The 461,373-nt window shown below is 40.0% G+C and carries 423 protein-coding genes, 12 tRNA genes and 6 pseudogenes (1 of these 441 cut by a window edge); 178 read left to right on the top strand and 263 right to left on the bottom strand.

Features of this window, described 5'->3' with window-relative positions:
- Positions 1-141: 141 nt before the first annotated feature.
- Genes M1F14_RS13180 through M1F14_RS13170 form a run of 3 tightly spaced genes read left to right on the top strand, consistent with a single transcriptional unit; the run spans position 142 to position 2,340 of the window.
- The gene (locus tag M1F14_RS13180; protein WP_042843560.1) at positions 142-516 is read left to right on the top strand and encodes an ArsC family reductase; all 375 of its coding nucleotides are present in this window, start codon (positions 142-144) and stop codon (positions 514-516) included.
- Between the two features lie 13 nt (positions 517-529).
- Positions 530-1,660 carry a succinyl-diaminopimelate desuccinylase gene (dapE, locus tag M1F14_RS13175; protein ID WP_042844316.1) on the top strand — a complete coding sequence of 377 codons (1,131 nt, stop codon included), beginning with the start codon at positions 530-532 and terminating at the stop codon, positions 1,658-1,660.
- An 11-nt stretch (positions 1,661-1,671) separates the two neighbouring features.
- Positions 1,672-2,340, top strand: coding sequence for a M15 family metallopeptidase (locus M1F14_RS13170; protein WP_042844315.1), 669 nt, complete (start codon positions 1,672-1,674; stop codon positions 2,338-2,340).
- Between the two features lie 57 nt (positions 2,341-2,397).
- On the opposite strand, the gene M1F14_RS13165 is transcribed toward M1F14_RS13170, so the two are convergent.
- Positions 2,398-2,790, bottom strand: a complete 393-nt coding sequence (locus M1F14_RS13165) for a DUF454 family protein (RefSeq protein ID WP_094301207.1) — start codon at positions 2,788-2,790, stop codon at positions 2,398-2,400.
- A 729-nt stretch (positions 2,791-3,519) separates the two neighbouring features.
- On the opposite strand from M1F14_RS13165, the gene M1F14_RS13160 reads away from it, so the two are divergent.
- Positions 3,520-3,711 (top strand): YpfN family protein, encoded by a 192-nt coding sequence (locus M1F14_RS13160; protein ID WP_042843559.1) that lies wholly within the window; start codon positions 3,520-3,522, stop codon positions 3,709-3,711.
- Here the strand turns inward: M1F14_RS13160 and M1F14_RS13155 are convergent.
- Positions 3,692-5,713 carry a tRNA(Met) cytidine acetyltransferase TmcA gene (locus tag M1F14_RS13155; RefSeq protein ID WP_181468515.1) on the bottom strand — a complete coding sequence of 674 codons (2,022 nt, stop codon included), beginning with the start codon at positions 5,711-5,713 and terminating at the stop codon, positions 3,692-3,694. The two genes, M1F14_RS13160 and M1F14_RS13155, sit on opposite strands and share 20 nt — an antisense overlap.
- Before the next feature lie 7 nt (positions 5,714-5,720).
- The gene (locus tag M1F14_RS13150) at positions 5,721-6,173 is read right to left on the bottom strand and encodes a DUF441 domain-containing protein (protein ID WP_004911348.1); all 453 of its coding nucleotides are present in this window, start codon (positions 6,171-6,173) and stop codon (positions 5,721-5,723) included.
- Positions 6,174-6,890: 717 nt separating this feature from the next.
- Between M1F14_RS13150 and M1F14_RS13145 the strand changes: the two genes are divergently transcribed.
- From M1F14_RS13145 to M1F14_RS13125, 5 genes are read left to right on the top strand one after another with little or no spacing between them, the layout of a single operon-like run.
- On the top strand, positions 6,891-7,316 hold the full coding sequence (locus M1F14_RS13145) for a PPC domain-containing DNA-binding protein (protein ID WP_042843555.1): 426 nt from the start codon (positions 6,891-6,893) through the stop codon (positions 7,314-7,316).
- Positions 7,317-7,350: 34 nt separating this feature from the next.
- Positions 7,351-7,932, top strand: a complete 582-nt coding sequence (locus M1F14_RS13140) for a membrane protein (RefSeq protein WP_042843553.1) — start codon at positions 7,351-7,353, stop codon at positions 7,930-7,932.
- Positions 7,933-8,637 carry an energy-coupling factor transporter transmembrane component T gene (locus tag M1F14_RS13135; protein ID WP_042843552.1) on the top strand — a complete coding sequence of 235 codons (705 nt, stop codon included), beginning with the start codon at positions 7,933-7,935 and terminating at the stop codon, positions 8,635-8,637. It begins immediately after the preceding gene.
- 11 nt (positions 8,638-8,648) lie between these two features.
- The gene (locus tag M1F14_RS13130; RefSeq protein WP_232370535.1) at positions 8,649-9,494 is read left to right on the top strand and encodes an energy-coupling factor ABC transporter ATP-binding protein; all 846 of its coding nucleotides are present in this window, start codon (positions 8,649-8,651) and stop codon (positions 9,492-9,494) included.
- A complete protein-coding gene (locus M1F14_RS13125; RefSeq protein WP_166685071.1) occupies positions 9,478-10,326 on the top strand; it encodes an energy-coupling factor ABC transporter ATP-binding protein in 849 nt (282 codons plus the stop codon). The genes M1F14_RS13130 and M1F14_RS13125 overlap by 17 nt, the downstream gene beginning before the upstream one ends.
- Positions 10,327-10,392: 66 nt before the next feature.
- Here M1F14_RS13125 and purC read toward each other — a convergent pair whose 3' ends face one another.
- The 3 genes from purC to dapA form a co-directional block, all read right to left on the bottom strand.
- On the bottom strand, positions 10,393-11,106 hold the full coding sequence (gene purC, locus M1F14_RS13120) for a phosphoribosylaminoimidazolesuccinocarboxamide synthase (protein WP_042843549.1): 714 nt from the start codon (positions 11,104-11,106) through the stop codon (positions 10,393-10,395).
- Positions 11,107-11,582: 476 nt separating this feature from the next.
- Entirely contained in the window at positions 11,583-12,635 is a 1,053-nt protein-coding gene (gene bamC, locus M1F14_RS13115; protein ID WP_042843547.1) for an outer membrane protein assembly factor BamC, read from the bottom strand.
- A 16-nt stretch (positions 12,636-12,651) separates the two neighbouring features.
- Positions 12,652-13,524, bottom strand: coding sequence for a 4-hydroxy-tetrahydrodipicolinate synthase (dapA, locus tag M1F14_RS13110; RefSeq protein WP_042844313.1), 873 nt, complete (start codon positions 13,522-13,524; stop codon positions 12,652-12,654).
- A 324-nt stretch (positions 13,525-13,848) separates the two neighbouring features.
- Here dapA and M1F14_RS13105 point away from each other — a divergent pair, with 324 nt between their 5' ends.
- Complete coding sequence (locus tag M1F14_RS13105; RefSeq protein ID WP_042843546.1) at positions 13,849-14,406, top strand: glycine cleavage system transcriptional repressor; 558 nt, start codon at positions 13,849-13,851, stop codon at positions 14,404-14,406.
- 14 nt (positions 14,407-14,420) lie between these two features.
- A complete protein-coding gene (bcp, locus tag M1F14_RS13100; protein WP_042843545.1) occupies positions 14,421-14,891 on the top strand; it encodes a thioredoxin-dependent thiol peroxidase in 471 nt (156 codons plus the stop codon).
- 52 nt (positions 14,892-14,943) lie between these two features.
- Here the strand turns inward: bcp and M1F14_RS13095 are convergent, their stop codons facing one another.
- On the bottom strand, positions 14,944-16,008 hold the full coding sequence (locus tag M1F14_RS13095; protein ID WP_042843543.1) for an AI-2E family transporter: 1,065 nt from the start codon (positions 16,006-16,008) through the stop codon (positions 14,944-14,946).
- A gap of 197 nt (positions 16,009-16,205) precedes the next feature.
- Between M1F14_RS13095 and M1F14_RS13090 the strand changes: the two genes are divergently transcribed.
- Positions 16,206-17,669 (top strand): M48 family metallopeptidase, encoded by a 1,464-nt coding sequence (locus M1F14_RS13090; RefSeq protein ID WP_042843542.1) that lies wholly within the window; start codon positions 16,206-16,208, stop codon positions 17,667-17,669.
- A 12-nt stretch (positions 17,670-17,681) separates the two neighbouring features.
- Positions 17,682-18,038 carry an arsenate reductase (glutaredoxin) gene (arsC, locus tag M1F14_RS13085; RefSeq protein ID WP_048607347.1) on the top strand — a complete coding sequence of 119 codons (357 nt, stop codon included), beginning with the start codon at positions 17,682-17,684 and terminating at the stop codon, positions 18,036-18,038.
- Between the two features lie 144 nt (positions 18,039-18,182).
- Here arsC and hda read toward each other — a convergent pair whose 3' ends face one another.
- The 3 genes from hda to upp form a co-directional block, all read right to left on the bottom strand.
- A complete protein-coding gene (gene hda, locus M1F14_RS13080) occupies positions 18,183-18,884 on the bottom strand; it encodes a DnaA inactivator Hda (RefSeq protein WP_042843540.1) in 702 nt (233 codons plus the stop codon).
- 126 nt (positions 18,885-19,010) lie between these two features.
- A complete protein-coding gene (gene uraA, locus M1F14_RS13075) occupies positions 19,011-20,306 on the bottom strand; it encodes a uracil permease (protein ID WP_042843539.1) in 1,296 nt (431 codons plus the stop codon).
- 110 nt (positions 20,307-20,416) lie between these two features.
- Positions 20,417-21,043, bottom strand: coding sequence for a uracil phosphoribosyltransferase (upp, locus tag M1F14_RS13070; protein WP_042843538.1), 627 nt, complete (start codon positions 21,041-21,043; stop codon positions 20,417-20,419).
- A 354-nt stretch (positions 21,044-21,397) separates the two neighbouring features.
- On the opposite strand from upp, the gene purM reads away from it, so the two are divergent.
- The 7 genes and pseudogenes from purM (at position 21,398) to M1F14_RS13035 (ending at position 31,123) form a co-directional block, all read left to right on the top strand.
- A complete protein-coding gene (purM, locus tag M1F14_RS13065) occupies positions 21,398-22,438 on the top strand; it encodes a phosphoribosylformylglycinamidine cyclo-ligase (RefSeq protein WP_042843537.1) in 1,041 nt (346 codons plus the stop codon).
- Positions 22,438-23,088, top strand: a complete 651-nt coding sequence (gene purN, locus M1F14_RS13060) for a phosphoribosylglycinamide formyltransferase (protein WP_042843536.1) — start codon at positions 22,438-22,440, stop codon at positions 23,086-23,088. Before purM ends, purN begins: the two co-directional genes overlap by 1 nt.
- 204 nt (positions 23,089-23,292) lie before the next feature.
- Positions 23,293-23,880, top strand: coding sequence for a spermidine N1-acetyltransferase (gene speG / locus M1F14_RS13055; RefSeq protein WP_042843535.1), 588 nt, complete (start codon positions 23,293-23,295; stop codon positions 23,878-23,880).
- A gap of 56 nt (positions 23,881-23,936) precedes the next feature.
- Positions 23,937-26,006 carry a polyphosphate kinase 1 gene (gene ppk1 / locus M1F14_RS13050; protein WP_042843534.1) on the top strand — a complete coding sequence of 690 codons (2,070 nt, stop codon included), beginning with the start codon at positions 23,937-23,939 and terminating at the stop codon, positions 26,004-26,006.
- Positions 26,007-26,010: 4 nt separating this feature from the next.
- Positions 26,011-27,540: an exopolyphosphatase gene (gene ppx / locus M1F14_RS13045; RefSeq protein WP_181468517.1), complete on the top strand. Its 1,530-nt coding sequence runs from the start codon at positions 26,011-26,013 to the stop codon at positions 27,538-27,540.
- A 372-nt stretch (positions 27,541-27,912) separates the two neighbouring features.
- Positions 27,913-29,184: pseudogene (gene mgtE / locus M1F14_RS13040) on the top strand (magnesium transporter); the annotation flags it as partial.
- 583 nt (positions 29,185-29,767) lie between these two features.
- Positions 29,768-31,123 (top strand): MFS transporter, encoded by a 1,356-nt coding sequence (locus tag M1F14_RS13035; RefSeq protein ID WP_042843530.1) that lies wholly within the window; start codon positions 29,768-29,770, stop codon positions 31,121-31,123.
- Positions 31,124-31,194: 71 nt separating this feature from the next.
- Here M1F14_RS13035 and M1F14_RS13030 read toward each other — a convergent pair whose 3' ends face one another.
- On the bottom strand, positions 31,195-32,415 hold the full coding sequence (locus tag M1F14_RS13030) for a hypothetical protein (RefSeq protein ID WP_181468518.1): 1,221 nt from the start codon (positions 32,413-32,415) through the stop codon (positions 31,195-31,197).
- Positions 32,416-32,497: 82 nt separating this feature from the next.
- Positions 32,498-32,986 carry a hypothetical protein gene (locus M1F14_RS13025; RefSeq protein WP_071548150.1) on the bottom strand — a complete coding sequence of 163 codons (489 nt, stop codon included), beginning with the start codon at positions 32,984-32,986 and terminating at the stop codon, positions 32,498-32,500.
- Between the two features lie 400 nt (positions 32,987-33,386).
- On the opposite strand from M1F14_RS13025, the gene M1F14_RS13020 reads away from it, so the two are divergent.
- From M1F14_RS13020 to yegS, 7 genes are all read left to right on the top strand, one after another.
- Complete coding sequence (locus M1F14_RS13020; protein ID WP_048607361.1) at positions 33,387-34,637, top strand: MdtA/MuxA family multidrug efflux RND transporter periplasmic adaptor subunit; 1,251 nt, start codon at positions 33,387-33,389, stop codon at positions 34,635-34,637.
- Positions 34,637-37,759: an MdtB/MuxB family multidrug efflux RND transporter permease subunit gene (locus tag M1F14_RS13015; RefSeq protein WP_181468519.1), complete on the top strand. Its 3,123-nt coding sequence runs from the start codon at positions 34,637-34,639 to the stop codon at positions 37,757-37,759. Before M1F14_RS13020 ends, M1F14_RS13015 begins: the two co-directional genes overlap by 1 nt.
- Positions 37,759-40,848 carry a multidrug efflux RND transporter permease subunit MdtC gene (gene mdtC / locus M1F14_RS13010; protein WP_048607365.1) on the top strand — a complete coding sequence of 1,030 codons (3,090 nt, stop codon included), beginning with the start codon at positions 37,759-37,761 and terminating at the stop codon, positions 40,846-40,848. The genes M1F14_RS13015 and mdtC overlap by 1 nt, the downstream gene beginning before the upstream one ends.
- 2 nt (positions 40,849-40,850) lie before the next feature.
- A complete protein-coding gene (baeS, locus tag M1F14_RS13005) occupies positions 40,851-42,254 on the top strand; it encodes a two-component system sensor histidine kinase BaeS (RefSeq protein ID WP_042843523.1) in 1,404 nt (467 codons plus the stop codon).
- Positions 42,241-42,930: a two-component system response regulator BaeR gene (gene baeR, locus M1F14_RS13000; protein ID WP_042843521.1), complete on the top strand. Its 690-nt coding sequence runs from the start codon at positions 42,241-42,243 to the stop codon at positions 42,928-42,930. Before baeS ends, baeR begins: the two co-directional genes overlap by 14 nt.
- A gap of 124 nt (positions 42,931-43,054) precedes the next feature.
- Positions 43,055-44,440, top strand: a complete 1,386-nt coding sequence (gene yegQ, locus M1F14_RS12995; protein ID WP_042843520.1) for a tRNA 5-hydroxyuridine modification protein YegQ — start codon at positions 43,055-43,057, stop codon at positions 44,438-44,440.
- A 437-nt stretch (positions 44,441-44,877) separates the two neighbouring features.
- Positions 44,878-45,777, top strand: a complete 900-nt coding sequence (gene yegS / locus M1F14_RS12990; RefSeq protein ID WP_042843519.1) for a lipid kinase YegS — start codon at positions 44,878-44,880, stop codon at positions 45,775-45,777.
- A gap of 35 nt (positions 45,778-45,812) precedes the next feature.
- Here yegS and thiD read toward each other — a convergent pair whose 3' ends face one another.
- From thiD to M1F14_RS12975, 3 genes are all read right to left on the bottom strand, one after another.
- The gene (gene thiD, locus M1F14_RS12985) at positions 45,813-46,610 is read right to left on the bottom strand and encodes a bifunctional hydroxymethylpyrimidine kinase/phosphomethylpyrimidine kinase (protein ID WP_042843518.1); all 798 of its coding nucleotides are present in this window, start codon (positions 46,608-46,610) and stop codon (positions 45,813-45,815) included.
- Between the two features lie 218 nt (positions 46,611-46,828).
- Positions 46,829-47,695 (bottom strand): YjjW family glycine radical enzyme activase, encoded by an 867-nt coding sequence (locus tag M1F14_RS12980; RefSeq protein ID WP_048607367.1) that lies wholly within the window; start codon positions 47,693-47,695, stop codon positions 46,829-46,831.
- Positions 47,667-49,223 carry a YjjI family glycine radical enzyme gene (locus M1F14_RS12975; RefSeq protein WP_094301208.1) on the bottom strand — a complete coding sequence of 519 codons (1,557 nt, stop codon included), beginning with the start codon at positions 49,221-49,223 and terminating at the stop codon, positions 47,667-47,669. Before M1F14_RS12975 ends, M1F14_RS12980 begins: the two co-directional genes overlap by 29 nt.
- A 690-nt stretch (positions 49,224-49,913) precedes the next feature.
- Between M1F14_RS12975 and pagP the strand changes: the two genes are divergently transcribed.
- Positions 49,914-50,489: a lipid IV(A) palmitoyltransferase PagP gene (pagP, locus tag M1F14_RS12970; RefSeq protein WP_042843516.1), complete on the top strand. Its 576-nt coding sequence runs from the start codon at positions 49,914-49,916 to the stop codon at positions 50,487-50,489.
- Between the two features lie 86 nt (positions 50,490-50,575).
- Here pagP and M1F14_RS12965 read toward each other — a convergent pair whose 3' ends face one another.
- A complete protein-coding gene (locus tag M1F14_RS12965; protein ID WP_048607369.1) occupies positions 50,576-51,958 on the bottom strand; it encodes an amino acid permease in 1,383 nt (460 codons plus the stop codon).
- 230 nt (positions 51,959-52,188) lie between these two features.
- The gene (gene mgrB / locus M1F14_RS12960; protein WP_370661207.1) at positions 52,189-52,320 is read right to left on the bottom strand and encodes a PhoP/PhoQ regulator MgrB; all 132 of its coding nucleotides are present in this window, start codon (positions 52,318-52,320) and stop codon (positions 52,189-52,191) included.
- A 348-nt stretch (positions 52,321-52,668) separates the two neighbouring features.
- Between mgrB and M1F14_RS12955 the strand changes: the two genes are divergently transcribed.
- Both M1F14_RS12955 and yidA read left to right on the top strand, forming a co-directional pair.
- On the top strand, positions 52,669-53,052 hold the full coding sequence (locus M1F14_RS12955; RefSeq protein WP_042843512.1) for a helix-turn-helix domain-containing protein: 384 nt from the start codon (positions 52,669-52,671) through the stop codon (positions 53,050-53,052).
- 235 nt (positions 53,053-53,287) lie between these two features.
- Positions 53,288-54,100: a sugar-phosphatase gene (gene yidA / locus M1F14_RS12950; protein ID WP_048607371.1), complete on the top strand. Its 813-nt coding sequence runs from the start codon at positions 53,288-53,290 to the stop codon at positions 54,098-54,100.
- A 63-nt stretch (positions 54,101-54,163) separates the two neighbouring features.
- On the opposite strand, the gene yddG is transcribed toward yidA, so the two are convergent.
- Both yddG and M1F14_RS12940 read right to left on the bottom strand, forming a co-directional pair.
- Complete coding sequence (yddG, locus tag M1F14_RS12945) at positions 54,164-55,057, bottom strand: aromatic amino acid DMT transporter YddG (protein ID WP_129465996.1); 894 nt, start codon at positions 55,055-55,057, stop codon at positions 54,164-54,166.
- A 183-nt stretch (positions 55,058-55,240) separates the two neighbouring features.
- Complete coding sequence (locus M1F14_RS12940) at positions 55,241-56,701, bottom strand: sodium:alanine symporter family protein (RefSeq protein ID WP_042843507.1); 1,461 nt, start codon at positions 56,699-56,701, stop codon at positions 55,241-55,243.
- A gap of 584 nt (positions 56,702-57,285) precedes the next feature.
- Here M1F14_RS12940 and M1F14_RS12935 point away from each other — a divergent pair.
- Together M1F14_RS12935 and M1F14_RS12930 are read left to right on the top strand one after the other, a co-directional pair.
- Positions 57,286-57,531: a DinI-like family protein gene (locus M1F14_RS12935; protein ID WP_181468520.1), complete on the top strand. Its 246-nt coding sequence runs from the start codon at positions 57,286-57,288 to the stop codon at positions 57,529-57,531.
- Positions 57,532-57,921: 390 nt separating this feature from the next.
- Positions 57,922-58,293 carry a hypothetical protein gene (locus M1F14_RS12930; protein WP_042843505.1) on the top strand — a complete coding sequence of 124 codons (372 nt, stop codon included), beginning with the start codon at positions 57,922-57,924 and terminating at the stop codon, positions 58,291-58,293.
- Positions 58,294-58,343: 50 nt separating this feature from the next.
- On the opposite strand, the gene M1F14_RS12925 is transcribed toward M1F14_RS12930, so the two are convergent.
- A complete protein-coding gene (locus M1F14_RS12925; RefSeq protein ID WP_042843504.1) occupies positions 58,344-58,721 on the bottom strand; it encodes a hypothetical protein in 378 nt (125 codons plus the stop codon).
- Between the two features lie 293 nt (positions 58,722-59,014).
- Here M1F14_RS12925 and M1F14_RS12920 point away from each other — a divergent pair, with 293 nt between their 5' ends.
- The 3 genes from M1F14_RS12920 (at position 59,015) to M1F14_RS12910 (ending at position 61,238) form a co-directional block, all read left to right on the top strand.
- Positions 59,015-59,239, top strand: a complete 225-nt coding sequence (locus M1F14_RS12920) for a HEAT repeat domain-containing protein (protein WP_042844310.1) — start codon at positions 59,015-59,017, stop codon at positions 59,237-59,239.
- Positions 59,240-59,435: 196 nt separating this feature from the next.
- Positions 59,436-59,780, top strand: coding sequence for a hypothetical protein (locus M1F14_RS12915; RefSeq protein ID WP_042843503.1), 345 nt, complete (start codon positions 59,436-59,438; stop codon positions 59,778-59,780).
- A gap of 306 nt (positions 59,781-60,086) precedes the next feature.
- Positions 60,087-61,238 carry a histidinol-phosphate transaminase gene (locus M1F14_RS12910; RefSeq protein WP_048607374.1) on the top strand — a complete coding sequence of 384 codons (1,152 nt, stop codon included), beginning with the start codon at positions 60,087-60,089 and terminating at the stop codon, positions 61,236-61,238.
- A 48-nt stretch (positions 61,239-61,286) separates the two neighbouring features.
- Here M1F14_RS12910 and M1F14_RS12905 read toward each other — a convergent pair whose 3' ends face one another.
- Positions 61,287-61,631 (bottom strand): DMT family protein, encoded by a 345-nt coding sequence (locus M1F14_RS12905; protein WP_042843501.1) that lies wholly within the window; start codon positions 61,629-61,631, stop codon positions 61,287-61,289.
- 126 nt (positions 61,632-61,757) lie between these two features.
- On the opposite strand from M1F14_RS12905, the gene M1F14_RS12900 reads away from it, so the two are divergent.
- A complete protein-coding gene (locus M1F14_RS12900) occupies positions 61,758-62,249 on the top strand; it encodes a hypothetical protein (protein ID WP_042843500.1) in 492 nt (163 codons plus the stop codon).
- A gap of 87 nt (positions 62,250-62,336) precedes the next feature.
- Positions 62,337-63,119, top strand: a complete 783-nt coding sequence (locus tag M1F14_RS12895; protein ID WP_071548155.1) for a class I SAM-dependent methyltransferase — start codon at positions 62,337-62,339, stop codon at positions 63,117-63,119.
- A 44-nt stretch (positions 63,120-63,163) separates the two neighbouring features.
- Here M1F14_RS12895 and M1F14_RS12890 read toward each other — a convergent pair whose 3' ends face one another.
- Together M1F14_RS12890 and M1F14_RS12885 are read right to left on the bottom strand one after the other, a co-directional pair.
- Positions 63,164-63,562, bottom strand: coding sequence for a hypothetical protein (locus M1F14_RS12890; protein WP_042843498.1), 399 nt, complete (start codon positions 63,560-63,562; stop codon positions 63,164-63,166).
- A 163-nt stretch (positions 63,563-63,725) separates the two neighbouring features.
- Complete coding sequence (locus tag M1F14_RS12885) at positions 63,726-64,064, bottom strand: GlpM family protein (RefSeq protein WP_042843497.1); 339 nt, start codon at positions 64,062-64,064, stop codon at positions 63,726-63,728.
- A gap of 366 nt (positions 64,065-64,430) precedes the next feature.
- On the opposite strand from M1F14_RS12885, the gene M1F14_RS12880 reads away from it, so the two are divergent.
- Positions 64,431-66,083, top strand: a complete 1,653-nt coding sequence (locus tag M1F14_RS12880; RefSeq protein ID WP_042843496.1) for a methyl-accepting chemotaxis protein — start codon at positions 64,431-64,433, stop codon at positions 66,081-66,083.
- A 201-nt stretch (positions 66,084-66,284) separates the two neighbouring features.
- Positions 66,285-67,127: an MBL fold metallo-hydrolase gene (locus tag M1F14_RS12875; RefSeq protein WP_071548156.1), complete on the top strand. Its 843-nt coding sequence runs from the start codon at positions 66,285-66,287 to the stop codon at positions 67,125-67,127.
- Between the two features lie 68 nt (positions 67,128-67,195).
- On the opposite strand, the gene M1F14_RS12870 is transcribed toward M1F14_RS12875, so the two are convergent.
- Entirely contained in the window at positions 67,196-67,585 is a 390-nt protein-coding gene (locus M1F14_RS12870; protein WP_042843492.1) for a limonene-1,2-epoxide hydrolase family protein, read from the bottom strand.
- A gap of 929 nt (positions 67,586-68,514) precedes the next feature.
- Here M1F14_RS12870 and M1F14_RS12865 point away from each other — a divergent pair.
- Positions 68,515-68,724: a hypothetical protein gene (locus M1F14_RS12865; RefSeq protein WP_042843491.1), complete on the top strand. Its 210-nt coding sequence runs from the start codon at positions 68,515-68,517 to the stop codon at positions 68,722-68,724.
- Positions 68,725-68,970: 246 nt separating this feature from the next.
- Positions 68,971-69,285 carry a BON domain-containing protein gene (locus M1F14_RS12860; protein ID WP_042843490.1) on the top strand — a complete coding sequence of 105 codons (315 nt, stop codon included), beginning with the start codon at positions 68,971-68,973 and terminating at the stop codon, positions 69,283-69,285.
- A gap of 742 nt (positions 69,286-70,027) precedes the next feature.
- Here the strand turns inward: M1F14_RS12860 and M1F14_RS12855 are convergent.
- Positions 70,028-70,444 carry a hypothetical protein gene (locus M1F14_RS12855; RefSeq protein WP_042843488.1) on the bottom strand — a complete coding sequence of 139 codons (417 nt, stop codon included), beginning with the start codon at positions 70,442-70,444 and terminating at the stop codon, positions 70,028-70,030.
- Between the two features lie 762 nt (positions 70,445-71,206).
- Between M1F14_RS12855 and M1F14_RS12850 the strand changes: the two genes are divergently transcribed.
- The 6 genes from M1F14_RS12850 (at position 71,207) to M1F14_RS12825 (ending at position 76,942) form a co-directional block, all read left to right on the top strand.
- Positions 71,207-71,905, top strand: coding sequence for an N-acetylmannosamine-6-phosphate 2-epimerase (locus M1F14_RS12850; protein ID WP_048607385.1), 699 nt, complete (start codon positions 71,207-71,209; stop codon positions 71,903-71,905).
- Positions 71,902-72,771 (top strand): N-acetylmannosamine kinase, encoded by an 870-nt coding sequence (locus tag M1F14_RS12845; protein ID WP_048607387.1) that lies wholly within the window; start codon positions 71,902-71,904, stop codon positions 72,769-72,771. The genes M1F14_RS12850 and M1F14_RS12845 overlap by 4 nt, the downstream gene beginning before the upstream one ends.
- A 51-nt stretch (positions 72,772-72,822) precedes the next feature.
- Positions 72,823-74,313, top strand: a complete 1,491-nt coding sequence (locus tag M1F14_RS12840; RefSeq protein ID WP_131680730.1) for a sodium:solute symporter — start codon at positions 72,823-72,825, stop codon at positions 74,311-74,313.
- A gap of 12 nt (positions 74,314-74,325) precedes the next feature.
- Positions 74,326-74,799: an N-acetylneuraminate anomerase gene (gene nanQ / locus M1F14_RS12835; protein ID WP_129466003.1), complete on the top strand. Its 474-nt coding sequence runs from the start codon at positions 74,326-74,328 to the stop codon at positions 74,797-74,799.
- Positions 74,800-74,991: 192 nt separating this feature from the next.
- A complete protein-coding gene (locus tag M1F14_RS12830; RefSeq protein ID WP_042843482.1) occupies positions 74,992-75,879 on the top strand; it encodes a MurR/RpiR family transcriptional regulator in 888 nt (295 codons plus the stop codon).
- A 172-nt stretch (positions 75,880-76,051) separates the two neighbouring features.
- On the top strand, positions 76,052-76,942 hold the full coding sequence (locus tag M1F14_RS12825; protein ID WP_129466004.1) for a dihydrodipicolinate synthase family protein: 891 nt from the start codon (positions 76,052-76,054) through the stop codon (positions 76,940-76,942).
- 112 nt (positions 76,943-77,054) lie between these two features.
- Here the strand turns inward: M1F14_RS12825 and M1F14_RS12820 are convergent, their stop codons facing one another.
- A complete protein-coding gene (locus tag M1F14_RS12820; protein ID WP_042843480.1) occupies positions 77,055-77,513 on the bottom strand; it encodes an Hsp20 family protein in 459 nt (152 codons plus the stop codon).
- Positions 77,514-78,671: 1,158 nt separating this feature from the next.
- Here M1F14_RS12820 and M1F14_RS12815 point away from each other — a divergent pair.
- Positions 78,672-79,664, top strand: a complete 993-nt coding sequence (locus tag M1F14_RS12815; protein ID WP_042843477.1) for a hypothetical protein — start codon at positions 78,672-78,674, stop codon at positions 79,662-79,664.
- Between the two features lie 166 nt (positions 79,665-79,830).
- Here M1F14_RS12815 and M1F14_RS12810 read toward each other — a convergent pair whose 3' ends face one another.
- Positions 79,831-80,052: a hypothetical protein gene (locus M1F14_RS12810; RefSeq protein ID WP_131680731.1), complete on the bottom strand. Its 222-nt coding sequence runs from the start codon at positions 80,050-80,052 to the stop codon at positions 79,831-79,833.
- Between the two features lie 1,186 nt (positions 80,053-81,238).
- Here M1F14_RS12810 and M1F14_RS12805 point away from each other — a divergent pair.
- Both M1F14_RS12805 and M1F14_RS12800 read left to right on the top strand, forming a co-directional pair.
- A complete protein-coding gene (locus tag M1F14_RS12805) occupies positions 81,239-81,394 on the top strand; it encodes a hypothetical protein (protein WP_162762176.1) in 156 nt (51 codons plus the stop codon).
- A gap of 335 nt (positions 81,395-81,729) precedes the next feature.
- Entirely contained in the window at positions 81,730-81,978 is a 249-nt protein-coding gene (locus M1F14_RS12800; RefSeq protein ID WP_165568286.1) for a tetratricopeptide repeat protein, read from the top strand.
- 80 nt (positions 81,979-82,058) lie between these two features.
- Here the strand turns inward: M1F14_RS12800 and M1F14_RS12795 are convergent, their stop codons facing one another.
- On the bottom strand, positions 82,059-82,181 hold the full coding sequence (locus M1F14_RS12795) for an antitermination protein (protein ID WP_230683866.1): 123 nt from the start codon (positions 82,179-82,181) through the stop codon (positions 82,059-82,061).
- Positions 82,182-82,226: 45 nt separating this feature from the next.
- On the opposite strand from M1F14_RS12795, the pseudogene M1F14_RS12790 reads away from it, so the two are divergent.
- Positions 82,227-82,355 (top strand): annotated as a pseudogene (locus M1F14_RS12790) (integrase); the annotation flags it as partial.
- A 182-nt stretch (positions 82,356-82,537) separates the two neighbouring features.
- On the opposite strand, the pseudogene M1F14_RS12785 reads toward M1F14_RS12790, so the two are convergent.
- Positions 82,538-82,702: pseudogene (locus M1F14_RS12785) on the bottom strand (isocitrate/isopropylmalate family dehydrogenase); the annotation flags it as partial.
- 151 nt (positions 82,703-82,853) lie between these two features.
- On the opposite strand from M1F14_RS12785, the gene M1F14_RS12780 reads away from it, so the two are divergent.
- From M1F14_RS12780 to M1F14_RS12770, 3 genes are all read left to right on the top strand, one after another.
- On the top strand, positions 82,854-83,012 hold the full coding sequence (locus tag M1F14_RS12780; RefSeq protein ID WP_336297810.1) for a DinI-like family protein: 159 nt from the start codon (positions 82,854-82,856) through the stop codon (positions 83,010-83,012).
- A gap of 102 nt (positions 83,013-83,114) precedes the next feature.
- On the top strand, positions 83,115-84,044 hold the full coding sequence (locus M1F14_RS12775) for a lipopolysaccharide core biosynthesis protein RfaZ (protein ID WP_181468521.1): 930 nt from the start codon (positions 83,115-83,117) through the stop codon (positions 84,042-84,044).
- Between the two features lie 110 nt (positions 84,045-84,154).
- Positions 84,155-85,693, top strand: a complete 1,539-nt coding sequence (locus M1F14_RS12770) for a phosphoethanolamine transferase (RefSeq protein WP_181468522.1) — start codon at positions 84,155-84,157, stop codon at positions 85,691-85,693.
- 30 nt (positions 85,694-85,723) lie between these two features.
- On the opposite strand, the gene M1F14_RS12765 is transcribed toward M1F14_RS12770, so the two are convergent.
- The 45 genes from M1F14_RS12765 to M1F14_RS12545 all read right to left on the bottom strand — a co-directional run bounded on the left by M1F14_RS12765 (position 85,724) and on the right by M1F14_RS12545 (position 118,097).
- Positions 85,724-87,256, bottom strand: a complete 1,533-nt coding sequence (locus M1F14_RS12765) for a phage baseplate protein (protein ID WP_181468523.1) — start codon at positions 87,254-87,256, stop codon at positions 85,724-85,726.
- 5 nt (positions 87,257-87,261) lie between these two features.
- Positions 87,262-87,921 (bottom strand): DUF2612 domain-containing protein, encoded by a 660-nt coding sequence (locus M1F14_RS12760; RefSeq protein ID WP_181468524.1) that lies wholly within the window; start codon positions 87,919-87,921, stop codon positions 87,262-87,264.
- A complete protein-coding gene (locus M1F14_RS12755) occupies positions 87,918-89,105 on the bottom strand; it encodes a baseplate J/gp47 family protein (RefSeq protein ID WP_181468525.1) in 1,188 nt (395 codons plus the stop codon). The genes M1F14_RS12760 and M1F14_RS12755 overlap by 4 nt, the downstream gene beginning before the upstream one ends.
- The gene (locus M1F14_RS12750; RefSeq protein WP_181468526.1) at positions 89,098-89,442 is read right to left on the bottom strand and encodes a hypothetical protein; all 345 of its coding nucleotides are present in this window, start codon (positions 89,440-89,442) and stop codon (positions 89,098-89,100) included. The genes M1F14_RS12755 and M1F14_RS12750 overlap by 8 nt, the downstream gene beginning before the upstream one ends.
- On the bottom strand, positions 89,439-90,131 hold the full coding sequence (locus tag M1F14_RS12745; protein WP_181468527.1) for a Gp138 family membrane-puncturing spike protein: 693 nt from the start codon (positions 90,129-90,131) through the stop codon (positions 89,439-89,441). The genes M1F14_RS12750 and M1F14_RS12745 overlap by 4 nt, the downstream gene beginning before the upstream one ends.
- A gap of 3 nt (positions 90,132-90,134) precedes the next feature.
- Positions 90,135-90,950 (bottom strand): baseplate hub protein, encoded by an 816-nt coding sequence (locus M1F14_RS12740; protein ID WP_181468528.1) that lies wholly within the window; start codon positions 90,948-90,950, stop codon positions 90,135-90,137.
- Positions 90,943-91,236, bottom strand: a complete 294-nt coding sequence (locus M1F14_RS12735) for a phage baseplate plug protein (protein ID WP_181468529.1) — start codon at positions 91,234-91,236, stop codon at positions 90,943-90,945. Before M1F14_RS12735 ends, M1F14_RS12740 begins: the two co-directional genes overlap by 8 nt.
- A gap of 3 nt (positions 91,237-91,239) precedes the next feature.
- The gene (locus M1F14_RS12730) at positions 91,240-91,767 is read right to left on the bottom strand and encodes a phage baseplate protein (RefSeq protein WP_181468530.1); all 528 of its coding nucleotides are present in this window, start codon (positions 91,765-91,767) and stop codon (positions 91,240-91,242) included.
- Positions 91,764-94,274, bottom strand: coding sequence for a hypothetical protein (locus M1F14_RS12725; RefSeq protein ID WP_232370485.1), 2,511 nt, complete (start codon positions 94,272-94,274; stop codon positions 91,764-91,766). Before M1F14_RS12725 ends, M1F14_RS12730 begins: the two co-directional genes overlap by 4 nt.
- Before the next feature lie 82 nt (positions 94,275-94,356).
- Positions 94,357-94,815 carry a hypothetical protein gene (locus tag M1F14_RS12720; RefSeq protein WP_181468531.1) on the bottom strand — a complete coding sequence of 153 codons (459 nt, stop codon included), beginning with the start codon at positions 94,813-94,815 and terminating at the stop codon, positions 94,357-94,359.
- A gap of 50 nt (positions 94,816-94,865) precedes the next feature.
- Entirely contained in the window at positions 94,866-95,318 is a 453-nt protein-coding gene (locus M1F14_RS12715) for a phage tail fiber protein (protein WP_096863412.1), read from the bottom strand.
- Between the two features lie 9 nt (positions 95,319-95,327).
- A complete protein-coding gene (locus M1F14_RS12710; protein ID WP_181468532.1) occupies positions 95,328-96,815 on the bottom strand; it encodes a DUF3383 domain-containing protein in 1,488 nt (495 codons plus the stop codon).
- Positions 96,816-96,824: 9 nt separating this feature from the next.
- Positions 96,825-97,340 (bottom strand): phage gateway protein, encoded by a 516-nt coding sequence (locus M1F14_RS12705; protein ID WP_181468533.1) that lies wholly within the window; start codon positions 97,338-97,340, stop codon positions 96,825-96,827.
- Complete coding sequence (locus tag M1F14_RS12700) at positions 97,330-97,698, bottom strand: phage collar protein (RefSeq protein ID WP_181468534.1); 369 nt, start codon at positions 97,696-97,698, stop codon at positions 97,330-97,332. Before M1F14_RS12700 ends, M1F14_RS12705 begins: the two co-directional genes overlap by 11 nt.
- Positions 97,698-98,156, bottom strand: coding sequence for a hypothetical protein (locus M1F14_RS12695; protein WP_181468535.1), 459 nt, complete (start codon positions 98,154-98,156; stop codon positions 97,698-97,700). The genes M1F14_RS12700 and M1F14_RS12695 overlap by 1 nt, the downstream gene beginning before the upstream one ends.
- On the bottom strand, positions 98,156-98,587 hold the full coding sequence (locus M1F14_RS12690; protein WP_080972721.1) for a DUF4054 domain-containing protein: 432 nt from the start codon (positions 98,585-98,587) through the stop codon (positions 98,156-98,158). The genes M1F14_RS12695 and M1F14_RS12690 overlap by 1 nt, the downstream gene beginning before the upstream one ends.
- Before the next feature lie 2 nt (positions 98,588-98,589).
- Entirely contained in the window at positions 98,590-98,931 is a 342-nt protein-coding gene (locus M1F14_RS12685; protein ID WP_181468536.1) for a hypothetical protein, read from the bottom strand.
- A 56-nt stretch (positions 98,932-98,987) separates the two neighbouring features.
- On the bottom strand, positions 98,988-100,055 hold the full coding sequence (locus M1F14_RS12680; RefSeq protein ID WP_181468537.1) for a major capsid family protein: 1,068 nt from the start codon (positions 100,053-100,055) through the stop codon (positions 98,988-98,990).
- The gene (locus M1F14_RS12675) at positions 100,055-100,552 is read right to left on the bottom strand and encodes a phage minor capsid protein (protein WP_181468538.1); all 498 of its coding nucleotides are present in this window, start codon (positions 100,550-100,552) and stop codon (positions 100,055-100,057) included. Before M1F14_RS12675 ends, M1F14_RS12680 begins: the two co-directional genes overlap by 1 nt.
- Complete coding sequence (locus M1F14_RS12670; RefSeq protein ID WP_181468539.1) at positions 100,552-101,808, bottom strand: DUF2213 domain-containing protein; 1,257 nt, start codon at positions 101,806-101,808, stop codon at positions 100,552-100,554. Before M1F14_RS12670 ends, M1F14_RS12675 begins: the two co-directional genes overlap by 1 nt.
- Positions 101,805-102,518: a phage minor head protein gene (locus tag M1F14_RS12665; RefSeq protein WP_181469339.1), complete on the bottom strand. Its 714-nt coding sequence runs from the start codon at positions 102,516-102,518 to the stop codon at positions 101,805-101,807. The genes M1F14_RS12670 and M1F14_RS12665 overlap by 4 nt, the downstream gene beginning before the upstream one ends.
- Before the next feature lie 37 nt (positions 102,519-102,555).
- Complete coding sequence (locus M1F14_RS12660; protein WP_181468540.1) at positions 102,556-104,058, bottom strand: DUF1073 domain-containing protein; 1,503 nt, start codon at positions 104,056-104,058, stop codon at positions 102,556-102,558.
- A gap of 4 nt (positions 104,059-104,062) precedes the next feature.
- Positions 104,063-105,298: a PBSX family phage terminase large subunit gene (locus tag M1F14_RS12655; RefSeq protein WP_181469340.1), complete on the bottom strand. Its 1,236-nt coding sequence runs from the start codon at positions 105,296-105,298 to the stop codon at positions 104,063-104,065.
- Positions 105,299-105,360: 62 nt separating this feature from the next.
- Positions 105,361-106,098, bottom strand: a complete 738-nt coding sequence (locus M1F14_RS12650; protein WP_181468541.1) for a terminase small subunit — start codon at positions 106,096-106,098, stop codon at positions 105,361-105,363.
- 114 nt (positions 106,099-106,212) lie between these two features.
- Positions 106,213-106,452 (bottom strand): hypothetical protein, encoded by a 240-nt coding sequence (locus tag M1F14_RS12645; protein WP_105881062.1) that lies wholly within the window; start codon positions 106,450-106,452, stop codon positions 106,213-106,215.
- A gap of 522 nt (positions 106,453-106,974) precedes the next feature.
- Positions 106,975-107,424, bottom strand: coding sequence for a lysis protein (locus tag M1F14_RS12640; RefSeq protein WP_226537931.1), 450 nt, complete (start codon positions 107,422-107,424; stop codon positions 106,975-106,977).
- A gap of 20 nt (positions 107,425-107,444) precedes the next feature.
- A complete protein-coding gene (locus M1F14_RS12635; RefSeq protein ID WP_165568276.1) occupies positions 107,445-107,618 on the bottom strand; it encodes a hypothetical protein in 174 nt (57 codons plus the stop codon).
- Entirely contained in the window at positions 107,600-108,070 is a 471-nt protein-coding gene (locus M1F14_RS12630) for a lysozyme (RefSeq protein WP_131680599.1), read from the bottom strand. Before M1F14_RS12630 ends, M1F14_RS12635 begins: the two co-directional genes overlap by 19 nt.
- Positions 108,070-108,339: an HP1 family phage holin gene (locus tag M1F14_RS12625; RefSeq protein WP_004912034.1), complete on the bottom strand. Its 270-nt coding sequence runs from the start codon at positions 108,337-108,339 to the stop codon at positions 108,070-108,072. Before M1F14_RS12625 ends, M1F14_RS12630 begins: the two co-directional genes overlap by 1 nt.
- 38 nt (positions 108,340-108,377) lie before the next feature.
- Positions 108,378-109,427, bottom strand: coding sequence for a site-specific DNA-methyltransferase (locus tag M1F14_RS12620; RefSeq protein WP_181468542.1), 1,050 nt, complete (start codon positions 109,425-109,427; stop codon positions 108,378-108,380).
- A gap of 141 nt (positions 109,428-109,568) precedes the next feature.
- A complete protein-coding gene (locus M1F14_RS12615; protein WP_166685930.1) occupies positions 109,569-109,766 on the bottom strand; it encodes a TrmB family transcriptional regulator in 198 nt (65 codons plus the stop codon).
- Positions 109,767-109,928: 162 nt separating this feature from the next.
- Positions 109,929-110,462 carry an antiterminator Q family protein gene (locus M1F14_RS12610; protein ID WP_181468543.1) on the bottom strand — a complete coding sequence of 178 codons (534 nt, stop codon included), beginning with the start codon at positions 110,460-110,462 and terminating at the stop codon, positions 109,929-109,931.
- Positions 110,450-110,764 (bottom strand): Ref family recombination enhancement nuclease, encoded by a 315-nt coding sequence (locus M1F14_RS12605; protein ID WP_181468544.1) that lies wholly within the window; start codon positions 110,762-110,764, stop codon positions 110,450-110,452. The genes M1F14_RS12610 and M1F14_RS12605 overlap by 13 nt, the downstream gene beginning before the upstream one ends.
- 11 nt (positions 110,765-110,775) lie before the next feature.
- Complete coding sequence (locus M1F14_RS12600; protein WP_181468545.1) at positions 110,776-111,369, bottom strand: DUF1367 family protein; 594 nt, start codon at positions 111,367-111,369, stop codon at positions 110,776-110,778.
- Positions 111,370-111,439: 70 nt separating this feature from the next.
- Positions 111,440-112,543 (bottom strand): helix-turn-helix domain-containing protein, encoded by a 1,104-nt coding sequence (locus M1F14_RS12595; RefSeq protein WP_181468546.1) that lies wholly within the window; start codon positions 112,541-112,543, stop codon positions 111,440-111,442.
- Positions 112,530-113,159, bottom strand: coding sequence for a hypothetical protein (locus M1F14_RS12590; protein ID WP_181468547.1), 630 nt, complete (start codon positions 113,157-113,159; stop codon positions 112,530-112,532). The genes M1F14_RS12595 and M1F14_RS12590 overlap by 14 nt, the downstream gene beginning before the upstream one ends.
- A gap of 112 nt (positions 113,160-113,271) precedes the next feature.
- Positions 113,272-113,610 (bottom strand): hypothetical protein, encoded by a 339-nt coding sequence (locus M1F14_RS12585; protein ID WP_181468548.1) that lies wholly within the window; start codon positions 113,608-113,610, stop codon positions 113,272-113,274.
- A gap of 409 nt (positions 113,611-114,019) precedes the next feature.
- On the bottom strand, positions 114,020-114,313 hold the full coding sequence (locus M1F14_RS12580) for a hypothetical protein (protein ID WP_181468549.1): 294 nt from the start codon (positions 114,311-114,313) through the stop codon (positions 114,020-114,022).
- Positions 114,310-114,540: a hypothetical protein gene (locus M1F14_RS12575; protein ID WP_181468550.1), complete on the bottom strand. Its 231-nt coding sequence runs from the start codon at positions 114,538-114,540 to the stop codon at positions 114,310-114,312. Before M1F14_RS12575 ends, M1F14_RS12580 begins: the two co-directional genes overlap by 4 nt.
- Before the next feature lie 2 nt (positions 114,541-114,542).
- Entirely contained in the window at positions 114,543-114,716 is a 174-nt protein-coding gene (locus M1F14_RS12570; protein ID WP_181468551.1) for a palmdelphin, read from the bottom strand.
- 52 nt (positions 114,717-114,768) lie between these two features.
- On the bottom strand, positions 114,769-116,187 hold the full coding sequence (locus tag M1F14_RS12565; protein ID WP_181468552.1) for a DnaB-like helicase C-terminal domain-containing protein: 1,419 nt from the start codon (positions 116,185-116,187) through the stop codon (positions 114,769-114,771).
- The gene (locus tag M1F14_RS12560) at positions 116,177-117,121 is read right to left on the bottom strand and encodes a hypothetical protein (protein WP_181468553.1); all 945 of its coding nucleotides are present in this window, start codon (positions 117,119-117,121) and stop codon (positions 116,177-116,179) included. The genes M1F14_RS12565 and M1F14_RS12560 overlap by 11 nt, the downstream gene beginning before the upstream one ends.
- Before the next feature lies 1 nt (position 117,122).
- Positions 117,123-117,347, bottom strand: coding sequence for a hypothetical protein (locus tag M1F14_RS12555; RefSeq protein ID WP_166264698.1), 225 nt, complete (start codon positions 117,345-117,347; stop codon positions 117,123-117,125).
- A gap of 17 nt (positions 117,348-117,364) precedes the next feature.
- Positions 117,365-117,820, bottom strand: a complete 456-nt coding sequence (locus M1F14_RS12550) for a toxin YdaT family protein (RefSeq protein WP_004912077.1) — start codon at positions 117,818-117,820, stop codon at positions 117,365-117,367.
- Positions 117,821-117,887: 67 nt separating this feature from the next.
- Positions 117,888-118,097, bottom strand: coding sequence for a helix-turn-helix domain-containing protein (locus M1F14_RS12545; protein WP_004912081.1), 210 nt, complete (start codon positions 118,095-118,097; stop codon positions 117,888-117,890).
- A 101-nt stretch (positions 118,098-118,198) separates the two neighbouring features.
- On the opposite strand from M1F14_RS12545, the gene M1F14_RS12540 reads away from it, so the two are divergent.
- On the top strand, positions 118,199-118,873 hold the full coding sequence (locus tag M1F14_RS12540) for a S24 family peptidase (protein ID WP_166264695.1): 675 nt from the start codon (positions 118,199-118,201) through the stop codon (positions 118,871-118,873).
- Positions 118,874-118,921: 48 nt separating this feature from the next.
- On the opposite strand, the gene M1F14_RS12535 is transcribed toward M1F14_RS12540, so the two are convergent.
- Positions 118,922-119,122: a hypothetical protein gene (locus tag M1F14_RS12535; RefSeq protein ID WP_004912086.1), complete on the bottom strand. Its 201-nt coding sequence runs from the start codon at positions 119,120-119,122 to the stop codon at positions 118,922-118,924.
- Between the two features lie 428 nt (positions 119,123-119,550).
- Here M1F14_RS12535 and M1F14_RS12530 point away from each other — a divergent pair, with 428 nt between their 5' ends.
- The 10 genes from M1F14_RS12530 to M1F14_RS12485 all read left to right on the top strand — a co-directional run bounded on the left by M1F14_RS12530 (position 119,551) and on the right by M1F14_RS12485 (position 125,763).
- Entirely contained in the window at positions 119,551-119,703 is a 153-nt protein-coding gene (locus tag M1F14_RS12530; protein WP_181468554.1) for a hypothetical protein, read from the top strand.
- A 123-nt stretch (positions 119,704-119,826) separates the two neighbouring features.
- On the top strand, positions 119,827-120,159 hold the full coding sequence (locus M1F14_RS12525) for a hypothetical protein (RefSeq protein ID WP_181468555.1): 333 nt from the start codon (positions 119,827-119,829) through the stop codon (positions 120,157-120,159).
- A gap of 12 nt (positions 120,160-120,171) precedes the next feature.
- Entirely contained in the window at positions 120,172-122,211 is a 2,040-nt protein-coding gene (locus tag M1F14_RS12520; protein WP_181468556.1) for a hypothetical protein, read from the top strand.
- Positions 122,211-122,711, top strand: a complete 501-nt coding sequence (locus M1F14_RS12515) for a siphovirus Gp157 family protein (RefSeq protein WP_004912098.1) — start codon at positions 122,211-122,213, stop codon at positions 122,709-122,711. The genes M1F14_RS12520 and M1F14_RS12515 overlap by 1 nt, the downstream gene beginning before the upstream one ends.
- A 45-nt stretch (positions 122,712-122,756) precedes the next feature.
- Complete coding sequence (locus tag M1F14_RS12510; protein ID WP_105881088.1) at positions 122,757-122,936, top strand: hypothetical protein; 180 nt, start codon at positions 122,757-122,759, stop codon at positions 122,934-122,936.
- 25 nt (positions 122,937-122,961) lie between these two features.
- On the top strand, positions 122,962-123,192 hold the full coding sequence (locus M1F14_RS12505) for a hypothetical protein (RefSeq protein ID WP_105881089.1): 231 nt from the start codon (positions 122,962-122,964) through the stop codon (positions 123,190-123,192).
- A complete protein-coding gene (locus M1F14_RS12500; protein ID WP_181468557.1) occupies positions 123,189-123,791 on the top strand; it encodes an HNH endonuclease signature motif containing protein in 603 nt (200 codons plus the stop codon). The genes M1F14_RS12505 and M1F14_RS12500 overlap by 4 nt, the downstream gene beginning before the upstream one ends.
- 406 nt (positions 123,792-124,197) lie before the next feature.
- Positions 124,198-124,404, top strand: a complete 207-nt coding sequence (locus M1F14_RS12495) for a hypothetical protein (protein ID WP_181468558.1) — start codon at positions 124,198-124,200, stop codon at positions 124,402-124,404.
- A complete protein-coding gene (locus M1F14_RS12490; protein WP_181468559.1) occupies positions 124,404-124,655 on the top strand; it encodes an excisionase in 252 nt (83 codons plus the stop codon). Before M1F14_RS12495 ends, M1F14_RS12490 begins: the two co-directional genes overlap by 1 nt.
- Positions 124,630-125,763 carry a phage integrase Arm DNA-binding domain-containing protein gene (locus tag M1F14_RS12485; protein WP_181468560.1) on the top strand — a complete coding sequence of 378 codons (1,134 nt, stop codon included), beginning with the start codon at positions 124,630-124,632 and terminating at the stop codon, positions 125,761-125,763. The genes M1F14_RS12490 and M1F14_RS12485 overlap by 26 nt, the downstream gene beginning before the upstream one ends.
- A gap of 122 nt (positions 125,764-125,885) precedes the next feature.
- Here the strand turns inward: M1F14_RS12485 and icd are convergent, their stop codons facing one another.
- Positions 125,886-127,139, bottom strand: coding sequence for an NADP-dependent isocitrate dehydrogenase (gene icd / locus M1F14_RS12480; RefSeq protein ID WP_181468561.1), 1,254 nt, complete (start codon positions 127,137-127,139; stop codon positions 125,886-125,888).
- Between the two features lie 543 nt (positions 127,140-127,682).
- Between icd and rluE the strand changes: the two genes are divergently transcribed.
- The 9 genes from rluE to M1F14_RS12435 all read left to right on the top strand — a co-directional run bounded on the left by rluE (position 127,683) and on the right by M1F14_RS12435 (position 136,760).
- A complete protein-coding gene (gene rluE, locus M1F14_RS12475; protein ID WP_181468562.1) occupies positions 127,683-128,342 on the top strand; it encodes a 23S rRNA pseudouridine(2457) synthase RluE in 660 nt (219 codons plus the stop codon).
- Entirely contained in the window at positions 128,335-128,784 is a 450-nt protein-coding gene (locus M1F14_RS12470; protein ID WP_042844307.1) for an NUDIX domain-containing protein, read from the top strand. The genes rluE and M1F14_RS12470 overlap by 8 nt, the downstream gene beginning before the upstream one ends.
- A gap of 140 nt (positions 128,785-128,924) precedes the next feature.
- Entirely contained in the window at positions 128,925-130,028 is a 1,104-nt protein-coding gene (mnmA, locus tag M1F14_RS12465) for a tRNA 2-thiouridine(34) synthase MnmA (RefSeq protein ID WP_042844306.1), read from the top strand.
- Between the two features lie 2 nt (positions 130,029-130,030).
- A complete protein-coding gene (gene hflD, locus M1F14_RS12460) occupies positions 130,031-130,657 on the top strand; it encodes a high frequency lysogenization protein HflD (protein ID WP_042843472.1) in 627 nt (208 codons plus the stop codon).
- Positions 130,658-130,674: 17 nt separating this feature from the next.
- The gene (gene purB / locus M1F14_RS12455) at positions 130,675-132,045 is read left to right on the top strand and encodes an adenylosuccinate lyase (protein WP_042843471.1); all 1,371 of its coding nucleotides are present in this window, start codon (positions 130,675-130,677) and stop codon (positions 132,043-132,045) included.
- Between the two features lie 251 nt (positions 132,046-132,296).
- Entirely contained in the window at positions 132,297-132,971 is a 675-nt protein-coding gene (gene phoP, locus M1F14_RS12450; RefSeq protein ID WP_048607402.1) for a two-component system response regulator PhoP, read from the top strand.
- 1 nt (position 132,972) lies between these two features.
- Positions 132,973-134,430, top strand: a complete 1,458-nt coding sequence (gene phoQ, locus M1F14_RS12445; protein WP_173424794.1) for a two-component system sensor histidine kinase PhoQ — start codon at positions 132,973-132,975, stop codon at positions 134,428-134,430.
- A 262-nt stretch (positions 134,431-134,692) separates the two neighbouring features.
- The gene (locus tag M1F14_RS12440) at positions 134,693-135,817 is read left to right on the top strand and encodes a cupin domain-containing protein (RefSeq protein ID WP_042843468.1); all 1,125 of its coding nucleotides are present in this window, start codon (positions 134,693-134,695) and stop codon (positions 135,815-135,817) included.
- 343 nt (positions 135,818-136,160) lie between these two features.
- Positions 136,161-136,760, top strand: a complete 600-nt coding sequence (locus tag M1F14_RS12435; protein WP_042843467.1) for a LysE family translocator — start codon at positions 136,161-136,163, stop codon at positions 136,758-136,760.
- A 93-nt stretch (positions 136,761-136,853) separates the two neighbouring features.
- Here the strand turns inward: M1F14_RS12435 and pepT are convergent, their stop codons facing one another.
- Positions 136,854-138,089: a peptidase T gene (gene pepT / locus M1F14_RS12430; RefSeq protein WP_042843466.1), complete on the bottom strand. Its 1,236-nt coding sequence runs from the start codon at positions 138,087-138,089 to the stop codon at positions 136,854-136,856.
- A gap of 386 nt (positions 138,090-138,475) precedes the next feature.
- Here pepT and M1F14_RS12425 point away from each other — a divergent pair, with 386 nt between their 5' ends.
- Positions 138,476-139,186, top strand: coding sequence for an SDR family oxidoreductase (locus M1F14_RS12425; RefSeq protein ID WP_042843465.1), 711 nt, complete (start codon positions 138,476-138,478; stop codon positions 139,184-139,186).
- A 48-nt stretch (positions 139,187-139,234) separates the two neighbouring features.
- Here the strand turns inward: M1F14_RS12425 and cobB are convergent, their stop codons facing one another.
- Positions 139,235-140,068, bottom strand: a complete 834-nt coding sequence (gene cobB, locus M1F14_RS12420; RefSeq protein WP_042844305.1) for a Sir2 family NAD+-dependent deacetylase — start codon at positions 140,066-140,068, stop codon at positions 139,235-139,237.
- A gap of 411 nt (positions 140,069-140,479) precedes the next feature.
- Here cobB and M1F14_RS12415 point away from each other — a divergent pair, with 411 nt between their 5' ends.
- Entirely contained in the window at positions 140,480-140,968 is a 489-nt protein-coding gene (locus M1F14_RS12415) for a TIGR00645 family protein (RefSeq protein ID WP_042843464.1), read from the top strand.
- 168 nt (positions 140,969-141,136) lie between these two features.
- The gene (locus M1F14_RS12410; protein ID WP_048607406.1) at positions 141,137-141,688 is read left to right on the top strand and encodes a class IV adenylate cyclase; all 552 of its coding nucleotides are present in this window, start codon (positions 141,137-141,139) and stop codon (positions 141,686-141,688) included.
- Between the two features lie 55 nt (positions 141,689-141,743).
- On the opposite strand, the gene lolE is transcribed toward M1F14_RS12410, so the two are convergent.
- The 3 genes from lolE to lolC are packed head-to-tail and all read right to left on the bottom strand — an operon-like array spanning position 141,744 to position 144,887.
- Positions 141,744-142,991: a lipoprotein-releasing ABC transporter permease subunit LolE gene (gene lolE, locus M1F14_RS12405; protein ID WP_042843462.1), complete on the bottom strand. Its 1,248-nt coding sequence runs from the start codon at positions 142,989-142,991 to the stop codon at positions 141,744-141,746.
- Positions 142,991-143,692, bottom strand: coding sequence for a lipoprotein-releasing ABC transporter ATP-binding protein LolD (lolD, locus tag M1F14_RS12400; protein ID WP_042843461.1), 702 nt, complete (start codon positions 143,690-143,692; stop codon positions 142,991-142,993). The genes lolE and lolD overlap by 1 nt, the downstream gene beginning before the upstream one ends.
- Entirely contained in the window at positions 143,685-144,887 is a 1,203-nt protein-coding gene (gene lolC, locus M1F14_RS12395; protein WP_042843460.1) for a lipoprotein-releasing ABC transporter permease subunit LolC, read from the bottom strand. The genes lolD and lolC overlap by 8 nt, the downstream gene beginning before the upstream one ends.
- Before the next feature lie 277 nt (positions 144,888-145,164).
- On the opposite strand from lolC, the gene mfd reads away from it, so the two are divergent.
- A complete protein-coding gene (gene mfd, locus M1F14_RS12390; protein ID WP_181468563.1) occupies positions 145,165-148,608 on the top strand; it encodes a transcription-repair coupling factor in 3,444 nt (1,147 codons plus the stop codon).
- Positions 148,609-148,682: 74 nt separating this feature from the next.
- Here the strand turns inward: mfd and umoD are convergent, their stop codons facing one another.
- From umoD to yceD, 22 genes are all read right to left on the bottom strand, one after another.
- On the bottom strand, positions 148,683-149,279 hold the full coding sequence (gene umoD / locus M1F14_RS12385; protein ID WP_042843457.1) for a UmoD family flagellar biogenesis regulator: 597 nt from the start codon (positions 149,277-149,279) through the stop codon (positions 148,683-148,685).
- 618 nt (positions 149,280-149,897) lie between these two features.
- A complete protein-coding gene (locus tag M1F14_RS12380; protein WP_042843456.1) occupies positions 149,898-151,202 on the bottom strand; it encodes an NAD(P)/FAD-dependent oxidoreductase in 1,305 nt (434 codons plus the stop codon).
- A 410-nt stretch (positions 151,203-151,612) separates the two neighbouring features.
- Entirely contained in the window at positions 151,613-153,232 is a 1,620-nt protein-coding gene (locus tag M1F14_RS12375; RefSeq protein ID WP_129466064.1) for a bifunctional UDP-sugar hydrolase/5'-nucleotidase, read from the bottom strand.
- A gap of 39 nt (positions 153,233-153,271) precedes the next feature.
- The gene (locus tag M1F14_RS12370) at positions 153,272-154,624 is read right to left on the bottom strand and encodes an OprD family outer membrane porin (protein ID WP_042843454.1); all 1,353 of its coding nucleotides are present in this window, start codon (positions 154,622-154,624) and stop codon (positions 153,272-153,274) included.
- 1,379 nt (positions 154,625-156,003) lie between these two features.
- Positions 156,004-157,026 (bottom strand): beta-N-acetylhexosaminidase, encoded by a 1,023-nt coding sequence (gene nagZ, locus M1F14_RS12365; RefSeq protein ID WP_042843453.1) that lies wholly within the window; start codon positions 157,024-157,026, stop codon positions 156,004-156,006.
- Between the two features lie 54 nt (positions 157,027-157,080).
- Complete coding sequence (locus tag M1F14_RS12360) at positions 157,081-157,953, bottom strand: phosphotransferase (protein WP_042843452.1); 873 nt, start codon at positions 157,951-157,953, stop codon at positions 157,081-157,083.
- On the bottom strand, positions 157,946-158,524 hold the full coding sequence (gene lpoB / locus M1F14_RS12355) for a penicillin-binding protein activator LpoB (protein ID WP_042843451.1): 579 nt from the start codon (positions 158,522-158,524) through the stop codon (positions 157,946-157,948). The genes M1F14_RS12360 and lpoB overlap by 8 nt, the downstream gene beginning before the upstream one ends.
- Positions 158,521-158,919 (bottom strand): YcfL family protein, encoded by a 399-nt coding sequence (locus M1F14_RS12350; protein ID WP_042843449.1) that lies wholly within the window; start codon positions 158,917-158,919, stop codon positions 158,521-158,523. Before M1F14_RS12350 ends, lpoB begins: the two co-directional genes overlap by 4 nt.
- An 18-nt stretch (positions 158,920-158,937) precedes the next feature.
- Positions 158,938-159,291 carry a purine nucleoside phosphoramidase gene (gene hinT / locus M1F14_RS12345; RefSeq protein ID WP_042843448.1) on the bottom strand — a complete coding sequence of 118 codons (354 nt, stop codon included), beginning with the start codon at positions 159,289-159,291 and terminating at the stop codon, positions 158,938-158,940.
- Positions 159,292-159,339: 48 nt separating this feature from the next.
- The gene (locus M1F14_RS12340; RefSeq protein ID WP_042843447.1) at positions 159,340-160,131 is read right to left on the bottom strand and encodes a metal-dependent hydrolase; all 792 of its coding nucleotides are present in this window, start codon (positions 160,129-160,131) and stop codon (positions 159,340-159,342) included.
- Positions 160,132-160,143: 12 nt separating this feature from the next.
- Entirely contained in the window at positions 160,144-161,136 is a 993-nt protein-coding gene (holB, locus tag M1F14_RS12335; RefSeq protein ID WP_042843446.1) for a DNA polymerase III subunit delta', read from the bottom strand.
- A gap of 29 nt (positions 161,137-161,165) precedes the next feature.
- Positions 161,166-161,792 (bottom strand): dTMP kinase, encoded by a 627-nt coding sequence (gene tmk / locus M1F14_RS12330; RefSeq protein WP_181468564.1) that lies wholly within the window; start codon positions 161,790-161,792, stop codon positions 161,166-161,168.
- Between the two features lie 7 nt (positions 161,793-161,799).
- Positions 161,800-162,822 (bottom strand): endolytic transglycosylase MltG, encoded by a 1,023-nt coding sequence (gene mltG / locus M1F14_RS12325; RefSeq protein ID WP_042843444.1) that lies wholly within the window; start codon positions 162,820-162,822, stop codon positions 161,800-161,802.
- A gap of 52 nt (positions 162,823-162,874) precedes the next feature.
- A complete protein-coding gene (pabC, locus tag M1F14_RS12320) occupies positions 162,875-163,705 on the bottom strand; it encodes an aminodeoxychorismate lyase (RefSeq protein ID WP_166685754.1) in 831 nt (276 codons plus the stop codon).
- A 150-nt stretch (positions 163,706-163,855) separates the two neighbouring features.
- On the bottom strand, positions 163,856-165,106 hold the full coding sequence (fabF, locus tag M1F14_RS12315) for a beta-ketoacyl-ACP synthase II (RefSeq protein ID WP_042843442.1): 1,251 nt from the start codon (positions 165,104-165,106) through the stop codon (positions 163,856-163,858).
- A 77-nt stretch (positions 165,107-165,183) separates the two neighbouring features.
- Positions 165,184-165,420, bottom strand: a complete 237-nt coding sequence (gene acpP, locus M1F14_RS12310) for an acyl carrier protein (RefSeq protein WP_042843441.1) — start codon at positions 165,418-165,420, stop codon at positions 165,184-165,186.
- Positions 165,421-165,575: 155 nt separating this feature from the next.
- Positions 165,576-166,310 (bottom strand): 3-oxoacyl-ACP reductase FabG, encoded by a 735-nt coding sequence (gene fabG / locus M1F14_RS12305; RefSeq protein ID WP_048607423.1) that lies wholly within the window; start codon positions 166,308-166,310, stop codon positions 165,576-165,578.
- Positions 166,311-166,317: 7 nt separating this feature from the next.
- Entirely contained in the window at positions 166,318-167,250 is a 933-nt protein-coding gene (gene fabD / locus M1F14_RS12300) for an ACP S-malonyltransferase (RefSeq protein ID WP_071548162.1), read from the bottom strand.
- Between the two features lie 18 nt (positions 167,251-167,268).
- A complete protein-coding gene (locus M1F14_RS12295; protein ID WP_042844304.1) occupies positions 167,269-168,219 on the bottom strand; it encodes a beta-ketoacyl-ACP synthase III in 951 nt (316 codons plus the stop codon).
- A 9-nt stretch (positions 168,220-168,228) separates the two neighbouring features.
- Complete coding sequence (gene plsX / locus M1F14_RS12290; protein WP_071548163.1) at positions 168,229-169,269, bottom strand: phosphate acyltransferase PlsX; 1,041 nt, start codon at positions 169,267-169,269, stop codon at positions 168,229-168,231.
- A 12-nt stretch (positions 169,270-169,281) separates the two neighbouring features.
- Positions 169,282-169,452: a 50S ribosomal protein L32 gene (gene rpmF / locus M1F14_RS12285; RefSeq protein ID WP_006660802.1), complete on the bottom strand. Its 171-nt coding sequence runs from the start codon at positions 169,450-169,452 to the stop codon at positions 169,282-169,284.
- Positions 169,453-169,464: 12 nt separating this feature from the next.
- Entirely contained in the window at positions 169,465-169,989 is a 525-nt protein-coding gene (yceD, locus tag M1F14_RS12280; RefSeq protein ID WP_048607428.1) for a 23S rRNA accumulation protein YceD, read from the bottom strand.
- Positions 169,990-170,132: 143 nt separating this feature from the next.
- On the opposite strand from yceD, the gene M1F14_RS12275 reads away from it, so the two are divergent.
- The gene (locus tag M1F14_RS12275; protein WP_181468565.1) at positions 170,133-170,717 is read left to right on the top strand and encodes a nucleoside triphosphate pyrophosphatase; all 585 of its coding nucleotides are present in this window, start codon (positions 170,133-170,135) and stop codon (positions 170,715-170,717) included.
- A 55-nt stretch (positions 170,718-170,772) separates the two neighbouring features.
- On the opposite strand, the gene rluC is transcribed toward M1F14_RS12275, so the two are convergent.
- Positions 170,773-171,732 (bottom strand): 23S rRNA pseudouridine(955/2504/2580) synthase RluC, encoded by a 960-nt coding sequence (gene rluC, locus M1F14_RS12270; RefSeq protein WP_071548165.1) that lies wholly within the window; start codon positions 171,730-171,732, stop codon positions 170,773-170,775.
- Between the two features lie 540 nt (positions 171,733-172,272).
- On the opposite strand from rluC, the gene rne reads away from it, so the two are divergent.
- Together rne and M1F14_RS12260 are read left to right on the top strand one after the other, a co-directional pair.
- Positions 172,273-175,563, top strand: a complete 3,291-nt coding sequence (gene rne, locus M1F14_RS12265) for a ribonuclease E (protein WP_181468566.1) — start codon at positions 172,273-172,275, stop codon at positions 175,561-175,563.
- Between the two features lie 193 nt (positions 175,564-175,756).
- A complete protein-coding gene (locus tag M1F14_RS12260; protein ID WP_225833297.1) occupies positions 175,757-176,137 on the top strand; it encodes a colicin-like pore-forming protein in 381 nt (126 codons plus the stop codon).
- 18 nt (positions 176,138-176,155) lie between these two features.
- Here the strand turns inward: M1F14_RS12260 and M1F14_RS12255 are convergent, their stop codons facing one another.
- Positions 176,156-176,446, bottom strand: a complete 291-nt coding sequence (locus M1F14_RS12255) for a colicin E1 immunity protein (RefSeq protein WP_232370487.1) — start codon at positions 176,444-176,446, stop codon at positions 176,156-176,158.
- A 224-nt stretch (positions 176,447-176,670) separates the two neighbouring features.
- Between M1F14_RS12255 and M1F14_RS12250 the strand changes: the two genes are divergently transcribed.
- Complete coding sequence (locus M1F14_RS12250) at positions 176,671-176,961, top strand: putative quinol monooxygenase (RefSeq protein ID WP_042843432.1); 291 nt, start codon at positions 176,671-176,673, stop codon at positions 176,959-176,961.
- Positions 176,962-177,801: 840 nt separating this feature from the next.
- Here the strand turns inward: M1F14_RS12250 and M1F14_RS12245 are convergent.
- From M1F14_RS12245 to M1F14_RS12235, 3 genes are read right to left on the bottom strand one after another with little or no spacing between them, the layout of a single operon-like run.
- Positions 177,802-178,617: a DmsC/YnfH family molybdoenzyme membrane anchor subunit gene (locus M1F14_RS12245; protein WP_071548167.1), complete on the bottom strand. Its 816-nt coding sequence runs from the start codon at positions 178,615-178,617 to the stop codon at positions 177,802-177,804.
- 2 nt (positions 178,618-178,619) lie between these two features.
- Positions 178,620-179,168, bottom strand: a complete 549-nt coding sequence (locus M1F14_RS12240; RefSeq protein ID WP_173424793.1) for a 4Fe-4S dicluster domain-containing protein — start codon at positions 179,166-179,168, stop codon at positions 178,620-178,622.
- A 2-nt stretch (positions 179,169-179,170) separates the two neighbouring features.
- Entirely contained in the window at positions 179,171-181,501 is a 2,331-nt protein-coding gene (locus M1F14_RS12235) for a molybdopterin-dependent oxidoreductase (RefSeq protein WP_042843429.1), read from the bottom strand.
- Between the two features lie 207 nt (positions 181,502-181,708).
- Between M1F14_RS12235 and M1F14_RS12230 the strand changes: the two genes are divergently transcribed.
- Complete coding sequence (locus M1F14_RS12230) at positions 181,709-182,401, top strand: helix-turn-helix domain-containing protein (RefSeq protein WP_042843428.1); 693 nt, start codon at positions 181,709-181,711, stop codon at positions 182,399-182,401.
- A 138-nt stretch (positions 182,402-182,539) separates the two neighbouring features.
- Here M1F14_RS12230 and tmaR read toward each other — a convergent pair whose 3' ends face one another.
- Together tmaR and M1F14_RS12220 are read right to left on the bottom strand one after the other, a co-directional pair.
- On the bottom strand, positions 182,540-182,872 hold the full coding sequence (gene tmaR, locus M1F14_RS12225; protein WP_042843427.1) for a PTS system regulator TmaR: 333 nt from the start codon (positions 182,870-182,872) through the stop codon (positions 182,540-182,542).
- Positions 182,873-182,995: 123 nt separating this feature from the next.
- Positions 182,996-184,279 carry an MFS transporter gene (locus M1F14_RS12220; RefSeq protein ID WP_048607439.1) on the bottom strand — a complete coding sequence of 428 codons (1,284 nt, stop codon included), beginning with the start codon at positions 184,277-184,279 and terminating at the stop codon, positions 182,996-182,998.
- Between the two features lie 333 nt (positions 184,280-184,612).
- Here M1F14_RS12220 and sbcB point away from each other — a divergent pair, with 333 nt between their 5' ends.
- Positions 184,613-186,040 carry an exodeoxyribonuclease I gene (sbcB, locus tag M1F14_RS12215; RefSeq protein WP_181468568.1) on the top strand — a complete coding sequence of 476 codons (1,428 nt, stop codon included), beginning with the start codon at positions 184,613-184,615 and terminating at the stop codon, positions 186,038-186,040.
- 55 nt (positions 186,041-186,095) lie between these two features.
- Here the strand turns inward: sbcB and dld are convergent, their stop codons facing one another.
- From dld to yieE, 10 genes are all read right to left on the bottom strand, one after another.
- Positions 186,096-187,835 (bottom strand): D-lactate dehydrogenase, encoded by a 1,740-nt coding sequence (gene dld, locus M1F14_RS12210; protein ID WP_048607443.1) that lies wholly within the window; start codon positions 187,833-187,835, stop codon positions 186,096-186,098.
- 163 nt (positions 187,836-187,998) lie between these two features.
- Complete coding sequence (locus M1F14_RS12205; protein WP_071548170.1) at positions 187,999-188,673, bottom strand: hypothetical protein; 675 nt, start codon at positions 188,671-188,673, stop codon at positions 187,999-188,001.
- Positions 188,674-188,819: 146 nt separating this feature from the next.
- Positions 188,820-190,205, bottom strand: a complete 1,386-nt coding sequence (locus tag M1F14_RS12200; protein ID WP_042843420.1) for an APC family permease — start codon at positions 190,203-190,205, stop codon at positions 188,820-188,822.
- A complete protein-coding gene (locus M1F14_RS12195) occupies positions 190,195-190,407 on the bottom strand; it encodes a hypothetical protein (protein WP_071548171.1) in 213 nt (70 codons plus the stop codon). The genes M1F14_RS12200 and M1F14_RS12195 overlap by 11 nt, the downstream gene beginning before the upstream one ends.
- Before the next feature lie 360 nt (positions 190,408-190,767).
- Complete coding sequence (locus M1F14_RS12190; RefSeq protein ID WP_181468569.1) at positions 190,768-192,735, bottom strand: ligand-gated channel protein; 1,968 nt, start codon at positions 192,733-192,735, stop codon at positions 190,768-190,770.
- A 260-nt stretch (positions 192,736-192,995) separates the two neighbouring features.
- Entirely contained in the window at positions 192,996-193,784 is a 789-nt protein-coding gene (locus M1F14_RS12185) for an ABC transporter ATP-binding protein (protein WP_094301210.1), read from the bottom strand.
- Positions 193,778-194,788, bottom strand: a complete 1,011-nt coding sequence (locus M1F14_RS12180; protein WP_370661204.1) for a FecCD family ABC transporter permease — start codon at positions 194,786-194,788, stop codon at positions 193,778-193,780. The genes M1F14_RS12185 and M1F14_RS12180 overlap by 7 nt, the downstream gene beginning before the upstream one ends.
- Before the next feature lie 100 nt (positions 194,789-194,888).
- Entirely contained in the window at positions 194,889-196,028 is a 1,140-nt protein-coding gene (locus M1F14_RS12175) for an ABC transporter substrate-binding protein (RefSeq protein ID WP_042843416.1), read from the bottom strand.
- Between the two features lie 253 nt (positions 196,029-196,281).
- Positions 196,282-197,772 (bottom strand): amino acid permease, encoded by a 1,491-nt coding sequence (locus M1F14_RS12170; RefSeq protein ID WP_042843415.1) that lies wholly within the window; start codon positions 197,770-197,772, stop codon positions 196,282-196,284.
- Positions 197,773-198,054: 282 nt separating this feature from the next.
- Positions 198,055-198,918, bottom strand: coding sequence for a DNA-binding transcriptional regulator YeiE (gene yieE / locus M1F14_RS12165; protein WP_042843414.1), 864 nt, complete (start codon positions 198,916-198,918; stop codon positions 198,055-198,057).
- A gap of 193 nt (positions 198,919-199,111) precedes the next feature.
- Here yieE and M1F14_RS12160 point away from each other — a divergent pair, with 193 nt between their 5' ends.
- Both M1F14_RS12160 and nfo read left to right on the top strand, forming a co-directional pair.
- Entirely contained in the window at positions 199,112-200,191 is a 1,080-nt protein-coding gene (locus M1F14_RS12160) for a YeiH family protein (protein WP_048607451.1), read from the top strand.
- 100 nt (positions 200,192-200,291) lie between these two features.
- Positions 200,292-201,137: a deoxyribonuclease IV gene (nfo, locus tag M1F14_RS12155; protein WP_042843412.1), complete on the top strand. Its 846-nt coding sequence runs from the start codon at positions 200,292-200,294 to the stop codon at positions 201,135-201,137.
- 95 nt (positions 201,138-201,232) lie between these two features.
- Here the strand turns inward: nfo and fruK are convergent, their stop codons facing one another.
- On the bottom strand, positions 201,233-202,168 hold the full coding sequence (gene fruK / locus M1F14_RS12150) for a 1-phosphofructokinase (RefSeq protein ID WP_042844300.1): 936 nt from the start codon (positions 202,166-202,168) through the stop codon (positions 201,233-201,235).
- Between the two features lie 164 nt (positions 202,169-202,332).
- Between fruK and M1F14_RS12145 the strand changes: the two genes are divergently transcribed.
- The 3 genes from M1F14_RS12145 (at position 202,333) to yeiP (ending at position 204,900) form a co-directional block, all read left to right on the top strand.
- On the top strand, positions 202,333-202,770 hold the full coding sequence (locus M1F14_RS12145; RefSeq protein ID WP_048607452.1) for an NUDIX hydrolase: 438 nt from the start codon (positions 202,333-202,335) through the stop codon (positions 202,768-202,770).
- Positions 202,771-202,931: 161 nt separating this feature from the next.
- A complete protein-coding gene (gene mtr, locus M1F14_RS12140) occupies positions 202,932-204,176 on the top strand; it encodes a tryptophan permease (protein WP_042843410.1) in 1,245 nt (414 codons plus the stop codon).
- Between the two features lie 151 nt (positions 204,177-204,327).
- Positions 204,328-204,900 carry an elongation factor P-like protein YeiP gene (gene yeiP, locus M1F14_RS12135; RefSeq protein WP_042843409.1) on the top strand — a complete coding sequence of 191 codons (573 nt, stop codon included), beginning with the start codon at positions 204,328-204,330 and terminating at the stop codon, positions 204,898-204,900.
- 120 nt (positions 204,901-205,020) lie between these two features.
- Here yeiP and M1F14_RS12130 read toward each other — a convergent pair whose 3' ends face one another.
- Positions 205,021-205,365: a hypothetical protein gene (locus M1F14_RS12130; protein ID WP_042843408.1), complete on the bottom strand. Its 345-nt coding sequence runs from the start codon at positions 205,363-205,365 to the stop codon at positions 205,021-205,023.
- A gap of 326 nt (positions 205,366-205,691) precedes the next feature.
- Between M1F14_RS12130 and M1F14_RS12125 the strand changes: the two genes are divergently transcribed.
- Both M1F14_RS12125 and mepS read left to right on the top strand, forming a co-directional pair.
- Positions 205,692-206,291: a YrbL family protein gene (locus M1F14_RS12125; RefSeq protein WP_048607453.1), complete on the top strand. Its 600-nt coding sequence runs from the start codon at positions 205,692-205,694 to the stop codon at positions 206,289-206,291.
- Positions 206,292-206,995: 704 nt separating this feature from the next.
- Positions 206,996-207,580: a bifunctional murein DD-endopeptidase/murein LD-carboxypeptidase gene (gene mepS, locus M1F14_RS12120; protein WP_042843406.1), complete on the top strand. Its 585-nt coding sequence runs from the start codon at positions 206,996-206,998 to the stop codon at positions 207,578-207,580.
- 280 nt (positions 207,581-207,860) lie between these two features.
- Here mepS and M1F14_RS12115 read toward each other — a convergent pair whose 3' ends face one another.
- From M1F14_RS12115 to rsuA, 3 genes are all read right to left on the bottom strand, one after another.
- Positions 207,861-208,202, bottom strand: coding sequence for a hypothetical protein (locus M1F14_RS12115; protein ID WP_042843404.1), 342 nt, complete (start codon positions 208,200-208,202; stop codon positions 207,861-207,863).
- Between the two features lie 681 nt (positions 208,203-208,883).
- Positions 208,884-210,011, bottom strand: coding sequence for a Bcr/CflA family multidrug efflux MFS transporter (locus tag M1F14_RS12110; RefSeq protein ID WP_230233542.1), 1,128 nt, complete (start codon positions 210,009-210,011; stop codon positions 208,884-208,886).
- 75 nt (positions 210,012-210,086) lie between these two features.
- Positions 210,087-210,794, bottom strand: a complete 708-nt coding sequence (gene rsuA / locus M1F14_RS12105; RefSeq protein ID WP_048607462.1) for a 16S rRNA pseudouridine(516) synthase RsuA — start codon at positions 210,792-210,794, stop codon at positions 210,087-210,089.
- Between the two features lie 223 nt (positions 210,795-211,017).
- Between rsuA and M1F14_RS12100 the strand changes: the two genes are divergently transcribed.
- Positions 211,018-212,775, top strand: coding sequence for a DEAD/DEAH box helicase (locus tag M1F14_RS12100; RefSeq protein WP_042843400.1), 1,758 nt, complete (start codon positions 211,018-211,020; stop codon positions 212,773-212,775).
- 165 nt (positions 212,776-212,940) lie between these two features.
- On the top strand, positions 212,941-213,222 hold the full coding sequence (gene rplY / locus M1F14_RS12095; protein ID WP_042843399.1) for a 50S ribosomal protein L25: 282 nt from the start codon (positions 212,941-212,943) through the stop codon (positions 213,220-213,222).
- Between the two features lie 136 nt (positions 213,223-213,358).
- Here the strand turns inward: rplY and yejK are convergent, their stop codons facing one another.
- On the bottom strand, positions 213,359-214,360 hold the full coding sequence (gene yejK, locus M1F14_RS12090; protein ID WP_181468570.1) for a nucleoid-associated protein YejK: 1,002 nt from the start codon (positions 214,358-214,360) through the stop codon (positions 213,359-213,361).
- Between the two features lie 242 nt (positions 214,361-214,602).
- Here yejK and M1F14_RS12085 point away from each other — a divergent pair, with 242 nt between their 5' ends.
- The 3 genes from M1F14_RS12085 to M1F14_RS12075 all read left to right on the top strand — a co-directional run bounded on the left by M1F14_RS12085 (position 214,603) and on the right by M1F14_RS12075 (position 216,717).
- On the top strand, positions 214,603-214,830 hold the full coding sequence (locus M1F14_RS12085; protein WP_004911940.1) for a YejL family protein: 228 nt from the start codon (positions 214,603-214,605) through the stop codon (positions 214,828-214,830).
- A gap of 21 nt (positions 214,831-214,851) precedes the next feature.
- Positions 214,852-216,567 carry an LPS biosynthesis-modulating metalloenzyme YejM gene (gene yejM, locus M1F14_RS12080; RefSeq protein WP_042843396.1) on the top strand — a complete coding sequence of 572 codons (1,716 nt, stop codon included), beginning with the start codon at positions 214,852-214,854 and terminating at the stop codon, positions 216,565-216,567.
- 73 nt (positions 216,568-216,640) lie between these two features.
- Positions 216,641-216,717 (top strand) — tRNA-Pro (locus M1F14_RS12075).
- A 412-nt stretch (positions 216,718-217,129) separates the two neighbouring features.
- Here M1F14_RS12075 and M1F14_RS12070 read toward each other — a convergent pair.
- Complete coding sequence (locus M1F14_RS12070) at positions 217,130-218,308, bottom strand: hypothetical protein (RefSeq protein ID WP_048607467.1); 1,179 nt, start codon at positions 218,306-218,308, stop codon at positions 217,130-217,132.
- Between the two features lie 577 nt (positions 218,309-218,885).
- The gene (locus M1F14_RS12065; protein ID WP_052219272.1) at positions 218,886-219,194 is read right to left on the bottom strand and encodes a hypothetical protein; all 309 of its coding nucleotides are present in this window, start codon (positions 219,192-219,194) and stop codon (positions 218,886-218,888) included.
- 606 nt (positions 219,195-219,800) lie between these two features.
- On the opposite strand from M1F14_RS12065, the gene M1F14_RS12060 reads away from it, so the two are divergent.
- A complete protein-coding gene (locus tag M1F14_RS12060; RefSeq protein ID WP_181468571.1) occupies positions 219,801-221,324 on the top strand; it encodes a phosphoethanolamine transferase in 1,524 nt (507 codons plus the stop codon).
- Positions 221,325-221,558: 234 nt separating this feature from the next.
- Here the strand turns inward: M1F14_RS12060 and M1F14_RS12055 are convergent, their stop codons facing one another.
- Complete coding sequence (locus M1F14_RS12055) at positions 221,559-221,891, bottom strand: MliC family protein (RefSeq protein ID WP_042844381.1); 333 nt, start codon at positions 221,889-221,891, stop codon at positions 221,559-221,561.
- Between the two features lie 398 nt (positions 221,892-222,289).
- On the opposite strand from M1F14_RS12055, the gene M1F14_RS12050 reads away from it, so the two are divergent.
- Together M1F14_RS12050 and M1F14_RS12045 are read left to right on the top strand one after the other, a co-directional pair.
- Complete coding sequence (locus M1F14_RS12050) at positions 222,290-222,814, top strand: hypothetical protein (RefSeq protein WP_042844382.1); 525 nt, start codon at positions 222,290-222,292, stop codon at positions 222,812-222,814.
- Positions 222,815-223,339: 525 nt separating this feature from the next.
- Positions 223,340-223,768, top strand: coding sequence for a GNAT family N-acetyltransferase (locus M1F14_RS12045; protein WP_042844383.1), 429 nt, complete (start codon positions 223,340-223,342; stop codon positions 223,766-223,768).
- Positions 223,769-223,777: 9 nt separating this feature from the next.
- Here the strand turns inward: M1F14_RS12045 and M1F14_RS12040 are convergent, their stop codons facing one another.
- A complete protein-coding gene (locus M1F14_RS12040; RefSeq protein WP_042844384.1) occupies positions 223,778-224,311 on the bottom strand; it encodes a GNAT family N-acetyltransferase in 534 nt (177 codons plus the stop codon).
- 236 nt (positions 224,312-224,547) lie between these two features.
- On the opposite strand from M1F14_RS12040, the gene M1F14_RS12035 reads away from it, so the two are divergent.
- Positions 224,548-224,805: a DinI-like family protein gene (locus M1F14_RS12035; RefSeq protein WP_042844385.1), complete on the top strand. Its 258-nt coding sequence runs from the start codon at positions 224,548-224,550 to the stop codon at positions 224,803-224,805.
- Between the two features lie 204 nt (positions 224,806-225,009).
- On the opposite strand, the gene M1F14_RS12030 is transcribed toward M1F14_RS12035, so the two are convergent.
- Complete coding sequence (locus M1F14_RS12030; protein ID WP_129466086.1) at positions 225,010-225,252, bottom strand: hypothetical protein; 243 nt, start codon at positions 225,250-225,252, stop codon at positions 225,010-225,012.
- A gap of 170 nt (positions 225,253-225,422) precedes the next feature.
- Here M1F14_RS12030 and M1F14_RS12025 point away from each other — a divergent pair, with 170 nt between their 5' ends.
- From M1F14_RS12025 to M1F14_RS12015, 3 genes are all read left to right on the top strand, one after another.
- Positions 225,423-226,094 (top strand): response regulator, encoded by a 672-nt coding sequence (locus M1F14_RS12025; protein ID WP_042844387.1) that lies wholly within the window; start codon positions 225,423-225,425, stop codon positions 226,092-226,094.
- Positions 226,084-227,445, top strand: coding sequence for a HAMP domain-containing sensor histidine kinase (locus M1F14_RS12020; RefSeq protein WP_181468572.1), 1,362 nt, complete (start codon positions 226,084-226,086; stop codon positions 227,443-227,445). Before M1F14_RS12025 ends, M1F14_RS12020 begins: the two co-directional genes overlap by 11 nt.
- 94 nt (positions 227,446-227,539) lie before the next feature.
- Entirely contained in the window at positions 227,540-228,115 is a 576-nt protein-coding gene (locus tag M1F14_RS12015) for a cysteine hydrolase family protein (protein WP_042844391.1), read from the top strand.
- 26 nt (positions 228,116-228,141) lie between these two features.
- Here the strand turns inward: M1F14_RS12015 and M1F14_RS12010 are convergent, their stop codons facing one another.
- Together M1F14_RS12010 and M1F14_RS12005 are read right to left on the bottom strand one after the other, a co-directional pair.
- On the bottom strand, positions 228,142-228,990 hold the full coding sequence (locus tag M1F14_RS12010; RefSeq protein ID WP_181469341.1) for a D-amino-acid transaminase: 849 nt from the start codon (positions 228,988-228,990) through the stop codon (positions 228,142-228,144).
- 439 nt (positions 228,991-229,429) lie between these two features.
- A complete protein-coding gene (locus M1F14_RS12005; RefSeq protein WP_048607476.1) occupies positions 229,430-229,954 on the bottom strand; it encodes an anti-virulence regulator CigR family protein in 525 nt (174 codons plus the stop codon).
- A 331-nt stretch (positions 229,955-230,285) separates the two neighbouring features.
- Here M1F14_RS12005 and M1F14_RS12000 point away from each other — a divergent pair, with 331 nt between their 5' ends.
- The 5 genes from M1F14_RS12000 to M1F14_RS11980 all read left to right on the top strand — a co-directional run bounded on the left by M1F14_RS12000 (position 230,286) and on the right by M1F14_RS11980 (position 236,524).
- Entirely contained in the window at positions 230,286-231,536 is a 1,251-nt protein-coding gene (locus tag M1F14_RS12000) for a mechanosensitive ion channel family protein (protein WP_042844392.1), read from the top strand.
- 300 nt (positions 231,537-231,836) lie between these two features.
- Entirely contained in the window at positions 231,837-234,266 is a 2,430-nt protein-coding gene (locus M1F14_RS11995; protein WP_042844393.1) for a DMSO/selenate family reductase complex A subunit, read from the top strand.
- A gap of 11 nt (positions 234,267-234,277) precedes the next feature.
- Positions 234,278-234,895 (top strand): DMSO/selenate family reductase complex B subunit, encoded by a 618-nt coding sequence (locus M1F14_RS11990; RefSeq protein ID WP_042844394.1) that lies wholly within the window; start codon positions 234,278-234,280, stop codon positions 234,893-234,895.
- A 1-nt stretch (position 234,896) separates the two neighbouring features.
- Positions 234,897-235,673 (top strand): DmsC/YnfH family molybdoenzyme membrane anchor subunit, encoded by a 777-nt coding sequence (locus M1F14_RS11985; RefSeq protein ID WP_042844395.1) that lies wholly within the window; start codon positions 234,897-234,899, stop codon positions 235,671-235,673.
- 257 nt (positions 235,674-235,930) lie between these two features.
- Positions 235,931-236,524: a molecular chaperone gene (locus tag M1F14_RS11980; protein ID WP_042844396.1), complete on the top strand. Its 594-nt coding sequence runs from the start codon at positions 235,931-235,933 to the stop codon at positions 236,522-236,524.
- Positions 236,525-236,599: 75 nt separating this feature from the next.
- Here the strand turns inward: M1F14_RS11980 and M1F14_RS11975 are convergent, their stop codons facing one another.
- Positions 236,600-237,142 carry a DUF924 family protein gene (locus M1F14_RS11975; RefSeq protein WP_042844397.1) on the bottom strand — a complete coding sequence of 181 codons (543 nt, stop codon included), beginning with the start codon at positions 237,140-237,142 and terminating at the stop codon, positions 236,600-236,602.
- A 361-nt stretch (positions 237,143-237,503) separates the two neighbouring features.
- Here M1F14_RS11975 and M1F14_RS11970 point away from each other — a divergent pair, with 361 nt between their 5' ends.
- Positions 237,504-237,773 (top strand): hypothetical protein, encoded by a 270-nt coding sequence (locus M1F14_RS11970; protein ID WP_048607480.1) that lies wholly within the window; start codon positions 237,504-237,506, stop codon positions 237,771-237,773.
- A gap of 41 nt (positions 237,774-237,814) precedes the next feature.
- Here M1F14_RS11970 and M1F14_RS11965 read toward each other — a convergent pair whose 3' ends face one another.
- Genes M1F14_RS11965 through M1F14_RS11945 form a run of 5 tightly spaced genes read right to left on the bottom strand, consistent with a single transcriptional unit; the run spans position 237,815 to position 244,005 of the window.
- Entirely contained in the window at positions 237,815-239,575 is a 1,761-nt protein-coding gene (locus tag M1F14_RS11965) for an acetyl/propionyl/methylcrotonyl-CoA carboxylase subunit alpha (RefSeq protein ID WP_405127783.1), read from the bottom strand.
- Complete coding sequence (locus tag M1F14_RS11960; RefSeq protein WP_181468574.1) at positions 239,553-241,157, bottom strand: 5-oxoprolinase/urea amidolyase family protein; 1,605 nt, start codon at positions 241,155-241,157, stop codon at positions 239,553-239,555. The genes M1F14_RS11965 and M1F14_RS11960 overlap by 23 nt, the downstream gene beginning before the upstream one ends.
- A gap of 9 nt (positions 241,158-241,166) precedes the next feature.
- On the bottom strand, positions 241,167-241,973 hold the full coding sequence (locus M1F14_RS11955; protein WP_042844401.1) for a putative hydro-lyase: 807 nt from the start codon (positions 241,971-241,973) through the stop codon (positions 241,167-241,169).
- Positions 241,973-242,749: a LamB/YcsF family protein gene (locus tag M1F14_RS11950; RefSeq protein ID WP_042844402.1), complete on the bottom strand. Its 777-nt coding sequence runs from the start codon at positions 242,747-242,749 to the stop codon at positions 241,973-241,975. The genes M1F14_RS11955 and M1F14_RS11950 overlap by 1 nt, the downstream gene beginning before the upstream one ends.
- Positions 242,750-242,763: 14 nt before the next feature.
- The gene (locus M1F14_RS11945; RefSeq protein ID WP_042844404.1) at positions 242,764-244,005 is read right to left on the bottom strand and encodes an NRAMP family divalent metal transporter; all 1,242 of its coding nucleotides are present in this window, start codon (positions 244,003-244,005) and stop codon (positions 242,764-242,766) included.
- 403 nt (positions 244,006-244,408) lie between these two features.
- On the opposite strand from M1F14_RS11945, the gene M1F14_RS11940 reads away from it, so the two are divergent.
- Positions 244,409-245,074, top strand: coding sequence for a GntR family transcriptional regulator (locus M1F14_RS11940; RefSeq protein ID WP_042844405.1), 666 nt, complete (start codon positions 244,409-244,411; stop codon positions 245,072-245,074).
- Positions 245,075-245,558: 484 nt separating this feature from the next.
- Complete coding sequence (gene gltP / locus M1F14_RS11935) at positions 245,559-246,866, top strand: glutamate/aspartate:proton symporter GltP (protein WP_181468575.1); 1,308 nt, start codon at positions 245,559-245,561, stop codon at positions 246,864-246,866.
- 522 nt (positions 246,867-247,388) lie between these two features.
- Here the strand turns inward: gltP and lpxL are convergent.
- Together lpxL and M1F14_RS11925 are read right to left on the bottom strand one after the other, a co-directional pair.
- Positions 247,389-248,312 (bottom strand): LpxL/LpxP family Kdo(2)-lipid IV(A) lauroyl/palmitoleoyl acyltransferase, encoded by a 924-nt coding sequence (lpxL, locus tag M1F14_RS11930; RefSeq protein ID WP_181468576.1) that lies wholly within the window; start codon positions 248,310-248,312, stop codon positions 247,389-247,391.
- A gap of 596 nt (positions 248,313-248,908) precedes the next feature.
- On the bottom strand, positions 248,909-249,346 hold the full coding sequence (locus M1F14_RS11925; protein WP_181468577.1) for a hypothetical protein: 438 nt from the start codon (positions 249,344-249,346) through the stop codon (positions 248,909-248,911).
- Positions 249,347-249,508: 162 nt separating this feature from the next.
- On the opposite strand from M1F14_RS11925, the gene M1F14_RS11920 reads away from it, so the two are divergent.
- The 3 genes from M1F14_RS11920 (at position 249,509) to M1F14_RS11910 (ending at position 252,273) form a co-directional block, all read left to right on the top strand.
- Complete coding sequence (locus M1F14_RS11920) at positions 249,509-249,589, top strand: hypothetical protein (protein ID WP_232370537.1); 81 nt, start codon at positions 249,509-249,511, stop codon at positions 249,587-249,589.
- Between the two features lie 105 nt (positions 249,590-249,694).
- The gene (locus tag M1F14_RS11915) at positions 249,695-250,624 is read left to right on the top strand and encodes a lipopolysaccharide core biosynthesis protein RfaZ (protein ID WP_181468578.1); all 930 of its coding nucleotides are present in this window, start codon (positions 249,695-249,697) and stop codon (positions 250,622-250,624) included.
- A gap of 110 nt (positions 250,625-250,734) precedes the next feature.
- Positions 250,735-252,273 carry a phosphoethanolamine transferase gene (locus M1F14_RS11910; protein WP_181468579.1) on the top strand — a complete coding sequence of 513 codons (1,539 nt, stop codon included), beginning with the start codon at positions 250,735-250,737 and terminating at the stop codon, positions 252,271-252,273.
- Positions 252,274-252,303: 30 nt separating this feature from the next.
- On the opposite strand, the gene M1F14_RS11905 is transcribed toward M1F14_RS11910, so the two are convergent.
- The 3 genes and pseudogenes from M1F14_RS11905 to M1F14_RS11895 form a co-directional block, all read right to left on the bottom strand.
- Positions 252,304-253,734, bottom strand: coding sequence for a phage baseplate protein (locus M1F14_RS11905; protein ID WP_181468580.1), 1,431 nt, complete (start codon positions 253,732-253,734; stop codon positions 252,304-252,306).
- A gap of 4 nt (positions 253,735-253,738) precedes the next feature.
- Complete coding sequence (locus M1F14_RS11900) at positions 253,739-254,398, bottom strand: DUF2612 domain-containing protein (protein WP_181468581.1); 660 nt, start codon at positions 254,396-254,398, stop codon at positions 253,739-253,741.
- Positions 254,395-255,177: pseudogene (locus M1F14_RS11895) on the bottom strand (hypothetical protein); the annotation flags it as partial. The pseudogene M1F14_RS11895 and the gene M1F14_RS11900, both read right to left, overlap by 4 nt.
- Between M1F14_RS11895 and M1F14_RS11890 the strand changes: the two are divergent.
- Positions 255,131-256,264, top strand: a pseudogene (locus M1F14_RS11890) (DUF2800 domain-containing protein). The pseudogenes M1F14_RS11895 and M1F14_RS11890 overlap by 47 nt on opposite strands.
- Before the next feature lie 15 nt (positions 256,265-256,279).
- The gene (locus M1F14_RS11885; RefSeq protein WP_006660326.1) at positions 256,280-256,831 is read left to right on the top strand and encodes a DUF2815 family protein; all 552 of its coding nucleotides are present in this window, start codon (positions 256,280-256,282) and stop codon (positions 256,829-256,831) included.
- On the opposite strand, the gene M1F14_RS11880 is transcribed toward M1F14_RS11885, so the two are convergent.
- On the bottom strand, positions 256,828-257,481 hold the full coding sequence (locus M1F14_RS11880; protein ID WP_181468582.1) for a hypothetical protein: 654 nt from the start codon (positions 257,479-257,481) through the stop codon (positions 256,828-256,830). The two genes, M1F14_RS11885 and M1F14_RS11880, sit on opposite strands and share 4 nt — an antisense overlap.
- A gap of 22 nt (positions 257,482-257,503) precedes the next feature.
- Here M1F14_RS11880 and M1F14_RS11875 point away from each other — a divergent pair, with 22 nt between their 5' ends.
- The 8 genes and pseudogenes from M1F14_RS11875 to M1F14_RS11840 all read left to right on the top strand — a co-directional run bounded on the left by M1F14_RS11875 (position 257,504) and on the right by M1F14_RS11840 (position 263,194).
- Positions 257,504-259,561, top strand: a complete 2,058-nt coding sequence (locus tag M1F14_RS11875; protein WP_181468583.1) for a DNA polymerase — start codon at positions 257,504-257,506, stop codon at positions 259,559-259,561.
- A 2-nt stretch (positions 259,562-259,563) separates the two neighbouring features.
- Entirely contained in the window at positions 259,564-259,770 is a 207-nt protein-coding gene (locus M1F14_RS11870) for a hypothetical protein (RefSeq protein ID WP_181468584.1), read from the top strand.
- A gap of 23 nt (positions 259,771-259,793) precedes the next feature.
- On the top strand, positions 259,794-260,021 hold the full coding sequence (locus tag M1F14_RS11865) for an ANR family transcriptional regulator (protein WP_181468585.1): 228 nt from the start codon (positions 259,794-259,796) through the stop codon (positions 260,019-260,021).
- Positions 260,005-260,274 carry a VRR-NUC domain-containing protein gene (locus M1F14_RS11860; RefSeq protein WP_181468586.1) on the top strand — a complete coding sequence of 90 codons (270 nt, stop codon included), beginning with the start codon at positions 260,005-260,007 and terminating at the stop codon, positions 260,272-260,274. Before M1F14_RS11865 ends, M1F14_RS11860 begins: the two co-directional genes overlap by 17 nt.
- A gap of 48 nt (positions 260,275-260,322) precedes the next feature.
- Complete coding sequence (locus M1F14_RS11855) at positions 260,323-261,255, top strand: hypothetical protein (protein ID WP_181468587.1); 933 nt, start codon at positions 260,323-260,325, stop codon at positions 261,253-261,255.
- Between the two features lie 56 nt (positions 261,256-261,311).
- A pseudogene (locus tag M1F14_RS11850) lies at positions 261,312-262,700 on the top strand (SNF2-related protein).
- Between the two features lie 4 nt (positions 262,701-262,704).
- Positions 262,705-262,983 carry a hypothetical protein gene (locus tag M1F14_RS11845; RefSeq protein WP_181468588.1) on the top strand — a complete coding sequence of 93 codons (279 nt, stop codon included), beginning with the start codon at positions 262,705-262,707 and terminating at the stop codon, positions 262,981-262,983.
- Between the two features lie 13 nt (positions 262,984-262,996).
- Positions 262,997-263,194 carry an AlpA family transcriptional regulator gene (locus M1F14_RS11840; protein ID WP_154600877.1) on the top strand — a complete coding sequence of 66 codons (198 nt, stop codon included), beginning with the start codon at positions 262,997-262,999 and terminating at the stop codon, positions 263,192-263,194.
- Here M1F14_RS11840 and M1F14_RS11835 read toward each other — a convergent pair.
- The 3 genes from M1F14_RS11835 to M1F14_RS11825 all read right to left on the bottom strand — a co-directional run bounded on the left by M1F14_RS11835 (position 263,191) and on the right by M1F14_RS11825 (position 264,687).
- Entirely contained in the window at positions 263,191-264,360 is a 1,170-nt protein-coding gene (locus M1F14_RS11835; RefSeq protein WP_181468589.1) for a phage integrase central domain-containing protein, read from the bottom strand. The two genes, M1F14_RS11840 and M1F14_RS11835, sit on opposite strands and share 4 nt — an antisense overlap.
- Positions 264,361-264,518: 158 nt before the next feature.
- Positions 264,519-264,594, bottom strand: a tRNA-Thr gene (locus M1F14_RS11830).
- A 5-nt stretch (positions 264,595-264,599) separates the two neighbouring features.
- Positions 264,600-264,687, bottom strand: a tRNA-Ser gene (locus M1F14_RS11825).
- 212 nt (positions 264,688-264,899) lie between these two features.
- On the opposite strand from M1F14_RS11825, the gene rcsD reads away from it, so the two are divergent.
- On the top strand, positions 264,900-267,599 hold the full coding sequence (gene rcsD, locus M1F14_RS11820) for a phosphotransferase RcsD (protein ID WP_181468590.1): 2,700 nt from the start codon (positions 264,900-264,902) through the stop codon (positions 267,597-267,599).
- Position 267,600: 1 nt separating this feature from the next.
- Positions 267,601-268,251 (top strand): response regulator transcription factor RcsB, encoded by a 651-nt coding sequence (rcsB, locus tag M1F14_RS11815; RefSeq protein WP_004259923.1) that lies wholly within the window; start codon positions 267,601-267,603, stop codon positions 268,249-268,251.
- 68 nt (positions 268,252-268,319) lie between these two features.
- On the opposite strand, the gene rcsC is transcribed toward rcsB, so the two are convergent.
- Together rcsC and gyrA are read right to left on the bottom strand one after the other, a co-directional pair.
- Complete coding sequence (gene rcsC, locus M1F14_RS11810; protein ID WP_232370538.1) at positions 268,320-271,106, bottom strand: two-component system sensor histidine kinase RcsC; 2,787 nt, start codon at positions 271,104-271,106, stop codon at positions 268,320-268,322.
- Between the two features lie 218 nt (positions 271,107-271,324).
- Positions 271,325-273,940 (bottom strand): DNA topoisomerase (ATP-hydrolyzing) subunit A, encoded by a 2,616-nt coding sequence (gene gyrA / locus M1F14_RS11805; RefSeq protein ID WP_181468592.1) that lies wholly within the window; start codon positions 273,938-273,940, stop codon positions 271,325-271,327.
- Between the two features lie 290 nt (positions 273,941-274,230).
- Between gyrA and ubiG the strand changes: the two genes are divergently transcribed.
- The 4 genes from ubiG (at position 274,231) to yfaE (ending at position 279,017) form a co-directional block, all read left to right on the top strand.
- Positions 274,231-274,953 (top strand): bifunctional 2-polyprenyl-6-hydroxyphenol methylase/3-demethylubiquinol 3-O-methyltransferase UbiG, encoded by a 723-nt coding sequence (gene ubiG / locus M1F14_RS11800; protein ID WP_181468593.1) that lies wholly within the window; start codon positions 274,231-274,233, stop codon positions 274,951-274,953.
- Between the two features lie 358 nt (positions 274,954-275,311).
- Positions 275,312-277,603, top strand: coding sequence for a class 1a ribonucleoside-diphosphate reductase subunit alpha (gene nrdA, locus M1F14_RS11795; RefSeq protein WP_042844413.1), 2,292 nt, complete (start codon positions 275,312-275,314; stop codon positions 277,601-277,603).
- An 11-nt stretch (positions 277,604-277,614) separates the two neighbouring features.
- A complete protein-coding gene (gene nrdB / locus M1F14_RS11790) occupies positions 277,615-278,751 on the top strand; it encodes a class Ia ribonucleoside-diphosphate reductase subunit beta (protein ID WP_042844414.1) in 1,137 nt (378 codons plus the stop codon).
- Positions 278,752-278,753: 2 nt separating this feature from the next.
- Positions 278,754-279,017, top strand: a complete 264-nt coding sequence (gene yfaE, locus M1F14_RS11785) for a class I ribonucleotide reductase maintenance protein YfaE (RefSeq protein WP_042844415.1) — start codon at positions 278,754-278,756, stop codon at positions 279,015-279,017.
- A 78-nt stretch (positions 279,018-279,095) separates the two neighbouring features.
- Here yfaE and M1F14_RS11780 read toward each other — a convergent pair whose 3' ends face one another.
- Entirely contained in the window at positions 279,096-280,436 is a 1,341-nt protein-coding gene (locus M1F14_RS11780) for an anaerobic C4-dicarboxylate transporter (protein WP_048607497.1), read from the bottom strand.
- Between the two features lie 412 nt (positions 280,437-280,848).
- Between M1F14_RS11780 and tyrP the strand changes: the two genes are divergently transcribed.
- Positions 280,849-282,057, top strand: a complete 1,209-nt coding sequence (gene tyrP / locus M1F14_RS11775; RefSeq protein ID WP_042844418.1) for a tyrosine transporter TyrP — start codon at positions 280,849-280,851, stop codon at positions 282,055-282,057.
- 267 nt (positions 282,058-282,324) lie between these two features.
- Positions 282,325-283,239, top strand: a complete 915-nt coding sequence (locus tag M1F14_RS11770) for an Rpn family recombination-promoting nuclease/putative transposase (protein WP_131680531.1) — start codon at positions 282,325-282,327, stop codon at positions 283,237-283,239.
- Between the two features lie 186 nt (positions 283,240-283,425).
- Here M1F14_RS11770 and M1F14_RS11765 read toward each other — a convergent pair whose 3' ends face one another.
- A complete protein-coding gene (locus M1F14_RS11765) occupies positions 283,426-283,968 on the bottom strand; it encodes a YfaZ family outer membrane protein (protein ID WP_042844420.1) in 543 nt (180 codons plus the stop codon).
- Positions 283,969-284,302: 334 nt separating this feature from the next.
- Here M1F14_RS11765 and M1F14_RS11760 point away from each other — a divergent pair, with 334 nt between their 5' ends.
- Positions 284,303-285,745 (top strand): catalase, encoded by a 1,443-nt coding sequence (locus tag M1F14_RS11760; protein ID WP_042844421.1) that lies wholly within the window; start codon positions 284,303-284,305, stop codon positions 285,743-285,745.
- A 34-nt stretch (positions 285,746-285,779) separates the two neighbouring features.
- Here M1F14_RS11760 and menE read toward each other — a convergent pair whose 3' ends face one another.
- The 6 genes from menE to M1F14_RS11730 form a co-directional block, all read right to left on the bottom strand.
- Positions 285,780-287,195, bottom strand: coding sequence for an o-succinylbenzoate--CoA ligase (gene menE / locus M1F14_RS11755; protein WP_181468594.1), 1,416 nt, complete (start codon positions 287,193-287,195; stop codon positions 285,780-285,782).
- Positions 287,183-288,154, bottom strand: coding sequence for an o-succinylbenzoate synthase (menC, locus tag M1F14_RS11750; RefSeq protein ID WP_042844424.1), 972 nt, complete (start codon positions 288,152-288,154; stop codon positions 287,183-287,185). The genes menE and menC overlap by 13 nt, the downstream gene beginning before the upstream one ends.
- Positions 288,154-289,011 carry a 1,4-dihydroxy-2-naphthoyl-CoA synthase gene (menB, locus tag M1F14_RS11745; RefSeq protein ID WP_042844425.1) on the bottom strand — a complete coding sequence of 286 codons (858 nt, stop codon included), beginning with the start codon at positions 289,009-289,011 and terminating at the stop codon, positions 288,154-288,156. Before menB ends, menC begins: the two co-directional genes overlap by 1 nt.
- A gap of 12 nt (positions 289,012-289,023) precedes the next feature.
- Entirely contained in the window at positions 289,024-289,788 is a 765-nt protein-coding gene (menH, locus tag M1F14_RS11740) for a 2-succinyl-6-hydroxy-2,4-cyclohexadiene-1-carboxylate synthase (RefSeq protein ID WP_042844427.1), read from the bottom strand.
- Positions 289,788-291,461: a 2-succinyl-5-enolpyruvyl-6-hydroxy-3-cyclohexene-1-carboxylic-acid synthase gene (menD, locus tag M1F14_RS11735; RefSeq protein WP_181468595.1), complete on the bottom strand. Its 1,674-nt coding sequence runs from the start codon at positions 291,459-291,461 to the stop codon at positions 289,788-289,790. Before menD ends, menH begins: the two co-directional genes overlap by 1 nt.
- A 119-nt stretch (positions 291,462-291,580) precedes the next feature.
- The gene (locus M1F14_RS11730) at positions 291,581-292,915 is read right to left on the bottom strand and encodes an isochorismate synthase (protein ID WP_071548184.1); all 1,335 of its coding nucleotides are present in this window, start codon (positions 292,913-292,915) and stop codon (positions 291,581-291,583) included.
- A 655-nt stretch (positions 292,916-293,570) separates the two neighbouring features.
- On the opposite strand from M1F14_RS11730, the gene M1F14_RS11725 reads away from it, so the two are divergent.
- Both M1F14_RS11725 and M1F14_RS11720 read left to right on the top strand, forming a co-directional pair.
- The gene (locus tag M1F14_RS11725; protein ID WP_042844430.1) at positions 293,571-294,779 is read left to right on the top strand and encodes an alpha-xenorhabdolysin family binary toxin subunit A; all 1,209 of its coding nucleotides are present in this window, start codon (positions 293,571-293,573) and stop codon (positions 294,777-294,779) included.
- Positions 294,780-294,790: 11 nt separating this feature from the next.
- Entirely contained in the window at positions 294,791-295,801 is a 1,011-nt protein-coding gene (locus tag M1F14_RS11720) for an alpha-xenorhabdolysin family binary toxin subunit B (RefSeq protein WP_181468596.1), read from the top strand.
- A 56-nt stretch (positions 295,802-295,857) separates the two neighbouring features.
- Here the strand turns inward: M1F14_RS11720 and nuoN are convergent, their stop codons facing one another.
- The 14 genes from nuoN to M1F14_RS11650 all read right to left on the bottom strand — a co-directional run bounded on the left by nuoN (position 295,858) and on the right by M1F14_RS11650 (position 312,872).
- Positions 295,858-297,318 (bottom strand): NADH-quinone oxidoreductase subunit NuoN, encoded by a 1,461-nt coding sequence (gene nuoN, locus M1F14_RS11715; protein WP_042844432.1) that lies wholly within the window; start codon positions 297,316-297,318, stop codon positions 295,858-295,860.
- Between the two features lie 6 nt (positions 297,319-297,324).
- Positions 297,325-298,845, bottom strand: a complete 1,521-nt coding sequence (gene nuoM / locus M1F14_RS11710) for an NADH-quinone oxidoreductase subunit M (RefSeq protein ID WP_042844434.1) — start codon at positions 298,843-298,845, stop codon at positions 297,325-297,327.
- Positions 298,846-298,864: 19 nt separating this feature from the next.
- Positions 298,865-300,721 (bottom strand): NADH-quinone oxidoreductase subunit L, encoded by a 1,857-nt coding sequence (gene nuoL / locus M1F14_RS11705; protein ID WP_042844435.1) that lies wholly within the window; start codon positions 300,719-300,721, stop codon positions 298,865-298,867.
- Complete coding sequence (gene nuoK / locus M1F14_RS11700; protein WP_008910727.1) at positions 300,718-301,020, bottom strand: NADH-quinone oxidoreductase subunit NuoK; 303 nt, start codon at positions 301,018-301,020, stop codon at positions 300,718-300,720. Before nuoK ends, nuoL begins: the two co-directional genes overlap by 4 nt.
- Entirely contained in the window at positions 301,017-301,559 is a 543-nt protein-coding gene (nuoJ, locus tag M1F14_RS11695) for an NADH-quinone oxidoreductase subunit J (protein ID WP_048607509.1), read from the bottom strand. The genes nuoK and nuoJ overlap by 4 nt, the downstream gene beginning before the upstream one ends.
- 12 nt (positions 301,560-301,571) lie before the next feature.
- Positions 301,572-302,114: an NADH-quinone oxidoreductase subunit NuoI gene (gene nuoI / locus M1F14_RS11690; protein ID WP_042844439.1), complete on the bottom strand. Its 543-nt coding sequence runs from the start codon at positions 302,112-302,114 to the stop codon at positions 301,572-301,574.
- A 14-nt stretch (positions 302,115-302,128) separates the two neighbouring features.
- A complete protein-coding gene (gene nuoH / locus M1F14_RS11685; RefSeq protein ID WP_042844440.1) occupies positions 302,129-303,106 on the bottom strand; it encodes an NADH-quinone oxidoreductase subunit NuoH in 978 nt (325 codons plus the stop codon).
- On the bottom strand, positions 303,106-305,829 hold the full coding sequence (gene nuoG, locus M1F14_RS11680; protein WP_173424803.1) for an NADH-quinone oxidoreductase subunit NuoG: 2,724 nt from the start codon (positions 305,827-305,829) through the stop codon (positions 303,106-303,108). The genes nuoH and nuoG overlap by 1 nt, the downstream gene beginning before the upstream one ends.
- Before the next feature lie 98 nt (positions 305,830-305,927).
- Positions 305,928-307,286 carry an NADH-quinone oxidoreductase subunit NuoF gene (nuoF, locus tag M1F14_RS11675; protein WP_042844442.1) on the bottom strand — a complete coding sequence of 453 codons (1,359 nt, stop codon included), beginning with the start codon at positions 307,284-307,286 and terminating at the stop codon, positions 305,928-305,930.
- Entirely contained in the window at positions 307,283-307,822 is a 540-nt protein-coding gene (gene nuoE / locus M1F14_RS11670) for an NADH-quinone oxidoreductase subunit NuoE (RefSeq protein ID WP_042844444.1), read from the bottom strand. Before nuoE ends, nuoF begins: the two co-directional genes overlap by 4 nt.
- 2 nt (positions 307,823-307,824) lie before the next feature.
- Positions 307,825-309,627, bottom strand: coding sequence for an NADH-quinone oxidoreductase subunit C/D (nuoC, locus tag M1F14_RS11665; protein ID WP_370661202.1), 1,803 nt, complete (start codon positions 309,625-309,627; stop codon positions 307,825-307,827).
- 74 nt (positions 309,628-309,701) lie between these two features.
- Positions 309,702-310,376, bottom strand: a complete 675-nt coding sequence (locus M1F14_RS11660; protein WP_004912254.1) for an NADH-quinone oxidoreductase subunit B family protein — start codon at positions 310,374-310,376, stop codon at positions 309,702-309,704.
- An 18-nt stretch (positions 310,377-310,394) separates the two neighbouring features.
- Entirely contained in the window at positions 310,395-310,838 is a 444-nt protein-coding gene (locus M1F14_RS11655) for an NADH-quinone oxidoreductase subunit A (protein ID WP_004259806.1), read from the bottom strand.
- A 1,110-nt stretch (positions 310,839-311,948) separates the two neighbouring features.
- Positions 311,949-312,872 (bottom strand): LysR family transcriptional regulator, encoded by a 924-nt coding sequence (locus M1F14_RS11650; RefSeq protein WP_042844447.1) that lies wholly within the window; start codon positions 312,870-312,872, stop codon positions 311,949-311,951.
- Between the two features lie 807 nt (positions 312,873-313,679).
- On the opposite strand from M1F14_RS11650, the gene M1F14_RS11645 reads away from it, so the two are divergent.
- Complete coding sequence (locus tag M1F14_RS11645) at positions 313,680-314,894, top strand: pyridoxal phosphate-dependent aminotransferase (protein ID WP_042844448.1); 1,215 nt, start codon at positions 313,680-313,682, stop codon at positions 314,892-314,894.
- Positions 314,895-315,295: 401 nt separating this feature from the next.
- Complete coding sequence (gene yfbR, locus M1F14_RS11640; protein ID WP_181468597.1) at positions 315,296-315,877, top strand: 5'-deoxynucleotidase; 582 nt, start codon at positions 315,296-315,298, stop codon at positions 315,875-315,877.
- Positions 315,878-315,972: 95 nt separating this feature from the next.
- Here the strand turns inward: yfbR and M1F14_RS11635 are convergent, their stop codons facing one another.
- The 5 genes from M1F14_RS11635 to yfbV all read right to left on the bottom strand — a co-directional run bounded on the left by M1F14_RS11635 (position 315,973) and on the right by yfbV (position 320,582).
- A complete protein-coding gene (locus M1F14_RS11635) occupies positions 315,973-316,392 on the bottom strand; it encodes a hypothetical protein (protein ID WP_048607514.1) in 420 nt (139 codons plus the stop codon).
- 155 nt (positions 316,393-316,547) lie between these two features.
- Positions 316,548-318,377 carry an SLC13 family permease gene (locus M1F14_RS11630; RefSeq protein ID WP_048607515.1) on the bottom strand — a complete coding sequence of 610 codons (1,830 nt, stop codon included), beginning with the start codon at positions 318,375-318,377 and terminating at the stop codon, positions 316,548-316,550.
- An 88-nt stretch (positions 318,378-318,465) separates the two neighbouring features.
- A complete protein-coding gene (locus tag M1F14_RS11625) occupies positions 318,466-319,140 on the bottom strand; it encodes a sugar phosphatase (RefSeq protein WP_042844454.1) in 675 nt (224 codons plus the stop codon).
- 352 nt (positions 319,141-319,492) lie between these two features.
- Positions 319,493-319,987, bottom strand: a complete 495-nt coding sequence (locus M1F14_RS11620) for a YfbU family protein (protein ID WP_042845353.1) — start codon at positions 319,985-319,987, stop codon at positions 319,493-319,495.
- A 139-nt stretch (positions 319,988-320,126) separates the two neighbouring features.
- Positions 320,127-320,582 (bottom strand): terminus macrodomain insulation protein YfbV, encoded by a 456-nt coding sequence (gene yfbV / locus M1F14_RS11615; RefSeq protein WP_042844455.1) that lies wholly within the window; start codon positions 320,580-320,582, stop codon positions 320,127-320,129.
- 595 nt (positions 320,583-321,177) lie between these two features.
- Between yfbV and ackA the strand changes: the two genes are divergently transcribed.
- On the top strand, positions 321,178-322,380 hold the full coding sequence (gene ackA / locus M1F14_RS11610; protein WP_042844458.1) for an acetate kinase: 1,203 nt from the start codon (positions 321,178-321,180) through the stop codon (positions 322,378-322,380).
- A 72-nt stretch (positions 322,381-322,452) separates the two neighbouring features.
- Positions 322,453-324,597 (top strand): phosphate acetyltransferase, encoded by a 2,145-nt coding sequence (gene pta / locus M1F14_RS11605; protein ID WP_048607517.1) that lies wholly within the window; start codon positions 322,453-322,455, stop codon positions 324,595-324,597.
- 221 nt (positions 324,598-324,818) lie between these two features.
- Here the strand turns inward: pta and M1F14_RS11600 are convergent, their stop codons facing one another.
- From M1F14_RS11600 to yfcD, 5 genes are all read right to left on the bottom strand, one after another.
- A complete protein-coding gene (locus M1F14_RS11600) occupies positions 324,819-326,177 on the bottom strand; it encodes a hypothetical protein (protein WP_071548190.1) in 1,359 nt (452 codons plus the stop codon).
- 241 nt (positions 326,178-326,418) lie between these two features.
- Positions 326,419-327,864 (bottom strand): sodium:solute symporter, encoded by a 1,446-nt coding sequence (locus M1F14_RS11595; protein ID WP_181468598.1) that lies wholly within the window; start codon positions 327,862-327,864, stop codon positions 326,419-326,421.
- A complete protein-coding gene (locus M1F14_RS11590) occupies positions 327,861-328,058 on the bottom strand; it encodes a DUF3311 domain-containing protein (RefSeq protein WP_048607520.1) in 198 nt (65 codons plus the stop codon). The genes M1F14_RS11595 and M1F14_RS11590 overlap by 4 nt, the downstream gene beginning before the upstream one ends.
- A gap of 19 nt (positions 328,059-328,077) precedes the next feature.
- Entirely contained in the window at positions 328,078-329,313 is a 1,236-nt protein-coding gene (locus M1F14_RS11585) for a M24 family metallopeptidase (RefSeq protein ID WP_042844467.1), read from the bottom strand.
- A 237-nt stretch (positions 329,314-329,550) separates the two neighbouring features.
- Positions 329,551-330,096, bottom strand: a complete 546-nt coding sequence (yfcD, locus tag M1F14_RS11580; protein ID WP_042844471.1) for an NUDIX hydrolase YfcD — start codon at positions 330,094-330,096, stop codon at positions 329,551-329,553.
- Positions 330,097-330,418: 322 nt separating this feature from the next.
- Here yfcD and M1F14_RS11575 point away from each other — a divergent pair, with 322 nt between their 5' ends.
- Positions 330,419-331,327 (top strand): TIGR01777 family oxidoreductase, encoded by a 909-nt coding sequence (locus M1F14_RS11575; protein ID WP_048607523.1) that lies wholly within the window; start codon positions 330,419-330,421, stop codon positions 331,325-331,327.
- 137 nt (positions 331,328-331,464) lie between these two features.
- Here M1F14_RS11575 and M1F14_RS11570 read toward each other — a convergent pair whose 3' ends face one another.
- From M1F14_RS11570 to M1F14_RS11515, 12 genes are all read right to left on the bottom strand, one after another.
- Entirely contained in the window at positions 331,465-332,037 is a 573-nt protein-coding gene (locus tag M1F14_RS11570; RefSeq protein ID WP_042844474.1) for a UbiX family flavin prenyltransferase, read from the bottom strand.
- 154 nt (positions 332,038-332,191) lie between these two features.
- A complete protein-coding gene (locus M1F14_RS11565) occupies positions 332,192-333,016 on the bottom strand; it encodes a YwqG family protein (RefSeq protein WP_048607526.1) in 825 nt (274 codons plus the stop codon).
- Between the two features lie 643 nt (positions 333,017-333,659).
- Positions 333,660-335,177, bottom strand: a complete 1,518-nt coding sequence (gene purF / locus M1F14_RS11560) for an amidophosphoribosyltransferase (protein ID WP_042844478.1) — start codon at positions 335,175-335,177, stop codon at positions 333,660-333,662.
- A 14-nt stretch (positions 335,178-335,191) separates the two neighbouring features.
- Positions 335,192-335,695 (bottom strand): colicin V production protein, encoded by a 504-nt coding sequence (cvpA, locus tag M1F14_RS11555; protein WP_042844479.1) that lies wholly within the window; start codon positions 335,693-335,695, stop codon positions 335,192-335,194.
- Positions 335,696-335,875: 180 nt separating this feature from the next.
- Positions 335,876-336,526, bottom strand: coding sequence for a cell division protein DedD (dedD, locus tag M1F14_RS11550; protein ID WP_042844480.1), 651 nt, complete (start codon positions 336,524-336,526; stop codon positions 335,876-335,878).
- A gap of 5 nt (positions 336,527-336,531) precedes the next feature.
- Positions 336,532-337,821, bottom strand: a complete 1,290-nt coding sequence (gene folC, locus M1F14_RS11545) for a bifunctional tetrahydrofolate synthase/dihydrofolate synthase (RefSeq protein WP_131680538.1) — start codon at positions 337,819-337,821, stop codon at positions 336,532-336,534.
- Positions 337,811-338,791 (bottom strand): acetyl-CoA carboxylase, carboxyltransferase subunit beta, encoded by a 981-nt coding sequence (gene accD / locus M1F14_RS11540; RefSeq protein ID WP_042844483.1) that lies wholly within the window; start codon positions 338,789-338,791, stop codon positions 337,811-337,813. The genes folC and accD overlap by 11 nt, the downstream gene beginning before the upstream one ends.
- Positions 338,792-338,894: 103 nt before the next feature.
- Positions 338,895-339,581, bottom strand: a complete 687-nt coding sequence (locus M1F14_RS11535; RefSeq protein WP_042845356.1) for a DedA family protein — start codon at positions 339,579-339,581, stop codon at positions 338,895-338,897.
- 66 nt (positions 339,582-339,647) lie between these two features.
- Positions 339,648-340,463 carry a tRNA pseudouridine(38-40) synthase TruA gene (truA, locus tag M1F14_RS11530; RefSeq protein ID WP_042844485.1) on the bottom strand — a complete coding sequence of 272 codons (816 nt, stop codon included), beginning with the start codon at positions 340,461-340,463 and terminating at the stop codon, positions 339,648-339,650.
- Positions 340,463-341,473 carry an aspartate-semialdehyde dehydrogenase gene (locus tag M1F14_RS11525; RefSeq protein ID WP_181468599.1) on the bottom strand — a complete coding sequence of 337 codons (1,011 nt, stop codon included), beginning with the start codon at positions 341,471-341,473 and terminating at the stop codon, positions 340,463-340,465. The genes truA and M1F14_RS11525 overlap by 1 nt, the downstream gene beginning before the upstream one ends.
- A gap of 72 nt (positions 341,474-341,545) precedes the next feature.
- The gene (pdxB, locus tag M1F14_RS11520) at positions 341,546-342,676 is read right to left on the bottom strand and encodes a 4-phosphoerythronate dehydrogenase PdxB (RefSeq protein WP_042844489.1); all 1,131 of its coding nucleotides are present in this window, start codon (positions 342,674-342,676) and stop codon (positions 341,546-341,548) included.
- A gap of 96 nt (positions 342,677-342,772) precedes the next feature.
- Positions 342,773-343,576 carry a helix-turn-helix transcriptional regulator gene (locus M1F14_RS11515; protein WP_181468600.1) on the bottom strand — a complete coding sequence of 268 codons (804 nt, stop codon included), beginning with the start codon at positions 343,574-343,576 and terminating at the stop codon, positions 342,773-342,775.
- 101 nt (positions 343,577-343,677) lie between these two features.
- On the opposite strand from M1F14_RS11515, the gene M1F14_RS11510 reads away from it, so the two are divergent.
- From M1F14_RS11510 to M1F14_RS11500, 3 genes are all read left to right on the top strand, one after another.
- On the top strand, positions 343,678-344,601 hold the full coding sequence (locus M1F14_RS11510; RefSeq protein WP_042844494.1) for a DMT family transporter: 924 nt from the start codon (positions 343,678-343,680) through the stop codon (positions 344,599-344,601).
- Between the two features lie 378 nt (positions 344,602-344,979).
- Positions 344,980-349,647, top strand: coding sequence for an SEL1-like repeat protein (locus M1F14_RS11505; protein WP_181468601.1), 4,668 nt, complete (start codon positions 344,980-344,982; stop codon positions 349,645-349,647).
- Between the two features lie 387 nt (positions 349,648-350,034).
- On the top strand, positions 350,035-350,739 hold the full coding sequence (locus M1F14_RS11500) for a hypothetical protein (RefSeq protein WP_181468602.1): 705 nt from the start codon (positions 350,035-350,037) through the stop codon (positions 350,737-350,739).
- A gap of 63 nt (positions 350,740-350,802) precedes the next feature.
- Here the strand turns inward: M1F14_RS11500 and M1F14_RS11495 are convergent, their stop codons facing one another.
- Entirely contained in the window at positions 350,803-352,230 is a 1,428-nt protein-coding gene (locus tag M1F14_RS11495; protein WP_048607532.1) for a sensor histidine kinase, read from the bottom strand.
- The gene (gene tctD, locus M1F14_RS11490; protein ID WP_042844502.1) at positions 352,227-352,895 is read right to left on the bottom strand and encodes a transcriptional regulator TctD; all 669 of its coding nucleotides are present in this window, start codon (positions 352,893-352,895) and stop codon (positions 352,227-352,229) included. Before tctD ends, M1F14_RS11495 begins: the two co-directional genes overlap by 4 nt.
- A 311-nt stretch (positions 352,896-353,206) precedes the next feature.
- On the opposite strand from tctD, the gene M1F14_RS11485 reads away from it, so the two are divergent.
- The 4 genes from M1F14_RS11485 (at position 353,207) to M1F14_RS11470 (ending at position 357,112) form a co-directional block, all read left to right on the top strand.
- Positions 353,207-354,181 carry a tripartite tricarboxylate transporter substrate binding protein gene (locus M1F14_RS11485; protein ID WP_048607533.1) on the top strand — a complete coding sequence of 325 codons (975 nt, stop codon included), beginning with the start codon at positions 353,207-353,209 and terminating at the stop codon, positions 354,179-354,181.
- A gap of 11 nt (positions 354,182-354,192) precedes the next feature.
- Entirely contained in the window at positions 354,193-354,624 is a 432-nt protein-coding gene (locus tag M1F14_RS11480) for a tripartite tricarboxylate transporter TctB family protein (protein WP_042844505.1), read from the top strand.
- Positions 354,625-354,635: 11 nt separating this feature from the next.
- Positions 354,636-356,141, top strand: coding sequence for a tripartite tricarboxylate transporter permease (locus M1F14_RS11475; protein ID WP_042844508.1), 1,506 nt, complete (start codon positions 354,636-354,638; stop codon positions 356,139-356,141).
- A 509-nt stretch (positions 356,142-356,650) separates the two neighbouring features.
- Positions 356,651-357,112, top strand: coding sequence for a hypothetical protein (locus M1F14_RS11470; protein WP_071548194.1), 462 nt, complete (start codon positions 356,651-356,653; stop codon positions 357,110-357,112).
- A gap of 13 nt (positions 357,113-357,125) precedes the next feature.
- Here the strand turns inward: M1F14_RS11470 and M1F14_RS11465 are convergent, their stop codons facing one another.
- Positions 357,126-357,926 (bottom strand): hypothetical protein, encoded by an 801-nt coding sequence (locus tag M1F14_RS11465; protein WP_181468603.1) that lies wholly within the window; start codon positions 357,924-357,926, stop codon positions 357,126-357,128.
- Between the two features lie 165 nt (positions 357,927-358,091).
- Entirely contained in the window at positions 358,092-359,306 is a 1,215-nt protein-coding gene (fabB, locus tag M1F14_RS11460; protein WP_042844516.1) for a beta-ketoacyl-ACP synthase I, read from the bottom strand.
- Positions 359,307-359,509: 203 nt separating this feature from the next.
- Here fabB and mnmC point away from each other — a divergent pair, with 203 nt between their 5' ends.
- Positions 359,510-361,546: a bifunctional tRNA (5-methylaminomethyl-2-thiouridine)(34)-methyltransferase MnmD/FAD-dependent 5-carboxymethylaminomethyl-2-thiouridine(34) oxidoreductase MnmC gene (gene mnmC / locus M1F14_RS11455; RefSeq protein WP_181468604.1), complete on the top strand. Its 2,037-nt coding sequence runs from the start codon at positions 359,510-359,512 to the stop codon at positions 361,544-361,546.
- Between the two features lie 27 nt (positions 361,547-361,573).
- Here mnmC and M1F14_RS11450 read toward each other — a convergent pair whose 3' ends face one another.
- The 11 genes from M1F14_RS11450 to hutI form a co-directional block, all read right to left on the bottom strand.
- Positions 361,574-362,098 carry a GNAT family N-acetyltransferase gene (locus tag M1F14_RS11450; protein ID WP_225832957.1) on the bottom strand — a complete coding sequence of 175 codons (525 nt, stop codon included), beginning with the start codon at positions 362,096-362,098 and terminating at the stop codon, positions 361,574-361,576.
- 84 nt (positions 362,099-362,182) lie between these two features.
- Positions 362,183-362,455: a YfcL family protein gene (locus tag M1F14_RS11445; protein WP_042844523.1), complete on the bottom strand. Its 273-nt coding sequence runs from the start codon at positions 362,453-362,455 to the stop codon at positions 362,183-362,185.
- Positions 362,456-362,483: 28 nt separating this feature from the next.
- On the bottom strand, positions 362,484-363,032 hold the full coding sequence (locus tag M1F14_RS11440; protein ID WP_042844526.1) for an elongation factor P hydroxylase: 549 nt from the start codon (positions 363,030-363,032) through the stop codon (positions 362,484-362,486).
- Between the two features lie 17 nt (positions 363,033-363,049).
- Entirely contained in the window at positions 363,050-363,853 is an 804-nt protein-coding gene (locus M1F14_RS11435; protein WP_042844527.1) for a TSUP family transporter, read from the bottom strand.
- Between the two features lie 151 nt (positions 363,854-364,004).
- Entirely contained in the window at positions 364,005-365,093 is a 1,089-nt protein-coding gene (aroC, locus tag M1F14_RS11430) for a chorismate synthase (protein WP_042844529.1), read from the bottom strand.
- 113 nt (positions 365,094-365,206) lie between these two features.
- Entirely contained in the window at positions 365,207-366,139 is a 933-nt protein-coding gene (gene prmB / locus M1F14_RS11425) for a 50S ribosomal protein L3 N(5)-glutamine methyltransferase (RefSeq protein WP_042844532.1), read from the bottom strand.
- A gap of 211 nt (positions 366,140-366,350) precedes the next feature.
- Positions 366,351-367,742 carry an amino acid permease gene (locus tag M1F14_RS11420; RefSeq protein WP_042844533.1) on the bottom strand — a complete coding sequence of 464 codons (1,392 nt, stop codon included), beginning with the start codon at positions 367,740-367,742 and terminating at the stop codon, positions 366,351-366,353.
- Between the two features lie 98 nt (positions 367,743-367,840).
- Complete coding sequence (gene hutH / locus M1F14_RS11415) at positions 367,841-369,373, bottom strand: histidine ammonia-lyase (RefSeq protein ID WP_042844535.1); 1,533 nt, start codon at positions 369,371-369,373, stop codon at positions 367,841-367,843.
- 12 nt (positions 369,374-369,385) lie between these two features.
- The gene (gene hutU / locus M1F14_RS11410) at positions 369,386-371,065 is read right to left on the bottom strand and encodes a urocanate hydratase (protein WP_042844536.1); all 1,680 of its coding nucleotides are present in this window, start codon (positions 371,063-371,065) and stop codon (positions 369,386-369,388) included.
- Between the two features lie 325 nt (positions 371,066-371,390).
- Positions 371,391-372,122 (bottom strand): histidine utilization repressor, encoded by a 732-nt coding sequence (gene hutC, locus M1F14_RS11405; RefSeq protein WP_370661201.1) that lies wholly within the window; start codon positions 372,120-372,122, stop codon positions 371,391-371,393.
- Positions 372,123-372,425: 303 nt separating this feature from the next.
- Positions 372,426-373,664, bottom strand: coding sequence for an imidazolonepropionase (gene hutI / locus M1F14_RS11400; protein ID WP_042844541.1), 1,239 nt, complete (start codon positions 373,662-373,664; stop codon positions 372,426-372,428).
- 224 nt (positions 373,665-373,888) lie between these two features.
- On the opposite strand from hutI, the gene smrB reads away from it, so the two are divergent.
- Entirely contained in the window at positions 373,889-374,431 is a 543-nt protein-coding gene (gene smrB, locus M1F14_RS11395) for an endonuclease SmrB (RefSeq protein ID WP_048607547.1), read from the top strand.
- Positions 374,432-374,447: 16 nt separating this feature from the next.
- Here the strand turns inward: smrB and sixA are convergent, their stop codons facing one another.
- The 4 genes from sixA to M1F14_RS11375 form a co-directional block, all read right to left on the bottom strand.
- On the bottom strand, positions 374,448-374,930 hold the full coding sequence (sixA, locus tag M1F14_RS11390) for a phosphohistidine phosphatase SixA (RefSeq protein ID WP_048607549.1): 483 nt from the start codon (positions 374,928-374,930) through the stop codon (positions 374,448-374,450).
- A 469-nt stretch (positions 374,931-375,399) separates the two neighbouring features.
- Positions 375,400-377,589, bottom strand: a complete 2,190-nt coding sequence (gene fadJ, locus M1F14_RS11385) for a fatty acid oxidation complex subunit alpha FadJ (RefSeq protein WP_181468605.1) — start codon at positions 377,587-377,589, stop codon at positions 375,400-375,402.
- On the bottom strand, positions 377,589-378,908 hold the full coding sequence (fadI, locus tag M1F14_RS11380) for an acetyl-CoA C-acyltransferase FadI (RefSeq protein WP_042844547.1): 1,320 nt from the start codon (positions 378,906-378,908) through the stop codon (positions 377,589-377,591). The genes fadJ and fadI overlap by 1 nt, the downstream gene beginning before the upstream one ends.
- A gap of 268 nt (positions 378,909-379,176) precedes the next feature.
- Positions 379,177-379,473 carry a YfcZ/YiiS family protein gene (locus M1F14_RS11375; protein WP_080750863.1) on the bottom strand — a complete coding sequence of 99 codons (297 nt, stop codon included), beginning with the start codon at positions 379,471-379,473 and terminating at the stop codon, positions 379,177-379,179.
- Positions 379,474-379,825: 352 nt separating this feature from the next.
- Between M1F14_RS11375 and fadL the strand changes: the two genes are divergently transcribed.
- Positions 379,826-381,145: a long-chain fatty acid transporter FadL gene (fadL, locus tag M1F14_RS11370; RefSeq protein ID WP_181468606.1), complete on the top strand. Its 1,320-nt coding sequence runs from the start codon at positions 379,826-379,828 to the stop codon at positions 381,143-381,145.
- Between the two features lie 565 nt (positions 381,146-381,710).
- On the opposite strand, the gene mlaA is transcribed toward fadL, so the two are convergent.
- Positions 381,711-382,463: a phospholipid-binding lipoprotein MlaA gene (gene mlaA / locus M1F14_RS11365; RefSeq protein ID WP_042844550.1), complete on the bottom strand. Its 753-nt coding sequence runs from the start codon at positions 382,461-382,463 to the stop codon at positions 381,711-381,713.
- Between the two features lie 777 nt (positions 382,464-383,240).
- Here mlaA and M1F14_RS11360 point away from each other — a divergent pair.
- A tRNA-Arg gene (locus M1F14_RS11360) sits at positions 383,241-383,315 on the top strand.
- A 131-nt stretch (positions 383,316-383,446) separates the two neighbouring features.
- On the opposite strand, the gene M1F14_RS11355 is transcribed toward M1F14_RS11360, so the two are convergent.
- The 4 genes from M1F14_RS11355 to M1F14_RS11340 all read right to left on the bottom strand — a co-directional run bounded on the left by M1F14_RS11355 (position 383,447) and on the right by M1F14_RS11340 (position 387,741).
- On the bottom strand, positions 383,447-383,872 hold the full coding sequence (locus M1F14_RS11355) for a GNAT family N-acetyltransferase (RefSeq protein ID WP_042844552.1): 426 nt from the start codon (positions 383,870-383,872) through the stop codon (positions 383,447-383,449).
- Between the two features lie 117 nt (positions 383,873-383,989).
- On the bottom strand, positions 383,990-384,523 hold the full coding sequence (locus M1F14_RS11350) for an MltR family transcriptional regulator (protein WP_042844554.1): 534 nt from the start codon (positions 384,521-384,523) through the stop codon (positions 383,990-383,992).
- Between the two features lie 95 nt (positions 384,524-384,618).
- Positions 384,619-385,779 carry a mannitol-1-phosphate 5-dehydrogenase gene (locus tag M1F14_RS11345; RefSeq protein WP_042844555.1) on the bottom strand — a complete coding sequence of 387 codons (1,161 nt, stop codon included), beginning with the start codon at positions 385,777-385,779 and terminating at the stop codon, positions 384,619-384,621.
- Between the two features lie 12 nt (positions 385,780-385,791).
- Positions 385,792-387,741, bottom strand: a complete 1,950-nt coding sequence (locus M1F14_RS11340; protein WP_048607555.1) for a PTS mannitol transporter subunit IICBA — start codon at positions 387,739-387,741, stop codon at positions 385,792-385,794.
- A gap of 757 nt (positions 387,742-388,498) precedes the next feature.
- On the opposite strand from M1F14_RS11340, the gene M1F14_RS11335 reads away from it, so the two are divergent.
- The 8 genes from M1F14_RS11335 (at position 388,499) to M1F14_RS11300 (ending at position 395,149) form a co-directional block, all read left to right on the top strand.
- Positions 388,499-390,004 (top strand): asparagine synthetase B family protein, encoded by a 1,506-nt coding sequence (locus tag M1F14_RS11335; protein ID WP_071548200.1) that lies wholly within the window; start codon positions 388,499-388,501, stop codon positions 390,002-390,004.
- Between the two features lie 2 nt (positions 390,005-390,006).
- A complete protein-coding gene (locus M1F14_RS11330; RefSeq protein ID WP_042844560.1) occupies positions 390,007-390,759 on the top strand; it encodes an enoyl-CoA hydratase/isomerase family protein in 753 nt (250 codons plus the stop codon).
- 15 nt (positions 390,760-390,774) lie between these two features.
- Positions 390,775-391,596 carry a TauD/TfdA family dioxygenase gene (locus M1F14_RS11325; RefSeq protein ID WP_048607560.1) on the top strand — a complete coding sequence of 274 codons (822 nt, stop codon included), beginning with the start codon at positions 390,775-390,777 and terminating at the stop codon, positions 391,594-391,596.
- Between the two features lie 42 nt (positions 391,597-391,638).
- Entirely contained in the window at positions 391,639-392,796 is a 1,158-nt protein-coding gene (locus M1F14_RS11320) for a proline dehydrogenase family protein (RefSeq protein ID WP_131680545.1), read from the top strand.
- Complete coding sequence (locus M1F14_RS11315) at positions 392,789-393,049, top strand: 2Fe-2S iron-sulfur cluster binding domain-containing protein (protein ID WP_042844563.1); 261 nt, start codon at positions 392,789-392,791, stop codon at positions 393,047-393,049. Before M1F14_RS11320 ends, M1F14_RS11315 begins: the two co-directional genes overlap by 8 nt.
- Positions 393,050-393,102: 53 nt before the next feature.
- Positions 393,103-393,651 carry a hypothetical protein gene (locus tag M1F14_RS11310; RefSeq protein ID WP_042844565.1) on the top strand — a complete coding sequence of 183 codons (549 nt, stop codon included), beginning with the start codon at positions 393,103-393,105 and terminating at the stop codon, positions 393,649-393,651.
- 122 nt (positions 393,652-393,773) lie between these two features.
- Complete coding sequence (locus tag M1F14_RS11305; RefSeq protein ID WP_071548201.1) at positions 393,774-394,616, top strand: SUMF1/EgtB/PvdO family nonheme iron enzyme; 843 nt, start codon at positions 393,774-393,776, stop codon at positions 394,614-394,616.
- Positions 394,613-395,149 (top strand): carbapenem self-resistance protein CarG family protein, encoded by a 537-nt coding sequence (locus M1F14_RS11300; RefSeq protein ID WP_042844568.1) that lies wholly within the window; start codon positions 394,613-394,615, stop codon positions 395,147-395,149. The genes M1F14_RS11305 and M1F14_RS11300 overlap by 4 nt, the downstream gene beginning before the upstream one ends.
- A gap of 453 nt (positions 395,150-395,602) precedes the next feature.
- Here M1F14_RS11300 and M1F14_RS11295 read toward each other — a convergent pair whose 3' ends face one another.
- A complete protein-coding gene (locus tag M1F14_RS11295; RefSeq protein WP_042844570.1) occupies positions 395,603-396,340 on the bottom strand; it encodes a cyclase family protein in 738 nt (245 codons plus the stop codon).
- A 208-nt stretch (positions 396,341-396,548) separates the two neighbouring features.
- Positions 396,549-397,391, bottom strand: coding sequence for a MetQ/NlpA family ABC transporter substrate-binding protein (locus tag M1F14_RS11290; RefSeq protein WP_048607571.1), 843 nt, complete (start codon positions 397,389-397,391; stop codon positions 396,549-396,551).
- Between the two features lie 214 nt (positions 397,392-397,605).
- On the opposite strand from M1F14_RS11290, the gene M1F14_RS11285 reads away from it, so the two are divergent.
- The 4 genes from M1F14_RS11285 to M1F14_RS11270 are packed head-to-tail and all read left to right on the top strand — an operon-like array spanning position 397,606 to position 401,877.
- Positions 397,606-398,730: an alkylhydroperoxidase domain protein gene (locus tag M1F14_RS11285; protein WP_048607573.1), complete on the top strand. Its 1,125-nt coding sequence runs from the start codon at positions 397,606-397,608 to the stop codon at positions 398,728-398,730.
- 4 nt (positions 398,731-398,734) lie between these two features.
- Positions 398,735-400,195, top strand: a complete 1,461-nt coding sequence (locus M1F14_RS11280) for an FAD/NAD(P)-binding protein (protein WP_071548202.1) — start codon at positions 398,735-398,737, stop codon at positions 400,193-400,195.
- 3 nt (positions 400,196-400,198) lie between these two features.
- Positions 400,199-401,212, top strand: a complete 1,014-nt coding sequence (locus tag M1F14_RS11275; protein ID WP_048607576.1) for a methionine ABC transporter ATP-binding protein — start codon at positions 400,199-400,201, stop codon at positions 401,210-401,212.
- Positions 401,209-401,877 carry a methionine ABC transporter permease gene (locus M1F14_RS11270; RefSeq protein ID WP_042844584.1) on the top strand — a complete coding sequence of 223 codons (669 nt, stop codon included), beginning with the start codon at positions 401,209-401,211 and terminating at the stop codon, positions 401,875-401,877. The genes M1F14_RS11275 and M1F14_RS11270 overlap by 4 nt, the downstream gene beginning before the upstream one ends.
- Positions 401,878-402,201: 324 nt before the next feature.
- Here the strand turns inward: M1F14_RS11270 and M1F14_RS11265 are convergent, their stop codons facing one another.
- Positions 402,202-402,495, bottom strand: coding sequence for a helix-turn-helix domain-containing protein (locus M1F14_RS11265; RefSeq protein ID WP_042844586.1), 294 nt, complete (start codon positions 402,493-402,495; stop codon positions 402,202-402,204).
- 1,382 nt (positions 402,496-403,877) lie between these two features.
- Here M1F14_RS11265 and M1F14_RS11260 point away from each other — a divergent pair.
- Positions 403,878-404,042 carry a hypothetical protein gene (locus M1F14_RS11260; RefSeq protein WP_181468607.1) on the top strand — a complete coding sequence of 55 codons (165 nt, stop codon included), beginning with the start codon at positions 403,878-403,880 and terminating at the stop codon, positions 404,040-404,042.
- Positions 404,043-404,184: 142 nt separating this feature from the next.
- Here M1F14_RS11260 and M1F14_RS11255 read toward each other — a convergent pair.
- The 6 genes from M1F14_RS11255 to M1F14_RS11230 form a co-directional block, all read right to left on the bottom strand.
- Positions 404,185-404,260: transfer RNA gene (locus M1F14_RS11255), tRNA-Lys, on the bottom strand.
- Between the two features lie 33 nt (positions 404,261-404,293).
- Positions 404,294-404,369: transfer RNA gene (locus tag M1F14_RS11250), tRNA-Lys, on the bottom strand.
- 34 nt (positions 404,370-404,403) lie between these two features.
- Positions 404,404-404,479 (bottom strand) — tRNA-Lys (locus M1F14_RS11245).
- Between the two features lie 38 nt (positions 404,480-404,517).
- A tRNA-Val gene (locus M1F14_RS11240) sits at positions 404,518-404,593 on the bottom strand.
- A gap of 34 nt (positions 404,594-404,627) precedes the next feature.
- Positions 404,628-404,703: transfer RNA gene (locus tag M1F14_RS11235), tRNA-Val, on the bottom strand.
- A gap of 25 nt (positions 404,704-404,728) precedes the next feature.
- Positions 404,729-404,804, bottom strand: a tRNA-Val gene (locus tag M1F14_RS11230).
- Between the two features lie 428 nt (positions 404,805-405,232).
- Between M1F14_RS11230 and gltX the strand changes: the two genes are divergently transcribed.
- From gltX to M1F14_RS11215, 3 genes are all read left to right on the top strand, one after another.
- A complete protein-coding gene (gltX, locus tag M1F14_RS11225; protein ID WP_042844589.1) occupies positions 405,233-406,654 on the top strand; it encodes a glutamate--tRNA ligase in 1,422 nt (473 codons plus the stop codon).
- A 364-nt stretch (positions 406,655-407,018) separates the two neighbouring features.
- A tRNA-Ala gene (locus M1F14_RS11220) sits at positions 407,019-407,094 on the top strand.
- Positions 407,095-407,143: 49 nt separating this feature from the next.
- Positions 407,144-407,219: transfer RNA gene (locus M1F14_RS11215), tRNA-Ala, on the top strand.
- Positions 407,220-407,338: 119 nt separating this feature from the next.
- Here M1F14_RS11215 and M1F14_RS11210 read toward each other — a convergent pair.
- Positions 407,339-408,091 carry an SDR family NAD(P)-dependent oxidoreductase gene (locus M1F14_RS11210; RefSeq protein WP_181468608.1) on the bottom strand — a complete coding sequence of 251 codons (753 nt, stop codon included), beginning with the start codon at positions 408,089-408,091 and terminating at the stop codon, positions 407,339-407,341.
- A gap of 122 nt (positions 408,092-408,213) precedes the next feature.
- Between M1F14_RS11210 and M1F14_RS11205 the strand changes: the two genes are divergently transcribed.
- Positions 408,214-408,630, top strand: coding sequence for a MarR family winged helix-turn-helix transcriptional regulator (locus M1F14_RS11205; RefSeq protein WP_042844593.1), 417 nt, complete (start codon positions 408,214-408,216; stop codon positions 408,628-408,630).
- 10 nt (positions 408,631-408,640) lie between these two features.
- On the opposite strand, the gene M1F14_RS11200 is transcribed toward M1F14_RS11205, so the two are convergent.
- From M1F14_RS11200 to zipA, 4 genes are all read right to left on the bottom strand, one after another.
- Positions 408,641-408,856 (bottom strand): DUF3820 family protein, encoded by a 216-nt coding sequence (locus M1F14_RS11200; RefSeq protein ID WP_042844595.1) that lies wholly within the window; start codon positions 408,854-408,856, stop codon positions 408,641-408,643.
- A gap of 133 nt (positions 408,857-408,989) precedes the next feature.
- Positions 408,990-410,174 (bottom strand): NupC/NupG family nucleoside CNT transporter, encoded by a 1,185-nt coding sequence (locus tag M1F14_RS11195; protein ID WP_042844596.1) that lies wholly within the window; start codon positions 410,172-410,174, stop codon positions 408,990-408,992.
- 277 nt (positions 410,175-410,451) lie between these two features.
- Complete coding sequence (ligA, locus tag M1F14_RS11190; RefSeq protein WP_181468609.1) at positions 410,452-412,467, bottom strand: NAD-dependent DNA ligase LigA; 2,016 nt, start codon at positions 412,465-412,467, stop codon at positions 410,452-410,454.
- 59 nt (positions 412,468-412,526) lie between these two features.
- On the bottom strand, positions 412,527-413,522 hold the full coding sequence (gene zipA, locus M1F14_RS11185; RefSeq protein WP_048607828.1) for a cell division protein ZipA: 996 nt from the start codon (positions 413,520-413,522) through the stop codon (positions 412,527-412,529).
- A gap of 218 nt (positions 413,523-413,740) precedes the next feature.
- On the opposite strand from zipA, the gene cysZ reads away from it, so the two are divergent.
- The 5 genes from cysZ (at position 413,741) to crr (ending at position 418,742) form a co-directional block, all read left to right on the top strand.
- Positions 413,741-414,505 carry a sulfate transporter CysZ gene (gene cysZ, locus M1F14_RS11180; RefSeq protein WP_181468610.1) on the top strand — a complete coding sequence of 255 codons (765 nt, stop codon included), beginning with the start codon at positions 413,741-413,743 and terminating at the stop codon, positions 414,503-414,505.
- Positions 414,506-414,749: 244 nt separating this feature from the next.
- A complete protein-coding gene (gene cysK, locus M1F14_RS11175) occupies positions 414,750-415,703 on the top strand; it encodes a cysteine synthase A (protein ID WP_048607831.1) in 954 nt (317 codons plus the stop codon).
- A 353-nt stretch (positions 415,704-416,056) separates the two neighbouring features.
- Positions 416,057-416,314, top strand: coding sequence for a phosphocarrier protein Hpr (gene ptsH, locus M1F14_RS11170; RefSeq protein WP_004264876.1), 258 nt, complete (start codon positions 416,057-416,059; stop codon positions 416,312-416,314).
- Between the two features lie 142 nt (positions 416,315-416,456).
- The gene (gene ptsI / locus M1F14_RS11165) at positions 416,457-418,184 is read left to right on the top strand and encodes a phosphoenolpyruvate-protein phosphotransferase PtsI (protein WP_042844601.1); all 1,728 of its coding nucleotides are present in this window, start codon (positions 416,457-416,459) and stop codon (positions 418,182-418,184) included.
- A gap of 48 nt (positions 418,185-418,232) precedes the next feature.
- Positions 418,233-418,742: a PTS glucose transporter subunit IIA gene (gene crr / locus M1F14_RS11160; RefSeq protein WP_004264878.1), complete on the top strand. Its 510-nt coding sequence runs from the start codon at positions 418,233-418,235 to the stop codon at positions 418,740-418,742.
- Between the two features lie 81 nt (positions 418,743-418,823).
- On the opposite strand, the gene cysM is transcribed toward crr, so the two are convergent.
- The 8 genes from cysM to M1F14_RS11120 all read right to left on the bottom strand — a co-directional run bounded on the left by cysM (position 418,824) and on the right by M1F14_RS11120 (position 426,491).
- Complete coding sequence (cysM, locus tag M1F14_RS11155; protein WP_042844602.1) at positions 418,824-419,708, bottom strand: cysteine synthase CysM; 885 nt, start codon at positions 419,706-419,708, stop codon at positions 418,824-418,826.
- A gap of 376 nt (positions 419,709-420,084) precedes the next feature.
- Positions 420,085-421,173 carry a sulfate/thiosulfate ABC transporter ATP-binding protein CysA gene (gene cysA / locus M1F14_RS11150; protein WP_042844604.1) on the bottom strand — a complete coding sequence of 363 codons (1,089 nt, stop codon included), beginning with the start codon at positions 421,171-421,173 and terminating at the stop codon, positions 420,085-420,087.
- A gap of 2 nt (positions 421,174-421,175) precedes the next feature.
- Complete coding sequence (gene cysW / locus M1F14_RS11145) at positions 421,176-422,036, bottom strand: sulfate/thiosulfate ABC transporter permease CysW (RefSeq protein ID WP_042844605.1); 861 nt, start codon at positions 422,034-422,036, stop codon at positions 421,176-421,178.
- The gene (cysT, locus tag M1F14_RS11140) at positions 422,036-422,866 is read right to left on the bottom strand and encodes a sulfate/thiosulfate ABC transporter permease CysT (protein WP_042844606.1); all 831 of its coding nucleotides are present in this window, start codon (positions 422,864-422,866) and stop codon (positions 422,036-422,038) included. The genes cysW and cysT overlap by 1 nt, the downstream gene beginning before the upstream one ends.
- On the bottom strand, positions 422,866-423,888 hold the full coding sequence (locus tag M1F14_RS11135; RefSeq protein WP_042844607.1) for a sulfate ABC transporter substrate-binding protein: 1,023 nt from the start codon (positions 423,886-423,888) through the stop codon (positions 422,866-422,868). The genes cysT and M1F14_RS11135 overlap by 1 nt, the downstream gene beginning before the upstream one ends.
- 334 nt (positions 423,889-424,222) lie before the next feature.
- Positions 424,223-425,122 (bottom strand): Dyp-type peroxidase, encoded by a 900-nt coding sequence (locus M1F14_RS11130; RefSeq protein ID WP_042844608.1) that lies wholly within the window; start codon positions 425,120-425,122, stop codon positions 424,223-424,225.
- Positions 425,123-425,362: 240 nt separating this feature from the next.
- Positions 425,363-425,968 (bottom strand): RpoE-regulated lipoprotein, encoded by a 606-nt coding sequence (locus M1F14_RS11125; RefSeq protein ID WP_042844609.1) that lies wholly within the window; start codon positions 425,966-425,968, stop codon positions 425,363-425,365.
- A gap of 91 nt (positions 425,969-426,059) precedes the next feature.
- On the bottom strand, positions 426,060-426,491 hold the full coding sequence (locus M1F14_RS11120) for a GNAT family acetyltransferase (RefSeq protein WP_042844611.1): 432 nt from the start codon (positions 426,489-426,491) through the stop codon (positions 426,060-426,062).
- Positions 426,492-426,627: 136 nt separating this feature from the next.
- Here M1F14_RS11120 and hemF point away from each other — a divergent pair, with 136 nt between their 5' ends.
- Together hemF and M1F14_RS11110 are read left to right on the top strand one after the other, a co-directional pair.
- Positions 426,628-427,545: an oxygen-dependent coproporphyrinogen oxidase gene (hemF, locus tag M1F14_RS11115; RefSeq protein ID WP_181468611.1), complete on the top strand. Its 918-nt coding sequence runs from the start codon at positions 426,628-426,630 to the stop codon at positions 427,543-427,545.
- A 158-nt stretch (positions 427,546-427,703) separates the two neighbouring features.
- Positions 427,704-428,840: a M4 family metallopeptidase gene (locus M1F14_RS11110; RefSeq protein WP_071548205.1), complete on the top strand. Its 1,137-nt coding sequence runs from the start codon at positions 427,704-427,706 to the stop codon at positions 428,838-428,840.
- 143 nt (positions 428,841-428,983) lie between these two features.
- Here M1F14_RS11110 and rluF read toward each other — a convergent pair whose 3' ends face one another.
- The 22 genes from rluF to trmJ form a co-directional block, all read right to left on the bottom strand.
- Complete coding sequence (rluF, locus tag M1F14_RS11105; RefSeq protein WP_048607837.1) at positions 428,984-429,859, bottom strand: 23S rRNA pseudouridine(2604) synthase RluF; 876 nt, start codon at positions 429,857-429,859, stop codon at positions 428,984-428,986.
- A gap of 180 nt (positions 429,860-430,039) precedes the next feature.
- Positions 430,040-431,518 (bottom strand): ribosome biogenesis GTPase Der, encoded by a 1,479-nt coding sequence (der, locus tag M1F14_RS11100; RefSeq protein ID WP_042844616.1) that lies wholly within the window; start codon positions 431,516-431,518, stop codon positions 430,040-430,042.
- A 128-nt stretch (positions 431,519-431,646) separates the two neighbouring features.
- On the bottom strand, positions 431,647-432,819 hold the full coding sequence (gene bamB / locus M1F14_RS11095; protein ID WP_042844617.1) for an outer membrane protein assembly factor BamB: 1,173 nt from the start codon (positions 432,817-432,819) through the stop codon (positions 431,647-431,649).
- Between the two features lie 20 nt (positions 432,820-432,839).
- Positions 432,840-433,463, bottom strand: a complete 624-nt coding sequence (locus tag M1F14_RS11090) for a tetratricopeptide repeat protein (RefSeq protein WP_042844619.1) — start codon at positions 433,461-433,463, stop codon at positions 432,840-432,842.
- Positions 433,464-433,473: 10 nt separating this feature from the next.
- On the bottom strand, positions 433,474-434,751 hold the full coding sequence (gene hisS, locus M1F14_RS11085; protein WP_042844621.1) for a histidine--tRNA ligase: 1,278 nt from the start codon (positions 434,749-434,751) through the stop codon (positions 433,474-433,476).
- Positions 434,752-434,967: 216 nt separating this feature from the next.
- Positions 434,968-436,086, bottom strand: a complete 1,119-nt coding sequence (ispG, locus tag M1F14_RS11080) for a flavodoxin-dependent (E)-4-hydroxy-3-methylbut-2-enyl-diphosphate synthase (protein ID WP_042844622.1) — start codon at positions 436,084-436,086, stop codon at positions 434,968-434,970.
- Between the two features lie 157 nt (positions 436,087-436,243).
- Positions 436,244-437,200, bottom strand: coding sequence for a cytoskeleton protein RodZ (gene rodZ, locus M1F14_RS11075; RefSeq protein WP_042844624.1), 957 nt, complete (start codon positions 437,198-437,200; stop codon positions 436,244-436,246).
- Between the two features lie 201 nt (positions 437,201-437,401).
- Positions 437,402-438,583: a bifunctional tRNA (adenosine(37)-C2)-methyltransferase TrmG/ribosomal RNA large subunit methyltransferase RlmN gene (locus M1F14_RS11070; RefSeq protein WP_042844625.1), complete on the bottom strand. Its 1,182-nt coding sequence runs from the start codon at positions 438,581-438,583 to the stop codon at positions 437,402-437,404.
- Between the two features lie 159 nt (positions 438,584-438,742).
- Positions 438,743-439,168 carry a nucleoside-diphosphate kinase gene (gene ndk, locus M1F14_RS11065; RefSeq protein WP_042844627.1) on the bottom strand — a complete coding sequence of 142 codons (426 nt, stop codon included), beginning with the start codon at positions 439,166-439,168 and terminating at the stop codon, positions 438,743-438,745.
- Between the two features lie 279 nt (positions 439,169-439,447).
- Positions 439,448-441,769 carry a peptidoglycan glycosyltransferase PbpC gene (pbpC, locus tag M1F14_RS11060; protein ID WP_042844629.1) on the bottom strand — a complete coding sequence of 774 codons (2,322 nt, stop codon included), beginning with the start codon at positions 441,767-441,769 and terminating at the stop codon, positions 439,448-439,450.
- Between the two features lie 74 nt (positions 441,770-441,843).
- Positions 441,844-446,883: an alpha-2-macroglobulin gene (locus M1F14_RS11055; RefSeq protein WP_181468612.1), complete on the bottom strand. Its 5,040-nt coding sequence runs from the start codon at positions 446,881-446,883 to the stop codon at positions 441,844-441,846.
- Positions 446,884-447,193: 310 nt separating this feature from the next.
- Positions 447,194-447,646 carry an enhanced serine sensitivity protein SseB C-terminal domain-containing protein gene (locus tag M1F14_RS11050; protein WP_042844633.1) on the bottom strand — a complete coding sequence of 151 codons (453 nt, stop codon included), beginning with the start codon at positions 447,644-447,646 and terminating at the stop codon, positions 447,194-447,196.
- Between the two features lie 124 nt (positions 447,647-447,770).
- On the bottom strand, positions 447,771-449,066 hold the full coding sequence (pepB, locus tag M1F14_RS11045) for an aminopeptidase PepB (RefSeq protein WP_042844635.1): 1,296 nt from the start codon (positions 449,064-449,066) through the stop codon (positions 447,771-447,773).
- Positions 449,067-449,239: 173 nt separating this feature from the next.
- Positions 449,240-449,440: a Fe-S cluster assembly protein IscX gene (iscX, locus tag M1F14_RS11040; RefSeq protein ID WP_004912658.1), complete on the bottom strand. Its 201-nt coding sequence runs from the start codon at positions 449,438-449,440 to the stop codon at positions 449,240-449,242.
- Positions 449,441-450,465: 1,025 nt separating this feature from the next.
- The gene (fdx, locus tag M1F14_RS11035) at positions 450,466-450,801 is read right to left on the bottom strand and encodes an ISC system 2Fe-2S type ferredoxin (protein ID WP_042844637.1); all 336 of its coding nucleotides are present in this window, start codon (positions 450,799-450,801) and stop codon (positions 450,466-450,468) included.
- Between the two features lie 2 nt (positions 450,802-450,803).
- Positions 450,804-452,654: a Fe-S protein assembly chaperone HscA gene (gene hscA, locus M1F14_RS11030; RefSeq protein ID WP_042844638.1), complete on the bottom strand. Its 1,851-nt coding sequence runs from the start codon at positions 452,652-452,654 to the stop codon at positions 450,804-450,806.
- Positions 452,655-452,666: 12 nt separating this feature from the next.
- On the bottom strand, positions 452,667-453,188 hold the full coding sequence (gene hscB, locus M1F14_RS11025; protein WP_042844640.1) for a co-chaperone HscB: 522 nt from the start codon (positions 453,186-453,188) through the stop codon (positions 452,667-452,669).
- A gap of 80 nt (positions 453,189-453,268) precedes the next feature.
- A complete protein-coding gene (iscA, locus tag M1F14_RS11020; RefSeq protein WP_004264913.1) occupies positions 453,269-453,592 on the bottom strand; it encodes an iron-sulfur cluster assembly protein IscA in 324 nt (107 codons plus the stop codon).
- Between the two features lie 211 nt (positions 453,593-453,803).
- The gene (iscU, locus tag M1F14_RS11015; RefSeq protein ID WP_004264914.1) at positions 453,804-454,190 is read right to left on the bottom strand and encodes a Fe-S cluster assembly scaffold IscU; all 387 of its coding nucleotides are present in this window, start codon (positions 454,188-454,190) and stop codon (positions 453,804-453,806) included.
- Between the two features lie 25 nt (positions 454,191-454,215).
- The gene (locus M1F14_RS11010; protein WP_042844645.1) at positions 454,216-455,430 is read right to left on the bottom strand and encodes an IscS subfamily cysteine desulfurase; all 1,215 of its coding nucleotides are present in this window, start codon (positions 455,428-455,430) and stop codon (positions 454,216-454,218) included.
- Positions 455,431-455,552: 122 nt separating this feature from the next.
- Positions 455,553-456,050 (bottom strand): Fe-S cluster assembly transcriptional regulator IscR, encoded by a 498-nt coding sequence (gene iscR, locus M1F14_RS11005; RefSeq protein WP_004264917.1) that lies wholly within the window; start codon positions 456,048-456,050, stop codon positions 455,553-455,555.
- Between the two features lie 119 nt (positions 456,051-456,169).
- The gene (gene trmJ, locus M1F14_RS11000) at positions 456,170-456,901 is read right to left on the bottom strand and encodes a tRNA (cytosine(32)/uridine(32)-2'-O)-methyltransferase TrmJ (RefSeq protein ID WP_042844647.1); all 732 of its coding nucleotides are present in this window, start codon (positions 456,899-456,901) and stop codon (positions 456,170-456,172) included.
- A gap of 123 nt (positions 456,902-457,024) precedes the next feature.
- On the opposite strand from trmJ, the gene suhB reads away from it, so the two are divergent.
- Positions 457,025-457,828 (top strand): inositol-1-monophosphatase, encoded by an 804-nt coding sequence (suhB, locus tag M1F14_RS10995; protein WP_042844648.1) that lies wholly within the window; start codon positions 457,025-457,027, stop codon positions 457,826-457,828.
- Positions 457,829-457,918: 90 nt separating this feature from the next.
- Here suhB and M1F14_RS10990 read toward each other — a convergent pair whose 3' ends face one another.
- On the bottom strand, positions 457,919-458,935 hold the full coding sequence (locus M1F14_RS10990; RefSeq protein ID WP_232370488.1) for a zinc-binding alcohol dehydrogenase family protein: 1,017 nt from the start codon (positions 458,933-458,935) through the stop codon (positions 457,919-457,921).
- 143 nt (positions 458,936-459,078) lie between these two features.
- On the opposite strand from M1F14_RS10990, the gene M1F14_RS10985 reads away from it, so the two are divergent.
- Together M1F14_RS10985 and M1F14_RS10980 are read left to right on the top strand one after the other, a co-directional pair.
- Positions 459,079-459,984, top strand: a complete 906-nt coding sequence (locus M1F14_RS10985) for a GntR family transcriptional regulator (protein ID WP_042844651.1) — start codon at positions 459,079-459,081, stop codon at positions 459,982-459,984.
- Positions 459,985-460,352: 368 nt separating this feature from the next.
- Positions 460,353-461,373 carry the 5' portion of a tagaturonate reductase gene (locus M1F14_RS10980; protein WP_048607853.1) on the top strand. It continues 434 nt past the right edge of the window, so only the first 1,021 of its 1,455 coding nucleotides appear in the window; its start codon is at positions 460,353-460,355; its stop codon lies off the right edge, out of view.

Below are 461,373 nucleotides of genomic sequence, written 5' to 3'. Positions count from 1 at the left end.
GTTTAATTCATTTAATATTTATGAAATAAACTATATGCAAGCAAATAATAACCTTGATATCTATTTACCATTTTGGGGTAGATCCTCAATGCATTTTCCCGCATTATATAAGGTATATCGCTATTTTTTGAGGACCATTGTATGTCGAACACCCCTGCTGCTTCTCCTTATATTATGTACGGAATTAAAAATTGTGACACCATAAAAAAAGCTCGCCGATACTTAGAGGATAATGGGGTTGATTATCAGTTCCATGATTATCGGGTTGATGGAATTAGTGATGCATTACTTTCTACACTGATGGATAACATTGACTGGGAAATCCTCGTTAATAAGCGTGGTACTACATGGCGTAAATTGACTGATGATGAAAAAAATGCCGTTATCGACGCTAATAGCGCTAAAAAGGTATTACTTGCAGAGCCTGCGATGATCAAACGCCCTGTACTTGTTTCCGCTGATAACCGTTATCTAGTTGGGTTTAATGCGGATGAGTACCAAAACTTCATTAAATAATCAGGTGATTAAAATGGATTGTCCGGTTATTCAACTTGCCAAAGAACTTATTGCTCGCCCTTCAATCAGCCCTGATGACCAAGGCTGCCAAGCCTTACTTATTGAACGCCTAGACAAAATTGGCTTCATTATTGAGCCCATGCCCTTTGGGAATACATTAAATTTTTGGGCATTTCGTGGCGCAAAAGGCCCTACTTTAGCCTTCGCAGGTCACACTGATGTTGTCCCTGCAGGTAATAGTGCTCAGTGGCAAACACCACCATTTACACCTACGATTATAAATCAGCATCTTTATGGCCGTGGTGCTGCCGACATGAAGGGTTCAGTCGCAGCAATGGTCGTCGCTGCAGAGCGATTTGTTGAAAAACACCCCAACCATCAGGGTCGTTTAGCCTTTTTAATCACCTCAGATGAAGAGGCAGATGCGTTAGACGGTACTGTTAAAGTCGTTGAAACTTTAATGCAGCGCCAAGAACGCGTCGACTACTGTTTAGTCGGTGAGCCTTCTAGTCAAGCTCAATTAGGTGACATTGTTAAAAATGGTCGCAGAGGCTCAATCACAGCTAACCTCACTATCATCGGCGTACAAGGCCATGTCGCCTACCCACATTTAGCAACTAACCCAGTTCACCGCGCAAGTGCGTTTTTGCATGAGCTTACGACCACCACATGGGATACTGGTAATGATTTTTTCCCAGCAACGACGATGCAAATTGCTAACATTCATGCAGGGACAGGGGCAAGTAATGTGATCCCTGGAGAATTATCTGTCCAATTTAATTTCCGTTTTAGTACTGAGTTGACTGACACACAAATACGTGACAGGGTCACTGAAATGTTATCACGACATGGACTCGAGTATAAAATTGAATGGGTACTATCTGGGCAACCTTTTTTGACAGAAAAACGCGAATTAGTTACCGCTACATTACAAGCAATTCATGAATTAACGGGTCAAAACGCTGAACTTTCAACCAGTGGTGGTACGTCGGATGGCCGTTTTATCGCTCAAATGGGCACTCAAGTGATTGAACTAGGCCCACTAAATGCAACAATTCATAAAGTTGATGAATGCGTAAAAGTGGATGACCTACAACAATTAGCTTTAATCTATGAGAGGATCATGGAGTTGTTAATACTATGACCACCAATAATATGCTCACTATTGAAATGCTAACTGGCCGCTCAACAGACCATTTAGTTACGCTTGGCGGGTCACATCGCTTGCAATTTAATGCAACAAAAGCGTTTCTTGCAATGCAACAAACCGCGACTAAAGCGGGCTTTAAATTACAGTCAGCAAGTGCTTTTCGTGATTTTTCACGTCAACAACTTATTTGGAATGAAAAATTTACCGGCCTGCGCCCTGTTCTTGATACTCATAGTCAACCATTAGATATCAGCCAACTTTCTGAAGGGGAACTATGTGAAGCTATTCTGCATTGGTCCGCATTACCCGGAGCCAGTCGTCACCACTGGGGCACAGAGATTGATGTTTATGACCCTTTGCGTATCCCTACAGGGCAAACATTGCAGTTAGAACCATGGGAATATGAGGCTGGGGGCTACCTTGCAGAGCTAAATGATTGGCTTACTGAAAATATGTCAACATTCGATTTTTATCGCCCGTTCACAGCAATTGATGCTGGTGTCGCATACGAACCGTGGCATATTAGTTATTGGCCTTTAGCGCATGAAGCTGAGCAATTATTAACACCTGAAGTGATTAAACAAGTGTTACAGCAAGAAGAGATCTATGGTAAAAATTGGCTAATCAACAACTTAAATTATGTATTTGAGCGTTATATTCGCCTAGATGTATAAGACTAGCTAAGACATTTCCCCCTATTATATTGCGTTTCATAGATTGGAATTCCCCGTCTATGAAACCTTCTTATTTTTCCCTGAAATTTGTTCATCAACCACTGGAAGCCTATACATAAACATTAACAACCAACATAACAGTACCAATAAGCTTATTTTTAACCAAAGGTAACTAACAACCCAAATAGAAAATGAAAATGTTAATAAGATTAAAATAATAGCCTTAGGTTTAGCCCCCTTTGGTAACCCTTTATGTTTTTGCCAATGACGAATATAACTACCGAACCACGAACGATATAGCAACCAGTGATGGAAACGCGGTGATGAGCGAGAGAAGCACCAAGCAGCTAATAATAAAAAAGGGGTTGTTGGCAAAACGGGAAGCACCACACCAGCAAAAGCCAGTACAACAGCTAACCATCCAATGGTAATGAGGAACAATTTTTTCAAAACTCCTCCTCCTTTATAAAGAATAAGAAATAAGCAGATACTAAGGTAAAATACCTTACAAAATCTGTGGTAACTCATAGTAATATCAATGATATACTGTAATGGTAAATAGGCGTAATGAAAAGTCGATTTTGCCGATTGAAATGATTATGATCACCTTTATTTTAGCGTGCTGAAGGTATTGTCCGATTTTAACGGGTATAGCTATATTTTTATCATGCCGTTTAATTTCTAATAAAGGTGATAGGAAACTCGCCTAGTCACATACCCCCGTATGTAACTAGGGTGACTGAGCGAAATCAACGCACAGACAGCTCAAAGAATGACTGTTCCATACCCATTCTAAATTATTTGAGTTGTATGAAGGCGATAAGAGAAGGCATCCCTAGGAGCATACACCCGTATGTGACTAGGGTAACTGAGCGAAATCAACGCACAGACAGCTCAAAGAATGACTGTTCCATACCCATTCTAAATTATTTGAGCTGTATGAAGGCGATAAGAGAAGGCATCCCTAGGAGCATACACCCGTATGTGACTAGAGTAACTGAGCGAAATCAACGCACAGACAGCTCAAAGAATGACTGTTCCATACCCATTCTAAATTATTTGAGTTGTATGAAGGCGATAAGAGAAGGCATCCCTAGGAGCATACACCCGTATGTGACTAGGGTGACTGAGCGAAATCAACGCACAGACAGCTCAAAGAATGACGAATGGAAGGTGAATATGCAATGGCTAGCTGACTACTGGTGGATAATTTTACTCTTACTAGTCGGTATTATTTGGAACTCAGTAAAAGAAATGCTGAGACTTGACCCCAAAAAATACCTAGATGATAAACCTGAACTCCCTCCTCATAAAGATAATAACCACTTATGGGACGATGAGGATGACTGGCCTAATGACAAAAAGAAATAATCTTTTGTTTTATTTTGCTAAGCAAATCGGGTTGGTATTTTTTTACTTGTGTACCAACCTCTTTTCTCGCTAATTGTAGCCATTGTTTTTTCCCTGTTAATGCCATATCAGCGCAAATTTGAGTTATCGGCTCTAATGATTGCAAATGCCTACTTAACAAAGGTAGTTCATTTGAAGTTACAGTTAACAAACGCATAATGGCACTTTTACTTGCTGCTAGAGGGCGTTTAAACTCACTAAAACCGACTAGTTCTAACCAATCTTCATCCATTAACTGCTGTTGGTCACTTACTAGTAAATTAAACGCTGATAAATCCTCACGCCAGGCTACATCCCGCTGTAACAACAATTCACCTTGCTCACAAAATTGAGAGGCGCGGCTCGAAATCGGTAATATTGCCATCGCAGTAAAACACCCGCTACTCGCTTCTTTATGGTCCCCTATGCGAATTAACCGAAAACCTGCTTTTTGCCAAAATGCGAGTAAATCAGGGGTTAACCCAAAACTGACTGATAAAAAATCCAAACCCTGTTGTTTCGCAATAACCTGTTGCTTTTCTAATAATGTTAAACCAACTTGTTTTCTTCGATAATGGCTCTCAACGGCAATACGCATTACCCTACGTGATTTCCATTGAGCAACATTCGGAAAATAACTGTGTGCGGCTAATGACTGTACAACTAAATTCCCTCTAGGCCGGCGTAAACCAGCCCAAATTTGCCAGCCTAGCGCTTCAGTTAATTGCCCCTCATCTACCATCCATACAGCACCAATGAAAGTGCTTTCATGGCCGACAGCTTTTGCCGCCATAAAATGTTGTTGCTTTGCGTCCAATAAACGCCTTAAATCTAAAGGAGATGTTCGATAATGCGCACTCATCAATAAGCCATAAAAAGCGCTAAGTTGGGTATAGTTAGCCGCCAATTCCATTTGAGTTATCCCTAAATACTCAATGGCATCAACCTTATTTTTCTGACATTCTGGTTCTTGTAACAGGAGTGCTTGGTTAAGCCATAGCTCTAAAGGGTCATTTCGAGCAAAACGCATCGGCTCATCAAGCTGAAGTGCTGTGAAATTCTGCAAACTAGCACAAAATTTCAACATAAAACCACGCCCAGTTCCCTCATAACCATCAACGGTCGTCGTCAATAAAACTCGAGGAAAGTATTCTACTAATTCACGCAAAATATAGCTTGGGATGGCTGAAGCTTCATCAATAATTAACCAATCTGCAGTAATGTTTTTTTTCTGGCGACAAAACGACAAAAGATTATCTGGGGACCAAAACGTAATTGGCTTACCTGCCCGTTGTGTTAACACTTCTGTCGCCACTTTCGCTGGAGCACAACACCAGCACTCCCCAGGCCATTGTTGTATTAGCATCCCCGCAAGGGTCGATTTCCCCCGCCCTCTAGGTGCTATTACCCCCCAAATACCACCTTGAGCATGTAATAATTGGCTAATAATTTTTTGTTGTTGTTTAGTTGGTTGACCTGTTGCTGGCAACCATTTGGTTTTATTTTCCAACAATGAAAAACTGGAGGTATTCCCCTGCTGGTAAAATAATACGGTATCCGATAAGTGAATTGTGTGTTGTAAGTGCGAAACAAAATTAGGAGTGGGAATAATACCGTGTTGCTCATTCCAGCGTAGGCTATCCACATCTTCACTGGCTGCCCATTTCGACGGCTCTTTGGTACATAAAACCAACAGACTGCCAGCCTTCAATGCCCCAGACAATATTGCCAATGCTTCACTATGTAGGCCTTTACGCGCGTCAAAAATACCGTGTAAAAACTCCCGACCTAACAACAAGTGTGCATTTTCAGGTAGAACCGCCCTCGGTAAGCTAGAGGATAGCGTTAACCAATCCCCCTTTAGTGTTTCTTGTAAGTTTATCAGTTGTTGCTCGACCCAAGCATCGTCTCCTGAAAGGAGCAAAAGACGCCGCATGCCCAGAAAACGAAGCTGTTCTACAATGGGAGATAATAGTTCAACCATAGTAATGTTATGATTTCCCAATTAATAACGACAAGATCCCAGCCGCAATTAACGGCCCTACAGGAACGCCGCGGAACAAAGCGACACCAATAACTGTCCCGACTAATAACCCTGCGACTGTAGAAGGTTGATGTGACATTAAAGTCACCCCACGGCTACCTAGCCAAGAGACGGCAATGCCAATCACAATGGCAAGGATTGATTTCCAATTTAAAAATGAGCTCAGGACTTCGTTCGCTGTTATTTTGCCACTTGCGATAGGAGCCATCACCCCAATAGTGAGAATAAGAATGCCGATTGTTAACCCATATTTTTCAATCCATGGGAAATAATTATTCAATGGCGTGATCCTAACCACCAATAAAAATAACATCGCAAGAGTGACCGTCATATTATGACTTATGATCCCTAACCCAGCTAATACCAGTAGGATGATTAATGTTGGATCAACATGACTCATAGATTTATCCCTGTAGAACGCGTAATTATTATTTTACGAACAGCTAAAATGATTGGTTTCAAAACATGTTATTGGCTCATCATCAAAGAAGCAAATATATACATGCTCTATTTTGTTTTTGCTAACCTATTATTATAATGAATAATAAAACTGACTGTCTCCTTCCATCATATTAACTTAGTAATTACACTTGTATTACTTATTAATATCAATTGATGCTGTTTAATATTTTTAGCTTTATTCTAACTAAAGGCATGTATGAATACGAATATTGCCCATCTAGCATACTGAACTATCCCCAAAGCTATACCATCCGAGGATGGTTTAAACGGGAATAGTAGACATTTCCCTTAGCAATTTATCCATATTAAAGAAAACACTCGCTAGCATAAACCATGGTTATCCGTTTATCGTGCTCAGAAAAACACCGTTAAGTTTAAATCCACCTGTAAGCAATAAAACTTAAGCTAAATATTCGGGATATTCATAACTCTTTATTTTTTTATTTCTTCATTTTTCCCATATTCATCACCATAAACACCAACTTACAGTGCGTTTTACTAAAGATGCACTCAAACACCTTTGTTCCCAGACAATTGGTAATTATTGAGTATAATATCCATCAGTTATTAATATAAAAAGTCATAAACCAAGATAATTGATAATTTACTAAATTGTGTGGCACTTATTACTAGCACAATAATTAGGATTAATGATATGACCCACCCTTTACCCCTTTATTCCAACGCTCGTTTTATTGCTATCCGCTTAGTACCCGATGAAGATGTGATTTTATCCTTACGCCAACAAATTGCACATCATCGTCTGCAAGCTGCGTTTATTGCTGGGAGTGTTGGCAGCTTAACCAATGTTGCTCTACGTTTCGCTGGGCAGGATATAACGCATCATACAACAGGTAAATTTGAGATTGTCTCTTTAATCGGTACGTTGGATGCCCAAGGTGAACACCTTCATCTGGCGGTTGCTGACGAAACTGGCAAAGTGCTTGGTGGCCATATGATGCCCGGTTGCACAGTGAGAACCACATTAGAACTGGTGATTGGTGAACTTGAAAAAACCAATTTCACACGTGAACCGTGTCCTCTTTCTGGTTACGAAGAACTTATTATCACCTCTCGTTAATTTATTATTCCATCATAGCAAGGAATACGTTGTCATGAGCAAAACGTCGATTATTTCTAGTCGCACACTGACTTTAATTGTTTTTTCGATCGCGATTAATATGATTATTGGGCAATTAAGCTCTATGTTAAAACTGCCTATTTTTCTCGATTCTATTGGAACGCTAATTTGTGCGTTATTAGCAGGCCCTTGGGTCGCCTTGTTTAGTGGCTTATTAACCAATTTATTGTGGGGATTACTCAGCGGGCCTATCGCCGCAGCATTTGCCCCCGTAGCCATGATGATCGGCCTCAGTGCTGGGTTGTTAGCCCGTGCCGGCTGTTTTCGCACCTTACCTAGAGTTATTTTATCCGGGGTCATTATTACCTTTGCATTAATGCTCGTTGCTGTCCCTATTCGCACTTACTTATTTGCAGGGACGACGGGTAGTGGAGCTGATTTTTTCGTTGCCTATTTCCATGCCGTTGGAGATAACTTACTTGAATCAGTCGCGATTACCGTTCTAGGTGCCAACATCGCAGATAAAGTTATTTCCGCTATTGTTGCTTGGCTGCTGGTTCGCCAATTGCCGGAGCGAGTACAACGCAACTACCCCAATATGGCTAAGGTAAGTTAAATGCACCCGTTTACCTCGCTGACGCTTTGGCTCTGGCTGAGTGCGAGTTCACTATTTTTGCCTTTGGGGTGGCCTTTAGCTCTGCTAGGTTGTAGTACTTTTATAGTATTACTATTATGGCAACCCGCTCGTCATCGTTGGCGTGTTGTCGCGTGGATTATGATACCCATGGCGGCAGGTCTCTGGCTTATCCATAGTGGTTGGTTAGCCCAGATACTCACAGGGGATACGTTGAAAAATAGCCGCCCAGATTTTGCCATGGCATTATGGTTTAGGTTATTAACTATTATTAGTGGCTCCCAACTTTGGTTGCAATTTGTCCCGACGGAGCGGTTTATTCGAGCCCTATTTGCTAGCAGGTTGCCTGCAAGCTTTGCCTATTTATTGGCAGGTCCACTATTACTCGTTGAACAACTACGCCAACAGTTGATAACTATCCGTGAAGCTCAAATTGCTCGTGGAGTTCCCTTAAATGGCGGGATTTGGCAGCGCATCACATCATTGCCGGCCTTATTATTTCCACTAGCCAGTAATACACTCAATGAGTTGAGTATCCGCAGTGCCGCGCTGGATATGCGTGGCTTTCGATACAGCTCTAACCGTACGACCCTTAACCCTCCCGCTGACAGTTTATGGCAAATATCCTTACGCTACGGGTTAGTCATATTTATTTTTATTGAAGGTGGTTTAGCTCTGTGGTGGTGAATTTGCAACAAATGTGCTTTATTCCACAAGGAACAGAGCAAATTTTATTAGGGCCGATAGATTTACATCTCGATCCAGGCCAGTGGCTATGTGTATACGGGGGCAATGGCAGTGGTAAAAGTACATTAGCCCAACTACTTGCGGGCTGGCATGATGATTTAATGCGTGGGAAAATTGAAGGTGTCGCCAATGTTTTACAGGGAACATTGACAACAGACTCATTAATTCAAGCTTCAACTAGCCGGCAACTCATTCAACAATCCCCACATTTACAGCTATCAGGCTGTGCTTTTACCGTCGAGCAAGAAATAGCCTTTGGGCCTGAAAATTTAGGGTTAGCACCAGAAGAGATAGATAGGCGGGTTGAACAAGCAATCCGTTTAACCTTCTGTGAGCCGTTACGTACTCGGCACCCTTCAACCTTATCGGGTGGTGAAGCTCAGCGTGTCGTCTTAGCCAGCGCTTTAGCAATGCAACCGAAATTACTGCTACTCGATGAGGCATTTAGTCGGTTAACACCTAGTGCGACACAGCATATTTTAATTCAACTCAAGCAATACACCGAACAAACTGGTTGTAGCTTAATGTTATTTGAGCGCAATTTATTACCCGCAACCCATTTTTGCAGTACTTTTTTGCTATTAAGTTCTGGTAAAGCATTTTTAGAAGCAGGAAAAATGCAAGCCGTCGGCAGCTTGAATGATATTTTTCTTGCTGCACTTGAAACTATTAATATGCCAGACGCATGGCGAGCCGTGGGAGAGCTAGTCAAACAAGGTCTTTGGGTTGATAATATCCCCCATAATGAAAGCCAACTGGTGCAAGCATTTAAGGAGCGGTATGCTGCAACTCGATAAGCTAACTTACCGTTGGCCAAGTTCTAGTCATGATAATATTAAGAGCTTATCTGTCTCCATATACTCTGGAGAATGGGTAGCTTTAGTGGGGGATAATGGCGCGGGGAAATCAACACTATTGCGACTTTTAGCGGGTTTATTGCAACCCACCAGCGGTCATATACACCTCGACAATCAAAAGCTCAGTGCCATTACTGCACCCCATAGAGCAAACCAGATCGGTATTTTATTTCAAGAAGCTGAAAAACAAATTTTTCATAGTCGAGTCAAAGACGAAATCGCCTTTGGTTTAAAGCGGCAAAAATACGCTAAAGCTGAAATTCAAACGCGTACATTACATGCGCTAAAGACTTGCGGCCTCACTGATGTTGCAGATAAACACCCTTTAGATTTGCATGCAGGCCAACGAAGAATGGTTGCTGTTGCCTGTTTAGAGGCTATCTCTCCTAAATTATTATTACTCGATGAGCCTAGCCGTGATTTCGATGCATGTTGGATGCGCCGATTCGAGCATTGGCTAACATTGCAACGTGAAAAAGGGGTTACGGTGGTCACCATTAGCCATGACCTTGACTTTGTAGCACGCCATTTCCAGCGGACCTTACATTTATCAAATGGGGAGCTCATCGCTGATGGGCCGCCATTATCTATATTATGTCATCCTAAACTGCAAGTTGAGTCGTCTCTTCCGGCCCCAACACTGATTTCACTTAGCCAACAGTTACAACTGGAACAACTGGAACAACTGGAACAACTGGAACAACTGGAACAACCTTATATCACCCCATTGTCTTGGGTAACCAATTTTCTGAACCAATCGTCCCTTAAGTAACATAACTCTTCGTCAAAATCAGCCTGAATAGCAGGCTGATCCATACCTAAAATAATGAAAAATTGATTAATCTAGCGGTACACCAATACGACGAGCAACTTCTTCATAAGCCTCAATCAAGCCGCCAAGGCTTTGACGGAAACGGTCTTTATCCATTTTATTAAGGGTTGCTTTATCCCATAAACGGCTACCATCTGGAGAGAATTCATCCCCTAGTACCACTTGGCCTTTATATAAACCAAACTCTAGTTTGAAATCGACTAAAATGAGCCCAGCATCGGCAAAAATTTTGCTCAGAACCTCATTTGCTTTGTAGCTCAGTTCACGCATTGTTGCCAGATTGTCTTTGCTAACCCAACCAAAGGTTTCACAATAAGACTCATTGACCATTGGGTCATGCTTCGCATCATCTTTTAAGAATAAGTCAAATAAAGGCGGGTTCAATACCATACCTTCTTCAACACCTAAGCGCTTAACAAGTGAACCCGCTGCGCGGTTACGAATAACACATTCAACTGGAACCATATCTAGTTTTTTGACTAGTGCTTCAGTGTCAGAAAGCAGTGCCTCCATTTGTGTTGGAATACCCGCCTCTTCTAATTTGCTCATAATAAAATGGTTAAATTTATTATTAACCATGCCTTTACGATCAAATTGTTCGATACGCTCACCATCGAGTGCTGATGTATCATTACGGAATTCCAGAACCAGCAGATCAGGATCCTCTGTGGTATAGACAGTTTTTGCCTTACCACGATACAACTCAGCTTTCTTTTGCATCTTACACACTCCAGAGATGTGATTAATCTATATAAAAAATGATATGGGAATTCTGTCATCATTCTGTCTTTACAGAAAAGATAATTAACAGAAGAAAAACCATTTAAAAATACGGTTCACTGTTAATTTTCTACTCTGTTTCAGCTAGTTATACGCCAATGTAAAAGCTTATGCTAACCCACTGATATACAATATTTTATATTTTAGCGCTAATTATGATAATAAAATTCTCAGGCGGACGCAAACGATTACTTCAGCATAAACACTGATTTTTTGTCCATTCGTTTTATGGCATCTCATATTGGCAAGATAGCAATAATATTTAAAATGATTATCTATCTATAAACTTATGATGAGCTAACTGATCCCTTTGCCCCAATTTGAACACACCTAATTTGGCTAAAATTCCCCATAAAAAAACCGCGACTTGTATTGCAAGCCACGGTTTTTATTTGTTTTACCAAAATGAAATATAATTATTTATTCGTTGGAACTTTACTAAACGCCGCTTTTAATGCCGCGACCATTTCATCATTTTGTTTCTGTGTTAATGCGACACCTTTAGTGGTGATAAATTGCAGCGTACTACGGTTGTTTAAGTCACCAACCTGCAATTTATAATCCGCTTCAGGGATCGATGGGTCATCAACCCCCAGAGCTTGCCATTCTGAGCTACTTAAGCCTTTGTAAGTTACCGTGACAGAGCCACTAGAGCGAGAACGGTCGCCAACTTTCATGCCTACACTTTCTAGTGCATGAGGTAACCTTTCCCAAACCGCATCAAATGGCGCACGGACAACGACTAAAGGAAGGCCTGTATCGTCACTACCTGTTTGAACATCTATGATCCCATAGGCACTTTGGATACTGTTTTTATTTGAAGTATCACGCAACGTATATAAATTATCAGTTAATTCGTTTAACAATAATTTGTTATAACGTTGAACTTCAATAGTATCAGTAATAGTTTCATCACCTTGGCGTAACCCTAAACTGGTGACTGTTAATGCCATCATGCCGTTTTCAGGTTTAACCGTAATTTTATGGCGGCTTTCAATAGGCACGTTTTCGTCAGCACGATCCCACTTGACCCAATTGGTTTCAATTGAGCGAGAGCCATCATCTTTCGATGAAACTGGGATGCCTCTTTGTTCTAGGATCATGGTGACTTGTGACCAAAGAGCACTATTTTCAGGTGTATTTTCTAGCAACAAACGACTTGCTTGCGCGCTATCTTCCGTGCGTGAACCCGCTAATTGCGAAATTGTCAGTACAGGGGGACGAATATCTAAAGCTTTCCCTACTGCGCCTGTTGATGTGGCTTTAGGGATATCATACTCACCATTTGCTTCTGGTAATGTAAGCCCTTGTGGCACATTTAACACTTTCAATGGCGCAGCATTGAGGTATTCCTCATCACCGCTGACCTGACGTTTATAGCGCTGATCGCTGGAGCAGGCTGCCAGTAACACGACAAGTGACAGGCCAGCAACCTTCATAACCTTCGATTTTTGCAATAATGTTGCCATTAAAATTCCCTAAATTTTACAGTAACCCAGCGAGTTTCAAGGCTTCTTCCACTTTTTGCTGGCCTGAGCTGGTTAGCGGTGTCATAGGTAACCGCAATGTACCATCTGTAATCAAGCCTAAGCGATGACAGCCCCATTTCGCTGGAATTGGATTTGGTTCAACAAACAACTGAAGATGTAACCCCATCAGTTTTTTGTTTAATTCGCGCGCTTCAGTATATTTGCCTGCAAGCGCTAAGTCACACATTTTTACCATCTGCGGTGCAGCAACGTTAGAAGTTACTGAAATAACGCCCTTTCCACCGAGTTGCATGAAATCGAGTGCTGTCGCGTCATCACCGGTTAACAGTACAAAATCATCATCAACCAGTTCTTTGATTTGATGAACCCTAGCTAAGTTCCCTGTCGCTTCTTTAATTGCGACAATATTCGCCAATTTCGCTAAACGCCCTACGGTTTCAGGTAACATATCGCAGCCTGTCCGTGATGGTACATTATAAAGAATCTGTGGCAAGCTAGTGTTCTCTGAAATTGCTTTAAAATGTTGATATAGCCCTTCCTGAGAAGGCCTATTATAATAAGGTGTTACCGTCAGGCAAGCAACTACCCCACTATTTTCAAATTCATTGGTTAAAGAGATAGCTTCTGCTGTCGCATTTGCACCTGCACCAGCAATAATTGGGATACGCCCATCAGCAAGTTCTAAGGTGGCTTTCACTACATCCACATGTTCTTTGTGAGTTAAGGTTGCTGATTCGCCTGTTGTACCAACAGAAACAATGGCAGATGTTCCGCTTTCAACATGGTAATCCACCAGTTTTTTCAGACTGGCTTTATCTAAACGCCCCGCTGAGTCCATCGGTGTTATAACTGCAACAATGCTTCCCATTAAAAAATCTTTATAATTTGCGTTTCCATTAGCCATGACGATACCCCCTTAATAATTGAACCCCCATGTTACTTTTTCATTTCCAAGAAGAAAACCACCCAACAGCAAGATTTTAATGAATTTTGTTAATGCCAGAGACATTAACTTAAATAGAAGTAATAATTCGCTGATATTTCTCGCAAGAGTGTGTGCTTTCTCTTGGCAGATGCCATTTTTTATGGTTTCCTTACCTGCATCTGGCGTCAGTTTTATGACAACTGTATTTACTGCTATATTCTAATTAAGTGTTTAACTGACATAATCAAAAACATTAAGGGACAGACTTTGCCTAAGACTGAACAGCAATTTCTTGTGATTACTGCGCTGGGAACAGATCGTCCGGGCATTGTGAACACGATTACTCGCCTCGTTAGTGAGTGTGACTGTAATATTGAAGATAGTCGCTTAGCGATGTTTGGCAAGGAGTTTACGTTTATTATGATGTTATCCGGCAGTTGGAATGCCATCACTCTATTAGAGGCGACATTGCCTCCTAAAGGGGCGGAACTTGACTTGCTGATTGTCATGAAAAGAACTCAAAGTGTTCAAACAACCTATTACCCATCGACAGTAACGGTGAACGTGGTTGTCGACGATGCACCACGGATTGTCGAGCAATTCACAAATTTATTCACAACTTCGCAATGTAATATTGCAGAGCTTGTTTCTAAGACTCAACCAGCCAATAATGATATGCCCGCTCAACTGGAAATTCAGATTACTGCACACGACCCGTTGGACGATAACGGCATAATTATAAAAAACAAATTTCAACAACTATGTACAATGCTAAATGCTAAAGGCAACATAAGCATTATCAACAACCCCAATATGCAGAGTTAACGGAGATATATGTAATGAACCCATTGAAAGCCGGTGATAAGGCGCCTCAATTTAGCCTTCCTGACCAAGATGGTGAGATCATCAATCTTTCTGATTATCAGGGTCAGCGCGTATTAGTTTACTTTTATCCTAAAGCGATGACTCCAGGTTGTACCGTTCAAGCGTGTGGTTTGCGTGATGAAATGGACACACTAAAAGCGAAAGGTGTCGAGGTTTTAGGGATTAGCACAGACAAACCAGAGAAACTTTCTCGTTTCGTTGAAAAAGAAATGTTGAACTTCACTTTATTATCAGACGAAGAGCACCAAGTATGTGAGCAATTTGGGGTTTGGGGTGAAAAACAATTTATGGGGAAAACCTATGATGGCATTCATCGTATCAGTTTCCTCATTGACCCAACAGGGAAAATAGAACACGTATTTGACAATTTCAAAACCAGCAATCACCACGAAATCGTCCTCGAATACATTACCGCGAACGCTTAACTTTTAGTCTTTATATAGTGCTGTATGGGCCATACAGCACTATTTTCTAAACTTATTTTACTAATTCGTTGGTGTCTTCAGGCCACACATGAATAACCGCTTTAATAAGCGTTGCCAATGGGATTGCAAAAAACACCCCCCACACTCCCCATAAACCACCAAAAACGACAACAGATAAAATAATCACTAGTGGATGTAGATTGACGGCTTCTGAAAACAACAAAGGCACCACAACATTGCTATCCAGCCCTTGGATCACTAAATAAGCCAGCATCAAGTACCAAAACTCACTACCAATACCAAATTGAAATAACCCAACAATAACGACAGGAATTGTTGCTGCTACCGCACCAATATACGGGATCAAAACAGCAACCCCTACCAACACTGATAATAATACTGAGTACCGCAAGTCAAAATACGCAAAACATAAATAAGTGACGACACCCACAATCACCATTTCTGTTACCTTGCCACGTAGATAGTTGGTAATTTGCTCGTTCATTTCTACCCAGACTTTACCTACTAATAAACGGTTTTTAGGTAATAGCTTTAAAAAACTTTGGCTAATACGTTCTTTATCTTTTAATAGGAAAAATGTCATCAGTGGAACTAAAACCAAATAAACAGCTAAAGTAAAAATGCCAATCAGTGATGCCACAGACGCTTTTACGACAGAGTCTGCAATACCTGACATGCGACTGCGTAAATTATCAGCCATCATATCAATAATGCCAACATCAACCAATGCAGGGTATTGCTCAGGGAGTTTCTGTGCAAATTCATTGAAACGGTTAACCATATTCGGTAGATCGGCCATCAAATTAATACCTTGCTGCCAAGCTGTCGGGGCAATAATTAAAATCACCATGGCACTTATTCCCGCAAATAGGGTCAAAATGATACTCACAGCAAAAGAGCGTGATAACCCCGCACGTTGTAGTAAATGCGTCGGCCACTCGAGTAAATAAGCTAAAGCAATTGCTGCCAATAACGGAGCTAGTATACTGCTGAAAAAGAAAATGATCACAAAACCAGAAACCAGTAGTGTAAAAAGTGCAACGGCTTGTGGGTCAGCAAAACGCCGACGATACCACTGTAAAAACAATTCCAGCATTTGTAGCTCCTGGGGAAATAACACAAAGGACAGTTCTTAAATTATCGAAAATTATACCGAAGAACAGATTTAACGATAGCTTTTGCTATCATATGTTTTAAACTTTTCGAGTTATTTGCTGCCTTACCCTATATACACTCGAAATAAAGTCGGTACTTACCCTAAATTTTAAATGTTGTATGGGATACTCACGTTTCATGAAGAAAAAATTCAAACACCCATTATTGGCTTTCATGATCGCCGCACTGATGAACGGTGCAGTTTTACCTGCTTATAGTGCCATAGAAGACACCTTACCTGATATTGGCACCACAGCTGGGGGCACACTGAGCATCAACCAAGAAATTATTATGGGTGATGCTATTACACGCCAAATCCGTGCTAGTACACCACTCATTTACGACCCATTGTTGACTCAATATGTTAACAAACTTGGTATGCGGTTAGTAAAGAATGCCGATTCAGTTAAAACACCGTTTAAGTTTTATCTCGTTAATAACCCTAATATTAATGCTTACGCCTATTTTGGCGGTAATGTCGTATTACACTCCGCGTTATTTCGTTACAGCCAAAATGAGAGCCAACTCGCTTCGGTGATGGCCCACGAAATTTCACACGTCACCCAACGGCATCTTGCCAGGATGATGGAGGATCAAAAAAGTACCACCCCTCTTGCGATTGCGGGGACGATTGGTTCTTTATTATTAGTGATGGCAAATCCGCAAGCAGGTTTTGCCGCACTGACAAGCACGATGGCCGGTGTGCAACAAGGCATGATCAGCTTTACACAAGCGAATGAACAAGAAGCTGACCGTATTGGTTTACAAACACTAAGGCGTTCTGGTTTTGACCCCCATGCAATGGCTGATTTTATGCAAACGATGTCAGACCAAACACGCTATATGTCTAAACCCCCTGAAATTTTGCTAACGCACCCCTTACCAGATAGCCGCTTAGCGGATGCTCGAAACCGTTCAAATCAATACGCTAAAGTCAGCGTGCCATCTTCACTGGATTTTATGTTAGCCAGAGTCCGTATATTGGCAATGTATAGTTCAGACCAAAAACATGCATTAGACCAGATTATTGAAAATTATGGGAAAGGCTCTGCACAAGAACAAATAGCCGCGCAGTATGGTAAAGCCTTGATTCTGTCGCAAGATAAAAAATACGCAGATGCAGGTAAAATCATGGCTGAATTATTAGCTAAACAGCCTGATAACCCTTGGTTTATCGATACCATGACGGATATTGATATTGAGCAAAAGCGTGTATCAAAAGCCGTTACGCGCTTGCAAAATGCCTTGAAGAAATCCCCTCAAAATACGGTGTTTATTGTTAATCTTGCGAATGCATTAATTAATGACCATCAATATAAAGAAGCCAGAACCTTGCTAAATAAATACACTTTCGATTATCCAGATGACCCCATCGGTTGGGATCTACTGGCAGAGGCGTCTGCTAAACAAGGTAACCGTACTGAAGAGTTAGCAGCTTATGCTGAAGGTATGGCACTGCGCGGAAATTATGATACTGCGATTAATTATCTCACTGATGCTAGCCGTAAGAGCAAATTAGGCAGTTATGAACAACAGCGCTATGATGCACGAATCGATGCACTAATAAAACTGCAATTACGTGATAAAAATGCAAAACCGTAAGGAGTTAATATAATGACGGATTCGATTAAGATTTACCACAACCCTCGTTGCTCTAAAAGCCGTGAAACCTTAGCCCTGTTAGAGCAAAAAGGCATTGTTCCCACTGTGGTTGAATACTTAAAAACACCCCCAACAACGGGTGAAATCAAAAAACTGCTCAAGATGTTAGGGTTTAAAGATGCTCGTCAGTTAATGCGCACCAAAGAAGATTTATATAAAGAATTGAATTTAAGTGATGACGGCTTAACACAGGATCAACTAATTAAAGCGATGCATGAAAACCCGAAGCTGATTGAGCGCCCTATTGTGGTTAACGGCGATAAAGCACGTTTAGGCCGGCCACCTGAGCAGGTACTTGAAATTTTATAAAAACTGTTTGGTGATAAAAGTCGTACTCAATATATTATTGAGTTTGACTTAAGTTATTTCTTTTCTACCAAACATTGTTTAAAAGGCGATATGCATGAGTCTATCGCCTTTAGTTTTATATATTGATTTAATCAATAATATTGACTAGAGCTTTAAGATATCTTTGACAAATGGAATGGTGAGTTTTCGCTGTGCAACAATCGAGGCATGGTCAAGTTTATTGAGAATATCGAACAATGTCCCCATTTTTCTATCAAGACGTTTTAACACAAACCGGCAGACGTCTTCAGGAAGCTCAAAACCACGGATACGCGCACGTAATTGAAGAGCCCATATTTTATCTTCATCACTAAGTGGATGCAGCTTGTAGATTTGCCCCCAATCAAGGCGAGAGGCCAAATCCGGTAATTTCAACTCAATCTGCCGTGGGGGTCTATCACCCGTAATTAACAGGCAAGTACGGCCAATTTCTAAAATACGGTTATATAAATTGAAAATAGCCATTTCCCATTCTTCATCACCCGCTATACATTGGATGTTATCGATACAAACCAATGATAAATGTTCCATGCCATCTAATACTTCAGGAACAAAATATGCACGTTTATCGAGTGGTACATAGCCTACAGCAACACCCTGTTCAGAAAGCTCAGCACATGCAGCATGCAATAAATGGCTTTTCCCACCACCTTCACGCGACCAATAATAGATATAACTACCATGTGGTTGAATAATTGCAGACTGAATAGCAGACAACAACGCCCCATTCTCCCCGGCATAGAAGCTAGCAAAGGTTTCATCATCTGGAAGATATAGTGGTAATGAAAGCTGTGATGGTGTGTTCAGAAGCGCCTCTGGCTGTACAAATCAATTTTCATCTCCCAGTTTACCATAAAAAACGAGGAGAGATGAATAAGAACGGTTTCCAATTGCCGCCCAATATTTTGAGCGGCGTATTGAAAACAATGTGAATTATTTTTTATGACTATTAAGCTCTTGCACTTCTGATGTCACAAACTGTTTCTCAGGCCGGACAAAGGTAATAAAGCGGAATAACAATGCCATACAAATACCAACAATCGTAGCCAGTGCCATACCTTTAAGTTCTGCTTGACCAATATGGATCACCGCCCCACTGACACCTATAATTAAAATCACTGACGTCAAAATCAAGTTTTGCGGTTTGTTGTAATCCACTTTCGAATCAATTAAAACACGGATACCCGATGCTCCAATTACCCCGTATAATAAGAGTGATACCCCACCCATCACCGGTACCGGCACTAATTGGATCGCCGCAGCTAACTTACCAATGCAAGAAAGTAATATCGCTATTACCGCTGCACCACCAATAACCCAAGTACTGTATACCTTAGTAATGGCCATAACACCGATATTTTCGCCATATGTCGTATTCGGAGTGGAACCAAAAAAACCAGAAATTACAGTAGAAAAACCGTTTGCAAACATAGAACGATGTAAGCCCGGTGTTTTCATCAAATCCCGTTCAACAATATTTGCAGTCACAACTAGGTGGCCAACATGTTCTGCAATTACCACTAATGCAGCAGGCAAAATGGTTAAGATAGCAAACCATTCAAAGCGTGGCGTATAAAAAGTTGGAATTGCAAACCAAGGTGCTTCGATTACGGGTGTAAAATCGACAATGCCCATAAAGTAAGAAAGTGCATAACCAACTAAAAAACCAATTAGAATCGGAATGATAGATAAAAAACCACGAAAAACAACCGCACAAAGGATAGTTACAGATAATGTCGTCAGGGAAATGATTAGTGTATTGCTATCGACTGTGGCGCCATCTTTAGGCAATAAGCCAGCCATACTTGCTGCTGTTTGAGCTAATTCTAAACCGATAACGGCAACAATCGCCCCCATAGCCGCGGGTGGGAACATCACGTTAATCCACCCCCTTCCCGCAACTTTAACAATCAATGCAACAAGACAAAACAATACACCACAAATAATAAAGCCACCCAGTGCCAATTCATAACCGAGTGGCAATAAAATCAATACCGGCGAAATAAAAGCAAAACTAGACCCTAAATAAGCAGGAATTTGGCCTTTACAGATAAATAAATACAACAGGGTGCCTATCCCGTTAAACAATAATATTGTTGCTGGGTTTACGCCAAACAGAATCGGTACGACAACGGTTGCGCCAAACATAGCAAATAAATGCTGGAAGCTCAGTGGTATGGTTTGGAGTAATGGCGGTCTTTCTTCAACACTGATGGTGCGACGTGTCATTTTATTTTATCCCCTTTTAGCAATTTTTTACTGAATTGGCTTATCACTTTAAATACAGTGGTTCTCTACGAATAAATCAAAAAAAAGCCGACTTCTCAGTCGGCTTATCATTATTTTGTACCAAATATCTTATCACCCGCGTCACCCAGACCCGGAACGATATAACCATCTTCATTAAGACGCTCATCTATGGAAGCGGTATATAATTCAACATCAGGATGTACGGCTTCTAAAGCTTTAATACCTTCAGGAGCAGCCACAAGCACAAGTATCTTAATTGACGTACAACCTGCATTTTTTAACAAGTCGATAGTCGCAATCATTGAACCACCCGTTGCTAGCATTGGGTCAACAACGAGTGCCATACGCTCTTCAATGTTGGAGGCGAGTTTTTGAAAGTAGGGAACTGGTTGTAGTGTTTCTTCATCACGATAAACACCAACCACACTGATACGTGCACTTGGAATACTGTCTAACACACCATTCATCATACCAATACCTGCACGGAGAATTGGTACTACAGTGATTTTCTTACCTTTAATTTGTTCTATTTCTACAGGACCACACCAACCATCGATAGTCACTTTTTCAGTTTCAAGGTCAGCGGTTGCTTCATAAGTCAGTAGGCTACCAACCTCTGAGGCCAGTTCACGAAAGCGTTTAGTGCTTATATCATGATCTCGCATCAGGCCGAGTTTATGTTTAACGAGAGGGTGGTTTACCTCAACGATCTTCATGGTTTTCTCCTACTATTTAAGACGTCGGCGGACAAAAAAATCGCCGGATTATACCTCTTTTAGCTACGATTGCCACTAGATTACCCTTGACTTTGGTCAAAACAACAACAATTAGACCCATTTTTTTCATATTATAGCTTATCTCAGCTAAGTTGATATTTGATAAACAGCAATCACCATCTCCGTGACCTCATTTCTTTTGGCTGATGTTTATTTACTGAATATTGTCATTTCTTTTCCCCTGACAATGACAAAAATTTTCATTGATAAAGCTATCGCAAACGTTTGCCTAGCCTGTTAGAATAATGCTAATGAAGTTAATTTTCTCAAAATGTAATTGCCTTGGGGGCCGTAGTGACTGATAAAACCTCTCTTAGCTATAAAGATGCCGGTGTCGATATTGATGCAGGTAACGCCTTGGTTGAACGTATTAAAGGTGTGGTGAAGGAAACTCGCCGTCCAGAAGTCATGGGCGGGCTTGGGGGGTTCGGCGCATTATGTTCCCTGCCTCAAAAATATCGTGAACCTGTACTCGTATCAGGTACTGACGGTGTAGGCACAAAATTACGTCTAGCAATGGATTTAAAACGCCATAATACTATTGGTATTGACTTGGTTGCGATGTGTGTCAATGACCTAATCGTTCAAGGTGCTGAGCCACTGTTTTTCCTCGATTATTATGCAACCGGTAAACTTGATGTCGACACTGCGGCAAGCGTTATCACTGGTATCGCAGAAGGCTGTAAACAATCAGGCTGCGCATTAGTTGGCGGCGAAACAGCAGAAATGCCCGGCATGTACCATGGGGAAGATTACGACGTTGCAGGTTTCTGTGTCGGTGTCGTCGAACGCTCCGAGATCATCGATGGCAGCAAAGTCAGTGCAGGGGATGCATTAATTGCTTTAGCCTCAAGTGGTCCTCATTCAAATGGTTATTCTTTGGTACGTAAAATTTTAGACGTTAGCCAAACTAATCCGGAAACCACACAATTAGACGGTAAACCTTTAGCTGACCATTTATTAGAACCAACCCGTATTTATGTTAAAAACGTATTAGAACTGATTGCTAACCGTGATATCCATGCAATCGCACATATCACAGGGGGTGGTTTCTGGGAAAATATTCCTCGTGTATTACCTGATAACACCCAAGCAATTATTGATGGAAATAGCTGGCAATGGCCTGCTGTCTTTGACTGGCTACAACAAGCTGGTGATGTCAGTACCCACGAAATGTACCGCACTTTTAACTGCGGTGTGGGCATCATCGTCGCCTTACCACCAAGTGAAGTTGAAGCTGCTTTAGCATTATTAACCCAACTTGGTGAAAAAGCTTGGCAAATTGGTACTATTGGTGAGCTTCCTGTGGGGGAAGAGCAGGTTGTGATCCGCTAATGAAGAAAATTGTTGTTCTCATTTCAGGCAGTGGTAGTAATTTGCAGTCATTAATTGATAGCTGCCATTCAGGGGAAATTGATGCTCAAATTGCCGCGGTTGTGAGCAACCAAGGCAACGCTTATGGTCTTGTCCGTGCACAGAAGGCTGGGATACCCGCCTTCTACCTTGATGCGACACAATATACCGACCGCCAAGCTTATGACACCGCCCTGTTAGAATATATTGAACAATACCAGCCAGATTTAATTGTTCTAGCTGGTTTTATGCGGGTTTTAACTGCACCTTTCGTTAATCACTTTACGGGGAAATTGCTCAATATCCACCCTTCTTTATTGCCCAAATACCCTGGGTTACACACTCATCGGAAGGCGCTGGAAAATGGCGATAAAGAACATGGTACATCCGTACATTTTGTTACAGAACAGCTTGACGGTGGGCCTGTAATTTTACAAGCCAAAGTACCTATTTTCACTGGTGATACCGAAGAACTTCTTATTGAGCGCGTAAAAACGCAAGAACATACCATTTACCCAATCGTTGTTGAATGGTTTATTAGTGGCCGTTTGTCGATGCACGATGGTAACGCGTTATTAGACAACCAAATTTTACCACCGAATGGTTATTCTATTGCATCATCAACGCTATAATTTATATTGTTAGCTAAGGGCGGAGTTTCCGCCCTTTTCTCTTTTATTTTTAGCGGTTAATCAAATCCCTCTGCATAAAGTGAACTATTCTTCAACAAGGAGTAGATCTGTCTGTGCTGTGTCATTATTTTATCGAAAAACCATGTTATCCTAGACGCAACGTTTTTATAAATAACATTTTACTCACTAACTTAGAGGTGTTTTATGACTACCGGGCAAGTTCATCCGTTTAGGTTGCGCCCACTTGAACGTGAAGATTTAGCATTTATTCATCAACTTGATAATAATGCCAGTGTTATGCGTTACTGGTTTGAAGAGCCTTATGAGGCCTTTGTTGAGCTAAGCGATCTTTACGATAAACATATTCATGACCAATCCGAACGGCGCTTTATTGTTGAGAATGATAGCGAAAAAGTGGGTTTAGTTGAGCTTGTTGAAATTGACTATATTCACCGTCGCTCTGAATTCCAAATTATTATTGCACCAAGCCATCAAGGTCGTGGCCACGCAAGTCGTGCAGCAAAGCTTGCAATGGACTATGCTTTCTCTGTATTAAATTTATATAAACTTTACCTAATTGTTGATAAAGAAAATATCAAAGCTATCCATATTTATAATAAACTAGGCTTTCATACTGAAGGTGAGTTGATTGACGAATTTTTCGTAAATGGGCGCTACCACACGGCTATCCGCATGTGTATTTTCCAGCATCAATATTTTGCGATGAAACAACAGTCTGCTAACCCAGAAAGTGTTGTTGCTCAAGATAAAGCGATTAAACAACATATTTAGTTAGCTGGCTGAAATCAAAGCCTTAAAAAGTAACAAGCGTCTAATACGGAGTTATAATGTCCCAAGAACGTCTCTATCATGAAAAAGAGTTAAGCTGGCTATCTTTTAACGAGCGCGTTTTACAAGAAGCAGCCGATAAGCGTAACCCTCTTATTGAGCGTATGCGTTTTTTGGGCATTTACTCCAATAACTTAGATGAGTTTTATAAAGTTCGTTTTGCTGATGTGAAACGCCGGATTTTAATCAATGAAGAACGCGGCTCAGCAAGTGGTGCCCGTCACTTATTAAAGCGCATCCAATCTAAAGTTGCCAAACAGGAACAAGAGTTTGACGTTCTGTATAATGATTTGTTACTTGAAATGGCTCGTAACCAAATATTTTTAATCAATGAACGGCAAATTTCCCCACGTCAGCAGATTTGGTTACGTCAGTATTTCCGGCAAAATCTACGCCAGCACATCACCCCCATTTTAATCAATCCAGATACTGATTTAGTCGAGTTTCTGAAAGACGATTACACCTATCTTGCGATAGAAATCATTAATGGTAACCACATTCAATACGCCTTATTAGAAATTCCATCTGATAAAGTTCCAAGGTTTGTTAACTTACCACCAGAAAAGCCGAAAAGACGTAAATCAATGATATTAATTGATAATATCTTACGTTATACCCTCGATGAAATTTTTAAAGGTTTTTTCGATTATGATGAGCTCAACGCCTATTCGATGAAAATGACCCGTGATGCCGAATATGACATCGCCTCAGAAATGGAATCGAGCTTGCTTGAGATTATGTCTTCAACGTTAAAGCAACGTTTAACCGCAGAGCCAGTTCGTTTTGTGTATCAACGTGATATGCCTGATGAAATGGTTGCTTTGTTACGTGAAAAATTGGGGTTATCTAATGACGACTCGGTCATTGCAGGTGGGCGCTATCATAACTTTAAAGACTTTATTAACTTCCCTAATGAAGGGAATAAAAACTTATTAAACAAACCTCTACCAAGGTTACGTCACCGCTGGTTTGATAATTTCCGCAATGGCTTTGATGCTATTAGAGAACGTGATGTACTGCTGTATTACCCTTATTATACCTTTGAGCATACTTTAGAATTACTGCGTCAGGCTTCCTTTGACCCTAATGTATTGTCGATAAAAATCAATATCTACCGTGTTGCGAAAGACTCTCGCATCATTGATTCCGTGATCCACGCCGCCCATAACGGTAAAAAGGTCACAGTGGTAGTTGAACTGCAAGCACGTTTCGATGAAGCCGCTAATATACATTGGGCTAAAAGACTAACCGAAGCGGGTGTCCATGTTATTTTCTCTGCCCCTGGCCTGAAAATTCATGCGAAATTATTTATCATTTCACGTATGGAAGAAGGCCAAATTATCCGCTATGCCCATATTGGGACAGGTAATTTTAATGAAAAAACCGCTCGGTTATATACCGACTATTCATTACTCACCGCTAACGAACAAATCACTAATGAAGTGCGCCGAGTATTTAGTTTTATTGAAAACCCGTACCGCCCAGTCACCTTTGACAACTTAATGGTCTCACCACAAAATACTCGCATTAAATTAATGGCTTTAATTGACCAAGAAATAGCCAATGCACTTTCGGGGCTTCCAAGCGGCATTACATTAAAAATTAATAATTTAGTTGATAAAGAACTCACTGATAAACTGTATGATGCCTCTAATGCAGGGGTTAAAATTCGTTTATTAGTCCGTGGCATGTGTTCTTTAGTGGCAGGTCAATCGGGGTACAGCGAAAATATTCAAGTCACCAGCATCGTTGACCGCTTTCTTGAACATGACCGCGTCTATGTTTTCACTAATGCAGGGGACGAAAAAGTGTTTATTTCATCAGCGGATTGGATGACTCGTAACATAGACTATCGTATTGAAGTTGCAGTGAGTTTAGTTGATCCTCATTTAAAACAACGTGTTTTAGATATTCTAGAATTGCAATTTAGCGATACAGTAAAAGCCCGTTATGTTGACAAAGATTTGAGTAATCATTATGTTCCTCGCGGAAATAAGCGAAAAATACGTTCTCAACTTGCTGTTTATGAATATTTAAAATCACTTGAAACACCAGATACCAGAGCTTGATACTATGCCAATAACCTCAACATCATCACCAAGGCCACAAGAAATTGCGGCAATAGATTTAGGCTCAAACAGTTTTCATATGGTCATCGCACGTGTTGTCAATGGGGCATTACAAGTGCTCACCCGCCTTAAAAAGCGTGTCCACCTTGCTGATGGGCTGAGTGATACCAACGAACTCAGTGAGGAGGCAATGGAACGAGGGCTTTCTTGTTTAGCTTTATTTGCAGAGCGTTTGCAGGGTTTTTCGCCTGATAATGTTTGTATTGTTGGCACCCACTCATTACGCGTTGCAACCAATGTGAAGCAGTTTTTGCAACGCGCCAAAGAAATTATCCCCTATCCCATTGAAATTATTTCAGGCCAAGAAGAAGCAAGGCTAATTTTTATGGGAGTTGAGCACACCCAGCCGGAGAAAGGTCGCAAGCTTGTTCTTGATATCGGGGGCGGCTCTACGGAAATCGTTATCGGTGAAAAATTTGAGCCACTACTCATTGAAAGCCGCAGAATGGGTTGCGTCAGTTTTGCTCGCACTTACTTTCCAAACGAAACCATTTCCCCTGATTTTTTTAATCGTGCTTATCTTTGCGCCTGTTTAAAATTAGAAAGTACGGCTATTTTATTTAAAAAATACACATGGGATGTTGCAATGGGGGCTTCTGGCACAATTAAAGCAACACATAGTGTATTACAAGAACTTGGCTATAAAGACGGTATTATTACTCGAGAACGACTGGCTGAAATTAAACAAATGGCGTTGAAATATAAGTCATTTAGCGCATTAAACATTCCCGGCTTGTCCAACGAGCGCAAGCAGGTTTTCGTTCCAGGACTGGCTATTTTATTGGCTGTATTTGATTCATTAGATATTAAAGAATTACGGTTATCCGATGGTGCTTTACGTGAAGGGGTTCTGTATGAAATGGAAGGCCGTTTTCGCCACCAAGATATCCGTCAACGCACTGCATTAAGCCTTGCCGAGCACTATAATATTGATAGAGAACAAGCAAAGCGCGTTCTAAAAACCATGGAAGAGCTGTATTACCAGTGGGGTCAGCAAAACCCCAAACAGCTTAATCCTCAACTAGAATCTATTTTGATTTGGGCTGTTATGCTGCATGAAGTCGGGTTAAGTATTAATCATAGTGGCATGCACCGCCATTCTGCCTATATTTTACAAAACACTAACCTACCCGGTTTTAATCAAGAGCAGCAATTATTATTAGCCACGCTAGTCCGTAATCACCGTCGAGCCATAAAATATGACGATATTCCCAAATTTAATCTGTTTAAAAGAAAACAATTTATGCCGCTAATTCAAATCTTGCGGCTTGCCATATTATTAAATAACCAACGCCAATCAACAACAACCCCGACTTCATTACGAATAGAAACAGATGAATGCCACTGGGCACTCTATTTACCAGAGGAATATCTCGTGCAGAATGCCTTGATGGCCCTGGATTTAGAAAAAGAAAGTGATTATTGGGAGGATGTTCCTGGTTGGTCATTACGTATTAGTGCGGAAACCAAGTAACTTACGCCATTATTGTAGTGATTTCTTCTGATTTTATTGGTTGATTACTGTGAAATCACTGCCTATTTAATTCAACTGTTTGAAATATTATTTAAATGGGCGACAATAATGATAATAAATTTCGTCCCCTCGTAGGCGAATTAATATAAAGCGCTGTGCGCTGTTATTGCTTTAAGGATTAAAATGTCACAACCTGCTTTCTCAATCGATGCGGTACCAACAGTAAACCCGCACTCACAAAAACTGGCGCATATCCGCCAGCAAATTCTGACGTTATTTTTAGACGACGAAGAGTTCGTCCATGCGCTTGTTGAAAATGATCAACACGTCAGTATTGATGACAAAGCAATTAGTGAAAAAATCAATACTGTAAAAGAGTTACTTCTTGACCTGCACACCGCTGATATCGCGGATATTTTAGAGATGCTCCCATACGATGAGCGTCTCGCATTATGGCGTCTTGTTGATAATAACGAACGCGGTGAAGTGCTAGTTGAAGCCTCTGTTTCTGTCTGGGACAGTCTAATCAAGGATATGTCAGATAGAGAACTTCTGCGCGCAGTTGCTAACCTGCATGTTGATGAGCAAGCTTATATCGCGGAACACTTACCCCGCGATACGATGCGTAGATTGCTAACCTATTTAGAACCCAGCTTACGTAGCCGCATCCGAGAAGTCTTGCAATACGCAAAAGATAGCGTTGGGCAAATGATGGACTTTGAGTTCGTCACCGTCCGTCCAAATGTGGCATTAAAAACGGTTCAACGTTATCTACGGCAACGAGGCAAAATCCCAGAAGCAACGGATAAAATTTTCGTTGTAGATAACAATAATTATCTACAAGGTGAATTACCATTAACCACGATTTTAACACAATCACCCGATAAAATCGTTGCTGAGGTTATGCGAACAGACACCGTCACCTTCTTACCCGATGAAAAAGGCGAAGATGCAGCAAGCGCGTTCGAACGCTATGACTTAATTTCCGCCGCTGTCGTAGACAGCAATGGCTTGTTAATGGGCCGTCTCACCGTTGAAGATATCGTTGATAACATCAGCGAAGAAAATGATAACAGTATTCGTCGTATGGGGGGGTTAAGCCCTGAAGAAGATGTCTTTGCTCCCGTAGGCCAAGCAGTCAAAACCCGTTGGACATGGCTTGCTATCAATTTATGTACCGCCTTTGTCGCTTCCCGAGTTATCGGGGTGTTCGAAGATACGATTTCCCAATTAGTTGCCCTCGCCACTTTAATGCCTATCGTCGCTGGTATTGGCGGTAACACAGGTAACCAAACTATCACTATGATTGTCCGTGCTATAGCGCTTCACCAGATTCAAAGCGGTAGTTTCTCTTTCTTAATGCTCAGGGAGCTTGGCGTTGCCTTTATTAACGGTATTGTTTGGGGAGGTATAATGGGTGTCGTTACCTACTTCCTCTATGGCGATATTGCGATGGGAGCAGTCATGACACTGGCTATGGTTCTAAACTTATTAATGGCTGCGATTATGGGTGTGCTTATCCCGCTAATCATGATAAAACTAGGTAAAGACCCTGCTATTGGCTCCAGTGTGATGATCACTGCAATTACAGATACAGGCGGTTTCTTTATTTTCCTAGGCTTAGCCACCCTTTTCTTAGTTTAGCTGTCTCTATGCATGTCCAGTTACCTTTCTGGGCATGCGTCTTTATCACTAGTAATCTCTTTCTTTAATACATTTCAAATTGTTAACTTTTAGTCACTGTCGGCTCTTTAGTCATGTTCATTTTTGCTAAAGATATTTAGTTAGAATAATGACTATTTAGGATCACAGTATTTCCCTAGCAACTCTTATAATATTTTTTGTTATTCAAAAACGTAAGAAATTATTAAATTAATATTAATTAGCTAAATAAAACCCTGTTTTCGATATACGATATTCTGCAAATTTCATAATATTAACATCATATAAGGCTATTCACTGCCAGAGTGGGCGCTTAATTTAACTAATAGCAACTAACCAGAATATGATTCTTGTTTTTGGTGCCGAGGTTTACAAAATATAGAATTTCCTGCTATAAATAGCATATGCAAAAAGATACTGTGTATTAAACTAAGTTATACCCATCCAACGTTTATGCCTCTTATCTGCACCCAATAAATATGATTAACTCATTATTTTGAGCAACTGCTTGTTATCTTGAATTTATCCTATACTGATATTTCAAGTATTTTAGAAGGAAAGTGTTATGACATCGCAACCAGCCAGCCAACCCTCGGCGCGGCCCTTGGGTAAAGAAGATTATAAAACATTAGGTTTATCCTCTTTAGGGGGTACGCTTGAGTTTTATGATTTTGTTATTTTCGTTTTTTACGCAAAAATTATTTCTCAGCTATTTTTTCCTGGGGATAACGAATTCCTTGCGTTAATGGCTACTTTAGGGTTGTTTGCTGCTGGTTACCTAGCTCGCCCACTTGGTGGGATTATTATGGCCCATTTTGGGGATAAAATTGGTCGTAAGAAAATGTTCACCTTAAGTATTTTCTTAATGGCATTCCCTACCTTTGTAATCGGTTTCCTGCCAACCTTTGAAACAATTGGTGCAGCAGCACCGTTATTACTATTATTGATGCGCATTATGCAAGGTGCTGCCATTGGTGGGGAAATGCCTGGGGCTTGGGTGTTTATTGCCGAACATACCCCTAAACAACGTTATGGCTTAGGGGTTGGGACATTAACGTCAGGTATTACAGGTGGTATTTTACTTGGTTCTATCGTGGCCATTATTATTGAGCGTTCTTATACCACTACTGAAGTCCACGACTTTGCATGGCGTATACCGTTTATTCTCGGGGGTATTTTTGGCTTTATCTCCGTGTATTTGCGCCGTTTTTTACAAGAAACCCCCATATTTAAAGAGCTAGCCGCGAAAAAAGCATTATCTCAAGAGTTACCCGTCAAAACGGTCATTAAATCACACAAACAAGCTTGTATGATTACCGCCGCGCTAACTTGGTCCTTATCAACAGCGATTGTTGTCACTATTTTGATGACCCCAGATGTCGTTTTAAAAGGGATCTACAATATTGACCGCAATATTGCATTGCAAGCCAACTGTGCTGCGACATTGACCTTAACTTTAGGCTGTATTTTCTGGGGATGGTTAGGCGATAAAACAGGGACTCGGACATCCATGACTTTGTCTTGGGGTGGTTTAGCTGTTACCGCGATTTATTTCTATTCATCGTTATCTTCAGATATTTCAGCAACTAGCTTAATTTTTAACTATGGCTTAATGGGCTTTTTTGTTGGTGCAATTGCCACAACGCCTATTATCAGCACACGTGCATTCCCACCTGAAATCCGTTATTCAGGGCTGTCATTTGCTTACAATGTTGCTTATGCGATTTTTGGTGGTTTAACCCCAATCCTGACGGGCGCATGGTTACAACAGTCTCATATGGCACCTGCATACTATGTAGCAGGCGTATCATTATTAGCTGTAGCGGTCGCATTTTTACCACTTTCATGGAAAGGTTGGACGGCAAACAACCAAGACAGTGAAGGCCACTCTACCGTTTTAAATACGAGTACAACACCGTAATTAAATCGTTACCATCAAACGGTCTGATGTGCCTATATTGGTGTCAGACCGTTTTTATTTATTCCATTTTGCTATATATCTAGACCAATAATTTGCTGTACTCTGCCATTTTGTATTAAGCCCGTATTATCGCTACTCGATGCTAAATGATCACTGCTTGATGAACCATCTTCCTTAAAAGCGCTTATATATGAAGCCATGATTTGCTCACATTGTTTATATTGCTCACTTGTTATTGACGCTATCGTATGTTTGTTAAATTTATCTCTTATAATCAACTTTTTAATATCTTTTTCTTTTTCTGCTATTTGTTGTTTAAGGTTTCTTTGTTCGCTACATAATGATAGAATTTTATTCAAGAGCTCATCTTTCTTAGCTCCACTCGGCGTGCTTTTTAATATTTCCTTTTTTTCTATTATTTCTACCCCTATTTTTTTCAAATTGTCATTAAATTCTTTATATTTCAAAAACTCATCCCCAAAATAGTCAATACCGCTATAGCTGTCTGCTTTATCAAGCTCTACAATTTCCTTTTTTTCTTTTAGTAAATTCTTAATTAGCCTATTTTTCTTAGTATCAAATTCCTGTTCAGTCATTAGTATTTCATCTGTTAAATATCCGATTTCTGGGAAGTACACTTCTGCATTAGCATGAAAATAAGCCATCTTTCTCACATGAGCATCATAATATTTATTGGTGTCAAAATTAAAGGGGGCTGAAGACCTTTCATTTGGGTAGTGATGATGATTATCACTGCAACAGAGTTGCTTTTGGGTTATCAGAATAGCATCATTTATATGATGCTTTATATTATAGGTGTTATCTATGTATTGTACTTTACTTCTATAGCTAGATATAATTTCTGTCAAATAGCGATTCATTCTTATAGCATATATATCCTTCTTTGTAGGTATATTGGCGAATTTTTTTACAATTTCGTTTATATACCCCTCCCATTTCATCGGCTTTTTTTGTGTGGTTTTTAAAAAACCTTCTATATACCCCTCATTATACTGGGGCATTCTTTGCGTAATATTAGTGATTTTTTCTATATAGCCATTGTATGTTTCGGTATATTTTTTTATTAGCTTTTCGCTTTTTTTCTCGAACTTTAGTTGAAGAGTATCTAGTTTATATCCTATCTCAATTCGTCTATTTAGCTTATTTTTATCTATACCTGTTTGTTCGCTTATTTTATTTATCTTTCTACGTAACAGTTCAAGTTCAATTGTTTTTTTGTGCTGGTTTACTCGTTTTTTTAACTGTTCTATCCTAGTTTTAACTAAATCCATATATGCTCTCCTATAGATAAATAATTAAATGGCCCCTAATTTAATTTGATATTAATTTTAGGAACCATTTTGTTAATACTAACTAAAGTGTTGCAATAGGTAATTCAAATGCATAATGAATATATTTAAATCCACTATCTTGGTTTACAGAGGTTACTTCATCTAGTGGAAAGCTGTTTGATGCTGAAACCAATACATCACTTTGTACTGTGGTTTGTACGTCTAATAAATTAATATTATCAAGCATAGCCAATATTTCTTGTGCTTCAGAACCGATTGTTTCCATTTCAGGAAAATTCATTTTATAACGCTCGATATGGTTAGACTCCACATTTTTAGCTACTTGTGCAGATAAATTTAAATTCTGAACTTGAGAAAATATTTCTTTCACTTCTGAAACTAGCATTTCTACCTCAGTATCAACTCCTGCCTTCCTATCATTATTTATAGGCATTGCAGCATTAATGTGCTTATTCATCTTTACGTCTTTTTCTGTACCGAGAGTTTGTGCTGAAAAAGTTTTAGCGTCATAAATGATGTCTGATAAAATTGAAGTATCGTATAAAATCATTGATTAATTCCTTTTAATATATACAGTTATTAAATTTCTAGACTCTTTTCAAAGAGTGAGCAAACGTTATTATTTTTATATTAATTAAACTAATTTTTAATTAATATAAAACAAATTAATTCATTTAAAGATCAAACTTGTAAGTTTTATTAGATTGATTTTTAATGCTTTTTTGGGATTTTGTTGTTTTTGGAGAATGTCCTAAAATTGTTCTATGCTTAACAATTAATCACTATATGCAGCAAAGCAAACATAAATTGACACTTATTCATATTTCCTCCATTTTTCTTTGTACCTATCACGTTAAACTATTAATATGCCTAACTAACTCTTTTCAGTTAGTTTTTTTGCTCTAAAAACTCACTGAGCTTCCTTTTTTGTATTGAGCGACCAACCCAAAATGAATAAACAAAATCGCCGTAAAACATTGACTCGTTCTACTATTTTCGTTGCTATCCTTGTTGCAGCCGGAGCCTCTTGGTATTTTTATCAACAATCACAACAATCTGAAGCGCCTAATGCCAGTAACGTGGCAAAACCTAACTCACAACGCAGCGCCATGGGACGTCCACCTAGGGTACTCGCCCCTGTCCAATTTGCACTGGCAGAGCAAAAAGAGGTACCACGTTTTCTATCGGGGCTCGGTACAGTTCAAGCCGCTAATGTTGTCACCGTCACTAGCCGCGTTGAAGGCCAACTGATGCAGCTTTATTTTACTGAAGGTCAACATGTCAATGCCGGTGATTTACTGGCTCAAATAGACCCTCGTCCATTTGAAGTTCAGCTTTCACAGGCGCAAGGACAACTTGCTAAAGACAAAGCAACGTTAGCCAATGCACAGCTAGATTTGACTCGCTATCAAAAACTTGCTGGCAGTAACGTTATTTCACAACAAGAATTAGACAATCAAAAAGCTGCCGTTTTGCAAGCTCAAGGGAGTATTAAAGTCGATCAAGCCGCGGTGGATAATGCAAAATTACAATTAGCTTACAGTAAAATCACAGCGCCAATTTCTGGACGAGTTGGCCTAAAACTTGTTGATGTCGGTAATTTTATTCCCTCAGGAACTTCAACTCCGATTGTTGTGATCACTCAAACGCAACCCGCTGATGTGCTCTTCGCTTTACCAGAAGGGGATATTCCTGCTATCCAACAAGCTCAATCTTCAGGTCAAAAAGTTTTAATCGAAGCTTGGGATAGAAATAATATTGCCCTGATCGCTAGTGGTGAATTATTAAGTACCGATAACCAAATTGATGCCGCCACCGGAACATTAAAAATTAAAGCCCGCTTCACGAATGAAGATGAAACATTATTTCCTAATCAATTTGTTAATATAAAAATGCAAGTCGAAACCTTGCAAGATGCCGTGGTCATCCCAACTGCCGCACTACAAATGGGTAACGATGGCCATTATGTCTGGGTTTTAAGTGACGATAATAAAGTCAGTAAACACGCTGTCACTGTTGGGATGCAAGATAGCCAGCAAGTGGTTATTGAAAGTGGGCTAGCAGCGAATACCAAAGTGATTACGGATGGTGTTGATAAACTGACTGATGGCACCACCGTAGAAGTCGTTAACCCTGAGAGTATTGCAAAAAAAGCCCAAACGCCTCGTAAAGATAAACCAAATAGCGCGGAGAAAGCGTAATGCAGCCTGAAATGCCAAAAGGCGGTGGTCCTTCTCGCTTATTTATTTTACGCCCTGTCGCCACGACATTATTCATGGTGGCTATTTTACTCGCAGGGATCATTGGCTATCGTTTTTTACCTGTTTCGGCGCTTCCAGAAGTCGATTACCCAACAATTCAAGTCGTTACACTCTACCCAGGCGCCAGCCCAGACGTGATGACCTCTGCGGTCACCGCCCCTCTGGAAACTCAGTTTGGCCAGATGTCAGGCTTAAAACAGATGTCATCGCAAAGTTCAGGCGGTGCATCGGTAATCACGTTAATGTTCCAACTCACCTTACCTTTAGAGGTTGCGGAGCAAGAAGTTCAAGCCGCGATAAACTCAGCGAGTAGCCTATTACCTTCTGATCTGCCTTATCCACCAATTTATAATAAGGTTAACCCAGCTGATCCACCGGTTTTAACCTTAGCGGTTACCTCTGATGCGATGCCGTTAACACAAGTTCAAGATATTATCGAAACACGTATTGCACAGAAAATTTCCCAAGTTAATGGTGTAGGTTTAGTGACACTAGCCGGTGGTCAACGCCCTGCGGTACGGGTAAATTTAAACCCACAAGCCATGGCAGCAAAAGGCTTAGATAGCGAAACTATTCGCTTAGCAATTAATAACGCGAATGTTAACTCTGCAAAAGGGAGTTTTGATGGCCCGACCCGTGCAGTCACCTTGTCTGCTAATGACCAAATGAAATCCCTTGATGATTACCGCAAACTTATTGTGGCTTTTCAAAATGGTGCTCCTGTCCGACTTGGTGATATTGCGACCATAGTACAAGGTGCTGAAAATGCCTATTTAGGTGCTTGGGCTAACAATCAACAAGCTATTGTTATTAATGTACAGCGCCAACCCGGTGCTAACGTTATTGAAACGACAGATACTATCCGTGCCTTATTGCCTGAGTTAATTGAAAGTTTACCTAAATCAGTGAATGTCGATATTCTAACGGATAGAACCAGCACTATCCGTGCCTCGGTCAGTGATGTTCAGTTTGAGTTAATGTTGGCAATCGCCCTTGTTGTAATGGTAATTTACCTGTTTTTACGCAATGGGATAGCCACATTGATCCCAGGAATTGCGGTGCCACTTTCCTTAGTTGGTACTTTCGCAGTGATGTATTTCTGCGGTTTCTCTGTCAATAACCTCACGCTGATGGCCCTGACTATTGCGACAGGGTTTGTCGTCGATGATGCAATTGTGGTAATCGAAAATATTTCCCGTTACCTTGAACAAGGGGATAAACCCTTAGTGGCGGCATTAAAAGGCGCAGGGGAAATCGGTTTTACTATTATCTCCCTCACCTTTTCATTAGTGGCTGTGTTAATTCCATTATTATTTATGGGGGATATTGTTGGTCGACTATTCCGCGAATTTGCCATTACCCTTGCCGTCGCAATTTTAATTTCTGCGGTGGTTTCTCTGACTTTAACACCGATGATGTGTGCTCGCTTATTAAAACCTGAATCGCAACATAAACATAACCGTTTTGAATTAGCCTGTGAGCGTTTTTTTGACCGTATGGTGGCCGGTTATGCGATTTGGCTAAAACGTATTCTAAATCACCAATGGTTAACCCTGTCAGTTGCTGTGGGCACCATGGTATTGACCGTATTGCTTTATATGTGGATACCGAAAGGTTTTTTCCCATTGCAAGACAGTGGAATTATCCAAGGTTCAATTGAAAGCCGCCAATCTATCTCGTTTGCGGCAATGGCACAAAAACAACAAGAGGTCGTCTCTAAACTATTAGCCGACCCTGCCGTTGATAATGTCACCACCTATGTCGGCGTCGATGGCACCAATGCAACGCTTAATAATGCACGTATTCAAATTACGTTAAAACCACTAGATGACCGAGCAGATCGTGTCGTGGCAATTATTGACCGATTGCAACAATCAGCAGACAAAATTTCTGGCATCAATTTATATTTACAACCCATGCAAGACTTGACCATTGATACACAAGTGGCACGTACTCAATATCAATTTACCTTGCAAGCCGGTTCTTTAGATGAATTAGCAACTTGGGTGCCTCAGCTATTAACCGCGTTAGAGCAACAACCTGAGTTAGCCGATGTCAGTAGCGATTGGCAAAATAAAGGGTTAGTCGCTTATGTTAATGTTAATCGCGATACTGCCAGCCGTTTTGGTATCACTATGTCTGCAATTGACAATGCCTTATATAATGCATTTGGCCAACGCATGATCTCGACCATTTATACCCAATCTAATCAATATCGCGTCATTTTAGAGCATGATACCCAAACCCGTCAGGGGATAGATGCACTAAACGATGTTCGGTTAAAAGGGACTGATGGCGCGATGGTCCCATTAAGCACACTAGTCAATATTCAAGAAGGTACTGGCCCATTAGCGATTAATCACCTAGACCAGTTCCCTGCGGTTACCTTCTCATTTAACGTTGCCGAGGGTGCATCCCTTGAAGCCGCTGTTAATGCTGTCAAATACGCCGAATCGCAGATTGCCATGCCTAAATCCATTACCACACAATTCCAAGGCGCTACATTGGCTTTTGAAGCTGCATTAAGTAGTACTATTTGGTTAATTGCCGCAGCTATTATTGCGATGTATATCGTGTTAGGGATTTTGTATGAAAGCTTTATTCACCCCATTACCATTTTATCTACACTACCAACCGCTGGTGTTGGTGCGCTACTCGCACTGATGATGGCGGGAAAAGACCTCGATGTCATTGCCGTTATTGGTATTATCTTATTGATTGGTATTGTTAAAAAGAATGCCATCATGATGATTGATTTTGCCCTTGCGGCAGAACGTGAAAAAGGGATGTCCCCTTATGATGCGATTTACCAAGCTTGTTTACTGCGTTTTCGCCCAATATTAATGACCACAATGGCTGCCTTGTTAGGTGCACTGCCATTAATGCTGAGCACGGGTGTCGGAGCGGAATTACGTCAGCCTTTAGGGATCAGTATGGTTGGTGGGCTTATCATGAGCCAAATTTTAACCCTATTTACTACCCCTGTGATTTATTTATTGTTTGACCGTCTTTCTCATTATTTTAAGCGACGCCGTCAAACCAATAAGGCGCAGGTGTCATAATGAAGCGCTTTTTTGCCCTGTTTGTCAGTCGCCCTGTCGCGACCACACTTATCAGCGTCGCCATAACCTTATGTGGCGCTTTAAGTTTTCTATTTTTACCTGTTTCCCCGTTACCCCAAGTAGATTACCCCGTGATAAACGTGACAGCGTCACTTCCTGGGGCTTCACCAGAAACAATGGCATCCTCCGTGGCTACTCCCCTTGAACGCTCTTTGGGGAGTATTGCAGGGATCAGCGAAATGACATCCAGTAGTGCTCTAGGGCGAACAACAATCACCCTTGAGTTCAACCTAGATAAAGATATCAATAATGCAGCGCGTGAAGTACAAGCTGCTATTAATGCTGCACAAACACTACTGCCCAGCGGTATGCCAAGTCGCCCACGCTATTATAAATCCAACCCATCTGATGCTCCGATTATGATCCTAACGATGACATCAGAAACGATGAGCACTGGTGAAATTTATGATATTGCTTCAACACGCCTCGCTCAGCGTATCGCACAAATCGAAGGAGTCAGTGAAGTGTCCGTTGGGGGCGGTTCACTCCCTGCTGTTCGTGTTGAATTAAACCCAACCGCCTTATTTAACCAAGGCGTCTCTTTAGATGCCGTCCGGTCTGCGATTAGCAGCGCCAATGTTCGTCAACCTCAAGGGTATATTAATGATGATGAAAAACGCTATCAGGTACAGACGAACGATGAACTAAAAAAAGCGGCAGACTATCGCCCTATTATTGTTCACTACCGTGATGGTAATGCCGTCCAATTGAGTGATGTTGCTAACGTTAAAGATTCTATTGAAAACATTCGTGCGGCGGGTATGGCTGATGGCAAACCCGCTATTTTAATTGTTATACGCCGTGAAGCGGGTGCCAATATTATTGAGACAGTTAACCGCATACGCGCTGAATTGCCTGAATTCAATGACATGATCCCCGCCGCTATTGACTTAAAAGTCGCACAAGATAGAACGCCGACTATCCGTGCATCTTTAGCAGAGGTCGAACGCGCTTTATTGATTGCCGTTGCCTTAGTTATTTTAGTTGTTCTGCTGTTCTTACGCTCAGGTAGAGCGACTTTGATCCCTGCGATTGCCGTGCCCGTTTCGCTGATCGGGACTTTCACTGCTATGTATTTATGCGGGTTTAGCCTTAACAACTTATCATTAATGGCACTGACAGTGGCAACTGGTTTTGTGGTTGATGATGCCATTGTGGTGTTAGAAAATATCTCTCGCCATATTGAAAATGGAACTAAACCCTTTATCGCCGCAATACGAGGCGTCCACGAAGTTGGATTTACCGTTGTCTCTATGAGTATTTCTCTGGTAGCTGTTTTTATTCCGCTACTGTTAATGGACGGTTTGGTCGGCCGCTTATTCCGCGAGTTTGCAATTACACTTGCCACCGCAATTGGGATTTCACTGGTTATCTCTTTAACACTGACGCCAATGATGTGCGCTTATTTGCTGAAGAAACGCGGTAGTAATATCAAAGCAAAGCATCGGGGATTTGGTCGAGTATTACTACGCCTACAAGAAAGTTACGCAGTGGCTTTAAACTGGGTATTAAATCATCGTCGTAGTGTTCTAGCGGTATTATTCGCGACTATTGGGCTCAATGTTTACTTATATATTACCGTGCCAAAAACCTTTTTCCCTGAACAAGATACTGGCCGCATTATGGGCTTTGTCCGCGCTGACCAAAGTATTTCTTTCCAATCCATGAAAGAAAAAATGACCCGCTTTATGCAACAAGTGAAAGATGACCCCGCTACCGATAATGTCACTGGTTTTACGGGTGGCAGCCGTGTGAACAGTGGTTTTATGTATATTTCATTAAAACCCCTTAGCGAACGCACTGAAAGCTCGGCTCAAGTAATCAACCGGTTAAGATTGAAACTCGCCAATGAGCCTGGGGCTAATTTATTTATGATGCCCGTTCAAGATATCCGTGTCGGTGGCCGACAAGCCAATGCCAGTTACCAATTTACCCTTCTTGCCGATGAGCTATCTGCTTTACGCGATTGGGAGCCTGCTATCCGTAAAGCATTAGGCGATTTGCCCCAATTAACCGATGTTAACTCAGACAAAGAAGACAAAGGCGCTGAAATGGCCATTACCTATGATAGGGATTTAATGGCGCAGTTAGGTATTGATGTTCGTGAGGCCAATAGTTTACTGAATAATGCCTTTGGCCAACGTCAAATTTCTACCATTTATGAAGCAATGAACCAATATAAAGTCGTGATGGAGGTCGCTCCTGAATACACCCAAGATGTCAGTTCCCTCGACAAAATGTTTGTGATTAATAATCAGGGACAAGCGATCCCCCTTTCCTACTTTGCGCGTTGGCAACCCGCCAATGCTCCATTAAGTGTTAACCACCAAGGGCTATCCGCTTCATCGACCATTGCATTTAACGTAGCCGATGGTTATACCTTGGATGACGCAATGGTCGAAATTGAAAAAACAATGACCGCCCTTGGCGTTCCTTCAACAGTCAGGGGGAGTTTTGCGGGTACCGCACAAATATTCCAAGAAACGCTAAAATCACAATTATTCCTCATTTTAGCCGCAATTGTTACGGTGTATTTAGTTCTGGGAATTTTGTATGAGAGTTATATTCACCCACTGACCATTTTATCAACACTGCCATCAGCGGGTGTAGGTGCATTATTAGCCCTAGAATTATTTGACACCCCATTTAGTTTAATCGCCTTAATTGGCATTATGTTGTTAATCGGTATTGTGAAGAAAAATGCCATCATCATGGTCGACTTTGCTATTCAAGCACAAAGAACCGCGGGACTTACCGCTCGTGAAGCCATATTCCGTGCTAGTTTGTTACGTTTTCGCCCAATACTCATGACAACATTAGCCGCAATTTTCGGTGCACTTCCACTGATGTTAGGTAGCGGTGACGGTGCTGAATTGCGCCAACCCCTTGGTATCACAATCGTCGGAGGGCTCATTATGAGTCAGCTACTGACTTTATTTACCACCCCAGTTGTATACCTAAGTTTTGATAGTTTAAGACAATATTGGCAACGTAAAAGAACAATTCCAACGGCAGTTAGTGGAGAGTAATCATGAAAATCAGGCTTAATAGTGTAAGTACCCGACTTTTTGTGGCTATTTTTGCTACCTGCCTGTTGTTAGTGGTGATCATGCACCAAGGTGTGCGTATGAGTTTCCAACATGGCTTTATTGATTATATTAAAGAAAACGATCAACAACGCCTCGAACTCGTCTCTGCGGCACTCGCTGATCAGTATGAAGAAACGGGTAACTGGCGCTTTCTCCTTAGTGATGAAAGGACATTCTTTCGCATTTTGAGATCGGTTGAGCACCAACAGCATCGTGGACCCATGCGCCAACGTTGGCGCACCATATTTTGGGTCTATGACACGCAAGATACTCTGATCTTTGGTCGGGACACCCCCTTACCGAACAAGGTACTCCGTGAGCCTATCATCATTAATAACGGTAATACTGTTGGCTGGTTAGTGGCGAGTTATGAAGATGGCATTAGCAGTGCACTGGACCGACGGTTTGATAGTAAACAAATGTATACTAGTTGGGTTATCGCTGGCTTATCACTATTTGTCGCACTGATAGCCACTATCTTTCTTGCCCGCAGCTTTTTAAAGCCTATCAAGCGCTTGTTAGAAGGTACCAACCAACTTGCCAATGGGGATTTTACCACTCGAGTACCTGATACAGGCCGTGATGAACTCGGCCAATTAGCAAAAGATTTTAACCATCTCGCTTCGACTCTTGAAAAAAACGAGCAAATGCGCCGTGATTATATGGCGGATATTTCCCATGAATTGCGCACACCGTTATCGGTGCTTCGTGGGGAACTTGAGGCCGTACAAGATGGCGTACGCCAAGCGACACCTGAAACCATTAATTCATTACTAAATGAAACTCAAACTTTAATTAAGTTAGTCAATGACCTGCACCAACTTTCCCTATCGGACAGGGGTTCGTTAGTTTACCGCAAGCAATCAACCGATATTATCCCATTGATTGAAATGGCTATTGGGCAAGCTCGTTGGCGCTTAGAAACAAGGCAATTAACCGTTGAAAAGCAATTAAGCGAACAAGCAATTATGTTTGCAGATCCAGACCGCATAACCCAATTGTTTTATAATTTAATGGAAAATAGCCTGCGTTATACCGACCCTCAAGGAAAAATAGTCATTAAGGTGACACAAGGCCCACATCAACTTTGTATTGTTTGGCAAGATAGTGCCCCCGGCTTAACCACTGAACAATGCCAGCACTTGTTTGAGCGTTTTTATCGTGCAGAAGGCTCACGAAATCGCGCAAGTGGTGGCTCCGGTTTAGGGCTTGCCATTTGCTATAATATTGTTGAAGCCCATAATGGGGAAATTACTGCCACCCCTTCTTCATTAGGCGGTGTAAAAATAACCATTAATTTACCTATTCAATCAAAGGATAAAGGCCGTGACCATGGTGGAAAATAGCAATTTGACCGTATTGATAGTGGAAGATGAACCTAAACTTGGGCAACTCCTTTATGATTACTTACAAGCTGCTAATTACCAGCCCGCGTTACTTTCGCGTGGTGATGAAGTGCTCCCTTACGTACAACAACATCAGCCCGCGCTCATTTTATTAGACCTGATGCTACCCGGCTTAGATGGTATTTCAATTTGCCGCGAATTACGTAAATTCAGTGATATCCCTATTATTATGGTCACCGCCAAAACAGAAGAAATAGACCGTTTATTAGGGCTAGAAATTGGCGCTGACGACTATATTTGTAAACCATTTAGCCCACGCGAAGTCGTTGCTCGTGTTAAAACGATTTTACGTCGCTGCCAACCTAACATTGTTCCGCCACAACACCAAACCAAACTGATTATTGATGAAAATGCATTTCAAGTTCGTTATGGCTCCCAGTTACTTGAGTTAACTCCTGCTGAATTTAGGTTACTGAAATTTATGTCTGATAATGCGGGAACGGTTTTTTCGCGCGACCAATTACTTGATATTTTGTATGACGATCACCGTGTTGTTACTGACCGTACTATCGATAGCCATGTAAAAAACTTACGCCGCAAATTAGAATCTCTTGATAGCGAAAAAACTTTTATACGTTCAATCTATGGTCTTGGTTATCGGTGGGATGAATACTAACCAATAGACATACTATTTTTGTGGGATATTTGGATTTTGACTGAAATAGAGTTAAAATCGCCATCCCTTAAAAACACTATCTCTCCCGAGTTAGTGCTGACTTGACATCAGATAGAGAATAACCATGTTTACACCAGAGCTTTTATCCCCTGCCGGTTCATTGAAGAACATGCGCTATGCCTTTGCTTATGGCGCAGATGCAGTATATGCAGGACAACCTCGTTATAGCTTACGCGTACGTAACAACGAGTTTAATCACGAAAACTTAGCCAAAGGTATCCAAGAAGCTCATGACCTTGGTAAGAAGTTTTATGTGGTCGTTAATATCGCCCCACATAATGCTAAATTAAAAACCTTTATTCGTGATTTAACCCCAGTCATTGAAATGGGCCCCGATGCGTTAATTATGTCAGACCCGGGTCTTATCATGATGGTACGCGAAGCCTTCCCTGCAATGGATATTCATTTATCCGTACAGGCCAATGCGGTTAACTGGGCATCGGTGAAATTTTGGCAACAAATGGGCTTAACACGCGTTATTTTATCCCGTGAATTATCACTCGAAGAAATTGCAGAAATCCGCCAGCAAGTCCCTGAAATCGAGCTTGAGGTTTTTGTCCACGGTGCATTATGCATGGCTTATTCTGGTCGTTGTTTGTTGTCTGGTTATATTAATAAGCGTGACCCAAATCAAGGCACATGCACTAATGCTTGCCGCTGGGAATATAAAGTTCAAGAAGGCAAAGAAGACGATGTCGGTAACATTGTTCATATCCATGAGCCGATCCCTGTCCAGAATGTCGCACCAACGCTGGGTGCTGGCGCACCAACCGATAAAGTCTTCATGATTGAAGAAGCTAAGCGCCCTGGGGAGTACATGACTGCCTTTGAGGATGAGCATGGTACTTATATCATGAACTCTAAAGACTTACGGGCGATTGAGCATGTTGAAAACCTCACTAAAATGGGTGTTCACTCGCTTAAAATTGAAGGTAGGACTAAGTCATTCTATTATTGTGCTCGAACAGCACAAGTTTATCGCCGTGCGATAGATGATGCTGTTGCCGGTAAACCTTTTGACCCGACTTTGCTCTCCACTTTAGAAGGGTTAGCACATCGCGGTTACACCGAAGGGTTCTTACGTCGCCATACTCATGACGCCTATCAAACCTACGAATATGGCTATTCCGTCTCCGACACCCAACAGTTTGTGGGTGAATTTACCGGTAAACGTGTTAATGGGTTAGCAGAAGTCGACGTTAAAAATAAATTTAGTGTCGGTGATAGCCTAGAAATAATGACACCTGCTGGCAATATTGTCTTTACCTTAGAAGCACTAACAAACCGCAAAGGTGACGCTGTTGAAGTCGCTCCGGGTAATGGTCATATTGTTTATCTACCAATTCCTGAAGATATCGACGTCAATTTTGGTTTATTGATCCGCAACCTTGCTGGTGCGACAACGCGTGACCCACATCAAACTCAGTCAGAAAACCACCTTGCGGGTTAGTTAGATAAAGATAGGTTTACTAAAGTATCCTATAATATACAAGCTAAGAATTTGAAGGTTATTTATTCAAATTCTTAGCTTTTTTTGCTAATAATACCGTTGTTCATTTCACTTTACATGCTCTTCTCATTTGATAATCATTCTCGTCATTGACATTTTCATTAAAAAGTGCACCTAATATCCAATTTTATGCAACAGATCACATCAATTGGCTATTCAATATCGTATAGTCACTCTCGAAAACGAAGAACTAGAAAGTCATAAAATAAGACTAGGAACCACCTCCTTGGCTGGCTCAATCTCCCTTGAGCTAGCCATTTCTTTTTTGTTATTTTTTCTCTTTCTCCTATAATGCTCTTGCTCTCTCTTTTTCTGTAACAAAATAAGCAAAACTCTTTTATACTTATTTTAAATATTAGCCGCATGGATAAATATTTATGAGTAAATATCAATCAGCTATGCTTATTCTTAATGGTAAACAATCTAATAACCCCGAATTACGCAAAGCAATTGCTCACCTACGCGAAGAAGGCCATCAAATACAAGTGCGTATTCCGTGGGAAAAAACTGACACTCGCCAGTTTATCGCCCAAGGGATAGAAAACGGTGTTGACACCATTATCGCGGCTGGAGGTGATGGCACCATTAATGCGGTTGCAAGCACGTTGATGCAATTCCCCTCAGAGACACGCCCTACTTTGGGTATACTCCCCATGGGGACGGCAAATGACTTTGCCACCAGCGCAAATATTCCTTTAGATGTTGAGGCCGCATTAGCACTTGCGATAAAAGGCAGGTCGGTCGCCATTGATATCATACGGGTTAATGAAAAGTATTATTTTCTTAACATGGCAACAGGCGGTTTTGGTACGCGGATCACCACAGAAACTCCCGAAGCGCTAAAATCTGCATTAGGCGGTGCGGCTTATGTCATTAATGGCCTATTTCGCCCTGACACTCTAAAAACGGATATTTGCCATATTGAAGGCAACAACTTTAGCTGGGAAGGCGAAACTTTAGTTATCGCTATTGGTAATGGCAAACAAGCAGGTGGAGGGCAACAACTTACCCCTCAAGCATTAATTAACGATGGTGCCCTTAATTTATTGATTATCCCTGCCAGAGACGTGATCCCCGCATTTTTCACCAATTTATTTTCAACCGATAAGAATGAGCATCTTATTGAAAAGAAACTATCATGGATTAAAATTTCCTCTCCCCATGACATGATACTAAACTTAGACGGTGAACCCCTTTCAGGGGATACATTTACGTTTAAAGTACAAGCTGGTGCAATACAATGCCGATTACCGCCGCAATGTAACTTATTAGCTTAATACAATGAATTAGCCCTTGAAGAAGGGCTTAGCAATCACCACCATGCATGGAAATGGTGTACAGGGCCGATCCCTGTTCCAACTTCCAAACTATCCGCTTTTTCTAACGCGGCCTGCAAATAGGCCTTTGCTTCTGTGACAGTCGTCTGCCAATCTGCATAACGAGGTCGTAATGCAGCTAATGCGGCGGACAATGTACACCCAGTACCATGGGTATTTTTCGTGTTAACACGAACAGAAGTAAACCGCCACTCACCTTCTGGGGTAATCAACCAGTCAGGGCTTTCTGCATTGCTTAAATGCCCGCCTTTCATTAATACCGCTTGGCAACCTTTTTGAAGTAACTTATAACCTTGAGCTAGCATTTGGCTTTCATTTTGCGCTATTTTTTCATCGAGCAATACAGCCGCTTCTGGCAAATTTGGTGTGATGAGTGAAACTAACGGAATTAACTGTTGCCTCAGTGAGTCAACCGCATCAGGTAGCAGTAATGGATCGCCACTTTTGGCTACCATTACAGTATCCAAAACAACATATGGAATATTATACTGTTTCAGAGCCTCAGCCACTACGGTGATGTTACGTTGATTAAACAACATACCAATCTTAGCGCTATCGATCCGGACATCACTAAGTACAGACTCTAACTGCGCTGCAACAAACTCAGCAGGCAAATCCTGTACTGATTGGACGCCTTTCGTATTCTGAGCCACTAATGCCGTCATCACACTGGTACCGTAGGCCTCTAATGCTGAGAAGGTTTTTAAATCGGCTTGAATACCTGCCCCACCAGATGGGTCTGTCCCAGCGATGGTTAATGCGTTGATCCTCATGAGTGCCCTCCTTTTTATGTGAAAGCGTATGAATGCAACAATCACATTCACGCTAGAAATCTATTAGCCGTTATCAGTTACTGGAAATGTGCTTAAAACCAGACAATAAATTGCCATGATTGTCTCATATCATTTAACAAATACCAGCAATTAGTGTGTGAAATTGAATGACTTAGATTTAAAAAAGGTATATCTCACATAAAAAGGATTAATTCATCTTATAAATATACGTTAGGTAAATAAATATTCCTAACACCACGGCGCTGAAGTTGCTGGGCAAAATCGTCTACTTGCACTTTGGTTGCTGACGGCCAATTAGCCGCTTCATTTTTTACACCATGTTGCTGAAATGCATTAATTTTTACCCGTGTATCCGTAGGAAGCCTAGTTAAAAAATTCGCTAATTCATCAATATGATGTAAATAATCTGTTTGCTGCGGAATAAATAATAGGCGCAATTCATACAATTTATTCGCTTCAGCCAGCAATTGAATACTTTGAAATACCCGTTGGTTATCTCTACCCGTTAACCGCAATGCACATTCATCACTCCATGCTTTCAGGTCTATCATTACACCATCCGTATATTCGATAACTTTGCGCCAGCCTGTAGAAGCAAGATGCCCATTACTGTCAATAAAGCAGGTTAAATGATTCAGTTCAGGTGAGTTTTTAATGGTTTTAAACAAATCAATAATAAAAGGCAACTGAGTGGTCGCCTCCCCGCCACTGACCGTGACCCCATTGAGGAAGGCAACATTTCTCGATAGGCTATTTATAGCATCATGAACACTAAGAACCGTGGTCATTGGGCTCGCGTTTTTACTGCAAGTCTGCAAACACGTATCGCAAAGCTGGCAAGCTACGTTATCCCAAACGACTTGACCACCAATGAGTGATAAAGCACCGTGGGGGCAAGTTACAACGCAGTCCCCACAGTGATCACAAATAGCCATGGTATAGGGGTTATGGCAGTTTAAGCACCGTAAATTACACCCTTGCAAAAATATGACTTGCCGATTACCGGGGCCATCCACGCAAGAAAAAGGAATAACCTTATTCAGTATAGCGCATCGATTGCTCATGGCTAATCACTCGTTGCTGACGGGCGGTAATATTACAATTCTTAGTCGCTTCTTCCCCTAACCACGTTGTATTACTTCTAGAGCCTTCCGTTTTATACTTTTCAATATCAGATAAACGCACCATGTACCCGGTGACACGGACTAAATCATTACTTGCTACGTTTGCGGTAAATTCACGCATTCCGCAGCTAAATGCCCCTTTGCATAGTTGTAATAGTGCTTGTGGATTTTGTTTGATAGTTTCATCGATAGTCAAAATATCGCTGATGCCAGATAAATAGTATTTGTGATGAGGTGCCACCGTTTGGATATGTGAAACTGGGTCTGGCTCTTCCCCATATGGAATACGCGCCCCAGGTGTGGTTCCAGTATCAGAGCTAATCCCTGATTGCGCATGCAGCATTGCTCGGTTTTTATAACCATATTTTACGGGGGTCGTTTCAACGAAATCCGCCAGTTGCTCACTAATTTGATAAGCTAGCGGTAATGCAGGGGAATCTGGTGCGTAATGCCCTTGAATACCGTCTTTTTCCATCAAAATATTAACGGCTTCTGCTAATCCATAAATCCCAAACATCGGGGTAAAACGCTGCGGCTCAATTAACCCTTCATGCACAAGAAAACTGGTTTGGAAGAAATTAGATCCTTCAAATAAAAATGCACTACGCGTTTCGATTAACTCCATTTGCAATTCACAGTACTTTTTCAACTGGACAGTTAAAAAATCTGCCGCATTTTGGCTACGTAATGCAACTTCCCGTAAATTTAGCCGTACTAAAGTGCTACCACCACCCGCTATCGGTAGTGAGTTATAACAACTGACAATACCATAACCTAGGCCATCAAATGCCGCACTATGAATAATATCATTCGCAATATGTGGCTTACTACATTCACAAATATTTTCAATTACTTGAAGGAAAAGTGGTTCAGGGGTGCGCTGCGGGTGGTACACAAATGTTAAGTTCGGTGCAACTTGTTTTAACTCTGCGTCAATACGTAGAATCAAACGACAAATTAGGTTGTCATCTGGGCCAATATTCGCATGCATAAACGCATCCGGCAAAGTCCGGTCTAGCTGTATCCAAAATCGTTTTAATTTTGGATACAGCTGTTCCTCAGTAAGCTCGCCAACATAAGGCATCAATAGTTGGTCTAAATACCCAAGAAATACAGGAAAATTTGTTACCGACGGGACGTGATGATACACAATCATCAAGTGGTTTAATGCATCATCAAAATCCGCAGCAGGAGGAAGCTCTAAATAATCGGAACCTTGCTTAAGGTACTTAGCGTAATCAGGTAATACATAGCGAGGTTTATACGGCGCATTCCCTTCATACATATCGCAAATCACACCATTTTCTAATGCATCAGCTAAGGCTTGGCTGGTTGCTAGGTAAGGAATATGGCTATCCGCTTCTATCGCTAAAAAATTTGATTTTTGTTTAGGTGATAATATTTTATCCGTCGTAATCGCCAAACATTTGGCTTGATATTCAGTAAGTTGTTTCTGGCGCTTCATCATAGTGATGGTCCTCATTATTTAAGGCACTGATGGTTTTCCCTGCTACGTTCCAGAAATGATTACCACTAAAATGGTTAAAAATTACTATTTTATGAGACTCATCATCTGAAAAATCAAAGGAAAATCAGCCCTATCATCATTCACCTATTTGGCAGTTTGTATTTCCTATTTATAACTTCCATTTCATCCCATTGCGCCTACTGATTATTTGACATTCATCATGCTTTTTTGATTTGTTTACATCGTTTTTTCTATAAATGTCTACGCCATCTACATTATTAGCTGTATTCACTTATTTTCTTGAGATTACAAGTTGTTACTCACTCGCATTACGGGTGTCTCCTGCATTTTTTATCCCGTTTTCTACCACTTCTATCACTTTATACTTCGTCAATAGAATATCTATACTTAGTATTGATGCGTTTTTTAGGAAAATTGGACTCTTGGAATGGTTGTTTTATAAGCTAGAATTATACTTAATGTTAAATAGCTATGGTTTTGGACCTTCAAAATTAAACCGTTTTGATATGGCTATTGAGTTATTCCCCTTAACAAGGCAATAAATACTATGATATTGCGTATATCTTAATTAAAATAATTAGGCTCAAAATTATTATAATAATGCTAGTTTTATGATTATTAGCGAGCTAATTGTCATTATTATATCTGCGATACAAAACTGGATTTACAATGAGAGTTTATAAAAATATACAATTTATGGTAAGCGCATCATTCGTTATAGGCGCTGCAATCAGCATACCATCGCCCGCGATTGCCGACGGTCAATCAACAAACTTATGGAACAAGTTTACCAACAACGTGAGTAACACATGGGACTCCGATAAATATGAACTCTATGTTCCTGCCGTCACGTGGCATAACCGTGCAATGTATGACAAAAAGAAAACAGACGAATACAACGAAAGGCCTTGGGGGTTTGGTCTGGGTAAGTATCGTTATGATGAGGATAATGATTGGCATGCTCTCTACGCAATGGCATTCAAAGATTCACATAATGACTGGGAACCGATTGCTGGATATGCATTTCAAAAAATGTGGGTTCCTGGAGACATAGATGGTTTTCGCATGGGGGCTGGTTTTACCTTGAGTGTCACGGCGCGTCGGGACATGTTTTATATTCCCATCCCAGCGCCACTTCCCTTAGTGTCAGTGGAATATGACAAGCTCTCACTGCAAGCTACTTATATCCCAGGGACCTATAATAACGGGAACGTCTTATTTGCTTGGTTACGTTGGCAATGGTAATTAACCCTTTTTAGTGACCTGATGAGATACCATAAAAAATGGCCGGAGATTTTTATCTGCCGGCCATTTATATATAAATCAATTAACTAAGTTTGCTCTGTTTGTTGTTTTTTAGCAAGCCCCTGCTTTTTAGCCCCAGAGAATTGGTAACCGACCCATAGAACGGCTATCCACAACGGAATAATTAATACCGAAATACGTAAGCCATCCATCGTCAAAATAATCCCTAGAATCAATAGCAAAAAGGCTAGGCACAGGTAATTACCAAATGGATACCAAATACTTTTGAACTTCGTTTCAATGCCCTGTTTATTCATTGCAGCTCTAAACTTCAAGTTTGACACACAAATCATAATCCAGTTAAGAACCAATGTGGTTACCACCAGAGACATCAATAATTCGAAAGCCTTACCTTCCATCAGAAAGTTAATTAAGATCCCACCTGAAGTTGCAATACCAGAAACAAGTAGAGCCATAACAGGGACACCACCCTTATTCACTTTTGAAAGGAATTTTGGCGCATTGTTTTGCTGCGCTAAGCCATACAACATACGGCTAGTCGCATATGCTCCACTGTTATACACGGAGAGTGCAGCTATTAAAATAACGACATTCAACGAGTTTGCGACCAGTAAGTCACCTAACTCGTGGAAAATTAACACAAATGGGCTAGTCTTTCCGTCAAGGTCAACCCAAGGGTATAACGCTAACAACACCGCTAATGACCCAATATAGAAAATCAATATACGGTAAACCACTTGATTGATCGCTTTGGGTATACTTTTATCTGGGTTTTCTGCTTCAGCAGCCGTAATACCCACCAATTCCAAGCCACCAAACGAAAACATGATAATCGCAAGAGCCATAATTAGCCCATTAAAGCCATTCGCGAAGAAACCACCGTACTCCCACAAGTTACTGACTTTCGCCTGTGGCCCACCATGACCGCTTAATAATAAATAACAACCAAAGATGATCATGGCAATAACAGCAATAACTTTAATTAACGCAAACCAGAACTCTGTTTCACCATAAGAACGCACATTCACTAAATTGATGGCATTTACTGCGATAAAAAATACCGCGGCTGACACCCAAATAGGTAATTCAGGCCACCAATGTTGCATATATTTCCCTGCGGCAGTCAGTTCAGTCATCCCAACGAGGATAAACATCACCCAATAATTCCACCCAGACAGAAAACCTGCAAAACCGCCCCAATATTTAAATGCGAAATGACTAAATGAACCTGCCACAGGCTCCTGAACTATCATTTCGCCCAACTGACGCATAATGAGAAAAGCAATAAACCCACATAATGCATAACCAAGTAAAACAGATGGCCCTGCCATTTGAATTGTTGTTGCAATCCCGAGGAATAACCCTGTACCAACAGCGCCCCCCAAAGCAATCAACTGGATATGCCTATTTTTTAATCCCCGCTTTAGCGTCTGTTGCTGTTGCGCCATAACTTTACCCTTTCGTCCTATTACTTGCTTTTTATCGTCCAAAATTATGATAATCGTACAAGTTTATTTGAATTTTCTTATTAACACTACATTCTTCTGGCTCTGTTTCACATTAATACAGCCCATCAGGAGGTGTTATTAGTTGTTTTTATTTTTCATCGTATTACATAACGATACTGGCAGAAAATTATCCCGACTCAATATCAAGTATTGTGCATTAAAAAGCAAATTCAAAATGGTAACAAGTCAGTTACACCGCAAATACCAAAAATAAAGTTTTCTCCCCCTTGATCGCAAAGGCTGTCCATCGCTAAAAGATAGAGAAAAAGGCAACTTAAGATGACGATAATAGCAATAAATATTTTACGACCAAACACCTAACATTCCTTCAAATATCAATGATGATTTTATTTTTCAAATGATTACAATGGTAAGGCGCGGTCGCTTTATCATTGACTGTGCTAATTACATTAGCTGCAATACATTCGCAGAATGAATACTACTCTAATTTGCGGTCACAAATTTGAGGAAAATAAGCAATTAACCTGTTTTTACAAAAATCTTGCTCATTTTAAGTACTATTGCCCGTTAACTTATTCTGATTGTGCTTTTTTTGCCCAAAAAATGAGAAATACCGCACAAGCAGCCTTTGTCATGGTGAAATGAAGTTGTGTATACTTCTGCTACCGTAAAACTAGAAATAATATAAGATGCCACAAGATAACCACTTAGCTCTTGTTTATGCTTTGAGTAAATGGATAGAAGAACACTTAGGACGCGTGATCCACTTAGAAGAACTCGCGGCTTACTCTGGCTATTCACTTTGGCATATGCAAAAAATTTTCAAAGAAGTCACCGGGATTTCACTAGGTAAATACATACGCCAACGCCGCCTTGCTGGTGCGGTTAACTTACTGCGTAACAGCAACCAATCAATCTTCGATATCGCTTTGGATTTCGGTTTTGGTTCACAATCCCATTTTACGTACATGTTCCGTAAAGAGTATGGCATTACGCCGTTTGATTTCAGGCAAAATGAACAAATTCAGCTTGATGTCAAACAACCGTTGCACTTAACTGGTGATTATGAGTGAGTATGTTTTTATCGCATTAATTAAAAGCTTATTACTATTTTTAGTTTTAATGCCATAAAACATTGTCATTTCAATCGGTTTTCTGAACAGTCACATTGTCTTGTGTTCTGTTCGCCAGTATCTTCTTGCGGTCTTATACTCTTTATCACACCTGTTACATCGAGTTAGGTAATTTACATTCTAAATAATTGGAGTAAGGTACTGGGAGAAAAGTACTAATTTTAGGAGGCATTGGATGTCAATCAAACTGGTCGCCATTGATTTAGATGGCACGTTACTTAATTCCCAGCACCAAATATCTCCCGCAGTAAAAGACGCTATCAAGCAAGCACAACAAAAGGGTGTTCATATTGTCTTAGCATCAGGCCGCCCTTTCTCTGGCATATTCCCATACTTAAAAGAATTAGGTTTAAATAGCTCTGACAATTATTGTATTAGTAATAATGGTAGTGTTATCCATCAAGCAAATGATGGCAGCCACCTCATTGAAAACCTGCTAGATTTTGATGACTTCCAATATTTTGAAGAGCTGGCTAGAAATATCGGCGTTCACATGCATGCCCTCGCAGATAACTGTATGTTTACCACAAACCGTCATATTAGCCATTACACTGTCGCCGATGCTTATTTAACCAACACACCGCTGATATATAGCCCTGTTAATGAGATGGATAACTCGCTCGCTTTTACCAAGTTTATGATCATCGACCACCCAGAAAAACTGGAAGTCGGCATTAGCTATATCCCTGAGAATGTGTTTGATAGTTATTCATTAATCCGAACCAGCCCTTACTTTCTTGAAATATCGACAAAAACCTCAAGTAAAGGTGCCGCCTTACAATGTATTTGCGAAAAATTAGGAATCACACCCGACAAAGTGATGAGTATTGGCGATCAAAATAATGATATCCAAATGCTACAATATGCAAGTGTTTCAGTTGCGATGGCTAATGCTTTAGAGCCTATCCAGAAAATGGCAAAATTTGTCACAAATACAAATGATGAAGACGGTGTTGCTATCGCCATTAATAAGTTTATTAATGTCTAACTAGCTTAGAATTCATTCGCTTTACCAGCGCTCGCACGTCGCAAGCGCTGCGGGCTACTGCTCCTATACGCGCTTTTGTCGGGTCGCCCAAAAACAGACAATCGAACCAACTGTGACCATAAAAACACCCTGCCAAAAACTGAATGTCAATGCAGTACTCAATAATACTGAAGCGAAAGCTGTTGAAATAACAGGAGTAAAGTAAGAAAGTGTTCCTAAAAATGCCACATTGCCTTTAATCACAGCCAGTGTCCACAAGGCATTAGCTCCCCCTGTTGCAATAGCGGCAACGACTAAAAGCGAAATACTTTGGCTAGTAATAATAAATGGTGTTGGTGAGCTAAAAAAATAAAGCACCCATAAGCCGATTGAGGTCAAAATGAAAAATAGCACCATGCCATTATTGCCCCCCGAAATGCGCTTAGTCACATTACTATAAAAAGACCAAATAATCGCCCCGCTAAAGGCTAAAAAGTAACAAAGGGGGTTACTTTGAATATTTGCAAGAACAGCATTAATTGAAAGCGGTTGGTCCCCTGAAATAACCCAAACAAGCCCCATACAGGCTAAAATTAGCCCAATCGCTAATAATAGAGTGAAACGTTGCCGATTAAAAAAAACTGCGAGAGCAATTGTAAAACTTGGCCATAAATAATTCACCATACCCAGCTCAATCGCTTGTTGTCGACTGTTTGCTAACCCCAACGCTAAAACAAAACAAAGCTCATAGCATACAAATAGTATCGTTCCCCAAAATAAGTAGCGTTTAGGGTACTGCTTTATTTTTGGTACCCCCATTACAAGAACTAACACTATTGAGCCAATCGTATAAACGAGTGCAACACCACCAACAGGACCAAAGTTTTCACTTACACTGCGGATCAGCCCAACCATCGTACTCCATAATAAGATAGAAATGACCCCGTAAAACGTTGCAGCATACTGATTTAACTTCATAATATTCCCAGCTATTTAGTTCTAAAAATGTTTTATATCAAAAATGGTGGCGCTTAATATTTTAAAAAACCTTATAGCTCAAAGAATTATAATGCAAGATCTTTTACTGGTATTACGTTCTAATCGTACATAAAAAAATTCTTAGGTTTCTCACCTAAGAATTTCATAATGAAGCTTTAACCACTAACGCGAAGATTCTTTTTCAACCCATTTATCAACCTGTTCTTTTTCCCAAATTCCTTCTTCAAATTGTTTTTTCAACTCAGGGTGCTGATTAATGTCAAAAGTGGGTATTTTCCCCGCCGCTAATTGCTGCTTATAATCTTTTGCTAATTTAAATGCGATACCCGATAACAAAAGAATAGCGATCAAATTTGTGATTGCCATCAGCCCCATTGACAAATCGGCTAATTTCCAAATAAATGGCATTTCTGCAAGAGCACCAAACATCACCATCCCCAATGCCGCCAAACGGAAAATAAACAAACCAGCCGTATGGTTATTCTCTAGAAAAATCATGTTACTTTCTGCATAAGCATAATTTGCAATTATCGAAGTAAAGGCGAAAAAGAAGATAGCAATCGCGATAAATGTGCTTCCCCAACTCCCGACTGCTGAAGATAGCGCTAACTGTGTCAATTCGATGCCATTAATTTTTTCGACACCACCATCGAGAACCCCTGAAGAAAGGATAATAATCGCAGTCGCGCTGCAAATCACTATCGTATCCATGAAAACACCGAGCATCTGTACATAGCCCTGCGAAGCAGGATGAGGGGGATAAGGTGACGCCGATGCAGCTGCATTTGGTGCTGACCCCATCCCTGCCTCATTCGAAAATAACCCACGTTGAATACCTTGAGTCATAGCCTGAGCAACACCATACCCAATCGCCCCACCAGCCGCCTCTTGTAGACCAAATGCATTTCTAATAATCAACATAAATACTTCAGGTAACCGCTCTATGTGGTGCCCCACAACCCAAAATGCCAATAATAAATAAGCTGTAGCCATAACAGGAACAACTAATTCAGCGACCTTAGCAATAGATTTTAACCCACCAAAAATAATAACGCCGCTTAATAAAACTAAACCAATTCCGACATAAACAGGATTAAAATCGAAAGCAACAGCCGTTGCTTGTGCAATAGAATTGGCTTGGACTGCATTAAAAACTAAACCAAATGCAATAATGAGGAAAATTGAAAACAATACCCCCATCCAACGCTGATTTAGCCCTTTTTGCATGTAATAAGAAGGCCCCCCACGGTAATTACCTTGGTCATCTTTAGTTTTATATAGTTGAGCTAAAGTACATTCAACAAATGAAGTTGCCATCCCCAGCAATGCGACAACCCACATCCAAAAAATAGCACCTGGTCCACCAGCGGTTAGCGCGATTGCTACTCCAGTTAAATTGCCCGTTCCGACTCTGGCTGCTAGGCTGGTACACAATGCTTGAAATGATGAAATACCTGCACTATCCGTCTGTTTACTATTTTTTAACACCCCAAACATATGCCTAAAATGCCTAATTTGGATAAAACCTGAGCGAATAGTAAAGTACAACCCTGCTCCCAACAGTAAATAAATGAGTAAATAACCCCAAATAAAATTAGTTAATGTGTTTATATGTTCTATCAAATCGCTCTCCTTTTTATTAAATTAACTAATGAAGAATTAGCTGCTAATTAGCACGCATCTACTCTTTATAATTATTAAAGAATAGAAAACAAAAAATAAAATAAAATATTTCTTTATGTTTTTTGAAATTATATTTTTTTATCTTTAATGTAAATTTTTTTTCGATTTATTATTCATTCATTTTCTATTAATGGAGATTCCGAACTCATTTCTTTAGAGAAAATAGCAACAAAATTCTTTTAAAACAGACAGATAAAATACCCCTCCTCTATTTGACTTACAGAAAATCAAACGTTTGATTTTTAGCTTTTTTTTTAATCGCATAACTAATGAGATTAATAACTCCCGCTAACTTATTAGCAAGAAATGAATTTAAATACAATAACAGCTAACACGATTACTTATAATTAAACGAGTCGGTTAAGCTATATTTATTTTTAATCTAAAATCAAAATTTAATAAATCATATCAACCAACCAATGAACAACCAGACCAATTCGTATCATCTAAATAAGATAGTTGATTATACTTTGCGTTAACAATAAACTGATTGAAATTTCGCTTTTTAGACAAGAGGTTAACATATGGAAATTACGATAAAGCTGTCTGATGACTCTACATCTCAACTCTCAGAAAAATCATACCAAGCTTTTACAGATGAGCTAAAAGCCCGGGTTTTGGAAGTATATCCTGGTAGTTATTTGCTGATCACCCACGACAGTGGGCCAACAACTTTCCAAACTAATGGATTTCACGATGATAATAAAGTCCATATAGTGCTGCATGAACTTGTTGAAGATGTCTTAAAGCATGGGCACTGGTTACAGTAATAATTGATCAATAAGCCTTTTATTACATAGCCAGCTGTAACCTTAACAAAAGTGTTCAGCTGGTTAATTTTTTGATTTCAATTTGTGTAGCCTCAACTCACCCCTACCCTTATCTCAGTTTAAAGTCTGATCAAGGTCATACTTCTCCTTAACTTTTTTAAAATTATGGTAAATCGCTTTATTTTTTATCGTTATATGCTAAAGTATATAACGTAATTTTCATTTACATTGCTTTTGCTGATTATAGCGGCCAGTATTTATACTGGCTCTTTTTTATGAAATCATGCTATAAAGTTATCAATACCCCCCGTTTTAGGTCTAATCTGCTATAGTATTTCGCTGATACTGTATAGAGTTACTATTCATCGTGTGCAAAATAGAGGTATGATTATGAAGCGTTTATTACTGGCTTTTTGCCTGACTCCAGTCCTTGCTATGGCAGAAAATGCCCCTTTAAATATAAGCGAATTAGCCAATGATTATTGCGAAATCACCGGTCAAACGCTAAGTGAAGCATACAGCACTAACAAAACCAATAGTGAATTAACCCAAGCAACTATTGCTAAATTGAAAAGTGAGAATGTAGATCTGAAGCAATTAGAAACTCTTGAATCCGATCTTCGTCAAAACCTAGCCACTGCCATTGATGCTATACGCAGTAACAAATCTAATTTTGCTAACGAAGCAGATTTTCAAAAATCACTGAACGATTCAATCTCAGCTTGTAAACTACAAACTGAGCTATTATTAAATAAGTCTTAATTACTAGGCTAAAGTCAAAGAGCTCAAATTTCGCTTTGAGCTCTTTTTTGTTAATCTGTTTCTTTTTTAGAACACAATCTTTCTATTGAAAGTTGTAATTCCTGCGTTTCACTTATAATCAACTGTTCATGTTCAGAAAAACGCCCATCCTTGATGATAACATTTGCGACAAACGGCAAAGGGTTTTCTTGTGAAGGTAAATGATATTTCCCACACACACGGTAGTTTTCTCCCTCTTTAAATTCACCTTTTTGCATTATTTCAACATCATTAAACTCAATATTGCTTGCATTACCCAGCTTCGCTTCAACCAAACGTTGCGCCTCATTCTTAACATCAGAATCCCCGATACTGGTATAAGAATGGTAGCCAAACACACCAAGTGCTAACAACAGAACAATCAACAATTTTGTTTTTATACGTTTCAACGTACTACCCTTCTTCATTTATGACATTTGAGAATATTATAAATGCATCATATCAATTTTTGTGAACAATTTGAGCCTTTGATATTCACTGCCCTCAATACCGTTAAAAGTATGATAAAACCTGAAAGATAATGACAAAAACTCCTCACTTTTCAGATACACCAAAATTAATCGACAGAACTAATATTTTTCATATTAATATTTTTATATTTAGTATTGATAAAAAAAACATTTTATATTTTTCTTCTCAGTTTTATACTGGTTACCCCTACTTATTATTTTCTAAGTCATTTATGAAAGAAAAAATTGTAAAAAATCTAGTTGATTTAACCTACGGTAACAACAATGATGTTAAAATAGCAGCAATTACTGCATTAGGTGATTATAAATGTTCAATTGAACAACAAGATGCAATCGATAGGTTATTAGTTTTATGTGATGATTATAATAAAGATATTGCTGTCGCCTCTATTATATCACTCAGCAAGCTAGCAAAATTTTTCTATGAAAAACAATAGAATAAAAAACCAAAAATTACCCGATGAAAATATTAACTTTAACTTAATTGTTTTAACAATATATTTTCATTGTGAATAAATAATGGAAAAATATTGTCACAATAGTGATTTATTCATTTAGATAAGTAAATCCGATTGAACTAATTAAATATATTGACAGAATGATAATTAATAAATATTCCAAAGGAGATAAGCCATGAATATATTAAAACCATTAATTATCAGTGCAAGTTTAATCGCTGTTAGTTTTTCTACATTTGCGTACCCTGGGGATGGCTACGGAAATGGTTCTTGGCACCGTGGTGGGTATCAAAATCAACAGCAATATAATAATAGACCATGTGATAACTTTCGCCAATTTAACAATACCGGTCGCTATCAAGGAATGATGCAATATTCAACTGCTATCCAAACAACTCAGCCAGATGAAGCACTGAAAAAAATTGCAGTTGATGCCCCTAAAGGAGAAAACGGGAAACAATATATGGTCAAAGTCGCCGTTATTGAAATCACACCCAATACACCAGTCCAAGGCCAATAATGTTTTATATCAAGCCACCCCTTGATATAACTCGACTAGAAATATTTGCGGTGGTTCACACCGCATTTTTATCACTACGAGGGCCAATTCGTAACTACATAATTAATTATATTTGCATTACCAACATGAGCCCCTAAAAGCCAGCCATAATGCTATACACTTAAGTGCGTTATCAATATAGATAAAACCTGATCATTCCCTCAATTGCTAGGTGAATAAAAAATCAAAAAAAGCAAATAATTATTTACTTTAATACGATTTTAAGTAACCTAACAGATTCAAAAATAATAATTTCAGGGAATAATCATGGATCGTCGTTCATTTCTTAAATCAACTTCATTGATTGCAGGTAGCATTGCAATTAATGCTTTTTCAAATCAATCTATTGCACAAACAAATAGCCCTGTTTTGCCTGACGAACAACATCCACTATTGCTTAATTTTAATGAAAATTCGTTAGGCATGTCAGTAAAAGCTAGAGAGGCAGTTATTAACGCACTACCGGGTGCATTTCGTTATCCAGATGCCGCACGTGCTGAACTCTTAACTAATATTGCAGAACTTTACCGTTTATCTGACAAGCACATCAGTATTGGTAACGGCTCATCAGAAATTATCCAAGCTGCTGTCGCAATGTTAGCAAACCGAGCCAACCAACGTGGAATAAAAATTCAACTAGTGACGCCGGACCCAACCTTTAATTATGCAGAACTTTACTCTCTTTCACTGGGTGTGAAAGTTACGAAAATCCCGCTAACCGCAGAGCTTGCTTTTGACTTAGCGAAAATGGAGCAAGCCACAAAAGATTTTGAAGGGTTATCTATAGTTTATATTTGCAATCCCAATAACCCTACTGCGATGATTACACCTCACAATCAACTCGAAAAGTGGATGAATAGTCAGTCTGATAATTTATTTTTTATTGTCGATGAAGCTTATGCAGAATATGTTGAAGACCCTAATTTTACTAGCGCGATAGAATTAGTAAAAAAAGGTCAAAATAATTTAATTGTCACTCGTACATTTTCAAAAATATTCGCCTTAGCAGGCTTAAGAATTGGTTATGGTGTCGCTTCCCCAGCGACCATTGCTGCTGTTGATGAGTTTTTATCCATCGATAATACCAATACGGCAGGGGCTGTTGCTGCTATAGCGTCGTTAAAAGATAAACCATTTATCGCACATAGTCTTAAATCTAATAACACATCTCGCATTATAGTAGAAAAAGCGTTCAATGAATTAGGTTTGGAATATGCGCCTTCACAAGCCAATTTCATTTTTCATAAGGTTAACGGTGATGTGAAAACTTATCAACAACGTATGGCTGATGCTCATGTGATGGTTGGCCGCGAATTTCCTCCAATTATTGGGTGGAACAGGCTCACTCTAGGAACGCCAGAAGAAATGCTGCAATTTGTTGTTATATTAAAGCAATTTCATAAGAAAGGATGGGTTTAAATACTAAGCACCTATCGGATTCATGGGGCCTTTCGATTACTTTATTAATTAAAATGGCCCCTTAAAAATAAAAAAAGCTCCTGCAAAAATAAGAATAAAACCAATCACATGGTTAACCGTAAAACTTTCTCCCAAATACAATACTGAGAATAGAACGAAAACACAGAGCGTTATTACCTCTTGCATCGTTTTCAATTCAGCCGCAGTATAATATTGATGCCCTAGCCGATTGGCTGGTACAGCGAAACAATATTCTACCAATGCAATTAACCAACTAAAAAAAATGACTATATACAACGGCTTCGTTGTAAATTTCAAATGACCATACCAAGCAAACATCATAAATACATTTGAAATTACAAGTAAAAATACGGGGTAAAGTTTAGTTAGCATTCTATTTTAATAAGCCAGAAATTTGAGGCCGCTATTATGAGTTGAATAACATCACATTACAATCTTATCCCACCCAAAGCGTTTATTCCATCTGCCCAAACCTATTTTCCCCTGTTAGAGGTAATAATGAAGATTAAATATGAATTAATGACACAAGCAGATTGCCCTGAAGTTGCAATATTATTACAAGCTAATGCCGAATCTCAGCAAGGTGGTCTTTTAGGGGAGTACCCATTACCCAAAGTGGGTGCAATGTATGCCAATAGCTTATCAACATTTGTTGCACGTGACGCTGAAAAAATTATTGGCGTTGTATTTAGCTTTGCCAGCACATCTACCGCATTACCCCCTATCGCCCATTTAATTCTTGAACAAAACAGTGGGCTAATGAATGGCAATTGGTTCTATGGCCCTGTATGTATTGATATTAATTATAGAGGAAACAATATTCTCAAATCTCTTTACGACAACATATGTGCTTTCAATACCGGAAAACCTGTGGCTTTCATCAATGCGGCTAACCACAGGTCTCTTGCCGCACATTTAAAAATAGGTATGCATAACGTTGCCAGTTTTGACTTTCAGGGGACGCACTATTATCTCGTAATAGGAAATTAAATTGTACTAATTGGTACACTTTTTTGTTTCAGTTTTTCCGTCTATCTATTACACTAGAACAAATTATTGTATTTTGGAGTACACTTTATGATTGATATCATAACTACAAATCAACAAGCTTGGGATAAACAAGCAGAATTACAATTAGCTTGGTCAACTCCTGTTGACTCACAGACTATTAATGACGCTAAACAAGGGAAATGGAAAGTCCATCTTACACCTAGCCCCGTTGATGAAACTTGGTTAGGCAATATTAATGGTCAGAAGATCCTGTGTTTAGCCTCCGCAGGGGGGCAACAGGCCCCTGTATTAGCAGCTGCTGGGGCAGATGTCACTGTTTTCGATTTATCTCAAAAGCAACTTGAAAAAGACCAAAAAGTCGCCGAAAGAGATAACTTAACATTGAAAACAGTTCAAGGGGATATGCGCTCATTAGATATTTTTGCGAATGAAACATTTGATATAATATTCCATCCCATCTCTAATCTGTATATTCCGGACGTTACACCTGTTTGGCAGGAGTGTTATCGCATTTTAAAACCTAATGGCCGGTTATTATCCAGTTTCTTTAATCCAATAGTTTTTGTTGGAGAACGAAATAAACATTACGATGAACAAGGTATTATTAAACCATCCTATAAGATGCCATTTTCTGAGCTAGCCACCTTATCCTCCGAACAAATAGCACAAAAACAAGCTAACCAAGACGCTTTTGTCTTTGGTCACTCATTAACTGATTTAATTGGCGGGCAACTGAAAGTAGGTTTTCATATTGTGGGCTTTGAAGAAGACTGGCAACCCAACCCACGGTTTGTTATTGATAATTATTTGCCAACTTTTTTAGCCACTTTGGCCATCAAAACAAATTAGCTTTATAAGAACTCGTTAACTTACCGTTAACGAGCAATAGGATGCTAAGCTCTATGGCAGTATCTATCCCATACTGCCTCAAATTGTTCAGGGGGGATTATATCATCTGTTTTTTCTACGAAAGGAATGGATACCATCACCTTCCCAGCTCTATTTTTATGTAAGCGTATAATAAATCTTTTATACCCATGAGGTAGCTCATTCTCAAAGCCAAAAACCTCACCGCAGTAATAACCTGTTTCGTCCCCTTCATCACTTTTTGTTAATACATAGTACTGAACATTTTTATAATTTGCCGCTGATGGGTAAGCAAGAAAATCCTCGACAGAGCTTTTTACTCGACTTTCAGTATCTAATTCAGGATCTAATGCGAGTTCTGTCATAATACCCGCAATATACGCACAACCAGCGACTAATAGTAAAACTAAGGATCTTAATAACATTTTTATCTTAAAGCTCTATGGAGAACACTACATATCATTATAGTTTAGCCTTAATATTTTGCGACTCTTAAAATCATGGAATTCTTTTTTTCACATAATACACTAAATATAGGAACCTTATGTCAATATATTTAAATAACCTAGTGGCTATTTTTAATATAATTCACTGAGCAAGTTGCCATATATAAACTAATATTATCGCTGTAATTACCCATACAACCGTAGCAAGACTTAAGCTTGCCAAGGCCGTCATTTTAGTTGCAAACAAATACACGGTTAATAAGTACATTGCATAAGGGATGAGAGACCATAAGCCAAATAAAGCTGTTTTTTTTAGCGCTTCCGTTCCTTGTTCTTGTACCACAATAACATGAGCTATTAAGGCAAATGTAGGAAATAAAGGAACTAATCCAGCAATATAATAAATTTTACTACGAGATAATAACGCAATAATTAGCACCGCTAAAGCACCTAAAATGCATTTAAAAAATAATGACAACATAAGACACTCAAAAGTTAAATTAAGCTTAGAATGTGATTATCTTCGATTAAAAGAATGATAACTACATTCTAGCTACCAATAATGCACAAATTATTTGCCTTTTGTAACACCACTCCTCCCGCATGCGTAAAAACACTTATTTTTTATTCAATTTTATGAGCTAAGTCAAATTGTTGAATATAAAGTATCCGGAATTGGTGCCGATACATTCAATTAGTCCCTACGCCTGATGCTTTCGCGTGACTACATATAACTTTTTAGCTATCGGACTGCTTGAATATGCTCGAGGTTAACAACGTTATGTTTAGAAGTCGGAATTTGTATGTGTGCAAACATACTACTCGATGGTATGAAAGGAAATAATTAATGATGTCTGATACTTCAAAAATAACTAAATTTAGCTCAGCTAAATTTGCTTTATCCGGTTTTAAAACAACTACCCTTGTTTGGTTAATCTCAGGGCTTCTTATTGTTCTATTGCTTTCAACTTGCTGGTTTTTCTTTAGTTCTTTAAAGCAGTATCAAACCACATTAACTAAACTCGATACTATTTATAATGAACAAACAGAATTAAACAACACATGGCAATCGTTATTACAAGCTAGAAACACCTTAAACCGCGCCAGTTCTCGACATTTACTTATCATCAACAAGATGAAAACATCCAATACTGATATTGATAGTCTTATTGAGTTTTATCATAAAAAAATGGTAGAGACTGATAGTTACTGGAAAGCGTTTTCCTCATCTTCTCTCTATAAAAATAGTGAAGCTTATTCTGAATTAGAAAAGGCTTATAAAGAACTCTATGCCGCCTTAAATGAGCTCTCGGTCTTTTTAGTACAAGGTAAAACGTATGATTTTTTAAATCAGCCCACCCAAGGGTTCCAAGATACGTTCGAAAAAAACTACATTAATTACCATCAGCAATTAAATGCAAACTATCACGATATTGCTGTAGCGAGTGAACAGCTGTATAAACAAAGCATCATAGGGCTAATAGTCATCATGACGATAATTACCCTTGTAACCTTGTTTATCCGGTTTATTTTACAGTTTTTCTTTATTCGACCATTAAACCAAGTTATTGATGGTATTGAAAAAGTAAGTCAGGGTATTCTCTACCATAGTTTTGATAATCGGGGCTTATTTGAAATAAAACTATTAAAGCAGCATGTTTCTAACATGCAAAGTAAGCTAGTCGATATTGTAACAAATATTTATGACAACACTCACCACATCAAAGTTGAACTGAGTGATATTACTCAAATGAATCACGACCTTTCCATTCGTGCAGACCAACAAGCAGCTGCGATTGTGGAAACTGCGGCGAGTGTAGAAGAGCTGGACTCCTCATTTAAATTAAATACGGCTAATACCAACCAGTCATGCCAGCTCATGTCGGCGACGAGTGTCACAATTGAAAAAAGTAATGAACTGATTTCTGATGTCGTAGAAAATATGGATGATATCGTCGATTTCTCTAAAGAGATTAGCAAAATCACTTCCACCATCGATAATATTGCCTTTCAAACTAATTTATTAGCCTTGAATGCTGCAGTTGAAGCTGCTCGAGTAGGTGAACATGGTAAAGGGTTTGCTGTGGTTGCTAATGAAGTGCGTGAGTTATCCATTAGTTGCACTCAAGCTTCAAAAGAAATTAAGCTCTTGATTAATAACTCAAATGATAAAATTAATCATTGTTTCCAACTAGCTGCCGATGCAAATGACAATATCGTTTCGATTGCCCAAGATACATCGAACATTAATGAAATGATCCAAAGCGTTGCTCTCGCCTCCAACGAACAAACTCACGGTGTTAGCCAAATTCATTTAGCTATTAACGAGCTAGATAGTACAACACAAGCTAATGCTTCAATGACCCGTGAATTACAGTCATCATTAAAAGCCTTAGAATCTCAATCTGATTTACTGGAAGAAATTATTTCTATTTTCCATACTGAGCCTAAAGATGGGGAAGAATTAGAAACTAGTGATGTTAGTGAGGTAAAAGACTAATCTAAACTTAACCATTTACAATAGCAGTCATCAAGGAAATTGTTCTTTATAGGGCAATTTCCTTGACAATACCTATTCATAGTTCCTCCTCTTTAATACTTTACTTTCTAAGCGTCAATTTAGTAGTCATTGAATATTTTTTACTTTTTATCTGATATAACATATCCCGATGACTTCTGAACTAATAACAATGAGCTAATGATGACAATAAAAATTACTGTCCTTGTCGACAACAATACCTTAATCGATAGTTATTTTTGCGGGGAGCCCGGCGTTTGTTACCATATCGAAGCCGATGGAAAAAAAATATTATTCGACACTGGCTATTCCAACATCTTTATTGATAATGCACACATTTTAAATATCGACCTTGCTAATATTACTGATCTTGTACTTTCCCATGGGCATAATGACCATACATGGGGCTTAGGGCACCTAATCCAACATTTTGACCGCCGTAATATTGAAGCACAGCAAACGAAAAAGCTTATTTACCATCCTGATGCACTTATACAAAAAAAATTTCAGTCCAAAGTGATTGGAGCGAATACTCCAAAAGATATTTTATCTGCCTATTTTGATTGTATTGAAACGACTGAACCTTATTACCTTTCAAACAATATCGTGTTTTTAGGGCAAATCCCCCGAGAAAATAACTTTGAAGGGCAAGAGCCCATTGGAACCACCCTCGATAATGATAACAACGAGGTTGATGACTATGTCCTTGATGACTCTGCACTTGCTATCAAAACAACTGAAGGACTGATTGTGATAACAGGCTGTTCCCACTCAGGAATTTGTAATATTACAGAGTACGCTAAAAAGGTAACAGGGATTAATAAAATAGTTACTGTAATCGGAGGGTTCCATCTACAACAAGCCTCGAAAGAAGTTTTAGAATGCACCGGAAATTACTTTAATCAGCAAGATTTAATGCACATTCACCCATGCCACTGCACTGACCTCAATGCAAAAATACACCTAGCCCAATATGCTGCTGTTCAAGAAGTTGGCGCAGGGTTACAACTAACCTACCCTAGTTAATCGCATACATAGAATTTATAAAGCTCAGTTTTTAAACTGAGCTTTATTTTGTATTTAAATAATCAATGTTAAGTTCTTGAGCCTAAATCTTGGTCTGCACCGGCACCTTTTAGCATTCTTGTTAATTCTTCACAACGTATGATCTTATTATTAGCAATCTGGAAACAGGCAAATACTTCGAACTCGCTAACTGAACCATCTTTTTTAATCGCTTTTGCTAAATGCTGGGTATGTACACAACTTTCCCCTTCCGCTATCGATTTAATGGTTATAGTTATAGACTGAGTTGCCTGTTTCAGTACCTGTAAATGCGCGATAAACTCATTAAAATTAATTTTTTTACCATCAACAATTTGGATATATTCATCTGAAAAGTATTTTTGAGCAACAGACCTTGAACCAATATCTTCTCCCAATACTGCATTCAATGCTTGTTTTACTAGTTGCATATTATTCATTATTTTTCCTTAGTGACAAAAGCTATTCCCTAATTGTTATGGGTCTTTTATTTTTCATTTCAAGCCAAAGTCTGAGTTATTAACTTTCATACTGACATATGTAATATTTTAACCACAACCTTCCTGTTAACAATCGTTCTGCTATTACTCACCTATTGTAACAATAGCACGGTAATCATCATTAAAATAACGGCCAATTTGTCGCATTTATTGTTGACTGCACAGCACAATACGGGTTTTTGCAACATTAATCTCCCTAAATTATCCCCCAAAAATTTTTTCTATCTAAACACATACTCTAATTTGGTTTAAAACATAATCACTGGTATCATCTTGTAGTTGCCCATTTAAACTATAGGCAGCTATAACAATAACTATAAATCTACATTTCCATTAGATACCCCTGCTTGCAGGGGCTTTTTTTCACTCCTTATCCCCCCTTTAGTCTCATTTTGTATCTAGTTAATTAGTAACTATTTTTAGCTAACGCCCTCAGCGTAAGCAAGCTAGGTACTCCGCAATTTAATATTAGATATCTCGGATATGCCATTGTTCTTGGTAAGTTAGATAACTTACCAACGCGTTAAATGCAAAAATCATCAAGGAGGAATATTATCCATAGATAGTTTCCAAGCTCTATTGCTTGCACCATTAAAAGTAACGCAACAGCCGATAAAACCTAATTTACGTTTATATGCTCTTTATAATCAAAATAGCCAATAGTAACCGTTACCAAAAAATTGGTATTCAGCCACCCGTAAATGGTGTTATCCATACAGTGTAAAACTTGTTTTTTCGTACTTATTTTAATTCTCCCCTCCTTTTTGTTACAATATCTAACCCTTTGTTAAGGAAATACAAGTTTACTTAACGTAGATTATTTAAGTAATTATTAAATAATCAAGCTATATTATAAAAAAGGTGAACTCATGCGTTTTAACCTAACACAAATAAATATTTGTGGAGAAAACACAAAAATTGTTGGTTTAAACATAACGTTAATTGGGGATGACAACTCAACTCATAGTTTCAAAATAGATATCAAGGGGTTGGATACCATGAATTTAACATTAAGGGATATAGAAAAACATGCTATTAAACAGGCTAAGCATAGTTTTGAACACTGCTCCAATGGTTAGCTTACTCCTTGACATTGATAACTATAAACTGATCAACAAATATAAAATATTAATATATTAGTTTACTGTAATCAAAAACATAAAAAATTCTCATGAAATTTTGCCATAATTATAGTCATCAATTATATTTAACAATGTTATCTGTGTTCTTAGTTTTAACAAAAGTATAAAGTGTTGTACATTTACTCTGTATCACATCAAAACCAATGCAAAACTGATGTTACTTACTGATAAGGGGAAGTTGATATGAAAGCCTTCAAAGCAATATCATCTATACTGGTCGTTATCTTTATGGGCATTACATTAACAGCTTGTGCACCATCGTCTAAAAGTGAAGGCACTGGCGGCTATATTGATGATACGGTCATAACCACAAAGGTAAAATCAGCTTTACTTGCTGAAAAAAACTTAAAATCAACGCAAATTAGTGTAGAAACATTTAAAGGGCAAGTCCAACTCAGTGGTTTTGTTAACTCTCAAGCAGATGTCAATAAAGCGATTGAAACAACAAGAAAAGTTGCTGGGGTACAATCTGTTATTAACTCTATGAAAATTCGCTAATTACAAACAATAAATGCCTCTTTTAAAGAGGCATTTATTGATATCGTATTCATATTTAATGAGCAAATATGAGAGACACAAAGATAAAACCTATATTTATTATCGCTAACTTTTATGTATTATCGCCTAAACTTTAGAACTATCTCATTAATAAAACCACTATCCTTCATATGAAGGAACCCCAGCAAACTCATTCAATATCTAAGTCTAAGTCTATTTTGCTAAGACCTTCCCCCTCAATGGGGGCAAAAATAGGCAGGTAAATTATATTCTTAATATAAATAGGGTATAAACCTATTCTAACATTACAAAAAAAACCAATTTTGTATTAGTAATGCGGATAGTGAAATAACGACAGCAGTCAAAGAATACTGCAGTACAACCATAAAACTAAGAAATTTACCAACATTTTTCACTAAACTGCATCCATTATAAAAAATATATCTAGATATTATAATGCAAATTTAAGATTGTTCATAACGATTATAAGCTTATTTTCGCCCTATTTCTTTGGTTCAATAACCCATCCCATCCTAGGGAACCATTTTTAGTTTGTAATATACCGGTTTCTCATCTTTTCCAGAGAGTTTCTCTCCCCCAGCCTACAAATGAGCCTTGTTATATTTTTGCTTGAATGATAAACAATAAATAGACGCTAAATTTAACAAGATACGACTTTTTCTCAGGACTTAGAACCATAAGCTGTCTCCTACCCCCTAAATTAAGAGGTAAAATGGCGCATTTACGCATGGCAAAATAGTTTCCAGACATCATCAATTCGTTCAGATAGTAAGGCATTATCACCACCCTCTATAATAGGAAAAGATAGAAGAATTAACCCCTTAGGTGGCTCATATACTTTGACAACGAAACGTTTAAACCCATCTGGTAGATCATCATTATTAAACATAAAAACCTCACCACAGATATAGCCTAAACGCCCCCCGTTTTGTGTTTTTTTACTGAAAAAATATTCCATATTCCTAAAGTTAGCGGCATCTGGATATGCTAATACGTTAGCAACATTGATTTTAGACTGTTCAATAGGGTCAAAATTTATCGTTTTAGTCATTGATATACCAAAAATAAATGATATCACCATTAGAAAAATAATAATGATTGCTCTTAATATAGATACCTTACCAAGCTTAAATTTCATCCTACTTTCCTAACTTCTAATTAAATAACAGTGAGAATATGAATAGAATAGCAAAACTTTTATTTTAAGCTAGGTTTCACTGACTATATTGACGACCCAATATCCATATTAAATGTAACAATTATTGTTAAATATAATAATTAATTAAAAACCAATACTATTATGAGTAGTATTGGTTTTTCTTCAAATGTTATAACTGTTCGACATCCTGTTAAACTTGTCATAAAGCTAGGTTATTATACCTTTCAAAAATACAGCATGTGTTGTGAGTAAAAATTAAGCTATTAAATCGCTGTATTCTAGGAACCTAAGCGATGACTAGAACTGTTGGTTTAACCCCAGCCCTAGTTTCACGCAAGCTATAAGTGAAGTTATTTTTCTTATCTAAACAACTAAAATTTCGTCAATGTTTAACGCTTTCAATTGATATTCGTGAGCATACATTACGTTGTTAACCTCAATTCTCACGTTATATCTTTATATGGTTATATCGCTACCTAGAAGCCACCTACCGAATACAACTGTGTATTATTTCAATTTAAAATACGCAATGGTAAAGGGTTGTTGTATTGCCTTAACACATAAAACATATTGAAATATAAGCCAAATAATGTATTTCTCATTTATTGGGTTATTTATCTTGAGCTTATTATTCCGGATTAATATTTGATCTTATTCACAGATTACGACTCTTTCATTTGAGAAACTTAACTCCATAAAATAACATCAATCGGAGTTAAATTTCACAAAAGTGAGCTCAATATGGTCTTAATTGAAAAAATGACTAAAGATATTCAAGAAAAAGGTGGGCTAATTGTATCTTGTCAGCCTGTTGATAATAGCCCAATGAACAAGCCTGAAATTGTGGCCGCAATGGCTCAAGCTGCAGTAAATGCCGGTGCTATCGCAGTACGAATCGAAGGTATAAAAAACCTAAAAGCCACTCGCCCGCTTATTGATGTTCCAATTATAGGTATTGTAAAACGTGATTTACTGGATAGCCCTATAAGGATCACCCCGTGGTTAAGTGATGTCGATGCCTTAGCGCTAGAAGGTGCTGATATCATTGCTTTTGATGGCACCGACCGTCTACGACCAGTTCCTGTCAATGAATTACTCGCTCGCATACATCACTTAGGTAAATTAGCGATGGCCGATTGCTCAAATTTCAATGAAGGGATGTATTGCCATGCATTAGGTACAGAATTTATCGGTTCAACTATGTCAGGCTACACTGGCGGAGAACCTCCCAAATTACCTGACTTACAGCTAGTCACAGCCTTAGCTGAAAACGGCTGCCGTGTCATTGCTGAAGGCCGCTATAACACGCCAATTATTGCAGCGAGAGGCATGCATGCTGGGGCTTGGGCTGTCACTGTCGGTTCGGCATTAACTCGCCTTGAGCACGTCTGTAGTTGGTTTACTCAGGCATTAAAATTACAGCAGGAGTTGGTGAAATGAATATATTATCGATTGATATTGGAGGAACAAAAATTTCGGCTGCATTAATTAACCCAAATAACCAACTCACACAACATACTCAAATAACGACTCCTGCTAGCACTTCACCACGACAACTATATGAAGCATTAAAGCTCATAACCTCACCACTTAAAGCGCATGCTGATGCTGTTGCTGTAGCTTCAACAGGGATCATTTGTGGCGGTATATTGACCGCATTGAATCCTGCTAATTTAGGTGGCTTAAAAGATTTTCATTTGAAACAAACACTTTCCACATTAACTGGTTTACCCTGCTGGATACTAAATGATGCTCAAGCTGCTGCATGGGCTGAATATCATTATCGTCATGAAACCATCTCCGATATGGCATTTATTACCGTATCAACCGGTGTTGGTGGTGGGCTTATTCAACAAGGGAAACTTCAACTCGGAAAGCGAGGTGTTGCAGGCCACCTAGGCCATACCATTGCAGACCCCTACGGACCTATTTGTGGGTGTGGGCGTTATGGGTGTGTTGAAGCCATCGCTTCTGGTCGTGCAATCGCTTCACAAGCTATCGATGAACTTGCTGGTCATGATGCCAAAGCTATTTTTACTGCCTATCACCAGGGAAATAAACAAGCAAAAGAAATTATTCAACGTTCAGCAAATACCATCGCTAATTTAATTGTAGATATTAAAGCAATAACAGATGCCGACTGCGTTGTTCTTGGCGGTAGTGTTGGGTTAGCTAATGGCTATATTGAACTGATTCAAACAACTATTGCACAGCAACCTTCTGCGCTACAAGTACCGGTTTTACCAGCCCACTATCATCATAATGCAGGGCTTTGGGGCGCAGCTCTCTGGGCTAGAGAACAATAAAAAAACTGTCGTACATTTTACCTACTACCTTACATATGGCAGGACTAAAAAATGCAATTACATGATTTTGGTTTCGTTAATTATGCAGTACTGTTTGGTTATTTAGCAGCAATGCTACTTGTTGGTGTTTATTTTTCAAAACGCCAAAAAACAGCAGATGATTATTTCCGTGCAGGTGGCCGAGTTCCAGGTTGGGCTGCTGGGGTTTCTGTTTTTGCAACCACTCTGAGTTCAATTACCTTTATGTCAATTCCAGCAAAAGCTTATACCTCAGACTGGACTTTTATTATTGGTCAATATTTAGCAATCGCCATCTTGCCCTTAGTATTTTATTTTTATATTCCTTTTTTTCGGAAATTAAAAATAACTTCTGCTTATGAATATTTAGAAGCACGTTTTGATATACGCAGTCGTTTATTTGCTAGTTTATCCTTTATGTTATTCCATATAGGTCGAATTGCAATTATCACTTATTTAACTGTACTTGCACTACGTCCTTTTATTGGGATTGACCCTATTATATTAGTTGTCCTTATTAGCCTATTATGTATTATTTATACATGGATGGGCGGCATAGAAGGTGTTATTTGGACTGATGTTATCCAAGGGCTATTACTCTCTGCCGGTGCTGTTTTAATCTTTATTGTGATCTGTTTTAAAGTCGATGGTGGGATAAGTGAAATATATACTGCAACTGCTCAAGCCGATAAATTTTTCCCTGATGCACAATTACGATGGAGCTGGACTGACAGTACTATTCCAGTTTTAATGATAGGTTTTTTATTTGCAAATATTCAACAATTTACTGCAAGTCAGGATGTAGTCCAACGCTACATTGTTACTGATTCTATTGAGCAAACAAAACGCACTTTAATTACTAATGCTAAATTAGTTGCTATTGTTCCTATTTTTTTCTTTGCCATTGGCTCAGCCCTATTTGTCTATTACAAACAAAACCCAAGCTTATTACCTGAAGGTTTTAATACTGGTGGAATTTTGCCCTTATTTATTGTCACAGAGATGCCTATCGGTATTTCAGGGCTAATTATCGCAGCTATCTTTGCCGCCGCACAATCGAGTATATCCAGTAGCTTAAATAGTATTTCAAGTTGTTTTAATTCCGATATTTATATTCGCCTAAGTAAAGTTGAGCGCCTTGCTGAACAGAAAATGAAAATTGCTAGGTTGGTAATTATTATTGCAGGTGTATTTAGCAGCTTAGCGACTATTTGGTTAGTTTTATCTGATGAGTCTGAAATATGGGATGCATTTAATAGTCTAATTGGGTTAATGGGTGGTCCCATGACAGGGCTGTTTATGCTAGGTATTTTTATTAAAAGAGCGAATGCAGGCAGTGCAGTTGCAGGTATTATTGTAAGTATCATTGCGGTATTGGCGACACGTTATGCTAGTGACCTTAACTTTTTCTTCTATGGCGTGATCGGTGCAATGTCAGTGGTTATTGTGGGGGCGGTTACGGCGCCATTTTTCTCAGCTGCGAAACAAGTGTCACTAGATGATAGTGAAATTCACGAAAATTAATAGGAGTTACTTATGTTGTTTGGTCATGTATCCGATGTGGCAACAATGACTGAAATAAACTCAGTCCTACGCAACCTAATCGAAAAAACATTAGCACTCAATCCTGCATCTTTAGAACCGGGAAGCTACCCTATTGATGGTGATAATGCATTTGTCAATGTAATGACATTCGAAACCCAAGGCCGTGAACAAAAGAGTGCTGAATTACATCATCATTATATTGACGTGCAAATATTACTATCCGGTGACGAAGTAATAGATTATGGAATACGAAATTCCGCTAAAAATGTAACACCTTATAATGATGCGGATGACTATCAACTGGCTGATACAATCGAATATTGCCAAACAGTATCGTTAGTACCAAATATGTTTGTCATTTTTATGCCTTATGAACCACATAAACCGGGTATTACTTCAAAAAGAGGAAAAAGCACCGTAAAGAAAGCAGTTATCAAAGTACGCTTAAGTACATTAGCAAATTAATTTAGTCTGCTTTTAACGAAAACACTTTATTTCTAATGTATCAATCAGTTGTCTATTAATACTCTTAGAGTAAAGTGTTTTTATCATCATCACATAATTGTAAACTAAAGGCTTTTTTTAACTGATTATAATTGGTACTCTTATTTGCAGAATTTGTCTCACCTCTCTCTTCTGCAACCAAGGGTAATTTACATGACAACACAGGCAGCTTCCAAACTGAAACCGGGTAAAATACTCGATACGTTAGGGGCGATGAAAAATAGCCTGACGCGTGTTTCTCAGCGCATTGCTGATTACATCTTGTCTCATCCTGTTGAAACGACACAATTTTCCATAGCTCAACTTTCCCAAGCGACAAAAGCAGGTGAAGCCACTGTTGTACGTTTTTGTCGTGCTCTTGGTTATAAAGGCTTCCAAGACTTTAAAATGGACTTAGCGATAGAAATGGCGACATCAGATAGTGAAGAATCGCCAATTTTGGATGCAGAAGTGAGTGAGCAAGATGACATCCACACTATTGGTTTAAAATTACAAGCAACTATCAACAACGTGCTGTCAGAGACCTTGAATTTACTTGATATAAAACAAGTACAGGGGGCAGTAAATGCATTGCTTTCGTCAAATTATATTTTTATTTGTGGTGTCGGCTCCTCGGGGATCACCGCAGAAGATCTGAAAAACAAGCTAATGCGTATTGGCTATCGTGTTGATGCAGCTACCAATAACCATTTTATGTATATGCAAGCGTCCCTCTTAAAACCAGGTGATATCGCCATTGGTATTAGCCATTCGGGTAATTCTCCAGAAACCGTTCATGCATTAAAACTTGCACAACAAGCAGGAGCATGCACAATTGCACTAACACATAATTTAGGATCACAAATTATGGAATATGCTGATTACCATTTGATTAATGGTAATCGCCAAGGGAAATTACAAGGTGACTCCATTGGTACAAAAACGGCGCAATTGTTTGTTTTAGATTTATTGTATACCCTACTTGTTCAAGCTCAGCCTGATATGGTAAAAGAACAAAAACTACGGACACTCAATGCATTAAAGAGCATTAATTCTGCCTAAATTCAATATGCATTTTTATCGGTTTTCAACAGAAATCTGCTAAAGATCACACTTTCATTTTTATCTTCCTTCAACGCGAATTTCGTTATTGCGTTCACAGCTAATGCTCCCTAATATAGAGTTAAACTCCAAATTCAAAAAAATTAAGAAGCTAACCTCCAAAGGACTTATTATGAACAAACTCTCTGGATTAATTGCTGCGCCTCATACACCTTTTGCCGCCAATGGTAGTGTAAACTACCCTGTCATTGATAAAATCGCAGAACATCTTATTGCAAGTGGTGTAAGCGGTGCTTATGTATTAGGAACAACGGGGGAAGGTATTCATTGTTCTGTTGAAGAGCGTAAAAAAGTGGCTGAGCGCTGGGCTAAGGCTAGCCAAGGAAGATTAGAGTTAATTATTCATACTGGTGCATTAAGTATCGCTGACACCATAGACTTGGCTCGTCATGCAGATACATTAGATATTCGTGCCACATCCGTCATTGGTCCTTGCTTCTTTAAACCCAGTAATGTGGATGATTTAGTCGAATATTGTCGTTTAGCCGCTGAGAATGCCCCATCTAAAGGTTTTTATTACTATCACTCTACAATGTCTGGTTTAAACATTGATATGGAGAGTTTTTTACAAGTCGCGGGTACAACTATCCCAAATTTATCTGGTATGAAATTCAACTCTCCTGATATGTATGAATTCCAACGCTGTATACGCGTTAATGAGGGTAAATATGATATCCCATTTGGAGTCGATGAATTCATACCTGCTGGGTTAGCATGTGGCGCATTAAGTGCAGTTGGAAGTACCTATAATTATGCTGCACCCCTCTATCTTGAAATCATTGAAAAATTTAACATAGGTGATTACCAAGGTGTCGCCGCATGTATGGATAAAGTCATTGCAATTATTCGTGTATTAGTGGAATACGGTGGTGTGGCTGCCGGAAAAGTTGCCATGCAATTACATGGTATTGATGTAGGTAACCCGCGTCGCCCGCTACGCCCATTAACTGTAGAACAAAAGGCTAAAGTATTAGAGAAGTTTAAAGCCGCTGATTTCTTATAGTCAGTTTGGTATAAATCAGTGTTGATAAAATAGCCTATACCTTAACATGTTATCAATTAATGAGGGCTACACATAACGTGCAGCCCTGTTGCATCAACATAACTAAGATTGATTATTTATTATCTTTATTCTCAATCGCTATCATTTGTGGTTTCTCTTCTTCTGGCAGTTCATATTCAATATTAATAGCCAGTAACCCACTGGATAGATTAGCTTTCTCTATTTTTACATTTTTACCAAGATCGAATTGCAAAGTGAATTGTCCTTGTGATATTCCACGATGGAGCCATTTTTCATTATCCTCCTGTATTTTTTCCTCTTTTTTCCCCTCTACCAGTAAGCGCCCTCCTTTCAATGATACCGTTAAATCACTTTCCTGATATCCGGGAACGCTAACCGTCAACTCATAATGGTTATCATCAATTTGTTTTAGATTATAAGTCTGGGCTGGTACTGATACAGGCTTACTTCCGGTTAATTGGCTAAATAAGCGATCTATCTGATCAAACCGATTCGACAACATATTGTCAGAAATTGCTGGAAATAGTGAAAAAGGTCTAATGTTAGTCATAATTCCTCCTCCAATATTAATTGAACTAGGGTAAAGGTGACTTACCCACAATATAGATAAGAACGAATTGTCATTTTTCAACCCCATGACATGATTTTTACCTATTTTTATATTATAGAGATGTGAATTCAGGTGAGCCTACCCCGCCTAACGGTATAACTTATATTGAAAGAGAAAGCGCTAAGGGGAATAAGTCTCAAAAAATAACTGATAAATATCATGATGGCAGAGGTAAACAATGGCAAATTCTTACGATTTAAAGCGCCTGTTTTTAGATATCGAGCAGTAAATATCTTTAACCACCCAGACCAAGGACAGGCTAGATTAACTATTGAACAATATAATCAGCAGTCAATATCATTATATTTCCACCATGTCCGTTGCAATCAATCCTGACTACATGTTTTGGTGTCCATGTTGTTAATGTGTACGTGTATTTAAGGTTACTTATTGATGTTAATTTATGCTCCATTGCACCAGACGTATAAATAGCCTCTACTGATAGCTTACATAAGTCATAGTTCATTTTTTCAGCATAAATAAAATCCCAATCACCATAATTAGACCTTTTTGTATCTGCTACTAATGAGTCAATGCTATTGCTCGAATGTGCATTAAAACCAAAGCTAGTAATCATTAGCAAGGTAGTAACTATGTATCCTTTCATCTCACCATCCCATCAATTAGTTTCAATGATATTAGCTTAGAGGGAGTGCAAATTGAAGTTAATTAGTTGGTGGCACATAGTGTGGGAATACAGTAAAAGTGCAATACGTTATTAGAAATATGATGACAATTAACACTGTCACCCCAAGCCAAGAACCCCATGTTTCCTAGGGTAAACATCAACCCGGGAAGTTGGCATTTGGAGCTATAGTCATAGAGCATTTTGCTATAGCAAATATAATAGAGAAATAGATTAAGTACCCAAGCCAATTACGCATATCAATCCCCCTCAGCGTGTAGAGGGTAAATATTAGGATAGATGTAGATTTCAGGCAATAAAAAATTATAAATTACAGTAGCTTAGCTTTAAATTCATAGAGCTAATATTTATTCAAGATAAATTGAAACTGTTTCTGAATTAACCCAATGAATTCATTTTAAATAAGTATATCAATGCAGTATAATGAACTAATTTCTATTAAGAGCGCCCATATGAAACAACAAATCAAGCCAGAGTCAAATGACATTACCCAACCACATTGGCCTACTTTGAAGCTCATATTGAGTTCTTTTATTGTTTTTAGTTTCTACTTAAATTTAGCTGATAAAAGTAAGGTTTCATTTCTTATTGATATTTTCGACTTAACATTAATTCCTATGTTTGTATTTATAGTTGCATTCGTAACGAAAAATACTACGTGGAAATCTTTGAAGTTTAGCTTACTTTCATCCTTTATAATTTACTTAACATTTCAAACAGTTGATGCAATTCCATTGTACTTTTCAGGCGAATTAAGTTTGAAAGTTTATATCCTTGAGCCTCAAAATGGAGTATGGTTTTTTTTAGCCACTCCTGTTTGGCAAGCTTTTTTTTTATTATTACCACCAAGATTAAAATCTAACATTTCAATATTATCTTGTATTTTGATGGTATCATTGGTTCTTTCTTATTTAGCCAACAATTATTTAATTAACTTATCAAAATTTTTCTCTATTATTATATACTTCCCATTCTTTATCATCGCTTATTTTATTAATAATGAAAAAGTATCCTCACTTAGAAAAAAACCTTACTTGATAATTGTAATCAGCACAACCTTGGCTATAGCCGCACTTTATTATGAGGAAAGTATCAATAGATTAATCATAAACAGTACTCACGCTGATTTTTTATCATCTTTTTTTGTTATTTATATTTTAAAATTCTGTATAAGTATAGTTTTAGGTTCTAGTATTATTTATTTCGCTTCATCAACAGATAAATATGCTAAACTATCAAACAATGCTTTAGGTGTTTATTTGATTCATCCTATTATTTGTTTTATTTTTTTACAAACCCTAACTTATTTCCATGTGGAATATAGCTCATTAGTCGTCATACTACTAACGCTATCAACTATCAGCATCGCTCTTTTATTAACCTTTAACTCAACCATTCACTGGTTTATTGAACCTAAGTTAGGTTTCAACAAGTTAACACATTAGTGCTACTTACCCCTTAAAATTCACTAAATTGATAGACTGTATCAATGTAGCCAACCGCAATTTCATTAAAGTGACTATGTGATTTTTTGATGATTTGCGGTGGCTATATACAAAAAAAGACCGTGCAGTGCGTAGCCCTTGGAATATTTTGTTGTTTGAAATGGCGCTATGACTGATTGAGTTCAAGCATTGCATTTATTTTAATAGATAACTGACCATTTTTAACAAAGAACGGGCTCGCAACAAACCCACCACTTGCTGGCTGTTTTAATCCCGTGCTAACCATCAGCCCTTCAATGCGCTTTAGTTGCGCTTCCAACTTGTCTAAGTCAGCGCTATCGACTGAGATCTTTATAGATAGGGTGGCTATTTCTTTTTTATCTGACATGACTGTCTCCATAAATGAAAAAGCCACCAGTGATTAGCTGATGGCTACTTAGAATATTCTTCTAGATGAATAAATATAAATGCATGTTACCGAGTAACAACTAATATTAAAAAAATATATAAAATTAATCCCTAAGTATTCTAATGAAAGAAAATACAGAAGTTATAAGCACTGTAGATAAAGTAAGAACTAACCAGTAATCCAAAGGAAGGTCAAATTTCAGCCACGTATACATAGCATTTATAATATAGACAACCATTGCTATTGAAATGCCAATAAAGAACAACAAAAAGTGTTTATATGTAACCCTTGATTTTATTTGATATCGAATCAATAACACGCAAACAAATAGAACTAAAGTGAAAATTACAAAATTACTCATGTCACTACCTTAAGAGCATCAATTAAATACAGTATAAATGCTCTCAGCAAAATAATCCCATTCTATCTTATCTCTTTATCCTCTTGTACCTATCTCAAATTAAAAAGCCACCAGTAATTAGCTGATGGCTATAAATATTTAACTTATGTATAGTGCTGGTAACTTAAAGCAACTTAGAGATTATATGATTTATGGCTGATGTTTTTTCCGCACTTCTCATCGCTTTCCTTGTTTCGTTTGTTTCTTTCATAGCTATAACGCTTTATATGGATAATAAATATAAAGGCGACACATCTATGTCAGGGTGCTTTAATTCATTCTTTGCTTCATTTTTCATTCCGCTAATTATTTTTATTGCAGTATTTTTGTACAATTTTAGTTTCTATTAAAAGCCCGCTCTAGGCGGGTCATTGTGAATTCTTGTTGTTTGTTTAATATCTAACGGCATATCGCGCATTGATTTAGGTATTTCCCTTTCACCATACTCTTCGGCTATTGCCATTATTTCTCTGTATGGTTTTGCGAGTGGGCAAGCTACAACAGTAATGTTCTGCCCTCCGCTTCCTATGGTGTTAGCTTCATTGTTTCTACTGTCATTACCAGTGCGACTTTCAATGCAGCACTAGTCCACGGCTAACTCTTAATTAAATCTTCTTGTTCATCCACCATTTCCCCCTGCAATTTAATTCATCTCTATTCACTTTCTCAAAAAAAGGTCTACTGCTCAACATACTTAATATATTTGCAATTTAAACACATTAAACTAACTTAATCTAAATTTATTGAGTTTCTATGGGGTAGTATATGATTACTTTTGAAGTCATTTTATGGACTGCTGGTATCTTGGTAATTTCAGCGGTTGCATTCCTTGTGTGGGTAACAATGATAATACTGAGTAACAAAGCTAAGGCAGATGCTCAACGCGAAAACACTAAAAATAAAGTAGAAAATGGTGACTAAATAAAACTAACGCCAGCCATGTCTTCATATTCGTACTCTCTTTCCGCATTTGCTTACACTTAATTCATGTGAAAACTTTGCTAATTATCTATGCTTATAGTGTATTCAAATAGTTTTGATAATTAGCTATTATTTGGCTTTAGTTACATTTATTTTATTCGTTTTTTAAATAGAGGCCTTAAAGACCTTACACGGAAAATTTATGATAAAAATAAAGTATTTGCCAATTATGATGTTTACTTACTCTTTATTTGCAGCAGGTTCGGATCATGATTGCGCTAATCTATCCCCTGAACTCAATATACAAAAAGTATGCGAACAAGCCAAGTGACCCTATGGCACAATTCTATTTGGCAGAAATGTATTTTGAAGGAAAAGGTGTTAGTAAAAATTACTCTAGGGCTATTGAGTGGTATATCAAGTCTGCCAATCAAGGCTATGCAGATGCTCAGCTAGAATTAGGATACCTTTACTATTATGGCGATGTGATTAAACAAGATAAAGACAAAGCTTCTGAATTATTTAAAAAAGCGTGCTTAAACGGCATTGAGGATTATGATGAATTATGCGCCGAATGGCGGTAATACTCATTCTGGTGCTAATTCTGCTTCTGCTGATTCGATATTTTCATTTAAAATAGCCCCTGAGTTAGCACCATAATAATTTATTTCGTTACTTTGCTAAACGCATATTCAGCTACACCCTCTTCAATAAAATATTTGCTCGTTAATTTTTCATAGAACGGCTTCCAGTTTCTGCGCCATGTCCTTTCGTTAAGATCAGGCACTAAATGTCTAATTACACTAAACGCCGCAGATGACGGCACCCGCTTAGGGATCAGACAGATTTGAAGAGGGAAGATGGAACTCCGCCAAGTTTTTATGAGCAACGTTCTTTATCAGAAAGGTTATATAGAGATCAAGGCATCGGTACTAAAACTTTATTGGGCCATAAGAGCTAGGTAATGACAGATAAATATCATGATGATCGAGGATAAAATTGGCAGGTTTTAGCTATAAAATAACGATTATTTTGTAGCCTGTTTTGCAGAAGAGTTTTGCAGGAGTTTTGTAGAGGAATTTTTCAAGGCAAAATAAAACGGGAGTTTTTAGGCTCCCGTTGTTAATTACACCACGTAATAAATTACATGTGTTTAATGATTGCGTCACCGAACTCGCTACATTTCAGTAATTTAGCGCCTTCTAATTGACGTTCGAAGTCATAGGTTACAGTCTTAGCTTCGATTGCGCCTTCCATACCTTTAACGATTAGGTCAGCCGCTTCAGTCCAGCCCATATGGCGCAGCAGTATATTACCAATTAAGCCATATCATATTGATTTTAAATACATTTAAAATTTAATTCTTATCGTTTTAAGTGTTTCAATTATACTTATAACCTGTTGATTTATATCGTAGTGACAAATAGTTTTGGGGAATTCTTTTTGTCTCAATTAAGATTTGCATTTTGATAATTTACTGTATATAAACACACTGCAGGAACAAATTATAAAAAGGATTGGTGACCGGTTCGGTCCATTGAGTTTGCGTATCGCTATGAGTTCATCACAATCACTTACGATTAGCGGCACTAAAACTGATGATGATAAATATTGTTAAACCGCATTTTTCATACGTTGTTCTTATTCAGTAATTTGATACTCTAAATATAAAATTTTCATCATATAAAGTATTACATTTTCATTATTCATGAGCACTCCCATGTCAGAAAACAAGCTTAAAACGTGGTTTTTAAAAACACTTTACAGACTGTTTCACAATAAAAAGTTTCATCATAATAAGAATATTTGGTATTTATTTAATGTTTCTAGAAATCACGATAATGAAATAGTAAAAGTTACGTATAAAAATGAAGAATTAAAAATAAACACATCTCCTATCAGCTCAAAGAAACACAAAAGTTTGATCATAGTGGCTACTGGCCCATCAGTAAATGAGGTACCCAAACATTTCTTTGATCAAGAACAATACGATTTTCTCGGTGTGAATGGCGCGATCGCACTCTCAGAGATCAAATTCAAGTTTTACTGTATCATTGACCAGTCATTTGTTAGCAAAAGGGTCGATTTGGTGCGACAAATTGTTAGCAATGATGAAATAACACTATTTTGCAATTACTTATCTCTGCACGAAATATTAAAGCGCATTGATTTATCAGAAATAAATTGCTCATTTAAGATACTAGATTTAGTCAAAGATGGTATAGGTTATTTATTTTTAGATGAAAAAAAAATAGTTAATGAAAGCCATACATCCGATAACTATCATTGGCTTAATGGCTATGGCTTCTCTTCTGATATGAATAAATTAGTTTTTGACTATGGCACTGTAGCCTACCCAGCATTACAAGTAGGATACTCTATGGGTTACAAACAATTATATTTTGTCGGCTTAGATATGAATAATTTCGATAAACCTCGGTTTTATGAAAATCGTTCAAATATGCTTCCAACATCGTTAAGCCATCATTTCATAATAATACAAAATGCCTTTAATTCAGCATCGCGTTTTCTTACTGAAAAAGGGGTTACCGTTATTAATTTATCTCCTAATAGCGCGATCACTTCTTTTCAAAAAGAAAATATTAATGCGCTAATGAAGAATAAAAATATAAAAAATTCAAATGAGTAAGCAAACCCTCATCACTTGTAGCTATATGTGATTGTCTTGTTTTTACCATTGCAGCACCTCTGCATTAACGCTATGATCACAAAAGATAATTACCTAATGAGATAAGTTAAATGCGCTTTGCGTTACAAAATTTAAAGAAGATTAACATTCTAAATTTCTGTATTTTATTTTTTTTTGTTTGTTTGTCGCATCTTGCCCTCGGGTATGAGTTCAAGGCTATTTATGCATTCGCTGTATTCTTATTATTACTCGCCATAAACGCCAATAAATTTATATACTTAACATCAGTGTTCCTTTTGGCTTTTATCTCTGCAATCTACTACCCAACCGCCATGTTATATGGTGAGCCAAGTTTTAACATTGCTACAGCTATGTTATATACCGATAGAAAAGAATCACTAGAATTCGTTTCTAATATCCCATATTACTATTATGCAGTGTCATTCCTCATATTATTGCTTGGTTATGCTTCAACCCGCTTCAGATTTAAAATTTCAAATAAATTTAGATTAATATTCATTTCAATTTTTGCTGTTATTTTCCTTCAAGCTCCTATCAAGACAGCCATTAGCGATCATCATTTTTCTTTATTAGATACAGGCATTCCTGAAGTTAAATTTTTAAAGCAGTCTGTAGCAGCCATTTCATCAACAATTGAAGAACACAAGCGCATTAGTGAAATGCTAGCTAAAGATGATGATTACCCAAAATTAACCAGCACTGGAGAGTATGATACTTATGTTATTGTTATCGGGGAAAGCGTCAGAAAAGACTTACTACATGCTTATGGGTTTGAATTAGAAAACACACCGTTTCTTGATAAAATAAACGGGAGAATTTTCACTAATTATATCTCAGCTGCACCATCCACTGTTCCGTCTTTAACACACACCATTTCAGAGCATGTAAAAATTCAGAACAACATCATTACCCTCGCTAAAAAAGCCGATTTTTATACCTATTGGATCTCGAATCAAGGCTCTATCAGTGGCGCTGACACGCCTATTGCCAGCATAGGAAAGCGAGCAGATAACCCAATTTTTATCAAAAAAGGCTCCTTCACATCTAATGAGAATGATAACGAACTTATTCCTTATATTAATACAGCCATTAAGCAGCAAGTGAAAGGTAAGAAGTTGATCGTTGTTCACTTAATGGGAAGCCATACCCCTGCCTGTGAAAGAACAAACAATGAGTATGATGAGTTCTATCTTAGCAACCGAGCTTCTTGCTATGTCCAATCAGTGAAGAATACAGATAGCTTACTGCGCAGCATTTACGATGATTTGAAGTTAAGCAATGAGCGATGGTCTATGATGTATTTTGCTGATCACGGCGTCTCTTTCTCAAATAGAGATGTGCCATCTAAGCTCGATTTAATTCACGGTGATGAATACAAAGAAAATTACTCTGTTCCTTTTTTTATAACATCTTACAATGACGTAAATAGAGAATTCATTACAGCACGAGTTAGCGGCATGAACTTCCTTTCGCTCTATTCTGAGTGGCTTGGTATTAATTTGTATCAAAAAGCTAACTGCCAATTTATCTCAAATCAAGACTGCAAATTTAGCAACAGTGTTTTAAATTTTAAAAATAATGCTGTCAGTTTTGATAAATTACCTAATGATATAATTCCTCATCATTAAATATTAAATGGGGCATTGGCCCCATTTCCATTAACTAACTCTATACCATCCCATCAACATAATATAAGCGTTAGTTATATTTACAGCTGCACCGCTTCCCGCGTTACCAATCATTCCTGTCACTGTATGACTATGTGCTCCACTATTCGATGTATCGCCAGTCCATGCATTAGCAGCGCTCATATTAATCTGAGTTACATCCGCATTAACGACGCCAGAAGCGGTATTTACTTTGAGACTTCGTGTCGATTTACTGAATGCGCCGTAAGCAAAGCCCGGTGCTTGTGATTCTGATTTTCCCCCACCAAGAGCCAATGAGCCTGTTATGTTCATTGTTCCCCTATTATGAGTATGTCCCCCCGCAGAGGATGTTGAACCTGAGAAACTGTGGCTATGAGCTGGCATATGTGAAGCCGTTAACGTCACTGAATCCGAGCCACCAGTTGTCAACACATTCGCACCACTCGCTGCAGCTAATCGAATAGTTTTATTTTCGCCGATGTATTGCCATTTCGTACTAGGGAATAATGTATTGGGGTTCTTGTTTTGCGCGAACCACACCACAATACCAATAGGGTAAATGGTATTAAGATTGACCGCGTTTTGTAATGCATCAGTGACGGCTTTCTGACTCATCACGCTAGTTGTTGATGCTCCAGTCGATTGGACGACACTACTTGTATTGAGCTTATTATTAAGCCCGTTATTGAGTGCTGTGTTTGTTGCATAATCCCCCGATGGTTGATAGCTCCCCTTAGCTTGGTACCGTGTATCTCCTTCCGCTTTGGTGTAGCTCTCGCCTTTGAGTGCATAATTCCCTGCGGGGGCATAATTGCCCTTAGGTTGATAGTTGGTATCAGACTCCGCTTTTGAATAACTATAGCCTGCTGCTTGATAGCTGCCTTTAGGTTGATACTTACCATCGGTTTCAGCCTTGGTATAACTATCTCCTTTTAAGGCATAATCCCCTGATGGCTGATAACTCCCCTTAGCTTGGTACCGTGTATCCCCTTCCGCTTTGGTATAACTTTCACCTTTGAGGGCATAATTTCCTGCAGGGGCATAGTTGCCTTTGGGTTGATACTTAGTGTCAGATTCGGCTTTAGAATAGCTGTAACCTGCAGGCTGATAGTTGCCTAATGGCTGGAAACGCTTGTCAGATTCGGTTTTGGTATAAACATTGATATCACCCGCACTTAGATCCGCTTTCAGTTCCTGCCATGCTGTACCTGCAACAGGCTCAACATTGTTATTTTCAATCTTCGACTGCCACGTTTTGTTTTTATGATAAATAATCGCGCGGATTGGATATGGTTTGCCTTCTGCTGCCCACTTAGGGAAACCAAAGCTTTGTAATTCCCCTATCGCTTCAGTGATATCATGAAACATGCCGTTCATCTTTTCACGTTCGATATCTTTGGCCGCAGGATCAGTTTGTTGGTCACGCTCATAATCGTAACTATAGCCTTGTGTGTAAGAAACCGCGCCATCGGCTTGCACATCATCAGGAATAGAGATTCTGTCCCCTTGTGTTGCAAAGGGGATTTTAAATATTTTTGTCATGAGTTTTAGGCTCCGAAATTACTGCTAAGGAAGTTTTTACGATGTTGGCCGTGACCGAAAGCTTTCTTCGTCACGATACGGTATTTAACACCCACACCCGATGGGCGAGGCATAAGATCAAAGTTTTCAAGAAGAACCCGCAAACGTTCGTCCGGGTTGAAATTAAACACGTAATACAAATAGGTCATATCCAGCGGATCAAGCACGAATACTTTGCTGTCCGCTTGCCAAAAGAAGCGTTTAAGAAATTCGTTAATATTGGTGACCGTTGGGCTTTGCGTGAGGTTGAAATAGCGCATACGCACGATGAGACGTTTTTGGTCGACTGTCAGCGATAGGGTGTAATCGGCATTACGTCGAAAGTTGCCTTTGAAATTAGCGTTCTTTTTACCGAAACCAAAGCCGATTTTCGTTTTATCGCTCGGGGGGACATCAATCCCCAACGGCACATCGAGTATGCGCGCCCAAATATTCAGCCCAAACTCGTTCGCAGTATCGATATTAAACACATCACGGTACCAATCACGCCAAAACTGGACAGTGGATTGTTCAAAATAGTCTGCTTTGTATTTAGCTATTGCTTTGAGATTTTCCGCATCTTCATATTGCCAAAGGATCGCCTTTAATAAATCAGAATGAAAATCAAATGATTGAATTTTGCTCATACCAGCACCACCTGTACCGCACTGCGTTTGAGCCTTGCCACCTCATTCATTTTGATTTCATAGTTATTTGAAGACCAGGCTTTGCCATCCGTTGAAAGTTCGACGCGTGTAATAAACAACCGAGGTTCGACAGCATTGATACCGGCTGATATTTCGAAAGGTGATACATCGCGCCCCACCACTAAACCGCCCTCACCATCGATATCCCCATTTGCCCATGACTCAACCGCGGCGGGAATAATGGTTTGTGCATCGACGGTGGCTTTTTTCACTGTTACTCGGCAGAACAACACAATTTCTTTCGCCCTATCGAATTTAACGGGATAAATTTGGCCGCTGATGATTTCCAATACTTCAACTTCTTCACTGCCGTTAAAAGCCGCACCGAGTGTTTTTGTGCGCAACAATGAACGAGCAATCGCCTCTTTATCACCCCCTTCAACACACACATAAATGCTATGGGGAACTAACGTGATCCCATCAAACATCATCGGTTGGTCTGTGTAATTTTCTCGATACGACAACGAACGTACCCCTTCCAATTCATACAATGCAGAGGTAATCGCCTCCCCCACACTGACGGTGTTTTTGGCTAACGTCTGCTTGCGTCGTCGCCTTGATTGTAGGTCTGATTCGGCATCTCGACCCAACACCGCATTGCTGGGGTTATGAACGGTTTCCCAACCTAATACCGAACTGGCCACTTTATTAAGTTGCCCCACTCCGCACTCAATCGCGCCCGTTTCAATGGCGCGCATATCCCCTGTTACTGAGCCATCTTTACCGATAATTAAAGTCTTGGTGGTTTCGAATAAGTCACCATTCAGTGTGGCGGCTTGTGATCCCTTGGGAATAATGGTGTCGGCAATACCCGTGAATTTCACCTGTGATAAAAAGGAGTGAGTCGCATCAAAACGTTGTCCCCCCATTAAAGCCCATATTGCATCAAGGAAAATACCACCGGCTAAATCGGGGTTAATTTGATTGGCCAGTTCAGCATTGTTGCGCACAACGGCGTCCCGATTTTCGACCTCCATGGTGATCAATGCCCCTTGTGGGGTTTCGGGGTTAACATCCAGTTGCTGGCCAAAGACACTTTTAAATTCGTTTTCAACGTCATCACGTAAGGTGCTGGTATCCGGCACAATTACACCCTGTGACGTGAGATATTGATAATCAGCCATTGAGCGTTATCTCCCCATAAATGGTTTGGATCACCGCGGTATAGTTCAGCGAGTTATCTGCGATTAATGCCGAGAATGACACGACCGATATCACATCATCCAATTCACGCATTCGGTCACGAAACGCTGCTTCAAATAACGGGATGTCCGCCTGTCGCCCAAAGGTGGTTTTCCAGTACGGAATGCCCATATCGAGTTTATGTAGCATTTCACCACGGAGTGCTTTGACGTAATGCTCACAACGGTTTTTCGATGCCCGTTCACCACTCACAATCGATAAGTTTCCATCATTGCCAAGATGAATGTCGTTACTACTGTTGACATTAAATGTCTTCATACGGGGACTCCTGAATTGCTATTACCACTTTGAATACCGCTGTGTTTATGGGTTGAGCCGATATCTTTACCGTTGTGTTTCATCGTGCCACCATTTGAGTCGCTGTTGCCATTTACAGCCTGATTACCATTCACCGTGACATTACCGTTAAACGTAGTTTCGGGCACATTGACTTCAAGAACGGGCGAATCTAAAACCGCTTTTCCTGCATGCAATGACAAGCACACAGAACCATCCATGGACTGGATCACCAAGGCATCAGCGTTTTTACCATCAATTAGCCAGCCTTTCAGGGTGTCGGGGTAAAACATCGCATCGCTAAAGGTATGTAACCGTGCTGTATTGGGTTCATCTTCTAAACCGCCACGTTGAAAAACCAAGCTGATATCTCGGTCATTGGCTTTTAACCAACCGAAATCACCCGCCTTGATCGGCATGCGAATAAAAAAGCCACCGCCGCCAAAACGAAAAACGGGAATATTCGGTACCGCTGCTCGCCCGATTTTTTGGCCTTCTGTCGATACCATCATGACTAAGGGCTTAATCACGGCTCGATTAGTTTTATCGTTATAACTCATCACCACAGAGGGAAGCATGTCATCGATGTTCATCAAAAAGTTACGAAATGCGGCCGAGAGCTGCCCTGCCAAGCTGCCTTCGCTAGCAATATCACTATTGGGTTGGTTCATGGTTTACACTCGTTTGCAGGTCGCTTGGTAAAAAAAGGGATCGTCGTGAGAGGCAATATCGAACTTAAGTTGTTCGATAATGTAGTCGCCATTTAAGGCAGGATTAAACTGGCTTTCAAGGCGTAACATGCCACCCAATGACGACTCGCTATCAATTAAATAAGTGACATCGACGCCTTTTTCCGTGGCTTTAGGAATACCGACCATGCCCGATTTTTGGTTGAGGATACGCAAGCGGCCACTTAACGCTTTATCCTGGTCTTTCACATACAACATGTCATCGTCAATAAACGCTTTCACATTGCCCGCATCTTGCAGTCGCTCGACTTGTTTGAGCGCTGGCCCGCAAAAATACCAATTAGCGATATTTTTATCAGTCGCTTGGAAGTCCAATTTAACCCCGCAATCCTGTGCAATGTTCTTGGCTAGTTCGCTCATTTTGCTTATTGCACTACCCGATGAAGAAACAATGTCACGCGCGTTGGTATTGTTGGTTTTCGCTTTTAAGGTCAGTGTCACATCGGGCGGTGAGGCGATTTCTGCGCTAACAATATCCCCCACATAAATGCGAAATACGCCCGTACTGGCGCGTCCCGCTTCAACAATTAAACGGTGCGGTTTCTTCGCTTGGGTGTAAGGGCTGGTTTCGGTCAGCAACATATTGCGCGTTGTCGCATTGAGGCCATCGATATTGACCGTGCATTCATTCTGCAGGGGATTGGCATATTTAGTGCCACTGGCTCGAATTCGCAGCCCCTCATACCATTGCAGCCGACCATTAACTTCAATGCCTAATCGGATACGGCGTAAATCAATCATCTTCACCCCACCAAACAAGACTGTGTGATTGGCCAAACTGCGCCCACCACGGATATTCATCATTTTCAGTGATAAAGGCGAAATTACCGTTACCCGATAAATAGCGGTAGGGGATCAGCGGTTGATTGGGGATCACACGAATACCTTGCAGTAAAACCACATCATTGCGCTTGATATCGCAACACATTGTTGTTCGCGCCACTTTAATCGTCAGCTCCCACTCGTCACCGCCAAGGCTCACGCGCAAACGTTGATTAGGTATGGCATTTAAAGGGATCTCTTGCATGGGTCACCACCCTAACGTAAATTCACCGTCAGCAATTTTGGTTGCTGCCGATTTTTTCTTTTTGTCTGGTACCGTGGACGTTTGCACTTTTCCGCGATTCACTGTGCTCGATTGCTCTTTTTTTGCCACCTTACGGGGCGGCAGGTCGCCATATTCTGGCTCAACCGTTCGCCACTCACTAAAGCGCAGCGAGAGTTTAATCGCATCGGCCATCTCTGGAATTTCATCGTGATAGAGATTCACTAGCAACATCGGTTGGTAGGTTTTCACCCGCGTTTGGATACCCACTAACTGATGCTTATCGTAGGCTTGCTGTAGGGTTTCAAAGGCGCTTTTCATTTCGCCAGCTAAAATTAAATCCATACCAATTTCGACTGGCTGAACCACCACATGGTCACTGCGTGTTTCCCCCGACTCAACGGTAAACTGTGTTGCTTTGTGTTCGTCACGGACGTTAATTTGAATTGGATTGGCCGTTTCAAATAACGTCGAAAAGTTATCGACATTGAAGATTTTCACCTCGGTGATCATTTGCTTACCCCCGAACTGGTTTGATGGGCTAAATCTTGTAGCTGGGATTGCAACGCATCTTTCGTGCCATTAGCCATGCCTTGCGCATCCGTGGCTTGAGTTTCCACTTTGATTTCACCAATTGACAAGTTAGTTTCATTGGTGGTACTGGATTGATTACTGATGGCTTGGCTGGTCATCGGGTTGATTGGATTAGCTGACATGCCATTAATTTGTTGGCTCAGCCCTTTTACTAACAACGCAGTATCTTCTTCAGATAACGTGGGCTGTTCGGGGATTTGGTGCTCTATCGTGCCGTCAGTCGTGATTTTGCGTTCAACCGTTTGAGTCACTTGTGCATCCTCAAAACCAAACCACCCTTTGACGGTACTCCAGCCATTTTTAATCGCGTCTAAACCGTCATTAATCCAACCTAAATACTGTTTGATTTGCGCCCATAGCCACTTAAAAATCCCGACAACGGCATCAGAAGCCACCGTAAAGACGCCTTCAAATTGCTTGCCCCAATCCGCTAAATCGTTAATAAAACCCGTGAGCCATGCCCATAACTGCTTGCCACCATCAACAATAAAGTTAAAAGCTGACACTGCCACATCGGCAACGACCTGAGACAAGGCGATGACAAAATCAAAGAAGGCTTTAAACGCTTCCCACAACGCAATAATGACCGCTTTAAGTTCGGGGTATTCATCCAAAATACGGCCTATCATCGAATCATTGCCGTCAATAAAGTTCATGATATCGTCATAGACTAAGGCAAACGCTGCAGCCAGTAAGGCAATAATCGCGATAATCGCCAAGATGGGCCATGTTGCTGCCAAAGTCGCTGCCGCCGCCGATAACATGGCAGGCACATAAAACGCCGCAATAGCCGAACCTATTGCAATAAAGAACCCCACAATAAGCGACTTGTTTTCTTTGCAAAAGCTCACAAAGCGGTTGATCCACTCTAACCCTTTGGTTAAAATCGGGATCACCATTTCAAGAAAGCTGTTTTTCAGTAAGCCTGATGATTGCTTAAAGCCTTGCATGGCTTTGTTGAATTTGATGGATTGTTCAATACTCTCTTTGTTGATACCAGAATATTCCTTTTGAATGCCCATCATGCGCTCAAGCTCTTTGCGGCCGTTCATCATCAGCTCGACGGTTTTATCATCCGTCACGCCCAGCCCCGCAAGCGTTGCCTTGGCTTTGTCGAACTTCATGCCCTGCACTTTATCTGCAGTCTGAAGTACTTTTTCCATAGTGTTTTTCGCAAAACCAAACGATTTGGCCATCGCGGATAAATCCGCTTGAGCCGCATCACGCGTACTGCCCAGTTCAGCTATTGAACCCGCGAAAGCGTCCACATCGGCAGTCGCTACATTGATTTTTTTACCCAGTTTGTCGAGGGTTTCAATATCAGCCGAACGTGAAATCGATTCCCCCACCAAAGCAGTCGCCCCCATCAATAAACCAACCGCCCCCAATGCCTTTTTGGCAAACGACATGACCGTATTACCCGCCTGCTGGTATTTGGTTTCGGTATTCTCAAGGGCTTTTTGCACGGATTGCTGTGCTTTAATTTCACTGGTCGCTGCTTCAATTCCCTTCACTTTCATCGAATCCACAAGACGAATTAACTCGCTGTAATTACCTTGCAGTGCTTGAATAATAGCGTTGGACAGTTGCTTCGCGGTGATACCTTGGTGTTCGGCTAACGTGAGGTCGGTGACACCTTGATTAAGTTGAATGACGTCTTGTTGTAGTGCCTGGTAGTTTGCATCGAGCTCGCCCAAAACACCCTGAGTGGATTGCATGCCTGCATCAGATATTGACCGCTGTGCCTCAAGGCTGGCCATCGAATCTGTTACTGTCTCTAACTGTGTTTTAACCGAGCCTGTTTGGGCAATAACCTCATCTGCATTAGTAACAAAATCAATCGAATGTTCAACCGATAAGCCTTGCACCGATTGGCGTAAGTCTGCCATCACACGTTCAATTTCTGCGGCGCCATCGGCCGTGGTGGTCGGGATTTTTTGCAGCTCGTTAACATACTCACTGACCGAGCCTTTTACCTGTTCTAATGCCGCTTTTTGGTCACCCACCGATAACGAGCCGAGGTCATTTTTTAATTGGGTGATATCAGATTGCAGTGATTGCCCCCAATCCCCTAACGCATTCCCCCCGGAGACCCAAGCAGCGTCTGCATTTTGCCGTTGCTCATCCAATGCGCTTAATGATGAGCTCACCGCATCTAACCGAGCCACGATTTGGCTTGTCTCAGCACTGACCTCGCTGGCATTGGTGGTGAACAAAATGGCATGTTCAGTCGACAGCCCTTGCAACGATTGCCAAAGCTCCGTCATGACACTCCCGATGGTCAGTGAACTTTGCTGCGCCGCTTGTTGGGTTTGTTTCATGCCATCAATAATGTCATCGGTCGAACGTTGCACCTTTTTAAATGCCCCATCCGCTTGCCTTGTATCAAACTCAAAGACCTGCACAAAGGTATCCATTAATGACATTAGCGATCCTTTGAAGCCGCAAGGGCTTCGTTATAACGGTTAGTAATGGCAATTTCCCACAGGTCCATTGCTTCTTCTAAATCTATTGAGGTTTTGAGTTCGGTGAAGGTGGCGAGGCGTTCGCTGACGATGACGGCAAAGAACCCATCAGCGTTTTTATAATCGACGGGAGTGAACCGCTTACCTTGCTGAGCAGGAAGTGGAGGAAGCCTGAGTTCCCGTCGCCCCCGAAAAAACTGGTGTTGTACTTCAACATTTCCAACTCTAAGCGGATCAACGATTCGCCATCGGGTACATGGTTATCAATAAGTGTTTGTGTTTTAAGGGGGATTTCTTCACCATCGATAGTGACACACACATAGGCCATCATTTTTAACATGGCCTCTTTGCTGACCTCATAATCACCAATTTTGGGGGCGTTAGATAACGGATATTTGGCTAGGATTTCACGCCCGACTGTAGCCGGCAGGCGACTAATTACAAATAGCTTTTCAACGCCATCAACGTCTTTGATAGCCACTTCTTTAGGTTTAATCAACATGGTAAACACCGATAAAAAAGGCGGGGAACCCCGCCAGAAATTGAAATGAATTAACGGACGCGCGTACTGTCGAAATCCTGAAACACAAAGGTATAGGCTTTGGATTTCAAACGTCCCGCAGAGGCCGCAGAGTTGCCACGACTGCCATTGGTAATTTTGCCGTTACGCGCTGTGACCGTTGAGCCATCACCGTAAGACGCCACAAAGGTAATGATATCCCCTGCGTGTCGGCGCCCTTTTTTCGCGGTATTCGCCTCGAGCAAAATCGACAAGTTTTGATCTTCTTCGCTACCAGCTAAAACGTTGATGGTGACGGTTTGTGGTGTCGGTGTGGACCAACTCACCAAGTTACCATTAATGTCCATGCCCGTTTGTGCAATATCGACAGCCGGTAAATCCAGTGGGTCAGCATCGTCAGCAAAGGCGGTAATTAAAATCCCAGTGGGAAAGGTTTTGCTGGCTTGAATGGTAAAACTCAAGCCGGTTGCAGATACATCATGCATGTTCTACTCCTAGACTAAATTATGTGAGCCTTCGACTTTGCGAACCCAATCGCCTTTGCCGTAAATCAGCACGTATTTCATGACATACTCAGGCAAGTCGCTTTCATCCGTGTTTTCAACAATCTGCGCGTTATACCAATAGCCTTTATCCTGTACGTCATACCAAGCAAGGTCATCGCCAGACGCATCCGCAATCGCCAGCTTTTGTACGTCACTCAGCGTTTTACCGGCTAAAATTGTGCCGTTATTAATCGCTTTAGTGACCACACCGGCGATCACCATCAACGCACGCGCTTCACCGTCCTTATTCGCAGGAACACCGCGTGTGGCCAATAACACGTTAAACCATTGCTGAGCGATATAGGCTTTTAGCCATTGCTCATTAGCGTGCACACTCATATCCAGCGGATTAGACGCACCACCGCACAAGAAGCCCCGCTGATAGAAACGAATTTGTGAGCCAGCTATCGCGGTTTCACCGTAATAGTTCACGCGCAGCTTATCGAATCGGTCAGCGGCTTTATCTGTGGTCACTTGCGCAGGGAACGTGACGCCTAATTGACGGAACATGTAGTTTGTCGTGGCGTTGGTTCGGTCATAATCCGTCGCCGCCATAACGGCCATGGGTAAGGTTTGAATAAAATAGTTGGTATCTGTTTTGAGGCTTAACCCCACAGAAGCGGTTCCCATCAACGCTGCGCTAAAATCTTCAACCTGCTTTTCGCTCACGCTAATATGTAACTGGTATTTGACGTTTTCACCGGAAACATACTGCGCCAACGGCACGGCTTGCTCTAACGTCAACTCATCCAAGAATGTCGCACTGCCGAATGAATCGGAAACCTGCTCGGCAACCATAAAGGCTTCCAGCGGCGTTTGTGCAGGGTTACCTTCAGATGCAGTACCGGAAGACAGCCCCATAGCATTCGCCAGCACCGAATATTCAACACTAATGGATGCGCGTTCTTGCACGCCGCCACTCAGCTCAAAGGCGCTATCGAGTGAATTAAACGTCAAATAGCTACTGGAAAATTGCGGTTCTCTTTCTGCATTGAGCTTTGCTTGAATGGTGGACGCAATATCCGCATAGGACTTCGCTTCTGACAAATCAATATCTTTGTAGCTTTTAGTGACGGTACCAATCGTGACTGATAGCGTCCCATCCGCAATAATTTTTAAATCTGCTAACGCGGCGGCTTTGGTACCAAATAGCGTAGGTGCTCGCCCGACGGGCTCATAAGAAGCAATTTGTAATTCCTTCGGCTTACTCACTGGTGCAGGGCTAACATAGCTAAAATATTGTCGTGCAAAATGGGCTTCAGGAGAATCAACACCCAGTAAATCCTCTATTTGACCACTGGCGAACTCTAAAACTTTACCTGCGGGAATTTTGGGATTAGTGGAAAATAGGCGACCGGTTAATTTACGCATCGGAACAGCAGACGCGCCAATAACCGCCGATGCGATATCAACGTATCGAGTTTGTTTAATTGGCATAATAAAACCTTATATGCGGTGGATATCAGGATAGAGCGCGCTTATGGCAGCTGTATCAGGGAAAAGAGAGCGTTTAAAAGTCACATTAAAATCAAACGAGGGGTTTTGTTCGTAGTCACCATAGTCGTTCACAAAGTAAGGCTGGCGAACGAATGTTGCCCGTTGTACACCAATACCTTGCTTTCTCAGTGTGGTCACAAAAGGCAGTGAATTGACAACCATTCGGGCAATGGCGGTAATATCATTGGCGGTATATGGGCCTAATTGGGTAATGAATGCCTGAACTTGGTACGTTTTTTCCGATAATTGGTTTTCTTGGTGATTGGCATTGTTGCCTTGGACATTGTAATGGCGACCTTGCCACCCATGCCCGCTTTCATTGATGGAAAAGAACATCACCATATTATCTTCACGGCCTTGCTTGGTGGATTGAAAACCCGCTTTCACGGGGATATCAATACCCACTTCGGCCAGCTGCCGTAATAACTGTTTGCGAATGGCAATATCAACGTCATTATCCGTCATAGGCCCCTACCTCAATGCAAATCACCGATTTCCAGCCGTCCTGCTCGTACCAATCCGCATCCCCCATCACATCGTATTTCTTGCCATTAAAAACAAGGTAATCGGGAGACGTACCGCGCTGAATGCCCTTGATATCATGGGAGGTATAAAAACGCCGATAAACCTGGCTTGAATCAAAACCCATTGATTGTACATCTTGGGTATCAACTGCTTGCCAACTGCCACGAATATCAACCGGCTCATGATATTGGTTTTGGTCATGCCCTCGCTCATCGGGTTCACGCTTTTTAAAGCGAAACCACAGGGCCGTTTGCTGAGGAATATAGCGAGAAGCGATACGGTGTAAATTTCCGAACATTACTTATCCTCCACGGCAAAACTGACGGCCTGTAACATCTGTCCCGTGTCCACTAAGGGCTTATCGGTGGATTTACCTTTGCTATGACGTCTTGCTCTGGCTTTTACCGTTGAATCATCCAAGGCAGGTGTGGTTACCGCTTTAATGGCCAGTTTCACATCCCCAGCCGCCTTTGCACCAACTTGGGTTAGCCCATCGGTAACAGAAATATTGCCAGCGGCCGCCGCTTTGGCCACACGGAAGATCAACTGGCCATACTCTGTTTTTTTATCGCTCATCGTCGGGCGAAAAAACGAACGGGGAGGAATGCCACCAGCGGGGTAACCTAACTCTTGAATAGCGGCAATATAGGCAATGGGCGTACCATCGGGATACTTCGAGTGTTCAAAGAAACCCACTTTCAATTGTTTCTTGGCTAACTCATCATAGACTTTTTTCAACTGAGCTAATTTCGTCATTAACGTAACCGCCCCCCTCGTGTGAACCGGCCACCCACACCGCGAAATGCCGAGCGTTCACCCGCACCACCGATGTATTGCGGCACACTACAGCGTTTTATCAGTGCTAAGAACTGTTGGCCATAGGTGGTCATTTTGAACCAGTGTGACCAATCAGACCCCGCAGGGGGCGCAGAGAATGACACGCTGACTTTATCGATGGTCACACTAGTCACAACACCAGTTGGGGATTCATCATCCGCAATCCACTTTCGCAGTGATAGCATATGGGCAACAACCAACATCCACAGTTCGTTAGTACATACGCCCCTGCAGGGAGAAAAGTAATTTAAGGCAGATTGAGCAATAATATAAATGTCATCATCACTCACACCATTAAACGATGGATAGAGCACACGAAATGACGTTAGGGGAAATGTGCTCGCCTCCATCATTATTTACCCTTTTTGTTGGTTTTCGGGACCGCTTGTTTTTCTGCTTCCAATGATTCCACGGTATCTGGCGCTGACTTATCGCTAGCCTCCATATTGGTGGCCACTTTTTCAGGATCTTCTTTGCGGTTTTCAACGCTGATAAACCCGTTTTCTTTGTGTAACTGAAAAACGTGGTTATCTTTGAGTTGGACGTATTGTTCATCACTGATTTCCGTGACGCGCCCGCGCGGGGTATACATGTGCTTAGTCATGATGTTGGCTTGGCCGGCAATAAACACTTTGCCATCGGTGACCGAGTAATTTTGGTCATTCGATAACGTGCAATAAACATACAGAGACATAGTTTTATTCCATAAAAAAGCCCTCATTTGAGGGCGTAAAAAAGGAAAGTGGCAGGTTAAATGCCAGTTAGGCGGGTAATCGCCCAAGGGCGCGTGACAAAGACACCCGCTGTCGCGTTGGTCGCATCCTCTAAATACCCTTTGATTTGTGCTTGTGAGCCCAACAATTGATACTTAACCGGCACCACTTGTAAAATGGTCGCGCTGGTTGCAGTTGAACCATCATCGATGGTATCTGCGAACATATACGCCACATCCGCACCACCATTCGCCCCGACAAATTCAGGTGAGAACACAAAGCGCAGATTTGGATAGTTCTCTTTCACCCATTGATACACCGTTTCACCACGCGCCACAGGGTTAGCGACGTTTAGCGTTGAGCGATAGCCCAGCGGTAACGTCAACGTGATCGCGATATCGTCTTTGATGATCCCGCCTGAACTCATTTCAATGCGCGAGAACATATCGGTAATATCTTGGGTGATATCGGCAAACGTGCCGCCCTTCCATTTTTTCGATGCGGTTTCATAAGCGGGTAGATTCGGTTCATTCATCAAGCCAAACACGCGGGTTTCAGGGCTATTAAACCCATAGTAACCAATCCGCTCACGCCCTTGTTCTAAGGATTCTGTCGCTGAGTTACGCTTTTCTGCGGCGGCTTCAAACCCAGCTGCAGATTGGCGTGCTTCCTCTAACTTACCGACTTGAAAACCTTGTTCAAAACGCACGATACCGCGGCGTTCTTGGTCTTGAATGTAAGACGCTAACGGCACATTGGTATGGTCACCGTAGAGCTCAGCTTTACCAGTTGGTGTTGCCACGTTCAGAATGATTTCTTCATCGTGCCATTCACCCGCATTCAATACACCAGTGATTTCATCCAACACACGAACACGGGTTGCGGTGCGAATGAGACCAGGGAGAACGTGTTGCAACATTTCACGCTGAATTAAACCGCCTTGTACAGCAGCACCAGTGATCGCGGAGTCCATCGACGCCAAACCGCCAAAACCAATTTGCTCAAGCTCGCGATACGTCCACTGTTGGTTAGGTTGGATATTAAGTTGGCCATGCTTGCGAATATCGCGGCCAGACATATAAAACTTTTGCTTGCTAACTGGCATTATTCACCTTCCTTTACTGCCGCTGGGTATGGGATTTCGGTTAAGCGAATAACGCTCAAATGCGGTGTGTCAGCTGACGACAAATGACGACTGACAAAGCCAATCACGCGATCACCTGCCGCTACGGTTTCTTTGGCCGATAATGAACCGTCCGTTTCGCTGAACACGACGGGATCATTGATTTTGCCTTCGTCATCACTTAACTCGACATACACCTCCCCCATCGCTAAAAACTCACCTTGAGTACCATTGCGTGCATAGTTCACTTCAACACGATACGCTTTCGGGTTAATCATGATCCCCGCAAAAGCACCCTTACCACCCACTTGGACAGACTCCACAGAATCATCTTTGTAGGTGTAAGCCCGACCGAAGATATTTTGTTTTTCATCCGCTGAGCTGAGAATGGCGGCAACGGCACGAATAGGCCCTGCATGGCTGATTTCACCCACTACGCCAGACGTTAAGCCATGCGCCACTGATTTAGGAATTGCCATTATTTCGCTCCCCATTTATCCATAATTGATTGATTGCTAACCGCAGAGTCCATCGTCACTGTGGCTTTCTGTGAATCTGGTACCCGCCCTTGCATCCACGCATCGAGTGCAATGGCTTCATTACCTTTACCGCATTGAATACCAAGCTTATCAACGCCATACTCCGCCACTTGTTGCTTGGTCATGGCGGCATGGTCAAATACGCCAAGGAATGGGGTCAGCTTATGGGCTAACGAATCACGCTCGCCGATTTGCTTTAGCAGCAATCCAGTGTCCATGGTGGGCTTTGATGCTTCCAAACGCTTAATCTTGCGTTTTAAGGATGCAATCTCATCCATCGTACCGATGCCGTTTTTCAAGCGTTTGAGTCGACGATTTAAGCTATCCGTGGTCGCTTGGTCGAGATGCTCCTTAGCTTCTTCGATGGCTTCGACAGCTGTCTCAATTGCCACCTCAGCAGCTTCTACGGCTTCAGGTGTACCGGTTGTGGCTTCTTCCGCTGCAACTTCGGCAGCTGACACGGCTTCTTCCGCTTTTTGCTCTTCTTCGGGATCAGCATCAGTGGATTTCTTTTCTTCTTTCGGCTCTTCATCGGTTGAAGGCTTAGTTTGTGCAATCACCTCTGCAATAATGCTTTTCAGCGCAGTGACTTGCTCCGCTGTAAACGCACCTTCATCAGCGGTTTGCTTCTCTTTGTTTTCTTCTTCGTTCATGCGAATAAGTTCCTTTGTGTCGATAGTGATAACGAGGTGATCTTGCACAGCGACGTCAGGGCCAGTTCGCCCTTCATCCACTAATGCGAGGTGATTTCCACGTAGGTGACGCTGAATGACGTCATAGTGTTGGCCTTCATAAATGCCAGAGGTGAATTCATATTTACTGCGATAACCAGGGGAGAGGTCGATTTTGCCACTGTCGATATTGCTAAGCGCCACATCTGAAAAGATTTTGATATTGGCTCTAAGATACGGTGGGTCAAAATACACGTTCTCACCAATCACCCCTTGGATGCCTTTTTTCTCCGCTGGGGTCGCGTGTTTGCCTAACATTTCATGTTCAATAATGAACGGGGTGAGTTTGAAAGAGTTAATTGTCGCTTCGCTGGCCAGTTCTTCTGGTGGCCGCAATACGCGATAGATTTTATCGGGTATCGGCGCACCAATTTCTGCCCCCAAATAATCAAAAACCCCAACTTTAGAGATGGGGTTGTCTGTTACTTCGAGCCAGCCGTTGTTGTCATAGGTTCGTTTTGTCATGTCTCCTCACCAAAATTGATAGCTGGCGTCATAAAACATTTACATTCGGGCAATTGCCCAGGCAATCCTCGCTCACCAGTTTTTTCATCAATCACCGGTGGGTTATCTAGATCGAACTCTTCTCCATCTAGATGCAGATGTAACGCTCTTGGCTCTGCGCTTCCTCCCGAGTGGTTCCAGACGGCTTTACGAATACCCACTGATTTCATGCGTTCACAGTTTGCCGCAGTCGTGATTTTTCGTGTTTGGTCAACAGCGATAAAATTCGCTCGGCTTTCCGTGACACTGCCAGTGTGTCTGATTACATCTAATAAGGTTTTTGCGCCCTCGCCTCCTTGAGAAATAGAGCGCAGGGCAGCACTTTCGATACGCTGGTGAAATTGGCTAGGAATGGATTTAATCAGGGAAACATTTTCAGCCGTGGCGGCTATCATTCGGTCTTTTAACGCTTCTGGCATTACAGGGGTTTTGATGGTAATACCGCCAGAGAGCTGTTTAAGGGAGTCGTCTAAATTACGCTGAGCGCCGATATCGACTTGGGAAACAAACTTATCGGCCATGGCGCTAGACTGCGTATTAAAGATTTTATCCCACTTGCGTTTTAACCGGTTGAGCCAAATCCGTGTTTGACTCGCAATGCTGGCATCCATCGTGGCGCCGTCAAAATCATCACTCAATTCACTAAATACGTTTTCATAGTCTTTAATCATTGAGCGGATTAACCGTGATAGGTCACGTTGATAACGGCTAGATGGCGCTGCTGAATACTGCAGGGGCTTGCCCTTCAATACCGCTTGGCGGGAGGTTGCCCACTTCGCCTTTTTCGTTCGGACTCGTATTCGTCTCGACATAATCGCCCTCATTTACATCAATGCCGTAATAGCTCGACTCTTTATCAGCTGCGAGTTTTTTACGGATATCTAACCCATCAATGGCACCCGTAGCTGCTAGAGCTGCATCCGTCTGAGCTGATTTCAACTCAATATCGGCACTCTCTGCCGCCGTTGGGCTATCGAGTGGCGCCCATGTCACCGATATTTCAGTCAGCGGTAATTCTTCGCTACGCATCAACATGTCGTAATGACGCTGCAAAAGTTCTTCTAAGTCATTTGATTGGACGCTTTCCAGCTCTTCACGATAGTTCGACTCTTCATACTCACCCGTCGCATTAAAGCCCTTCGGCGTGGTACCGAGTAACTTAGTTGCAGGCACGTTTGCCGCCGCTGCGACTAACTGGTATTGCGTCATAATGGTGGCGTCTAAATCCGCTAACGAGGTGTCGAACTGCTGTGCAACGTCCTCTTTCCCCATCACTTGCACGCCATAGTTATCGCGCATCTCCATAAAATAAAGCATGTTTTCCTGAATGGTGTTCTTATCCGCACCTTCAGGGTCTGCCATACCAATAGTCAATAACCGTTTAGTCATCGCCAGTTGTGGCGCTTCATTGGCGGTACGTTCGGATGCGTAGACCCGCTCATAAATACGCTCTGGCACGGATACACCAAAATAGTTATAAAGCGGCTTTAGCACGTTAGGCACGGGGAACGGGACAAACTTAACAAAGTGCGATTTATGGTATTTACGACCACCAATCACATAATACGTGGGGTCGTAAAAATCCATGCTAGCAGGGTCTTGGATATTGGAGTCTGTTAAATCAGGCGTTACCCATTGTGGGTCAATTTGCTTGATCCCCTTGTACATTCCTTTGGTCACGCCATCGAGATTAAACGGATTTTCATACCACTCTTTCGGGTTTGAGGTTTCCACCACAAACAGTGCTAATCGACCGCCATACACGCGCCCAAAGTGAATCAACTCTTTCATATGATGCTGTATGCGATACTTTTTATCGCGTTTACGCAGCTTTTTACTGATAGCGCTGTCATCGTCATTATCGCAATCAATATCATACCCTTGGCGAATAGCATCACGAGCAGGCATATTACAAGCCTTATCCACTAGCCAATGTTTCGCAATGATGGCGCACATATTGTTGCCAATAAACATTTGGCTCGCATACCAAGCCGCCTGTGACTCAGGCACGCCATAAACTTGCTCGCCTTTAAATGAGGGAACGGAAGTATCAATACTGTCCATCCCCACACCGTTAATCATCGGCTGAGGCAAATCTAACCCGTTAAACCCGTTTTCTTTTGCTAGCGCAGGATACAAATCAGTTGTGAATGCTGACCGCTTAGGCGGTGCAATCTGCTCTGCAATTTTTCGCCTTTTAAACGGCCACATAGAATTACCTCTTGGTTGTAAAGAAACCGCCTGTCTTACGCTTGATATATCCGTCTAAGCTATATCTCACAGCATCCCAACAGTGATTGTGCTTATCCTGTACGACTGGTAATACGTCACCAGTCATGCGATCAACCTTATATGAGTACAAGCGTGCTTCTTCAAGCATATGTTTACATCTAGGGTGAATAATGATCTCTTCAAAACCCTTTAAATAAGTAATTCCATCCTCAACACTTCCTTGCCATTTTTTGGCTGCTGAAATGTTAAAACCTTGCCCTTTAATATGGCTAATGGTTTCTGGTCTAGAGTTATCAGCTTTTATGGGCCATTTTCTTGACTCAGGGATACCTCTGAATTTCTTATTGTCGGAATCTAACCAATGCTCCAATTGCTTGTCTGTAGCACCCTCTTTACCAGCATAAAACTTCCACATGTCATTAAGTTCTACACCTACCCCATATGCTTCATATTCGATATACAATTTACGTCCGATAATGAAACATCGAATTAATGTGCTAGGATCAGTTGCAAAACCAAAGTCACCACCAAAAAGTAAGCGATCCGCTTTCTGCCACAAATCATCTGGGAACATTTCCTCCCGATACTTACCGGAAAAAATAACCGCCTCACTAATTGCCTTAGGAAGCCCTAACCAAACATGTTCATAGGCTTCATAATCAACGCGTTTGCAATATTCCATCTCATGGCGAAGTACATCAGGAAAAAAGGCATTTTCACCGTAATTGACACGAAAAATAATAACGCCACCATCGGGTGGGTCAGCCTCATGGCGCTTCATCAATTTATAAGTAGGATCTTTTTCTTCGCGGGGATTAAACGATACCCACACTTCAGATTTATTAGCTCGAACAGTAGGGCCTAAAATATCCCAACTATCTTGTGATACTGTTTGCGCTTCTTCTACCCAACAAACACGAATACCATGCATCGATTTAATGCTGTTGATGTTGTTGCGTAGCCCTTTAAAGGTAAATCGAGTTCCGTTCAGCCCTTCAATTTCATTATTCTTCACTTTATAGAAGTGAGACAAACCAAGGCTGTAGATTTCTGACTCTAATAATGCCAATACGGAATCACTAATAGAATTTTGGAACTCACGAGCGCAAAGTATCGTCATTGACTCATTAGCACCCAACAATACAAGCGCTCGGGCAATCTCTACGGATTTACCACCACCACGCCCGCCATAAGTCCAGCGCCAACGAACTGAACCAATCGGCTTATCGTATAGAACCGAAGGAACCCAATCGCTACTAAACGAATAAAGAACGCCATCTATTATTGTTGGGTGCTCTGCTTTCCCTCTCGTAACCTCTCCATGTGCGCATCCCAAACTTCAGGAGGGCACGTAGCTGGAGTAACGATACAAACCTTTCCATAGCTTAACCCGGCTAAATCAACGTTCACCTCTGTTTTATTGGTGCTCATTTCTATACCGGTTAGCTGTGCGGCGTTTTTTATATTGGGCGCCACCTGTCCAAATTTTTTATCTTGCAGGGCGTCTTTAGCCGCTTTGAATGAAAGGTCAGCCAAATCTTTAGCATTGAATGAAACAAGTAACGCAGCCTCTTGGCGCAACTCTCTAATGCGTCTGCGAACATCGGGGCGCCGAATTAATACTGCTGCTTGGGATTCTGAATTACTCGGAGAGTAGCCAGCACAAATTGCAGCATCTTTCTGAGTCATTCCCTGTGCGATATTCTGCGCAAATGATTCATGCTGAGGCTTAATCAACCCCTGCTTTTCTTGGGTATCATTCTGCGAATTATCAGGTTGTTCGTTTTGAGTAGCATTAGTGCTAGGTGTACTTTGCTCAGTTTTGCGAATTCTTTTATTCGCAGTTTCATTCGCACTTTTTTTTTGCGAATTCGCACTTCCATTCGCAATCTTAATGTAGCGCTTAGCAGTCGAGTATTTTAACCCTTGTTCTTCACACCATTCTTTAGGGGATATTCCTGATTTAGCATGTTCGGTGAGGAACTGTTGCTGTAGCGTCCCCCAATCCGGTTTAGCCATCGTCTTTATCTCCTTAGCCCATTAGAAAGTCTACTTGTAGGAATAAACTTTCTGATTAGCTATTTCCCTCAATAAAAAACCCGCACTTGGCGGGTCATTGTGAGTTCTTGTTATTTATTTAATGTCTAGCGGCATATCGCACATTGATTTAGGGATTTCCCTTTCACCATACTCTTCGGCTATTGCCATTATTTCTCTGTATGGTCTTGCGAATGGGCCAACTACAACAGTAATGTTCTGCCCCTCAGCTTCCTCTGGGGTTAGCTTCATTGTTTCTACTGTCATTACCAGTGCGACTTTCAATGCAGCGCCAGTCCAAGGTAAGTGCTTAATTAAATCGTCTGGCTCATTCATCACTTATACCTCATTTGTTGGGTTAATTAGCACTATTACATCATAAAAAAGGCCGCTGAGCGACCTATTCAGTAGATGCAACTTTTAGTGCATCGGTAATTTATTGATTTACAAACAAAGCGCAATTTTACGCCGCCAACCTATGCATTTCTGAGGGTTAACCAAACCACTACTGGTTATCCTCAAGGCTTATCCTGAAAGGTTCTTTGGTGTGTTCGTGCCGAGCGTGGCACAGGGTGAAATGCGTAGTCGCTTACGGCTTACCCGTCAGCAAGATAGAGACCACCTCACTTAATTGCGAAGAAGCCATTAAAAAGCCCCTGATTTCTCAGAGGCTCATTATTCGCTTGCATATTTTGAATACGTTAACTATATTTAATATGATATTCATTTGTTCAACAGATGTGCTTAGCCTACCCTGTGTGGGCTTTTTTTATTTCATCACCTGTCGTTGTTGTTCAATTTCCCGTATTGCTTTCTTGGCTATCTCTAAATAGGCATCTTTAATCAACTCAGAGTAAGTCACTGTGAACACTCCGTTCTAATATAATCTTGCAGCCCTAATACCATTCGTGTTAATTTTACAATTCGCTCTCTGAGTAACCAATAATTTCGGATAGCGGAGTCAGTAGGTCTGGCGGAGATTGCATCATCCATGCCGGAGGGGGTAAGGCTTTCGGCTTTTTTACAACTGGCTTTGATGTACACCCGTTCAGGATTACGCTCAGCAGCAATACGCAGCTTATCAATTTCAATCTTTGCATTAGCTAATTCCTGAGTATGTTTAGTATCGAGTTGATGAAGGGATTGGATACGTTCTTGGTAATCTTCATTAATTTTGACTTGCTCTGTAAGCTCAACGAGTAGTTCGGCATTCTTGGTGTTTAGCTCACCTATCCTTTCGTGTTGTATCCACATTCCCCATATGGCTACCCATGCTGCGATAAATAACAATGCTCTAACTTTATTCATGCCGGTTACCATAGAGAAGATTAAAAATTAACTTGCCGACCTTTATAGTGATCGATAGCTTTCTGGCAGCGTTTTTCTAAACTGACCTTATCTATGCCGCATGTGTTATCTGTCATACGGTAAGCACCAAAAGCAATAATTGATATCGCGAGTAGCATAAAGCAAATTACAGCTACTATAGGTTTCCATGACATATAGCAGCCTCCGCTTCTCGACGGTTTACAAGTCCACGCCATACCTTACCACCAGCATAAACCCACTTTTTAAGCTCTTCACAAGCGCCATATTGATCACCCGCATTTAACTTTTTAAGCAGGGTGGACTTAGCGAACGCGCCAGTACCAACATTGAATGCAAATGAATACAGCGCGGCTTTTGTGTGTTCGTTGACAGGAACTTTAACCAGACGATCGACCTGCAGTTTAGTTCTCATAAAATCCAGTTCTAACAGCTCGTTGCATTCTTCTTTTGAATAAACTTTGTTGGGAACAATGTCCTTTCCCGTATGCCCATAGCAAACTGTTAAAACCCCACCCACATCTTCATACGGCTCATACCTAACACCTTCAAAATACGCAATCACCGTTAAAGCGATAGCCGAAGCCCCTGCACCAACAAGCACAGTTAATTTTTGTTTGAGTGACATTAGATATCCTTAGGTGCTTTCGCCATAAGTTCGGCGGCTTTTCGTGCAGTAGCTGAGGGGTTTTGTGGGTCAGTCTTGTTAACCAGATCTTCAAATAAACGAGTTCGCTTTCGCTGCTCTCGTCTGTTCATGAAGAAAGTCGCTAGACCTAGGATAATGCTAAATGCCATCCCGATAATGAAGCCCCATTCATAAAGCGATAAGCTCGCGAAAAATGCTGTAAGCCCAGCACTACCGTAGGCTGCGTTGCTATATTTATCCATACGCATAAATTCACCCCCTACGGAGTGCCCGAGTTAATTGAAAATTAGAAATTGGAGGTTTTACTTATCTCCGCTTTGGTTTGCTCAAATCTGTCGGCTTCTAGTTCAACACCTATAACTCGACGATTAAGTTTTAATGCTGCTTTTATTGTTGCACCTGAGCCCATAAAGAAATCGGCTACAACATCACCTTCACGGCTACTACTATTGATAATGTGTTCCATCATCGCTGAAGGTTTTTCGCAAGGGTGTTTGCCCGGGTAATATTGCACAGGCGGATATGTCCACACATCTGTATAAGGAACATCAACAGTAACCGAGAAAGTACGGCGTAACAGTTGATACTGCTCAGCAAGCTCTCTATATTCGCGGTTAAGTGTTACTTGAGTTTCTGCTAAATCTGAATGACTTCGTTTTAACGGGTTTTCGCTGTGTTTTTCACTTGCTACACGGCGAAATAATTCTTGTAGCTTTTGGTAATCAGACTCATTAGGTAATTGCCATTGGCTGTAGCTGAACCAATGAGACGCCATTTGCTTACCAGTTGCTTGCTGTATTTCCTTTGCTGTTATCCCAAGTGATTCACGCGACTGCTTGAAATACTCAATCAAAGGTTTGAACACATTTTCTTTTAGCTGCTTACATTGCTGCAAATAATCACTACTTTTTCCTTTGTACGGGCTTTGATAATGTTCAGCGAAAAGAATTCGTTCAGTGCTTGGAAAGAAACTGCGCAGGTCAGCTTTGCATGCTCTACGCCACGGTCCTGATGGTTTCGCCCAGATTATATGATTCAGGACGTTAAAGCGTTCTCTCAATAACAACTCAGTATCTGCAGCGAGTCTTGAACCACAGAACATATATAAGCTGCCATTGGGCTTCAGAACGCGCCAAAACTCTGCAAGTATTTCATCAAGCCATAATAGATAAGACGTGACATTTTCCCACTGATTGTCCCAACTGCACGACTTTACTTGAAAGTATGGCGGGTCAGTTGCGATTAAATCAATACAGTTGTCTGGAAGTGTTTTTATGTAGCTGAGTGAGTCGTCATTGACCAAATTTATACTGTTTAAATTCACAGTGTTTTTCATAGATCAGGGAAACCTTTTTTGATAAGCTTCACTTGCTTTGTGCACATAAGCAGTGGGCTTTAGTTTGTCCGTGACCTCTTACAACGGGCAGATGGCTGGTAAGGTGCTACCAACACCCACCAGCCGCCCATTTTCACAGCGCTAGATATTTTGAAATGTATTTTCTTCGATGTTTTCTTTGATTAATCCCGCCATCGCTAGTTGCGTTAATATCAACTGACAGCGTGATTTTGCTAATTCAGTATAACCTGAAATTTCTTCTATTGTTGCCCACCAGGAGTGTGGAACAACTTCTAAAACAATTTTTGCCTCTTCTGTCATATCAATCTGTTTTAACATGATATTTATATACCTTTGGTCGTTTATTGGTCGTGAACACACATGTAACTCTGAACAAAGGTGACAGCAAGCTTTACTTGATTTAGAAAACAAAAAACCCAGCGCATTGACTGGGTTAGTTGGTGAAGTTACTAAAAAGGCAACTTACCTTGAAATAGTGGATCATTGGTTCAAAGAAGTCAACACGTTATTGCTATTATTTTTCTTTTTCCACTCATTATCGCGTATTTTAAATGCATTATAGAGGTGTGGATAAATTAAATACTCGGCAGAACGGATGATTTCTTTTACCTCACGACGACACGTTGCCATCGAGGGCTTTCGATATTCAAGCGTGCGATTTCTGCGAACCATCTGGCGTGGCTGTGCAATACCATAATAATAACGAGCAATGGCACGGTCGGAGCTCACAAAAGCATAGCGTAATAACAATAACGTAAATGCGACTCGGTCTATATGATAAATTTTATCGACCACCTTGGTGATTAGCATTCCGTCATCGTCATTACACATTTCCCTTTCTGGATAATCACGCTTTTCTACAGTTGCCATAAATTCAGCAATAATACTACTTTGACGCTTCTCTAATCGACCACTGTAAACCCAAGCACCGAATTTGGATAGCCAACCTTGTAACCAGGCTTCTTGCTCTGCATCAAGTACCAGTCCATCAGAAATATTTTTTATACTCGACATGCTCGCAGCTCCATGACTTCTCTTTTGGTTTGCTCAAGCAATTCCGCTTCGGTACCGTGAATTTGCTGCCATGTTTTAGGCGCAGCATGAAAACCAGTGTCATAGCTAGCGCGGTGGTGAGGTGGACATAACGGCAATACATCTTCATGGCTAGCTCGTTGCGCCATTCCCTGCCCTGTTCTTACATGATGGATTTCCGCAAGGCTTGCTCCATACCCCATATTTCGGCAGCAAATACAGCCAAGCGCCGCCACATCTGATAGCCACTGTTTATCTTCTTTGGTCTTTGATTTTTTGGTCATTGGTCTTGCCTCTAGGTAAAATCTAATAACTGAGCAGCCGCATTTTCAGCAGCTTCTTGAGTGGGAAATTTACGGAATAGAATGAAGTTCCAGAGCACATCGAGGGTTGATTTATAGAGTTCGCCAAAGGCTAGGTCATCCATTTTGGCAAAGCTGATTGATTTGGCTACACGGCGTAGGCTACCGTCTGGCATTTCAAAAGTTTCATAATGGCCAGATTGCTCTACCACCCAGTAGCGGAAAGCATCAAAGGATTTGGTTGCTGAAATATTGTGAACGCGTTTTTGTGCTACATCATCGAGGTAAACATCTGCAGCGGATTGGAGCGCATCATCATTATCGGTGTAGTAAGCGAGAAATTTAACGTAACCACGCACCAACTCTTTTTCTTCAGGCGAAATTGTACCGCCGGTTGGTTCCCAGTATTCATACCCTAGATTGAGTAAAGCAAAATATTTACGATGAAAACGTGGGTTGCGAGCTTTCTTAAAATCAGCCGAAAGCACATCACCACATTTAATTTTGGAATGCAAAAAATCTCTCGCAGCGGGATTAGCCGGTACAAGAGTGTCGTTAGACATTTTGATAAAGCTATGCTGTGCCATACGTTTTTCTCAGTAGACACAGCAAGTGTTAAGGTTGGGTGTTCAGACCAATGATAGGATTATATATGAATTAACCAACAGAATAAATGAAAGAAGCTTTATCGCTAATTGGTTTATTGACACCAAATAATTCGCGTACTAATTCTCTTGTAATACCGGTCTTAACTAGAATGTTATTCCATGATAAATCATCTAGCATTTCAATACTTCTAGTCAGTAAAGTTGGCTCTTCTACTGGAATTAAATTATCTCCGGGCTCAACAGCAGTGTAACCTTTTGTATTAAGATACATATACCCTTGTCTAGCCTGGTCTTTCGTAATTAAACCTAACGCTGAAGCTCTGTAAATTATCATTCTCAAACTTACTCTCCAACGTAATTTAAAATCACCTAAAGCACTCCAATCCAAGTAACGCCCCCTCATTCGAGGGAATTCTTTCATGAAGGACACTCTAGGAACCATAAAGGCGCTAGAAAACTGATTAGCCTGACTTTCAGTCAAATTATCCCCAGTAATCATCCCTTCATGCAAAACTATATGGCCTAATTCATGCCCTATATCAGATCTAAATCTACATACTGAACTTTTAGCATCATTACGAATTATTATGGGTCTTTTACTATTTACAGTAAAAGCATCGACTCTATCATCAACGTCAGTCACATGAGTAATGATAATACCTAAGTTTTCAACGAATTTAACCATCGATGTTATTGGACCTAGCCCTATCCCCCAATAACGGCGACAATTCTCAGCTATTCTTTCAATATCATCCAAGGTATTCATTGGGCGATCTGAAATATCAGGAATATTTAATTCAGGATACTCAATTTCGTCTTCTAGAGAAGAAATTAAAGAACTTAAAATTTCAGCTCTCGCTAATATGCTGTTAGTTAAAGTTTTAGTTCTAGATTTTTTACTTCTAAAATGGCACTGTTCATCCTCTATTGGATAACTTCGTTCAGTAAATAGAAAATCAGGTTGTATATTCAAATACCGAGCTATTTCATCAGCAAGCTCTTCTGATGGCTTAAAACCTTTTTCTAGTTTACTAATGTATTGTTTACTTTTACCTAAAGCTGTCGCTAATTCTTCACACGACAGCCCCCTCGCCATCCTAGCAAGTCTCAATTTGTCCCCTCTATAGCCTGATTTGAAATCAAACAGTTCCATCTTTTTTCACAGTTTCATCTGGTGCGTTGCGGCGTTTTAAAGGTACATCATTAATATCGGCAGCTTCTGGTAGTGAATCAGAACTATCAGTTAAAGGTACAGATACTGTTTCATGGTATCTAACTTCACTCATCTTAACGCCATATTGGTTTATACCAACTAATGCAACATCCCATTGCGGATACTCATCCGTATCTTCAATGTAGTATGGTTCTGCTAGTACTCTCCAAATAACATCTATTTCTGGTTCACTTGAGCCAAATAATGACATTTGTTCAAATTCAGCATGATTTCTAACTAAACGATGTTTCTTTTTAGGAGCGCTAATACAATCTTTAGAGAATTGAATAGGAACCTCATTGATAGCCAAAACAAAATCGAGCTGTTTAGATATCATTTTTAAGCCGGGTATAGTTCCCTGTTCTGCTGCTAAACACAAGTAATTTCTGACCCAATCATAAGCTCGAACTCCTGTTGACCAATTACTATCCAAGTAATGCTCATGCTGAGGAATTTCAATCAATACTCCAGCAATTGATCTGAGTAATGCCATTACTGATTTTTCATCTAGCTCTTGCTGTAAATCCCAGCATGGCATTAAATTTTTCTCTTCCATTCTTTATATCCTATTGGTGAAATGCATTGCTATATTTTCGCATATTTCAATTTTTGTCAACCAAAAAACTTCGGACATATTGGAATTCGTCAACTAAGTGCTTTTAGTGTACTTAAAGTGCTAGCTTCAGTTCATGCCAGCCTTGTGTATTCCAACACTCAGAACTACCACTAAGGCAACATTCAGCTACTGGTAGTTGTTCATTACACTTTTTACAGCGCCTTTTATTTAGTTCTTTAATTAACGATATGACTGAACGGTCATCAATTCTAATCAACATTGAGAGATATTCAGCGATATCATAAGGCTCTCTTCCTGGTCTACGTAATGCGCAATTTCTTTGAAGCATTTCTATCTCTTGCTCATCAAGAAATAACTCTATTTTAGTAACACCAGATTCCTTTTGCCGCTTACGTTGCTCTGCTTTACGTTCCGCTGGTGACTTAGCCATTGAATGAAACTCCTATTACAGTAACAACAACACACCAGATCAAGAAAAAATTACATATGTTTTTAACATTGGTCATGCCTCTTCATAGCCATTTGTCTAGACGGTGAGCCTAGTGACTTAAATAATTTCTCACTGATATATGATTATGGTCTATAGTTAGTTCTTACATTCCAAGTATTGAACTAGCTTTGCCGATGCGCCCATGCGTCGGCATTTTTTTATCTAATGTTCTTGTTATATGAATGTTATCAGCTATGCTTAAAGTGCTTACACAGAGAAACTATAACATCCCTACACAACCCCTTGCCGTCCGCTCCGTGGCGGCATTTTTTTATTCTTCGTTGTACCCCTAGAATATTCATATAAACGTTTATAAAGCCTTCTGCGACTAGCGTAACGATGGCATTATTCATAGATACCTATCCCCTATTTTGGTCATAGGAACTTTTGATAAGGTTGTACGCTGTAAAAAGCACAGTGACTCTGCAGTCTGCTTTGATATATAAACTTGTTTACCTTCACTATTTTCTAAAAAATAGCGATTTTTCTTCTGTATTGAACTGCGTTTTTTCCCTGTTAGTGAGTGAACTTTACATACTGTGGACTCTTCTTGTTCACGAACTATGCGCCAGCCTTCCTCACACATTTTGACGCATTTATCATATTTAAAATGTTGTAATAGTTTGGTTGGTTTACTATTCATATCTTCATCACCTCACGCCAATGATTTAACCTATCTCTAAAAAATTCCCGATGTACCTCAGGTGCTTTCTCAATTTCCACCAGCACTCGCTCTCTGTTTATTTTTCGATTTTTCAGTTGCCGAATTAGCCTGCTAGCGAATAAATCAAGTTGCTCCAGTTCGCGATATTTTTCTGGCCATAAAGCACGGTTATGCGGTAATCCATCAGGTAAGTATTTACCCGACATAATTACCTCTGCTTTTGAGGTTTCGGCTCTGGTTGATAAGGTGCTTTGGTTCTTGCCCTTGCAGCAGAATTAAAGCGTTCAATGTGGCACGGAGAATGGTCTAAACCATCATCGGGCAATATGGGGTGATTGCTCCGGACGAGTGACTCGCCGGTGATTGGGTCTTTGATTGTCATTTGGTCTGCCTCTGTATTTATGGTCACGGCTTGGTCTAGCCTTATTAACGACTTAAAATGCTTCTGTAGCTTGTGTTACTTTTTGTGAGTAATTACGCTTACTTTCTTGGCCTTTCATTGACAGCCTTTCCGCTTCGCTTTGGCTAATATTTTTAATGTACGAATTAACCAGTTGCCCGTGGGCTGTGCCAGTATTCCCATCACGATTTAAGCGAAGAATAATTTCCATTAACGATTTATCTGCATTGTTGTTATAAACCGCATCACGGTATAAGCCTATCCATACATCACAATCTTGCTCAATTTGCCCTGTATCTCGACTATCTGCAGGTGTTGGTCGTTTATCTGCTCGTTCTTCCAGTTTACGGTTAAGCTGGGTAAGTAACAGAACTACACAATCCATTTCCTTGGCTAAGTTTTTTAAACCCGTTGTAATGTCACCGTAGGCAATATCTCGGCGTTCTGCAGGAGCTGCTTTGATTAATGTCAGGTAATCCACTGCAATGAGCCCAATTTTTCCTTTAACCCTTTTTACCTTTCGACACTCAGCAATAATATGGTGCAAATCAACACCAGGAGTGCTATCGATATACATATTGGATTCTGCAATTTCTTCAGCTCTTGCTAATGCTCGAGCCATTTCCATATCATCATGCGCACCGGTATAGAATATATCTGCTGAAACACCACCCTCTTGAGCTATCATGCGCTCAATGATCCCTCGGTCAGTCATTTCAAGGCTGAATAACAATGTAGGTAATCTGTGATTTAAAGCAAAATGAGTCGCTACACGGTTGTAGAACGCGGTTTTGCCCATTTTAGGTCTAGCACCTACGACAATTAGAGATCCTCTTAGTGCTTGCTTGGGAGCCATTAAGTCATCAAGTGATTCGATACCTAAAGTAAAACCAGCGGCATTCGTCGGATCATCAAAACGCCTTTCAACTTCCTCAACCCAATCTCCTACTACATCACGAGCTGGTCTAAGCCCCTTACTCTTACCTGTTTTAGCATGCTCAATGATGCTTGATACCACCTGCTGGACATTGGCCAGTTTATGATTTACTTCAAGGCCATCATTGGCCATCAACATTTCGACGCAAGTGTTGAGATTGTTAATCGCATAACGCTGTATAGCCTTGTCACGGATGATCCGTGCATAATTCACTATGTTTGCTGCTGTTGGTAACATACAAAGCTCAGCGACATAGGCGAAACCGCCAACTTTGTCTAAATCACCATTTGCTGTTAGCGCATCGCTCACTGTAATTACATCAGTAGGCTGGTTAGTTTTGATTAGCCTTACGATTTCCGAAAAAATTCGGTTGTGCGCCCATTGATAAAATGACTCGGGTTTTATCAGAGAAATAACTCGCTGACGCTTATCTTCGTCAGTGCTAATCATAAGGCCACCTAGCACAGCTTGCTCAGCCTCGGCGCTATTCGGTGGAGCAAAGATATTATTTGTCATTAGCGCGTTCCTCCTTGACTGCAACGTAGCAACGCTCAGTAATCAGGTAATCCAAATTCTTACGGCGCCATGTTCCACCACGTCCGTTGTCTCGATCTTCCATCATCCACCGACAGTGGCTCCCAATGTACGATAAATAATTTACCCAGCGTTCCTGATTAAATTTAAATTTAATCCAGAAGCTTTTCAGTTTTCGCTTACGCTCATCAGTCAGAACTTTGACAGCTGGCATATCTGGTAAAATTTCGTGATATGAATCGATGATTTTTTCATAATTCAATTTAATTTTTGACGATGGTTTGTTGTCGTCAGGTTCACCTGACGTACTATCAATAATCTCTGTAGTAGTCTCTGTAGTAATCTCTGTATTTGTCTCACGTTTAGAAGTGGGGGCTATCACTTCTGTATGTGGGGGCTGTTTCGTTTCAACGTACCCCCTATCACGTTTAGAAGTGAGACCTGTCACAGAAACAGACTCTATTTTTGTTTGATTATTAATCAATGGGATAGAGTTTGTTATTTCATGAATACATTCAACAACAGGCTCAATAAATACTACATTGTTGCACGGTCCACTTACGGTATTAATCGTACGAAATTCGAGTGTAATAACACCTTTTGCTTTCAACCGTTTTATCGCCTCAGTGACTTCCCGTTTTGTAAAGCCAAATTGATCCGCAAATGATTGATAGCTACGTTGCAACTTATCGCTTTGAAACCGCTTGCGCCACCCTTGAAGTTCGCCAGTAAACTCATCTCGAATTTCCGCTGGCCGATACCAGTAAATAATTTCTGAAAGCAATATGATCCCAATATTATCAGGCTTGCCACTTGGCATTTTGATGTGATGCCACCAGTTCGCGGGGATTACATTACCCGTTATGTTCATTCGCCCTATTTGATTAACGGTTTCTGTCATCAATGAATTATTCACTTTATACCCCCAGTGCGCGTGCAATGTCGCGACAAGCGTTCTGGTATTGCTCAGGCGTCAGCTTTTTTGAGAGCAGCTTTTGCTTTTGTTGTTCGTACTGTTCCCAAACACTTAGCGCAGCTGCTCTTCTACCTTCGAAAACGTCTTCGACTTTCTCTCTATCAGCCGGTTTTCCGTTCAACAAAAAACCATTGCGATAGGTGATTTTCTCAATTGTTCTTAGCATTGGTCTTGCCTCTTGAATTAATGCACGCTGGTCTGACGTGGTATCGCATTTAACGCAATGACTGCATTATTAATATGGTGTGACATGTCACGACCCTCTAATAAAATTTCGCTAATTGCCTCGGCAAATCGCTGTATTGCAATTGAAGCTAGGTAATTTTTTGTATCACCTCGAACCCGGGCGAGTCGTGAAGCCGGTAATGCAATTTCTATTGCCGGCATTAACTCAGCTATTTTTCTGATAGATGCGGGGGAATCACCACGCAACCAACGAAATATCTGTTGCCGGTTATTATTAATCGCTTTCCAATCAGCCCTACCCGATTCGTCTTCAATCACATGCAAACGCCCTTGTGACCTGTTTTTTACAATGCGTAAATAAGCACGGCTAACTTCAATAGCTACATGCTCTTGACCTTGCTCCGCCGCCCAGTCCTCAATTTCGGATCGGACAATATCGATATCAAAATTCATCTACTCGCGTCTCCTGTCGCAAAATTGATTATTAAGAATCAGTTTTTAAAATCGTTATTTGGTAATGTTATTTCATGTACCGTTTAGGATATAGAATTTGCATTTCTGTGATTTTTTCGCCATAAAATTTTACAAGCTTTTCAGCCAATTCTAATGAGGCGGCTTGAGCACCTCGCTCCAATCGGCTTAAATTTCCCACATCGCAATTAATTGCATTTGCAACTTCAGAAATAGTCAGCTGCTTTTCAATACGAATTCTTCTTAATGGTGTTTGCATAACCGCCCCTTAATTTTTAATGCGTACTGCGCATATTAACACACAATCAAATATGCGCAATACGCTTTGTGTGATACGCATAAATAAAGTTGAATAACAGAATGAAAATTGGAACAAAGATCAGAGAAATTCGCAAAAGTAAAGGAATGACAATCCTTGATTTAGCCACCGCTATTAATAGCGATGTGGGCAATATCTCTCGGCTCGAAAGAAATGTTCAAGGCTATAGCGAAAACACCTTGGTAAAAATTGCATCAGCATTAGGAGTTACTGTTTCAGAACTTTTTTCTGAAACCCCAACTCAATCAGATGATATTGAATATATTGGCAAAGTTCCATCAGGGATGGTCCAAGTTATAGGTGAGGCATTTCTTGGTGTTGATGGCGCAGTGGATATGATTGAATCCCATAATGGCTGGTTAAAGATATACAGCGATGACAAGGAAGCTTATGGACTAAAAGTCAGAGGTGATAGTATGTGGCCTCGGATACAATCGGGAGAATATGTCGTTGTTGAGCCAAATACAAATGTCAGGACTGGTGATGAAGTGTTTGTTAGAACTGTCGAAGGTCATAACATGATAAAGATTTTTAACAAAACAAGAGACGGTGACTACCAATTCACTAGTATTAATAATGCTCACAAACCAATAACACTAGAGCCTAGCCAAGTAGATAAAATGCACTACGTTTCGGCCATAGTTAAGCCCACGAAATATATAGACAAATGTGATAGAGAACAACCACTAACCCTTGTCCCTCCTTTAGTTAAATAAGTATTCTAGCCCTCCGTGCATATTGTACCGAGGGCTTTGTTTTGTTCATTATGATTTAATACTTCTAACTACTTGAGCTGCGTCGCGTAACGCACCTTTATGTAAGGTGTTTGTCACCTCTTTTCTATAGCGTTCTAGTTCATCAATTAACATTTCTTTAGTTATAGTTTCACTATTCATTAGTAACCGAATAGTTGCCTGACCTACCTCAGATACCACATGTCTTATTTTTTCTTCATCCAAGTTCATATACCACCTCGATTAAATTTCCCATTAGTTATTTAAGATTAATTTTCATTCAATTAATAGTAAAAATACAATATTAACCGTCCAAAAGGAAAATATTTTTATATAAGAATCATATCGATGCGAATAAAAACCTAATTAATTATGCCTATCACGCAAATATGCGCTTGACGCATATTCGTTTAATGCATATCATTGCATGCATCGAAACAAATACAGCAAGTGTTTTGATAGGTGTTCAAACCAAATTTAGTTTTGCTGTTATGTCGGAGGAGAACCAAAGCTCTCATCACGACCTTTCATGATTACCACGATATAGCGGCAATTTTTTAGCAGTACCAGAGAAAGCTTATTTTTACAGAATGAAGGGCAAGACCAGACCATGATAGCCCGGAAAGACGGGCGACATCGTAAATGACAGGAGACATATTATGTATGTAGGTAAAAATAAAATGAAAAACATTAAATTAGAACATGTTTTAAACCTTTTCACCCTCTTCCCTGAAACAGTATTTAACTGTAGTGGGGACAGTAGAATTGCAACTCTTGAGTTTGATGATGAGGACGTAAAAAAACCCACCTAAGTGGGTTCCTTTACCTCGGGTCGCCGACCAAAGCTAACCGAGAGTTCTACTAGCGCGACCAAACGCTAGAAGAGGCAAGACCAATGATAAATCACTGATCATCACTATTTTAAAGGAGCTGCTATGAAAGCACAACCTAAAACCCTAAGTGTTACGCTTTATATCCACGCACAAAAGCAATTTGACGGTTCATACAAATACCGCCCTTATCCATTCAAATATGATATTGAATCTGGTTTAGGCTTTGTCATTGCAGAGCATACTATCGACATTCCCTTTACTGCTCCGTCAAACACTGAGCTGGTTCAATTAGAGATTGATTCACTCAAAGCCGAGCAGAACAAAATTCTTGCTGATGCTCAGGTGAAATCGAGCTTACTAGAAGACCAGATCCAGATGCTTCTCTGTTTGGAAGGTAAACCCATTTCTAAAACTGACGAACAAATCCCTTATTAAGAGGCAAGACCAATGACAACTTTTATCTGTGTATTTGAGCCTACGACCGAGGCTCGCACTAACAACGGCGCGGTGTCGTTAACAATCGCACTAAATGCCGCTAATGCTAAAATTGCTGCAGCGACTGCAATGATTAAACTATCTGAGGTTTTCCCTGATTCGATGGATAACTTCAACGTTGATGAACCTATCATTTGTGAAGACGCCGTAGGCTCACCCCGCCCTGCACTCGATCAATTCGATGAAAAATTTGCTGTTGAAAATGAATTTGACGGTGAAAAATGGCACCCCATTAAATATAAAGAATTTAAAAAGCTTGCAACTAAACCTCGCGTAGCTGCTTTACTGATGTTCGGTAAAACTCAAATTACTGATAAAGAATACACTTCGACATTGAAATATCTCAATGAAAGTGAAGAAGAGCCGAAAATTCGACACATCGCTACGGGCCTTGCTGAAATTACCAAAGTGTCATTAATGGATGCCGATGAAACAATGGAAATTGCGCAGGCAGTTTATGAGTATGCTGATGATAATGTCACCATCGAAGAAGCTACCGCACTTGGTGAAAGTTGGTTGAAGGATGAGCCAAAAGTCGAAACTGTTGAAATAGAAATGACACCAGAAGAACCAATACTAAAGCGTGATTACGCAATGATTGATACCGAAATCGCCCTTGCGTTAATTGGTGGTGTAGATTTTGATGCAATCCGTAGTGCTGACATCCGTAAAGCTAAAGAACTAATTAGCAATGATGATAAATCATGGAAGCGCTTATCAATGGATTTACGCACATTCCCTAGCGTTCTAGATATCCCTCGTGAAAACATATTTGCACTAGTGACCGAAGCAAGAGAGAAACCAGAGCTATTCGATGATGCTAATGCCCGTAAAGCGTTTATTGATTCAAAACTTGGTACCAATAGCCCTAAAGTAACCTCACTCGGTAGTGGTCGTTTTGCTGTTGATAATTTAGATGCTAAGCCGGCTAATGATGAAACAACAAAAGAAGAAGCTGAACCCGTTAAACCAGAAAAACAAAAACGCTCGAGCAAGAAAAAAGATTCGCCGGCTAAAACAGAAAAAGAGCCAGTGAAGGAAGTTGTTGTAGAAACCGAACAAGCTCAAGCGCCTGTTGTTAACCATCCAGTTGAGCCGGTAGTTGAGATTGCCAATGTTCAACAAGATGATTTCCAACACCGTGCCTCTGTATTAGATGAAGTTCTTAATAAAGGCGATAACGATAATCTCAGCATCTGGAAACGTGTACAGCGTACTGACGCACGTTTTACCAAGCCTTTAGAAGGTATGGGGTTCGTTGGTACTAGCATAAACAGTACTTACATGTTCATGCGTGCTACCGAGATATTCGGCCCTATTGGCGAAGGTTGGGGATATGAAGTTATTGAAGAAAAACTGATTGATGGAAAGCCACTTGTAGAACCTGTTCTTGATGAGCGAAACAAACAAGTCGCGACTAGATTCTTACGTGATGGTGACGGATCTTTATTCTGCGAACAAAACCATTCAATCAAAATCCGTTTTTGGTACATCATCGAATGTGAAACTCGTGGCGAATTTGAAAGTTATGGCGCCACCCCTTACCGGTACCAAACTCAATACGGCATGAAAGTTGATGGTGAAGCCATTAAGAAATCTCTCACCGATGCAATCAAAAAAGCCTTATCTATGCTTGGATTTAGTTCTGATGTGTTCATGGGTATGCATGATAACCCTGAATATGTAGCAAGTAATAAGCTTGAGTATGAAATCAAAGCGGCAACAGACAACGCAGAAGATATCACTCGCATTCGTAAAGAATTAGATGAGAAATTCACTAAGCATACTGAAACCATGCGCAGCGCTGTTACACAAAATGAATTGCGCGGTATCGCATCAACCCTTACTCGTGAAATCGCAACGCATGCAAAATTAGCCAAAGAACGTGGCGACAGTGAATATGAAAAATATTTAAACGGCCGTCTGCGTCGATTAAAAGAAATTGAAAATGAGTGTTTAGACCAACTGAAACAAAAAGAAGAGGCAATCTAATGACCAAAACAACTGCTATTGCAATGGCTGCTGACTACAGCAAATTACAATTACTCGTCGAAAATGGAGAATTTACCGCTGAAGATATCGCCGACACACTAGAGGGCATTGAAGGTGAGCTAGGCGATAAACTTGATGCAATCATGCTTTACGCTCGTAATTTGGAAGGACAAGCAAAAACATTAGATGAAGAATCTAAGCGCTTGGCTGACCGTAAAAAATCATTCGAAAACCAAGTTAAAAACCTGAAAAAATACGCATTAGATTGTTTATTAACATCGGGCTTGGACAAACTTAAAACCACGAAAAATACATTCACAGCTCGTGCTGGTGTGGTTCGGGTCATTATTGATAATGAAGATGCTCTCCCTAACGAATTAGTTGATGTTCAAACTATTACTGCACCTGATAAAAAACGCATTAAAGAAGCAATTGAAAACGGCGTTGAAGTGCCTGGTGCTCACTTAGAAATTGGTGACCGTTCATTAATGGTTCGTTAATAACTATAGCGCCCAGCCATGGGCGCATTATCAGGAGATATTTTTATGGCCATGAAATTAGAAGTCATCATTACTCACGATGAAACTAACAATAAATGCAGTGTTGAGTGGTCTGTTGATACAACCGAACACACCACCAGCCAAGAAGAAAAAACGTTATCGATGGTAAAGAAAGCAGTTTTACTGCAGCTGGGCTATCCACCTTCTGTAGCAATTATTCACTAATGTGACATGTCACGGGCGATTAATTATGAAAAATAATTTAGAAGATTTACATAATCATTTATTTGCACAGTTAGAACGCTTATCAGATGAAGATCTAAAAGGTGATGACCTTAAAGAAGAAATCAATCGAGCTAAAGCAGTATCTGATATTGCATCATCAATTGTAGAGAATGGGAAATTGGCTATTACTGTTAAGAGGATGCTTGGCGATAATGAAATAAGAACAGCACCTAAGTATTTGGAGGTCAATGAATGACTAGATTTATTTATACAGTACCGATGGCTTCTTGGATGAAAAAAAACTATATGTTACGCCTAGACCGTCTCACTGATGCTTTTAATCATAAATTTAAAACCGAACGTTCGCGCGAAGCAATCAATGGCTTTCGCAAAAGATTAGGTCTCAGTGTTGGCCGTTCTGGTAAGTTTTCTAAGGGTAATGTTCCTTTTAACAAAGGCAAAAAGGGGCTAATTTCTGGAAATAGCGGTTCTTTTCAAAAAGGACACAAGCCACATAATCATCAACAGATCGGGACTGAAGCACTGACTAAAGATGGCTATATAAAAGTGAAAATTGCCGAGCCAAATAAATGGGAGTTAAAACACCGGCTAGTGTGGGAGGAACATAACGGCCCTGTTCCCCAAGAGCACATTATTAAATTCATTGATGATGATAAGCAGAATTGTGATATCGATAACTTAATGATTATCACAATGAAAGAGCATGCAATTATTAATCGACATTATTCAGGAGCTACCGCGGAATATAAACAAGCAACTGTTCAACTGGCCAGAATTAAATTAGCTATTTCTAGCCGAACTAGAAAGACCAAACAGAGGCAAGACCAATGCTAAGACACGAACATCAAAAAGACCAGGAAGTAAAAATCACCCTACCCGATGGATCGTACGGTTTTATTTCAACCGATAGACGTTGCAAAGTCTCCTATGACCTACCAGCAAATATCAAAATTGAAATTCAACCTACTCAGACAGAACTACAAAGGAGTAAACAATGATTTATGGTTTATTCCTGCTAATTTGCAGTGGTGCTGATTGTTTATATAAATCTAACGGCTATACATATCCTGATGAACTGAATTGTTTAATGGACAAAGAGGCCCTAACTCAGCGGGGTGTTTTATCTGAATGCTATCCTATAGAAGCAATTATTCGGGCCAATAATTGATTAAGCATAATCAGTTTTATTTTATATTTATTATTAGCATGGTGGTTTATTCAAAACCAATGAGTAACCACCATGAAACAGCCACAATTAATTCCTTGGGTACCAAGGGAACAATTATTAACTGATTTCGATATTAAATTAGGCAAGTTAGCTGCAAGTGTAAAAAATAGACCATGCACTGAAGCTGAAATAAAACATGCTTGTGATACTGCAGAGAAAATTATTTTATCTATGATGAGGCAAGACCAAGATGAGAAAAAATATCACAGGAGGCTATGATGTCTCGAATGATTAAGTTAGAGGCATGGGCGCAATTAGAATTTGGCGATAGTGCCCCAACCCAGCAAGTCTTGATTAAATACGCCAAAGCCAACATGATGATCCCTCCTGCTTTAAAGGTTGGCAAACGTTGGATGATTGATCGTGATTCAAGGTACGTAGGTTTAGTTTCTAAACCTCAATTACCAACACAGGCAAATGAAAAATTAATAAGGATTTTATCAGATGGCAGCAAGACCACGTTCTCATAAAATCACCATTCCAAATCTATACCGAAAATTAGATAAGCGAAATGGAAAAACATACTGGCAGTACAAACACCCTTTAACTGGCGTATTTCACAGCCTCGGTACGGATGCCGATGAAGCAGCTCTTGTTGCATCACAGGCAAACACAATTATTGCAGAACAACAAACAAAACAAATTTTAAGCATTAATGATCGCCTATCAAATATCAAAAATAAAAAAGTAGGGATCAGCGTTTCTAATTGGGTAGATAAATACTTAGAAATACAACAAGAGCGCGTTGACCTCGGCGAATTAAAGCTTAATTCATACAAGCAAAAAATTAAGCCTATTAATTTGTTTAAACAACACTGCGGGTTATTTTCACTAAAAGACATCACCGCGTTGGAAATAGCCAAAATAACTGATTCAGTAAAAGCATTAGGCCATGACCGAATGGCTCAAGTAGTACGTATGGTTTTAATCGACGTGTTTAAGGAAGCGCAACATGCAGGCCACGTTCCCCCTGGTTATAACCCTGCACTTGCAACAAAACAGCCACGTAATAGAGTTAAACGTGAACGCCTAACGTTCGAAGAATGGAAAGTTATTTATGAACAAGCCGAAAATCACCCGCCTTACTTACAGTGTGGTATGTTGTTGGCTATTGTCACTGGTCAGCGTATCGGTGATATAGCCAAAATGAAGTTTTCAGATATTTGGGATGATATGTTGCATATAGAACAGGAAAAGACTGGTTCTAAATTAGCCATTCCTCTGTCAATTAAGTGTGACGCTATTGATATGACACTTAAACAAGTTATTTCAAAATGTCGTGATGCCGTTCTTAGTCAATATCTCGTGCACTATCGCCATACGACCTCTCAAGCGCAGCGAGGTGAACAAGTTACAGCAAACACATTAACCACAACTTTTAAAAAAGCGAGGGATAAATGCGGGTTAACATGGCCAGAAAGATCAGCACCTTCATTTCATGAACAACGTTCTTTATCTGAAAGACTCTATCGAGAACAAGGTATCAATACTCAGAAACTTCTTGGCCATAAGTCCCAGAAAATGACTGATAAATATAATGATGACCGAGGCAAAGAATGGCAAATTATTGCGATCTAAATAGCCTGTTTTTTGAACCGTTTTGGGGAAGAGTTTTGGGGGAGTTTTGGGGAAGATTTTAATTGAACAAAAAATAAACGGGAGTTTTTAGGCTCCCGTTATTAATCACACCACGTAATAAATTACATGTGTTTGATGATTGCGTCGCCGAACTCACTACATTTCAGCAGTTTAGCACCATCCATCAGACGTTCGAAGTCATAAGTTACGGTCTTAGCTTCGATTGCGCCTTCCATACCTTTAACGATTAAGTCAGCGGCTTCAGTCCAACCCATATGGCGCAGCATCATTTCAGCAGAAAGAATGATAGACCCTGGGTTTACTTTATCTTGACCCGCATATTTTGGTGCAGTACCGTGTGTTGCTTCGAATAATGCACATTCAGAACCAATGTTTGCTCCTGGCGCGATCCCGATACCACCAACTTGAGCAGCTAATGCATCAGAAATATAGTCACCATTCAGGTTCATACAAGCAATAACATCATATTCTGCTGGACGCAGTAAGATTTGCTGCAAGAAAGCATCTGCAATCACATCTTTAACGATAATATCTTTACCGTTTTTAGGGTTTTTAATTTTAACCCATGGGCCGCCATCTAATAATTCACCGCCGAATTCTTCTAGTGCTAATTGATAACCCCAATCTTTAAATGCACCTTCAGTGAACTTCATAATGTTACCTTTATGAACTAAGGTCACTGAATCACGGTCGTTATCAATTGCATATTCAATCGCTGCACGCACTAAACGTTTTGTTCCTTCTTCTGAACAAGGTTTGATGCCAATACCGCAGTCTTGTGGGAAACGGATTTTCGTTACACCCATTTCATCTTTTAGGAATTTGATAACTTTATCAGCTTCTGCTGAACCTGCTTTCCACTCAATACCTGCATAGATATCTTCGGAGTTTTCACGGAAGATAACCATATCAGTCAGTTCAGGTTGCTTAACAGGGCTAGGCGTTCCTTTGTAATAACGAACTGGACGCAAACAGATATACAGATCAAGTTGCTGACGTAGAGCAACGTTCAGTGAACGAATACCACCACCAACTGGAGTTGTTAAAGGACCTTTAATTGAAACACGGTAATCACGGATTAAATCGAGGGTTTCTTCTGGTAACCAAACATCTTTACCATAAATTTGTGTAGATTTTTCACCGGTGTAAATTTCCATCCACGAAATTTTGCGCTCACCGTTGTAGGCTTTTTTAACTGCCGCATCAACCACTTTTAACATTGCGGGTGTCACATCAACACCAATACCATCACCTTCAATGTAAGGGATAATTGGATTGTTCGGAACGTTCAGTTTGCCTTTTGCATCAATGGTAATTTTAGCGCCTTCTGCCGGAACTACTACTTTGCTTTCCATTAACCTCTCCTTTCACTTGCGTATTTTGCTTGTTAATTTTTTGTAAGAGACGTGTCAATACTACTTCAATCTGCGTCGAACGCCAATGATTACTCATCTAAGCTTCAATGCGGATCGCATTTAACGTACTGCTCAATCCTATAAGTTGAAGGGATACATATTTATAACTACTTTGAAATCAATTGATTAGTTTTATTATCCCTATTTAAAGAAAAAATTGATTATGATAAAAGTTCTTTTAAGGTAACTAATTCTAATAGCTTAATATGCTATAAACGCTTTCTTTAACCTAATTAATACTAACAAATTAACCGAAATTAAAAACACGCTCTCATCACACAATTGCCACCTTAATTATATCATAGGTGTTTATTTTTAAATGGAAAATTGGCTTTATCGTTTTAAATGATTTTAAAGTTGTTAATTAAATATTGCATTAAAACGTAAAATCCATCCCTAGGCTTTTACGGGTAAATCCCCTACACTAATGTTAATCAATATCCATTGAACCAATTCATGCCAATAAACTGCCATAAAGCCATTATGAATAAGCCAAATAATAAATCAGCGACCAACAAGTATAAATACAATCAACGCCCAACTGATTTAAGGCATAAACGAAAATCAACTTCAGTTAACGCTTTTTCCCATCAGTCTCCTCGTAAAGTTATTTTATTTAATAAACCCTTTGATGTTTTGCCTCAATTTACTGATGAACAAGGTCGAGACACATTAAAAAACTATATTCCTATTACTGGCATTTATGCTGCGGGCCGCTTAGATAGGGATAGCGAAGGGTTATTAATTTTAACTAACGATGGCAAATTGCAAGCACGCTTAACACAGCCTGAGAAAAAAACAGGGAAAATATACTATGCTCAAGTCGAAGGTATCCCCGAGGAAACCGCATTAATCAAATTTCGCCAAGGTTTACAGTTAAATGATGGGCTAACTCAGCCTGCGGGGGTCGAACTCGTCAACGAACCAGATTGGTTATGGCCAAGAAACCCACCAATCAGAGAACGAAAAAATATCCCAACAAGTTGGCTAAAAATCACTTTATATGAAGGACGAAATCGACAAGTCCGCCGAATGACAGCAAATATTGGTTACCCTACATTACGACTGATCCGCTACCAAGTGGGTGAATTCAGTTTGGGGAACCTTTCTGTTGGTGAATGGAAGGAGGTAAATGTTGTTTAAACCTAATGTCACTGTTGCAACTATCGTACATGCTCAAGGCAAATATTTAGTCGTTGAAGAATGGGTTAATGAAAAGCCAACGTGGAACCAACCCGCTGGGCACTTAGAAGCAAATGAAACACTTTTGCAAGCCGCAAAACGTGAGTTATATGAAGAAACAGGAATTGACGCTTGCCCCTCACAGTTAATTAAAATCCACCAATGGATTGCACCTGATAAGACTCAGTTTATCCGTGTTTTATTTGCTGTCGAGCTAGAGTCCATATGTGAAACACAACCACAAGATAGCGATATTAGCGCTTGTCACTGGGTTAGTGCTCAGGAAATATTAGAAAGCCAATATCTGCGTTCGCCCTTAGTTGCAGAAAGTCTACGCTGTTTCTTGACAGGAACCCACTACCCCCTTGATATCTTGGCTGCATATGGTGAGGACTACCTTTAACGCCCCACATATTGCTTGGTGAAATCTTCATCAAGCAATAATATTCCCCTCAAACGCTGGTGCAACAAGGTCACAACATGCTAAAGTATGGGGCTTGATTTTTCCGCATTGAGACTATTTCCATGTCAAATAACAGTACCATGTCAGACAACAGCCTAAAAAAAGTCATCGTCGGTATGTCCGGTGGTGTTGACTCCTCTGTATCCGCCTATTTGCTGCAACAGCAAGGGTATCAGGTTGAAGGGTTGTTTATGAAGAACTGGGAAGAAGATGACGACACGGAATATTGTTCTGCCGCAGCCGACCTCGCCGATGCCCAAGCCGTTTGTGACAAATTAGGCATTGAATTACATACCATCAATTTTGCAGCAGAATATTGGGATAACGTATTCGAACATTTTTTGACTGAATATAAAGCTGGTCGTACACCAAACCCAGATATCTTATGTAATAAAGAAATCAAATTTAAAGCATTTCTAGAATTTGCCGCTGAAGATTTAGGGGCAGATTACATCGCTACGGGCCATTATGTCCGTCGTCGTGATATTGCAGGCAAAAGCCAGTTATTACGTGGTTTAGATGGCAATAAAGACCAAAGTTATTTTTTATATACCTTAAGTCACCAACAAGTTGCTAAAAGCTTGTTCCCAGTAGGTGAACTTGAAAAGCCTGAAGTACGTCGCATCGCAGAGGAAATTGGTTTAATTACTGCAAAGAAAAAAGACTCCACAGGGATCTGCTTTATTGGTGAACGCAAATTCCGTGATTTCCTAGGCCGCTACCTGCCCGCACAGCCTGGCCCTATCGTTACAGTAGATGGTGAAACCATAGGTCAGCATGAAGGCTTGATGTATCATACATTAGGGCAACGTAAAGGCTTAGGCATTGGTGGGACTAAAGAAGGTTCTGAAGAACCTTGGTATGTCGTCGATAAAGACGTTCAAAATAATGTCCTTATCGTTGCACAAGGGCATGAACACCCTCGTCTAATGTCCGTCGGGTTAATCGCACAACAATTGCATTGGGTTGACAGAGAAACATTAACCCAGCCTTTACGCTGTGTAGTAAAAACCCGTTATCGCCAAGCGGATATCCCTTGTACTATTACACCATTAAGCGAAGACCGCATAGAGGTTATATTTGAAGCCCCTGTAGCAGCCGTTACGCCAGGGCAATCTGCTGTCTTTTATCTAAATGAAGTTTGTCTCGGCGGCGGCATCATTGAAGCCCGTATTCAGGAGTAAATGTGGCTAAAAACTACTATGATATCACGCTTGCGTTAGCGGGTATCTGCCAAGCAAGCGCAATGGTTCAGAAACTTGCTCACGAAGGCATTAGTCAAGACCAAGACACCGAAACCATGGTCAATTGCCTCACCAATATGAATCCAAAATCAACATTGGATGTATTTGGTAATGATGAAGCAAACTTAAAAACTGGTCTAAATGCTATGTTGGGCATGTTAACGGGTGGAAATAGTGGTTTATCTGCTGAAATGACCCGCTATATGTTGAGCATTATGGTGCTTGAACGCCGTCTCAATAAAAACCAGGAAGCGATGAATCAACTGGGTCAACGTATTGAGCAATTTGAACGGCAAGCTAGCTATTTTGAGCCTCTATCAGAAGGTGTATTTAATGCGCTTGCTGGTATTTATGTCGATGTTGTCAGCCCTGCTGGCCCACGAATTCAAGTTACAGGCTCCCCTGACATCCTGAAAAATACCTTAGTACAGGCTAAAGTTAGAGCCACTTTACTCGCGGGTATTCGTTGCGCAGTACTTTGGCAGCAAGTAGGTGGAAGCCGTATCCAACTAATGTTCTCTCGCAATCGTCTGGCTAATCAGGCGAAAGATATTTTGTCTCACCTTTAAATCTGGAGTTGCTACCAATGGAATTATCCTCACTGACCGCTGTATCCCCGATTGACGGCCGTTACGGTGATAAAGTCAGCGCTTTACGCACTATATTTAGTGAGTTTGGCTTACTGAAATTTCGTGTGCAAGTTGAAGTTCGTTGGCTACAAAAACTGGCTGCAACCGCTGAAATCAAAGAAGTTCCTTCATTTGATAATGACGCAATCGCTTACTTAGATGAAATTGTCGCGAACTTCTGTGAAAAAGACGCAATGCGCATTAAAGAGATTGAGCGTACAACTAACCATGATGTTAAAGCAGTAGAATATTTCCTAAAAGAAAAAGTGGCAAATATCCCTGCACTACATGCCGTCTCTGAATTTATTCACTTTGCTTGTACATCAGAAGATATCAATAACCTTTCTCATGCTTTAATGTTAAAAACAGCGCGTGAAGAAGTCTTATTACCACAATGGCGCCAAATAATTGATAAAGTTAAAGCGATGGCACATGAGTACCGCAACTTGCCGTTGCTATCTCGCACCCATGGCCAGCCAGCAACACCATCGACTATTGGTAAAGAATTCGCCAACGTCGCCTATCGTTTAGAGCGCCAATATCGTCAGTTACAACAGGTTGAGATTTTAGGTAAAATTAACGGTGCTGTCGGTAACTATAATGCCCATATGGTAGCTTACCCTGAAGTTAACTGGCACGAGTTTAGTGAAACCTTCGTAACCTCTTTAGGTATCCAGTGGAACCCATTCACCACACAAATCGAACCTCATGACTATATTGCGGAACTATTTGATTGTGTCGCACGTTTTAACACGATTGTGTTAGATTTCGACCGTGACATTTGGGGTTACATCGCATTAAACCATTTCAAACAAAAAACAGTAGCTGGTGAAATCGGTTCTTCTACAATGCCACATAAAGTCAACCCTATCGATTTCGAAAATTCTGAAGGTAACTTAGGTTTAGCTAATGCTGTATTAGGTCACCTAGCCAGTAAACTGCCTGTTTCTCGTTGGCAACGTGACTTAACAGACTCCACAGTATTACGTAACTTAGGTGTAGGTTTAGGCTATGCTTTAATAGCCTATCAATCGACCATGAAAGGTTTAAACAAACTGGAAGTGAACGAACAGCACCTGTTGGATGAATTAAACCAAAATTGGGAAGTCTTAGCCGAGCCAATTCAAACCGTTATGCGCCGCTATGGCATTGAAAAACCTTATGAAAAACTGAAAGAACTTACCCGAGGTAAGCGTGTTACCGCTGAGGGGATGAAACAGTTTATTGATGGTTTAGAACTGCCAGAGCATGAAAAAGCGCGCCTCAAAGAAATGACACCTGCTAACTATATTGGTTACGCTGTCACTTTTATTGATGAGCTTAAATAAAACTGATTTAGACTATTTCGGCGGCCTCTGTGCCGCCTTTTTTTACTGATTTGTCTTACCTCTTAATTCCAAAAGCCAACTTCGTCGATAACCTACGTCAAAAACGCGCTGACTTACTAAGAATACGCTATTTTTAGGGTTTGTTTGACTTATATTTACTTAAACGCTTGTTGTTATTCAGAACTCTTTTTACCATAGTGCTACTATTATCATTAATAGCAACTATCATTTCCTTACTGTGAGGGTTTCAGATGCGTATTTTAATCGTCGAAGACAATGCATTACTTCGCCACCATCTAACGGTTCAGCTGAAAGAGCTTGGTCATCAAGTTGATTCCGCTGAAGACGCAAAAGAAGCGGATTACTTTTTGCATGAAAGTTGCCCTGATATTGCAGTTGTCGACTTAGGTTTACCTGAAGAAGACGGCCTTTCAATGATCAAACGCTGGCGCGGTGCGCATGTAAATATCCCAATTTTAGTTCTCACTGCACGTGAAAGCTGGCAAGAAAAAGTTCAAGCTTTAAACAGCGGCGCTGATGATTACGTCACTAAACCTTTCCAACTAGAAGAACTCGTCGCAAGAATGCAGGCACTGATGCGAAGAAATAGCGGCCTAGCCTCACAGGTATTAGAACTAGGTAATTTTGTTATTGATTTATCACGCAAAGAATTCACCGTTAACGGTGAAGCCGTCAAATTAACCGCATTTGAATATACCATTATCGAAACCTTACTACGCAACAATGGCAAAGTCGTCAGCAAAGATTCATTAATGCGTCAACTTTACCCCGATGCTGAACTAAGAGAAAGCCATACAATCGATGTGTTAATGGGGCGATTAAGAAAAAAAATACAGCAATTTCATAGTGATGATGTAATTGTCACCGTTCGTGGTCAAGGCTATCGTTTTGATGTGAATGGCTAATATGCAGTTAGGTAAATTTAAATTTAAGCCCCTTTCGCTTCGAGCACGTTTTTTATGTGCAACCTCTGCGGTCATTTTGGCACTCACTTTGTCTTACGGTATCGTTGCCATATTGGGCTATTTAATTAGCTTTGATAAAACAACTTACACCCTTTTGCGTAGTCAAAGTAACTTAATTTATAGCTTGGCACAGTGGCAAAATAATAAAATTGATATCCGTGTTCCCCCTAACTTCACGTTAAATAACCCCACATTAGTGATTATTTATGATGATCAAGGGCAAGTATTATGGCGTCAACGCGATGTGCCAAGCGTTGAAAGGCTGATCCGAAATGATTGGCTAAAAAAGGAAGGGTTATATGAGATTGATACTGACATCCGTGAAACCCGTCAACTGCTTAATGATAACCCTGAGCTAAATAATAAACTGGATGATATGGACAATGATGATGAGCCACTCACCCATTCTGTATCAGTCAGCCAATATGCCGCCAGCGAAAACCTACCAAACCTAACCATTGTCGTGGTGGATACACTTCCACAAGACTTGCAAAATACAGGTCTAGTCTGGGAATGGTTTGGCTATGTGTTACTTGCTAATTTAATTTTAGTTATCCCACTATTATGGCTAGCGGCTTATTGGAGCTTACGCCCAATTAAATCATTAGTTTCACAGCTTGGTAGCTTAGAAAAGGGGGAACGAGATACACTCGATGAAAACCCGCCTTCAGAACTTCGAGGGTTAGTCCGTAACCTCAATATTTTATTAACTAACGAGCGGAAACGTTATAGTAAATACCGAACCACGCTTTCTGACCTGACCCATAGCCTTAAAACCCCATTGGCAGTATTACAATCGACCCTACGCTTGTTACGTTCGGGTAAACAGATGAATATTGACCAAGCAGAACCTATTATGCTTGAACAAATTGGCAGGATCTCACAACAGGTCGGCTACTATTTGCACCGCGCTTCCACACAAGGTGATGAAAACATGATGTTGCGTGAAATTTCATCTGTTCCATCAATATTAGATAGCTTAGCGAGCGCCTTGCATAAAGTTTACCAGCACAAAGGAGTTGCTATCACAGTAGAAGTTTCTCCAGAAATCACTTGGCTCGGTCAGCCTAATGACTTTATGGAAGTCATGGGTAATATTATGGAAAATGCATGCAAATATTGCCTAGAATTTGTCGAAGTCACTGCGGTGACTGGGCCTGATAGCCTAACGTTAATTGTTGATGATGACGGCCCTGGCGTCCCGGAAAGCAAACGCAGTTTAATTTTCGTTCGAGGCCAACGTGCCGATACCCTTCGTCCAGGCCAAGGTCTCGGCTTATCCATCGCGGTCGATATTATTGACCAATATGATGGGGAGATCACAATTAGTGATAGCCCGCTCGGTGGTGCTCGCTTAGCCGTCACATTTAGGCAGCAATCTATGATCGAAGATAGTTAATCTGTGATATTAACCCACTTATTCCCTATTTTATGATACGTTTCCGGTATACTATTTAGGGAGTCTTATTACTAGGGGCTGCTCCAATACTGCTATCTATATTCATATAAATAGCAGCCCTCAATAATTATGGCTAACCTAATTTATTTAAAAGAAGTACTAAGTGACTTACTTCATATATAAAGGTCATTTCGTACCATTATGGCCTGTGGTATTGCCGTAACACCATCAGCAATATTCAACAGCTCCAAGGGACAATAAGATGGATTACAAACTAAATCTAGACTGGCAAAGTTTTCTGGATAGCCACTGGCAGAAGCGCCCACTGCTTATCAAAAAAGGGTTTGCAAATTTTATTGATCCTATCTCACCTGATGAACTTGCAGGTTTGGCGATGGAAGATGAGGTTGATAGCCGTTTAGTCAGCCATAAAGAAGGAATTTGGCAAGTAAGTCATGGCCCATTTGAGAGTTATGATCATCTCGGTGAGAAAAATTGGTCTATTTTAGTCCAAGCCGTTGACCATTGGCACTATCCAAGTTCCGCTCTAATGAAGCCATTTCGTGTTCTCTCTGATTGGCGAATGGATGACTTAATGATCTCCTATTCGGTTCCTGGTGGTGGCGTAGGCCCTCATCTTGACCAATACGATGTATTTATTATTCAAGGTGAAGGTCGTCGTCGTTGGCGTGTTGGGGAAAAAATCCCGATGAAACAACATTGCCCTCACCCTGACTTACTACAAGTTCAACCTTTTGATGCCATCATTGATGAAGAAATGGAGCCCGGTGATATTTTGTATATCCCACCAGGGTTCCCGCATGAAGGCTATGCAATTGAGCCATCATTAAACTATTCAGTAGGCTTTCGAGCCCCTAATACGCGTGAGTTAATCAGTAGTTTTGCCGACCATTTAATTTCGAATGATTTAGGCAGCTACCGTTACAGCGACCCTGATTTATCATTCCGTGATAACCCTGCGGAAATTTTACAAGGGGAACAAATTAAATTACGCGAAATGATGGAGTCTCTGATTAATGACCCTGACCTGTTCCGTAAATGGCTTGGTGAATTCATTTCACAATCTCGCCATGAACTAGACATTGCACCACCAGAGCCGCCTTATGAGCATGACGAAATCTATGACTTGCTAAAAACACAACAGGAAACTCTATACAAACTAAACGGGCTCCGAGCATTGCGTGTTGGTGACCAATTTTTTGTTAATGGTGAATGTTTAGAGACCCAGTGCTATGAAGCTGCTGATAGCCTATGTCGTTATGATGCGGTAAACAGCCAAATTTTAGCTGATGCTATCGATGACGTTAACTTTATCGCGCTCATTACCGCATTAGTGAATAATGGTTATTGGTATTTTGATGATTAGTCCATTTTATAAACATTAAATTTACCGAAAACACCCCCAATATTGGTAAAACAATTATTGGGGGTTAAATTTTACTCATTACATTCTAGTTAGCATATAACTTTTATTATCATTCCCAGTTAAACCGAAGCCACCCCCTTTCCCTTTAGATATCTTTATGAATATCTATAAAGTTTGCTTTCCTGTTTATTTTACTTCCGTATCAATAACATTGATAAAAGATTAAGCCCCACAAATAGGCACTCAAAGATAAAGTGTTTTTAAAATTTAATTCTAGAATATTTTTGCTTAGACCGATTAAGCTTGGGCGAATAATTAATAACCTTTCAATGATTATAACTTTATGAATATAGAAACTTTTTTAGCTTTATCCCTGTTTTCATTTGTAACATCCATTACCCCAGGCCCTAATAATATTATGTTACTTGCTTCAGGGGTCAACTTTGGTTTTCAAAAAACGTTACCACATTCGCTTGGTGTTTCAATTGGCTTTTTCATCATGCTTATTGCTGTTGGCTTAGGTGTTGGTGCACTCATTCAATCATTACCACTTGTTTATTCAACATTAAAATACATTGGTATTATTTATTTATTTTGGCTCGCATGGAAAACAACCATCAGCCATTCTATTGCTCAAGTAAATCAGCAAGACATAAAGCCATTAACATTACTTGAGGCTTCATTATTTCAATGGATTAACCCTAAAGCATGGATGATGGCGATATCAGGGATGGCAATGTATACCAATACGATAGAACCTTATATCTCAATATTATTAGTTGCCATCATATTTGCTTTGATAAACTGGCCATGTGTGGCTATTTGGGCAATGTTTGGTAGTAAATTAAGAGAAAAACTGAAGCAACCTAGTACATTAAAACGTTTTAACTTAGTGATGGGTATTTTACTCGCACTAAGTGGTATATCCGTGCTATTACAATGAAATACCCATAACATAAAACGGAAATTACCCCGCTTGCTCAATAACCTCAGCTCAGTACTTATTGTACTGAGCTTAACAGGTTCATTAAGCCCCTCATGACTGGCGGGCGTGTATTGCGGTAAGTTCAGCAATACGCATAATGACACTAACGGCCTGCTCCATCCCTTCTTGGGTGATAAACTCATGTTTACTATGAAAATTATACCCCCCAGTAAAAATATTTGGGCACGGCAAGCCACGATGTGAAAGCTGAGCACCATCAGTTCCACCGCGGATAGGTTGAATAATAGGGTTAATATCACAATCAATCATGGCCTGTTTTGCTAATTCAACCACATGTGGGTATTTCATTACTTCTTTGTGCATATTGTAGTAGGTATCGTCCAATGTCAGCTCGATATAACAGCTCGGGTGTAAGCCTTCCCCTACTTTTTCAGCAATTCGAATAATATTTTTCTTTCTTGCTTCGAAGCTTACCAAGTCAAAGTCACGAATAATATAGTTCAGTTCTGCTTTTTCTACCGTTCCCTTCATCGATGTTAAATGATAGAAACCTTCATATCCATCCGTCTTTTCGGGAGTTTCATCTGCGGGTAACATCGAATGAATACGGTTAGCTAGCCCTAAAGCATTTACCATCACCCCTTTAGCATTTCCAGGGTGTGTATTATTCCCGACTATTTTGATTGATACATTCGCCGCATTGAAGTTTTCATATTCTAATTCACCAACACCACCGCCATCGACAGTATAAGCCCACAATGCATCAAATTGCTTGAAATCAATATGGCGAGCGCCACGCCCAATTTCTTCATCAGGGGTAAATGCTAAACAAATTTTACCATGTGGAATATTGTTACCTTTTAGGCGCACTAATGCTGTAATAATCTCCGCAATACCCGCCTTATCATCAGCACCAAGTAGCGTCTTACCATCAGTCATAATTAATGTTTTCCCAATCATTTCATGTAAAACTGGGAACATGACAGGGGATAACACTTCATCACCAATCCCAAGGGCAATATCACCACCTCGGTAATTTTCGAGTACTTGTGGGCAAACATTTTTCCCCGAAAAATCAGGTGCCGTATCTAAGTGTGAAATAAAACCAATAGTTGGAACATCCCAATCAACGTTTGACGGCAAATAGGCCATCAAGCAACCTTGATCACTGAGTGTTACCTTTTCGAAACCTAAGTCAATCAGTTCTTTCATTAATGCGCGTGCAAACTTTAGCTGACCGGCACTACTAGGCACTGTTTTAGCATTCAATTTTGATTGCGTATCAAAAGCCGTATATTCAAAAAACCGCTCCAAGAGTTTGTCCATACCCTTCCCCCTCAAATATCAATGTCTGTATTATGGGAAAGATCACAGATTCAATTATTGTCTCAAATCAGCTTTGCTGTTAATGCTTGCAGGTTTTCGCAATAAATCTTTAATGAAATTTATTTTTTACACACTATTTTGATTTTCTCTTGCAACTAACCATTTTTAATACCTAAGACTAGTTAGGGGAATAATTAAATTGTATTATTTTATTAGCCCCCTATATTTGTTAGTTAAAACAGTGAATTAAGTTAGATATCATTTATCAATTGCACTAATTACCTATTATTATTTATTAATACTGTGCTATATCTGACGCATTATTATTTCGTTTATTATTTTTTATAATAATTAATGTAATTTTTATTCAAGTTATCGGGACGTTTATGTCAAAAACATATTTGATTTATGGTGTGAGTAAAGGATTGGGCAAAGCACTTGTTGAAGGTATTCCCACAAATGAAGAGCTGGTTTACGGCGTCTCTCGTTCCAAACCCCCGTTTGAGCAAAGTAATTTTACTTGGCTCCCCGCTGACCTAAATGATAGCCAGTCTGCTAATATCATTAAAGATAAGGTTAAAGAACAACCGATTAACACCTTAATTTACAATGTAGGAATTTGGGAAAACTTGGCTTTTAGTGACGATTACCAGTTTGAAACAACTGATGACCTTGAGTTACTCAATATTATCCAGACGAATATCAGCGCCTGTTTATTAAATTTAAAAATGCTATTACCTAATTTACGCTCAGCTGAAAACAGTAAAATAATTTTAATTGGCTCTACATGGGGGCTAGATAATCATAATGGTAAAGAAGTTGCATTTTCCGCCACAAAATATGCCTTAAGGGGAATAGTGCAATCGCTAAGGGAAACATTACGTGAAGATAAAATTGGCATTTCTATCATAAACTTAGGTTATCTTGCTACAGAATACCCATTGTCTGTCCCTGTGGCTGAGGTTATTGAGAAGAGTCACGGGCAATTGATCCCATTACAAGATGTTGTCAATGCAGTACGTTTTATCCTAAGCACCAGTAATGCTACCTGTGTTAAGGAAATCACAATGCCGGCGATGATGGATTTAAATGTATAAAGAGGAATAGCTAAGGGAAATGACCGTTTCCCTTAGCCTGAAGTTGACTTATTTCGTTGTGCTTTTTACCTGTAATTCTGTAATAAGCTTATTAATATATTCCACTACAATTTTACTGGCTAAGCCGTAGTGCTTTTCATCAAACTCACTTTCTACCTGACTCGGTTCTAAATTTAATTCAACTGTATGTGCACCATGTAACTTCGCTTCATGAACAAAGCCCGCTGCCGGATACACATGGCCTGATGTACCAATTGAAATAAAAATAGTCGCTGATTCAATAGATTGATAAATATAATCCATGCCAATAGGCATTTCACCAAACCAAACAATATGTGGACGTAATGGCTGTGGAAACTGACAGCAGTGGCAGCGGTCTTCCACTGATAAATCCCCTTTCCACTCGACAACCTGATTTGACCAGTTACAACGTACCTTTAATAATTCACCATGCATATGGATGATACGCTGACTCCCGGCTCTTTCATGTAAATTATCAATATTTTGAGTGATCAATAAAAAGCGATCGCCAAGTAACTCTTCAAGCTGAGCTAAAGCATAATGCGCCGCATTAGGCTTGATATTTTCTTGCTGTAATTGCCGACGACGCTCATTATAAAAACGTTGAACCAGTTTAGGGTTACGTTCGAAACCTTCCGGCGTTGCAACGTCTTCAACGCGGTGCTCTTCCCATAAACCATCCGCAGAACGAAATGTTTGGATCCCTGACTCAGCTGAAATCCCCGCACCAGTCAATACGACAATATTCACATTTTTCATATTATTTAATCTGTTATCTATATAAAAAGACCGGTTGCGAAGTCGCTGGCGACGTACACATTTATTTTTACGAGCTTTTTTTAATCTATAACGAAATCGCAACATCAAAAACTTCCTTTCATCCATGTAACTAATAAACTTGACACCTAGACGAGGCCGAGTACTTGTTTAACGCTGTATTTAGCGGCTCTACTCTCTGATTTATCATTAGTGTACAAATAAATATGCTTCTATATATTTTTATTAGTATATCTCACATTTACATATTCAACTTTGCACTATCTTAATGTTAACACACTAGAACTCATCACAATGACGAATGCAAATAAAAATATCGAGGGCATCGAACTTGTCACTTTTTCTTCATAAAACTGACATCTTTCTTTCATATTAATCCCCAATATCCCTAGAACTGTAAAACAATAAAAAAAACCTTCTTGATATGACTACCTACGGTTAATATACCGCTCGTCGATTTTGCTGTAATGATTATTCACCATTAAAAGGGATTGCATGGAAAAGTTTTTCGAAAAAACAATGTATGCTTCACGCTGGATTTTAGCGCCAATTTATTTCGGGCTTTCACTGACACTGTTGGCATTAACTATTAAGTTCTTTCAAGAACTGTTCCATATTTTACCGAATATTTTAGCAATACCAGAGGCAGATCTCATCCTCACATTGCTCTCATTAATTGATATGGCATTAGTCGGTGGGTTATTAGTGATGGTGATGTTTTCAGGATATGAAAACTTTGTCTCCCAAATGGATATCCCAGAAGAAAGTGAAAAGTTAGGTTGGCTAGGTAAAATGGATGCCTCGTCACTGAAGAATAAAGTGGCTGCATCTATTGTCGCAATTTCATCAATTCACTTATTGAAAATTTTTATGGACTTAAAAAGCGTTTCGAACGATAAACTAATGTGGTATGTGATCATTCATTTAACCTTTGTTTTATCTGCTTTTGTCATGGGCTATTTAGATAAAATGACTAAAAAATAGCAACATGACCGCCTATAGCTACAGCTCTGATTAAAACTAATTTAATAGCCTATTTTATCAATAATAGGCTATTAAACGCCCCCTCTAACGCATCTTTAACACACTGAATACTCGCCATTTATGCTATCCTAACCACCTACTTGCCTATTGATTATAAGGAATATTTTAATGAGCGAGCACTTTGTCGGTAAATATGAAGCTGAAATTAAATTTCGGTTACCAAACCCTGAGAGTTTTCTACAAAAAATAAAAGCCGACCAAGCTGAGCCATTTACTGAAAATAATTCAGAAACTGATTATTTCTATGACAGTGAAAATTCGCCACTTGCAGCGAATAATATTAGCATGTGTGTTCGTGAGATGGTTCCGTCAGGGATTAAGTTATGGATAGTCAAGGGCCCAGGTTCTTCCGAATGTAAAGCAATTAATATTGATGACTGCCAACATGTGCAAAATATGTTAGTAACACTAGGTTATCACTGTAGTTTGGTGACAACAAAAGTTCGTAGTATTTACTTCCTGAATGATGTTCATATCACCATAGACCATCTTGCTGGCATCGGTTGGTTTGCCGAATTCGCTATCATGACGGACGATAGTCGTTTACTCAAACACTTATATAACAAATTATTAAGTGTTGCGATGACATATGGTTTCACGGAAGCGATGATTGAAAAGCGTAGCTATAAACAAATGTTCTTAGAAACACAAACCCAATAAAGAAGCCAATCACCTTAAAGCCTATTGCTAAGGTGATTGGCTGAGTGTGCACTGATTATTGACCACTAAGGATGCGAGCTGGGTCTAATTTGCTTGCTCGGCGAGCTGGGTACCAACTTGCCACCAAACTTAAAATAATCGTTGTGATTAAAACATAGACCACATCCATCATATGCAATTCAGAAGGCAGAAAATCGATAAAGTAAACATCTCCAGATAGAATTGGGTGACCGACTACTTTTTCTATCCCTTTGATTATAGTTGTTAAATTTAAGGATATCGTTATACCTAATACAACACCAATCAAAGAGCCAACTAAGCCACCTAATAACCCATACCATAAGAAAATAGCACGGATTTGCCCATCCTTAGCCCCTAGCGTCCGTAGTACAGCAATATCACTGCTTTTATCTTTAACTGCCATCACAAGAGTCGATACAATATTAAAGCATGCAACGCCAATCACTAGGATCATAGCTAAGTACATAATACTTCTAACCATTTGAATATCATTGTACATATAGCCGTAATCACCAATCCAGCTTTTAACGATGACATGATGCATTGTCTTTAACCCAGCATCATAAACCACCTTATCGGCGATAAAAGGATCTGTTGCTTTAATTTCGAAACCTGTCACGCCATCACCGTAATCAAGGTATTCTTGAGCATCCGCAAGCGGCACTAAAGCAAGTTGGTGATCCAATAAACCGCTAAGCTTAAACACCCCCGTTACCTGAACACGAATACGTTTAGGCTGTTGGATTTTCAAACTTTCATCCGTATTGGGGATCATGATTGTAACCCAGTCCCCTTCCTTAACATTCAATGCATTAGCAACGCCTTGCCCCAAAATAATGGATTGTTTCCCTGCTTCAAAATGCTCCCATGCATCGTTAAGGATAAACTGTGGCAATGCACTAACTTGCGATTGCGTTTCGCGAGAAACTCCCATCACTTGGATTGCTTTTAAATTCGCCCCCCGCTCAAGCAACCCTGTAAAATTGATGTATGGGCTCACGGCTTCCACACCTGGGGTTTTGCGAATGACTTGTTCGGCAAAATCTAAATCTTTATAAGGGGGCTTTACTGCATATATCTGGCCATGTGGGACCACAGATAGCACGCGGTTATTTAATTCGCGCTCAAAACCATTCATGGCACTCAAGCCGATGACTAAAACAGCAACGCCAAGCACAATACCCAATGTCGACACTATCGACACCAAAGAAACCAACCCCGTCCGACGGCGACCACGACTAAAGCGTAACGCTGTTAATAATGTAAGAGGCATTTTAAACATTACCGAGCCCCCAAGGTAACTTCCTGTTGTAAGTGCCCGTCACGCATTTCCAATTGGCGGGATAAACGGCGCGCCAATGTCATATCATGAGTGACAACTAAAAAAGCAGTACGTTGTGTACGATTTAGCTCCCCCAATAACTCAAAAATGGCATCTGCGTTACGTAAATCAAGATTCCCCGTTGGTTCATCAGCTAATACTAAAGCGGGCTCATTAACCAACGCTCTGGCGATTGCCACCCGTTGACGCTCCCCCCCTGATAACTCAGATGGCCTATGCCCTGCACGATGTGCCAAACCTACCGCTTCTAACATTTCTGTCGCTTTAGTCAATGCCAATTCTTTTGCAGCACCACCAATTAACAGTGGCATAGCCACATTTTCAAGTGCCGTAAAGTCAGGTAGTAGGTGGTGGAATTGATAAATAAAGCCTAAATCCTTATTTCGAATAGCAGCGCGTTCATCAGAAGACAATTGATTAATATGCTGCCCACGAAAAATTACATTCCCTTCAGATGGCGTATCTAAACCACCAAGTAAATGTAATAAGGTACTTTTACCAGACCCGGAGCTCCCCACAATGGCCATCATTTCGCCAAGCCCCATAGAAAAGCTGACATTTTTTAGCACTTGCGTAGACAATGCCCCTTCTTGATAGGTTTTATTTAAATTTTCACAGACAAGAAGTGGTTGTTTATTCATAACGTAAAGCCTCAGCAGGTTGGACCGCTGCTGCACGCCAAGAAGGATAAAGCGTCGCAAGCAGTGAAATCAGCATCGCACTTAGTGCAATAATTAAAATACCTGAGTAATCAAGTACAATCGGTAGAGATACACCTTTTGGTAATAAACCAATCAGTGGCATGATAAAATTTAACTGGCTAGACAATAGTGTACCAAGTACCGTCCCCACTAGTGAGCCAATCACCCCTGCGCCTGCGCCTTGGATCATAAAGATGGCTAAAATACGCCAGCGTTTTAGACCGAGGGTTTTTAATATTGCAACTTCACCTTGTTTTTCCATCACCAGAAGTGATAACGAAGTGATAATATTAAAAGCTGCCACCGCAATAATTAGGCTAAGTAGTAAACCCATCATATTTTTTTCCATGCGTACAGCTTGAAAAAACTCCCCTTTGCGTTCTCGCCAATCCGTCCATACCAACCCGCTAGGCAATGCTTGCTTACTTAGTTCATCCACTTTTAAAGGTTCATCTAAATACAAACGCCACCCAGTAATACGACCAGCTGGATAACGCAACATACGTGCTGCATCTTGCTGCGCAACAATCAATTCACTGGTATCCGCTTCGCCATTGGTTTGGAAAATACCTGCGACGTTAAACAAACGCTGACTTGGAATACGCCCCATTGGCGTTAACTGGCTCACACCCGGAATGATTAAACGGACTTCATCCCCCCGCTTAACTCCTAAATTTTCCGCCAGTTTATTCCCCAAAAACACATTGTAGCTACCTGCTTTTAGGTCCTCTCGTTGGCCACTAATCAGTTTGTCTAATAGCAAAGAAGGTTCTGCTGGTTCGATTCCCCCCATCATTCCAACACCAACATTGGTGCGGCTTTGTAGTACGACATCAGATTGTACAATGGGAGCTATGTGGTTAACCCCTTTTAAATTCTGTAAGGCCTTTATGGGGTGTTGGGCTGGGTCGATATTTCCAGATGCTGAGGTTAAAATTGCCTGCGGCATATAAGCAAGTATGCTATCTTGTAGCGATCGCTCGAAACCATTCATCACTGATGTAACCGTAATTAATGCCGTAACGCCCAGTGTGATGCCGATTGCTGACAAACTGGAAACAAAGCGCCCGAATTTATCGGCAGCGCGTCCACGTAAATAGCGTAGACCTATAAATAATGAGACAGATTGGTGCATGAAGTCTATGATGCCCCTGTTGCCAAAGCGAAGTGTTCAGCGATAATAAAGGGTACGATTGATGAATGGAACCACTCACGGGTATTTTTTCTTATTTGAGTGCCTTTTTGTCTGACTTTCAGACAAATTACGAGTTAAAACCGATTGTATTATTGTGAATTTTATTGTTTAACTATCTATTGGTTAATTTAAGTATTAATCATAAAAAAACTGGCTATCATTATATTGAATTTTGTTTAATTGCTTAACTAATCGCTGTGAGATACCAAAGATTTCTATGTCGTCAAAATTTCGTTATGAACTCCCTAGTCGTAGTGGCGATGTCCGCCATTTAGGTTGCCTTATCGGGGCGGCTGGTGCGCTTGAATGTGGAGAAATGATCCAACGTCATCAAGGGCCTGTTGTTATTGTCACTCGTGATATGCAAAATACTTTGCGCTTACGTGATGAAATTCAACAATTTACACATCACCCTATTGAAACCCTTTCTGATTGGGAAACATTGCCTTATGACAATTTCTCCCCACATCAAGAAATCATTTCTCATCGTTTATCAACACTATACCGCTTACCATCTATGCAAAAAGGCGCATTAATCCTTCCGGTTAATACGCTTATGCAGAAAGTTTGTCCCCCTGATTTTTTAACTAGCCATGCATTGGTCATGGCAAAAGGCGATAAACTTTCCCGTGATAATTTACGTGCCGAATTAGACAAAGCAGGCTATCGCCATGTTGAGCAAGTTCTAGAGCATGGCGAGTATGCAACCCGTGGGGCGTTATTAGATTTATTCCCAATGGGCAGTACATTACCATTTCGTATTGATTTCTTTGATGATGAAATTGATAGTTTGCGAACTTTTGACGTTGACTCACAACGAACACTTGAGGAAGTTAGCCATATCAATCTCCTCCCTGCTCACGAGTTTCCAACGGATAAAGACGCAATTGAACGTTTCCGTAGCCAGTGGCGGGAACGCTTTGACGTTCGCCGTGACCCAGAGCACATTTACCAGCAAGTCAGTAAAAATACGTTACCAACTGGTATCGAATATTGGCAGCCTTTATTTTTTTCACAGCCTCTGCCCTCGTTATTTGATTATTTACCGTCATCTAGTTTATTGGTTTCACAAAATATACAAGAAGCCGCAGAACGCTTTCAACTCGATACGTTGCAACGTTATGATAGCCGTAGGGTTGACCCAATGCGGCCATTACTCCCCCCTACAGACTTATGGTTAACCGTTGAACAGCTCAACCAATCATTAAAACAATGGCCTCGTGTTCAATTATCCGCTGAATCTTTAGCTCCCAAAGCCGCTAATACGAATTTAGACTATTTACCACTACCGGACATCAGTACTCAAGGCCAAAACAAGACCCCTTTAGACAAACTTCGTCAATTCACGGAACAGTTTGATGGCAAGATCATCTTTTCTGTGGAAAGTGAAGGTCGCCGTGAAACAGTCACGGAACTGTTAGCTCGCTTGAAAATTCGCCCTGAAATTATTGATCATTACGCAAGTCACATTGATAGCCGTTTTGCTATTACTATCGGCGCAGCTGAGCGTGGTTTTATTCAAGTCGATGCCCATAAAGCGTTGATATGCGAAAGCGACCTGTTAGGTGAACGCGTTGTTCGTCGTCGTACTGATAACCGCCGAACAATTAATACCGATACACTGATCCGTAACTTAGCTGAATTACGTCCGGGGCAACCCGTCGTCCATATTGAACACGGCGTTGGTCGCTATCAAGGGTTAATCACCCTAGAAGCCGGTGGCATTAAAGCAGAATACTTAATCTTAACTTATGCAGGTGAAGATAAACTCTATGTTCCGGTCTCGTCACTGCATTTAATTAGCCGCTATGCAGGTGGTGCGGATGAAAATGCGCCATTACATAAGCTAGGCAGTGATAGCTGGGGACGTGCCCGCCAAAAAGCGGCTGAAAAAGTACGTGATGTTGCAGCAGAGCTGCTGGATATTTACGCACAGCGTGCAGCCAAAGCGGGCTTTGCCTTCAAACAGGATAAAGAACAGTACCAAGAGTTTTGCCAAGGTTTTCCTTTCGAAACAACCCCTGACCAAGAGATGGCAATTAATGCTGTACTCAGTGATATGTGCCAACCATTAGCTATGGATAGGTTGGTATGCGGTGATGTTGGGTTCGGTAAAACCGAGGTGGCTATGCGTGCAGCATTCCTAGCTATCAACAATGATAAGCAGGTGGCTGTTTTAGTTCCAACCACCTTACTTGCACAACAGCATTATGATAATTTCAAAGACCGATTCGCCAATTGGCCTGTGCGTATAGAAATGTTGTCTCGCTTTAAAACGGCGAAAGAGCAGCAACAGATTATTGCTGAGACTGCAGAAGGCAAAGTTGATATTTTAATTGGCACTCATAAACTGCTACAAAGTGATTTAGTATGGAAAGATTTGGGCTTATTGGTAGTAGATGAAGAGCACCGCTTTGGCGTCCGTCATAAAGAACGAATAAAAGCTATGCGTGCAGACGTTGATATTTTAACACTTACAGCAACTCCTATTCCTCGGACACTGAATATGGCAATGAGTGGTATGCGCGATCTATCCATTATCGCCACGCCGCCAGCACGCCGTTTAGCTGTAAAAACCTTTGTTCGCCAATATGACGAGCTCGTGGTACGTGAAGCCATTTTACGTGAAACACTACGTGGGGGCCAAGTTTACTACTTATACAATGATGTTGAAAATATTGAAAAAGCCAAAGCGCGCCTTGAAGAACTAGTCCCTGAGGCTCGTTTCGTTGTTGGTCATGGCCAAATGCGGGAGCGGGAATTAGAACGGGTGATGACCGACTTCCATCATCAACGTTTTAATGTTTTGATATGTACGACTATTATCGAAACGGGTATCGATATTCCTACTGCAAATACCATTATCATTGAACGAGCTGACCATTTTGGGTTAGCACAATTGCATCAATTACGTGGTCGAGTCGGCCGGTCACACCACCAAGCTTATGCTTACTTACTCACACCGCATCCTAAAGCAATGACAACAGATGCCCACAAGCGTCTCGAAGCCATTTCTTCACTTGAAGATTTAGGGGCTGGGTTCGCACTTGCGACTCATGATTTAGAAATTCGAGGTGCAGGAGAATTACTTGGCGAAGACCAAAGCGGGCAGATGACAACTGTTGGCTTTACCTTATATATGGAACTGTTAGAAAGCGCGGTCGAGGCCCTAAAAGAAGGGCGTGAACCTTCACTGGAAGACTTAACTAGCCAACAAACTGAAGTTGAGCTACGGATGCCGGTTCTTTTGCCTGACGATTATATACACGATGTAAATATGCGACTATCTTTTTATAAACGGATAGCCAGTGCAAAAGATAATCAAGAATTAAACGAATTACGTACCGAGTTAATTGACCGTTTTGGCACCCTCCCTGATGCAGGCAAGTTCCTTTTAACGTCTGCTGCAATTCGTTTGCAAGCTCAAGCTTTAGGTATTAAGCGTATTGAAGCCCATGAGAAAGGGGGTTTTATTGAGTTTAGTGAGAAAAATAAAGTCGAACCGGGCTTCTTGATCAGCTTGTTACAAAATCAACCACAAACTTATCGCTTAGAGGGTCCCGTCCGACTGAAGTTTTTCCATGATTTAGCGGAAAGGACAACTCGGCTTGAGTTTATAAAACAACTATTAACCAGTTTTGAAGAACACCAATTAACCTAAAAAACTCAAGGTGTAAAAATGTTACAGGCAATCAATTAAGATTGCCTGTAATAGAATATTCAAATTGGTTAAACCTATTCCATAAAACCAAAAGTATTTTGGTTTGGTTGCAATTCTAATATTGCAGACGGGTTTCCAGTAATTGGTAAATTATTTGGTTGTAAACAATAAAATGGCAATAAGCTTTTGACATCACTGCGGATTGTTTCGCATACAGAAGCTGATGATGTCAAAACCAAACGCCCCTCCTCATTTAACGGAATAAACATAGAAGGTGCATAGGAAGTTCTCACTTTCCCCACTGTTTTACCAATTTGGTAGACAACATCATAGCCAACCACAACTAATTCCATTTTTTGCGCTGATACACAGGTTGGGTCACGCTCATAAAACAAGGATGGGAACCCCTTACCTTGTAGCGCTTCTATCATAAAGACCATTTTACATTCGCTTTGCGCAGGGTGAAAACGAGAAAGTGATTGTTGGTCAAAAGTACCTAAAACCCCAGTTACCGTACAATTTTGGTACTCAACAAGCCGGTTAGATTTGATAGGCTCAACCGATAATACGGTTGCTAATTTAATTTCAGGCTCACGCGTGAAGATAACAACTAACAATACAATAAGGCATGCCACTATAGCTGCTAATAACAACTTAAATTTTAGCTTCATAGTACAATCCTTATTAAATTAATACTGACCTATTGTAACGGCTACTCAAGATAATTCGATGCATTACATGCATTAGATATATTTTTTAGATTTATCCGAAATTATAATTGTTAAATTCTACTTAATATAAGATTTAAATTAATTAAATGTGAGGTTTAATATCCATGATATGACTCAGCGATAAATAAAATAGGTTAAATTAACTATATTAATCAATACATTATATTTTATTGATTTCTAAATTTTCTGAGTTATACCAATATATTTACAACATACATCTTTCATCAATAAAAAATGTTACCGCAACTGATTATAATATGAGCTCAATATATGGTTTTAAACTCATCTTTATTATCCGTATAAAGTAACTTAGACCTCTATAAGTAATGCCTGTAATATAATCGATCACCAACCAACTAAAATTGATCTAAATAGTTTTTATTACAAATATTAACGTTGCTAAATAAAAATACTCTCATATACGATATCAATATGATTCTTTTATCATTGATTTTATTGGTTAATTTAACCACATTAAAAAATAATGCACCTAATCAAATTAATAACTAGGTGCATAAAATTTGATGAAGATCAATTAGATATGTTAACAAATCGCGGCTAGTGTAATTTCAACTTGGGTCGTATAATTCGGTTAATACTCCCTACTAACATCATTAAGCCCGTTTTAATATAACCATGTAAAGCTATCTGGTGCATACGATACAAAGAAATATACACAAAACGTGCAATACGCCCTTCGACCATCATATCTCCACGCATCAAATTCCCCATCAAACTGCCCACGGTACTAAAGCGTGATAGTGAGACTAATGAGCCATGGTCTTTATAAACATAATCTTTTAATGGTTTTTCTTTCATCATGGCTAAAATATTGTCATAACAACGACTTGCCATTTGATGTGCAGACTGCGCCCTTGGCGGTACAAAGCCCCCTTCAGGTTTAGCACAAGAGGCGCAATCGCCAATCGCAAAAATCATATCATCGCGTGTAGTTTGCAACGTAGGCTTAACTACCAGTTGATTTATACGATTTGTTTCTAAACCTGCGATGTCTTTCATGAAATCCGGCGCTTTGATGCCAGCAGCCCAAACCATTAGATCAGCAAATACTTTGCCGTCTTGTTTAGTATTCAAACCATCAGCATCAGCGCTAGTGACCATAGTTTTAGTCAATACATTGACACCAAGCTTGTTTAACTCCTGATGCGCAGCGCTAGAGATCCGCGGAGGTAAAGCAGGTAAAATACGCTCCCCAGCCTCAATCAGAGTAACATTGAGAGCATCGGTATCTAGCCCTTTAAACCCATAACTAGTGAGTTGCTCAACTGCATTATATAATTCAGCGGATAGCTCAACACCTGTTGCCCCGCCCCCAACTATGGCAATATTCACTTTTTCTTCTGCATTATCACGTACAGAATAGCGTAAGAACAGGTTTAGCATTTCATCATGAAAGCGATGAGCCTGCTGTGGATTATCTAAGAAAATACAATGTTCTTTCACACCTGGGGTACCAAAATCATTCGACTTGCTTCCCAGTGCCATCACTAAAATATCATATTCAAGCTCACGTAAAGGAACTAATAATTCACCATGTTTATCATATAGCTCACCAAGCACTATTTTTTTATTATCACGGTCAATATTAGTCAATGAACCTAACTGGAAATTAAATGCATTATGGCGCGCATGGGCAAGATAGCTAATCGCATCAACCCCATCATCCAATGAACCAGTAGCAACTTCATGTAACAATGGCTTCCATAAATGGCTTGGATTACGGTCAACGAGTGTGATATGTGCTCGTTTTTTCCGGCCTAATTTGCGCCCTAAACGTGTTGCCAGTTCCAAACCACCGGCACCACCCCCGACGACGATGATTTTTGGTTGAGATAAGGTCATAAATCCCTCGAAACAAAATATATTAATGTTATCTAAGCACTTTTATGATAAAAAACTTAGATAACATTAATTAGCCATGCCTTACACTATGAATGAAATAGAATAACATGACTGGGTAATTGGTAATACCAAATATTGATCCATATCAATTTAGTTGATTATTATGACAACCATCACATTCGTCAAATCATTTTTAACGAGGAATGAATCGAATCAGCTTGAGATCGTTCAAACAGTTAAGTTCACAACGAATTAACGATAATGAGAATTATTATCTCATTGTTTTTGATATAGACGCTACCGTTAATTGTTAACCCAAAGAAAAAGGGTTGAGATAAATGCTGAAACAAAGAAAAAACCCGAAGAGATTAAACACTTCGGGTTTTTAGTTGTTATATCGTTCGATTTAACTAGTTAATTTTTTTGATACGTACATCAGTTGGGACTGAAACTGGTGAGTTATCTTTAAAATAATGCATCAATGCTTCGTTATCAGGCACACTGTAAACACGGTCTTTACCTTGATTAAACGCGCTGAATCGGCTACCACCCGTTGCTAAAAACTCATTGGCTGCAACTCGATAGCTTTTTTTCATGTCTAACGGTTTACCATTTAACTTCATTGATTTTTGAATGACTTTATCACCAACAGGTCGGCTATCATCCCATTCGTAATAAAAACCTTTAGAAACAGGCATTACTTGTGGACGCGCACGATCCCATTGTTGTTCTAACGCCTGTTTGATTTGCTCACCCGTTAAAGATTGAGTCACGACAACATTTGAGAATGGTTGAACAGTAAAAATATCACCATAGGTCAGTTCACCGGCTTTCAGATCAGCACGAATACCACCACTATTCATAAAGGCGATTTGCGCACCACCAGCTTCTTTACTTGAAGCGGCATAGAGTTGACCATCAGCGATAATTTTACCTAATGTAGAGTCACCCGCTGGCAATAATTTTTTGTCTGAACTCTCCGTCAAAGTTCCCATCACTTGTTGTGAAATAGGTAACGCAATTTGTTCATATCTTTGAACAAAAGTCGTTAACTCTGGATTTTTCTCATAACGTTTTGTTTCAACAGGAATATTTTTCGCATTGATGCTAACAATATCTTTTGTATTTCTATCAATTTCAATATTTAACTGAGAAAGCAATGCGCCATTTGATTGTGCAGAAATCACGGTTTTACCATTGATTTCACAATTGTACGCTTGATGCGTATGACCACTGACCACAAAGTCTACAGCGCCATCTAGTTGGTTTACAATATCAACAATTGGGCCTTTGATATTATCACAACGGTTAATATCTTTAACTTTCGTATCAACTTGCTGTGTCGCCCCTTCATGGATCAGAACACCGATGCTATTAATACCTTGTGCCTTCAATAGCTTCACTTGGTTATTAATAGTTTCAACTTCGTTTTTAAACTCTAATCCAGCGGTACCGCTTGGCGTTACAATAGCAGGTGTGCCTTCTAAAGTTAGGCCAATAAACGCCATTGGAATACCATCAAATTCTTTAATGAAATATGATGGGAACAGAGTTTCACCTGTTTCTTTTACAATAACGTTAGCCGCTAAATAGTTAAAATCGGCACCTGCAAATGAGTCTTTACCAACACAACCCGCGGTTGGATGACAGCCACCATTTTGCTTTCTTAATAGCTCTTCTTTGCCTTTGTCAAACTCATGGTTACCAACTGCACTGGTTTCCATGCCTATTGCACTTAATGCTTCAATAGTAGGCTCATCATAGAACATCGATGACAATAATGGGCTTGCACCAACTAAATCCCCTGCACCAACAACAATAGTTTTATCATTCTGCGCTCTTAACTGGTTTACTAAGGTGGCGATTGATTCTATTCCACCTAACTTACCATCTCCTGGCGCTTTTAGTGCGCCATGGAAATCATTGATACCAATGACCTGAACTTTAACCGTATCCGATGTTTTCTGAGCACAACCGGCCAGTAAAGCACCTGAAATTAACAGTGTGAGTAGCCCAATTTTATGTTTCATTTATCTTACCTTTTATTGTAAATTTCACTCTGCTGGCAACTACATTTTGAACCGATAAGTGGTTGTCATTGAACCAGATAAGGAGTGCGCACGGCGTGAATGGCCATCATATAGCTTAGGCGTTGTATAATCGTTCTCTTGGCGGTGATGCCAGCCTAAACCTCCGCTTAATGACACGGATAGGTTTTCAGTTGGTTTCCAATAGCTGAACAGACCCAATTGACCTTGTTTTAACCTTTCACCTTCATATTTAAATTCTGAGTAATTGGTACGAGCACCAACAGAAAGCTCTTTACTTACACGATATTCGGCAGCCATCGCGACCATAGTTTCCCCATCACGAACGTAATCGATATCCGCATAAGCTGGCGAGTTAAAACGACCACGCGTATTACCAATTGGGTTACGTGCGAATTGACCGACACCATTTGCTTTTTTTGCTTGAGTGTAAGTTAAACCAGCGCGGAGTGTCCAAGGTGACTCTGGAATACGCCAGTCAGCGGTTCCTGCATAGTGCCATGCTCGTTTGTCGAAATTACGCTTACCGATAGCATCATTTTTTTCGGTGCGCTTACCATCACTACCATATTCATGATTGTAAATTTGCGTTCCAAGCGTAACATCTGAAGTTAACTTATATTTAGCTTCGAGACCTTGCTGACGAAATAAATCATCTGCCTGCCCATAGAAATAGTGAACAGTCAATGGCTTAGTATTGTAATTAATACCACCAGTGATCACATGATTAACCTTATGTCGTTTACCATTAGCATCAGTAAAATACATAGCATCAATATTTGGACTATCACGACGCATTACTTTTTTGTCGAGATAGAGTAAATCTAGGCTCCAGTCATCAATTGCTGTATTGGTGTAATAACCGCTATAACTGTTTAATGAAAGGCGTTGTGAATTAGTAAAAATACCTTTGTTTTTCAGTGTGAACCAACCCGCTTTACCGTGGAATTGAACAGGGTCAAGGTCGAATTTTACTTTCGCATAACGTTGTCCGATTTTGTTATAGCCTTTAGCGTGACCATCGTCGTTATATAAAATTGCACGGGAGGCGAAGTCTTTACTTGCACCGAGTTTAATACCACCATAGTAAGAAGCATCAAACCCGATTACGTCAGCAAAATAACCTGATTTGAAATCAGCTTGGAAGTTTTGACCCCAAGCGTTAGCAACTTGTTTTCTATAGCGTTGCTCATTTTTATCAAAACGATTTTCGGTTTTTAAGTACTTCCACATGTTACGAGTTGACAGTTCTAACTCAGAATCCGCAATAAATGAATTTTCTTTAATTGTGTTTTCCCAATTGCTAGCATTTGCCATTGCGACTGCTAAACAGCAAGGAGAAAGCATTAATAGCGCAATATTTTTAACTTTCATTGAAATTAACCTAGTTAATGATTATTTGAATTAATTTTATGCTGCGTCATGTAACCATGAACAACAAAACACCATTTTTATTTTTAGCTTAATAAAACAACTTTACTTAAAGTCAAACTGATACATCCCTTTCAAACACATAAGTCAATTTTTAAAATAAAAAATTCAATACAGATATTTCACTGCATTAGTGTTTACTTAATTACCATAAATAAGGCGTTCTACTTATAGTAAAGACCTAATAGCCTTTAATAATTCACTACCATTACTTTACTCAAATTCCGCGTTAATTTTAGTTAAGAAACAATATTTCAGATATTATTTAAACAACCGTTAATACACACGCCACTATATGTTGTGCTTCTATTTTCTTATTTAATAGGCAGAGTCATAGTCTGAGAAATGCTTATCTCAATCAAAGAAACATTATTTAACTTAAAACGCCACCATCCAGTTTATTGTTATTTTTATAATCGATTAGTTATTGCTCTAAATTGTCATAAAAAATTCATAATGTGGATGCTAACGTAATTTTACGTCAATTAAAACGATCACTGTCACAACACGTTACATAAATTGCATTATTTAAACCAACTAATAGTGATTAAGATCACACTTGTTTTGGTGTTTATTTATCACTGTAAGCATTACTGACAATAAAGATGAGGGGACATTTGATAGCGCAGTACACCGTGAATAGTTAAAAAATAGACATTGTCCCTAAATAACCTTTAGATACTGATTAAAAAAAACTCATATGCATAGATTTTTTTAATACTTGTATAATTAATTTACTGTTAATTTATCTAGACATGAAAAATTTGAATAAAACTGTTTTTTTATACATTAAAATTAATGTTAATAATATTACAAAAAAGATAAGAGTATTTAAGCATTAGGGTTAATCGGTTTTATCTAGCTATCCACTAATTTAAATTTATCTTAACTTTTATCATTAATAGCTATTATCACTTTCTTTTTACTTATAGGCGCTCTCACCAAAAGAAAGTGATACATAAGACAAATATCCGGCTGTTTATATTGAAAAAACACCTAGCAATATCAATATATGTATCCATTACAAATAAACTATGGATTATTATATTGAGTTGACCTTTAAAAGACTACAGCTTAAATGAATAGAATAATTAATTATTCTTTTGAATGTAACCATTATGCTAGATAATTTACCATCACATTTTTAATATAATAATATGATGATTTAATCATTATATTAATAACGTTACGGGTAACTTTCAAAGTGGTTATACTTCCCTTTCATACTACTTATACGTCGTTATTTTTCACTTCAATGCGTATTTATGCAAAATAGCCGGTAAATAGTTTAATTTACCGGCTATATTTTATTCACCTTAATGTTATTGACGGTGTGCTTGCCATCTTTGGTGTAAATCCACTAATTGCCGATGACTTTCTTGCCAACGAGCCAACCCTTGTAACTCGGTCAAACTGTATTGACGGCCACTGTGATATAACTTAGAGGCTTGGCTATCATGCTGTTTAGGTAAGTTATCAAGTACACTTACCGCACCTTCGCGGTTATTGCACACCAAAACCATATCACACCCAGCATTTAAAGACGCTTGTGCTCTTTCTGGATAGCTCCCCATAATTGCTGCCCCTTCCATCGATAAATCATCAGAGAAAATGACACCATTAAAACCAAGCTGTTCCCGTAGCACTGATTTTAACCAAAATGGCGAACCACTCGCAGGGCGTTCATCAGCTTGAGTGTAAATGACATGCGCTGGCATAATTGCATCAAGTAATTCACGTTGGATAAAATCTTTAAAAATCGACATATCTTTACCTCGGATAGTTTCCAATGTACGGTCATCACGAGGTGTTTCTTTATGCGAATCAGCTTTAACTGCACCATGCCCAGGGAAATGTTTCCCTGTTGTCTTCATCCCCGCACTGTGCATTCCTTTAATAAAACGTTCTGCCATCATCATTGCCATTTCAGGATCTTTATGGAACGAACGCTCCCCAATCGCGATACTTTGATGGCCAAGATCCAACACTGGGGCAAAACTAATGTCAATATCCATCGCTATCATTTCTGCTGCCATTAACCACCCCGCTTCTTGTGCCAACTTAGCACCGTCCATAGGGTTATTTAGCTCAGCAAAAGCCTGTGCCGAAGGTAGCGCGGTAAAACCATCACGAAAGCGTTGTACTCGCCCACCTTCTTGGTCAACAGCAACCAGCAGACGGTGCCTTGACGCATCACGTATTTGGCGCACAAGCTCTCGTAATTGTGCAGCATCATGAAAGTTACGGGTAAATAAAATCAAGCCCCCCACTAATGGGTGAGCCAATATTTCACGCTCTTCGTTATCTAATTCATAACTTTGAACATCCAGCATTATCGGACCCATAACATGCCTCACTTATTTAACTAAATCAAAAATTATTCGTTGATAACTTTATTATCAACCCAACAAACCGAAGTAGTGGCGTAATGACTGCGAGTGTACCAAAAAATGCGATAATTGACTTTTATTCCACTGCACTTCATACCACATTAACGTCATATATTTTACCCATGGTTCCCATAACTGGCAGTGCTGAGCTAATTGTTGTTTATCCCGATAAGCACTTCGCACATCACAGTATTGCATGAGAAAAAAATGACGCTGTTTATCTGTCAGACTATTAAATTGAAAATAGGTTTCTAACGAAAATGCAATATCAGTATTTGCGGCATATTCCCAATCCAATAGCATTAACTCCCCTGTATGAGTACTAATGATATTTTTAGGATGAACATCCATATGTGCAGGGGCCAACTTCAACGTTTTTGGCAATGCAGTAGAAAGGAAATGACGATGTAGTTTTTTCCAACGTGGTGACAAACGTTTGGTATCAACCAAATAACCATAATGCGCAATTTCATCGCGCAGTTGCAAGCGGTAGCCGAATAGTGCGCTGCAATGTAATTGTGCAAGCGTATTTGCTAGTTGGCATTGAAAATGAGCGGATAAAAATGTGGATGGGCCCGGATGCAAGCCTTCACACCACGCCAACAATAACCATTGAGCGTTATAACCAACGACAGTCGGTGCAAATGTGTATGGTTGCAATTGTCTTAATATACGCGCTTCTCTCCGGCGATCCACATATAGACAAGACTGAGTCTCACCATTAGCACGAGCCACTAATTTAAGTGTGCGATTAGACTGCACACACTGCAATAAATAACTCCCGCCTGACAACCCTGTTAACGGCGTTATTTCCCAGTGACTTGATTTAATCTCTGGGAAATAGGTAGATAACAGCGTAATAAGTGACTGTCTGTTAATCAATACTGTGCTTTCCAGTCCAAATAATTTCGCCTGTTTGCACTTCCATTAGTTGCATTTCAAGACTCTTATCTTTATTTGAACCTGACATAACACTGTAAATCACGTAATCAGCTTGTACATAACGCCCTAGACCAATCGCCTTACTACGCGTCACTAAGCTATCTTCTTGTGATAAACCTAATGTTTTACGTGCAGAACTTACCACACTTTGAGGGACTACTTTGAAACGATTGGTATTTTCAACTGCGCTAGCCATTGTTGATGTAATAGTCTGTACAGGCAATGAGCCATTCGTATTGTTTTTCACTGAATCAACTAATAACACTTTGCCACTTTCCACGCCATCCGCAGCAACCATTTGGCCAACCAAAGGTGTTATCGATGCAGCCCAATCAGTTGTTTGCTGTTTTGGCGGTGTCGGAACGACATCCGTTGGCGGTGGTGTCACTTCTGGTGGTTGATCCGGCTCAACAGGAACAATCGGTGGTTGTGTTCCCGGCTGTTGAGGTGGATATGATGGGCAACCTGCTAAGATTAAAGCTGCTACCGCAACCATTAAGATCCGTTTCATTGTTTTTCTCCGGCCTTAGGTGATAAAAACACATGGACACGCACATTGCTAGCGCGTGATGAGGAGGTCATGGCTTGAATAGTTTCTGTTGAATTCGCTGCAATTTGCTGATGTAAGATACTCGAAGTATCCACCTTCAACCCTTGTTTATCGTACCAATATAAACGATACGCAATCTCTACGGCATCAGGCTGCAAATTACTCATACTAAGCGTGGCAACAGTTTGGTGGTTTTCAACACTAATCACGGGGGACTCAACAATGACCCCTTGGGCTAAAACTGCTGGTTCCATAATAACGCGCTGCTGCTCATTAAAAACTAACCCTTGAGGTTTGTTATTTAAACAGCCAGTTAATAACACAGCCATCAGCCCAAGTATTACTATGCGGTTCATTGTATGAGCCCCTTCCTATTATGATTTAGCCAATAAAGGTCCTAATGGGCGACCACCCACTAAATGCATATGAATATGGAATACCTCTTGTCCAGAATGCTCATTGCAATTCATAATCAAACGATAGCCATTTTCAGCAATGCCTTCTTCTTTGGCAATTTTAGCTGCCACCGTAAATAAACGCCCTAACGCCAGTTCGTCATCCACCGTCACATCGTTTACTGTGGGGATTAATTTATTGGGGATAATTAAAATATGTGAAGGCGCTTGTGGCGATATATCACGAAATGCCGTGACAAGCTCATCTTGGTAAACGACATCCGCAGGGATTTCGCGACGAATGATTTTACTAAAAATTGTTTCTTCTGCCATATCAATTCCCTTACTAATCCAATAGTTAGTTTATATATTGTTAACAAGTTACCCGTTATTCGAGCCAACATTCAAATGAAATAAACGATTGAAATTTTGTGTTGTAATTTCAGCCATTTGTTCAACGCTAACCCCTTTCAGCACCGCCATGTATTCAGCCACATCACGTACGTATGCAGGCTGATTTTCTTTTCCACGATGCGGTACTGGGGCCAAATATGGGGAGTCTGTTTCGACCAAGATTCTATCTAGGGGCACAATACGCGCCGCTTCTCTGATTTGTTCAGCATTGCGGAATGTCACAATCCCTGAAAATGAAATATACATTCCTAAATCGAGCAATTCGCTAGCTGTCGCTTTGTCTTCAGTGAAACAGTGTAATACCCCACCACACTCACTAACTTGTTCTTCACGTAAAATTGTTAGCGTATCCTTTTGCGCAGCACGCGTATGTACGATCACGGGTTTATTTACTGCTCGGCCGATACGGATATGCTGACGAAAAGACTCTTGCTGCAATGCAGCATTCTCTTGTTGATAGTAGTAATCAAGCCCTGTCTCACCCAGTGCCACAACCTCAGGGCCGGCGGCTAATTGTGCTAAGCGCTCAAAGTCATAGCCTTCGTCTAAATTAAGTGGATGAATACCACATGAAAAAGCAATATTGTCACGTAACCCAATGAGCTTTTTCATCTGTTCAAAACCGGGCAGCGTTGTTGCCACGGCAAGCATGAAACGGACATCACGAGCCGATGCCTTAGCGATAACATCATCGACATTAGTGTGTAATTTTTCATAATCTAAACAGTCGAGATGGCAGTGTGAATCAACAACAAACATATTTAACTCTTTTTAAAATGAAGGTGAAGCCAATAAGGCTTCCCATTGTAATAATTGATTGGTCAGAATAAGTTCCTGATTAAGCGCAGGAACTGTCAATAATTGATAACGACAATGTAGCCACTGTTCATAAGCCTCCAATAATTGAGAACGGTTCATGGTACTGGCCAATTGCATAACTTGTGCAAGATGATCTTGGTTAATACAAAACGTTGTCGCACCTTGCTGTACTTTAACTGCATCGGAAAGTAAGGTTAATAACCAACTTAGGGCAGCTGAAGCTTCTTCAATATTCAATCGTGGCAATAAACTTAGCATATCCCGCGTTTGTAATGCTGTAGAGATACTTTGGCATAATGCATTCCGTTTTTGCCAAAGATGTTCTTCTAACAGAGCCAGAGCGGCTACTGGAGCACCTTGACAAAGTTTCAATGCGGTTATTGCGTGATCAACAACTACATTTGGCTGTTGTTTTTGTAACCAATACAACGCAATTTGTGGGTCAGGAGCTGGCAAAAAATGACTTAAACAACGGCTACGAGTTGTGGCAAGTAAATTCTCTGGTTTGTCACTACTTAATAGAAAATAAGTGTCTTTTGCAGGCTCTTCCAGCGTTTTTAGTAACGCATTCGCCGCAGCATCAGTGAAAGCTTCAATTCTAGGAATATACACCACTTTATTGCCACCTTGTTGAGAATGACTACTCAAGGTTTCAATTAATTTCCTAACAGCATCAACACTGACCGTTGATTTACCTTTTTCAACGTCAATAACATGATAATCGGGGTGTGTTCCTGCTAGCATTAATCTGCAGCTATGGCACTTCCCACAACTTTTCAGCCCTTCACGCTCTTGGCAAATAAGCCAACGACTAATACCATAGCAAAGTGCATCGGCCCCATTTCCAGGCAAAGAATGAAGTAGTAAGGCATGGTGCCCTCGCCCACTTTGATAGTTCGCTATAATTTGCCGGTAAGGTTCATTTAACCAAGGATACCAATTCATGTTATTAACACCTTACTTTTTGCCTATCATTATTTAGCTAGCCATTGGGTCAGTGTTTGGCGAATATCATATTGTACTTGCTCAATATTTTGGCTCGCATCAACCGTCAGTATTGTTTCATCTTCCGCTGCCAGTTCAAGGTAGCGGTGACGGGTCCTTTCAAAAAAGGCTAACGATTCTTTTTCGATTCTATCTAACTCACCGCGGGACCTTGCACGTTGTAAGCCCAATTCTGGCGATAAATCAAGATACAAGGTTAATGATGGTTTAAACTCACCAAGTACCAAATCACGTAACGACTTCATTAACTGGTGGTCGATTTCCCTTCCGCCGCCTTGGTACGCCTGTGATGACAAATCATGGCGGTCACCAACAACCCATTTACCTGCGGCTAAAGCCGGTTTAATCACTGTTTCAATGAGTTGAACTCGCGCTGCATATAACATTAATAACTCAGCTTTATCAGTGACTTTATCGCCTTCAATCCCTTGTTTGATCAGCTCTCGTAGCTTTTCGGCTAGTGGCGTCCCACCTGGTTCCCGAGTGAAAACGATATCCGTAATACCCGCCTGATTAAGTGTATCTACCACCGTATTGATTGCAGTCGTTTTGCCTGCACCTTCTAATCCTTCAATAACAATAAATTGATTTTTCATTTTTTTATCATTTTTGCTGTTCAAATTGGCGATAAACTTTGACCGCCCGATTGTGTTCATTCAAGTTGCGACTAAAAGTATGACCGCCTTTACCATCTGCGACAAAATAGAGGTAATCCGTTTTAGCTGGGTGCGCAGCCGCTTTTATTGATGCCAAACTTGGCATTGCTATCGGTGTTGGCGGCAACCCATCAATTTTATAAGTATTGTACGGTGTGTAATTGTCTAAATCACTACGATAAATCTTACCATCATACTTATCACCTAGGCCGTAAATAACTGTTGGGTCGGTTTGTAAGCGCATATTTTTCTTCAAACGATTAACAAACACCGATGCAACTTGCGACCTTTCACTCTCTACACCGGTTTCTTTTTCAATAATTGAAGCCATAATCAGCATTTCATAAGCATTTTTATAAGGTAGGTCTCTATCTCGCCCTTGCCATTCTTCTTCAAGGCTACTTTGCATGCGCTTATATGCACGCTTTAAAATTTCCGTATCTTTTGTCCCCGCCGTATATAAATAGGTGTCAGGGTATAACCACCCTTCTAGTGTACCTTCACCTTTGAACCCGATAAACGCATGAAGTTCTGCTGGTGTCATCTCTGTCGATGTATGTTCTAAGTAAGGGGCATCACGTAAAATGTTACCCCAATCATTCAATCGGTTACCTTCAATAAAACGAATAGAAAATTGAGCTTCTTTACCGCTAACCACTAACGATAATAATTGTTCTACGGTCATGTCAGGTTGTAAACGGTATGTCCCCGCTTTTAATTGAGCGAGTTCCGGCCGTAATTTTAATAACCATTGAAACTCATTCCCCTGCTCAATCATATTTTCTTTGACTAGCAAGGCTTCAAATGCAACTCGCCCGGTCCCTGTAGGAACCGTTAAAATTTTCTCTTGAGTCAAGTTAATGGGGGTTTTCGCATAGTTCATGACTTGACGATATTGTAAATATACGGCAACGGCTACAACAGCAGTAAGAGTCACAGTAATCAGAATGATTTTTTTGGCTAATTTCATTTATTGACCATTTCAATAAGTGTTTAGGTAATAGTGATATAGTTTTTAGATACTAGATTTTGCAGCGCAAAAAGAGATACTCAAATAATTCACGCGACATGAATTGTAATGGCGACTGCCCTTTGCTTAACTGAATGCTTTGTACAGGTAACACTGGCATCAATGCATTACAAATAATCACTTCATCACAATAATTCAAAATAGAGGCAAACCGCTCAACTTCTTGAAAATGGTACTGACTATCTTGCAGTAGTGCTATGATCTTTTGTCTCATTAATCCATTCACACCACAATGAGATAATTTTGGGGTGTAGACTGTTTGACCAACCCGCCAAAAGACATTGGCACTGCAACATTCAACGATAACGCCGTTGGTATCAAGTACGATGGCCTCATCCGCGTTATACTCATCAATTTCTTGTCTGATAAGAACTTGCTCTAACCGGTTGAGGTGTTTCATACCTGCTAATAATGGGCTACGTGCCAATGGGATCTCACTTAAGATTAACGCAGCCCCTTTACATTGTAGTTGAACATAGTTTTGTGGAAAGGAAGAAACACTGACAATCACTGTTGGTGAATTAAAGCCTCTAGAACTATAACCCCGCCCCCCTGCACCACGGCTAATTATCACCTTTAGCACCAGTTCATCTTCTACTTGCTGCGCGCAAATATGCAATAAATGCTGTTTCAGCATACCCCAGTCAGGCTGAGTTATTTTCAACCGCTGGCTGTCATGCTGCAAACGTGCAATGTGCTCATCTAACATTTTAGCTTGCTGATTAACGACATGTACGGTCGTAAAGCAGCCGTCCCCAAAAGAGACTGCACGATCAGTTACGCTTATTTGCTGGCAAACTTGCCCATTAACCCAATATGACATTGATAATACTTATAATAAAAGCTGATAAATCAGACAGTAAACAAGATGAGTCATCATAAACTAAAGCGAATGGCTGTGCAAAGAGATGGGCAAAATAAAGCCCTAGTCACTTTCAGCGACTAGGGCTAATTAATAACGGTGATAGATTATTTACTCGCCGTGATAACGACGGAAAATCAATGAACCGTTTGTACCACCAAAACCAAATGAGTTACACAGAGCATACTCCATGTTCTCAACCTTGCGTGCATGACCTGGGACAAAGTCCAGTTTGCATGCTTCATCTGGGTTATCCAGATTAATGGTTGGTGGAACAGTTTGATCACACAATGATAAGATGGTAAAGATTGACTCAATAGCACCCGCTGCACCTAAAAGATGCCCTGTCATGGATTTGGTTGAGCTAACGAGTACATCAGTACCCTCACCAAATACAGACACAACAGCCTGTGCTTCGGCTAAGTCACCCGCAGGTGTCGAAGTACCGTGAGCATTAATATACCCTACGTCACTTGCTTGAATACCTGCATCTTTCAGTGCGTTTTCCATTGCAAGCGCTGCGCCTTCCCCATTTTCTGGAGGCGAAGTCATATGGTAGGCATCACTGCTCATCCCAAAGCCTGCAATTTCGGCATAAATTTTCGCACCACGCGCTTTGGCATGTTCATATTCTTCAAGAATAATGATACCTGCACCATCACCAAGAACAAAACCATCACGGTCTTTATCCCAAGGGCGACTTGCTGCTTGTGGGTCATCATTACGAGTTGATAACGCTCTTGCTGCGCCAAAACCCGCAACACCAAGCGGGGTTGTTGCTTTTTCAGCACCGCCTGCAACCATTACTTCTGCATCACCATAAGCAATCATACGCGCCGCATGACCAATATTATGCACACCCGATGTACAGGCTGTAGCAATAGAAATACTGGGACCACGGAAACCGTACATAATACTTAAATGACCAGCCACCATATTAATGATGGTTGACGGTACGAAGAATGGGCTAACTTTTCTAGGACCACCGTGTAATAGAGATTCACAGTTATCCTGAATTAACCCTAACCCACCAATACCAGAACCAATCGCTGCACCAATCCGAGTAGCATTGGCTTCTGTTACTTCCAACCCTGCATCTTTAAAGGCCTGAAAGCCTGCTGCGATACCGTATTGGATAAATGGGTCCATTTTTTTCGCATCTTTACGAGAGATGCCAAAATCTTCGTAATTGAAATCTTTTACTAAGCCAGCAAATTTAGTTGCGTGGTTAATAGTATCAAAATGCTCAATTAGGCTGATACCACTCTGTCCGTCACAAACAGCTTTCCATGATGACTCAACTGTGTTGCCGACAGGAGATAACATGCCCAGTCCGGTTACGACTACACGACGCTTAGACACGTATTTCCTCCAAGGAGGGAAAAGTTACAAAGGAAACATAGGCGATCGAGTGATCGCCTAGATAAGTTTTCGTACAATTATTTAGATGCGTTGCCGACGTAATCCAACGCTGCCTGTACTGTTGTGATCTTTTCAGCTTCTTCGTCAGGGATTTCGCAATCGAACTCTTCTTCTAGAGCCATAACCAGCTCAACTGTGTCAAGAGAATCAGCGCCCAAGTCATCAACAAATGAAGCTGTATTTACAACTTCTTTCTCTTCAACACCCAGTTGTTCAACGATGATTTTCTTAACGCGTTCTTCGATAGTGCTCATACTATTAAAATTCCTATCAAAACTCGCTTTCGCGATGGTTTTCGTAGTTTATGAAATACAGGAAAAGATACAACCCAATCCCGACTGTTGGAACCATTATTTTGCATTATTTAGCGTTGGATAACACTAATAATGCAAATAGTTCCATCATTTCTTTAGATCATGTACATGCCACCATTGACATGCAATGTTTCACCTGTGATGTAAGCCGCTTCGTCAGAAGCTAAAAACGCTACAGCACTGGCAATTTCTTGTGCATCACCCAGTCTATCAGCAGGAACCTGAGATAAAATGCCTGCACGCTGTTCATCTGTCAATGCTTTAGTCATATCAGTTTCGATAAAACCAGGTGCAACGACGTTGACAGTAATACCACGAGAAGCGATTTCACGAGCTAATGATTTACTAAAACCAATCAGCCCAGCTTTCGCTGCCGCGTAGTTTGTTTGCCCCGCATTTCCCATCACCCCAACAACAGATGCGATAGAAATAATACGACCATAACGTTTTTTCATCATGGCACGCAAAACGGATTTAGACAAACGGTAAACGGATGAAAGATTGGTGTCAATAACATCTTGCCATTCATCATCTTTCATACGCATCAATAGGTTATCACGTGTGATACCTGCATTATTAATCAAAATGTCAATTTCACCAAATTCTTTACGGATCTTGGTCAAAGTTTCTTCGATTGATGCTGCATCAGTCACGTTTAACGCTAAACCTTTACCTTTACCATCAAGGTAAGCGGTAATAGCTTCTGCGCCTTTTTCGCTTGTTGCTGTCCCAATAACAGTTGCACCGCGTGCGATTAAGGTTAAAGCTATCGCTTTACCTATCCCACGGCTAGCACCTGTTACCAGTGCAATTTTTCCTTCAAAGCCCATGTCTTCCTCAGCTATTTTCTAAAGCAGTGCTCAATGATACAGGATCATTGATTGCTACGGCAGTTAAATTAGAGACAATTCGCTTGGTAAGACCAGTCAATACTTTACCCGGCCCTACTTCGATAAGGTGTTCAACACCTTGATCTGCCATCAATTCTACTGTTTCCGTCCAACGGACTGGATTATACAGCTGACGGACTAAAGCATCACGAATATTTTGCGCCGATTGCTCTATTTTAACATCAACATTGTTGATAACTGGATAGTCTGGCTCACAAAAATCAATTTTTTCTAACGCATCGGCTAATTTATCAGCAGCAGGCTTCATTAATGCACAGTGAGAAGGAACACTCACAGATAATGGCAATGCACGTTTTGCTCCTGCTTCTTTACATGCAGCCCCTGCACGTTCTACTGCAGCTTTTTCACCGGCGATAACGACTTGCCCAGGTGAATTAAAATTAACCGGAGAAACAACTTGGCCTTGTGCAGATTCTTGACAAGCTTTTTTAATGGATTCGTTATCTAAACCGATAATGGCATACATCGCACCCGTCCCTTCAGGAACAGCTTCTTGCATTAATTTGCCACGTAATTCAACAAGTTTAATTGCTTGTTTAAAATCAATAACCCCTGCGCAAACCAACGCGGAGTATTCACCTAAGCTATGACCCGCCATAATCGCTGGCATCGCACCATTTTTGTCTTTCCAAACACGGAAGATAGCCACGGATGCGGCTAACAATGCGGGCTGAGTCTGCCATGTTTTATTTAATTCTTCTTCTGGCCCATTTTGTACTAGTGCCCAAAGATCGTAACCCAATGCTTCCGATGCTTCAGCGAATGTCTGCTCAACTAGCTGATTTTCCTCAGCCAGTGCCGCTAACATACCTAAAGACTGAGAACCCTGTCCGGGAAATACCATAGCAAATTGTGTCATGTCTATTTTCTCAGTTAATTAAAAACGAACTAATGCAGAGCCCCAAGTGAAACCACCACCAAAGGCCTCTAAAAGCACCAGTTGACCACGTTGAATACGGCCATCTCGAACCGCTTCATCCAAAGCGGTTGGAACTGATGCTGCAGAAGTATTACCATGACGGTCAAGGGTGACAACAACTTTATCCATTGTCATATCTAACTTTTTAGCCGTCGCAGATATAATTCTTAAATTTGCTTGATGTGGCACTAACCAATCAAGTTCTTCTTTTGCAATACCACTTTCAGTCAATGTTTCATCAACAATATGGGCTAATTCGCGCACTGCAACTTTAAATACTTCATTACCCGTCATCGTTAAATACGCTGGGTCTTCAGAACAGCGACTGCGGTTAGGTAATGTTAATAAATCACCATAACGACCATCCGCATGCAGATGAGTAGAAATAATACCCGGCTCTTCAGATGCACCAATAACCACAGCCCCTGCTGCATCACCGAATAAAATAATAGTACCACGGTCTTCAGGGTCTAATGTTTTTGATAATGCATCAGCGCCAATCACCAAGGCTTTCTTCGTCATACCTGTTTTGACAAACTGATCCGCAATGCTGATTGCATAAGTAAAACCAGCACAAGCTGCGGCGACATCAAAAGCAGCGCAATCATTAATACCTAACAGTTGCTGTATTTGGCAAGCTGCGCTTGGAAAGGCATGCGTCGCTGATGTTGTTGCAACAATAATCAAGCCTATTTCAGCCGCCTCAATTTGAGCCATTTCTAGCGCATTTTTTGCAGCATGTAACCCCATCACTGAGACACTTTCGTCTTCGTTTGCAATTCTTCTTTCGTGTATTCCAGTGCGTGTCACAATCCACTCATCAGAAGTATCAACCATTTTCTCCAGATCAGCATTGGTGCGCACTTGCGCTGGCAAGTAGCTGCCTGTTCCTAAGATTTTACTGTACATAGCCATAGGTTATTGATCACTCCTGGGTAAAACAATATTTAGTCGCGCTGTTATTCTTTCTGGGACTTGCTTTTCAACAGCTTGTACTGCGCGGTCAATTGCGGCTTTAAAAGCGCCTTCATTCGCTGCACCATGACTCTTGATGACAATACCTTTTAATCCTAACAGAGTCGCACCATTATACTGGTCGGGGTTCATATCCCCAAAACGCTTCATTAAACGTTTTTTTAGCCATTTTTTCGCCAGTTGCATCAACCAACTGCGTTTTTTATTTTGATCACTTGATGATTTTATCAATGAAAGGATCACTCGGATGACACCTTCCATTGTTTTTAAAGAGACGTTACCTGCGAAGCCGTCACATACTAATACATCAGTTTTGCCTGTCAGTAATTCATTACCTTCTACATAACCAATATAGTTAATTGACGTTGTTTCTTTTAACACGGAGGCGGCTTCGCGGATATTATCTAGCCCCTTGCTCTCTTCTTCGCCAATATTGAGCAAAGCGACTCTAGGTTTAGAAATATTGACCACTTCTTCGGCCATAACTGAACCCATTACAGCAAATTGCACTAACATATCACTACTACAATTGACATTAGCGCCTAAATCAAGCACAACCGTTTGGCTTTTTTGCTGATTAGGTAAGATGGTCATTAACGCAGGACGTTCAATGCCGTCTATCGACTTTAACATCAATTTAGCTAACCCCATCAGTGCACCAGTATTGCCTGCACTCACGCACGCTTGTGCCTGCCCAGTTTTTACCAACTCCAAAGCCACTCGCATTGACGTCCCCTTACTTTGTCTTATGGCATTCGATGGCTTAGCATCATTTGCGATAACACCGTCCGCAGGGATTATTTCGACACGCGAAAGTTGCTCTGCACGACATTGTGCAAGCAAAGGTTGAATGGCATCGGGTTGACCGACTAGCAGTAATTTTAGCGCTGGATTAGATGCCAGTGCCTGCAATGCAGCAGGCACCGTGACGCGGGGACCAACATCCCCGCCCATAGCATCTAACGCAATGGTTAGATTAGCCAAGGTAACAACAAATTACTTGCTGATAACCTTACGGCCACGGTAGTAACCATCTGCAGTCACGTGGTGACGCAGGTGAGTTTCACCGGAAGTTTTATCTACAGAAACTAGGGTAGCAGTCAGTGCATCATGTGAACGACGCATACCGCGTTTTGAACGAGTTGGTTTATTCTGTTGTACGGCCATTGACCTTACTCCTTAAGTACTTTTCTTTAAACTGGCTAATACGGCAAATGGGTTTGGTTTTTCTGCCTCAGGAGGCAGTTCGCCAAAGACCATATCCGCTTCGGACACTTCACAGTGTTCAGAATCATGAACCGGAACCACTGGTAAGGAAAGAATTATTTCATCTTCTATCATTCCCAGCAAATCTATTTCACCAAATTCATCAATTTGAATTGGCTCGTAGAGCTCCGGTAATGCTTCGGCCTTTTCGTCATTGACGACAGGACTAAAACAATACGATACGTAGACATGATGCTTGAAATCAGTTCTGCAACGTTGACATTTTAAGGTGACATCCACTTGGGATTTCCCCTCAATGACAGTCAAACGCTGATTATCAATTTTAAATGATAATTCGGTTTCTACATCACTATCTACACTGACTACTGATTCGGCAATACGTGTAACTTGCTCAGGTGTATAACTCCCGACATAGTCGAGGTTTTTCTGAGCTGCACGCTGCGCATCGATAGTCAGGGGTAATTTTACCTTTTGCATAAGGCGCGCATATTAACTTTGTAATGAGCTATAGTCAAAGAAAAAGGCGGGGTAAACTCGCCTTTTCACCAAAAAATCGCAGGTTTTGCGTTTTATAGTTTAAAATGAGTTAACCCTTTTGGCTACGAGTTTCGAGAAAAATCATGAAATCGATTATTTTGGCGTCAACTTCAGAGTTCCGACAAACCTTGCTAAAAAAATTAGGATTACCTTTTTTAGCGGTTCCACCTAACATTGATGAATCGCCTATTTTACATGAGTCGGCTCAAGAACTGGTCATGCGGTTAGCCCATGCAAAAGCCGCCGCTTTAGCGAACCAATACCCACAACACCTCATCATTGGTTCCGACCAAGCCTGTGTCATTGATGGAAAAATAGTTGGCAAACCTCATAGCTTTGATAACGCCTTCAAACAATTACAAGCCGCATCAGGAAATAAAATTACCTTTTATACTGGTTTATGTTTACTTGATACTGAAATAGGTAAGTTTGATGTGCAATGTGAATTGTTCGATGTCTATTTTCGCCAACTAACGGATGACGAAATCACTCATTATTTGCATAAAGAAGAACCTTTCCAGTGTGCTGGTAGTTTTAAATCTGAAGGATTGGGCATTGCTTTGTTTGAACGGCTCGAAGGAAGAGACCCTAATACATTAATCGGGTTACCTATCATATTGTTATTAGAAATGTTGAGAAAGTGCGGTGTTAACCCCCTAAGCGATTAACTAAATAGAGCATGGCGCAGTGACAGGGGTTCACTCTCTGTCACTGCCAAAACTATTAAATTGCTGTTTTACGGTTACGCAACACTTTTAAGCAACGGGTTAACCCTGCATCCATAGGTGCCTGTAAGCGCATTTCTTCCCCTGTATTTGGGTGTGTGAATTTCAGCGCACTGGCGTGCAGAAATAAACGGTTTAAACCTGTATCCGCCAATTGGCTATCAAATTGCCTGTCACCATAGCGGTCATCAAATGCAATGGGATGCCCCGCGTATAAAGTATGTACACGGATTTGGTGAGTACGCCCTGTCACTGGGCTAGCCTTAATTAAGGTTGCATTTTCAAAGCGCTCTTCAACTTTAAAACGCGTTTCTGAAGGCTTACCTTCACTGTTAACTTTTACTACTCGCTCACCACTTTGGAGGATATTTTTTAGTAGCGGCGCTTGAACGACCTTAGTATGCGACTGCCAATTTCCTCGAACTAGCGCTAAATAATCTTTTTGCATTTGCTTTAAGCGCAATTGTTCGTGTAATGCCCTAAGGGCTGAGCGTTTTTTGGCCACCAATAGAATACCTGATGTATCCCTATCAAGGCGATGAACTAACTCAAGAAAACGAGCTTCTGGGCGTAGCGCTCTAAGCCCTTCAATCACCCCAAAACTGAGCCCACTTCCGCCATGTACCGCCGTTCCAGAAGGTTTGTTCAGCACTAAGATATAATCATCTTCAAATAAAATACAATCAGCAAGCGCTGCCACTTTCCCTAATTTAGCTGATACTGGCGCTGTTTCACGCTCAGCAACCCTAACTGGCGGTACGCGAACTTGGTCCCCTTCCAGCAATTTATATTCTGGTTTTATCCGCCCTTTGTTAACACGCACTTCCCCTTTACGGATAATGCGATAAATCATACTTTTTGGCACACCTTTGAGTTTGGTGAGCAAAAAATTGTCGATGCGTTGCCCAGCTTCGTCATCGCTGATCTCAATAAATTGAACTTGGTTTTGTATATTCATTCGGGAATGCGTTAACTCTAATTGATTAAAATATGCTCTTATTCGCTCTCTCTATCATACCGACTCCACAAAATTTTTTATCTTTTTTTTTAATTTGTCTATTTTCTGGCTGATTTATCCTATTTCTAAATAAAATTTCCATATAACTTCCGTATCGACTTGCTATAATGTCTATGGCAATGGAATAATACGAAGTCGCCGAAATGTTTAAAAAACGAAAATTGGCGTTATATAGGATTTCTTATTTGATGACGTAACAATGCAGCAATGGCGTAAGACATTTAGCAACATCAAATAAATTAGCGAGCAACGAATTTTAGCTTATTGGGTTAGGAACTTCCGTTTTCAATAACATACGGCATCCTGATTAAGAACGCTGAATTTTTAATCTAAAAATCAGGTTCACCGAATACTGCGCGTCTCTATACGAACGACTGCCGCGAGGCAGACGGTTTTGTAAAAATCACGAGGCCATCGGTTTACAGTAGCTCATTCTTTCGCTGCTCTTTATTTAAAGAAAATAATTGAGTAAGTAATAACATGAAAAGAATGCTAATAAACGCAACTCAACAGGAAGAGTTGCGTGTTGCCCTTGTTGACGGGCAACGTCTTTATGATCTGGATATCGAAAGTCCAGGTCATGAGCAAAAAAAGGCCAATATTTACAAAGGTAAAATCACCCGCATTGAACCCAGTCTTGAAGCCGCATTTGTTGACTACGGCGCTGAAAGGCACGGTTTCCTTCCTATCAAAGAAATCGCTCGTGAATACTTCCCAAGCAACTACCACTCTCAGGGCCGTCCTAACATTAAAGATGTGTTAAAGGAAGGCCAAGAAGTTATTGTCCAAGTTGATAAAGAAGAACGAGGCAATAAAGGTGCAGCACTAACGACCTTTATTAGTTTGGCTGGGAGCTATTTAGTTTTAATGCCAAATAACCCTCGCGCAGGGGGGATTTCCCGTCGTATTGAAGGTGAAGACCGTACAGAACTTAAAGAAGCTTTATCTTCTTTAGAAATTCCAGACGGTATGGGGTTAATTGTCCGTACTGCAGGTGTAGGCAAATCAGCAGAATCACTGCAACAAGATTTACTTTATCGCTTACGCCATTGGGATGCTATCCAAAAAGCGGCTGAAAACCGCCCTGCACCGTTCCTTATTCATCAAGAAAGTAACGTTATTGTTCGTGCGTTCCGTGATTATCTACGCCCTGACATTGGTGAAATTCTTATTGATAACCCGAAAGTGGTCGAAATGGCTCGTAACCATATTGAAGCTATCGGTCGCGGTGATTTCGCCAGCAAAATTAAACACTATAGTGGTGATGTTCCTTTATTTAGCCATTATCAAATCGAGTCGCAAATTGAGTCTGCATTCCAACGTGAAGTTCGTTTGCCTTCAGGTGGCGCATTAGTCATCGATACGACTGAAGCATTAACCGCTATCGATATCAACTCCTCACGGTCAACCCGTGGCGGTGATATCGAAGAAACTGCATTCAATACCAACTTAGAAGCGGCTGATGAGATTGCTCGCCAGCTACGTCTACGTGACTTGGGCGGTTTGATTGTCATTGACTTTATCGATATGACACCGGTTCGCCATCAGCGTGAAGTTGAAAATCGTCTACGTGAAGCCGTGCGACAAGACCGTGCGCGCATTCAAATTGCACGTATTTCTCGTTTCGGTTTACTGGAGATGTCACGTCAACGTTTGAGCCCTTCTCTTGGTGAGTCAAGCCATCACGTCTGCCCTCGTTGCATGGGGACAGGGACAATTCGTGATAACGAGTCACTATCGTTGTCTGTGCTTCGTCTTATTGAAGAAGAAGCCTTAAAAGAGAATACCCATGAAGTACACGCGATTGTGCCAGTCCAAATCGCGTCTTATCTACTAAACGAAAAACGCAAAGCAGTCAGTGATATTGAACAGCGCCAAAGCCATGTGCGTGTGGTGATTGTCCCTAATGACCAAATGCAAACGCCTCACTTCCATGTGATCCGTATTCGTAAAGGCGAAGAAGTTAACACTCTAAGCTACAATTTAGCGCAATATCATGAGACAGAAACGTTAAATCAAATTGATGAAACGACTGCAGAGCGTAAACTTCCTGAGCAACCAGCGATTTCGGCTTTTGCCCTGCAAGAACCTGTCGACATGCCTGCGGTGAAACCTAAAGAAACCGTTTCAAAAACCCCAGCAAAACCCGTGACAACAGAGCAGGCAACGCCAGGCTTATTCAGTAAAATTGCGGCCTTCTTCAAGAAGCTATTTGGTGAGGAAGAAGAAAAGGTGGTTGAGAAACCAGCACCGAAACCTCGCAATAATAATGACCGCCGCCGTAATAACGATCGTCGTCGTAACAATGATCGCCGTAATAATAACCGTCGTGACCGCGATGATAATGAAAATCGCGAAACTCGTGACAATCGCGACAATCGCAATAATCGTAATGCGACTGCGGATGAAACCAACAATCGTAATAAAGGCCGTAATAATAAAAATACGAGCCAACAAGATGAGCAAACAACTGATAGCAACAATCGCGATAATCAGCAACAACGTCGTGAGCAACGTGCAGAGCGTCGTCGCCGTCAGGACGAAAAACGTCAGCAGCAAGCTGCAAAAGCACAACAAGATGCTCAACAAGATAACGTCGAAAATGTTGCGGAGAAAGAGGAACAACAACGCCCTGTTACACCTCGTCGCCAACGTCGCCAGTTATCACAGAAAATCCGTGTTACCGATAACGACCAAGTTGTAGATTCGGTTGAAACATCACAGGAAGTGGTGGCTACGCAACCTCTTGCCGCATTGCCTGTCGTTGTAACGCCTGTCAATCAGTCTGAAGGTGAAGTTAAAACAGAAGACCTGCAAGGCGTAAACACTCATGCAGATGACGAAGAAAAGCAAGACACCATCATTCCTCGTCGTTCACGTCGTTCGCCACGCCACTTACGCGTAAGTGGGCAACGTCGTCGTCGCTACCGTGATGAGCGTCATTTGAATAAGTCGCCAATGCCATTAATCGCTGCGGTTGCCTCACCTGAACTAGCATCAGGTAAAGTATTTATTCATTATCCTATCGCCCAACCACAACAAGAAGGTATGGCGATCATTACTAATGAAGAAATGCTGGAACAACAAAGTGTTGATGAAGCCTCTTCGGCTGAAAAAACAAAAATGACAGCGTCACAACCAGAGGTTATTGTTCCTGCTGTAACGGCTACCGCTGTTGAGGTTACTCAGGTAGAAGTATCAGAAACGGTTGCATCCCCTGTTGTGGAAGCTGAAGTTAAAGCCCCTGCCGATGAACAACCAGTAGAAGCAGTACCTGTTGAGATTGAGGCCGTTGAAGTGACTCAATCTGAAAACACACTAACTGAAACTACAGCAATCGTCGAGAAAGCGCCTGAAACAACAGAGCAAGTGATTGAGTCTCCTGTTGAATCTGTTGTTAAGTCAGAAACAACTGAGCTCGTTGTAGAAGAAGCTCCCGCTCAAACTGAAGCTGTTGATGAAACTGTGACTCAATTCGTTGAAGAAACATCAACGTCTGAGGTTATCGTTGAGACAGCAAAAGAGCCCGTAATAGTTAAAGAGGTTGAACCCGTTAAGGTCACCGAATCAACTGTTGTCGCTGTAAGCTTACATAAACGCCATGCGTATTCACCAATGACTAAAGCGCCTGCCCCTGAAACTTCGGGTGCGCCATTTGAAATTAAAGAATACCTACGCGATGCCTCAACCTTTGAAGGTAAAGGTGGCGCAGGTGGCCATGTTGCTTCAAACGTCGCAACCTCTGAAATGGCAAAACCTGCTGATTTCTAAGAACTAGCTAGCTGTAAACATAAAAGCCTTGATAGGAAACTATCAAGGCTTTTCTTATTTACAGCTGATTTTTATAAAGAAGTTTTTAATACTTACGGTGAAAATGCAGAGAAATTGGCTAAAGCTATGGAAGACAAGCTAAAGGAAAAAAGACCGTGATGTTGAGGATGCATTAAAAGCTTATAATAAGTATATCAATAATATCAGTAGGAAAATTGATGCAAAAGATCGCAAAGCCATTACAGCAGTATTAAAGTCAGTTAAAGCTGAAGATATTGCAAAAAATTTCAAGAAATCTAGTAAGGGTATGTTATACACAAGCCGAGCAATTGACTTTATTGATTGGTCAAATGAATTAATAAAAGCAATCGACACTAATAATTGGAGACCTTTTTTTGTTAAAACAGAAACAATAGCGGCTGGAATGACAGCTACAGCTCTTGCTGGATTCGCTTTTAATGCATTGCTTGGCGGGCCTATTGGTATACTAGGATATGGCTTAATTATTGCAGGGACAGGCGCATTAATTAATGATAGTTTAGTCGAAGAAGCAAATAATTTGATTGGTATTTAGCCATAAAATAGATGCTATTTACTTCGCTGACAATCTTGTTATAAATAGAGTTATAATAAAAACCAACGTAATTGGAATAGATAATAAAAATACGACACCACCATATATGGCTAATCCTCCAGTCTTACCCGCTGTGTCCATAAATAAGCCTCTATTCCAAAATTCTCTAGTGGTAAACATTAGAAAGAAGCTTTCAACTGCCCATTTTGCAAATAGGAAAATGGTAATACCAACAACACTAATAAATAACATCAGTGACTTATATTTGAGTTCACTACCCAAATAAGAATATAAAAACAAATCCCCCATAAACCAGCCCCAACACATATTTTGAATATAATATTTTTTTATTCATTAACCATTTCCTTACTTTACTTTGGAGTATGATGGCAAATCCCATATGAGAATAAGAACTCATATTAACTCTAGTTATTAGTATATATTGATATCTTAAAGTCACTGATTCATCAGCACTTAATAATTACTTTGTGTTAATGTGTGATTACCTATCATTCATTACAAAGGATGGCATTATGTTGAAAGTCATTGCAGAAGATTTTATCCAAAACGAAGCGATTGAGATTGTTATGCCGCTATACCGTGAATTGGTCGCTGCGACCAAACAAGAACCATTGTGTATCAGCTATGACCTTTATGTTGACCAAAAAGATCCTGGGCACTTTATTTTTATCGAGGAGTGGCCGAACCAAGAAGCGCTAGATATTCACTGTGCCAGCGAACATTTCAAACGTCTCGTTCCCCTAATCAACAGCTATAAACGTTCTGATCCTATTATCATACTGATGAATGGTGCCTTTGAATAAGTGCATGAGCTAAACATACCCCAGCATATGGCGAGAACCCATGCACAACACTACAGGCCGAATTCTAATATCGACAAAACCTAGATAATCCTCTAAATAGTTCGACTTGTAGCTAGGCGGCAAACTAAACGAGGCCCTAGGAGCATACATCAGTATGTGACTAGGGCGAGTGTGTGAAGCCAACGACGCTACATCCCTAAATAAAGTATAAGTAGAATACCTAAATAAATTTCAAGTAAATTAATCCTCTATATAGTTCGACTTGTCCCTAGACAGCAAACTAAACGAGGCCCTAGGAGCATACATCAGTATGTGACTAGGGCGAGTGTGTGAAACCAACAACGCTACATCCCTAAATAAAGTACAAGTAGAATACCTAAATAAATTTCAAGTAAATTAATCCTCTATATAGTTCGACTTGTAGCTAGGCGGCAAACTAAACGAGGCCCTAGGAGCATACATCAGTATGTGACTAGGGCGAGTGTGTGAAACCAACAACGCTACATCCCTAAATAAAGTACAAGTAGAATACCTAAATAAATTTTCAAGTAAATTAATCCTCTATATAGTTCGACTTGTCCCTAGACAGCAAACTAAACGAGGCCCTAAGAGCATACATCAGTATGTGACTAGGGCGAGTGTGTGAAACCAACAACGCTACATCCCTAAATAAAGTACAAGTAGAATACCTAAATAAATTTCAAGTAAATTAATCCTCTATATAGTTCGACTTGTAGCTAGGCGGCAAACTAAACGAGGCCCTAGGAGCATACATCAGTATGTGACTAGGGCGAGTGTGTGAAGCCAACAACGCTACAAGGTGAAATATGACGAGGATTTTTAGAACCAAGGTGCTTGGATCATCACCGAACCATAGAACAGCGCACGGCCGGCCAATTCTCCGCTAAAAATCGCCAACATCACCAAAACCATTACCATAACCGATGGTCGTTCCTTATATGCTTTCATTGCCACAATACATGGCAATAGCATACTCATTACAACTTGCCACCACAGTAAATAGCTTCCTCCTTGGCTAGCGGGTAATTGCAAGCGAATGATTTGCGCAGCTAATACCAACATAACACCTATCAGCACCCCTACTTTGATAATGGATAGTAATGGTTTCCCTTGTCCAATAACGAATAAGGCAACTAGACTAAAACCAAGGACAATCGCACTACCAATGAACGCGATTTGCGTCGCTGGCGTGTGCCATAATGGATGCGCAACCATTTGATAATACACTTGTGCAGTTACAAAAATAGCCGCAATACCACCAAGAGCGCTTAACCAGCCAAGTAACTGATTTCGCACATTCACTTGGGGTGATACCCAACACGAGAGTGCCCATAACGTGACAAGACCATTTAATAAAATAAATGTCACCGCTTCACGGCTCAACCATGAATGGCTTAACCCAAGTATGGAGCGATACGCTTCTAGTGGTACTCCTAAATGCCCCATTGACATAGAAGAGCCGATCACCTCGATTAACCAAATCGCTAATACTGCTCTGCGTAGCACTCCGCCTGATAAAATATTTTCCTTGCTAGCATTCATTTGATAAATAGTTAATGCAAGAATAGCGCCAATTCCCCACTGGCTCATTACCGTAAAAAATACCAGAGGAAGTTCCATATATTTAATATCCATGATTAATCCTCCATACCAATAATCACAATATTTGGATTGCTGATAGTGTGGTCTGGCATATTGTAACGTTGTTCTAACAGCGTCCAATTTGTTGTGTGTTTTTTACGTAGTTCTGTAATTTCACCGAATTCGATAGCCCCTGTTGGACAAGATTCCACACACCTTGGTAATAACCCTTCATCTAACCGTTCCGCACACATATTACATTTGCTGGTTTTACCTTCTACTGGGTCAAATACAGGCGCGTGATATGGGCATGCCATAATACACATCTGGCAACCTATGCACTTTTCATGGTCTTGGACGACTATGCCATCTGCTCGTTTTGTATAGGTATCCGCAGGGCAAACCTTTAAGCATTGAGGGTCATCGCAGTGATTACAAGACATCGTAATAAATGCTTGGGTATTTGGAGCATCACTATTAAACTCACGAACTCGGCGCCAAAGTACTCCTGGTGGTGTCACATTTTCCGACTTACACGCCATTGAACAAGTACGGCAACCGTAACAATCTTTAGTATTGATTAAAAAACCATATTGTTTAGCCATGACTAAGCCTCCCTTCTCACATCAACCAACGTACTATTGCAGCAATGCCCGGTTCCTAAATGTTCCACTTGGTCATTCGTGACATGACTACTACTTCCCCCTTGCTGCTCCCACCAGCCATTATCGAGAGAAATAACCCCTTTTTTAATATGAGTAGTCACTACCGCGATAGCGCGATGCTCGCCTCGGTCATTGAATGTAATTGCCCATTCACCATTCTTAATACCTCGTTGTTTTGCATCTTCTGGGTGGATTAACACATTAGGCTGATTGCGCTGAACCTCAAGTATCCATTCATTCATGCCATGGCTTGAGTGTACACTCCGCGCCAACTTACGTTGCACCGCCATTAAAGGATATTTTTTAGCTAACTCAGGGGAACCTTTCACCGATTCAGTCACTTGGTAGTAAGCAACGACAGGTGAGAAATTTTTCTTTTGCCAATCTTCAATAAACAAATGTGCTTTCTTGGTTGATGTTCTAAAAACACCATCTTTGAACGGTATCCAATCCCCTTCAACAGGCCGTACAGGCCCTTTTTCCAGCATCTGACGAGTGATCCCAGAACCAGCTAAACAAGCATCGATATAATGTTCAATCGGTTGATTAAATACCTCACCAAAACCAAATCGTTCTGCTAAGCGGGCAAAAATCCAATAATCAGGTTTTGCTTCCCCAGCTGGTTCAACGGCTTTTTCCATTAATTGTACATATTGGCTGCGAACTCCGGCCATTAGGCTGGTATCTTCGAAGATTGTAGTGACGGGTAATACAAGGTCTGCATACAGTGCCGTGGAGCTCATTAGATTATCCGCTACCACAACAAATGGGACTTTTTTCAATGCTTCTCGAACCTTATTCGTGTTAGGTAATTGCGTCATTACCCCCATGGTCATAATCCACCAAAAATTAATCGGATGAGGTTTATCATTCACAATATAGTCGCCGACTTTAGCAACAGGAATAGGGGTAATTTTTTTGGCATTCGGTGCAGGTGGCACTATCGGGCTAAAATTCGCCATTTGCCGAGCACCACCCGCATCACAAACACCTGCCCCGCGCTTACCTATATTCCCTGTCAGTAGTGCAAGATAAAACTGGCTAGCAGCCACATAAGCCCCATGTTCTGTGCGCTGAGCACCGGACATATTTTGTACAATCATTGAAGGTGTAATCGATGAATAATCACGAGCAAGGCGTACGATAGTTTCAACGGGAACATCGGTTTCTTCACTAACACGTTTGACATCCCAACCTTTTGCCTGCTGGTAAATTTGCTCAAAGACCGTGGTGTAACCCAGGTTATCCGGTAATTCATTTTGGAATAATGCGGGTTTGATATTCGGTGTGTCATGGCGAGCCAATTGCCCACTTAACAGGTCAAACACTAAGTAACTGTCTTTATCGTTATTATCTTGCCTAACTTGCTGTTGTTTATCATCAACTAAGTACACGGCTCCAGTATGAGCCCTGAGAAAATCCTCATCGATACGGTTTTCTTCAATGATAATTTTGATCATTCCCAAAGCAAGTGCGGTGTCAGTACCCGGTATAATCGGTATCCACTCATCTGCTTTTGCTGCGGTTTCATTAAAACGAGGGTCAATCACCACCAGCCGAGCTCCATTTTTTCGGGCTTGGTTATAGTTTTTAAAATAGGCTTGCATCGTCACTGCTGGGTTATTCCCCCAACACAAAATATAACGACTATCCGCGATGGTATCCCGCGTATCGGCATAACGTAGCCCTAGCATCGGTATCATCGCAGCAGTGACTGCCGAGCAACATAAAGAGCCCGCTTGCTTTGTTGAGCCACCTAAATAATCAAAAAACGCTTTACCCATATCATTTTTAATAGAATCCATATTTCCGGCATGGGTCGATATGAATAGCCCTTCATTTCCATATTTGGTAATCGTTTCTCTGATATTTTTTTCGATAAGGTCGAGAGCTTCATCCCAACTTATTGGTTTGAACTCAGCTTTCCCTTTTTCACCGACCCTTAATAGTGGTGTTGTTATGCGTTGGTCATGATAAACCCATTTAGTCCGGCTCATTCCTCTTAAACAACATTTAACATTAAACCCTTCAGTTGCTTGTATTTTCATCAACTTACCTTGGTATGTATACGCTGTAAGGTTGCAGTGCAAACATTCCATAGCACAAGTTGATCGAAAGGTTTTGTAGTCAGATAGTTTTAATCTCACCCTAGGTAAAGGTTGATTATTATTCGCCTCAGCGAAAGAACAAGGAGCTATGGTAGCTAAACCAACCACGCCGAGCCCTTTTAATAGAGTTCGGCGTTTTATTCGTAATTCATTTATTGTTTTCATTATAGTAAACCTCGACATTGCTTTTTAAAGTTCACTATATATATACCTCATTCACAAATGGTGAACTTGAGTAATATCAAATACACTCATTATTTATGAGTAAAAATTAACTACTTCTTTAGTATTAGTATTCTATGCGTGATGGTTGTTAGCGGCTTAGGGCAACTCATGGTAAAATATGAGGACTTGTTAAACTGAGGTTTATCTATGTATTCTCTGCAAGGTGTTAATTCTGTTGATATAGCGGTGAGCATTTTAAATTATATTGCTCAAAATGGGGGCATTGCGCGCGCAGCTGATATATCAAAAGGCTGTGACATATCGAAAAGCCGTTTACATAAATACTTGGTTTCATTGTGTCGCACACAAATGTTATATCAAGACACACAAACAAGCCGGTATGGCTTAGGGCGTAACTTAACTTTTTTAGCTAATTTTGTTAAACCTGAGAGTTCTTATCTAGAAACCATCAATAAAAGCTTGATTCAATTTCGTGATGAGCAAAACGTTTCGACTGGTGTCGCCACACGTTTAGGAAAAGCACTCTCATTAGTGACGTACAACCGTAGCTTTAAAAATGTTGAGATTGATTTTTTACCCAACACCCCATTACCGATAGAAAAAAGCGCGGCAGGGCTGATTTACTCTGCGTTCGATAACCAATTTCAATCAAATTATTACTCCCCGCAAGAGTTGGAAAAAATCATCAAGCAAGGCTATGCCGTGCGCTATCAACCAACAGAGGGGATCCCTGGGGCGCAATCAATCGCATGCCCTGTCTTTAATAGTGAAGGTCAGTTGATTGCAGCTGCGGTAACGATGGGTTTTATCGATAAAAATGAAATGGAGCGATTAGCTCAAGAATTGATTAAACAAGTTAATACTTTGATTTTACAGTAGTTCAACGATAAATACTTGGAGCTACTTAGTTTTTGACTCGCCCCCATGCTAAAGTGACCATACTGTAACATATTATTTATATTCAATATGTTACTTTGATAAGCCGAGGTTGCCTCGGCTTATCACTTATAATATCACTTACTTAACATCAATCCTCGGTAACTCCCCCATCTCTTTTAGCTTTTTAGAGATTTCACGGCGTTCTTTGGAGAGCTCTGCATTTTTGATGATATAATCATCAACACGGTCATCATAGTCGCTACGCATATTTGCAATAATTGCTTGGATCTCTTCAATTGACATCCCAGGCTTAATATATTCGCTTAAGTTATCCAGTAACAAAACTCGTTTCTGGTTATCACGAATTTTTTTCTCATTGTCAGTAATTTCACGACGGATCTTGTTTTTACGACGAAACATACGCACAAATTCCAGTACATTTTGGAAAGACGGCTTGCTAGCGTTGTCCATGTTTAAAACCCTCTAGTCAATATTTAAAACCTATTATCTATTAACACAATACATTCTAATCCTACCGCGTTACAAGTACGTTTCGCATATTTATCTAATTATTCGTTCGAAAAGTACCTTGATTTATACTTTTAGCACTAAATTTTCGTCATCGCTTTTATCTTGGGCGTTTAATTGTTGCGCATTATCTATGGGTTGATCGCCAATATCGTCACTTCTAAGACAAAAAGCAGACAATATCGTTGTCACCACCACAAAAGCCCCCATCACAAGATAAGTATCCGCAAAGCCAATTTTGTCATAGCCCCATCCTGCTAATGGCGATAAAATGCTTGCAACAATCGAAGTTACACAACTGAACCCAACTAAATACAATGTTGATGATAAACGTTTATCAAAATGGCGGCTGTTATATTTAAAAATAGCGATTAACAAGATGGGAAGCTCAACCGCATGTAATAGCTTCATTGCTGATATCATGATTGGTCCGTCAACTAAGCCAGAACCTATGATCCGCAAAGCCATCACTGAACTCGCAAATAACAAGCCATTTTTAGCACCAATACGGTTAACAATAAATGGCGCTAAAAACATCCCCCCAGCCTCTAGGAAAACTTGCAACGAATTTAGATAACCGTACATCTCATTGCCAAATTGCTCATCTGGAAATTGATGGGCAAAATACACCATAAATTGCTGGTCATAAACACTATAAATACAGGTCCCCAAGACAAACAGTATCAATGCCCAAAAACGGGGTAAAGCCAATAATTGCAATGCGTCACCTACCGTTATTGCTGAAGGTTTCCCATGTTCAAGGCTATTATATGCATCCGCATTAGCTGTCTTTAAATTAAGTAATATGGCTAAAAATATTAACCCAGAAATGGTCGCCATAATGAAATTATAGTCAGGGTCAATATTAATATTACGCCCCGCAAAAAAGGTCGCAGCAGCCCACCCTAAAGACCCCCACATTCTTGCCTTACCGTATTCAAAATTTCGTAAGCGCCCCACTCTTTCAGTGTATGACTCAAGAACGCCGATCCCTGCATGGAATGTCATCCCAATAAATAGCCCGCCAAGAATACTACCAAACACTAGGTTCCATTTTAATAACGACCCAAAAACCATAAAAAATGGCCCAGAAGCGATTAATAATATAGCAATAAATAATAGTAGGTTTTTCCGTAGCCCTAGTTTGTCCTGTATAAAACCATATAAAGGTTGAGCGCAGAGAGCGACAAGCGAGATACAAGAAAAAATAAACCCCGTATCTGACCCCTCTAAGCCCACATATTTACGTAGCCATATTGCAACCACCGAAAATGTAGATGACCATGTAAAAAAGAAAAAAAACAATAATGCACTCAAAGAGGCATAATACTTTTTTGAGCCACTATTCATATCTAATCACCTATCAATAATTTTTATTGCCGCAATGTTAAGGTTAACATTTTCATGAAACTACAAAAAACCTTGCCATTTGTGATGTTACTCACTTTTGTTAACGTTAACAATAAATATTCGTGACTAAACTCACAATAAAAATAGAATGAAGTTCGAGTACTAAATAGCATTATCCCATTGTGGCATGACCTCATTGTCCCACACTAAATCAGGCGGTCTGAGTTTAGCTTTCACAGCAGATAAGGTATCATTAACTCACAAAGCATAGTGAATACCAACAAAATCATCACTATCAGAACCAACTTATAACCCATCAAAACGGTGAAAACGTTGCAAGATAATAAAAAACAGCCCACTTTTTTTATTCATGACTATGAAACCTTTGGTAAACGGCCTGCATTAGATAGGCCGGCCCAATTTGCGGGTGTTCGTACCGATTTAGAGTTTAATATCATTGAAGAACCTGAGGTTTTCTATTGTGCGCCTGCTGATGACTATCTGCCACAACCAGAAGCCGTCATGATCACAGGTATCACGCCACAACTTGCATTATCCGAAGGAGTTAATGAAGCTGAATTTGCTAAGCGTATCCACCATGCTTTCAGTGTGCCGAATACCTGTATTATGGGCTATAACAATATTCGTTTCGATGATGAAGTGACTCGTAATATTTTCTACCGTAATTTTTATGACCCATACGCTTATAGTTGGCAGCAAGGAAACTCTCGCTGGGACTTACTTGATGCCTTGCGAGCTTGCTTTGCACTTCGCCCTGAAGGAATTGAATGGCCAGAAAATGAAGATGGCCTACCAAGCATGCGCTTGGAGCACCTAACCAAAGCCAATGGGGTTGCCCATGAAAATGCTCACGATGCGATGTCTGATGTACTGGCTACAATCAATATGGCCAAGTTATTGAAAGCCGCTCAGCCTCGGATGTTTGATTATTTTTATCAGATGAGAAACAAAAACAAAATAAGCCAACTAATTGATATTGTTGATATTGCCCCGCTTGTTCATGTTTCTGGAATGTTCGGTGCATTACGCTCTTATATAAGCCTAGTTGCTCCTCTCGCATGGCACCCAGACAACCGCAATGCCGTGATTATGTGTGACTTATCTGCGGATATCTCCCCATTACTCGAATTAGATGTGCAGCAATTACGTACCCGCCTGTATACGCCTAAGGTCGAACTTGCGGGAGCGTCTCCTGTCCCAGTCAAACTTGTGCATATTAATAAGTGCCCAATATTAGCACCAGAAAAAACGCTTCGACCCAATGATGCACTACGCACAGGGATAGACCGTGACCTCTGCATGCGTAATTTAGAAACCCTGCGTAAAAACCCTGATATTCGTAATAAACTAATAGAGCTATTTAGTGAGCCACAAATCTATGACGAAGTCACTGATGTCGATGCACAAATATATAATGGTTTCTTTAGCCCGTCGGACAGGTCAACCATGGATATTATTCGTGAAACACCTCCACAAAAATTACCTGCTTTAGATTTAAGTTTTCAAGATAAGCGAATGAAGGAATTATTTTTTCGTTATAAAGCACGTAATTTCCCAACGACCTTATCCTATGATGAGCAACAACGCTGGTTACAACATCGCAGAGATTACTTTAGTGAAGCACGCTTAACAGAATATATGCAACAAATACAGATGTTACTTGCTGAACATCAGCACGATGAAAAGCGTTGCCAGCAATTAAAAGCACTGGTGAATTATGCAATGGAGTTGGCTAGCTAAACTGAAAAAAAATGGGCAAAATCGTTGCCCATTTTTATTTTAGATTAATGTGGTTTTAATGTTCATTAGAATGGCTACAACCGCAATCCCCTTCCCAATTTTTCCGTTTCGTTGTTTTCCCTAAACCTGGGTTCATCGTATTCGTTGGGTCCGCTTGCTTATAGAATGATTTTAACTGTGGTGCCGCTTTATATAAGTGACCAACATTGTGTTCTGCTGGGTATTGCGCCCCTCGTTCATCTAATAGCGCTAACATTTTTTCTTTTAATTCTTTTGGGTCCACACCTTTTTTCAACACATAATCTTGGTGCATAACATGGCACATAAAATGACCACAATACAGTTTATGGACTAATAACTTTTCAATTTCCGGTGGTAACGTTTCAAACCAGTTTCTATCATTGCGTCGTAACGCAATATCTAACGGCAAAACATCTTCTACGTCTTTATTATGTACCGCATGGTATCGTACTGCTGACCCCGCAGCTGCAAAACGATGTAAGAAAGCTTTCGCACCTTCTTCTGGGGTACATTCAAAATAACCACCATCCGCGGTTGCGAAATATGACTTTAACCAAACTTTAGCTTCATCAATCCCATCACCTGCCATTTTTAGCATTAGATGATGTTCATAACGGTCACGAAACTCTTTCATTCGCGGCGGCAAATGGGATGGCCATAATTTACTCAGTACTTGCATAGTACGGTCAATTAAATTAGAGGGTAAAAATGGGACTTTATTTAATACCGCATCAATACGGCCTTTTATCGTGAAAAACATTGGCATTTTATCCGTGCCAAATTTATCTATCATTAAAAAGGTATCTTTACCGTAAATTTCTGCAATATCGAAACAACCACGGTGCATATATTCACCCGCTACGGGTAAATTTTTAAACTCACTCAAAATATAGCGACGAATATCTTCTAAAACATCGGGGTTATTTGAGCCAATATAAAATACTTGTGTTTTTTTATCCGCTGGAAAAGTATCCAAACGAACTGCAAATACTGCTAATTTACCGGCACAACCGGATGCTTCAAATAAACGGCGTTCATCAGCATTAAAGCGAGACGGCGTATCTGCATCAACATCACGAACACGCTGTGCATATTCATGATCAGAAGCTAGTTTTTCGCTAACATGGACATCTTCGCTGCTATAACCCCGGTTTTGTAAGTTAGTCAGTATTTCTTCTGGGGTATTCCCTAAATCAATACCTAAATGGTTCACAAGTTCCACTTTACCATCATCATTTACTCGGCCATACAACGCAAGCTCGGTATAAGCGGGGCCTCTACGCACTAAGGAGCCACCAGAACTATTACAAATCCCGCCCACAACAGATGCACCAATACAAGATGAGCCAATCAACGAATGTGGTTCACGCCCCAAGGGTTTAAGAATCTTCTCTAAGTCATATAACGTACTTCCCGGCATCGCAACCACTTGATTGAATTCAGGAAGGACTTGTATTTGGTTCAAACGTAGTGTACTGATGATCACAATATCGCGATCATAGTCATAACCGCTTGGTGTTGAGCCTTCTGTCAGCCCGGTATTTGCCGCCTGCATTAAAACAATTTTATCGGCTTCAACACACGCTTTAAATACATGCCATTGCTCAAGCAGTGTTGTAGGGAATACAACCGCTATTGCATCCCCAACGCCTGATCGAAAACCTTTGCGATAACGTTCTGTCTTATGAGGTTCTGTTAGAATGTTTTTCTTACCAACAATATTCCTGAGGGTGAGTAATAATCGTTGATTCTCAGGTTTTTTTACATCATTCATTTGTGTGCCTTCTTAATCGAATTCATGTTTATGATGATTTGTGAACTATTCATTGTAACAACAGTATCACATAATATTATGATGTTGATAGGCTACACGTTTTATCTTAAATAATTCTTAACAGGCAAAAAATACCTGAGCCTATTTACGCTATCACTGTATGTCAGTTCACATTTTTAGCTCCACGTTTTCTTTGATCTTCAAAATCAAAATGGTGTTTACCCAACTCTTTTAGTGCATTGATAAGGTAATCTTTCTCTTGGATCAGTTTTAATGGGATGATGACTTCATCATACTCTGCGGTATATTTACCTTTTTCAGTTTTAGGGGGGCAAAAAGCAAAGACTAAGCTAGTATCGTAGACTGCAACATAGTGCAAAGCATCCCAGTAAAGGCTCATATTTTGATTAAATTCATTAAATACAAAGCCTTCAGGGTAAAAAGTATAGTGATTAATATCCTCCTCTTTAATTAATCCTTTGCTAAGATACGATTCTTGTAATGATACAGCCCCCTTTAACCCAATTTTAAACGCTAATATAAACAACCCAAAAATAATAAATGTGATACCCACTGTTTGCATTACTGTGTGGTAATAAGGTATGTTTTTATGAAAATATTGCGGGTCATCAAACGTAAAGCGTATAAATGATGCTGCGATTAAAAATAACTCAATAAATACTACCCACCTAATAAGTTTAAACTTTCTTTTATAATTACGAATTAAGTTATTTTTAAAATCAGTTATCATTTCTTTATAACTTGAAGGGGTGTATTGAATATCAATTTTGTAAAAAGGCTGTTCTTGTGCAGTAACATCAAAATGGAAGGGATTCATAAATTCTCCTTAAAATTCTTATAGTTGAATTATGAGGAGTTGGGTATATCAGTCAATAAGAATATTCGCGATAACAAGTTACAACTTGCATACATTATTGAAACAAAAATAGCGCCAAAAGGCGCTATTCCATTAGTAGAAAATAACTAGATATCACTCATCTGCGGCATCGGTCTCTTAAACATGCGAGTCAGTATAGCCATATAAACTAAACCAACCGCTGTCCAAATCAATCCATAAACCATTGAATCTTCTTCAATATTTAACCATAAAACGCACACTGTTAGTGTACCTATAACAGGTAAAATTAAGTAATTCAAAATATTTTTGAAGCCTGTCATCCGACGTTCACGGATAAAGAATTGGCTAATCACAGAAATATTAACAAAGGTAAATGCTATTAATGCCCCGAAATTGATTAATGCGGTCGCAAAATCCATTTCAAACCAAATTGCCCCTAACGCTAAGAAACCGACCATCAATACGTTATATGCCGGTGTACGCCATGTTGGACTAACATAGCCAAAAACTTTTTCTGGGAATACCCCATCGCGGCCCATTACATACATTAAACGAGCACTACCTGCGTGGGCTGCCATTCCTGAAGCTAATACTGTCACGCATGAGAATACCAAAATAATTGACTGGAAGAATGCACCAGCAACAAAGCGCATAATATCTGGCTGAGTTTCATTGATATTCTTAAAGCGTGATACGTCTGGAAAATATTGTTGTAAGAAGAAGGAAACCGTAATAAAGATAACCCCCCCAATAAGTGCCGTTAAGAAAATAGCACGAGGGATCACTTTACCTGCGTTTGGCGTTTCTTCTGACAATGAACTTAAACCGTCAAAGCCTAAGAATGAAAAACACAAAATGGTAGCCCCAGCTATCAATGGGATCATTTCAGTTTTTTCATTACCAAATGGGTTAAAGGTCCAAATTTCTCCCGACCCCTCGCCATTTGAAACACCGTGGATCACTAAGCCTGTAAACACGGCCATTACCCCAATTTGGATAATCGCAATGACTGTACTTAGGTTGGCGATTACGTTGATACCACGTAAGTTAGCCGCGGTCATTAAAATAACCAGCCCAACGACAAATATCGCTGGCTCCACATTGGGGAAAATGTCTTGCAAATAAATTTTAGCCAATAATATGTTAATCATTGGCATAAAAATGTAGGACAACAAAGATGTCCAGCCCACCAAGAAGCCGATATGCGGGCTCATTGATTTTTGAGCATAAGTATACGCTGAGCCAGCAGATGGGAAGCGTTTCACCAGCTTACCGTAGCTCAGAGCCGTAAACAGTATCGCCGCTAATGCAATAATGTATGAAGTTGGAACGTGTCCACCGGTCTTATCTGATACCATACCGAAAGTATCGAAGATGGTCATCGGTTGGATATAGGCGATACCTATCATGACCACTTGTACAAGCGTTAACGTTTTTGCAAGTTGTACGCGATTATTCGCACCGGTTTGGTTGTGACCAATGTCTAATGGAATTGGAGTATTATTTGACATTATCAAGCCCTCCCATAACTTTCGATTGCATACTACTTCGGCTTAATCGACAGTTACTGGGAAGACTTTGCATCTGCCTATAGGCAGAGAAAAACGAAGAAAGGAAGAAAGGCGTGTGAGCGAAGCCACCGAGAGCCCCGTAGTCATCGATACGGCAGCCGCCAGCGCCTGGCCCTGCTGCGAATGCGAAAAAGTAAGCCATAAAAGCATTCCTCAAATCGGTAGCGTAAAATGTTTGCTACACGTAAATATTAAAATTATCTCTCCGGCTCTATGTCCGGCCCCGCTAGAATGAACGTTCCTAAAAACAAAAAAACCGATGCTTCATTTGATTAAGCATCAGTTATTTTTTAGTTCGCGCATTTTGCACGCCATAACCACAAATAGCAAGTTAAATTGTTAACAAATCACCCTATTTTCGATGAGAAATTTTGATTATTTCTGACTTTTTGCCCTATCTGCTTATAACTTTTTTTTCTTATGGTTTTAATCAGGTTTTAATCAGCAAAAAACCCTTTGGTAGAAGCCAAAGGGTTTGGATTAATCGAGATTAATTATACGATTAGAAGTTGTAGTTGATACCGATATTGTAACGACGGCCTTCAAGTTCAGCGCCATAATTCTCTGAATCAATACGACGGTCTAAGACGTTATACACACCGCCAATTAAATTTGCATTTTTGTTTAATTGATAACTCGCACCTAAATCAAACAAAGCATATGATGGAGTACCTTTGCTCATTGCTTGTCGACGACCTTGATAGTCAGATGTCTTACCCCTAAAGTTCATTCGGGCCCAAGTCTGTAAATCTTCAGTCGTATCCCAAGTCAATGTCGAGTTAACCATATGTTTAGGTTGTTTATTTAGCGCTTTACCTTTATTTATACCACTTTTTTGTTCAGTATCAGTGAAGGTGTAGTTATTTGTGAACGCTAAATTATCCAGAATATTCCAATTAAATGTAGCTTCAATCCCTCTCATATTAGCTTTACCAATATTAGTACGATCACTAACAAAATCATAACTATGATTAATTGGATTACTTGAGGTACTACATTTATTACTGCTATCTTTGTTATCACAACGTGTTATTTCAGTTATTTTATCTTTAAAATCAGTATTATAAATACTTAAGCTTGCTGTTAAGTTTTCTTGGTTATTCCAAATAACCGCAATCTCTTCAGTAACACTTTTTTCTGGTTTCAAACTTGGATTACCAAAAATAACTCCATTTAATTTATCACCACCAGTACCTTGTCCCCAATTAGGTGAAGATTGGCGTAGGTCAGGCGCTTTATATCCCGTAGACACCCCTCCTTTAACAGTCCATTGTTCATCTAGATGCCAAACACCATATATACGAGGCGTCCAATGCGTACCATAGTTTTCGTCTTTATCCATACGAATACCACCAGTCAAAGCAAAATCATTAGTCATTAGCCATTCATCTTCAGCAAAGAGTGCCCAACTATATCTGTCTAATGTACTAGCTTTTAACTTATTACCTTCATCCTCTAATTTTTCTTTACGATATTGTCCACCTAAACTTAAACTATGATCCCCCAATAAAAATACACTTTGATTACGCATGGTCGTATCTTTAGACTTCATTTTACGTCCAATATTCTTAGCTTCATCATGCTGAATATAGGTATCAGTAGAAAATCCATCGTATAAACCATAGTGCGTTAAAGCAACGTGCGTATTTTCAAATTTTTCTTTATTCTCTTTTGTAGCAGTACTGCTTCTTGAATAACCATATCGTGAATCACGATGCTGGTTATCTTTTTTAAAGTCTAAATCAAAGGTATTTTTATCATCTGGTGTCAGTGATAATGTACCGCCACCACTAGTCATAATTTGACGATTAAAACCACCTTCGTTCTTATCTTCGCCACGATGTGAATACTGGCCTTGAAGTTTGGCACCGAGCAGACCATCTATTAGTGGCCCAGAGGTATAGAAACTACCTTGTCCTGTATTACCTGAATTTTTACGTTCAGTTAGTGTAGTATCCGCTCGTAAACTTGTGGTCCACTCTTGTTGTACACGACGAGTGATTATGTTGATTACCCCACCCATCGCATCCGAACCATACAATGATGACATAGGACCACGCACAACTTCGATACGCTCAATGGCGGGTAATGGTGGCAACCAACCTTGTTCAATACCTGAGTTATCACTGTTTGGGCGGGTTGTCCGCGTATCAACACGCTTACCATCGATTAAAATCATGGTGTATTTAGCATCCATACCACGAATGCTAATATCAGAGCTACTGCCGCCACCGGTAACTAAAACACCCGGTACATCTTTTAAAGCGTCAGTCACATCACGGTAAGCTTTAGTTTCAAGTTGTTCGCGCGTTACTACTGAAATGGATGCTGGGGCATCTTCAATTTTTTGCTGATAACCTGATGCAGTCGTTACATAGATTTTATCTTTACTGTCATCAGCAAATGCAGGTGTCGCAGCGATAGCGGCAATTATGCTAATTGCAACTTTTCTTTTATTAAAAACAACCATTCCCAACTCTCCAAGAGATATTTTTTATATATGAATTGATTTGCTCACATTGATTGCATTAAATTTTAAAACGCTTTTTATTATTTGGATATTTAAATACCCATAAGAAATTCATGGTAAAAAACCATTTATAAATCAATTAAATTTCCTGTGGGTAATTAATCTTAATATTTAATTCGTTTGTTTTTTTATATTGCCCCTTTTTCTTTATTAATGTGCTTGCCGCACGACGCCACAAGCACATCATTTATTGTGCGGTATTAACTTGCTAATTTATCAACTAGCCCATCAATTAACACTTGAGGTACCCCTTGCGAACACCTTTCAATACGCCCTCTTACACCGTAAACCTCTGCAAGGCTTTCAGGCGTGATAACCTCAGCAGGCTCTCCCTGTGCGATGAGTTTCCCTTGCTTAAGCATTAATACATGTTCCGCATGTCTTAACGCAATATTAATATCATGAACAACCACAACGGTAATTATATTTCGACGTTTAGTTTCCTTTGCCACTAAATCCATCACATGATATTGATAATTTAAATCTAAAGCGCTTAAAGGTTCGTCCAATAATAATAAATTTGGTTGACGAATTAATGATTGTGCCAAACCGACTAATTGTTTTTGGCCACCTGAAAGTTGATCTAAATAACTTAATGCCAAATGTTCAATACCAAGTTGGCGTAATAAATGCATGACTTCGTCTTTATTATTTTGATTACTCAAACCACCCGAGGCACGCTGAGCAACAATGACAGACTCTAAAACATATAAGTGAACCCCCGCAGGTAATGTTTGCGGTAAATACACCACATTTTGCGCACGTTGAGCAAAATTCTGCTGCGTGAGATCCAAGCCGTCCAATAATAACTGCCCCGTTGCCTTATTTAAGCCAGCTAAAGAGCGTAATAATGTTGATTTACCACTCCCATTTGGCCCAAGTAATACCGTGATCTTTCCTCGGGGTAAAATATCGGTCGATAAGTTTTCAATCACTGCACGTTTTGGGTAGCCTGCATTAAATTGGTTAATAATCAAGCCACTCATGATACATTACCCCGATGACGTAAAATAATACTTAAGAAGAACGGAACACCCACTAACGATGTCACAATACCCACAGGAATAATCACACCTGGAATAATGTTCTTCGAGGCAATAGATGCCATCGATAAAATTAATGCTCCAATTAATGCACTTGCTGGCAGATAAAAGCGGTGATCTTCACCAAATATCAAACGGGCAATATGTGGTGCAACCAGCCCAATAAAGGCAATCGGCCCAACAAACGCAACCGCCAATGCAGACAAAATACTGATCCGCAATAACGTTGTCAGCCTTAGCCGCCGGACATCAATACCAAAGCTAATAGCCCTATCCTCACCGAGCCTTAAGGCCGTTAACTTCCATGAACTCATCATCGCAATTGGGAAAACTAAGGCGAAAACTAGCGCCATCACGCCCAGTTTTACCCATGTCGCTTTTGAAAGGCTCCCCATCGTCCAGAAAACAAGCCCTTGTAAGGTATCTTCCGTCGCAATAAATTGCATCATGGAAACCAATGCATTAAATGTAAATACCAAAGCTATACCAAATAAAACCACACCGGAAGTAGCAACTCGAGTCCAGCGGGTAACCGCATCTAGCATCAACGCTGCTAGTAGTGCAAAAATAAAGGCATTTGCCGATATTACCCATTGGTCAGGCACCCCTGGAATTGCGATACCTGAAACAATGGCTAGAGCAGCACCAAAAGCCGCCGCATTTGATACACCTAAAGTAAATGGGCTCGCCAGCGGGTTGTTTAAAATCGTTTGCATCTCTGCCCCAGCAAGCCCTAATGACATACCGATAACAACAGCCATCAATGCATATGGCAACCGAATATCCCAAACAATAACCCGAGTCCCTGCATCCACCGTTTCTGGTGTTACCAAGGTTTGCCACAATCGTTCAAGAGATAAGCCCGAAGGGCCCAACGTAAAATCAATAATTAAAGATAATAAAATTGCAGCAACAATAACCCCAATCCATGTTAGCCTACGGCGTAACATATTTTGATAATGCTGCTTCACACCATTATCAGCTTGTTTGATGGCTTGCTCTGCAGCTGCTATCGGTTCACTTGTAATACTCATTAATTCCCACCTACTCTCATTGCTTTTCGCTGACCCAATATACACCACTTGGTTCTACTGCGAGAAACTCACTGTGCAGCTGTTCAAGTGTTTTTTGCGGGTCTAAATCCGCAAATTGCTCAGGATAAAACCATTTAGCAAATACTTGTGTCGCAATCACATTGTATGGAGAGTTATAGTAGTTATGCCAGATAGCGTAATCTTGCTTATCTTTAATGGCTGATAATGAATTAATGCCTTTACGTTCTGTGACCCTTTTTAGACTTTCTTTCGCATCAATTAAAGTACCTTGAGCGCCTAATTGAACACCAACATCTTTGCTACCCGGTGCTTTGACACCAGATGCGATATAAATACTGGGGTCTGATGCAATGACCTTCTCAAGGTTCATTGTACCTAATGCGCCGGGCAATACCCCCTTAGCAATATTTTTCCCACCCGCTAAGTCAATAAAGTTCCCCATGTTACCGTCACCTGCAGTACCACAACAATCTTCAAAAGCACCGGCTCTTAATTCAATGAACACCGTCGGTTTTTTATCTTCCGGAACTTTAGCGGTAATATCGGTGACTAGCTTTTGGTTTTTTTCATAAAAATCGATATATTTATTGGCTACCTGTTCCCGATTTAACGCTTGACCGAGTAAACGCATACTCGGCAATGTATTTTTCAATGGGTTGTCACGGAAATCGACAAAAATGACAGGCACACCCGCTTTTTCTAACTGGTTCACTAATTCACTATTTTTGCCCGGACCATGCCCTGACAGACCAAAAATGGCGATATCGGGATTTAGTGTTAATACTTTTTCTGAACTGACACTATCGGCACTGGTATTACCAATTAGAGGAATATTATCAATTTCTGGAAATTTCGCTTTATAAACCGCATACGTTTGCGGGTCTAATTTACGCAAATCCCCTTGCCAGCCTACGATACGTTCAATGGGTTTATCACCTTCAAGGAGAGCTATAGCGCTAAATAAACGCCCTTCGCCAAGTAAAATACGATTAACATTATCAGGGACTTCAACAGTACGGCCTGCAACATCAGTTACAGTAGCGGCCCACGAGTTCAAACTTGCACTCACTAATAATGCTAAACTTATTCCTTTTACTACCGACCTAGCTACTGATTTCTTGGCTACCGACGACATAGTATTAAGCTCCACCATCAACCTCATTGACTGAATTTTTTATTGCGGTAACAATAAAGCAAATAAGAATACTTATCAATACGATTATTGAATCTAACATGACTTAACTCAATGAAATTATGTGAGCCATATCGAAAAGTTATGCATCTTGCCAAATTAACCTGCTAATTTGGCACTTCTAACATTTTATTCTGGCGTGATAAAAAAATAGCACCTCAATGGAGGTGCTATTTTAGTAAACAAGATACGAATTTTATTTATCTAAATTTTCTTTGTAACTTGGAAAGTTCATGTCTTTATAGCGAATAAATGTGGTTTTTCTGGCAATTTTATAACCAAACCATATGGCTAAAAATAGCGGAATTCCGATATAAGTCGCGGTTACCCCAACCCAATCAATCCTATCTTCTAAGAAGGCTTGATAGTTCTGACCTAACGTAATCGTTAAACATAAAATAAATGCAAAAATAGGGCCGACCGGGAAGAAGCCTGAGCGATATGGTAAATCGTTAAGATCTTTACCTTGTGCGATGTACCCTCTACGGAAACGATAATGGCTAATCGCAATTCCTAACCATGCAATAAAACCCGTCATTCCCGACGTATTCAATAACCATAAATAAACGGTTTGATTACCGAACATCGAACTTAAAAAGCATAGACCGGCAATAATTGTTGTAGCTAATAAAGCATAGCGTGGTACGCCACCTTTTGATAGGCGGGCAAAAATACGCGGAGCTTTACCTTCACGCGCTAAGGTATACAACATACGGGTGGATGCATACATCCCTGAGTTACCCGCCGATAAAACCGCGGTTAAAATGACGGCATTCATTACTGCCGCTGCGGAGAGTAAACCTGCATTTTCAAATACCAATGTAAATGGACTTACACTGATATCTTTAACGTCATTACGCAATAAATTAGGGTCGGTATAAGGAATGATCAAACTAATAATCAGAATTGCAAAAATGTAAAATAACAGAATACGCCAGAAAACCTTACGTACCGCTTTTGGAATATTTTTTGCCGGATCTTTTGATTCCCCTGCAGCAATACCGATTAGTTCAGTACCTTGGAAGGAGAAACCAACAATCATTGCAACACCAATCATCGCTGAAAAGCCACCAGCAAAAGGTGCATCACCGATTTCCCAATTATGCCATCCTGCATTTTCTGCACCATTCATGATGCCGAAAATCATTAACACGCCCACGACAATAAAAATAATGACGGTAGTGACTTTAATTAAGGAGAACCAATATTCAGCCTCACCAAACCCTTTAACTGAAATAAAGTTTAGCAAGAAAATAATAGCAAGGAATATTGCACTCCAAATCCAGCCGGGGGTATCTGGGAACCAATAAGTCATCACTAATTGCGCTGCTACAAGGTCAACCGCAATAGTGACCGCCCAGTTATACCAATAGTTCCAACCTAATGCGAAACCAAAGCCTTCATCAACATACTTAGCACCATAGGTCGCAAATGAACCTGAAACTGGCATATAAGCAGCTAACTCACCTAAGCTGGTCATTAAAAAGTAAACCATTAAACCGATGATAGCGTATGAAAGAAGTGCCCCACCAGGACCTGCCTGTGCAACGGTTGCACCTGATGCGACAAATAAACCGGTACCGATTGAGCCCCCGATAGCAATCATCGCAAGGTGGCGTGCTTTTAATTCACGGCGTAGCTTTTGTGGGCCGCCTTGCGCGATAGTATTGGTATGTTGTTCTGACATTTGTTCCCTGTATTTTATTATTCAGCTAATATCGGAGGAATTCTAGCAAAATAGACTGCCAGAACTAAGCAACTCTTTGCTGTTATAAGATACCTTCATAATCCGTAGCAAATTATAAGTAAAACGCGTTATCGCAATCACAACACATTCATTGCAATCCTCTAAATATTTTGGCTTGTCGCTAGACGGCAAATGAGACTATCCAAGGAGCATACACCAGTATGTGACTTGGATAGTCGATTGCAGCCAACAACGCGACAAGTTAAAAGATGACGAGGATTTTTAATTACAGTAGGCTAGCAAATTAGTAATCGCGTTCGAAAGGTGCTTTTGACGATGGTAAATCAAATATAAGGTTCTTTCTAATTGCAGTTCTTCTATTTCTAATTCCACTAATGAACCATTTTCCAATTGTTCTTCAATAACACGCCTTGATAAACAACTGATCCCCATACCGAAACGAACAGCATGTTTAATCGCTTCTGAATTTCCAAGCTCCATTAAAATATGAAACCCGGGAAGGTGAGCAAATAATAGTTGGTCAAGAACGTCTCTTGTCCCTGAGCCCCTTTCCCGCAAAATCCATGGAGCATCTTGTAAATCTTTTAGTGATACTTTTTTATTTGCTAGTGGGTTTTGTGGTGAAGCAAAAACAACCAATCCATCTTTTAACCACGGTTTAGAAATCAACTCAGGGCTATGGCAAACCCCCTCGATTAAACCGACATCGGCTCTAAACTCCATGACACCTTTGATAACTTCTTCTGTATTACTAATAAACAGTTCCAAAGGAATATCAGGGTGGTCATGACGATAACCCGCTAAAATTTCCGGTAGCATATAGTTGCCAATCGTCGTACTTGCTGCTAGACGCACGGCGCCCATCTCTTTCTTAAATAATTGCTCGACTTCTAACCCTTGTTCTAATAATGCTAATGCTTTAGGGTATAAAAGCCTTCCGTGCTCGTTTGTAACAAGTCGTTTACCCACGCGGTCAAATAGCTGAACACCTAATTGACCTTCTAAATCCGTTAGCGACGCACTTACTGCAGATTGAGAAAGTGCTAATAATTGAGATGCTTGCGTCGTGGAGCCACTTTTTAATACTTCCGTGAAGACCTCAAGTTGCCTAAGTGTAATTCGCATAAAGGTAAGCCCCAACGTGATTTTTAGTATTTGTAATAATATTGTTAATATTAATGATTTATTAGCAATATTCCAGAAGAAACTTATAATCAATTTTTTCGATAGATTATACACAAATAATGAATTTAAATTATTATTGATTTTATTATATGCTTATTACCAAATCTTATAAGCGGTAATGAAGAGCATTGTCATGAATAAAAGTGAAGCTAACAGCTTAGAGCAAAATAGCCTGCATCCTATTTTTAAATTAATACCAGGCATTATTTTAGCTGGTATTTTAACGGCTATCTCAATTTACCTCGGCGAACAGCCTTGGTTTATGGATATCGGTTTAGGTGCATTAACCCTTGCTATCTTATTAGGCATCGTTGTTGGTAATACTTTTTATCCTGTTGCGAGCAAATCTTGTGACAGTGGTATTAAATTTGCTAAGCACTATTTCCTTCGAGCGGGGATCATTCTGTACGGGTTCCGTCTTACTTTTCAGCAAATTACTGATGTAGGTGCAACAGGCGTCATCATTGATGCCTTAACATTAACATCGACATTCTTATTAGCTTATTGGCTGGGTAAAAAAGTATTCGGTCTTGATGAAGAAACAACATTGCTGATTGGTGCAGGAAGCAGTATTTGTGGTGCCGCAGCAGTCATGGCAACTGAACCGGTGGTAAAAGCCTCCGCAAGTAAAGTCGCGGTTGCCGTTTCAACTGTCGTCATATTCGGGACAATCTGTATATTTGTCTACCCTTGGATGTACCAATTAAATGCCCACTTTGGTTGGTTCCCTGCGACTGAAGAAACATTTGGTATTTATATTGGCTCAACGGTTCATGAAGTTGCACAAGTTGTTGCTGCTGGTCACACCATAGGTACTGACGCAGAAAATGCATCCGTGATCGCTAAAATGATCCGTGTCATGATGCTTGCACCGTTCTTAATTATTTTATCTGCCTTTTTGAGTCGAAAAGCAAGCCACAATCAAACGGCAAGCAACCAAAAAAGCAAAATTACTATTCCTTGGTTTGCTGTATTCTTTATCGTTGTAGCAGGTTTTAATTCATTACACTTATTGCCTAGTGTATTAGTTCAACAAATCATCGCATTAGATACTATTTTACTCGCAATGGCGATGGTCGCATTAGGCTTAACCACCCATGTTAGTGCCATTCGCCAAGCAGGTATTAAGCCGTTACTGATGGCATTGATTTTATTTGTTTGGTTAATTGTGGGTGGGTTATTAATTAATGTGATGATCCAAAATATCTTTTAACGATTTATATTCTTATTATTAGCCACCTTAACCGGTGGCTTTTTTGTTGATTTCATTTATTAGCTTATTAATGGCATACTCCCACAAAAAGGAGTCAAAAATGAAATATATTGGAGCACACGTCAGCGCATCTGGTGGCGTTGATCAGGCTGTTATTCGCGCCCATGAACTCGAAGCAACGGCTTTCGCGTTATTCACTAAAAACCAACGCCAGTGGAAAGCCGCACCACTAAGTGAAGAAGTGATCCGCAAGTTTAAAGATAACTGTACAAAATACGGTTATGGCAAACAGCAAATTCTCCCCCATGACAGTTACTTAATAAACTTAGGTCACCCAGAGTTTGAAGCTTTGGAAAAATCACGGGTTGCATTTATTGATGAAATGCAACGTTGTGAACAATTAGGCATCGGTTTACTTAACTTTCATCCAGGAAGCCACTTAAAAAAAATTGAGGTTGATGACTGCTTAGCTCGAATTGCCGAGTCGATTAATATTGCTCTTGCTGAAACAGAAGGTGTCACTGCTGTTATTGAAAATACGGCAGGGCAAGGTACTAACTTGGGGTTTGACTTCACTCACTTAGCTAAAATTATTGAAGGTGTAAAAGATAAAAGCCGTGTTGGCGTTTGTATTGACACTTGCCACGCGTTCGCAGCAGGTTACGATTTACGCACGATTGAAGATTGCGATAACACCTTTACACAATTTTCTGACATTGTCGGTTTTGAATTTCTGAAAGGAATGCACCTTAATGATGCAAAAAGCGAATTCGCCAGCCGTGTTGACCGCCATCATAGTTTAGGTGAGGGAAATATTGGCTTCACACCATTCACCTACATTATGCAAGATAAGCGTTTTGATGGTATCCCTTTGATTTTAGAAACTATCAACCCTGATATTTGGCCGCAAGAAATTGCATGGTTGAAATCTCAGCAACAAAACTAATACTTTATTGTTAAGCTCTAGGTTAGCCCTAGAGCTTGACTATAATATCGAAAACACCACATTGTTAATGCCGCGAACTGGCTATTTTTCACCAATTACAATGATTTCATCTCAATTTTAGCCATCATATCCGCTAATTTATTACGATTTTTTAGCCCAACATCGGGCTGAGAAACTGATAACGCGGAAATAGCCGTCGCCATACGTAATGTATGCTCACTCGACTCCCCATTGAGTAAACCATAAGCAAGCCCAGCAACCATTGAGTCCCCAGCCCCTACCGTACTTATCACATCACAATGAGGTGGTTTGGCCAACCAAGATCCTGAGGCATTTACCCACAAAGCCCCTTCTTCTCCTAATGAAATGACAACATGAGAAATGCCCTTATCACGTAATTCATGGGCTGCTGCAATAACATCTTTTAAATCAGGAAGTTTTCTACCAACCCAGCTCTCTAATTCATGTCTATTCGGTTTTACTAACCAAGGTGATGCTTTAAGACCGGCTTTCAAGGCCTCTCGGCTACTATCAAAAATAATACATGGACATAATTGCCGAAGTCTGGTCATCCAACGAGTAAATTCTTCAGGGTCAATACCATTTGGTAAACTGCCGCTAACGACAACCATATCAAAATGGCCTAGCCAATTTAATGACTCTGTAGAAAAGCGGTTCCAATCCTCTTTACTTACATCAAAACCTGAAAAATTAAAATCTGTTGATTCCCCATTATTTTCAGTAAGTTTTACATTAATACGTGTACGTCCCGGTACCATACTAAAGCGATTAGCCATCCCATTTTCACTGAAAAAATGTTGGAATTCTTCTTGGTTATCCTTCCCCATAAAACCACTAACTGTGATATCAATGCCTAAATCACGCAGCACTTTCGCTACGTTTACACCTTTACCACCCGCATTGAGGCTAGCGGTTTTGACTAAATTGACTTCACCAACTTCGATTGTAGAACACAGCCCTACAAGGTCGTAAGCAGGATTTAATGTAATTGTAGCAACCCGGCGAGTCATAACCACTAATCTCCCTTATCATGATTATCGTATCTTAAAATATAATCATAGTTATAACATTAAAGCATATTGTTTTCAGTGATATTTGTATTTTTCCCTGCTTGTTTTTCTGTTGTACCATGGCAAAATCAGCGCGCTAAAAAATAAAATAATCAGGAGAAAATATGTCTGAGCCTGTTAACGTCGTCGTCGGTGTCGGTGTGATCATCACCAATTCGCACGGGCAAATACTCATGGGTAAACGCAGCAGTAAACATGCCCCTTACTGGTCAATTTTTGGGGGGCATGTTGACCCTGGGGAAACATTCGAACATTGCGCTATTCGTGAAATAAAAGAAGAAATCGGTATTGATATTCAAGCACCAACCGTATTTGGTATCAGTAATAACTTGCAAACTTATCAACAAGAAGGGAAGCATACGGTCTCTATCTGTATGCATGTTGAATACAATGGTGAAGCTGCACCTCAAATAATGGAAACAGACAAATGTGAAAGCCTAATGTGGGTTTCACCTGATGCATTACCTGAGCCTCACTTTGAAGCCAGCCGCAATGCCATTGACCTTTGGCTAAACCAGAATCTTTATCACCATAAAGCCTAATATTAACCTTTAACGTATAAACGATTTTGTTTGTACGTTTTTTATTCATCTCTTTCTTATTACTCGCTTTTTCCTATTTAATTGCCTTTACCATATTTACAACGTCATGTGCTTACCGTATCATTTAGCTAGTACAGTGAAACATTCTATTAGGAGCCACCATGGCCGTTGATACTACAACACAACACAAACGCCCTTCCATCTTGGGTGGTGCAATGATTATCGCAGGGACTGCAGTCGGTGCGGGTATGTTTTCAATTCCAATGGTGACTTCAGGTGTATGGTTTTCAGGCTCAGTCGTGCTATTAATCTATACATTTATTTGTATGTTACTTTCGGGGTTAATGATCCTAGAAGCAAATATGAATTACCCTGCTGGAGCCAGTTTTCACACTATGGTCAAAGACCTGTTGGGAACAACTTGGAATTCAATTAATAGCTTATCCGTCACCTTTGTTCTCTACATACTGACTTACGCCTACATTTCCGCGGGTAGTTCTATCATTACCGCAAACTTGTCAGGTCATATACAAATTCCACAAGCGGGTGCAGGCTTTATTTTTGCCTTCATCGTCGCTTTTATTGTTTGGCTTTCTACTCGTGCTGTAGATAGGTTAAGTACTATTTTAATCGGTGGTATGGTTATCACATTTATCATGTCAATTGGTGGGATGATCTCAACGGCATCTCCTGCCATTTTATTTAACCAAGTTGAACAAAGTGATCATCAGTATTTACCTTACGCTCTCGCCGCATTACCTTATTTATTAACCTCTTTTGGTTATCATGGCAATGTACCTGGGCTAGTTAAATATTATAATAAAGACAGTCGCAGTGTAGTCATGAGTTTAGTGTTTGGAGCAACCATTACGGTTGTTATCTATATCTTGTGGCAGTATGCCATCCAAGGCAATATCCCACGCTCTGCCTTTATTGAGATAAGAGAAAGTGGCAATAATATTGATGCCCTGTTGACTCAAATGAATATCTCGACGAAAAACAGTTTTATTTCACAATTCCTAAACTTGTTTTCTTATATGGCGTTAGCCAGCTCATTCTTAGGTGTCTCTCTTGGCTTATTTGATTTTATTGCAGACTTCTTTAAATTTAAGGACAATCAACAAGGGCGTTTCAAATCTGTTTTAGTCACCTTTGTACCGCCTACCATCCTTGCGTTAATTTTTCCAAATGGTTTTATTTATGCCATTGGTTTTGCAGGGCTAGCAGCAACCATCTGGGCGGTAATTGTCCCTGCTCTAATGGCAAAAGCGAGCCGTGTACGCTATCCAAATAATAGTTATAAAGCACCTGGTGGAACATTTATTATTGTTTTCGTTATCTTATTTGGTGTGATTAATGCTGTAGCACATTTGTTATCTTTAGCTGGTTTACTCCCTATTTATTAACGGCCTTTGGTGAATATCGCTTTTACGCAATATTCACCATTCCCTTTCCCATAAAATTTTTCACCGAAAATTAACCGCAACATCTTGCCTAATCGCTTATCTGCGAGTAATTTTGTCGCACTCTTTTTGACAATCCCAAAGAAGGTTATTTATGGCCAAGGCCAATGAAATTAAACGCGGTTTAGCAGTTAACTATAATGGCAAATTACTACTTGTAAAAGATATTGATATTCAAGCACCTAGTGCTCGTGGCGCAAGTACCTTGTATAAAATGCGTTTTACAGATATCAAAACTGGCCAAAAAGTTGAGGAACGTTTCAAAGGAGATGATATTTTAGAAACGATTTCGTTAACACGCCGTGGAGTGACTTTTTCTTATATTGACGGTGATGAATATGTTTTTATGGATAATGAAGACTACACTCCTTACATGTTCAAAAAATCAGATATTGAAGAAGACCTATTGTTCATCCCTGAAGAGGGTTTGCCCGGAATGCAAGTGCTTACCATAGAAGGTCAAGTCTTGGCTTTAGAACTTCCTCAAACCGTTGATATGGTCATAATGGAAACAACACCTAGCATTAAAGGTGCATCAGCTAGTGCCAGAACTAAGCCTGCGACTATGGCTACAGGGCTTACTATCCAAGTTCCTGAGTATTTATCGAGTGGCGAAAAAATTCGTATCCATATCCCTGAACGCCGTTATATGGGGCGTTGTGATTAATTACAATATGTTATCTAACCTATGACCTTATATGCCTATGAATTAATTGTTCATAGGCATATGCCACAATCACTTAGCATTATCCCCTCCTAACGACCTGCTCTTCGGCTTCACTCACGTTTAATCATATTTAATCGTATAGATTCCCAATGTATGGTCTTTGTTTATCCAATTAAACTCTTGAGTTCCCTTTGAATTAGGAAGTAGTGTTGTTTGCCCTCTGAGTTTTCGAATATCAACAGACGTCGTTTTTTCATCTCCAGTATCACTCCAACATTTGGTTATCACACTTTTAGGCGTTGCTTCTATCATGCAAGGTGGCGCGACAATCGCTCCTGTAAATAAAATGACACCAGAGCTAGCACGTTTCATCCCACTATTTTTTGATGCTACTGCCGAAAAACTTGAAACCAATACTGTTACTGTAAAAATAGTCGCTACAATTTTTTTTACTGAGTTATCCATAAGAATCGCCCTCTTAAAGTTAAGTTATCGTCACTTTTCGTGATTTATTTATACTTAAAATATTTTTCACTCTGCGTGACTGAGGACGACATACTAATCTCAACGAAATATTAGTGATTTCATTTATAGTCGTAGTTTTTTATTTTTTTGAATCGTTATTACTCAAAATAAAATCACCTATTTAAATGACTTTTTTATTACCACACGAAATGCAACATCTTTAGAATTTTATCTATTAAAATCAGCCCTATATATTGTAAAAAACGTCATATTTATTGTTTACAAATCATTTTTGTATTTAACTTATAAAATAAGTATTTATTAATATGAAAAAAAACCTTGCTACTAAAATTTACCTATCCCCCAAACAGTTGATAGCTGCGGGTCGGCAACGTGCTTGCTATCAACATCCAGAGTATGATGATTTATGCATCAAAGTGCATTTAAATGGGAGAAGTGATAAAGAAACGCTACGAGAAATACGCTATTACAAGCGGTTATATAAAAAAAGTTTAAGTACCAACACTATTTCTCATTATTATGGAACCCAAGAAACTAATTTCGGCTTAGGGTATGTTTTCCAACTCATTAAAGATAAAACAGGGAATGTTTCACATACATTAGAGTATTACCTAAAAAATAAAAACATACTTTTAAAACATAAAAAAAATATGAGAATTGCCTATGAACAATTTAAAAAAACAATCTATGAAGAAGCCATAGCAACAATGGCACTAAAAACTTATAATATTGTTTATCAATTAGGCTATAAACCTCACGGCCAATTTTTTATTATTGATAACCTTGGTTCAGCCAATTTGATCCCCCTAGATTATTTTTCAGCCACTATTGCGCGTTCAACATTAAATCGTCGTTTTGCAGATTTTGAAAATCGGCTTTATAGAGAATTTCAAATCAAAATATAGTTTTCAATACCTGTCTTACTACCATTCATTTTTTAGATTTAAAATTAATCAAAACTTCAATATAAGTATTTTTTGTTATCAGAATACTGATAAATAAACAGTAGCTATAATTTTTTAAAGTCAATCACCTAACGGCCACCTATAATTAGTGCATGACTTGATGACTAAAAACCTTTCTAACTTAGATAAATTTAAACTTCTTTACATTAGAGGTAGATGTTAGGCATTTACTTCGTAAATAGACTGAAACAAGACGTAAGAAAATGTGAACAAGTTCATACTTTATTTACTCAAAACGGTGCAATACCGCGCAAAATGCCCTTACATATGATAGAAATCACATAAACCAATAGTGAATAGGCAGTTCTATCTAATGTTTTGTAAATTATAGACCTATTGCCTCGCCATTTCGGCTTTGTTTATGTATGCTCTTTAAGGTTTATTTTCAGGCTTGTTAGGCTACCAATTCACGTAAAATTCTTTTAGTAAATATTGGTATCTGTTCTATACTCAATAAGTCATTGAAAATGGCTAAAGCGTACAACACCTAGTTTGGGTTGTTTGCTATAAATTGTTGTCATAAACATTTCTTGCGAAAAACACACTCTTATCGCCAAATGCGTTTTTCACAAGGATAGGTTTAATTTTGTCGTGTCTATTTACACGATAATGCGATAAAAGAATGGTAAGGGATATATATAAGAATGTTAACATCTGAAAAACTTAAGCGCTATGCTTGGCGCATTGTACCGGCAATTGCTATCGCCGTGACACTCTCAGCATGTACCAATCCTAAGTCAGCTAAGAATACACAAAATACTGCTAAATCAGATGTACGTATGTTAAATGGTTCCGCGGGGGACTCTTTAACTATGGCATCTCAAGATGAATTCGAAGAGCTAGTACAAAGTGTTGATACTAAATCCAAAATCATGAACCAATATGCAAGCTGGAAAGGTGTTGCTTATCGCCTCGGTGGCACAACCAAAAAAGGTGTGGATTGTTCAAGCTTTGTTCAGCGCACATTTTTTGAACAGTTTGGTGTGGAACTCCCTCGCACAACCTCAGAACAAGAGTACTCGGGTAAAAGCGTAAAACGTAATAATTTAAAAGTTGGCGATATCGTTTTATTTAAAACAGGTCGCACAATGAAGCATGTAGGGATCTATATCGGCGATGAAAAATTTGTTCACGCCTCCACAAGCAGTGGCGTTATTGTTTCTGAAATGACGAATTCCTACTGGAGCAAAAGGTACTACGCTAGCCGTCGGATCATTAACGGGTCCTAACTTTCTGCCATACCTTATCCCCTTACCAATAAAAAAGCTTCCAAGTAACAGATACTGGAAGCTTTTTTATTGGTAATTCATATTTAATTTCTGAGCCTAGCGGTTGTTATTTAACGCCATCAAAAAAATGAGAGACGCTGTACGCAAAAGTGCCTAATAATATCAGTCTGTATTTTAGTAAAGCAACTTAGCAGCAGAGCAAATCGCCACCGCCTATCACCGATACATTAGCAATAACGCAAATCAATAAATAACCCATATATATTTATTTACACTCAAATTAAGCACAATAAAAACCAGATGATAGCTCTGCAATAGCCACACCAGAGGCTTTCAAACGACACATAGCTGCTAATTCATCATTTGCGTGAATGAACAAGCACACTTCTTTCTGCCACTCCAAAATAGCATTAGCAATTTGCATATCCGATAACGACTCAGATAACTGCTGCATCGCAATACAATCTGTTGCACAGTCATGACTAAGTAATTTTAGCCCCACAAGCTTATCGCTATCGACATCATTCATAGGTACGACTTCAACATCAGTCCCTATTTTGCCTGATAACCAGCGGTAGCTTTGCGGTAGCCTGTGCACCACCGAAAGACCTGATTTTTCCACAAAGATATCCTATTAAAACATTTTAGTATTTAGCCAAGTGACCCGGGGGTTACCGCCCCACTAGACCTAACACGAGGATCGAACCAACCCTATTACGCTTATATACTATTTAAACGTGAATAAAACCCTCTTTAAACTAACTCATCGTTCAAACCGAGTTTTTAACAACCACAAAAGTAACAGTAATGTTAAATTCTAAAACCTAAATATAACATTAAAAATACAACATGTCGTTAAATTTTTGTGACACAAATCATTGCACATCAATTTTTATGGTAAATTAATTAAATATTAAATTTTTTTTGATATTTGAACTCAACATTCACCACAAAACACCTAACTTTTTTTTACATCTTTGACATAAAAACCGCAATAACTAAGCTATTTTTTGAAGTACGCACAAATTTTTGCCAACTTGTTACAGCAAAGAATACGGTGTGATAAAAAACATAAATTTAACAAATTACCTACTAACGGTAATTGATTTAGATCATTTTTCACCAAATATTTTAATCCCCCTACTTTACTATTCGTATTTAACGAGTTAAAGGTAGCTATAAACATTGAGAATAGCTGTATCTTATGAGATGAACTGAATCAATTCGGAATAATCGGACAAAAGGAAGGATAGACATCTATGACATTTTCAGTTTCATCCGTGAAACTGAAAAATTAATGAAATTACTTTGTTCTTTTCGCCAATAAAACAAATAGCATGGATAATGCAACACAAGCCACCATTGACCCAACCATTGGCCATGCATTTTTAGCGGGTATCAAAGATAACAATGTTCCGACCAGAGCCCCAATTGAAAAACGAATGGTTCCAGCTAAGGAGGAGACAGTCCCTGCTATATGTGGGTAATTATCCAAGATAACAGCCATTGCGTTTGATGTGATCATCGCTATCCCACTAACATAAATGGCCACACCAATGACTAGAGTCCAAAAATCCAGCGCAAAAGCAGTCGTCGCTAACAACCATAACCCCATCACAAATTGGATAATAATGCCAAAGTACAGCATTTTTTCCGCGCCAAAATGCCTAACGTAGCGGCTATTTATTGTGGTCATAATAAATAGAAAAATAATATTGATACCAAAATAGTAGCCAAAATGCTGCGGTGACACGCCATTTAAATCAATATAAACAAATGCGCCCGCATTTAAGAACGAGAACATACCAGCGAAAGAAAATGAGCTAGCTAATATATAGAACAAAACCTGTTTAGCTCTAAATAACGTCGCAAACTGCCTGAGTGTAGTGCCGACATGGAATTTCTGCCGTTTAGCGGCAGGTAGTGTCTCTCGCACAAAACAACTCACTAAAATAACCGCTATCACTGCTGCGATTGCAATGCTCCAAAAAATCGCATGCCATGAGAACCAACGCATTAGTTCTCCCCCAAGGATCGGGGCTAATAATGGTGCAATCGTCATGACTAACACCACAAATGACATGCTTCTTGAAAATTCGTCACGAGTGAACATATCGCGCATTAATGCGTTAATCACCACACTCGCAGCCGCAGCAGCAAACCCATGTAAGAACCGTAACCAGATCAATGATTCAATGGATTCCGTGATTGCACAGGCAGCAGATGCAATAGCAAAGACAATTACACCACCTAAAATTACTGGCTTACGCCCAATGCTATCCGCCATCGGACCATAGAATAGTTGCCCAATAGCAAAACCAAAAATGTAGCTGTTAAGCGTCATCTGAATACGCCCTTCATCTACATTAAAATAATGCATCATCGTCGGAAAGCTAGGTAGGTACATATCGATAGCCAATGGCATTAACATCGATAATAAACCTAAAATTAATATCAGCCCCAAATAGGATGAACGCTGCTGTTGCACTCTTTAAACTCCTGCATTTTATTTACGTGATACATTAATACTGTTAATTTCAGCTTCAGTTAACGGCCGATACTCACCGGGCTCAAGCGAATCATCGAGCCATATTTCCCCGATTCGTTCCCGATGCAAGCCGCAAACATGGTTACCCACCGCTGCAAACATACGTTTTACCTGATGGTAGCGCCCTTCGCTAATCGTCAATCTAACATCACGCGGACTAATGATTTCAAGTTTCGCTGGCTTAGTGACGGTTTTTTCACCGTTAAGCATTACACCTTGCTCAAACTGTGCAGCCACGCCATTTGCGATATCGTCACTTAATTGCACACGATAGGTTTTCTCACAATGATGTTTTGGTGATGTAATCCGATGAGACCATTGCCCATCATCAGTTAGCAATACTAACCCTGTCGTATCAATATCTAAGCGCCCTGCTGAATGAAGTTTTTGAGCGAGCGGCTCATCGATAAAATAAAGTATAGTGGGATGCGTTGGGTCATCTGTCGAGCAAATATACCCTTGGGGTTTATGCAACATAAAGTAACGAGGCCCCGTTACTTGCACAAGAACATTGCCATCATAAGCGACTTCATGGTCGGTCGTAACTTGAAAGGCTCCCGATTTGACGATTACATCATCAACTGTCACCAGCCCTGAGCGCAATTCACGCGCTACCAAACTGCGGCTTATCCCTAATTGCTGGGACAAAAATTTATCCAGTCGCATAGATTCTCTTAACTTGATGGAATGCCAGTGAGGCGTACAATAGCACTCAACTGTCAGAATATAGAATGAAAGGTTGCTGTGATTATTATCACATAATTCATTATATCAATAACCCTAGTGAAGGGATAGTTTCCTAGCAACAACTCAGATCTTTAGACAGAGCCATGGTTTTAAATTAAATTTAACGCCTTTTTCCCAACTTATTAACTCTATACTGAATAATATGTCTTTTGTTTTACGTCCTTATCAACAAGAAGCCGTTGATGCAACAGTGCATTATTTCCGCAAGCACACCCAACCTGCGGTTATTGTTCTACCTACTGGCGCGGGGAAAAGCTTAGTCATCGCAGAGTTAGCTCGCCTTGCGCGTGGTCGTGTTCTTGTGTTAGCCCATGTTAAAGAACTCGTTGAGCAAAACCATGGAAAATACCTCGCTTATGGCTTACAGGCTGATATTTTTGCCGCTGGACTGAATCAAAAAGATTCACAAAGTAAGGTCGTATTTGGGAGTGTACAATCGGTTGCCCGGAACCTTGATGCTTTCAATACTCACTTTTCTTTAATTATCATTGATGAATGCCACCGTATCAGCCTGAATGACAAAAGCCAATACCAGCAAATTATTCAAGCCTTACAAATTCATAACCCTACGTTACGTATTTTGGGGTTAACAGCGACGCCTTATAGGCTTGCCAGTGGCTGGATTTACCAGTACCACTATCATGGTATGGTACGGGGCGATGAAAACTGTTTTTTCCGTGAATGTATTTATGAATTGCCACTACATTATATGATTAAAAATAAGTTTCTCGTCCCTCCTGAACGGTTGGATATGCCCGTTTTGCAATATGACTTTAGTCAGGTTTCACTGAGCTCATCTGGTATTTTTAATGAACAAGAGCTCAATTTATCACTTAAAAAGCAACAAAGGATCACGCCAAAAATCGTTTCTCAAATTGTTGAGTATGCATCGCCATTACAAGGCTGTATGATTTTTGCGGCAACAGTAGAACATGCAAAGGAAATACTGGGTTATCTACCTAAAAATACGGCTGCGCTTGTGACGGCAGATACCCCCGCTGCTGATAGGCAAGACATCATTCAACGTTTCAAAAACAAGCAATTACATTATTTAGTCAATGTTTCTGTATTAACCACGGGCTTCGATGCCCCCCATGTTGATGTAATAGCTATTTTACGCCCTACCGAATCCGTAAGCTTGTATCAACAAATTGTCGGCAGAGGCCTGCGACTTGCCACCGGGAAAACAAAATGCCTCATTTTAGATTATGCAGGCAACCCTCATGACCTATTTCGACCGGAAGTCGGCTCAAGTAAACCCAATTCAACGAGTGTACCCGTGCAAGTTTTTTGCCCATTATGCCAATTTGCCAATACTTTTTGGGGGAAATGCACTTCTGATGGGCAAATTATCGAACACTATGGTCGTCGCTGCCAAGGTTGGGAAGAAAATCAACACGGACAAAAACAACAATGTGAATTCCGTTTTCGATTTAAACAGTGCCCCCATTGTGGCGCAGAAAATGATATTGCCGCACGTCGTTGCCAACAATGCCAAGAAGTCCTCACTGACCCTGATGATATGCTAAAAGCTGCACTAAAATTAAAGGATGCCCTAATTTTACGTTGCGGTGGGATGCAACTGTTGACAGGCCATGATGCAAAAGGTGAATGGCTTAAGATTAATTATTATGATGAGGACGGAACCAGCGTTTCTGAAAGGTTTCGTTTAACAACACCAGCTCAGCGACAAGCCTTTGAATTTCGATTTTTACGCGAACATCAACGTGCGCCTGGGGTTCCATTTAAGTGGAATAATGCTAATGATATTTTATTACAACAATCATTATTACGTTATCCACAATTTATCGTGGCTCGGAAAAAAGAACGCTATTGGGAAATACGTGAAAAAATCTTCGATTATCAAGGGCGTTTTCGCGTTGCTGACAGCCTATCTTAAAGCTAAGGCGATCTTAATGATTGCTGGATGGCGGATTTTTCGTTAAAATGCCGCCCGCCTTCATATATCACATTCTCTGAATGAAATATTCTTAGGCCAAATCTCGAACCTGCTGCTGGGTCGCCTGTAGCAGGATTTATCTTTTCTTTTTATAGAGAAATAGTAATGTTAACTATCAATGCAATTGAACGTAAAGAGCAGGGTAAGGGTGCGAGCCGCCGCCTGCGCAGAGATAACCAACTTCCAGCTATCGTTTACGGTGGCAACCAAGAGCCTATCTCTGTGACTTTAAACCACGATGAAATCATTAACCAAGAAAGCAAAGCAGAATTTTACGAAGTTCTGAATCTGGTTATCGATGGTAAAGAAACTAAAGTAAAAGTTCAGGCTGTTCAACGTCACCCATTTAAGCCAAAAGTGACGCACATTGACTTCCTGCGCGCTTAATTAAAGCCCACAGCCGAGCTTTAGAAATTTCGGGACGCCGAGTAAATAACGCCGCAATTGCGGCGTTATTTATTTCTAGGGTATTTATTTTTAGCCTTCGCTATTCTGGCAAAGAACTAATTTCCCTTCAGTAATTTTACTTACCACCACGTCGTTGTAACTGGTCACGCAAATTAGGTGGGGTACCACGAATAGTTAATGTATCAGTTACTGGGTCCCAAAAAATACGCTCCCCCATCAACATAGCATCGAAACTGATAGTGATCCCCCCTCCACTTCCTGAAAATTTGGTCAGTTGCTTTAGTGTTCCTCTATCAGCAGGAAAACTTTCTTCTAGTTGATAATCATTTTGACGTGCGAAATCATCAAAGCTTTGCTCTTCCACCATTGGCAACTCTTTTGCCAATGCCTGCAATTCAATTTCCTCGCCTGATTGAAGTTGTTCAGTGCAATAACTATGGACTTGCTGGCGGTACGCTTGGCGCGTATTTTTATCCATTTGAGCATTGTCACAAAAATCATCTAACGCTTGAACTAACCCCTTATTTTGTACTTTTGCGTTTAACCCTTCAGAAGCCGCCAAGAAATCCATAAAGAAATCAGAGACTTTACGCCCTACCCGCCCTTTTAAAAAGGTTAAATAACGTTTTGATTCAGGGTTTGTTTCCCACTCGGTTAAATCAATACGAGCGACAATATCCGCATGAGGTATATCTAAATAATGTGTCGTTCCTAAATCTAAAGTGTCCGTGACAAACATGCTATCGCAACTACTCAAAACTGAAATCAAAAGATATTCAACAGCAAGGTAGCGATACTGACAGAAAAGAACGATCCCCCCTTCAGCAAAGGGGTATTTAGCGAGTTCATCCTTTAAACGTACCGTCATCGCACGGCTGAAACCTAAAAACTCTTCTTCACCTTTACGCAGTAACTTTAAAGCATCAGCCAGTTCACTTTCTTCATTAAACTCACCGAATGCTTTACTTTTTGCACTATAGACTCGGTGTAATTCTGCCATCATGTCCTGTACGACATCATCCGCTGTTAATAAAGAATCCCGTAACATCACCTCAAGGGTTTGTTCATCTCGCTTAATCAACTGATGTAAAGCTATCTGGGTAATTTCCAGACTCATTGTTGGCTCCTTTTTTATAGCAGAAATATTGTCGCGCGTATTCAAACACTGATATTATCACTCTGCAATAGAAACTATCATTTGTTCTTTTTTCAACCTCAAAATGCTGAACTAATACGCACTTTACGAATCTGAATAAACATTATTATCACTTAAACGAAAATTTGTTGCGAAGAAAGAAGAAAAAACAGCAGCTATACGCTATGATATGGAGCTTTCATTAATTTAGGATGTCTCAATTTATGCCACAATCATCTCGCTATAGTGATGAAAAAGTTGAAGGTTTACTTTCTGACCTCGTGAGTGTGTTAGAAAAAAACCATACACCTGTTGACCTTTCCCTTATGGTGTTAGGTAATATGGTAACGAATCTGCTCAATACTTCTGTTGCGCCAGCGCAACGTAAAATGATTGCAGAATCCTTTGCAAACGCATTACTTTCTTCTGTTAAAGAAGATCAATCACACTAATTGATTAATGAAATAAACAGTATGGTCACCCACCTGCGCTACCGTGACAAAGTCTCTGCCATGATTGGTTGGGGACACTGGTTTGCACTATTCAATATACTGCTTAGTCTTGTACTAAGCAGTAGCTATCTGTTTATTTTTGATTGGCCAGATACCTTAACTGGTCGTGTTTATGCTTTCGTCAGTTGGTTAGGTCATTTTAGTTTTGTGGTCTTTGCCGCTTACCTACTCATTATTTTTCCACTGACCTTTATTGTGATGTCTCAGAGGCTACTGAGGCTACTTTGTGTTGCCCTTGCGACAGCAGGGATGACACTGTTAATTTTTGATATACGTGTTTTTAGTCAGTTCGGTCTTCACCTAACACCACAAGTTTGGGATCTCGTCATCAACCCAACCAAGGGGGAGATGGCCCGTGAATGGCAGTTAATGTTTATTAGCATCCCTATTATCTTTCTACTTGAGATGCTATTTGCCACTTGGAGCTGGCAAAAACTTCGTAGCCTAAACCGGCAAACTTTTGGTAAGCCGCTTGCGAGTATTTTTATTGTGACTTTTATTATGTCACACCTTATGTATGCTTGGGCTGATGCCAACTTTTATCGCCCTATTACTATGCAACGTTATAATTACCCATTATCGCAACCAATGACGGCACGTAAGCTACTTGATAAGTATGGTTTATTAAACTTAACCGAACATCAAAACCGCGTATTCCAACAAGGTAGCCCTACGGCATTGAAACTAAACTACCCACTAAAACCGTTAAGTTACTATGACCAAGGTGCTGGCTATAACTTATTGTTGTTAGTGATTGATGACCTCGGGGACAAGTCCCAGCAGGATTCAATGAATTCACTTAATGCGTTTAAAGAGATTAGTACGCAATTTACCAACCACTATACAACGGGTTTGCGTAACGATACCGCATTATTTGGCTTATTCTATGGAATATCATCAACTTATTTTGATAACATTTTAAACGGTAGGCACCCATCCGCTTTAATTTCGGCTCTGCAACACCAAGGTTATCAATTTGGTTTATTCTCGACCGATGGATTCAATTCACCTTTATTTAGGCAAGCTATTTTATCTGACTACTCGTTACCTGCAAAAACTGCAGATAACGACAATTTAACCATCTCACAATGGAATCACTGGCTAAGTAATTTGAAACACGATTCCCCTTGGTTCTCTTTCCTTAATATTAAAGGGGCCCCTGGTAGCGCAAAAACCAATGAACAAATTAACAGTGTGATGGCTACATTAAAACGTGATGGTCGCTTACAAAATACCATTGTTATCGTGACTGCAAATTACAATAACAATGGAAAAGCAGAAAATGAATGGTTGAATAATAAACGCTTCAATCGTGACAAAATGCAAGTGCCATTATTTATTTATTGGCCAAATACACCCGCTCAACAGATTGATAAGCTTACAAGCCATCAAGATGTAATGACCACGTTAATGCAGCGTTTATTACATGTAAACAACCCGCCTGATGATTATAGTCAGGGTGAGGATTTGTTTAGTAATCAACGCGTTTATCCATGGGTGATCACTGGTGACAATGATGATGTCGTTATTACTACCGATACCGCCACGCTCTATATGGATCATAATGGTCAGTTTAATATCTACGATAAACAAGGGGCTATCGAAAAAGACGAAAAACCAGATTTGGCTGAGCTGTTGAAAATTTTCACAGAATTAAAGCGTTTTAATGAGAATTAATGCTTAAATATCAATCAGTCGTATCATTAGTCTATTGCTTTTAGAGACAAATTGAGTAGTATAAAACAAAGTTCGGCATGTAGCGCAGCTTGGTAGCGCACCGTCATGGGGTGTCGGGGGTCGTAGGTTCAAATCCTATCATGCCGACCAACTTTTTATAGAGAAACCAACCGCTTAAGGTTGGTTTTTTTATGCCTAAATTTTAAGCGGGGTAAAATGGGGGTAAAACTCCATCGCAATAGTTTCTATTTCAATATCAAAGTGCCCCAACCACTCAAGCTGGCGTATTAGTGTTTATTTGCAGACATTGATAGGAATGAACCTAATACAAAAAAGTACTTAATAAGATTTGCTTCACGTTCCCCTGCTGGTTTTAATTCATGGTAACTAACCGTAAAGACCAAAATAAAGCCAAAATCCCCAATTAAGAAGCGTATTAAGATTACAAGCCTAGAAGTGATAGATTCCCACTGAGTATTAGGTTAGCAAGAGTACAAATTGAAGTGAACAAAAAGGCCGCATAAGCGGCCTAATACGGAATATAAGCTATACAGAAACTGTATTATTCAACCAGAAAATTGACATCTAAGCTACCGCGGTATTTTCCTGGAGCTATTTTTCCATTAACGCATAAAGCAAAGTTTAACCCTTGGATAAAATTTCCCCCAACGGAGCTATAAACCTGCTTACTTTTTGTATAATTAATGGCTTGAGAAGAGTCAGCAATACAAACTTCATCACCTTTAGCAGTCGCATCAATCGATGTGGCTATATAAGGCAAATCATCTGAATTTCCATCTAACGGGTCCAGCACCATTCCAGTATAATTTCCATCCACTAGAGCATTGTTTGGCTTAATAGAGATCAAATACTTACCAGTATCTGGACAATTAACATTAACCTGAGCAAGAGCATTAGCTAAATTCTTAGGACTTGGATAAGTCCCCGCTAACTGTACCCCGAAATCAATCTTCGTGTTTGTTATTGCGGATACTTTACATGTATCAACAACAAATATCCCCATGTACTGATGCTCACCAATAAATACCGCTTCAGATTTATCTTTAGGGTATCCATCTCCATACCTATTTCGGTGGGCCATCATAATAGTATCATCTGCAAGGTAGCGCCCTTTTTTTAAGGGCTGTGGAGCATATGCTGAATAACTTGTTATAACACCTGTAAATTTAGCGGGGTGAGTAAAAGTAGTATATAAAACTCCAGGTGTACCTGACTTAGGTTCGAGCCCAAAATCAAAATAACCACTATAGTTTATACCGTACGGCACATGGTACATACCTTTTGATGAGCTTATTTTAGAATGCCTTAATGAAAACGATGCAGTTTCCCAGCGCACTCCTGAACTCCAATCATAAGGAATATTATATCTAGCGTATGTAGTGGAAAACACCCCATTTATCAATAATATTATACGGTTGCTCTCATCAAATTCATTAAATAACGAGATCCCATAGGCTCCTTCTTGAGGATAGTAGGCAAATGCTGAATCAGGACCTTCCCTCCACTTCCATGTAATCAACTCAATAAATGGGAAATTTGGAAGTATATCACTGTTATTTAAAACCTGTTCAAAATAAACAGTACGCACAGGTGGGGAAACCTCACCTAAATACCCGATTGCTCCCACAGGTACACGTAAATCATTAGCATGAGAAGTAGCTATAATTCCTCCTAGTATTAATGCCACCGCCGACAACAAACCATTTATACACTTATTCATAGATGACCTATTATTTTTAATAATTTCACGTTTTATTAATTATATGGCTCTTTTCCTATTTGAGCATGAAATAACCACATAAGTTACAACAAAAAATTACACCAATCATGCGTTATAACAGAGTTAAACACCAAGATAATAATTAAAAATAGTACATACACTATAAATAACAACATTGAAAAATCACTTAAAGACCGGCCTGTATAACACCAAAACACCGCCCATACACAATAACCCTAGAGCCTGTGCCCTATTTTTCCCCTTCATTTCCTGCTCTTTCAACTATTCTTCACGGAATTGCTCATCAAGTGAAAAATAGCCACATAAAACTCTCTACAACTTATCGCGGTAAGCTTTAACAAAGATAATGATCGATATCTCAGAGGGATAAAGGTATAGGCAGGCGGTCATTACAGCATGTCGACAGTTGCGACTAATAACACTGTAGGTAATTAAAAGCTCGTTAGTAGCACCATTAAATTTAAGGACCGGAATATCGGGAAGCTCTAATTATATTCTCTTCCACTTGGCTTTACCGCCTTGTAGCGCCCAAACTCAGTAAACCACTTTTGAGCTTCTATGGCTTTTTTACTATTTCCTCCACATGTTCAGATTCTTCTTGTCCTAGTTCAGTGGCAACTTTTCTATCTTTCGCATTCAACTCACCAACACCTTCCCTACCGTTCAATAAGTAGCACACAGATATCGTCATTAATAAGTCATCAGAAGGGTGAGTGATATCAGACTCGGGTGTGCCTACGTTCATTTTGTTATCAAGCCACTCAAAGTGGCGATAGATAATTGCGCTTGTTGTACGGTAATGTTCATTCTCAATTGGACCCACCAGCAGTTTCACGCCTTCTTGTGATTCAATCCAATTTGTCACTTCTAATTTTTAATTATCATTAAGAATTAGTATTGATTTACCTTTAGCGATAAAAAACGAATTAACGAGTTTAAAGTGTTAAGGTTCACCCCCTATCATAATATTTTTTATATATAAACCAATTAGTTATAGTTATCTCCTTATTCCTAAAGTTTACTAATGGTAAATCCTAGTAAAACCACTTCAATATTTATTTTAGCTGATAAAGTGGCAATTTCCTTTCCATCTCTGAATACTCTCAGCCTCAGTATATCTCTAGTATATAGATATACTCACCGGTACTGACCATCACATAACACATAAATAGTGCTGATTTATATATAACTTTGATTAAAAGTCATTTTTAGATTTGCTTGTCATTTCAAGTCAACAGCTTTAAAAAGAGATAAGAGAGCATAAGATAAACATTATGATAAGGCACCAAAAGTGACAAATTTATCTGTAATATAACTTATCACTTTTAGCTAGCTACTTTATTTGCTAACATAAGTAACACTGAACAGTTTATAATTTACACTATAGTAGGTTACTTATTATTTTTATAAATGTAGATATATAAACTACAAATACTGTTACTATTTAGTTGAACGATTAATGAGCAAAACAATGTCATTTTTAAAAAGTAAAACGGTATTAAGCATATTAGTTTTATTTACATTTTTTTCAATTATACATTATTCTATGGGTTATCATTTTAAGCCATTTTACGTCATCGCAATTACTGGGCTGATGGTATACCTGAATCAGTATCGTAAACTATATATAGCTATCATATTGTTCTATTCTTTCATTGCATGTTTATACTTTCCTGTTGGTGTACTTTACGGACCTCCTGATTATAATATTTTTTCATCTTTCTATTATACAAATACTGAAGAAGCTAAGGGCTTCATCACTAATATAAATTTAAAATATTATATCCTATCTGTACTTATTCTTGTCTTTGGCATACTAATATGTCAACTTAAGCTAAATACAAAGAAAATAACAAATATTATATCATTATCAATTTTTGTAATTATAACGATAATACAGCCCGTTAAAGCGGTTTATAATAATAGTATTAAACTGGTTTTAACATCAGGGTTGCCTGAAATTCGGTTTTTCACTGAAAGTTTATATTATTTAGATTACTTAGCAAAAGAAAAAAAATCTATCGAAGGAAATGACTCTTTTAGCAATGTTAGTGCAAACAATCCGTATGATACTTATGTTATCATTATTGGTGAAAGCGTTCGCCGTGACTTTATGCATAATTATGGTTTCCCAATCAACAATACTCCTTTTATGGATAGCATTAACGGTGTATTTTTTAATAACTATATTTCTGCCGCTGGTTCTACAAATCTCTCGTTATCGAGAAGTCTTTCAATATATCCCAAAATGCCCAATAATATTATTACACTAGCAAATAAGGCTGGGTTTTATACCACTTGGATTTCTAGACAAGGACAAAGTGGAAAACACGATGGCCCTGTTGCAACTATAGCAAAGAGAGCAGAACAAACTTACTTTGTAGGCGGAAAATCAAATATTGCTACAAATGTATCATCTGAGGATGGACCTGTTATTGATAAGTTTATACATTCCTTAGATAACCCCACACAGAAAAAACTGATTGTGATCCATTTGATTGGTAGCCATTCACCATTTTGTGCGAGAATTTCAAATTCATATCAGCAGTTTTATAAAAGCAAAGATTTATCTTGCTACGTACAAAGTATAAAAAACACTGATCTACTACTGTCTCAGATATATTCAGAATTATTAAAGAGCAAAAACTCGTGGTCTATGCTCTATTTTGCAGATCACGGTCTGTCTTTTATTGATAATCAACAAGATTTAATTCATGGTGATAAACGTAAACAAAATTTTGAAGTCCCTTTATTTATTACATCTTCTAATTCTGTTGACCGTGAAATAATATCAGTACAAAGAAATGGGCTTAATTTATTTCAATTATTTGCAGAGTGGTTGGGTATTAATGCTAATAATATAAAACCCACATGTAAAATGCTATCCAATAATGATTGCAAAGGGCAAAGTAATGTGATCGATTTTGATCAACACATTATTGATTTTAATAAACTACCAAATGATGATATAAAATACCCATACCAGTATCACTAAAATATTCGTAGCCATTAGTTTATGTTTTTAGTCGATGAGTTCAACGCCTAGTCGGCTGGGTAACCCTAGTGCTTCAAAACGTGAAATTTTCGCCTTGACTAGGCTAGTTTAGAATACTTTTCAATTAGGTCTATAGACAGGTAAGATTTTACACGATCGAATAAAGCCCCCAGTAATTGGGGGCTCTTAATAGAGTAGTCCTTATTACTAAGGTTATTGATAAAGTAATTGAATTTATTTAACCAATTTACACGTACGGCCTTTATCGTCAGAGGTTTTTCCGTTTACAATATCATCCTCTGATATGGTTGCTAAATTAAATTCATTCTTACCTTTAGACCACAATTGAAAGCTTTCACCCGTATATCTTGCACCACTTGCACTTGGTGCCTCATTCAAGACTATAATTTCACCGGAATATAAGATTACTGCGATTTTATCATTTGGGAATGACGCTTTAATTTTCTGACCTTCACAGTTATAAGTATCTGTTTTAGCGGCCAGTGCAGGCTGTGCCATGAAAATAGAAGCTAAAATAATAGCAGGGATAAATTTAATTTTACTCATGTAATGCTCCATCATATAAAAGTATTAAATCCGTTAATGATTTTAAACTCCTATATTGAGTAAAATAATAAGACAATTCCGTAACCAAAGATCTGCATTATATTCGATATTCAGAATCAAGCCCCCCAAAAGAACAAAAAATACCTTAGTGGTTTAGTAAGTTCAGACTAATTAGTTAGGTGAGCATCTTTTTAAATTCTACATAGCTCCGCTTATTTAAATGTGACTAGGTGTAGGAACTTGAATATCCAACATAATAAACCAATGTGTCGAAAAAATGCGAGCATTTCAAAAACAGCTGACTGTTCAACTGATTAATCTAAGAATAAGACTACTCATTACATAATATATTTATCATATGCTATTGCTATAATTTGAAAAAACTTTTTGGGGTACCAATGAAAAAATTAGCATATATGTTTTTACTTATATCCACATACGCTCTCTCTGATAGTAACAATGACACTAGCCTCATTAAAGATGGCATGAAATCAATAACATCATCAATAACAAGTTCAAGTAAAGATGCACTATCCGGATTCAAGGAAGGTATTGATGAAGGGAGAGCTTCTGGGAGCAGCGTTGATGGTGCTATTATCATTTACGACTTGGAAAACCTGAATAAATACACTGAGATAAAAGTATTAAAATCTGAAAAAACTGCTGATACTGAGTATCTGCTGACATTAGCTATAAAAAATAAATCAGAGTCAGCAATTCGCTTAACAAATTTTGATGATAAAAATAACATTTATATCTTAGACCAAGATGGGTTTACATCTTATTTAAATGGGGTTCAAAGTGATATTAGTATTCCCAAAAGAGCGGCATCTAAAGTGAAGCTTAAGTTTTCAGAAGTAGATGATGCTCCTTCAATACTAAGGCTATATGACCTAGATGTAAAAGTACCACCTGTAAAATAACTGATTTATTCCTTGTTTTTTTACTCTCACAATAAAAACGGTCTACATTGTATAAGGCGCGTTTTTATTGTTTTATTTCCAGTTTAATCATCTGTCAGCCCCCTTATCTTGTAATATTGTTTTTAACCATATTAGATTTTATTAATACAAATACAGTAAGTATTTAAACTTAACAATAGCCGATACAGTGAAAATAATTAGAACAGTACTAAAAACAAGATCAAGGTGAGAGAAAAATGTTAAAAATCAATCTTATCGATAGATATTTTGGGAACATATCCATAAAGCGTTGGCGTATCGAATCCGCTATTGATTCATATGTTGGTGAGTTAATCAGGGGATATTAATACCCGCTATAGCTTTCAATACTCATAGTTATAGCCGTGTTTATTTGCTATTTTAATCATATAATCGGTCTTGTCACCAAAAACAATAATTCTATAGATTGATAACAACTTATTGATTTCATGGGACTAAAGACTAAACTGTGATTCCATTTACACAAAGGCAGGCTCACAATAGCTAATGAATATAAATTTCAGATTAACCACATCTCATGATGTGAGCGCTATTTTTCTTATTGATACTGTAGCAACACCAGAAAGACTGCTGGAAATCACGCAGTGGGTAAAGCAAAATGCGTGTTTTGTATTAGAAGCAAATGATGAAATATTGGCTTATGGTGTATTAACCCATCATTTTTATTCACATGGTTTTATTGAATTATTAATGGTAAATAACAAATATCGGCGTCAAGGCTTTGGTCACATACTGATTAATAAATTAAAAGAGCAAAGCAAAACGGATAAAATTTTCACATCGACTAATCAGTCAAATCTGGCTACACAAAAGCTCCTTGAGAAAACTGGCTTTGTTCCTAGCGGCTATATTGATAACCTAGACGATAATGACCCAGAACTCATTTACTACTATAACCGAGTTAAAACTATCTAGGTACCCTTATTATAACAACGAATTATCCATAATCCTCTGTTGTAACTGATGAGCAAAAAGCTGATATGCGTCATCACAAATGGCGCTAGGATAACTTAATACTTCGAGCTGATGAGGCTTATTTTCTGGGTAATAGCTTGGATGAGTATGCGAGTATCGATTTCGTTGAAACCCGCAATGTTGATAAAATTTGAGCCTTTTTTTGCTTATCTCATCAATTACAGGGTCAATTTCAAGAATAACTTTACCTACATTCCCGCAAAATTGTTTCAATACTTTTTGACCATATCCTTGCCCTCTTAATTCTGCGGAAATAGCAAAGTGCTCAATATAGAAATAATCATTAATTTTCCAGCAACCTATAAAACCAACAAAAATAGAGCTATTAGCAAAGTAATATAAGTAATAGTCATCTTGGCCTAATACTGCTTTACGCCCTTGATAACTTCTCTGTTCGTACAAAGGAAATGCCTTATCATAAAGTTGATTAATGGCATTTATTTCCTCAATATTTTCCCTCGACATACGGCTAGATCGTAACATTTAGACTAAACTCACTTTAATAAACCCTGTTTTTTCTTAAGAATACGGATTTTTTGTTGCCTGACAACCCGTTTATTGCCCTAAGCAGCGAAAGAAGTAACATTAACTTTTTGTTTTATATTAATATTATTCTGACTCTATTTTTACCAATAAAATATTTACTTATCGATATTGACTTTTCACACTGATACATTTAAAAATACTGTATATTAATACAGTCCTTACTAGAGGTCATTATGTTACGGATTGAAGTGTTATTTGATAAAAATGCACCACAGAAACCAAGTTCAACTGTTTTACATGCTCTTGAGTCTGAGATCTTACGTAAACTACAGAATCAGTACCCAGATATGGTCACTCGAGTTGGCTTTAGCTCTCAACAACGTGTAAATATTTCAGGTACAAAAATATCGGAGGATAAAACTCGTATTGAAGAAATATTGGAGGAAATTTGGATGGATGACGGCTGGGTTCCCGAAGAAATTACAGAATAATCGGTACCTAAATAAAGGAATGCTGTTTACTACTAACTCATTCCTTTATTTTTATAAAGCTAAAATTCGTACTAAAGCTTGTTAAGCTATTTACCCCAATCATTGGCCTGTTAACCTACTTTTTGCCTATATTCCAATTAAGTTATAACGCCCTATCCCAGTATTTAGCATGAGCCCCATTCATACCGTAATCACATTCATTTATTAGTAAATTTTTTTCCTTAAAAAATCCTTAATAACTTTTAATAAACTTGTTTTATCTTTTTTATTATCTGCAATCTTAATTTGAGAAATACATTTTTTTAGTTCTGTACAAGTTGAGATCTCACTTATCGCTAGATTTGAAATACTTACAACTGGCATTTTATTATAATCTTTAGTAATAAAAGTCAATGTTATCAGGATAATTACAATGAATATTGCTACTCCATATAAGGTTTTTTTCATTTTAATGCCCTTATTCTTAGTATGTAGGATAATCATAAACAGACTATTTTTTTATACCTTAAAGAGCGGTTAAACTATCCTTAAGATAAGCTTAAATCTAGTTAAGCCAAGAGTTAGATATGTTGTTTGTCAGTGTTTGAATGCTTATACTTGTAAGCAGAGGTGATAAAATGAATATCCTTTTAGTAGAAGACGATCTCCAACTGGGGAAGGCGCTTTGCCGAGGGCTGGAACTTGCTGGATTCAATCCATGTTGGGTACGACTACTGGCTGATGCAAAGCAACAACTCGCTTCTCGGAATTTTGATTTGATGTTATTAGATTTAGGCTTGCCAGATGGTGATGGTCATCAGGAGTTAATTGCATGGCGTAATGCGGGGGAATCTATCCCAATTATTATTCTAACGGCTAGAAATCAAATGGATAATTTGGTTTCCAGTTTAGATTCAGGTGCAGACGATTTTTTGACGAAACCATTTGCAATGCCAGAGCTTATTTCTCGAGTTAAAGCAGTTAGCCGCCGTATGGCTGGGTTTTCGTCTGAAATATGGCAATTAGATAACCTACAATTAAATCCAGTTAATCACCAAGTTTCACTTAATGGTCAATTACTTTTTCTATCTGGTAAAGAATATTTACTATTGTATGAATTAATAAGAAATGCCGATAACGTTGTTAGAAAAGTCGACTTAGAGCAACGTCTATTTGGTGTAGATGATATAGAAAGCAACTCCTTAGAGGTTCATATTCATAATCTGCGCCGTAAAATAGGAAAAGAGCGTATTATTACTATCCGAGGTATTGGTTACTTATTAAAAAAGAAGTACAGCCATGAAGGTTAAATCATTTTTTATTTATACATTCGGTTTACAAATTACCTCTGTCATTTTTTTATGGTTGTTATTAGTTGGCTGGTTACAATTTTATTATTGGCCAGCTATTCATGACGAATTAAATGAACAACAAAATATAATTACACAAGGTTTCGCTAGAACACTCAGCGTGGTTTCCGATGACCCTGAACAATTCAATGAAATAGCTGATAGCTTACAAGCCTTATATATGGAAGCCATGGAAAATGGGGATGATATAAGCTATCGCCCATTCATGTTAGTAAGGGATAAACAAGGAAATGTTTATTATCGCAATAACGATAAACTGCTTGTCCCATCTCTTAAATCAGTAGCCGAACTAACGGCTTTACATAAAGATTGGCATTTTACCTCTGCATGGAATAAAAATAACACGTTTGAAATCGTCATTGCTGAATCTTATAGTGATAGAAAATCTTTGTTAGGTACTCCTGCTGAAGGCACGGCTATTCCACTCGCTTTTATTTTAGGGATCATGCTACTTGCTATGTTAATTACCGCATATTTTAGCCTGCGTCCTTTAAGGCAATCCGCAAAACTTATTTCTAGCCGTCAGCCCGGTAATTTAACGCCGATAGAAACCAAAGAACAATACAAAGAAATTCGCCCTATTATTGCTGCTATTAATAATTTAATGGCACGTGTTGATGCCGCAAACCAACGAGAAAAACGCTTTATGGCAGATGCTGCTCATGAATTGCGTACTCCGATTGCAGCCGTTATCGCCCAATTACACTTATTAATGCAGATCGACCATCCGAAAGAAAAAGAAGAAATTATTAATGACATGCAAGAAACATTAAATCGTGCAGCGTCACTTTCCCATCAACTAATTGACCTTGCCCGTTTAGAGACTGAGGATTTCTTATTAAATAAAGAAAATATCGACCTACCTATGCTCATCAGTAACTTAATTGCCACTCATGTACCTTATGCTATTAACAAAAATATTGATGTCGAGCTTCAAAGCTCTGATTCCTTTAATATACTCACCGACAAGCTTGCTTTGAGTAATATTTTTACTAACCTGATTGAAAATGCGATTAAATATTGTCCTAAAGATGGGAAAATAAAAGTTACCCTAAAAGACCTTACTCCCTTTGGTGCCACTATTTTAGTTCAAGATAATGGACGCGGCATTCCCGAAGAAAGTCGACAGCTTATTTTTTCCCGTTTCTATCGAGTACCGGGAACAATGGAAACTGGGAGTGGGTTAGGCTTATCCATAGCCCATAACTTAGCAACAAAAATAGGCGCAGTGATTAGAGTGACGGATGGATTAGAAGATAAGGGTATCGGGTTTATTATTGACTTACCCTAAATCCAATTATGTTATTGACTTAACAGCATAGCTTCTACTTAACCTTTACAATAGCCTCTTTAAGTTAATATACTTACAATATAAAGAGGCAATAATGTCCAATGCATTAATAATTATTGATCTTATCGAAGAAATAATTGGTAAAAATGGCTTATCTAACTCAAGTTATCAACAAACTCAATCTCGTAAAATAGTCGAAAAAGCAAACCAAGCAGCAAACCATGCACGTAATCATAATATCCCGATTATTTGGGTTAAAGTTGGCTTTGCGGATAATTACCATGATATACCTGCCGGCTCCCCCATGTTTCAGCACGCTAAAAACATAGGCGCTCTAAAATTAAGTGAAAATGGCTGTAATTGGGTAAATGACTTAGAAGTTCATTTTCGCGACCTAGTAATGATTAAAAAAGGTGTATCCGCATTTGCTGGTAACCAGCTAAATAAATGGCTAACGGATAATAACATTACACAGCTATTTATTGGCGGAGTCAGTACAGTAAAAGCGATTCAAAGTAGTGCCAGACAAGCTCATGACTTAGGTTACTATGTCACAGTTTTAGAAGACTTATGCGCAGCCCCAACACCTGAGCTTCATGAGCAAAGTCTTGAGGCATTAGAAGGATTGATATCGATTTCTTCTGTTAAAGAATTTATGCAAATAAAATAATCAATCCACCTCCATATCTGCTTATTTTATTGGGTTTTTTGTAGGTAAATTTCACGTAGCCGGATTGCAATTTCTCCCGGCTCACCTTTACCAATAACTTGATTGTTTACTTTTACAATAGGCCAAACTAATGTTGTCGCTGAAGTAATAAATACCTCTTTTGCTGCTAACATATCATCTAGTGTAAAAGCCTTTTCAATAAGCTCTATTCCCTGCTCCCCAGCAAGTTCAATAACAGCCCGGCGAGTAATTCCAGGTAAAATTATATTACTCAAGCCTCGAGTTTGTAGTTGATTATCACGATTCACAATAAAACAATTACTAGAACTTCCTTCTGTAATATAACCATCTTTAATAAAAACAGCATCATCAGCGCCTTGCTGCCTAGCAAATTCTTTTGCCATTGACGCCGCAAGCAATGAAACCGTTTTAATATCACAACGTTGCCAACGAATATCTTCCACTGTGACCACTTTAATTCCAGTCTTAGCTTTTACGCTATCAATAATATTCATCTGTTGTGCGAATAATACTAAGGTTGGCTTAATACCTGTCTCTGGATATAAAAAATCACGTACTTTTGCATTACCACGAGTCAGTTGTAAATAAATAAGCCCTTCTTGTAAGCTATTTTGTTGAATTAACTGCAAATGAATCTGTTTTAACTCCGCTACGCTACAAGGCATTAAAAGTTGTAGCTCCTTGCATGAACGCTGTAAACGAGCCATGTGATGTTCAAAATCAATTAGCTTACCATTGATAATGGCCGTCACTTCATACACGGCATCTGCGAAGAGAAACCCCCGGTCAAAAACCGATACAGACGCTTGTTCTTCAGGTAAGAACTGACCGTTAACATAAGTAATCATTGAGATAGATTCCTTTATCAATCAACTTTTATCTTTTATAAGATTAACCATACACCATATTGAAATTAATGCTTTTTATCCCTTCACATATTTCATTTTTGTATGATTATTTCTCGTAGGTTTGCAGGCAAATACACTTGAACCCATTTACGCCATTTCAGCTTAAAAATATATTTAAAAATTAAAATATATTTTATGTATCACCTTGACATTAACACACTGAAAGCTAAAATAGCCTTAAGTGATCTGGATCACATTTTCATATTCGGAGTCAATGATGAATAGCATTAAAGAATTTATCAGTAGTGTACAAGAAGTTGTTGAATTGCTGTCAAAACGTTTTATGTAACTTATTTTTTAATCAACCGAACCGTTTATTTACCTCATCATTAGCGTTAATTTGCATAGTTTTTGCATAACGACCTTGAAATCAAGGTCGTTTTTTTTATTCAAAAACATTTTCAATAACTTCCGCAACTATTGCTGTTCCAACCGCAACAAGAAGCAAGTCTCTTCCACTTATTTTCCATTCATAACCTACATACACTGGTAATTGAGAGGTGAAACCCGCTGGTAGTGATTTCTTAGCAATACCTGGAGGAAGTGGTTTCCCCCGACTAACTTGTTTAGCAATACCCGGTGGTAAACCTTGATATCCGGTTAAACCATATTCAATTGCTAAAGGCCTAACGTTACCAAAACTCACGGTAAAATTAACATTAGCATTTCTTTGCTTGTCATAATATTTATTGGATTTAGCATTATTTTTTGCTTGGACATGAGCCCCTTTATTATTACCATGGATTTTCTGATGTCCCTTGCCATTTCCGGCGCCATGATTACCATTCCCTTGTCCCTGATTACCATTCGGGGATGAGTTAGCTGCTAATGGCGTAATAAAGACCGCAGGCAATAAGATGAACTGCAAGAGAAACAAACATGCCGATTTTTTCAATTTAAATGTGTTCATAACAAGCTCCTACAGAATTAGACCTACGTCGTGTAATTTATAGAACATTATGCTTAGTAATGAACCACCACAATCAGATAATGCTTATCGTAAGTAATGTTATGTAAATGTTATCCATTCACCTAACTTACAGAATACCTTCATTTATAATTGATGCCCTTTAGCCCTTATATTCAGTAATACATTTACTCATACTTAATACTACTTATGAAAATTAGGACAGTGTTTAATATTACCAATGATGAAATTTTACTATACATATGATAAGGTTTATCGATTAAAAAAGAATTTATAGCGGAACATATCTCAGAACGACATAAAAGGAGAAAACATGCAGCAGCAACTGCTAGACTGGGTACGTCAATTCAACCAAGATTATGCTAACCTCGCCTCTTTACTCATGGTGCTCGGGTTAATTCTCATAGTTGCCTGTGTATTACACCTTATCTTGCATAAGCTATTACTTCCACGGTTAGAAAAGCGTGGGCAAAAATTTGCAGGTAGTTGGCCTCACTTAATTACTCAACATAACCTTTTCAATCGCTTTGCGTTTGTTATTCAAGGGGTGGTCGTCAATATCCAAGCAACTTTATGGTTGCATCCTGGTTCAACGGCACAAGCTGTTCTTAAAGTCGGTTCACAGGCGTGGTGTTTATTATTTGGTTTATTAACGCTTTACTCTATTCTTGATATTATCCTCGGTGTATTGCAGCGGGCTGCAAGAACTGCCCACCTGCCACTTCGGGGCATATTCCAAAGTATTAAGCTAATTGCTTCTATTCTAATTGGTATCATGATCATCGCCCTATTAATTGGCAAATCTCCGCTAATTATTTTAAGTGGCCTTGGGGCAATGACTGCGGTCATGATGTTAGTCTTTAAAGACCCTATAATGGGTTTAGTCGCAGGGATCCAACTTTCAGCCAATAATATGGTGAACATTGGTGATTGGTTAGAAATGCCTAAATATGGCGCTGATGGTGCAGTCATCGATATTGGTTTAACGACTGTGAAAGTACAAAACTGGGATAATACCGTTACAACAATCCCAACTTATGCTCTCATTTCCGATTCGTTCAAAAACTGGAAAGGAATGACAGATTCAGGTGGCCGCCGTATTAAGCGTAGTGTCCGATTAGATGCCAACAGCGTGCATTTTTTACAACCTGATGAAACAGAGCTGTTCATTAAAGCCAATTTACTTGAACCTTATCTCGATAAAAAGATATCAGAAATTCAAATTTATAATTCTAATATTCCTGATGATAAAGCTATCCCATTGAACCAACGTAAGTTAACCAATATTGGGACTTTCCGTGCTTATATTGAAGCCTATTTGAAATCCCATCCGAATATTCATAAAAATATGACGATTATGGTTAGGCAACTTGAGTCAGATTCAAATGGTGTACCAATAGAAATATATGCATTTACCAATACAACGGTATGGGTCGAGTATGAACGAATTCAGTCCGATATCTTTGACCATATATTTTCTATCCTGCCACAGTTTAATTTAGCGGTACATCAATCACCTACCGGAAATGATGTTAGAATGATAGGTAAATCTACAGAAAAATAGTTAACACTTAGTGATTAGTTAATATTTCTTATTTATCTACAACTAAAGTAGTAATTTAAAGAGGGAGAAATCCCTCTTTTGCCTGCTTTCCCCTCCTACCATTATATAAAATCAAATATAGCGATAGTTAATTAAAACAGAACTACCACCCTCTTCTTGACAGAAAAAAGCCTTATAAATTATATAAATACATTTTACTTATCAGGGGTAACATTGATGTAAGTCATGTAACTCAGCAGAAACTTTTTTTAACATATAAAACAAGATAGTAATGTTGTTATTTACATATAGGCAATGTCAATGCATAAAATTAAAAAAAATACTCAATTTGGAGAACTGAGCAGGAGGGAGTTTATACAAACCTCTGCAACAGTTGCGGGTGTCGCCGCAGTTGCTGGCTCAATCACCCTTCCCTTTGCTGCACAAGCAAAAGCACCAGCAATTATGCCTGACGAAGTCAGCGAAAAAATCAGCTATAGCGCATGCTTAGTTAACTGTGGTAGCCGTTGTCCATTAAAGGTTCATGTTAAAGATGGTGTTATCAGCCGTATCTCAAATGAGACCATGTATGACGACTCTACTTTAGGCGAACACCAAATTCGTCCATGCTTACGCGGTCGCTCAGTTCGTTGGAAAACCTATAACCCTGATCGTTTAAAATACCCAATGGTACGCGTTGGTAAACGTGGTGAAGGGAAATTCAAAAAAATCACATGGGATGAAGCCACTACCATCATCGCTGAGAAGTTGAAATATACCATTGATAAGTATGGTAGTGATGCCATCTATTATCAGTATGGCTCCGGCTCTACAGGGGCGAACTTGCACGGGCGTGCAGCGTGTAAACGTTTATTAAGTTTAACGGGTGGCTTCTTAGGTGACTATGGGACTTATTCATACGCTCAATTAATGGAAATTACTCCTTATGTGTATGGCGGCATTGAAGAGTCTTATTTATCTGAGATCCAAAACTCAGATTTAGTTGTCATGTTTGGTCATAACCTTGCAGAAACTCGTATGTCAGGTGGTGGTCAATTCTATGAAACGCTAAATGCCTTGGACAAAAGCAAAGCAAAAGTGATTATTATTGACCCTCGCCGCACCGATAGTGTGACAACACTAGGCGCAGAATGGGTCCCTATTTACCCGGGGACTGATGCGGCATTAGTTGCTTCATTGGGCTATGTAATGATCCAAGAAGGGCTAACGGATGAAGAGTTCCTAAATAAATACTGTGTTGGCTGGGATGAATCTACATTACCCGCTTCTGCGCCACGCAATGCATCTTACAAAGATTATATTTTAGGTAATGGCCCTGACGGAATAGCTAAAACGCCAGAATGGGCGAGCAAACTGACTGGAATTTCAGTCGCGCGGATAAAACAACTTGCTCGCGAAATTGGTAATGCTAATCACGCATGGATTTCACAAGGTTGGGGCTTACAACGCACCGAAAATGGTGAGCAAGCCTGTCGCTCAATTATGATGTTACCGCTAATGTCTGGCAATATCGGTCGTGCAGGTACCAATACTGGTTTATGGGGTAATAGCTATGCATATCCTGTAGCGGGTTTTGGCTTACCTAACCCAGTCAAGGCACTGATCCCAACTTATATGTGGTCTGAAGCCATTGTAAGGGGTAAAGAGCTTACGGCTGAAAACGCAGGTATCAAAGGTGTCGATAAATTAAATAACGACATCAAGTTTATGTGGTGTTACTCAAGTAATGTGATTGGTAACCAACATGGTGATTTAAACAAAACCCATGAAATTCTTGCAGATGAATCAAAATGTGAATTCATTTTAGTTTGGGATAACCATGACACCCCATCAGCAAAATATGCAGACTTGCTATTACCGGATGTAACAACCGTTGAAACTAACGATTTGATTAATAACTCCTATGCAAGTGGGGCCTACCATTACTTAGTTCGCCTACAAAATGCAATTGAGCCACTATGGGAAAACCGCCCTAACTATGATGTCCTAGCTGAAATTGCTGAAAAAATGGGCGTTAAAGAACAATTTACCGAAGGGCGTACATACGCACAGTGGATTGAGTTCTGCTATAACAAAACGCGTGAAAAAATGCCGCATTTACCTGAGTTCAGTGAAACCGATGGTGCGGGTATCATCGACCGTAAATTCCTGAATAGTGCAGAAAATGTCGCACTACAGAAATTCCGTGAAGACCCAATAAACAACCCGTTGAAAACACCGTCAGGTAAAGTCGAAATCTACTCGGAACAATTAGCTGAACGTGTGAAAAACTGGGAATTACCAGAAGGTCAGCGTATTCCTGCAATTCCAGAATATTGTGTGAATAAAGAAGGCGTTGAAGCACAAGCAGCGCAACAAAAACATACGTTATTAATGACTGGCTTCCACGATAAAGGCCATGTGCATTCGTCTTATTATAACGTTGCCATGCTGCGTGAAGCGATTCCTCACCAATTTTGGCTTAACCCAATCGATGCACAACAACGTGGATTGAACAATGGTGATATTGCTGAAATTTTTAATGACCGTGGTCGTATTCAAATCAAAGTGAAAGTTACAGAGCGTGTATTACCCGGTGTTATCGCTGTTCCACAAGGTGCATGGCGAGCTCTCAATAATGAGGGGTTAGATATAGGCGGTTGTATCAACACGCTAACCTCACATGTTCCTTCGCCACTTGCAAAAGGAACGCCACAACATACCAACCTTGTTGAAGTTAAACGCGCTTAAGGAGTTAAATGATGAAACAATATGGCTTTTACTTTGACTCCACAAAATGTACTGGCTGTAAAACTTGCCAAGTCAGTTGTAAGGATGAAAAAGATTTAGATTTAGGCCCCAAATTCCGTCGTGTTTATGAGTTTGGTGGTGGTAGTTGGCAAAAACAAGATGGTATATGGCAGCAAAACGTTTTCAATTACTATCTTTCTATTTCATGTAACCATTGCTCAAACCCAACGTGTGTCGCGGGTTGCCCAACAGGCGCCATGCATAAACGGGAAGAAGATGGTTTAGTCGTTGTTGACCAATCAATTTGTGTTGGTTGCCGCTACTGTGAATTGCGATGTCCATATGGTGCACCGCAATTTGATGAAAAGAAAAAATTGATGAGCAAGTGTGACGGATGTTATGAACGAGTGGCACAAGGAATGAAACCCGTTTGTGTTGAGTCTTGCCCACAGCGTGCTTTAGATTTTGATGATATTAATGTTCTACGTGAACTACATGGCACTGAATGTGGTATTGCTCCAATGCCAGATCCTAGCCTAACAAACCCAAATATTGTCATTAAGCCACATAAAGATGCGAAGCCATTTGGCGATAAAAGTGGCGAACTAAAAAACCCTGCGGAGGTGTAAAATGCATGAATTACCACTGGTTTTTTTCACTGTCTTAGGACAATCAGCCGCTGGGCTTTTCTTGCTTGCTTATTTAAGCCGTAAAATGGGTTCGATTGACGATAACCAATTAAAAACAGCCAATATTATTGCCTTTATCATCATGATCATCGGCTTAGGTATCGGTGGGTTACACGTAGGGCAACCCCTACGTTTCTTCAATATGCTGCTTGGCGTTGGTCGCTCACCAATGAGTAATGAAGCCTTCTTAAGTGGCGTTTTTGTTGGTTGTGCTGCCGCAACACTGTTTTTCACCTTATTTTTCAAGCACACGCTATTGCGTGAGCTGGCAAATATTGCTGCGGTGATCTCAGGGCTTGCTTTTGTTTGGTCAATCCCGCAAGTCTACAATATCGCAACTATTGCTAACTGGAATACGGGCTACACCACCTTACAAATGTGGATGACCATGTTAGTCGGTGGCGGTGCGTTAGCTATTGTTATTGGTGCTCGAGGTTTAGGTATTGCATCGTTTCTGGTCGGTACATTTGCTATTTTTGCAAGCCGAGCTAGTTACCAAGCTTTCTTAACCGAAACAGGTCCGGCACTGAGTAGTGAACAAACTGGTTTTTGGGGATTTCAAGTTGTTGTACTGGCAATCGCCTTAGCGGCTTTCGTTGGTATGGCCTTAAAGCAACGCGCACCAAAAGCGACTTTAGCCACCTGTGCAGCAGCAGTATTACTAGCTGAACTTGCCGGTCGTATTGCGTTCTACAATTTGTGGCAAATCACCATGTAACCTATTGTTGTTACTATGTTATAGTTGTTTATCAAAGAACCCCATTTGGGGTTCTTTACTTTAATTTCATTGCCCTGACTAAATTCAAGCTGCCAGATATATTTTGCTTTAACTCGTTTACCCTAAATAGTTTGAATGACAGCTAGGAGACAAATGAATATAACTGAGAAAGCATACATTAGTATGCGGCCTGAATAGACGAGCGCAGTCAACACTGCTGTAGCTCAAAATATGACGGATAAATTAACGGATATAAAATGATTGATACGACATTACTGCGCATTTTGGGTGCTTGCTTCTATTATTCACCCCAATCCGAAACTTTAAAAAACTTATTCCCCGTGTTACCTGAAATCCCGACCCTATATTCATGGCAAGACGCAGAACAAATACAAGAACTTTGCACTAAATTATCAGCAATACAAGCTGATGAAATTAGCTATGATTATTCAATCCTATTTGAAGGACAAGGTAGTATGCCAGCTCCACCATGGGGGTCAGTATACTTAGAGCATGACAATACTGTCATGGGTGAATCAACGGCAGAATATCGTAATTTCTTACAAAGCAAAGGGTTAGTGACAGACACTGGGGTCCGTGAGCCTGAAGACCAATTTGGTTTAATGATGATGGCAATTTCAGCTTTAGCAGAACAAGGGCAAGAAGCCGCAATCACGGTATTATTTGAGCAACATTTATTACCTTGGGCGTACCGTTACTTAGCTCTCGTTCAGCAGTCCAAAACAGAAACACTGTTCTATCCATGCCTAGCCCAAATCACTGAGATATATTTAAAATCACTACAACAAGAATTAGGGTTATCCCCCGCGAAAGTTGAATTATTTCGCTAAATAATTAATGTTGCTAAATGAGCTTCTCAATAGATAGCTGGGGGCCCATTTAGCAATGCATTTATTCAAGTGCCTCTAAAATGAAGAGTTAGGTTCTTGTAAAAATGCAACTTCTTCTGGTGTTGATACCCGGCCTAAAATGTTATTGCGATGCGGGTAACGCCCGAATTTATCAACAATAGCCTTGTGGCGCATTTCATAATCCAGAGTCGCGTCATCACCTAACATGCGAAATAATTCAACAGCCTGCAAATGAATAAAGCTAGATTCCGAATGCATATAAGGCATCAAAATAAACTTACGTTGTGATAAGGTCAGCAAATTATAATCATGCTGTTTAATCGCCTCTTGAGCTAAAGCTAATGCCATACCATCTTGAGCAAAAGACCTTGGCGTATCGCGCCATAAATTACGTGAAAATTGGTCCAACACAATGATTTCCGCTAACCGCCCCCGTATAGACGCTCGCCAATAAGCCAACTCACCTTTAGCTGCACGCTCACAGATTTGCGAAAAACGCTGTGCTATCGCCAAATCAAATTTAGCACTTTTCTCAAACCACTGTTTGGGCGTAGATTCCTCAAACCAAAAGGAAAGCACGTCTTCCATGGTATTCATAATTTATTCCTATCACTTTTCTTAATAGAGGTTATTTAAATCCTAGTTAAAAATCACTTTAATTAATAGGCTTGAGCTCTAAAAATGGCTATTTGCAGATAATTATTTTGTTTCTTTGCGTGCTATCACTAAAAAATCATGCACTGACTACTCGTGAATTTTGTAACCGTTATTTTTACCACTGGCTATTTGTTGTTTAGTGTCAATATGGCCATTCTTCATGTCTAAATACATACATTTATTTAACTCAATGTTAGAATTCCACTTATAATGTGTGAGTAAATCAGGTGCCGCCGATACTCAATAGTCGTAATAACTCATCAGCGTTTCATATTGGTTTTATTTAAGGAAGGCAATGTAAATGGCAGGACATATGGTACTTATTGGTTGGGCATTATGGGTTAGTCCTTGCGGCACAGATTCATGTGATGCATTGCCCGTGACTGAAACCATTTTCACACAAGAGCAATGTGTCAGCCGAAAAAAATACTTAGAATCAAAACGACCAAACCTTTATTTTCTCTGCGGTGAGGTTTATCGTGATAGTGAAGAGATGGCCGTTGAAGAACAACATGCGGTTCCTGCACCACACCCACCATTAAGGTCGTTACCTAAGCGCCAGTCTCGTTAGCTTGAGCCGTTTTCCAGCCCAAGCCATACAACTATTACATGTTAGATAATTTCAGCAATTGGAGATTCCGCTTCAATAAACTCACCTTTATTTGCATGGTATTTCAGCGTTCCAGTACGATGAGCAATAATTTGCACTTCCATTTTCATCGCTTCCATTACGCCAATAACATCCCCTTCTACGACATTGTCCCCCTGAGGGATCAACCAGTTAAACAACACACCGGAGATAGGCGCATTCACCACATCAGGGTTGCTAGCAGCTTGAAGCTCACCGTTAGGTGGTATCATATTAGTTGGAGGCACACTATTTGCGGTAAGGCCGGACATTAACTGCGCCGGTAAGCCTAATTCACAACGTTTGCCATCAATTTCAATAAAGGTGCGAGTCAATTGATGGTTTGCAGATGGAATTTGGCGCTTTGCAGGGGGGATCTCCACACTAAATTCTGTTTCAATCCAACGTGTATGTACATTAAAACGGTCACAAAAGTCGGCTTGTTCCATGACCGCGCGGTGGAACGGTAATACCGATGCGACCCCCTCAATCTTAAACTCTGCTAAAGCGCGACGGGCGCGTGAAATAGCTTGTTCTCGCGTATTTCCCACCACTATCAGTTTTGCCATTAACGAATCAAATGTCCCTGGGATCGTCGTACCAGCAGCAACACCACTATCAATACGAACTCCAGGCCCTGTTGGAACATCAAAAGTTGTAATTGTCCCTGGTGTTGGCAAAAAACCATTACCTGCATCTTCCGCATTAATTCGGAACTCAAAAGCATGACCGCGAGGCTTCGGAGTCTCATTAATACTTAAAGGTAAACCTTCGGCAATACGTAATTGCTCAATAACTAAATCAATCCCTGCCGTTTCCTCAGTTACCGGATGCTCAACTTGTAGCCGAGTATTCACCTCTAAGAATGATAACGTCCCGTCCTGACTCAGCAAAAACTCAACGGTGCCTGCGCCAACATAGCCAGCTTTACGGCAAATATCTGTTGAGGATTTAATAATTTGTTGCTGTTGTTCCTCAGATAAAAATGGCGCGGGTGATTCCTCGACCAATTTTTGATTACGACGCTGCAATGAACAATCCCTTGTCCCCACCACCAGCACATTACCATGTGTATCTGCAATCACCTGTGCTTCAATGTGGCGCGGGTTATGCAAAAACTGTTCAATAAAACACTCACCACGCCCAAAAGCGGCAACCGCTTCGCGTACAGCAGAATGATAAAGTTCTTCAACTTCATGTAATTGCCACGCGACTTTGAGACCTCGACCACCTCCACCAAACGCAGCTTTTATTGCGATAGGCAAACCGTGTTGATGAGCAAATTTAACTACCTCCTGCGCATCAATAACCGGGTCTTTCGTCCCCACAACCAGTGGGGCTCCTACTTGCATAGCAATATGGCGAGCCTGAACCTTATCACCTAAGATATCAATACTCTCCGCACTTGGTCCTATCCATATTAAACCCGCATCATTCACCGCACGGGCAAATTCCGCACGCTCAGACAAAAAGCCATAACCTGGGTGCACCATCGTCGCACCTGACTTCTGAGCGACTTCAATTAACTTTTCAATATTTAAGTAACTTTGTGCAGGTGAGTTCCCGTTTAGCCCATATGCCTCATCTGCCATTTTAACGTGTAATGCATCAATATCGCTGTCTGCATACACCGCAACAGACTGGAAACCATAATCACGGCAAGCACGAATAATACGAACAGCGATTTCACCTCGGTTTGCAATCAATACTTTGTGTGTCTTTTTATTCTTGTTCATCAGTACCATCACTCCCATGTAATTCTTTAAATTCACCAAGTGGATTAAAGCGTATTCTTGCATTGACAGGAATTTGCCCTGCTAAATCTAAATGATATTCACATACGGCCCCAATAACTGGGTACCCTCCGGTTAATGGATGGTCATTTAAAAATAAAACTGGCTGGCCATTCGCTGGAACTTGGATAGCGCCTATACAAGTCCCCTCACTCGGCAATTCTTGTAATTTTTTACGCTCAAAAGGTTTCTCACCTGACAAACGCAAACCTATACGATTTGATGCGGCTGTTACCTGCCACAATTGATTTATTAGCTTATCAATAGCTTGCTCTGTAAACCAATCAGTTCTAGGGCCTAAAACCACATCAAGCACAACAACATCATCTGCATCTGGGTAATCAAATGCAGGGGTTTCTGATAAAGAAACTGCTGATATCGGTGAGCTCGTCTTAATGCTTAGTGCCTGATTAACCCTAAGAGGCGCAGGACCAACCTGTGCCAAAGTGTCGAATGAACAACTAGATAAAATAGGTTTAACATTAAACCCACCCCGTACAGCTAAATAACTGCGTACACCTTTATTTGGACTCCCAAGTTTAATCACATCCCCTTTGATTAAATGTACAGGTTGATAAGGATTAACTTGATATTGTTGATTGCTAGCGGTTGTCACCTCAATCACACAGGAGGCGCCTGTAACAGCAACTACTAAATTTCTATTTATTTGAGCTTTAAAGCCACCTTGAGTAATTTCTAATACCGCTGCGTCAGATAAATTCCCCACAATACGATTAGCACTACGTAGTGCTGATTTGTCCATACCACCGGATTCTGAAATCCCTAATGCCGACTGGCCTACTCGACCTAAATCTTGGAATAACGTCTGTAAACCCGTAGCCAACACGATTAAGTCTGCTTTCGTATTTTCAGGTTGCTCTATGCTTAGGTTCTTTGTGGGTAAACTATAACTAACCTGACTTTTCTGTGCATCAACAAAGTTGACCCGGGTCCCTGCCTGCACTAAGGCTGGTTCAGGGCGGTTGATATCCCACATTGATAACTCGGTTACACCAATTAACTGCCAGCCCCCGGGGCTTGCTTGCGGATAAACACTACTAAACTCCCCTGCCAAAGCCACTGAACCTGCGGGTATCCGCACTCGAGGTGATTGGCGCCTTGGGACATTTAACTGAGCATGCTTAGAAACCATGTACCCAAAACCCGGCGCAAAACCACTAAAAGCAACTTGATACTCATTTTGTGTGTGTCGCCGGATCACCTCATCAACAGAAACACCGAGGAACTGGGCAACATCAGGTAAATCCTGTCCATTATAATGGACAGGAATTGTCACAAGCTTGCTAGCCTTCGCTTTAGCTTTGGTGATATCCCTCAAGGAAATCAATTTAACCAAGTTGTCTTCTTCCGCAATAAACGGGTTATAGCGGACTAAAATGGTTCGCGCTGCGGGGATTATTTCTTCAACCCCATGAATTGGTATCTCTGTTAAAGAGTCTGTCAGTGCCATTGTTTGTTCAAGGCTATCCAATTCAACCATGAAGGCACTTAAATTGACGGGTAAAAATCGCAATGGGCACCTCTATATATGATATGCAGCATCAGGAACATCAGTAATAAACATATAACCGGGTGCATGACTCAAAGCAAAAGGAACACCAGACTTCATTACTGCCGCTTGTGGCGTCACTCCGCATGCCCAAAATACCGGAATTTCCCCTTTTTCAATTCTGACGGCATCACCGAAATCAGGGCGCATAATATCCTGAATACCAAGCTGCTCAGGTGCACCAACATGAACAGGCGTTCCATGAACCGCGGGAAAGCGCCCAGTAATACTCACGGCATCCGCGATGCGGTCAGCGGGGATTGGGCGCATTGAAACAACTAATTCCCCCTGCAAACGCCCCGCGGGGCGACATAATCGATTCGTTTTAAACATGGGGACATTCGATTGATCAGTGATATGCCGTATATCAATACCCGCCTCAATCATTGGCGTTTCAAATGTAAAGCTACAACCAATAAGAAAGGTGACTAAATCTGGATGTTGTTGATAAATCTCTGTCGCATCTGTAATTTCAGCAGCTAACTGCCCATTTTCCCAAACACGGTAACGTGGAATATCTGTCCGTAAATCAGCTCCGTCTGCAAGGCTTGTTTGCCAACTCCCTGCTTCGCATACATCTAGCACTGGGCAACTCTTAGGGTTACGCTGTGCGTATAATAAAAAATCGAACGCCCAGTCACGGGGCAAGGCTATCATATTGGCTTGTGTCATTCCGCGGGCAAGCCCTGCTGTTGGTTTATCATAACCACTACGAATAGCTTCTCTGGCGGCGCGTGCCGCATCAATCGCTTGTTGCGATGCCTTCATAAGTTGCGTCATTAGCTATCCCTTCTATGCACAAAACCCTGAATTTCAATGCCTTGATTTTCTAATACATTACGTACTTCCTGTGCCATTTCTAACGCACCGGGGCTATCCCCATGTACACAAATCGACCCAGCTTCAATCGGAGTAAATTGGCCATCAATTGACATCACCCCGCCTTCGTTAACCAGTTGCAACATGCGTTGTGCAACTAATTGCGGGTCATGTAAAACTGCGCCTTCTAATCGACGTGAAACTAACGTGCCATCGCTGTTATAAGCCCTATCCGCAAAGGCTTCAGCCACCACATTCAACCCACTTTCTCTTGCCCATTCAATCAATGGCGAGCCCGCTAATGCGACTAATATCAATTGATTATCAACAGCTAACATTGCATTAATCACAGCCATCGCTTGGCGCTTATCGTGAGCAATCGTGTTATACAGTGCCCCATGGGGCTTAACATAACGTACTTGAGTCCCAACGGCGGTAGCTAGCCCTTGCAGAGCGCCAATCTGGTAAATAACATCCGCCATTAATTCATCAGTAGCAATATCCATATTACGACGACCAAAACCAACTAAGTCGGGATAACCAACATGAGCACCGACCACAACCCCATTATCTTGAGCCGCTTGCAGTGTTTTTAATATGCCTTCTGGTGACCCCGCATGGAACCCACAAGCAACATTAGCACTGCTAACCACGGGAAGGATCGCTGCATCATTCCCCATACTCCATTGACCAAAACTTTCCCCGAGGTCACTGTTTAAATCGATTTGTTTTTTCATCATCGCCCCTTGGGTTACTTCAGATAATTAAAGATTGTACTGACAGACATAACACCCATATACCAAGTTAAGGCACAGGTAATAACCCCAGACCATAATAACCAACGTGGATAGTGGTATCCCGACATCAAATCAGTTCTTTTCCAACCAATATAAACAAACAAGGTCAATCCAATAGGCAAGATTAACCCATTGAAACCACCTGCAAATACTAATAATGCGGCAGGCGCTGTTCCCATAAATAAATAAACAATTAATGAAATAGCAATAAATAGGATGGTCGCGACATTACGCTGCCTTTCGGTAATTGATGATTTAAATGCCGTTAAAAAACTCATTGATGTATAAGCTGCACCAATCACGCTGGTCAGTGCCGCAGCCCATAAAATTAAGCCAAAAATACGTAAACCAAAGTTACCTGCTGCTGCCTGAAATGCTTGAGATGCAGGGTTAGCCGCATGCCCTGAAATATCAATCGTTACACCACTTGCAACCACACCTAAGATCGCAAGGAATAAAATGTAGCGCATCAAACCAACAACTAAGATGCCTTTGGTTGCTGCACTCGACACAATATTTATATTTTCAATCCCTACTGCACCTTTATCTAATAAGCGGTGCGCGCCTGCATAGCAGATATAACCCCCAACGGTTCCCCCGACAATGGTGGTTATCATGGCAAAATCAACCGTATCCGGTAATACACTTTGACGTAGAGCCTCGCCAACAGGTGGGTTTGATGCAATAGCCACAAATAACGTTAGGCCAATCATCACTACACCTAACCCAATAATGAGCCTGTCAATAAATGTGCTTGCTTTACGGGATGAGAAAATATAAATCGCCAGCAATGCACTGATTAACCCTCCCCATTTTGGGTCGAGACCAACAAGTGCATTTAGCCCTAAACCTGCACCAGCAATATTACCAATATTGAAAATAAGCCCACCAAAAATAACCAATATGGCAAGTAAATAGCCACTTCCTGGGATTGTGGCATTAGCAATTTCTGATGAATGCATTTTCGTTAATGTCACGACTCGCCATATATTTTGCTGAACAACAAAATCAATCACGATAGACGCTAAAATACCGAACGCAAATGCCGCACCTAATGTGACAGTAAAGGTTGCTGTTTGTGTAATAAATCCAGGACCTATGGCAGAAGTTGCCATCAAAAAAATTGCACTTATTAATGAAGAACGGCGGCTTTTCACATACTCTGCGGTCGTTGATGCGCTTTCTTGAGCGGCCATATGCATACTCCTCTAATAGTTATTGTTTTAATTATTGATGTGATTGTTGATGTCATGATCACTGAGGCAATTATCGTGCCATTGTTCTACTTGTTATAGATATTGTTAATCCATCTTTAATAGATTGTTGAACAATTAATATGAGATGCTGAATAAACAATCAATAAAAATCGTTATTGATGATTTAAAAACCAAGACGTGATCACTTTTTTAACAAATTATTGAGGTCGGTCTACTTTCTTACAAAATAATCAGCACCAAAATGATGCAAAATTATTTAATTTCACTATATCAGTGCAAAAAATGAGTCTAGTGTGCTCATTGTGCAAGGAAACTTGCCGCTCTAACTCGAATATGTGAATATAGCGACTCATTTAATCGCTAAATTAAAACTATTCTTTTTATGAAAAAACAACCTGTTGCACAAACCTTATCCGTGACTATTGCAGAAACTATTCGCTATAAAATTACGGCGGGAGAAATCACTCCAGGTCAGCGCTTATCTGAAGCAACATTAAGTGAAGTGTTAGATATTTCACGCAACACCTTGCGGGAAGTGTTTAGGGTTCTCACTCAAGAAGGCTTACTCACCTACGCACCAAATAGGGGCGTATTTGTTTCTGTGCCTGATATGGCTGCTATTATTGACATCTATCAAGTACGCCGCTTAATCGAGTGTGACGCACTCACTCATGCATATGCTTTACACCCCGCAGTTCAAAAAATGAAAGAGGCAGTCAGCTGTGCACGTGAGCATGAAAAAATAGAAGATTGGGTTGGTGTAGGAACCGCAAATATGCAGTTTCATACCGCGATTGTCGAGTTATCAGATAGCGAACGCCTAATTAAGCTGTATCGTAATGTTTCAGCAGAATTACGCTTAGCATTTGGTCACCTTAATGACCCCAAAATTCTCTATGCCCCTTATATTGATAAAAACCAATCTATTCTTGAATTATTAGACTCTGGTCGTAATGTAGAAGCAGCCAGTGCCCTACGTAGCTACCTTGATTTATCAGAGCGCACATTACTTGCAGCATATAAGCGCAGCCAATCCTCAACAAATTAATGCAGAATATTTTTTACGGGATAATACAACATAGATTCGATTAATTTTTCGGCAGTTAGATAATCGCCAAAAACTAATTGTTAATTAATAATATCCTCAAATTTATTTTTTATATTATATTTTCTATTCCCTGCAACAAATCAAACACTTTAAGTCATTACCTTCCCATAATTAAGTCTTATGACAAATTAATTAACATTAATAACATAATTAATTAAAAAAATAATAACCAATAGTTACTTAAATACAACACACATCTCTAACATCTCCCTTTCCTTAAAAGATACATTTAGTCATATACTTTTACACAATTACTTGTTTATACATAAAATAATAACAAAATATACATAATGAAATAAATCACCCAATGTAATCACTCTATTTTTTCGAGTTAATAGTTGTAGTTTTATCGAATATTGGTTATAAAATTTATGATAATAAAAAAGCATATACATAAATATTATTTATATAATGAGATTCCACTATGACATTAAACCAAGTAACTAAAAAGAAACCATTTAAATTTGGCCTAGGGTGGCAAATATTGGTAGCTCTCATTTTAGGCGTTATTGCTGGGGCGCTTTTACATGATAATACTGAATACAAAGATTGGCTTATTCTGAATATTCTGTCTCCAGCTGGTAAGATTTTTATTCAATTAATTAAAATGATCGTTGTTCCTATTGTTATTTCTACTCTAATAGTAGGGATAGCCGGGGTTGGAAATACAAAGCAGCTAGGGTCCCTTGGGTTTAAAACTATCGTTTACTTTGAGGTTATTACTACCATTGCTATTATTGTCGGGATCTCTTTCGCCAATATATTCCGACCCGGTGTTGGTATTGATATGTCACAATTAACACAAGTCGATATATCCCAGTATGAAAAAACAACCCAAGAAGTTGCAAGCCACCCTTCAGGGATTATTAATACTATCCTGACTTTAGTTCCTAGTAATATTTTTTCAGCAATGGCAAGTGGTGATATGCTTCCAGTCATTTTCTTTGCTGTTTTATTTGGCTTAGGGCTTTCTTCTTTGCCTTTAGAGAAAAAACAACCATTACTTGATGTGCTACAGACTTTTTCTGAAACCATGTTTCGTGTAACTAACATGATCATGATGTATGCCCCTATCGGTGTATTTGCCTTAATTTCAGTTACTGTCGCTAATTTCGGCTTTTCATCATTAGTCCCACTATTAAAATTAGTCATACTTGTCCACTGCGCAATTATATTTTTTGCGGTGGTTGTATTGGGCTTAGTCGCTCGTTACTGTCGAATAAATATTTTCACCTTAATGAAAATATTAAAAGACGAATTATTGCTTGCTTATTCAACAGCAAGCTCTGAAACAGTACTCCCTCGTATTATGGATAAAATGGAAAAATACGGGGCACCAAAATCGATTACCAGTTTTGTCATTCCAATTGGTTATTCATTCAATTTAGATGGTTCAACATTATATCAAAGTATTGCTGCGATATTTATTGCCCAACTCTATGGTATTGAGCTTTCTATCGGGCAAGAATTAATACTTGTATTCACATTAATGATCACTTCTAAAGGGATTGCAGGGGTTCCTGGTGTATCATTTGTTGTTCTTCTCGCCACCTTAGGCAGTGTGGGTATCCCATTAGAAGGCCTTGCATTCATCGCTGGTGTAGACCGTATTCTTGATATGGCCCGGACAGCCCTTAATGTGGTAGGTAATGCCCTTGCTGCACTAGTAGTTGCAAAATGGGAACACAAATATGATAAGAAAAAAGCACTTGAATATGAACAATCCTTTTAGCCATTTCAATATATAAAAAGGATAATGCTCTTTATATTAATTTATAGAGAGCATTTTTATTATTTTTATATCACCATTAATCAAATAATATAAACCCCTTATAAAACTTACTTAATTTAGTTATTTATACTTACCTCTTACTTAATAAAATTTAATTTACATCACACTTTTTCAAAAAAATTATTTTATATTCGTTTTTTGTTCATTTCTTTACTATGCTAAATAAGTCATTTTTAATTAGTACAAGCAGGAAAGAATGAACCAATTAAGAAGATTCCTTTTATTTTTAAAATTACTCCAGCATCTTATGGTACTTTTTATATTTTCATTATCATTTTTATTACTACACAACTGGTTCTAATAAGAAAGCCTCGTATTATGCGAGGCTTTCTTACAATAAAATCATTAGTCATATATTTGGTGGGTTTGCTTTAATAGCATCAAAAAATACTCACCACTTACTAATCATAATATTTAAACAGGTTATCTCACTGTTTGATTTAAATTTACTGAATAGCAAATTTATAAATACAGTGAAGCCTCCCCTTCAGGTCTAGTTTTAAAACGCCGATGAGCCCAAAGATACTGCTCAGGAGCCTTTCTTATTTCTGCTTCTAACACTGAGTTAATCGTTGTAGCATCCAGCAAAGCATCTGTTGTCGGATATCCAAGTATTTCCTTTCCCAGTATTAAGTCATATTTAACGCCGCTTTTATTTCTTAATAACGTAACAGTAAGAGTTGGCGAATGTGACAGTTGAGCAAGGGTTGATGTCCCTTTTGATGTGGAACTATGTTTAACCGAGAAAAATGGGGCAAAGATAGTTCCTTTTTTACCAAAATCTTGGTCTGGAGCAAACCATATTGCTTTACCGCTTTTTAATTCTTGAACCATGAATCTGAGATTTTTCCGGTCAATCATTCCTTTGCCGGAGCGACAGCGGCCTCTAGTCTGGATGTATTCCATTGCTTTATTGTTATGTGGCCTGTACATCGCATTAACAGGAAAACAGAGCCCCATGATCCTACCACCTAGCTCTAGCGACATAAAATGCACACCAACAATAATCACACCTTTATTTTTGGCCACTGCATCCAAATAATTTGACATTCCCTTAACTTGGAACAGTTTTTTAACTTTTGTATCACTCCAGAACCATGCTATTCCAGTTTCGAATAGAGCAATACCTAATGATTTTAAATTTTCGGTGACTAGATCATCAATTTCTTTTTTACTTTTATTTGGAAAACATAATTCTAAATTTCGCTTTATAATTGAGACTCTTCGCTTAATAAAATACCTTGAGTTTTTCCCCAAGAAGGCCCCTAACCAAACTTGCCATGTATAAGGTAACTGTACCAATAAATATAAAAGAGATACCCCTAACCATGTTACTGCATATTTTGGATGGAACAACTTCAGTGAAAACGGGTTTGTGGCGTACATTATATCTCCCAATACTTCGCCTTTGCAGAATGCACGCTATTTTAGACTGCATTTCGTCTGTTAAATTCAACATGAATGCCATAACGAATGAATGCCACAACAATATAAGCTGACTTAAACAGTGAGTATTATATCAATAATCCGTATAAACACTACCCTCAGCTATGAATAAGCAACCAAATATTTTCTCACGTTATACTTTTACCAGATAAACACTAATAGTTTTTACCTACTCATGTTAAAGCATCGCAGTGATTAGAGGGAATATGAGGCACCAACGGCTAACGTTGGAAAAATGAGAGTGGGAAGCGATACCTATTTAGTACTAAATCATCTAACTGAGTATGCAATGAAGGTCGACAAGCTAATGTTCTGTGATAGCTCAAATATGTCCCATCGACTATTTAAAGCAGTAGAATGGCCTGAATGACAAGCAAGAAAAAACCCGTTATCTCTATGAGATAACGGGTTCTTATTTGGTGCCGGCTACCGGAGTAATATTGTTGGTTTTAATTTATTGATTTATAATGAAATGATTTATGAACGATGAATAAGATACCCAACTAGATACCCAAAAACATGCGAACACAGAAAGCTTAATAGTATGAATATTGGCTCAATTTTCCATCAAAGAAAGATAACGATATTCTCTCCCTTGTAGTCCCGCATGCAACAATATATTCCAAATCAGGTGCATTTCTGTCTATCTGTAGCGTTTTTATCACAATACGGGTCTTTTCTGCCTGACTCATTTCACAGACCTTATACTCATAGTTTTTTCCAACATGACTTTCCTGTACGTTCATATTTTCACCATAAAGATTAGCGTCATATGACGAAGTGTCAGTTGGCACTCCTAGCTGTTCTATCGTTTCCTGTTGACTTGTTTTGCCGATGTCCAATTTAATTGTTAATACTTTTGTTGGTATATCTACCTTTTTCGGGCGTTCTTCAGGTTCATTAAAGGGTACTCCTGAAGACACACAGCCACTTAAAAGAATTCCCGCTACCAATGATACCATTCGACAAAACATAGTATTCCCCCTTACTATCGAATATTTAAAATAATTGAATATTTCAATATGTTCTCGCAAGGCTATTTATAAGTCAAAGAATTAAAGCAAAAGCCTAACGATAGAACCCGTGATGCCCTGCAAGAGCAAATCATAAAAAGAATTGGTGAGCGATTTGGTCCATTGAGTTTACGTGTCGCCATGAGTTCGTCACAGTCACTGACTATCAGTGGCACTAAAACAGATGATGAGAAATATTATTAAACCGCATTTTTCATACGTTGTTCTGATTCAATAATTTGATACTCTAAAATGAAATTTTTTACCGCATAAAGCATTAGTATATTCATTATCCATATGAGCATTCACATGTCAGAAAACAAGCTTAAAACTTGGTTTTTAAAAACACTGTACCGACTGTTTCGCAGTAAAAAATACCACCATAATAAAAATATTTGGTATTTATTTGATGTTTCTAGAAATAAAAACAATGAAACAACGGAAATTACGTATAAAAATAAAAGTTTAAAGATAAACATGTTTCCTGCTAGCTCAAAAACACACAAAAAATTGATTATTGTGACTACCGGCCCATCCGTGAATGAGGTACCTACCGATTTCTTTGACCAAGAGCAATACGATTTTCTCGGTGTAAATGGTGCAATCTCCCTCCCTGAAATTAAATTCCAGTTTTACTGTATCATTGACCAATCATTTGTTAACAAAAGAATCGATTTAGTGAGAAAAATTGTTAGTGATGATGAAATAACATTGTTTTGCAACTACTTATCTTTATACGAAATATTAAAACTCATTGATTTTTCTGATATAAACTGCTCTTTTAAGATATTAGATTTAATCACTGGTGGTATAGGTTATTTATTTATGGATGAGAAAAAAGTAATTAATGAAGATTACATATCCGATAACCACTATTGGTTTAATGGTTATGGCTTTTCATCTAACATAAATGAATTCGTTTTTGATTATGGCACTGTAGCTTATCCTGCGTTGCAAATCGGATATTCTCTAGGTTATGAAAAATTGTACTTTGTCGGCTTAGATATGAATAATTTCGATAAGCCTCGGTTTTATGAAAATCGTTCAAATATGCTTCCAACATCGTTAGACCATCATTTCATTACAATCCAAAATGCCTTTAATTCCGCATCACATTTCCTTGCGGAAGCTGGAGTTAACGTTATTAATTTATCGCCTAATAGTGCGATTACTTCTTTTCAAAAAGAAAATATTAATGCGTTAATGAAGAATAAAAGCACAGAAAATTCAGATAAGTAAGCGATTCGCACATTGCTTGTAGCTATATGTGATTGTCTTTTTTTACCATTGCAGCGCCTTTGCATTAACGCTATGATCACAAAAGATAATTACCAAGTGAGATAAGTTAAATGCGCTTTGCGTTACAAAATTTAAAGAAGATTAACATTCTAAATTTCTGTATTTTATTATTTTTTGTTTGTTTGTCGCATATTGCTCTTGGATATGAATTTAAGGCTATCTATGCATTCGCTGTGTTTTTATTATTGCTCGCCGTAAACGCCAATAAATTTATATACCTAACATCCATAATCCTTTTAGCATTTATCGCCGCAATTTATTACCCAACAGCCATGTTATACGGCGAGCCGAGCTTCAATATTGCAACAGCAATGCTATACACCGATAGAAAAGAATCATTCGAATTTGTTTCTAATATCCCCTATTACTACTATGCAGTGTCATTTCTCATATTACTGCTTGGTTATGCTTCGACCCGTTTCAGATTTGAAATTTCAAATAAATTTCGACTAGTCTTTATTTCAATTTTTACTATTATTTTCCTTCAAGCGCCTATAAAGACAGCCATTAGCGATCATCATTTTTCATTATTAGATACAGGCATTCCAGAAGTTAAATTTTTAAAGCAATCAGTAGCAGCCATCTCTTCAACAATTGAAGAGCACAAGCGCATTAGTGAAATGCTAGCTAAAGATGATGATTACCCAAAATTAACCAGCGCTGGAGAGTATGATACTTATGTTATTGTTATCGGCGAAAGTGTTAGAAAAGACTTGCTACATTCCTATGGATTTGAATTAGAGAACACCCCGTTTTTAGATAAAGTAAATGGGAATATTTTCACTAATTATATATCAGCTGCACCATCCACAGTTCCGTCTTTAACACACACCATTTCAGAGCATGTGAAAATTCAGAACAACATCATTACCCTCGCTAAAAAAGCCGGTTTTTATACCTATTGGATCTCGAACCAAGGCTCCATCAGTGGTGCAGATACTCCTATTGCCAGCATAGGCAAGCGAGCAGATAACCCAATTTTTATCAAAAAAGGTTCTTTCACATCTAATGAAAATGATAACGAACTTATCCCTTATATTGATACAGCTATTAAGCAACAAGTGAAAGGTAAAAAGCTGATCGTTGTTCATTTAATGGGAAGCCACACGCCAGCCTGTGAAAGAACAAACAATCAGTATGATGATTTCTATCTTAGTAACCGAGTTTCTTGCTACGTTAAATCAGTGAAGAATACAGATCGCTTACTGCGCACCATTTACAATGATTTGAAGTTAAGCAATGAACGATGGTCTATGATGTATTTTGCCGATCACGGTGTCTCTTTCTCAAATAGAGACATGCCATCTAAACTCGATTTAATTCACGGGGATGAATATAAAGAAAACTACGCGGTTCCTTTTTTTATTACATCTTATAATGATGTAAATAGAGAGTTCATTACCGCACGAATCAGTGGCATGAACTTTCTTTCTCTCTACTCTGAGTGGCTTGGTATTAGTTTGTATAAAAAAGCTAACTGTCAATTTATCTCAAATCAAGACTGCAAATTTAGCGACAGTATTTTAAATTTTAAAAATAATGTAGTCAGTTTTGATAAATTACCTAATGATATAATTCCTCATCTATAAATATTAAATGGGGCAATTGCCCCATTTCCATTAACTAATTCTATACCATCCCATCAACATGATATATGCGTTAGTTACTGTTATTGCCGAGCCAGCACCAGCGTTGCCAATCGCTCCTGTTATCGTATGTGTATGAGCCCCGCTATTTGAAGTTTCTCCACTCCACGTTTTAGACGCATCTAAATTAACTTGCGAAACAGAACTATTCACTGTGCCAGACGCAGTATTCACTTTTAATGTACGTGTAGTTTTACTAAATGCACCTTCCACAAATCCGGGGGCTTCACCTTCTGACTTTCCACCACCTAATGCAAATGCACCAGTTATGTTCATCGTACCTCGCGAATGCGTGTGACCTCCAGCGGAAGCAGTCGTGCCTGAGAAACTATGGTTGTGTACTGGCATTTGAGATGCATTTAAAGTTATCGAGTCAGATCCACCTGTAGATAAGACATTGTTACCACTCGACGAAGCTAACCGAATGGTTTTATTTTCACCAATATATTGCCATTTAGTATTAGGAAACAAAGTATTAGGGTTTTTATTTTGAGCAAACCAAACTACGATACCGACAGGGTAGATAGTATTGAGATTAACGGCATTTTGTAAGGCATCGGTAACCGCTTTCTGACTCATTACATTGGCTGTTGAACTCCCTGTTCCCTGAGCTACATTACTTGTATTGAGTTTTGTATTTAATCCGCTGGTTAGTGCCGAATTAGTTGCATAATCTCCTGACGGCTGGTAATTCTCTTTTGGTTGATATCGGCCATCACTCTCAGTTTTAGAATAGCTGTAACCTGCCGCTAAATAGCTGCCTTTTGGTTGATACTTTCCATCAGTTTCTATTTTTGAATAACTATAACCATCAGCCTGATAATTTCCCTTCGGCTGATAGCGTCCATCCCCTTCTGCTTTAGTGTAACTATCACCTTTCAGAGCATAATTACCTGCTGGCGCATAATTGCCTTTTGGCTGGAAATTGGTATCAGACTCTTGCTTAGAGTAGCTATATCCCGCAACTAGATAATTACCTAGCGGTTGAAAACGTTGGTCTGATTCTGTCTTGTTATAAACATTGATATCACCAGCAGTTAAATCAGCTTTTAATTCAGCCCATTGAGCGCCGGCAACGGGCTCTACCTCGTTATTTTCAACTTTGGACTGCCACACTTTGTTTTTATGATGAACTAAGCAGCGAATTGGGTATGGTTTACCCTCTTCGCTCCACTTTGATACCCCGAACATCTGAACTTCACCAACCGCCTCGGTGATATCGTGAAATATCCCGTTCATTTTTTCACGTTCGATATCCTTAGCTGCTGGATCTGAAACTTGGTCACGCTCATAGTCATATCCATAGCCTTGCGTGTAAGACACTGCGCCATCGGCTTGCACTTCATTGGGAATAAAAGTTCGATCCCCTTGTGTTGCAAAGGGAACTTTAAAAATTTTAGTCATTGTTTTATGCTCCGAAATTACTGCTCAGGAAGTTTTTGCGGAATTTTCCGTGGCCGAAGGATTTCTTCGTTACTATGCGATATTTGGCACCAGCACCCGATGGGCGCGGCATGAGGTCGAAGTTTTCTAGCAAAAGCCTTAGACGTTCGTCAGGGTTGTAGTTGAAGACGTAATACATGTAAGTCATGTCTAGCGGATCTAACACAAAGACTTTGCTGTCTGCTTGCCAGAAAAATCGCCGCAGAAACTCATTAATATTGGTCACTGTAGGGCTTTGAGTGAGATTGAAATAACGCATGCGGATAATCAGCCGCTTTTGCTCTACCGTCAGTGACAACCTGTAATCCGAATTACGCCGAAAATTAGCTTTGAAATTGGCTTTCTTTTTACCAAAACCAAACCCTACTTTCGTTTTATCACTCGGCGGAACATCAATCCCTAACGGTACATCGAGGATACGTGACCAGATGTTGAGCCCGAACTCATTCGCTGTATCGATGTTAAAAACATCACGGTACCAGTTACGCCAAAACTGCACTGTCGACTTATCAAAATAAGCAGATTTGTAACCAGCTAATGCTTTTAAATTGTCTGCATCTTCATATTGCCAAAGAATGGCTTTTAATAAATCCGAATGAAAATCAAATAATTGTACTGATTTCATACGATCACCACTTGTACAGCACTGCCTTTTATTCGAGCAACTTCATTGAGTTTTATCGTGTAATTATCAGATGACCAGGCTTTACCATCTGTTGAAAGCTCCACGCGTGCAATAAACAGTCTTGGCTCTACGGTGTTAATACCGGCTGAAATTTCAAAGGGGGAAACATCACGACCAACCACTAGGCCACCGTCGCCCTCGACATCACCATTTGACCAGGACTCGACCGCCTTGGGTATAATAGTCTGAGCATCCACCGTGGCTTTTTTTACTGTTACCCGGCAAAACAACACGATTTCTTTTGCTCTATCAAATTTCACAGGGTACGTTTGACCGCTAATTTTCTCCAGTACCTCAACTTCTTCACTGCCGTTAAAGACCGCACCGAGTGTTTTTGTTCTCAGTAAGGATTGAGCAATCTGATTCTTATCGCCGCCCTCAACACAAACGTAAACGCTATGAGGCACCAAGGTGATCCCGTCGATAATGACTGGCGTATCGCCATAGTTCTCCCTGAATGCCAAAAAACGCACGCCTTCCAACTCATAGAGTGCTGATGTAATCGCCTCTCCGACACTCACCGTATTTCTTGCCAATGTTTGTTTGCGTCTGCGTCGGGCATGCAAATCAGACTCTTCAGTTCGCCCTAACATCGCAGAGATCGGGTTATTCACTGTTTCCCAGCCAAGCACTGAACTGGCCACTTTATCAAGCTGTCCAACACCACATTCAATTGCACCAGTCTCAAGGGAACGCATATCGCCTGTAGCGGTGCCGTCTTACCTTGGTAAATACCCCTTACTTAAAGCTGGAACACCTCGAGTTGATGAGGAAATGGTAGAAGCTGTTGGACAATATGTTGAAACCGTTTGGTCACTAGCCACAGGTAAAGAATTACTAGTCGAACAGCGAGTTGATTTCTCTGACGTCATTGGTGTTGAGAACTCATTCGGTACCGCTGATGCTGTTATTTTAACCCCTGATGAATTGCAAATTCACGATTTAAAATACGGCAAAGGCGTTAAAGTTGACGCTGAGAACAATGAGCAATTACAACTTTATGCCTTAGGTGCCTTAGACCAATTCAGTATGCTCTATGACTTCAAAACCGTTCGCCTATTCATTCACCAGCCACGCTTAAATCACGTTTCAGAATGGGCGCTAACAGTTGATGAGCTAATTGCCTTTGGTGAACAAGCAAAAGAAGCCGCCGCGGAAGCAGTTGTTACCTACTCAATTGCAGAGTGCGAAGGGGCTAATACTCTGCCAATAACTTGTTTTAACCCTGGTGAAAAACAATGTCGTTTCTGTAAAGCTAAAGGCGGTTTATGTGCCGCGGAAGCTCAACATGCCCTTGAGTTGGTAAAAGGTGATTTTGTCGATTTAACCGCACCGCTTGAGGGGCAACTGAGCTAAGCGCCACAGCGTATTACTGTACTTGAGCCGGCACAGTTAACCGAAATTTATAAAGGACTCGATTTCGTCGAAAGCTTCTGCAAAAACCTACGTGCTCGTGTCGCTGATGAACTTAATGCGGGACACACCCTACCGGGCTTGAAACTGGTCACTGGTAAATTAGGTAACCGGGCATGGGGTAACGAGACCGAAGCCGAAGCGACATTAAAAGGCTTTAGACTTAAGCGCGAAGAAATGTACAGCATGAAGTTGATTAGTCCAACCCAAGCCGAAAAGCTAATCAAGAAGGATAATCCTCGCCGCTGGACAAAATTAGAGTCGCTCATTACCCGAGCTGAAGGTAAGCCTGTTGTTACACTCGAATCAGACCCACGCCCTGCTCTTGTCCTCACCCCTGAAAACGATTTTGACGATGTGACCGATGAGTCACTCGCCGCTGACCTCATTTAATTAAAGGTACCCAATATGAAAGTTAAATTATCCAACGTCCGTTTGGCATTCCCAGATTTATTCGAAGCAACCCAAGTTAACGGGCAAGGCGATTACAAATTCCGCGCTACGTTTCTCATCCCCAAAAATCGCACAGATTTAATCGAAGCGATTGAAAGTGCAATTAAGCAAGTCGCTACAGCAAAATGGGGAGCCAAAGCTGATGCGGTTCTCAAATCCATTCGCGGTAACTCAATGCGATTTAACTTCCGCGATGGTGACGAGAAGATTGAGTATGACGGCTATGCAGATCACATGTACATCGGTGCAAGCAACAAAGCGCGACCACTGGTTATTGACCGTGACCGCACTCCGTTAACCGCACAAGATGGTCGCCCTTACTCTGGCTGTTATGTCAATGCAACTATCACTATTTTTGCCTATGACAACCAAGGCAAAGGCATTTCAGCTTCGCTAGGTGGTGTTCAGTTCTTCCGTGATGGTGATGCCTTCGCAGGTGGCGGTGTCGCGAGCGAAGATGACTTCGACGACTTAAGTGTCGCCGAAGAGGAAGAATCATTGATTTAATTAGGCTTGAATGCGCTGGCATCAATTTCTGCTAGCGCATTGTTTAATTTCTCCACCGGTTTAATTCTATTATATTTACTAAAAAACATTAGTCCGAAAGCCTCTGACATTATTGCTAAAGAGCCTAAATAACTTTCAATAAAAATAGATTTTTTATCTGGATAGGAATCAATTAAAAATAAAAGATATACAAAAACAAACATTAATATAAAAGAGAACAAAGAAATACAAACACTCTTAATATTCTCTCGCCTCAACTTAACAAGATCAACAGAAGCACGTTCACTATCAACACTTACAAATCCAATAACTCTTTTTAAGAGAAAGGAATCAATCTTTTTTTTTGTATTTAAAATTACAAACATAAATATTTTACCCGAAAATTCATCTCTTATTTTTGTAATTTCAAAATCTATAGCATTTTTAATTTTTCTGATTATGAAGTTTTTAGTAATCTCACCAGGTTCTTCCTTTGGTAACTCATTATACTCATTATAATAATTAAGCAATTTAGCTCGCTTATTAGCGGAAAATTTCAATAACCACTTAACTGCTATGCATATATTTCCCACTATGGCCCCTAATGCCGCTATAAAGGCAGGAACCAACGACAAAATTTCACCTATAGATAACTGCTTCATCAACTCCACTTAATCCTCTCCTAAATAAATTATGAAAAATACACTCTGGCTCGACCTCGAAACATTTAGTGAAAAGCCAATTAAATACGGCACGCATTCTTATGCAGAAACTGTTGAAATTATGCTTTTTGCTTGGGCGTTAAACAATGATTCCGTTAACATTTGGGATATTACAGATAAATCCCCTATGCCTACGGAATTAAAGAAAGCATTAACAGACCCTAACACTATTATTTATGCACATAACAGCCATTTTGACCGCACGATGCTTAATCATAGCGGTATCAAAATAGATGTTAGCCGCTGGCGTGATACTATGGTTCAGGCACTAGCGCACGGTTTACCCGGTGCTTTAGGCGCACTATGTGAAGTGCTTGGTGTGCCTTTGGATAAGGCCAAGGATAAAGAAGGTAAAGCCCTAATACAGTTATTTTGTAAGCCTCGCCCTAAAAATTCAGCATTGCGTCGCGCCACTAGCAAAACTCATCCTGAAGAGTGGAAACGTTTTGTTGCTTACGCAGGGTTAGATATCGAAGCCATGCGAGAAGTGCATAAACGTTTGCCAAACTGGAACTATCGCGATAATGAGTTAGAGCATTGGCATCGTGACCAACGAATTAACGATCGCGGTGTGTGTATGGATATTCAACTCGCCACTGCAGCCATTGAAGCTGTTGAGATTGAACAAAAACGTTTGGCTAAATTAACCCAAAAGCTAACCGATAATGAGGTACAAGCGGCAACACAGCGCGATGCTCTGCTACAACATATCTCTGCCGCTTTTGGCGTTGACCTGCCTGACATGCAAAAAAGCACATTAGAGCGTCGTATCAATGACCCTGATATTCCTTTGCCGTTACGTGAGTTATTAACCATACGACTACAAGCCAGTACCACCAGCACCAGTAAATACAAAGCGCTGATGAATGGTGTAAGCTCCGATGGTCGTTTACGTGGAACATTGCAATTTTGCGGTGCCTCTCGTACAGGTCGTTGGGCAGGTCGCTTGTTTCAGCCGCAAAATTTACCAAGGCCAACACTCGACCAAGACACCATTGATAACGGTATCGAAGCGCTAAAAGCAGGATGTGCCGACCTTATTTATGATGACATTATGCAACTTACCAGTTCAGCTTTGCGTGGTTGTATTATGGCGCCAGAGGGCAAAAAGCTAGTCATTTCTGACCTTTCGAATATCGAGGGACGTATGCTCGCTTGGCTAGCGGGTGAAGCGTGGAAGATTACCGCGTTCAGTGAATTCGATAAAGGCATTGGCGCTGACCTCTATAAATTAGCTTATGCTCGAGCATTCAATATCGCCCCTGAAGATGTTGATAAGCACATGCGCCAAATCGGTAAAGTGATGGAACTTGGCTTAGGTTATGGCGGCGGTGTTGCTGCTTTCTTAACATTCGCCCTCACCTATGGCCTAGATTTAGATGAACTTGCCGAAGCTGCATTACCTAATATCCCACCAAAAGTGAAACACGATGCGCTTAGCTGGTATAAAAAATCGGTTGAAACCAAGAAAACTTATGGCCTTAGCGAAACCGTGTTTATTACCTGCGATTCACTTAAACGTATGTGGCGAAATGCTCATCCCGAAACGGTCTCTTTCTGGTACGAATTAGAAGATACCGTACGTCGGGCGATTGCCTCACCGGGGATCACTTTTCCTTGCCGTAAGCTTAAAGTTAGACGCGATAAAGCATGGTTACGTATCGTTTTACCTTCGGGTCGTGCAGTTTGTTACCCATCCCCACGTAATGATAACGGTCAAATCAGTTATATGGGCGTTAACCCTTATAGCCGCAAATGGCAACGTTTGAAAACCTACGGTGGGAAATTGGTGGAAAACGTAACCCAAGCTGCAGCGCGTGATGTTCTCGCAGGTAACATGCCTATCATTGAAGATAATGGCTATGACATAGTGCTCACAGTGCATGATGAGGTGCTGACTGAAGCACTCGATAATCCCGCATTCAACCATGAACATTTATCAGAACTACTCGCCACTAACCCCGAATGGGCTCTAGACCTCCCACTAAGTGCAGGAGGCTTTGAGGCTTACCACTACAGGAAGGATTAGAAATGAATATTGTGGATATGTGGGCAGCGGGAGCCTTAATTACTTTTATTGGGCTTACTCTCTACTCAAGAAAAGTAAAAGATAAAGCTAAAAAGGTTCCTTTATTAATTAACATCCTACTATCAGGTTTTTGGCCTGCCGCCTTAGCTATCAGCGCTATCGCTTGTTTCAACGCACTATACGAAAAAACAATCGATTACAAAGACTAACTTTTTTATTACGGAATTCCCCTATGACATTCATAAACAACGATAGCCCGTTGTATTTCCGCGCGGCTCGGGATGCTATTCGTCTTGAACAAGCAGGGAAATACTTCGAGGCTGCTACGGCTTGGTTACAAGCACACCGACTCTCTCGAGCAAGGAACAATCAAATTTGGAGTGAGCGACGCTCTGATTTCTGTATGAAACAACTTAAACGCGAAATGTATAAAGGCACGAGTAATGAGCAAAGTACGTGAAGATGTAATCGAAAGGCACTTGGTCAATGAAGTGAAAAAAGCAGGTGGTATCGCTTATAAATTTACTTCGCCCGGTCGTCGGGGTGTGCCAGATAGGATCGTACTTTTGCCTAATGGCAAAATCATTTTCGTTGAGTGCAAAGCCCCCGGTGAAAAGCCCCGCCCCGATCAGTTACGGGAACACGCGAGGCTTTTTGCATTAGGGTTTCATGTTGTCGTTTTGGATAGTAAGGATTTAACTGGAATTTTATAAATTAAATAATAAGATATATCAATCTTTTCTAAAACAAGAGCAATGAATATGTCTGGGAATAAAGCTAATAAAGGTAAAAATGACCTAAGTAATATAGATAAAAACACTCTAGAGAATGGTATTTCTGATGAAAAGCGATGTGGCGTAATTATGCCAATAGCTAATACGGAAGGTTATCCACCAGGTCATTGGAATGATGTAAGAGAAATAATTTATGATGCCATAAACAAAGCAGGATTCGAACCTAATCTTGTTAGTTTTGATATAGATGTTTCAACTATACATAAAAGAATTGTTCAAAATCTATATTTCAACCCAATTGTTGTCTGCGATATAAGCAGCCGTAATGCGAATGTAATGTTTGAATTAGGAATGCGCTTAGCCTTTGATAAACCAACTATCATCATTAAAGATGACAACACCCCATATTCTTTCGATATAGCAGGAATTGAGCATTTAAATTACCCACATGATTTAAGATATAAAAGTATTGAAGAATTCAAAGATATTTTGATTAATAAAATCAAAAATACAATAGATTCATATAATAAAGACCCTGAAAATTTCAGTGTTTTCTTAAAGCACTTTGGGGATTTCAAAGTACCGAAACTCGACCAAAAAGAAGTTTCTATTCAAGAAATTGTACTTGATGAAATTAAAGAAATAAAAAACCAAATAAGAACCTTAGAAATTAAAGATAAAAACTTAGATTCAAGCAACTCTTTATTCCCAGAATATACTCTAGGAGTTAAATTCGAGAATAGTTTAAAGTTACCTCTCCCTAAAGAAATAAATAAAAAAAATATAAATGAGCTTCAAGAAAAATTAAACAGTTATATATTAACTAAAAATAACATCAAACATTACACGATAGACCAATATCTTGATGGTAGTTATGCGTTAAATTTTGCTGGTAAATTTTCTCCCGCAAGTAAACATCAAATTAAAATATCAATAGACCAAATTATTGACTCCCTATAAAAATTTCTGTCCTTAATATTTGAGTGTTATTAAGGACAGATACCTTAAGGATAAACATGAAAACTCTCACCCCACGCCCGTACCAAGATCTCATACTCAGCCACGAAATTGATATTAAGCGCTCGAACGTGTGGGCGGGCATGGGTATGGGTATGGGCAAAACAGTATCAACGCTCACCGCATTAGAAGATTTGTTTATGGCGGGAAGTGAAACACAACCAGCTTTAGTTCTTGCGCCTTTACGGGTAGCAAGTTCAACATGGCCAGACGAAGCGGTTAAATGGAATCACCTACGCAATATTGATGTTCAACCTATTATTGGTACCGCCAAAGAGCGTATGGCGGCTATCAAAAATACCAATGCGAGCGTATTTACTATTAACTACGACAACCTTGTTTGGCTAGTTGAAATATTTGGTGATCATTGGCCTTTCGGAACCATCATTGCGGATGAGAGTACAAGGCTAAAATCGTTTAGACTTCGTAAAGGGGGCAAACGTGCCGCAGCACTGGCGAAAGTTGCTCACAAACATGTACATCGATGAGTAAATTTGACGGGAACCCCTTCCCCTAATGGGTTGATTGATTTGTGGGGGCAAGCATGGTTTGTCGATCAGGGTCAACGTCTTGGTAGGACTTATAGCGCTTTTACTTCACGTTGGTTCAATAACATTCAATTCCCTGGTCAACAGTGGTCTAAGTTAGAGCCTTGGCCTTTTGCTCAAGAGCAAATGCAAGATGCTTTACGGGATGTCACAATCTCCCTTGATGCCGCTGATTGGTTCGATATTGAAGAGCCTATCCATAACATCATTAAACTCGAACTTCCTACCAAAGCCCGAAAGCAATATCAAGAAATGGAAAAAGAAATGTTTCTTGAGCTGGAGCATGAAGGTATTGAAGCGCTAAATGCAGCGGCTAAAACGGTAAAATGTTTGCAAATTGCCAGTGGTGCTATCTATACCGATGATAGTAAAAATTGGGTCGAACTGCACGATGCCAAAATTCAGGCGTTGGAAAGTATTATTAGCGAATCAGGCGGTATGCCAATTCTCGTTGCATATCACTGGAAACATGACCTAGAACGCCTATTAAAAGCCTTTCCTAATGGCAAGAATTTAGATGCTGATCCCCAAACATTACGCGATTGGAACGCAGGCAAAATATCGATTCTGTTTGCACACCCTGCTAGTGCCGGACATGGCTTAAATTTGCAAGATGGTGGGAATATTTTGGTCTTTTTCTCACATTGGTGGGATTTGGAACAATACCAACAAATCATTGAACGTATCGGCCCTACTCGACAAATTCAAGCTGGTTATAACCGTCCTGTATTTATTCACCATCTTATCGCAGCGGGAACTATGGATGAAGTTGTTATGGAACGCCGTAATTCTAAGCGCGAAATACAAGACCTTCTATTAGAAGCAATGAAGAGGAAATAATACCGTGAAAAAAGATGAGCTAATTAAAGCTACACGGCAAATTAAATATGAATCACGCGATGCTATGAACAGTATGGATGATGATTATATTTCATTCCCTGCAGAGCTGATTTATAGAATATGCGATAAACTGCTCAAGTACCAACAACTTAGCCCCTACGCTTGGGAATATCGGAACGCTCGAGGCTTAAACTTTACCAAAGACAAAAAGCAAATCGAGCTTGTTAAAGAATATTGCCCTGATGCAAATATCATTGAACTCTTTAAATTAGATAATAGGTAAATAGGATACTAACATGATTGAAGCTAAAGAACGTGACGACGATTTACTCACAATGAAAGAAGTCGAAAAATTAGTGACTCTAAAAAAATCGACTATTTATGAAATGATCAAACGGAAAGAATTCCCCTCACAACATAAAATTGGTGTGCGTGCAGCTCGCTGGCTACGAGGGGAAATTAATGAATGGAAACAACAACGGACTGCATCTTAAATCAAATAAAGCTTATCAATATAATCTGCATACCACTGCAGCATTTCTCTCCGCCCTTCTAAATATTGGGCATGGTTATATGTTCCTCGAATAACATTCTTGTCTACATGAGCAAGCTGTAATTCTATCCAATCAGCGGGAAACCCTTGGTCGTTAAGAATGGTGCTCATTGTATGGCGAAAACCATGCCCAACAATTCGACCTTCCCAACCTATCCTTTTTATCATCGCATTAATTGTGTTTTCGCTCATCACCTTCATAGGATCTGAACGATTAGGAAACATATATCTAAAGCGGCCCGATAATCGACTTAACTCTTTCAATAAAATAATCACCTGGTCAGACAAAGGAACAAGGTGATCTTTCCTTTTCTTCATCTTATCTCTAGGTATTGACCACAGCCGGGCATCAAAATCTATTTCTGACCATTCACCAAATCTTAGCTCTGCCGTTCTTAGCCCAGTAAGCATTAATATTCTGGTTGCCAGTACCGTAGTTGGGTCGCCACTATAATCAGATACCTCCGATAAAAAATCAGGTAGCTCATTAGCTATCAGAAAAGGAAAACGAGTAGATACATGCCCTTTCATTGCACTTTTTAGTTCAGCCACCGGATTATACTTAGCTCGCCCTGTCGCAATTGCATACTTAAATACTTCACTTGTCCAACGCCTAACTTTACTCGCTTTTTCAGTGGCGCCACGTTGCTCTATCGCAGATAACGCTTTCAAAGCATAAATGGGTTCAATGCTATCAACAGGCAAATCCCCAATGACAGGATAAATATCCATCTTAAATGCTTCGAGAATATCCGAAGCATACCCTGCTGACCAACGTGATTTTTTAAATTCATGCCATTCAATCGATAATTTTCGAAATGTATTCTCTATATCAGAAACGGCTTTAACTTGTCGGGCTTTAACGGGGTCAACACCTTCTAAGACTTTGCGTCTCGCTTCGTCACGTTTTTGTCTTGCTTCTGCTAAAGTAATTTCCGGGTAGACACCAATAGCATACATTTTCTCTCTACCCGCAAATTGATAGCGGTAACGCCAATATTTTGCGCCATTGGTTCGAACAAGTAAAAAAAGCCCTGCACCATCGGAAAGCTTATAGTCTTTTATTTCAGGTTTCGCGGTTTCTACTTGGCGAGCGGATAATTTCATAATAGGTACCCAGTTTCCTAACTCAGATACCCATCTTTGTACCCATTTATGCAGAGGATTGCAATGGATTAGGCTGGAATTCACTGGATAAAAACACAGTTAAATTTGATTGAAATAAGAAAAAACCCGTTATCTCTATGAGATAACGGGTTCTTATTTGGTGCCGGCTACCGGAGTCGAACTGGTGACCTACTGATTACAAGTCAGTTGCTCTACCAACTGAGCTAAGCCGGCGAATATGGCGGAGAGATAGAGATTCGAACTCTAGGATGGTTTCCCATCGGCGGTTTTCAAGACCGCTGCCTTCGACCGCTCGGCCATCTCTCCATGGGGCGCGATTATGGAGGAATCCCGACGCCTTGTCTACCCCTGAAAGTAAAAAAATTGATTTTTTTACTTCGTTTGGCTAATCTTCACTCAATTACTCTCTATTTGCGAAAAATAATGGTAATATCTGTGCAAAATCGGTGTCTATCATTTCTCTAGGCGTATGATTTTTAACCTAATAATTTTTAGCCTATGGGAACGCACGCTACAGTATGTACAAACAATCATCATTAAAACCAAGCACTCTTTCACGTATTTTTGCTGCGTTTATTCTGTTGTTAATTGTGATGCTGTTTTTATCACTATTTAACTACTATCAAGCATGGGTGCAAAACCGCCAGACCTCATTAAGTAGTATGGCCACTAGGTTAGCGTATCAAATCGAAGACTACCGCTACCAAGCTAGCCACATTTATAAGCTTGCCAATGATAAAACAACTCCCACTGCTATAGATAAACTTTCCGTGACAGAAATGCGCCATGATATTTTTTGGTTAAGTAGTGCAAACCAAACTATTGATGCGATTGTATTTGGGAATAATAAAAAAGCGAATAATGTATTAGCCACTAAGCTAGCTGATTATATGGAGATTGTCTGGGGTGCACGCAATGAATATAACTCAATGTATTATCTTAATGGGCTAGATAATACTTTAGTTTTAGTAACTACTCATTCAATACTTAAGCCTGAACTACGTTTTAAGGAAAGCTATCTGACTCTAACTGCTGAAGAAAAGCGTGCGGATATGTTGACTCAATCGACACTGTTAGATAGACGAGAAATTATATCTAATATACAAAAGTATTCTCCAGATAACCTCTTCTATTATACTTATCGCTTGATGTTCAACTCTCCAGGGCAGCTAACCAGTGTTATTTCGTTTGATATTTCCATTAATTCGCTGATCCCAGCAAGCCTTAATGGGGATTTTTTCACCATTAATACACGCCCATCAAGTACTGGCAGTAATGAGTCTCATACCTCTTGGGTTGGAACAAACCTAATATTTTCGCAACCTATTGAAGGGACTAGCTATCAGCTTTATTATCATACTTCATTAAAAAACATTATTTTTAATATGGTGAGCTTTAACCTTTGGTTAATGACAGGCATGCTCATCATGATTTTCCTTGCTTTGTTGATCATGGCTTTTATTCGTAAACGACTTATTTCTCCCAATACCAACATGCTACAAGAACTCCATTTTAACGAAGCGCTAAACAATGCCCTGATTAACCATATTGCCTATGGTATTTTAGTCTACGACTTTAATGCCAACAAAAAAATCCTTAGCAATAACATTGCAAATCAATTACTACCTTCAATGGATTTGGTTCATATAAAAGAGATGGCAATCGAAAATCATGATGTTATTCAGGTTTCGATTGAAAATATTGTTTATGAGATCGTACTTGTTGAAAGTGCAACCAAAGCAAATACTGTCATGTTTATTATTGTAGATAAAGACAAGGAAGCTCTCACTCAAAAACGCCAAGAACTAGCCAACCGTGAATATAAAAAGAATATCCAAATGCGCAAGGTTGTATTTGAAAATATGTGTAGTGAAATACTTCCTGCCCTTATCCAAGTTGACGACCAATTAACTAAATTAGCTAAAATTTCAGGTGAAAATAACCAAAAATTTGTTTTAGAAATAGAAAGTCAGCTATTTTATATTAACCGTTGGTTTGAAAATATAGGGTTGCTAAATCAGCTAGAATCAGAAACAACTCCACTAAAAAGTGAAAAAATTTCGATTGCAAATGTCGTTAATCAGTTTTTGAAACAAAACCTATCGCGTCTTAATAATAAAGGGTTAGCCCTTTATTTTCATAACAATATCAATCCTGATTCATTAATTGAAACCAATTTGGCTTATTTACAGCATCTAATACAACTCATTTGGGATTATTCTATTGCAACAACCTCTTTTGGGAAGATATCTTTCACGCTATCTTATGATTCAGAAAAAAGAGTCGTTTTACTTAACATTAGAGATAGTGGTTCAGGGCTTAGTAACCAAGAACTTAATAACTTGCAAAGTCCTTTTCTTGGGAAAATACTAAATTCATCTCACTTCACTCGTTCTGGTATGACATTTTATTTATGTAAGTTATTGGTAAAGAGGATGAATGGGACATTTTCGATTCGTACTAGCGATGCGATAGGCACACATTATGAGATTACACTTCCAGCGACCAATGAACTCCTTGTTAAGGATTATCCTGCTTTATTAGAGGATGTCTACGTGCGGTTAAATATTCATAATGCAGATATTTCGCGTATTATCAGAAATACCTTAGCCAATTATGGCGCAGAATTTCTTGATTTAAATGAAAGTTCTCCGCATACGGATTGGGATCTGTTGATCACTGATAATAATGAAGAATGTTTTGAACACATTATCAAAATTAATGGTAATCTTTCTGGAATGCACGAGTTGCAACCTCACTACATAGAGGTTAATTATAACTTTGCTGATGAGCTTATTAGTGCAATTTCATTACTTATCGAAAATTCGGATAGCGAAGATGAATGTTCACGCCTACCAGAACCTAACGAGGTTGAATCTCAAACTTCATTATCTAACCCTGATGGAGAAATGGAAAATGCAATTAAAAGTTATCAATTAGTTTTAGCTAACAGTGGATATCGAGATTTGTTCATAACAACAGTACCGATAGATATTAATAAACTGTATAATAGTGAAAGTGTTGAGGATTTGACCGAATTGAAAAACACTGCACATCGTTTAAAAGGAGTTTTTGCTATGCTCGAATTCACAGTTCTTCATAAAATTTGTGAAGATTTAGAGCGTTATATAGCAGATGAAAACGGATTGGAAATAAGAAAATGCATTAGCATGCTGGATAATTCAGTCAAAAAACTAATGCCAGAAGGTAACCAATAAGATGAATAACCTAAATGTCATTGTTGCCGATGATCACCCTATTGTTCTTTTCGGTATCAGAAAATCACTTGAACAAATCGAATGGGTGAATATCGTAGGTGAATTTGAGGACTCAACCTCTTTAATTAATAACTTAGCACGCTTAAACGCTGATGTTCTAGTTACTGATTTATCTATGCCAGGTGATAAATACGGCGATGGTATTACGTTAATCAAATACATTAAACGCCATTATCCTGACCTTTCAATTATTGTTCTCACCATGAACAATAATCCAGCCATTCTAAGTGCAATTCTAGAACTGGATATCGAAGGTATAGTGTTAAAACAAGGCGCACCAGCAGATTTACCTAAAGCATTAGCGGCCTTACAGAAAGGTAAAAAGTTTACTCCTGAAAGTGTGAGTAAATTGTTAGAAAAAGTCAATGCGAGTGGTTACGGTGATAAACGCTTATCGCCAAAAGAAAGTGAAGTTCTGCGTTTATTTGCTGAAGGTTTCTTAGTCACTGAAATTGCTAAGAAGCTTAATCGTAGTATCAAAACAATTAGTAGCCAGAAAAAATCAGCAATGCTGAAATTAGGCGTTGAAAATGATATTGCCTTACTGAACTATCTTTCTTCTGTCAGCATTGATAACTCGCCTTCAGAGTAATATTTAAGTTCTTTTACTACACGATAAAAACCCGGTTACGGGTTTTTATTTTTTACTCCATTCATTTTTCAGCAAAAACGGGTCAATGTCTCGCGCAAAATAGCAATAGTGGTTGGTTTTGATAAACAATCATTCATACCCGCATCGATACAGCGTTGTTTTTCCTCAGCCATCGCATTCGCTGTTAGTGCAACAATAGGTAAATTATATTCTAAGCGGCGTAACTCTCTTGCCAATTGATAACCATCCATATTTGGCATGTTGACGTCCGTTAAAATAATATCAGCATGATGGCTATCTAAGTATTTCAGTGCATCTAATCCATCCACTGCAGTACCCGTTGTAAAGCCGATGCTGGCTAATTGTTCACTCAAAAGCATCCGATTGATTGGGTGGTCATCAACAATAAGTACATGGTATTCACCCAAAGAAAAATCTGCCATTAGTTGCTCATTCGAGCTAACATTTTTCTGTGAATTCTCAACGGTTTTCATAATAACTTTATCAATTAATACGGGTAACTTATCTAATTGATATGTGTTATAAACCCATTCATTTGATTTTGCTTCATAAAGATCACCTGCGTAGAAGCTCGACAACTGAATATGATGAGTGCTTCTCACTTCCCCTTTATGCTCACAATCGGTTATCAACAGGTCATAATCGATTGTTTTGTCGATAGAGTTATTAGTTACTACTATAAATTTTTCATGTGCTAATAGCCGTGATAGGAAATTCATTAAGAATTCGTTTTGGCACGAAATAGCAATACGATAGCCTGTACGATAATCGGGAACCGTTTTTTTAATGTACTCTTGCCCATAAAGTGGGATACGTATTGTGAATGAACTTCCAAGACCTATTTGGGAACTAACTTCTATATCACCATCCATTAGGTTGATTAGTTTTTCACATATAGCTAAACCTAAACCTGTTCCTTTGTGTCCGGTATTGTTTTGGTCATGTACTTGAAAGAATGGGTCAAATAATTGCATCACCACTGCTTGAGTCATGCCTATCCCTGAATCTCGGATTTCGACCTTCAAATAATTCTCATCTTTCCAAACATACAACAGTACAAAACCAGATTCCGTAAACTTAATACTGTTATTAACAATATTAGAAACCACTTGCTGTAGCCGTACTGAATCATTGAGAATTAAATCAGGAATGTCAGGCTCAATATAAGAATACAACGATATTTTTTTCTTGGTCACTAATGGCAAATAGTTAGCTAATACAAATGCAAATACTTCCCGACAATTAAAAAGTTTATTTTCTATTTTCAATTGTTTAGATTCAATTTTAGAAAAATCCAAAATATCACTGATGATTTGCAACAGTAATGAAGAAGAATTATCCATTGTGGACACTAAACGCGTTGCTTTTTCGGATAACTCATAACGTTGCAATAATTCAATATTACCGATGATCCCATATAGCGGTGTTCTTAATTCATGACTTACCGTTGCTAAGAACATCGATTTTGCATGGTTAGCTTGCTCTGCAGCATCAGCAATATCTTGCAATGATTTCTCCATTTGCACACGGATACTGATATCAATTAAAACACAAATCGCGACATCTTCATTTTGATAACGAGAATTCACAAAGCTGATCTGTAAATGTGTACCATTTGTTGTCACAACATCAATATAATTACTCGCTTTCTGGCGAATAATTGTCAAAATCCGCTGCTTATCATCATCACTTAATAAGCGAAAATAATCATGAGCTAGCTCATTACTTAGAATATTGCCACCATCCGTTAACCGTAAGATAATGATCCCCACAGGCGCGGAGGCCACAATTTTATGATTAAATTGTTCATGTTCTTCGAGGCGAATAGCGGTATTCGCAGCTGGCTCCAACATTTTTCTTTCTAACAACCAGATTAGAAAGAAAATAAGCCCACCAGTAAAAATATTAAGTATTACCCCGTAGAAGATAGTATCTTCTAAGCTCGCGAGTATTTGAGATGTTGCTATTGAGAAAATAACCGTTACTTGAGAAGGGGCTAAACGCTTCTTAAAAATTAATTTTGAATAATCAGAATTAAAGCCAAAAAAAGAAGGCTCTGCGATATTCAACAGTGCTGAACTTTTAGGATTCATATCTACCGGTGAATATAAAACAGGTTGGTTATAATTATTCACCATCAATATTTCAACTGCTTTATTTTTACTTATATTAAATTGATTCAAATTGATTGAGCGTTCTAAACCAATAAAAGCAAGCAACATCTCTTTATGATTAACAGGTTGAATTAGATAGACTTGGCCGTTATCGGGTTGAGCGCCATGCACAATAGTGAACAAATTACGCTCTTTGCCTCTCAGCCTTAGTCCCTGATAGGTGCGTACACTCTCATAACTCACTTTTTTCAATATCTCAATATCGGATATTGTAGAACGGATCGGATAATCCACCATACAATAACTTCTTGAACCGACTAAAAATACATGATTTAAGGCTTGTGGAGCCGCAATACTATCCTTCCAGAAATAATTTAATTGTTCGAAAGCATGTAAATAATTTTCAGCTCTATTCCTAAAATAATCACAATCTGTATCGGCGGTTAATTTATAAAAAGAATAGTTTGATGCACTAGGCAAATCCATAAAACTTGTAGATGTAGCCTTTCCATTCCCAGACTCTTGTAATTTAGTTTTATATTGTTCAGTCATTGACTGAATAGAATTTAAGGTCGCACCGGTTTGTTGAATATAAGCCTGAAGATTCTCATGCCCTGAATAAAATTGCTGACGTATGTCAGATTTATACTCATTGAATTGTGAATAAAGAAAAAATAAAGTAATAAAAACGCCCATCCCCCACAACATCAAGCCGAGGATACGAAATAAATCTCGAGAGAGTCTAAGTGATGTTTTAAACGAGGGTAAATATCTCAAGCGCCTTCCTGTATATTCGATACCATGACCGTTAATTATACTCGATCACATGATAAAAAAGCGATAAACATGAAAAGTAATAAAAACCATGAGAGATATCAATTAGAAAAGTAAAACGGGCAGCGTGATCGGCTGCCCGTTGAGTAGATTAAACGAAATGATTAATCTTGTTCATTGATGTCTGCATCATCCACACCATTTTCCATGGTGTTTTCGTCTACATTTTCATCATCTAAACCTTCATCATCTTCCGTTTCAGCAACGCGCTGTAAGCCAACAACTTTTTCGTCTTCGGCAGTTCTAATCAGAGTAACACCTTGAGTATTTCGACCAACAATACTGACTTCTGACACTCGAGTACGAACTAACGTCCCTGCATCAGTGATCATCATGATTTGGTCAGTGTCATCGACTTGAATGGCGCCAACTACATTCCCGTTACGTTCACTCACTTTAATGGAGATAACCCCTTGAGTTGCACGTGATTTTGTTGGATATTCTGCTGCTTCAGTACGTTTACCGTAACCATTCTCTGTTACAGTCAGGATATGGCCTTCCCCTCGAGGAATAATTAAAGAGACAACTTTATCGTTATCCATTAATTTTATACCACGAACACCTGTTGCAGTGCGCCCCATCGGTCTTACTGCATCTTCAGCAAAGCGAACCACTTTACCTTGCGCAGAGAACAACATGACTTCATTTGAGCCATCGGTCAAATTAACACCAATGAGTTCATCACCTTCATTTAGGTTAACCGCAATAATACCTGCGCTTCTTGGACGGCTGAATTCTTGTAAAGGCGTTTTCTTCACCGTACCGCTTGCAGTCGCCATAAACACGTTGTAGCCCTCTTCGTACTCTCGTACAGGTAAGATAGCTGTAATGCGTTCGTTTTGTTCAAGTGGTAATAAGTTAACGATTGGACGACCACGAGCACCACGGCTGGCCTCTGGTAATTGGTAAACCTTCATCCAGTATAAGCGACCACGACTTGAGAAACACAAGATGGTATCGTGCGTATTGGCAACCAAGAGGCGTTCAATAAAGTCTTCGTCTTTCGTCCGCGCTGCCGATTTACCTTTCCCTCCACGACGCTGTGCTTCGTAATCAGACAGAGGCTGATACTTCACATAACCTTGGTGAGATAACGTAACGACCACATCTTCTTGATTGATTAAATCTTCAATATTGATGTCCGCGGTATTCTCGGTAATTTCAGTACGTCGAGGGTCATTATATGTATCACGAATAATTTCTAATTCTTCGCGAATAACTTCCATCAAACGTTCAGGGCTGCGCAAAATAAATAACAGAGCTTCAATTTGAATTAAAAGTTCACGGTATTCTTCGAGTAATTTTTCATGCTCAAGACCCGTTAACTTTTGCAAACGCAAATCAAGAATAGCTTGTGCTTGTTGTTCAGTAAGGAAATATTGACCATCATGAACACCGAACTGTTCTTCTAACCATTCTGGACGAGCCGCGTCATCACCTGCACGCTCTAGCATCGCAGCCACATTACCAAGGTCCCAAGACCTTGCTATCAGCCCTGCTTTGGCTTCTGCTGGCGTTGGTGCCTTACGGATCAGCTCGATAATTGGGTCAATATTCGCTAATGCAATCGCTAACGCTTCAAGTATATGAGCTCTATCGCGTGCTTTACGCAGTTCAAAAATGGTACGGCGTGTAACAACCTCACGACGATGACGAACGAAAGCAGCAATAATATCTTTTAGATTCAGTATTTTTGGTTGGCCTTGATGTAAAGCCACCATATTAATGCCAAAAGAAACTTGCAGCTGAGTTAATGAATACAAGTTGTTTAGGACAACCTCACCCACCGCATCACGTTTTACCTCAATGACAATACGCATGCCGTCTTTATCTGACTCATCACGTAATGCACTGATACCGTCAACACGTTTGTCTTTGACTAGTTCAGCAATTTTTTCAATCAAGCGAGCTTTATTCACTTGATAAGGTATTTCGCTGACAATGATGGTTTCACGGCCACTTTTCTCATCGACTTCGACTTCTGCACTAGCACGGATATAAACCTTACCACGCCCTGTACGATAAGCATCGATGATACCACGACGACCGTTGATGATGGCAGCAGTCGGGAAATCTGGGCCCGGTATGTGCTCCATCAAACCTTCAATACTGATATCTTCATCTTCTATATAGGCAAGACAACCATTTATAACTTCCCCTAAATTGTGAGGAGGAATATTAGTTGCCATCCCAACAGCAATACCTGACGACCCATTAACTAAAAGGTTAGGGATTTTCGTTGGCATTACTTCAGGAATTTGCTCTGTTCCATCATAGTTTGGAACGAAATCAACGGTTTCTTTTTCAAGATCAGCCAGTAGCTCATGAGCAATTTTCGCCATACGGATTTCCGTATAACGCATTGCCGCAGCTGAGTCTCCATCAACTGAACCGAAGTTTCCTTGACCATCCACCAGCATGTAACGCATAGAGAAAGGCTGTGCAAGACGAACGATAGTCTCATAAACAGCGAAATCACCATGTGGATGGTATTTACCGATGACGTCCCCGACTATACGGGCAGATTTTTTATAGGGTTTATTCCAATCATTTCCCAATACATTCATCGCAAATAGTACTCTGCGGTGTACTGGCTTCAGTCCATCTCGAACATCCGGAAGTGCACGGCCGACAATAACGGACATTGCATAATCCAAATACGAACTTTTAAGCTCTTCTTCGATATTAACTGGTGTGATTTCTCTGGCAATCTCGCTCATGGAACCACTGTCCCTCATAACTTCGGATTCAAAGAGTAGAACTATACCACAATTCGCCAATTTAATAAAAATAAGAGACGGGTATTTGTCTTTCAAGCTATGTATAATAGCGGAAAATTAAGTTTATGTGTCCGAAACTTGAAGGTTCTGCAATGAATAGCTGCGATAACTCAGTTATTGTCTGCATTTTAACCTTCAATAATAAACGGGCGCCTATCACCTCCCCTATTAAAATCAGGCTATCAATAATAGGTCTATCGGGTAATAGGATCAAAATAGGAGCTTCTTTAATGAGTGATACCCAAACCCCAGCGTATCTTAATGTCGATAAACAAGAAATTGAAAAATTTGAATCCATCGCGTCCCGCTGGTGGGATTTAGAAGGCGAGTTCGCCCCTTTACACCGTATTAACCCATTACGTTTAGGGTACATCATGCAACGTGTAGAGGGGATTTTCGGTAAAAAAATTCTTGATGTAGGCTGTGGTGGCGGCATTTTATCAGAAAGTATGGCGCGTGAAGGTGCTGAGGTTACTGGCCTAGATATGGGCGCGGAACCTTTAATGGTTGCACGTTTGCATTCGCTTGAGTCAGGTATTCCTGTTGAATATGTTCAAGAAACGGTTGAACAACATGCGGATAAACACCCTCAAGCCTATGATGTTGTAACTTGCATGGAAATGCTAGAGCATGTGCCAGACCCACAATCTGTCGTCAGAGCCTGCGCAAAATTAGTTAAACCAGGTGGCCATGTTATTTTTTCTACTATTAATCGTAATAAAAAAGCTTGGTTGATGGCAGTTGTTGCTGCAGAGTATGTGATGAAAATGGTCCCCAAAGGGACTCATGATGCGAATAAATTTATTCGCCCATCAGAATTGATTAGCTGGGTCGATGAAACACAGTTAAAAGATAAACATATCATAGGGTTGCACTATAACCCTATGACTGATAAATTTTGGCTTGGCCCAAATGTGGATGTCAATTATATGCTGCACACGATCAGCGAATAGTCTGTTAGTCGCGAAAAGAATAAATCGCAAGCAGTACGTTTAAGAAAGCAGCAAACGATCGCAATTTACAAAATTTATTTTAGTCCTCATGTCGGAAGCTTTTTTTTTATTAGTTCCTTTTACCATGCAGCTTACCGACATGATCTATTTTCTTATCCAACCAGTTATCCACAAGAACCCCGCAATTTGTTCACTTGATAAAATCGCATATTAACATTATCTTGTTATGGTATTCTCAACAAACTACTACATATAGTAGTAAGGCAAAACATAACACAACTAGTCTCATGGCATTTAACCATGGGCTTTTTTATGTTTGCATTACACTATTTGTTGTTCAACCAAGGTGCATTTGCTCATGAACCAGAGTCTGTTAGTCACAAAACGTGATGGACATAAAGAACGCATTAATCTCGATAAAATCCACAAGGTAATAACCTGGGCTGCTGAAGGCCTCAGTAACGTATCTGTTTCTCAGGTGGAGTTACGTTCACAGATTCAGTTTTATGATGGGATCAGAACTTCTGATATTCACGAAACGATGATCAAAGCAGCAGCCGATTTGATTACTGGTGAAACACCAGATTACCAATATCTTGCCGCACGTCTTGCGATATTTAACCTACGCAAGAAAGCCTATGGCCAATTTGAGCCACCAGCACTGTATGCACATGTAAAACACCTCGTTGAAATGGGGAAATATGATAAGCATTTGCTGGAAGACTACTCCGAAGCAGAGTTCGAGCAAATGGATAGTTTTATTGACCATTGGCGTGATATGAATTTTTCCTATGCTGCGGTTAAACAGCTCGAAGGCAAATATTTAGTACAAAACCGCGTAACTGGTGAAATATACGAAAGTGCGCAATTTTTATATATATTAGTCGCGGCTTGTCTATTTTCACATTACCCAAAAGAAACACGTCTTGATTACATTCGCCGTTTCTACGATGCCGTATCTACCTTCAAAATTTCACTACCTACGCCAATTATGGCTGGGGTACGTACACCTACGCGTCAATTTAGTTCTTGTGTTCTAATTGAATGTGGAGACAGCCTTGATTCTATCAACGCCACATCAAGTGCCATTGTCAAATATGTTTCACAACGTGCAGGAATTGGTGTAAATGCAGGGCGTATCCGTGCATTAGGTAGCCCTATTCGTGGTGGTGAAGCATTCCATACTGGCTGTATACCATTTTATAAGCACTTCCAAACAGCGGTTAAATCTTGTTCTCAAGGTGGCGTCCGCGGTGGTGCAGCAACATTATTCTACCCAATCTGGCACTTAGAAGTTGAAAGCTTATTGGTTCTAAAAAATAACCGTGGTGTTGAAGGTAACCGTGTTCGTCATATGGACTACGGCGTTCAGTTAAATAAATTGATGTACGAACGCTTGATTAAAAACCAAGATATCACGTTGTTCAGCCCATCTGATGTGCCTGGTCTTTATGACGCTTTCTTTGCTGATCAAGAAGAATTCGAACGCTTGTATGTGAAATATGAACAAGATGAAAATATTCGCAAGACCGCCGTAAAAGCCGTTGAGCTATTTTCATTAATGATGCAAGAGCGTGCATCTACTGGTCGTATTTATATTCAAAACGTTGACCACTGTAATACACATAGCCCATTTGACCCACAAGTTGCACCCGTTCGTCAATCGAACCTGTGTTTAGAAATTGCATTACCGACAAAACCATTAAATAACATTAATGATGAAAATGGTGAAATCGCGCTATGTACACTTTCTGCTTTCAACTTAGGTGCAATTGAAAGCCTTGATGAGTTAGAAGAATTAGCCACGTTAGCTGTCCGTGCGTTAGATGCCCTACTCGATTATCAAGATTACCCAATTATTGCAGCGAAGCAAGGGTCTATGGGCCGTCGTACCTTAGGTATTGGCGTGATCAACTATGCTTATTATTTGGCAAAACATGGTGTTCGTTACTCCGATGGCAGTGCAAATAATCTAACGCATAAAACCTTTGAAGCAATTCAATATTACCTGTTGAAAGCCTCAAATGAACTAGCAAAAGAGCAAGGCGCTTGCCCATGGTTCAATGAAACCACTTATGCACAAGGTGTGTTACCGATCGATACTTATAAAAAAGAACTCGATAAGTTAACTAATGAGCCTTTACATTATGATTGGGAAGCACTTCGCCAAGACATTAAACAACATGGTCTGCGTAACTCTACATTATCTGCTTTGATGCCTTCTGAAACATCATCCCAGATTTCAAACGCAACCAATGGTATTGAGCCGCCACGTGGTTACATCAGTATTAAAGCATCTAAAGATGGCATCTTACGTCAGGTCGTCCCTGATTACGAAAATCTTAAAAGTGCTTATGAACTGTTATGGCAAATGCCTTCAAATAGCGGTTATTTACAACTCGTTGGTATCATGCAGAAATTTATCGACCAGTCGATATCTGCAAACACAAACTATGACCCAACTCGTTTCGAGAGCGGTAAAGTACCAATGAACCAATTGCTAAAAGATTTATTGCTCGCCTATAAGTTTGGTGTGAAAACACTTTACTATCACAACACCCGCGATGGCGCGGAAGATGTGCAAGGTGATCTGGAAGAAGTTGTTGAGTCAGCAGATTCCGATTGCGAAGGCGGCGCGTGTAAAATTTAATAGGAATGGTTATGTCACATACATATACAACGTTTTCACAGAAGAAAAATGACCAAATGCTGGAACCGATGTTTTTCGGCCAGCCGGTTAACGTGGCACGCTATGATCAGCAAAAATACCCTATTTTTGAAAAACTGATTGAAAAACAACTGTCATTTTTCTGGCGACCAGAAGAAGTTGACGTGTCGCGCGACCGCATTGACTATAATGCATTGCCAGAACACGAAAAGCATATTTTCATCAGTAATCTGAAATACCAAACGCTGCTTGACTCTATTCAGGGTCGCAGCCCAAATGTGGCTCTGTTGCCATTAATTTCAATTCCTGAGTTAGAGACTTGGGTAGAAACGTGGGCATTTTCTGAAACTATTCACTCACGTTCTTATACGCATATTATTCGTAATATCGTAAATGACCCTGCCATCATTTTTGATGATATTGTTGAAAATGAAGAAATTTTAAAGCGTGCAAAAGACATTTCTGGTTTTTATGATGACCTAATCGAAATGACTAACTACTACCATATGTTTGGTGAAGGTACTCATAATTGTAATGGCAAGCAAGTCACCGTTTCTCTACGCCAACTTAAAAAGCAACTTTACCTGTGCTTAATGAGTGTCAATGCCCTAGAAGCCATCCGTTTTTATGTTAGTTTTGCTTGTTCATTTGCTTTTGCTGAGCGTGAACTGATGGAAGGGAATGCAAAAATCATCAAGCTAATTGCGCGTGATGAAGCGTTGCACCTAACCGGTACTCAACACATGCTTAACCTATTGCGTTCAGGTCAAGATGACCCTGAAATGGCAGAAATTGCAGCGGAATGTGAACAAGAATGCTACGACTTGTTCGTACAAGCAGCGGAACAAGAAAAAGAGTGGGCTGATTACCTATTTAGTGAAGGTTCAATGATTGGTTTAAATAAAGATATTTTATGCCAATACGTTGAATACATTACTAATATCCGTATGCAAGCGGTAGGTTTGAAATTACCTTTCGAAGGGCGCTCCAACCCGATACCATGGATTAACGCATGGTTAGTTTCAGATAACGTACAGGTCGCACCTCAAGAAGTTGAAGTTAGTTCTTACCTAGTTGGTCAAATTGACTCTCAAGTCGATACCGACGACCTGAGCGACTTCGAACTGTAATTATGGCTAGCCATAAAATCACCCTGCGATTAACGCAGGGTGTTCAAGTCCCCTTCCATACTGAAATCCATTCGTGTTTATTGGAAGCTCTCGAAGATAGTCGTGTTCCTGTCGAATATCAATGCCGTGAAGGCTACTGTGGTTCATGTCGTGTGATGTTATTACGTGGAAAAGTCGGCTATAAGCGTAAACCTTTGGCATTTGTTCAAGAAGGTGAAATATTACCTTGTTGTTGCCACCCGCTTTCTGACATTGAAATTGGTTGATAGTTTAATATCGTTAGCGATTGCATGGTAATTGACTTTCCATGCAATCGCTTTTCATCTTATGAGATTGCTATCGGTTTATAGGTAACCATATAAAGCGGCAAATACCCAGCCAAATACGCAAGAGACGCCCACCCCAATTAACCCCGGCAAGATAAAACTGTGGTTGATAACAAATTTACCGATACGTGTTGTTCCTGAGCGGTCAAATTGAATCGCTGCAAGGTCACTAGGATAAGTTGGTAAAATATAATAACCATAACAAGCTGGCGCAGAAGCAATAATATAAGCAGGGTCAACACCAATTCCTAATGCGATAGGCACAACCGCTGCCAATGCCGCTGCTTGTGAATTAACGAATTTAGACACCAATAGTAAAATAACCGCATATGCCCATGGGAAATCCTTAACTAAAGAACCAAGTGTTCCTTTGATCTCATCCATGTGTGCACCAAACATGGTTTCAGCCATCCATGCGATACCATATACCGCGACAATAGCAATCATCCCTGAGCGGAAAACTTCATTCTTCGATATTTGCCCTGGATTAGTTTTACAGATGATAATAATTAGCGCTCCTGCCAATAACATAAACATCTGGATCACTAATACCATAGAAAGTGGTTTACCATTCACTAGTGGTCTTAATTCAGAAAAAGCGCCTAATAATGCAACGACTGCAATAGATGCTAGGAAAATCCACATCGCTACCCAATTAATTTTAGGCAATTTTTTATCCAGTAATGTCACACTGTCACCATATACATAATCATGGTTTTCAGGGACAGAAATAAACTCTTGGAATACGGGGTCTTTATCAAGATCTTTCCCCCTAAACCAACTAAAGATACCAATAGCTAAAATACCTAATAATGTTGATGGGATAGTAATGGCCAATAAATCTAGAAATTCAAGAGATTGCCCGTTTATCGTCACCCCATTTAACATTGCAACGAGTGAAACAACAGCCACTGATACAGGGCTAGCTATAATCCCCATTTGTGCACCAATACTACTTGCAGCCATTGGTCTTTCTGGACGAATATTGTTTTTAATCGCTGCATCATAAATGATAGGTAAAATAGTATAAACAACATGCCCTGTACCACACAAAATGGTTAAAATGCATGTCACAAATGGTGCCACAATAGAGATGTATTTAGGGTTTTTCCGTAGTAATCGTTCTGCAATTTGCAGCATGACATCTAAACCGCCTGATGCTTGTAACGTTGCTGATGCGGCAACAACAGCAATGATAACAAGCATAACATCAACAGGCGGTTTTCCTGGCGGTAAGCCAAACCCAAAAACTAAAATTACGAGACCAACACCACCCAAAAGCCCTAACGCCATCCCACCTTTTTTTGCTCCGTAAAACAAGCAAACAAGGATAATGGCAAGTTGTATCATGAAGTCCATAGTTTCATCCTTTATAGATATGTCTGCCTATATTATCCGGATGATTTATATTCATTAATTTGATTTATGATAATTTCAAAATCAATTTAATTTTATTTTTTATGCTTTTGTTATAGCCTCATCACACAATTCACCTTAAGTAACTGCCATACTGCCCAGTTAATTAGTCTATATAGAAAAATCAATTAATTACCCTCTATTTTTTAACATATGCCTCCTCTTTGAATTTACGTTTATCTCTCATTATTTTTTCATTTAATTAACCTGTATTTATTTAGCTATTCTTTTAGTCTCAACTAAATTTAAGGTGTAAATATATATATACACCACCTGTAATTTACATTTGACAGCGCACGTGCGATCGCATAATCTGCTGCACTTATTAATAAATTAATTTCAATTAGAGGAACTTGTGAAGAATCGTACGCTTGGCAGTGTGTTAATCGTTGCAGGAACAACAATAGGGGCTGGGATGCTGGCAATGCCACTTGCTGCTGCAGGTGTCGGTTTCACAGGCATCGTCTGTTTGCTTGTTGGTTTGTGGATGTTAATGAGCTATACCTCATTGCTATTAGTTGAAGTATATCAACATAACCCAGCCAACATGGGATTAGGGTCTGTTGCTAAGAAATATCTAGGTCCCACAGGGCAAATAGTAACAGGCCTCAGTATGCTGTTATTAATGTACGCCTTAACGACTGCATATATTGGCGGTGCCGGTGTTCTAATTTCAGACAGTTTTTCTTCATGGTGGGGTATTAACATTTCGACGGATACTGCCATTATTGCGTTCACAATTATCGGGGGTGCGATTGTCTGCATAGGCACCCACTCTGTAGACTTTATTAATCGAATTTTATTCACTGCAAAAACTGTTTTTTTAGTGATTATGTTAGTCGTGATGATGCCCCATGCCGAAGCTATTAACTTAAGCACAATGCCAGTTGAAAAAGGCCTACTTCTTGCTGCCGTGCCCGTTATATTCACTTCATTTGGGTTCCATGGAAGCGTGCCTAGCTTGGTGAACTATATGAATGGTGATGTGCGTAAATTACGTATGATTTTTATTACGGGTAGTGCTATCCCACTAGTCGCCTATATTCTGTGGCAAATCGCAACGCTTGGGTCAATTCCCTCTCATACGTTTATCGGGATCCTTGCGCAACAATCTGGCCTAAACGGGCTACTGACTGCAATCCGTGATGTTGTGGCTACACCCCGTGTAAATATCGCTGTTAGTTTATTTATGGATTTAGCCTTAGCGACTTCCTTTTTAGGTGTTGCCCTTGGCCTATTTGATTATCTTGCCGACCTATTTAAGCGCAGTAACCACCTATTTGGTCGCATTCAAACAGGTTTATTAACCTTCATACCGCCGCTGTTAGCTGCCTTATTTTTTAGCAGTTTCGTGCAGGCCTTAACTTATGCTGCTGTTGCACTGTCTGTTCTTGCACTGATTATCCCTGCGCTCTTAACCTTACGGGTGCGTAAAGTTGAAACGCAAGGTGAATACCAAGTTAAGGGTGGCACACCAATATTAGGTTTAGTGCTACTTTGCGGTATCGCTGTCATCGCTATCCAATTTGCTATTGTTGCTGGTTTTTTACCAAACGTTGGATAAGCTCTCGATAAAGTAAAAGACTTCAATATCATGCCATTTGAAGTCTTTTACTCAGGATTGAGTTTTATTGTTATTACCTTTATCCATTAACCCAATCATTCATCATTCCTATATTTTACTCTGCGTTAATACACCTCTTAAAATTTACCTCCAAAATATCACCCCTTATCAGTAAATAATACCGAGCAGACAACTTTGTCTGCTTATTCTATTGTGGTGTAGTGACGTTACTGCTTGTTATCATTGGCTGCCAATAAGGATAATTGGATGCAGAAAAAACGGATATCTACTGCACATGATGCCGCTTTTAAAGGCTTTATGACGAAAATTGAAAATGCCCGAGACTTTTTTGATATTCACCTCCCTAATCATATTAAGTCATTATGTGATTTTAATACGCTAGCCCTAACTAACTCTTCATTTATTGATAAACAACTGCGCTCACGTTTATCCGATGTTTTATATTCAGTGCAAACAACCCACGGAAAAGGTTACCTTTATCTTTTAGTCGAACACCAGTCAACCCCAGATAAACTTATGGCTTGGCGTTTAATGCATTATGCGTTTTTAGCGATGAACCAACATCTGCAACAAGGTAATAAGACGCCCCCTCTTGTGGTGCCAGTTCTTTTTTATCACGGTGGGCGGTCTCCATACCCCTATACGCAATTATGGACGGATTGTTTTACACTCCCAGATATCGCTAATGGGCTATACACACAGCCATTCCCATTGGTAGATGTCACGGTAATAGAGGATAGTCAATTGGTTAATCATCGGAAAGTCGCTGTCATGGAGCTGGCGATGAAACATAAGTATTTACGGGATGAATTTCAGCAAGTTCTGCCGCTCTTGGCACAGGCACTTAATCAACACTATAATAGCGATAATGATATCGTGACTATCTTGAATTATTTGTTCATTGCGTTGGACTCCACTAATTTCGAACATATTGTGCAGGCATTGGGGGAGCAAACCGAAAAACATAAGGAAACTATAATGAATATTGCACAGCGGTTACAGGATAAAGGCCGCCAAGAAGGTCTACTTGAAGGCATTGAGCGAGGGCGTGAAGAGGCAACAATTGTTTTGGCGAGTAATTTACTTAAACAAGGGGTTAGCCTAGAAATTATTATGGAAAGCACGGGGTTAAGCCGTGAAGTACTGGTTTCATTACAGTAACCCTCTAACGGCTATTAGTATGTGCAATGTGAGCGACATCGTAATAAATAAGCTTAGTTATTATTTTGTTTCAAGCGGCTTTTAAATAAAGAATATTTATGATAATAAAAAATAAGGTGGAATTATCAGTTCCCAATCTAAGGGGTTAATCCCGGATTAGGAACTGATTAAAATACGAGAAAAGTTTTAAAATGAAAGCCCTGCTCCCACATACCAACCATCTGCAACTTTATCACTGTTGTTGCCATGGCTACCTTTCATTTCAATTAACCGATACCCAGCATCAATAGATAACGGCTTGAATACCGTGTAACGTGCGCCCGCTTTAGCTTCCACGTACGATTTGCTGCCTGATGTCAGTTGCTCAGGAGCACCATAAGCTTCACCATAAATATTTAATGAAGGCAAAGCTTGCCAATTTACCCCACCACCAACAGCTAATGCAGCACCATTACTATTGTTATCAGGCGATAAATATAACCCTTTACCACCAACATGAGCAGAAAAAGGCCCAATTGGCAAACCAAATGTAGCGCCGAGGCTCCCCATTTGACCATCATGGTCACTGCGCGCCCAAGAACCATTAAACGCTAAACCGGCATTTGGGTTACCCAACCCAGCGGACAATTCCGTAAAATGTTTACCTGCTTGAGCACTAACTGAAACTGCCTGTGCAGTACCAACAAAAAATGGCGACATGGCCGCTGCTAATAACAATACTTTGCGCATTATCTTATCCTCTTCAAATTATTACATGCGGATACTACGCGAATTTTACGTAATCCTCAGTCTTTATTACTCAGATTTACTCAAGCTATACATAAAATACGACAAATTCTCAAATAATTTTATCAAATCAAAGGTATATCATTCAATAACAGTAATATGAATACCACTATTGCCATGTTAATCACAGTAATTGGTCATATTAATTAGATTATTAATACCATGGTAATTATACTGGTTTATAGGTTCATTGTAGTAATGATTTTATTTTTTTACAAAAGATTAACTTATTAGTTAGGTTTGTGTAGTCATTTAATCCAGAATTAGGAGTATTTTGATGAAAAAGAAAGGGCTTACTACCGCTTCTGGCGCTCCCGTCGCCAATAATAATAATGTCATGACCGCGGGTAAACGCGGCCCTATGTTATTACAGGATGTTTGGTTTTTAGAAAAACTGGCTCATTTTGACCGTGAAGTGATCCCAGAAAGACGCATGCATGCAAAAGGTTCAGGCTCATTCGGTACCTTTACGGTGACACATGATATTACCCGTTACACAAGGGCAAAAATTTTCTCACAAATTGGAAAAAAAACCGAAATGTTTGCCCGCTTTTCTACCGTTGCAGGTGAGCGTGGTGCCGCAGATGCAGAACGTGATATCCGAGGTTTTGCACTGAAATTTTATACAGAAGAAGGTAACTGGGATATGGTTGGTAACAATACCCCAGTTTTTTACTTCCGTGACCCCTTGAAATTCCCTGATTTAAACCACGTGGTTAAGCGCGACCCACGCTCTAATTTACGTACTATGGAACATAAGTGGGCATTTTTCTCTCAGTTACCTGAATCTTTGCACCAATTGACCATTGATGCGAGTGATCGAGGCATCCCTCAAAGTTACCGTCATATGCACGGTTTTGGTAGCCATACTTATAGCTTTATCAATAGTGATAACGAGCGATTTTGGGTCAAATTCCATTTCCGCTGCCAACAAGGCATCCAAAACCTCTCTGATGAGCAAGCAGAACAATTAGTCGGTAAAGATAGAGAAAGCTCACAACGTGATTTATTTGAATCTATTGAAAAAGGTGACTTTCCTCGCTGGAACTTACAGGTTCAAATCATGCCTGAGAAAGAAGCATCGCAAGTTCCTTATAACCCATTTGACCTAACTAAAGTCTGGCCACATAAGGATTACCCATTAATTGATGTTGGCTATTTTGAACTTAACCGTAACCCAGATAATTATTTTTCTGATGTCGAACAAGCAGCATTCAGCCCAGCAAATATCGTCCCGGGTATTGGTTTCTCACCAGATAGAATGTTACAAGGGCGTTTATTCTCTTATGGCGATGCGCACCGTTACCGCCTTGGCGTCAACCACCACCAAATCCCTGTAAACGCACCTCGCTGCCCATTCCACAATTACCATCGTGATGGAGCTATGCGTGTGGATGGCAATAGTGGCAATAATGTCACTTATGAGCCAAATGAAGCAGGCTTATTCCAAGAACAACCGGATTTCAGTGAGCCGCCATTATCTATCGAAGGTGCTGCTGACCATTGGGATCATCGTGAAGACCAAGACTATTTCAGCCAGCCTCGCGCCTTGTATGAACTACTGGATGATGCAGAACATCAAAGAATGTTTAAACGTATTGCGGGGGAACTGATTGACGCAACAGAAGAAACCCAAATACGCCAAATTGGGTTATTTAAACAAGTTCACCCTGAGTATGGTGCAGGCGTGGAAAAAGCATTAAACGCTCTGAAAAAATAATTCGCTTGAGTGGCAGGAGAATCCCTGCCACTTTTTAATGACTAAACACTGCCTTTGTATATAGCCAGTGTTTTACTTGTTGGCGAGAAACTTTGATCCCGCCAGCTTTCAGCTCAGGAGCTAAATAATAAAACGCTGTAGGATATTGATAGGAGGCGAGTTTATCTTTCAACCAATCTGCCAGTTTATTTAAATCCGTTGTTTCATTAATTTCAATGACTGCGACTGGCCGTTGACCAAATTGTTCATCATCAACAGGAATAATAAAACTTTGGCTGACATCAGGGTGAGAGTTTATGACGGATTCGATATCTTCTGGTTGAATATTTTCACCGCCACTGATAAATAAATTGTCTAATCGACCGAGTATCTGGTACTCACCTTCAGTAAAAGCGCCTTTATCATTGGTTTTAAACCAGCCGTCAATACAGTTTAACGGTTTGACCTCACCATCAAACCAATACCCTATTGCTTGGCTATCTGCCTTGATTTGGATTTCATCATTAATAATACGTACTTGCTTACCTTTTAATGGTAAGCCGACACCTTTTTTACCATTTGCACGTTTAGCACAAACAGTGGATGCCATTTCAGTCATCCCATAACCACTCCAGCAAGCAATTCCGCGGCTTTCTGCTAAATCTGTGAGTGTCGTAGGTATCATAGCCCCCCCCAACAAAACTTCTTTTAACACAAGCTGACTGGCAGTTTCTTCGTTTAACAAACGCCATAATTGTGTTGGAACTAGGGATGCGTGCGTAACATCCTGCAAGGCTTCGGCCAATGGTGAGGTTTTCAACGCTAAACTGCCCCCTTGGAGTAGCCAGCGCCAAATAATACCTTGTCCTGAAACATGAAATAGCGGCAAAGAAAGCAACCAACAATCCGCTTGTTGATAACTCATCACACTGACAACCCCTTTTGCACTACATAAGTGGGCAAATACACTGTGAACGACGGCTTTTGGTAAGCCGGTTGAGCCGGAAGTTAATATGAGTGTTGCGGGTTGTTCTAATGCGGTCAAAAAATCAACTGTCTGAAAAGCATTATCATCAATAAAATGATAATACTGCTGATAATCTAAGTTTCGATACTCAGCTAAGACACCTGATTCACCAGTAAAATCAATAGCAGCACTCACATCAAGGTGTGGCAATAGTTCCCCTAATAACCTTTCTGGTAGACGCGGGTTAAGAGGCAACACCCTTGCACCACAAGCAATAAGAGCTAACTGGCTTAGCAACAATTCGATAGAGTTTTTACCTCGTAAGACAACACATTGCCCTTGATTGACCCCTTGCATTGAAAAGTAATTGGCAAGGTCGGTGACCTGTTGGCTTAAGGCTTTCCAAGTAATACGCTCAGAATCCGTCAATAATGCGATTGAGTCGGGGTAAAGATTGGCCCAATGTTGCCAAGGCCAGTCATTAAAATGGATTAACTCTGCCATACGACCGTTAATTCATCGAGTTGCTGAACAGCTATTTCGCACTGGGGCCAAGGACGGATCAATTGCGATTGGATCAATGAAACGGTGTCCAAACCAGGAATAGTGTTTGGTGTTAACCACTGTGCAACACGCGCTAATTGTGTTAAACCAAAACTGCTTTCAATGGATGAGCTAATCACAGCTTGTAAGCCTAAACGATGCGCATCCTCAACTAAAGAGCGGCAATAATTAAGGCTACCCGTCAATGTTGGTTTAATCACAATTGCCGCAACCCCTTCCTGCGCTTCGACTTTAAAACCGTCTTCACGCACGCTTTCATCCCAAGCAATGTTAATCCCCGTATCCATTGCAAATTTCAACGATTCTTCACGGGTTTTACAGGGCTCTTCCAAGAATGCAATACGGCTTCGATAGTCAGGATTAACATACTTCGCAAAACCGTCAGCTTTCGCACGAGTCCAGCTCCGATTAGCATCTAAACGCAATTTAAGCTCGGGTACTGCCTCTAATAATAGGTTAACGACCATCCCATCACGTACCGCTTCATATAACCCAACCTTGACCTTAGCCACCTTTTCACCATCCATCGCATCAAGGCTTAGAATTAAATCATCGGGGTCACCACTGCATAAAGGAGCTTTGCGATAATCCGCTGACTCAGGCAATTCACCAGTCAATTCTGCAAGTGCACAACTGCAACCAAATGCAACAGAAGGCAATAGACTTTCAGAAATTTTGCCGTGTTTTATCCATTCATTCAATCGAACAATAGTTTCGGCGGTTGCTTGTTCTAATGTTTCTGAACTGAACTCTGGTAGAGGGGAAATCTCCCCCCAACCTTCGTTATCGCCCTCTTTTAAGCAGACTAATAACCCATCACGAGTTTTTAAACGCTGATAACGAAGGATGACGCCTGCCTCCATTGGCAGGCTGAACGAATAGAGTGTGGCTTTACGCATTATGGATTACGCTTATATTTAGAAAAGTCTGGCGCGCGTTTTTCGTTAAAAGCATTGCGCCCTTCCTGACCTTCATCTGTCATATAAAATAGCATTGTTGCATTACCCGCCAGTTCTTGCAGGCCAGCTTGACCATCACAATCTGCATTCAAGGCAGCTTTCAAACAACGTAATGCCATCGGGCTATTTTCTAGCATTTCACGACACCAGCGTACCGTTTCTTTTTCTAAATCGGCATAAGGAACTACAGTATTGACTAGCCCCATCTCCAATGCTTCCTGCGCATTGTATTGGCGGCATAGGAACCAAATTTCACGTGCTTTTTTCTGCCCAACAATACGTGCCATATACGATGCGCCCCAGCCACCGTCAAATGAACCAACTTTAGGGCCCGTTTGACCAAATATGGCGTTATCAGCCGCAATAGTTAAGTCACACATCATATGTAAAACATGACCGCCGCCGATAGAGAAACCGGCGACCATCGCCACAACTGGTTTTGGGCAGGTACGTATTTGGCGTTGGAAATCTAAGACATTTAAATGGTGTGTGCCACTTTCATCGCGATACCCACCGTAGTCACCACGAATTTTTTGGTCGCCCCCTGCACAGAAAGCTTTTTCACCCTCACCAGTTAAAATAATAGTGCCTATTTGGTCATCATAACGTGCATCAGATAATGCCTGGATCATCTCTTTCACAGTTTGTGGGCGGAAAGCATTACGCACTTCAGGGCGGTTAATCGTAATTTTTGCAATCCCTTCAGGAGATTTATGATATCGAATATCTTCAAACCCTGTAGAACAATCTTGCCATTCAATTGGCGCGTATAATTTTTCTTCGCTTGGATAAATCATTATCAGATTCCTTTAACCACATTGTGATAAAAAATGGTGAAGTGCAGCCGCATAACCTATTGGGTTTTCCCGATGAGCATTATGCCCTGCATTTTCAATCAGCGTTAACGGCAAAGCGTATTGTTGCGAAACGCTTCGAAACTTTTGATCTCTATCGCCACAGAAATAGCGATAAGGGCAATCCAGTTGGTGCAATTTGTCAGCCAAAAAAGGTTGCTTTGCTAATGATGTATTTTCTAACATATCAGCAATTCCTTGTGGGCTATTTTGTTGGCGTAATAAAACTAACTGTTGGCGTTGCAGTAGTGATAAGTCAGCAAACACGTTTTGTTGATACCAGCTATCCAAAACTTGTTTCATCGGTTCGCAGCGAAAACGCTGTGCCCATGCAGCATCATTTGCTCTGCGCTCTACCCGTTCTTGCTCACTACTCAAACCAACATTCCCCCCTTCTATCACTAAGCCTAATAACCCCTTTGGCTGATGATAACAGGCAAAATGCATTGCAAGGCGGGCACCTAATGAATAACCAACTAGGTAATATTCATGGATTTGATAATACTGTAATACAGCACTAAGTTGTTGGTCAAAATGCAAAAAACCATGATTAGTTTCCGATTTCGACGCGCCATGACCCGGCAAATTGACCGCTAATGATGGGTAGTTATTGAATTGCTCAATCACTGGAAGCCAATCATTTGCGCTGCCCAGTAGCCCATGTAACCACACTAACCAAGGGCCTGAAGCATTCGTGTGATAACGTTGAGCTGACAGCATTATAACTCCGAGATATCGCTGACTAATTGTTTTAAAGTACGAGCACCCTCATCGCTATCAACCACCAGTTCCACAAGTAATGTACCGTGCTGATTGTGCCAAAATTGCTGGATAGTCTCTTTCAACGAATGCCAATCCGTTGAGGCGCAGTACTGTAAACCAAACATTTTTGCGGCAGGTTCAAAACTCACGTTTTGCGGCATACAATAATAGTGTGTTCTTGCCTCTTCCGGTGTGGGCAACATAGAAAAAATTTGCCCACCATTATTGTTCACAATAATCAGAACAGTTGGTGCTGAAGGTGAACGTAATAATGCTAAGCTATTTAAATCATATAATGCAGAAAGGTCCCCAACAATCCCGAGCGTTGGCCTTGCCGTTGCTCGCTGCACTCCCGCCATTGTTGAAATCAGCCCATCAATGCCACTTGCGCCACGATTACTATACACAGGGTAGTTCATCGGTAATTGAGCTAGAGCATCGACTAAGCGTACGATTAAGCTATTGCCAACAAATAACTGCCCGCGAGATGGCAATAATTCGGGCAACTGATGCGCTATGGCGGCCTCTGAAAATTGCTCGCTTAACTGTTGATGCACGTAGTGTTGTGCTTTCTGCGCTAAGGTAACAAGCTCCTCACACCATAAGCTGCGTGGTTGTGCGGGGTGGTTTTCTAACCAACCTTTAATTGAGCATGTTAATTTGCGACCAGTATGATTTGCAGGGTCTAAGCGCTGTGGAATTGTATCGATTACCCAGTATTCTTGTGGTTCACAACTCGCTTGCCACTGCAATAACCGTTTTCCTGTCAGGCTTGAGCCAAACTGCACGACTAATTCTGCTTGCTTTAAAATACGAATAGCATCGGGGTGTTGAAGCCATAAATCTGCGCAAGGGTAAGGTTGCCCTGTTTGTGATAATACATCACCTAATACTGGCCACCCCAATTGTTCAGCCCATTTAGTGACCTTTTCACCCTCATTTACATTCATTCTCCCAGCAATAACAACCCCTTTTTTCTGTCGCCAAAAATACCAATCAGCTACGAGCGCAACAGAATTAGTTAAGGGTTCACTTAGCCATGGATGATTTGAGTTCCACCAGTCACCCAATGTCTGCTGCCATTCATAATCGCCTTCACTTTCACCGTAAAGCGGCTCAGCAAATGGGCAATTAATATGAAAAGCGCCATGATGGAGTTGATTCATACCGTTATCCAGCGCTGACACCAGCCATTTGGCTGAAATATCGCGCGTTGGGCGCGGTAACATTAATGACTGAGCGGGATGTGAAGCAAAAATATGGGCTTGGCGAATAGCTTGGTTAGCACCACAATCAATTAATTCTGGAGGCCTATCTGCGGTCAGGAAGATAACTTTCTCCCCCGTTAAGCCCGCTTCAATTAATGAAGGATAAAGGTTAGCAACAGCAGTGCCTGAGGTGACAATAACACCAACGGGTTCATTGCTCGCTTTCGCTAAACCTAGGGCCAAATGCCCTAAACCACGCTCATCAAAATGCGTATGGCAGTGTAATTTTGCATTATTAATTGCCGCAAGAGTCAAAGGCGTAGAGCGTGAGCCTGGCGCAATACAAATATGTTTCATACCGTGACGAGCAAGCGCTTCAATAATCACTTCAGCCCAACGGATATTAAAAGCAGAATTAGACATAATATGCTCAGCAAATTATTAATTATCAATCAGTTTAAACTGACTAAGAAAAATTTCTTGATCTCAGGACAATTTTTGATGAACTAATTGAAAATAAAAAGAAAATAACCACTTTTATTTTATGGTTTTTCGTTATTTCCAAATAAAGATTTTAACCCAGCCGCTTTATTCTCTATTTCTATCCATTCTTGCTCAGGGTCTGAACCACTCACAATACCGGCTCCTGAATACAGAGAAACATGCTCACCTTCAATTTGTGCGCAACGTAAAGACACCGCAAACTCACTTTTATTGAGACTAATAAACCCACCTGTTCCCGCATACCAACCACGTGAAAAAGGTTCATTTTTAGCCAAAAATTGCCGCGCAACATTTCTGGGTAGCCCACAAACAGCAGCGGTTGGCTGTAAACGTTGTAAACAGTCACTATCAGAAGGCATGACGAGAGTTGCAACTATCGAACGGTAAAGATGCTGAATTTTTCTTAAACGAATGACTTTCGCACTAGAAACGTCGACCCCTGTCACTGCACCTTGTAACTGCTGGCAAATATCATCAACTACAACGAGGTTTTCATGTTGATTTTTTTTGTCTTCCATTAGCCATTTTGCATATTCAGCAGCAATGACATCATCAGGGTCATTTGCCACCGTTCCCGCTAAGGCTTCAGAATTAAGCTGCTCACCTTGACGTAGGTATAAACGTTCAGGCGTAGAAGAAATAAACCCTGAATGCTGATTAAAAGCCATCATAAAGTGGTAGCAATGATGATTAACCTGCTGGCTTTTTGATAAAAGTTCAGCGACTGCAATCGGTTCAGACAGGGTTAATTTAGTCTCTCGTGCCATCACCACTTTTTCCATTTTCCCTGCTTTCATATCCTCAATTGCACAATTCAATAAACGGCACCATTCATCACGCATAGGAATATGTTCCTGCGCAATAATATCTGCTGTAAGAGCTAATGTCGTTTTAGCCGTTAACGTTAATTGTTGTACAAAACTGAGTGCATTCAGTCGGTCTTCTTCCCCATCTATATTGACGCTTATATGAACGGTTGAACGAAATCGATGGATCTCAAGACGAGGCAAAAAACAAAACGTGGCCTGTTGCTTTAAGGTTTCGGGAATACCTTCCCCGACTGCATTCCAACCATTTAGCCCCCACAAACGCATATCCGGGTTTTCAGGGTGTTGCGATAAAAAAGCTTGTGCATCATCAATCGAATGAAATGATTTCACCATTCCAATCGCGCTGCACTCCTGTGCGCCAGTTCTTTGATACCAATAGAACTGCGGATAACAGTTTTGCTCAGATAACCATGGAAGCCCTGGAAAAGTAAGTTGCCCATCCAGTTGCCAAGTAAGACGAGTATGCTCTTTCGTTTTGAGTGTCAATGTAGACAAATGATCCAAAATTTCCGTTATCACTTTATCAATTTTTTTATATGTCACTTTCGATCCCTACAGCTACATCACACAGATTCACTTTGAATTATTATATAGCGCAATGTAATTTTTTAATACATTGATGACCCACAGTAAGCACCATGTCACCAAATAGCCACCAGCGATCACACAGACAGTATAAAAGGGTTGAATTTAAGACATTCATGTTGTTACTTGTTGACCGCTAAATCTCTCAGTTTATGAGTATAGTTTATTATATATATTAGGTGATTACATATTAATTTAATCTATTGATAATAGTCATTTTATCTTTTGCTGACTATGGTTAAACCATTGGCACTTTCCCCCTTTGTCTATTTCATTTTGAAACATCTTGTACCCCAAAATTTACCTTCAGGATTAAATTAACAATTCCATCAGGTATTCCCCTTTGAATGAATATTGCCTTGTATTAGGCAACAACCCTCTCTTTCCCATTTAATGGGAGTTTGTTTAACAGAATATTATTGTTTATAGCTATAAATTATTTTTTGTCTCTGATTTTCATTTTTTATTATCAACCTTTTTTCCAGTTTCTTGTAGGTTAATGGTTATAAAATCTTCATCACTTGACCATCATAAACCGGTATTACAATCATAATTATAGTTATTAATACTAAATTCAACTTTCTCCTTTAACTTAATTAAATTGGAATTAATAATGAATACACATGAAAATTACGACCGAATTATCGAAAAAGAAAATATAGGTAATGCAACATTAGCATTATTAACAAATCAAGATTCACTTTCCACTCGGTCTGCAGGCATTTTTACTTTAGAAGATTTACTCAACATCCATCAGCATGTACAATTTGCCCTTTCTTTACCATTGAAAAAACCTGATATTTTAAAATGGTTTGGCATTACCGATTCAACCGTATTACCTATTAACTCTAATGATATAGCCACGGCAATTATAAATATTCGCGACCATGCTAATTCATGGGATAATGTTGAACAACATGTTAAAGAACAATCTGTTAATCTTTCACTCACTAGCCGAAATATCATTCAGACTGGTAATGAGGTTATTGAGTATATTAATCACATGCCAATTTTACAAAGAGTGTCTGATAATTTGGATGACCTAGCAGAAAATAAACTTGATGAAATCATTTATCAAAGCGATGACCAACAAATTGCGACTGAGCTTGTAAGCATTTTAAATTTAATTAAAAGTGATATAAAAAACCAGTCAATTAAAACGATAAAAATAAAAAATATCGTATCTGATTTTAGGGCATATATTACAGGGGGGTACCTTTCTAATTTCGAGCATGTTGAATCATTACTGTTCAATATTAAAGGTCTCTATCAGCAACTTGACCCAAGTAATAATGAAAGCTCAGAACCTTTCTTAAAAGAAATGATTGAAATTAAAAAAAATGAGGTTCAGCAACTTGATCAGGAATATAACCATTTTGTGAAACTCTGTTTTACAGGGCTTGCTGGTGGGGTGATAGGTCTTATTATTACAAGCAGCATTTTTGGTTCAAAAGCAGAAGTCATAAGAATAAAAAGGAATAACATCCTAAAAGAAATAGAAGAAATCAACACTAAAATTAACCAAGAAAAACTCATCCAAAAAACGATGTTTGATATGCAAATTAACCTACATAAAATTGAAGGGTTTATCAAGGATGCGAGGCTAGCCATCGACCACTTAGACTATATGTGGTTGGTTATTTTAACTGAAGTTACTCAATCAATTGAAGTTTTTCAAAGAATTAATAACGCAGACAAACTAATCAGGTTTATCTCCCAATTTAAACGTGTTATCAGCTCTTGGAATAAAATACAAGAATACTCAGTTCATTTAATTACATTATTTGATGAATTACAAATAAATGACAACACTTCTAAATAAAAGGTACGAATATGCATGATAACAACGAAATCCCTGTATTGCCCTCCATTGATGTATACCAATTAAGATGTATATCAAATAGCATCATTGATTTTAATAAGAATATTAAAAATTATGACTATGTTATTTATGATAAAATAAATAAAATCGCCATTAAAACAGAAAGTCTTAATCAACTTATTAGAAATTCAATCCCAATTATAAAAATAAAATTAGATTATATAATATTTAATGATTTAAATGAAAACAATAATGACAACCATCACCTTGATAACATTGAGAATTTAAAGAATAAGATATTAACAGTTGGTTTTATAGAAGACCTCATTGAACTAAAATTAGAATTAGAAAAATTCATTTATAAAATACGATTCACCACCGATTCATTGCAAACATTTAATATTGATAAGCCAAATAAGAATAAACTTCAAGAATATAATAACCAAAAAGGGTTGTTAAGCTCCGCCAAAAAAAATATTCAAATGAAAATTAATGAGGTTAATCAACAACACTCTATTATTAAAGCCGCTGAAGATATTATTTTAAAAACAAAAATTACCGATTTCTTTGAAAAATACTTTTTAAATCAAGAATCGATAGATTCTATTGACATACCGAATAACAAAAAACAGATTTTAAAGATGGCTCTACGCTATATTAAAAACCTCTTAGCTGTGGTTGATGACGGTTTAGAATTTCTGCAACTTGTTGATGTTAGGCTCTATTTAAGTGACCTAATAATCGAATTGAAAGGGGAAATGAATGCGATTGATACGAATATTTTCAGGGTGTCTAAGCTCATCAGTCTATCAGAAGAAATCTCCACTATCGTTCTAAATGTACAGTCAGTCATTACTCAAGCTAACCTGCTGAGGAACTATTTAGAGTCTTGGTGCGACTTTATTAATGAACATGTATCTGAACAAACGCTGAATGTGCCGCATATTCATGTCGCAAGTAAGATATTTATGACCTATTTAAATGAGGTGGAATATCAATACCAATTGCAACTTCCAGATTAAAAAAAACCGGTTACTGTTGAGGTAACCGGTTTTCATCAACATGATGTGTTTAACCGTCAGTTAATCACAGCAAGAGCTGTTGATGTGATATCGATAAGTGGTTGTGGCCAAACCCCAAATGCAATAACTGCAATGGCACAAATAACGGCAACCACAGTACCCAATGTCGCTTTTTCAGGGCCTGTATAACGTTCTGCGTGTTCTGCATCACGGCTATATAGGCTTGCCATAAAGCGTAGGTAGTAATACAAACCTATTGCACTACCCACCACCACAGCTCCAGTTAACCACCATAATTCAGCTTTCACTGCGGATGCAATCACATAAAATTTACCAATAAACCCTAATGTGATTGGAATACCTGCCAGTGATAGCATCATAATAGTCATGACCGTTGCTAACACAGGTTTGTGCCAGAATAGGCCACGGAACGCACTGAAGTCATCTTGGTCATCACCACGGTAAGGGCTGGAAACGATACTGATTACCCCAAAGGCCCCCAAACTTGCAAATAGATAACCTACAAGGTAAATAGCGATGGTTGTTTGGGCGTATTCCGGTACGGTACGTAAAGCAACAAGAGCTACCAACAAATACCCCATATGAGAGATAGATGAGTAACCTAGTAAGCGTTTTGCACTTTTTTGGCTAATTGCCAACAAGTTACCAAATAAAATAGAGGCAATGGCAATGACAGAGATAACAATCGATAAAGTGTCGCTATTGGTCACTGGCGCTTCCATAAAAATACGCACTAGCACGGCAAAGATAGCAATCTTACTGCCTGTTGCCAAAAATGCCGATACTGGCGCAGGAGCACCTTGGTAAACATCTGGTGTCCATAACTGGAATGGGAATAACGATAATTTAAAACCGAAGCCCACAATCAGCATCCCAAAACCAATCATAATTAATGGCGCATGGATTTGGCTGTCAGATAAGCTTTGACCGACCGCGGCAAAGCTTAAACTGCCTGACTCTGCATACAGTAATGCAATACCAAATAACAGGAATGAAGACGCTGCTGCGGATAACAGCATGTATTTAATCCCTGCTTCTAAGGTGCGTCGACGTTCGAAGGTATAAGCAACTAAGCCAAACAATGGTAATGAAATCAGTTCAATACCGATAAACATTGACGCCATATGGTTTGACATAGATAACAGCACACCACCCGCCACAGCAATAGCGACTAAAAGGTGAAACTCATCTCTATTGTCACCAAAGCCTTCTAGCCAATGGTAAGCAAAGATACTAGTACCGATACCTGCAACTAAGACTAATGCACTGTAGAATAGTGCAAAGTTATCAACACGGATAAGCGAAGTCACATCCATCAGGTAGCCATCAGCCACCCAAATCAGTGAAAGCAACGCAATAATAAAACCAGATACTGTCAGCGCGGCGCTGGTCAGGTGATCGCGTCGCCACGCAATGGACAGCATCACAACCACTGCCGTCAACCCGACGATCATCAGTGGTAATATTGCGATCAGTTCTTGAGGAGTTATTGTCATGGCGAATTACAGCCCTAATGTTGTAAGTGAAGCAGAATACAGGTTATGCAATGTTTCCATTGAACCAATTGAAGTATCTAAAATTGGTTGTGGATAGAAACCGATAATAACCAGTAAAGCAGCTAGAGCCAGCAGCACACCGAATTCACGCGCAGTTAACCCTTTCATTTCTTTTTCTGATTTTGGTGTGCCATAGTAAGTTTGTTGCATCATCCACAACGAGTAGATAGAAGCAAACACCACACCAAATACCATAATGCAGGTCACTAATGTGAATTGGCTGAAGCTACCGAACAGGATCATGAACTCACCAATGAAGTTACCTGTACCTGGCATGCCTAACGTTGCCGCGGCAAAGAACAGGGACATTCCTGGTAACCATTTAATGCGTTTCCACAACCCACCCATCATGCGCATATCACGCGTTTGTGTACGCTCATACAGTTGACCACTGATGATAATCAGCGCTGCACCTGACAGGCCGTTGGTGATCATTTGGATCACAGCACCTTGGTACGCTAACACTGAACTTGCATAAATCGCTACTGTCACAAACCCCATATGGGATAAGCTACTGTATGCCGCCAGACGTTTAATGTCGGTTTGTTTGAACGCTAACCATGCACCGTAGAAGATACTGATCACACCCAGTGTCATCGCAACTGGCGTGAACTGGATAGAAGCTTCTGGGAACAGTGGTAAAGTAAAACGTAACAAACCATAAGCCGCGGTTTTTAGCATAATACCAGAAATGTCCACCGAACCTGCGGTTGGGGATTGTTCTTGCGTATCCGCCATCCAACCGTGGAATGGCACTAATGGCATTTTAACGGCAAAAGCAATAAAGAAACCTAACATCAACATAAATGCGACGCTACTAGACATTTGTGTGCCTAACAGTTGGTCGTAATTGAATGTTAATGTGCCTGTTGAGTTGAAGTGTGCCAGTGCCAATCCAATGATGGACACTAACATAATCAAACCACTCGCCTGCGTATAAATAAAGAACTTGGTAGCTGCGTTGATATGTTTTCTACTCTCTGACCCTTTGTGCCCCCAATTGGCAATTAGGAAATACATCGGGATCAGCATCATCTCCCAGAAGAAGAAGAATAAGAACAAGTCAACCGCAGTGAAAATCCCCATCACCCCTGTGATAATCCACAGCAGGTTAAAGTGATATGCACCTTGGTTCTTTTGGTTTTCACTCCATGAGCTCAGAATCGAAAACGCGCCCATAATAGCCGTCAATACGACCATTAATAGTGACAAACCATCAATCGCTAAGTGAATGTTGATTCCCAGTGCTGGGATCCACGGCATAAAGAAAATAGACTGCCATTGTGGAACGCCTTGTGGATTAACCAGAGAATAGTTCCCTTGTAACCACAATTGCACGGAAAGAATAAGTGTTAATCCCATTGTCGCCAGCGCAATCCAGCGTGGAGCGCGGTGACTGAACCGGTCAGCCTGCCAACTTAGCAGGCCTCCGATAAAGGGAATAAGTATTAGCCAAGGTAATAGCATGGCGCAATGTGTCCCTTAATTAAACCAAAAGCAGCAGAGCAAGAATCAGCACTGCACCCAGCCCCAATGAGGCAACATACCAACGGATCTGGCCGTTTTGACTCACAGCAAGCCCTTTATTCGCTAAACTTGATAAGCGTGCAGGGATATTCATCAGTGAGTTAATCGGATCGCTCTCCAATAGCCATGCAATACCTTTAAAAGGTTTCACAAAGACTACGTCATACAGCCAGTCGAATCCCCATGCTTGGTACCACCATGCACTGAAAAAGCGGCCAACTGCTGTTTTCGCGATAGCATCAACAATGGAACGTCTGAATAGATAGAGGAATATAGCAATCAACAGACCCGCGATTGCAAACCCGCCAGAAATCGCTTCAAGTAAGACTTTACCGTCTTCACTTCCCACGGCTTCAGCAGGGAATACCCCTTCTAATGGTTGGTGAATTAATGCACCAACAAACGTTGCAAGGATAGCCAGAATGCCAAGTGGCAATGTATGAGTGATGCCTTTAACCTTGTGCGCTTTGATTTTTGCTTCACCGTGGAACACGATGAAAATCATACGGAAGGTATAAATTGCAGTCATTAATGCACCAAGGATACCTGCCCATAACAACACCGTTTGCCCATCAAGCTGCGCACCCCACAAAATTGCATCTTTACTGTAGAAACCTGCGGTAAACAATGGCAATGCAGCCAGTGCGCTTCCGCCGATTAACATCACAGCATAAATGAATGGGATTTGCTTACGTAGCCCACCCATTTTGAAGATGTTTTGTTCGTGGTGACATGCGAGGATCACCGAACCTGCTGAGAGGAACAATAGCGCTTTAAAGAAAGCGTGTGTCATCAGGTGGAAAATCGCCGCATCCCAAGCTTGTACTCCCAGAGCCAAGAACATATAACCGATCTGGCTCATGGTTGAGTAAGCAAGAACACGTTTGATATCCGTTTGTACCAATGCGGCAAAACCAGCTAGTACTAATGTGACCGCACCAACGACACCCACTAAATGTAAAACCTCAGGTGCTAACAGGAACAGAACATGTGTACGTGCAATTAAGTAAACACCCGCGGTCACCATGGTTGCGGCGTGGATCAATGCAGAAACAGGCGTTGGGCCTGCCATCGCATCAGCCAACCATGTTTGCAATGGTAACTGTGCTGATTTACCGACTGCACCACCTAATAACATTAAGGTAGCCCAGTTGATAGCGCTCGAACCTTCAGCAAATTTCTGAGGTGCTAATACTGCCATTTCGCTGAAATTCAGCGTGCCCAGTTCATTCCACAGAATAAACATACCGATGGCAAGGAACACATCACCAATACGGGTCACGAAGAAGGCTTTCATCGCAGCTTTACCGTTGTCTGGATTGGTATAGTAAAAACCAATCAGCAGATAACTGCACAGCCCTACCCCTTCCCAACCGAGATACATCAGCATCATGTTATCGGCGAGAACTAAAATCACCATACTCGCGATAAACAGGTTAGTGTAGGCAAAGAAACGTGAGTAACCCTCCTCGCCACGCATATACCAAGAGGCATACACATGAATAAGGAAGCCCACCCCCGTTACCACACCCAGCATGGTAAGAGACAGACCATCAAGGACTAAGGTAAATGGAATGTTGAAAGTACCAACCGACATCCAAGTCCAAAGTTGTTGTGAATATGGTTCATATCCACCATTTGATAAAACAGGTTGAGCTAAAAATTCATTGCCAACATAAAGTGCTACGAGCGCCGCTAAGCCGACCGACCCCGCACCTATAATGGCAGAAACGTTTTCTGACCAGCGTCCACGAGAGAAGGCAAGTAACACCGACCCAAGTAGAGGCAACAGAATAGTTAAATAGAGTAGGTTCATCCGCGCATCTCACTGACTTTATCAATATTCAGGTTCTGACGATGACGATGGAGTTGCAGTAACAACGCCAATCCAATACTCGCCTCCGCTGCAGCCAATGTAATCGCCAAAATATACATAATTTGGCCGTCTGGCTGCCCCCAAAAACTCCCTGCAACAACAAATGCCAGAGCAGTAGAGTTAATCATGATTTCCAGTCCGATCAGCATGAAAAGCAAATTGCGGCGAATAACGAGACAACTCAGTCCCATTACAAATAAAATCGCTGCTAAAATCAGACCATGTTGAAGAGGTATCATTTTTGCTCCTCCGCATTACGTACACTGACAAGGTCAGCGCCGTTTTCTTTACGGTCACGCCCAACGTGGAATGCGACAACTAAACCGGCCAGTAATAGCAATGAAGCCAACTCAACAGCTAGAACATAAGGCCCGAATAGGCTTATACCCACTTCTTTCGCCCCAATCACGGTACCTTTAATCCCATCTTCGTAAGACAAAGAGGTAATACCGTAAACTAAGATGGCCAGTAATACGGCAGACAACACCGCGGGACCAATCCAGTTTTTTGGTGTTAACCAAGCCCGCTCTTGTTCTTGCACTGAGCGACCTAAGTTAAGCATCATGACGACGAATACGAACAAGACCATGATGGCTCCTGCATAAACGATGATTTCCAAAGCCCCAGCAAAATACGCACCGAGAGAGAAAAACACCATCGACAGAGCCAGCAGAGAAACAACCAGATACAACAGTGCATGCACCGGGTTGGTATTAGTTATCACCCTCAAAGTTGCTAATATGGCAACTAGGCCGGCGATATAAAATGTAAATTCCATGAATATCGCTCCTTATGGCAACAGGTCTTTGACGTTAATCGGTTTCGCTTCGTTATCCGCTTCACCTTTGTCTTTACCTGCAATCGCCATACCCGATTTACGGTAAAAGTTATAATCAGGATATTTACCCGGACCTGAAATGAGTAGGTCATCTTTTTCGTAAACCAGATCCTGACGTCTCCAATCGGCCATTTCAAAGTCAGGTGTTAATTGGATTGCCGTAGTTGGGCAAGCCTCTTCACACAAGCCACAGAAAATGCAGCGCGAAAAGTTCACGCGGAAAAACTCGGGGTACCAACGGCCGTCTTCATGTTCAGCTTTTTGCAGTGAGATACAACCCACAGGGCAAGCCACCGCACATAAGTTACAGGCTACACAACGCTCTTCACCGTCAGGGTCGCGTGTTAATACGATACGCCCACGGTAACGGGGTGGTAGATAAACCGGCTCTTCTGGGTACATTTGCGTTTCGCGTTTATCGAACGCATGTAGGCCGACCATCCAAATACTACGTACTTGGGTGGCGAAACCGACCAATAACTCTTTTAATGTCATGGTTCAATCACCCCTTACTGAGCGTTGTATAAAATCACTGCTGCGGTACCCAGCAGATTAAGCAGTGTCAACGGCAGACAAATTTTCCAACCGAAAGACATCACTTGGTCATAACGTGGACGCGGCAAAGAAGCGCGGATCAAGATAAACATCATCATGAAGAACGCAGTTTTAATCGCAAACCACAAGAATGACGGCAAGAATGGTCCATGCCAGCCACCAAAGAACAGCGTCACAATCAGAGCAGAGACCGTTACGATACCGATATACTCACCAACGAAGAACAGACCGAACTTCATCCCTGAGTATTCAACGTGATAACCATCCGCAATCTCTTGCTCTGCTTCTGGTTGGTCAAACGGGTGACGGTGACATACCGCAACACCTGCAATCGCAAAAGTTACAAAGCCAAAGAACTGAGGAATGATGTTCCACATGCCTTCTTGGGAGTTAACAATATCAATCAGGTTGAATGAACCTGCTTGTGCAACCACGCCCATTAAAGAAAGGCCTAAGAACACTTCGTAACTCACGGTTTGTGCTGACGCACGCATCGCCCCCAATAAAGAGTATTTGTTGTTACTTGACCAACCAGCGAATAACACCGCATACACCGCTAGACCCGCCATCATCAGGAAGAATAAAATCCCAATATTCAGGTCTGCCACGTGCCAAGTTGGGCTAACAGGTACGATGGCGAATGCAAGGAATAATGAGCAAAATGCGATAACTGGCGCTAGCGTAAAGATTTTCTTATCCGCGAACTGTGGGATCCAGTCTTCTTTAAACAGCATTTTGAACATATCCGCGATTAACTGGCCCATCCCAAACGGACCAACACGGTTAGGGCCGTAACGGTTCTGGAACAGACCGAGAATACGGCGCTCTCCCAGACTCATGTAGGCTCCACAAGTCACAACAACCAATAAAATGACGACAGATTTAAGTATGGAAATAAGGACTTCCATTACTTCAGGAGAAATCCAATCCATCATGCTCCCCTCCGCAGATTATTGACTGACACGCCAGCCAGAACAGGTGCGATACCCGGCATCCCTAATGGTAAACCAATTTGACCAGTCGATAGGTGATTACTGAGGCGTACAGTTAAGTTAAATGCTTGACCTGCATGGCTAAATTCAGCTTTTGTTCCTGCTGTCAAACCAAGTGACTCTGCATCTTGCGCATTCAGCATGATATAAGGCTCAGGCATACGCTGTTGGATCACGTCTGAACGCTGTGACATTTCGTCACTGCCGAACAGATGGTAATACGGCGCCACCACCCACTGAGCTTCAGTCGCTTGGTAAGCTGCTGGAATATCAGTGAAGTAAGCCAATTTACTTTCTGTTGAATTGAACAAACGCACACCTGGGTCACCAAATAACAAATGGCCCCCCACTTCTGCTTGGAATTTATTCCACGCTTGTGGTGAGTTCCAACCCGGCGCCCAAGCAAATGGAATTTGCTGACGTGGTGCCGTTGGGCTGTTGTTCCCTTCCATTGAGAAAGCAAATGGAGAATCAATATCTTGCGGTTGACGAGGCTCATGAACAGATTGGTTAGCCAGCATCGCTGTTCGACCACTGTAACGATGAGGTTCACGTGCCAGTTTTTGACCACGGATACGGAAAGAGGCTTTTGGTGCAGAATCAACAATGCCTGCAAATTGTGGCAGTGTAGCAACACAATCAGCAATCACATGGTCAAGTTGCGACCAGTCTGCATCACGTTCCTGTGCTTCAGTTTGCAATGAATGCATCCAGCGCCAGCTTTCGTTCATCACGATAGCTTTGTCGTAATAAGTTGGGTCGAAGACTTGGAAGAAACGTTGTGCCCGACCTTCTTGGTTAATCAACGTACCGTCTGCTTCAGCAAAGCTTGCTGCTGGCAGAACTAATGTTGCTTTATCCATGATGTCGGTTTGCTGATGGTCAGCAACAATCAAATGCTTCAGCTTCGCTAATGCGCTATTAACCGCATCTACATTGCTATGACGGTACAGGTCGTTTTCGATAACGATAGCCACATCTGCTTCGTTCGCTTCAATGCGAGCTAATGCGCTGTCTAATGGCTGTGCGTCCATCATTGCTAAACCAAAACTGTTTGCATGAGAGGCTAAGTAAGATAAGCCTACCTGCGCACCTTTCGCTTTTAGTGCAAATGCCACGTTAGCCGCGGCTTGGATCATCGCCTCACTAGCACTATGGCTACCACTGATAATCAGTGGTTTTTTCGCGCTTGAAAGCGCTTGTGCGATGGTTTCAACTTTCGCTTTGAGGTCTGCAGGTAAGTCATTCACTGCTGGTGCATCGCCATTAATCATGTTGGCAATAGCAAAACCAAAACGTGCTTGGTCAGCCACAGGAGCACGGTAATTAAATGCGGCGACATCATCTAAGCGGGTATCATCCACATTGGTGATAAACAGTGGGTATTTCGCATGTTGACCAATGTTCATGATTGCCGCGATTTGCCAGTCAGCGACTTTTTGTGCTGCCGCCATTTCACGTGCTTTACCTTTCACCGCTTGACGTACAGATAACGCCATACGCGCACCTGTCTGAGTTAAATCTTCACCCAGTACCAGCACCGCATCGTAACCCTCCACTTCACGCAGTGTTGGCGTATAGATACCGCCATTTTGCAGGATATTTTGCATCAGCGCTAAACGGCGTTGCTCACTCGAAGAAACACCTGAATAGAAGTTTTCTGCACCGACAAGTGCTCGTAACGCATAGTTACTTTCGATGCTTGCACGTGGTGAACCAATACCAATCACTTTCTTCGCTTGATTGATAATTTGCGCACCGCTTTGCATTGCCTCAATAGCCGATATAACCTGTTTTACGCCATTTTTATTTAACACAGCTTGACGTGGACGGTCTTTACGGTTGACATAGCCATAACCAAAACGACCGCGGTCACATAGGAAATAGTGGTTTACTGAACCATTATAACGGTTCTCAATGCGGCGGATTTCACCATAGCGCTCACCAGGGCTAGTATTACAACCGATACTGCACTGTTGGCAGATACCCGGGGCAAATTGCATGTCCCATTTACGGTTATAGCGCTCAGAGTGCGTTTTATCGGTAAAGACCCCTGTCGGACAGACTTCAACTAGGTTACCTGAGAATTCACTTTCTAGCGTACCGTCTTCTGTACGACCGAAATACACATAGTTATGTGCCCCATAAACCCCCAAGTCCGTGCCATCTGCGTAATCTTTGTAATAACGCACACAGCGGTAACAAGCGATACAGCGGTTCATTTCATGACTAATGAACGGCCCTAAGTCTTGGTTGATGTGTGTACGTTTCGTAAAACGATATTTACGCATATTATGACCGGTCATCACCGTCATATCTTGTAGGTGGCAATTACCGCCTTCCTCACAGACTGGGCAGTCGTGAGGGTGGTTGGTCATCAGCCATTCCACAACACTTTCACGGAATTGTTTGGCTTCTTCATCATCAATTGAGATGTAGGTACCTTCCGTTGCCGGTGTCATACAAGACATTACTAGGCGACCGCGAGTATCATCCGCGTTCTGATATTGCTTAACCGCACACTGGCGGCAAGCGCCAACGCTTCCCAGCGCCGGATGCCAGCAAAAATAAGGAATATCTAGCCCGAGAGAAAGACAGGCTTGTAACAGGTTTTCAGACCCGTTTACGTCATATTCTTTGCCGTCTACATATATTGTAGCCATAGTCAGCATGCTTCCCAAAGGCCCGCATAAAGCAGGCGTTAATCAAAAATACGTTCTTCGTGAAAAATCTCTTTAGCGGTTGCTCAATCGCTAAATAATTACCAACGCTGCTTGAGCAGGTTTGGTTGGATACCCGCAATCTGCACGATGTTACGCAGATCTTTTTGCGAGATACCCGCTTCAAATTCATCACGGAAATATTTGATGGCACTTTGCAGCGGTTCGACTGCTCCCGGTGCGTGAGCACAGAATGTTTTACCCGGACCTAAGAAACGGCAAAGTTGCTCTAATGTTTCGATGTCACCCGGTTGGCCTTCGCCTTTTTCCAGTGCTTGTAAAATTTTCACGCTCCACGGCAATCCATCACGACATGGCGTACACCAACCACAGGATTCACGTGCAAAGAAGGTTTCTAAGTTACGAACTAACGAAACCATGTTGATTTCATGATCAACCGCCATTGCTAATGCAGTACCAAGACGGCTACCGGCTTTGGCAATATTTTCAAAATCCATTGGTAAGTCGAGGTGGTCATTGGTCAGGAAGTCTGTCCCTGCCCCACCCGGCTGCCATGCTTTAAGTTTTAAACCATCACGCATACCACCTGCGTAATCTTCTAATACTTCACGTGCCGTTGTACCAAATGGTAATTCCCATAGACCCGGATTTTTCACACGCCCAGAGAAGCCCATTAATTTAGTGCCCGCGTCTTTACTCTTACCTGCGCTTAAATCGATGTACCACTGGTCACCATGCTCTAAAATAGCCGGCACGTTACAGATAGTTTCAACGTTATTTACGCAAGTTGGTTTACCCCAAGCACCTGATGTTGCAGGGAATGGTGGTTTAGAACGCGGGTTAGCACGACGACCTTCTAAAGAGTTAATCAGTGCAGTTTCTTCACCGCAGATATAACGCCCAGCACCGGTGTGCACAAATAGCTCGAAATCAAACCCCGAACCGAGGATATTTTTTCCTAACAGGCCCGCAGCTTTCGCTTCTTCGATGGCACGGCGCAAGTGTTGAGCTGCCTCAACATACTCACCACGTAGGAAGATATAACCACGATAAGCTTTTAGTGCATATGCTCCCGTGATCATCCCTTCAACTAACAAATGAGGCAGTTGCTCCATCAATAAGCGGTCTTTGTAGGTGCCCGGTTCCATTTCATCCGCATTACATAAGAAATAACGCAGTTTCATGTTTTCGTCTTTTGGCATCAGGCTCCATTTCAGGCCTGTTGAGAACCCCGCACCACCACGCCCTTTCAGGCCAGCGTCTTTGACAAGGTTAACAACTTCATCCGGTGCCATGCCTTTGAGCGCACGCTCAAGACCTTTGTATCCGTTTTTACTACGGTACTCATCTAACCAAACAGGCTGATTGTCATCACGCAAACGCCATGTTAGGGGATGAGTTTCAGCAGTACGGATCACTGGATTAACAGAATTTGTCATGGATACTGCTCCAGTAATTTTTGAATATTTTCAGGCTGCACATAACTGTGAGTATCTTCATCGATCATCATCGTCGGACCCTTATCACAGTTACCCAAGCAACAGGTTGGCAGCAATGTAAAGCGACCATCGGCTGTTGTTTGGCCAGGGCGAATATTCAGCTGTTTAATGATTTCAGCTTCTAAACCCTGATAACCAGTAATATGGCAAACAACACTGTCGCAATAGCGAATAATGTGGCGTCCAACAGGTTGACGGAAGATTTGGCTATAGAATGTTGCCACACCTTCAACATCACTAGCGGGGATACCTAAGACGTCAGCGATAGCATAGATCGCACCGTCCTCAACCCAGCCACGGTTTTTTTGCACAATTTTCAGTGCCTCGATAGATGCTGCTCGCGCATCTTCATAGTGATGTTTCTCACCTTCTATTTCTGCACGCTCTTCGTCAGTTAAAACAAAGCCATGATGAGCTTGAGGTTCGAATACATTCACCACATCGAGTTGATTGTGTTTATCATGTTCATTATGCATGGTTAGCGATCCACATCCGACATTACAAAATCGATACTACCCAGATAGACGATTAAGTCTGAAACTAAACTACCGCGAATAACCGCAGGGATTTGCTGCAAGTGAGCATAGCTTGGCGTACGAATACGTGTACGGTAGCTCATCGTGCTGCCATCACTGGTCAGGTAGTAGCTGTTGATCCCCTTCGTGGCTTCAACCATCTGGAATGATTCATTCGCAGGCATCACTGGCCCCCAAGACACTTGCAAGAAGTGGTTAATCAGGGTTTCAATGTGCTGTAACGTACGCTCTTTTGGTGGCGGCGTCGTCAATGGATGGTCGGCTTTGAATGGGCCTTCTGGCATATTCTTGTAGCATTGCTCAAGAATACGGATACTCTGGCGCATCTCTTCAACTTTGATCATCACACGGTCATAGCAGTCACCGTTGTGAGCGATAGGAATATCGAATTCAAAGTTTTCATAACCTGAATATGGACGCCATTTACGCACGTCAAAATCAACGCCTGTAGCACGTAAACCCGCACCTGTCACACCCCATGCCAATGCCTCTTCTTTGTTGTACATTGCTGTACCAATAGAACGGCCTTTTAAGATGGAGTTTTTCAGTGCAGACGTGACATAAGACTCTAAACGTTTCGGCAGCCAATCAAGTAACTCACGCAGCAACTTTTCCCAACCGCGCGGTAAGTCGTGTGCAACACCACCAATACGGAACCAAGCTGGATGCATACGGAACCCAGTGATAGCTTCAATCACGTTGTACACTTTTTGACGGTCAGTAAACGCAAAGAATACAGGTGTCATTGCGCCGACGTCTTGAATATAAGTACTGATGTATAGCAAGTGGCTATTAATACGGAATAATTCAGACAGCATGACGCGAATGGTCTTTACGCGGTCAGGCACTTCAATGCCAGCCAATTTTTCAACGGCTAACACGTATGGCATTTCATTCACACACCCACCGAGGTACTCAATACGGTCAGTGTAAGGAATGTAACTGTGCCATGACTGGCGCTCGCCCATTTTCTCAGCACCACGGTGGTGGTAACCGATATCAGGCACACAGTCGATAATTTCTTCACCATCAAGTTGCAGTACAATACGGAATGCACCGTGTGATGATGGGTGGTTTGGCCCTAAGTTCAGGAACATGAAATCTTCATTTTCATTTCCACGTGCCATGCCCCACTCTTCTGGTTTGAAAGTTAAAGCTTCCATTTCCAGATCTTGTTTCTGTTTAGTCAGAACAAAGGGGTCGAACTCAGTTGCACGCGCAGGATAATCCTTACGCAGTGGGTGACCTTCCCAGCTTGGCGACATCAGTAAGCGACGTAAATTTGGATGACCTTGGAAGGTGATCCCAAACATATCCCACACTTCACGTTCATGCCAATTTGCATTTGGGAACAGCGAAACCATAGAAGGTACGTTGAGGTCTTTCTCATTAAGAGCGACTTTCAACATAATATCGCGGTTACGGTCAATAGAAATAATGTGATAGAAAACACTAAAGTCTGCTTCAGGCAGGCCTTGACGGTGGATTCTTTGGCGTTCATCTACCCCGTGTAAGTCAAATAGCATGACATACGGTTTTGGTAGTTTCTTTAGAAAATCTACAACTTCCAGTAATTGTTCACGACGAACCCAAACCACTGGCATACCAGTGCGGGTTGCTTGAACAGAAAAGGCATCCGGCCCAAATTGATTGCGCAGTTCCAGAAGCACAGGGTCATTTAAATGTTCCTGTGTCTGCCATCCTGGCTGGGTACTACTCGCTTGCGCTATCTGATCTGTCATCATTCTTCACCATAACGCTTGATCAGGTTTATTATTTCGCAACAACATTGCTCTGTTACGCTGTATGGCTTTAAGCCTTAAATTTCGTCTGGTGTACGCAGGTTCGTCACTGCAATACGTTCACCGTGCTTTCTTTCTCTTTCTGATTGCATGTTGGCACGGTAAACCCCTTGGTCACCAACGACCCAAGACAGCGGACGACGCTCTTTACCGATAGATTCTTGCAACAGAAGCAGAGCCTGCATATAGGCTTCTGGGCGCGGTGGGCAACCTGGGATATACACATCTACAGGGATAAATTTATCGACGCCTTGTACAACAGAATAAATGTCATACATACCACCAGAGTTAGCACATGAACCCATGGAAATAACCCATTTTGGTTCAAGCATTTGGTCATACAGACGTTGAATAACAGGCGCCATTTTAGTGAAACATGTGCCTGCAACGACCATGAAGTCGGCTTGGCGAGGAGAAGCACGTAGTACTTCCGCACCAAAGCGGGCTACGTCATGAACAGCCGTGAACGAAGTCACCATTTCTACATAGCAACATGAAAGGCCAAAGTTATAGGGCCATAGAGAGTTTTTGCGCCCCCAGTTAACAACATCGTGAAGTGCATGAGAAAGTTTCCCCATGTACACACTGTTTTCAACTTGCTGCTCCAGCGGATCAGTTACGATCTCCTGAGTTTGCAGTGGGTAACGGTCGTTCTCACCGTTCGGATCTATGCGGGTGAGCGTATAATCCATTGTATAATGCCTCGCTTTTTACTGCGGATGACGATTGCTGATTTTAATAACTTCACTAGGATGCTTTACTTTTCCCCGAGAACGGACTGGTGTCCAATCCAATGCTCCAACGCGAACTAAATAAAACAATCCCGCCAACAATACCAAAATAAAGATAGCGGCTTCGATAAAGCCTACCCAGCCAGCTTCGCGGATGGCGACTGACCATGCAAATAGGAACATGGCTTCAACATCGAAGATAACGAAGAACATGGCGACTAAGTAAAACTTAGCTGACATACGAAGACGTGCACTACCGACCGAATCAATACCTGATTCGTAAGGGACATGTTTTGTTCTGGCTTTGGCGCGGCTACCCAAGAAGTGACCTGCGACCAGCATGAAAGCACACAGACCGATAGTGCCGATAAGGAATATCGCAAACGCCCAGTTATGGGCTAACGCTAGGATTGATGTAGACATACTCGTTGCTTACTCATTACTTATGGTGCGTAAACTGCTCTTTTTTACAACACGGCAGTATTGCACCACAATTGCCCAGTTAATCGAGAAGAAAGACCAAACATTGATCACCAACTAAAAGATCACCAAACTTAAATCAGTCTGTTGACCGCGTTTGGTTTGTCCTCTCTCATTACAATTTACTTTACCCAAATTAGGTAAAATAACCCGTATTTGTTACAAAAACCTCACAGACTAAAAACACTAAAACAACAAAAAGTACTCATAATCTGCTAAAACGTGTCAGTGTAATGATACACAAGTAAAGACGCAAACTAGTTTAACTGATTATTCGTTTTTACTACACCATTATCTCAGGAAAAACCTGTCTTAACAGATGAAAAATTGCTCTTTTTATTTGATCTAACGCACAGTTTTATTGAAAAAGTACTCAATTTGTTTACATCACATTCAATTTAACTTTAAGAAGCCTTAACGCATTTTTATTGTTTAATTTAAGTAACTAACTGACATACCAGCGCTATTTTACCAATTCTGCTAAAAAAAATTGTTAATAACATAACAAATCATTAACTAACTAATGAAATTCAGGTTATGCCAGCTACATCACAATTATTTCATGCTCTTCAATATTTAACCATACTTATTAAGTGGTTAATTGATTTTTTTATAAGCTAAAATCGGAAATAAAATGATAAATTTGAACTTGATAACGATAAAAAGCATTTTGACTATTTAAACACTGACTCAATAGGATTACTTGATACCGTTTCCCAATATTGAACATTAAACACGGTAACGTGAAATAATCGTTTCAGTCAGTAAGCATTATTTTGTTTGTGCTCAGCAGCAACAAGTCACAAATAGGATTATCTTGCCATTTTTTATCACGTTGTAATTTGATTGTGTAAGTTGTGCCCTTTCCACCTGATGCGCCGTTAAAATGATATCTGTCTATAAGCAGTAACGCATTGATCACAAACAAGTGAATCACTTGTAAGTTAATAAAATGATATAAAAAACGGTACTTCCAAGCAGGTTGGAAGTACCGTCGAAACAAATAAATAAATTATATATTATGATTAAGCTAAATTAGACGAAACGATTAACTTAATTCTCCCCATCATTGCTATCAGCCAATTCACTCGCTGACGATGCAACATAAGGTATTTTTTTGTTTTCGATGGCACTAAACACCGTTAAAACAAAATCTTTCTGTTCATCTGCATTTTTATACAACCAATACTGAATATCAGGTAAACGAGGTAACCCATCTGATTCATTTAAAATACGTAAATCCGCATTTTGCATTTCCATTGGTCTAGCAGTTACCCCAACCTCTGCATTCACAGCAGCACGAACAGCTGGTAAAGAAGCAGCCTCATAGGCTACATGCCATGGCAACCCTGCTTCATCTAACGCATTAGTACACAGTTTACGATAAGGGTTAGTTTCATCCATAACAACTAACGGTATTGGCTCATTAGGGCGCAATTGGAAATCAGGAGCACTGTGCCATAACACAGGTACTGTCCTTAATGCCGTCTTAGGATGATGACTAATCCTTGTTGTCGTTAATGCTAAATCCACTTCGTGATTATCTAACATTGACTCAATAAATTGCGCTCGCTTGATGCGAACTTCAACAGCAACTCGTGGGTATACTGATGCTATCCGGTTAAGTAAAAATGGCAGCAAAATATCAACAGTGTCGTCTGATGCTCCGATACGAAGTTCACCTTCTGCATCGTTATAAGTCAATGATGCAGTTGCATCATCATTTGCACGAAGAATTTGCCTCGCGTAACCGAGTAATTGCAATCCATGTGCTGTAAGCAGTTTATTCCGCCCATGACGAGCGAAAAGCTCACGACCGACTAATTGCTCTAAACGTTGCATCTGCTGGCTTACCGCAGACTGCGTTCTACATACCGCAGCCGCTGCGGCTGCAAATGTATTTAGATCAGCGACAGCAACGAAAGTTCGTAGCAAATCAAGATCTAAGTTCATAATGGGACGATTGGAATTTATCATCGTTCATTCTCTTATATAATATTATGTAACCTGGTGTTTCTGCTCTCCTCCATGAGAATCAGCGAGTTTTGTGCGACTACTAAGTGAGTGCATTTCTAATCCATAGATCTGCAATAACTTCTCTTCTACTTTTCTTTATTTTACCTATTTAACACAAATATAGCGCTTATTAGCGACAAAATAGCTGAGATAAATAGAATACTTCCAAAAAATCAAAAATGTATTTAAAAAAAGGAATATACTTCTTAAAAGCTAATTAAAATCCCTTCGTTTAGTACACCTAAATAGTAACATATTTAATGTAATCACAATTATTTTAATGTAAGCACATTATAAAAATCATTTCACTATTTTTTAATATCATTAAAAATCAATAAATTACAATAAAATGCAGCACTTTAAGTTAAAAAAAACCAGCCGAAACAATCAATATTACTAACAAAACCCCACTAAAAATTACAAAAAAAGGCCGTTATAGCGTATAAATTATGACAGTATTCATGATTCCATTATCAATATTACATTTCGATACAATTTTTCTTTTAAGAGCTAGGATTTCCTCATTTTTACCATTTCTATACTAAAACCCTAAAGATTATCGAAATTAAACTCCAACTTAAAACATACAATTAGACTGTAAGGCTAACTTAATTAATATATTCAGAGCCCAAGTATTACATTTATGCTCAAATCAACCTTTTACACCAAAGATTACCTAGCATCTTCAAAAGCTTCTGACAGAAGAGTACAGTAAGGTAATAATGCCGGTCCCTACCAAAGTAACCCCGTTAGGGTAATGAGAGAACAATGAATAATCTAACCAAATCTAATAAACTCGATAATGTATGCTATGACATTCGCGGGCCTGTGTTAAAAGAAGCTAAGCGCTTAGAAGAAGAAGGGAACAAAGTTCTCAAACTGAATATTGGTAACCCGGCACCATTTGGCTTTGAAGCGCCTGATGAAATTCTCGTTGATGTTCTACGCAATTTGCCTAGTTCACAAGGTTACTGTGATTCAAAAGGGCTCTATTCTGCCCGTAAAGCTATCGTTCAACATTACCAAGCTCGCGGTATTCATGAAATGACCGTTGAAGATGTCTATATTGGTAATGGGGTATCAGAACTCATTGTGCAAGCAATGCAAGCGTTACTTAATAATGGGGATGAAATGCTTGTCCCTGCACCTGACTACCCTCTGTGGACCGCCGCCGTCTCCCTCTCTGGTGGGAAAGCCGTTCATTATATGTGTGATGAACAACAAGGGTGGATGCCAGATATCGAAGATATCCGCAAAAAAATTACACCAAGAACCCGTGGTATCGTTGTTATCAACCCCAATAACCCAACAGGTGCTGTATATAGCAAAGACCTGTTGATGGAAATCGTCGAAATTGCTCGACAACATAATCTCATCATTTATGCGGACGAGATTTACGATAAAATTCTATATGATGGTGCAGTCCACCATTCAATCGCAGCATTAGCACCGGATTTATTAACCATCACGTTTAATGGTTTATCAAAAACCTACCGCGTTGCTGGTTTCCGTCAAGGTTGGATGGTACTAAATGGTCCTAAAAAGCATGCTAAAGGCTATATTGAAGGGTTAGAAATGTTAGCCTCAATGCGTTTATGCGCCAACGTCCCTATGCAACATGCCATTCAAACGGCTCTCGGTGGCTATCAAAGCATTAGCGAATTTATTCAGCCAGGTGGTCGCCTATATGAACAGCGCGAACGCGCTTGGGAACTGATTAACCAAATTCCAGGGGTTTCTTGTGTTAAACCTCAGGGGGCGCTGTATATGTTCCCAAAAATTGATATTAAACGCTTTAATATTCATGACGACCAAAAAATGATCTTAGACTTGTTATTACAAGAAAAAGTGCTATTAGTTCAAGGCACTGCATTTAACTGGCCTGAACCTGATCATTTTAGAATTGTCACGCTACCCTATGCAGATGATTTAGAAATGGCGATTAATAAATTTGGCCGTTTCTTAGAAGGTTATCGCCAGTAATATGGTATTTTAGTTATTCCAAAAATAAAGCCTCCTATTTGGAGGCTTGTTAAATTTTACATTTCATCATCTTTTATTGACTGTATTATTTTGATTATCAAATAATAGAAATAAAATAGATTGCCACAAGGAAAAACCCCAATAATATAAATGGAAAGTATTTCATATTGCCCCTTTATTTCTTATTTAAAAGTCCATTATATTTTTTTAATATTATAATTCAATATAATTAATATATTAATTAAAAAGTTCCAAAATAGATATTCGGATTGCGATTGATAATTGAATGTTATTTATTTTATATTTTAGAAATAACTAATTAAAAAAACAATAAACTGATATCACTTTACTTCTATTTTCGATATAATTTCTATGGCCTACAAACAATATGAAGAGGAATTATGAGCTACTTTTTTGCCCATCTCGCTAGAATGAAACTGATCCACCGCTGGCCACTTATGCGCAATGTACGTACTGAAAATGTCTCTGAGCATAGTTTACAGGTTGCTATGGTCGCTCACGCACTTGCCATCATTAAAAACCGTAAGTTTGCAGGTAATGTAAACGCAGAGAAAATCGCACTACTTGCCATGTACCATGATACCAGTGAAGTCATTACCGGTGACCTCCCTACTCCTATCAAGTATCATAATCAACAAATAGCCCATGAATATAAAAAAATAGAGAAATTTGCGCAACAAAAGCTTATCGACATGCTACCTGAAGAATTACAAGACGACTTTAAAGAATTAATTATTGAAGATTTACAATCGGAAGAAGAGCATTTTATCGTAAAACAAGCAGATACATTATGTGCCTATTTAAAATGTCTAGAAGAGCTGTCCGCAGGGAATAGTGAGTTTAAATTAGCCAAAAGGCGTCTAGAGAAAATGTTAGCTGAACGAAATAGCCCAGAGATGGAATATTTTATGAAAACCTTCGTACCCAGTTTTACTTTATCTTTAGATGAAATCAGCAATTAATATATAAGTAGTAGTATTTTATATCTACTTATATATCTGTTGATTTACCAATCTAATAATAGCAAATTAGATTCGAGTTTATTCTATAAAAAAGGTTATTCAACCTTCACTAGCTTTTTATTGCAACCTATCATAGTAGAAAATGCAATATAAAATGTTTTTTTATCCCCATTAATACCTAGTATTACATATTCAGAGTCATCAATAGAGATAGTACAACGTAAAGGCTCTTTAGTTTTATATACTTCCCCTTTCTTCGTCACAAATTTTATTGACCAAAAATCATATGAATCTATTTTATTTCGTTCAAATAATATGGTAAATACTTTTTTTAGCTCAGATTTATCTGGAATATCATATAGTTTTATTGACGTAGCAAGTTTTTTAGTCACATCAAAATAACCTGCAACGAAGTGAGTTAGTTCAACATGTGACAATGTCTCCCCCCAATAATTTTCAAAGTCACAATAACCATAATTGAATTTATCATCTCCCCATGATTCATTTTGACTCATTTTATTCACCTATAATTGAAATGTATTGAATTACAGAGAATATCAACAAAAAAATTTCTTTTAAAATATATTAAATATTAAAAATATCATTAATTTTAATAGCAAAAAGCTCTAATATAGATTAGAGCTTTTTGCTAAAATTATTTTCTATGAGCTTAAAAAGGAAATAGTATCGGAATAACTGCCACACTAATTAACATAACAATAATAGTAAATGGCACTCCCATTTTCAAAAAGTCAGCAAATTTATATCCGCCGGGGCCAAGAACTAATGTATTAACAGGAGATGAAACTGGCGTCATAAAGGCAGCTGAAGCCGCAATCCCAATCACCATAGCAAATGGCAACGGTGAAACTTCCATTTGACGTGCGGCAGCAATCGCAATAGGGGCCATTAACACCGCAGTTGCAGTATTTGAGATAAACAAACCAATAGTAGCGCATAAGATAAAGAGACATAACAGCATCACATGAGGGCCTAACCCCCCTGCAACTTTCATCAACGCGTCAACCGCAAGGGCAATCCCCCCTGTTTCCTGTAAAGCTATAGCAAACGGCATCATCCCTACGATTAAAATAATACTTGGCCAATGGATAGACTTATAAGCACTTTCCATATCAATACAACGGAATTTACCCATTAACAAACACGCAATCAGCGCAGCGATAAAGTTTGGAATTTCATTAGTCACCATCATTGCCACCATTAGGGCTAGGCAAAATAGCGCATGGGGAGCTTGTGATGACGCTGGCGCAACTGCTTCTACTTCCGCAGCAAGGTTTAATACAATAAAATTACGTGGTTTAGTGGATAAAATACGGATTAACTTCCAATCACCAATTACCAGCAAGATATCGCCAAGTCTTAGTGGTTCATCAACCAACTTTCCATCCAATGCTTTACCATCACGACGGATCCCGACGACGTTAAGCCCATAACGAGTACGAAATTTAATGTCCCTTAACGTTTTACCAAGCAGTTCTGAATCAGGGTTCATGGAAACTTCAGCCATTCCCACATCGCGGGATTGGTCAGAAAAGTAATCACCACGTAAAATCATTGGTTCGAGTAATTGCTCACTGCAAAACTGCCGCAACTCATCATCACTGACCGAAATATCAACCAATAAAACATCACGTTCGCGCAGTTCCGTCCCCCCTGTCGCACTGACCATAACACGACGGAATTTACGCCAGCGCTCAATGCCCACTACGTTTGCTTCATAGCGAGAACGTAGGTGTAATTCATCAAGGGTATGGCCTATTAATGGCGAGCCTTTGCGAATAGCGAGGCGGCGTGCTCTACCAGTCAATTTATAATCACGAATTAAATCACGAAAACTACGCTGATAGCGTTCAGGGAGTTTGTCTGGCTCGTTGCTTCCTAACCAGCGACGTGTAACCCACATATAGGCAATACCCGCCAATAAAATCAGAATACCGATAGGTGTAATTGAGAAAAACTTAAAGCCTTCAATCCCCTCACGAACCAATTCACTGTTAACAACCATATTCGGAGGCGTTGCAACCAATGTCATCATGCCGCTCATTAGCCCTGCAAAACCAAGTGGCATCATCAGACGGCTTGGGGAAGTTTTCATCCGGGCAGAAACACTGAGAACGACTGGAATGAAGATAGCAACCACCCCTGTTGAACTCATAAATGCACCCAGCCCCGCAACGGTGAGCATTAAAAAAACCAGCATCTTGCTTTCGCTGCTTCCTGCTACGCGAACAAGCCAATCCCCCATTTGATATGCGATGCCGGTTCGAACAAGACCGTCACCTATAACGAATAAAGCCGCAATCAATAGTACGTTAGGGTCAGCAAACCCTGCCGTTGCTTGCTCAAGTGTTAAAGTATCACTCAGAACAAAAGCGACAATCACTAATAGCGCAACCACATCCATACGGATTTTATTTGTGGTAAATAAAACTATCGCGATCAACAGTAAGGTTAATACCCACAGCAATTCTCCGTTCAAAATATCCCCTTTCGACGAAAAAATACATTGCTAAAGTTTTTCTTTAGTTAACCATGTTTTACGGAGAATTTCTTTGATTAGATCATCATTAATCCGAATTAGACACTAAAAGTTCATAATCCCCATTATTGTCGGGGCCCATAACTGAAATTTGTGCCAATGAATTGATGATTACATTAATTTCATCACGACGGGCCATTTCTTCTGGCGCATGGACTGCAACGACTTGGCAGCCAGCACTAAGTGCAGAATGAATGCCTGCCGTAGCATCTTCGAAAGCAATACAGGATTTTGGCGATAAAGAAAGTACATTTGCACCTAATAAAAATGGCTCTGGATCTGGCTTACCTTTAGTTACCTTTTCAAAGGTTACCCAGTGTTTTGGTTCCGGTAGACCCGCTGCTTGCTGACGACCATGAGCGATTGGCACTGTTCCTGAAGTCACGATTGCCCAAGGTGCACCTATTTCATTTAAACGCGTTAATAGCGCTACAGCCCCCGGCAAGGCAACCACTCCTTCCATATCTTCACTTTCCATTTTCTCTAACCAGCGGAAATAATCCATGACCTCTTCTTCAGTCGCATCGGGTAAAAAATGACGTAAACTGGTTAATGCTGGCTTCCCATGAATATAGCTAATAATTTCCTCAGCACTTTTACCGATACGCTCACCAAACTTACACCAACAACGCTCAACCACTGCGAGCGAATCTGCTAATGTGCCATCTAAATCAAATAGAAACCCTTTTGCCTTTAATTTCACGTCTACCCCTTTCTTGTTCTTGAATCGATTCTATCTCTTAGTTAACGCTAAATAGACGCCAATGCGCAACCTCAATAACAAAAATAATCAAGATTTGCGTTAATGACTTAGATTTGAGTGCACTGGAGAGTTAAAACAGAAAAGAAATGTTAATTTAAGTTTGAGTTTGAGTTTGAGTTTGAGTTTGAAATTTTTATACTTATTAATTTCATTTGCTCTAAATTATTCGCCTTGACGCCAAGTAGAAGTATGACGAACAAATTTACTCTAAGAAGTTTGTGCTGTAGCTAAGCGACCAGAGACGAGTAGCCGAACGCAGTCAACAACGCTACAGCGCAAAATACGACGAGCACTAAGCATTGAAGATCTGGGAAATCTCTACCGCTGAAAGATGATACTGGCGTGGACAAGCATGCCAAATCGCTAACATCCGTACATATTTATCCCACATTGGCGTTTGTGAGTTAAACCCATGCGTCCCGCTGTCGAAGTGGGTATAACGCCCTTCTGTATTTACCATAAAGCGGACGTAGCTCAAATAACGTGCTTCTGTTGCGGCATCAAAGCCCAAAAACTGCACACGGCGGCCATCAATCTCTTCCTTGTTAGCCATGTTGCTATAAGAAACTTGCAGTGCATGGTACATTTCCATGATATCAATAACAGTACGGCAGGTGTCTTCACTTAAATGGCCGAAGTCTCTGTCTAACTCACGCATTTGTAACCCATAACCACGTTCAATAATGGTTTGTAGACGACGATAACGTTCTGCATTATCAGGGTCAAGCATGGTCATCATTTTATATTGATTCGATAAGATCAAGCGTTGTGCGTTAGTCATTTCCATCATGGTTCTCCCACTAAAAAGTATGGCTTATCTTCGCATTCAACATTAATCATAGACAGTGAAAACACAACTTTTATTGATCTAAACACCCTTTTTACATTACTTATTGTTAAATCTACCTTTTAATAGAAATCATCTCTTAAATATCTTCCATAAAGGAACGATCTAATTGGTTAAATGCGCGCTTTAGCAAGTCAGCTAACGCCATATAATCAGGTTGCTGCTCAATCGGTGCCATGGCAATTCCTGCTTCAGTAAATTTATCACGGATCTCATGAAACCAGCTCAGCAAGCTAGATGGTAGAGGCGTCGCAGCACGTTTACCTAACCACCATAGGCCTTGCATTGGCAAACTACAGGCAAAAAGAGCCGTAGCAATGGCGGGCCCCAATTGCCCACCTAACGCGATTTGCCATGCTAATGTAAAAATGGCAATGGGCGGCATAAAACGAATACCAAAGCGAACTGCTTTGTTGATACGAATTTCGGGGAAAATTGGCGACAGTTTTTTCTCCATAGGAAAGGTCTTCAGATAGCGGTTACCTAATCTAAAGCGTTTAAAAAAACCGGGCGGTGTACTTTGTAATGTACTCATGAAACGTTTCCTATCGACTTCTGAAAAACTGAGGCAATAATTTGTAGATTGCACCATGGTAAAATGATAGCACATTTAAGATAACGAAATTATTTCATTACATTTACCTTAAGTTAAGTCACTTTACTAAATATCAGCTATTCTAATAGCAATGTAACCCTGTGCTATAACACCACTTTATACGTCACTTATGATTTTAATCAATCAAAGTCTCTATTTTTAAAAAAAACGTATAAAATATAAAATAATTTTAGTAGAATCTGCCACATTTAGAATTGCTGTTGCATTTGTTACTTTGTAACTTTATCCATCTTCGAAACTGAAGATAGACAACAGTTATATATATTGGGGTTTTTGGTCGTTATTTCAACACTAGGTGCAGAGGTTTACTTTTATATGCCTTTGCAAAAAAGGATAGCGCCTGCTTTATCAACCCCTAAAGGTCTCACGATCTTTAACTTTTTCGCCTTTAACATGATATCAATCATGATGTTTCAGGTCATAAATACGCTAGGCTCTAGCAATATATTTTTAATCTGAGTCTTTTCATGTTTTTCGAAAGGCTTCACAACAACAATTAACGATAGGTATTTCCATGTCAAGTAAGCTGGTACTGGTTTTAAACTGCGGTAGCTCCTCACTGAAATTCGCCATCATCGATCCGACTAATGGAGATGAATTTTTATCCGGTTTAGCGGAGTGCTTCAACCTCCCTGAAGCTCGTATTAAGTGGAAAATGGACGGTGCTAAAAAGGAAGCTCCTTTAGGTGCTGGTGCGGCGCATAGCGAAGCATTGGATTTCATTGTTAACACCATTCTTGCTGAAAAACCAGAGTTGTCAGAGCAGATCACTTCTATCGGTCACCGTATTGTTCACGGTGGTGAAAAATTCACGTCTTCGGTTTTAATTACTGATGACGTTATTGCCGGTATTGAAGCGGCTATCCCATTCGCACCACTGCACAACCCTGCTCACCTTATTGGTATTGAAGAAGCAAGAAAATCATTCCCGCACTTGGTCAATAAAAATGTTGCTGTCTTTGACACCGCATTCCACCAGACCATGCCGCAAGAATCCTATCTGTATGCATTGCCATACGAACTCTATTCAGAGCATAGTATCCGCCGTTATGGCGCGCACGGTACAAGCCATTACTATGTTTCCCGTGAAGCTGCAAAAAAACTGAATAAGCCTGTTGATGAGCTCAATGTTATCACTTGCCACTTAGGCAACGGTGGTTCTGTGACTGCGATTGTTAACGGTAAATGTGTTGATACCTCCATGGGCTTAACGCCATTAGAAGGTCTGGTAATGGGAACACGTAGTGGTGATATCGACCCTGCAATCATTTTCCATTTACATGATTCTTTAGGTATGAGCGTTGAACAAATCAATAAAATGCTGACTAAAGAATCAGGTTTACTTGGCTTAACAGGCGTGACCAGCGACTGCCGTTATGTTGAAGACAACTATGGCACTCAAGAAGACGCAACTCGCGCAATGGATGTTTTCTGCCATCGTTTAGCGAAATACGTGGGTGCATATAGTGCACTGATGGAAGGCCGCCTTGATGCTATCATCTTCACAGGTGGTATTGGTGAAAACTCAGCACAAGTTCGTGAAATCACCTTGAAGAAACTGGCAATCCTTGGTTTCGAATATGACCACGAACGCAACTTAGCGGCACGCTTCGGTAAAGAAGGTTTAATCACTACCGATCAAAGCCGCCCAGCGCTGGTTATCGCAACCAATGAAGAATTGGTTATTGCCCAAGATACTGCGCGTTTAACCGCATAAGCAACTTCTACCGCCAGCAACCTGCTGGCGGTATCGTTTTGTCATTAGAGTAACCGAAATAAAGAGGTTCCCGTGTCCCGTACAATTATGTTAATACCTACTGGCACCAGCGTTGGCTTAACTAGCGTTAGCCTAGGTGTCGTTCGCTCAATGGAACAAAAAGGTGTTCAATTAAGCGTTTTCAAACCTATCGCACAGCCACGCGTCTCTGGCAATAAAGACCAAACTACCGAAGTACTTCGTTCGCATTCAAGTATTACTACCATTGTTGAACCATTAAACATGGAATACGTTGAATCGCTGCTAACCTCGTCGAAAAAAGACGTCTTAATGGAAGAAATTGTTGCTCGTTATCATGAGCACACAAAAAATGCAGAAGTTATTCTTATTGAAGGTCTTGTTCCTACCCGTAAGCACTCATTTGCTCAATCATTAAACTATGAAATTGCCAAAACATTGGGTGCTGAAATTGTTTTCGTTACTGCTACTGGTAATAGTAACATTACACAAATGCAAGAGCGTTTAGAACTTGTCCGTAATGAGTTTGGTGGTCAACGTAATAAAAATATTATCGGTGTTATCATTAATAAGGTAAATGCACCTGTTGATGAGCAAGGTCGCACGCGTCCTGATTTGTCTGAAATTTTTGATGACTCCACCAAAGCAACTGTTGCTAATCTTGATACGAAACAGTTAGCGTCATTAAATTTACCTGTGCTCGCTTCAATTCCATGGAATTTTGATTTAATTGCCACTCGTGCAATTGATATGGCAAAACACTTAGGCGCTGAAATTGTTAACGAAGGTGAAATTAAAACTCGTCGCGTTAAATCAGTCACGTTCTGTGCGCGCAGTATCCCGCACATGCTTGAGCACTTCCGCCCAGGCTCTTTATTAGTGACCTCAGCAGACCGTCCTGATGTACTGGTATCTGCTTCGCTTGCCGCGATGAATGGTGTTGAAATTGGTGCTGTACTACTCACTGGTGGTTACAATATCGATGCACCAATCCGTCAACTGTGTGAACAAGCGTTTGAGACGGGCCTGCCGGTTTTCATGGTAAAAAGCAACACATGGCAAACATCCTTGAATCTGCAAAGTTTTAGCTTAGAAGTTCCCGCAGATGACCATGAACGCATTGAAAAAATTCAAAACTACGTTGCTCGTCATATTAGCAGTGATTGGATTGAATCATTGGTTGCAGATTCTGAGCGCCCTAATCGCTTATCACCACCTGCATTCCGCTACCAATTAACGGAATTAGCGCGCAAAGCAGGTAAACGAATCGTTCTTCCTGAAGGTGATGAGCCACGTACAGTCAAAGCGGCTTCTATCTGTGCAGAGCGCGGGATCGCAACATGTATTTTATTAGGTAACCCTGATGATATTCGTCGTGTTGCTGCAGCGCAGGGTATTGAGTTAGGTACAGGAATTGAAATTGTTGACCCTGTCAAAGTACGTGAAGAATATGTCGCTCGTTTGGTTGAGCTACGTAAGAACAAGGGTATGACTGAAGTTGTTGCTCGTGAACAACTCGAAGATAATGTCGTCCTAGGGACACTGATGCTTGAAAAAGGTGAAGTTGATGGCCTCGTTTCAGGCGCGGTCCATACCACTGCCAACACTATCCGTCCACCGCTGCAATTAATTAAAACAGCACCGGGCAGTTCATTAGTTTCTTCCGTCTTCTTTATGCTATTACCTGAACAAGTATTTGTTTATGGTGACTGTGCTATCAACCCAGACCCAACTGCAGAGCAATTATCAGAAATCGCTATTCAATCTGCTGATTCTGCAAAAGCGTTCGGTATTGACCCACGCGTTGCGATGATTTCTTACTCTACAGGTGATTCAGGTGCTGGTAGTGATGTTGAGAAAGTACGTGAAGCAACACGTTTAGCACAAGAAAAACGTCCAGACTTGATGATTGATGGCCCATTGCAGTACGATGCCGCAGTAATGGCTGATGTTGCTAAATCCAAAGCGCCTAATTCACCAGTTGCAGGTAAAGCGACCGTATTTATCTTCCCAGACTTAAATACCGGTAATACCACGTATAAAGCCGTACAACGTTCTGCTGACTTAGTCTCTATTGGTCCAATGCTGCAAGGTATGCGTAAACCAGTCAATGACTTGTCTCGTGGTGCATTAGTTGATGACATCGTTTATACCGTTGCGTTAACTGCTATCCAAGCAGTACAAAACGAAAATGCCTAATCAATAAATAATTGATGTTAAAAAGCCTGTCAGGTTACTTTCAACTGACTGGCTTTTTTATAAAAAAATTTAATCTCTAATAGCAGCGCAATACGGCTTGCAAATATATTCTTGATAATGACATGTGTGCAACACATTCCGTTTTTCACCAAGATAACAAACAGCAACCAAATGAAAATTCCCTCACTCAATACTCATGTATCAACTGAATGAGAAACACCTTATCTGATTTGTCGAAGATGAAGGCTGTAGATATATTCATAGGCTTCAGCTTGGTTAGGATAAACTAACTGAATTTGTAATGGGAGTTCAACACCAGGGTCAATTGTATGCCCACTAGTATTACTCAGTATCACATTCCCACCAGACTCCCTCTTATTTAACCAATTTTTCTGGCTTTCATACCAATTTTCGGAGACTTTCGCTCCAGGAGGTAATTGGAAGGATAACTCCCATAAAGTGACCCGTGTATTTTCTGATATTAATGTCAGCATATAACTATAAAGATAACCACCTTCCCCAGCCCAACTTGCCTGATATTTCTGTAAGACCTCTAAATCTTTTTCTGCAGTGACTATGATATTAGAACTAACATTATGGTCGCCTTCATTTTCATAGCCGGCAGGAGGCGTTATACTGCAAATTAACCTTGTGCTTCCCACTCGTGATGCACTTGTATTGAGTGGGATATCAATCACTGTCGAATCATTTGCATCAATATTGACTATCGGGTCAATGTCACTCACTATCATAAGTAATTCATTCTCTGATTCAGCTTCAATGACAGCACCATTAACTGGTATTTCACTTTTATTAGTGATCTTTAATGGTATGCGCTTTGTGATCCCCCTCAGTAAAGTAACTTGCCTATCAACCATCAGTGTTAAATTCACAACGCCATTCACTTTTGCTGTCACACTATAAGTATTATTGTTTTGATTAATAAAACCGATTGGCGTATTAATTCGTACGCTTAACTCAGTATTACCCAGCCCCTTTCCATCGACTAATACCTCAACTGTCGTTATGGCTCCTGCAGGGAGATTAACCGTATTAGGATAGGAAATAATTTCAACTACACCACTATTCTTAGACGTAATATCCAACGTTACATCAGGGACATCGACACCGCTTTTATTTTCTATTTTAAATTCAAAGTGCTCTTGTTGGCCTAATTTTAATTCAGCTGGATTTTGAGATGATATCACAAGCTCCACTAGTTCAACGGGAGCAGAAACCACTGAGCGGGTCGCATCATTCCAACCGTAATCAACAAGAGAAGGGATTGATGTCATCGCAAGGACTTTGAGTATTTCCCCATCAAGATTAAGCCCAGCAACGAGAGTGGCTGACTGACCCATATTATTAACAACACAAGAAACCCCATCATGATGACCAACATCAAACCCATACGATGCTAACTCTTGTTGATCAAGTTGAATGTTGGGAGAGATAAGAAGAATATCGCCAAGTTCTGAATTGTTATAATTAATATTAGTGTATAAAGCTAGCTTATTAGGTGGGCACTTATCTTTTCCTTTCTGATTCTTTAATAACTCAACTGATTTATTATTTGGCATAATTATATCTTCTATATTAATGTTTACTATTAAGGAAATAAGAAACTGTCAGATGACATAATTAATAATAAAGCTAAGCCTTGTTTATACAACAAAATAAAACCATCAAATTTAATATCGCACCATTATTTAAAATAGGTTTAAAACTGATGCCAAACTTAAATTAAAACTCAATTAATAATTTAGATGTTAAATGCCAGTTAATTATTTAACTGGCATTTAATTGTAGCAATGAAAATAATTATAATTTTTTACGCGTAAATACCGACACAGCACACGCAATAATAATATTCAGAATAAATGCAGCAATACCAATATTCATATAGCTTAAGCCTTCCCCTAACCATGGGAACAATTGAGCTAACGAAATTTTTTCAATATACGTCACTGCAAGGAATAATACCCCTGCCATAATCCCACAAATTGCACCCGCAGGGGTCATTGGATTATGTTGTTTAAAGCTCATCAGCAGCGCAGGGAAGAACTGTGCCACAATATTAACCCCTAATAGCATGATTGCGACCAGCGTGTCATTACTGTGGAATATAAAATACAGACTCACTAATGCAACAAATGGCACCATAAAACGTGCATACATCCCTGATTGTTGTTTTTCCTCACTCACCCCTAGTGCTTTTTGCACCACACCTGCAAGCATGTTAGACGTTGTGAGTAACAACATTGAGCCCGGCACTAAAGCGGTCAACATCCCTGCTGCGCCAATAAACCCAACGACAACAGGTGAAAACGTTTCTTTCGATATTTCAAACAGGGATAAATCTACAGCGGCCCCTTCAAGATGCGGAATTTGTAGAATTGATGCGTAACCCACAAAAAAAGCAAATAACATAATCAAACTGTACGCTGGAATTAAAATACTATTTCGCTTCAGAGATTTTTCATCTTTTGCAGTAAATACCGCCGCCATATAATGAGGCCAGCAAAAATAAGCAACCACTGACAGAAATACCGTCGAAATATACCAAGGAATATTGAGCCCTGTATCTGAGAAAGTTAAGAAGCTTGGCATTGCAGTATCAATGGCTTTAAACATCTCACCAAAACTACCGTAGTAATGTAATGGAATATAAATACCAATAAACACAACTACAATTAAGATCATTAAATCTTTAAGTGCCGATGTCCAAGCTGAGCCATGAATACCTGAAATCATTACAAATAAGGTGACAGCAATAATACCAATCCAAATCGCCATATCTGCGGGGATAGCACCATAAGATGCTTGAGAAACTATAATGCCTAATCCTTTAAGTTGTAAAACGAATAAAGGCACCATTGCAGCAATAGAAATTAAGCTAATCAGTAGCCCTAAGCCTGCACTTTGGTATTTTTTAGCAAATAATTCAGAAATTGTCCTAACATCATTATCTTTTGCAAAACGCCAAACTCTCGGGTGTACCCAATATAAAAAGATCCCCATAAATGCATTGACGGCTAATGTGTATAAAATAGCAGGGCCTTTGCCATATGCCCAACCACTCCCACCAAGGAAAGTAAATGTTGTGTAGATTTCCCCTGCACTCAGTAAAAAAACCAATAGAGCGCCATAACTACGCCCACCGACAGACCAACCTTCGTGATCCATCGTTTTCCCTTTTTTAGCCCGAATAGCAAGATAGATACTAAAAAGGAAAAAAATGGTAATAATAATTAACGCAGAGCTCATGATGTTTCCTTAGTATTTTTATTATCTAATACATTTATCAGTAACATCACTAAGGCGGTAATAATCACCCATACAACAATCCAAAACATTAAAAAGGGTAGCCCCATCACAAAAGGTTCTACTTGGTTAGCATAATAAATGCCCACCGTTAATGCTAGGATCGGGAAAATCACTAAATAATGGTACCATTTCATAGAAAATTCCTTATTCCATTTACCCTAATGAAACCAATTCGCGAGGCAAATGGCTTAACATCTCAACACCATCTTCAGTAATTAGCAGCATATCCTCAATCATAATACCGCCAACACCAATCCCGTAATATGGTGTTTCTAAACTCATTACCATGCCAGCACGAAAGACTTCTGTCGTTGCTGCACTCACAAAAGGGGCTTCTTCTAACCCAACGAATACCCCATCACCATGACCTAGGTGCCCACGGTTATAATACGGTAACCCTGAAGAACGGATTAGTGCCATCGTCTCATTAAAAACGTCACTTAATGCCACGCCGGGTGCTATGCGACTTAGCATATATTGATGACCTTTTAAAATAGTTTGATAAATACGGCTCACTTTTTCATCCGGCTTACCGACGACAAATGTGCGTGCTATGTCAGCACCATAGCCTGCAACATCTACCCCGCAATCAAATTTAATGAGATCACCCTCTTTGGCTGGCACGTCATCGGGTAACATTTTCGGGGAGAAATCGCTGCCAACTGAAATAAGGTGAAAACGACTATAATTAGTCTCTGGATATTCCATCACTTTAGCTTTAAATGCCGCAGTCAATTGCGCAGAGGTGCATCCCACTTTAATTAATTGGCTTGCTGCTGCGATCCCCGCCTCTGTAATTTGTGCAGATTTTCTTAGGTGAGCAATTTCCCACTCACTTTTAATCATCCGCAACTCATTAAATAAAGCGGATGAATCTACTAAGTTTAAGCTTGGGATAACTTTATCTAACCATGTTTTTCCCATATGGGTTATTTGGTTTAGTTCAATCGCAACCGGTTTACCATAAACATCAGCTTCAGATAACGCCTCTTTTAAGAGCGTAAAAATGGTTTCTATCGGGCTATTTATCGGCCGTGCTTTTACCACTTTACCGTTATCAGGATTATAAGGATCGTCAACATCGACCCATATTGGGAATGTTTTAATTTTAGCATTTGGCATTTGAAGCGATAAATTTGCGGCTTCAAATTCATTCATGATCACCAAAGATTCAATTGAAGGGTCACGAAAAATAACAGCAATTGCAGAGCCAGTCTGCCTAAAGGTATACATAAAGAAGCTGGCAAAACCGGTTAAGTGATAAAAATTATCCCCTACCGTTGCAATTAAAGCTTCAATACCTTCACGCTCCATAATTTCACGTGCTTTGTTTGTTACATTCTCAAGGTGTTGGTGTTTCAAAAGGAGGTCTGCTTTATGAATTGTCATTTTTATTCTCTCGAAGCGTTATTTTATACATCAAGCAATTACATAATATCGCAAGCGATAAATGCGAAGCTCAATCATATTATATCTAGAGTTGAAATGAATACATCGTGTAACGTGCAAGTTTTATATAACTAATAATTATATACTAGTCAGAAATATACCTTGCTAACGATTTGAATATGATAGAAATAATTAAAAGAGCTAAATAAAATAGCCCTTTTAAAATTTAAAACTTATTTATTGAGAGTTTTCAGCACAAGTAATGGCTTTTTCAGACTCGTTATTACGAGTTAACCATAAAGAAAGTGCTTTTAAAGAATCAGGGGTAAATTCATCACAACGGGCACTGATTTCTTTAGCCGTTAACCAACTCACTTCAGCCACTTCTGATTCTTGCAATGCAAAAGGGCCATGGCTCACACAACTGAATAACCCACCCCATACACGGCAGTGCTCATCTTCAAAATAAAAATGGCCATGCTCGGCAAAAGGCACGCCTGCTATACCCAGCTCTTCTTCGGCTTCACGTTTAGCAGAATCAAGAATATTCTCACCTTGTGTAACAACGCCACCCGCCGTTGCATCTAAAAAACCAGGGTGAAAATCTTTAATTTCAGTACGTCGTTGCACCAATATTTTCCCCATGCCATCATGCACCACAATGTAAGTTGCACGGTGGCGTAAGTTCTCAGCTCGCATTTGGCTACGGGTTGCCTGAGCAATCACGATATTATCTTCATCAACAATATCTACCCACTCAACGACTTCGGTTTGTTGTTCCATCCTGTAAACCTTTTCAAAATTGCCTGAAACAGCTTATGCCATAGATTGATTGCCGCAATAAAAGGCAATACAAGATATGCTTTAACTAACATTCGGTTTTCGATCCTAGCTGAATTTGCATTGAGTTGCTATCACAAAAAAGATCATCGGACGAGAAGATGTGTATTGGTAACAATATTTTTACATTCGTGTCGCCGGAATACACAAACTTAGTTTATAAATGCTATAGTTAGAAAATAAAAACCATACAATCACTGAATTACAGCGATAAAATTGATAATGTAAACATTCATCATTGGCGAGGCTTTAAGGGGTGCAAAAAATGAATATACTCATCACTGGTGGTACGGGGCTCATTGGTACGCCTCTTGTTCAAAAACTCATTTCCCTTGGTCATCAGGTCACAGTATTGAGCCGTTCGCCACAAAAAGTGTATAGCCATTTTTGTAAGGCTGTTGAATGTTGGACAACGTTAAATGACGTCAATCATCTCAATGACTTTGATGCCGTCATTAACTTAGCTGGCGAACCTATTGCTGAAAAACGCTGGACTGATGAGCAGAAAAAACGCCTTTGTGATAGCCGTTGGAAAATCACCCAGCGACTCGCTGAACTGATTGCTGCTAGTGAAACACCGCCTTGCGTCTTTTTATCGGGCTCAGCCGTGGGTTACTATGGCGATCAAGGCCAATCTGTCGTCACAGAAGATGAACAACCCCACGACGAATTTACCCATCAACTCGCGCAACATTGGGAAGCCCTTGCTGAAAATGCCGCGTCCGACAAAACACGCGTGTGTTTATTACGTACAGGCCTCGTATTATCCCCCAATGGTGGGGTTCTAGGTAAAATTCTGCCCATTTTCAAAATGGGGGCTGGTGGCCCAATCGGTCACGGCAAACAATACATGCCATGGATACATATCAACGATATGGTCAATGCAATTTACTTTTTGCTGACTACTCCAACACTTTCAGGCCCTTTCAATATGACTGCACCTTATCCTGTGCATAATGACCAATTCACTGCTGTTTTAGGGGATGTACTTAACCGCCCTTCTTTTGTCCGCACGCCTGCTTTTGTGATCAAAACTATTTTAGGCGAATCCGCGGCTTTAGTATTAGGTGGGCAGCAAGCCATACCTAAACGTTTAGAAGAAGCGGGGTTTCAGTTCGAATTTATCGAATTAAAAATTGCATTAGAAGACTTATTGGTTTCCAAAGAAAGGTAACCCTTCTTAACGCTACTCATATCTCTAGACGAAATGGTTTTTACCTATTTCGATGGGAAATTTTAACCTTAATACTGACCCTAGTGTTATGTTTGGCTCAAGAATACTTAATAACCAAGCGTAACTACCGTACTAAATTATTTAGCCCCTTGCCAACGATGAAATAAATCGTGTTCAAGGGTAATATCAAACTGGTCGATAACGCGGTTAACGGTTTGGTCAACAATATCTAAAATAGTTTCAGGCTGATGGTAAAATGCAGGCATGGGGGGCATGATCACGGCTCCCATTTCAGCCGCTTGCACCATTAAACGCAGGTGGCCGACATGTAATGGCGTTTCCCGTACCCCTAGGACGAGTTTTTTCCCTTCTTTGAGTACAACATCCGCAGCTCGGGTCACCAAGGTATCAGTATAGCTGTGCACAATCCCAGAAAGGGTTTTCATTGTGCAAGGCATTATGACCATCCCTTCAGTACGAAAAGAACCTGATGAAATTGCCGCTGCAATATCACGGCTATCATAATAATGGTCAGCTAATTGTTGTACTTCTTTTACGCTAAACTTGGTTTCTAACGCCAATGTTTGCCGTGCGGCTGCACTCATCACCAAATGGGTTTCTATCCCTTTGACAGGTTTTAATACTTCAAGCAGCCTAATGCCATAAATAGCACCACTTGCCCCAGTTAACCCGATGATCAGTTTTTTCATTTAGCAGCCCAATTCGCGATTTTTTTGCGATTATATACCAAAGGCTTCCAGTTGTCGCTTGGCGGCAAATGAAGCCATCCCAAGAATATACAACTTGGTTAGAAAAGCGCTGCCAACACGACAAAAGCCTATAGGATATTAAGGATTTTGGTGATCAGCCACAGTCCCAGTTATACACTACTCGACTAAAATCTCTTTTTTTCAAATCATCTGGGTGAATAAAGAAATTACCGACGCCCATATCTCCCCACATAATACCGATTTCATAATCCGTATTTATTTGCAGTAATAGTTCGTATTGCTGGATATTTTCTTCATATTCTCTTGGGTCAGATTGAGTAAAAAATGGGTAGCCTCCAATACAGTGCGCACCCGATTCAAATGAATCACTGTAAGGTTCAACCCATTCATCATAGAAGTCTTCACCTTCAAACTGTTCTTCATAATCATAGAGGTTATCAACCCCAAGGATTTTCTGCCCGAACTGGAAATCATCGATACTAATGTATTGTTCTGCAGGTGTGTATTCAATACTATATTGATGGTCGATGGGCGTGTAATAGTCATCAGTATGTGCGGCAATTACTGAGGAAAAATCTTGTGTTAACTGGCTAATATCTTCAATAATATTTTCCCAATAGATAACTCTAAAATCCTCTTGTTTTTGCTTATCTTCAAAATCAGCCCCATACAAATCATCTCCACCAATAAAAAACTGTAACAGCCCTTTTTCTGGGTAATTTTCTAACTTAGGCATTTGTGCAAAGTTAATTTGCGCAAGCAGTTTTAGTGGTGTCCCTTCACTATTTGTTGGGTATTTTTCACCAAGCGGCAAATAAGGCATTCCGCCCACACGGCTTTCCCACCACACATATTCTTCAACGGGGGTTAAGGTCATTTCAACAAGGGATTTTTTAGTGGCTTTGATTTTATCTACGAAAGGTTTAATCACATCAGGAAGGGAGTTGAAATCAGCCATATATAGCTCCAGATAGGCAGTTAATGTCCCTCTAGTTTACTCGAATTTTGCGCATTTTAAATCAGATATAACTGTAACTTACGCCTTCATTTAACGTTATAATTTTCTAAATAGTTTCGGTTACAGCTAGGCGGCAAATGAAGTTATCCCAAGGAGCCTACAAAAGTAGGTAACTTGGGTAACAGAATGAAGCTAACAACGTTAGAAAATTAAATAATGATAAAAATAGCATCACGATTAATTTTCTAAATAGTTTCGGTTACAGCTAGGCGGCAAATGAAGCTATCCCAAGGAGCCTACAAAAGTATGTGACTTGGGTAACTGAATGAAGCTAACAACGTTAGAAAATTAAATAATGATAAAAATAGAATCACGATTAATTTTCTAAATAGTTTCGGTTACAGCTAGGCGGAAAATGAAGCTATCCCAAGGAGCCTACAAAAGTAGGTAATTTGGGTAACTGAATGAAGTCAACAACGTTAGAAAATTAAATAATGATAAAAATAGAATCACGATTAATTTTCTAAATAGTTTCGGTTACAGCTAGGCGGCAAATGAAGCTATCCCAAGGAGCATACAAAAGTATGTGACTTGGGTAGCTGAATGAAGCCAACAACGCTGTAACCGAAACTATGACGAAAATTTAGCCTTCGTTATAAATTTCGAGGTCTTCAACCTCACTCTTATCTTTCAATTTTAGCTCGTCATCTTTACGTAAGTTTTCCAGATAATCTAAATAACTTTGGTCGATATCCTTGGTGACGTAAATACCATCAAACACAGAACATTCGAACTCATTAATTTCTGGATTTTCCTCACGAACCGCATCCACCAAATCAGCTAAATCTTGGAAAATTAACCCATCTGCACCAATTAATTTACGAATTTCATCCACTTCCCTACCATGAGCAATTAGCTCATTAGCATTTGGCATATCAATGCCATAGACATTCGGAAAACGCACTTCCGGTGCCGCTGAAGCAAAGTAAACATTTTTTGCTCCCGCTTCACGCGCGAGTTCAACGATTTGCTCAGATGTGGTGCCACGCACTATTGAGTCATCAATCAATAAGACATTTTTGTCACGGAACTCTGCTCGGTTCGCATTGAGCTTACGACGGACTGATTTGCGACGCTCTTGTTGACCAGGCATGATAAACGTCCGACCCACATAACGGTTTTTTACAAACCCTTGGCGATACGGTTTATCAAGGATATGTGCTATTTCCAGAGCAATATCACACGAAGTCTCAGGAATAGGGATCACAACATCGATGTGTAAATCTTCCCATTCACGGGCAATTTTAGCGCCAAGTTTTTGCCCCATGCGCAACCTTGCATTGTAGACCGAGACTTTATCAATAAAGGAATCTTGGCGAGCAAAATAAACGTATTCAAAAATACATGGCGTCAATTGTGGGTTTTCTGCGCATTGACGGGTAAATAATTGGCCTTTCTCAGTGACATAGACCGCTTCACCGGGGGCGACATCCCGTAAAAACTCAAAACCTAGTGTATCAAGTGCGACACTTTCAGAAGCCACCATATATTCGTGCTCACCCTTCTCTGTGACCCGACGCCCTAATACTAGGGGACGAATACCATGAGGGTCACGGAATGCTAACATCCCATGGCCAATAATAAGTGCCACACAAGCATAGGCGCCGCGTAGTTTTTTGTGCATCGCTGAGACAGCACTAAACACGTTATCTGGCTCAAGAGGGAAATGGTCAAACCTATCTAGCTCATAAGCTAATACGTTGAGTAATATTTCAGAATCCGATGTGGTATTGACATGGCGGCGTGCTGTTTCAAATAAACTCCGAGTGAGTTCATGAGCATTTGTCAGATTACCATTATGAGCAAGGGTGATACCAAAAGGTGAGTTTACGTAGAAAGGTTGAGCTTCAGAAGCACTTGAACTCCCCGCAGTTGGGTAACGAACATGCCCTAACCCCATACAGCCTTGTAACCTGAGCATGTGACGTGTTTCAAACACATCCTTAACCAGACCATTCGCTTTGCGTAAACGAATATTATTTTTGCCATCAATAGTGGCAATACCTGCTGCATCTTGCCCACGATGTTGTAACACCGTTAAAGCATCATAAATCGATTGGTTTACCGGTGTTACACCGGCGATACCGACAATACCGCACATTTAGTCTTTCCTCATCAGCCAGACGGAGAAATATTCTCCGGTAGGAAACTTGACGCATTTTGCAGGTAGTCAAAAAACCACCTGATGATATGACTGAACTGCGGAATAAGTTCCGAACGCTGCCAATCCTCACTTTGAGGAAGTGGTGTAAATGTATCGAGAAAAAACAATAAGGCCGAAACAATTAACACACCACGCAGCGCACCGAAGCAGATCCCCAGAACCCGATCTGTGCCTGATAACCCCGTTTTTTGTACTAATGAGCTAATCACATAGTTCACTACTGCCCCCACAATAAGGGTGGCAATAAATAATGCAGCGATAGCAATGCCATTTCTAACAAGTATATCCTCAAAGCGCGTAAAGTAGCTGGCTAAATAAGGATAAAAGGTACTTGCAACAAAAAAAGCACAACCCCATGTCACTAGTGATAATGCCTCACGTACAAAACCACGGATCAAGCTAACCAGTGCCGAGAAGCCAATAATGGCGATAATTGCGTAATCTATCCAGACCATATTCCATTCCAAAATTCGCACTCACGACATCAGCGAAGTGCATTCTAACAGAAAACGAAAACGTTTGCGTAACCATTTTTCTATCAAATTTAAAAAAATAGCGGCGAAAAGAAAAAATCATAATCGCCGCAGTAAGTTACTAAATCCCCTTACCTTTTAGGGATTATTGGATCTTTAATTTTAAGGTTTATAGGTTTGAATTATCCCTTTAGTCCCTGTAATCGAATTTAGCTCTGGTAACGCGGCCTCTAGCCTTTGCCTAGAGGCTTCTGGCCCCACGTAAATACGTGTGAGTTTATTATTCACTGGCTTAGCGGGAACCGTATACACTTGGTAACCAGACAACCTGAGTTTTGCCACAATTTCTTCTACCTTAGCTGCATTGTTTAAGGCAATAACTTGCACAACAAACGCTTTACCTTGCGGAGCTGGTTTCACTTCGGGTTTAGGCTCCGGTTTTGGTTCAACTTTCGGTTGTGGCTTAGGCTCTGGTTTAACTTCTGGCTTGATTGGTTTTACTGGCTCAACAACAGCAGGTGGATTATTTTCAGCCGATGTTGCCGCTTCAACTTGTTCATTTTGCTGCTGTGTTATCGCTTCTGACAGCATCGCTTCAGAAGCCCCTTCAGAAGAAGCTGTTGATGTCGTACTGGCGATAGGCGCTATCGCTTCAATATCTTCTTCATCACCCGGTTTAGGGATAATAGGAATGGCCGCAAATTCATTTTCATTATATTTCTTATCGCCATCAAGCAGTGCAGGGAGAACGATAACCCCTACAGCAACAAGAACAATGGCGCCAGCAAGACGATTCTGAAATTTACTAGCCACCGGCACTATCCTTTTTGGTTTTCTAATAACATCATAACATGGGCGACAGTATGAAATGACCCACACACAACAACCACATCTTGCTCTTTTGCATCGAGACAAGCTTGTTGCCATGCTTTTTCTACGGAATCAAATTCATTCGCTTGCGCTAAATGTTGGCTAAGCGTAGCGACATCAGCCCCTCTAAATTCAGTTAATGGCGCAATATACCAATCAGTAACTTGCTGTGACAGGCAATCAAGAGTGCCTTTAATATCTTTGTCACCTAACATACCGACAACCGCACGAATATGACGCCCTTCCATAACAGGAAGTTCGGCTAATTTACTGACTAAATAGCCTGCAGCATGCGGGTTATGTGCCACGTCTAAAATCATCAATGGTTTTTCACCGATAACCTGAAAACGCCCTGGCAATTGAGCCGATTTTAACCCTTGATGAATTGCGCTTTCTGTAACTTTTTGGGCGATATCAACATCAATCAATAATAAGCAGCTAATAACACCAAGCGCGGTTGCTGCATTCGCTAATGGGACATTCGGTAATGGTAAATTATGCCACTCATGTTGAGCACTTTTCCATGACCAACTTCCCGCTTGTTCACTATATTGCCAATCCGCACCACGACGAAAAAGCACCGTACCTAGTTTATCCGCCACTTGAGCAATAGACGCAGGCATATCAGGTTCACCGACTACACCATAGTGACCAGAACGGAAAATACCCGCTTTTTCATAGCCAATATGTTCTCTATCAGCGCCAAGCCAGTCTGTATGATCTAACGCAATACTGGTGATCGCTGCAATATCGGCATCCACAACATTTGTTGCATCCAAGCGGCCGCCTAGCCCCACTTCTAAAATAACCACATCCAGTTCAGCTTGCTTAAATAACTGTAATGCAGCCAAGGTACCGTATTCAAAGTAGGTAAGCGAAATGTTTTCACGTTGTGATTCAATGGTCGCAAACGCTGCGCAAAACTCTGACTCTGCAAGTTCTTGGCCTTGAATACGCACACGCTCTGTATAACGAACAAGATGTGGTGAGCTATAGACCCCAACCTTGAGCCCTGATGCCATCAGAATAGACTCTAACGTATGGCACGTTGTCCCTTTACCGTTAGTTCCAGTGACAGTGATAACTCGAGGTGCAGGCTGTGTGAGGTTCATTTGCCTAGCGACTTGACCGACTCGTTCCAACCCCATATCAATATTTTGGCTATGTAAGTCGGTGAGGTAAGAAAGCCAAGTCTCCAATGGAGACTTGGCATTAGGAATGATTAAATTACTCATCATCTTTTTTATGCTTTGCAGGTTCCTTTTCTTGTACGTCTACCTCAAAGCCATCAGTCTCATCAGTAATATCAATGTCAACTTCTACATTTTCTGCAACAATAATTGGCGCCTCAGTAAAACTAGGCTTATTCGTTAACATTGCCAAGACTTCAGCCAAGCGGTCACGCATTTCAGGGCGGCGGACTATCATATCGATAGCGCCTTTTTCGAGTAAAAACTCACTGCGTTGAAAACCTTGTGGCAGTTTTTCACGTACCGTTTGTTCAATAACACGCGGGCCGGCAAAACCAATCAGGGCTTTAGGCTCAGCAACATTAATATCCCCTAACATTGCAAGACTAGCAGAAACGCCACCCATAGTTGGGTCAGTTAGTACTGAAATATACGGTAAGCCGCGTTCTTGCATTTTTGCCAACGCTGCACTGGTTTTTGCCATTTGCATCAATGATAACAACGCTTCTTGCATACGAGCGCCACCACTTGATGAAAAACACACCAATGGACAGTTATCTTCCAAAGCCTGTTCCACTGCGCGGACAAAACGAGCACCAACAACCGATGCCATTGAACCACCCATAAAGGCGAATTCAAATGCCGCAGCGACAACCGGCATCCCTTTTAGGGTCCCTTTCATGACAATAATGGCATCTTTTTCGCCCGTTTCTTTCTGTGCGGCTGAAAGTCGGTCTTTATATTTTTTTGAGTCTTTAAACTTGAGGAGGTCTTTTGGCTCAAGTTCACTACCTAATTCGGACGTTGAGTCTTCATCAAGGAAGGTTTCTAAACGTTGGCGTGCATGAATACGCATATGGTGGTCACATTTAGGACACACTGATAAGTTACGCTCTAATTCAGCACCGTATAACACCTGCCCACAGCTATCGCATTTCGTCCAAACCCCTTCTGGGATATTGGCTTTGTGTGATTGGGTCAAGTTACCTTTCTTTAATATTTTTTCAATCCAGCTCATTAATGGACCTTTTTGTCTGATTCACTCTGGTTATCACCAGTAGGTATTTTTTGCCATTAAACCACAATGATATCTCACTGTAGATAAAAACTTTTTAAACCGCTTAACGGTTATCGATTTTTTGCGCTGTAGCACGCTTTTCTTTCGCGGCCTTACGGCGATGGCGAATAATTTCAACCACACCCGGCAAAATTGAAACAAAGATAATCGCGACTATCAATAATTTCAAATTCTTTTGTACAATCGGTAAATCACCGAATAAATAACCTGCATAGGTAAATAATAATACCCATATAAATGCACCTGCGACATTATAAAAGGCAAAATGACGATAAGACATTTTCCCCATTCCTGCAACGAAAGGCGCAAATGTTCTTACTATCGGCACGAAACGAGCCAGTATAATCGCTTTACCACCATGTTTTTCATAAAATTCATGGGTTTTTTCTAAATATACGCGACGAAAAATTTTTGAGTCCGGGTTTTTAAATAACCTTTCGCCAAAAACACGTCCAATGGTGTAATTCACTGCATCACCAATAATCGCAGCAGTAATCATTAATGCGACCATTAAGTGAACATTTAAATCATTGCTGTCTAATGCTGAAATTGCACCCGCAACAAATAATAACGAATCCCCAGGTAAAAATGGTGTGACCACTAGACCTGTTTCACAAAAAAGGATCAGGAATAAGATCCCGTATACCCATGTACCGTAGTCTCTAACGAGTTCAGCAAGGTGCACATCTATGTGTAAAATAAAGTCGATAATAAAAGTGATGAATTCCATATAATCCTCATTAATGATAGCGTCCATGCCATTCCCAACAATGATGGGACAAATAAAAATTTTGCTTTATATCAGTTCATCTGCAAGAAAAAGAGGCCCCATAACATTCTGCGGCAATGCAAATTGTTCAGGGTAATCGACGCTCACCAAATACAAGCCTTCAGCTTTTGCCGTTGCCGCTGCTTTGGTGCGATCTTTTAGCTCAAGAAGATGTTGTATCCAATCAACACCTTGATTGCCACACCCTATCTCCAACAGACTACCAACAATATTCCTAACCATGTGGTGAACAAAGGCATTGGCTTTAATATCCACCACCACATAATGACCATGGCGACTCACATTCACGTGCATTACATTACGCCATGGAGACTTTGATTGGCACTGGACTGCTCTGAATGAGGTAAAATCACGCTCACCTAAAAGTGACTGAGCCGCTTGATGCATTCTTTTTTCATCTAATGGGTAGTGAAAATGAGTTACACCATTAGATAAAATTGCAGGCCGATAGCGATGATTGAAAATCACATAACGGTAGCGGCGAGCGGTGGCACTAAACCGTGCATGAAACTCATCATTCACAGGTTTACACCAACGAACTGCAATATCCGCAGGCAAATGTGTATTTGCCCCCATAGTCCAAGCCGCTTCTTTGCGATTGGCTGAGGTTTCAAAATGCACCACCTGCCCAGTGGCATGAACACCTGCATCCGTACGACCCGCGCAAAATACGTTGATCGGCTCTGCGGCAATCTTTGACAAGGCGATTTCTAAGCACCCTTGCACACTTTTCACTTCTTGTTGGCGTTGCCAACCAAAATAGCGACTACCGTTGTATTCGACCCCTAACGCAACCCGATACAACTTTGTTGGTTCTGACATCAGTAGAATAGCTCCTGAGCTAATTTTTCAGCGGTTTCTACTGCCATCAGTGCCCCACCGAAGCGCACATTATCCGCCACCGACCAAAACTGTAATATTTCAGGAATGCCATAATCATTACGAACGCAGCCGACACTTAGTTGGTCATTGCCAGAAGCATCCGTTACCTGAGTTGGATAATCCCCTTCTTCTGAGACCTGAATATCCGCAAAACGTTCAAGTTCTTCATTCGCTTCTTCTGCACTCAAAGGGCGTAACGTTTCCAAGTAGACAACTTGAGCATTTCCATAAAAAACAGGCGACTGAATAAAACTAACAGCAACAGGTAAACCTTCATCTTGGAGTACTTTGCGCACTTGTTCAACAAGACGGCGTTCTTGAACAACACTCCCCTCCATGTCTGACAATAAAGGCAACATATTGAAAGCAAGTTGCTTACTAAAACGCCCTTCTTCCGCAGGAATACCATTTAATAAACGTGCACTTTGCCCTGCAAGTTCATCAACGGCTGCTTTACCATAACTCGACATGGATAACATATTCGTTAAGGTAATTCGCCCTAAGCCTGCTGCGTCCACCAGCGGTTTAATCGCTGTGACCAATTGACTCACGGAGCTATCTGCCAAAGAAATAATATTACGATTGCGGTAATCAGCTAAAACTTGAGGATTCACATTTGGTACCACTAATGGCACATCAGGTTCTTGAGCAAATACGCCACTTGTATCAATAACAATACAACCTTCCTGTGCCGCTAATTCTGCATATTGCATGCTAACCGCTTCATTAGCCGCAAAAAAAGCAATTTGCGCTTGCGACCAATCAAAACCATTCACCTCTTCAACTTGAATACTTTTGCCACTAAAGCGTACGCTCTCCCCCGCACTTCGCTCACTGGCTAGTAAATACAGTTCGCCAACTGGAAATTCCCTTTCTTCTAGCAGTGAGATAATGGCCTCACCTACAGCCCCAGTTGCGCCTAATACTGCAATATTCCAACCTTCAGTCATGGCTATTCCTCTAGTAATAAAAACTAAACGACCCCATTAATGAGATCGTTTAATGATAAAAAATTATACCAATTAATTTGCTAAATAAGCACTGAACCCTAATGCATTAAGCTGTGCGACAACATCGGCGTTATCACAAGCCACATTGAGTGATGACCATTCGCGACGTTCTTGATAGTTTTTACGCAGCTTATCAAATTCCCCTTTAATACCTGCTACCTTGCGCAGCTTGGCATCGTCACGGCGTACATCATACACAAGATGGGCTAATCTTTTGAGTTGGCTTTGCGTTAATTTACCATTGAAGGTTAACTCGCTAATATCCGGTTTTGGCAACAATGATGAAAGGGAAATTTGCACGGATTTACCGATAAATTGACAGTAAGCTTCATAAACTTGCGTCGTTCCCCTTGCTTTACCTTCTAGGGTGTAACCTGCTATATGCGGTGTACCAATATCGACCAAAGCTAATAGCTCAGTAGACAAGTCAGGTTCCGGCTCCCAAACATCCAGTACCACACTCAACGGTTTCCCCTGTTGCAATGTTTTTAATAATGCTTGGTTATCAACCACCTCACCCCGGCTAGCATTAATTAAAATGGTGCCATCACGTAGGTTTTCTAAGTGGGTTTGGTTCATTAAATGAAAAGTTTGATATTCCCCAGAAAGATTCAATGGCGTATGGAAAGTTAACACATCCGCCTGCGCTAATACGGTTTCAAAAGACACAAAATCTTCTTGTTGGCCCATAGCCGCACGTGGAGGATCACATAATAAGGTTTTTACGCCCCAAGCGTTTAACCGCTCAGCTAAACGCCCACCGACATTCCCTACACCAATGACCCCTACTGTTTTATCACGTAAATCAAAGTTATCACGTTCCGCAAGGAATAATAACGATGAAATAACGTACTCCACTACCGCAATAGCATTACAACCGGGTGCAGAAGAAAAACCGATATTTGCCGTTGCCAACCATGCAGTATCTACATGGTCAAAACCTGCTGTTGCCGTTCCAACGAATTTAACCGGCGTATTTTTCAATAGAGATTCATTCACCTTGGTGATCGACCGTACCATTAATGCGTCCGCGTTTATTAATTCGTGTTCGGGTATTGGACGCCCCGGTACAGCTTTAACTTCGCCCAGTTCACTAAATAATGCCTGAGCATAAGGCATGTTTTCATCAACTAAAATTTTCACTGTTTTGTCCCAATCTATTGACGATACGGCTTTGCATCGCAATATTTTGCCACGCTTTGCCCCAGATGCCTATGAGAGTTAACGTTCCAATGTAAACTAATCTTCTGTCACAAACTCTTTCGCTCGAAAACGGTCGGGGGTTACCCCTGAAATTTGTTGGAACATCGCAATAAATGCCGACGCAGAGCTATATCCAACATCAAGTGCCACTTCGTGTACACTTTTACCACATTCAAGACCTGCTACCGCATGAAGATAGCGCAAGCGCTGACGCCATTCACTAAATGACATACCGAGTTCCTGTTGGCAGCGTCGTGACAATGTACGCTCTGAGGTATAAAAACGTTTTGCCCACCCAGCCAAGGTCGTATTATCCGCAGGGTCATTTTGCAATTCCAGTAAGATTGGCGCTAAAAACTTGTCTTTAGTGTTAGGCAAATAAGTATCTTGGCAAGGTGATAATGAAAACTGGTCAATGAGTACATGAGCTAACCGTAGATCTTGTTCAGTTTCTGGTTGTACAATGCCTCTTTGATACATATCGCTCATGATGGATTGAAATATAGGGCTTAATTTAATCACGCACGGCCGTTGAGCTAATATTTGATTGTATTGATGTGAGAAATCAATAATACGAAATTTGACACTTTCTTTATTAAAGCTAGCATGGGAAATATTTGCAGGTATCCAAATACAAAACTCAGGTGGCGCTAAATAGTGCTTACCCGCAACTTCCATTTCCATAATACCGCAAACAACATATAACATTTGCCCAAATGGGTGTGTATGGGATTTATACTCCGTCAGCGCGGCGGTTTGCTCGTGGCGAAAAGCAATAAGTTCAGGCTCAATAATATTGCATTCACTGACTTGCCAAATATCTGATTTTGAAGTTTCCATGATACCTGTCTGAAAAGCGTTATCGATTGTCTGAATATCAGTATATATAAAAAACCAGACAGATGTATACTACTGCGCATTCGATACGGGAGAGTGTTTTAATGAAAAGTCTTCTTTTTCCGCTAATTGCGGTTTTATTATGGTCTATCAATGCGATTGTTAACAAAGCAGCATCCACGGCTATTGACCCTGCAGCAATTTCTTTTTACCGCTGGGCGTTGGCGCTAATCGTCATGACCCCATTTGTATTACGTTCGGTGCTACGAAACCACAAAGTCGTCATGAAACACTGGTGGCAATTAGCCATTTTAGGGGCTCTGGGCATGATGCTATACCAAAGCTTAGCCTATTACGCTGCCCATAGTGTCAGTGCGACCTTTATGGGGATAATGAACTCACTGATCCCATTATTAACCGTTGTGATCAGTATTTTCGTATTACGTGTTATCCCAACTGTTGGTATTGTATTGGGCTCCGCCCTATCATTATTGGGCCTGTCGTGGCTCGTTAGCCAAGGTAACCCTATCTCATTATTTTCTCATGGCTTAGGCCAAGGCGAAATCATGATGCTAATAGCATCAGCAGCTTATGCCCTCTACGGTGTATTAACTAAGCGTTGGTCAATCCAATTATCTAGCTGGGATTCACTCTATGTGCAGGTGTTCTTTGGGGTTATTCTGCTATTACCTAACTTTTTATTAGCTGATGATGTGTCACTCAATAGCCACAATATTGGGCTAGTCGTATTTGCTGGGATAGCCGCCTCCATCATTGCCCCTGCGCTATGGATCCAAGGCGTAATGCGGTTAGGGGCAAATACCACGTCTATTTTTATGAACCTTGCTCCGGTCTTTACCGCCATTATTGCCGTTTTTGCTCTTGGCGAAGAATTAAAAAGCTATCATTTAATTGGTGGAGGTGTTGTATTATTAGGGGTAATGTTAGCGCAACAATTACGTACCCCACTGACGCAAGTATTTAGCCGTAATAAAAAAGTGGCACAGCAAGAAGATACTTGTCAGTAACCTGCCGCTACAACTTATAACTTAAAGCAATAAAAGCAATGTCGTGGACTCATATGCCCCACTCTGTGGGGCTATGTTTTATCTATTTTCCTCAATATATTTCTTCCCACATTCCTGCACGGTTTTTCGTCATTTATATTTTGTAACGCTCTAAAACGTATCAGTCACCCTTTGTCTGTCATTCGCTGATAAGCTTGTGCAAAGCTAATCTGAGCAAGCAATAAAGGGAAATTCTGATTGAATCTTCTTCTTAAGCAATTAGACTTAACTAAAATCATTCTACCCATTAAGTAGTATTTTCACTCAAAACCAAATATTGACTCGATGTGCACTGATGGAACACGTCATGTCATACATGACCTTTAATAAGGAATAACAATGACTAAACAACTTAAAGTTTGGCTTTGCATATTTATAGTAATTGCTATTGCAGTTGGCATTTACTTTATCAATGCATTAGGCCATTCCAATTCCGCACAAGCTGGTTACGATTTATATCAACAAGGCGATACCGAAGCCGCTTTTAAGCAATTTGAAAATACGGCTGATGTTGACTCCCAATCCGCTTATGCATTAGCCACAATGTATAAAGATGGGATAGGTACTCAACCTGATGAGAGTAAAGCACTAAGTTGGTTGGTTAAATCTGCAGCACAAAACAATAAAAATGCGCTCTATAATCTGGGCTTTTACCGTTATGATCAACAAATAGAGGATACCCCTGACGATAAATATGGCGTAACCTCTTTAACTAAAGCTGCAGATCTCGGTGTAATTGAGGCTCAAGTGATGGTTGGCGGTATTTATATGGAAGCTAAATATGAAGATATTCCGCAGAATACCGAACTAGCTCGGAAATACTTTACACTGGCTGCGGAACAAGATTCACGTCTAGCTAAATTTGCACTCGGTTATATTGCCCATAAGGTTGATAAAGATAATAAAAAGGCAGTCGAAATCTTAACCCCCTTAGTCAGTAAAGACTTCCCATTACCGGCTATGTTATTAGCATCTATTTATAAAGAAGGCGGCAATGGTATTACGCCAAATAAGATTTTTGCAAAAAAATATGAAAGTATGTCAATGGCATCAGCTTTCGAATTTATTGCCGATGCTGAGAGATTTGAACCTGCGCCATTATCAATTTATGGCTCACTAACGCCAGAAGAAAAACAACAAATAATCGCTAACCTTGAAACCCGAGCCAGTCAAGGTGATGAAACTGCTATGTATATTTTATATCAAAAATACATGACAGGCGAAGATGTCCGTAAGAATAAAAATAAAGCTGTAATGTATTTGCGGCCTTTAATACAACAACGGGCTCCCAAAGCGCTATATTTTAATTACCTCGCAGATAGAGATAATATTAAAGATTTGACAGAGGCCGCTGAGGGGCAATATCCCGATGCATTATACCAAGCCTATCAGGTCTATTCAGGTAATACCTTTAATTATGATGTAAAACGCGATGATGAATTAGCGAATAAATATTTAATTAACGCCGCAGATTTAGGCCATCAAAAATCGTTAATTACTATTATCGAAAAAGCTATTTACAGTTACCGTTTTCCAAATAAACAATTAGTAGATACTATAAAAAAATATACTCCGATATTAATCGAGAAATACCCTAATTCTCCAGAAGCTTTGATCGTTGTAAGCCAAGTATACCGCAATAAAAATAGCCCATTCTATTCACCAGAAAAATCCTTTGAAACACTCGCAAAAGCTAACCGAATTGCACCCGATTATGAATCACAAATGCAGTTAGCTCGTTACTATATCAATGGGTTTGGTACTAAGCAGAATTTGCCAGAAGCCGTAGAGATACTGAAAAAAGGTTTAAGTAAAAATAGCTACAAGTCGACAGCTGACCGTCTGTTAGTTCAACTCTATTATCAATATGATATAAAAGACTACGTCGACGAGAAAACGATCATTGATATTCTCAAAAATGATGTCATTGAAAGAAAAAACTATACATTAGCGCATTTCTATGCGGATTATTTATTACGCGAAGATGCGGAGAAAAATAGCAATCTAGCCTTTGAACTGTATGAAGAATCCAGTAAAAATAATGATAGCAGCCGTATTCATTATGCAGCCTCATTATTAAAATATAAGCCAGAAGAAAACAAACGTGCTGTGAACTTAGTTGTTGACGTACTCGCTTCACCTGATAGCAAGTCACGATTGTCAAAAGAAGACTTTAATACCGCCAATGACATTTTATTAAAACTTGGTTTGGCTACCATACACGCTAAGCGTTTATTAGTCGATTTAGCCCTATCCGAAAATAACACTGAAGCCTTAAAGCGTATCGAACCACAAATTGGGGTTGATGCGGATATCACTTACTTTTATGGCATCAAGCAACTTACCCAGTTGACCCAAGTTGATACCCTAAGTGATGCAGAGCTAAAACCTTATTACGATACCATTATAAAAGCCGCAGAATTAGGCAATACCACCGCGTCTTTATATATTGCTCAAAATTTGGATGGCGTTAATTATTATAATGACAAGCCCTACTATAAGCAGCGTTTTCAGAAAATCACAGGGTTAACACCGAAAGACCTCGTCCCACAATATAAAAAGTGTGCAGCATTAGGCAGCAACCGCTGTTTATATGAGCTGGGGGAAATTTACCAAAAAGGTAATTATGGGGAAGATTCTGACTATGACCTCGCAATGGAATATTACAACAAAATCTCTGACCCAGATTTCAGTTTTTTAAAATCACGTAAAAGAGAAATTGAAAAAGCAAGAGCCTCGTTGATTACTATTCAGGAAAAGGCAAAAAATAATGACTCTGATGCCATTCGTACCCTCGCCAATGCTTATAAATTCGGTAACTATGGGCAAAAAGTCGATGAGAAAAAATGGCTACAATACTTGACCGCTAGTGCAAAGTTGAATAATAAAAGCGCTTTAAAAGAATTAGTGGATTATTACAGCCAAGACACACTCATTGATGCTAATAAAGCAAAGATTCTTGGTTATTACGACCAATTAGCCGCTATCGGTAGCAAAGACTACACCCGCAAATTAGCACATCAATATTTAAACGGTAGTCGCCTTGTTGCACCAAATCGCCAAAAAGCCCGTGAATATTACATTAAAGCAGGAAGTTGGGGGAACGAGTTCATTAAGTATATGAATGACTATGACATCAGCATGAAAATGCTCAATGAAAGTTCAGAGGCTAAATATAAAGTAGGCCGAGCCTATTATTATGGTAAAGGGATCAAAGAAGACAAATTAGAAGCCTTAAAATACTTAAAGCTTGCTAGCGATGAAGGAAATGATAACGCAATTAGCCTTTATACAAAAACCCTGTATATGGGGATACTCAACGAAGACAAAATGTCTTGGTTGAAAGAACCAGACTGGGATCAAGCTATTGTTTATTTAAAAAAACACTCAAACCCTAAACGTGTTGATAATTATATCGAAACCTATAACTCCATCGTTGTTCCTGCGCAAAATGGTGATACTTCAGCCTATATGAAACTCGGAGATTGGTATAAGGATTACAGTCGCGCATTAGCCGCCCAAACTTGGTATAAAAAGAGCATTGAAGCAGGCAATTTAGCCGCTTATCAAGCTCTTGACCAAGTCACCAGCGATAAACAAGTAAAACACCAAAATTACCTTGAAGGTGCAGCAAAAGGTGACTTATTTTCCAAGGTCCAACTAGCCAAAGACTACCTGTATGACAGCGACGTTCTAACCAGTTCAACGGACTATAATTCAGCCATTCAATACCTACAAGAAGGTATCAAATCAGCTGATGATGAAATTTCTAGTATGGCATTCAATACATTAGCCAATTTGTATCAAAAAGGTATTCGTAATAACAAGAAAAACCTTAACCGCCCTAAAGATGATAAAAAATATTTAGAATTGCTGCAAAGCGAAGAAAATAACCGTACAGATGCATTGCTTAATCTTTATAGCTATTACGCAAGAACCGATGCGCCGAAAGCTTTGGGTTACTTACAGCGTGCTTATGAAAAAGGCGACTTAGATGCCATTGAGAAACTGTATGAAATAAACTACCCTGGTGAATATTGCAGTAATAGCGATAATGCCGATCTGGATAAGGCAAGCACTTACTTAAAAGAGTGGCTAAAAAAGAAGAATTTCGAGAAGAATACTGCGCGGAATTATATTCGTTCAGCTGAAAGTTTAAGTAAAAAAATGGGGGATACATACTTAGCTGGTGAATGTGATATGAAAAAAGATATCGATAAGGCTATTGAATGGTATCTAATTTCATTGAACTATCATGAGAGTCATGCGCTAAGTAGCCTGTACAAAGCCTATGTGGAAAAAGGGGATGCGAAACAAGCCTATTACACGGCATTGCGTCTGAAAAAAGACCCTAAAAATATTGAATTATTAGAGCAGTTATCACCACAGGAGCGACAAGGGATTGAACAACGTTTCAATGATGAGCAAACATTCCAAAAATATGGTCGCTTTGCTAAACAAATTGAAGAACAACGTGTGAAGGCTGAAGCGGGTGATAAAATGGCAGCTTTCTCCTTAGGTATCGCTTATGCTCGGGGTGAAAGAGTACCGCAAGACACGCAAAAGATGATCTACTACTATGAATTAGCAGGTAAAAATGGCTATCCTCGTGCTTATAATATTTTAGGTAACCTTTACCGCAAAGACAATGAGCGCGGTATTGAGAAAGACTTTCCTAAAGCGCTTTATTACTTTGACTTAGGCGCACAACAAAATGACAGTAATACCGCGCACCAAGCCGGTGATATGCTGTATTTTGGCCAAGGAGTACCAAAAGATTATGTTGGTGCAGCCAAATATTATGATATGACAAACCTAGAGCAAGGGACTCATCATGGAATGGCAAAATACAAGCTGGCCTACATGTATTACAATGGTTGGGTCGGAACAAAGAGCAAAGCAGACCTGCAAAAAGCCCATGATTACCTTGAACTCGGTGCTAAATACCAAGACGAGGACTCAATTAAAGCACTAAAAGAGTGGGATTTTAAACTCATTAATAAATAATTAACGATAACGGCGCTAATTTGCTTTAGCGCCTTTATTGAATCATTTTTATTATTATCAGTTATTATTTGGATACTTCAATATATCAGTCGGTTATATTGTTTAGTTCCGATTACCATTTATGGATATAACATTCAGTCTTTTCCTAGTTGATTTTCAATAAAACACAAAAGCTTATCAATATATCTAATAATATATTCCTGATAAATATAGAATTCCGCTTAAAATCATCTAATTATTAAAAAATTAGTCATATAATTATTCCAATAATAACTATTTAGAACTCATTTTAAATAAAAATTAGTTATCTTTGTTTAGTTGGTTTATATTTTATTGATTACGGATTACAAACGTTAGAAAGCCCCTAATTAATATGGAGTATTTATTGTGAATTCAAATCTAAAAAATAATGCATCAAACACATCTATAGTAAACAGAGAAAAATCAATCACTAAAAACACAAAAAACGAACAAAATGAAATTAATAAGCCCCATCTATTAACTCCTCGACAATCTGATAAAAAAAATATCAATATATCGGAGATGCGGCGAGAAAAAGAATACTTAACAGCAGTGAAGAATGATTTTATTTCTAACATTCATAATTATGTTCCATTAAAATCTGCCATATCTAATGTTAGCGAGAAAACTTATTATAAAACAATTGGAAATGCATTGTTAGAGATTACTGAACAACGCCATCAATTAAACGAAAAAAAGAAATTAGAATCTACTGATAAGATCTATTTACGGGAAGAAAAAATAACTAATTCAAAAAACAACCTTGCAAAATACCTTTACGACCATTCAGAAAATAAAGAAAACAATTTAATTTCACAAGATTTATCGACTTTACTTGACGAAATATACAATACAGATGTAAAAATAAAATCAATCGAAGCATCCTTAAATGAAAAAGAAAATAATGAGAAGTTGACTAATACACCTTTCAATAACAAAAACCAGTTAGATACGGAATCATTATTATCATCCTCAATGGCAAGTCTCAAACAAAACACAATGGCTAGTGATTTTAAACACAGTTCTTCAAATAACAAACAACTAAATACACTAATACCAATGCGAGACTAAACACATCCAGTTTTTACTGCGTTTAAACTTTGGCACCAAAGCGCCCAAATAAGGGCGCTTCTCTTACCGTGGTGCTTGACTAGCTTTAAATGCGATTCGAACCAACAATCCATTGAGTAATTTACTTTTTAATAGTTGTGGTTCAGAGCCATGGTAACTAGCAATATCTTTAACCAAAGCCAAACCTAAACCAGCCCCTTCCTTCCCTAAGGCATTATTTAAACGAGTAAACGCTTCCATAGAACGGTTAATCTTTGCATCTGGGATCCCTGGCCCTGAGTCCTCGACTTCCAAAACAAAATGCGCCTTGTCATCACTATTTACAACACGCACTGTCACCACGCCATTTGCTGGCGTATATTTTATTGCGTTATCGATTAGATTTGCGCACATTTCTGCCAATAAAATGGGTTCACCTTTGATCCAAGCCACATCGAGCCCTTCATAGCCCAAATCCACACATTGACTTTCTGCATGAGTCAGCCGCGTAAAACAGGTTTGATGAACAATTTCGACTAGATTAACAGCACGGTACTGCGTGACGGCTTCTTTTTCATGCGCTTTTAACCGAGATAGTTGCAAAAGCCTATCAGTGAGAATAATCGTATTATCGAGGGTTTTATCGATAGCTTGTAAACTCTGTTGCCGCTGATTAGCATCTTGACTGTTAATCGCGACTGAAACCTGTGTTTTCAACACCGTTAATGGTGTTTTCAATTGATGGGATGCATCCGCACTGAAACGCTCTTGTCGCCTCACCATCCGCTTTAAACGGGAAATATAGCGGTTCAATGCATCAATTAATGGCGATAAATCAGACCATGGCAGTAAATCTGGCAATGGTGTTAAATCATTAGCGGAACGGCTTAACATTAAGTTGGACAATTTTTTCAATGGCGCCAATAACTTACTAAGTAAAATATAGGCAAGAACTAAGGTTAAAAGCACCACCGTACCTTGGCTCATCAGCGCGGAGATTAATAATTGATTAGCGAGATCTTGTCGTGAATAAACGGTTTCTGCAACACGGATCTCAACCATTCCAGTGATGCCACCTTCATTAATGGGTTGATAAAACGCTGCAATGCGAATAGGTAAGCCCTTATACTGTGCATCATAAAAATAAACTAGCGCAGTATAGTGCTGTGAGCGCATCCAATAAGAGGGAATTGGCGGTAAGTCATCATAACCAGAGATAGTCTCACCGTCAGGGGAAATAACTTGATAAAAAATTCGGTCATTATTATTCAGTTCGAAACTATCCAATACCACATAAGGTACGCTAACAGATAAATGCCCATTTACCACTTGTAGCCTTTCTGCCACAGTACGAGCAGAGGCGAGTAGCGTTCTATCATAAGCTAAATTTGCAGCGTTCTTAGCACTATAATAATGGGTATAAACCGAAAATCCCCCCAATAAAATGAGGGGGATACCGAAAAAGAGCAGCAACTGATGAAAGAGAGAGCGTGGATGAGAGACTAATTTCATACACTACACTGCTCTAATCGGTATCCCAATCCGCGTAACGTATTGATGTTAACATCCGAACCTGCGAGTTTTTTTCTCACTCGGTGAACATATAATTCAATACTTTGTAAACTGGCTTCATCGGACAAAGAAAACACTTGTTCAAATAATTGCATCTTTGAAACTGGGCGTCCTCGTCGGTGAAACAAGGTATTTAATACCGCATATTCCCTTGGGGTTAACCCTAATGGTTCTTGACCAAGTAAAAAATAACCTTCTTCGTGATAACACAGCGCACCAAAACGCTGCGGTTCATTGACTTGCCCTTGGCTACGCCTTAGTAAGGCACGAATCCTAGCTTCTAACTCAGCGATATCAAAGGGTTTTGTTAAATAATCATCCGCACCTGCATTTAAGCCTTGAACACGGTCAGCCACATCCGAGTTTGCCGTCAACAGCAAAACAGGGATCTCTTGATGACGTTTTCGCATTTGCGCCAATACTTCCAACCCACTCATTCGTGGAAGAGATACATCAAGCACAACAAGGGCATATTGTTCTGTTTGTAATAATTGATCTGCGATGGCGCCATCACTGGCAATGTCAACCGCAAACCCTGATGACGATAATGCCTTTTGTAACCACAATGACAACTCGTCATGGTCTTCAACCAATAAAATTCTCATTCCGCATACTCATTATAATTACTTATCTGTATACGTTGGCATTACCTATCGTGATTGAAAAGCAATTGTCATCGTTTTTACTGTATCCATCACAACTATTACGGTTAAATGGAATCAATAATTTAAATTTAACATTAAATTAACATAACAAAAAAGCAGAAATACAAAACAATCTGATATATATCACATAAAAATAATAATATTTGTTAATGAAAGGTAAATGAAAGCTTTGTCAGACAATGATGCAACATCTACACAACAAGAAGTAAATAACATAGTTCTTTAATTATTGTCTTAGTAAGGAAAGAAAAATGAAAAAATATACAATCAAGGCCTTAGCAACAGCAATATTTTTAGTTGGCGTTAACCAAGCAAGTGCTCTACCAGAGCGTACTGAATGTATCGCCCCAGCCAAACCTGGAGGGGGGTTCGACTTAACCTGTAAATTAGTCCAAGTTTCCATGCTTGAAACTAAAGAAATTGAAAAACCAATGCGTGTTACTTACATGCCCGGAGGCATTGGTGCGGTAGCCTATAATGCCATCGTAGCGCAGCGCCCTGCTGAACCAGGAACGATTGTTGCCTTCTCAGGTGGCTCATTACTCAACCTAGCGCAAGGTAAGTTTGGTCGCTATAACGAGAATGATGTCCGTTGGCTAGCCAGTGTGGGCAGCGACTATGGGATGATTGCTGTACGTGCAGATTCCCCTTATAAAACCCTTAATGATTTAATGGATACCTTTAAAAAAGACCCGAATAGCATCGTGTTTGGAGCCGGTGGTTCTATTGGCAGTCAAGACTGGATGAAAACCGCACTACTCGCTAAAGCTATCGATATAGATCCAAGAAAAATGCGTTACGTTGCTTTTGAAGGTGGTGGTGAAACCCTAACAGCTCTACTTGGAAACCATATTCAGGTGTTATCAGGGGATATTAGCGAGATGACCCCGTATATCAATGAAGGCAAAATTCGTATCCTAGCGGTCTATGCCGATAAACGCCTCGGTGATGGCTTATCCGAAATCCCTACGGCGAAAGAACAAGGCTATGACATTGTTTGGCCAATTATTCGTGGTTTCTATATGGGGCCCAAAGTGTCCGATGAGGACTACAACCAATGGGTCGAGGCATTCCAAAAACTCCAACAAACCGAAGATTTCAAAAAGCAACGTGAACTTCGTGGCTTGTTTGAATATAACTTAACTGGGCAAGAACTCGATAGCTACGTAAAAAAAGAAATCGAACAGTATCGTGAGCAAGCCCGTGCATTTGGTTTAGCCAAATAACGGAGAAAACGATGAGTCAACGCATATTCGCCATAGTCTGGCTAATACTGTGTGCTATCGGGATCTATATCGGCTGGGGGATCCAAAGTGAATTTTCATACGAACCACTGGGCCCCCGCCCTTTTCCGGTCGCCATACTATCTTTAATGGCTATTTGTGCCCTTGCCTTATTATTTGGCAAACAAGAAGCTGTTGAATGGCCGAAACCTTATGTATTGCGCCGCTTAATACTCTTAGTCATCGCACTAGTTATCTATGCATGGGCATTTGAGTGGTTAGGGTTTCCTATTGCTACCAGTTTATTGACTATCAGCATGGCCCTACTATTTGGTGCGACACCAACGGCAGCCATTATTTCAGGCCCTATCCTTGGCATCTTCTTATTTTATGCCTTTGATAAATTGCTGGATGTCACTTTGCCTATTGGCAGCCTGTTTAATTAAGGAGCAAGCTCATGGAAACTTGGATGTATCTATCGCAAGGTTTTGAGGTTGCGCTCGTCCCTCAAAATATCTTGATTGCCTTAATTGGCTGTTTTATCGGAACCGTAGTTGGCATGTTGCCCGGCCTTGGTCCTATCAATGGGGTCGCTATATTATTGCCACTCGCATTTGCGCTCAAATTACCAGCAGAATCTGCCTTAATTTTACTCGCTACTGTTTATTTAGGTTGTGAATATGGAGGACGGATCTCATCGATACTACTTAATGTTCCGGGTGATGCTGCGGCTATAATGACCACATTAGATGGTTATCCGATGGCAAAACAAGGAAAAGGCGGTGTTGCTCTTTCTATTTCAGCGGTCAGTTCATTCATTGGCTCAACAATCGCCATTGTGGGTATTATTTTATTCGCACCTTTGCTTGCTCAATGGTCGTTAGCTTTCGGGCCTGCTGAATATTTCGCTTTAATGGTTTTTGCTATTGCCTGTTTGGGCAGTATGATGAGCCAAAACCCTATTAAATCATTACTTGCCGCATTAATTGGTTTGTCACTCGCCACCGTCGGTGTCGATGCCAACTCAGGGGAATATCGTTTTACATTTGATAGTGTCCATCTTTCTGATGGAGTGCAATTTATTGTCGTTGTGATTGGTTTATTTTCAGTCAGTGAAATTTTATTGATGCTTGAAGGTACCGCTACAGGCCAAGGTTTGATCCGCAAAACGGGTAGAATGCTATTTAACCGCAAAGAAGCCAAAGCTTGCGCAGGGCCCGCACTGCGTTCGTCTTTCGTCGGTTTCTTTGTTGGAGTTTTACCCGGTGCAGGTGCCACTATCGCCAGCGCTATCACTTATATGACTGAAAAGAAAATCAGTGGTGAAAAAGGCGATTTTGGTAATGGTGATGTACGTGGTGTCGCTGCACCTGAAGCCGCAAATAATGCCTCAGCATGTGGCTCATTTATCCCTATGTTAACACTTGGCGTTCCAGGCTCAGGGACAACTGCGGTGATGATGGGGGCGCTAACGCTCTATAATATCACCCCTGGACCGGGAATGTTTACCGAACAACCGGAAATTGTCTGGGGGCTAATTGCTGCATTACTTATTGCTAACGTCGTGTTGTTAATCATGAATATTCCATTAATTGGCCTATTCACACGTATGTTGACTGTCCCTTTGTGGTTTTTAGTTCCCGCAATTGCCAGTGTTTCCGCTGTTGGTGTATATGCAGTTCATAGCACTACTTTTGACTTGCTGTTGATGATGGGGTTAGGTGTTTTTGGGTTTATTCTACGGAAAATGAATTTCCCGCTTTCCCCACTTATATTAGGTTTTGTATTAGGTGAGATGTTAGAACAAAACTTACGCCGTTCATTATCTATCAGCAATGGTAATTTCGATATTCTTTGGAGCAGTACTATTTCACAAAGCTTATTGATCCTCGCCGTTGTTGTTTTAATCCTGCCGCCTATTGTGAAATTACTCCGTAAACGCAAACAGGCTACAACGTTATAATTTTCAAATTGTTAAGCCATCTCTGCAGAATTTGCCCCAATGTGATTTTGGGGCATTTTTTTATTAAAAAATAGGGAGCTTTATATAACTTAACAAAACCACAGAGTTATCATGGACTCCTTCGCCATAATAGACATATTTTGATTGTAAATTAGGGACTATATTTGTTCTCTTTTGGTCATACTTATACAGTGGAAATGGTTTTTCAATATTATGTATTTTACTCATCCTCCCACAAAGTTTATCGTGGATAGAGCGAGATAACGCCTTACCTAAAATTTTAAAATCCTGTTTCCAAATAGCCTCATGAAATCTGGTTACACACATATGACTACCTCTATTCGACTAAAAATCAAGTCAATATCATGTCACTATTTTGGACAAAACATTCAATACAATGATGTATATTTATTCAGTTGTTAATAAACCACTGAATCAGACAATGATGATATATTAAATAATGCCAATCAATTATGGTACTCACCTGACTTATTAAGAAATAAAACACAATGTTCGATAGATTACTTTTTGTCCTTTTTAATATCCAGCCGAAACCATTAGCGTATACAGTCACCATCGATATTCATGGTGACCGTTACACCATCCATAGCCAGAAACCCGTGACTATCACAGAAAAAGACAGCGGTTATATCCAAATAAAAGCACTGGGTAAAATGCATATTTTTTGTGGAAAAATGCTGCATATCAGCGTCAAGAAAAATACGACGCTTGTGACTATTGGTTGGTCGAAAGGGAAAAGCCAAATATTTGAAGTGAAAAAAAACTACCAAGACATTGCTTCCCACAGAACGTCATCCTCATCAAATACCCGTTATGTCCCCCCAGTTTATGAAAGTACCACTAGCGACAATTCCCATCGTGCTAGCAATCATTTTTGTTCAAATGATAATTCCAGTACTGATTGCTCATCATCCGATTCAGGGGGAAGTGATGGCGCTAGTGGCGATTAAGTAACAATACCTTTTAGATACTGCTTAAAAACTTATCTTTTATATCATGCTTATTGTCAAAATATCTAATATTTGAATCAAAGGATTTTTTTAATTTACTCAATAAATCATTTTTAATTTTTTTATCATTAATTGTTAATACTGACTGGAATACATTATTAGAATAGTGATTATCATCACCAAATAACGCCAATAAATTAAGTTGACTTAACTCCCCACTAGGGATATCTAATTCAATCCTTGTATTATTCAGCTTTGCTTTATCGAAATTATAATTAACATCTAATTTAATAGGTAGCTTAATATCTACATTATTAAGCGTTGCATTAGAAAAATCCGCTCTAATTAGTGGAGTTTGTTCACTTGATGCAATTCTCATGTCTGATAATGTAGAGTTAGAAAAGTCTGCGTTAATACTGCTAGGTTTGAAGGTTTTTTTATCCTCCCAATTAAAAATAATATTATTTATATCTGTTTTCTCCAATTGACAATCTGAAGAGTCATAATGTAATGCTATACTATCCGACATACTATGAGACTTAACTTCCATAGAGTTAATAATATTATTACCGCTTATTTTAGATTTAACAGGCCTTATATTAAGCACATCATTCAATATATTAATCTGTTTATTGATTTTTAACTTATCTTTTATCTCGACATCCAAAGCACATTTCTTATAAACATTTTTCACTTTTGAAATTACTGTCTTTAATAAAAGTTTCTTATTTGCATCACTGTTGTTTTTTTCATACTCCTTACTTATTTTAGTCGAGCTATTACTTAACGTTAAGAAAAAAGATTTAACATTCATATTTACACACCTCTAGGCTATTTGTTTTCAGAAATTGGCTAGAGTATCTCATGTTAATCATTTCTATAATTTAATAAAATGACACAGCTATTCTCCTTTTTATATTTATAAAAAAAGCGAGAACCAGAGTTCTCGCTTTTTTCTAATTGTTTAGCCTAAAACAAATTACGCTTTGTATTTGCTCATCACCAATGTGGCATTAGTACCACCAAAGCCGAAACTGTTTGACATCACTGTATCCAACACTTGTTCTGTTGGTTTCGTGACGATATTCAGGCCATGGGCTTTTTCATCTAAATTTTCGACATTGATGCTTGGTGCAATAAAGCCATGCTCTAGCATTAATAAACTGTAAATTGCTTCGTGAACACCTGCCGCCCCTAATGAGTGGCCACTCATCGCTTTTGTCGCAGAAATCGCAGGGGAATTACTACCAAAAACTTCTTGGATAGCTTCCAGCTCTTTGGTATCGCCGACTGGTGTCGATGTACCGTGTGTATTGATGTAATCAATTTTATCGACACCCTGCATCGCCATTTGCATACAACGTACCGCGCCTTCACCTGAAGGTGCTACCATGTCTGCACCATCAGATGTTGCACCATAACCGACAATTTCAGCATAGATATGTGCACCACGCGCTAAAGCGTGCTCGAGTTCTTCAACTACTACAATACCGCCGCCGCCGGCAATAACAAAACCATCGCGGTCTTGGTCGTAAGTTCTTGATGCTTTGTCTGGCGTTTCATTGAACTTAGTTGACAATGCGCCCATTGCATCGAATTCACAGGTCATTTCCCAGCTCAGCTCTTCACCACCACCAGCAAAAACTACATCTTGTTTGCCTAGTTGGATCAATTCAACTGCATGACCAATACAATGTGCAGATGTTGAGCACGCTGAACTAATTGAATAGTTAACACCTTTAATTTTAAATGGTGTGGCTAAGCAAGCTGAAATACCTGATGCCATTGCACGGGTCACCATATAAGGACCAACACCACGTAAACCTTTCGCACGCATACCATCAGAGCCAGCAACTTGGTTACGCGGAGAACCGCCGCCAGAACCGACCACAATACCCGTACGTAAATTTGAAACTTGTTCTTCTGCTAAACCCGAATCAGCAATTGCTTGTTCCATAGATAAATAAGCATACGCAGAGCAATCACTCATAAAACGAAAGATTTTACGGTCAATCAGGTCTTTCAGCTCTAAGTTTTTGACATTACCCCAGACATGGCTACGTAGCCCTGCCTCTTTGAATTCTTCTGAGAAAGTGATCCCGGAACGACCTTCCTTCAGAGAAGCCAGTACTTCTTCCTGGTTATTACCAAGGCTGGAAACAATACCTAGACCAGTGATGACTGCACGCTTCATTCGTTACCTCATGTCTATAATTATATGATTGCGGGATTACAGGTTGTCACTTTAGCTTACACTTGTACGCTGAACAAGTCCGATCAGGGTAAATATTTGTATTTTTTTTCTTTGTGACTGTAATAAGACTTTTTTATGAAGGTAGCCTTACACTCATAACAGCGTTAAAATTTACTGATTATTAGGTCATAGTAGGCTTTATCGTGAACAAACGTGCTGTACAAACTGCTCGCCTTAGCTGGAATGAAGAAGGCACACCGATGTCCGAACAATTTGAAGACATCTATTTTTCTAACCAAGATGGCTTAGAAGAGTCTCGTCATGTCTTTTTGCAAGGAAATCTTTTTCCTGAACGTTTCAATACTCACCCATTCAAAACCTGTGTTATTGCCGAAACAGGCTTTGGTACAGGGTTGAATTTTTTAGCATTATGGCAATCCTTTAACCAATTTAAAGCCGAGCATCCACACGCAAAACTGCAGCGTTTACACTTTATTAGCTTTGAAAAGTACCCCTTATCAAAGCCCGATTTAATCACAGCTCACCAATGCTGGCCTGAACTTAACGACCTATCACAATCACTGTGTGACAACTGGCCTCAAGCATTACCCGGAAACCACCGTCTGACCTTACAAAATGGCGATGTTGTACTGGACTTATGGTTTGGTGATGTTAATGAGCAAATATCTAAGCTAAAAAACAATCTAAACAATAAGATAGATGCATGGTTTTTAGATGGTTTTGCCCCCTCAAAAAACCCACAAATGTGGAGCGAACACTTGTTCGCTACAATGGCTAAACTAGCCCGTATTAATGGTACATTTGCGACCTTTACCGTCGCAGGTTTTGTCAAAAGAGGGTTACAGCAAGCAGGTTTTACTCTTCAAAAAGTCAAAGGCTTTGGTAAAAAACGTGAAATGCTAACTGGCATAATGATAGAAAAAGAAACTGAAAACTTAACACCTTGGTTTGCAAGAGAAAAAGCTAATAACCCAACAGACATTGCAATCATTGGTGGTGGCCTTGCAAGCCTCACCGCAGCTTACACCTTGCTAAAACGTGGCGCAAAAGTCACCTTATACTGTAAAGACTCGCAAGTCGCACAAAATGCTTCAGGCAACCGCCAAGGCGCAATTTACCCATTACTAACAGGTAATAATGACCCACTTGAGCGTTTTTTTATTAGTGCCTTTCCTTTTGCTTCACGCTTTTATCACCAATTGGCAAAACAGGGAGTTAAGTTTGACGGGCAATGGTGTGGAGTCAGCCAATTAGCTTATAACGATAAAGTTGCTAATAAAATAGCGGGCATGCTAGAAACCGACTGGCCCACCGATTTTGCTATTGGTAGAAACCGCCAGCAACTGAGTGACCTTTGTGGTATTGATGTCAACCATGGTGGAATTCACTATGCTACCGGTGGTTGGTTGTGCCCTGCTCAACTCTGTGAAAGCTTACAACAATATTTACACCAACAGGGTGTCACATTCCATTTTGAACACGATGTTAACGAACTTAAGCCTGATGGTGATAACTGGCAGTTGCTGATAAACACCCCCCAACAGACGTTAATATCTACTCATTCCACCGTTATTATTGCCAATGGGCACAAACTGCGCCAATTTTCGCAAACTGTTAATTTACCTATTTCCCCTGTTAGAGGGCAAGTTAGCCACATCCCAACCAATGAAACACTACAACAATTAAAAAATGTGTTGTGTTTTGAAGGTTATTTAACCCCTGCAGATGCTTCTGGGCAGCAACATTGTTTAGGTGCAAGTTACCAAAGGGAGCATCTGGATTTAAACTATAGCGAAGAAGAACAACAGGGGAACCGCCAAAAACTGATTGATAACCTGCCGGATGTTACTTGGCCTAACGATATTGATATTTCACACAAACATTCACGTCAAGGGGTACGTTGTGTTATCCGTGACCACTTCCCGCTATTAGGGAATGTGCCTGATTTTGAAAAACATATGGAAGTCTACCAAGATTTACCCTCTCAGATAGCCAAAAATCAGACTATTTGCCCTGCACCTATGCACCCAAATTTATTTATTTTCGGTGCCCTAGGCTCCCGAGGCTTATCAACTGCCCCACTTTGTGCTGAACTTCTCGCCGCACAAATTTTTGCTGAACCTCTACCTTTGGATGACGAAACCCTCGCAGAGCTTCATCCGAACCGTTTTTGGGTTAGAAAGTTATTATTAGGGCGTAAAGTAAAAACCCCTTATTGAAACCAATACCTTGCAGCCTGCCATTCATTAGCTAGCTGCAAGTTCATTTAATGAGATAACCATTGCACAGCGATCTTCCCGTGCAAACCCCATATCAACTTCACTCTGTAAAATCGCTTTCAACTCAATGGTTAGCTTGTCATTATCAATGATATCAAAACCTAAGCGTTGATAATAAGGGGCATTCCAAGGTACGTCACGAAAGGTTGTCAATGTCACAAACTGTAGCTGTAAAGACAATGTGGCTTCAAATACCCGTTTGATTAATTGCCGACCAATTCCCTGACCTTGCCAGTTTTGGCAAACAGATAACTCACAAATATGTAAACTATTTCTGTGCTTTTCTGCATTGATAAACCCCACTACTTCACCATCGTTATTGACAGCAACCCATTCAAGCTGCTGATGAATAAAAGCAAGGTGTTCTTGTTCCGTTTGCCCTTCCCCCTCAGCAACCCAACGGTATTTTTCATGGTTAGCGAATGTTTGCCCTGCGGATAATTCCACTGCGGGGAGATATTTGGCATCGTCTGGTACAGCTAAGCGGGTCATATACATATTATAAATGAGGAAAGTGATAGTATTAAAGTGTGAACCAAAAGCGGGTTCCCCCGCTTGTGATCATAAATCGATGGGTTATATTGCGTTATTCAGTAATTTTTTCCACATGTCCAAGACCAGCACTTGGTCCGGTGGTGTCAATTCACCCGCTTTGATTGCAGTGTGAATACTTTCTTCAACGCGTTGGAATAAAGCGTCAGAGCCAGTTTGGTTTTCTTCCTCCAGCTCTGCCACAGCAAGGGTTAAGTGACCACGCAAATAACCACCAGCGAACAATTCATCATCGTTAGCGTGTTCAACCATATCATCAATTTTTGTCAGTATGCGTGTTTCTAAATCCGCAAGCATGCTTAATCCTTACTGTAATGTATTTTCATTAGGCAAAAATATCTTCCGGATAAGGGAAGTCTTCTGCACAAATAGGTGGCGTATTGTAAAACGATTGTAACGCATTAATAAAGCATAATGGTCGTTCAGGGATACCATTTTCTAAATAAACCATCACTTGTGCATGCACTTTACGCATAAAGGCAATACGATCGGGCTCAAAATCCCCTTCCAAGTTATCGCAACTGACATTAAATGGAATACCAACCGCAACACAGAATAACCAATCTAAAGCTTGGGGTTTAATTTCAACCACTTCAAACTCACTCTGCGTTTTTTCATCTCGTCCATCTGGGCAATACCAGTAGCCATAATCGACTTGCTGGCGTCTGGCTTCCCCTGCGATGCACCAGTGTGAAATTTCATGTAACCCACTAGTAAAGAAACCATGCGCAAAAACAATACGATGATAAGGAACAGACTCATCCGCAGGTAAGTAAATGGGTTCATCATCCCCTTTTACCAATTTGGTGTTATAACTTTCACCAAAACATTTATCAAAAATATCAATTAGATCTTGATAGTTATATTTACTCATGAATAATTTAAATCATCTTAAAATAATGAGAGAAACCAAGCTTTTATCACATCGCCATGGCTATCATGGAGTAACTTAATACTCATTAATAACGAAATAACCACAATCATTGGCCTGATCAGTTTTTGTCCTTTGGTCAATACTAACCGTGCACCTAAGCGTGCACCCACCATTTGGCCAATAAGCATAACAAAGCCGAGTACCCAAAGAACATGACCTCCGATAATAAAGAAGACTAAAGACCCAAAGTTGGAAGCAAAGTTCAGTAACTTAGCATGAGCCGTTGCTTTAGCGAGGTTATAACCAAGTAATAACACGTAACCCAATGCTAAAAATGACCCCGTACCGGGCCCAAATGCACCATCATAAAAACCTAGCGTCATACCGATGGCAACACCAAAAAAAGGCATACTAATACGCTGTTGACGGTCTTGTACCCCAATCGATGGCGTTAATAAGAAGTATAAACCGACACAAATGACAAGAACCGGTAGCAGTTGCTTTAAAAACGCAGTATCAATCATTTGAATAACGATGGCGCCTAACATCGCACCAATCATCGTCATAATGAACGGAAATATTTGCTCTCGTAAATCTATCGCTTTACGTCTAACAAAATAAAGGGTTGAAGAGAATGACCCACCAACGGCTTGTAATTTGTTGGTTGCTAATGCTTCAACAGGAGTGATCCCGACAGATAACAGGGCTGGAATGGTTAACAAGCCCCCGCCCCCTGCTATTGAATCAATAAAACCAGCGAAAAGTGCAACAAAGAAGAGTAACGCATAAACTTCAGGCGCAACGGCGGTTAGCCAATCCATTTTACAATCCAAAGATGAGAAATATCATGATGTTGATATGTAGTATATCACAACCCAGATGAGGTATTTTAAGTAGGCTTCATCCAAACCTTTCTCACCCGTAAGCGACTAGACCGCCCCGCTCACGGGTTATAGCATCAACCTTTACTAATTAATCAAATGCTTGCATCGTAGGAGTAACATCAGCACATTGCCCACGATGACGTAAGTAGTGATCCATTAAAACAATGGCCATCATCGCTTCTGCAATAGGTACAGCACGGATACCGACACAAGGGTCATGACGCCCTTTGGTGATCATTTCAACTTCTTCACCAGAACGGTTCAACGTCTTACCTGATACCGTGATGCTCGATGTTGGTTTCATCGCAATATGGGCAACAATCGGTTGGCTACTGCTGATGCCGCCTAAAATACCGCCAGCATGATTAGAGGTAAAACCATTACGGGTAATTTCATCGCGATTTTCACTGCCTTTTAACGCAATAACACCAAAACCGTCACCAATTTCTACGCCTTTAACCGCATTAATACTCATGAGAGCATGGGCTAAATCTGCATCTAAACGGTCGAATACCGGTTCCCCCAACCCCGCAGGAACATGTTCAGCAACCACAGTCACTTTAGCGCCGATTGAATCCCCCTCTTTCTTTAAACCACGCAATAATTCATCAAGTGAATCTAACTGGTTTGGATCAGGGCAAAAGAACGGGTTTTCCTCAACGATGGACCAATCTTTAATTTCACATGCAATCGGGCCCATTTGTGTTAAACAACCACGAATTTGAACCCCTAGCTTTTCTTGTAGATACTTTTTAGCAATAGCCCCCGCAGCAACGCGCATTGCCGTTTCCCTTGCAGACGAGCGACCACCACCGCGGTAATCGCGTTGGCCATATTTTTGCTCATAGGTGTAATCCGCATGGCCGGGTCGAAAAACATCTTTAATTGCCCCATAATCTTGGGAACGTTGATCCGTATTTTCAATCAATAAACCAATACTTGTCCCCGTCGTTACCCCATTAAATACACCTGATAAAATTTTCACTTGGTCAGGTTCACGACGTGCCGTTGTATAACGAGATGTCCCAGGACGACGCCGGTCTAAATCTTTTTGTAAATCAGCTTCTGTTAGAGCTAAACCAGGGGGAACACCATCGATAATACAACCTAATGCCACCCCGTGTGACTCACCAAAGGTCGTTACGCGAAACAGTTGCCCAATTGAATTTCCTGCCATCGAAGTTTCCTATTCTAAGCCGCTCTTGTATTACCAAGACGTGTGTTGTTTGCTGTTAATCGTTATGTAATTGTTATTGATTACATGATTATGAGAAATCACGCAACCCTTGATTAATCAATATAAAGCGCAAAGTGCTCATGATGCTCAACAAGCTGTTCACGCGTTAACATAAACACCCCGTCACCACCGTATTCAAAGTCCAGCCAAATAAATGGAATATCAGGGTACTGTTCAATTAAATGCACCATACTGTTGCCAACCTCACACACTAATACCCCTTCTTTCGTTAAGAACCGTGGGGCATTAGCTAAAATACGGCGCACTAACTTTAGCCCATCACTGCCAGCTGCTAAGGCAAGTTCCGGCTCTACACGAAACTCTTCAGGTAGGTCATCCATATCTTCTGCATCCACATAAGGTGGATTAGTAACAATCAAATCATACTTAACTTCAGGCATATCGCGGAATAAATCGGAGCGAATAGGCACAACCTGATGCTCCAAACCATGGCTAGCGATATTTTGCTCAGTGACCGCGAGCACATCCGCCGAAATATCAACGGCATCAATTTCTGCTTCGGGGAATTCATATGCACAAGCAATTGCAATACAGCCACTACCCGTACATAAGTCTAATATCGCTTGAGGTTCATCAGTTAATAGGCCAACAAAATGGTTATTGATAAGCTCCCCAATAGGTGAACGAGGGATCAATACCCGCTCATCAACATAAAATTCGTGCCCACAGAACCACGAACGGTTAGTTAAATAGGCAACAGGAATGCGTTCATTAATACGGCGCAGAACACGCTCAATAATCCGATGGCGTTCTGTTGGTGTCAGGCGAGATGTCAGGAGTTCATCTGGTAGGTCTAGAGGCAAATAAAGTGTCGGTAACACTAATTGCAACGCCTCATCCCACGGATTATCTGTACCGTGACCATAATACACATTGGCAGCATTAAAACGACTCATCGTCCAACGTAAAATATCCTGAATGGTATGAAGTTCTGCAACAGCTTCATCAACGAAGATCTTTTCCAAGAAGGGTTTCTCCAGCCTGTTTTTTGAAAGGGAATATTTGAATAACTAAAGTTTGCCACGAAGTGAAAGACAAATCAGCAGATTAATGCAATAAAATCACCAACAACCTTTAGCTAGCACACCATTTTCGCTATAAATTAAAAATAAAAACGCCCTTTTTAATTAAAGGGCGTTAAGTAACCTAGTCTTTTAGATGAGAAAAGTGATATCTCTAGCCTTCATTTTGCACAAGCTTCTCAACGTCCTTAGCTGGTTTCTTTACCCAAACCGCATAAGCAATAGCCAAAAGTGCCAACCACACAACCCCTACATATAAGGCAATACGCGTGGATTCAAAATACCCGAGCACACCAAAAATAAAGACCATGAAAGCTATCGCCAAAATAGGCGCCACAGGCCACATAGGAACAGGGAATTTTAATTTACTCACTTCTTCTGGCGTCATTTTTTTACGCATCGCAAACTGAGCTAGTAAAATCATTAGCCACACCCAGATGGTTGCAAACGTTGCTATTGATGCAATGATAACAAAAACATCCTCAGGAATAACATAATTCAATACAACTCCGACCAATAATACCAGCACCATGACTAATACCGTCATCCAAGGCACACCGTTTTTTGTCAGTTTGGTAAAGGCTTTCGGTGCTTGTCCCTCATGTGCCATACCATACATCATGCGCCCTGCGCCGAAAATATCACTGTTGATCGCAGAAATCGCTGCGGTGATCACCACAACATTTAAGATATTGGCAGCAGATTGGATACCTAAACTGTCAAATATTTGTACAAATGGACTACCTTGCTGGCCAATTTGATTCCACGGATAAATACACATTAAAACGAAGAGCGTTAAAACATAGAATAACAAAATACGGATAGGAACAGCATTGATGGCGCGTGGAATAGTCACTTCAGGGTTTTTTGCTTCACTGGCGGTGATCCCAATCACTTCAATTCCACCGAATGCAAACATCACTACCGCAAAAGAGGCTATCACCCCTCCAACCCCATTAGGCATAAACCCATCATGGATAAATAAATTAGACACCCCAACCGCATGGTCAGCCGCTTGGCCAAAACCAAACATCATGATGGCAGCCCCACCCACTATCATCGCAATAATGGCGACCACTTTAATGATGGAAAGCCAAAACTCCATTTCACCAAACGTTTTCACGTGACACAAATTAATAGCACCAATAAAGAATATGATACTTAGCACCCATATCCATTGAGCGACATCAGGAAACCAGAGTTTCATATATACGCCAAATGCGGTGACATCAGCCAGACAAACAATAATCATTTCAAATATATATGTCCATCCAGCAAAAAAGCCAGCTCGAGCACCTAAATAATGGCTAGCATATTGTGAGAACGACCCCGCAAGCGGACGATGTACCGCCATCTCGCCCAATGCGCGCATGACCATAAACACCGCGGCGCCCCCTATTATATAAGCGAGCAGTACCGCCGGGCCTGCTGTTTCTATTGCTTTTGCTGAACCATAAAATAAACCTGTACCAATCGCTGAACCTAAAGCCATAAATCGGATGTGACGCGCAGAAAGCCCTCGCGCAAGTTGTGATGTGCTTTGCATGATTTATCCTTCGTATTATTTTATTAGTCGTGTAGATAAATACTTCAGGCGGCCGATACGTTGCCGGCCACCTTTATTGGCTTGATGTACTACCAGTGCTATTTAGGGAAAACAGCACCTTTCGTAAATAATTTTGAAAGTTTATGTTGATTAATTAAATCAATGGCAGCTTCAATATCCGGTGCAAAATAACGGTCTTTATCATAATAAGCGACCTGTTCACGTAACGTTTTACGCGCTTTTTCGAGTGCTTCGCTAGATTTTAACCCTTCACGAAAATCTATCCCTTGGCATGCAGAAAGCCATTCTATCGCAAGAATACCAGTGACGTTTTTCGCCATCTCCCACAAACGACGCCCCGCAGCAGGTGCCATAGAAACATGGTCCTCTTGGTTTGCTGAAGTCGGTAAGCTATCGACACTCGAAGGGTGTGCTAACGCTTTATTTTCACTTGCCAATGCAGCTGCAGTGACTTGAGCAATCATAAAGCCAGAATTCACGCCGCCATTATTCACGAGGAATGGAGGAAGCTGTGACATATGGGTATCCATTAATAACGCTATACGACGCTCGGATAGAGCCCCGATTTCGGCTAATGCCAAAGCAAGGTTGTCTGACGCCATCGCAACTGGCTCAGCGTGGAAATTGCCCCCAGAAATGATATCGCCGTTATCCGTAAACACCAGAGGGTTATCTGATACCGCATTTGATTCGATTAAAATCACCTCAGCCGCTTGGCGAATTTGAGTTAAGCAAGCTCCCATAACTTGTGGCTGGCAACGCAGTGAATAAGGGTCTTGTACTTTCACGCAGTTTTCATGCGACTTTGCCAACTCACTGCTTGATGATAATACCTCTCGGAACATGGCTGCGACATCAATTTGCCCTTTTTGCCCTCGCACTTCTTGTACTCGAGCATCAAAAGGTTTACGCGAACCTAATGTCGCTTCTACACTCAATGCCCCACAAATAATCCCTGAAAGTAGTAGTTTTTCAGCTTCAAATAACCCTTTAAGGGCAAAAGCAGTGGAGGTTTGGGTTCCGTTTAATAAAGCCAAGCCTTCTTTTGCTTCAAGCGTTAAAGGCTTCAGCCCTGCTTTTTCTAACGCTTTTTTGGCTGATATCCATTTACCTTCAAAACGAGCCTTTCCTTCACCGAGTAAAATCAAGCTCATATGGGCTAAAGGTGCCAAATCACCTGATGCACCGACTGAACCTTTAGCAGGAATAAACGGGTAAACCTGTGCGTTGACTAAGGCAATTAAAGCATTGATTACTTCGAGGCGAATTCCTGAAAAGCCACGCGCTAAGCTATTAATTTTTAACACCATGATCAAACGTACTAGTTCGTCATCTAAAGGGTCACCCACACCAGCCGCATGTGACATCACGATAGAACGCTGTAATGACTGCAAGTCCTGCGTAGCAATACGCGTATTGGCTAGCAAACCAAACCCAGTGTTAATACCATAAGCAGTTCTATCTTCAGCAATAATTTTATTAACTGTTGCTACACTTTTTTCAATCACGGCATGAGCACGTTTATCTAATGTGACAGTCACTGGCTGTTCAAAAACGATGCGCAAATCTTCGAGTGTCATTTTTCCTGGGTGGATAGTTAGTTTAGTCATTAATGGCACTCCTTAACGTGTTTTAATCATAGGTAAATTGAGATTTTTTTCTTCTGCACAAGCAATCGCGATGTCATACCCTGCGTCAGCATGGCGCATCACCCCTGTTGCGGGGTCATTGTGCAGTACTCGAGCAATACGCTCAGCCGCTTCGTCGGTTCCATCACAAACAATCACCACTCCCGAATGTTGTGAGAACCCCATTCCCACACCACCGCCATGATGCAAAGAAACCCATGTCGCGCCACTGGCTGTATTTAATAAAGCATTGAGTAGCGGCCAATCTGATACCGCATCAGAGCCGTCTTTCATCGCTTCTGTTTCACGGTTTGGGCTAGCAACTGAGCCAGAATCTAAATGATCACGACCAATAACAATTGGGGCGGAAACCTCACCACTTCTGACCATCTCATTAAAGGCTAAGCCTAATTTAGCTCTGTCCCCTAAACCAACCCAACAAATACGCGCCGGTAACCCTTGAAAGCTGATCCGCTCACGTGCCATATCCAACCAACGATGTAAGTGCTTATCATCAGGTAATAATTGTTTAACTTTAGCATCAGTTTTGTAGATATCTTCGGGATCTCCTGATAACGCAACCCAACGGAATGGGCCAACGCCACGACAAAATAGAGGGCGAATATAGGCAGGAACAAAACCAGGGAAATCAAAGGCATCTTTCACCCCCATTTCCAGCGCCATTTGGCGAATATTATTGCCATAATCAAATGTGGGTATACCTTGTTTCTTGAATGCCAACATGGCTTTAACGTGTTCTGCCATGGATTTCTTTGCCGCTAAGGCAGTGGCTTGTGGCTCTTTGACACTGAGTTCTCGGTATTTTTCCCAACTCATGCCAATGGGTAAATAACCATTGAGTGGGTCATGGGCACTGGTTTGGTCGGTAACCATGTCTGGCTTCACACCACGTTTAACTAATTCAGGTAAAATTTCAGCAGCATTTGCACACAGTGCAATAGAAATGGCTTTGCCTTCTGAGGTGTATTTTTTAAGACGTGCTAATGCATCATCGAGATCAGTGGCTTGTTCGTCGACATAATGCGTTCTTAGGCGAAAATCAATGCGGCTTTGTTGACATTCAATATTCAGTGAACAAGCCCCTGCAAGTGTTGCGGCTAATGGCTGAGCGCCCCCCATTCCACCTAACCCCGCCGTTAATACCCAACGACCAGTTAAGTCACCATTAAAATGCTGACGAGCGGCTTCAACGAATGTTTCATAAGTACCTTGGACAATCCCTTGGCTGCCGATATAAATCCAACTTCCTGCGGTCATTTGCCCATACATCGCCAAACCTTTGGCATCCAGTTCGTTGAAATGCTCCCAATTGGCCCAATGAGGCACAAGATTCGAATTAGCAATTAAAACGCGTGGAGCATTAGCGTGAGTTTTAAACACCCCGACAGGTTTACCGGACTGAACAAGTAAAGTTTCATCGTTTTCGAGTTGTTTCAAAGATTCAATGATTTGGTCATAACATTGCCAATTACGTGCCGCACGACCAATACCACCATATACAACTAATTCATGGGGATTTTCTGCAACATCGGGGTCAAGGTTATTCATTAACATACGTAGTGGCGCTTCCGTCAGCCAGCTTTTTGCACTCAATGAATTACCACGCGGCGCCCTAATTTCGATATTTCTATATTTATTATTAAGTGCTGTCACTTGTATACCCTCTATTTATCGATTCATTGGATACTCACTCTATCTTTCTATAGATATAGTTGTATATACATGTACGATCAATCAATTTTTTAACATAAAAATTAAATTATTTTTATATAAAAAAGAGGGTTTTCATTAAAAAACAACAAGATAATTATCTTATGTATTTATTGTTCTATACTTTTTTATTCTAAATTTGCCTGTGAGATCACATTAAATTCACAATAATTTTACATGAAAAAACAAAAAAACGTGATGGAGAGAGTGTGTAAGGCGCAAAGCGGAAATTTGTATTAATACAACCCCGCCTATTTTTTAATAAAAACTAAGAGGAAAAACTGCCTTTGAGTTTATAACGATGACCGGGGAACAATAATTTTGTACTGGTGACTATAAATGACTGAGACCAAGTACGACGAGTAATCAGCAAGCAGGATGCACCTACATTAATTTGCAATAACCTTGCAGCCCGCTCATCTGCCTCGATCGCTTCCACAATGTGCTCACCTTGGGTCAATGGTGCGACCTGAGATAAATAATCATGGGGAGTAATAGATAAAAAGTTTTGCTGTAAGTAATCAGGCGCCGCTAGAGCATTAACATACCTATCTTCGATTTGAACAGGGACATCATTTTCTAAATGTACAATGATAGAATGAAAAACAGGGGCTCCTAGACTAATATTAAGTTCACTCGCCAATGCTGATGACGCTTGTATTTCTTCAAGCTTAATTATACGGCAACTATATTTATGATCCCTCGCAAGGATCTCCGCTTCTATGCTGTGTATTTCGAATAATGCGGATTGCCCCTTAGGCTCTGCAACAAAAGTCCCAACGCCTTGCAAGCGAACTAATAACCCTTCAGCTGTTAATTCACGGACAGCACGGTTTGCTGTCATTCGGCTACATTGAAATTGGGAGACTAGCTCAGCTTCAGATGGAATACGGTCATTTGCCTGCCATTGTGCAGTGTGAATTTTCTCAATAATAGACTGCTTAACTTGCAAATATAAGGGAACTGGCGTTCCTGATTTATCTTTTTTATTGGCTGTCACAGTGTTTTCCAATTTAATCATTAAAATCTGAAGGATGTATAGGCTATTTTACGTCACAAAATGTAACTTTAGCTTAGTACTATCGGGCATTTTTTATCCTGACAGTCGTGAATAAAAGCATCACATTTAATACCCCATTAACGGTATAAATACGCGATGAGATTTTAATAACAACAAACAAAAATAATCATAGAGTTGCTATACATAATGAATACATACATTACATACAGCAACCAATATATTATTAATTATGGCTATTATTAGCTCAATTTAAATGATTTTTTATATTAATACTGACCAAGATTATGGATTACGGTGGGTAATTTCCCCTTCATATACTCGTAAATACAAGGGGTTACTGCCTTGCTCATATATCATTTCCACAGGTTCTTGCGCATTCCACACCACAAAATTGGCAATAAACCCCGGCGCTAATTGCCCATGAGTATCTTCTCGCCCTAACGCTTTTGCAGCATGGCGGGTCACGCCTGCCCAAATTTCTTCTGGTGTTAACTTAAATAACACAGCCGCCATATTCATAATCATACGTAATGATGCAAATGGGCTTGTTCCTGGGTTAAAATCGGTTGAAACAGCCATCGGAACTTGGTGTTCGCGTAATAATTCAATAGGTGGCAGTTTAGTTTCTCTTAGAAAATAAAAAGCACCTGGCAATAATACTGCAACTGTCCCGCTCGCTTTTAGCGCACGTATTCCTTCAAGATCTAAATATTCAATATGATCAACAGATAGACCATGGTAGCGAGCAACCAATTCGCTGCCACCTAAATTTGATAGTTGTTCAACATGGCCTTTTACTGGGATACCCAACTGCTGAGCGGCGGCAAATAACTTTTCACTTTGCTTAAGAGAAAAACCAACGCTTTCACAGAATACATCAACGGCATCAAATAGACCTTTTTTCCACAGCTCGGGCATGATTTTTTGACAAATTAATTCAATGTATTGATCAGACTGGCCTTTGTATTCTTCAGGCACAGTATGCGCAGATAACAATGTTGAACTCACTGAAATTGGATATTCCGCGGCTAAGCGCTTAGCAACTTTTAATTGTTTCTCTTCATTTTCATAATCAAGGCCATAGCCTGACTTCATTTCAATTGCCGTCACACCCTCGCGAATTAATGCTTCGAGCCTCGGTTTAGCACGGCAAAACAACGCGTCCTCACTCATTTTTCGTGTCTCACGGACAGTGGAGTTTATTCCACCTCCTTGAGCACTAATGGTTTCATAGGAAACGCCATTCATTCTTTGTTCCCATTCCGCGGCACGGTCACCACCAAAAACTAAATGAGTGTGGCAATCAATTAAACCAGGGGTAATTAACCTACCCTTAACATCAATAATTTGGCAGTCGTTAATTTCAGTATCTTTAGTAGGGACAATGGCAATAATTTGCTTATCACGAACAATTAAATCATGATTTTCGACTAGCCCATACGGTGCTGCTGATCCTGTACTCATTGTTGCAATGCGGCCATTACGCCAAACTATATCTTGCGGGAGAGTTTTAAATACCATTAGCTTTTCCTATTGTTGCCAACGTCGGTTTTATTCATTTCATTAATGAAAGTATAGATATGTATATACAATTAGACTAGCTACCCCCCTGTTGTCAATGCTTACTCGATAAAAGGTTATAAATTTGTTACATAACACCAATAATTTGCAATTGTCTCCATTGACCGAAAAAATGGGTTACACTAACGACCAGAAAGATTAATCGCCAAAATGTTATTAAAATTATGAAAAACAAATTTGGACTTGAAGATGAAGATATTCGTCTCTTTAAAGAAGCCATTAATGGCGCAAAAAAAATTCGTCAGGACCAAGTCCTACACGCGCCTATTCGAGCAAAAGTAACCCAACCCTCAAGTAAGAAGGTTATCCAAGAGCAAGTTGATGCTTCATTTTATTTTTCGGATGAATTTCAGCCTCAGCTACAAGAGGAAGGCCCAACCCGTTATTTAAGGCCAGATTCTAACCCTTATGAACTAAAAAAATTGCGGCGTGGTGACTACGTCCCTGAATTATTTTTAGACTTGCATGGCCTAACACAAATGGAAGCGAAACAAGAAATTGGCGCTTTGATTGCCGCCTGTAAACGTGAAAATGTTTATTGTGCTTGTATCATGCATGGTCATGGGAAACACGTTTTAAAACAACAAACACCATTATGGCTTGCACAGCACCCTGATATTATTGCTTTTCACCAAGCCCCTAAAGAATGGGGGGGAAATGCTGCTCTATTATTACTTATAGAAACGATGGAGAGCGCTCGTCGTTAAGCGCTCATATTATATTTTACTTTGCAAATAATAATTGCGATGGGCTCAACATCCATTCAACGTGGCTTTTCTGGTGTGCCACATCAATTTCAATACAAGCAATAGTTGATGTGGTAAACATTGGTGGTTCTTTGTGTGGGCACAATTCAGACACCAAATAACCCACCAATGGCAAGTGAGAAACAACTAATATAGCATTGGCACCGAGCACCGCAAGGTCACGGATATGATCAGCAACAAAAACGGCATTCCCTCCTGGTGTCAATTGCTCTAACACTTCAAATTTGCTTGGTATGTTAAGATGTTGGCTAACCACTTCACGTGTTTGCTCAGCCCTTAAATAAGGGCTCACCAATACACAATCAATTTTGACCCCTTGATTTTGTAACCACTGAGCCATTAAAACTGACTCATCTTTTCCCTTTTGTGTTAATGGGCGAGCAGCGTCGCTTGCTGCCTGTATCGCTGCATCGCCATGACGCATAATATAAACTTGCATAATCCACCATCTGAGTAGCCTACTTAATTAAAGTGACTATTCTTTTTGTTAAGGTAATTGTTGTAAAAATAACCATCAGTTGGGGTAAAGTGTGATTCTGCATGAAATGGCCAGCAAAGAAAATGATTTGGGTAGATTTTTGTTGATGTTTTATCTGAAAAATATGCATAAAAAAAAGTTATATCTTAAAAACAATCGGTTATAAATCACCTTATACTATCTCTACCACCCATTAGGTAATTAACACCTCTCACCTTATGCCCCAAAAATAAACTTGCCTCTTTTAGCCTAACTTTTGCGATAAAGCCCATTGGAAAATAAAGGGTATGACACGCATAATAAAAAACCTGACACCAAGCAAAACGTATTAGTATCAGGTTTATATTATTATCTTATTAATTTTTAAAATATTTTTACACCACGGGGAAAACCATAATTCAGTAATCGTTATCCCATCATGTAAGCGAAGCTACTTGTCAGTGTTAACTGAGAAAAAAGTATGGTTTTTTTCAGCCATTTCACACAATAGCTCACAAGGTTGAAACTTCTCACCATGACGCGCGGCGAGAGAACGTAATGTTTCTACCGTTTTAGCGATACCTAAGCTATCCATATACCTAAATGGGCCACCAAAAAAAGGTGGGAAACCAATACCAAATACAGCCCCTACATCACCGTCACGTGCATTTCGAATGATATTTTCATCTAAGCAACGGGCCGCCTCATTGAGCATCATCATAACACAACGCTGTGCAATATCCGCTTTACTCAATCGGCTGTTTGGCGTTACCCCTATTAGTGAATAAATGGTTTTATCCACTTGCCGTTTGCTGTTTTTTTTCCAAAACAACAGTTTGCTTGAAGAATGACCGTATTCATAAAACCCTTTGCTGTTTTTCTTACCTTTACGCCCGTCTTTGACAACTTTATCAAGTAAATCAGGTGCATTAAAACGCTCACCAAAGCGCTCGACTAAAATAGGTAAAATTTTGGTTCCGACATCAATACCGACCTCATCCAGCAAATTAAAAGGCCCCAAAGGGAAACCGAACTCAACCAAAGCGCGGTCGATTTGTTCAATAGACTCACCTTCAACAAGACATTGAGCTGCCTCACATAAATAAGGCGCTAAAATCCGGTTCACATAAAAACCGGCATCGTCCCCGACAACAATCGCTGTTTTACCTTGGCGTTTCGCAAAGGCAACCACTGTCGCTATGGTTGTTTCATCCGTCTGCTGGTGAGGGATCACTTCCACCAGCGGCATTTTATCGACTGGGCTAAAATAATGTAAACCAATAACCTTTTCAGGGTGTGCTGCATTAGCCGCAATCTGATGAATAGGTAATGATGATGTATTAGATGCAAAAATTGTTTGTTTGGCCGACATTTTTTCAACATCAGTAACCATTTTTCGCTTTAATGCTAAATCTTCGAAAACAGCTTCAATAATGATATCTGAGTTTTCAAGCCCTTGATAACTTAACGTCCCTGATATTTTAGCCATTACAGCCGCTCGTTCTCGTGCTAATAACCGCCGCTTAACTACCCTCTGAGTGAGTAGATCCCAGCTATAACGTAGTGCTTGGGCAACACCTTTCTCTGAAATATCTTTAATACGGACAGGTAATTTCCCCTGAAATGCACTAACGTAAGCTATCCCTCCCCCCATGAGGCCACCACCCAATACCCCCACTTTATTAATTGGCAATGGGTTGGCTTGTGCACCGGATTCATTTTTCAATGAAGTGACGGCAAAAAATAAACTACGCAATGCAGCCGACTCTGGTGTCATCACCAGTTCGCCGAAAGCTTTCGCCTCTTCTGCATACCCAGCTTTCAAGCCTTTATTCATCCCTGTTTTCACAACATGAATTATTTTTTCAGGTGCAGGATAATGGCCTTTTGTTTTACTTAATACTTTTTGCTTGGCATTTTGAAACACTTTATTACGCAGTAATCGGCTGCTTAATAACCGTTGTTGCCAATGAATAGCAGGACGTTTAATTCCCCCTTTTTTAACCATGTTAACCGCGACATCTAACAATATGGATTGCGGCACAACGTCATCCACTAACCCCATTTTTAGTGCTTGTTTTGCACCTAATTGCCGACCTGTTAGCATTAAATCCAAAGCATGTGGGATACCGATTAACCGAGGTAATCGTTGGGTTCCACCTGAGCCAGGCAATAGCCCTAATTGTACTTCAGGCACCCCTAGCTTGGTTTTACTATCATTCGAACAAACCCTAGCATGGCAAGCCAATGCAAGCTCTAACCCACCACCTAAACATGCACCATGAATAGCGGCAATAATAGGTAAAGGGTAATTATCAATTTTATCAAATAATGTATGGCCTTCCCTTGACAACTCGCTTGCTTGCGCTTTAGTTTCACAATTCGCAATCATGCTGATGTCCGCACCAGCAATAAAATTGTCTTTTTTCCCTGAGGTAATGACTAAACCCTTTAACCCCGAAGTGGATTGTGCTTTTTGTAAAATGGCAAGGAATTGTTCAGCAAATTCAGCTTTTAATGTATTGACCTTTTCTTCAGGCACATCAATGAAAATAACCCCAACATTTTCATTGTAAATTTCTAATTTAAACGCGGGTTGAATAGCCCCTATCGCCAATTCAGTAGTAGAATTTTGTGTCATTATTCCACCTCTAAGATCATTGCAGTACCTAAACCACCAGCCGCACATGCAGTGGTCAACCCAAAACCACCACCCCGTCTACGCAGCTCATTTAAAGTTTGCGTAACCATCCGCGCCCCTGTTGCCGCAAAAGGATGCCCATAAGCAATAGAGCCGCCCAACACATTAAATTTATCCATATCAATTTCACCAATTGCATTGCTCATTGCTAGTTTTTCTTGTGCAAACTTACGGCTACCAAACATTTGTATATTCGCCAGCGTTTGTGCAGCAAAAGCTTCATGCATATCAATCAAAGATAAATCTTGTAAAGACAGCCCTGCCCGTTTCAATGCAATGGGTGTGGCATAAGATGGGCCTAATAGCATGTCTTCCCATACATCAATTGCAGCAAAGGCATAACTGCGAATGTAACCTAAAGGGGTGTAACCTAGTGCTTTTGCTCGTGACTCTGTCATCATTAATACTGCTGCTGCGCCATCAGTCAGTGGTGTACTATTAGCCGCAGTGACACTGCCATGCTTACGGTCAAACGCAGGTTTTAGCTTAGCGTATGATGATAGAACTGAATTAGCGCGAACATTATTATCTTGTGAGTAGGCTTGTTTAAAAGGCGGCATATATGCCGTCATAACCTCATCATTTAAAGCACCATTTTCCCATGCTTTTGCCGCTAATAAATGCGAACGATGCGCGAGTTCATCCTGTTGTTCCCGACTGATATGATAGCTTTTAGCCATTTGTTCAGCAGTATCCCCCATGCGAAGCCCTGTGGAGTACTCTGCAACCCCCGGCGCAACAGGCAGTAGGTCTTTTAAGCGTAATTTTGCTATTAGTGACAGTTTTTGCCCAACAGATTTAGCTTTGCTTAATGCTAATAAGGTCGCTGCTAATTTTTTCGATACCCCGATAGGAAGAACAGAGGATGAGTCAGCACCACCAGCAACCCCAACAGAGATATCCCCTACCATCATACTTTGAGCTACATTAACGATCGCTTGAAAGCTTGTTGCGCAGGCACGAGATACACTATAAGCATCTGTTGAGACACTCATTCCCGTTCCAAGGACTATTTCCCTCGCAATATTAGGGGCTTCTGGCATTTGAACAACTTGCCCAAAAACAAGTTGTTCAATTAGGTTTTTATCTAAGTCACTACGCGCTAATAACTCGGCAACAACCGCTTTGCCTAAGTCAACAGCTGCAATCCCTTGATATGCGGTAGACTGCTTTGCAAATGGTAAGCGTAAACCACTCACAATGGCGATCCTTTCTTTTGTTGGATATGTTTTTTCACCATGGTGGGAATGTTGATTCATGGTCGCTCCTGCTAAAAGCAAAATGAAATATAGTTAGATTATTCACTACCGACCCAAAGAGGTCTGACCTGTAATAATTGTTAACATAATATTCACATTTATCAATGGCTATTGATAAAAAATGCGAGCAAACACGCAACTTAGAGTAAAAATAGGATGGAAAAGATGTGATAAAAAAAGACAAGATAAACCTTTTACCACACTGAATCTGCCTAAAGGCTATATTCTTGGTGATAAAAGGTCAATTAGGATAGATTCAAACGTTTGATTAACGAAGGCCTAACTGAAAAATCAGACTTTCTGCTTCGCAACTAAAAGTAAATTCAGCATTCAATTCAACGCCACCCTCTACCGCATTGATAGAATGGGTAATAACACAAGGGTCTGACTCAACAGATTTTGCTTTGTCTGTGAGTGTTTTCAACATGGACTCCGCTTCTCCCTGTGTGGCGAAAACATGCTGATACGATGCGGTACAGTCTTTGTTATCTAACACTGTTCCTACATCCACACAACAGCATGCTGCTGTCTCATCCGCGCTACAACGGTTAATCGCATCAGTCATTTTACTCTCCAAATAAACAAACTGTTAAATTGCTATCATAACGCTTAAAAAGTGCTAAAAACTAGTGTGTATCAAAATATATCACTAAAAATTAAACATAAGTTTGATCTTACCCCGCGCTTGCTTGTTTATTACTCTTAATTGGTCATTTTATGTTGCCATTTTGTTAAATGTGTCGCATTTTTGCAAACGGAATCGAAATAAACACAAAACAAGCTTGCAACATATCAGGTGGTCAGACCTATACTCTAGTAACTGGTCTGATTTGTCATAGCGGCAAGGGACCCTACAATTCTGCGCTTCTTGCGATAGAAGTCGCTTTATTCAAATAAAACATAAGAGGGTTTTGGTCATGAGCCAGAAAAACCTGTTTTCTAGATCAGCTTTAGCAATAGCAGTGGCAATCGTCTCCTCCAACGCAGGTGCAGCTGGTTTTTTGCTTAATGAATATTCCACATCTGCACTGGGGCGCGCGTTTTCTGGGGCTGGTGCAATGGGCGACAACGCAAGTGAGGGAAGCCGTAACCCTGCAGCCATGATGTTGTTTGATCGCCCTTCTCTGTCTGTCGGTGCTGTATATATTGACCCAAGTGTTGATATTAAAGGTAAAGGCGGCTCACCATTGGGTAGCAATACGACAGCAAATGATATCGCACCGAGTGCTGTTGTACCGAATGCTCACTTTATTTTTCCAGTTAATGATAAATGGGCAGTTGGGACTTCAATGACCACTAACTTTGGTTTAGCAACTGATTTTAATAAAAACTATGCTGCGGGCCCTATTGGCGGTAAAACAGATCTAAAAACTGTTAACTTAAATTTAAGTGGCGCATACCGTGTTAATAACAATTTCAGTTTTGGCTTAGGTGTTAATGCAGTCTATGCTGATGCAGAAATCACTCGGCATGCGGGTGATTTAGGTGCTCTAGCACCAATTATTAGTAAAGGGAAATTACCGGCCTTTCCTGGCAGCACCACTATGGCAAAATTAACAGGTGATGATTGGGGTTATGGTTGGAATGCGGGTATCTTATACGAAATTAATGATGATAACCGCTTAAGTTTAAGCTACCGTTCTAAAGTTAAAGTTAAGTTTGAAGATGGAAAATTCTCAAATGATATTCCTAAAGGAATACCAGACCTATACGGTACGGGCGGCGAAAAAGTTAAAGGTAAATTAGACCTTAATCTACCTGACGTTTGGGAATTCTCAGGTTACCACAAAGTCGCACCTAAATGGGCTCTACACTATAGTGTAGCTTATACAGGCTGGAGTGAATTTAAAGAATTAACCGCCTACCAAAAAAGTGATGGTAGAAAGTTATTCCATAAACCAGAGCATTTTAAAGATGCATGGCGTTTAGCATTAGGTACTACTTATTTCTATGATGATAACTGGACATTCCGTACCGGTATCGCCTATGACCAGACACCTGTACGTTCAGAATACCGTTCAATTTCTATCCCAGACCAAGACCGCTACTGGTTAAGTGCTGGTACAACTTATGCATTCAATGAAAATGCCTCTGTCGATGTGGGGATTTCTTATATGCATGGTAAGAAAGTCAATATCAGTGAAAAATTGCTGGAACGACCTGGTTCCCCTGTTTATAACTTCAAATCTGAAGGTTCCGCTTGGTTATATGGTGTAAACTTTAACTACGCTTTCTAATTTATTAATTTTAGTGAGTATCAGCGGAAACATCCCTGATACTCACTTACCTCCCACACCTTCACTCCCTAATTAAAATTTCATCTTGACCTCAGCTGTCATTACATGTAAATTAATTGTTAAATAGGTTAGTTTCATTCTATTCATTTCGTCATCTACAATTAGCTTTCAAAACTTTACAAGTTTAAGATAAATCGCTTTATATATCATAAAATTAACAGTTACTCTCTGAATGTTCTTATTTGCAAGCACAACTTAAGTATGTATCTTATACTTACTCATACACACAAAATATGAGCTGTTTCATCAAACTGTATTAATAATGCTATATCTTAACGCTAGTAATAGCTGTGAAAATACAAAGAGGCAACAATGACAAAAACGTAGGGGGTTTTTATGGGAACACTATTTACTATAGGCTTTATTGGTGTATTAGGGGTAATCGCCTTGATTGACACCGTCTCTCAACGAGGAAAGCAAGACAATGATTAGTTTTTTATTTATCACTCTCTAGTATCAAACGGATACAAGAGAGTGATAAACCTTCCATGACCATATCAATCTATTAGTCTATAGAATCGAGCTGGTCCTCAATTGCGGCTGCATTTGGGTTTTCTGTCGCATTCAATGCCCCACCACTCGATAAGAAATCGTTCCGTTGGAAATACGCTTCACGTAACATCAAGTACGGGTCTGAAGAATTTTTCAACAGCCCATCAGAATCCAACAATCTCGCTCGAGTTTCAATACCTTCAAGTGCCCACTTACCCGCCGACATCCAAAATGTCAGATAACTTAACATTGGGTATAAACTATCAGCAAGGTCACCACCTTGTTCTCTCGGTGTAGCACTACCATAGCCAGGCAGAACTACATATGGCCCATAACCTACATCATAATAACCTAATGTATTACCAAAGCGTTTAGGCTCTTCTTTTGCTAATTGCGGGTTAGCCATCGACGCGACGTCAATTAAGCCCCCCATCCCAAACACGGTGTTAAGGAAAAACCGGTTAAAATGTTTAAAACCTTGGGTGACTTCACCACGCAAGAAACTATTCAACATACTTGCGGGTTCTTCAAGGTTGACAAAAAAGTTAGTTAATCCATTACGAGCAGGCATTGGTACATAATCATTCCAAGCAACAGCAACCGGCCTTAAGACATAAGGGTCTAAGACGTTATAGTTGAAATTAAACATCGCTCGGTTAAAACCTTCTAATGGGTCTGAACGCTCATGAGTTTCTGGATCAATGTTACTTGCACAACCTGCAATTAACACTCCAGCCAGAAAGACGCCCGTCATGCGAAACTTCATAACACTTCTCCATTCCCTGCACCGTCCTGCTACGGCACTTTCCACTGTAATAATGAATACGATTATAGTAAGGCTAAAAAAGGGATTTTGTTAACCTTTTTGAGTGATTTGATTACTTAAATATAAATTATACCTTATTTAATCATCTTGTTATTATAAGAATATTGAACAATTAGTCCAAACTACAGATAAGCATTATTATATTTTATAGGGTAATCAAATTATTATATATAGAAATACGATTTATTACGCCTATCAATCGCATTATAAGTTAAAAAACATACTCAATATTTAGCTTCTGCCCCCATTATATTTAATCGTCTTTTTACGACCAACCAAACCAATATTCATTAGTATAATTAATGCACCTAAGACAATTACTATATCAATATTATACCAATGGGACAGTGATTAGTGCATTTTTTATTCAGACAATAACTATTTGAGTTAAACCATATCATCTTGATTTATAAGACCGCGATTATAACTAACTACAATACATTCAATCTATGTTGAACACTAACCATAGCCACGATATTAGAGCTTGTATCTTTATTGAAAAACATTCAATTAATTCATTAGAAGCATCGAAAGAAATTTTGCTTGTATGCTGATATATAGAAAAGGCTAATCCGTAATCATAAACAGATAAAATTTAGCATGAAAATTGTACAAAAACGCCATTGTGTGCAATTAATTCAATTTATTATACGTAACGACTTGATTCAATTAGAAGTGAACAGTAAAATGCCAAACTCATCCAGTGACACGTCGAAAGTCCCCTTAGTTAAATGGATATAACGAGCCCCTCCTAAGGGCTAGTTGCAGGTTCGATTCCTGCAGGGGGCACCATAAACAAGAGATCCCTCCTTACCGCAACCATAAAAAATCTATATTTACAGCAAGTTAACACTAACCTCAGTGAAATATAGAAAGGGTAAAGTGAGTTTGCATAGTTACATCAGATAGCCATTATAAGGGCACTAACTACTCAATTTAGCTTTAGTAAGATAATGCCTCTGCATACCTGCTTCTGGGAAATCGGGGAGTGACATTTGTTTTACATAGCCAAGTTTTTCGTAAAATGGCAAGGCTTGGAAACTGAATGTATCAACTAAACCATGAAGGCAACCTACTTTTACAGCCTCTTGCTCAGCAGCGCACATCAACTTTCGGCCTAACCCTTCATTTCTTGCCTTTTCACTAACCCATAAAAAATCTATACAAAGCCAGTTAGCTTTAACCTCAGCAAGCAAACCGCCAACCATTACACCATCATTATCTTTAAAAAAAACGCCTAATGAACTAAAACGTTCTGGGTTTAAAAATTGGACATTAAAGCTGCGTAGACCATTAAGAAGTTCATCTTTATCTGCAGGAGTGACGTCATGCGTAACAACAATATTCATTTAATACATCCTAATAACCATTTAATAAAAGGATTATATAATCATATTAATTTCAATTGATAAATAATAAAATGTAGCATAGTAACTAAATAAATATGCGGATATTGATTCATTAGCTTAAAATACATCCGTTTCTATTATTTGAGTAATAAGTGCCGTCACTGATAATACAAGTGATGATTTAATCATTTGCTGAAAACGTTGCTTTTGTAATTCTATAAGCTGTGTATCAACCATATCTTCTGGTTGATCAAAGCGCATCATTTCAGGTAAAGGCCCCATGCAATGAAGCATTTTAATACTGCCTAAAATTTCATCATCAATATAATCTAAATTTAAATCACTTGATAATAATGACTGATTTAAAGCAAGAAATAACTCAATATCCTCATAGGTTTCTCGAGTAATTGCGCCTAAAGCAAATAATAACTTTAAACGAACAGATAGTTCACCTAATGGCCCACTCCCTGTTAAAAGAGGCTCAACTGCATATTTTACTGCATAATCATCCTTTCTAAACACTTTTAACATTAATTTATCAATAGCTTGTGTAATTAACGAAACAACCTCTTGAAAAAAAAGATGTACTTCAGGGCGCCCATTTAATCGCTCAAGAATTTGATTTTCAATGTTTTGTTTATTTTCCATAATAATTTTTTGTCACTTTACAGCTATACAGCTCGTTACTAATTTACTGATAGCTATAAAGTGAACGAACCTCAATAATTAATTTATTATCCGTAATATTACTGGTTACTCAACATCATTAATTGGTATTGAGAACAAATTTTTTCAACAACCTGTGGATATTGCGCTAATGCACAAAATTCAATAACTGCTTGGTAAACCCCGTTTTCATTGATACGTTTTGCCATCTCATTCGCTTGCGGGTCACTATCACACCTAAAATGTAATGCAGCAGCAATACCTATAATCAGATTTTTATTAGGTAATTGGTACTCAAGTGTACCTAATAGTGGCTTAACTAGCCTATCATTTGGACTCAGCTTACGTATTGGTTGACGCCCCACACGGTTAACATCATCTTTTAAATAAGGGTTTGCGAAACGAGTTAATATTTTATCAATATATTGGCAATGGGTTTCTTCATTAAAGCCATAACGTTGAATTAATACTTGCCCACTTTCTTCCATCGCAGATTTAACCACAGTATAAATCTTTGGTTCAGCAATCGCATCGCTAATTGTTTGACAACCATATAACTGCCCCAAATATGCGGTAATGGCGTGCCCTGTATTTAATGTAAATAACTTACGTTCGATAAACGCCATCAAATTATCAGTTAGCTCCATTCCATTAATGGTAGGGATCTCGCCAATAAACTGAGTTTGATCGACAATCCACTCACTAAAAGACTCAACAGTAACATCAAGGGGGTCATCATTAGCCGCCTCCATGGGTGGCACAATACGGTCAACAGCTGAATCCACAAAACCAATATGTCGTTCAACCCATTGGTGTAGTTTCTCTGGTAATTGTGCCAACACATGCTGTTTTAATTGACTACTTCCCCTAACCATATTTTCACAAGCAATAATGTTGAGTGGTTGGGTGTTCCCTAATTCTTCACGATAAATAATACCTTTCGCTAATGTCGAGGCTATTTTTTCAAGAACTTGGGGGCCTACTGCCGTTGTCACCATGTCAGCCATAGCAATAAATTCAATGGTTTTTGGATCATTACTATTAACAGCATGGACATGTTGAACTTTTTCAATACGATTTTCTTGCCCAACAATATGAACTTGATAAGATTGTCTGTGGGCCAATTGGTCAATTAGCGGCTGGTTAACATCGGTAAAAGTCACTTGTGAATTCGCATCCGCTAGTAGTTTGCCTATAAAGCCACGACCTATATTTCCTGCTCCAAAATGAATGACTTTCATTGCTATTCCCCCTTACGCTGCACTTTGAGATGCTAAAATTTCGAGCACTTCTTGAACATCTTGCGTTTCACATAAACGTTCAATAACACCCTCTTCATCAAGTGCGGAAGTGATTCGCGTGATCACTTCAATATGCTCATTATTTTGCGCGGCAATACCAATGACTAAACGAGCAATCTCATCAGGTTCTTCACCAAATTGCACCCCTTCAGGGTATTGGCAAATCACAATACCGGTTTTTAAAACACGGTCTTTAGCTTCTATAGTGCCATGTGGCACCGCAATAGATTCACCAAGGTACGTTGAAGTTAATTTCTCCCTTGCTAACATGGCATCAATATAATCAGGCTCAACATATCCACCTTCAACTAACTTTTGCCCCGCAAAGCGAATGGCTTGCGTTTTATTTTCTGCTGTTAGGTTTAAATGAATATGTTTAGCACTTAAAGTAAATAAAGCATCTTCATGTTCAGCAATTTCATAAGATTCATCATTTGCTGCCATAATAGTCTGTTTAATTAAACGCCCATCATTGGCTGCCTTAGGATTTTTTTTAGCAATTAAATTCGTGACTAAATTATTATATGTTTGGCTATCTAAAAAGTTTGTTAAAGAAATGTGCATCGCATTGGGTGCAAATAATTTAGCCCTTTCTGTTAAGTCTTTATGAGTCACAACAATATCAACATTATCGGGTAAATCATTAATAGCCATATTCGTGACTGAGATATCCAATAAACCTGCATCCTGTACTTTTTTAGCTAATACACCAGCTCCCATAGCACTGGACCCCATCCCTGCATCACATGCTACGACGATATTACGCACTCCCATAAAATTAAGTGGTGCGTTTTGGTGACTAGAAACCTTTACTGGTGATTTTGATTGCGTTTTCATATCACGCATCTTTTTGGTTGCGTTATCAAGCTCATCTTCATCACCAACTCGGGTTCTTTTCAATAAAATGGCTGAAACTAGGAAAGAAACTACCGTAGCACTTGTAACCGAGAGAATAACCCCAACTAATGATGATTTCGGTGTCATCAGTAGAACTGCAAATATAGACCCTGGTGAAGCAGGAGAAACTAAACCAGCATTAAAAAGGTTCATAACAAATACCCCTGTCATTCCACCTAGAATAACAGCAAGAATTAACCGAGGATTCATTAATACATATGGGAAGTAGATCTCATGAATTCCACCAAAAAAGTGGATTATTGCTGCCCCAGGTGCTGATTGTTTGGCATTTCCCTTACCAAAAAACATGTAAGCTAATAAAACACCTAGCCCGGGCCCTGGGTTTGCTTCAATTAAAAAGAAAATCGATGAGCCCGTTTCGGCCGCTTGTTGGATACCGAGCGGAGAGAAAATACCATGGTTGATTGCATTGTTTAGAAACAATATTTTTGCAGGCTCAACAAATATTGACGTAAGTGGTAGTAAATTGTTTTCTACCATTACATTCACACCCGCAGCTAATATTTTAGACAAGCCAGCCACTAATGGGCCAATAGCAAGATAGGCTAATATAGCTAGCAACATACCGATGATGCCAGAGGAAAAGTTATTCACCAGCATTTCAAAACCTGTTTTGACTTTTCCATCAACCCAGCGGTCAAAACGCTTAATTGCGAAACCACCTAATGGCCCCGCAATCATTGCCCCCATGAACATTGGCATATCCGCCCCAACCACCACTCCCATGGTAGTGATTGCACCGACAATCCCACCCCGCTCACCACCCACTAAACGCCCCCCGGTATAACCGATTAAAAGTGGCAATAAATAAGTGATCATTGGGCCAACAAGTTGAGCTAGTGTTTCATTAGGCCACCAGCCTGTAGGGATAAATAACGCTGTAATTAAACCCCAAGCGATAAAAGCACCAATATTAGGCATAACCATATTACTCAGGAAACGCCCAAAATTCTGTACCTTTAATTTGATATTTGATGTTACCATGATAGAACCCCGTGGTACGAGAATGATAAGGTCATAACGTTATCGCCAAATAACGTCAGTGATTTTTTCAACACTTTCACTCTAGCATGCCGTTTATCAGATGCGTACCACGCGGGCTCTCTGTGACCCCGATCACGCTTATACCCCCACCTCCCCCACCTTTATAGTGATATTGATCACGCAAATCACATGTAGCTTAATTACACTGGCTATTTTTAACGCTAAAAACCAGAAATTTGTGACTCACATCACGCAATGAGAAAGCGTGTTTATTTTAAATTAGTGATCACTATCACTAAATATAACTAGATTGTGGTACACCCATCATTTTTTCAATCTGATAACTCTCCAGTTTGTAATAAAATTACAAACTACTGTCCTTATTCCTTAGGCTAAAAATTAGCAATGAGCTAATAGGTACTAAAACTCATTTTCTATCAAAGTTTATTATCTCACCATAAACTCTAACAATAACTCTTACCACAAATATATTTCCATTATTTAACCCGTAAATTTCAATTATCAAATTATTTAAAATTCTATCGAAAAAATACATATATGAAACATATAAAATATTAAATTAAGTAAAAAAAATGTGAGTTAACACTAACTTAAATTAATGAAACCACTATTTATCATTGCAAATTTATTTTTTGTTTGTTAAAAATCTTAACGCCATTTATTAATCAGGTTTATATGGTCAAAAATATATCAATTTTGTTTTTTCTGATAATAATACATTATGAGGGATTAGACTTTGAGCACTGAGTTTTGCTTTACCCGCACCTATTCAGAAAATAAATTAAGTCGTTTAAGTAATGAATTCCATATTACAAATATATCAACTGGCATTTTAATATCTAAAAATAACACTACCATCATTCAATATGAGACAGCTTATTACACTGCATATTTGTTCGGTAATATTTATAATATATCAGTGCTAAAATCAATTCTCGGTAAAATAGAAGGAAGTACTTGGGCACTTAACGAAATTGAAATACTTTGCTTATTAAGAGAAAAGCTAGGGGATACCGCTATTTATCTAGCTGAAGGAGATTTTTGTTTATTTATCGAATATCATAACGATACGATTGAAGTGATTACCGAATCACGCGGCTTAAACCTTATTAATGTAGTAAAAGCTGAACAATTTTGGATTACTAATTGCTTAAAAATTGTAGGTAACTTAGAAGGAGAAAAAATTTTTGATTTTTCTCCTGAACATGAAATCATCGAAAATACATTCAAAACAGATACATTCTCGCCAATTAGAAATGTTATTCGGTTAAAACCAGGAACGATAAACACAATCACCCATGATGAACAAAATTACCCTTATATTGAAAGTAGACAACTTGCTACCCCAACAAATAAAAATATCATAACACTGAAAAAAGATGTTCTATACCATTTAATTGATATGGAAATGAGGTATTCCATCTCTAGACTTGTTGATAATAATGAATCTATTGGTATTCCACTATCTGGCGGGCTAGATTCTAGTCTTGTCACTGCTTTAGCCTGCCAATACTTTAAAAAAGTAAAAACTTGGTCTATTGGTAGCGAATTAAGTAATGAGTTTGAATTTGCTCAAATTGTTTCTAACGCCTTAGGAACGGAACATGAAGTTAAAATATTGAGTGACGATGAGATAATTAATGGTGTAATTAACGCTATTTATCATAATGAAATTTTTGATGGTTTATCATCAGAAATCCAATCAGGGTTATTTAACGTTTATAAATTGGCACAAGGTAAAGTTAACTCACTCTTAACTGGATATGGCTCCGATTTACTTTTTGGGGGAATATTAAACCCATTAAAAGATTATCAAAACCCCAATAATATCCTTGCTGAACAAGTTTATAGAACCAAATGGACGGGGGAATTCTCTACTCATGGAGCCAATAGTTATGGGCTAAACGTATATCATCCATTTTGGAATAATGGCCTAATATCCCTATGTAAAAATTTAAACCCTGATTTTAAAATCAGAGATCAGGAGGTTAAAAATATCCTCCGCGAATATACCGATAATCTGCATCTTATTCCAAAAGAAATTGTTTGGCGTAAAAAAATAGGTATTCACGAGGGCTCCTCTGTCAACCAATCCTTTGCCAATATCATTGGTACCAGCGCCACCAACTACCAAGCAAAAACTCGATTTAGCTATGCGGTTTATAAGGAGTTTTTGACTGGGAGACTCACCATTGATGAAGCCACGCCAACGAAACTACGTGAAATAATGAAGAGGATTTAAAGATGATTATTGAGCAAGATTTTGAATCGACTCGTTTATTAACATTGGATCATACAAATAAACATAATCCATTCAGTGAAGAGCTAGAAAATGCAATTAAACATGCGCTGGTTAAAGCCGAAGAAGATAGCCGCATTAAATCTATTGTCGTCTACGGTGGTGTAGGTCGCTCATTCTCATCAGGAGGTGACTTCAATGAAGTCAAAGCACTTTCTGGAGGAGTTGAAGTCGAACGCTGGATAGACCGCGTAATCGATCTGTATCAAGCTGTTTTAAATGTTAGCAAACCAACTATTGCAGCTATTGATGGTTATGCCATCGGTATGGGGTTCCAGTTCGCAATGATGTTTGACTATCGTGTTATGTCTGACCAAGCGCAATTTATCATGCCGGAGTTAAAACATGGTATTGGCTGTTCTGTTGGTGCAGCAATACTTGAGTTTACACATGGTCACTCTTTGATGAAAAAAATTGTTTTTGAATGCGAAAAACTTTCCGCGACCCAATGTCATCAATATCACATTGCCAATCAAGTAACACCAAGCTCGCATCTTTTAAAAACTGCCTTATTGCAGGCTAATGCATTATCGAAATACCCATCAGCAGCTTTCGGTAATACTAAGAAATTGATGAATAAGAGCTTTATTAAAGTATTAGAAAAAACCAGAGAGCAATCTAAGTTAGTACATAAAAACGCCTTCGCTGCGAAAGATGCTCAAGAACATTTCCAAAAAATACTCGGTAAAAACTATTAATTTATAAGGGATTTTATGAATAATAATCTGCAATGGTTACCTGCTATGCCAACTGGCTTCGGTGCAAAAATGTCGGCAAGTCATTTTATTAATTCGGATACCAACAGTATTAAACATCTGTTAATGCGCCAAGGCTTCTTAATTGTAAATAAACTGAATATCGATGCTAATGAATTTCGTGATATATACAGCAAATATGGCACGATTGTTGAGTATGCAGATGAAAAAATAGATGTCGGATTTGGCTACCGCGATACCCTAAAACTAGATGGTGAAAAAGGAAAAATAGTTACCGGTCGTGGGCAGTTACCCTTCCACGCTGACGGAGGCTTGTTACTCTCACAAGTAGATCAAGTATTCTTATATGCGGTAGAAATTAAAAATATGAAGTTTCGTGGCTCAACAACAATTTGTGATCACGTCCTTGCCTGCAATGAAATGCCGAACCATTTACGTCAAGTACTCGAAAATGAAACTTTCGAAGTCAGAGTATTGGAACATGGCTACTATGTTGATGTTTCACCTGCGGGATGGTTTAAAGTCCCTGTCTTTACCGATTTGGGATGGGTGAGAAAAATGCTAATTTACTTCCCATTTGATACCGACCAACCCGCTAGCTGGGAACCCCGAATCGTTGGGTTTACTAAGGATGAAACTCAAAGGTTTTTTACTGAGTTAAGCGCATTTATGAAGTTACCACGTTACTACTACAAGCACTATTGGGAAAATGGTGATTTGCTCATTATGGATAACCGAAGAGTTATTCATGAACGTGAAGAATTTAATGACGATAAAATTATTCGCCGCCTCTACCGTGGACAAACGGCAGATCTTTAAGTTTATTTAAACGCTAGCTAGGTGAATAACTGGCTAGCCAATATGGAAATTAATGAAATGAACTCAAAGACATTATCAATTTATTTTCGCTATACCACTACGACACTTTGCATAAAATATATAGTAACACTACTTTTAACCTACAAAATAACTAAACGCCTTTCTATCTATATACTAAAGCTAATGGTCAAAAGAAATATAAAAATAATTACCAATAAATTAAATGGGATCTATTTTTGTGGTGAAACACTCGAGCAAGCCAAGGATGTCACTGGTATGTTAGCAAAAAACAATATATCAAGTGTCCTAGACTATGCTGTCGAAGGTGAAGAGGATGCTTCATTTTTTGATGAGGCCGTCAATTCTACACTTAGGTTAATCGAACTCGCCAGTAGTACAAACCATATGCCCTACGTTGTAGTAAAACCATCATCGCTGGGGTCAATCACCGTATATCAGGCTAAAATTAAAAACGACCATGATTTTCTAATATATCAACCTGCTTGGGAAAAAGTACTCAGCAGATACAACCAAATTTTTGCTTATGCACAACAAATGTCAGTATGTGTCATGATTGATGCTGAGCAATCATGGTTCCAACCTATTATCGATAAAATCGCTATAGAAAATATGCTCAAATACAATAAGGAAAAAGCTGTTATTACACTAACATTACAATGCTATAAAAAATCATCTTATGAGTTCATCCAACTAATGAATAAGTTGGCAATAAAACACAACATAAAAATAGGTATAAAATTGGTCCGTGGCGCCTATTTAGAAGAAGAACTCCAACGAAACGATTCTGCAAGCAACCATTTCTTCACCTCAAAACCGGCTACAGACGACAACTACAATGCTATCATTGAGTTTATTGCGATTAATATTGAAAATTTCACCCCCTTCTTTGCAACCCATAACAAAGCAAGTATCTCCAAAATATTAGAGAATACGCGGCTAACAAACCACCATTACTGGTTAGGGCAATTGTATGGCGTAGGCGATCACATTTCACTCAATGCCGTTAAACATGGCGCTAGAGTATGTAAGTATTTGCCATATGGGCCATTTGAAAAATCTTTACCTTACTTACTTAGACGAATAGAAGAAAATGCCGTGTCTATAACGACTTTTCGTCATGAGAATAAACTTATTCGAAAAGAAATAATATCCAGAATTGTAGGTAAAAACCATGAGTAAAGCACCTTATCACTTAATTATTGGTAATAATAACTTTACTATTATGCCTAATGAAACCATTCTAGAATGTGCTTATAAAAATGGAGTAAAAATAAAATATCATTGTGCTGCTGGGCATTGTGGTAAATGTAAAGTTAAATTAATTTCAGGTGAAGTAAAGCTTGATCATTCTGGTGGTATATCCAAAGAAGATATTGCCAACGGCTTTATTTTAACTTGTTGCTCCTTTGCAAAAGGTGATATTCAGATTTAACCGCGCTTGCTATTAAGTATTTTTTATTAAACTTTAAAGATAGGAATTTAAACATGAAATATTTTTTGCTTGCCTGTTGTCTAATTTTTTCAACCTTCAGCCAAGCTGCTAGCACAGATAAATATATGATGTTAATTCAGCAAGCTTTAGATAAGCAACCACCTTTATGTTTAGGGGAAACTCAATGGCCAGTATCTATGAATAAAGGAGGGTCGATGTGGGTAAATGCGCAAATGGAAGCACTCGTTGATGCAGGCCTAGCTAAATCGCAATGGATATCAAATCAAAAAATTTGGCAGCTAACCACGAAAGGACAAACTGAATTTAATAAGCATGGAGATTTCTGCTATGGTCGTGTACGCATTAACAAAATTGAGAATATCATTGATGATGGTAACGGTAACACTTCTGTCATTTTTTACTATTATATAGACAAACTTCCTCTATGGGCTAAACATAAATCTATCAGAGTGGCACATACAGATTTAGACAACCTTGTTACCGGGGTTAATAACGCACGTTATCAAGCAGACTTTATGACTACCCCAGCAGGTTCAATAAAAGTTATAGGTGAGCCTTATCAATTAGATCTATTTTATTAGATCTACTCATACTATTCTAAAGTTTTCAAAAATAGCTAATTTCGTAAAAGTATTCACTTTTTAGTTTAAATATCTCTCAATAGAGTGCCCCTTAAATTAAACATATAGGATTTTAATACAGTATGAAATACTTGGCTTCACTAATTCTATTTATCTTACCAATCTGGAGTACCCATGCATCCTCCTCTTTATTCCAAGAAGTATATATTGACCAAGGGGATTATTACGTAGGTGCTGTTTTTGGTGATCATGATTATAAATCAAATTCAAATGTCAAGCTTAATGGCTATTTTATTATGAATACTGAAGTAACCTACAAACTTTACGATGAGATTATTAATTGGGCACACGGACAAGGTTATAAGATAAATGAGGGTTGTAATGGTTCCTTTTATGATGACTGCCGTACATCTGACTTAAATAATAAAGACCATCCAATTACTAATATTGAATGGTCTGATGCGATTGTGTTTGCTAATGCATTGAGTGAAAAAATGGGGCTAGAACCTGCCTATATAATTGCAGATAATTCTATTTTGCGAGATAGCTCACAATATAGTTTTTCAATAAATAATAATGCCAATGGTTATAGATTACCAACAATTGCAGAGTGGATGGTCGCAGCGAGAGGAGGAAATAATGGCCTAATTGATGGTACATATGGGCATTATTATTCCGGAAGTAATAATGCAAAGGAAGTTGCCTGGTTTCCCGAACCTAATACAGAGCTATTCGGCACCAGTCCTGTTGGTAAATTAAAAGCGAATGCTCTAGGAATTTATGATATGAGTGGTAACGTATATGAATGGGTCTATGATAGCGAAACCGTGTTAGGCACAGAAATGTATTATTTCTGTGGTGGAAGCTATTTACAACCAGCAGGCTTATCAAGTTGTGATATTCACAGCGCGGGTTTTGTTATGCCCGACATTGGTTTTAGACTAGTTCGGAGTGCGACCAAATGAAACTTAAGAAACTCATCTATTTATTATTATTAGCTAGCTTTATGAGCAACAGTAGCACATTAGTCATGTTAAAAGATGGGCAAAATAATATAGACCTTAATAATAATGGTATTACTGACATCATTTTTTTAGCTAGCTTTGACAATAATACATCACACCCTAATCGCACTGCGACTATTTTTATGAAAGATAACAAAAAATGGTCAATCATTCCCACTCCAGATGATAATGGGTTTATTTGGAGCGATTTTAGCCTATCTGCATCTATGGTTAAAATCTCTGATTTTGAATTACATCAGTATAAAAACCATTATTATATGGTTAAAGGAACAAAATTTATAGATAATAACAACAGTGGAGATTTAAGTGATAATACTCAAATAAAATTCATTCGTTATAAAATAGCAAATAATGAGGTAGACCCTGGAGTCTCTAATTTATATTGGCAACCAACTGGCAGCTACATTACAATTGAGAAATACCTTAATGTAGATGATGCTTTCAAATTTTTAGATATGGCGCTATTTAAATAAGATCATCATATTACGGCGTACTTAAATTAATTATTTTCTGCGTCGTAATAGTTTTAGGCTGTAAGCTTAGCTTAACGCATATCGTGAGTATCATAATTTCACGATATCAATCATTTTATTATTACTTACTGGTTAAAGTCCCCTAATCCTTACTACCCCTCTCTATAAAACCCGTCAAATATTATTGCGATTATCAAAAATGGTATTTAACTCACTTTATTATTAAGACACTATTTTGATTTACTACAAGGGGTTTCCGTGGAAAAACATTTCTAAATTAATTAAAATATAAATGCAATGACTTTAACAATAATTTTTTATTTATATTGCCATCGGCTTTAGGAAACTCTCCGAGTTTAAAGTATAGGTTTTTTAATTATTTTATAACTATTTGCCATTTAACGCTCCCCATCAAACTAAATGGCTATAGATGGGGAATGTTATCAACATATTCTAGGGTAGAATTGCAAAAGAGCGTACCGGAAAACCGCTTGCATTGTTTGGTTTAGCTACGATATTAAAAATAACAGCGCCCCGAGTAGGCACTTGGTCTAGGTTAGCCAGTAACTCAACTTGGTAAGTATCCTGTTCTAATACGTAATATTCCCCCAATAATGCATTATTTTTCCGAAAATCTTTCGCTGCGTCAGTGTCAAAGGTTTCATGACCAATCGCTTTAATGCCTCTCACTTCAAATAAAAACTTAAGTGCATCCATTCCCCAGCCAGGTATTTGGTTATTACCTTCTTCGTCTTTGTTATCCATAAGTTCTTGCGAGGGCCATCGTTTGCTCCAATCTGTACGTAATGCAACAAAGCTGCCTGACTCAATTTGACCGTGTTGTTGTTCAAACGCTAAAACATCATCAAGATTAAATGCAAAATTTGGGTCTTTCTTTGCTCTTTGTGACTGATCAATTACGATTAAAGGTAAAACAAGCTCTTTCAATTCTAATTCGTGTAAGTAGCGCTTTCCTTCTACAAAGTGACATGGAGCATCAATATGTGTTCCATATTGCCCAGGGAAAGTAAATTGCTGTGCAAAAAAACCCTCAGGGTAGCCAAATAATGTTTTAAATTCAGCTGAATCAAACATAAAAAAATGGGGTGAATCCTTATCAAAGCTATGAGTCAAATCAACCCATTTTTTTGCCTTTATCACATTAAATGCATTTATTAATTCATTATTCATATGTTCCCCTGCCTGATTAACTTTTTAAACTGAGTTTACTCTACGCGGTTCTTATCGTACTTTTGTTTCCTATTAAATATCTAAAAAACATAACGTTGTCTAGCAATTCAACACGAATAATTTTCATACTAAATCAGTAAAATAATATAAAAAAGCCACTAATAAGTGGCTAAAAGATGTTGAACAATAAATAAAATAGACTAGGTTTTTATTTTGGATACTTACTCCAGCTTTCTGGTTCAATAAAACCATCATAAATACGCTGTGAGCGAATATAATCTGCATATTCTTTTGATTCAAAAGCATCTTTTAAATCTTTAGCCCATTGAGAATCAAGGTTTTCCTGCATCACAGTAACAATAACACGGTGTTCCAAAGGTGAATCTTCTACCACCAATCCATCCGCTATTCTCTGCCCTGCACTCGCAACATAATTTCCATTTACCACAACAAAATCAACATCATCTAATAAACGTAAACCTTGTGCTGCATCTGTTTCTCTAATATCAAGCTGATATTTCGCTGGTGAAATATCATTCACACTAAAACTTAACGTACTAACATCAGGTTTAATTTTAACCCAGCCCAGTTGCTCTAAAATCCTAGCCCCTCGTTCTGCATTAACAGGGTCGTTCGATAACGCAACAATCATGCCATCTCTGACTTCATCGAGTGATTTATGTTTATTTGACCGCAAACTTTGTGGTGCACTAGGAGAGTCGGTCAGCGCTACCATATTAATATTATTTTTTTTATTATAAGCATCCATATAAGCGCGACTTTGGTTAACAGATGCATCTATTGATCCCTCTTCAAAAGCAGGGTTTATTTGCCTATTTTGTGAAAACTGACGCAAATTAACGGTATAGCCTTTCTTTTCTAGAATAGGGACAATACCTTTCTCAACTTGGTCAATATAATTTCCCACGCCAAAGCCTATCGTAATGTGTTTTTTATTTGGATTATTTTTTTCATTATTATCGCCACACCCAGCAAGTACGATTACCGCTGTAGCCATTAACGATAAATTTATTATTTTTTGTTTTAACATAGATAACAATCCTGTAAAGATATTTTGGGCAGTATAATCATAATTTGTAAGTTCTACTTAGATCATATCGTTATACCTTAATACAAAAGTAATATAACAATCTATTTTAATTCTTTTTAGCTATAAGGATATAACAAATAGATCGTTCGGTTAATGATGAGCTTGATATGTAATAAAGGAGATAAAAAAACGTTTAAAAAAAGTGAGTTACTTTATGACTGTTTTCAATGATGATTTAATTAATTACCTGACTGATTTAACACCAGACTCCAATTTAGCTAAAATTCGCGAAGAGCGCGCAGCAGCAACAGATAATACTCAAGCTTGTTTCAATGCTATTTTTTCTGTGCCATCTACTTTGCTTTCAAATGATGTGAAATATTATTTTGCTTATCAAGTCGCTGAACTAACGGGCAGCCCACGCCTTGCGAAATTCTATTTTAAGTTAGCTGGGTCTGTGCCAGAAATAACTCATTCCCTCCCTTTTCAGGCCGCTAAAGAATATCTACAAATATTAACTCAATCACCTAAAGAGACAAATTACCATTTAATTGAACCATTAATTGAACATGGTTGGGGCGAGCATGACATTATTTTACTGGCGCAGTTAGTGACTTATGTCACTTACCAAGCCCGCCTCATTGAGGGCATATTGTTACTTTCTGGTAATAGCGATAGTACAACTCACCCAAATAAAGTTGTGGCTGGTAAATGGAATCAACAACCAATAACTCAGCAAGGCCGGCCATCACCAACAGCTTTTACTCAAGACAATTTAGGTTGGGAACCATGGCTATCGGCAAGGCTGCCAGACTCTTTATCCGCCGAAGAAGCACAAACCATGAAAAAATTCGGCCAATTAAATTCAGAATATTTTTTACTACTTGCTCACCAAAGCAAAATTTTAGAATTACGCACATTAGTTGACCGCGGAGTATTTTACACAACGGATGGCCTTCCTCGTTGGGAGCGGGAATTTGCTGCCGCTGTTGTGAGTAAAGTCAATGGCTGCATTTACTGTGCTTCCGTTCATGCACGAAAAGCAAGCCAATATGCTAAGGCACGCCGTCCCGACGTTGAAAAACTATTATCGACAGCGCCAGGCTCAATACTTGCCGAAGGTTTTGATGAAAGATTAACCGCGATCACGGATTTAGCCGCATCTTTGTCTGCAACACCAATTCAAGCAGATACGCAGCAAATTGAAACCCTACGAAAACTCGGTTTATCCGAACTTGAATTGCTTGATCTGATTCAATCTAGTGCTTTCTTTTCGTGGGCAAACCGTCTCATGCTGTCCTTAGGTGAACCATTTGAAATTACAGAAGATAAGGAGTAATTAAATGGCATTACCTATCGGCTTAGATGCATTAGAGGCACAAGTAAAACAAGATCTGCAATATCTAAATTTACCTATTAGCTCCTGGTCGTTATCAGGAAATAATAAACATAAAACACAAGTTGATGTGGCTATTATTGGTGCTGGTATGTCAGGGATTACCGCGGCGTTTGCACTTAAGTTACAGGGTATTGAAGCTATCGTTTTTGATCAGGCTCCCATTAGAAAAGAAGGCCCATGGCAAACACCTGCGTTGATGGAAACACTACGCTCTCCAAAACATGTTGTTGGCCCAGCCTTAGCTTCTCCATCTTTAACCTTTCAAGCTTGGTTTAAAGCGCAATTCGGTGTCCAAAAATGGGAAGAACTCGATAAGATCCCTCGTTTACAATGGGGGGAATATCTACAATGGTTTAGAACCATGACAGAACCTTATGTCCTAAATCAGTATCAATTAATTGATATTTTACCAACTAATGATTACCGCGAATTAATATTTGATACGCCTGAGGGCAAAGTCACTTATCAAGCGTTACATGTCATCTTGGCGACAGGAATGGAATCATTTAGCGAAGCTAATATCCCAAGTTTTATGGATAATATTCCTACCGCTTATTGGGAGCATTCATACGCAGGCTCCGATTATCGCCGTTTTAAGGGGCTAGATATTGGTGTTGTCGGCTATAGCGCAGGCGCAATGGACAGCTCTGCGACCGCATTGGAAAATGGCGCTAACTCGGTCGAGATTTTAATTCGAGCAAGTGATATGCCACGCGTAAACCGAGGTAAAGTAGCTGGTAGCCCAGGTTTTACTAACGCCTATAGCTATTTTACCGATGCACAAAAATGGCACTATGCTGACTATGTCGCTAAAGCAAAAACGCCCGCTCCACATGGTAGTACACTACGCGTATCGCGCCATAAAAATGCTTATTTCAACTTTAATACTGAAGTTAACTTTGTTGAGTTGAATAATAAAAAGTTAGATATCACCACAACGAGTGGCAAATACACCGTAGATTATCTAATTTTAGCAACTGGCTATCGTATAAATTGGTCTAAAAATAGCGCTTTCAACCGACTCACTCCTCTGATTAAAACATGGGGAGATGTTTTCATTCCCCCTGCTAATGAGCAAAATTCAGAGTTAGCATCACACCCTTATTTAGGCAATCACTTTGAATTAGTCGCTAAAAATAGTAATGATAACCATAAAATCAATCAGTTATATTGCTTTAATTTATCAGCGTCACTCAGTATGGGACCTGTTATTGGTTTAATTCCTGGTACTAATGTCGGCGCTGAGCGATTGGCTGGGCATATTGCCGCAAAATTATATCTTGCGCATCGCGAACAACATCTTGAATTAGTCAAAACGAGCCAAGAGGCTGAATTATTAGGTGATGAATGGCGAGCTGCCTCTCCTCAATCAGAGCGTATACAACTAACTGATAATGTGGAGTAAATTATGATTACCTTTCAAGATGTACAGAAGATATATGAAAAAGATGGGCAATCTTTAGTTGCATTGCAAGGTATTAATTTGCATATCAATCAAGGGGACATCTTTGGTTTTATTGGTTATAGCGGCGCAGGTAAAAGCTCCCTTATCCGCTTAGTTAATCAATTAGAAAAACCTACTAATGGCGCCATCATTATTAATGAGCAAAATATTGCGCACCATACCCCTGCTGAGATACGTGCGCATAAAAAAAGTATTGGTATGATTTTTCAGCATTTCAATTTATTAGAAACTAAAACTGTCGCACAAAATATTGCTATGCCTCTGTTACTCTCAGGCGTCGATAAACAAGAAATCAATCGTCGAATTGATAATATTCTTGAATTTGTAGAGCTTAGCGATAAGAAAAACCAATACCCGGGGCAGTTATCTGGCGGGCAAAAACAACGCGTTGGTATTGCCCGAGCACTCATCAATAACCCACAAATCTTATTATGTGATGAAGCGACCTCAGCACTCGACCCACAAACAACCCGTTCAATTCTTCAATTACTAAAGAAAATTAACCAAGAGCAAAATATTACAATTTTGCTTGTCACCCATGAAATGGAGGTTATCGAACAAGTTTGTAACCGTGTTGCAGTTATGGAATCAGGCAAAATTGTCGAAGAAGGTACAGTGCTCGATATTTTTGCAAACCCACAACATCTGACAACACAAAAATTTGTTGGAACCGTTTTGAATCAGGAGATCCCCGAACGTGTTCTCCATAATTTAGAACATCAACAAGATGTCTACCGATTAGAGTTTTTAGGGGCTTCCGCTCAAGAGCCTGTTGTGAATGAGTTGATACTGAAAAATATCGTCAAAATCAATATCCTGTTTGCCAACATGAAAGAAATCAGCGGTGTAGTACTAGGGAGTATGTTTGTACAAATTATTGGTGACAAAGAAAAAATCAATGACGCAATTTTGTTTCTTCGTCATCGAGGGGTCGCAGTCAATAAGGGGGCATTATGACACCATTATTCGAAACAGCTTTAACAAGTAAACAGTTTCTACTCGCCATGTCCGAAACATTTACTATGGTCAGTGTTGCCCTCATTTTAGGAGCCGTATTCGGTATTTTGTTAGGAATATTGCTCGTAGTGACTCGGCCTGGAGGTATTTGGGAAAATAAATCCATTTATCGGATTGTAAACCCAATTATCAATGTCATTCGCTCATTACCTTTTATTATTTTATTGGTCGCAATGATCCCATTAACGCGTTTTATGGTAGGCACATCAATAGGGACAACAGCAGCAATAGTGCCTTTAGTCATTTTTATCGCCCCCTATACCGCTCGCTTAGTCGAAAATTCATTGCTAAGTGTACATTCAGGAATTATTGAAGCAGCAGACTCTATGGGAGCAACTAATTGGCAAATTGTTTGGCATTTTATTTTACCTGAAGCAAAATCATCACTGATCCTTAGTCTAACAGCTGCAAGCATTACTTTAGTTGGAGCAACTGCAATGGCAGGGGCCGTCGGTGGCGGTGGTGTGGGTGACTTAGCGCTAAATTATGGTTATCAAAGATTTGATAATGTAGCAATGGCCATAACGGTTGTTACATTGATAATCATTGTACAAAGTATGCAATTTATTGGTGATTATTTAGCTAAAAAAGCACGATATCATTAACTATAGATAATACAGATAACACTGGAAGCAAGTATATATTACCGGTCAGTTAGTAATTAACTCATCCAGCATTATCTATGAATCAGTGTTATTTATTATTTATCTATTATTAAGTTAAATAGTTTAGTTCCGTATTTATATAATAATAAAATAAAAGCCCAACTCGGGCTTTTATTTTTAATATCATTCGATATGAGAGATAAATAATATAATTATACTCTTTTTGAAATACGCACATCAGTGCATTAATTTATGTTCTTAATTGAAACAATTAAGAATAAAAATTAAATTAAGTTTCATTTTGAGACAAAATAATTATTTGTATCATACAAGAGTATAGATTGAATCATCAAATCCTTTTGTGTCCCTTCTCTCATCTATATGTTCGTCATCTTGTAGTATTTCACTAAAGAATTCACCCATATTGACGTCTAATATTTTTAGTACGCGAACAAGACAATCTATGTCAATACGATTAACGCCACGCTCGTAACGAAATAATTGCTGCTCACTGATATCTATCTCTTTGGCTAACTGAAAAACCGTATAACCTTGAGCTTTTCTTAGTGCTTTAATTTTTTGTCCAACTGCACAAGCGACAGGATATTTTGTATTCATAAACATTCTCGCTTCAATTTATATTAATGAAATAAAAGTCTGCAGATAGTTAACTGCATTTTTTATTTTTATCTTTATTTAATTTGTGTAACTTTGATAAAGCTAAAGACGACTCAGCCAATATCGGAAAGAATGATATACTAGCCTTCTAATTACTTTCAACTAGTCTTAAAATGACATTGCAACTATGTAACAAATCATTTCACACTCTTAAAGTAACAATAAAATATTGTAATATCAATCAATTATAATGATCAGGACTCGTCGGTTTATGCCTATCCCCTTCAGTCACTTGGCTGATATCAGAATATTAATCTAAAAAAAACCCTTCACACCGATGTATAACCTGAAAATAAAGGAAATAAACAGAATAATTTAACACTGTAACATTATTAATGATATTAAAGTAGTACAGGCACTTGGAAGTGAAAATATGAGCATATTTGCTAGTTTTATGTAAAAAATAGTAAAAACAATAAATTTTACCTCTAAAACTATTTGGTAATATTAAACATCAATGAGTTACAAAAAGCACCATTCTGTTACAATTAACCAAAATGCTAAATTTTTAAAGCAGCAAGGTAAATATCTACCAAATCATAACTATCAAGATAACAAAACCTTAACGTTAAAAAAGTTTATTATTCACTTTACTTGATGAACATCACAAAATTATGAATAAATAATGCTAATTGATAATCTAAATTTAATATTGTTATTTTTATCGTCCCAAGAGCATGGTTGGAATTAAATATCAAGAAATAACACTCAAACAGAGTTTAACTTCAGATGATAATATCATTGCATTATTGCATAATTAAGACAGATAGTGAAACTCGATATCCCACCTTATGTTACTACAATACTATTATTTTAATTAACCAATGCTTATTTAAGCCTATCAGATTATCTATCATTATTGCCAACCTCTCCAGATAAAAAATACAATTATGACTTTACATCAAATGGTTATGTAATTTTTAAGATATTGTCTCTAACCATGCAAAAATACTGTTTCAATGTTCACCTACATTTCAACAAGTTTATCTTATGTATGGTGAATAAACATTGCAGATGTCGGTTTTATTCCATAACCGCTATCTTCAAGATCAAAGTACTGCTTAGCGACTGAGTATTTACGGGGCGGTGAATTGGCTTGAATTGCTGTTGAGATGGTGGGTCGTGCAGGATTTAAATTCTACGAATTTAGCCTGCGGCCTGAACCTGCAACCAGCTTGCCGAGGTATGGATTGGCGACTGAGTATTTACGGGGCGGTGAATTGACTTGAACTGCTGTTGAGATGGTGGGTCGTGCAGGATTTAAATTCTACGAATTTAGCCTACGGCCTGAACCTGCAACCAGCTTGCCGAGGTATGGATTGGTGACTGAGTATTTACGGGGCGGTGGATTGGCTTGCGCTGCTGTTAAGATGGTGGGTCGTGCAGGATTTAAATTCTACGAATTTAGCCTGCGGCCTGAACCTGCAACCAGCTTGCCGAGGTATGAATTGGCGACTGAGTATTTACGGGGCGGTGAATTGACTTGAACTGCTGTTGAGATGGTGGGTCGTGCAGGATTTAAATTCTACGAATTTAGCCTGCGGCCTGAACCTGCAACCAGCTTGCCGAGGTATGGATTGGCGACTGAGTATTTACGGGGTAGTGAATTGGCTTGAATTGCTGTTGAGATGGTGGGTCGTGCAGGATTCGAACCTGCGACCAATTGATTAAAAGTCAACTGCTCTACCGACTGAGCTAACGACCCATCTGAATTGCTTGAATTGTTTGTTTCTTTAGATGGTGGGTCGTGCAGGATTCGAACCTGCGACCAATTGATTAAAAGTCAACTGCTCTACCGACTGAGCTAACGACCCATCTGAACTGCTTGAATTGTTTGTTTCTTTTAGATGGTGGGTCGTGCAGGATTCGAACCTGCGACCAATTGATTAAAAGTCAACTGCTCTACCGACTGAGCTAACGACCCATCTAATTTCGTATTTTTAATGCGAGTAACAAATGAAGTGGTGGGCGATAGCGGGCTCGAACCACTGACCCCCTCCTTGTAAGGGAGGTGCTCTACCAACTGAGCTAATCGCCCACTTCATGACTTATTCCACATTTTCATAAATAATTGGTGGGCGATAGCGGGCTCGAACCACTGACCCCCTCCTTGTAAGGGAGGTGCTCTACCAACTGAGCTAATCGCCCAATTATTTATTTTCATCGTCAACGGTGGTGGGCGATAGCGGGCTCGAACCACTGACCCCCTCCTTGTAAGGGAGGTGCTCTACCAACTGAGCTAATCGCCCCGTCGTCGATGGAGGTGCATTATAGGGATACTGAGTTCTGAGTCAACGATTTTTCAATAGATTTTTTTCGTTCGTTGCAAAAATAATCAAGATGTTTCAATATTCGCCATAAAAGCTGCCTTTTTAATCAATTACCTATATATTTCACCCTTATTTTATCGCTCAAAAAAGTGAAAATTGTTTTCCTCCACATTTATTTTTATTTTTATCGGCAAAATAATCATTTTCTTTCCTTCTATTTTGATAACTTGATTGAGGAATCACTACAGGATGATAGAATAGAGTCACATTTTAGCAATGCTTATAAATATCACTAGCCAGAACGTCCTGCACAAACCCTATTTAATGATGTCTTGTTTCAGTTCTTCGATTGGCTAGCGAGCAAATAAGCAATTCAAAAACAATGTTTTGCAATTAAGGCAATCTCGATGAGTAAAATCAAAACCCGTTTTGCACCTAGCCCAACTGGCTATTTACACGTTGGTGGTGCTCGTACTGCTCTGTATTCCTGGTTATTTAGTCGCCACAATCAGGGCGAATTTGTCCTGCGTATTGAAGACACCGACTTAGAACGCTCAACTCAGGAAGCTATCGATGCCATTATGGACGGTATGAACTGGTTGAATTTAAATTGGGATGAGGGTCCTTATTATCAAACTAAGCGTTTCGACCGATACAATGCTGTCATTGACCAAATGTTAGATGCAGGTACTGCATATCGCTGTTACTGCTCAAAAGAGCGTTTAGAAGCGTTACGTGAACAGCAAATGGCAAACAATGAAAAACCTCGCTATGACGGTTGCTGCCGTGATCACGCTCATAACCACACTCCTGATGAACCTCACGTTGTTCGTTTCCGTAACCCACAAGAGGGTTCTGTAATTTTTGATGATAGGATTCGTGGGCCAATTGAATTTAGCAACCAAGAACTCGATGATTTAATCATTCGCCGTACAGATGGTTCACCAACTTATAACTTCTGTGTAGTTATTGATGACTGGGATATGGAAATCACTCACGTGATCCGCGGTGAAGACCATATCAATAACACGCCTCGCCAAATCAACATCCTAAAAGCATTAGGTGCACCAGTTCCAGAATATGCACACGTTTCAATGATTTTAGGTGATGACGGTAAAAAATTATCAAAACGCCATGGTGCAGTAAGTGTTATGCAATATCGTGATGATGGTTATTTACCTCAAGCACTATTAAATTACTTAGTTCGCCTAGGTTGGTCCCATGGGGATCAAGAAATTTTTACTGTTGATGAAATGAAAGAGTATTTTACTCTAGATGCGATCAGCAAATCAGCAAGTGCGTTTAATACAGATAAACTGCTGTGGTTAAACCATCACTATATCAACACACTACCTGCTGAAGAAGTAGCGACTTACCTTGCATGGCATATTGAACAGCAAAATATCGACACGAGTACAGGTCCTCAGTTAGTTGATTTAATTAAGCTATTGGGTGAACGTTGCAAGACCCTAAAAGAAATGGCCGAATCTTGTCATTATTTCTATCAAGATTTTGAAGAGTTTGATGCCGATGCGGCGAAAAAACACCTACGCCCTGTCGCTCGTCAACCATTAGAAGTAGTTAAAGACAAACTGGCTGCAATCACAGACTGGAATGCTGAAAATGTCCATAAAGCGATTGAAGCTACCGCTGAGCAACTTGAAGTCGGTATGGGGAAAGTGGGAATGCCTTTACGTGTCGCTGTAACAGGTGCAGGCCAATCACCAGGCCTTGATGTTACTGTTCATGCAATTGGCCAAGCACGCTCTATCGCTCGTATTGACAAAGCACTCTCCTTTATTAGTGAACGCGAAGCAAGCGCACAATAATAAAAACTAAAGTTTAAAAGCTCCATGTTATTTATTAGGCATGGGGCTTTTATTTAGATATGTATTCATGCCATATAAAAAATGACTTAACCCACCCATACCAATCAATTTAATCTAGGTGCTCTACCATTACGCTCAAAGCTCTTAAATAAAAAATTAGCCTAGCGGAAATAAGGAAAAGCAGCCTATCTCATCAAGCGCTTTAAATCATAACTGCAACCTAACCGTGCCAATTAGCCACTTCAATCATTTGAATTAACTGATGTTTGCTTTATATTTAAGCAGTCAGTGTCAAAACACCATTATTTGATTGACACTCCCCCTAGCCTTGAATATCATCCCAACGTCCAAAAGAATTGTATTTGGGGCTATAGCTCAGCTGGGAGAGCGCTTGCATGGCATGCAAGAGGTCAGCGGTTCGATCCCGCTTAGCTCCACCATCTAATTCCCTGTTAGGTGGCATTAATACAACATCAAAATTATTCTATTGGGGCTATAGCTCAGCTGGGAGAGCGCTTGCATGGCATGCAAGAGGTCAGCGGTTCGATCCCGCTTAGCTCCACCAATAATTTCCTCTGATTACTCGTTTCTTCTTACTAACATCGCTTGTTTTTTCATTAATGTCGTAAAACATCAATTTACTTTTACCTCATTTGCACTCCACTATATTTAATACTTACTACATTATTGTGCTGTATAACCGCCATCAATAGGAATAAATGCGCCTGTCATAAAGCTGCTTTCATCTGATAATAAAAAGGCGACCACATTAGCAATTTCTTCCCTTGTCGCCATCCTGCCCATTGGGTGTGTTGAAGACATCCATTCCTGAGTTGCTTGCGGTAACCTCTCAATATTAGGCGTTTGTACATAACCTGGGCCAACAGCATTAATACGAATATCTTTTTGCGCATTCTCTAACGCCACAGAGCGCGTAAGCCCTAACACTGCATGTTTTGCCGCCGTATAAGGTGCAATCCCTGCGATCCCTGTCACCCCATTACAAGCAGATAAATTGACAATCGCTCCGCCTCCACTACGCAAAATACTAGGGATGCTATATTTTAAACCATGGAACGTCCCCGTGATATCTGTTGCAACCACATCATGCCAAGTCTTTAATGGGTAATCCTCTACATTGACACCATGTGGGCCAGTGATACCCGCATTATTCACCAGATAATGCAAAGCACCGTACTGCTGCTCAATTTTTTCAATCGTTGCTTTGAAATCTTGCGCATTTGCAACATCCATTTTGATAGTGCTGATGCGTTGACCCGTTGGATCTATTTCTTTCGCAGCTTGTGTTAATGTAAGCTGATTGCGCCCTGTTATAACAACAGTCGCTCCGAGGGAATGTAATTTCTGAGCAATACCAAAGCCAACGCCTGTTGATGCGCCCGTAATAAGCGCTATTCGGTCGTTAAATTTCCCCATGATGCACCTCAATTATGATTAACCAAAGTTAACTATAAACAATTAACTTTAGTTAATCAATGTATCGTTTTATCTAAAAAGTCAATGTATACTTGAGTGATTGAATATTAAGGAACATTTTTATGTCAGATGCTCTTGAAGATGCGCTTTCATTATTACAATGTACATTAGTGGCTCGCAGAGCGAGCTTTACCCCCGAGCAAATAACTTGGGGCCAATATGATGTACTAGAAATATTAAGGCTTAAAGGTGATTTGACGCCGAGCCAATTAAGCCAATCCCTTGGACTTTCCCGCCAAAATTTATCGAAATTTCTTCGAGTCCTAAAATCCTATGATTTTGTTGAACAGTATCAATCTGAAGAAGATAAGCGGGAACTGATCACCCACTTAACAAGAAAAGGGCATGATTTCTTACAACGTGCAGCCACTGGCCGTGCTGAAAATGCCTTAAAGGTTAAAACAGTATTAACTCAACAAGAGCAAGAACTGTTTATTAATTTGAGTAAGAAAATTACTGATTCCCTAAGCCACAAATAGCCTTAGCTGCTTAACTGCGTTTAAGTGGCTTCACAAGGCCTTCAAGCCCTTCAATTTTTAACCCTAAGGTCATTTCCATTAATTGCCCTAAACGCCCCGCAGGGAACTCTCCTTTCTTATAGAACCAAAGTAAATATTCCTCTGGCAAATCTATTAGCACACGCCCCTTGTACTTACCAAACGGCATATAGGTATTTGCTATGTCGATGAGATCTTGTTTTTCCATTTGTTCTCTTACATTTTTAGTGTTGTGTCTTTGACTGCGTTTTATCTGTTCTTTTAACAGTTTTCTTTTTTATATGAAAGCAAAACGGCGCTCATTTGAACGCCGTTTTGCCAATTTAACACTTTTTTATTGATTACAAAACTAAGCCAACAACAGCTGCCGATAGGAAGCTCACTAATGTTGAACCGTATAATAGTTTCAAACCAAAGCGTGCTACTGTATTACCTTGTTTTTCATCTAACCCTTTAATTGCACCAGCAATAATACCGATAGATGAAAAGTTAGCAAAAGAGACTAAGAACACCGATAAGATACCGACAGAACGTTCTGATAAGCCACCAGCAATCGCTTGTAAGCCATCCATTGCGACAAACTCATTCGTGACCATCTTAACTGCCATGATGCCGCCAACTTGTAAAGCTTCATCCGCAGGAATACCAAGGACCCAAGCAAATGGATAAAACACGTAACCTAACATCGTTTGGAAATCAACGCCGAATACTGCAGAGAAAATACCATTAACCATCGCAATTAGGGCAATAAAACCAATCAACATAGCTGATACTATAATTGCGACTTTAAACCCAGCAAGGATATATTCGCCTAACATTTCAAAAAAGCTTTGCCCTTCATGCAAATTGCTCATTTGGATGTCTTCTTCACCTTCTGGTGGGTACGGGTTAATTAATGATAAAACAACGAAAGTACCAAACATATTAAGCACTAATGCCGCGACCACAAAGCGAGGTTCCAACATGGTCATATAAGCACCAACGATAGACATTGATACAGTAGACATTGCGGTTGCCGCCATGGTGTACATTCTGCGCTCTGACATTCTATTGAGTTGGTCTTTATACGCGATAAAGTTCTCTGACTGCCCTAACAATAATGAGCTTACTGCGTTAAATGACTCTAATTTCCCCATACCGTTCACTTTCGATAATACAGTACCGATAATGCGGATCACGATAGGTAAAATTTTGACGTGTTGTAAAATACCAATTAATGCAGAAATAAAGATGATTGGACACAAGACTTGTAAGAAAAAGAACGCTAAATTGCCCTCAATCATACCGCCAAAAATAAATTTCGTCCCTTCCGCTGCATAGCCTAGCAAGTGAGTAAACACCCCTGCTACACCCATTACAAAAGATTCGCCGATATTAGATTTTAAGAAAAGGTAAGCCAACGCAATTTGAATAACAAGGAGTTGAATAACATAGCGGGGGCGGATCGCGCTACGGTTACTACTTGCTAAAATTGCAAGAGCAGCAATTACTACTAAGGATAAAACGAAATGCAGGATCGAGGTCATATGCGACTCCAACAAATTTAAGAATCAGTCTATGTGCATATTCTATGTAATAGACAACATTTAAATGAGACGGTGGTCACATTAATATGAAAGCTTACTAGGTGTATTTTGCAAAAAGAAGAAGGCGGTCACGTTTCAACTATAACAAAACCCTGTAATCACTTTTTTTGCACAGAAATCTTAATAAAAATTTAAGTTAAGGCTTACAACGACCTAAGTATTATTTTGTTGCTTACCACCTTGTAAGCAACAAAATTAGATTGAATATAGTTCACCATTAAATATTCAGCAAACGTATTAACTCATTTTCATCTATAACCTGAATACCCAATTCATTCGCTTTCACTAATTTAGAACCTGCCGCTTCCCCTGCAATCACCATATCCGTTTTCTTAGAAACACTTCCAGCCACCTTTGCACCTAAAGCGACCAGCTTGTCTTTTGCTTCATCGCGGGTTAATACACTCATTGACCCAGTTAATACCACTGTTTTGCCAGCAAATGGACTATCAATTTCAGCACTGTTCACAACCTTCACTTCTGGCCAGTGAATATTAGCCTTAGTAATCAGGTCGTTAATAACGGCTTGGTTATGTTCTTCGCGGAAGAAATTCACGACATGTTTCGCCACCACATGACCGATATCTTGAACAGTTTTCAGTGACTCTTCGTCTGCACACATTACCGCTTCTAATGTTGCATAATGCGCTGCAAGATTAGCTGCAGTAGCTTCTCCAACTTCGCGAATACCTAATGCATAAATAAAACGTGCCAGTGTTGTTTGTTTCGATTTTTCTAGTGCAGTGACTAAGTTTTGAGCTGATTTAGGCCCCATACGGTCTAAACCAGTTAAAATACCTGCACTCAATTGATAAAGGTCAGCTGGCGTTTTGACATATTCTTTTTCAACCAGTTGATCGATAATTTTATCCCCCATGCCATCAACATCCATGGCACGACGAGAAACAAAGTGTTTTAAAGCCTCTTTGCGCTGTGCGCCACAAATCAACCCCCCAGTACAACGCGCTACGGCTTCGCCTTCAATGCGTTCAATATCAGAGCCACAAACAGGGCAATGGGTTGGAAACACGATTTCACGGCTATTAACAGGACGTTTTTCAACCACGACACTGACAATTTGCGGGATCACATCCCCTGCACGGCGGATAATAACGGTATCACCAATGTGAACCCCAAGACGTTCAATTTCATCGGCATTATGTAGCGTCGCATTGCTCACGATCACCCCGGCAACTTGCACAGGTTCAAGACGCGCAACGGGCGTAATAGCCCCAGTACGCCCGACTTGGAACTCAACGTCTTTCAATTGAGTTATTTGTTCCTGAGCTGGAAATTTAAATGCCGTAGCCCAACGTGGCGCTCGTGAAACAAAGCCTAATTCCTCTTGAATAGCAATTGAGTTGAGCTTGATAACGACGCCATCGATGTCAAAACCAAGACTTGGTCGAGCTTGTTCTATTTCGCGATAAAAATCTAATACAGCTTGCGAGCCAACACACAATTGAACATAGTCACTAACAGGCAAACCCCACGCTTTAAACTGCATCAAACGCCCATAATGAGTATCAGGTAATGTTTCTCCCTCAACAACCCCAACACCATAGCAATAGAAAGTTAATGGCCTTTTCGCTGTAATGCGTGGGTCAAGTTGACGTAAAGAGCCCGCTGCGGCATTACGCGGATTTGCGAATACTTTGCCATCTGTCCTACGCGCTTCTTCATTCAGTGCTTCAAACCCTTTTTGTGGCATAAAGACTTCACCACGGATCTCCACTCGATCTGGGATATTATCCCCAGTCAAACGCAAGGGGATAGCTCGGATGGTCCGTACGTTGGCAGTAATATTTTCACCAACCGTCCCATCTCCACGCGTCGCAGCCTGTACTAGCTCACCATTTTCATACAATAAACTAACTGCTAGCCCATCAAGCTTTAATTCGCAACAGAATGTAAGCTCTTCATGGTTTTTTAAGCGGTCTCTAACACGTTTATCAAAAGCTAAATAACTCGCTTCATCAAAAACATTATCTAATGACAGCATTGGAATTTCATGGCGAACCGTTTCAAACGCCGATAAAGGCGCAGCACCAACCCGCTGAGTTGGCGAATCACTCGTAATAAGCTCTGGATGTGCCTCTTCTATACTTTTCAGACGTTGCATAAGTTTATCGTATTCAACATCTGGAATTTCGGGTGCGTCTAATACATGGTACTGATATTCATGATGACGTAACTGTTTTTTTAATTGGTCTATTTCTTGCTTGGTAGTCATGATCACACTCATTAAAGATAAAAAACCCCCAGTTAAGGGGGCCTTTATAAAACGATTATTTAGTTTAACGTGCTTCTGATCCGCGCGTGGTACACCTCTATTTTTTGAGGTGTGAGCATCTTGCGCTCATCATCAAGCACAACACCACCCGCATCGGATGCGATACGCTGAGCGGCTTGTAACATCAATTTGAAATTCTGCCCTGCATCACCATAAGATGGCACCATCATAAACATGGAAACACCCGGAGTTGTGAAATCAGACATCGTTTCAGGATCAAAGGAACCTGGTTTAACCATATTGGCTAAACTAAATAATACAGGCCCAGTACCCGACGGGTTGACATGACGGTGGAATATTTTCATTTCACCAAACTGGAACCCTGCTTGAAGGATGCTTTGCAATAATACTTCACCTTGTAGCTCTTGCCCATGATGAGCTGCTACATGAAGTACCAAAACTGTCTCCTTGCTATTTGTTGTAGCAGAATCTTCCTGCGGCTCAGCTTTCGTTTCAGTGTTCGCCGTTGTTTGTTCATGTTGTATCGACTGTGGCTCTTCTTTCAGGTTATTTGAATCAATGTGTGGCTCAATCGCAGTAGGCCGCACAGGTTGGGTGCTAACTTGTGGCTCAGTAACTGACTCATCATTCATATTGATAGTCAATTGCTCTGGAGCATGAGAGGGTTCAGTGCGTACAGCCACCACAGGTTCTTCATTAGCCAGATGTTCAGAAGCCGCCGCCAATTTAGGTTCAGGCTCAACCGGAGCTACTGGCCGTATGTTTGGCTCAACTTGAGATTCATTTTTTGCTGAATCAAGTGGGTCTGCTACTGCGGGTTGAATCGCCCCCTGCTGAGTGGGTTTGTCCTCAGTAAATAATACAGAATCATCATACTCAGATGATTTATCCTGCGTTTCGCTTTTTCGACGTTTTACCGGTCTGTCGCGAAATAACGTTGACCGCTCTTTACGGCTGGTCCATAAACCATGCAGTAATAAAGCGACAATGGCTATCGCACCTACGACCACTAATATCAGACGCAAATCCTGCATCGCTGTTATCTCTAGTTGATGAATGATTATGCCAACACGGCGGAAACTACCTTAAGATTATTTCTCAATTGCTCTAAGTGCAACCCTCAGAACGATTTTCTTACAAGAAAGAGAATATTCCGCTTTCGTTTGCTGCTTTTTTAAGCAAATAATGGCTAGTCAGCCTAGTTTCATACCTATATGATACATAGTCAACCGAAAAGGAGAGAACAAGAAGTATGAGCCAATCGACATTTTCGCCACAAAAAGACCATTCTGGCTTTTATTATTTTACACAAGGGTGGCGACTAGTTACACGTCCTGGTATTAAACGCTTTGTCATTTTGCCCTTATTAGCAAATATTATTTTCTTAGGAGGTGCTTTTTGGTGGTTATACACTAAGCTTGGCGGCTGGATAGACCAAGTGATGAGTTATATTCCGAGTTGGCTACAATGGCTTGATTATGTGTTTTTTCCATTAGCGGTGATTTCTATCTTATTAGTTTTTACCTATTTTTTCAGTACCATTGCAAATATTATTGCAGCCCCATTTAATGGTTGGTTATCTGAAAAACTAGAAGCCGAACTGACAGGGAAACCCGCTCCTGACACAGGAATGGCGGAACTACTAAAAGATGTTCCACGCATGATAAAACGTGAGTTTGTGCGTATTGGTTATTATTTACCCCGCGCACTTGGTTTATTGATTTTATTTTTTATTCCGGGTATTGGCCAAACCATAGCACCTGTTTTGTGGTTCCTATTTGGGGCTTGGATGATGTCAATTCAATATTGTGATTACCCATTTGATAACCATCGCGTTGGCTTTAGTGAAATGAAACAAGCGCTTGCGAAAGAACGCATGAGAAATATTCAATTTGGTGGCGTCATCAGTTTACTCATGATGCTACCTTTCGTAAATTTAGTCATCATGCCTGTTGCTGTCTGCGGCGCGACACTCATGTGGGTTGATAGGTATCGCGGACGTTACGCCCGTTACTAAGTATTTTCTAACCGATAAGCGCAGGCTTCATCGCCTGCGCATGCCAACACACACATTCACACCATCAATTTTTTGCTTTAATTTCATTCTTAGAACAATTAGATCTAAAATAGCATTTTGTTATAAGCTTATATTCAAATCATATTTGCATTAATTTGTTGTTCACGTATGTTGAATTCATATTATTTTTTGTCTTGACTGAGTGACACAATTTTACTCGCTAACCGATTTTTAAGGATATCCCATGAGCAAAATCTATGAAGATAATTCGTTGACCATTGGACACACTCCTCTTGTGCGTTTAAAGCATTTTGGTAATGGTAATATTTTAGCAAAAGTGGAATCACGCAACCCAAGTTTCAGTGTAAAGTGCCGTATTGGCGCTAACATGATTTGGGATGCGGAGAAAAAAGGTATCCTAAATAAAGATAAAGAGTTAGTGGAACCAACGAGTGGTAATACTGGGATTGCTCTTGCTTATGTTGCCGCGGCTAGGGGGTATAAATTGACCCTTACAATGCCAGAAACCATGAGTATCGAGCGCCGTAAATTGCTCAAAGCCTTAGGGGCTAACCTTGTCCTTACTGAGGGTGCAAAAGGCATGAAAGGCGCCATTGCTAAAGCTGAAGAAATTGTCAATAGTAACCCTAAAAAGTACCTTTTACTTCAGCAATTTAACAACCCTGCCAACCCTGAAATTCACGAAAAAACAACCGGCCCTGAAATTTGGGAAGATACCGACGGTAATGTTGATGTCGTCGTTGCGGGCGTCGGAACAGGCGGTACTATCACAGGGATTGCAAAGTATCTAAAAAATACCAAAGGCAAAGAAGTTACCATCGTTGCTGTTGAGCCTGAAACTTCCCCAGTTATCACCCAAGCATTGGCAGGTGAAGAAATTAAGCCAGGGCCTCATAAAATTCAAGGTATTGGTGCTGGTTTCATCCCCGGTAACTTAGACCTAAAACTACTCGATAAAGTCATTCAAATCAGTGATGATGAGGCAGTTAAAACAGCCCGTGAATTAATGGAAAAAGAAGGTATCCTTGCGGGTATTTCATCAGGCGCTGCCATCGCAGCCGCAACAAAAATTGCTGCAGACCCTGCATATAAAGGCAAAAATATAGTCGTAATTTTACCTTCATCAGGTGAGCGTTATTTATCAACTGTTCTGTTTGCTGACATTTCTGCTGACTAACATAATTTCGTTGCAAATTCGTTAAAAAAGCACCTTAAAGGTGCTTTTTTTGTGGTGCAGATCAAAGTTTAGCACGGATGGAGATGATTTCTAATTCGGGGTTTAGTATTAAACATAGTAATTATTTTGCACCTCGAAATTAATCACTTTTTAGTCACCTCCACCGCAAACATCTGGTAGTTGTAAAGTGGCTAAAAAAACATAACTTCAGAGGCAAAAACTGAAAAAGGGTTGATACCGCACAAAGTAGGAAACCTTTTTGCAAGTTAATAATCTAACTATACGCAAACCTAGTCTATTTCATCTACAATAGGCTGGGTAATTAAAAAAACTAAAGTTATTGAGGAAATACTATGTTCCAGCAAGAAGTCACTATTACGGCACCAAATGGTCTACATACTCGTCCTGCAGCTCAATTTGTGAAAGAAGCAAAAGCATTCTCTTCTGATATTTCTTTGATTTCTGGCGGCAAATCCGCTAGCGCAAAAAGCCTGTTCAAATTACAAACTTTGGGTTTAACTCAAGGTACAGTGGTCACCATTTCCGCTGAAGGTGAAGATGAGAAAGAAGCCGTTGAACATTTAGTTAAACTGATGGGCGAATTAGAATAATTTCGCACGCAAGAGAAACGTCTTACCGATCTCATTCGCTGTCCCTGAATGATATCATTCGGGGATATTTATATAATCGGTATAACCATAGCGGTCTCTGCAATATCAGAACTCCTAGCACTAGCAGCAGTAAGGTAATATTATGATTTCAGGAATTTTAGTATCCCCGGGTTTTGCTTTTGGTCAGGCTTTAATCCTCAAAGAAGATCCTATCGTTGTTAGCACAAAAAAGATTGCTGACGATCAGGCAGATAAAGAAATTGCACGCTTTATTGAGGGTCGTAACAAATCAGCCGAACAACTCACTTTAATTAAAGAGAAAGCCGAAAAAAATCTTGGAGCCGAAAAAGCTGAGATTTTTGAAGGTCATATTATGCTGCTAGAAGATGAAGAGCTTGAACAAGAAATAATCTCTTTGATTAAAGGCGACAAAAAAACGGCTGATGCTGCCGCCTATTCCGTTATTGAAGACCAAGCCCAAGCACTTGAGTCCCTAGATGATGAGTATCTGAAAGAACGTGCTGCCGATGTACGCGATATCGGTAAGCGCCTACTAAAAAATATTTTAAATATTCCAATTGTTGATTTAAGCGCTATCGACAAAGAAGTGATTTTGGTTGCTGCTGATTTAACGCCTTCCGAAACCGCACAACTGAACTTAGATAAAGTTCTGGGTTTTATCACCGATTTAGGTGGTCGTACATCACACACCTCAATTATGGCTCGTTCTCTTGAGTTGCCTGCTATTGTCGGCACGAGTGATGCAACCAGTAAAATTAAAAATGGTGATTTTATCGTATTAGATGGTGTAAATAACACTATCTACTTAAACCCATCAGAAGCTGAAGTTGATAAGTTAAAAGCTTTCCGTGATGAATATCTGCAAGAAAAAGAAGAGCTCGCAAAATTAAAAGATTTGCCAGCAATCACACTTGATGGACATCAAGTTGAAGTCTGTGCAAATATTGGTACTGTACGTGATGTCGCAGGGGCTGAACGTAATGGTGCAGAAGGTGTTGGCCTCTATCGTACCGAATTTTTATTTATGGATAGGGATTCATTCCCAAGCGAAGAAGAACAATTCCAAGCATATAAAGCCGTTGCAGAGTCAATGGGCAGCCAAGCTGTTATTGTTCGTACAATGGATATTGGTGGTGATAAAGACCTGCCGTATATGAATTTGCCAAAAGAAGAAAACCCTTTCCTTGGTTGGCGTGCAATTCGTATTTGTCTTGACCGCAAAGAAATTCTACACTCACAATTAAGAGCTATTTTAAGAGCGTCTAAATTTGGTAAACTGCGTATTATGTTCCCAATGGTCATTTCCGTTGAAGAAGTTCGTGAACTAAAAGCAGAACTTGAGATACTAAAAGCTCAATTACGCGAAGAAGGCAAAGCCTTTGATGAAGCAATTGAAGTTGGTGTTATGGTGGAAACACCAGCAGCAGCAGTTATTGCTCGTCATTTGGCAAAAGAAGTTGATTTCTTTAGTATTGGGACGAACGATCTAACTCAATACACTTTAGCGGTTGACCGTGGTAATGAACTGATTTCTCATCTTTACAACCCAATGTCACCAGCTGTCCTAAACTTAATTAAGCAAGTGATTGATGCATCACATGCAGAAGGTAAATGGACAGGGATGTGCGGGGAACTCGCAGGAGATGAGCGTGCAACCTTATTGCTACTTGGCATGGGGCTGGATGAATTTAGTATGAGCGCAATATCAATTCCACGTATCAAAAAATTAATTCGCAATGCGAACTTTGTTGATACTCAGGCTCTGGCTGAACAAGCACTTGCTCAACCAACAGCAGATGAATTGATGAAACTTGTAGATACCTTTATCCAAGAAAAAACGTTATGCTAGGAACAGCACATTAGTTCGGTCCCATATAAAACGATTAGGAGAAGGTCCATGGGTCTGTTTGACAAACTGAAATCACTCGTTTCGGAAGACAAAAGTAGCAGTGGTAGTATTGAAATTATCGCCCCTTTATCTGGTGAGATTGTCAATATTGAAGATGTTCCAGATGTTGTATTCGCAGAAAAGATTGTTGGTGATGGTATTGCGATTAAACCAGCAGGGAATAAAATTGTCGCTCCTGTAGATGGTACAATTGGTAAAATCTTTGAAACTAACCATGCATTTTCTATTGAATCTGATGATGGTATAGAGCTATTTGTTCACTTCGGAATTGATACAGTTGAACTCAAAGGCGAAGGTTTCAAACGTATCGCTGAAGAAGGCCAAACCGTCAAGAAAGGTGATTTAATCATCGAATTCGATTTAGCACTGCTAGAAGAAAAAGCCAAATCGGTTCTCACTCCTGTTGTTATTTCTAACATGGATGAAATTAAAGAACTGAATAAACTAACGGGTTCAGTGACCGTTGGTGAAACAGTTATCATGCGTATAAAGAAATAGCCTAGCTATCCGCTCTATTCGCTAGACAAAGCCGTCAGGCCCTTGCCTGATGGCTTTACTCGTTCTTAGCCTGAGTTAACCTTACTGGTTAAATACCCCAGTCGATAAATAACGGTCTCCTCGGTCACAAATTACCGCAACAATCACCGCACCTGGGTTCTCTTTTGCTACTTTTAAAGCCCCTGCTACTGCTCCACCAGAACTGACACCACAGAATATCCCCTCAATTTTTGCCAAAGCCCTCATGGTTTCTTCGGCTTCTTGTTGGTTGATATCTAATACACTGTCAACTAATGAATCATCAAAAATACCGGGAAGATACCCCGGCGACCAACGTCTGATCCCTGGGATTTGGCTTTTTTCTGCGGGCTGCAACCCAACAATCTGTACATCGGTTGATTGGGATTTTAAATAACGGCTGACCCCTGTGATAGTCCCTGTTGTTCCCATGCTAGAGACAAAATGGGTGACCCTCCCCTGTGTCTGCCGCCAAATTTCTGGGCCGGTTGTTTTAAAATGAGCTAATGGGTTATCTGGGTTATTAAATTGGTCTAATACAGTCCCTTCCCCCCTGAGCGCCATTTCTTTAGCGAGATCTCGAGCACCTTCCATTCCCACTGCGGTACTCACTAAAATAAGCTCCGCACCATACGCTTGCATAGATGCTTGGCGCTCTTTACTCATGTTATCTGGCATCAGTAATTTTAGTTTATAGCCTTTTAGTGCAGCTATCATCGCTAGTGCTATCCCTGTATTGCCGCTCGTCGCTTCAATAAGCGTATCCCCAGGTTTAATTTCCCCTCGTTCTTCAGCTTCTTTGATCATCGAATAGGCAGCCCTATCTTTCACTGAACCCGCAGGGTTATTACCTTCTAGCTTAACCCAAATTTCAGCATTAACCCCTTGAACCAAGCGCTGAAGTTTTACTAAAGGTGTATTACCGATAAACTGTTCCAGAGTTGACACTTTACCATCCTTATAATTTTTATTTATAGATAGGAGCAAATAGAAATAAGATATTACTCCAATATTAGCGCGTGAAAAATGAAATCTATTCACATTAATATTAGAAAAATAGATTATCTTTATTACCATTATTGATATAGCTAATTGATATAATATATTACTATAAGTTTATATGATTACCAGTTATATTTAACAGAAAAAATAAAATAATACATATAAATATCAATGAATTACAAGAAAAAACGACGTGATTGTTGGGCTAAATACTATTCATAAATAGCCCAACAACAGAAAAGAGAGATACTTAAGATGTCATAAAAATAAATAGCATTTATTATCTATTTATATAAATGCTATCAACAATAACAATTTATATTCATGCACTTTCCGCTAATTGAGGAAATAATAACTCCGTGTTTCCTTGGTAAATTTTAACCTGCTTGCTACCTAAAAAGTAACGTTCACCACGTGTCGGTATTGTTGCTGCGGACTGCCAAACAACAGATATTGGGTCATTTCCCCACCCTAATGGTTGAACTGTTAATTGCCAAAAATGACCTCTTGGACCAGATTCTGTTACCCTAACAGGTAAACGGTGTTGTTCATCCACTTCAGGTTGTAATGATATTTCCCAAGGCCTAAGAAATACATCGACCTCTCCTTGATGAGCACTGCTATGATTAAGCGAAAATTCATAACCGCCGATATTGAGCATTGACCCCCTGATTTGTGCTGAGATTTGGTTAACTTCCCCCATAAACTCAAGAACAAAGCGAGTCTCAGGGCTCTGCCAAATAGCACTTGGCGTCCCAACCTGCTCAATATGCCCTTCACTCATAACGACGACCCTATCTGCCACTTCCATGGCTTCTTCCTGATCATGAGTGACAAACACACTAGTAAATTTTAACTCGTCATGTAATTGACGTAGCCAGCGGCGTAGCTCAACACGAACTTGCGCATCAAGAGCTCCAAAAGGCTCATCAAGCAATAAAATTTGCGGGTCAACCGCCAGTGCACGTGCTAAAGCTACACGTTGCTTTTGCCCACCAGAGAGCTGTGCAGGATAACGGGAAGCCAAGTGAGATAATTGCACCATCTCCAATAGTTGCATGGCTTTTTGTTTGATAGCTTGTGTGGATGGTCGCTGCTTACGCGGTAGAACTGTTAAGCCAAAAGCGACATTATCAAATACCGTCATATGACGAAATAATGCATAATGCTGAAAAACAAAACCTACATGCCTATCCTTTGCATGTATTTTACTGACATCTTGGCCGTGGAAACGCAAAGTACCGTAACTTTGTTGCTCAAGCCCTGCGATTATCCTTAATAGCGTTGTTTTACCTGAACCAGAAGGCCCCAATAGCGCCACCATCTCACCCGATGCAATATCCAGTGAAATACCGTTGAGTACTTGGGTTTTCCCAAATAACTTACCGATTTTTTCAATTTCAATACTCATGATCAATGGACTCCTGATTCAGACTGCTGACGATTTAAATGCCATTGCAATGCGCTTTTAAGGATTAATGTAATGATGGCCATTACAGCGAGGACCCCTGCGGCAGTAAATGCACCGACAGTGTTATAATCCTGATGTAATAATTCAACTTGTAACGGTAAGGTATAGGTCTCACCACGAATAGCACCGGAAACCACGGATACCGCACCAAATTCCCCAATCGCCCGAGCATTGGTCAGTACAACACCGTATAGCAACGCCCAACGGATATTCGGTAATGTCACTCGCCAAAACATTTTCCACCCTGAAGCCCCCAGCAATACCGCGGCTTCATCTTCTTGGCTGCCTTGGCTTAACATCAATGGTACCAATTCACGCACAACAAATGGGCAAGTCACAAAAATCGTCACTAAAGCCATTCCAGGCCATGAAAACATAACTTGAATATCAAACCCTTCAAGCCAACCACCAAACCAGCTATTAGAACCATAAAACAACAAATACAATAAACCTGCGACGACGGGGGAAACCGCAAATGGGATATCAACTAATGTAAGCAGTAACTGCCGACCTGGAAAATGAAAACGCGTGACGAGCCATGCCATCATTGTGCCAAAAACCAAATTTACAGGTACGGTAATTAAGGCAATTAACACAGTTAGCCCAATCGCATGTAACATGTCAGGGTCTGCTAAATTCAGTAAAACGGTATCTAAGCCTTTTTGAAATGCTGTAATAAAAATCCAAATAATTGGGATAACCAATAGCAAAACTGAGAACAGAATACCGATGGCTATTAATAACCATTTCCCCCAGTTGATTTGGGAACGATTAGCAGCATGAATAGGTGTAACTTGTGCCATTACTTACCCCCTAATCGTTTACCAAAACGGCTTTGTACTAAGTTAACACTAAATAAAAGCAGCAATGAAACCGCCAAAATAACGGATGCGACAGCACTCGCCGCAGGGTAATCAAATTGCTGTAATTGACTGAAAATCATTAATGAAACTACTTCTGTTTGCCAAGCAATGTTACCTGCAATAAAGATAATGGCACCAAATTCCCCCAAACTACGAGTAAAAGACAACACTGTACCCGCTAAAAGAGCTGGGGAAAGTTCAGGTAATACGACTCGTCTAAATGTTTGCCAGCGGCTAGCACCGAGCGTTTGCGCCGCTTCTTCATATTCAGGCCCTAACTCTTCTAAAACAGGCTGCACGGTACGCACTACAAATGGGATACTGGTAAACGCCATTGCTACCGCAATTCCTAACCATGTATTCACAACTTTAATGTCGAACTGGTGAAGGTATTGACCATACCAACCAGAAGTTGCAAACAATGTCGCGAGTGTCAAACCAGCGACGGCGGTAGGTAATGCAAAAGGCAAATCAACTAAACCATCTAAAAACAGACGTCCAGGAAAGCGATAGCGAGTCAAAATCCAAGCTAATAATAGGCCAAAGACGGCATTAAATAGACTGGCAACCAGCGCTGACAACAAAGTTACTTTGTAGGCGGCAACCACTTGCGGGTAACTAATCACCGCCCAATATTGCTGCCATGTCATATCTGACAGTTGTATTACCAATGCACTCATGGGTAGCAGCAAAATCAAACAGGTATAAAATAAGCTGCTCCCTAATGTCAGCCCAAAGCCTGGTAGAAAGCGCTTTCCTGAACGGCTCATTAACGGCGCCCTTGAGCCATTAGTTCGTCAAACTCGCCACCTGTTGCAAAATGCACATCCATCACTTTTGGCCAGCTTTCAAATTGAGACTCAACTGTAAAAAGTTTTGTCTCTGGGAATTTAGCCTTATTCGCTTCCATTACAGCTTTATCATTCACGCGATAATTAAAGCTAGTAATAATTTCTTGGGCTTGAGGGCTATATAAATAATTCAAATAAGCTTTAGCGACATCTTCTGAACCATTTTTTTGTACATTTTTATCAACCCAAGTCACTGGAAATTCAGCCAAAATATCAACTGGTGGTACAATCACTTCATAATCAGACTCACCATATTGACTACGAATGTTGTTCACTTCTGATTCGAAGCTAATCAATACATCACCTAGCTCTCTTTCAATAAAAGAGGTAGTTGCACCACGGCCACCAGTGTCGAATACTTCGACATTTTTTAGGAATTGCTTCATTTGCTCACGTGTTTTTGCTTGGTCACCATTGTTTTCTTGGTTAAAAGCCCCCCATGCAGCAAGGTAGGTATAGCGGCCATTTCCAGATGTTTTTGGGTTTGGAAATATTAATTTTACGTCTTCACGTACCAAATCATCCCACGTCTTAATTCCCTTAGGGTTTCCTTTACGCACTAAAAACGCCATTGTGGAGTAATAAGGTGAACTATTATTTGGTAATCGAGCTTGCCAGTCAGCAGGGATCAATTTGCCTTTATCGTGCAAAATTTGCACATCTGTAACTTGATTATAAGTGACAACATCGGCTTTCAACCCCTGCAATATTGCTAGCGCTTGCTTCGATGAACCCGCGTGGGATTGTTTAATCGTTAATTTGTCGTCTGGATGTGCTTCATTCCACTGTTTTTCAAATGAAGGGTTTAATGCCACAAATAACTCACGGGCAATGTCATAAGAGCTATTAAGGAGTTCTGCGGCAATTAATGGCGTGCTGCCGAATAACGATGCCGTCGCCAAGCTTGCTAATGCTGTTTTTTTCAAAAATGATTTTTTCATTCCACACCCATTCATAACTAAACCAAAACGACTAAGATTAAAAACACTGTATCTGTTTTGGTTATAACTGTGTAGCTATCAATCACCTTTTGATATATCAAATTAGAATAACAAAGAAAATATCGACATAAGAGTAAAAATACTGTTTTATTTTAATGAGTTAAGAAATGAATAGTTTTCATGAATAAACCAAATCGACAAATCTATATACCGTATTTACGGTTGTTGATGGCTTAATTCGTTTGGGGTGAGAAAAGATTGATATTCACTTAGGCAGGGCATCAGCATATTCATGATAACAAAAGAGCGCCGCATCCATGCGGCAAACAGTCATTTATAATGCGAGTAGTTTCTCAAGAGAAGGCGCATAGTAATAACTACCTGAAACGGCTTTCGTCATACGCAGTAAATCATCGTATTTACCGTCTTTTTCACCAAACATACTAAGCAATTGTTGTTCAATATTGTGTAGCCTTGCACAATAGGCGACAAAGAATAAACCATGTTTACCACTTGCTGTGCCATACGGCAGGCTGTGACGCATGATGGATAGCTCTTCACCCTCTTCTTCTACCACGACTCGTGAAACATGCGAAGTCACATTACGCACATCTTCATCAAGCTCAACGCTATCATGTTTAGTACGGCCAATCATTTTTTCCTGTTCATGTTCAGTAAAACGATCCCATTTCCTTAAGTCGTGTTCATAGCGTTGAACTAAAACATAACTACCACCCTTGTCATCGCCTTGTTCGACTAATGTCACTTCCGCAATTTCTTCACCTTGCGGATTTTCTGTACCATCAATAAAACCGCTTAAGTCCCTATCATCTACCCAGCGGAAACCATGAATTTCCTCAACAACATGAATAGATTTACCAAACACTTTTAGTGCCGCTTGCGCTAAAGAGAAATTAATATCGTGGCGAAGAGATTGAATATGAATAAACATATCTCTTTGTGTGGCAGGCGCAAGCCCCTTACCTAATGTATGGAATGGTTTCAATTCAGGTGCGCACTGAGCATGCCCCAATTGCTGCCAAATATCAGAGCCAAACGCAATTACTGCACCAAGACGGTCATCAGGATATTGCGCCTGTAATTTGGTCAAAGCATCGACAAAGCCTTTACATCCAGATTTAACTTCATCCAGAGATCCTTCTTGCACTTGTGCTTCAATAAAAATACCAAAACGGCTATGTTCTTTCAAAATACCACTTTGAGAATGAGACATACGGTAAACCTCGTAAAATGAGTATGTTATATAACCTATTTTTTATATAAAACGATATGATTATCCTATCTTATCGTGATGTTTTTCACCTTGTTTTAACGCAAGGGTTTATAGGTTTCGATGCCTATTATAGGAAAGAAAATTTAAGAAAGGGGAAATTTATTTGTGTACAATAACGAGGTTCAATAAAAGAGGGGATCGCCAGTATAACTAAACCTGACGATATACCTTAAAATCAGCTTACTTATGCCAAATTATCTGCGATATTGTCCATGATTGAAGGTCATTATCCGAAGGCATCATCCCTTCTGGCCCTTGCCATTTACCCGTAAAACGGTAAATAACTTTTGTTGATTGTGGCGAATTACATTCAATGCTTGGTACATCATTGATTCGCTCACCAAGGCTACATACACCAAATGCTTTTTGGTATATTTCACTAAATTCAGTGCCAACTTTTGGCCCCCACTCGGTAACAATATCAGGGTCATTGACTGTAATGCGCGACACATAGCCATGCTCAGGCCCCATTATCTCTAATTTTACCTCGTCATCATTAATGCCTTGGAAAATAGCGACCACATCACCATTGTCCATTTGCATTCCGCTACGGATGTTATAACGGTCATTAAGCTGCGTTTTAATAGTATCAGCTTGCATCCGGGTAAAATTGGTTACTTGACCAACCCCTGAGCTAGAGATCACTAGTGGGCTACTAAACCAAGTCGATGGCGAAAAAATTTTCGTGCCAGCACAACCTGACAATAGTGTTATTCCGCATAGCAGAGTAATTTTCAACAATGGCGTTAAGCCGCTATTGTTATTAAAAGTTGCATGTTGGGACATATCATCCTCTTTAATCCGTCGCATAATGCATATTGTGACAACCTATTTGCCAAAACATTCACATGAATGATTAAACAAATAGTCAATTAACCTAAAAATCCGTTTCGTGAGTTAATTTTTTCGAATAAATCAAACGTTCAGACTGTTCTTCTTCATAAAGCATTTTTTCAAACATACAAATAGCGGCATCTGATTCTTCGCTCACTAAAAGTTCAATTCTGCCACACCCTCTGGCAATTAGTTTTTTCTCTAGCCGGCTGACTAAAGCATTTGCTATACCGCGCGCACGATATTCAGGATGTACAGCAAGGTAAACGGCTGTGCCGCGGATACCATCGTACCCGCCCATAATGGTACCAACAACCTCACCTGCGACCTCAGCGACTAAGAATAAGTCTGCACCGCATTGTAATTTACGTTCGATGTCGAGTTCAGGGTCCCCCGAAAACTCATTGAGAGAACAACGTTCCCATAACGTCAGTACATCTTCATAATCACTTTGGCGAAAGATGCGTATTTCCATAACATTTGCCCGTTTAAACTAATCTTTCTGTCATTATCACTGCTTTTGCCACACAATCAATATTCAATATGCCTTTTTTACGACAAAAGGGTATACTTTGGTTATTATTTTTCATCTATGGTTCTATTAGAAAACAATGAATTACCCAGATATCGGTCGTGTAAAAGCTTTCTTGCAAAGCTTACAAGATACTATTTGTCAAAAAATCACTGAGCTAGATGGTAAGGAAACTTTTCTAGAACAAACATGGGAACGTTCTGAAGGTGGTGGGGGCCGTAGCCGAGTATTAACTAATGGGGCTATATTCGAACAAGCAGGGGTCAACTTCTCCCATATTCAGGGGGAAAAATTACCTGCATCTGCCACAGCACACCGCCCTGAACTCGCAGGTCGTAGCTACCAAGCAATGGGCGTCTCTCTGGTTATCCATCCACTCAACCCATATATCCCAACTACCCACGCGAATGTGCGCTTTTTTATCGCCGAAAAAGAGGGAGAAGCCCCTGTTTGGTGGTTTGGTGGTGGGTTTGATCTAACCCCCTTTTATGCCTTTAACGAAGACGTCATTCACTGGCATACTGTAGCTCGCGATTTATGCTTACCTTATGGCGATGATGTTTATCCTAAATATAAACATTGGTGTGACGAATACTTCTTTTTAAAACATCGTAATGAGCCTCGGGGTGTCGGTGGCCTGTTCTTTGATGACCTCAATCAATGGGGTTTCGATAACTGTTTTAACTTCACACAAGCCGTTGGACATGGTTTTTTACACGCTTATGTACCCATTGTTGAAAAACGCTATGGCCATTCGTGGGGAGAACGCGAACGACAGTTTCAATTATATCGTCGTGGTCGCTATGTCGAGTTTAACTTAGTTTGGGATAGAGGCACCTTATTTGGTTTACAAAGCGGTGGACGAACTGAGTCTATTTTAATGTCAATGCCACCACTAGTGCGTTGGGAATATGACTATCATCCTGAGCCTAATAGCCCAGAAGCGACTCTCTATAGTGAATTTTTAATCCCCGGTAAAGACTGGTTAACCCAATAATTACTGTTACAAACTTATTCATTAAGGTAGAAATATTCCATTTCTACCTTTCTAATAAAATATAACAAAATCTAACTAAATTCGTTAAATATCAAAAGGTTACATAAAACAAAAAAACAATTATGATTCCATTTCATCCAATAGAATGGAGTTATAATATGAGTCAAATTTTAGGTCGTTCCTTATTATCGCCTTGTCTAATATCAAGTTTAATCTCCGAAACTGGAGTGACTAAACTCAACCCTACACTCATTCATATCAATGATGTCATGAGCAGAATCTATTCAGATGAAGATGCACAATTACATCGTAATAGCCTATCTGCTTGTTCTATTGATCCTGTTAAAAATTACAGCCGCTTTATTCGAGATGCTCAGCGCCCTGTTCCCTATAAGATCCATCGACACTCAGATTTACCGATTTGCCAGCGTGACCAACTTTCCCTTAATGAGCATATGCCACATGATGATTATACTGTGATCATGAGTGAAGGTGATGATAAAGCCCCTTCAGCACCGGCAGGCTATGTCTTCGATTATATTGGGAAAGTACGTGCTTTCTTTAAGGAGAAATTAGATATTGACCAGATGTTTGGCTGTTCTGCAGACATCAATGCGGTTATTCATTATGGAACAAACTACGCTAATGCCTTTTGGAATTCTCAGGCTATTTTCTTTGGTGACGGAGATGGTAAAGTCTTTGGCCCCTTTTACAATGACATTGACATAATTGCCCATGAATTAGCCCATGGTTTCATTAGTTCAAAAGCTAACTTTAGATATGCATTTCAATCTGGTGCGCTAAATGAATCCGTTGCTGATGTTTTAGGCATTATGGTCAAACAATTTGTACAAAATGAGACAGCTTGTGAATCCAATTGGCTTATTGGTGAAAATTTATTTATCGACCAAATTAATGCCCCAGCCTTACGTTCCATGAGTGCCCCAGGCACTGCTTATGCATTGAATAACAAAAATGTTGACCCACAAGTTGGTCATATGTCTCAATATCGAGATTTACCTATGCGGATTGATAATGGTGGTGTCCATATTAATTCAGGTATCCCGAATAAAGCCTTTCATTTATTAGCAACTAGCCTAGGAGGATATACATGGGATGTTGCTGGTAAAATATGGATAGCGGCAGTATCAGACCCTATTGTTACCTCAATGGCGGATTTCAAGCAATTTGCCACAGCAACTGTGAGTAACGCCCAAAAATTATTTGGTGAACAAATCGCATCACAAACACAAAAAAGCTGGGAAAAAGTTGGATTAGTATTCGATAAACACTAATCTTTTATCATATGGCGACATCACCATGCCAAATAGCTGTTCTTAGTAGTTAGTCATTTTCATCTATAAAGGCCGATGTTAAGCAATTCAAATGCCTAATCGTTCAGCCTTATAAGCAAAGGATTTTTAACTAAACCCGCACGTTAACGTTTTTTCTTTTTACGACCCGGTTGGGTAAATTTTTTACGTGTAGGGTTTTCAGGTTTCGCCTTTGGCTTATTCCCTGTATTTTGTTTGGCTCCACCACCATTTTTACTGGTTGCTTGGGTCTTTGCCTGTTTTTTCGGTTTAATATCCGATTCTGATTTTTCCATCATATCAAATAATTCAATCAGTTCGTCTGCTGTTAAGTCACGCCACTCTCCAACTGGAAGCCCTGTTAACCGAACATTCATAATACGAATACGTTCAAGCTTAGTCACTTCAAAACCAAAGTGCTCACACATCCGCCTAATTTGACGATTCAGACCTTGCACCAAGGTAATACGGAACACAAAAGGCGCTTCTTTTTTCACCTTACATTTCTTAGTCATCGTACCTAAGATGGGGACTCCGGCTCCCATGCCTCGAATAAAATCATCTGTAACGGGTTTATTCACCGTAACTAAATATTCTTTCTCGTGAGAATTCCCGGCACGTAAAATTTTATTAACCAGATCGCCGTGATTAGTCAAAAAAATCAGCCCTTGAGAGTCTTTATCTAGACGCCCAATAGGGAAAATCCGCGTGCTATGGTTAACATAGTCAACAATATTGTCTTTTTCGCCGCTTTCCGTGGTACTGACAATCCCCACTGGTTTATTCAACGCAATTAATACTAAATCATCTTCATTACGCGGTTCAATCAATTGACCATTAACTTTAACCACATCACCTGCAAAAACTTGGTCACCGATGGCTGCACGTTTACCATTAATAAAGACATTACCTTGCTCAATATAACGATCAGCTTCACGTCGTGAACAAATACCACTTTCACTAATATATTTGTTTAGACGTGTAGAAGAACGAGTGTCCATAATTTACCTCAATCATTTGTGCCCCACCGCGCCATCGTTGTTAGTTTTGGTTGTGTGAAAGCAACGTTTAATTATTAAACTATTTAAATCGATAATATAATAAAAAGCCGTAACACAATAATTTTGTTACGGCTTTTTATTCACTAAGGTTAGTAAACCCTTAGCTGATACTTTGACCCACTAACGTTTTTTAAGATGTTGCATCAAACGCTTACGTTTACGTAATTGGGTTGCAGTTAGTTTATTTTTCTTATCTGCATATGGGTTTTCACCCTCTTTAAACAGAATACGAATTGGCGTCCCCATCACTTGCAGTGAGCGACGGAAATAATTCATTAGGTAGCGTTTATAGCTATCAGGCAAATCCGACACTTGGTTACCATGGATCACCACTATCGGTGGGTTATGCCCCCCTGCGTGTGCATATTTCATTTTAACTCGACGGCCACGAATCAACGGCGGCTGGTGTTCGTCTTCCGCCATATTCATAATTCGAGTTAACAATGCCGTTCCCACACGACGCGTAGCGGATTCATAAGCCTCTTGCACCGATTCAAATAAATTACCTACACCGCTACCATGCAACGCTGAAATAAAGTGAATACGTGCAAAGTCAACAAAACCAAGACGTAACTCTAGCATGTCTTTTACATGTTCACGGTCTTCTGGTTTCATGCCATCCCATTTGTTAACCGCAATCACCAGTGAACGCCCAGCATTTAAAATAAAGCCAAGTAACGATAAATCTTGGTCTGAGATACCTTCTCTTGCGTCAATCACTAGCAACACAACGTTTGCATCTTCAATTGCTTGCAGTGTTTTAATTACAGAGAATTTTTCTACTGTTTCCGTTACTTTCCCACGTTTACGCACGCCCGCAGTATCAATCAGAATGTACTCACGGTCATCGCGTTCCATTGGAATATAAATACTGTCGCGGGTTGTACCCGGCATATCAAACACAACAACGCGATCTTCACCTAGGATACGATTTGTGAGTGTTGATTTACCCACATTTGGGCGACCCACAATCGCTAATTTGATGGGTAATGTGGTTGGGTCAAAATCGTCTTCTTCATCTTCAGCAAGTTGGCCTTCTGCTTCTAACTCAGCCCAGTAAGCCGCATTTGCTTCTTCTTCCGTTAACTCAACTTGCTCTTCTTCTTCACCAATAAACGGTTTCAAAGATTGTTCAATTAATTGTGTTACACCACGACCGTGGGAGGCAGCAATGGGGTGTATTTCCCCTAACCCAAGCGAATAAAAATCACCAACTGCGGTATTTACATCAATACCATCAGTTTTATTTGCCACTAAGTAAGTTTTTTTCTTGCGGCTACGAAGATGTTTGGCAATTCCTTCATCTGCTGGCATCAACCCGGCTCTCGCATCGACCATGAACAATACAATGTCAGCTTCTTCAATGGCTTGTAAGGACTGTGCGGCCATATGCGTTTCTACGCCTTCCTCAGTCCCATCGATACCACCCGTGTCAATAATAATAAACTCATGCCCTTCCACTTCGGCACGACCATATTTGCGATCACGAGTCAGACCGGGAAAGTCCGCTACTAATGCGTCACGGGTACGGGTTAAACGGTTAAATAACGTGGATTTTCCTACGTTTGGACGCCCTACCAGCGCTACGACGGGTATCATTCTTAGATGCCTCACAACTTTTATTAACTAAAGGAATTCTGAAGCTTTCACTCAGAAAACAAAAAACGAACGGCTCCTGTCATCAGGAACCGTTGATTTTATCGATAAATTGTCGGTTTGTCAGAAAATTAACGCGTTAACAGATAAACTGTTCCGTTTTTCGTCTGAACCATTAGTTTATCACTTGCAACAACAGGGCGACTGTGAATACCGGAGCTGTTTAATTTATTTTGAGCAACAAACTCACCCGTATTCATATCTAACCAATGTAAGTAGCCTTCTTTGTCACCGACAACAATATAACCATTAAACATTTCAGGTGCTGACAAACCACGGTTTAGTAAGTCTTCTTGTGTCCACAATGTCACACCATCACTTTTACGGACGGACAACACGCGGTCATTTTGGTCAACGAGATACAGGTTTTCACCTGACATCACCATATCATTAATTGAACCTAGTTCGCGTTTCCATAAAATTTGGCCTGAGCGCATATCAAGTGATGCTAATGTGCCATTATAAGCAATCGCATAGACTTTGCCGTCATCAATAATCGGTGTCATATCGACATCATTCAAACGGCCGATCTCAGTTGAACTAGTGACTTGAGAAATGCGTTGTTGCCAAATCAGTTGCCCTTGTGATAATAAAACGGCGTTTACACGCCCGTTATCACCACCAACAATTGCAGCCCCAAATGCGACCGCTGGTGCAGATTCACCACGTAAAGACAGTGATGGCGTGTCCATGTTAACAGTCCACTTGATTTCACCACTATTTACATCTAACGCTTGCAATTGGCCATTGCTAGTATGAATAACGACTAAATCGTTACTAACAACCGGTTTAGAAAGGGCTTCACCAGCAACTTCAACATCCCAAATAACTTGACCATCTTCTTTGTTTAAGGCAATAACGGTACCACGCTCAGTACCAATAAAGATTTTATCGCCATCAACAGTTAAACCACCTGATAATAACGCGGATAAATTCGCAGAAAGGAAACCGGTACGCTTGGACAAGTCAACAGACCAAATCTCTTTACCACTGTCTAGCTCAAATGCTTTCACTAAACCTTTACGGTCTGCCGCATAAACAGCTGAGCCATCCCAAGCAGGCGATAACTCGGAGTAAAATTGTTCAACGCCATTACCAACAGATTTATCCCAAACAATTGATGGGGTAAATTGATTCTCAACCTGCGGAAGTGGCGCCATAATGATAGAATCAGTTTCGCTGGAACAACCGGCAAGTAAAGCTGAAGCGACTAGGCCAACCAAAAGAGTTTTGCGCAACTGCATGTTTGTCGTTTCCTTTCTTCTTATGAATTAGATACGTTGTTCAATTTCAGAGTTAAAATACCTCTAAGAGATTGAGAACCTTCACTTTCTAGCCCCTGAGTGTATGCGGCTTTTGCACCAGCTTTATCACCCTTATGGAGTAAAGCATCACCACGGACATCCTGTGCCGTCGCTTGCCATGACTTACCTTTGATATTCGTAATAGATGCTATCGCACCATCAGCATTACCTTGAGCCAATTGTACACGAGCCAAACGCAAGTTAATTAAATCTTGCATATCAACCGTTTTCGCTTTAGCTAATGCATTAGTTAGCGCAGTTTGTGCATTCGCTAAGTCGCCTTTATCAACGGCGATTTGCGCTAACTCTAGCCCCATCATTGCGCTGTAAACATCATCAGTTTCAGCAGCAAATTTTTGCGCGGCAACGATACTTTGTTCTGAGCCTGAACGCAGTTGAGTGCTCACTGTTTCAAATTTTTGGGCGCTTTCTTGCAATATATTGGTTTTATGTGACTGCCAGTAATTCCAACCAAATACACCACCAACACCAATAACAAGACCAACAACTAATGCAACACCGTTGTTAGCAAAAAAGCGTTTGATCGCATCAACTTGATCATTTTCGTTTGTATAGACTTCCACTTGTCTCTCCTTAACCTAATAGCTCAGCGATGCGAGATGCCATTAGTTGCTGTGAAATAGTTTCTTGTGCGCCTGTGCGCAAATCTTTCAAGGTTACTTGACCATTAGTCATTTCGTCTTCCCCCAAGATCAAAGCAATTTTAGCGCCTTGTTTATCTGCTCTTGCTAACTGTTTCTTGAAGTTCCCACCGCCGTGGTTAGCCATTAATCTCAAAGTAGGTAGTTCATCACGTACTTTTTCAGCCACCAATAAGGCAGCTTGTTGGCAATTTTCACCAAAAGACGCTAAATACACGTCAGCCACTGAAGTGTCTGCGGTAAATGCTGGATTCACTTCTTGGACTAGCAACACCATGCGTTCCATACCCATGGCAAAACCAACAGCTGGGGTAGCTCTGCCGCCTAATTGCTCGACAAGGCCATCGTAGCGGCCACCGGCACAGACTGTACCTTGAGAGCCTAGTGCCGTTGTAACCCATTCAAATACAGTACGGTTATAGTAATCAAGACCACGAACTAAACGCTGATTAACACGATATTTGATACCCGCAGTATCTAATAGTTTACACAAACCATCGAAGTGTTCACGTGATTCGACATCAAGGTAATCAAACAGTTCAGGTGCATCATTCAATAACGTTTGCACCCCTTGATTTTTAGAGTCCAAAACGCGAAGTGGGTTAGTGTACATCCGGCGTTTACAATCCTCATCCAGCTTATCTTTATGTTGCTCTAAAAATGCAACCAAAGCCTCACGATAATTTGCACGCGCGTCTAACGAACCAATTGAGTTTAGTTCTAGCGTCACATGTTCGCTTATACCTAATGCTTTCCACCAACGCGCTGTCATTAGGATCATTTCGGCATCGATGTCTGGCCCACTCAAACCAAATACCTCTGCACCTAATTGGTGAAACTGGCGGTAACGCCCTTTTTGAGGGCGCTCATAGCGAAACATTGGCCCTAAATACCACAAACGTTGTTCCTGATTGTACAGCAAACCATGCTCAATACCTGCGCGGACACAGCCTGCGGTATTTTCTGGGCGTAATGTCAGACTTTCTTCATTACGGTCATTGAAGGTATACATTTCTTTTTCAACGACATCCGTCACTTCACCAATCGCTCTACGAAATAGCGGGGTCTGCTCTACAATCGGGGTACGTATTTCACTAAAACCATAACCCTGTAAAATATTTTTCAATGTTGCTTCGATTTTTTGCCATACACGCGTGTCAGCTGGTAAGTAATCATTCATGCCGCGAATGGCTTGGATATTTTTTCCCACTTTATTTCTCTATTTTCAGAATTACATAAGTTTGATTATAAGAGCGAAATATCATCAGGTTCAATCAACAAACACCAATTACTGATACGAATCGGGAATTATCTGTTTATTTGCCCGATGAGTGTTCGATTTTAGAAAAAAACACGGATAATTAACACCATTAATAGCCTGATAAATGTAAAAACTGGCTCTATACGAGCCAGTTTATTTACCTAATTAATTTTTTAGGTTAATTTCGATCCGGTTACTCTCATCCATCATCGCCGCTTTAGCACGGATTTTCGCTTCAAGTTGGTCAATAATATTATCATTATCAAAGCGTTCTTTTTGCCGCTTACCATCTTCATAGAAACCGCTTTTAGTTTTCGCCCCTGCAACACCAAGTGTTGAAACTTCGGCTTCACCTGGGCCATTAACCACACAACCGATGATCGAGACATCCATTGGCGTAATAATGTCTTCTAGACGTTGTTCTAAAGCATTAACGGTCCCAATGACGTCAAACTCTTGACGTGAACAGGTTGGGCAAGCAATAAAGTTGATACCGCGAGAGCGAATTCGTAATGATTTTAGAATATCAAAACCGACTTTTACTTCTTCAATTGGGTCTGCGGCTAATGAAATTCGCAAGGTATCACCAATACCTTCCGACAATAACATACCTAAGCCAATTGCAGATTTAACCGAGCCTGAACGTGCGCCACCAGCTTCGGTGATCCCCAAATGTAAGGGTTGATCAATTTTATTTGCCAATAAGCGATAAGACCCCACGGCTAAAAAGACATCAGAGGCTTTCACGCTGATTTTGAACTGATCAAAGTTCAGTCTATCCAAAATATCCACATGGCGCATCGCTGATTCGACTAGCGCTTCTGGTGTAGGCTCGCCGTATTTTTCTTGAATGTCTTTCTCAAGGGAACCACCATTAACACCGATTCGAATGGGGATATTGTAGTGACGTGCACAATCAACAACTTGGCGTATTCTTTCTTCGCTACCAATATTACCTGGATTAATGCGCAAGCAATCAACGCCGTATTCTGCAACTTTAAGGGCAATGCGATAATCAAAATGAATATCTGCCACTAATGGCACATTGACCTGCTGCTTAATCAATTTAAATGCTTCAGCTGCATCCATAGTGGGGACTGAAACACGAACAATATCTACGCCAACGCGTTCAAGGGATTTAATTTGCTGTACCGTTGCATCAACATCCGTTGTGCGGGTATTCGTCATTGATTGAACTGCGATGGGTGCGCCATCGCCTATAGGCACATTGCCTACGTTAATTCGAGTGGATTTACGTCTTTTTATCGGTGATTCATTATGCATTTTTCTTTAATTCTCCGAACGTCCATGTGCTCTTTTATACCGTGTTATAGTGTTAACAATTTCGTCTTACTGGTTTCACTATACACAAGAAAGCAAACTATAAACTATCATAAAAGATGTTTTCGGATATAGTTTGCCTCTTTTTATTCGTCATACTTTAAGCTTCAGGTAATTTCAATTTAGCAGGGCGTTTCGCTTTGATGAAACGGCTTAAATCCACCGCATTACCTTGGAATTGTACTGTGACATTCGCAGGGGCACCAATATTTAAGCGATAAGGCTGTGCGCCATCGAGTTCGAGCTTATCACCATTATTTTTAGTACCACTAAATAAGATTTTATTATTCGCATCACGAATTTCTAACCAGCACTGCCCCGTGAAATTTAACACTAGCGCACTACTGCTAACAGGTGCAATTTCTGTATTTTCAGCCGAATGCGTTCGGTCTAACGCATTCGTTGTTTGGGCCGCATTCGGTAGTGGAATAGTCTTCACTGGCGCATTTTCTTCCACTGGATTAACCGATGAAGGAGCCGCAGTCGACGGTTGCTGAGCCAATGTTTCTGGGGTATTTTCTAATATTGCAGCCCCGATAGGTGCTTCACCTGTAGGACTTGGTAAGTCAACAGGGGTTGTATTGTTATCTTGCTGAGACAATATCAAATCGTTCTGACTCGCCATCGAGACTAACTCGTCTTTTTGCGCGTTGTGATCCTGCCACCACCAGATACCGACCATCGCAATCAGTACAATTACGATTAACCAAGTCAGTTTCATTAACCAGCCTTCACGTTTTTTACGTCGTTTGCCTAGTGAGTAGCTTTGCATTGGAGAAACTTTTGCTAACGGAACAGGCTCTTCCGTTTTCATTAAGTCTTTAATTTCGCTTTCAGCCACACCCACCATACGTGCGTATAGACGAATATAACCGCGTAAAAATGTAGGTTCCACGCCAGCGGGGGGAATATCTTGTTCTATCTCATTTACCGTACTTACTTTGAGACATAATCGTTCTGCGACAATATCTTGTGTTAACCCCATGCGCTCACGAGCTTGCACCAATAATTGTCCTACAGTCACAGTGGTTTGTTCGGTATTATTTTCGATAGTCATTTGCTGGCAACACTATTTCCAAGTTAAAAAAATATAAAGCAACTATTCAGTAGCTTTATTCGTCAGAATTTATCATAGTTTTGAAACAACAGTTAAATTTATCATATTGCTTCAACTATTGTAGGTGAACAAAGACGTTTTGCCTAACTGTAAAACGCCTCGAAACATAACCTAACTCACTGATTAGATAATATCTATAAATCAGACTGTTTTTACCTTGATAGGTTCCCCTGCTATACGTTTTTTCAAAGTCCTTTTTGTCCTATCGATCACATCACCCGCTAACTGGCCACATGCTGCGTCAATATCATCACCACGAGTCTTACGGACTATCGTTGTAAAACCATATTCCATCAGCACCTTAGAGAAACGGTCTATCCGGCTATTTGAGCTGCGACCATATGGTGCACCAGGGAATGGGTTCCATGGGATCAAGTTGATTTTACTTGGTGTGTTTTTTAAACATTCCGCCAGTTGATGTGCTTGTTCAACACTGTCATTAACGTGATCTAACATCACATACTCAACCGTAACCCGCCCAGCATTTGCATTCGATTTTGTTAAATAGCGGTTTACACTGTTGAGGAATGTTTCAATGTTATATTTCTTATTGATTGGAACAATATCATCACGAATATCGTCTGTCGGAGCATGTAATGAGATGGCTAAGGCAACATCTATCATATCGCCTAGTTTATCCAAAGCAGGTACAACACCCGATGTTGAAATCGTAACTCGGCGCTTAGATAAACCAAAACCGAAATCATCTAACATAATTTCCATGGCTGGGACCACATTGTTCAGATTCAGTAATGGCTCGCCCATTCCCATCATAACAACGTTAGTGATTGGACGACGACCACTGGATTTCAACGAACCAATAATTTTCGCCGCTCGCCATACTTGACCAATGATTTCTGAAACACGCAAGTTACGGTTGAACCCTTGCTGTGCCGTAGAACAAAATTTACATTCCAGCGCACAACCAACTTGTGAAGAAACACACAACGTTGCACGGTCTGCTTCTGGGATATAAACCGTCTCAACCAACTGATCTCCTACTTTTATCGCCCATTTAATGGTGCCATCAGATGAACGTTGTTCCTCAGATACTTCAGGAGCACGGATTTCCGCGACTTCTTTCAGTTTTGCTCTCAGGACTTTATTAATATCGGTCATTTGATCGAAATCATCATAGCAATAGTGATAAATCCACTTCATGACCTGATCCGCACGGAAAGGTTTCTCACCCATCTGTGCAAAAAATTCACGCATCTGTTTGCGATTTAAATCAAGTAAATTCGTTTTTGGGTTCGTTTTTTCTGGTGTGACAGAAATAGCGGAAGAAGTTGCACATTGTGCAGCTGTCGTCATATCAGACATGATGTATTGCCTCGTTATTACACTTTCGGCAGTGCTAACATTTATTATAGCACGACGTAATTTTGCAGTCTTAAAAAGATAATCGCCCCGCTAATAATAGCAGGGCGTCGCATTGTACAAACTTTACAACAATAATGCTAATGCATTATGTAAAGTGTATTAGCGTGGGCAAATTTCGTCAGCAGTGAAGAAATACGCGATTTCACGTGCAGCAGATTCTTCAGAGTCTGAACCGTGAGTTGCATTTTCAGTGAAGCTGTCAGCGTAGTCTGCACGTAAAGTCCCCGCTAATGCGTTATCTGGGTTAGTTGCGCCCATCAGGTCACGGTGACGTTGAATTGCATTTTCGCCTTCTAACACTTGCAGCATGATTGGGCCTGAAGTCATAAATTCAACCAGACCTTCAAAGAAAGGACGACCTTTGTGTTCAGCGTAGAAGCCTTCAGCTTGCTCACGAGTTAAATGCATCATTTTAGCAGCAACGATAGAAAAACCTGCGCTTTCGAAACGGTTGTAGATAGCACCGATGACGTTTTTCTTCACAGCGTTTGGTTTAATAATAGAAAATGTACGTTGAACAGTCATAAATAACCTCTTAGCGATTTATTAGGCCTTTATTCTTTGCTCTTCCCTGTAAGTTAGGATTCAAGAACGTGAAATAGGGGCATGTTGTAGTTTTTTATATTATTTCTATTTCTGATATTAGGTTTTTAGGCTTTAAAATTAAGCACACCTAGGAAAAAGAAAAATAAGGCGATGATTATAGGGGCTCTGATTACAATTTCCTACAGTCACATCAACATTTTGTTAAACTTTTTATAGCAAAAAACACTATTTTTTCGGGTAAGTCACGTTTTTCAACTATTATCGAACTCTAAAGTTAATTGCCGCCACTTGACCGCTTAGATCTAATACAGAAACTTGGTAGCTCCCTGCTTTATCAAGTGTCAGCAAAATTGAACCATTTTGCTCTGTCGTGTTAACTTGCTCGCCATTTAGGAACCACCATTTTTCACCCTGCCCACCTTGAGTGACGAGACGTAAATCCAAGCTCGTTTTCCCGGGTAAACGTTGTAAAACTTCGCTATCACGCACGCCTGAAATTAATAAGGGTGGCATTTCCAATTTGAGGGGTGGGCAAGTTAGGTCTACTTTTGGTAAACGATTAACTCGTTTCTCACTTGCTGGTAACCATGACTCTACCGTAATGGGCCATAAGTGGACTTCTTTTTCTTGCGAATTCGGGCAATCGGCTGCGACTTGTAACCCTTTGTCATTAACCCAGACTTTTTGTCTTAAACCTAATAACGATTCTTGGTCCCTCGCCATCAAGGTTGGCGGGATGGTATTATCCAAAATCCAACTTAACCGCCGTTGACGGCAATTACTGTCGTCTTTCAATAATGATGTCCCTCCCGGCCAACAAATCACAGCTTGGCTGACACTGGCGGGTTTAATATCTTTTGGCAACGGTTGATGGGATGAATATATTTTACTCAGCAACATGGCATTTACTTGGTTCATTATCGGAATCGCGGTCGCAAAACCCAACTGCCCCGCCACGGGTGTCGCATCAGGACGCCCAACCCAAACACCGATAGTATAACGTGGATTAACCCCTATCGCCCATGCATCACGATAGCCATAGCTAGTCCCTGTTTTCCAAGCTAAATTCAATTGTCCTGATAAATTCTCATCAGGCACTGGGCGTGCTTCTCCCCCCATAATGCGTCGCACTATCCATGCCGCCCCCGGTGACATTAGTACCCTATCTCGGATTTGATCTGACGGTTTAAACCGCAAAGGTGAGACATGACCTTTGCGGGCAAATGCACTATACGCAGAGACTAAATCTTCCATGCGAGTTGCAGTTCCGCCTAAGATCAACGATAAGTTAGGTTCGCTTCCCAATGGGAAACGTAACTCAGTTCCAACATTACGTAATTGCGCTGTAAAACGTTTACTACCGTAGATATCCAATAACTGGACTACCGGTAAATTTAAGGAACGAACCAGCGCATCACTCACACTGACTGGGCCATTAAAACCACTGTCAAAATTTCCCGGTCGATAATCATTAAACCGCCTTGGAACATCTTGTAAGAGTGATTCTGCGTGAATTAAGCCTTCGTCCATCGCTAACCCATATAAAAAAGGTTTCAGCGTAGACCCCGGTGAACGCCATGCACTAATCATATCGACGTGACCAAAACGGCTATCATCTAAGAAATCGATTGACCCAATATAGGCTTTTACACTCATATCAGTATGATCAACCACCAAAATCCCCAGCGAAGTTTGCTTGGGCAATTGGTTTTTCCAATTCATAGCCATATCTTCCAATTGCCTTTGCAAACTGGCATCAATGGTAGTTTCAATAATTGGTTCTTGGGTGTCTTTAGTGACTCGTCGAGCCAATAGAGGAGCCAAATGCGGGTTTTTCCGCGGTGCTAACCAAATTTGTTCTTGTTTAATATCAGCAACTTTTTCCGCACTCCATACTTGGTATTCTTCTAGCCTATCCAGCACTTTATCACGAGCAGCTTGCGCTCTTTCTGGGTATCTGTCTGGTCGTAAACGGCTTGGAGCCTGAGGTAAAACCGCAAATAATGCAGCTTCACTTGCCGTTAATTTGGCAGGGGCTTTGTTTAAATAGACCCAGCTAGCAGCCCCAATACCTTCTATCGTCCCACCGTATGGTGCGCGATTTAAATACATCTCAAGAATTTCGTCTTTAGAATAATGATATTCAAGTTGAGCGGTACGCCAGAGTTGTTTTAATTTTCCGCCAAGCGTTCTTTCGTGAGGGTCGATTAGCCTAGCAACCTGCATGGAGATAGTACTCCCACCGGACACGATACGACCTGAACTCACCAACTGCCCCGCTGCTCTTACTAATGAAAACGGGTTTACCCCAGGGTGACGATAAAAATAACGGTCTTCATAGGTTAACAATGCTTCGATAAAATCCGGCGAAACCTCTTCCAACTGGACAGGAAAACGCCAAATCCCTTCTTTATCCGCAAAGCGCCATAAAGGCGTTCCGTCCGCCGCCACGACTGTTCGTGCCATTTCTATTTTTTTAATTGGCAAAGGCCAAATCTTGTCTGCAATAAAAAATAGTAATGGCAGAAAAATAACTAACAGTAACAGTGTAAAGGTGGTGCGACGTAACCATTTTTTCATTGATGGATGTACCAAGATGATGAAATAAAAAAGCCCTTATATCTTAACTCCAATATAAGGGCTTTAGGTGACAATTAACGAACGATTTCTAGTTGGCCATCAGAATAACCTGTCGCACGCCATTCAGGTACATACATTGATTCAACCTGTGGCACAGGGATGCTATACACACCCGGTGTCACTGCGCGCGCTAAATACACCAATGTTGTCGGCCGATATTTCTGAACTTCAACGGCAGCAACAAAGCGATCATCACGGTATTCCATATGGCGGATTTGTGATTGTTGCATATCATCAATTAATTCTTGAAGATTTGGTGCTGATTCACTTAAGTTAGCGCTGCTGTTTGCTAAGTTTTGGTTTTCCAATTCTAAGCCTGCTGGCAGTAAGTCAACCACCAACGCATCAGGCACACTTTGTGACGCTTGAACTTCAAGTTTAACCACCACCATTTCACCACTTCTGAGTCTATCTAATGAAATACGGTTACCTTTCATGTCGTAGTAACTGCGAGAGATACCTAACACATTTGAGCTTGGTTTTGGTGACTGCTGCGGATAACCCACTACATTTAAACGCGTATATAGGGTGTTAGTGCCACTATTTTCAATGCTATAACCAGTCTGTAGCTGATCTTTGCTCAAGAACTCACTTACGGGTTTATCTGAAACCATTGGTGGTTCCTGACCATTGACCGTCGCTTTCCACGGAGATTCGCTTTCATTTAAGTAGAAACGCCCTGCTAAATACAATGCATTGCTTTCTTGAGTTGAGAAGTAACGCTGAGATATCAGATTATTAGATAAAACCTGCAATTTTTGATCGCGTGATTTTGGCATTAAATTATATTCATTTAATAACGCAACAATCATCGCATCATCGCGGATCACCGAACCATAATCACCAACATAACTATAACGGCTACGCTGTTTTTTCAACCCATCAATAACAGCGCTTTCGCCTCGTGCTTTATCGCCCATTAGATTCAAAGCAACACCAAGCTGAACTAACGGTAAACCACTTGCAGCATGGCTACTTTGGTTATAAAGCTGACGTAATGCGCCTAAAGGTGCTTTTTGTTGCGATGCCAACACTAAACCTGCGTAGGCCTGGGTCGCAAAACGAGCTCCCGCTTGATTCTCTGTATATGGGTAATTGATTTGATTACCATCTTGCAAATAACTTAACAAACGCGTATTAGCATTACTTAATGCTTCTTGAGGTACGGTAAACCCGCGCTGATTGGCTTTATTTAAGAAATCTGCAGCATAGGCCGTCAACCAATACTCTTCACGCCCATTTCTATCCCACAGTGAGAAACCGCCGTCATTACGTTGCATACTCAATAAGTGTGGAATACCAATTTCAATCGCTTTATGGCGGTCGGCATCGGTTTGTGTTTTGATCCCTAACTTATTCAATTCAGCTTGAGTTGAGAACAACGATGGATATAACCCACTAATCGTTTGTTCCAAACAGCCGTATGGATAAGCAAATAATTCCCTGATATAGCGGGAAATATCTAATGGAGGACGGCTGGTTAACAAGACTTGCCCTTCAATCGTATCCGGCTGTAGGCCTGCGATTTGGTTAGTCGGTAACGACCATACATTCCCCGGTTCAATCGATGTCGCGAAGGAAATAGTTTCAGCTGGCTGTGCTGGACGTACCCCCACTTTCCAACTATTGCTATATTCTTTATTGGCTTCACCATCAATCGTCATGCCATTGATGGTCATAGAAACCTCACCCTCACCAAAACCATAGTCAGCTTTTACTGGTAACGTTAGTGTTGTACGTTTCCCTTTAGGAAGTTGCAATTCACGGCTACTAGCACCATCAAGTTTCACCATTCCTGATGCCTTGAAATTGACCGTCACGTTTTGCGTGTTGTCAGTCATATTCGTCAAATCAAGGGCAAAGTAAGACTTATCGCCTCCGGCCATAAAGCGTGGCATCGACATCTGTGTCACTAAAGGCGCTGCAACCGTGACTTTACTATCTGCGTGCCCGAAATCCTTTTCATTCCACGCTTGCGCCATCACACGTAATTCACCGTTAAAATCAGGGATAGCCAAACTCACTTCCCCTTCTCCGTTTTTATCTAGGGTCACAGGTGTTGCTTGCTCAGCAATGATTTGTACTTCGGTTAGTGGCTTCATCCCACCGCGCTCTATCGCAGCGTCTTCGCTATCCCCACCAAAACGTAGGTTGGCAATTTTACCTTGCCCTTCAATCAAGTGGCCATAAACATCGTATTGGTCCACGCTATAACGTTTACGACCCAAAAAAGCATCGTATGGGTCTGGCGTTTTAAAATCAGTGATATTTAATACACCCGTATCAACCGCAGATAGCAACACATTCACTTTTTCAGGTAATGGCTTGCCGTCTTGTGCTGTCGCTTTGATTTTTACCGTTAAATCTTGATTTGGGCGCATTTTATTTGGTGCACTTAGTGCCAATGCAATCTTACGGTTTTCATCTGCAATAGGGAGATGAAGCACGCCTACCGCACGTTTCACGGTTGCTTCTTTAGAATCATCCCCAGGGCGCACGACAACCGCGGAGACATATAAATCATGGCGAGCCCACTCTTTATTGACTGGAATTTCAATATCTAAACCTTTTTCAGGCACGTCAATTTCTTGCCACCATAATGGGCCGTTGCTCGACTCCAACAATACATAGCCTTTCCCGGCTTTTGGTGATTCGATGCGCACTTTCGCCTTTTCACCCGGTAAATAAGCTGGTTTATTCAGACTTAGCTTCACTTGGTCAGGTCGAACGGAACCACTGCCGCCAGTGTTATCTTGCCATGAGTAACCGGCCCAAAACTGAAGGCTAGTGACCAATTTATTTTCTGGGTTAACCACTTCTAAACGGAAAGCACCCCAATCCACTGGAAATGATACTTTTGCAGTACCATCTTTAGCTATCGTGATGTTTTCATTCGCCATCACTAAATCTTTTTGATCATAATTTGATGACCAGCCACCACTTTCAGACCAACTCCAATAATAATCACGGCGCTCATACACTAAACGAGCTGTTAAGTTTTCTGCAGCCAATTTATTACCCGCCGCATCTGCCATGACTAATTCGAATTCTGCTAATGAGTTTTCATCCACATTATGGCGTTTTACATAGCGGTCAGTGCGGTAATCGTAAATTTCTTTTTTAGCAAATAATGGGCGTATACCCACCAGCTTGTCTGCTGGCCAAATAGCCTGCTCAGCGCGGCGCGTTACTGGGCGGCCGCCCGCTTCTAATAAGCTGGCTTGTAAAACAGCTGAAATCGGTGAACGAATTGAACTCCAATTACTGTTTGGAATTGAGATGACCGTTTCCCCATTGCTATCGAGTGTCAGGTCAAACTCATCCAGTTTACGCGGTAAACCTTCCTCATTGACGGCACCAAATTCAAAACCGGGGAGTTTAGCTACAGCTTCGCGATCCGCTTTTAATACAATTTGCCCTTGCAGTTGGTTATCTGCCGCTGGCGCACCGTATAAATAACGCCCTTGAATATCAAAATCTACTGACTGATCCGTTAAACGAGGAACATCACTACCTTCGATTTCTAATGCCATCCGTTCAGGCATAAAATCTTCAACATTGAATTTATAATAGCGTTGCGGTGAACCATCTCCTAAATCAAAGCGTAATGACCAACCACCTGTTTCTGCATTTTTAGGGATTTCAAATTGGTACTGATATAAGCCATTTTGCTTTTCATCCGGTTGCCAAACAAAGCTTCTTACAACTTGCCCATCCGTTTTTAATACGTCCACCTTGACGGGTTGGCTTTTAACGGGATTACCATCCCCATCACGTAATAACCCATTGACTAATAATAGTTCGCCTGGGCGGTATAAATCACGAGGCCCAAAGGTGAAAAATTGCTTTGCGTAGCCCTCTGGCCCTGAAATGTCGAATTCCGATAAATCAAGCGCAGGTTGTGTTAAATCAATCATACTGGTTTGCCCATCATGGGTTGCCAGTAATAATTTCCCACCCGCCAATTTGTCTAATTGCGCATGACCATCTCCATCCGTTGTCCCTTTTGTGACTAACTGGCCTTTGTCATCCAAAATACGTAACTCTACGCCTTTAATTGCAGAGCCTTTCTCTAATGATTGAGTGAATATATCGACACGGTCTTGGTAGCTGTGTAATGACACTCCAATATCACTTAATGTGAATACCGTAGCTGGGAATTGGTAACTGTAGCTCCCCGCTTTTTGCATGATGGCTAAATAAACGCCATCTTGCTGTAGTTCTTTGATGTCTTTTAACGGCAATAAAATCGTTTGTCGTGTATTTTTATCCGGGTTTAAATCAAACCGACCGGTGTAAGCCAGTTCAACTTTGTCAAGAAACTCTTCTGAATACCAATATTCATAATTACTGCGGTATTGCCACTTCGCCAAAAATTGCGGTAGTTGTTTTTCGTCTACACGGAAAAAATTCACATCAACTTTATCAACATTCAATGCAATAACTGGCAAGCCTTGAGCAACCTTACTTGGCAATAAAGAACCTTTGCTCGCAAAGCCAACGGTTGGAATGATCTGGGCAGTTGTCAGCTTTTTATTAAAACTCTCAGAGAGTGTGCGTTCGTTAACCGCTTTAATACCTGGGTTAATCGATAAATTTAATTCTTTTGAAGGTGGAAGATGGCGAAAACGTAATTCCATCTGGTTATCAGATAGTTCCCAAGCACCATCCAGCTTACCTGTTTTCACATCAATTAAGTTTAAATACTGACCAAAGTCTTGGTCTGCTTGTAATGGTACTGAAAAAGTCACCACCATGGCGCTAGCACCATCAAGCTGTAATTCAGATGCATCCAACACTGTTAAGTCTTTCCCTGCGTATTTTTTTACCATTTCTTCAGTAGAAAGCTTTGGTGCTGACTTTTTTTGTTCTGCAACAGGTGCTGTTTTGGTTTGGTTTTCTGGTGCCGTAGATGACACATTTTGCTCATTTTTAGTGGTGTCTTCTATATTATCGCACCCCACTAACGCCATGACTGATGCTAATGCTATTGCAAGATAACGTTTTTTCGTTTTTAGACCCGCCAATGAAGCCCAACCTGATTGTTGTTTCATTACCGCCCGCCCTTTAATAAGTTAATTTTTTCTATTTTTTTATGGTTTTAACAGGAAGTTAAAACCCACTAGATACTAGGAAATGACTAAATTTATGTATTAGTGATGTTTTCCAATAATTATTTCTTTCATCAATATAATTTAACAGAGTGTTATAAAAACACCTATCAGACAAAACGGAAAAAACCTTTAGGAAAAAATACCGTAAGAATGTGGGATGTTTATCAATAGAAAGCAGAAAAAAGTTTATTCAAGACTATTTTTTATTTATGAGTGAGAAAAAACCACTTTCCCACTCAGATATTATTTATCAGGTATTTTTGACAGGGATAGTATCTCGTAGAAAACTGCCTAAACGGCGTTGATAAAATGGCTGGACATGCTGCGTAATAAAATGACTAACCCCTTTTTCATGTTCATTAACGATACAAAAATCAATCGATTCGTTATCTGCTAAGAAATCACACGCTAATGTCCCAGCATCATGAATAATTGCATCAATATTTTCAGCCCCCGCGGTAAATTCCAATGCAACCAACAAAATTGGGTTTTCTTCGCTAGCTTCATCCTCAACTGCCGACACTATAAACCCACGTCTTACGACTTTGTGTTGTTTAAAAAACTCAGATAGTGCATCGACAATTGCTTGTGGCTGTTCTTCTAAAGCACTTAGCTTAAGTGATGAGCCTTTTGGTACGGTTAACTCAGTATATTGGATCTCAGTTTCTTGGATAGAACTGTTATTATTCGATTGCTGCGACATTGCCATCCCCTGCTATTAAAAATAATTGCTGATTATACTCGCACTTTCATTGAGGTAAAAATCGCTTAGGTAAAAAATAGGCACGAAAAGTATTCTTCTCGTGCCCATTGTCAACCCGTGGGGGTTATTTTGATTTACTGATTAACAAGTTTGCCAGTGTTCTCACACCAATACCTGTTGCGCCTTCTGCCCATAAACTAACAGGAGACTTACGGTAAGTTGCCGAGCAATCAATATGTACCCAGTTTTGGCGATAGTTTTCAACAAAATGGGATAAAAATGCCGCCGCTGTACTTGCCCCAGCAGTATGAGATGGCGCAGCAATATTGTTGAGATCAGCAAAACCTGACGGTAGCTGCTGACGATGAAATTCAGCTAATGGTAAACGCCAAAATAATTCAAATTCCTCATTTGAAGCACTCATTAAATCAGCGACTAACTTGTCATCGAAACTTAAAACTGAATGGTAATCCCCACCTACTGCCATTTTTGCTGCACCAGTTAAGGTTGCTGCATCAATAATCAGTGTCGGGTTTTCTTTGCTCGCATCAATTAAGCCATCAGCTAACACTAAACGCCCTTCAGCATCTGTATTCATGATTTCTACGGATTTGCCATTACGGTAACGGATAATATCGCCTAACTTAAATGCGTTGCCACTCACCATGTTATCTGCAATACACAGGAACATTTTCACACGTTTTTGCAAACCGCGTGAAATCGCTAGAGCCAATGAACCTGCTAAAGTGGCAGCCCCGCCCATGTCCGCTTTCATTGAGTTCATCGAAGCAGATGGCTTGATACTATAGCCCCCCGAATCGAAGGTAATACCCTTACCAACTAGAGCTGCAAAAACTGGCGCGTTAGGGTTTGCACCTGGGTTGTAATCTAAAGCTAAGAATACTGGTGGGCGACTTGAGCCACGACCAACAGTATGAATACCCGTATAACCTTGAGCTAATAAGTCATCACCTTTGATAATGCGATAGCTAATATCTTGAGCGCCCACGGTGCAAAGTAGGTCAATAGCGCGTTTTGCTAATTGCTCTGGCCCTAATTCTTCAGCCGGAGCATTAATGACGTCACGTACCCAATCAACAGTACGAATACGGTTTTCTAATTCTTTACGGTCTTCTTCTGGTAACACAGGCCATTCAATAGTTCTAGCCCCTTTCGGTGCACGAAAACCTTGCCAAAATGCCCAACTTTTTTCTAAGTCCCAGCCCTCACCGGTTAAGGCAACATTGCGAATACCTTGCCCATCTAATTTACGGCCAGCACTTTGCACAGCACATAATTTCCCAGCGTGTTTCAGGTGGATTGTCATGCCGTTATCGCTAGAGCTTAACAATGCGCCTTCACCCCAACATGGTGCTGCTGGCTCACAAGAAATCATTACTGGCATAATTTGTTTTGTCATCGTTTTTCTCACTTTGTCTATTTTTGCGGACAGCAAAAGCCCAATAGATTGCCCGCACTTGCTGTTACCTTAACTGATAAATAATACTAGGGATATCATTATAGTGCTGATGCAAAATAAAAAAACCGAGCACTATTCTTAATAGCCACTCGGTTTTTAGATGAAAAAACCACTTATTCGAATTCATCCAGCCAAACTAACAAGATCGCTTCTAAAATTTTCTCATTCGATTTTTGCGGGTCATCATCAAACTCTTCTAAGTCGCAAATCCACTGGTGCATATCCGTAAAGCGCACGGTTTTCGGATCAACGTCAGGAAATGCATCATATAATGCTTCACCGATTTCACGGCTATTTGACCATTTTAAGCTCATACTCCCTCACTAATTTGATTATCAAGCTTTCATCTACACTTCAATGTGCAAAATAATTCGCTCGCTCTGCTACCTGTGATTGAAAGCATCAATACCGCGACAGCATGAAATATTAACAAATAGTCCAATGCTCTAAATAGTTCGCGTTGTCGCTAGGCGGCAATTGAAAGTATCTCGGGGAGCATACACAAGTATGTGACCCGAATACTTGAAAGAAGCCAACACCGCGACAGTGCGAAATATAACAAATAGTTCAATGCTCTAAATAATTCGCGTTGTCGCTAGGCGGCAATTGGAAGTATCTCGGGGAGCATACACAAGTATGTGACCCGAATACTTGAAAGAAGCCAACACCGCGACAGTGCGAAATATAACAAATAGTTCAATGCTCTAAATAATTCGCGTTGTCGCTAGGCGGCAATTGAAAGTATCTCGGGGAGCATACACAAGTATGTGACCCGAATACTTGAAAGAAGCCAACACCGCGACAGTGCGAAATATAACAAATAGTTCAATGCTCTAAATAATTCGCGTTGTCGCTAGGCGGCAATTGAAAGTATCTCGGGGAGCATACACAAGTATGTGACCCGAATACTTGAAAGAAGCCAACACCGCGACAGTGCGAAATATAACAAATAGTTCAATGCTCTAAATAGTTCGCGTTGTCGCTAGGCGGCAATTGAAAGTATCTCGGGGAGCATACACAAGTATGTGACCCGAATACTTGAAAGAAGCCAACACCGCGACAGTGCGAAATATAACAAATAGTTCAATGCTCTAAATAGTTCGCGTTGTCGCTAGGCGGCAATTGAAAGTATCTCGGGGAGCATACACAAGTATGTGACCCGAATACTTGAAAGAAGCCAACACCGCGACAGTGCGAAATATAACAAATAGTTCAATGCTCTAAATAGTTCGCGTTGTCGCTAGGCGGCAATTGAAAGTATCTCGGGGAGCATACACAAGTATGTGACCCGAATACTTGAAAGAAGCCAACACCGCGACAGCGCGAAATATGACGAGCATTAGTGTTCACGGGCGTGGTTGATCGTATATTTTGGGATCTCGACCACTAAATCTTCATCAGTCACCAGCGCCTGACAACTCAGTCGGCTCTCAGGTTCTAAGCCCCATGCTTTATCTAGCATATCGTCTTCTAACTCACTGCTTTCTTCCAATGAATCAAAACCTTCACGAACAATACAATGGCAAGTCGTACAAGCACAAGATTTCTCACAGGCATGTTCGAGTTCGATACCACTGCGTAATGCAACATTTAAAATAGACTCGCCTTCTTGTGCTTCAACAACCGCACCGTCTGGGCATAAATCACTATGAGGTAAAAAAACTATTTTAGGCATAATTATATCTCATCCACAGAATGGCCTGACAGCGCTTGGCGTATAGAGCTATCCATACGACGCGCAGCAAAATCCTGCGATTGCTTATCCAGTTGTTTAATGGCATTTTCAATTACGGCCGGGTCAGTCCCCTCGACCGCTTTAATTAACTCATTGACTGCATTATCAATTTCCGACTCTTCTGTTGGCGTCAGTAAATTGGCATCTTGCGCTAATGCACTCGTTAAACTTTCAAGCACTCTTGCCGCTTCAACTTTTTGCTCCGCTAAGCGGCGCGCATTAAGATCATCTTGCGCGTTTGACATTGAATCTTTAATCATGCTTGAAATTTCATTATCCGTTAACCCATAAGATGGCTTAACTTGAATAGAAGCTTCTACACCCGTGGATTTTTCCATCGCACTGACACTTAATAACCCATCCGCGTCAACTTGGAAAGTTACCCGAATATGTGCGCCCCCCGCAGCCATTGCCGGGATATCACGCAAGGTAAAACGCGCTAATGAACGGCAATCGGCAACCATTTCACGCTCACCTTGTACTACGTGCACGCTCATTGCCGTTTGGCCATCTTTAAATGTAGTAAATTCTTGGGCACGAGCGACTGGGATAGTGGTATTGCGCGGAATCACTTTCTCTACAAGCCCCCCCATGGTTTCTAAACCAAGGGACAGGGGAATAACATCTAGCAATAACATATCACTGTCAGGCTTATTCCCAACTAGAATATCGGCTTGGATAGCCGCGCCAATGGCCACAACCTTGTCAGGGTCGATTGAGGTCAGTGGTTCTTTTCCAAAAAAATCACCCACTTTCTGGCGAACTAATGGCACACGCGTTGAGCCCCCGACCATCACCACATTCAACACTTCTTCTGCCTCAACTCCCGCATCTTTCAATGCTCGACGGCAGGCTAACAATGTCCGTTTAACATGATTTTCAATCAATGCATTAAATTGCTCACGGTGAATTTCACCATGCCAATTAGCGACATCAATGGTCGCAGTATTTGCATCACTCAACGCAATTTTTGTTTTGGTCGCAATATTCAATAATTGACGATTTAAATGATGATCACCTTGCAGTGAAACGCCAGCTTGATTGGCAATCCACTCGGCAAGAAGTTGGTCAAAATCATCACCGCCGAGCGCTGTATCACCACCAGTCGCTAATACTTCAAACACACCACGACTTAAGCGCAAGATAGACACATCAAATGTACCACCGCCGAGGTCATAAACCGCTATTACCCCTTCTTGCCCAGAGTCTAACCCATAAGCAATCGCCGCAGCCGTCGGCTCATTGAGTAAACGTAGCACATGTAAACCAGCAAGACGTGCGGCATCTTTGGTACCTTGACGCTGTGCATCATCGAAATAGGCAGGAACGGTGATCACGACGCCATCCATTTCACCACCAAGAGTTTCTTGTGCGCGTTTAGCGAGTGTTTTTAAAATATCAGCAGAAACTTGGATTGGGTCAACTTGGCCCGCAGCAGTTTGAATAAATGGTAAACCATTTTCACTGGCACTCAATTGATAAGGTAAATCAGGATAGCGTTTTTGAATATCTGCTAATGACCGCCCCATCATACGTTTTACTGAAATAACCGTATTCACCGGGTCCTGCTCAGCTAGTTGTTTAGCTTCCCAACCAACTTGTTTGCTATTTGCTTGATAATTCACAATAGAAGGCAATAAAAAACGCCCTTGGTTGTCAGGTAATGCGGCGGCTTCACCACTTCGTACCGTTGCAATTAAAGAGTGAGTGGTTCCTAGGTCAATCCCCGCTGCTAATTTACGTTGGTGTGGAGCAGCAGTCATTCCCGGTTCACTGATTTGTAATAAAGCCATAGTCGTTTTCTCTTAAAATTCGCCTAGTAACCGTTCTTCGAGTTGCTCAGCCTGTTGCTGTAGCTTATCGAGAAAACGCAATTTACGTACGGTATCAGCGGCTTTTTCCCACTGCATGGCATCCAGTTCGGTTACCATCAACACACTTCTTGTTTGTTGCATTTGCTTGACGTTTTTCATAAACGTGCTCAGTAGTTCAAGTGCATCAGCATTATTTTCGATATTGTCTAATTCTTCACGTAATTCAAGCTGCTCCATCAAAAATGCAGTGTCATGCATGGTATGTTGTTCATTATTAATATCGAAACCATGCAATGAAAGCATATATTCCGCGCGCTTAAGCGGGTGACGAAGGGCTTGATAAGCCGCATTAATCGTTGCAGCCTTTTGAAGTGCTTGCATCTTTTCCTGTTCGGAACAAGTTGCAAAACGGTCAGGATGGTATTGACGCTGTAAATCTTGAAAGCGCTGCGTTAGCTGTTCGCTATCAATAGCGTAAACGGGAGTTAACCCGAAAAGAGTAAAATAATCCATAAGTGCTCAGTTTCTCGAACCGGTAACCAATGCCGCCAGTATTAGCAACATCGGTCGAAAATCATGCTTATATGAAGGAATTATACGTGAAAACTTTCACCGCATCCGCATTCACTGTTGACGTTAGGGTTATTAAATTTAAACCCTTCGTTTAAGCCTTCTTTTACAAAATCCAGCTCGGTACCATCAAGATAAACAATGCTTTTACCATCGACGATAACTTTAACACCTTTGTCTTCAAAAACCGTGTCTTCTTCATTGATTATATCAGCAAACTCAAGGACATAAGCCATTCCTGAACAACCAGAAGTTCTTACACCTAAACGCAAGCCTTCACCTTTCCCTCGGTTTTGTAGGAAAGATTGAATTCGCTGCGCCGCACTTTCTGTAAGAGAAATAGACATTGCAAACCTCACTTTAGAAACAAATAAGGCAGATGCTACCGATTAGTCGCATCCGCCTTCAAATTATTTTATATCCGTCATCATTGAGCTGATGAGTGTTAACTTCCCTCAGCGATATTCACCCCAAATGATTACGGATAATCTGTCAGATATAGGACGATAACTTTTGTTATTTATTAATATTGGTTGCCCTATACACTAACATTTATACCTATTTGCTTTGGCGTTTGCTTTTGTAATCAGCAATAGCAGCTTTAATGGCATCTTCAGCTAGAATTGAGCAGTGAATTTTCACTGGCGGTAATTCTAACTCTTCTGCGATTGCTGTATTTTTGATTGACTCAGCTTCATCCAAGCTTTTGCCTTTCATCCACTCTGTAACCAATGAACTTGAAGCAATAGCTGAACCGCAACCATACGTTTTAAAGCGTGCATCTTCAATAATGCCGTCATCATTTACTTTAATCTGTAATTTCATGACATCACCACAGGCAGGTGCACCTACCATACCACTGCCTACGCTTGGGTCGCTGTTGTCAAACGAACCAACGTTGCGTGGATTTTCATAATGATCGATAACTTTTTCACTGTAAGCCATTTTTTATACTCCTGAAACCGTCTGATTAATGGTGAGACCATTCGATGCTGTTAAGATCTACGCCGTCTTTAAACATTTCCCATAAAGGAGACAGCTCGCGTAAGTGGCCAATTGCGCCATGAATCATTTTGATTGCATAGTCAATTTCTTCTTCTGTCGTGAAACGACCTAAAGAGAAACGGATTGAGCTGTGTGCTAGCTCATCATTCATCCCTAAAGCACGTAGTACATAAGAAGGTTCTAGGCTTGCAGATGTACATGCAGAACCTGAAGAAACAGCCAAATCTTTCAAGGACATCATCAGTGATTCACCTTCAACATAGTTGAAGCTGACGTTCAGAATGTGCGGCGCACCGTGTTCTAAATCACCGTTGAGGTAAACTTCTTCGATATCTTTAATGCCATTCCATAAACGTAAGCGTAACCCGCGTAAACGCTCGGACTCAGATGCCATCTCTTCTTTTGCAATACGATACGCTTCGCCCATACCGACAATTTGGTGAACCGCTAATGTACCAGAACGCATACCACGCTCATGACCGCCACCGTGTTGTTGTGCCTCAAGACGCACACGCGGTTTACGACGAACGTATAGTGCACCGATGCCCATTGGGCCATACAGTTTGTGAGCAGAGAATGACATTAAATCGACTTTTAATGCGTTCAAGTCGATAGGTAATTTACCTACACTTTGAGTCGCATCAACGTGGAAGATAATCCCTTTGCTACGGCATAATTCACCGATTGCTTCGATATCCTGAATAACACCAATTTCATTATTAACATGCATAATTGAAATTAAAATTGTGTCTTCACGGATAGCATCTTTGAGATCTTGCATGGCAATTAAACCGTTGCTTTGTGGTGACAAATAAGTCACTTCAAAACCTTCGCGTTCTAATTGACGGCAAGTGTCTAAAACGGCTTTGTGTTCCGTTTTACACGTAATAATGTGATTACCTTTCTTTTTATAGAAATTGGCAGCGCCTTTAATCGCTAAGTTATCAGACTCTGTTGCACCTGATGTAAAGACGATTTCACGTGGGTCAGCACCCACTAATTCAGCTATTTGGTTACGAGCAATATCAACCGCTTCCTCGGCTTGCCAGCCAAAACGGTGAGAACGGGATGCTGGATTACCGAAGTTCCCATCCATTGTTAAACATTGCATCATTTTTTCAGCAACACGTGGATCGACGGGTGTTGTTGCTGAATAGTCAAGATAAATTGGTAATTTCATTGCTCACATACTCCAAAGGTCAATATAGCTTGCCTTTAATTTTTAAAGGTACAAATAGCGGGTGCTAGCTCTTCGTCTAAAACCTCACCAAAATGTACCGACTGCAATTTTTAATATATTTTTTAAGCACGTACATTGATAATAGATTCAGGTGTTATTCCATTTGGCATGGTTTTACGCTGTTCATTATCTTGTCTATCAGCAACAACCATGACTTCTTGGTTTTTAACCAATTCGTCAAGACTAATGCTGCTAAGGAAACTTGTGATTCTATCGCTTAAGTCACGCCACAATGCGTGGGTTAAGCAGCGGTCACCATTTTGGCAACCTTCTTTATTACCTTGACAACGAGTCGCGTCAACAGATTCATCAACCGCAGCAATGACTTCAGCAACAAAAATTTGGTCTGCGTCTCTGCCAAGCAAATAACCACCACCCGGACCGCGGACGCTGGAAACTAGCTCGTTTTTGCGTAAACGAGAGAAAAGTTGCTCAAGATAAGAGAGGGAAATTCCCTGACGTTCAGAGATATCAGCTAAAGGTACTGGACCTGACTGAGAATGTAACGCGACATCTAACATCGCTGTTACCGCGTAACGCCCTTTGGAAGTGAGTCTCATAACATATTACTCCGTGGTAAATTATAGCAAGATTGTGACATTCCTGACTAATTTAGTCAACTATTTACCTGACTATTTTACTCAAGTATTATTCACCTACTTTTACCACGAGTTTAGCCTCACTTTTTCGCCCATTTTTCCATCGACGTTAGGATACCCCTTAAGATATGTAACTCTTGAGTTTCAATGTGCGCACGGGTGAACAAGCGACGTAATTTATTCATAATTAAGCCTGGATGTGCCTTACGAATAAAACCTGACTCATGTAGAACACTCTCAAGATGGACATAAAAACGCTCAACATCTTCTGATGGCGGGTATTCTACCTCATCATCCGGCGATATTACCGCATTTTTTTCATCCATAGCCAGATAAGCCATACGAATTTCATAACTCACCAACTGAACAGCCATCGCTAAATTTAATGACCCATATTCAGGATTGGTGGGAATATATAAGTGATATTGGCATTTTTGTAACTCTTCGTTAGTCAAGCCAACACGTTCACGACCAAAAACAATCGCCACTGGCGACTCTTTTGATTGGTTTACTGATTTTACACCACACTCACGAGGCTCAACCATGGGCCACGACAATGTACGAGAGCGAGCACTAGTACCAATGACTAATTTACACCCTTCTAAGGCTTCATCGAGCGTTTTGACGATCGTGGCATTACCGATAACATCACTTGCCCCTGCGGAAAGTGCGATTGAGTGTGAATCAGGCTCAACAAGAGGATTAACAAGATAAAGATTTGAAAGCCCCATGGTTTTCATTGCACGGGCAGTCGAGCCCATATTACCAGTGTGTGAGGTCTCAACAAGAACAATACGGATATTATCTAACATGGTTTATACGTTTAATGAAAAAATTATCGGCACAGTTTAACACAAAATTGCTTATTGTGACGAACATCTATATAATTCGGCTCTCTTGTTTTTCGTTCTTTAACATTCCAGTGGAAAAAGCCCATGCATCCGATGCTTAACATCGCCATACGTGCCGCACGTAAGGCCGGTAATCACATAGCTAAAAACTATGAAATGCCTAGTAATATCAAAGTGACTCAAAAAGGCGCTAACGATTTTGTCACTAACGTTGATCAAGAATCTGAGCAGTTGATTATTGAAATCATCCGTAAGTCATATCCTGATCATACTATTATCACTGAAGAAAGCGGTGAGTTATTAGGTAAAGATAACGATATTCAATGGGTAATCGATCCACTGGATGGCACGACTAACTTCACAAAACGCCTTCCCCATTTTTCTGTTTCTATCGCTGTGCGCGTTAAAGGCCGTACTGAGGTTGCCGTTGTTTATGACCCAATGCGTAATGAACTGTTCAGCGCAGTTCGTGGTCAAGGCGCGCAACTTAATGGTTACCGCATTCGTATCGATGAAAAACGTGGCCTTGACGGAGCTATTGTCGCAACTGGCTTCCCTTTCAAACAAAAGCAACATGCTCCTGCCTATATGAAAATTATGACGGCTATGTTTGATAAATGTGCTGATTTTCGCCGCACAGGCTCCGCAGCGTTAGATTTATGCTATGTCGCATCAGGCCGTGTTGATGCATTCTTCGAAATTGGTTTAAAACCTTGGGATTTCTTAGGTGGCAAGCTGATCATGCGTGAAGCAGGTGGTATTGTGACTGATTTTGTCGGTGGCCATAACTATTTAGCTTCAGGTAACTTGGTTGCTGGTAGCCCACGAGTGGTTAAAGATATATTATCCGTTATGAAAGACGAATTATCAGAAGCCCTTAAACGCTAATTACCCCCCGTTTGAAAAAAGCCCACAACAAGTTACAGTTCAAGCTGTCTTAAGTGGGCATTTTTTTGCATGTAATTTAACGAATGTGACTTAAAATAAAATAACCCCTTTAATTAACTCACGATTATTAATAACATCTTTCTCATAGCGCTCACCAATGGTATTAAAATCAAATTGATGAGTTAACATCATCTCACTTGTTAGCTTACCTTCCGACATCAACTTCGCTACTTTATTGAAATCTTCAAGCGTTGCATTACGGCTTCCCATCATTGTGGTTTCTTTCTTATGAAAATCGGGATCTGAAAAAGATAAATTGCCTTTAAACAAGCCAACAAATACCACTATCCCACCGTGGCGAATTAAATTAACGGCGCTATTCATCGCATGCGGGTTCCCCGTCGCATCAATGACTTTTTCCGCTAACTGCCCTTGGAAATTTTCTTCAATGACAGATAAATACATTTCATCCGCTGGGTCACAGGTTGTGACTCCCAGCACCTTTTCTACGTGCTGGCGCCTTGCTGCACTGGTATCTGCAACTAACACGTTAGCACCATCTGCTTTAGCAATAGCAGCAACACCTAAACCAATTGGCCCTGCGCCCACGACCAAAACCGTATCTTGAGATTTCACTTGCGCACGCCTTACCGCGTGAGCACTAATAGAAAATGGCTCAATTAACGCCCCATCAATATCACTAACAGTATCGGCGATTGCCAATACATTATTCTCTGGGACATTTAAATACTCACAAAACCCCCCATCTTCATGTACACCTATAACTGAGATTTTTTCGCAGCAATTCGTTTTACCACTTTTACAAGCTCCACATTCGTAGCAAGCAACATAAGGCATTACCGCAACACGTTGCCCTACTTTCCACTGAGTTACATCAGAAGCGACTTCACAAATGGTCCCCGAAATCTCATGCCCTAATACGCGAGGATATTGGAAAAAAGGTTGATTTCCTCCCCATGCATGAATATCTGTGCCACAAATTCCAATAGCATGGATTTTAATTTTTACCTGACCGGCTTTGACCACTGGCTCTTCAACTTGCTGATAGACTAGCTTTTTAGGTTCCCGACAAATCAATTGCTTCATATCATCCTCCATCAATTTATCTGTCTTTTTTAATTTAAAAAACATAATCTAGATATTAAACAAGCAGATTTTGTGATTAAATGTTTTAAAATCGGTTTTAAATCGGTTTTTTAAGAATAAAAATCAATTAGAGGGACCTCAAAATGGTGAGAAGTAAAAATTTGCGCTACGCTTCTATTAATGAATTTTTAGATGCTATTCATAAAAATTTGTTAACTTCGCCTTTTCCTTCTCAATCTTCCTTAGCGGAAATGTTTAATATCAGTCGTACAACTGTCAGGCACACGATTGAATATTTACTAGAGAAAAAAATTGTTGAAAAACAAGGTAATGAATATCACGTTATTCGATACCCAAACAAAACTGATTTCTTCCCAGTTGAATCAAGCCTGCCAGATCAGCAAATTGTGTTATTCGAAAAAGCGTTTTACCAAATGATTAAACGCAAAGAACTGATGCCTGGGGATACTTTTACAGAGTTACAACTCGCCAAGAAAAGCCATGTTAACTCCAGTGTGGTTAGGGAATTTTTGGTTGAATTTTCTCGATATGGGTTAATTAAAAATACCCATAGAGGCAACTGGCACATGATGAAATTTTCTCGCGAATATGCAGAGAAACTCTTTGAATTTAGGGAGTTGCTTGAAACAAATGCACTTACGCATTTTTTAAATTTACCCGCGGATGACCACCGTTGGATTTTAGCCAAAGAATTATTACTTAAACATAGGGCATTGCGCGAAACAGTCACGATTAATTATCGTGATTTTTCCCAGTTAGACTATGAATTACATAGCCTTATTTTATCGGGAGCCAACAATCCCTTTTTTAACCAATCACTTGAAATTATTACTGTTATATTCCACTTCCAATACCAGTGGGATGAGTCAGACTTAAAAGAAAGAAACGTCCTTGCTATCGAAGAACACATGACTATTTTAAGTGCTTTAATTAGCCGTAATGATATTGTCGCGATGAATGAACTTCGTCACCATTTAGATACTGCTAAACGGACTATGATCAATTCGATACAACAGACATATGAATAACCCTATTCAATCCAAGCGCTTGATTAAAAACTAATTGAGCGCCCTATGACTTACTATTATTATTCCCTCCTCCACGTTTAACCTGAATTTTTCACTAAAAAAACAATAGAATCATAAAAAACCAATCATCCTCACTTACCCAAAAAATAATATATTTCTTAATTATCATATAATTATATAAAAAATAATAATAATCACCATTTTAACAAAGATAAAAACCATGTTTTTAATTGATAAAAAACACATTAAAAACACCAAAAAGCCATTGACCCCACAAAATTGATGCAATTAATAGTCCGTAAAAAAAAATACTTCTAGTCTGAACCCACACCAGATGAATAATACACATAATAACTCGAGGAATAGTCATGGATAATTACCTGAATCGGCAATCAATGGCTAATAAGCAGTACCCAGAAAAAATTCTTCAGTTTGGGGAAGGTAACTTTTTACGGGCATTTATTGACTGGATGGTTGATCAACTGAATGAAAAAACAGACTTTAATAGCGGCATAACAATTGTCAGGCCGATTGATTCAACACACCCGTCAATCAATGAGCAAGATGGTTTATATACCGCCATCACTAGGGGAATCAACGAACAACAACAAAGTGTTTCAAATGTCAGGATCATCAATTCCGTTAATCGCGAAATTCTTATTTATTCTGAATATGATAAATTTTTAAGTTGTGCGGAAAACCCAGACTTACAGTGGGTTTTTTCCAATACGACCGAAGCGGGTATTGTTTATAAACAAGATGTTTGCTTGGACGATAGGCCTGCAAGTAGTTTTCCTGCAAAATTGACTCAATTTCTTTTCCACCGTTATCAGCATTTCAATGGTGATAAAAGCAAAGGATTGATAATCATCCCTTGTGAATTAATCGATTATAATGGTGAAAAATTAAAAGAATTTATCAATAAACACGCAGAGGACTGGAATCTACCTAATGATTTCATCATGTGGCTGAATAACCACAATACCTTTTGCTCTACGTTAGTTGATAGAATAGTGACAGGTTATCCTAAAAATGAAATCGGTAAATTAGAAAAAGAGTTAGGTTATAAAGATAAGTTTTTAGTTACCGCTGAATATTTTTATCTATTTGTTATTCAAGGACCAAAAGAATTAGAGAAAAAACTGAAATTAAATGAATTGCCATTAAACATAAAGATTGTCGATGACATTAAACCTTACAAAGAGCGTAAAGTCGCTATCTTGAATGGCGCACATACCTCAATGGTACCTGTCGCTTATTTAGCAGGAATTAAAACTGTACGTGAGGCCACATCTAACCCCATTTTATTATCCTTCACTAAGGATTTAATCGGTAACGAAGTGATCCCTGTGTTATCTCAAGACCCTACGGAGTTAAATGCTTTCGCAT

It is taken from the genome of Providencia sp. PROV003, from assembly GCF_045040775.1.
Classification (GTDB): Bacteria; Pseudomonadota; Gammaproteobacteria; order Enterobacterales; family Enterobacteriaceae; genus Providencia; species Providencia huashanensis.
This window is presented reverse-complemented; position numbering and strand designations above follow the sequence as displayed.

Coding starts and splice junctions, on each gene's coding strand:
- M1F14_RS13180 (WP_042843560.1), top strand. CDS start 142: ATGTCGAACACCCCTGCTGCTTCTCCTTATATTATGTACGGAATTAAA.
- dapE (WP_042844316.1), top strand. CDS start 530: ATGGATTGTCCGGTTATTCAACTTGCCAAAGAACTTATTGCTCGCCCT.
- M1F14_RS13170 (WP_042844315.1), top strand. CDS start 1,672: ATGCTCACTATTGAAATGCTAACTGGCCGCTCAACAGACCATTTAGTT.
- M1F14_RS13160 (WP_042843559.1), top strand. CDS start 3,520: ATGCAATGGCTAGCTGACTACTGGTGGATAATTTTACTCTTACTAGTC.
- M1F14_RS13155 (WP_181468515.1), bottom strand. CDS start 5,713: ATGGTTGAACTATTATCTCCCATTGTAGAACAGCTTCGTTTTCTGGGC.
- M1F14_RS13150 (WP_004911348.1), bottom strand. CDS start 6,173: ATGAGTCATGTTGATCCAACATTAATCATCCTACTGGTATTAGCTGGG.
- M1F14_RS13145 (WP_042843555.1), top strand. CDS start 6,891: ATGACCCACCCTTTACCCCTTTATTCCAACGCTCGTTTTATTGCTATC.
- M1F14_RS13140 (WP_042843553.1), top strand. CDS start 7,351: ATGAGCAAAACGTCGATTATTTCTAGTCGCACACTGACTTTAATTGTT.
- M1F14_RS13135 (WP_042843552.1), top strand. CDS start 7,933: ATGCACCCGTTTACCTCGCTGACGCTTTGGCTCTGGCTGAGTGCGAGT.
- M1F14_RS13130 (WP_232370535.1), top strand. CDS start 8,649: ATGTGCTTTATTCCACAAGGAACAGAGCAAATTTTATTAGGGCCGATA.
- M1F14_RS13125 (WP_166685071.1), top strand. CDS start 9,478: ATGCTGCAACTCGATAAGCTAACTTACCGTTGGCCAAGTTCTAGTCAT.
- purC (WP_042843549.1), bottom strand. CDS start 11,106: ATGCAAAAGAAAGCTGAGTTGTATCGTGGTAAGGCAAAAACTGTCTAT.
- bamC (WP_042843547.1), bottom strand. CDS start 12,635: ATGGCAACATTATTGCAAAAATCGAAGGTTATGAAGGTTGCTGGCCTG.
- dapA (WP_042844313.1), bottom strand. CDS start 13,524: ATGGGAAGCATTGTTGCAGTTATAACACCGATGGACTCAGCGGGGCGT.
- bcp (WP_042843545.1), top strand. CDS start 14,421: ATGAACCCATTGAAAGCCGGTGATAAGGCGCCTCAATTTAGCCTTCCT.
- M1F14_RS13095 (WP_042843543.1), bottom strand. CDS start 16,008: ATGCTGGAATTGTTTTTACAGTGGTATCGTCGGCGTTTTGCTGACCCA.
- M1F14_RS13090 (WP_042843542.1), top strand. CDS start 16,206: ATGAAGAAAAAATTCAAACACCCATTATTGGCTTTCATGATCGCCGCA.
- arsC (WP_048607347.1), top strand. CDS start 17,682: ATGACGGATTCGATTAAGATTTACCACAACCCTCGTTGCTCTAAAAGC.
- uraA (WP_042843539.1), bottom strand. CDS start 20,306: ATGACACGTCGCACCATCAGTGTTGAAGAAAGACCGCCATTACTCCAA.
- upp (WP_042843538.1), bottom strand. CDS start 21,043: ATGAAGATCGTTGAGGTAAACCACCCTCTCGTTAAACATAAACTCGGC.
- purN (WP_042843536.1), top strand. CDS start 22,438: ATGAAGAAAATTGTTGTTCTCATTTCAGGCAGTGGTAGTAATTTGCAG.
- speG (WP_042843535.1), top strand. CDS start 23,293: ATGACTACCGGGCAAGTTCATCCGTTTAGGTTGCGCCCACTTGAACGT.
- ppk1 (WP_042843534.1), top strand. CDS start 23,937: ATGTCCCAAGAACGTCTCTATCATGAAAAAGAGTTAAGCTGGCTATCT.
- ppx (WP_181468517.1), top strand. CDS start 26,011: ATGCCAATAACCTCAACATCATCACCAAGGCCACAAGAAATTGCGGCA.
- M1F14_RS13035 (WP_042843530.1), top strand. CDS start 29,768: ATGACATCGCAACCAGCCAGCCAACCCTCGGCGCGGCCCTTGGGTAAA.
- M1F14_RS13030 (WP_181468518.1), bottom strand. CDS start 32,415: ATGGATTTAGTTAAAACTAGGATAGAACAGTTAAAAAAACGAGTAAAC.
- M1F14_RS13025 (WP_071548150.1), bottom strand. CDS start 32,986: ATGATTTTATACGATACTTCAATTTTATCAGACATCATTTATGACGCT.
- M1F14_RS13020 (WP_048607361.1), top strand. CDS start 33,387: ATGAATAAACAAAATCGCCGTAAAACATTGACTCGTTCTACTATTTTC.
- M1F14_RS13015 (WP_181468519.1), top strand. CDS start 34,637: ATGCAGCCTGAAATGCCAAAAGGCGGTGGTCCTTCTCGCTTATTTATT.
- mdtC (WP_048607365.1), top strand. CDS start 37,759: ATGAAGCGCTTTTTTGCCCTGTTTGTCAGTCGCCCTGTCGCGACCACA.
- baeS (WP_042843523.1), top strand. CDS start 40,851: ATGAAAATCAGGCTTAATAGTGTAAGTACCCGACTTTTTGTGGCTATT.
- baeR (WP_042843521.1), top strand. CDS start 42,241: ATGGTGGAAAATAGCAATTTGACCGTATTGATAGTGGAAGATGAACCT.
- yegQ (WP_042843520.1), top strand. CDS start 43,055: ATGTTTACACCAGAGCTTTTATCCCCTGCCGGTTCATTGAAGAACATG.
- yegS (WP_042843519.1), top strand. CDS start 44,878: ATGAGTAAATATCAATCAGCTATGCTTATTCTTAATGGTAAACAATCT.
- thiD (WP_042843518.1), bottom strand. CDS start 46,610: ATGAGGATCAACGCATTAACCATCGCTGGGACAGACCCATCTGGTGGG.
- M1F14_RS12980 (WP_048607367.1), bottom strand. CDS start 47,695: ATGAGCAATCGATGCGCTATACTGAATAAGGTTATTCCTTTTTCTTGC.
- M1F14_RS12975 (WP_094301208.1), bottom strand. CDS start 49,223: ATGATGAAGCGCCAGAAACAACTTACTGAATATCAAGCCAAATGTTTG.
- pagP (WP_042843516.1), top strand. CDS start 49,914: ATGAGAGTTTATAAAAATATACAATTTATGGTAAGCGCATCATTCGTT.
- M1F14_RS12965 (WP_048607369.1), bottom strand. CDS start 51,958: ATGGCGCAACAGCAACAGACGCTAAAGCGGGGATTAAAAAATAGGCAT.
- M1F14_RS12955 (WP_042843512.1), top strand. CDS start 52,669: ATGCCACAAGATAACCACTTAGCTCTTGTTTATGCTTTGAGTAAATGG.
- yidA (WP_048607371.1), top strand. CDS start 53,288: ATGTCAATCAAACTGGTCGCCATTGATTTAGATGGCACGTTACTTAAT.
- yddG (WP_129465996.1), bottom strand. CDS start 55,057: ATGAAGTTAAATCAGTATGCTGCAACGTTTTACGGGGTCATTTCTATC.
- M1F14_RS12935 (WP_181468520.1), top strand. CDS start 57,286: ATGGAAATTACGATAAAGCTGTCTGATGACTCTACATCTCAACTCTCA.
- M1F14_RS12930 (WP_042843505.1), top strand. CDS start 57,922: ATGAAGCGTTTATTACTGGCTTTTTGCCTGACTCCAGTCCTTGCTATG.
- M1F14_RS12920 (WP_042844310.1), top strand. CDS start 59,015: ATGAAAGAAAAAATTGTAAAAAATCTAGTTGATTTAACCTACGGTAAC.
- M1F14_RS12915 (WP_042843503.1), top strand. CDS start 59,436: ATGAATATATTAAAACCATTAATTATCAGTGCAAGTTTAATCGCTGTT.
- M1F14_RS12910 (WP_048607374.1), top strand. CDS start 60,087: ATGGATCGTCGTTCATTTCTTAAATCAACTTCATTGATTGCAGGTAGC.
- M1F14_RS12905 (WP_042843501.1), bottom strand. CDS start 61,631: ATGCTAACTAAACTTTACCCCGTATTTTTACTTGTAATTTCAAATGTA.
- M1F14_RS12900 (WP_042843500.1), top strand. CDS start 61,758: ATGAAGATTAAATATGAATTAATGACACAAGCAGATTGCCCTGAAGTT.
- M1F14_RS12895 (WP_071548155.1), top strand. CDS start 62,337: ATGATTGATATCATAACTACAAATCAACAAGCTTGGGATAAACAAGCA.
- M1F14_RS12890 (WP_042843498.1), bottom strand. CDS start 63,562: ATGTTATTAAGATCCTTAGTTTTACTATTAGTCGCTGGTTGTGCGTAT.
- M1F14_RS12885 (WP_042843497.1), bottom strand. CDS start 64,064: ATGTTGTCATTATTTTTTAAATGCATTTTAGGTGCTTTAGCGGTGCTA.
- M1F14_RS12880 (WP_042843496.1), top strand. CDS start 64,431: ATGATGTCTGATACTTCAAAAATAACTAAATTTAGCTCAGCTAAATTT.
- M1F14_RS12875 (WP_071548156.1), top strand. CDS start 66,285: ATGACAATAAAAATTACTGTCCTTGTCGACAACAATACCTTAATCGAT.
- M1F14_RS12870 (WP_042843492.1), bottom strand. CDS start 67,585: ATGAATAATATGCAACTAGTAAAACAAGCATTGAATGCAGTATTGGGA.
- M1F14_RS12865 (WP_042843491.1), top strand. CDS start 68,515: ATGCGTTTTAACCTAACACAAATAAATATTTGTGGAGAAAACACAAAA.
- M1F14_RS12860 (WP_042843490.1), top strand. CDS start 68,971: ATGAAAGCCTTCAAAGCAATATCATCTATACTGGTCGTTATCTTTATG.
- M1F14_RS12855 (WP_042843488.1), bottom strand. CDS start 70,444: ATGAAATTTAAGCTTGGTAAGGTATCTATATTAAGAGCAATCATTATT.
- M1F14_RS12850 (WP_048607385.1), top strand. CDS start 71,207: ATGGTCTTAATTGAAAAAATGACTAAAGATATTCAAGAAAAAGGTGGG.
- M1F14_RS12845 (WP_048607387.1), top strand. CDS start 71,902: ATGAATATATTATCGATTGATATTGGAGGAACAAAAATTTCGGCTGCA.
- M1F14_RS12840 (WP_131680730.1), top strand. CDS start 72,823: ATGCAATTACATGATTTTGGTTTCGTTAATTATGCAGTACTGTTTGGT.
- nanQ (WP_129466003.1), top strand. CDS start 74,326: ATGTTGTTTGGTCATGTATCCGATGTGGCAACAATGACTGAAATAAAC.
- M1F14_RS12830 (WP_042843482.1), top strand. CDS start 74,992: ATGACAACACAGGCAGCTTCCAAACTGAAACCGGGTAAAATACTCGAT.
- M1F14_RS12825 (WP_129466004.1), top strand. CDS start 76,052: ATGAACAAACTCTCTGGATTAATTGCTGCGCCTCATACACCTTTTGCC.
- M1F14_RS12820 (WP_042843480.1), bottom strand. CDS start 77,513: ATGACTAACATTAGACCTTTTTCACTATTTCCAGCAATTTCTGACAAT.
- M1F14_RS12815 (WP_042843477.1), top strand. CDS start 78,672: ATGAAACAACAAATCAAGCCAGAGTCAAATGACATTACCCAACCACAT.
- M1F14_RS12810 (WP_131680731.1), bottom strand. CDS start 80,052: ATGTCAGATAAAAAAGAAATAGCCACCCTATCTATAAAGATCTCAGTC.
- M1F14_RS12805 (WP_162762176.1), top strand. CDS start 81,239: ATGATTACTTTTGAAGTCATTTTATGGACTGCTGGTATCTTGGTAATT.
- M1F14_RS12800 (WP_165568286.1), top strand. CDS start 81,730: ATGGCACAATTCTATTTGGCAGAAATGTATTTTGAAGGAAAAGGTGTT.
- M1F14_RS12775 (WP_181468521.1), top strand. CDS start 83,115: ATGTCAGAAAACAAGCTTAAAACGTGGTTTTTAAAAACACTTTACAGA.
- M1F14_RS12770 (WP_181468522.1), top strand. CDS start 84,155: ATGCGCTTTGCGTTACAAAATTTAAAGAAGATTAACATTCTAAATTTC.
- M1F14_RS12765 (WP_181468523.1), bottom strand. CDS start 87,256: ATGACAAAAATATTTAAAATCCCCTTTGCAACACAAGGGGACAGAATC.
- M1F14_RS12760 (WP_181468524.1), bottom strand. CDS start 87,921: ATGAGCAAAATTCAATCATTTGATTTTCATTCTGATTTATTAAAGGCG.
- M1F14_RS12755 (WP_181468525.1), bottom strand. CDS start 89,105: ATGGCTGATTATCAATATCTCACGTCACAGGGTGTAATTGTGCCGGAT.
- M1F14_RS12750 (WP_181468526.1), bottom strand. CDS start 89,442: ATGAAGACATTTAATGTCAACAGTAGTAACGACATTCATCTTGGCAAT.
- M1F14_RS12745 (WP_181468527.1), bottom strand. CDS start 90,131: ATGAACCAACCCAATAGTGATATTGCTAGCGAAGGCAGCTTGGCAGGG.
- M1F14_RS12740 (WP_181468528.1), bottom strand. CDS start 90,950: ATGATTGATTTACGCCGTATCCGATTAGGCATTGAAGTTAATGGTCGG.
- M1F14_RS12735 (WP_181468529.1), bottom strand. CDS start 91,236: ATGCAAGAGATCCCTTTAAATGCCATACCTAATCAACGTTTGCGCGTG.
- M1F14_RS12730 (WP_181468530.1), bottom strand. CDS start 91,767: ATGATCACCGAGGTGAAAATCTTCAATGTCGATAACTTTTCGACGTTA.
- M1F14_RS12725 (WP_232370485.1), bottom strand. CDS start 94,274: ATGTCATTAATGGATACCTTTGTGCAGGTCTTTGAGTTTGATACAAGG.
- M1F14_RS12720 (WP_181468531.1), bottom strand. CDS start 94,815: ATGTTGATTAAACCTAAAGAAGTGGCTATCAAAGACGTTGATGGCGTT.
- M1F14_RS12715 (WP_096863412.1), bottom strand. CDS start 95,318: ATGCATGATGTATCTGCAACCGGCTTGAGTTTTACCATTCAAGCCAGC.
- M1F14_RS12710 (WP_181468532.1), bottom strand. CDS start 96,815: ATGCCAATTAAACAAACTCGATACGTTGATATCGCATCGGCGGTTATT.
- M1F14_RS12705 (WP_181468533.1), bottom strand. CDS start 97,340: ATGACGGATAATGACGTTGATATTGCCATTCGCAAACAGTTATTACGG.
- M1F14_RS12700 (WP_181468534.1), bottom strand. CDS start 97,698: ATGTTCGGAAATTTACACCGTATCGCTTCTCGCTATATTCCTCAGCAA.
- M1F14_RS12695 (WP_181468535.1), bottom strand. CDS start 98,156: ATGACGAAATTAGCTCAGTTGAAAAAAGTCTATGATGAGTTAGCCAAG.
- M1F14_RS12690 (WP_080972721.1), bottom strand. CDS start 98,587: ATGGAGGCGAGCACATTTCCCCTAACGTCATTTCGTGTGCTCTATCCA.
- M1F14_RS12685 (WP_181468536.1), bottom strand. CDS start 98,931: ATGTCTCTGTATGTTTATTGCACGTTATCGAATGACCAAAATTACTCG.
- M1F14_RS12680 (WP_181468537.1), bottom strand. CDS start 100,055: ATGCCAGTTAGCAAGCAAAAGTTTTATATGTCTGGCCGCGATATTCGC.
- M1F14_RS12675 (WP_181468538.1), bottom strand. CDS start 100,552: ATGGCAATTCCTAAATCAGTGGCGCATGGCTTAACGTCTGGCGTAGTG.
- M1F14_RS12670 (WP_181468539.1), bottom strand. CDS start 101,808: ATGACAAAACGAACCTATGACAACAACGGCTGGCTCGAAGTAACAGAC.
- M1F14_RS12665 (WP_181469339.1), bottom strand. CDS start 102,518: ATGATTAAAGACTATGAAAACGTATTTAGTGAATTGAGTGATGATTTT.
- M1F14_RS12660 (WP_181468540.1), bottom strand. CDS start 104,058: ATGTGGCCGTTTAAAAGGCGAAAAATTGCAGAGCAGATTGCACCGCCT.
- M1F14_RS12650 (WP_181468541.1), bottom strand. CDS start 106,098: ATGGCTAAACCGGATTGGGGGACGCTACAGCAACAGTTCCTCACCGAA.
- M1F14_RS12645 (WP_105881062.1), bottom strand. CDS start 106,452: ATGAATGAGCCAGACGATTTAATTAAGCACTTACCTTGGACTGGCGCT.
- M1F14_RS12640 (WP_226537931.1), bottom strand. CDS start 107,424: ATGAATAAAGTTAGAGCATTGTTATTTATCGCAGCATGGGTAGCCATA.
- M1F14_RS12635 (WP_165568276.1), bottom strand. CDS start 107,618: ATGTCATGGAAACCTATAGTAGCTGTAATTTGCTTTATGCTACTCGCG.
- M1F14_RS12630 (WP_131680599.1), bottom strand. CDS start 108,070: ATGTCACTCAAACAAAAATTAACTGTGCTTGTTGGTGCAGGGGCTTCG.
- M1F14_RS12625 (WP_004912034.1), bottom strand. CDS start 108,339: ATGCGTATGGATAAATATAGCAACGCAGCCTACGGTAGTGCTGGGCTT.
- M1F14_RS12620 (WP_181468542.1), bottom strand. CDS start 109,427: ATGAAAAACACTGTGAATTTAAACAGTATAAATTTGGTCAATGACGAC.
- M1F14_RS12615 (WP_166685930.1), bottom strand. CDS start 109,766: ATGTTAAAACAGATTGATATGACAGAAGAGGCAAAAATTGTTTTAGAA.
- M1F14_RS12610 (WP_181468543.1), bottom strand. CDS start 110,462: ATGTCGAGTATAAAAAATATTTCTGATGGACTGGTACTTGATGCAGAG.
- M1F14_RS12605 (WP_181468544.1), bottom strand. CDS start 110,764: ATGACCAAAAAATCAAAGACCAAAGAAGATAAACAGTGGCTATCAGAT.
- M1F14_RS12600 (WP_181468545.1), bottom strand. CDS start 111,369: ATGGCACAGCATAGCTTTATCAAAATGTCTAACGACACTCTTGTACCG.
- M1F14_RS12595 (WP_181468546.1), bottom strand. CDS start 112,543: ATGGAACTGTTTGATTTCAAATCAGGCTATAGAGGGGACAAATTGAGA.
- M1F14_RS12590 (WP_181468547.1), bottom strand. CDS start 113,159: ATGGAAGAGAAAAATTTAATGCCATGCTGGGATTTACAGCAAGAGCTA.
- M1F14_RS12585 (WP_181468548.1), bottom strand. CDS start 113,610: ATGGCTAAGTCACCAGCGGAACGTAAAGCAGAGCAACGTAAGCGGCAA.
- M1F14_RS12580 (WP_181468549.1), bottom strand. CDS start 114,313: ATGAATAGTAAACCAACCAAACTATTACAACATTTTAAATATGATAAA.
- M1F14_RS12575 (WP_181468550.1), bottom strand. CDS start 114,540: ATGTCGGGTAAATACTTACCTGATGGATTACCGCATAACCGTGCTTTA.
- M1F14_RS12570 (WP_181468551.1), bottom strand. CDS start 114,716: ATGACAATCAAAGACCCAATCACCGGCGAGTCACTCGTCCGGAGCAAT.
- M1F14_RS12565 (WP_181468552.1), bottom strand. CDS start 116,187: ATGACAAATAATATCTTTGCTCCACCGAATAGCGCCGAGGCTGAGCAA.
- M1F14_RS12555 (WP_166264698.1), bottom strand. CDS start 117,347: ATGCTAAGAACAATTGAGAAAATCACCTATCGCAATGGTTTTTTGTTG.
- M1F14_RS12550 (WP_004912077.1), bottom strand. CDS start 117,820: ATGAATTTTGATATCGATATTGTCCGATCCGAAATTGAGGACTGGGCG.
- M1F14_RS12545 (WP_004912081.1), bottom strand. CDS start 118,097: ATGCAAACACCATTAAGAAGAATTCGTATTGAAAAGCAGCTGACTATT.
- M1F14_RS12540 (WP_166264695.1), top strand. CDS start 118,199: ATGAAAATTGGAACAAAGATCAGAGAAATTCGCAAAAGTAAAGGAATG.
- M1F14_RS12535 (WP_004912086.1), bottom strand. CDS start 119,122: ATGAACTTGGATGAAGAAAAAATAAGACATGTGGTATCTGAGGTAGGT.
- M1F14_RS12530 (WP_181468554.1), top strand. CDS start 119,551: ATGTATGTAGGTAAAAATAAAATGAAAAACATTAAATTAGAACATGTT.
- M1F14_RS12525 (WP_181468555.1), top strand. CDS start 119,827: ATGAAAGCACAACCTAAAACCCTAAGTGTTACGCTTTATATCCACGCA.
- M1F14_RS12520 (WP_181468556.1), top strand. CDS start 120,172: ATGACAACTTTTATCTGTGTATTTGAGCCTACGACCGAGGCTCGCACT.
- M1F14_RS12515 (WP_004912098.1), top strand. CDS start 122,211: ATGACCAAAACAACTGCTATTGCAATGGCTGCTGACTACAGCAAATTA.
- M1F14_RS12510 (WP_105881088.1), top strand. CDS start 122,757: ATGGCCATGAAATTAGAAGTCATCATTACTCACGATGAAACTAACAAT.
- M1F14_RS12505 (WP_105881089.1), top strand. CDS start 122,962: ATGAAAAATAATTTAGAAGATTTACATAATCATTTATTTGCACAGTTA.
- M1F14_RS12500 (WP_181468557.1), top strand. CDS start 123,189: ATGACTAGATTTATTTATACAGTACCGATGGCTTCTTGGATGAAAAAA.
- M1F14_RS12495 (WP_181468558.1), top strand. CDS start 124,198: ATGAAACAGCCACAATTAATTCCTTGGGTACCAAGGGAACAATTATTA.
- M1F14_RS12490 (WP_181468559.1), top strand. CDS start 124,404: ATGTCTCGAATGATTAAGTTAGAGGCATGGGCGCAATTAGAATTTGGC.
- M1F14_RS12485 (WP_181468560.1), top strand. CDS start 124,630: ATGGCAGCAAGACCACGTTCTCATAAAATCACCATTCCAAATCTATAC.
- icd (WP_181468561.1), bottom strand. CDS start 127,139: ATGGAAAGCAAAGTAGTAGTTCCGGCAGAAGGCGCTAAAATTACCATT.
- rluE (WP_181468562.1), top strand. CDS start 127,683: ATGAATAAGCCAAATAATAAATCAGCGACCAACAAGTATAAATACAAT.
- mnmA (WP_042844306.1), top strand. CDS start 128,925: ATGTCAGACAACAGCCTAAAAAAAGTCATCGTCGGTATGTCCGGTGGT.
- purB (WP_042843471.1), top strand. CDS start 130,675: ATGGAATTATCCTCACTGACCGCTGTATCCCCGATTGACGGCCGTTAC.
- phoP (WP_048607402.1), top strand. CDS start 132,297: ATGCGTATTTTAATCGTCGAAGACAATGCATTACTTCGCCACCATCTA.
- phoQ (WP_173424794.1), top strand. CDS start 132,973: ATGCAGTTAGGTAAATTTAAATTTAAGCCCCTTTCGCTTCGAGCACGT.
- M1F14_RS12440 (WP_042843468.1), top strand. CDS start 134,693: ATGGATTACAAACTAAATCTAGACTGGCAAAGTTTTCTGGATAGCCAC.
- M1F14_RS12435 (WP_042843467.1), top strand. CDS start 136,161: ATGAATATAGAAACTTTTTTAGCTTTATCCCTGTTTTCATTTGTAACA.
- pepT (WP_042843466.1), bottom strand. CDS start 138,089: ATGGACAAACTCTTGGAGCGGTTTTTTGAATATACGGCTTTTGATACG.
- M1F14_RS12425 (WP_042843465.1), top strand. CDS start 138,476: ATGTCAAAAACATATTTGATTTATGGTGTGAGTAAAGGATTGGGCAAA.
- M1F14_RS12415 (WP_042843464.1), top strand. CDS start 140,480: ATGGAAAAGTTTTTCGAAAAAACAATGTATGCTTCACGCTGGATTTTA.
- M1F14_RS12410 (WP_048607406.1), top strand. CDS start 141,137: ATGAGCGAGCACTTTGTCGGTAAATATGAAGCTGAAATTAAATTTCGG.
- lolE (WP_042843462.1), bottom strand. CDS start 142,991: ATGTTTAAAATGCCTCTTACATTATTAACAGCGTTACGCTTTAGTCGT.
- lolD (WP_042843461.1), bottom strand. CDS start 143,692: ATGAATAAACAACCACTTCTTGTCTGTGAAAATTTAAATAAAACCTAT.
- lolC (WP_042843460.1), bottom strand. CDS start 144,887: ATGCACCAATCTGTCTCATTATTTATAGGTCTACGCTATTTACGTGGA.
- mfd (WP_181468563.1), top strand. CDS start 145,165: ATGTCGTCAAAATTTCGTTATGAACTCCCTAGTCGTAGTGGCGATGTC.
- umoD (WP_042843457.1), bottom strand. CDS start 149,279: ATGAAGCTAAAATTTAAGTTGTTATTAGCAGCTATAGTGGCATGCCTT.
- M1F14_RS12380 (WP_042843456.1), bottom strand. CDS start 151,202: ATGACCTTATCTCAACCAAAAATCATCGTCGTCGGGGGTGGTGCCGGT.
- M1F14_RS12375 (WP_129466064.1), bottom strand. CDS start 153,232: ATGAAACATAAAATTGGGCTACTCACACTGTTAATTTCAGGTGCTTTA.
- M1F14_RS12370 (WP_042843454.1), bottom strand. CDS start 154,624: ATGAAAGTTAAAAATATTGCGCTATTAATGCTTTCTCCTTGCTGTTTA.
- nagZ (WP_042843453.1), bottom strand. CDS start 157,026: ATGGGTCCGATAATGCTGGATGTTCAAAGTTATGAATTAGATAACGAA.
- lpoB (WP_042843451.1), bottom strand. CDS start 158,524: ATGAAACGGATCTTAATGGTTGCGGTAGCAGCTTTAATCTTAGCAGGT.
- M1F14_RS12350 (WP_042843449.1), bottom strand. CDS start 158,919: ATGAACCGCATAGTAATACTTGGGCTGATGGCTGTGTTATTAACTGGC.
- hinT (WP_042843448.1), bottom strand. CDS start 159,291: ATGGCAGAAGAAACAATTTTTAGTAAAATCATTCGTCGCGAAATCCCT.
- M1F14_RS12340 (WP_042843447.1), bottom strand. CDS start 160,131: ATGTTTGTTGTTGATTCACACTGCCATCTCGACTGTTTAGATTATGAA.
- holB (WP_042843446.1), bottom strand. CDS start 161,136: ATGAATTGGTATCCTTGGTTAAATGAACCTTACCGGCAAATTATAGCG.
- tmk (WP_181468564.1), bottom strand. CDS start 161,792: ATGAAAAATCAATTTATTGTTATTGAAGGATTAGAAGGTGCAGGCAAA.
- mltG (WP_042843444.1), bottom strand. CDS start 162,822: ATGAAATTAGCCAAAAAAATCATTCTGATTACTGTGACTCTTACTGCT.
- pabC (WP_166685754.1), bottom strand. CDS start 163,705: ATGTCATATTGGGTTAATGGGCAAGTTTGCCAGCAAATAAGCGTAACT.
- acpP (WP_042843441.1), bottom strand. CDS start 165,420: ATGAGCACTATCGAAGAACGCGTTAAGAAAATCATCGTTGAACAACTG.
- fabG (WP_048607423.1), bottom strand. CDS start 166,310: ATGGGCTTTGAAGGAAAAATTGCACTGGTAACAGGTGCTAGCCGTGGG.
- fabD (WP_071548162.1), bottom strand. CDS start 167,250: ATGACACAATTTGCTATGGTATTTCCCGGACAGGGTTCTCAGTCTTTA.
- M1F14_RS12295 (WP_042844304.1), bottom strand. CDS start 168,219: ATGTACAGTAAAATCTTAGGAACAGGCAGCTACTTGCCAGCGCAAGTG.
- rpmF (WP_006660802.1), bottom strand. CDS start 169,452: ATGGCCGTACAACAGAATAAACCAACTCGTTCAAAACGCGGTATGCGT.
- yceD (WP_048607428.1), bottom strand. CDS start 169,989: ATGCAAAAGGTAAAATTACCCCTGACTATCGATGCGCAGCGTGCAGCT.
- M1F14_RS12275 (WP_181468565.1), top strand. CDS start 170,133: ATGAAATCGATTATTTTGGCGTCAACTTCAGAGTTCCGACAAACCTTG.
- rluC (WP_071548165.1), bottom strand. CDS start 171,732: ATGAATATACAAAACCAAGTTCAATTTATTGAGATCAGCGATGACGAA.
- rne (WP_181468566.1), top strand. CDS start 172,273: ATGAAAAGAATGCTAATAAACGCAACTCAACAGGAAGAGTTGCGTGTT.
- M1F14_RS12255 (WP_232370487.1), bottom strand. CDS start 176,446: ATGGGGGATTTGTTTTTATATTCTTATTTGGGTAGTGAACTCAAATAT.
- M1F14_RS12250 (WP_042843432.1), top strand. CDS start 176,671: ATGTTGAAAGTCATTGCAGAAGATTTTATCCAAAACGAAGCGATTGAG.
- M1F14_RS12245 (WP_071548167.1), bottom strand. CDS start 178,617: ATGGATATTAAATATATGGAACTTCCTCTGGTATTTTTTACGGTAATG.
- M1F14_RS12240 (WP_173424793.1), bottom strand. CDS start 179,168: ATGGCTAAACAATATGGTTTTTTAATCAATACTAAAGATTGTTACGGT.
- M1F14_RS12235 (WP_042843429.1), bottom strand. CDS start 181,501: ATGAAAACAATAAATGAATTACGAATAAAACGCCGAACTCTATTAAAA.
- M1F14_RS12230 (WP_042843428.1), top strand. CDS start 181,709: ATGTATTCTCTGCAAGGTGTTAATTCTGTTGATATAGCGGTGAGCATT.
- tmaR (WP_042843427.1), bottom strand. CDS start 182,872: ATGGACAACGCTAGCAAGCCGTCTTTCCAAAATGTACTGGAATTTGTG.
- M1F14_RS12220 (WP_048607439.1), bottom strand. CDS start 184,279: ATGAATAGTGGCTCAAAAAAGTATTATGCCTCTTTGAGTGCATTATTG.
- dld (WP_048607443.1), bottom strand. CDS start 187,835: ATGAATGATGTAAAAAAACCTGAGAATCAACGATTATTACTCACCCTC.
- M1F14_RS12205 (WP_071548170.1), bottom strand. CDS start 188,673: ATGAATCCCTTCCATTTTGATGTTACTGCACAAGAACAGCCTTTTTAC.
- M1F14_RS12200 (WP_042843420.1), bottom strand. CDS start 190,205: ATGTCAAATAATACTCCAATTCCATTAGACATTGGTCACAACCAAACC.
- M1F14_RS12195 (WP_071548171.1), bottom strand. CDS start 190,407: ATGGCTTACTTTTTCGCATTCGCAGCAGGGCCAGGCGCTGGCGGCTGC.
- M1F14_RS12190 (WP_181468569.1), bottom strand. CDS start 192,735: ATGGTTGTTTTTAATAAAAGAAAAGTTGCAATTAGCATAATTGCCGCT.
- M1F14_RS12180 (WP_370661204.1), bottom strand. CDS start 194,788: ATGTTACGCCGTAGGCTAACATGGATTGGGGTTATTGTTGCTGCAATT.
- M1F14_RS12175 (WP_042843416.1), bottom strand. CDS start 196,028: ATGTCGTCGGTAGCCAAGAAATCAGTAGCTAGGTCGGTAGTAAAAGGA.
- M1F14_RS12170 (WP_042843415.1), bottom strand. CDS start 197,772: ATGTCAGAACAACATACCAATACTATCGCGCAAGGCGGCCCACAAAAG.
- yieE (WP_042843414.1), bottom strand. CDS start 198,918: ATGCGAATTACACTTAGGCAACTTGAGGTCTTCACGGAAGTATTAAAA.
- M1F14_RS12160 (WP_048607451.1), top strand. CDS start 199,112: ATGAATAAAAGTGAAGCTAACAGCTTAGAGCAAAATAGCCTGCATCCT.
- nfo (WP_042843412.1), top strand. CDS start 200,292: ATGAAATATATTGGAGCACACGTCAGCGCATCTGGTGGCGTTGATCAG.
- fruK (WP_042844300.1), bottom strand. CDS start 202,168: ATGACTCGCCGGGTTGCTACAATTACATTAAATCCTGCTTACGACCTT.
- M1F14_RS12145 (WP_048607452.1), top strand. CDS start 202,333: ATGTCTGAGCCTGTTAACGTCGTCGTCGGTGTCGGTGTGATCATCACC.
- mtr (WP_042843410.1), top strand. CDS start 202,932: ATGGCCGTTGATACTACAACACAACACAAACGCCCTTCCATCTTGGGT.
- yeiP (WP_042843409.1), top strand. CDS start 204,328: ATGGCCAAGGCCAATGAAATTAAACGCGGTTTAGCAGTTAACTATAAT.
- M1F14_RS12130 (WP_042843408.1), bottom strand. CDS start 205,365: ATGGATAACTCAGTAAAAAAAATTGTAGCGACTATTTTTACAGTAACA.
- M1F14_RS12125 (WP_048607453.1), top strand. CDS start 205,692: ATGAAAAAAAACCTTGCTACTAAAATTTACCTATCCCCCAAACAGTTG.
- mepS (WP_042843406.1), top strand. CDS start 206,996: ATGTTAACATCTGAAAAACTTAAGCGCTATGCTTGGCGCATTGTACCG.
- M1F14_RS12110 (WP_230233542.1), bottom strand. CDS start 210,011: ATGTTAATGCCATTGGCTATCGATATGTACCTACCTAGCTTTCCGACG.
- rsuA (WP_048607462.1), bottom strand. CDS start 210,794: ATGCGACTGGATAAATTTTTGTCCCAGCAATTAGGGATAAGCCGCAGT.
- M1F14_RS12100 (WP_042843400.1), top strand. CDS start 211,018: ATGTCTTTTGTTTTACGTCCTTATCAACAAGAAGCCGTTGATGCAACA.
- rplY (WP_042843399.1), top strand. CDS start 212,941: ATGTTAACTATCAATGCAATTGAACGTAAAGAGCAGGGTAAGGGTGCG.
- yejK (WP_181468570.1), bottom strand. CDS start 214,360: ATGAGTCTGGAAATTACCCAGATAGCTTTACATCAGTTGATTAAGCGA.
- M1F14_RS12085 (WP_004911940.1), top strand. CDS start 214,603: ATGCCACAATCATCTCGCTATAGTGATGAAAAAGTTGAAGGTTTACTT.
- yejM (WP_042843396.1), top strand. CDS start 214,852: ATGGTCACCCACCTGCGCTACCGTGACAAAGTCTCTGCCATGATTGGT.
- M1F14_RS12070 (WP_048607467.1), bottom strand. CDS start 218,308: ATGAATAAGTGTATAAATGGTTTGTTGTCGGCGGTGGCATTAATACTA.
- M1F14_RS12060 (WP_181468571.1), top strand. CDS start 219,801: ATGTCATTTTTAAAAAGTAAAACGGTATTAAGCATATTAGTTTTATTT.
- M1F14_RS12055 (WP_042844381.1), bottom strand. CDS start 221,891: ATGAGTAAAATTAAATTTATCCCTGCTATTATTTTAGCTTCTATTTTC.
- M1F14_RS12050 (WP_042844382.1), top strand. CDS start 222,290: ATGAAAAAATTAGCATATATGTTTTTACTTATATCCACATACGCTCTC.
- M1F14_RS12045 (WP_042844383.1), top strand. CDS start 223,340: ATGAATATAAATTTCAGATTAACCACATCTCATGATGTGAGCGCTATT.
- M1F14_RS12040 (WP_042844384.1), bottom strand. CDS start 224,311: ATGTTACGATCTAGCCGTATGTCGAGGGAAAATATTGAGGAAATAAAT.
- M1F14_RS12035 (WP_042844385.1), top strand. CDS start 224,548: ATGTTACGGATTGAAGTGTTATTTGATAAAAATGCACCACAGAAACCA.
- M1F14_RS12030 (WP_129466086.1), bottom strand. CDS start 225,252: ATGAAAAAAACCTTATATGGAGTAGCAATATTCATTGTAATTATCCTG.
- M1F14_RS12025 (WP_042844387.1), top strand. CDS start 225,423: ATGAATATCCTTTTAGTAGAAGACGATCTCCAACTGGGGAAGGCGCTT.
- M1F14_RS12020 (WP_181468572.1), top strand. CDS start 226,084: ATGAAGGTTAAATCATTTTTTATTTATACATTCGGTTTACAAATTACC.
- M1F14_RS12015 (WP_042844391.1), top strand. CDS start 227,540: ATGTCCAATGCATTAATAATTATTGATCTTATCGAAGAAATAATTGGT.
- M1F14_RS12005 (WP_048607476.1), bottom strand. CDS start 229,954: ATGAACACATTTAAATTGAAAAAATCGGCATGTTTGTTTCTCTTGCAG.
- M1F14_RS12000 (WP_042844392.1), top strand. CDS start 230,286: ATGCAGCAGCAACTGCTAGACTGGGTACGTCAATTCAACCAAGATTAT.
- M1F14_RS11995 (WP_042844393.1), top strand. CDS start 231,837: ATGCATAAAATTAAAAAAAATACTCAATTTGGAGAACTGAGCAGGAGG.
- M1F14_RS11990 (WP_042844394.1), top strand. CDS start 234,278: ATGAAACAATATGGCTTTTACTTTGACTCCACAAAATGTACTGGCTGT.
- M1F14_RS11985 (WP_042844395.1), top strand. CDS start 234,897: ATGCATGAATTACCACTGGTTTTTTTCACTGTCTTAGGACAATCAGCC.
- M1F14_RS11980 (WP_042844396.1), top strand. CDS start 235,931: ATGATTGATACGACATTACTGCGCATTTTGGGTGCTTGCTTCTATTAT.
- M1F14_RS11975 (WP_042844397.1), bottom strand. CDS start 237,142: ATGAATACCATGGAAGACGTGCTTTCCTTTTGGTTTGAGGAATCTACG.
- M1F14_RS11970 (WP_048607480.1), top strand. CDS start 237,504: ATGGCAGGACATATGGTACTTATTGGTTGGGCATTATGGGTTAGTCCT.
- M1F14_RS11965 (WP_405127783.1), bottom strand. CDS start 239,575: ATGGTACTGATGAACAAGAATAAAAAGACACACAAAGTATTGATTGCA.
- M1F14_RS11955 (WP_042844401.1), bottom strand. CDS start 241,973: ATGACGCAACTTATGAAGGCATCGCAACAAGCGATTGATGCGGCACGC.
- M1F14_RS11950 (WP_042844402.1), bottom strand. CDS start 242,749: ATGAAAAAACAAATCGATTTAAACAGTGACCTCGGGGAAAGTTTTGGT.
- M1F14_RS11945 (WP_042844404.1), bottom strand. CDS start 244,005: ATGGCCGCTCAAGAAAGCGCATCAACGACCGCAGAGTATGTGAAAAGC.
- M1F14_RS11940 (WP_042844405.1), top strand. CDS start 244,409: ATGAAAAAACAACCTGTTGCACAAACCTTATCCGTGACTATTGCAGAA.
- gltP (WP_181468575.1), top strand. CDS start 245,559: ATGACATTAAACCAAGTAACTAAAAAGAAACCATTTAAATTTGGCCTA.
- lpxL (WP_181468576.1), bottom strand. CDS start 248,312: ATGTACGCCACAAACCCGTTTTCACTGAAGTTGTTCCATCCAAAATAT.
- M1F14_RS11925 (WP_181468577.1), bottom strand. CDS start 249,346: ATGTTTTGTCGAATGGTATCATTGGTAGCGGGAATTCTTTTAAGTGGC.
- M1F14_RS11915 (WP_181468578.1), top strand. CDS start 249,695: ATGTCAGAAAACAAGCTTAAAACTTGGTTTTTAAAAACACTGTACCGA.
- M1F14_RS11910 (WP_181468579.1), top strand. CDS start 250,735: ATGCGCTTTGCGTTACAAAATTTAAAGAAGATTAACATTCTAAATTTC.
- M1F14_RS11905 (WP_181468580.1), bottom strand. CDS start 253,734: ATGACTAAAATTTTTAAAGTTCCCTTTGCAACACAAGGGGATCGAACT.
- M1F14_RS11900 (WP_181468581.1), bottom strand. CDS start 254,398: ATGAAATCAGTACAATTATTTGATTTTCATTCGGATTTATTAAAAGCC.
- M1F14_RS11885 (WP_006660326.1), top strand. CDS start 256,280: ATGAAAGTTAAATTATCCAACGTCCGTTTGGCATTCCCAGATTTATTC.
- M1F14_RS11875 (WP_181468583.1), top strand. CDS start 257,504: ATGAAAAATACACTCTGGCTCGACCTCGAAACATTTAGTGAAAAGCCA.
- M1F14_RS11870 (WP_181468584.1), top strand. CDS start 259,564: ATGAATATTGTGGATATGTGGGCAGCGGGAGCCTTAATTACTTTTATT.
- M1F14_RS11865 (WP_181468585.1), top strand. CDS start 259,794: ATGACATTCATAAACAACGATAGCCCGTTGTATTTCCGCGCGGCTCGG.
- M1F14_RS11860 (WP_181468586.1), top strand. CDS start 260,005: ATGAGCAAAGTACGTGAAGATGTAATCGAAAGGCACTTGGTCAATGAA.
- M1F14_RS11855 (WP_181468587.1), top strand. CDS start 260,323: ATGTCTGGGAATAAAGCTAATAAAGGTAAAAATGACCTAAGTAATATA.
- M1F14_RS11840 (WP_154600877.1), top strand. CDS start 262,997: ATGATTGAAGCTAAAGAACGTGACGACGATTTACTCACAATGAAAGAA.
- M1F14_RS11835 (WP_181468589.1), bottom strand. CDS start 264,360: ATGAAATTATCCGCTCGCCAAGTAGAAACCGCGAAACCTGAAATAAAA.
- rcsD (WP_181468590.1), top strand. CDS start 264,900: ATGTACAAACAATCATCATTAAAACCAAGCACTCTTTCACGTATTTTT.
- rcsB (WP_004259923.1), top strand. CDS start 267,601: ATGAATAACCTAAATGTCATTGTTGCCGATGATCACCCTATTGTTCTT.
- gyrA (WP_181468592.1), bottom strand. CDS start 273,940: ATGAGCGAGATTGCCAGAGAAATCACACCAGTTAATATCGAAGAAGAG.
- ubiG (WP_181468593.1), top strand. CDS start 274,231: ATGAGTGATACCCAAACCCCAGCGTATCTTAATGTCGATAAACAAGAA.
- nrdA (WP_042844413.1), top strand. CDS start 275,312: ATGAACCAGAGTCTGTTAGTCACAAAACGTGATGGACATAAAGAACGC.
- nrdB (WP_042844414.1), top strand. CDS start 277,615: ATGTCACATACATATACAACGTTTTCACAGAAGAAAAATGACCAAATG.
- yfaE (WP_042844415.1), top strand. CDS start 278,754: ATGGCTAGCCATAAAATCACCCTGCGATTAACGCAGGGTGTTCAAGTC.
- M1F14_RS11780 (WP_048607497.1), bottom strand. CDS start 280,436: ATGGACTTCATGATACAACTTGCCATTATCCTTGTTTGCTTGTTTTAC.
- M1F14_RS11770 (WP_131680531.1), top strand. CDS start 282,325: ATGCAGAAAAAACGGATATCTACTGCACATGATGCCGCTTTTAAAGGC.
- M1F14_RS11765 (WP_042844420.1), bottom strand. CDS start 283,968: ATGCGCAAAGTATTGTTATTAGCAGCGGCCATGTCGCCATTTTTTGTT.
- M1F14_RS11760 (WP_042844421.1), top strand. CDS start 284,303: ATGAAAAAGAAAGGGCTTACTACCGCTTCTGGCGCTCCCGTCGCCAAT.
- menE (WP_181468594.1), bottom strand. CDS start 287,195: ATGGCAGAGTTAATCCATTTTAATGACTGGCCTTGGCAACATTGGGCC.
- menC (WP_042844424.1), bottom strand. CDS start 288,154: ATGCGTAAAGCCACACTCTATTCGTTCAGCCTGCCAATGGAGGCAGGC.
- menB (WP_042844425.1), bottom strand. CDS start 289,011: ATGATTTATCCAAGCGAAGAAAAATTATACGCGCCAATTGAATGGCAA.
- menH (WP_042844427.1), bottom strand. CDS start 289,788: ATGCTGTCAGCTCAACGTTATCACACGAATGCTTCAGGCCCTTGGTTA.
- menD (WP_181468595.1), bottom strand. CDS start 291,461: ATGTCTAATTCTGCTTTTAATATCCGTTGGGCTGAAGTGATTATTGAA.
- M1F14_RS11725 (WP_042844430.1), top strand. CDS start 293,571: ATGAATACACATGAAAATTACGACCGAATTATCGAAAAAGAAAATATA.
- M1F14_RS11720 (WP_181468596.1), top strand. CDS start 294,791: ATGCATGATAACAACGAAATCCCTGTATTGCCCTCCATTGATGTATAC.
- nuoN (WP_042844432.1), bottom strand. CDS start 297,318: ATGACAATAACTCCTCAAGAACTGATCGCAATATTACCACTGATGATC.
- nuoM (WP_042844434.1), bottom strand. CDS start 298,845: ATGCTATTACCTTGGCTAATACTTATTCCCTTTATCGGAGGCCTGCTA.
- nuoL (WP_042844435.1), bottom strand. CDS start 300,721: ATGAACCTACTCTATTTAACTATTCTGTTGCCTCTACTTGGGTCGGTG.
- nuoK (WP_008910727.1), bottom strand. CDS start 301,020: ATGATACCTCTTCAACATGGTCTGATTTTAGCAGCGATTTTATTTGTA.
- nuoJ (WP_048607509.1), bottom strand. CDS start 301,559: ATGGAATTTACATTTTATATCGCCGGCCTAGTTGCCATATTAGCAACT.
- nuoI (WP_042844439.1), bottom strand. CDS start 302,114: ATGACATTAAAAGAGTTATTGGTCGGTTTCGCCACCCAAGTACGTAGT.
- nuoH (WP_042844440.1), bottom strand. CDS start 303,106: ATGGATTGGATTTCTCCTGAAGTAATGGAAGTCCTTATTTCCATACTT.
- nuoG (WP_173424803.1), bottom strand. CDS start 305,829: ATGGCTACAATATATGTAGACGGCAAAGAATATGACGTAAACGGGTCT.
- nuoF (WP_042844442.1), bottom strand. CDS start 307,286: ATGACAAATTCTGTTAATCCAGTGATCCGTACTGCTGAAACTCATCCC.
- nuoE (WP_042844444.1), bottom strand. CDS start 307,822: ATGCATAATGAACATGATAAACACAATCAACTCGATGTGGTGAATGTA.
- nuoC (WP_370661202.1), bottom strand. CDS start 309,627: ATGATGACAGATCAGATAGCGCAAGCGAGTAGTACCCAGCCAGGATGG.
- M1F14_RS11660 (WP_004912254.1), bottom strand. CDS start 310,376: ATGGATTATACGCTCACCCGCATAGATCCGAACGGTGAGAACGACCGT.
- M1F14_RS11655 (WP_004259806.1), bottom strand. CDS start 310,838: ATGTCTACATCAATCCTAGCGTTAGCCCATAACTGGGCGTTTGCGATA.
- M1F14_RS11650 (WP_042844447.1), bottom strand. CDS start 312,872: ATGATAAATTCCAATCGTCCCATTATGAACTTAGATCTTGATTTGCTA.
- M1F14_RS11645 (WP_042844448.1), top strand. CDS start 313,680: ATGAATAATCTAACCAAATCTAATAAACTCGATAATGTATGCTATGAC.
- yfbR (WP_181468597.1), top strand. CDS start 315,296: ATGAGCTACTTTTTTGCCCATCTCGCTAGAATGAAACTGATCCACCGC.
- M1F14_RS11635 (WP_048607514.1), bottom strand. CDS start 316,392: ATGAGTCAAAATGAATCATGGGGAGATGATAAATTCAATTATGGTTAT.
- M1F14_RS11620 (WP_042845353.1), bottom strand. CDS start 319,987: ATGGAAATGACTAACGCACAACGCTTGATCTTATCGAATCAATATAAA.
- yfbV (WP_042844455.1), bottom strand. CDS start 320,582: ATGAGTACATTACAAAGTACACCGCCCGGTTTTTTTAAACGCTTTAGA.
- ackA (WP_042844458.1), top strand. CDS start 321,178: ATGTCAAGTAAGCTGGTACTGGTTTTAAACTGCGGTAGCTCCTCACTG.
- M1F14_RS11600 (WP_071548190.1), bottom strand. CDS start 326,177: ATGCCAAATAATAAATCAGTTGAGTTATTAAAGAATCAGAAAGGAAAA.
- M1F14_RS11595 (WP_181468598.1), bottom strand. CDS start 327,864: ATGAGCTCTGCGTTAATTATTATTACCATTTTTTTCCTTTTTAGTATC.
- M1F14_RS11590 (WP_048607520.1), bottom strand. CDS start 328,058: ATGAAATGGTACCATTATTTAGTGATTTTCCCGATCCTAGCATTAACG.
- M1F14_RS11585 (WP_042844467.1), bottom strand. CDS start 329,313: ATGACAATTCATAAAGCAGACCTCCTTTTGAAACACCAACACCTTGAG.
- yfcD (WP_042844471.1), bottom strand. CDS start 330,096: ATGGAACAACAAACCGAAGTCGTTGAGTGGGTAGATATTGTTGATGAA.
- M1F14_RS11575 (WP_048607523.1), top strand. CDS start 330,419: ATGAATATACTCATCACTGGTGGTACGGGGCTCATTGGTACGCCTCTT.
- M1F14_RS11570 (WP_042844474.1), bottom strand. CDS start 332,037: ATGAAAAAACTGATCATCGGGTTAACTGGGGCAAGTGGTGCTATTTAT.
- M1F14_RS11565 (WP_048607526.1), bottom strand. CDS start 333,016: ATGGCTGATTTCAACTCCCTTCCTGATGTGATTAAACCTTTCGTAGAT.
- purF (WP_042844478.1), bottom strand. CDS start 335,177: ATGTGCGGTATTGTCGGTATCGCCGGTGTAACACCGGTAAACCAATCG.
- cvpA (WP_042844479.1), bottom strand. CDS start 335,695: ATGGTCTGGATAGATTACGCAATTATCGCCATTATTGGCTTCTCGGCA.
- folC (WP_131680538.1), bottom strand. CDS start 337,821: ATGATGAGTAATTTAATCATTCCTAATGCCAAGTCTCCATTGGAGACT.
- accD (WP_042844483.1), bottom strand. CDS start 338,791: ATGAGCTGGATTGAAAAAATATTAAAGAAAGGTAACTTGACCCAATCA.
- M1F14_RS11535 (WP_042845356.1), bottom strand. CDS start 339,581: ATGGAATTCATCACTTTTATTATCGACTTTATTTTACACATAGATGTG.
- truA (WP_042844485.1), bottom strand. CDS start 340,463: ATGTCAGAACCAACAAAGTTGTATCGGGTTGCGTTAGGGGTCGAATAC.
- M1F14_RS11525 (WP_181468599.1), bottom strand. CDS start 341,473: ATGACTGAAGGTTGGAATATTGCAGTATTAGGCGCAACTGGGGCTGTA.
- M1F14_RS11515 (WP_181468600.1), bottom strand. CDS start 343,576: ATGGAAACTTCAAAATCAGATATTTGGCAAGTCAGTGAATGCAATATT.
- M1F14_RS11510 (WP_042844494.1), top strand. CDS start 343,678: ATGAAAAGTCTTCTTTTTCCGCTAATTGCGGTTTTATTATGGTCTATC.
- M1F14_RS11505 (WP_181468601.1), top strand. CDS start 344,980: ATGACTAAACAACTTAAAGTTTGGCTTTGCATATTTATAGTAATTGCT.
- M1F14_RS11495 (WP_048607532.1), bottom strand. CDS start 352,230: ATGAAATTAGTCTCTCATCCACGCTCTCTCTTTCATCAGTTGCTGCTC.
- tctD (WP_042844502.1), bottom strand. CDS start 352,895: ATGAGAATTTTATTGGTTGAAGACCATGACGAGTTGTCATTGTGGTTA.
- M1F14_RS11485 (WP_048607533.1), top strand. CDS start 353,207: ATGAAAAAATATACAATCAAGGCCTTAGCAACAGCAATATTTTTAGTT.
- M1F14_RS11480 (WP_042844505.1), top strand. CDS start 354,193: ATGAGTCAACGCATATTCGCCATAGTCTGGCTAATACTGTGTGCTATC.
- M1F14_RS11475 (WP_042844508.1), top strand. CDS start 354,636: ATGGAAACTTGGATGTATCTATCGCAAGGTTTTGAGGTTGCGCTCGTC.
- M1F14_RS11470 (WP_071548194.1), top strand. CDS start 356,651: ATGTTCGATAGATTACTTTTTGTCCTTTTTAATATCCAGCCGAAACCA.
- M1F14_RS11465 (WP_181468603.1), bottom strand. CDS start 357,926: ATGAATGTTAAATCTTTTTTCTTAACGTTAAGTAATAGCTCGACTAAA.
- fabB (WP_042844516.1), bottom strand. CDS start 359,306: ATGAAGCGTGCAGTCATCACTGGTCTAGGTATTGTTTCCAGCCTTGGT.
- M1F14_RS11450 (WP_225832957.1), bottom strand. CDS start 362,098: ATGACCCGCTTAGCTGTACCAGACGATGCCAAATATCTCCCCGCAGTG.
- M1F14_RS11445 (WP_042844523.1), bottom strand. CDS start 362,455: ATGCTTGCGGATTTAGAAACACGCATACTGACAAAAATTGATGATATG.
- M1F14_RS11440 (WP_042844526.1), bottom strand. CDS start 363,032: ATGAGTAAATATAACTATCAAGATCTAATTGATATTTTTGATAAATGT.
- M1F14_RS11435 (WP_042844527.1), bottom strand. CDS start 363,853: ATGGATTGGCTAACCGCCGTTGCGCCTGAAGTTTATGCGTTACTCTTC.
- aroC (WP_042844529.1), bottom strand. CDS start 365,093: ATGGCAGGAAATTCAATTGGGCAACTGTTTCGCGTAACGACCTTTGGT.
- M1F14_RS11420 (WP_042844533.1), bottom strand. CDS start 367,742: ATGCAAAGCACATCACAACTTGCGCGAGGGCTTTCTGCGCGTCACATC.
- hutH (WP_042844535.1), bottom strand. CDS start 369,373: ATGACTAAACTAACTATCCACCCAGGAAAAATGACACTCGAAGATTTG.
- hutI (WP_042844541.1), bottom strand. CDS start 373,664: ATGGTATTTAAAACTCTCCCGCAAGATATAGTTTGGCGTAATGGCCGC.
- smrB (WP_048607547.1), top strand. CDS start 373,889: ATGAAAAACAAATTTGGACTTGAAGATGAAGATATTCGTCTCTTTAAA.
- sixA (WP_048607549.1), bottom strand. CDS start 374,930: ATGCAAGTTTATATTATGCGTCATGGCGATGCAGCGATACAGGCAGCA.
- fadJ (WP_181468605.1), bottom strand. CDS start 377,589: ATGACACAAAATTCTACTACTGAATTGGCGATAGGGGCTATTCAACCC.
- fadI (WP_042844547.1), bottom strand. CDS start 378,908: ATGAATCAACATTCCCACCATGGTGAAAAAACATATCCAACAAAAGAA.
- M1F14_RS11375 (WP_080750863.1), bottom strand. CDS start 379,473: ATGACTGATGCGATTAACCGTTGTAGCGCGGATGAGACAGCAGCATGC.
- fadL (WP_181468606.1), top strand. CDS start 379,826: ATGAGCCAGAAAAACCTGTTTTCTAGATCAGCTTTAGCAATAGCAGTG.
- mlaA (WP_042844550.1), bottom strand. CDS start 382,463: ATGAAGTTTCGCATGACGGGCGTCTTTCTGGCTGGAGTGTTAATTGCA.
- M1F14_RS11355 (WP_042844552.1), bottom strand. CDS start 383,872: ATGAATATTGTTGTTACGCATGACGTCACTCCTGCAGATAAAGATGAA.
- M1F14_RS11345 (WP_042844555.1), bottom strand. CDS start 385,779: ATGAAAGTCATTCATTTTGGAGCAGGAAATATAGGTCGTGGCTTTATA.
- M1F14_RS11340 (WP_048607555.1), bottom strand. CDS start 387,741: ATGGTAACATCAAATATCAAATTAAAGGTACAGAATTTTGGGCGTTTC.
- M1F14_RS11330 (WP_042844560.1), top strand. CDS start 390,007: ATGATTATTGAGCAAGATTTTGAATCGACTCGTTTATTAACATTGGAT.
- M1F14_RS11325 (WP_048607560.1), top strand. CDS start 390,775: ATGAATAATAATCTGCAATGGTTACCTGCTATGCCAACTGGCTTCGGT.
- M1F14_RS11320 (WP_131680545.1), top strand. CDS start 391,639: ATGGAAATTAATGAAATGAACTCAAAGACATTATCAATTTATTTTCGC.
- M1F14_RS11315 (WP_042844563.1), top strand. CDS start 392,789: ATGAGTAAAGCACCTTATCACTTAATTATTGGTAATAATAACTTTACT.
- M1F14_RS11310 (WP_042844565.1), top strand. CDS start 393,103: ATGAAATATTTTTTGCTTGCCTGTTGTCTAATTTTTTCAACCTTCAGC.
- M1F14_RS11305 (WP_071548201.1), top strand. CDS start 393,774: ATGAAATACTTGGCTTCACTAATTCTATTTATCTTACCAATCTGGAGT.
- M1F14_RS11300 (WP_042844568.1), top strand. CDS start 394,613: ATGAAACTTAAGAAACTCATCTATTTATTATTATTAGCTAGCTTTATG.
- M1F14_RS11295 (WP_042844570.1), bottom strand. CDS start 396,340: ATGAATAATGAATTAATAAATGCATTTAATGTGATAAAGGCAAAAAAA.
- M1F14_RS11290 (WP_048607571.1), bottom strand. CDS start 397,391: ATGTTAAAACAAAAAATAATAAATTTATCGTTAATGGCTACAGCGGTA.
- M1F14_RS11285 (WP_048607573.1), top strand. CDS start 397,606: ATGACTGTTTTCAATGATGATTTAATTAATTACCTGACTGATTTAACA.
- M1F14_RS11280 (WP_071548202.1), top strand. CDS start 398,735: ATGGCATTACCTATCGGCTTAGATGCATTAGAGGCACAAGTAAAACAA.
- M1F14_RS11275 (WP_048607576.1), top strand. CDS start 400,199: ATGATTACCTTTCAAGATGTACAGAAGATATATGAAAAAGATGGGCAA.
- M1F14_RS11270 (WP_042844584.1), top strand. CDS start 401,209: ATGACACCATTATTCGAAACAGCTTTAACAAGTAAACAGTTTCTACTC.
- M1F14_RS11265 (WP_042844586.1), bottom strand. CDS start 402,495: ATGAATACAAAATATCCTGTCGCTTGTGCAGTTGGACAAAAAATTAAA.
- gltX (WP_042844589.1), top strand. CDS start 405,233: ATGAGTAAAATCAAAACCCGTTTTGCACCTAGCCCAACTGGCTATTTA.
- M1F14_RS11210 (WP_181468608.1), bottom strand. CDS start 408,091: ATGGGGAAATTTAACGACCGAATAGCGCTTATTACGGGCGCATCAACA.
- M1F14_RS11205 (WP_042844593.1), top strand. CDS start 408,214: ATGTCAGATGCTCTTGAAGATGCGCTTTCATTATTACAATGTACATTA.
- M1F14_RS11200 (WP_042844595.1), bottom strand. CDS start 408,856: ATGGAAAAACAAGATCTCATCGACATAGCAAATACCTATATGCCGTTT.
- M1F14_RS11195 (WP_042844596.1), bottom strand. CDS start 410,174: ATGACCTCGATCCTGCATTTCGTTTTATCCTTAGTAGTAATTGCTGCT.
- ligA (WP_181468609.1), bottom strand. CDS start 412,467: ATGACTACCAAGCAAGAAATAGACCAATTAAAAAAACAGTTACGTCAT.
- zipA (WP_048607828.1), bottom strand. CDS start 413,522: ATGCAGGATTTGCGTCTGATATTAGTGGTCGTAGGTGCGATAGCCATT.
- cysZ (WP_181468610.1), top strand. CDS start 413,741: ATGAGCCAATCGACATTTTCGCCACAAAAAGACCATTCTGGCTTTTAT.
- cysK (WP_048607831.1), top strand. CDS start 414,750: ATGAGCAAAATCTATGAAGATAATTCGTTGACCATTGGACACACTCCT.
- ptsH (WP_004264876.1), top strand. CDS start 416,057: ATGTTCCAGCAAGAAGTCACTATTACGGCACCAAATGGTCTACATACT.
- ptsI (WP_042844601.1), top strand. CDS start 416,457: ATGATTTCAGGAATTTTAGTATCCCCGGGTTTTGCTTTTGGTCAGGCT.
- crr (WP_004264878.1), top strand. CDS start 418,233: ATGGGTCTGTTTGACAAACTGAAATCACTCGTTTCGGAAGACAAAAGT.
- cysA (WP_042844604.1), bottom strand. CDS start 421,173: ATGAGTATTGAAATTGAAAAAATCGGTAAGTTATTTGGGAAAACCCAA.
- cysW (WP_042844605.1), bottom strand. CDS start 422,036: ATGGCACAAGTTACACCTATTCATGCTGCTAATCGTTCCCAAATCAAC.
- cysT (WP_042844606.1), bottom strand. CDS start 422,866: ATGAGCCGTTCAGGAAAGCGCTTTCTACCAGGCTTTGGGCTGACATTA.
- M1F14_RS11135 (WP_042844607.1), bottom strand. CDS start 423,888: ATGAAAAAATCATTTTTGAAAAAAACAGCATTAGCAAGCTTGGCGACG.
- M1F14_RS11130 (WP_042844608.1), bottom strand. CDS start 425,122: ATGTCTCATTCTCAAAGTGGTATTTTGAAAGAACATAGCCGTTTTGGT.
- M1F14_RS11125 (WP_042844609.1), bottom strand. CDS start 425,968: ATGTCCCAACATGCAACTTTTAATAACAATAGCGGCTTAACGCCATTG.
- M1F14_RS11120 (WP_042844611.1), bottom strand. CDS start 426,491: ATGGAAATACGCATCTTTCGCCAAAGTGATTATGAAGATGTACTGACG.
- hemF (WP_181468611.1), top strand. CDS start 426,628: ATGAATTACCCAGATATCGGTCGTGTAAAAGCTTTCTTGCAAAGCTTA.
- M1F14_RS11110 (WP_071548205.1), top strand. CDS start 427,704: ATGAGTCAAATTTTAGGTCGTTCCTTATTATCGCCTTGTCTAATATCA.
- rluF (WP_048607837.1), bottom strand. CDS start 429,859: ATGGACACTCGTTCTTCTACACGTCTAAACAAATATATTAGTGAAAGT.
- der (WP_042844616.1), bottom strand. CDS start 431,518: ATGATACCCGTCGTAGCGCTGGTAGGGCGTCCAAACGTAGGAAAATCC.
- bamB (WP_042844617.1), bottom strand. CDS start 432,819: ATGCAGTTGCGCAAAACTCTTTTGGTTGGCCTAGTCGCTTCAGCTTTA.
- ispG (WP_042844622.1), bottom strand. CDS start 436,086: ATGCATAATGAATCACCGATAAAAAGACGTAAATCCACTCGAATTAAC.
- rodZ (WP_042844624.1), bottom strand. CDS start 437,200: ATGACTATCGAAAATAATACCGAACAAACCACTGTGACTGTAGGACAA.
- M1F14_RS11070 (WP_042844625.1), bottom strand. CDS start 438,583: ATGTCTGATATGACGACAGCTGCACAATGTGCAACTTCTTCCGCTATT.
- ndk (WP_042844627.1), bottom strand. CDS start 439,168: ATGACTGTTCAACGTACATTTTCTATTATTAAACCAAACGCTGTGAAG.
- pbpC (WP_042844629.1), bottom strand. CDS start 441,769: ATGAAAAAATGGTTACGTCGCACCACCTTTACACTGTTACTGTTAGTT.
- M1F14_RS11055 (WP_181468612.1), bottom strand. CDS start 446,883: ATGAAACAACAATCAGGTTGGGCTTCATTGGCGGGTCTAAAAACGAAA.
- M1F14_RS11050 (WP_042844633.1), bottom strand. CDS start 447,646: ATGTCGCAGCAATCGAATAATAACAGTTCTATCCAAGAAACTGAGATC.
- pepB (WP_042844635.1), bottom strand. CDS start 449,066: ATGACAAAACAAATTATGCCAGTAATGATTTCTTGTGAGCCAGCAGCA.
- iscX (WP_004912658.1), bottom strand. CDS start 449,440: ATGAGCTTAAAATGGTCAAATAGCCGTGAAATCGGTGAAGCATTATAT.
- fdx (WP_042844637.1), bottom strand. CDS start 450,801: ATGCCTAAAATAGTTTTTTTACCTCATAGTGATTTATGCCCAGACGGT.
- hscA (WP_042844638.1), bottom strand. CDS start 452,654: ATGGCTTTATTACAAATCAGTGAACCGGGAATGACTGCTGCTCCACAC.
- hscB (WP_042844640.1), bottom strand. CDS start 453,188: ATGGATTATTTTACTCTTTTCGGGTTAACTCCCGTTTACGCTATTGAT.
- iscA (WP_004264913.1), bottom strand. CDS start 453,592: ATGTCTATTTCTCTTACAGAAAGTGCGGCGCAGCGAATTCAATCTTTC.
- iscU (WP_004264914.1), bottom strand. CDS start 454,190: ATGGCTTACAGTGAAAAAGTTATCGATCATTATGAAAATCCACGCAAC.
- M1F14_RS11010 (WP_042844645.1), bottom strand. CDS start 455,430: ATGAAATTACCAATTTATCTTGACTATTCAGCAACAACACCCGTCGAT.
- iscR (WP_004264917.1), bottom strand. CDS start 456,050: ATGAGACTCACTTCCAAAGGGCGTTACGCGGTAACAGCGATGTTAGAT.
- trmJ (WP_042844647.1), bottom strand. CDS start 456,901: ATGTTAGATAATATCCGTATTGTTCTTGTTGAGACCTCACACACTGGT.
- suhB (WP_042844648.1), top strand. CDS start 457,025: ATGCATCCGATGCTTAACATCGCCATACGTGCCGCACGTAAGGCCGGT.
- M1F14_RS10990 (WP_232370488.1), bottom strand. CDS start 458,935: ATGAAGCAATTGATTTGTCGGGAACCTAAAAAGCTAGTCTATCAGCAA.
- M1F14_RS10985 (WP_042844651.1), top strand. CDS start 459,079: ATGGTGAGAAGTAAAAATTTGCGCTACGCTTCTATTAATGAATTTTTA.